This is a genomic window from Kitasatospora terrestris, from assembly GCF_039542905.1.
GTDB lineage: Bacteria > Actinomycetota > Actinomycetes > Streptomycetales > Streptomycetaceae > Kitasatospora > Kitasatospora terrestris.
The window spans coordinates 3,727,687-4,172,460 of record NZ_BAABIS010000001.1 but is presented as its reverse complement, the minus strand read 5'-3'; the positions used below and the strand labels follow the sequence as shown (position 1 = coordinate 4,172,460).

Sequence of the window (444,774 nt, the reverse complement as noted above, 5' to 3'; positions counted from 1 at the left end):
CCGGCCGCTGCACGCCGGCCCGGTGACCGCGCTGGCGGGCACCGCCCTCGGCACCGGCCCGGCCGACCCCGGGCCCGCCCTGCTCGCCAGCGGCGGCTTCGACGGGGCCGTCCGGCTCTGGGGCCCGGACGGCGACCCGATGCCGGACCCGGCCGACCGGCGGCCCTGCGCGGTCGCGGCGGTCGCGCTCGGCACCGGCCCGGCCGGCCTGGTGGTCGCCGCGGCCTGGGCCGACGGGCTGATCCGGATCCGCCGGCCGGAACAGCCGGGCGGCCCGCTCGACCTGCGGCTCGGATCCCCGGTCCGGACCCTGGCCCTGGTCGGTGACACCCTGCTGGCCGGACTGGACGACGGCCTGGTCGCCCTCGAACTGCGCCGCCCGTAGGCGGCGGACATGGGGAACCGCCGCCCGGCACGGAGCCGGACGGCGGTTCGAGGGGCTGCGGAGGTCAGCTCAGGGTGTCCGCCGCGGTCGGCGAGGAGTCGCGCAGGAACTGCGTGCAGCGCTCGGCCTCGTCCTTCTCGCCGATCGCGCCGGCGGCCCGGCCCAGCGCGTGCAGCGCCCGCAGGAAGCCGCGGTTCGGCTCGTGCTCCCACGGCACCGGGCCGTGGCCCTTCCAGCCGCTGCGGCGCAGCGCGTCCAGCCCGCGGTGGTACCCGGTGCGGGCGTACGCGTAGGACTCGACCGTGCGACCGGCCGCGAAGGCGTCGTCGGCCAGCTGCGCCCAGGCGAGCGAGGAGGTCGGGTAGGCGGCCGCGACCTCCGCGGGGGTGGCACCAGAGGCCAGCAGCTCCAGCGGGCCGGGCTCGGCCGGCAGGTGGGTCGGCGGGGGGCCGCCGAGCAGGTTCTCGTGAATGCTCATGGCCCCAGTCAACCATCCCCGGGCCGCCGCCCGGACACGCCGGTGCCCCGGGCGGCCGGGACCTGGGTCCGACCGTCCGGGGCACCGGGAGGGCCCTACTTGATGCGGTTGCCCGCCGAGCGCAGCTGCTGCGCGGCCTCGAGCACGCGGGCGGCCATGCCGGCCTCGGCCAGCTTGCCCCAGGTGCGCGGGTCGTAGGTGTTCTTCTTGCCGACCTCGCCGTCGACCTTCAGCACGCCGTCGTAGTTGCGGAACATGTGGTCCACGACCGGGCGGGTGAAGGCGTACTGGGTGTCGGTGTCGAGGTTCATCTTCACCACGCCGTTCTGCAGCGCGGTGGCGATCTCCTCGGCGGTGGAGCCGGAGCCGCCGTGGAAGACGAAGTCGAACGGGTCGGCCTTGCCGTACTGCTTGCCGATCTCGTCCTGCAGGTCGCGCAGGAGCTCCGGCTTCAGCACGACGTTGCCCGGCTTGTACACGCCGTGCACGTTGCCGAAGGAGGCGGCCAGCAGGTAGCGGCCCTTCTCGCCCAGGCCCAGCGCCTCGGCGGTGCGGACGGCGTCGTTGACGGTGGTGTACAGCTCGTCGTTGATCTCGTGCGAGACGCCGTCCTCCTCGCCGCCGGTCGGGGTGATCTCGACCTCGAGGATGATCTTGGCGGCGGCGGCCTGGGCCAGCAGCTCCTGGCCGATGGCCAGGTTGTCGGCCAGGGTCTCGGCGGAGCCGTCCCACATGTGCGACTGGAACAGCGGGTTCTGACCCTTGGCCACGCGCTCGGCGGAGATCGCCAGCAGCGGGCGGACGTAGGCGTCCAGCTTGTCCTTCGGGCAGTGGTCGGTGTGCAGCGCGACGGTGATGTCGTACTTGGCGGCGACGATGTGCGCGAACTCGGCCAGGGCGACCGCGCCGGTCACCATGTCCTTGTTGTGCTGGCCGCCGAGGAACTCCGCGCCACCCGTGGAGATCTGGATGATGCCGTCGCTCTCGGCCTCGGCGAAGCCGCGCAGGGCGGCGTGCAGCGTCTGCGACGAGGTCACGTTGATGGCCGGGTAGGCGAACTTGCCCGCCTTGGCCCGGTCCAGCATCTCGTTGTAGACATCGGGGGTTGCGATGGGCATGCGAATCCGCTCCTGTCGGTGTGGGGCGATCGGACGACGCTGTCCGACTGCTCGATACGCCTCTGGTCACGGGCGCGATCGGTACGAGAAGAGGGTGGTCCTCGACCGCCGGCCGGACACCAGGGCCATCTTCCCAGACTCGCCCTTCCCGCACACCCAGCGGCCCGCCCCTTGGGACGGATGACGGGGGAAGCGACGGCCGCGGTCCCGTCGGCCGCGGGACTTTAGGCCGCTCGTAAGGGGGGAGCGCTATCCTGCGCCCGTGGACTACAACCAGCTAGCCGTCAACCTGCTCGACGCCAAGTCGCTCGTCGCGTCCGTGGGCGCCATCGGGATTCTCGCGATCATCTTCGCCGAGACCGGCCTGCTGGTCGGGTTCTTCTTCCCCGGTGACTCCCTGCTGATCCTGGCGGGCGTCGCCGCCTCCAGCGCCGCGGACAAGGTGCTCGGCGAGGGTGCCCGGCTGCCGGCCGCGATCCTGTTCGTCGGCGCGCCGATCTGCGCCATCGCCGGCGCCCAGCTGGGCCACGCGTTCGGCACGAAGGTGGGGCCGCGGCTCTTCGAGAAGCCGGAGTCGAAGATCTTCCGGCGCGAGTTCGTGGTGAAGGCCGAGGAGTACTTCGACAAGTTCGGCCCGGCCAAGGCCGTGGTGATGGCCCGCTTCATCCCGGTGGTGCGGACCTTCCTCAACCCGGTGGCCGGCACCCTCGGCATGCCCGCCCGGAAGTTCTTCGTCTGGAACGTGGTCGGCGGCGTCCTGTGGACCGAGTCCATGCTGATGATCGGCTACTTCTTCGGCGACGCGATGGCGCCGGTGATCGACAAGTACCTGCTGCCCGCGATGGCGTTCATCATCCTGCTGTCGGTCTCGCCGATCATCGTCGAGGTGATCCGCGAGCGGAAGAAGAAGAAGGCCGGCGCCGGGGCCGAGCAGCCCGGCGAGCCGGTCGGCGGCGGCCGCCACCGCAAGGGCTGACCGCGGCGGGAGACGGCAACGGCCGGTGTTTCACGTGAAACACCGGCCGTTCGCGTCGGCGCGGGCGCGCCTGCTCGCGGACTCAGAGGCCCAGGTCGTCCAGGGTGTAGGCGGTGTAGTACGGCAGGCCCGCCTTCTCGATCGCGGGGGCGGCGCCGCGCTCCACGATCACCGCGACGCCGACCACCTCGGCACCCGCCTCGCGCAGCGCCTCGACCGCGGTCAGCACCGAGCCGCCGGTGGTGGAGGTGTCCTCGACCGCCAGCACCCGGCGGCCCTTCACGTCCGGGCCCTCGATCCGGCGCTGCAGACCGTGCGCCTTGCCCGCCTTGCGGACGACGAAGGCGTCCAGCTTGCGGCCGCGGGCGGCGGCGGCGTGCAGCATCGACGCGGCCACCGGGTCGGCACCCAGGGTCAGTCCGCCGACCGCGTCGTACTCCAGGTCCGCGGTCGTGTCCAGCATGACCTTGCCGACCAGCGGCGCCGCCTCGGCGTCCAGCGTGATGCGGCGCAGGTCGACGTAGTAGTCGGCCTCCAGCCCGGAGGAGAGGGTGACCTTGCCGTGCACGACGGCCTTGTCCTTGATCTGCGCCAGCAGGGCGTCCCGGTCATTGCTCATGAGCAGCCAGTTTACGGGCGCCCGGAGCCCGGAGACGCGTCAGCGTCGGCGCAGCGCGCGGACCAGCACCACGGCGCCGCCGATCAGGGCCACGCCGCCGCCGATCACCCAGGGCATCGCGCTGCGCTCACCGGGGTGCCCGGAGAGCAGGGTGGGCTCCACGCCGCCCCAGCGGGACGCGGCCCGGGCCCGGGCGCTGTGGGACGGCGGGGTCGGCGCGTACCGGCCGTGCGGCGGGGCGTGGTCGACCTCCTCGGCGGAGCGGCCGACGATCGAGCGCCGCACCGGGCCGCCGACCGGGACCGGCTCGGACTCGTAGGTCGGCTCCGGCTGCGGGACGGGCAGTGCGTCCGGCTCGCCGAACGGCAGGCCCGGCTCGTCGTCGCTGAAGGCGATCAGGTCGGACAGGTCGTCGTCCAGATCGCCGCCGATCGACCGGTCCTCCAGGTAGACCACGGTGGCGCCGTCCTCGTCCGTGCCGTCCAGGTCCTCCTCGGCCACGGTGAGCTCCTCGACCAGCGTCGCCGCCGCCCGGTCGAGCAGCCGCCGCGCGGTGGCCTCCCGGGTCTCGGCGTCGAAGGCGGCCAGCCGCCCGGCGACCTCCGCCACCGCGTCGAACCGGACCCGGGTGCCGCCCGGGGCCTCGGCCACGGTGATCCGCAGCAGCGCCGAGACCGCCGCCCCGCCCCGGATCTCCTCGCCGGACAGCCGGACCAGCAGTTCGTCGCCGACCCAGCCGTCACCGGACAGCGAGCCGCCGTACGTGATGGTGGAGCCGCCGATCCGCACCCGCAGCCGCCCGCCGGTCTCGACGGGCGAGGACGCCTCCGAGATGGCGCTCAGGCCGGGGACGCAGCGCGCCACCAGCTCGCGGTCCAGCAGGGCCTCCCGGACGACCTCGGCCGGCAGCGGGACGACAACCTCATGCTCCATGCCTGCGAGCCTACCCATCCGGGCGCCCACTGCGGAGACTTGCGGTCAGGTTGGGGCGCGCGGCCGCCCGGACGGGCCACCGCAGGGCTTGCGGCGGCCCCGGCCGGGGCTCAGTCGACCAGGCTGTGCGGCGCGGTCGGCCCGGGCGGCCGGGCGGCGGCCAGCCGGGCCGCGGAGCCGCGCAGGGCGTCCACGGTCAGCGAGCGCGGCGCGGGCGCGTCCGCCGCCAGGGCGAGCTGCGGGCGCTCCTGCCCGGCCAGCACGAAGGCCGGCCGCTCGACCCGCTGCCCGCAGCCCGCCGGGCCGTCCGCGCCCTGGTACGGCACGGTCCGCAGGCCCGCCGCGGCCAGGCCCGCCTCGGCCGACCACAGCTGCGGCCCGACCGGGCCGGTGCGCACCGCGATCCGCCCGCCGGGAGCCAGCCGCCGGGCGGCCAGCCCCAGGAACTCCCGGGAGCGGTACTTGCCGCCGTGCGCGGAGCCGTCCAGGTCCGAGACGATCACGTCGAACTGCGGCCCGGTCGACCGCAGCCAGTCCAGCGGATCGGCGCCGGTCACCCGCACCCGCGGATCCCGGTACGGGTAGCCGCCGAGCGCGGCCAGCGCCGGGTCGCGGCGGGCCAGGTCGGTCAGCTCCGGATCGAGCTCGACCACCTGGACCGAGCCGACCCCCGGGTGGCGCAGCACCTCGCGCAGGGCCAGGCCGTCCCCGCCGAGCACCAGCACCCGGACGGCCAGCGCGGCCGCCATCGCCGGACGGACCAAAGCCTCGTGCTCGCGGTACTCGTCGGCTCCGCAGACCGCGAGCCGGCCGTCCAGGTAGAGCTCCAGCGGCGGGGCCGGGCGCTGCTCGGGCACCCGGGCGGCCGCACCGTCGGGGGCCGGCCCGGCGGCGGGCGGGCCGCCGACGAGCACGATCTCCTGGTAGCGGCTCTGCGCCGCGAAGCGGATCTGCCCGCCGTACAGCGCCTGCCGGGCGGCCCGCTCGATCAGGCCGGTGCAGGCGGCGGCCAGCGCGAGCACCGCGAGGACCAGGCCGCAGCCGGTCCACAGCAGCGGGCGGGCCCGGCGCGGCGGCTCGGCGCGGAACAGCCAGAGCACCACGGCGGCGCCGGCCAGCGCGTTCACCGCGCCGGTGAGCAGCGCCCCGGTCGCCTGGCCGACCGCGGGCAGCAGCAGGAACGGGAAGGCCAGGCCGCCGATCAGCGCGCCCACGTAGTCGGCGGCGAACAGGTCGGCGGCGGCCCGGCCGGCGTGCTCCCGCCGGATCCGCTGGATCAGGGTCATCAGCAGCGGGATCTCGGCGCCGATCAGCAGGCCGATCAGGAAGGTGGTGGCGACCAGCGCGGCCATCGCCGCGCGGTGGTGGTCCAGCCAGGCCCAGCCCGCGTACAGGCCGAGCACCGAGAGGCCGCCGGTCAGCGCCAGCGCGCACTCGACCAGGGCGAAGGAGGTGGCCGGGCGCCGGGTCAGGCCCTTGGCGAGCAGCGAGCCCACGCCCATCGCGAAGACCATCACGGACAGCACCACGGAGGTCTGGGTGACCGAGTCGCCCAGCAGGTACCCGCCGAGGGCGACCAGCTCCAGCTCGTACACCAGGCCGCAGGCCGCGCAGACGAACGCGGCCAGCAGCACCAGCAGCCGGGCGGCCCGGGGCCGCAGCGGGATCCGTATGGCGCCGCCGGCCCGGACCGCGCCGACGGGCGGCCCCGGCGGGCGCGACGGCGGATCCGCGGGGCCGTCGTGACCCGGCTGAGCGGACGGTCGGGCCGGATGGTTGATCATGTCGTGACGCTACGTGAGAACCGCCACCGATAGCTGCACCCGTCGGAGTGACAACTGCGGTGGCTGCATTGACGTTTCGTCACCAGGTTCCAAGGGTGTCGCCCGAGGTGGTGGCGGTGCGCAGGACCAGCGAGGAGCGGGTGCAGACCAGTCTTCCCTCCTGCGGGTAGGCGTGCCAGGTGCGCCACAGGACGCGGCGGTCCTCGCAGTGCGCGACCAGCGCGGTGAAGGCGCTGGGGTCGCCCGGGAAGATCCCGGCCAGGCCGCGCGGATGGCCCTCCACCAGGGCCAGCAGCTCCTGGGCGCGGGCGGCGAACACGTGCGGCGGCAGCTCCTCGATCCGGGCGGCGAACTCGTACTCCCAGCCCGCGACCTGCTCGGCCACCCGGGCGGGCAGCGGGGTGCGCCGGCCGGGCAGGCAGGCCACCGTCTCCAGGCAGTCACCGGGGCCGGCCGCCAGGATCACCTGGTGGGAGGCGCCGAGCAGGCGCAGCTGGAGGGTGCCGCGGATCCGCCCGCGGTCGTGGTCGGGATCGCCGTCGGAGCCGGGGTCGCCGGCGCCGTCGGGGCCGTCCGTGCCGTCCAGTTTCAGGTCCCGGACGGCCAGCGCGGGCAGCGGGTCACCGCCCAGCTGCCACGCCAGGTCGCCGGCGCGGGTGTCCGTGTAGGAGGTCTGCAGTGTGGTGAGCATGCTCGGCTCCGCGTTTCAGCTCCGTGCACGTCCTGCGGGCAGCGTCGGTCTCGGCGGGGCGAGGCTGTTCGAGGCTGTCCGGTCCAGGACGCGGCCGACCGTGGAAGGAAGGATTCCGGCTGGAGATTCAGCAGCAGAGAAGCACGAATTCTCCGGGTCCGTCAGGGATTTACCCATCTTTGTCGTGCATTCACCGTTCTGGGCGCAGTGTCCGACTGGGTGTGATCATCGGCGGGATTGTCTCTGTCCACCGCACGCCTCCGCCCGGGCGCGTGCGCCGTGCGCGCGGGTCGTACGCCCCACCCGACGGGCGCGGAATCATCCCTTCGGAGCTACTGCGCACGGGTGAAGGGGAAGGGCGTTCTGCTGACGTCAGAGCCGCTGCAGCCGGGCCACGGCCTCTTCGAGGACGGCGTCCTGCTTGCAGAAGGTGAAGCGGACGAGCGGGCGGCCGGCCTCGGCGTCGTCGTAGAACACCACGTTCGGAATGGCGACCACGCCGCAGCGGGCGGGGAGCGAGCGGCAGAACTCCAGGCCGTCCTTCTCGCCGAGCGGGGTGATGTCGGTGGTGATGAAGTACGTCCCCTCCGGCGTGAAGACGCCGAAGCCCGCCGCGGCCAGGCCGTCGGCGAGCAGGTCGCGCTTGCGGCGCAGGTCGGCGCGGAGGGTGTCGAAGTAGCTGTCGGGCAGCCGCAGTGCCTCGGCGACGGCGTACTGGAACGGGCCGGCGGAGACGTAGGTCAGGTACTGCTTGGCGGTGCGGACGGCGGACACCAGCGCGGGGGCGGCGGTCACCCAGCCGACCTTCCAGCCGGTGAAGGAGAAGGTCTTGCCGGCCGAGGAGATCGAGACGGTCCGCTCGCGCATCCCGGGCAGCGCGGCGATCGGGTGGTGCCCGCCGCTGAAGGCCAGGTGCTCGTAGACCTCGTCGGTGACGACCAGCAGGTCGTGCTCCACCGCGAGCCGGGCGATCCCGGCGAGCTCCTCGGCGTGGAGCACCAGACCGGTCGGGTTGTGCGGGGTGTTGACCAGCAGCAGCCGGGTGCGCGGGGTGATCAGCGAACGCAGCTCGTCCAGGTCGGGCCGGAACGAGGGGGCCCGCAGGGTCAGCGGGACGCGGGTGGCGCCGGCCATCGCGATGCAGGCCGCGTACGAGTCGTAGAACGGCTCGAAGGCGATCACCTCGTCGCCCGGCTCCAGCAGGGCGAGCATCGCCGCCGCGATCGCCTCGGTGGCGCCCGCGGTGACCAGCACCTCGGTGTCCGGGTCCCAGTCGAGGCCGTAGAAGCGCCGCTGGTGCTCGGCGACGGCCTGCCGCAGCTCGGGGACGCCGGGGCCGGGCGGGTACTGGTTGCCGCGGCCGGTCAGCACCGCGTCGGCGGCGGCCCGGGCGATCCCGGCGGGCCCGTCGGTGTCGGGGAAGCCCTGGCCGAGGTTGATCGAACCGGTGGACGTGGCCAGCGCCGACATCTCCGCGAAGATCGTCGTCCCCAGGCCCGCCAACCGGCGGTTCAACAGCGGCCTCGCGCTCATTCCGGCTCCTCATGCCTCGTCGTCGCAGACCATCATCGGGCGCGCGGGGTCCGGTCACAAGCAGTGACGGGCCGCCCCGGCGTGCGGGGCGGCCCGTCAGCGGGTGCGGGGGAGGATCAGGCCTCGTCGGCCGGGCCCTCGCCGTTCTCGCCGTCCTCGCCCTCGATCTCCTCCTGGAGGCCGAGGCGCTCGACGATCCACTGCTCGAACCCGACCGAGGCCTGGGTCCAGTTCGCGGTGGTGGTGACGAAGTAGTCCAGGTTGACGCCGGCGCCGACGATCATCTGGGACTCGCCGATCAGGCGGACCACGCCGTCCTCGTGGGTGTGGGTGTAGACCTTGGGCCACAGGGTCTCGCGGTTCCACTCGTCGATCAGGTCGAGGATCTCGCCCTTGCGCTCGAGCGGGTACGAGCGGTCGTAGAAGGCGCGGACCGCGAAGAGCTCCTTGTGGTCGCCGCGGAACATGTAGTAGACCCGGAAGCCCTCCCACGGCGCGGTGAGGTCACCCTCCTCGTCCACGACGTGCTTGAGCTGCATCTGGTCGAGCAGCTGGGACACCAGGTTCTGGTCCGGCACGACCACCGGCGGCGGACCGGCCGGAGCGCCGCCGGGCTGGCCGCCACCCTGCGGCGGCTGCGGCATGCCGAAGGACGGGATGGACGACGGGTCGATGCTCACGGGGGTCCCTTTCACACGGTGCGCAAGGGTGGCTGCTGTCAGCGACGGGGGCCGCCCTCGGGTCTCCCTCCATCCTGCCTCATTCGTGGCCTGCGGCACAGAGACCACCGGGGTGCGTGATCACCCGATCTGGATCCAGCGCATGGTGCTCCTGGCGCCCGCGTCGTAGTACACGTCGCTCTGCCAGGTCCACGGGGAGAGCCGGTGGGTGCCGATCCCGCCGTCCAGGTAGAACCAGACCTCGTTGTTGCCCGAGTAGACGTCGTCGACGCTGTAGATCGTGACCCCGGTGTACCCGGCGTTGGCGAAGCAGAGGCGGCCGCTCCAGTTGTAGTTGAAGACGTTCACGAAGTCATAGCGGCCGTTGCAGCTGACCCGGCTGATCGCTGAGGCGTCGCTGGTCGGCAGGGCCAGGGCGGCGGCACCGGCGAGGACCAGTGCGGCGCGGCGGCGTACGGATGCCACGGTGGTGCTCCTCCCGTCGGTCGGACGCCCCATGCTGGGTGGCGCCCGGTGGCCGCCGCCAGGAAGTTGTCAGGAACCTGTCCGGAGGAACTGCCGGTTGCCCCGGACAAACCCCCGGGGGCCGTGAATTTGCTCACCGACCAAGCCTGGTAGGGGAGTTGCAGCCGGGTCGGCAGGGCCGTTAGCGTCCGGACGACAGTCGCGCCGTAGGCGCGGCGCGCCACCGGAGCGGCCGCCGGGCCGCTGCACGCCACCTTGGGGGGAGACGTGTCGGAGCAAGGGGTCCCGGAACGCACGGGCGGCCTGGGGGAGCGGCTGCGCGGCCTCCGGCTCGACTGCGGCCTGACCCAGGAGGACCTGGGCGCCGCGACCAGCATCAGCGTCCGCACCATCAGCGATGTGGAGCGGGGGGTGTCCTGCCCGCGGATCTCCACCATCCGGCTGCTGGCGCAGGCCTTCGGCCTGTCCGAGGAGCAGCGCGAGGAGCTCAACCGGCTGGCCAGGATCCAGCGCGACCGGACGGCCCGCAGCCGCTACCGGGCGGGCGGCCCGCGGACGGAGGCCTACGCGTGAGGCGGGCGCTCGCGGCCGCCGCGGCCGCGGTGCTGCTGCTCGCGGGCTGCGCGTCGGGCGGCGGGCCGGGTGCCGCGCCGGCCGGTGCGGTCACCCCGCCGCCGATCGCGGCCGCGCCGGCCGCGCCGGCCAGCGGGCGGGGCGGCATGCTGGGGCTGCCGCTCTCCGCGTACCGCAGCGACGACCGGCAGTCCGAGGAGCACTTCCGGGCGGTGCGGGCGCTCACCGCGAAGTGCCTGCGGGACGCCGGCTTCCGGGTCGACCCGGCGTCGCTGTTCCGCGGGTCCGCCCCGGCGGACGTGGACAACGACACTGCGATGCCGGGCGGCGCCTGGGGGTACCTCGGCACCGCGGCCGCCGCCGTCCAGGGCTTCCACGCCCGGCCCGCGGAGGGGCCCGGCGCGGCCGCCGCAGCCGCGGCACCGGCCGGCTCGGAGGCCGAGCGGTCGATGACCGAGCGGTGCACCCGGGAGGGCCTGCAGCGGCTCCAGCTGCCGGAGTCGGCGGAGAGCAGGCTGGTGTCCGAGCTGTTCGGCGCCTCGCTGGTCGCGGTCGGCAAGGACCACCGGGTGGTGGCGGCCACCGCCGCCTGGCGGGAGTGCATGGCCGGGGCCGGGTTCCGGGTCGAGGACCCGGAGACGCTGGTGGCCCGCTACCGCCGGAGCCCCTCGGTGCAGCCCGACGAGCTGTCCGCGGCCCGGGCGGACGCGGACTGCACCGCCACCGCGGGCCTGGCCGGCATCTGGTTCGCGGTGCTGGCCGGCTACCAGCAGCAGCAGATCGAGCGCCACGGCGAGCAGCTCGCCGGGATGCGGCGCCAGCTGCGCGAGCGGGCCGACCGGATCGCCGCGGTCCTCGCCGAGAACGGCGCCTGAGCGCGCCGGGCCGGGCAGGGCGGAGGGCGGACCGGGAGACCCCGGCCCGCCCTCCGCACGGGGCCCGCTACTTCTCCAGCGAGGGCTTGGGCCCGACGCCGAGCCCGTCCTGCGCCTCGTCCCGCTCGACCAGCACGGTGTCGCCGTCGTGCACCCGCCCCGAGAGGATCTCCTTGGCCAGCTGGTCGCCGATCGCCGACTGCACCAGCCGGCGCAGCGGCCGGGCGCCGTACGCCGGGTCGTAGCCGGCCAGCGCCAGCCAGTCGCGGGCGGCCGGGGTGACCTCCAGGCTGAGCCGGCGCTCGTGCAGGCGCTTGGCCAGGGCCGCCACCTGCAGGTCGACGATCCGGCTGAGCTCCTCGGTGCCCAGCGGGTCGAAGACCACGATGTCGTCCAGCCGGTTCAGGAACTCCGGCTTGAACGCGCCGCGCACCGTCTCCAGCACCAGCTGCTTCTTGCGCTCCTCCGGCGTGGTCGGGTCGACCAGGTACTGGCTGCCCAGGTTGGAGGTGAGGATCAGGATCGCGTTGCGGAAGTCCACCGTGCGGCCCTGGCCGTCGGTGAGCCGCCCGTCGTCCAGCACCTGGAGCAGCACGTCGAACACCTCGGGGTGGGCCTTCTCCACCTCGTCCAGCAGCACCACGCTGTACGGGCGGCGCCGCACGGCCTCGGTGAGCTGGCCGCCCTCCTCGTAGCCGACGTACCCGGGCGGGGCGCCGACCAGGCGGGAGACCGAGTGCTTCTCGCCGTACTCGCTCATGTCGATCCGGACCATCGCCCGCTCGTCGTCGAACAGGAAGTCCGCGAGCGCCTTGGCCAGTTCGGTCTTGCCGACGCCGGTCGGGCCGAGGAAGAGGAAGGAGCCGGTCGGGCGGTCCGGGTCGGCGATGCCGGAACGGGTGCGGCGCACCGCGTCCGACACGGCCCGGACGGCCTCGCCCTGGCCGATCAGGCGGCGGCCCAGCTCCTCCTCCATCCGCAGCAGTTTGGCGCTCTCGCCCTCCATCAGCCGGCCGGCCGGGATGCCCGTCCAGGAGGCGACCACGTCGGCCACGTCGTCCGGGCCGACCTGCTCCTTGACCATGGTGGCGGCCGGGTCGTCCGCGGCGCGGTCCTGAGCCTCGGTCAACTCCCGCTCGGCGGCCGGGATCTCGGCGTACATCAGCTTCGACGCGCGCTCGAAGTCGCCGTCCCGCTGGGCGCGTTCGAGCGCGCCGCGCAGGTCGTCCAGGCGCTCCTTGAGCTCGCCGACCCGGTTCAGCGACTTCTTCTCCTGCTCCCAGCGGGCGTTGAGGGTGCTCAACTGCTCCTGTTTGTCGGCGAGATCGCGGCGCAGCTTGCCGAGCCGCTCGACCGAGGCCGGGTCCGACTCCTTCTCCAGCGCCAGCTCCTCCATCCGCAGGCGGTCGACCGAGCGCTGCAGCTCGTCGATCTCCACCGGGGAGGAGTCGATCTCCATCCGCAGCCGGGAGGCGGCCTCGTCGACCAGGTCGATGGCCTTGTCCGGCAGGAAGCGGGCGGTGATGTACCGGTTGGACAGGGTGGCGGCGGCGACCAGCGCGGCGTCGCTGATCTCCACCTTGTGGTGCGCCTCGTAGCGGCCCTTGAGGCCGCGCAGGATCGCGATGGTGTCCTCCACGCTGGGCTCGCCGACCAGCACCTGCTGGAAGCGGCGCTCCAGCGCCGGGTCCTTCTCGATCCGCTCGCGGTACTCGTCCAGCGTGGTGGCGCCGACCATCCGCAGCTCGCCGCGGGCCAGCATCGGCTTGAGCATGTTGCCCGCGTCCATCGCCGAGTCGCCGCCGGCGCCCGCGCCGACCATGGTGTGCAGCTCGTCGATGAAGGTGATCACCTGGCCGTCGGAGGCCTTGATGTCGTTCAGGACGGCCTTCAGCCGCTCCTCGAACTCGCCGCGGTACTTGGCGCCGGCCACCATCGCCGCGAGGTCCAGCGCGACCAGGCGCTTGCCGCGCAGCGACTCGGGCACGTCGCCGGCCACGATCCGCTGGGCCAGGCCCTCGACCACGGCGGTCTTGCCGACGCCGGGCTCGCCGATCAGCACCGGGTTGTTCTTGGTCCGGCGGGAGAGCACCTGGACCACCCGGCGGATCTCCTGGTCCCGGCCGATCACCGGGTCGAGCTTGCCGCTGCGGGCGGCCTGGGTGAGGTCGGAGCCGTACTTCTCCAGGGCCTTGTAGGTGCCCTCCGGGTCCGGCGAGGTGACCCGGGCGGAGCCGCGGACGTCCTTGAACGCCGCCAGCAGCGCCTTGGCGGTGGCGCCCTGCCGGCCGAGCAGGTCGGCGACCGCGCCGCCCTCGGCGGCCAGGCCGACCATCAGGTGCTCGGTGGAGACGTACTGGTCGTCCAGGTCGGCGGCGCGCCGGCCGGCCTCCTCCAGCACCGCGAGGGTGTCCCGGGCGAGCTGTGGCGCGGCGACCGTGGAGCCCTGCGCGGTGGGAAGCGCGGCGGCCTGCTGCCGGGCGGCGGCGGTCAGCGGCGCGACGTCCGCCCCGACGGCCTCCAGCAGCGGGCGGGCGAGGCCCTCGGGCTGGTCGAGCAGCGCCAGCAGGATGTGCACCGGCTTGACGTCCGGGTTACCCGCGGCGCCGGCCCGCTGGATCGCGGAGGACAGGGCGTCCTGCGTCTTGCTGGTGAACTTGCTGGCATCCACTGCTGGCGTACCCCTTTCGATCGGGAAGACTGTTGCTCTCTACAGCATGCACTAAGTTGAGTCTATTCCACTCAACTTCTGGGTGAACTCCTTCTCGGGCCGCGCGGGACGTCCACCCGGGTCAGCCCGAGCAGCGCCCGGGCCGGCCCGACCGGCCGCTGCCCGGACGGCCAGACCGCCCGGAGCGGCCGGTGCAGGTCCAGCCCCGCCACCGGGACGGCGACCAGGCGGCCGGTGGCCAGTTCCTCGGTGACCGCCAGCTCGCTCAGGCAGACCGGCCCGGCACCGGCCAGCGCGGCCGCCTTCAGCGCGGTCGAGGAGGCCAGTTCCAGCCGCGGCGCCGCCGCCCCGCCGAACCGGGCCAGCGCCTCCTCCAGCACCTCCCGGGTGCCCGAGCCCGGCTCCCGCAGCACCAGCGGGGTGGCCGCCAGCTCCTCGCCGGTGACCGGCGCCCGGCGGCGGGCCCAGCGGTGCTCCGGCGCCACCACGACCACCAGGGTGTCCGCGGCGACCACCGCGCCCTCCAGCCCGGCGGGCGTCCCGGTGCCCTCGACGAAGCCCAGGTCGGCGTCGCCCGCCAGCACGTGCGCGGCCACGTCCGAGGAGTTGGCGGTGCGCAGCGTCACCGCGGTGCCCGGGCTGGCCTGGTGGAGCGCCAGCAGCCAGCCGGGCATCAGGTACTCGGCCACCGTCAGGCTGGCCACCACCCGCAGCCGGGTGTCCCGCTTGCCGCGCAGCGCGTCGATGCCGGCGTCCAGTGCCTGTGCCGCCTCCACCACGTTCCGGGCCCACTCGACCACCAGCCGGCCCGCCTCGGTGGGCCGGGAGCCGCGCGGCGAGCGCTCCAGCAGCGGGACGCCGATCTGCCGCTCCATGCCCTTGATCCGCGCGCTGGCGGCCGGCTGGCTGACTCCCAGCTCGGCGGCGGCCCGGCCGACGCTGCCCAGCCGGGCCACCGCCAGCAGCAGTTCGAGGGCGCCGAGCTCGGGGACGTGCGGGGAGAGGGCCATAGGGTCAGGCTATGTCCTCATAGCCCGGCGGACGCTACCGCAGGTCGGAGCGGGCCGCGAGGGTGGAACCATGGCACTCCTCCTCGCTCCCCGGGCCCGGTTCGCGGCCCTCGACCTCGGCCGGCTCGGCCCCAACTGGTACGCCACCGTGATGGGCACCGCGATCGTCGCCAACGGCGCCGCCGCCCTCCCGCTCGACGTGCCCGGCCGGACCGGCTTCGCGGAGCTGATGTGGGTGCTCGCCCTGGCCGCGCTGGCCGTCCTGGTCCCGGCCCGCGCCGTCCACCTGCTGCGGCACCGCGAGGCCGCCCGCCGCCACCTGCTGGACGAGCCCGCCGCCGCGGTCTTCTACGGCTGCCCGCCGATGGCCCTGGTCGCCGTCGGCTACGGCACCCTGGCGGTCGGCGCCCCGCTCATCGGAGAGGGCCCGGCCGTCGCCGTCGACCTGACGCTGTGGACGGTCGGCACCCTGTACGCGGTCGCGGTGGCGGCCGGCATCCCGCTGCTGATGATCACCCGGCACCGGCTCTCGGTCCTGGAGGCCAACCCCACCTGGCTGCTGCCGGTGGTGGCGCCGATGGTGGCCGCCGCGCTCGGCCCCGCGCTGATCCCGCACCTGCCCGAGGGCGGGGCCCGGGCCGCGATGCTCTACGTCTGCTTCGCGCTGTTCGGCGCCAGCCTGCTGGCCACCCTGGTGCTGCTGCCGGTGGTCTTCGCCGGGCTGGTCCACCACAAGCTGCCCGCGCTGGTGCTGACCCCCTCGCTCTTCCTGGTGCTCGGACCGCTCGGGCAGTCCACCACCGCCGCCAACGCGCTGGCCGACGCCACCCGCAACGCCGCGCCGGCGCTGGCCGGGCCCGCCACCGCCTTCGCGGTGCTGTACGGCGTCGCCGTGATGGGCTTCGCGCTGCTGTGGCTGCTGGTGGCGCTGGGCGCCAACCTGCGGGCGCTGCGGGCCGAGATGCCGTTCGCGATGACCTGGTGGGCCTTCACCTTCCCGCTCGGCACCCTGGTGACCGGCGCCGCCGGGCTGGAGCGGCACACCGGGTTCGCGGGCTTCACCGGCCTGGCCGCCGGGCTGCTGGTGCTGCTGGTCGGCGCCTGGGCGGTGGCCGCCGCGCGGACCGTCGCGGGGCTGCTGGACGGCCGGCTGCTGTGAGCCGGCACCCCCAATAGCCCCCACCCGGGGCGACGGGCCGGGGGTGGGGGGCGGGATTCCGTTTCCGATGGTTCTGCGAAGAATTCGGAAATTCTGGGGTCCGAACGGTCTCCGGGCCGGGCCGGTCGCGGGATGCCTGGTGGCGGCCGGTCACTTCGGTGTTGTGTACATGACTGTCCAGGTGTTCGAATGGCCTTCCGGCCGGTCGACCGAATGGTCGTGAGGCGGCAGGGAGTGCTTCCGGAAAATCGGAATTCCCGCAGGTCGCCGCGCGCACACTCTGCAGGTTCATGCACTTGCGGGAACCTGCAGCCGGAGAGCACTTGTCCGCGGGACGCCGCGCTGTGAGGGTTGTGCCACGCCAGGTCGCACGGGCCGCCGCAGCCCGGAGTGAGCTTGCTCTTCGTCGTGGGTGCGAGAGGTGCGTCCCGCACCGACGGACCGGGGGGAAGAAGAGCGCCGGCCGGGAAGCCACGTGTGGTGGTGGCCCCCGGAACCGGAGTCGGTGAGGCGTTGCTGCTCCGCCTCGCCGAAAGCGTCACAGGACCGGCGTGAACCGAGCGGGTTCCCCGGGGTTTCAGAGTGCAACTGCGCGCTGGCCCCGGGGAACACGCCCGGACGCGGGCCTCCCGCGTTCCCGCAGGCCGACGCTGCTGAGAGCATGTCCTGCGCACAGACCCGAGGAGACCGGCAGGAGAGCTCGACGTGGCCGCCGAACCCGCAACCGACCAGGGCGACGGCCTCCCCGACGAAGCCGCGGCGCGCCGCTACCTCGCCATCCTCGCCGAGGGCGGCCGGATCCCCGTCGCCTCCGTCACCGACGCCGACCGGCCCGCGATCGACCAGCTGCTCACGATCGGCCTCGTCATGGCCAACCCCATCGACGCCGCCTACCTCGCCGTCAGCCCCCGCTCCGTCGGCGACCGGCTGGGCGCGGACATGCGCTCCCGGGCGGCCCGCCTCCTCCAGAACGCCGACCGGCTGCCCGACGCCCTCGCCGGCCTCGCCCGCGCCTACGACGCGATGCCCCGCGAGGCCGACCAGAGCCGCCCCACCGTCTACCTCGAAGGCCGCGACCGGATCCGCCACCGCATCGCCGAGCTCGTCTCCGACTGCAAGGAGGAGCTGCTCACCGCCCAGCCCGGCCCCCGGCCCCCCTCCAGCCTCGAACTCGCCAGGCCCCAGGACAGCGCCTTCGTCGGCCGCGGCGGGAAGCTCCGCACCATCTACCAGCCGATGGTCCTCGGCGAGCCGATGACCGTCGAGTACGCCGCCGAGCTGACCGCCCTCGGGGCCGGGTTCCGCCTCCTCGACGAGCCGTACCAGCGGATGATCATCGTCGACCGCCGGTGCGCCGTCATCCCGGCCGCCGACGACCACAGTCGCGCCGTCCTGCTCTCCGACCCGGCCGCCGTCGCCTTCCTGGTCGCCTGCTTCGAACGGGACTGGGCCCGCGCCGACCTCGTCCAGTGGCACCAGGTGGACGCCCGTCAGGTCACCCGCTCCGTCTCCGACCGGGTCGGCCGGCTGCTCGCCACCGGTCTGACCCAGCGCGGGGTCGCCTCCCGGCTCGGCCTGAGCGAGCGGACGGTGGCCGGCCACATCTCCCGGCTGCGGGAGCGCTACGGCGCCCAGACGCTCTTCCAGCTCGGCTGGCTGATGCGCGGCAGCCGCCGTGACTGAACGGGCCGCGCCCGGCGCGGCGGAGCGGGCGATGTACCTGGCGGTGCCGGCCCAAGGCGGGCGGACCTCGTTCCACGAGGCGGTGCCGGAGGACGCCGACGCCGTCCTCGCCCCGGTGCGGCGCGGCCTGCTGGTCCACCGGACCCCCGACGGCACGCTCGGCGCCGTCGACCCGCGGGCGGCCGCCGAGCGCACCGGCAACCGCCTGCGCGCCGAGGGCCTGGCCCGCCTGCGCCGCGCCGACCGGGTGGCCGAGGAGCCGGCCGACCTCGCCGAGGCGTACGACGGCGCCCCGCGCACCGGGGACCGCGTCGCCACCGTCCGGCACGTCGACGAGAAGGCCCAGATCCGCCACCAGGTGCTGCAGCTGGAGACCGAGTGCCGGCAGGGGGTGCCGGCCGCCCGACCGGGCCACCGACCGGCCGAGCTGCCGGCGGACGAGTCCCGGCCGCGCCGGACGATGGCCCGGGAGTAGCCGCCTCGGTCCTCTACCAGCCGTCCGCCAAGCAGGACGGCAACACGGCGCGCTACGCGGCCAGGGCCACCGGCTGGGGGATGCGCTTCCGGGTCCTGGACGAGCCCTTCCGGCGAACGACGGTCTTCGACCGCCGGATCGCGGTGGTTCCGGCGGCGGCGGACGACAGCAGCGCCGCGTTCGTCCGTGAACCGGCCGCGGTCGACACGCTGGTGAGCGCGTTCCTGCGGGACTGGGAGCGCGCCGAGCGGGTCCGGTGGGAAGATCTCGGACAGCGGGACGGTCTGACGGTTCACCAACAGATCGGGCAGCTGCTCGCCGAGGGCCTCACCCAGCGGGCGGTCGCCGGCCGGCTGGGCTGAGCGAGCGAACGGTGGCAGGACATATCGCGGGTCTGCGTGACGTTTACGGCGCTCAGACGCTGTTCCAGTTGGGATGGCAGATGCGAGGTGCGGAGTGAGTGGGTTGAAGGCGGGATCGCTGCCCAACGAGGCGGAGCGCAAGCTCTACCAGGCGATCCTCGAGCAGGGCGGACGGGTCGGCTTCCGCGAGGCGGTCGAGCAGGACGTGGCCGGCGTGCTGCGGCTGATCGAGCTCGGCCTGGTGATCCACCACACCGCCGACGAATCGCTGACCGCGGTCAACCCGCGCTCGGTCAGCGAGCGGATCAGCGCCGAGCTCCGCTCGGCCGGCACCCGGATGCTGGTCCAGGCCGAGGAGATGCCCTCGCTGCTGGCCGAGCTGACGGAGGCGTACGACGCCACCCCGCGCAAGGTGGACCGCTCCAGTGAGATCCAGCACATCGACGACTTCCGGGAGATCCGGCACCGGATCGTCCAGCTGGAGGCGGAGTGCCGCGAGGAGGTGCTGGCGGCCCAGCCCGGCGGGGCCCGGCCGGCGGACCACCTGGAGTACGCACTGCCGCGCACCCGCGAGTACCTCGCCCAGGGCGGCCGGCTGCGCACGCTCTACCAGCCGGCGGCGCGCTTCGACGAGGCCACCGTCCGCTACGCGGCGCAGGTCACCGACTGGGGCGAGCGGATCCGGATCCTCAGCGAGCCGTTCACCCGGGTGCTGCTGTTCGACCGCCGGGTGGCGATCATCCCCGCCTCCGCCGACAACAGCAGCGCGGCCTTCATCGAGGACCCGGCGGTGGTCGGCTTCCTGGTCGGGGTGTTCGAACGGGACTGGGAGCGGGCGGAGCGGGTCCAGTGGGGCTCGGTCAGCGACAGCGCCGAGAGCCTGCCGGTGCACGAGCAGGTCGGCCGGCTGCTGGCCAAGGGCCTGACCCAGCGGGCGATCGCCAACCGGCTCGGGCTGAGCGAGCGGACCGTCGCCGGCCACATCTCCCGCCTGCGCGAGCTCTACGACGCCGAGACCCTCTTCCAGTTGGGCTGGCAGATGCGGGGAGCCGAGGGTCCGTCGGCGGACTGAGCCGGCGGGTGGGCCGGCCGTCCGGCCGGCCGTCAGCCGGTCGCGACCTCGGAGGACCAGAAACCGTACGGGCCGCCTGCCGGGGGCTCGCGACGCGGGCGCGGGAACTGGTCGCCCGGGGCGGTCCAGAAGCCGCCGCGCAGCGAGAGCGCCATGCCCGCCCAGTCCAGCGCGGTCTCCACGGTGTGGTGCAGCGCGTCCTGCGACCAGGTGTCGTCGAAGACCAGCGGCAGCACCGGGGAGACCTGCTCGATCGTGGCGATCAGCGGGTTGTGGGTGATCGCCTCGTCCACCAGCAGCACGATCGGCTTGCGCAGCGCCGACGCCCAGCCCAGCTCCAGGCTGACCCCGGCCGACAGCGGCGCGCCGACGTACGCGAACACCAGGTCGGCGGTCTGCAGGGCCCGGAAGTCCGAGGGCACCCGTGGCTCCGGCGCGCGGCCGGCCACCGTCCAGGCGTCGCTGTGGTGCGCGCTGTAGACCGCCGCGCCGCTGCGCAGCAGCGTGGTGCGCAGGGTGGTCAGCCGCGCCCGGCTGGCGAGCGTCACCACGCTGTCGGCCGGACCGGTGAGCCGCATCAGCGGCGCGGCCAGGAACACACGTGCACGCCGGCCCTCGGGGGTCTGGGCCGCGCGTTGACGCAGGTGGGGCTCACTCATGTCGACTCCGGGGAGAATGGCCGACCGGGTGGGACTGGTGCCGGAGGGCGCTTCGGTTGATGGCTGCTCAAACAGACGAGCCGAGATGTTTTACTGAGCGAACAATTGAAGGTACATCGGCAAGTGTGGTGGTCTCGCCGAGACCATTGAGCGCGAACTGATCGTCCATCGGGCGCCAAGGCTGCGTCCAGGTCTGGCCCGTGTCATGTGGATGCCTGGCAGGGAGATGACGCACATCGTCGCGAGCGCGTCAGGTGACACCTTCCAGCCTTGTACGGCATCATGTGAACGAATGTGCTAGGACTGCCGATTAAGTCCGATCAGCAGAACTTGAAGGAAGGGGTGGGCGCATGTCTCGCATGCACCGGTTTGTCCGTAAGGCTGTCATCTCGCTTGCCGTCGGCGCGGCTGCGCTGGCCGTTGCTTGCTTTGCGCAGGCCGGGAGTGGAGCGCAGTTGGCGGACAGTGGGGCCAACGGCACGGTGGCCGCGGCGGCTGCGGCCGACGATCTCGCCTGGACCTGAGGTCGCACCTCGACCGCCGGCGGGTGTGGCGCCCGGACGTGGGGACTCGGTCTCCGCTCGCGGGAAGCGTGGCGCGGAGCTGCCGGGGCAGCCACAGCCGATGCTGGGTCAGGACGGGGTTTCGTGTGACGCGCGGGCCAGGACGTAGCCGAGCTGGAACAGCGACTCGACGTTGTAGTCCTCCCGCATTTCGGCGATGTGCCGCGCGAGCGTGCGCTCGCTGATGCCGAGCCTCCGGGCGATGACGCGGTGATTGGTGCCCGCCAGCAGCAGGTCGATGATGGTCTGCCGAAGTCGCGACACCACTTGCTGCGGAACGGCCCGGTCGCCGTCGAAATCGAGTGCCCGGCTCCAGCACTTCTCGAATACTTCCTCGGCCATGTAATTGACCACCGCGGGATCGTGAATGAATACCGCGAGATTCATGTCGTCGAGCAGCGGTATGACGGCAATTCGACGGTCTATCACAATCAGCCGGGTATAGGGCTCGTCGAGCGTCCGGTACTGTCCGCCGGCCTTCGCGAGGGTCGCCACATAGTCCCGAGTGGGCTGGTGGTAGCGGGTGCTGGCGTGATAGATCGTGCGCATGGTGGTACCGCGCTGCAGCGTGTCGAGGTCGCGTTCGATCATTGACGCGAGCACATCGGGCGGCCGGGGGCCGCCGGGCTGCATGGCGAGGGCCTCTTCCATTCCGGCTGCCACGACCTGGGCGATGCGCTGATTGATCAGGACTTTGCCGCGGACGTGCTCGATCGACCCGCCGCTCTTTTCCGGAACATGGAACGCCTGGACCAGTTCCTGGAATTCCGAGGGAATGGATACGGCCTGGGAGAGCAGATCCAGTGCCTGTCGCTGCCACCCCTTGCTGAGGCTGTCGGACAGCTGTGCGGGATCGACGGCGACCAGAATTCCGGGCTCGTCCGAATCGGGCACGAGCAGGCCGATCCGCACGAGTTCGTCGAGTTCGGCACCGCAGACGGCGGTGTCGCGGTGCAGCTTCCCGCCGTCCTCGACGATCTTCAGGTAGAGCGTCCGAGCCTCCATCGAGAGCGTCGACGTGTTGCCGACTGTTCCGGACGACTCCCGTCCACTCATATGTGGCTCCTTGCTCTGCCCGGCTGGGTCGTGCTCCATTGTGATCTTAGGGTGAATGCCTTCGCGGGGGACTCCGCTCGGGCAAGGCACCGTAAAGGAATAGTCAGACTGTGTGATCTGCACTGTCTCACGGATCGGCAAGCCGCCGGCACCCCCCGGACAGAGGGGCGTCGGCGGCTCGGGACCGGGGGGTCAGCGCTTGGGGCGCCAGACGACCAGGGCGCTGGACTGCTGGACCTGCTGGTAGGGGACCAGGTCGCGGCGGTAGGAGGCGTGGATGGTGGCCTCGCGCTGCTGGAGGGTGGCGGCGGCGCCGTCGAGGGCGTCGGCCAGCTCGGCGACCCGGGACTGCAGGGCGGCGACCTGGTTCTCCAGCTCGATGATGCGCTTGATGCCCGCCAGGTTGATGCCCTCGTCCTGGGAGAGCCGCTGGACCTCGCGCAGTTGCTGGATGTCGCGCGCGGAGTAGCGCCGGCCGCGGCCGGCGGTGCGGTCGGGGCAGACCAGGCCGAGCCGGTCGTACTGGCGCAGGGTCTGCGGGTGCAGGCCGGAGAGCTCGGCGGCGACCGAGATCACGTAGACCGGGGTGTCCTCGGTGAGCACGTACGCCGTCGCGGTGACGCGGCGCGCGGTCGGGCCGGCGGGGCCGGGCAGGCCCTCGCCGAGGCCGGGGCCGATGGGACTGTCGGGGGTCGGGGTCATGGGGTGATCACGCTCCCTCCGCCGCCTTGAAGAGGGCGGCTCGCGGGTCGTCCGAGGCGGTGGCCTCGCGGTACTGCTCCAAGGCGTCCAGCGCGTCGCCGGTGACGTGCTTGGGGACGACGACCTCCACGGTGACCAGGAGGTCGCCGCGGGTGCCGTCCTTGCGGGTGGCGCCCTTGCCGCGGGCCCGCATGGTGAGGCCGTTGGCGCTGCCGGCGGGCAGCTTCAGCTTCACGGCGGGGCCGTTCAGCGTCGGCACCTCGATGGTGCCGCCGAGCGCGGCTTCGGGGAAGGTCACCGGCACGGTGACGGTGAGGTTGTCGCCCTTGCGGCCGAAGACCGGGTGCGCGTCGACGTGCACGGTGACGTACAGGTCGCCGGGCTGGCCGCCGCGCTCGCCCTGGGCGCCCTTGCCCTTGAGCCTGATCCGCTGGCTGTCCTGCACGCCCGCGGGGATGCGGACCTGCATGGTGCGGGCGGAGGAGGCCCGGCCGCTGCCGTGGCAGACGGTGCACGGGTCGTCGACGATCATGCCCCGGCCCTTGCAGTCCCGGCAGGGCTCGGAGAGCGCGAAGGCGCCCTGGCCGCGGCTGACGGTGCCGGCGCCGACGCAGGTCGGACAGACCCGCGGGGTGGTGCCGGCCTTGGCGCCCGTCCCGGCGCAGGAGCGGCAGGCGGCCTGGCTGGTCATCCGCAGCGGGACGGTGGCGCCGTCGACCGCCTCCTCGAAGGAGAGGGTGACCTCGGTCTCGACGTCGGCGCCGCGGCGCGGCTGGGCGGTGCGGCCGCCGCGGTTGAACAGGCCGCCGAACACGTCGCCGAGCCCGCCGCCGCCCTGCGGGCCGGCCCCGCCGAACAGGTCGCCGAAGTCGAAGGAGCCGCCGGCGGCGCCGTTCGGCCGGAATCCGCCCGAGCCGAACAGCGAGCGGGCCTCGTCGTACTCCTTGCGGCGCTTGTCGTCCGAGAGGACGTCGTAGGCCTCGGAGATGTCCTTGAAGCGCTCCTCGGCCTTGGCGTCGCCCTTGTTGGCGTCCGGGTGGAACTCGCGGGCGAGCTTCCGGTACGTCTTCTTGATCTCGGCGGCGGTGGCGTCCTTGGGCACGCCGAGGACCTTGTAGTAGTCCTTCTCCACGTAGTCCTTAGCGCTCATGGCTGGTTACCGCCACCTCCCGGAGACGTCTGTGCGTGGATACGGCGCTGCGGAGCCGGCCGTCGTACTGGACGACGTACGACTCCGCAGCGCACGGGTTGTCAGCTGGGGTCAGCTGGTTCAGCTCTCGGTGCCGTCGGCCTTGTCGGCGTCGGGCTCCGCGGTGGTCTGGGTGCCGGGCTGGGGCTCGGCCACCGCGACCATCGCCGGGCGGATGATCCGCTCGCCGATCCGGTAGCCCGGCTGGAGGATCTGCACGCAGGTGTCCTCGGTGACCTCCGAGGAGTAGCTGTGCATCAGAGCCTCGTGCAGCGTCGGGTCGAAGGGCTCGCCCTCCTTGCCGAACTGCTGCAGGCCCAGCTTGGCGACCACGGTCTCCAGCGACTCGGCGACGGACTTGAAGCCGCCGGTCACCTCGCCGTGCTCACGGGCCCGGCCGATGTCGTCCAGCACCGGGATCAGCGACTCCAGGATGTTGGAGACGGCGATCTCGCGGACCGTCAGCCGGTCGCGCTCGACCCGCTTGCGGTAGTTCTGGTACTCGGCCTGGAGGCGCTGGAGGTCGGCCGTGCGCTCGCCGGCCTCCCGCTTGGCGGCGGCGAGCTCCTCGCCCGCCGCACCGGACACGGCCTCCTCGGCCGCCTTGAGGACGGCCTCCTCGGCGGCGGAGTCGTCGCCGGGCTGCTCGCCCTGCGGCTTCTCCGTCATGCCGCACCACCCTTGGGCTTCTCGTCGTCGACGATCTCGGCGTCGACCACGTCGTCGTCCTTTGCGGCGGACTCGCCGGCATCGGCGGCACCGGCCGCACCCGCGCCGTCGGCCTGCGAGTAGAGCGCGGCGCCGAGCTTCTGGGCGGTGGTGGAGACCTTCTCGGTGGCCTCGCGGATCGCCGCGGAGTCCTCGCCCTTCAGGGCCTCCTTGAGCTCGCCGATGGCGGTCTCGACCTCGGTCTTGACGTCGGCCGGGAGCTTGTCGGCGTTGTCGGCGATGAACTTCTCGGTCGAGTAGACGAGCTGCTCGCCCTGGTTGCGGGTCTCCACGGCCTCGCGGCGCTTGTGGTCCTCCTCCGCGTACTTCTCGGCCTCTTCGCGCATCCGGTTGACCTCGTCCTTCGGCAGCGAGGAGCCGCCGGTGACGGTCATCTTCTGCTCCTTGCCGGTGCCGAGGTCCTTCGCGGCCACGTGCATGATGCCGTTGGCGTCGATGTCGAAGGTGACCTCGATCTGCGGCAGGCCGCGCGGCGCCGGCGGGAGGCCGGTCAGCTCGAACATGCCGAGCTTCTTGTTGTACGCCGCGATCTCGCGCTCGCCCTGGTAGACCTGGATCTGCACGGACGGCTGGTTGTCCTCGGCCGTGGTGAAGATCTCGGAGCGCTTGGTCGGGATCGTGGTGTTGCGCTCGATCAGCTTGGTCATGATGCCGCCCTTGGTCTCGATGCCCAGGGACAGCGGGGTGACGTCGAGCAGCAGGACGTCCTTGACCTCGCCCTTCAGCACACCGGCCTGCAGGGACGCGCCGATGGCGACGACCTCGTCCGGGTTGACGCCCTTGTTGGCGTCCTTGCCGCCGGTCAGCTCGCGGACGAGCTCGGCGACGGCCGGCATGCGGGTGGAGCCACCGACCAGGACCACGTGGTCGATCTCGGACAGCTGGATGCCGGCGTCCTTGATGACGTTGTGGAACGGGACCTTGCAGCGGTCCAGCAGGTCGGCGGTCAGCTGCTGGAACTGGGAGCGGGTGAGCTTCTCGTCCAGGTGCAGCGGGCCCTCGGCGGAGGCCGTGATGTAGGGCAGGTTGATCGAGGTCTCGGAGGACGAGGACAGCTCGATCTTGGCCTTCTCGGCGGCCTCGCGCAGGCGCTGGACGGCCATCTTGTCCTTGGACAGGTCGACGCCGTGGCCGGCCTGGAAGGTCTTCACCAGGTGGTCGACGACGCGCTGGTCCCAGTCGTCACCACCGAGGTGGTTGTCACCGTTGGTGGCCTTCACCTCGACGACACCGTCGCCGATCTCCAGCAGCGAGACGTCGAAGGTGCCGCCACCGAGGTCGAAGACCAGGATGGTCTGGTCGTCCTTGTCCAGGCCGTAGGCCAGGGCGGCCGCGGTCGGCTCGTTGACGATGCGCAGGACGTTCAGGCCCGCGATCTCGCCGGCCTCCTTGGTGGCCTGGCGCTCGGAGTCGTTGAAGTAGGCCGGGACGGTGATGACGGCGTCGGTGACCGTCTCGCCCAGGTAGGCCTCGGCGTCCCGCTTCAGCTTCTGCAGGATGAAGGCCGAGATCTGCTGGGGGTTGAAGTCCTTGCCGTCCAGGTTGATCTTCCAGTCGGTGCCCATGTGGCGCTTGACCGACCGGATGGTCCTGTCGACGTTGGTGACCGCCTGACGCTTGGCGACCTCACCGACCAGGACCTCGCCGTTCTTGGCGAAGGCGACGACGGACGGCGTGGTCCGAGCGCCCTCGGCGTTGGTGATGACCGTGGGCTCACCGCCCTCAAGAACACTGACGACGGAGTTCGTCGTACCGAGGTCGATGCCGACCGCGCGTGCCATCGTGAATACCTCCGGGGAGAAGTTGAGCTGTACGGACTCAAGCATGCATGACCGACCGGACAGCGTCAACAGCCATGAGTCCGTGTCGCTCAACTTTACTGAGCGCTTATGTCGCGATGCCGTCCGACCGGGTGAGTGTGGCCTTACGTGACTGCCGCCATACCTTGAGCATCTTCAGAAGAAGTGTTAACGACCGGTAATGTCCGGCGCGTCGGCCATGCAAGTTACCGACCAGTACAATCAATCAGGACACTGCCACGAAGCCGCTGGAGACGGAGAGCCGATGCAGCTAGCAGCGATCGTCATCTCGCTGGTCACGACTGTGATCGGCACCGCGCTCGCCGCCCGTGCGGCCGCGTACATCTACCGGGTGGTGAGGACCGGCGCGGTCGACACCACCCGCTTCGGTTCGCCCCTGCAGCGGGTGAGGACCGTCGCGGTCGAATTCCTCGGCCACACCAGGATGAACCGCTGGGGCATCGTCGGCATCGCGCACTGGTTCGTCGCGGTCGGCTTCTTCTCCCTGGTGCTGACCCTGGTCAACGCCTTCGGCCAGCTCTTCGACGCCGAGTTCGCGCTGCCGGTGATCGGCCACTGGCTGCCCTGGAACATCTTCGTCGAGCTGATCGGCACCCTGACCACGCTGGGCATCCTGACCCTGATCGTGATCCGGCTGCTCAGCCTGCCCTCGCGGGCCGGCCGCAAGTCCCGGTTCGCCGGCTCGATCGCCTGGCAGGCGTTCTACGTCGAGTACACGATCCTCGGCATCGGCCTGTGCATCATGATGCTGCGCGGCCTGGAGGGCGCCCTGGAGGGTGTCGACTCCTACGACCCGACGTACCTGGTCTCGTACCCGATCGTCGCCGCGTTCAACGGCGTCGCGCACGGCACGCTGGTCAACCTGATCTACGTCTTCGCGATGCTGAAGATCTGCATCTCCTTCGCGTGGGCCATCACCATCGGCATCAACCCGTCGATGGGTGTCGCCTGGCACCGCTTCCTCGGCTTCTTCAACATCTACTTCAAGCGCGAGGAGGACGGCGCCACCGCACTCGGCGCGCTCCGTCCGATGACCAGCGGCGGCGCCCCGATCGACTTCGAGGACCCGGCCGACGACGCGGTCTTCGGCGTCTCCCAGGTCGAGCACTTCTCCTGGAAGGGCATCCTCGACTTCTCCACCTGCACCGAGTGCGGCCGCTGCCAGTCGCAGTGCCCCGCCTGGAACACCGGCAAGCCGCTCTCGCCGAAGCTGCTGATCATGAGCCTGCGCGAGCACGCCTACGCCAAGGCCCCCTACCTGCTCGCCGGCGGCGGCAAGGACATGGAGGGCGAGGAGAAGGCGACCGCCGAGCAGCTGGCGGGCGTGCCCGCCGAGGCGCTGGCCGAGGCCGAGCGCCCGCTGATCGGCACCGCCGAGGAGAACGGCGTCATCGACCCGGACGTGCTGTGGTCCTGCACCACCTGCGGCGCCTGCGTCGAGCAGTGCCCGGTGGACATCGAGCACGTCGACCACATCGTCGACATGCGCCGCTACCAGGTGATGATCGAGAGCAGCTTCCCGACCGAGGCCGGGACGATGCTCAAGAACCTGGAGAACAAGGGCAACCCGTGGGGCCTGGCCACCAAGGCGCGCCTGGACTGGGTCAAGGAGCTCAAGAAGGAGACCGGCATCGAGGTGCCGGTGATCGGCGAGGACATCGACCCCGCCGAGGTGGAGTACCTCTACTGGGTCGGCTGCGCCGGCGCCCTGGAGGACCGGGCCAAGAAGACCACCAAGGCCTTCGCCGAGCTGCTGCACACCGCGGGCGTGAAGTTCGCGATCCTCGGCAAGGAGGAGACCTGCACCGGTGACTCCCCGCGCCGCCTGGGCAACGAGTTCCTGTTCCAGATGCTCGGCGCGCAGAACGTCGAGACCCTGAACGCCGCGCTCGAGGACGCCCCGACCAAGCGGATCGTGGCCACCTGCCCGCACTGCTTCAACACCATCGCCAACGAGTACCCGCAGCTGGGCGGCCACTTCGAGGTCATCCACCACACCCAGCTGCTGCAGCACCTGATCGACGAGGGCAAGCTGCTGCCGGTCAACCCGGTCGAGGGTCTGATCACCTACCACGACCCCTGCTACCTGGGCCGCCACAACAAGGTCTACTCGCCGCCGCGCGAGATCATGGACAAGGTCCCGGGCCTGCGCCAGCAGGAGATGCACCGCCACAAGGAGCGGGGCTTCTGCTGCGGCGCCGGCGGCGCGCGGATGTGGATGGAGGAGCGGATCGGCAAGCGCATCAACACCGAGCGCGTGGACGAGGCGCTGTCCCTCAACCCGGACATCGTCTCCACCGCCTGCCCGTTCTGCCTGGTGATGCTCTCCGACTCGGTCAACGGCAAGAAGAACGAGGGCGCCGCCAAGGAGCACCTGAAGGTGGTCGACGTCGCCCAGCTGCTGCTGGACTCGGTCAAGGCACAGCCCGTGGAGCCCGAGGCGGAGCCGGTCGAGGCCTGACGGCCGCCCGCCCCGAAGGCCCCGTCCACCGCCCCCGTGGCGGCGGGCGGGGTCTTCGCGTACGCCTGTTCGGGATGGCCTAGCATCGGCGCCATGAGCGATGGCGGGGGAGTGCCGGGCGGGGGAACGCCGGGCTGGGGCGGGCAGTTGCCGACCGTGACCAGCGCCGCCCCGGACTGGGCGGCACTGGCCGAGGCCAACGAGCGCGAGCACCGGCGCAAGCGGTTGTGGAAGATCGGCGGCGGCGCGGCCGCCGTGCTCGTGGTCGGCGCCCTGGTCGCCACCGCGCTGGCCGTCTCCCGCCCCGGCGGGGGCGAGCGGCACGACGCCGCGGCCCCCACCGCACCGGTCAGCGCCGCGCCCGACGGGCCCGCGCCGGACAGCGCCGCCCCGTCCGCCTCCGCGTCCGGACCGGCCTCCGCCCCGGCCTCGCCCGGAGCGTCCGCCTCCGCGAGCCCCAGCGGCTCCCCCAGGCCCGGGAAGAGCGCCTCCGCCCCCGCGGGCGCCACCGCTCCCGCGCCGCCGGCCCAGCTGGCCGGCCTGACCCTCGGCGCGGGCGCCTCGGTCGGCACCGCCGACGGCCACCGCGGCCCGACCCTCGACCTGCACGGCAGCGCCGACGGCAACGCCCAGAGCGGGGCCCCGCTGGTCGACACCGGCAAGAGCTTCACGGTCTCCGCCGTGGTCCGCAACAACGCCCCCACCGGCGCCCGGGCGGTCATCAGTCAGGGCACCGGCGGCTACTACTCGTTCTACCTGGGCCGCGACTACTGGGGCGAGCACAACCAGTGGGTCTTCAAGATCCAGAGCGCGGCCGGCAACGACGACCGCAACGTCCGCCAGGCCTTCTCCACCGCCACCGCCACCACCGGCCAGTGGCTGCTGCTCACCGGCGTCTACGACGCGGGCAGCAAGAAGATCTCGCTGTACGTCAACGGCGCCCTCCAGCAGACCACCGCCGTCCCCGGGATCTGGCAGACCGGCGGCCCCACCCAGATCGGCCGCACCCGCTGGAAGGACCAGTGGACCGACAACTGGGACGGTGCCATCGCCGACCTGCAGATCTGGAACCAGGCCCTCGCGGCCGACGCCGTCGGCCGGCTGAACGCGAGCGGCGGCACCTCGGCCGGGGCTCCCGCGGCGTACTCCTGGTTGCTGCCCTGAGCGACCCGCGGGCCCCCGCCGATCGGCAGGCCCCAGCCCGACCCCTGGCTGACCGGGGCGCGGAGCGGGGGAACTAGATTAGGCTGCGGACCCGCGACCTGCGGGTCCGCCGGAGGCGACCGGACAGGGCCCGACGGCAACGCAGCAAAGGGAGACGTACCGCATGCCCGAGGCGATCATGCTGGTCGGTGGCAAGGGCACCAGGCTGCGCCCGCTGACCACCCACACGCCGAAGCCGATGCTGCCGGTCGCCGGGGTGCCGTTCATCGCGCACCAGCTGGCCCGCGCCGCCGCCGCCGGAGTCACCCGGGTCGTGCTGGCCACCTCGTACCTCGCCGAGGTCTTCGAGGACCACTTCCAGGACGGCAGCCCGTACGGCATCGAGCTGGTCTACCTCACCGAGAAGGAACCGCTCGGCACCGGCGGCGCCATCCGCAACGCCGCCTCCGGCCTGACCTGCGGCCCCGACGAGCCGGTCCTGGTCTTCAACGGCGACATCCTCTCCGGCGTGGACATCGCCGCGCTGCGCGACAGCCACGTGGCCAGCGGCGCCGACGTCACCCTGCACCTCACCCGGGTCGAGGACCCGCGCGCCTTCGGCCTGGTCCCGACCGACGAGGACGGGCGGGTGCTGGAGTTCCTGGAGAAGCCGGAGACCCCCGAGCAGATCGTCACCGACCAGATCAACGCTGGCTGCTACGTCTTCACCCGTTCGGTGATCGACACCATCCCGGCCGGCCGGGAGGTGTCCGTCGAGCGCGAGACCTTCCCCGAGCTGCTCGCCGGGGGCGCCCTGCTGCGCGGCGTGGTCGACACCTCGTACTGGCTGGACCTGGGCACGCCCGGCGCGTTCGTCCGCGGCTCCGCCGACCTGGTGCTCGGCAAGGTCGACTCCCCGGCCGTCCCCGGCCCGACCGGTGAGGCGCTGCTGCTGCCCGGTGCCCGGGTCGACCAGGGCGCCGTGCTCTCCAACGGCACCGTGGTCTCCGAGGACGCCACCGTGGCCGCCGGCGCCATCGTCGAGGGCAGCGTGATCCTCCCCGGCGCCGCGATCGGCCCGGACGCCTACGTGAAGGACTCGATCGTCGGCGCGTTCGCCGTGGTCGGCGAGCGCTGCTCGCTGGACGGCGCGGTGATCGGCGACGGCGCGGTGCTGGAGCCCGAGAACGAGCTGCCGCCCGGCCTGCGGATCGCCTGCGGCACCCTGCTGCCCACCGGCGCCGTCCGGCTCACCGCCGGCCCCGGCGGCTGCCCGGCCGGCACCACCGCCGCCGCCGCGGTGCACGCCCCGGCCGCCCGCGTCGGGAGCTGACCCCGGCCCCCGCCGGGGGCACCAGGGGGGCTCCCGGGCCACCGCCCGGCCCGCGTCACAGGACGGCTGCAATCGCGGCCCGGCGCCGTGATCAACGGACGGACGGTCAGCGACAGCAGGTACCGTCGAAGCGTGGCTGGCAATCGACACGACAACGGGCAGGGCGTCGACCCCCGACAGGGGTGGTCGACGCCCGGCGGGCAGACGCCGCAGTACGGCGGCCCGGCGGGGGAGCCCGAGTACTTCACCGCCCCGCAGCCGCCCTACCCGGCGGACGGCCCCGGCGACCAGCCGGGGCACACCCGCGCCTTCCCGATCGGGGGCCAGCCGTACGGCGGTCACCCGTACGGCGGCACCGAGCCCTACCAGCCGTACGAGGGCGACTACGGCTACCAGGGCGGCTACGACGGCGGGTACGACGGCGGCGGCCCCGAGCAGGACCCGCACGGCGGCTACCGGGGCGAGGACAACGTCGCCGTCTACCGGGCCGGCGGCCAGTCCTCACCGCACCAGGGCGGCCCCCGGCTGCCCTGGCGGGAGCTGCTGGTCGGGATGTACCGCGAGCCGAACCGGACCTTCGACCGGATGCGCGACCACCAGGTCTGGCTGCCCGCCCTCTGCGTCTCGCTGCTCTACGGCGTGCTCGCCGTCTTCGCGATCGGCTCCACCCGCGGGGACGTGGTCAACTCCACCTTCTCGGTCGCGGTCTGGGCGATCGTCGCCGCCGCGGTCGGCTTCAGCCTCGCCGGGGCGGTGCTCGGCGCCGTCACCCACGCGCTGGCCCGCCAGTTCGGCGGTGACGGGCCCTGGCAGTCCACCGTCGGCCTGGCCGTCCTGATCACCTGGACCACGGACGCGCCGCGGCTGCTGCTCGCGCTCTTCCTTCCGGTCACCAACCCGGTGGTGCAGGTGGTCGGCTGGGCGACCTGGCTGGCCTGCGCCGCCCTGCTGACCACCATGGTCCGCCGGGTGCACGACCTGCCCTGGGGCAAGGCGGCCGGGGCCGCCGCCGTGCAGCTGCTCGCCCTGCTGGTGCTGATCAAGCTGCCCACGCTGGGCTGAGCCGGCCGGCTCCCGGGGCCGCGCGGCTCCCCGGTTCTCCAGCCGCCCGGCTCCCGCCCCGGCTGTCCGCATGCTGGGATTTTGTAGGCTGTGGTGTTCGACGCCGGGCGATCCCCGGTCGACCCTCGTGCTCCGGAGCCCCGCATGCCCCTGCCCACCACCCACGTCAGCTTCCCGGCCGGGGCGGTGACCGGCGAGTCGCCGATCATCGCCGTGCACCGCCTCGCCGACGGCCGCAGCGCCGTGGTCACCGAGGCGACCCCGTTCCACCCGCTCGACCACACCTGGCCCGACCAGCCCGCCGACCTCGGCACGCTGACCGTGGACGGCACCGGCTACGCCGTCGTCGACTGCCTCACCGGCGGCGTCGGCCCGGACGGCGGCGACCCGCTGGTCGGCGCCGACATCCCGGTCCGCCGCGGCGACGAGGAGTGGTCCTGGCTGGTCCTGCACGTGGTCGAGGAGATCCCGGCCGACGTGGTCGGCAAGTCCGCCGCACTCGCCGTGGACGCCGAGCGCCGGGGCCTGCTCTCCGCCTCGCACACCGGCTGCCACCTGCTCGCGCTCGCCCTCAACGCCGCGCTCGCCCCGCGCTGGCGCAAGGACCCGGGCCGCTCCGACGCCTTCGGCAGCCCCGACTTCGACAGCCTCGCGATGGACACCTCGGTGATGGACACCGAGGCCAGCACCGACACCTACCGGCTCGGCAAGTCGCTGCGCAAGAAGGGCTTCACCACCGACGCCACCGACGAGCTGCCCTCCCTCGCCGACGCGCTGCCCGCCCTCACCGAGACCGTCAACGCCCAGCTCGCCGCCTGGGTCGCCGCCGACGCTGCCGTCCGCATCGAGGTCCCCGGCCCGGAGCTGACCGCCCGTCGCCGCTGGCACGCCGACCTCCCGGCCGGCCCCGCCGAGATCTTCTGCGGCGGCACCCACCTGCACCACCTCGGCGAACTCGCCGAGCTCCGCACCGAACTGCGGCTCTCCGAGGACGGCGCCGAACTGGTCGCCGTCACCCGCCCCAAGCGCGCCTGAGCGGCCCGGAACGCCCCCGCCGAGCCCGTCGGCGGACACGCGCGAGGGCGGCCCGTCCCTGCCGGGACCGGGCCGCCCTCCGGTGCTTCTCGTCCGCGGTCGGTCAGACCTGGGTGCGGTGGAAGTTCAGGTGCGAACGCGAGGCCGTCGGGCCGCGCTGGCCCTGGTAGCGCGAGCCGTACCGCTCCGAGCCGTACGGGTGCTCGGCGGGCGAGCTCAGCCGGAACAGGCACAGCTGGCCGATCTTCATGCCCGGGTACAGCTTGATCGGCAGGGTCGCCACGTTCGACAGCTCCAGGGTCACGTGACCGCTGAAGCCCGGGTCGATGAACCCGGCCGTCGAGTGCGTCAGCAGACCGAGCCGGCCGAGGCTCGACTTGCCCTCCAGGCGCGCCGCCACGTCGTCCGGCAGCGTGATCACCTCGTACGTCGAGGCCAGCACGAACTCGCCCGGGTGCAGGATGAACGCCTCGTCGCCCTCCGGCTCCACCAGCCGGGTCAGGTCCGACTGCTCCTCGGAGGGGTCGATGTACGGGTACCGGTGGTTCTCGAACACCCGGAAGAAACGGTCCAGCCGCACGTCGATGCTGGAGGGCTGGACCATCGCGGGCTCGAACGGGTCGATCACGACCCGGCCCTTGTCGATCTCGGTACGGATGTCCTTGTCAGAGAGCAGCACGCCCCCGAGATTACGTGCAGCGGAGGGCCCCCGCCCAATCGCGGGGGCCCTCCGGAGGCCGTTCGAACCGTTCGGGGACGGCTCAGGCCAGCGACTCGACCGCCTCCAGCCGCAACGCGCGGGCCAGTTGGGCACCGGACAGCTCCGCGACGTCCGCCGGCACCGAGTTCCGCAGCCGTCCGCACTGCGGGCAGCGGATCAGTCTCCCCGGCCCGAGCCGCCCCTCCAGGAGGTTCTGCATCGGAAACGTGGCGGTGCTGAACACGTGCCCCTCGGCACAACGAACGACGGTGTGCTGCTCCATCGGTCCCCTTTCCCCACACTCTTCCGCGGCCTGCGCCCAGGCGACAGCGTCACATTAGGGGATCTTCCGGACACGGTGCACAGCGGCTCGCCGCCCGTCGCAGCACGCCCCAAACCGCTCCGGCGATGGGGTACAGTGGTGCTTGATCAGGCCGTCCGTGACGGGCTGTCAGATGCGGGCGTAGTTTAATGGTAGAACATGAGCTTCCCAAGCTTAGAGCGCGAGTTCGATTCTCGTCGCCCGCTCCATAGAGAAAACCCCAGGTCAGCAACCTGGGGTTTCTTCGTTGTCTGGACCAATTCCGGGACCGCGTGCCCCCTGCGTGCCTTATGCCTCTGCCGGCGGGGGCGCGCCCCGGCCGATCCGACGGGTGATCTCCGCGTCCATGCCGTCGGCGATCTTCTTGTCCCGCTCGCTGGTTGCGTGCTGGTAGATCAGCGCCGCCCGAACGGAGGCATGCCCCATGCGCGCCATCAGCTCCTTGAGGCTGGCACCGGTGGCGGCCGCCATGGTGTTGCCGGTGTGGCGGAGGTCGTAGAAGCGGAAGCCCGGCATGCCTGCCTTGGCACGAGCCTTGCGCCAGATCCGGCCGAAGCTGGTCCGGCGGAACGGGGCGCCCTTCTCACCGACGAAGACGAGCCCGGTCGGCTCCTTCTCGGCGAATAGCTCCAGGTGCGTCCGGACGTCCGGGAGTACGGCCGCAGGGATCGTGATGATCCGCTTGCCCGCCTCGGTCTTGGTCTCGCCGAGGGCCCGCCGGCCGGTGTTCAGCTCCGGGGCAGCAAGGCGGATCCGGACCGTCCCGGCGACCAGGTCGAAGTCCGGCCGCCGAAGCTCGGCCAACTCCTCCGGACGGAGCGTCGTGAAGGCGCCGAGCAGCACCATCAGGCGCCAGCGAGGCCCCACCAGCTCGGCCAGCTCGTAGACCTGGTCGACGGTGGCGATCCCTCGTTCCGCAGCGGACTCCTTGCCTGCCCCCTTGATTCGGCACGGGTTGCGCTTGATCAGCTCGTCGTCGGTGGCGGTCGCCATGACGGCCTTGAGCAGGCGGTACGCCTTCGCCGTGGTTGTGCTCTTGCCGGTCGCCAACAGTGTGGCCCGCCAGGTCCGGATGCGCGGTGGTGTGATCTCGTCCAAGTCCCACTCGCCGAAGGTGGGCACGAGGTGCAGCCGCAGCAACCGCCGGTACAGCTCCTCCGTGGTCGGCATCAGCCCGCGCTCAGTGATCCAGGCTTCGGCGTACTCGGTGAAGTTCACCGCCCCGGCGTCAGGGTCGCGCCAGTCCTTCTTGCGGATGGCGGTCTGCATCTCGGCGAGCCAGTCATCGGCGTCCGCCTTGGTCTCGAACGTCTCCGGCGCAGGGCGGAGCAGGCCATCCGGGTCGAGGTAGCGAGCCTGAAAACGGCCCGACGGGAGCTTCCGGATCCGGCCGAACTGCCGGCGCTTGCCAGTCATCAGGCCACCGCCCGCAGCCGACGGGTCCGCCGGGTGACCGGCTGGACGGTGTTGGCTGCGATGAAGTCGGCGAGGGCAGCCGCGGGGATGCGGACGTGCCGGCCGACCTTGACGAAGGCGATGCGCCGTTCGGCGACGAGGCGCCGCGGGAAGCGCTCCCCGCTGGTCTCCCAGGTGCCGAGGTGTTCGGCGACTTCCTTGACGGTCAACAGTCGGTCCATGCCAGTTCCTCCCCTTCTCGCGCGATCAGCGCGTTCATCTCCTGTCGGTCGGTGGTGCGGCGTTCGTGCAGGTCCCGGGCGATCGTGGCGGCGAGCATGGATTCCCCGGGGCTGTTGCCTGCTCCGGCGAAGGCCCAGTGGGCGACGACGAGGGTTTCCGCCTCGGGCAGGTCGTCCAGGTCCGGGAGCCCGGCGGCGAGGAGCCGGTCCCGGAGGTCGGAGCGGGCTTGGTCGGCGCGGTAGTCGGCGCGGACCTGCCGGAGGGCGCCGAGGGTGGTCGAGTAGGTGGGCGACTTCGAGGAGAAGTGGCCGCGGAAGCCGAGCATGTGGGACCAGTGCGCCAGCAGTCGATCCGGGTAGAGGCTGTCGAGGTCCCAGCAGGTCTCGATCAGGCGGCGGGTGTGCGCGGGGAGGTCGTGCCGGTCGAGTTCGTGGCGCTCCAGGATCCGGCGGTCCACGGTCTCGGTCGCCTCAGCGCTCTTGGTGGCGTACTTGGCCACATACGAGGCCACCGCCTGCTCGGAGATCTCCCCCGAGGCAAACGCGCCGATCGGCCGCACGTCCACCTGCGAGCCCCACTGGAGCACCCGTGCCGGGAGATCACCAGCACCGGCCACGGGGACCCCGGCACGGCGGGCGGCGGCTCGGATTGCGGCTTCGAGGAGGGCCATGGTCGCCCAGGCCGGCGGGGGCGTGTCGGGTCCTCCTGGGCCGTCGATGCGGATCACGGCGTGGAAGTGGACGGCACCGCGCCGCTGGTACTCGGCGACCTTGCCGAACGAGATCTTCGCTTGCTCCTTGAACTCGTACTGGTACAGCCCGGCCATCTTCGCCATCGTGCGGAACAGGTAGATCGTGAAGCGCCGCCACAGGTCCGGGGCGTGGTTGTTCCACAGCACCGCGTGCGCGTAGTCGTACCGCTCCAGGTCCAGCGGAGTACCGAGGACAGCCGCGCCGGCCGGGTGGTCGGAGCCGCAGCGGCACCGGCCGTGGTCGGGACGGTTGTGGACGGGGCCGAACGACGGCGCGGTGAGGGTGGCGAAGACCCGGGGGTGTGAGCGGACGGTAGCCGGGACGCCCTTGCTGGTGTCTCCGGCGAGTCCGGCGCGGATCAGGTGGAAGGTGTCTGCCGAGTAGGTGCGGGCGCAGGCCGGGCAGCGGGAGGCGCGGCGGTTGCCGCAAGCGACCTTGAGCCGGTGGCCGGGCTCGTGCTCGGTGGAGTACCGGTGCCACACCGCTCCCGTGGGGGCGTGGGTGAGGGTGCGGAAGCCCTTGAGGTGGATCGGGTTCGAGCAGCCGCCGGTACGCCGGATCTGGTCTTCGAGGCGGGGCAGGTCGCCGCGGGCGGCGAGCCGGGCGAGGTCGGCGACGGCGAGGTCGGGGCGTTCGGTGAGGTGGTGCATGTTCACCTGCCTGGCGGGGTGAGCCCCGGAGCTGGCGGGGGTGCGCGGCTCCGGGGCGGGTGGTCAGGACTGGTCGGGCGTGGGCTTGGCGTGCTGGTCGGTCCAGGTCTCGGCGCAGACCTTGTGCACGGGCTTGCCGCGGTCGGAGCGGAGGTTGGTGGGCTTGGTGCAGACGCCGCAGGGGGCGGGCTTGTTGTCCCAGTGGCGGGAGTCGCGCCAGTCGAGGAGCGCCATGGCGGTCAGCTCTGGGCCGAGGCGTGGGCGGTGGTTCGCTGGGTGGTGGTGCCGGTGCCGCGGCAGGTGGTGCAGTGGGCGGTGAGGGTGTGGCGGGTGCCGTCCGGGTGGCGGTTGCCGGTGTCGATGGCCGCACGGGCGAAGCCGTCGCAGTCGGGGCAGATCCTCACTGGGGCGTGGGTGTGCTGGGGCATGATGGTCGTTCCTCTCTGGGCGTGGTCGAGTGCTGCGTTTCGGATGGGGCGAGGCCTTCCGGGGCGGCGGGATGCTTGGCGGCTGTTGCCGCCCCGGAGGGTTGATTCAGCGGCGGCGCGAGGTCCGGCCGCCGGGCTTGTGGGCGTACATGTCGCGGTCGGCCGCGGACAGTGCCTCGGTCAGCAGGAGCGCGGCCGGGTGCGAGGCGCCGACGGACGCGCCGACGTTCAGGAACAGGCCACCCACCGGGACGGGCTGATTGAGCGCGGTCCGCAAGTCGCCGAGCCGGTCGGCGGAGTCGAGGACGACGACGGCGAACTCGTCCCCGCCGAGTCGGGCCGCGAGTCCGGAGGAGCCGCACCAGGCAGTCAGCCGGTCGGCGGTTGCGGCGAGCACCGCGTCTCCGGCGGCGTGGCCGTGGGTGTCGTTGATCGTCTTGAAGTCGTCCAGGTCGATCAGGAGCACGGTGGTCCGGTCGGGGTGGGAGCGGATGAGGCGTTCGGCGCGGGTGGTGAAGCCGTCGCGGGTGAGGAGCCCGGTGAGCGGGTCGCGGCGGGCGGTGGCCAGGCGGCGGGCGAGGTAGGTGCCGTGAGTGGTCCAGCCGAGGAGCGGGACACCGGCGGCGAGGATCGGGGCGAGGTCCATCGTGCGGTTCCTTGTCTGGGCGAAGGGACGAGGTACCGGCCGGGGCGGAGGATGCTTGGCGGCTGTTGCCGCCCCGGGGCCGAATGGTTCAGATGCCGAGGGACAGTGCGCGGGCGGAGGCCCGGTCGAGCAGGTGGTGCACGTCGGCCTGCCGGGTGGTCGGGGCGTCGTTGAAGACGTCCGGGGAGCTGACAGGCCGTCCGGTGGCGTGAAGGATCTCCATCACCTGGTTGCGGGCCCGGCTGACGGTGCGCGGAGTGCCGTAACCGTGTGCGAGGACGGCAGTCTGGGCGCCGAGGAGGCAGACGCGGCCGGTGGTGTCCCACATGGCGCCCTGGACCCAGCCGAAGGCGGAGATGTAGCGCGAGGTGAGCCGCAGGTGGTCCGCGACGGTCACTTCGACCGGACGGGCCGGGCGGTGGGAGATGCGGTCGAGGAGCGTCGGCCGGGGAACGGGAAACCCGGTGTTCCAGGGCTGGACGGTGGAGCCGAGCGGGCAGATGTACGGGATGGTCAGCCGGGCCGCCGCCGGGAGGGAGGCGAGGTATGCCTCGATTTCTGCGACGAGCGCGGAGCCTTCCGGGGTCAGGACGAGCGGTCCCGGGAGCAGGGTGGCGACGTTCATGGTCGTCTCCCTGTCACTTCTGCTGGGTGCCGTTGACGACCTGGACCCCGGTGCGGGTGGCTCCGTCGATCACCGGGCTGAGGAAGGTGCTGGCGAGGTAGAAGCCGAAGAGGCCGATCACGACGGCAACCCACAGGCGGATGCCGAGGAACTTGATCGCGGCCCAGGTGACGATGCCGAGGACGAGGACCAGGGGCAGGGTGATGGTCATGGCGGAGTTCTCCTGTCAGCGGATGGTGCAGCGGTGGGTGCGGGCGGCGATCTCGGCGGCGGCGCGGCTGTCGTAGTCGGCGGAGAAGCCACAGCGCGGGGCGGTGCAGGCGGCGGTGTGGCGTTCGCGGCCGCGGCCGTCGTAGTAGGTGGCGACCTGGACGGGGCCGATGCGGATCACGTTGCGGGGGCGGATCGGGCGGGGCATGGCGCGTTCTCCTTTCGCGGTCAGTCGAGTTGGGCGGCGATGGCGGTGGCGAAGTGCGGTGGGAGACCGAGGCGGACGCGGAGCGTGTCGGTGTCGATCGGCTCACCGGTGCGGGTCTGGTGCTCGGCGGCGACCTTGCGGGCGTGCTCGACCAGCGCGGCCGGCACAGCGACCGGCGGAGCCGGAGCAGGTGGGGCGGGCAGGGCCGGTGCGGCGGTGGGCGGCTCGACTGCGGCCGGGGCCGACTCGGGCGCCAGGGCGGGCGCGGGGCCCTCGGGCTCTACGTAGAGAGGGAGTTCGGGCTCCGGCTCCGGCTCGGGCACGGTGGCGGGTTGGGTGGTGCGGGTGTGGGCGAGGAGGGTGCCGCCGAAGAAGGCGAGGGCGGGCCATCCGGCGACCAGGATCCGCAGCCAGGCCGGGACGCGGGCCAGGTCGAGGAGTCCTGCGGTGGCGACGTTCGCGCCGAGCGAGGCGGTCAGGGCGATGGCGAACCAGGTCCAGGCGGCGCTGGCGGCGCGGCCGGAGGCGCGCAGGGTGCGCATGCGGTGCCAGGCGGCGACCAAAAGCAGGTCCACGGAGATGGGGTAGGCCCAGGCCTTCCAGCCGTGTTGCCCAGCGGCTTCGGCAAGGTCGTGGAGGTGGGCGAAGGACAGGGCACCGGCGATGACGGCTTGCACGATCACCGCGTCGGGGCGGGGCAGGCGCATCGGTCGCTCTCCTTCCGGGAGTTGGGGCCCGGCCGGGCGGCGCGGGGTTCCTGTCGCCCGGCCGGGGCGTCTGGGTGGGCTACTTGGGTGCGGTTCCGGTGCCGAGGCAGGTCGGGCAGAGGACCTCGACCTGACCGGCGGGGCGAGCGTTCTTGCCGCGACCGGCGTGGTGGGTCTCACTGACCCAGCCCTCACCAGCGCAGGCGGGGCACTTGGCCGGGACGGCGGGCGTGCGCTTGCGGGTGGTGGCGGTCATCGGTCGTCCTCTCGGGTCGGTTTCGGGCATGCCGGGGTAGGGACGTGGCGCGGAACGGTCGCGCCGACCGTGGGACGGGGTGGTGTTAGCCGGTCACCGGAAGGGGCTTGACCAGCGACGGCGCATCGGCCGCGGCGGTGGCCTCGGGGACGTGCGGCCGGAACTGGTCCAGGGCGGGCAGGTCCGGCACGAGGTGGGCGGTGCGCCGGCAGATGGCGACCGCGTCGGCGAGGGAGAGGTTCGGGGTGCGGATGCGCGACCAGCCGCCGGAGGAGTCACCGGCCACCGCGACACCGGGCATCTCGGGGGCGATCTGCGTGGCGGCCAGCACCGCTTCGGGGGAGATGTCGCCCAGGCCCATTTCCGCCGTCTGCTTGTCGTTCACACGGTGGACCACCCGGCCGGTGAGCTGGGCACGGAGCATGGTCGCTCCCTTGCCGAGCTCAGAGCCGAACCGCTGCCCGCAGACCTCCAGGTAGACCCCGGCCGCGCGGCCGAGCTGGGCCAGGCGGATCAGCTGGGTGACCATGTGGTCCCGCTGCACCTCCTCCTTCCGCGTGGCGACGAGGAACAACTCCGCCACCTCATCGATCAGAAGGATCACCGGCACCGGGCGGAGCTCGGCGGGCAGCCCCCAGATGTCGGAAGTGATCTCCTCATCCGCGACCGCGCGGGCAATGCCCTGACGCTCACGGATCAGCTCGTAGCGCTCCTCCATCAGCTCCACGAGCGCATCCAGCAGATCAGACGCCATGTCGGGGTCCGTGGCCAGAGCCGACAGGCGCGGGGCGAACGGTGCGTGTTCCACGCCGCGCTTGCAGTCGATCCCCACCAGAGCAACGTGGCGATCAGCGAGACCGGTGATCAGGTTCCGCATGTGCACCGACTTGCCGCTCTCCGTCGCCCCCAGGTACAGGGAGTGCGGGATGGCCCGGTAGTCCCGCACGTACGCGGTGCCGTCCTCCCGCATTGCCACCGGCACCACCAGCTCACCGGACCGTGCGCGGCGGGGCATCCGGACCTTGCGGAGCACGTCGAAGCCGGTCATCCGCAGCTCGACCACGCCGGGCTTGATCAGCGAGACGTGCACGGCGTGCACACCCCAGGCGTGCCGCAGACGCTCCGCCGACGCGGCCACGTCAGCCGGTTCCTGACCGGGCGCGAGCCGCAGCCGGACCCGGAGCCCGGTCGTGGTCGGCCGGATCCGGCGGATGCGGGGCGGAACCGGGCGGATCTCCCGGCGGGTGGTCGCCCGGGTGACCAGGACCCGCAACCGCGACGGGTTCACCGTCAGCCCGCACGCGTCCATCGTGCTCCCGTAGGTCGCGGCGAACCTCACCGCCGTGACGGGAAGACCGACCGCCGACCAGTACACGGCCGGAGCCTTCACCCGGGCGTACGCGGCACCACCGGCGATGGCAGCGAGCGGGACGCCCACCTCAGCGAGTTCCAGAGCCCCCGACATGACGTCAGCCCTGAACCGGAACGAGCGAGGTGACCGCCGCCGCACGGAACGAAATGCCGTGCCGCTTCTGGCCGTTGAACTCGTTCTCCCAGTCACGCGCCTTGAGCCCGGTCAGCGCGACCGGCATCCCGACCGCCAGGCCCTCCGACAGGCCGGTCTCCGGCACAGAGACCGTGTAGAGGTTGGCCTCGCCGTCGTCGGCGATGGTTAGACCGACGGTCATCATCTTCGCGCCGGTCTCCTTGTCGAGCGCGATCTCGCCCGTCTGGCGGTTCACCACCTTGGGGGCCGGCGGAACGGCCACGAACACGAACGCGGTGGAGGTGTCGACCTTGAACACAGCCATGATGGCTCTCCTCTAAATGAGGTGATCTCCTGCACTCATGTACAGGAGTGATGACTAGAAGAGTGCCCGACTCCTGTACATGAGTCAACCCGCCTAGGCCTGAAAGCCCAGACGGGTTGCGGAAGGTGATGTTCCGTCAGTCCTTGGCGGGGAAGCGATAGTCAAGAACGAACTGATCAGCAGCCATGACGGTGTCGCAGACTTCGACCACGCGCCCGTCGGTGGTGATTGCATCACGGACCAGGTGGATCACGGGTGAGCCTGGGCTGAGGGCCAGCGCGGCGGTCTCAGGCTTGGTCGCCAGGCGGGCCCGAACGGTCTCGGTGAACTCGGCGAGCTGCTGGCCGCGCTCTTCGAGTCGGGCGTAGATGCCGCCGCCGCCCGGGTTCTCGGCGAACATCTCGGGGATGTCCTTCACCACGTCCCACGGCAGGTAGGAAGTCGCTTCCTCCGTCGGCACGCCGTCCCGGAAGTACCGGCGCTTGCGGGCCAGCACCTGGGTGCCGGCGGGAACGCTCAGCCGCTCGGCGATGTCGGCAGGGGCCTCAGTGGGCCCGACGAACAGCACAGTCACGGACGGCGTCCCACCGGAAACCTCCGCCTCGGCCAGGTAGGCCGCCTTGCCGGCCATCCGGTGCGCGCGGCGGAAACGGTCCGACGACTTGCGCTGCACCGGTGGGCGAGAACGCACGAAGGAGCCGCGGCCGTGGTGGGTCTCGATCAGCTGCGAGGTCCGCAGCTCAGCAATCGCCTTGCGCACCGTCCCGGAGGCAACGCCGTACCGCTGCATAAGTTCGGCCTCACTGGGGACCGCCGAGCCGGGCGCCAGAGCACCTGACTTGATTTGCGCGGCGAGATCATCCGCAATCTGCAGATACTTCGCCTTGGCCGAGGAGGCCACCTCGTTGCTCGCCATAGTCCTTTAGGGCTCCTATTCTCCTGTACATGAGTAGCAGCCCCGCACTGCAAGTTTCAACGCCCCTCCACTCGGTGTCTGTGGCGGGTGCTGTCGTTCGTGAAGACGGGAGGGTCCTGGCCATCCGCCGAGCCGACAACGGCACCTGGGAGCCCCCGGGCGGTGTACTTGAGCTCACAGAGAGCGTCGAGGACGGCGTTCGACGGGAGGTCTTCGAAGAGACCGGTATCAGGGTGGACGTCGAACGCCTGACGGGCGTCTACAAGAACGTCACGCGTGGAGTCGTTGCCTTGGTGTTCCGGTGCCACCCCGAGAGCGGGACCGAGCGGGTCTCGGACGAGTCCACGGCGGTGGACTGGCTGACTCCGGAGGAGGTCGCCGAGCGTATGGCGGAGGTCTACGCCGTGCGCATGCTGGACGCGCTCCAGGTCGATGTGGCTCCAAGCATTCGCACCCATGACGGCCGGCAATGGCTCGGCGGTCAGATCCCTGGTTAGCCGCGCTTCCCAATCTGCGCCCACACACTTCGCCGACGGGCCACAGTGAACACCGAGTCGACTCGATGCGGCGCAAGCGATGCCGGCCGACCCGTAAGGAGCGAGGCGATCCGCTCACCGTCCAGCACTTCGACGATCGGGCTGCCCTGAACGGTGATCTTGCGAGCGCCGACTACGGCAACGATGGCTCGAACCGGCACAGAGTGGCCACACCAGCGCTCCAGGAGCCGGGTCACCCGGGCCGCCTCAAACTCTGCGTTCGCCAGGTAGGGATAGCTGACCCGGTTCACCAGGACCCGCTTGTCACCCACCCATACCGAAGAATCGGGGTGGTGCTTCGTATTTACTGTGAAGACCCCTGGGGGGCCGATCACCACGTGGTCGATGTCCGCGCCACTCGGCAGCGGGACGCTGTGCAGCACGTGCCAGCCATGACCGCGGAGCCCATTGAGGTGGCTCCCGACGATCTCTTCACCGCGGAGCCCGGTCACCAGCTTCTGGGACGTCAACGGATCACCCGCCAACTTCGCGGCTACCCGAACGAGCCACTTCCGTTGGTCCATCTCCTCGCGGATCATGCCCTGGACACCAGTGCCTGGAAGGTTTCCCGCGAGGTCATCCTCTGCGGTGAACGGAGGCAACGCGGGGATCGAGGCCGCAGCGACTGCTGTTGGCCTCAGAGGCGGATCTTGCTGTACGCGGATCGGCGCAGGTTCTGGTGAAGCAGCAGTGACTGTGCGCGCCGGGATTGGCCGGCCAGAGGCTGCGACCCACTCCTCGACCTTCGCGAGCGCTGCAGCTCTCAGGCGCTCGACCTTGATCTCCACTGCACCTGTTCGGCAGTCGAGCCATGCAACAGCCTCACCGCGGGCGCCCGACAGGTTGACGTACAGCCGCTCCTTGCCCGGCACTCGCCAGAGCTTAACCGTCAGTTCCTGCACGTTTCCCCCTTCGCGCGATCCCTGACACGAGATCAGCACGCGCGGTACGGGTCTGACAAGAACGCCGTCAGCCAAGCCGACCAGCGGACCCCGAGGATCGGAAGCACGACAGGGATGGAGGGCGTTGTTACGAGTTTCGCTACTTCATCAAGCCACCTCGCTCCGCTCGGCGGGGAGGTGGGCGGAGCCCAAGGGAAGGCAACATCTACGGCGGATCGAAGATCCGGCGTGGACTCCCGGCCTCCTGAACTGCTGATGGATGGCAGCCTCACTGTTTGTTCGGGATGCCGCGCAAGAGCGCGGGCGGCGCCGGCCTTCCTCCGGCGCGCGCCCCGCCTCCTGTCTGCGCCCCGGCTGGGGCACTCGCCGTCGTCGGCCGCGCCCGCAAGGGGCGGAAAGCTAAGGCCGGGGCGGAAACGGACAAGGTCCAACTTCCTACCCGCACGGCGGAGGACGGCGAAGAAGGCAGGGGTCAGAACCAACCCCACCGGGGCCGGGGCGGGCGGCTCCGCGGTTTTACCCACCTGCCCGGACCGGGACCCGCGTCGAGCAAGAACGGGGGGCCACTCGGCCAAATTGCGGTCAGGCCCAAAGAGCCCTGACCGAGTCGCAATAGCTTACGGCCCCCCGATCATGCTCGACCCCAGACCAGACAGGACACCGGCCAAAACCGCTCCACCACCCGCGCCATGACTACGGCGCACGAGAGCCCACGCGCCCATCATTCACCGACTAGGGAACTCCAAGGGCAGGCTCATGGCAAGATTTCCTAATATCAATTCTCGGAGACTTGCTGCGAGATCTCTGACTTTAGCCGTTTGGCAGCCGCGAGAGCAGACTCTAGGTCGGAACCCGTCAGGTCGCCAGCCGCCCCGTGGGCTACCTTGTTTCGTGCAGATAGCGCCCGATTAATATCCTCAATAAATTCTTCACCGAGCCCGCTTCTGCGTGCATAATCTCGCACAATGATGCCGACTGGAGCGTGCCGATCTGACTCACGAGGAATGCTTTCCGTTAGCATTCTTTCGATGTCAGCCCAGGTGGCAACCAACTCCCACCGCTGTTCATCGCGAGTCGGCCGTGAGCCACGACTTGCGGCAGCGATCTCCAGCCTCTCGTTGCGCTCTGCCCTGTGCGTCCAGACCGAGAATGCAGCTCCGACAAAGCTGGCAGTAGTTGCCCCAGCGGCGAAGAGGAGCGATACCTTAGAGCTCTTCTCGTTGAGGCCGATCAACCAATAAACGGCGAGCGCAAGAGCCAGGGACCCCAATGCTCCAACCGCAGGAGCCAGTGACGAGAGCCAACTGGATTGGACACGCCGACTGCGCACCTCTGGCGCGCTATCTGCCATTGCCCGCTCGGCTCGGTAAACATCAATTCGCGTCACCTTATCCGAGTTTCGGGCATCGGCGACTAGTCGAGCCTTAATAAGCAGCTCTCGTTGAATCCTGCTAGTTGCTCGCTGAACTTCCTCAACGGCTTCCGGCGTAAAAGTTTCATAGCCCTTCTGGTTGGACCCTGTCATCATTCACGCCCCGCCAGAAGTGCCAGAATTCCGACAATCACAGATGCGGCGAAACCGATAGACCCGACGGGCGTGTTTAGGTTTCCGGCAAACGCACCGCCGACCGCGGCAGCCACGTAGGTCGTCACTGTTAGGAAGTGCTTGAACTTAGAAGTGCGAGGCTGGATGTGTCCTCGCCGACCGAGCAAGTTGGCTTCCTGGATCATACTGTTAGTGATCATCGCTGCGCCGGGTCCCACGTGCATCGTGGCCTCCAGGCGGCCAGCCTCCCTCAGCACGTCGCTTCCGTACTCAACCAGACAGGCTTCCAGGGCTTCACGCGCGGGCTGTGCCAGGCTGGAGCTACCCGGGACTTCGATGGTCAGATCGTCAGACGCCACCGTGCCAGCATAGTGGTGGTGTTGGCACAGAGACGTCGAGCCGAGACAAGACCGAGAGGCGCGTCGCTTCATCGCAGCAGCAACTGACCGGACTGGCACGAAGGCGAGTTGAGGCCGAGCGCGCTAGGTCAGTCGGGCAGCGGAGCCTCACACGCTCGATGAGGCTGAGTGTCTAACTGCGCTACAACGGCCCCGTACTTCGACGGACAACCACGGACATTCGGGGACTGTGTGCGCTGGTCATCGGCGTTGTGCGACCAGGTCGAGCAGGTGCCCGGATTGCTTCGGGACGAAGAGGACGGCTCCTGGCGGTGTCGGAGGCCGGCGCGGTTAACCTGGCGCGCCGGCGCTTCCGATCGGGCAGTATGCAGCCATGGTGACCCCGTTCGTGAACATCTATGGCAAGCCCGAGGACGGCCCGTATCGCTGTCCATGCTGCGGCTTCGTCACTCTCGGCGAACGTGGCGGGTATGAGATCTGCTCCGTGTGCTTCTGGGAGGACGACGGCCAGGACGATCACGACGCGAGCCGCGTCCGAGGCGGGCCGAACGGTCGGCTCAGCCTGGCGGAAGCGCGGCGGAACTTCCAGGCTGTAGGAGCTTGTGAGGAGCGATTCGTTGAGTCCGTGCGCGACCCTCGCCCTGAGGAGTATCCGCCCGAGCTGACCACGACCTGACGGCGACCTTCTGCCGTGCCCTACCCGTGCCCTACGGAGCGGGGGCAAGCGGTAAATGACGGTCAACAGCGGAGCCTGGCGACCCGGTCGACGATGGGCCGCCAAGTGCAGTATCTGCACGTCAGAAGCCTCTCCCGCCAACCTAGTTGGTGAGATTCCCAAGCTTAGAGCGCGAGTTCGATTCTCGTCGCCCGCTCCACACAGGGAGAACCCCAGGTCGAAGACCTGGGGTTCTCTGTTTGCCCGGACCGTGGCGTGATGCGGCCGGTCGCGGGCCCGGGGTGACCCGCGGCCGTCGGCGGGGTCGGTGCCCGACGGTGCCGAAGGCCTTGTCGGGCTTGTCGCCGTGGGCGGTGTCGAGGGCGGGCATGCCCGAGGGCGGGCGGTGAGTGCCGACGGCGGTGCGGCCGGTTCGGGGACATCTCACCCCGTTCGGCTCAGTCCGGATCGTGGGGTCGCACGGGGCTCCTCACACTGAGTGACGGGAGTGGATTCAACCGGAGAGGCACCCTCGTCATGAACATCGGTTTCCGTCGTATCGCCCTGGTCACCGCGGTGGCCTCGCTCGGGCTGTCGCTCGCGGCCTGCGGCAGTGCAAAACAGTCCACCGGCTCGGGTGGCGCGTCCGGCACCGCCGCGGGGGCGGTGAAGATCGGGTTGTTGCTGCCGGAGACGAAGACGACCCGGTACGAGCAGTTCGACAAGCCGCTCATCGAGGCCAAGATCAAGTCACTGGTCCCGGACGCGCAGATCGACTACTACAACGCCAACCAGGACGCGACGCAGCAGCAGACCCAGGTGGACACCGCGCTGACCAAGGGCGACAAGGTCCTGATCCTGGACGCGGTGGACTCCAAGGCGATCCAGTCCTCGGTGCAGAAGGCGCACGACGCGGGCGTGAAGGTGATCGCGTACGACCGCCTGGCGCAGGGGCCGGTGGACGCGTACGTGTCCTTCGACAACCGCGCGGTGGGCCGGCTGCAGGGTGAGGCGCTGGTGGCGGCGGTCGGCGGCAAGGCGAGCAGCGGCCAGATCATCATGATCAACGGTTCGCCGACCGACCCGAACGCCGCGGAGTTCAAGGCCGGCGCGCACAGCGCGATCGACGGCAAGCTGCAGATCGGCAAGGAGTACGACACCCCGCAGTGGGACCCGAACACCGCTAACCAGGAGGCGGCGGCGGGCATCACCGCGATCGGCGGGCCGAACGTGGTCGGCGTCTACTCGGCGAACGACGGCATGGCGGCCGGTATCGCGACCGCGCTGAAGGCGGCCAACCTGAGCGTGCCGCTGACCGGCCAGGACGCCCAACTCGACGCCGTGCAGCGGATCCTGGCCGGCACCCAGACCATGTCGATCTACAAGCCGTACAAGCCGGAGGCGGACGCGGCGGGCGCCATGGCGGTGGCCTTCGCGCAGGGCAAGTCGCTGGAGCCCTCGCAGGCGCCGACCACCTCGAAGAACGGCAGCGGCGCCACCGTCCCCTCGCTGCTGATCGCCCCGACGGTGCTGACCAAGGACAACATCAAGTCCACCGTGGTCGCGGACGGCCTGTACACCGTCGCGCAGATCTGCACCCCGGACTACGCCTCGGCCTGCGCCGCTGCCGGACTGCAGTAACCGTCTACGACCGGACTGCTGCGGAAGGGAGTTGGAGATGGTGACGGGTGAGCCGGTACTGGCCTTGCGCGGCGTCTCCAAGCGGTTCGGCGCCGTGCAGGCGCTGACCGACATCGAGTTGGAGGTGCACCCCGGCGAGGTGGTCGCGCTGGTCGGCGACAACGGCGCCGGCAAGTCGACCCTGGTGAAGTCGATCGCCGGGGTGCACCAGCCGGACGAAGGCACGATCGAGTGGGAGGGCCGCCCGGTCTCCATCCACCGGCCGCAGGACGCCCAGCACCTCGGCGTCGCCACCGTGTACCAGGACCTGGCGCTCTGCGACAACCTGGACGTGGTCGGAAACCTCTTCCTGGGGCGGGAGTTGAAGCACTTCGGGCTGGTCCTCGACGAGGTCGGCATGGAGCAGCGCTCCCGGGACCTGCTGGACACCCTGTCGATTCGGATCCCCAGCGTCCGGATCCCGATCGCCTCGCTCTCCGGCGGCCAGCGGCAGGTGGTGGCGATCGCCCGTGCGCTGATCGGCTCGCCCAAGGTAGTCATCCTGGACGAGCCGACCGCAGCCCTCGGGGTGGAGCAGACCGCCCAGGTGCTCGACCTGGTCGAGCGGCTGCGCGACCGGGGCCTGGGCGTGATCCTGATCAGCCACAACATGGCCGACGTGATGGCCGTCGCGGACACCGTCGCGGTGCTGCGCCTGGGCCGCAACAACGGCGTCTTCGACAAGCGGCAGACCAACCAGGAAGAGATCATCTCGGCCATCACCGGCGCCACGGACAACGCCGTGACCCGCCGCAGGGCCCGGGGCTCGGAGGGTGCGCAATGAGCGGGAACATGCCGGGTGACGGCCAGGAGAGGCACCACCCGCTGCCCGAGGACAACATGCCCAAGGGCGGGGTGAACGCCGCGGTGCCGGTGGCGGCGGAGGCCACCCCGGCGGTCGACCCCCGGCTGATCGTCCGGCAGGAGGGCGTCAAGGGCTACCTCGGCGAGTTCAAGCGGCGGCTCAGCAGCGGTGAGCTCGGCTCGCTGCCGGTGGTGGTGGCGCTGATCGTGATCTGGGCCGTGTTCGGCAGCCTGAACAGCAGCTTCCTCTCGGCGCAGAACCTCTCCAACCTCTCGCAGCAGATCGTCGGCACCGGGATGATCGCCATCGGCGTGGTCTTCGTGCTGCTGCTCGGCGAGATCGACCTGTCGGTCGGCTCGGTCAGCGGCCTGTGCGCGGCGATCTTCGCGGTGATGAACGTGACCCACGGCGTCAACCAGTGGGTGGCGCTGCTCTCGGCCCTGGTCGGCGGCGCGCTGGTCGGCCTGATCCAGGGCTTCTTCTTCGCCAAGGTCGGCGTCCCGGCCTTCGTCGTCACCCTGGCCGGCAACCTCGGCTGGAACGGCCTGATGCTGCAGATCCTGGGCAGCCAGGGCACCGTCAACCTCTCCGGCACGGACATCGTCTCCCGGCTCTACTCGACCATCTACGGGCAGCAGATCGCCGCGTACGGGGTGGCCGTGGTGGGCGTGCTGCTCTTCCTGGGGGCCTCGCTGCTGGACACCCGCCGGCGGAAGGCGGCCGGCATCCCGTCCCGGCCGGTGTCCGACATCGCGCTGCGCACCGGGCTGCTGGCGGTGGTCGCCTTCCTGGCGGCGTACACCCTCAACCAGTACAAGGGCCTGCCGCTGGCGCTGCTGGTCTTCCTGATCTTCATCGTGGTGCTGGAGTGGGTGCTGCGCCGGACCCCGTATGGGCGCCAGGTGTTCGCGCTGGGCGGCAACATCGAGGGCGCCCGGCGGGCGGGCATCAACGTGTCGATGGTCCGGATCACGGTGTTCATGATCTGTTCCACGATGGCGGCGATCGGAGGTCTGTTCCTGGCTGCGCAGATCCAGTCGGCCAGCCAGACCTCGGGCGGCGGCAACCTGCTGATGAACGCGATCGCGGCGGCCGTCATCGGCGGCACCAGCCTCTTCGGCGGCCGGGGTTCGACCTGGTCGGCACTGCTGGGTGCGCTGGTCATCGGGTCGATCCAGTCCGGCATGAACATCCAGGGCCTGAGCAACGCCATCCAGTTCATGATCACCGGTGCGGTGCTGCTGGCGGCGGTGGTCATCGACTCGCTGGCCCGGCGGACCCAGAAGGCGGCCGGCCGCGCCTGACCCGCCTCCCGCCCTCCCCGTCACCGTCCCGCCCCGGCGCCCGCCGGGGCGGGACATTCTTTCAGGCTTGTATTAAGTGCGAGTTCGTTACCGCCCCGTGATTGTGTCCTGGGTGTTGCGCGGTGTTCACTCTCCTCGGAACCGCTTCCGAAACCGGTTCCGAGGAGGGGCACCATGCCGATCACCATCGCCGACGTGGCGTCCCGGGCCGGGGTCAGCAAGACCACCGTCTCCCGGGTGCTCAACGGCAAGGGCGAACTCGAGCCCTCCACGGCGGCCCGGGTCAGGAGGGTCATCGAGGAGCTCGGGTACGTGCCGAGCGCGCGGGCCGTGGGCCTGGCGCGAGGCAGGGCCGGGGTGATCGGCATGCTCGTCCCCTCGCTCACCTGGCCGTGGATCGGCGAAGTCCTCCAGGGCGCCGTCGACACGGTCGAGAGCAACGGCTACGGCCTGATGCTCTTCACCTGCAACCAGGGCGACCAGTCGATGCGCCAGTTCGCCAACAAGGCGTCCGCCAAGGCCTTCGACGGCCTCCTGGTGATCGAGCCCGAGGGGCAGCTCGACTACATCACCGAGCTGCACGGGCAGGGGCTGCCGGTCGTCCTCATCGACGACCGCGAACTGCGCCCGCAGTTCGCCTCGGTGGCCACCACCAACCGCGCGGGCGGCGAGTCCGCCGCCCGGCACCTGCTCGCGAACGGCCGCACCCGGCCGGTCGTGATCACCGGCACCCTCGCGTGGGGCTGCACCGTGGAACGCCTCGACGGGTTCACCGCGGTGTACGCCGAGGGCGGCCGGCCGCTCCCGGCCGGCTCGGTCGTCGAAGGTGACTTCACCTTCGAGACCGGCCGCGCCGTGATGCGCCGATTCATCGAGGACGGCGTCGAGTTCGACGCGGTCTTCGCGCACAACGACCTCTCCGCTGCGGGCGCCCTCCAGGCGCTGAGAGAGGCCGGTCGTGCGGTCCCCGGGGAGGTGGCGATCGTCGGCTTCGACGACGTGCCGCTCGCCTCCCAGACGGAACCGCCGCTCACCACCGTCCGACAGCCGCTGCGCGAGATGGGGGCCGCGGCGGCCCGGATGCTGATGGCCCACTTCGCCGGCGAGCCGCTGCCGGTGGAGGCGACCGTCATCCCGACCGACCTCGTCGTCCGGGGCTCCACCTCAGCCTCGAGCTGATCCACCACCCACGCCACCGGCCGGACGCGCCGCGTCCGACCGCGCTGCCGCACACCCCGAAGCGGGACGGCACCGCCGCCGGTTCTCCCCACTCCAGGAGGAGCAATGTCCTTCGCGTCCACCGGTTCCGCAGCCCGGCGCACCATGGCGCCGCTCGTGGTCGCCGCGATCTCGCTGGCCCTGGTGGCCGGCTGCAGCAGCAACCCGGGCTCCGCCAACAAGGGTGACGGCGCCGGCGGCGGCGCCTCCGGCGTGCTGAACGTCGGCATGCCCCAGGGCGCCACCGTGAAGAACAACAGCAACCCGCTGCTGCCGACCTCGGCCGCCGCGGTGCTCGGCTACCGCTACATGATCTACGAGCCCCTGGCGATGGTGAACCTGGTCAAGCCGACCGAGCCCGCCAAGCCCTGGCTGGCCTCGAAGTTCGAGTGGGCGGACAACTACAGAACACTCACCCTCACCGCGCGCGACGGCGTGACCTTCTCCGACGGCAAGCCGATGACCGCCGAGGACATCGCCTACAGCTTCCAGCTGATGAAGGACAACAAGGCGCTCAACACCGCCGCCCTGCCCATCGAGTCGGTCACCGCCTCGGGCAAGGACGTCACCGTCAAGTTCGGCACCTCGCAGTTCGTCCGCCAGGCCGTGGTGCTCTCCACCCTGGTGCTGCCCAAGCACCTCTGGTCGGCCATCGCCGACCCGGCCACCGACACCGTCGAGAACCCGGTCGGCACCGGCCCGTACACCCTGAAGTCCTTCACGCCGCAGACCGTCACGCTGACCACGCGCAACGGCTACTGGCAGGACGCGCCGAAGATCAAGGAGCTGCGGTACACCACGTACAGCGGCAACGACGCGATCACCTCGGCGCTCACCTCGGGCGCGCTGGAGTGGACCTACGCCTTCATCCCGGACGCCAAGAAGCTCTACACGGCCAAGGACCCGGAGCACAACAAGCTCTGGTTCCCGGCGAACCTCTCCGCCGACGGCCTGTGGATCAACACCACCAACAAGCCGTTCGACAACCCGGCGCTGCGCCGCGCGATGTCGCTGGTGATCAACCGCCAGGACATCTTCAACCAGGCCTCGGCCGGCTACTTCAAGCCCGCCGTCGAGTCGATCACCGGCCTGCCGACCCCGATCGGCGACGCGTTCATCTCGCCGGAGTACCAGGGCAAGAAGTCCGAGGGCGACGTGGCGAGCGCCAAGAAGCTGCTCACCGACGCCGGCTTCACCTACAACGGCGACACCCTGCAGGACCCGACCGGCAAGCCGGTCACCCTGACCATGACCGACCCGGCGGGCTGGGGCGACTACCAGACCACCCTGACGATCATCTCCGACAACCTGAAGCAGATCGGCATCAAGGCCACCCCGGAGAAGGCCGACCAGGACGCCTGGTTCACCGCCATCGCCAACGGCAACTTCCAGGCCGCGATGCACTGGTCGAACGGCGGCGCCACCCCGTACGACATGTACCAGAACATCATGGACGGGGCCGGCCTCCAGCCGGTCGGCTCGCCCGCCACCAACAACTACGGGCGCTTCGACAACAAGGAGGCGACCCAGGCGCTGGCCGACTACGCCAACGCCGCGGACGAGTCGGCCCGCAAGGCCGCGCTGGCCACCCTGCAGCGGATCTTCGTCGAGCAGATGCCGATGATCCCGACCTCGGCCGGCAACTACGGCGCCGAGTACTCCACCAAGAACTGGACCGGCTGGCCGGACGACAGCAACCCCTACGCCCCCATCCAGCCCACCCAGGTCAACGCCCTGGACGTGGTGCTCCACCTCAAGCCGGCTCACTGATGACGATCACGAACCACACCCCGGCGACCGCCCCGTCCGTCCCGGACGGGGTGGTCCTGGAGGCCGACGGCCTCACCAAGCACTTCCCGGTCCCCAAGCGGGGCCGGGCCCTGCTCTCCCGCACCCCCTCGGTGGTGCACGCGGTCGACGACGTGACCCTCACCCTGCGCCGGGGCCGCGTCACCGCGCTGGTCGGCGAATCCGGCTCCGGGAAGTCCACCGTGGCCCGCCTGCTGGCGCAGCTCTACCCGCGCACCGGGGGAGACATCCGGCTGCACGGCGCGTCCACCGCGGTGCGCGGCGGGCGGGCGTTCCGGCGGTACGCCCGGAAGGTCCAGATGATCTTCCAGGACCCGTTCGGCTCGCTCAACCCGGTGCACACCGTCCGCTACCACCTCTCCCGCGCGCTCAAGGTGCACGGGCGGGCCGGCAGCGGCAAGGACGGACTGGAGGCGGCGCTCCAGGAACTGCTCGGGCGGGTGCACCTCACCCCGGCCGACAACTACCTGGACAAGTACCCGCACGAGCTCTCCGGCGGCCAGCGCCAGCGCGTCGCCATCGCCCGCGCGCTGGCCGCCGACCCGGACGCGCTGCTCGCCGACGAGCCGGTCTCGATGCTCGACGTGTCGATCCGGCTCGGCATCCTCAACCTGCTGCGCGACCTCAAGGAACGCCTCGACCTGGCGATCCTCTACATCACCCACGACATCGCCTCGGCCCGCTACTTCGCCGACGAGACGATGGTGATGTACGCCGGCCGGATGGTCGAGGGCGGCGACAGCGAGACCGTCACGCAGGCCCCGGCGCACCCCTACACCCGGCTGCTGATCTCCTCCGCGCCCGACCCGGACCACATCGGCACCGCTGATCGGGAGCCGGGTACGGGAGGTGCCGGCGACGGCGAGGAGGAGGACGGCGGCGAGCCGCCCAGCCTGATCGTCCCGCCCGCCGGCTGCCGCTTCAACCCGCGCTGCCCGATGGCGATGGAACGCTGCCGGGTGGAGCTGCCTCCGCGGATCGAGATCGGCGACGCGCCCGGGCACTGGGCCGCGTGCTGGCTGTACGACGAGGAGACGGCCAAGTGAAGTACCTGCTGCAACGGCTCGGGTTCTACCTGTTCACCGCCTGGGCCGCGATCACCATCAACTTCTTCATCCCCCGGCTCACCCCCGGCGACCCGGTCACCGCGCTGATGGCGCAGTACCAGGGCCAGCTGGACCCGCAGGCGGTGCAGTCGCTGACCGTGCTCTTCGGCCTGGACAAGCACCAGAGCCTGTGGGAGCAGTACCTCAGCTACCTGGGCCAGCTCGCCCACGGCGACCTGGGCATCTCCTTCAAGTCCTTCCCCGCCCCGGTCTCCGAGGTGATCGGCACCACCCTGCCGTGGACCGTCGGCCTGGTCGGCGTCACCACCGTGCTCGCCTTCGGCCTCGGCACCCTCGCCGGCGTGCTGGCCGGCTGGCGGCGCGGCTCCTGGGCGGACGCGCTGCTCCCGGTCTCCACCTTCTTCGCCTCCATCCCGTACTTCTGGCTGGCGCTGATCGCGATCGCCTTCCTCACCGGCAGCGGCAGCTTCCTGCCCTCGTCGGGCGGCTACGAGCCGGGCCTGGTGCCGCACTTCGACCCGGAGTTCATCGGCAGCGCGATCAACCACTCGCTGCTGCCCTCGCTCACCATCCTGGTCTCCTCGGTGGCCGGCTGGATCATGAGCATGCGCAACATGATGGTCACCGTCACCGCCGAGGACTACATCACCGTCGCCCACGCCAAGGGCCTCAGCGGACGCCGGGTGATGCTCTCCTACGCCGCCCGCAACGCCCTGCTCCCCAGCGTCTCCGGCTTCGGCATGGCCCTCGGCCTGGTCGTCGGCGGCACCTTCCTGGTCGAGGTGGTCTTCTCCTACCCCGGCATCGGTCTGGAACTGGTGCAGGCCATCGGCGTCAAGGACTACCCGCTGATGCAAGGGATCTTCCTGGTGATCACCCTCTCGGTGCTCGCCGCCAACCTGCTCGCCGACCTCGCCTACCTGGCGCTCGACCCGCGTACCCGCCGGGAGGGCTGACACCGTGCTCGCCAACACCAAGACCCGGATCGGCCTCGCCATGCTGGCGTTCTTCGGGCTGATCGCCGTGATCGGCCCGTGGATCGCCCCCTTCGACCCGGACGCCCGCTCCACCGACCTGATGGAGGGCCCGTCCGGCAAGCACTGGCTCGGCACCACCCACCTCGGCCAGGACATCTTCAGCCAACTGCTGGTCGGCACCCGCTCGATCATCCTGGTCGGCGTCGTGGCGGGCGTCCTCGCCACCGTGGTCGCCGTCCTGGTCGGCGTCACCTCCGGCTACCTCTCCGGCCCCGGCGCCGAGACCATGTCGGCGATCTCCAACGTCTTCCTGGTCATCCCCGCGCTGCCGCTGATCATCATCGTCTCCTCGGTGATGCCGCACAGCGGAGACCTGATGGTCGCCCTGATCATCGGCATGATCTCCTGGGCCTGGGGCGCCCGCGTCCTGCGCGCCCAGACCCTCTCGCTGCGCCGCCGCGACTTCGTGGTCGCCGCCAAGGCCACCGGCGAGTCCACCTTCCGCGTGGTGGTCTTCGAGATCCTGCCGAACCTCACCGCGATCATCGCCTCCTCCTTCATCGGCACCGTGATGTACGCCGTGATGACCGAGATCTCGCTCGCCTTCATCGGCATCCCCGGCATGTCCCCGTGGAACTGGGGCGTGATCCTCTACTGGGCGCAGACCCAGCAGGCCCTCGGCCTCGGCGCCTGGTGGTGGTTCGTCCCCGCCGGCCTGGCCATCGCCCTGCTCGGCACCGCGCTCTCGCTCGTCAACTTCGGCATCGACGAGATCGTCAACCCGCGCCTGCGCACCGCCGGCCGCGACCTGAAGACCCCGGCCGGCCGGATCCGGATGCGTCCCGGCTTCACCCCGGTCGTCCGTACCGCCCCGGTCGCCGTTCCCGCGACGCCGGTCGTCAAGGAAGGGGCCGCCCGATGAGCCGCCCGGTGCTGGAGATCAAGGGCCTCGACGTCGACTACGGCTACGGCCCCGGCGCCGTCCGGGCGATCCACGACGTCAACCTCACCCTGGGCCGCGGCGAGGTGCTCGGCCTGGCCGGCGAGAGCGGCAGCGGCAAGTCCACCCTGGCGTACGGGCTCACCCGGCTGCTCCCGCCGCCCGGCGTGATCACCGGCGGCGAGGTGCTCTACCACCCGCGCGACGGCGGACCGGCGGTCGACATCCTCGGCCTGGACGAGGCCGGCCTGCGGGCCTTCCGCTGGGCCGAGACCTCGATCGTCTTCCAGGGCGCGATGAACTCGCTCAACCCGGTGCACAAGATCTCGACCCAGCTCACCGACGTCATCAAGGCACACGAGCCCGACAGCACCCAGGCCCAGCGGCTGGTGCGGGCCCGGGAGCTGCTCAGGCTGGTCGGCATCGCCGCGGACCGGCTGGAGAGCTACCCGCACCAGCTCTCCGGCGGCATGCGCCAGCGCGTCATGATCGCGATGGCCCTGGCGCTGGAACCCCAGGTCGTCATCATGGACGAGCCGACCACCGCCCTCGACGTGGTGATGCAGCGCCAGATCCTGCGCCAACTGGTCAGGCTGCGCGAGGAGCTCGGCTTCTCGGTGCTCTTCATCACCCACGACCTGTCGCTGCTGGTCGAGTTCTCCGACCGGATCGCCATCATGTACGGCGGCCGGATCGTCGAACAGGCCCCGTCCGGCGCGATCTACCGCGACTCCCTGCACCCCTACAGCGACGGCCTGCTGCACTCCTTCCCGGCCCTGCACGGCCCGCGCCGCGAACTGACCGGCATCCCCGGCTCCCCGCCGGACCTGCGCGCCATGCCGGCCGGCTGCGCCTTCGCCCCGCGCTGCCCGAAGGCCTTCGACCGCTGCGCCACCGAGGTCCCGCGCCTCGGCCCGCCGGACGGCCATCCGGACCGCAGCGTCGCATGCTGGCTGCACCCCACCGCTTCGTGACACCTGGAGACGTCTTGGACCGCTACAACGACTCGATCGACCGGCTGCCCGCCGACTTCCGCTGGGGCGTGGCCACCTCGGCCTACCAGATCGAGGGCGCCGTCGCCGAGGACGGCCGCACCCCCTCGATCTGGGACACCCTGTGCCGGGTGCCGGGCGCGATCGACAACGCCGACACCGGTGACGTGGCCTGCGACCACTACCACCGGATGCCCGAGGACGTCGCCCTGATCCGCTCGCTGGGCCTGGACACCTACCGCTTCTCGGTCTCCTGGCCGCGCGTCCAGCCCGGCGGCACCGGCCCGGCCAACGAGGCCGGCCTCGGCTTCTACGACCGCCTGGTCGACGAGCTGCTCGCAGGCGGGATCACCCCCTGGCTCACCCTCTACCACTGGGACCTGCCCCAGGAGCTGGAGGACGCCGGCGGCTGGCCCGCGCGCGACACCGCGTACCGCTTCGCCGACTACGCGGAGCTGGTCTACCAGCGGCTCGGCGACCGGGTCGAGCACTGGACCACCTTCAACGAGCCCTGGTGCTCGGCCGTCCTCGGCTACGTCCAGGGCGTGCACGCCCCCGGCCGCCGCGACTTCGCCGACGGCGTCCGCGCCGTCCACCACCTGCACCTCGCGCACGGCCTCGCCGTCCAGCGGCTGCGCGCCCTCGCCCCCGCGGGCCGCCCGCTCGACCTGGCCGTCACCCAGCTGCTCTCCAACGCCATCCCGGCCACCGACTCGGAGGTCGACCGGGAGGCGGCCCGCCGGGCCGACGCGCTGGGTTTCCGCATGTACCTCGACCCGATCCTGCGCGGCAGCTACCCCGAGGACCTGGTCACCGACCTCGCCCGGCGCGGCGTCGAGATCCCGGTGCAGGACGGCGACCTGGAGGTCATCTCCAGCCCGATCGACACCCTGGGCGTCAACTACTACCGCTCCGGCAAGTCCAGCGGCCACGCCGAGGACGGCTCCACCACCGACGCGGACGGCCTGCCGGTCACCCGCCACCTGCCGATCGGCGGCCTGCCGGTGACCCACCTCGACTGGGAGGTCATGCCGGAGGACTTCACCCGGCTGCTGCTGCGGATCTCCCGCGACTATCCCGGCATCCCGCTGGTGATCACCGAGAACGGCGCCGCGTACGACGACAAGCCCGACGCCACCGGCTTCGTCGCCGACGCCGACCGCACCGAGTACCTGGCCTCCCACCTCGCCGCGGTCGCCGAGGCCCGGGCCGGCGGCGCCGACGTGCGCGGCTACTTCGCCTGGTCGCTGCTGGACAACTTCGAGTGGGCGTACGGCTACGACAAGCGCTTCGGCATCGTCCGGGTCGACTACGAGACCCAGGAGCGGACGCCCAAGCAGAGCGCGCTGTGGCTGCGCGACACCATCGCCCGGGTCCGCGCCACCGGCCGCCAGGGACGGGAATAGCCCACATCCGCCCCCTTGTTGACCCGGCGTCACGCGGTCAACAAGGGGGTCAGCCATGTCCGTGCACGGGACGGTCGCCGAGGGGTTCGAAGGCGTCCGCGAGGAGTTCGGGGCTTTCCTGGCCGAGGAGCCGGCCGCGCCCGGCGCACAGCTCGCCGCGTACCTGGACGGGCGGCCGGTGGTGGACCTGTGGTCCGAAGGCGTCGAGCAGGACAGCCTGACCGGCGTCTACTCGGTGACCAAGGGCGCCGCGCACCTGCTGGTCGCCCTGCTGGTGCAGGACGGCGTGCTCGACCTCGACCGCGAGGTCGCCGCGTACTGGCCGGAGTTCGCGGCGGAGGGCAAGGACCGGCTGACCCTGCGCGAGCTGCTCGCCCACCGGGCCGGGGTGATCTCGGTCGAGGACGGGTTCACCGCCGCCGAGCTGGCCGACGACCGGCTGATCGCCGCCCGGCTGGCCGCGCAGAAGCCGTACTGGGAGCCCGGAAGCGCCCACGGGTACCACGCCACCGTGATCGGCGCGCTGACCGGCGAGGTGGTCCTCCGGGCGACCGGCCGCACCCTGCAGGAGCTGTACGAGGAGCGGATCCGTGCCCCGCACGGCCTGGAGCTGTACCTCGGGCTGCCCGCCGAGCTGGAGCCGCGCTTCCGCTCCCTGCTGCGCGCCGAGCCGACGCCGGAGCAGCTGACCGAGTTCCTCGCGCAGCCGATGCCCGGGAAGGACAGCCTGTTCGCGATCTCCTTCAACCTGCGCACCGACCTGGTGAACTTCGTCAACGAGCGGGAGACCCGGGCCGGGGGCTCGGCCTCGGCCGGCGGGGTGGGCAGCGCCCGCGGCGTCGCCGGGCTGTACGCGGCGGCGATCAGCGGGCTCGGTGGCCGCGGGCCGCTGCTGGAGCCGGAGACCGTCGCCGAGTTCACCACCGTCCACTACCCGGGCACCGACCTGGTCACCGGCTCGGTGGACAACTTCGCGCTGGGCTTCGAGACGTCGGGCCTGAGCTACCCGTTCCTCGGCCCGGACGCCTTCGGCCACTGCGGGGTGTCCGGCGCGCAGGGGTTCGCCGACCCGGCGAGCGGCGTGGCGTACGGCTACACCCGGCGGCGCTTCGTCTTCCCGCCGTCCGGTGCCGCGCCGGAGAACGACCGGCTGGCGGCGGCGGTGGTGCGGGCCGCCCGCGCGGCCCGTTGACGCCTCCGGACGCGGACGAGGGGGCCGGCTGCTGCCGGCCCCCTCGTCGCCTGCGTCCTCGGCCGGCTGCGGGTCAGCCTCGGACGAGCCCTCGGTGGTGGGCGATCAGGTCGGCGTAGCGCCGGCCGCTGGCCTTCACCGTGCGGACCTGGGTGTCGTAGTCGACGTGCACCAGGCCGAAGCGCTTGTCGTAGCCGTACGCCCACTCGAAGTTGTCCATCAGCGACCAGGCGAAGTAGCCGGCCAGCGGGACGCCCTTGGCGACCGCCCGGGCGGCGGCCGCCAGGTGCTGCTCCAGGAACTCGGTGCGCTCCCGGTCGTCGATGCTGCCGTCGGCCCGGACCAGGTCGGGGAAGGCGGACCCGTTCTCGGCCACGAACACCTTGCGGGCGCCGTACTCGTCGGTGATCCGCAGCAGCACGTCCTCCAGGCCGGCCGGGTGGATCTCCCAGTCCATGCCGGTGACCGGCCACGACGGGTCGGTGACCATCCGGCCGCGCGGTGCCGGGCCCTGCGGGTCGTCCTCGATGATCTGGCGGAAGTAGTAGTTGATGCCGATGTGGTCGGCGGGGGCGCCGATCAGCTCCAGGTCGCCCTCCTGGACCGGCGGCTCGACGCCGTACGCCTCGACCATGTCGGCCGGGTAGCCGCGGCCGAACAGCGGGTCCATCCACCACCGGTTGACGTGGCCGTCGACCCGGCGGGCGGCGGCGACGTCCTCCGGGCGGTCGGAGGCGGCCTCCACCGGGCTGGGGTTGAGCACCGCGCCGACCCGGACCGGGCCGGGCGAGGCGGCGCGCAGCGCCTCCATGCTCAGGCCGTGGCCGAGCAGCAGGTGGTGCGAGGCGCGGACGGCCCGCTCCAGGTCGCGCTCGCCCGGGGCCATCCGGCCCTCCAGGTGGCCGATCCACGCCGAGCACAGCGGCTCGTTGATGGTGAACCAGTCGGCGACCCGGTCGCCCAGGCGCTCGCCGAGCACCCCGGCGAACTCGGCGAGGCGGTGGGCGGTGTCGCGCTCCGGCCAGCCGCCGCGGTCCTGCAGGGCCTGCGGCAGGTCCCAGTGGTAGACGGTGGCGTACGGGGTGATCCCGCCTGCGAGCAGTTCGTCGACCAGGCGGTCGTAGAAGCCGAGGCCCGCCTCGTTGATCCGGCCGGTGCCCTCCGGCAGCACCCGGCTCCAGGACACCGAGAAGCGGTACGCGTCCAGGCCGAGCTCGCGCATCAGGGCGACGTCCCCGGGCATCCGGTGGTAGTGGTCGCAGGCCACGTCGCCGTGGTCGGCGTTGTCGATCGCGCCGGGCACCCGGCTGAACGTGTCCCAGATGGACGGGGTACGGCCGTCCTCGGCGGCGGCACCCTCGATCTGGTACGCGGAGGTGGCCGCACCCCAGACGAACTCCGGCCCAAGGTCCCGCAGCTGGCTCATGTTGCTCCCCAAGAAGCCCTCGCGGGCTTAACTCAAGCATTGAATTATCGTCTGGATTAAATCTTGAGGCGGTCGAAGCGTCAAGATGGTGAGCGACAACAGGACCCACCGAAGCCCGCGAGTCGAGGACAGCCCCATGGACGACAGGTCCCGCACCAGCGCGCGCGACATCCGCCGCCGCAACCGCTCGATACTGCTCTCCAAGCTGTTCTTCGACGCCCCGCTCAGCCGGCTGGAACTCGCCCAGCTCACCGGGCTCAGCGGCGCCACCGTCTCCAACCTCACCGGCGAACTCGTCGACGAGCGGCTGATCGTGCCCGTCGGCCAGGTCGAATCCGACGGCGGGCGGCCGCGCGTGATGCTCCGGGTCGACCCCCGCTACGGGTACCTCGTCGGCGCCGACGTCGGCGAGACCGGGGTCAAGGTCGAGCTCTTCGACCTCGCGATGGAACGGCGCGGCGAGGCCGACCTGCCGCTGGCCGGCGAGCGGCCGACACCCGCCGAGGTCGCCGACCACGTGGTGGCCGGGCTCGCCCGGGTGCTCGGCGCGGCCGGCGTCCAGGCCGACCAGGTGATCGGCATCGGGGTGGCCGTCCCCGGCATGGTCGAGCGCGGCGAGAGCATCGCCGTGCACGCCCCGACCATCGGCTGGCAGGCGGTGCCGCTGGAGCGGCTGCTGCGCGAACGCGGCGTCACCGCACCCGTGTTCGTCGACAACGGGGCGAAGGCGCAGGGGCGCGCCGAGATGTGGTTCGGCGCCGGGCGCGGGGCCCGGCACGCGGTGGTGGCCCTGGTCGGGTCCGGCGTCGGCGCCGCGGTGATCAACGACGGCGCGGCCTACCGGGGCGCCGGCTCCACCGCCGGCGAGTGGGGGCACACCACGCTCGTGTACGGCGGGCGGGAGTGCCGCTGCGGGGCCCGGGGCTGCCTGGAGGCGTACGTCGGCGCCGGGGCGGTCGTGGAACGGCACCGGGAGGTCGGCGGCGGACTCGCCGGGGACGACCAGGAGGCGGCGATCGCGGCGCTGCTCGCCGACCCGTCCGCCGAGGCGGAGCGGGTCCTGGCGGAGACGGCGGACTACCTGGGCGCGGGGATCGCCAACCTGATCAACCTGTTCAACCCGGAGCGGGTGGTGCTCGGCGGGTGGGCCGGGCTGCTGCTCGGGCCCCGGCTGCTGCCGCGGATCCGGGAGGCGGCGGAGCGGCAGGCGCTGGCGTTCCCGTTCGGGCAGGTGACGGTCGAGATGGGGTCGCTGGGGTCGGACGCGGTGGCGTTCGGGGCGGCGATGCTGCCGCTGGAGGCGCTGCTGGGGGCAGGCGCGGACCCCCGGCGGTGAAGTGGCCGGGGCTCGGGGCTCCGCCGATGTGCGGCTTTGCCGCGTGGGCGACGCCGGCTCCGTGACCGGCCGACAGCGCGGATCCGGCCAGCCGCGTGGCCGGCCTCGCAGTTCTCCCCCGGTCTCCGGCCGGGCCGGCGGTGCGGGTGGTCCGGGCGAGCCGGGTCTCCTGCAGGACGCCCTCGGTGTCGGCGACGCTGCCGAGCACGGAGTGGACGGTGGAGAAGAGCACTTCCCGGTGGTCGAGGTAGGTCTCGGTCGCCGGTTCGGGATCGGTCGTCGTGCGCCCTCCTGTCGCGGTTGTGGACCGGGAGCAGCACGGCGGGGCCGGGTGTGGCCCGGGTGCGCGCCGGTGTGGCGCGGGGCTCACCCGGCGGGGGCGTCCGGGTCGCCGAGCGAGAGGTGGGAGACGATCCGGTAGCGGTCGCCGCGGTAGAGCGAGTGGACGTACTCGACGGGGCGGCCGGTGCGGTCGGTGGTGAGGCGTTCGACGTGCAGGGCGGGGGAGAGCACCGGGACGTCGAGCAGCCGGGCCTCCTTCTCGCTGACCACGGTGGGCTCCATCCACTGGGTGGCCTCGTGCACCCGGACGCCGTGGGCGTCGCGCAGCAATTCGTAGAAGTCGCCGCTCTCCATCTCCTCGGCCCGCAGTCCGCCGACCAGGGAGGCCGGGACGTGCAGGTACTCGATGGCCATCGGCTCGCCGTCGACCAGCCGCAGCCGGGCGATGTAGACGATCTCGACCGCGGGGGAGAGGTTGAGCTTGCGGCCGACGCGGGCGCCGGCCCGGACGGTGGAGAACTCCAGCACCCGGCTGGTCCAGGTGCCGGCGGCGCGCGGCAGGACGAAGGCGTGGTCCTCGGTGGCGGCGGCCAGCTCCTGGGTGATCTTCGCGGGGGCGACGAACATGCCGCGGCCGTGCTCGCGGACGATCAGCCCGGTGGAGACCAGTTCGTCGACGGCGGAGCGCAGGGTCGGCCGGGAGACGGCGAGCTGTTCGCACAGGGTCCGTTCGGAGGGGATCGGGTCGCCGGGGGAGCGCGACTCGACGTAGTCCCGCAGGTAGTCGCGGACCCGGGTGCGCTTGTACGCGGGACCGGAGGCCTCGCCGCCCATGCCGTTCCGCCCTTCCTGTCGTGGTCGAACCAGCGGCCGAGCGTAGTCGGGCCTTGACCAGTGTGCACCATCCACCCCCGCCGCAGGCCTTGACGGCCCAACTGGTCTATGCCACATTCCTTTACCAGTCAGAGCCACTGGTAAGTTTTCGGCCCCTTCCCCCATGAGGTGACGTCTCCGTGAGACCCTCCGCACCACCGCTGCGCCTGCTCCTCGCCGCCGCTGTCCTGGCCGGTACGGCGGCCTGCTCCTCCACCGGACAGTCGAGTGAAAGCTCCTCCAGCAGCCAGGAGTTGACCGTCTGGATCATGCGTGACAGCGTCACCGACGGCTACCTCCAGCGGTTCCGCGCCGACTTCGAGGCGACCCACCCGAACCTGAAGCTGAACGTCCAGATCCAGGAATGGGACGGCATCGGCCAGAAGGTGACCAGTGCCTTGGCCAGTAAGGACGCGCCGGACGTCATCGAGGTCGGCAACACCCAGGTCGCCCAGTACGCGGCCAGCGGCGGCGTGCACGACTTCAGCGACAAGGTCGCCGAGCTGGAGGGCCTGGACTGGATCCCGGGCCTGGCCGAGCCCGGACGGATCGACGGCAAGCAGTACGGCATCCCCTGGTACGCCGCCAACCGCGTGGTGATCTACCGCAAGGACCTCTTCGAGCAGGCCGGCGTCACCGCCCTGCCGAAGACCCGCGAGGAGTGGCTGGCCGCCACCGAGAAGCTCAACTCCGGCGGCAACGAGGGCATCTACCTGACCGGGCAGACCTGGTACGCGCTGGCCGGCTTCGTCTGGGACGAGGGCGGCGACCTGGCGGTCAAGGGCTCGGACGGCAAGTGGAAGGGCGCCCTGGACACCCCGCAGGCCCGCGCCGCGATCGACTTCTACCGCCGGCTCCAGGCGCTCGGGAAGGGCCCCAAGGACGCCGACGAGGGCAAGCCGCTGCAGGCCGAGGTGTTCGCCAAGGGCCACATCGCCCAGGTGATCTCCACCCCCGGCGGCGCCAACGCCATCGTCAAGGCCAACCCGGAGCTCAAGGACAAGCTGGGCTTCTTCCCGATCCCCGGCAAGAGCGCGGCCAAGCCCGGCGCGGTCTTCACCGGCGGCTCCGACCTGGTCGTCCCCGAGTCCTCCAAGCACCAGGACGCCGCCTACCAGGTGGTCAAGGCGCTGGCCGGGGCGAAGTGGCAGACCGAGATGGCCAAGGAGATGAGCTACGTCCCCAACCGCACCTCGCTGGCCGGCGCACTGGCCGGCAACGAGGGCGCGGTGGCGATGGCGGCCGGCGCGGTCAACGGCCACGCCACCCCCAACTCGCCGAACTGGGCGGCCGTCGAGGCCAACAACCCGATCAAGCAGTACATGACCCAGGTGCTCACCGGCGCCGACCCGGACGCGGCCGGCAAGGCAGCCTCCGACGCCATCACCAAGGCCCTCAACAGCTCGTCCTGACCGGGAGTCCACCGCCGTGCCCACCGCCGCGCCCACCGCCCGACCGCCGATCCGCAGCCGGGTCGGGCCCTACCTGCTGGTCGCCCCCACCGTGGTGGGCGCGGCGTTCCTCCTGCTCTACCCGCTCGCCCGGAACCTGCTGATCTCCTTCCAGCACTTCCGGATGGCCGAGCTGATCCGCGGCGGTGCGCCCTGGGTCGGCATCGCCAACTACACCGAGGTGCTGGACGACCCGGAGTTCTGGCGGGTGGTCCGCCGCACGCTCGCCTGGACCGCGCTCAACACCGTCCTGATCACCGTGCTCGGCACCCTCACCGCGCTGCTGCTGATCCGGCTCGGCCGGCGGATGCGGCTCGCGGTGATGAGCGCCCTGGTCCTCACCTGGGCCACCCCGGTGATCGCCGCGACCACCGTCTTCCAGTGGCTCTTCCAGTCCCGGTTCGGAGTGGTCAACTGGGTACTTGACCAGTTGGGGCTGCACGGCTTCCGCGACTACGCCTGGTTCGCCCACGAGGACGCCACCTTCGCCGTGCTGGTCGCGCTGATCGTCTGGCAGTCGGTGCCGTTCGCCGCACTCACCCTGTACGGCGGGCTGACCACCATCCCGAACGAGCTGTACGAGTCAGCCCGCCTGGACGGCGCCGGACCCTGGCAGACCTTCCGGCTGGTCACCTTCCCCGTCCTGCGCCCGCTGTTCGCCCTGGTCACCTCGCTGGAGGTGATCTGGACCTTCAAGTGCTTCGCCCAGATCTGGGTGGTCAGCCAGGGCGGTCCGAACAGCGCCACCACCACCCTGCCCGTCTACGCCTTCCAGATCGCCCAGTCCCTGCACAAGTACGACCTCGGCTCGGCGGTCTCCACCCTGACCGTGCTGATCCTGCTCACCGCCCTGGTCGCCACCCTGCGCCGGATGCACCGCCAGGAAGCCGAGGAGAACCCGTGATCCCCGCCCTGCGGCGCCTGCCGCTCAACCTCGCCGGCCTCGCCGTCCTCGCGGTCTGCGCCTTCCCGGTGTACTGGATGGCGATCACCGCGCTGAAGCCCACCGCCGAGATCCAGGCCGACACCCCGACCTTCCTGCCGCTCCACCCCACCCTGGAGCACTACCGCACCGCCGTCTCCGCCCCCGGCTTCGGCACCTTCTGGCGCAACAGCCTGCTGGTCACCGGTGCTTCGGTGCTGCTCGCCCTGCTGGTCGCGCTGCTCGCCGCGTTCGCCGTCGCCCGGCTGCGCTGGCACGGCCGGCGCGCCTTCCTGCTGCTGGTGTTCACCGCGCAGATGGCGCCCTGGGAGGCGCTGCTGATCCCGATGTACGTGATCGCCCGGGACACCGACCTGCTGGACAGCCTGACCATGCTCACCCTGGTCTACTTCATGACCACCCTGCCGTTCACCATCGTCACCCTGCGCGGCTTCCTCGCCGCCGTCCCGGTCGAACTGGAGGAGGCCGCCCGGGTCGACGGCTGCACCCGGCCCGAGGCCTTCCGCCGGATCACCCTGCCGCTGCTCGCCCCCGGCCTGCTCGCCACCTCGCTGTTCGGCTTCATCACCGCCTGGAACGAGTTCGCCTTCGCCAACACCCTGATCATCAAGAACCAGGACGCCCGCACCCTGCCGGTCTGGCTGTCCTCCTTCGCCAACGTCTTCGGCACCGACTGGGGCGCCACCATGGCCGCCGCCGGGCTGTTCATGCTGCCCGTGCTGCTGATCTTCCTGGTCCTCCAGAACAAGGTCACCGCCGGTCTGACCGCCGGCGCCGTCAAGGGCTGACCGTCCACCAGGAACCCCCGACCCCAGGAGAACCCCCCGTGATCCTCCCGACCCCCGTGCGGGCCCACCGCACCGCCGGCCGGTTCACCCTCGACGCCGCCACCGCCGTCCGCGCCGAAGCCGCCGCCGAGCCGGCCGCCCGGCTGCTGCGCACCCTGCTCGCCCCCGCCACCGGGCTGCCGCTGCCCGTCTCCCCGGACGGCGCCGTGGTCCTCGCCCTCGACCCGGCCGTGCTCGGCGCCGAGGGGTACCGGCTCAGCATCACCCCCGACGGCGTCCGGCTGGTCGCCGCCCGCCCCGCCGGACTGCTGCACGGCATCCAGACCCTGCGCCAGCTCCTCCCACCGGAGGCCCTGCGGGACCGCCCGGCCCCCGGCACCGCCTGGACCCTGCCCTGTGTGGAGATCGCCGACCGGCCCCGGCACCCCTGGCGCGGCCTGATGGTCGACACCGCCCGGCACTTCCAGCCGATGGACCGCCTGCTGCGCACCGTCGACCGGATCGCCCTGCACAAGCTCAACGTGCTGCACCTGCACCTCACCGACGACCAGGGCTGGCGGCTGCCCGTCGACGCCTACCCCCGGCTCACCGAGATCGGCTCGGTCCGCGCCCGCTCCATGCTCGGCCAGGCCGGCTCCGACCGCTGGGACGACGTCCCGCACGGCGGCGCCTACACCAAGGCGGAACTGCGCCACCTGGTCGCGTACGCCGCCGAGCGCGGGGTGCGGGTGGTGCCGGAGATCGAGATGCCCGGACACGTCCGCGCCGCGCTGGCCGCCTACCCGGAGCTCGGCAACCGGCCCGGGCGGCAGCTGGACGTGTGGACCGAGTGGGGCGTGTGCGACACCATCCTCGGCGTCCACGACGGGGTGCTGGACTTCTGCCGCACCGTCCTCGACGAGACCATGGACCTCTTCCCGTCCCGGTACATCCACCTCGGCGGCGACGAGTGCCCCACCACCGAGTGGGAGACCGCCCCCGGCGCGCTCGCCCGCACCGCCGAACTGGGCCTCGCCGCACCGAAGGAGCTGCACGGCTGGTTCCTCGCCCAGGTCGGCGCCCACCTGATGGCCAACGGCCGCCGCCCGGTCTGCTGGGCCGAGGACAGCTCCTCCTCGCTGCCGCCCGAGTTCACCGTGATGCCCTGGCGCGACGCCGACCACGGCCTGGCCGCCGCCCGCCGCGGCCACGACGTGGTGATGGCCCCGCACCTGTCCACCTACCTGGACTACCCGCAGAGCGACTCCCCCGACGAGCCGCTCGGCCAGGCCGGCGCCGTCGTCGACCTGCACGCCGTCCACGCCGGCGACCCGGCCCCCGCGCACTGGGCGCCCGCCGACACCGCCCGGGTGCTCGGCACCCAGGCCCAGCTGTGGACCGAGTTCGTCACCACCGAGGAGCAGTACGACCACCTGCTCTACCCCCGCCTGCTCGCCCTCGCCGACCGCGCCTGGAACCCGGCGGGCGACTGGGCCACCGACTTCCTGCCCGCCCTGCGCGACCACGCCCCCCGGCTGGCCGCGCTGGGCATCACCACCCGCAGGTAGCACCGCACACCAGCACCGCAGCACGTCCCGTACCACCACCCCCACGGAAAGGGATCTCGTGTCCGCACGACTGCGCATACCCGCCAGTGCCCGCGCCGCGCTGGCCGCCGCCACCGCCGCCGGACTGATCGGCACCGGCCTCGTCCTCGCCGAACCCGCGGCCGCGGCCGGTGACGCGCTCACCGCCCAGTACCGCACCAGCGCGAGCGGAGCCACCGCCGACCAGTCCGAGCCCTGGCTGCAGCTCACCAACACCGGCACCACCACCGTCGCGCTCAGCGGCACCACGCTGCGCTACTACTTCAAGTCCGACGGCCCGTCGGTGAGCTACCGCTTCGCCTGCTCCTGGGCGGTCAAGGGCTGCGGCAACATCACCGGCACCTTCGGCACCCTGGCCAACCCCACCGCCACCGCCGACCGCTACCTGGAGATCGGCTTCACCGCCGGCGCCGGCTCGCTCGCCCCGGGCCAGTCCACCGGCGACATGCAACTGCGCTTCTACCGCTCCGACTGGCAGACCCTGACCCAGTCGGACGACTACTCCTTCAGCGGCAGCCAGACCTCCTACGCCAACTGGACCAAGGTCACCGTCCAGAAGAACGGCGCGCTGATCTGGGGCACCGCCCCGGCCGGCAACAACCCGACCTCCTCGCCGTCGCCCTCGCCGTCCGGCTCCACCTCCACCCCGCCGGTCGACCCCAACGCCCCCGCGCTGTTCGACGACTTCGCGTACGGCAGCAGCTCCGACGCCGCGATCCAGCAGCACGGCTGGACCGTCAAGTCCGGCCAGGGCGGCCCCGGCGTCCCCGGCGCCACCTGGTCCCCGCAGGACATCACCTTCGTCGGCACCGGCAGCGCCACCGTGATGAACATGCGGCTGACCACCGACGGCACCGCCGCCGGCACCCGCGAGACCGAGATCCAGACCACCGCGCGGAAGTTCAAGAACGGCACCTACGCGGCCCGGGTCAAGTTCAACGACACCCCGACCGGCGGCCCCGACGGCGACCACGTCAACCAGACCTTCTTCACCTTCACCCCGCTCAACGCCCCGATGGACCCGAACTACAGCGAGCAGGACTTCGAGTACCTGCCCAACGGCGGCTGGGGCGAGCAGGGCAACATCATGTACGAGACCTCCTGGGAGACCTACAACCCGGACCCGTGGAACGCCGTCAACGCCCACGGCGAGCAGCGGCAGTCCTACGACGGGTGGCACGACCTGCTGCTGACCGTCGACAACTCCGCCATCACCTACTGGATCGACGGCCAGGTCGTCGCCACCCACGGCGAGCCCTACCTGCCCGAGACCCCGCAGTGGATCGACTTCAACCACTGGCTGATCGACCTCAACGGGCAGACCTCGTCCACCCCGCGCTCGTACAACGAGCAGGTCGACTGGGTGTACTTCGTCAAGGACCAGGTGCTGACCCCGGCCCAGGTCTCCTCGAAGGTCGCCGGCTACCGCTCCGCCGGCACCACCTTCACCGACACCGTCCCCGGCAGCTGATCGCCCAGCTCCACAGCCCTGCCCGCCAGGTGGCGGCGCTCGGCCACGCTCGTGGCCAGCGCCGCCGCCTGCCGGTACGCGGCGGCCGCGGCCGCGCGCTCACCGCTCAGCTCCAGCAGGTGGGCGCGGGTCGCGACCAGCCGGTGGTGCCGGGCCGTCCGCCGGTCCTGCGCCAGCACCTCCAGCAACTCCAGCCCCGCCGAAGGCCCGTGGACCATCGCCACCGCCACCGCCCGGTTCAGCGTCACCATCGGACCGGGCGACACCCGCTCCAACAGCTCGTACAGGCCCAGGATCTGCGGCCAGTCGGTCTCCGCCACCGACGGCGCCTCGTCGTGCACCGCCGCGATCGCCGCCTGCAGCTGGTACGGGCCGACCTCGCCGCGCGGCAGCGCCCAGGACACCAGCGTCACCCCCTCGGCGATCGCCCCGGCGTCCCAGCGGGCACGGTCCTGCTCCGCCAGCGGCACCAGCGCACCGTCCGCGGCCGTCCGGGCCTCCCGCCGGGCCTCGGTCAGCAGCATCAGCGCCAGCAGACCCGCCACCTCGGCGTCCTCGGGCAGCAGCGCCCGCAGCAGCCGGGCCAGCCGGACCGCCTCCGCGGAGAGCGCCGGAGCGGTCAACTCCGGCCCCGAGCTGGCCGTGTAGCCCTCGTTGAAGACCAGGTACAGCACCTGCAGCACCTCGCGCAGCCGCTGCGCCCGCTCGGCGGGCTCCGGCAGCGCGAACGGCAGGCCGGAGCTGCGGACGGTCTGCTTCGCCCGGCTGATCCTCTGCGCCATGGTCGCCTCCGGCACCAGCAGCGCCGCCGAGATCTGCGCGGTGGACAGGCCGCCCACCGCGCGCAGGGTCAGCGCGATCCGGCTCGGCGCGGACAGCGCCGGGTGGCAGCACAGGAACAGCAGGGCCAGCGAGTCGTCCCGGTCCTGGCCGGCGTCCGCGTCGGCGGGCCGGGCCAGCAGCTCCGACTGCGGGGTGGCGAAGACGATCCGGTCCTCCCGCTCGCGGCGGGCGCGGTCGCTGCGCACCTGGTCCACCAGCCGGCGGGAGGCGACCGTCACCAGCCAGCCGCGCGGGTTGGCCGGCACGCCCTCGGCCGGCCACTGCACGGCCGCGGCCAGCAGCGCCTCCTGCACCGCGTCCTCGCAGCTGTCGAACTGCCCGTGGCGGCGCACCAGCGCGCCGAGGACCTGCGGCGCCAGCTCGCGCAGCAGGTCCTCGGGCAGGGGTCCGGTGCTCATCCGGCCATCGGGGACTCGTGCAGGATCGGCCACAGCTCGACCGGCTCGCGGTCCGCCCACGGCATGTCCGCCGCGATCCGCAGCGCGCGCTCCTCGCTCTCGCAGTCCAGCAGGTAGAAGCTGGCCATGTACTCCTTGGTCTCCAGGTACGGGCCGTCGCTGACCGCCGGCAGGCCCTCCTGGCGGCGCACCAGCCGCGAGACGGCCGCGTCGCCGAGCCCGTACGCGCCGAGCAGTTCGCCGCTCTCCCGGTACCGGGTGTTGAACGCCTCCTGCGCGGCGATCGCGGCCGGCCACTCCTCGGCCGACAGGGCGGCCCACTTCTCCTGGTTGCCGTAGGTCATCAGCAGGTACTTCATCCCGGGTGTCCCCTCTCGCGCTGTGCTGTCGTCCCTCAGTCGGAGCCCGGACGGGCTTCTCGACATCCGCCCCGGAAACTTTTCGAAGATCTTTCCCGGCTCACAGTCCCGACATGCCCTTGACGGCGGTGGTGACCCCGCCGGCCAGCGCCAGCAGCAGCACGAAGCGCCGGGCGGGGCCCTCCGGCGTCCGGGCGGCCAGCACCGTCCCGATCGCGCTGCCGGCCAGCACGGCGGCGCCGCACAGGGCCCAGGACGGCGCCGCCAGGTGCGGCAGGCCCTTGGCGGTGACCGAGAAGACGTTCACCAGCAGTCCGTAGAACTGGGCGTTCGGCACGAACTCGCGGACGGTCCAACCCGCGTTCACCGCGTACAGCGAGATCGCCGGGCCGCCCACGCCCGCGGAGGCGTTCATGAACCCGCTCGCCGCGCCCGCCGTGAACGCCCCGCCCGTCCCGCGCAGCGCCGGCACCCGGGCCCCGCGCAGCACCAGCAGCACCGCCGCGGTCACCAGCACGCCCATCGACACCAGCAGGGCAGGCTCCGGCAGCCGGGCCGCCACCCACGCGCCGACCGGCACGGTCACCGCGGCCGCCGCGACCAGCGGCAGCATCGCCCGCAGCCGTACCTGCCGCCACGCGCCCGCCAGGCCGATCGCGCTGATCACGCCCGCCGCGCAGTTGGACAGCGCCACGCCCTCGGTCGCCGGCAGCACCATCACCAGTGCGGGCGCCGAGACCAGGGCGAAGCCGATCCCCGCCATCCGCTGCACCGAGGAGCCGACCAGCACGATCGCGCCGAGCGCGAGCGCGGTGGTCCAGGTGTCGGGCATGGCGGCGCTCCTCCGGTCGGTCAGGTCCAGCTTGCCGGGCCCGCGGGTGGTCAGCGGACGCGGGGTCCGAAGATCGTGCGCTCCGCCTCGGAGATCTCCACGTCGTTGATCGACGCCTCGCGGCGGCGCATCAGGCCGGCCTCGTCGAACTCCCACAGCTCGTTGCCGTACGAGCGCCACCAGCGGCCGTCGGTGTCGTGCCACTCGTACTGGAAGCGCACCGCGATCCGGTCCTCGGTGTGCGCCCAGAGCTCCTTGCGCAGGGCGTACTCCTTTTCCTTCTCCCACTTCCGGGTGAGGAACGCTTCGATCTCGGCGCGGCCGGTGATGAACTGCTCGCGGTTGCGCCAGACCGAGTCCGGTGTGTACGCGAGCGCGACCCGCTGCGGGTCGCGGGAGTTCCAGGCGTCCTCGGCGGCCTGCACCTTGGCGCGGGCGCTCTCGGCGGTGAACGGGGGCAGCGGTGGGCGCGGCACGGTCACGGGGGCTCCTCGGCAGGTCCGATCCTAACCCTTCAATCTTGGAGTAGTGGTTATATGTTCCGCAAGGTGGTCCTGGTGGCGGCGCTGACCCTCGCGGCGCAGGGCCCGGCGGCCGCCGAGGCGGCCGGGTGCGGGCAGGACGCCGCCCTGGTGGGGGAGTTCGTGGCCGCGTACCGGGACGCGGTGCTCGGTCTCGGCGGCACCGGGCGGACGCCGTCCGAGGTGCGGGCGCTCTACCTGACGCCGGAGCTGAACGCGCGGCTCGACGCGTGGGCCGCCGCGCACCGGCTGGACCCGGTGTTCCGGGCCGCGGACCCGCCGGACGCGTGGCGGACGGGGTGCGCGGGCGGGGCGGTGCTGGTCGTGGAGGAGTGGCGGCGGGGCGGCACGCTGCCGGTGCGGTACACGGTGCGGGCCGCCGACCGGTCGATCACCGGGATCGGCGGCCCGCAGGGGTGAGCGTCAGGCGGCCGGCGGCGTCCACACGTACGGGGTGGTGCTGGTGACCGGGACCATGCCGAGCCGGCGCAGGATCGGCAGGCTGTCGTCGGAGGCGTCGACCTGGAGGTAGCGGTAGCCGAGCGACCGCGCGCGGGTGGCCCGGGCGGCAACCAGGGCGCGGTAGATGCCGCGGCCCCGCCAGGCCTCCAGCGTGGAGCCGCCCCACAGCCCGCCGAACTCGCTGCCCGGCCGCAGGGCCAGCCAGGCGGCGGACACCGGCCGCCCGTCCGCCTCGGCGACCAGGACCTGGAAGGCGGCGGACGAGGCGGCGGTGCGGGCGATCAGCTCCTCGCCGAGCCAGCTCATGTCGAAGCCCCAGATCTCCGACTCGAGCGCGGCGATCCGGCGCAGGTCCTCGGGGTCGGAGGTCTCGCGCAGGACGACGCCCTCGGGCAGCACCGGCTCGCCGGCCAGCTCCTCCACCCGGCCGATCAGCACGGTCTCCGGGTCCTCCGGGACGAACCCGGCCGCCGCCAGCCGGCCGGGCAGCCCGGCGGGCCGGTCGTGGCCGCGGGTCTTCCACTCCACGGCCTCGCCGCGGGCCGCGAAGAAGTCCCGCTGCCGGGCGATCAGCGCGTCCAGGTCGGCGCCGTCCACCCCGAGGTCGGCCGGCGCGGCGACGAAGCCGCGGAACTGCCCGACCACCCGGGTGACCGGGCCGTCCTGCTGGTGCTCGATCCCGGCCGGCGGGTCGGGGTCGACACCCCGCAGCTGGGCGTCGTAGGCCGCGAGCAGCTCCGCGGCGCCGTCCTGGTGCTCGTTTCGATGATCGTTCACAGCCGGACTGTAATCGCCTGGCGTTGACGTCGAGGTCAAGGTCTACCGTCGGAGGCATGCGGATCGGTGAGTTGGCGGCGCGCGCGGGCACGACCACGCGCACCCTGCGGTACTACGAGTCGCGCGGGCTGCTGCCCGCGCGGCGCGGCGGCAACGGCTACCGCGCGTACGACGAGGAGGACCTGCGGCTGCTGCAGCAGATCCGGACCCTGCAGGAGTTCGGCTTCGACCTGGAGCAGACCCGGCCGTTCGTCGAGTGCCTGCAGGCGGGCCACCCGGCGGGCGACTCCTGCCCGGCCTCGCTGGACGTGTACCGCGCCAAGCTGGCCGAGCTGGACGCGTGCATCGACCGGCTGCTGGAGGTCCGCGAGCGGGTGGCCGGGCAGCTGACCCGGGCCGAGGAGGACCGCGACCGGCTGGCCCGCGCGGCGGACGCCCCGGACGGCCCGGTGCCGCGCTGCGAACTCACCCGCGCCGCGGAAGCCGAACAGGACTGAACCGAGGGGAGCAGGGCAATGGCTGGACTGACGACGGTCACCGACGAGACCTTCCGGCGGGAGGTGCTGGCCGCCGAGCGGCCGGTGCTGGTGAAGTTCACGGCGGACTGGTGCCCGCCCTGCCGGCAGATCGCGCCGGTGCTGGCGGAGGTCGCCGCCGAGCACGCCGAGCGGCTGAAGGTGGTCTCGCTGGACGTGGACACCAACCCGGAGACCCAGGCGGCGTACGGCGTGCTGTCGATGCCGACGCTGATGGTGTTCCGCGGCGGCGAGCCGGTGCGCGTGCTGGTCGGGGCGCGGGCGAAGGCCCGGCTGCTGCGCGAGCTGGACGACGTCCTGCAGCCGTAGCCGCCCCCGGCGGCCGGCGTCCGGGCAACGCCGCAGGCCACCGCGGTGGCCGCCCCCGAACCGGGGGCGCCTACCGTGGTCCGCAGCAAACGGACCGAAGGAGCCACCGCCATGCCCGACCGCGACGCCGCGCTGGAGACCATCCAGCGGGAACTCACCGCGTTCGCCCGTCGGGCCCGGCAGAAGGCCTCCCAGCTCCACCCCGACCTGTCGCTGGTCACCTACAGCATGCTCGACCTGGTCAAGGAGCGCGGCGCCTGCCGGGCCGCCGACCTCGCCGCGCACTTCATGCTCGACAAGTCCACCGTCAGCCGCCAGGTCGGCGGCCTGGAGAAGCTCGGCCTGCTCGGGCGCCGGGCCGACCCCGAGGACCAGCGCGGCCAGCTGCTCCGGCTCACCGCCGCGGGCGAGCAGCTGCTCGCCGACGCCAACGAGCAGCGCCGCCGCTCCTTCACCGAGCGCTTCGAGGGCTGGGCCGACCCGGACGTCGCCGCCTTCGCCGCCTACCTGGTCCGCTACGGCTCCGCCGACTGACCCGGGGTCAGTACGATCACCGGATGAGCGACTTCAGCGAGCTCCACCGCATGCTGACCGACCGCCTCGACCTCCGCGCCGTCGGCCAGCACGACCTGGACGCCCTGCACCGGATCAACGCCGACCCCCGCACCTGGACCCACCTGCCCGAAGGCCGGCACGCCTCCCTCGCCACCACCCGCGACTGGATCGACCGCGCCGCCGCCCGCTGGCACACCGACGGCCTCAGCTACTGGACCGCCCGGCTGCGCGGCACCGGCGAGGTGATCGGCATCGGCGGCGCCCAGCGCCACGAGCCCGGCTTCTGGAACCTGTACTACCGCTTCGACCCCGCCCACTGGGGCCGCGGCTACGCCACCGAACTCGCCAGGGCCGCCCACGACGCCGCCTACCGGCACGACCCCGACCTGCCGTTCATCGCCTGGGTGCACGCCCACAACGCGGCCTCCCGCGCGGTCGCCGACCGGCTCGGCCTCACCGACCTCGGCCTGCGCCCCGACCCCGCCTTCGGCGAGCCGATGCACTGCTACGCCGACCGCGAGGTCGGCGTCCTCTCCCGCCGCGCGGGCGTCTGACCGGCCGCCGGGAATGCGGCGGGCCGCGGCGGACTTGCTCCCGGTAGCCCGTCCCGCCACATCCCGGAGGACCCGATGGACCAGCCCGCCGCGGCCGACCCCGCCGAGCGCCGATTCCTCTTCCTGCTCGGCTCGACCCGCCACCAGGGCAACTCCGAGCTGCTCGCCCGCCACGCCGCCGCGCAGCTCCCGGCCGGCACCGCCCAGCGCTGGCTGCACCTCGGCGACCTGCCGCTGCCCCCCTTCAGCGACGAACGGCACGGCGACACCGGCTACCCCGAGCCCACCGGCCACCTGCGCACCCTGCTGGACGCCACCCTGGACGCCACCGACCTGGTGATCGTCTCCCCGCTCTACTGGTACAGCGTCACCACCAGCGTCAAGCACTACCTCGACCACTGGTCCGGCTGGCTGCGGGTGCCCGGCGTGGACTTCCGCGCCCGGATGAACGGCCGCACCCTGTGGGCGATCACCGCCATGGCCGACGAGGACCCGGCACTCGCCGACCCGCTGGCCGGCACCCTGCGCACCTCCGGCAGCTACCTCGGCATGCGCTGGGGCGGGCTACTGCTGGGCAACGGCAGCAAGCCCGGGCAGGTCCTCGACGACACCGCCGCGCTGCGCCGCGCCGAGACCTTCTTCGCCACCGCCCCCGCGCCCGTCCCCGCCTGATCCCGGGCGGGCGCCCGGGCCCGGACGGGGGCCGAACACCACCGCCACCAGGGCCAACCCGACCACCGCGCCCGCCACCTGCGCCAGCACGAAGCCCGCCACCGAACCCGGCGCGATCCCCGTGTACCCGTCGCTCAGCGCCCGGCCCACGGTCAGCGCCGGATTGGCGAAGCTGCCCGAGGAGGTGCCCCAGCACGCGGCGCCGATCCACGCCGCCACCGCCACCGGCGCCAGCCGGCCCCGGCCGGTCCGCAGCAGGCCGAAGACCAGCAGCACCAGCCCGCCGGTCGCCACCGCCTCGGCCAGCCACAGCTGCCCCGAGGCGCGCACCTGGGTGGCCGGCGCCAGCAGCGGCCGGCCGAACATGGCGTCCGCCAGCGCCACCCCCGCCACCGCGCCGCCCAGCTGCGCCAGCAGGTACCCGCCCAGCTCGCCCGCGCCCGGACCGGTGCCGTCGCGCCGCCCGGTCCACCAGGCGGCCGCGGTCAGCACCGGGTTCAGGTGCGCGCCGGAGACCGGGGAGAGCAGCGCGACCAGCACGCCGAGCGCCAGCACCGAGGCGAGCACGTTGGCGAGCAGCTGCACCCCGCCGTCCGCGCTCAGCCCGCTCGCCCGGACGCCGGAGCCGACCAGCACCGCGGCCAGCAGCGCCGTGCCGACCGCCTCGGCGGCCAGCCGCCTGGGCAGGGGAGTCGTCATCATGCCCGTCATGCTGCTGGCACCGCCGCGACCCGGACAATTGGCAGGTGTGCCGAAGCGGCGCCGCCCCGGCGGGGCCGCCGCTCGGAGACTCGTACGGCAGGTGCGCACCGACTTGACCCTCACGCGACGTGAGAGCGCAGGCTGGTGCCACACGAGGAAGGGAGCCCCCGGTGGACGGGTACTCCGTGGGACAGCTGGCCGCGCTCGCCAAGGTGACCGTGCGCACGCTGCACCACTACGACGGGATCGGCCTGCTGTCGCCCGGTGCGCGCACCGCGTCCGGCTACCGCCGGTACACCGACGCGGACCTGGACCGGCTCCAGCAGATCCTGTTCTACCGGGAGCTCGGCTTCCCCCTCGAAGAGATCGCGGCCATCCTGGACGACCCCTCGGTCACCCCGACCGAGCACCTGCGCCGGCAGCACGAGCTGATCGGCGACCGGATCCGGCACCTCCAGGAGCTGGCCGCGGCCGTCGAACGAGCCATGGAAGCGAGGAGGACGGGCATGCAGCTGACGCCCGAGGAGAAGTTCGAGGTCTTCGGCCCCGACTACCAGGAGGGCTGGGAGGACGAGGCCGAGCAGCGCTGGGGCGACACCGACGCCTGGAAGCAGTCCCGGCGGCGCACCGGCGGCTACGGCAAGGCCGACTGGCAGCGCATCAAGGACGAGATGGACGAGCTCAACGCCCGCCTCGTCGAGGCGCTCACCGCGGGCGTCGCCCCCGACAGCGAGCAGGCGACGGCCCTCGCCGAGGAGCACCGCCTGCACATCACCGGGCACTTCTACGACTGCCCGCCCGGCATGCACCGCTGCCTCGGCGAGATGTACGTCGCCGACCCGCGGTTCACCGCCACCTACGAGAAGCTCGCCCCCGGCCTCGCCCGGTGGCTGCGCGACGCGATCGTCGCCAACGCCGACCGCGCCGAACGGGCCTGACGGCTAACGCTCGGACGGCAGCCACCCCTGCTGGACGGCCCGCACGCCGAACTCGAAGCGGCTGCGGGCCTCCAGGCGTTCCATCAGCTCGGTGGCCATCCGACGGGCGGTGCGCGGGGAGACCGCGAGCCGCTTGGAGATGGCGTCGTCGGTGAGACCCTGCGCGAGCAGCCGGACCACCGCCGACTCCTGCGGGCTGAGCCCGCTCCGGTCGCGGACCGTGCCGCCGAGCGGCTGCGCGCCGGCCCAGACGTTCTCGAACAGGGCGCACAGCGCGGTCAGCGTCCCGTTCCCGGTCAGCACCACCGCGCCGGCCGCGGTGTCCTCGCTGCTGACCGGGATCAGCGCGGTGGTCCGGTCGAAGATGATCATCCGGGTGGGCAGCTCCGGCGCGGTCCGCACCTCGCCGCCGAGCTCCGCCAGCCAGGTCACGTACTCCAGCGTCGGCTGGCTGTTGCGGACGCTGTCCAGGTAGACGGTGCGCATCCGGACGCCCCGCTCCAGCACCGCCCGGTCGTGCGGCTTGGCCGCCGCGATGGTCTCCGGCCGGTGGCCGCCGCCCGGGGCGAAGGTCATCACCTCGGTCCGCAGCTCGCGGGCCAGCCCGCCCATCCGGTCGCGGATCTCGTCCAGGCCGATCAGCTGCTCCACGCCCGGGCTGCGGTCGGCCGGACGCAGATCGGAGTACTCGGCGATGAGCTGCGCGGCCGCCGCCCGGGAGGCCTCGATCCGCAGCTGCTGGGCGGCGAGGTCGGCCTGCTGGCGGGCCATCAGCAGCTCCATGCCGACGTCCGGCGAGACCGCCCGCAGCTCGCCCCGGTGCTGGTGCGAGGGCCGGATCAGGGCCAGTTCGCTGAGCTGCTCCAGGCTGCGGCGGGTCTCCTCCTCGCTGAGGCCCAGCCGGGCGGCGAGGGCGGCGACGCCGTCGCGCGGACGGGCGAGCATCGCGCGGTAGACCCGCTCCGACGCGGAATCGAGGCCGAGCACGGCAAGCACAGTGGTCCCCCCGGGGATGAAGACTGTGTGGTTGGTCGGATCCCCACGATGATCGCACGGGTGTTTATCGGCCGATCGGGTTGTGTGACGGTGTGTCGCCAAGGTGTTACCAGGCGGGCCGCCGGACCGTGGACGGAACCGGTCAGGGCCCAAAGGGTCCAGCCGACAGGCCTGTTGTGGGCACCGCCGACCTTGGGACAGTCGGAGCCATGTACCTCGTGCACGCGACCCTGAACGCTCCGCCCGCCGGTGGCGGCCCGCTGGCGCCCGGCCTCGCCGCGTCGATCCGCGCGCTGGCCGGCCCCGACCAGGTCGAGCACGTCGTGGTCCACCCGGACGCCGAACCCGCTCCGGTGGTCGGCGTGTTCCTGGTCGCGGACCGGCTGGCGGACGCCGAGCGGCGCACCGCCGCGCTGGTCCGGCGCGCCGTGGACGAGCTGCCCGAGCTGCGCGGCTGGGACTTCGGCCCGGCCGAGGTGCCGCTGATCGCGCCCTTCCACGAGCGGACGCTCGCACCGGCCTGCCCGGCTGGACGGAACTGTCCAGGGCCGGTTCCGTCCAGCTGAATGTCCTTCCCGCAGGTCAGCGGCTGGGTGAGAGTGGTGATCGCCGGACGGCGCGTCACCGCGGGACGCAGGATCCGGCCCCTCCAGCCGACCTCCCGAAGGAATCCCGCCATGCTTCGCTCCCGCCTCGCCAAGGCCGCCGCGGTCGCCGCCCTCGCCCTCGCCTCCGTGCCGGTCCTGGCCGCCACGGCCAACGCCGCCAACATCATCTGGGAGTAGCGGCCCCCGGCGCCGGGGGGCGCCGGGGGCCCGGTCAGGCCGCGGTGCGGCCGAAGGTGCGGCGGTACGCGGTGGGCGAGGTGCGCATGGTCCGCCCGAAGTGGTGCCGGAAGGTCGCCGCGCTCTCGAAGCCGACGGCCGCCGCGATCTCCTCCACCGTCCCCTCGGGGGCTTCGAGCAGGGGCAGGCTGGCCGCGATGCGCTGGGTGATCACCCAGCGCATCGGGCTGGTGCCGTTGCGGGCGGTGAAGTGCCGCAGGTACGAGCGGTCCGACATCCGGGCGACCCGGGCGAGGGCCGGCACGGTGAGCGGCTCGGCGAGGTGGTCGAGCGCCCACCGCATCGAGCGCCCGACACCGTCGTCCGTCTCGTCGACCGGACGCACCGCCGCCTCGATGAACTGGGCCTGCCCGCCGTCCCGGTGCGGCGGCACGACGAAGCGCCGGGCGACCGTGTTGGCGACCTTGGCGCCGTGGTCCTGCCGGACCAGGTGGAGGCACAGGTCGATGCCGGCCGCGCTGCCGGCACTGGTCAGCACCGAGCCGTTGTCCACGTACAGCACGTCCGGATTGACCCTCACCAGCGGATGCCGCTGCTGGAGCAGCGCGGCGTAGCGCCAGTGGGTGGTGGCCTCCAGCCCGTCCAGCAGGCCGGCGGCGGCCAGGGCGAAGGCACCCGAGCAGATCGAGACGATCCGGGCGCCCCGCTGGTGGGCGGTGCGCAGTGCCTCCACCAGGCCGGGGGAGACTTCGCCGCTGAACGCGTTGGGCACGCCGACCACCATCACCGTGTCGGCTGCGGCGAGTTCGTCCAGGCCGTGCCGGGGCGTGACGGCGAAGCCGCCGACGGCCTCCAGCGGCTCGCCCGGCCGGTCGGCGCAGACCCTGACGTCGTACCAGGGCGCCGCCAGCAGCCCGCTGAGCTCCGGCCTGGCCAGTCCGAACACCTCGACCACGACGCCGAGTTCGAACGGTGCCATGCCGGCGAAGGCGTACACGGCGATGGTGTGCACCGGCTCCGGGCGCGGGCCGATGGTGACGGCCACGGGTGCGGACATGGGCTCTCCCCGGGTTGCTCCTGGCTGGCGGAATCTTGGCGAGTGTAGTCGTAGCCGCCACTGTCGGCGCCCGGTGTCCGGATCGGAAGATCGAGACGTCGGAAAGCGCAGCACAACGGACCGCCAGGAGACCGCAGATGACCACCACCGCTTCGCCCGTGACCGAGATCCCCGCCCTCGCCCCCGAGAAGGCCTTCGCCTTCTTCGCCGAGCGCCTCGGCTGCCAGGCCGACCCGGCGGACGTCTGGTACGCGATGCGGGACGGGAAGCAGGACTTCACCGTGCTGGACGTCCGCGCCGAGGGCGCCCACCGCAAGGCGCACCTGCCGGGCGCGATCAGCCTGCCGATCTCCGCGATCACCGCCGAGCGGGTCGCCGAACTGCCCGCGGGCCTGCTGGTCGTCTACTGCTGGGGCCCGGCCTGCAACGGTTCCACCAAGGGTGCGATGAAGCTGGCCGCGCTCGGCCGGGAGGTCAAGGAGATGATCGGCGGCCTGGAGTACTGGGTCCGCGAGGGCTGGCCGACCGAGGGCCGGCGGCCGATCGACCCCGAGACCGCCACCCCCGCCGACCTCGGCCTGGTCTGCTGACCGGAGGTCGAAAAAAACTTCTGGAACCACCTGCAACCCCCCGGGGGGATGGACGTCTATCAGGACGAGGGCAAGGGAAGCGGCGCGAGGAGCGCCACCGGCTCCCGCTCCGAATCCGAAGCACGTCCGTTCCCTGGGGGGTTGCGCCATGAGCACGTCCGTTATCAACCGTTTCGCGAAGAACGTCGCACTGGCCCGCAGCGGCTGGTCCCGCCGCGGCCGCCGTCTCGCGGCGACCGTCCCGCTGGCCGCAGTGCTGGCGGTCGGCGCCGTCGCCTGCGACAACCCGGGCGCCCGCAAGGCCGCCGCCGCGACCTCCACCGCCGCCACGGCCGTGCCGACCACCTCGGCCCCGTCCTCCGCGCCGTCCGTCCCGGCGTCCGCCCTGCCGTCCACCCCGGCCCAGGCCCCGTCCACCCCGGCCGCTACCGGCACCACCGCGCCGACCGGTGCCGCGACCACGCCCGCCCCCGTCAAGGCCGCCGCCCGCACGGGCTTCTCGGTCCGCATCAACGGCCTGGCCGGTGCCAGGGCCGAGGCCGGCGGCAGGACCGTCGCGTTCTCGGTGACCTGGACCAACGACACCGACCGCAGCTACCGGGGCATCCGCCCGGTGGTCGCCTCCCGCGACTTCGCGGGCGCCCGCTGCGGCGACCCGATGCCGATGGCGGCCGGGACGCTGGAGCGCAAGGACACCGGCGGTTGGACCAAGCTGCCCTCGCTCTCCCAGGGCACCGGCATGGACTACGCGACCACCGGCAACAACGCCCGCTTCGACCTCGCCCCCGGCGCCGCCCGCACCATCGAGTACCGGATGGCGCTCGCCGCCGACAACGGCCCCGGCACCCTGCCGGTCGAGGCCACCGCCTACATCGGCGACGACTTCCAGCGGCTCGGCAAGGCCACCGTGACGGACGTCCAGGTGGTCGACCCGCACCGCCCGACGGCCGCCCTCACCCAGAAGCTGCCCGGCTCCGTGACGGCCGGCGGCGACGCGGTCGTGGTCGAGACCCAGGTGGTCAACTTCACCGGCGGGCCGTTCAAGGCCGCCGCGCCCGAGGTCAGCCTGCTCGACGTGCAGACCAGCCCGTTCCGTACCCGGCAGGTGCTGCGCAAGGAGGACGTCAGGGCCGAGGTGTTCTGGAAGGGCGCCTGGCAGTCCGTTCCCACCGTCGAGACCTGCAGCGGCGCGACCGGCGGCCTCAAGGTCGACACCGCCGCCTTCGACCAGGCGCTCGCGGCCGGCCGCGGCGAGCGGATGATGTTCCGCTTCTCGCTGGCGAGGACCGCCCCCGCCGACCTGACGGCGCTGACCGTCGCCGTCGGTGCCCACGCGGACGGCCACTACGCGGCCCTGACCACCCGGCAGCTCACGGTCGGTCACTGAAACACCGCCTGCCTGCTCCGTGTGCGACGCGGTGGTGCAGGATACGTCCGATCATCCTTCTTGATCATTGGTCCAGACGGCGGTGGCCGGTAGGCCACCGGACGTCCCGGGGGAAAGCGGAACACACAGATGTCCATGGCGATCGCGCCGGTGGCCGCAGCGACGGCACACGGCGGCGTTCGGGGCTTCGTCCGGCTGCTGTTCGGGGCGCTCGGCGCCCCCGCGGGCGAGGCGCGGCCGGAACCGCGACGGGGCTTGCGCCTGCTGCGCGGCGGCAGGCCGGCCGACGAGCAGCGGCCCACCCTCACCGAGCTCTACCACGCGCACCGGCTCGGCCTGGTCCGGATGGCCGTCCTGCTGGTCGACCACCAGGACATCGCCGAGGACGTCGTCCAGGAGGCCTTCACCGCCCTCTACTCCAAGCACGGCGAACACCTCGACGACCTCGACAACACCCTCGGCTACCTGCGCACCTCCGTCGTCAACGGCGCCCGCTCGGTGCTGCGCCGCCGCAAGACCGCCCGCGAGTACGTGCCGCCGCACGAGGCCGACGCGCCCTCCGCCGAGGACCACGCCGTCCTCAACGACGAGCACCGCCGGGTGCTGCTCGCCCTGAACGAACTGACGCAGCGCCAGCGCGAGGTGCTCGTGCTGCGGTACTGGTCGGACATGACCGAGGCGCAGATCGCCGACACCCTGGGCCTGTCCCGGGGCGCTGTGAAGTCCACCGCCAGCCGGGCCCTGGACGCCCTGGAGAAGCACCTGGAGAAGGTCCGATGAGCAGCGACAAGCATCCCGCCGAGGAGACCCCCACCGAACGGCTGCTGCGCGAGGCGCTCACCGCCCGCGCCAACCAGGTCACCGTCCACAGCCTCCGCCAGGCCGCCCCGCCGAAGAGGAGGCTCCGCAAGCTCAAGCCCGTCTACGCGGTGACCGTCCCGCTCTTCGCCCTGGCCGCCGCCTCGGCCGGCTTCTACACCATCCACGGCACCCCCACCGCCGCCAAGCGCGACAACGGCCCCGCGGCCTCCGTCTCCGCGACCGCCCCGCCCACCGGCGACATCCAGATCCCGGTCGAACCGAGCCCGTCACCCTCACCGTCGATGACCATCACCCCGGGCGGTGTTCCGGCCATTCCTCAGGACTACCAGTCGGCCGCGTTCACCGTCACGGTCGACGGCCTGGCCAAGGGCACGACCCTGACGGCCGGTGCGGACCCGTTGGTGTTCAAGGTGACCTTCACCAACACCACCGAGGTGTCCTTCCCCAAGGTGGTGCCCGCCCTCCGCTGGCTGGGTACGGTGCCGGTGTGCGCCGCGGCCGGCCCTGACCAGCTGCAGTTCGACTCGGGCTCGGGCTGGAAGGACTCGGCCGCCGGAGACGAGACCAAGGTGTACGACCAGGTCCAGCGTGGCGACGGCGGGTTCTCCCTCGGCCCGGGTGAGAGCCGCACCATCAAATACCGGATCAGGCTGGACTCCCACCGCCAGCCTGCGGACTCGCTCCTGCTCACTGCGGCGGCGTACGGCATCTCCAACGCGTATGCCGGTCCCAGCCCGGATCCCTCGCTCCGCCACGCCGACACGCTCGGCTCCGCCAACATCGACGTGAAGGTGCTACCCGCCACGACCGGTCCCGGATCGGGCTGCGACGGCGGCGCAGCGGTTGCCTCACCGAGCGCCACCCCCACCCCCCGGCCCAGCCAGTCTGTTCCCGCAGCGTCCACGAGCGCTGACCCGAGCACCGGAGCCTCGGTGCCTGCCGCTGCGACCACCGCTGCGGCCAGAACCGGACGCTGATCCGTTTTTCATGGAAGGAAGGTTGCGTGATGCGCGCGTCTGTTCTCCGTGGTTCGGTCCGGCGTGGCCGTCGGGCGGTGCTGGCTGTCCCGTTGGCGGCGGCACTCGCGACCGGCCTGAGCGGGTGTGCCGATCCGTCGCACCGTTCGGCTGATTCCGCTGTGTCGACCGCCGCGGCGTCTGCTGCGGCGTCTGCTGCGGTGTCGAGCGGGCCGCCGCAGGCTGTTCCGCCGGTCGCGTCGTCGCCCTCGGCGTCGCCGTCCCCTTCGCGTTCGAAGTTGAACGGGACGGAGAAGGGCGGGCTGACCGTCAGTGACGGTACGAAGTTCGTGGTGATGGACGGCAAGCTGGTCGACTTCGGGACCGAGGTGCACGATCTGGCGTGGTCGCCGGACGGCAAGCACGCGGCGTTCATCGACGGCTCCGGGAGCCTGGTGGTCTCCGCGCCGGACGGGACCGCCCGCACCACGGTTGCCAAGAACCCGGGTGGCCAGGTCTGGACCCACCCCACCTGGCAGGTCAACCCGGTCCAGGGGCAGGGGATGGTGCCGGCGCGGAGCAACCTCCTGTTCGCGGCCGAGACCAACGGTGTGCTGCGGCTGATGCGAGTGAAGTCCTCGGCCGTCGAGGGCGCCCCGCAGCCGATCAGCCTCGGCAACGAGAGCGGCCCGGACAGCAAGCCGCTGCCGCAGACCGGTAACCTCTGGCCGGACGGCGGGGGAGACCAGGGCGTCGCGGTCTACGCCAACCGGAACACGGGCGAGGTCTTCGTGCGCGACGACTTCATCCGCCAGACCGGCTACGCCCTCGGCAAGGGCTCCGAGCCGGCCCTGTCGTCCGACGGGGACGACATCGTCTTCGTCCGCTCGGTCGACGGCCACGCCCACCTCTTCGCGACCAAGCGGATGGACGGGGGCGCCCACGACCTGACGCCGAAGGCGACCACCGACTACGCGGCGCCCGTCTTCTCCCGGGACGAGAAGACGGTCGCGGCCCGCACCGCGCAGGGGATCGTCACCCTGCCCGCCGACGGCTCGGCCGCGCCGACGCTGGTCTCCGAGTACACCGGCACGCCCGCCTACCGGGGCTGACGTGCCGGTGTCCGGTCCGGGGCCGGCCAGGTGATCAGCCGGCGAGCGAGGCCATCCAGGCCTCGACCTCGTCGGCGGTGCGCGGCAGGCCGGCGGAGAGGTTCTCGTTGCCGTCGGCGGTGACCAGGATGTCGTCCTCGATCCGCACGCCGATGCCGCGGTACTCCTCGGGGACGGTGAGGTCGTCGGCCTGGAAGTACAGGCCGGGCTCGACGGTCAGCACCATGCCGGGGACGAGCAGCGCGTCGACGTAGTTCTCGCGGCGGGCGTGCGCGCAGTCGTGCACGTCCAGGCCGAGCATGTGGCCGGTGCCGTGCAGGGTCCAGCGGCGCTGCAGGCCGAGCTCCAGGACCTTCTCGACGTCGTAGACGGCCGGGTCGAGCAGGCCCCAGGCGAGCAGCCGCTCGGCGAGGACGCGCTGCGCGGCGTCGTGGAAGTCGCGGAACCGGCCGCCCGGCTTCACCGCCGCGATGCCGGCCTCCTGCGCGTCGTACACGGCGTCGTAGATCTTGCGCTGCAGCGCGTCGAAACGGCCGTTGATCGGCAGGGTGCGGGTGACGTCCGCGGTGTACAGGTTGCGGGTCTCCACGCCGGCGTCCAGCAGCAGGAGCTCGCCGGGGCGGACGTCGCCGTCGTTGCGGACCCAGTGCAGCGTGGTGGCGTGCGGACCGGCCGCGGCGATGGAGCCGTAGCCGACGTCGTTGCCGTCGACCCGGGCACGGCGCCAGAAGGTGCCCTCGATCCAGCGCTCGGAGGTGGCGACGGCCTGGCCGAGCTCGCGGACCACGTCGGTGAAGCCCTTGACGGTGGCGTCGCAGGCGGCGCGCAGCTCCGCGACCTCCCACTCGTCCTTGACCAGGCGCAGGCCGGAGAGGAAGACCTTGAGCTCGTCGTCCTTCTCCTCGTCGAGCTGCGCGGTGAGGGCGGCCTCCAGGCCGGCGTCGTAGCCGCGGACGATCCGGGTCGGGACGGTGGCGGCGGCCAGCTCCTCGGCGGCCTTGCGGCAGTCGCGGGTGGGCAGGCCGTACAGCTCCTCGGCCTCGGTGAGGCTGTGCCGGCGGCCGACCCACAGCTCGCCGTGGCCGTCGAGCCAGAACTCGCCGTTCTCGCGGTCGGAGCGCGGGCGCAGGTACAGCGCGAAGACGTGGCCCTGCTCGCCGGCCGGCTCGGCGACGAGGACGGCGTCCTCGCTCTGCTCGCCGGTCAGGTGCACGTACTCGCTGGCGGCGCGGAAGGCGTAGTCGGTGTCGTTGGCGCGCACCCGCAGGTTGCCGGCCGGGATCACCAGGCGCTCGCCGGGGAAGGCGGCGGAGAGCTTCGCCCGGCGCTCGGCGGCGTACGCCGCCTGCGGCACGGGCTGCAGGCCGCGCAGCTCGGTGTCGGCCCAGCCGGACTTCATCGAGGCCGCGAGCTCGTCGGAGATCTCGCCGTAGAGCCCGTTCTTGCGGGACTTGATCGGCTTGTCCTCTTCCGCCGCGGCGGCTCCCTCGGGGTTCTCGGACACCGCCGGGGTACGGTCCTCGGTCACGTACGTCGCCTCCTTGCGCGCGTGGTGCCGCCGGTCGCGCACCCGGGTCGCGGGGGCGGCGGGCGGCCGTTGCGACCATGGTACGAAACAACCGTTCGGTACCGGGAGCCCCACCCCCGGCCCGCCCCCGGCCTCCGCGGGGGCGGCTAGTTGTACTGACCACGGAGGTTGGTGACAGGGTTCACGGCCAGGTGATCTTGAAATGAGTGACGGGGCGTTTCGTCCCTGGCTTTGGAGCTCAGGTTCCGCGCCAGGTCGGTGTGGTTTCGCCGGTGAGTCGGCGGGTCATGAGGCTGATCATGGCGACGTGGACCATGGCTTCGGAGCGGGCCGGGAGTGCCTCGTAGTCGCGGGCGAGGCGGCGGTGGTTCATGAGCCAGCCGAAGGTCCGCTCGACGACCCAGCGGCGGCGCTGGACGACGAATCCCCTGGTGGCAGGGTCGCGCCGGACGATCTCGAGGTCGATACCGAGAGCGGCGGCGTGTTCGACGACGGCGTTCTTGTAGCCCATGTCGGCCCAGGCCTTGCCGATGGTCGGGTGCTCGGCCGCGACGGCGGTCAGCAGCTGCCGGCCGGCGGTGCCGTCCTGGACGCTCGCGGCGGTGACCAGCACGACGAGCAGCAGACCGATCGTGTCGGTGACGATGTTGCGTTTCCTGCCGACGATCCGCTTCCCGACATCGGCGCCTTGGGTGGCGCTGGGAACGTTGGTGGAGGTCTTGATGCTCTGCGAGTCGATGATGCACGCAGTTGGTTCCGGATCGCGGCCCTCGGCGGTGCGGACCAGGCGACGCAACAAGCCGTTGAGCTGCTCGAACACCCCTTCCTTCTGCCATCGGGCGAAGTAGGCGTAGACGGTTTCCCAGGGCGGGTAGGCGTGCGGGAGGTAGCGCCAGGGGATTCCGGTGCGGTCGACGTACAGGATCGCGTCCAGCAGGTCGCGCAGGTCGTGCTCGGGCGGCCGGCCGAACGCCAGGGCCCGCTCGGTTCGGGCCTGGCGCCAGGCAGTGAGGGTGGGCTCGACGAGGGCCCAGCGGGCATCGGACAGGTCGCTCGGATACGGTCGACGATCCGTCATGATGACGGCATACTGCGGGATCGTCGCTCTGCCCAGGGCTTACGGTTCTCGGGAGACAAACATCTTCCAGTCTGGCTTTTTGGGATGAGACAAGAGGAAGCGCGCAGTTCCGGCAGACATTCGTACGCAGGCAGCCCTCCCGTCGCAGCAGCCTCTGGAGTTACCGCAGGAAAACTGGCCAGGCGGTCCGGAAACTGGGAGCAACTGGCTCTTTCGCGGGTGAAACGCCCAGTGAGACCGCGTTTGAGATCTGCCGTGTCTCGTTGCTGAAGGGTTCGTTGAGCTCACCGTGAGCGGTGTTGGGGGTGGGTATCCGTCGGACCTGGCGGACGAGCAGTGGGCGTTGGTGGAGCCGTTGCTCCCGCCGGCACGGGTGGGTCCGAAGGGCGGCCGGCGGGAGAAGCATCCACGGCGGCGGATCGTGGACGCGATCTTCTACGCGGTGCGGACCGGGTATGCCTGGCGGCAGCTGCCGAAGGACTTCCCGCCATGGCCGACGGTGTACTGGTACTTCACCTGGTGGCACGACGACGGCACCGTCGAGCGCATCCACGACGCCCTGCGCGGCAAGGTCCGGGAAGCCGACGGCCGCGACACGGAGCCGAGCGCAGGCCTGATCGACTCGCAGTCCGTCCGCACCGCCGACACCGTCCCCGCGGCCACCAGGGGCTTCGACGCGGGCAAGAAGGTCAAGGGCCGCAAGCGGTTCATCGTCACCGACACCCTCGGCCTGCTACTGGCTGTCCACGTCGTCGCGGCGAGCATGCAGGACCGCGATGGGGCGAAGCGGCCGTTGCTGTGGACCCGTCTCGACCACCCCGGCGTCAAGAAGATCTGGGCCGACCAGGGCTTCGCCGGCCGTCTGGTCGAGTGGACCGCCCAGATCCTCGGCCGCGACCTGGAGATCGTCCGCAAAGACCCCGGCCAGCGGGGCTTCCAGGTCCAGCCCAAGCGGTGGGCGGTGCAGCGGACTTTCTCCTGGCTCACCGCCAACCGGCGCCTGGCCAGGGACTACGAGACCAGTCCGGCCCACTCCGAGACGATGATCCGATGGGCGATGATCGGCATCATGGTCCGCCGGCTTACCCGGGGCCGGCCGGCAACCCGGCCTGGCCCACGACCGCTCGTGCGGCAATCCTCGTAGCGAGCCCGTCGACCCCTTGCCGGCGGCAGCTGCTGGCGCTGAGCTACCGAGCCAGGAACCCCTCGATCTCGCGTTCCAGGGCCGGCGGCACGTGGGCCAACTCCGAGGCGATCAGGCGGACCTCCTGTCCGAGGTCGGGGAACTCGCTCCAGACCTCCACACTCCTGGTGAGCACGGCGGCCAGCAGGTCGCCCTCGTACATGTCGCCTTCGACCAGTGGGTCGGCCCGGAGGACCTCCACTGCCAGGGGCAGGAGATAGGCAAGGCCCACGTCTTGCCTGATCAGCAACCGCATGTCCTCGACCGTCAGGCCGCCAATCGGCTTGCGCCGAAGCTCGCGCACGGTCGCCATCAGCCGGGTTTCCCCGCCCGACGGGGCCGACCAGCGGTCGCGCTCAAGCTCCTCAAGGGAACGGTCACGGTTCACGAGTCGAGTCACCGACCGATCGTCCCATGGCAGATCTCAAACGCGGTCTCACTGGGCGTTTCACCCGCGAAAGAGCCAGTTGCTCCCAGTTTCCGGACCGCCTGGCCAGTTTTCCTGCGGTAACTCCAGAGGCTGCTGCGACGGGAGGGCTGCCTGCGTACGAATGTCTGCCGGAACTGCGCGCTTCCTCTTGTCTCATCCCAAAAAGCCAGACTGGAAGATGTTTGTCTCCCGAGAACCGTAAGCCCTGGGCAGAGCGACGATCCCGCAGTATGCCGTCATCATGACGGATCGTCGACCGTATCCGAGCGACCTGTCCGATGCCCGCTGGGCCCTCGTCGAGCCCACCCTCACTGCCTGGCGCCAGGCCCGAACCGAGCGGGCCTGGCGTTCGGCCGGCCGCCCGAGCACGACCTGCGCGACCTGCTGGACGCGATCCTGTACGTCGACCGCACCGGAATCCCCTGGCGCTACCTCCCGCACGACTACCCGCCCTGGGAAACCGTCTACGCCTACTTCGCCCGATGGCAGAAGGAAGGGGTGTTCGAGCAGCTCAACGGCTTGTTGCGTCGCCTGGTCCGCACCGCCGAGGGCCGCGATCCGGAACCAACTGCGTGCATCATCGACTCGCAGAGCATCAAGACCTCCACCAACGTTCCCAGCGCCACCCAAGGCGCCGATGTCGGGAAGCGGATCGTCGGCAGGAAACGCAACATCGTCACCGACACGATCGGTCTGCTGCTCGTCGTGCTGGTCACCGCCGCGAGCGTCCAGGACGGCACCGCCGGCCGGCAGCTGCTGACCGCCGTCGCGGCCGAGCACCCGACCATCGGCAAGGCCTGGGCCGACATGGGCTACAAGAACGCCGTCGTCGAACACGCCGCCGCTCTCGGTATCGACCTCGAGATCGTCCGGCGCGACCCTGCCACCAGGGGATTCGTCGTCCAGCGCCGCCGCTGGGTCGTCGAGCGGACCTTCGGCTGGCTCATGAACCACCGCCGCCTCGCCCGCGACTACGAGGCACTCCCGGCCCGCTCCGAAGCCATGGTCCACGTCGCCATGATCAGCCTCATGACCCGCCGACTCACCGGCGAAACCACACCGACCTGGCGCGGAACCTGAGCTCCAAAGCCAGGGACGAAACGCCCAGTGAGTAAGGCCGACTGCACCCTTCCAGAGTCCGGATGGGGCCAACTCCTCCTGAACGGGAGTTCGCCACGGGTCGGCTCGCGGTGGACCGATGATGGGCAGTCCCACGAGAAGCGGGGGTTGAAGCGACGGGCGCGCAGTGCCACACGGCCGGTGCCGATTCCTCCCGTTCTCGTCCAGCTCTTGCGGGAGCACATCGAGGAGTTCGGCGTCGCGCCAGACGGGCGCCTATTCCAGGCCGCGGAGGGCGGTCTCATCCTCACCAAGGAGACCGCAGAGGTGTGGAAGGAGGCCCGCAAGCTGGTCCTGACGCCGGAGCAGGTCGCCAGCCCCTTCGCTGACGTGCCGTACTCCGCGCGGCACACCGCGGTCTCGGGCTGGCTGACCGCTGGCGTGGACAAGGCCGAGGTTGCCCGGCGGGCCGGGCACAGCATCGCCGTGCTCCTCCGGTTCTACGCGAAGGTCATCAGCGATCGTGAGGAGCACTCGAACGCCCTCATCGAGCGCTTCCTGAACGGTGAAGACCTCGATGAGGGCGTTCGAGGTGGCAGGCAGGCGCAGACGTAATCCGATGGCCGTCTTCTCCGCAGGGTCCGTAGGGTCGGTTGAATGACACACAACACTGTGGATCCGGCGACGATCACGCCGGAGATGGCTGATCAGATCCGCGCGTGGCGAGTCGATGAGGACTACAGCTGGCGCGCCGTGGCCCAGGCTGCGTCCGACCTGTGGGGCTCAGAATGGGGCAGCAACCAGCTCTACGGCGAAGACCTCTGCGTGGCTGCGGCGAAGGTGCTGGGCGAAAACCCGTACCGGGAACCGTGGAACTGACCTCCGCCAGGTCGTCCCCTGGGATCGGTGAGGGGCCCGGAAACGTTCCACGTATGTTCCACACGCACTGGATCGGGCCGGGACACGGGGTGCACACGGTGGGACAGGATGACGAAAGAGCGGGTGCCGACCGGAGTCGGCACCCGCTCTGACCTGGTGGTTCATCCACCTCGGCGGAGGGTGTGGGATTTGAACCCACGGTGACGCAAGGCCACGACAGTTTTCAAGACTGTTCCCTTAGGCCGCTCGGGCAACCCTCCTCGGCGGAGGCCAGCCTAACGGGTTCGGGTGGGTTCGGTGCACACCGTTTCGGACGGGTCAGCTGTCGCCCTTGCGCTCGCCGAGGGTGACGGTGGTCTTGTGGGGCTCGCCGTCGCGGGTGTACTCGACCTCGACCTTCTCGCCGGGCTTGTGGGTCCAGATCTCGCTGACCAGGGTCGGGCCGCTGTCGATGGAGATGCCGCCGAGCTTGGTGATGACGTCGCCGGGCTTGAGACCGGCCTGGTCGGCGGGGCCGCCGGGGGTGACGGGCGGGGTGCCCTTGACGGCGGAGGTCTGGATCTGGGCGCCGTCGCCCTTGTACTCGTCGTTGCGCAGGACGCCGAGGATCGCGTAGACGGGCGTGCCGTCCTTGATCAGGGTCTGGGCGACCCACTTGGCCTGGTTGATCGGGATGGCGAAGCCGAGGCCGATGGAGCCGGCCCGGCCGGAGCCCGAGCTGTTGGACTGGATCGCGGAGTTGATGCCGATCACGGCGCCCTCGGCGTTGAGCAGGGGGCCGCCGGAGTTGCCGGGGTTGATCGAGGCGTCGGTCTGCAGGGCGTTCATGTAGGACGCCTGGGCGCCGGTCTCGTCGCCGGAGGCGACGGGACGGTCCTTGGCGCTGATGATGCCGGTGGTGACGGTGCCTTCGAGGCCGTACGGGGCACCGATGGCGATGGTGGCGTCGCCGATGACGACCTTGTCGGAGTCGCCGAGCGGCAGCGGGGCGAGCTTGCCGGTGGGCGGGTTGTCGAGCTTGATGACGGCGACGTCGTATCCCTGGGCGCGGCCGACCACGGAGGCCGAGTAGGAGGAGCCGTCGGAGAACTTGACGGTCAGTTTGCCGCCTTCGGCCGCGGGGGCGACCACGTGGTTGTTGGTGAGGATGTGGCCCTCGGTGTCGAAGACGAAGCCGGTGCCGGTACCGGACTCGCTGGAGCCCTGGGCCTTGATGGTGACGGTGCTGGGCAGGGCCTTGGCCGCGATGCCGGCGACGGAGCCGGGGGCGCGGTCGAGGTTCTGCTTGCTGTCGCCGACGGAGACGGTGGTGCTGGTGTGGCTGTTACCGCCCGCGGAGCTGCTGCCGCCGTCACGGCTGGCGGCGCCGATCGCGCCGCCGACCAGGCCGGCCACCAGGGCGACGGCGGCGACCAGGGCGATCAGGCCACCGCGCTTGCGTCCGGGCTGCGGGCCGCCGGGGGCGGGGGTGCCCCAGGCGGACGGGTACTCGGGGGTGCCGGAGCCGCCGCCCGCGCCGTGGCCCCAGCCGCCGAGCGGCTGGCCGGCGCCGAAGGGGTGGTGCGGCTCACCGGGAGCGGCCGGGGCGGCGGGGTGGGTGCCGGGCGCCGGCTGGGCGAACGCGGCGGTGTCGGCGGTCGGCGGAACAGGCGCAGCGGGCACGGCGGACGCAGCGGGTGCGGCCGGCGCGGCGTACGGGTTGGCGGGCTGCTGCGGCGCGCCCTCGGCCGGTCGGGCGTAAGGGTCGGCCGGCGGCTGCGAGGCGGCGGGTGCCACCGGGGCGCCAGGGGCTGCGGGCGCGGCGGGCTCCGGGCTGTCGGCCTTCGCGAGCGAGGGCGCGGCGGGCGCGGCGGGCGCGGCCGGGGCCGCGGGGGCGGCGGGCGCGGGCGGGACGACCGGCGGCGGAGCGTCGATGTACGACGGCGGCGCGGTGTCGGGAGCGGGAGCAACGGCCTCGGAGCCGGTGGAGCTCTGCTGCTCCTCCGGCCCGGTGGAACCACTCGCGTGCTCGGTGCTCACGGACGACCTCCATAGCTGACAGGACCTTGGCCCATAGTTTTTCGCATAGCCGGTTCGGGCGCCGTAAGCGGCCTCCTGAAGAATCCATGAGAAGGCTTAGGCGCCGCTGACAACCCCTGCCGGTGGTCCCGGGATACGGACGGGTACCCCCTTGGCCTTGGCACTCTCCCCTCCTGGCGTTAGCCTGTCGCCCTTGTAACCGAAGAATCGCGGGAGCTTGGACCAACCAGGCTGAGAGTGCACCGGTTCGACCGTATGCCATGGCGGTGACGCCAGGGCGGTCGAGGGGGTGCAGACCGCCGGAACCTGTCCGGGTAATGCCGGCGTAGGGAGTATCGGCCATGACGGCTGTTTCGCCTGCCCCAATTTCCGAAGAGACCTCGTCGGCGCGTGCCGAGGCGCCGCTGGTGCTGGACACCGCGCCGCCGCGCACCCTCGACTTCCGGGCGCTGTTCGCGCTCTGGGCCAACCTCGGGGTGTCGCTGATCGGCTTCACCTCGGCGGCGACGGTGCTGGGGGCGCCGGGCCAGGAGCTGGGCTTCGCGGCGGCGGTGACGGCGATCGTCGCCGGTACCGCGATCGGTACCGCGATGCTCGGTGTGGCGGCGCTGATCGGCACTCGGACCGGCGCTCCGGCGATGGCGGTGCTGCGCGGTCTGTTCGGCACCCGGCTGTCGTACGTGCCGACGGTGCTGAACATCCTGCAGTGCATCGGCTGGGGCGTGTACGAGCTGACGGTGATCGCCTGGGGTGCCCAGACGGTGGCCGGGACCGAGGGCTGGCGCTGGCTGTTCGTGGTGCTGGCGGGTGCGCTGACCACGGTGCTGACCATCTGGCCGCTGGGTGCGATCGCGGTGCTGCGCAAGTACGTGGCGATCGCGGTGGGCGTGGCGATGGTGTACTTCACGGTCCAGCTGGGCCGGCAGGGCTTCCCGGACCCGGGTGCGGGCAACTGGGACGGCTTCCTGAAGGCGACCGACGCGATCATCGCGGTGTCGATCTCGTTCGTGCCGCTGGCCGCGGACTACACCCGGCACGCGCGGACCGCGCGGTCCTCGTTCTGGGGGACGTTCTCCGGCTACACGGTGGCGCAGGTGTGGTGCTACGTGCTGGGACTGATCGCGCTGCTGCAGTCCGGCGGGGACCCCGAGAAGATCTTCTCCTCGTTCACCGGGGTGGCGGCGGGCTGGGCGTTCCTGCTGGTGCTGGTGGTGCGGGAGACCGACCAGTCGTTCGCCAACGTGTACTCGACCGCGATGTCGGTGCACAACCTGCTGCCGCGGGTGGACCGCCGGGTGCTGACCGGCGGGATCGGCGTGCTGACCACGGTGCTGGCGCTGCGGATCCAGGAGTTCACCGACTCGTACTACGCGTTCCTGGGCCTGATCGGGTCGGTGTTCGTGCCGCTGCTGGCGGTGCTGGCGGTGGACTACTTCTTCGGCGCGGGTCGGCGGGGCTGGGACCTGGGGCAGGACGCGCCGTCCCGCTGGTCGATGCTGCTGCCGTGGGTGCTGGGCTTCGCCACGTACCAGTTCCTGGCGCCGACGGCGATCACCGCCGGGTGGACGGACTTCTGGACGAAGGCGCAGGAGGCGGTGCACTTCACGCCGCAGGCGTGGTCCTCGGCCTCGCTGTTCTCCTTCCTCGTGGCGGGCGTGGTGACCGCCTCGGTCGCGGCGCTGAACAAGCCGAAGCTCCAGGCCCTCTGACTGTGAGGATGTAGATCGCATCGCTCGGCGGTCTGACCCTCCCTCTGACTGACGCTTCGGCTGTCCTTCGGTTGAATCGTCGACCGTCCGAGCGGTGCCGCTATGCACGCGGCCGGTCGGGCGCCTGTGACTTCATAGGAGCCCGGCCAAAGGTCCCATCACAGTCTTGTCCTGCCGCCCGACCGGCGCGTGCCATCCCCCGCACGTCGTACGGAAGGACAGCAGGGCCCAGCATGTCAGACCACATAGCGGTCGTCGGCGGCGTCGACACCCACACCGACTTCCACCAGGCCGCCGTGATTGACTCCATCGGCCGCCACCTGGCGACCGAGTCGTTCCCCACCACACCCGACGGCTACCGGCGACTGCTGGACTGGCTGCGCTCGCACGGCGATCTGATGGCCGTCGGGGTGGAGGGCACCGGCGCCTACGGAGCCGAACTCGCCCGCCACCTACGGACGAACCAGGTCACCGTCGTCGACGTGGACCGGCCCGACCGCAGGGCCCGCCGGGCCAACGGCAAGTCCGACCCCGTCGACGCCTACGCCGCCGCGACCGCAGTGCTCTCCGGCCGGGCCGGCGGCACACCCAAGACCCGCGACGGCATCGTGGAGGCCATCCGGTCCCTGCGGGTCGTCCGCCGCTCAGCCATCAAGTCCCGCACCCAGACCATCAACCAGATCCGCAACCTCATCGTCACCGCCCCCGCAGAGGTCCGCGAAAAGCTGCGCGGCCTGCCCACCAGCGAGCTGATCAGACAGCTGGCCCGCTCCCGGCCGGGCACACACACCCACGACCCGGCGGGCGCGGTCAGGATCGCGCTGCGGCGCCTGGCCCGCCGCTACCAGTACCTCACCGACGAGATCACCAACGCCGACGCCGAGCTCAAACCGCTGGTCACCCAGGCGGCCCCCGAACTGGTCGCACTGTCCGGAGTCGGCACCGAGACCGCGGCCCAGCTCCTGATCACCGCCGGTGACAACTCCGACCGGCTCAGGTCAGAGGCGTCCTTCGCGCACCTGTGCGCGGCCGCCCCAGTTCCCGCCAGCTCCGGCCGCACCCACCGACACCGTCTCAACCGCGGCGGCGACCGACAAGCCAACAACGCCCTCCACGTCATCGCCCTGGTCCGGATGCGCCATGACCCACGCACCCGCGAATACGTCGCCCGTCGCACCGCCGAAGGCATGTCCAAGAAGGACATCCTGCGCTGCCTCAAACGCTTCATCGCCCGCGAGGTCTACAAGCACCTCGTCCAGCCATCAATCAGCCCCCAACCGCTCCTTCAGACCGCTTGACGATCTATAGGAGCTTCAGGCGCTCCGGCAGGCGCGCCGGCAGGCACGCCGGCAGGCGCGCTCCGCCGGGCCCTCCGAGGCGGCGGGCCGAGCACGCCGGGGCGGTCTACGGGCCGGTCGGGGCCGGCTCGGCGCGGGTGAAGGTGCGCCGGTAGGTGCGGGGCGGCACGCCGCGGCGGCGGACGAACTGTTCGCGCAGGACCGCGGCGCTGCCGAAGCCGGAGCGGCGGGCGACCTCCTCGACCGGGAGGTCGGTGGTCTCCAGCAGTTCCTCGGCCCGGGCCAGGCGCAGGCCGAGCAGCCAGGCGTGCGGGGTCGTGCCGGTGGCGGCGGTGAAGCGGCGGGCGAAGGAGCGGCGGCTCATCAGGGCGCGGCGGGCGAGCTCGGCGACCGGCAGCGGCCGGTCGAGGTGTTCACGGGCCCAGGCGAGGACCTCGGTGAGCCGGTCGTCGTCGCCGTCGTCGGGCACGGGGGCGGCCAGGTACTGGGCCTGGCCGCCGTCGCGGTGCGGGGGTGCGACGAGTTCCCGGGCGAGGGCGTTGGCGGCGGCCGCGCCGTACTCGCGGCGGACCAGGTGCAGGCAGAGGTCGAGTCCGGCGGCGGCGCCGGCGCCGGTGACCACGCTGCCCTCGTCGACGTAGAGGGCGTCGAGGTCGACGGTGGTGGCCGGGTGGCGTTCGGCGAGCAGGTCGGCGAAGCGCCAGTGGGTGGTGGCGCGGCGGCCGTCGAGGAGTCCGGCGGCGGCCAGTGCGAAGGTGCCGACGCAGTGCGCGGCGACCAGGGCGCCGCGCTCGTGGGCGGCGCGCAGGGCGTCGAGCGCGGCGGGCGGCGGCGGGGTGCGGAAGTCCGTCCAGGGCAGGGCGAGGACCAGGTCGGCCTCGGCGATCCGGTCGAGGCCGTGCTCGACGGTGAGCGGGGCGCCGAGGTCGGTGGGGACGGGGCCCGGCCGGTCGGTGCAGAGCGCGAAGTCGAAGCGCGGCAGGGCGGCGGGCGGGGCGCCGAACACCTCGCAGACCACGCCCACGGCGAGCAGTCCGGCTCCGGGCGGCAGGTAGGCGGCGACGTTGCGGAACGGCGGCATCCGGGCAGTCTGGCACGGTCGAGGGGCGTTGGCACGATTCCTGCGATCGGTGGCACGGCGGCCACTCGTCGCGTCCCGGTCGCCCCGGCAGGCTTGCTGCCATGACTGACGCACCGGTCGGCCGCAGCGCCGCCTACACGATCCTGACCACCGGCTACACCCTGTCCACCGGCCCCGGGGTGGCCGCCACCGTCTCCTTCGTCGAGGACGGGGACCGCCGGGTGGTGATCGACCCCGGCATGGTGGCGAGCCGCGACCGGATCCTCGGGCCGCTGGCGGAGCTGGGGTACGGCCCGGACGACGTGACCGACGTGGTGCTCAGCCACCACCACCCGGACAACGTGCTGAACGTCGGTCTTTTCGGCCGGGCCCGGGTGCACGACCACAAGGCGGAGTACCTGGCCGACCAGTGGGTGGACCGGGACGCCGAGGGGTACGAGCTGACGCCGTCGCTGCGGCTGATCCGCACGCCGGGGCACAGCCCGGAGGACATCACGCTGCTGGCGGGCACGGCGGACGGGGTGGTGGCGTTCGCCGGGGACCTGTGGTGGCGGCCGGACGGCCCGGCCGAGGACCCGGTGGCGCCGGACCGGGACGGGCTGCGGGCCTCCCGGGAGCGGGTGCTGGCGGCGGCCGACGTGATCGTGCCGGGCCACGGCGGCCCCTTCCCGGCGGACGAGCACGCGGTGCGGTGAGCACGCGGCGCGGCGAGCGGGCACCGTACGGCGAGCGGGCACCGTATGGCGGCCGGGCACCGCACGGCGGCCGGGCGCTGCCATGGGAAGCACCGTGCCAGGGGCAGTGCCAGCGCCTTGCCGTGGGCAGCGCCCTGCCATGGGCAGCCGCCGTGCCCGGGGCGCTCGGCAGCGCTCGTCGGGGCACGGTGCGCGGCCCGGCGCACGCCCCGGCGGAGCTGTTCACCCCGGGTTCCCCGTGGCGGTGCGGGGGCGTCACGGGAGCCCCAGTAGGGTGATTGACGTGGACACCCAGCCCCTCCCCGTTCCCGGCGCAGCCGCCCCGGCCGACCGCTCGGCCGTGAAGGTCATCGCGCACCGCGGTTCCTCCGCCGCCCTGCCCGAGCACACCGTCGCGGCGTACGCCCGGGCGATCGAGGAGGGCGCGGACGGGCTGGAGTGCGACGTCCGGCTGAGCGCCGACGGGGAGTTGGTGTGCGTGCACGACCGCACGGTGCGCCGGACCTCGGACGGGCAGGGCGCGGTCTCGTCGCTGACCCTGGCGCAGCTGTCCGAGCTGGACTTCGGCTCGTGGAAGTCGCCGCAGGCGCCGATCCCGGCGTCGATCCTGACGCTGAGCGCGCTGCTGGAGCTGGTGGCGGACGCCGGGCGGCGGGTGGAGCTGGCGATCGAGACCAAGCACCCGACCCGGTTCGCGGGCCGGACCGAGGCCGAACTGCTGCGCGTGCTGGAGCGGTTCGGGTTGATGCCGAAAGACCCCGCGGAGTCCTCGGTGCGGGTGATGAGCTTCTCCGAGCTGTCGCTGCACCGGGTGCGACGGGCCGCGCCGCAGGTGCCCACGGTGTACCTGCTGGAGCGGAAGCTGCCGGTGATCGGCCGGACCAGGGCGCTGCCGGGCGGCGCGCGGATCGCCGGACCGGGCATCGAGCTGGTGCGCCGCGACCCCGGGCTGGTGACGGCGCTGCGCCGGGCCGGGCACCGGGTGCACGTGTGGACGGTGGACCGGCCGGAAGATGTCGAACTCTGTCTGGAACTCGGCGTCGAGGCACTGATCACCAATCGGCCGGCCGAGGTACTCGCTCAGCTCGGTCGTTGAAAACGGTTAATTTCCAGCCGTTTTCACGACGGAACGTGAGCTGCGCATCACCTTTTGCACACCGTGTGTGGCGGTGCCCCGAAATGGCCGTCGACGATCGCCGAACGCCCGTTTCCGACGCATTACCAAGGGGCATCCATCCCTCGGCAGGAGCTGAAGGAGGTCCGGGGGTGGCGTTGATGGTGGCGCGTACTGTGCCAGTTGCAGCCGGGACGACCTCATCGGCGATGGCGGTTCCACACGGTCCGTCCAGCGTCGGCGTGGCCCGGCGCAGGCTGCGTACCGATCTCGGTGACCGCGCGATACCTGACGCGGTGATCGACGATGCGGTGCTGATTCTCTCCGAACTGCTCAGCAATTCCTGTCGGCACGCACGTCCGTTGGACGTCGACGAGGCGTCGGCCGATCAGGACGGAACGGTGCTGGTGCGGTGGGGAATGCGGCGGGACGGGCTGCTCACCCTGGAGGTGACCGACGGCGGCGCGAGCACCAGACCTCGGCCGGGCAGTCCGTCGGTGAGCGCGCACGGCGGCCGGGGGCTGAACATCGTGGGCGAGCTGGCCAGCGACTGGGGGGTGCGGCACGCACCCGGTCAGGTGACGGTGTGGGCGGAGCTGCCGGCGTTCGAGCAGGTCGGAGCGGCTGCGGAGCGGCACGGCCGCTGAGCGGGGCGCGTGAAGGTCTAGGCTGCGGGGAGCAACGTCGCCGTCCCCGGGAGAGCCGCACCATGGCCAAGAAGGCCGCCAAGAAGCAGACCGGTCAGTCCACCGCCGTCGAGGGTGACATCCCCGTCGTCGGTGCCCGTGAGGCGTGCCCGTGCGGTTCCGGCCGCCGGTACAAGGCCTGCCACGGCCGCCAGGCCGCCCACGCGGTGCAGGAGTTGGTGCACCGCCCGTTCGAGGGCCTGCCGGGCGAGGCGGACTGGGTGGCGCTGCGCGAGCTGGTGCCGGCCGCGACCGTGCCGCTGACGCTGGCCGCCGGGGTGGCGGAGTCCGCGGTGGGCGAGGTGCCGTCGGTGACGCTGGCGACCGTGCTGCCGCTGGCCTGGCCGGCGCTGCGCCGCCCGGACGGTTCGATCATGCTGGGCCTGCAGACCCAGTCCTCGTCGGGCGACCTGAGCCGTGACCTGGCGGAGGCGCTGGAGGCGGCCCTGGCGACCGAGCCGGGCAGCCCGGTGCCGGCCCGCCGGACCGGTGCGGGCGGCCGCCGCCTGCAGGAACTGCTGGACACCTCGGCCGAGTTCACCCCCGCGGTGCACACCGGTTTCGAGTTCTGGCTGGAGGACGCCGAGTCGGCGACCGGTGAGGTCGCGGCCTCGCTGGAGCGCGCCAACGCCTCGGCGATCCCCACCGAGAAGGTCACCAGCGTGGACTCCGCGTACTGGTGCGGCACCCCGGACAAGAACCACCTGCGCTGGGTGATGACCGTGCCGGAGGAGGAACTGCTGGACGCGCTGGCGCGCCTGTCCGCCGCGGGCACCTCCTCGCTGGGCGAGGGCACCAAGCTGGTCGGCTCGTTCCGCGCGCACGGCCTGACGGTGCCGGTCTGGGACCTGCCGCTGGAGATGACCGCGGACGACTGCGAGAAGCCGGCCGCCGAGTTCGCGCAGCGCCTCGCCGAGGTGCTGGCCGCGCCGGCCCCGCTGACCGCGGAGGAGCGTCGGGCGCGCGCCAACCTGGTGAGCCGTCAGGTCACGCTGAACTGATTCCGTTCCGGAATCGAGGCGCCTTCGAGTGACCTGCGTCACATTTATCCGGCCTGCGGAAAATTCCAAGACCCCGTCGGCGTGGACAAATTGGCGCGGAGGCGGATCTTTGTTACTGTTTCAATAGTCCGACCGCTGGTGCATCCCCCGTCGCCAGCGGTCGGATCTTTTTTTACCGGTGCGGCAGGGTGACCGCACTGGCGGTGATCAAGCCTCCGAGCAGCGTGCCGACTTGGGGCAGCCAGGGCTCCCCCTGCAGTGGCCGGCGCACCCAGTGCACCCCGCCCGCGCCGGTCCGCGACGGCGGCAGCGCCAGGTAGCCGCCCGGACCGTGGTAGCGCAGCGACCCCGGCACCCACGGCCGCTCGGCCAGCAGCGACCCCAACTCGTCCAGCGTGTACGGCGCGGTCAGCAGTACGAAGTGGTCGGCGGTGGCGAGCACCGGGCCGGCCATCACCCCGGTCTCGGCGAGGTGGCGCAGCAGCCACGGCCCGGCCGCGCGGGGCAGGCTGACCGCGCAGACCGCCCGCCCGGTGGCCACCAGCACCGGCGCGCCGGGCGCCCGCCGCTCCCACCACCAGCGGACCATCCGCGGGTCGGTGGTGGCGGCCTCCAGCGGCGGATCCAGCGGGTGCTCCCCCGGGGCCGGGCAGACGGGCGCGCCGCACGAGCAGGGGCCGTCGTCGCCGCGGAGCGCGCGGGCGCCGGGCACCACCGGCCAGCCCCGGCCGACCGCCGCGTCCAGCGCGGCGGCGAGGGCGACCGTCCGGGCCCGCCGCAGGGGCGGCCACCACAGCCGGGCGGTCGGCTCGGACATCTGACCAGGGCGCGTACGGCGCATGGCGGCTCGTTCCCTTCCGCGACCGGGGTGGGTGACCGGGCTGAGTTGTGTGGGGGAGGCACCGCGAGGAGACCGGGCCCTGGAACGAGAATCCCCCATACGTCCAGATGGACGCCGCCCGGAGGCCCCCGGTTCCACCGTACGAGTGAGGTGGCGCCCGCTCGGGTGGGTGAGTGGCGGCCGAAGCATACGATCCCGAACGCGACTTGATCATCCGTCACACTCCGGTCCCGGCAGCGGTATGGACATGCCCCGATCGGGCTGTGTACAAGTGGTGGATTCGTGCCGAGAAGTGAGTCAAGAACCGTATCGGTCGGTCTCGGGGGTCCTGCGTGACATGTTCCGGATTGTGGGGAGTTGCACATGACCGACGTCCAACCGCTGCTGCCGGTGGCGACGCTGCCCGACTTCGGTGAGCCCTCGGCCGACCTGCAGGACCGTTTGGCCGGATGGCTGTCCGATTTCACCAGCCTGCAGGAGCACACCGAGCTGCTGGCCCGGGCGCGCGGCCTGGCCGCCACCCTGGACACCGTGCTGGACTCCGGCGCCGCGCTGCTCGGCGCCCGCCGCGGCCTGATCGTCACCGTCCGGCCGGGCCCGGCCCGCACCCTGGGCCGCCCGGTCGGCCTCGGCCTGGACCGCTCGATGCTCGGCGCGCTGGAGACCGTCCCCGCCGAGCACGGCCCGTTCGCCGAACTGCTCAGCCACCCCGTCCGGGGCGGCCGGCTGCTGATCGACGACCTGGCCACCGATCCGACGGTCGGCCCGCGGTTCCGCGAGGTCGCCGCCCAGCTGGGCCTCGGCGCCTGCTACGCGCTGCCGCTGGCCACCGAGGCGGACGGGCCGCTGGGCGCCGCGGCCTGGTTCTACGACGAGCCCGGCCGCCCGGACGAGCGGCGCGAGCACCTGGCCCAGCGCTACTGCGAGTTCGCCGCGCAGCTGCTGGCCCGGCAGCTGGAGGCCGAGCAGGCGGTCCGGGCCACCGAGGCGCTGCGCCGCGGCCTGCTGCCCGACCACCTGCCGACCGCGCCCGGGGTGAAGGTCGCGGCCCGCTGCCGGCCCGGCGCGCTGGAGCGCTCGGCGGGCAGCGCCTGGTACGACGCGATCGCCCTGCCGGACGGCACGCTCGGGCTCACCGTCGGCAGCGTGCTGGGCGACGGCCCGGGCGCGGGCCCCGGTTCCGCGCCCGGCGCGGCCGCCGCGATGGGCCGGGTGCGGGCCGCCCTGCGCGCGTACGCGGTGCTGGAGGGCGAGGACCCGGTGTCCGTCCTCGGCGACCTGGAACTGCTGCTGAAGACCACCGAGCCGACCCGGTCGGCGACCGCGGTGTACGCCTGCGTCAACCCGGACGACCGGCAGATCTCGCTGGCCGGCGCCGGCCACTGCCCGCCGGTGCTGCTCACCCGCTTCGGCGCCAACTTCGTGGAGACCTCGCTGTCCGCGCCGCTCGGCATGCTGAGCTGCTGGGAGGCGCCCGGGGTGGAGCTGACCGCCGAACCCGGCGACGTCCTGGTGCTGTACACCGAGAGCCTCGCCCGGCGCTGCGGATCGACCCTGCACGGCGGGCAGGCCGCGCTGCGGCGGGCCGCCTCGGACGCGCCGCGCGACGTCCGGCTGGACCCGGACCGGCTGTGCGAGCACCTGCTGGCGCCGGCCGTGGCCGGCGACGGGCCGGCCGAGGACGACCTGGTGGTGCTCGCCGTGCGCTTCGACTAGCTATAAAACTGCCGGACATTGGTGACACATGGATCTCCGACTACGACGGAGTCCTGTTATGCCCCCTTCGCTGCAACAGCAGCAGGACCGCCAGGCCCAGCGACGCCTGGCGGTCCTGCGACACGCCGAGGAAGTCACCGGGAACGTCTCGCTGACCTGCCGGTACTACGGGATCAGCCGCAACTGCTTCTACAAGTGGCAGCGGCGCTACCAGGAGGAAGGCATCGAGGGCCTGCGCGACCGCTCCAGCGCGCCGCACCACTGCCCGCACGCCACCGACGCCGACATCGTGAACAAGATCGTCTACCTGCGGCAGAACTACCACTTCGGCCCGATGAAGATCCAGATGTACCTCAAGCGGTACCACGACATCGACATCGCCTGCTCAGCTGTCTACCGCATCCTCAAACGGCTGGGCCTGAACCGCCTGCCCTCGTCCCAGCGCTACCAGCGCCACGACAAGCGCCACACCCGCTACGAGAAGCAGCTGCCCGGCAACCGTGTCCAGATCGACGTGAAGTTCATCGAACCGATCGGGCTCCCAACCCAGCCCCAGACCCCGGTTCCGGTCACCGGCACGGCCCCCAAGACCCGCCGCCGGGCCAAGTACTACCAGTTCACCGCAATCGACGACTGCACCCGGCTGCGCGTGCTGCGGATCTACCCACGGTGTGACCAGAAGACCGCCGTCCAGTTCCTGGACTACGTCCTGGAACGACTTCCGTTCCGCGTCGAGGTGATCCAGACCGACAACGGCGCGGAGTTCCAGTCCGCGTTCCACTGGCACGTCCTCGACAGAGGCATCGCCCACACCTACATCAAGCCGGCATCGCCGCACCTCAACGGCAAGGTCGAACGCTCCCACCGCATCGACGCCGAGGAGTTCTACCGCATGCTCGCCGGTGTCGTCACCGACGACACCGGCGTCCTCAACGACAAACTCCGAGAATGGGAGGACTACTACAACTTCCACCGCCCACACGGCGCGCTCGGCGGCCAGACCCCTTACGAGCGCCTCAAGCAGAAGACCGAGAGCCAGGTGTAACCAAGCTCCGGCAGATGCACAACTAGCCTCGCACCCCACCTGCCTGACACCATAGTGTCGTCGGTGAATGGTCGTGGAAGATTGTGCAGGCGTAAAAGGGGCGGCAGTGGTGCAAGAAACTGACTCGAACGAGCAGGCTGAGGGTGTAGAGCTTACGGCAGAAGAGCTCGATGAGCTCAATTCCGCGGAGCCGCAAGCGGAGCCCGTTTCCTATACCGGTACTGATTTCGACGTAGAGGGAATTGTTCGCCGCCTCAATAGGCAAGACATTGTAATTCCGACATTCGGTCACGGAGACCCGTCTCTTGAAACCGCCGGATTCCAGCGCGGGTTCGTATGGCGCCGCCCGCAAATGGACCGTTTCATCGAGTCTCTTCTGTTGGGGTATCCAATCCCCGGGATCATGCTAGTCCAGCAGGCGGATAAGCGTTACCTGGTGCTAGATGGCCAGCAGCGCCTGCGGTCGATGGCTGCATTCTATGCCGGAGTCCACCAGGGGCGAGAGTTTGCCCTTGATAACGTTGCCGATTCCTTTAAGGGGCTGACCTATAATACGCTCCCTCCCGAGTTGAGGCGCCAGCTCGACAATACGTTCATTCAGGCGACAATTGTCAAGACGGACGGCTCGAATGAATCGCTAGAGTCGATTTATCAGGTATTTGAACGGCTCAATTCCGGCGGAACTCAGCTTACGCCGCACGAGATCCGAATCGCCCTTTATCCGGGAGTTTTTGTCGACTTCCTTGAAGAGCTGAACAAGACTCCGGCTTGGCGGCAGCTGTATGGACCGCGATCCCCGCGGCTCAGGGATCAGGAGCTAATTCTTCGAATTGTTGCTCTCTATACCAATGCGAACGGATACTATCGCCCATTGAAAAAGTTCCTCAATGACTTCTTGGGGAACCATAGGAAGCTTCAGGGGCTGCCCGTCGATGAGATTCGCAAGAACTTCACGGACGCGTCTGAGGCCCTCCTCGGTGGGCCGGGGAAGAACGCCCTGCGCTTCCAGAGCAACCGCGTTAATGTTGCCTTCGCGGAAGCATTGCTTGTCGGTCTAATGCGGCGAATCCAGGTGAAGGAGAACGTCTCCCGGCCGAGCGTTACGCGAGCTGCAAATCGACTCGTGAAAGACGATGCAATGGCGGCCGTAATTTCTGGATCGACCGGCACTGAAGAAAGTGTGAGGACTCGGCTGGAGCTGGCCACTCGCGCTTTCTCGCGCGCCTGATTTCCCAGGGGGATTAGTGCGTAATCAGTGGCCGCCATGGCCGATCCCGAGCCTGAAGGAATCACTCGATTCTCTAACTTCATCTGTGGCGGAGAGGCCCAAGGGGAGGAGCGATGATGAGCACATCTGGCTTACCAGGTTCCTGGTTATTCGCAGTTGTGGATATCTGGAGCAGGTGACCTATGAAACTGCGCGAGCGTTCGTGGCGGACAAGTCATTTGGCCTTGTCCGGACATTTGCTCTAACGTGGCTCTCTCGCACGCGAAACCCATCCCCGGACAATATGATGGAGCTCCTTGGGAGGTTTGATGGGGCCCTCTCGGATGAGTTCAAAGTACTGCTTGAGGAGGATGATCAGCGCCTGTATCGCGAGATATCACTCCTCGTGGACAGGAGGCATAAGATCGCCCACGGTCTCAATGAGGGGATGAACTCCGCAAAGGCCGTAGCTCTGCGCTCGGATGTTGATATCGTCGCAGATTGGTTTATTGAAAAACTGGATCCCAGATAAGTGTCGGCGGTCCGTAGTGCTGGAGTTCGGTGCGTGTGATCCGTAGTCGTCGCCCTCCATAGAGCCTTTCGCCCAAACTGGCAGGCTATGAATGCTGTTGTTCCCCGTCCTCGGCCGGCCCGTGCTGTGCGACCGGATCACGGTGGCGGAGGATGGCCGGATCGGCCGCTAGCGGCTACGCCAGTCCGGCGCGCCTTGATGCTGTGGTGACAGTGCTTCGGGTCGTTGCTCCGGAGATGGGCCGTCCTTAACCCGAGGATGTCTACCTGGACTGTGGGCCATCTGTGGGCCAGCCTCCTATTTGCGTGACTCCTACTGGAGTATGCCCGCAGTTCAGGACACAAATTTGGGCTGAAGGTGGTGTTCGTCTTGAAAACTGTCGTGGCCTTGCGCCACCGTGGGTTCAAATCCCACACCCTCCGCCAGGGTGGATGATCCACCGCGCAATGGCGGGTGTCGACGCAAGTCGGCGCCCGCCCTTCGTCGTTCGGTCGTGCGTGCGATCGCGGGCTGTCGGGGGGTGCCTCTATGGGGTTCGTCAAGGAAATCGGGCTGCGTCCGGGCGCGCTGGCCGGGCAGCATGGCGACATGCCGGATCTGCTGTGGGACAACGTCAGGAACTTCTTCGACCCTGAGCTGATGGGTGCTCTGCCGGACGTGTGTGTGGAGGGCACCACGGTCGAGGACTGGCAGGCAATGTTTGACCTGGTCCGGTCGAGCGGATGGACGTGGGATTACCTGGAGGGCGGAGTCGCGGGTCCGCTGCCTTCTGCGGCGGAGGTGCTGGCGCGGCCCGTTGATGCGGAGACGGTCGATCTGCGGGTCTGGCCGGTCCCGGGCGTGCTGGCGATCTTCCGTCCGATGTCTGTCGAGGAGATCGACTTCGATGTCGACCTTCGCGAACTGCAGGGCCAGGAAGGCGTAGACGTCCTGTGCGAGTTCCTGGCCGCGGTCGGTCGTCGGCTCGGCAAGCAGGTGGTCATGACGGCCGAAGGCGACTACGGGAATCCGGTGCTCGGTTTCGACCCTGCGGCGGACCGTGTGCTGCTGATGGCGGACCCGCAGCTCAGCTGACTGCTGTGGCCGGCCGGGACTCGTAGAAGGTCCCGTCGCGGAGCATCGCGAACAGGACGTCGACCCGGCGTCTGGCCAGGCAGAGGAGAGCCTGAGTATGGCGTTTCCCCTGACCGATTTTTTGTCGTAGTAGGCGCGGGAGGCCGGATCGCCGAGCGAGGCGAACGCGGCCAGGAAGAACGCCCGTTTCAGCTGCTTGTTGCCCCGGCGGGAGGGTTGCTCACCGCGTATGGAGGACCCGGAACTGCGGGTCGCAGGGGCGAGCCCGGCGTAGGAGGCGAGGTGGGCGGCGGTCGGGAACGCGCTCGCGTCGCCGACGTCGATCAGAACCCGGGCACCGGTCCGGGTTCCGATGCCGGGTATGGAGGTGAGGATCTTCGAGAGGGGGTGCTCGTCCAGCAGTTCCTGGATCCGCTTCTCCAGGACCTTGCGCTGGTCGAGGACGGCCCGCAGCGAGCCGGCCAGACTCGGCACGATCAGCGCGGCTGCCTCGGTGCCCGGGACGACGACGGTCTGCTCGTCGAACGCGGTGAGGATGTCCTCGACCAGGCGCTCGAACATGCGCGGGGCCAACGGCCGGGCGATGTTCAGCAGGCGGCGGCGTCCGGCCTTGCGCAGGGCGGCCGGCGAGCCGAACCGCTCCAGCAGGGCCAGCACCGCGGGGTGGTCGATCCTGGGCCCCAGCACGCGCTCCAGATGCGGGTGGATCTGGGTGAGCAGGCCGCGCAGCCGGTTGGCGATCCTGGTTGCCTCGCCGGCGAGGTCGTCGTCGAAGCCGACGATCATCTCCAGCTCGGCGATGGTCTCGTCGGCGAGCTCGATACCGCACAGGGTGTGCGGCATGGTGCGGGCGGCGTCCGCGATGATGGCCGCGTCGCGGGCATCGGTCTTGGCCTCGCCGGGGTAGAGGTCGGCGAGGCGGCGCATCGTCAGGCCGGGCAGGTAGGCGACGCGGCATCCGACGTCCCGCGCGACCGCGAGCGGCAGGGCGCCGATGGAGGCCGGCTGGTCGACCACGACCAGGACGGTGCCGTGCTTCGCGGTGAGCTTGTCCAGCATGGCCCGCATCTTGGGCTCGCTGTTCGGCAGCCGCTTGTCGAAGACCCGTTTACCGGCCCGGGTCATCGCGGTTCCGTGGTGTTCGCCCTTGCCGACGTCCAGGCCGAGGAAGACGTCCACGTCGTCGGTGTCGATCACGCTGATCCCTTACGAGGTCGTGCTGTCCCGGCCTCGTTGGCGTGGCACCAGTCGCCGGCATCCACGTTACGAAGAGCCTCCCAGCACGCTGGTGGTCCTGCCTCTATCAGCGGTCTACCGATGCCTCCGGCCCGGTGACACCACCCCCCGGATCATGCGAACTACAGGGGGGAACAGTCATGCCGGACCGGAGGCCGGGAGCCCCGTTGCGGGGCCACGAAGAAGGTAACGGGGGGGCGGGCCCGGGGCGGACCTTGGCGCACCTGGGCGGGGAAGCGGTGCTGGAGGTCGTCGTCACCGTGCTGGTGCTCGGTTCGGCGGGGTGCATTTCGGTGCCCGGTGGGCGTACCGGACTTCTCCGGGGGCGACTTGGGCTGTCGGTGCCGTGCTGGCGGCTGTGCTCGTGTGCGGCGGGTGGATCCGGGCCAGGCCGGCGCAGGCACGCGGAGGCTTCGGGCGGTTCGCGTCGGCGGCCGCCGGTGCGGTGGGGATCTGGGGGCGCGTGTGGCTCGCCGTGGTGCCGTTGTCCGGCTGATTCGCGCTGCTTGACGACGGCGCCCGACCGGACGACCCGGTCGGGCGCCGTCGTGGTCCGCGGGCGGGCCGGAAGCGGGCTGGGCCCGAGTGCTTGCCGTGTACTTCGGGGCGGGGGAGAGTGCGAGGCGGACAGGGGTACCCGAGTGCGGAGGCGGCGCGGTATGGGCGAGTTGGTGGAGCGGCTGCGGCAGGGACTGCCGGCGGGCGCGGTGGCGGTGGACGGGGACGTGCTGGCGGCGTACAAGCACGACATGGCGGGGTTCTGCGCGGCGGGCGAGCCGGCGGTGCTGGTGTTCCCGGAGTCGGTGGAGCAGGTGCAGCACGTGATGCGGACGGCGAGCGAGCTGCGGGTGCCGGTGGTGCCGCAGGGTGCGCGGACGGGCCTGTCGGGCGGGGCGAACGCGGTGGACGGCTGCGTCCTGCTGTCGCTGACGAAGATGAACCGGATCCTGGCGGTCGATCCCGTGGAGCGGATCGCGGTGGTGCAGCCGGGGGTGGTGAACGCGGAGCTGTCGCGCGCGGCGGGCGAGGTGGGGTTGGCGTACCCGCCGGACCCGTCGAGTTGGGAGTCGTGCACGATCGGCGGCAACATCGGCACCGGCGCGGGTGGTCTGTGCTGCGTGAAGTACGGGGTGACCAGCGAGTACGTGCTGGGCCTGGAGGTGGTGCTGGCGGACGGACGGCTGCTGCGGACCGGGCGGCGGACGGCGAAGGGCGTGGCGGGCTACGACCTGACGCGGCTGCTGGTCGGCTCGGAGGGGACGCTGGGGGTGGTGGTGGAGGCGGTGGTGGCGCTGCGTCCGGCGCCGGAGCCGGCGCTGGTGCTGGCGGCGGAGTTCGACAGCGTGGACGCCGCGGGGGCGGCGGTGTGCGAGGTGATGGCGCGGGGGTTCGTGCCGTCGCTGATGGAGTTGATGGATGCGACGACGGTGCGCGCGGTGAACGAGATGGCGCAGATGGGCCTGCCGGAGTCGACGCGGGCGCTGCTGCTGGTGGCGTTCGACGGTCCGGACCGCCGGGAACGGGTGGCGGCGGTGGCGGAGGTGTGTGCCGAGGCTGGGGCGACGGGGGTGGTGCCGGCCGAGGACCGGGCGGAGTCGGAGCTGCTGATGCAGGCGCGGCGGTTGTCCCTGCCGGCGATGGAGCGGATGGGGACGACGATGATCGACGACGTCGCGGTGCCGCGGGCGCGACTGGCGCAGATGCTGAACGGGGTGGCGGAGATCGCGGACCGGCACCGGCTGACGATCGGCGTGGTGTCGCACGCGGGCGACGGCAACACCCACCCGGTGGTGATCTTCGACGCGAAGGACGAGGACGAGACGGAGCGGGCGCGCCGTTCGTTCGACGAGATCATGGCGCTGGGGCTGGAGCTGGGCGGCACGGTGACGGGCGAGCACGGCATCGGGCTGCTGAAGCGGGAGTGGCTGGCGCGGGAGCTGGGGCCGGTCGGGCTGGAGTTGCAGCGGCAGATCAAGGGAGTCTTCGACCCGCTGGGAATCCTCAATCCGGGTAAGACCTTCTGACCGTCATTATTCATTTCATCCAAAGTGGGTCGATTCGGCTGGAAATGTCGACATGGATGGCTGATTCGACTTTTCCGGGGCGCGTTCGGTGGTTCGTGCGCCGTGCGAGTCGCGCGGCTCGCCGAACGTGCTCCGCCCGCGCGGCGTCCGGTTGGGTGCGGCCCGCAGCCGTACGGGTCAATTCGCAGGTCGGCGGCGGTGTGTCTGTCAACGAACCGATGATGTGCGGACTATGCGCCGACACGTCGACGTCACGCTAACGGGGGAAAAGCCGTTCCGGTGCTGGTGCTTTGTCGATTTGTTGCGGAAGTCTGGTCCTCGGCGTCGCAGCCGCAGGGGTCCGTCTGGCCGCGAACTCCCGCAACCATCAGCAGTTCCCAGTACCACGGCACCACGGAGGAATTCATGGCGCGCTTCCGCACCACTCGCCTGGCCGGCCTGTTGGCCGCCGTCCCGCTCGCAGCCGGTCTGCTGCTCGTCGGGGTCGGCGCCGCAGCGGCCGACAACGGTGCGGCTGCCGACCACGGCTCGAACGGCAGCGTGGTCTCGAACATCGGCAGCGGCAACGTCTTCGGTTCCGTCGACGGCAACTACGGCTGGACGCAGCAGACGGCGACCGGGGCCGGTGCCTCGAACCAGAACAACAACCTCGGGGTGAAGGACAACGCGGGCCTGGTCCTCGCCGACCAGTCCAACGCCAACTTCACCTTCGTCTTCGCGCCGGTCCTCGCCGACTGACGCCGGCCGTCGCACCGCCCGGCCGGAAAGGGTCACCGCACCGGGCGGGTCCGACGGGACGACGGACGACAGAGGGGCTCGGAGAGACACCTCCCCGAGCCCCTCCTGCGTGTCCGGTGCTCGGCCGCACGGACGCACGGGTGCACGGCCGCACGGCCGCACGGCCGCACGGCCGCACGGCCGCACGGATGCGAGGGCGTCAGCGGCGTGTGGGCGTCAGCGCCGCGCGGGGCGTCAGCGGCGCGCGGTGAGTGTGGCCCCGACGCTGGCCAGCACCACGCAGCCGATGCCCAGCACCTGCGGCCAGCCCAGCAGCTGACCGAGCACCAGCAGGCCGACCGCGGCGCTGACCGCGGGGTCGAGGCTGACGATCACGCTGAAGACCCGCTGCTCCATCCGTCGCAGTGCGGTCATCTCCAGCGCGTAGGGCAGCACCGGGAAGAGCAGTGCCACGCCGGCCACGGCGAGCAGCGCCAGCCACGGGGTGTCGGAGGCGGCCAGTCCGTGCCAGGCCTCCGCGGCGCCGAACGGTGCCAGGGCGACGGTGGCGATGGTGAAGGAGACGGCCAGCCCCTCGAAGCCCTTGAAGGCGGCGCCGACCTTGTCGGTGAACAGGATGTACCCGGCGTAGCAGGCGGCCGCGCCGAAGGCGTACGCCAAGCCGACCGGGTCGAGTCCGGCGCCGTCCGGGCCCTCGGAGCCGAACAGGGTGAGCAGGGCGACGCCGCCGCCGGCCAGCAGCGCCCACAGGACGTGACCGGCCCGGCGGGCGAAGACCAGGGCGACGGCGAGCGGGCCGAGGAACTCGATGGTGGCGGCGGTGCCCATCGGCAGCCGGTCGACGGCGCCGGCGAACAGCGCGGTCATCCCGGCGGACGCCACACCGAGCAGTCCGGCCATCACCAGGTCCCGGTGGCTGCGGCCGCGCAACCGGGGCCGGGTGAAGGCGAGCAGGACGGCGGCGGCGAAGGTGAGCCGCAGGAAGGTCGCCCCGGCGACGCCGAGCACCCCGAACAGCGGCTTGGAGGCGGCGATGCCGAGCTGCACCGCGACCATCGACACCACGCACAGCACCGGCGCGGGGACGCCTCGCGCGCGTCGTCGCACCTCCACCACGGGACGGGAGAAGGAGCGGGCGTCGGGGGCGGTGGTGAGCGCGGGGCCGGTGGTGGCGGTGGTGGTGCTGGGCATGCGGACGAGTCTGGCGTAAGGAGTGCACAAGGTCAAAGCCAGTTACTTCTGCAGGTCGGATACCCGCCACAGGGGTGACCGACGTCACGCCCTCAGCGTGTCCGCGCCTCGATGTGATGAACGGTCAGTAGCTCTGGAGGGTGCGTTTCCTCGGACCGGCGGCCCTGACGGCCGCGTCTCTCGTCCTGTTCCTCGCCGCCGAGGGCGGTCTCCCCGAGCCGGAGCCCGCCGCCACGACCGCAGCCGCCGCCGGTGCCGGCGGACCCACCGCCGCGACCGGCCCGGCAGCGACCGACACCGTCGAGCTTGCCGCCGCCCAGCTCACCGCCCAGCCCGCCCGCCCCGGCCGCAGCGCCCAGATCGGCCGGGCCCAGCTCGAACCGGCATCGAAGCCGGTCGTGCTGACCCGCAAGGCGCTCCCCGACACCGGCTGGGCCAAGCGCCGCGAGTCGCTCCCGCAGGAGCTGTTCACCGGCGAGGGCTTCGACGCCTGCACCGCCCCCTCGCTGGACGCCCTGCGCGCCTGGCGCGGCACCTCCCCGTACGGCGCGCTCGGCATCTACGTGAGCGGCGCGCAGCGCGCCTGCGACCAGCCGCGACTCACCGCCGACTGGGTGTCGAAGGCCAGGGAGATGGGCTGGCGGCTGATCCCCACCCACGTCGGCCTGCAGGCGCCGTGCTCCACGATCAGCCGCAAGACCAGCCGGATCGACCCGGCGCGCGCCGCCCAGCAGGGCCGGGACGAGGCGGCCGCGGCGGTCCGCGCGATGAAGGCGCTCGGCCTGCGCGGCGGCAGCCCGGTCTACCTGGACATCGAGTCGTACCCGCGCGAGTCGGCGTGCAGCCAGGCGGTGGTCGAGTTCACCCTCGGCTGGACCCAGGCCCTGCACAAGGCGGGCTACCGCTCCGGTTTCTACTCCTCCACCGACTCCGGCGTCGCCGACCTGGCCGCCGCCGCCCGGGCCGGCAGCACCCCGCTGCCGGACGCGGTCTGGTACGCCCGTTGGGACGGCAGGGCCACCACCACCGACGGTGCCGGCGCGCTCGGCGCCGCCGACCTGTGGCGCGACCGCAGCCGGATCCACCAGTACCAGGGCAACGTCCAGGAGTCGTACGGCGGCGTCACCCTCAACATCGACCGCAACCGACTGGACGCGCCGGTCGCCCGGTGACCGTCCGCCGTCCGCCGTCCGCCGTCCGCCGTCCGCCGGACGTTGGCCGGCCGCCGGCCGTCCTGCGGGGCGGATTCCGGGTGAGCCGCAGGTCTCATCTGGGTCGCGGCTGCTGACAGCGCCCCGGCCGCGGCGGAAGAATCGGGCGGAACCCCCGGCTACTAGCGGGTAGTCGAGTGTCGTCCGGTCAAGGAGGACCCCGCGTGTACAGCACGATGCAGGACGTTCCGCTCACCGTCGCCCGGATCCTGGTGCACGGGTCCACCATCCACGGCGGCTCCACCGTCACCACCTGGGACGGTGCCGGTCCGGTGGTCCGCAGCTTCGCCGAGGTCGGCGCGCGGGCGGGACGGCTGGCGCACGCGCTGCGGGACGAGCTGGGCGTCCGCGAGGGCACCGTGGTCGCGACCCTGATGTGGAACAACACCGAGCACCAGGAGGCGTACCTCGCCGTCCCCTCCATGGGCGCCGTGCTGCACACCCTGAACCTGCGGCTGCCCGCCCACCAGCTGGCGTACATCATCGACCACGCCGCCGACCACGTGATCATCGTCAACGGCAGCGTGCTGCCGCTGCTGGCCGGCGTCCTGCCGCAGCTGAACGACACCCTCAAGCACATCGTGGTCTCCGGCGCGTACGACCCGGCGCTGCTGGCCGGCTTCGCCGGCACCGTGCACGAGTACGAGGCGCTGATCGCCGACCGCCCCGACGACTACCCGTGGCGCACCGACCTGGACGAGCGGACCGCCGCCGCCCTCTGCTACACCTCCGGCACCACCGGCGACCCCAAGGGCGTGGTCTACAGCCATCGCTCCGTCTACCTGCACTGCCTGCAGGTCAACGCCGCCGACATGTTCGGCCTGACCGCCCAGGACACCGCGCTGCCGGTGGTCCCGATGTTCCACGTGAACGCCTGGGGCATCCCGCACGCCGCCTTCATGTCCGGCGCCAACCTGCTGATGCCCGACCGCTTCCTGCAGCCCGAGCCGCTCGCCGAGATGATCGCCGCGGTGAAGCCGACCGTCAGCGCCGCCGTCCCGACCATCTGGAACGGCCTGCTGGACGAGCTGGACGGCGGCGACTACGACGTCTCCTCGCTGCGCATGGTCGTGATCGGCGGCTCCGCCTGCCCGCCCGCCCTGATGAAGGGCTTCGAGGAGCGTCACGGCATCCGCGTGGTGCACGCCTGGGGCATGACCGAGACCTCGCCGCTCGGCTCCTTCGCCACCCCGCCCGGTGGCCTCACCCCCGAGCAGGAGTGGCCGTACCGGGTCACCCAGGGCCGGTTCCCCGCCTCGGTCGAGGCCCGGCTGATCGGCCCGGCCGGCGAGCGGATGCCGCACGACGGCGAGGCCGCCGGCGAGCTGGAGGTCCGCGGCCCGTGGATCGCCGGCGCGTACTTCGGCGGCGCGGGCAACGACCCCGAGCGCCCCGACGACAAGTTCAGCGAGGACGGCTGGCTGCGCACCGGCGACGTCGGCACCATCACCCCGGACGGCTTCCTCACCCTCACCGACCGGGCCAAGGACGTGATCAAGTCCGGCGGTGAGTGGATCTCCTCGGTCGAGCTGGAGAACCAGCTGATGGCCCACCCCGAGGTCGCCGAGGCCGCGGTCGTCGCCGTCCCGGACGAGAAGTGGGGCGAGCGCCCGCTGGCCACCGTGGTGCTGCGGCCCGGTGCCACGGCCGGCCTCCCCGAGCTGCGGGCCTTCCTGGCCGGGCGGATCGCGTCCTGGCAGCTGCCCGAGCGCTGGGCGATCGTGGAGGCGGTGCCGAAGACCTCGGTCGGCAAGTTCGACAAGAAGGTGATCCGCGCCGAGTACGCCGCCGACCAGCTGGACGTCACCGTCCTCGGCAAGGAGTAACCCGGCCCGGAGAAGATTCCTGTCAGGCTGCGGAATACCCCCAGGGGGTATGTCGTTGTGGCAGTCGTACGCAACACGCAGCCTGACGAGGACGGGGGCCGGCCATGAACCACGGAGACCACGCAGCGCACGCCCAGCACGAGCACGCCCAGCACCAGCAAACCCAGCACGAGCACGCCCAGCACGAGCACCACCAGCACCACGATCACCAGCACCACGCGCACCACGGCGGCGGCGGGAGCAGCTGGCGGACCGCCGCGCAGGCCACCCTGCACTGCCTCACCGGCTGCGCCGTCGGCGAGGTCCTCGGCCTGGTCATCGGCACCGCGTTCGGCCTGCACAACGGCACCACCATCGTGCTCTCGGTCCTGCTCGCCTTCGTCTTCGGCTACGCGCTCACCATGCGCGGCGTCCTCCGCGCCGGCCTGACCTTCGGCCAGGCGGTGAAGGTCGCGCTGGCCGCCGACACCGTGTCGATCGTGGTCATGGAGGTCATCGACAACACCGCGATGGTCGCCGTCCCCGGCGCGATGGACGCGGGCCTCGGCGACCTGCTGTTCTGGGGGTCGCTCGCCGGTTCGCTGGTGCTCGCCTTCCTGGTCACCGTGCCGGTCAACCGCTGGCTGATCGGCCGCGGCAAGGGCCACGCCGTGGTCCACGCCTACCACTGACCCACCGTCGGAACGGCGACGCGGGGCGGCCCGCCGGGAGATCCCCTCTCCCCGGCGGGCCGCCCCGCGTCCGTCCGCCCCCGTTGCCGGTCCCCGGCCGGTTCCGCTCCGCTCAGTGGCCGTCGGCCACCGTGTTGCCGGTGACCGAGCCGTCGGTGCCGTCCACCGTCACCAGGTGCCGCACCCCGTCCGAACCGAGCACCTCCACCAGCCAGGAGCTGCCCCCGCCCTCCCGGCCGACCACCGTCAGCCCGGCGGCCTTGCCGCCCGGCACCGCGGCGACCGCCTTGGCCAGCGCCTGGTCAGCCGCGACCGACGGCAGCGGGGCGGGCGCGAGCTTCCCGCCGCCTTGCGCCGTCCCCCGGCCCTCCACGACGAACCCGGGCAGGCCCGGCACCACCGGTACGGCCGGGCCGTCCCCGTCCACCCGGTAGCCCCCGGGGCCGCCCTTCAGCGCCCGGACCTCACCGTTCGGCCCCCGGAACACCCCACCCGGCAGCGGCGGGAACGGCTTCCCCTCCGCCTCGAACGCCCGCACCCGCATCCCGTCGTGGTGAGCGGCGACCACCACCGTCGTCCCCGCCAGCGCCCCCAGCATCACGGCCGCGGCTGCACCCGCCGTCCACCGCGCCCACCGGCGCCGCGGCAGCCACACGAACCCCCGCCGCCCGGACGGCTTCGCCGCCACCGGCTCCTCCCCGGCGGTCTCCACCGGCTCCGGCCCGTTCGCTTCCGACATCACACGCTCCTCGTACCGCCGGGACCCCTGCCCGGCAGGCCGTCAGCATGCCGCCACCCTCCTGAAGCCAACCTGAAGACACCGCGCGGCCTCCGTGCGGCCTCGGCGCGGCCTCCGCGCGTCCGCATGCGCGAGCGGTCCCGTCGGCGCCGGGTCGGCCGAGGCTGAAGGTCCGCTGAAGGCGTTTAGGCCGAACGAACACCCCTGCTGTCACCCTGTACGCCATGCGCGTACTGGTGGTGGAGGACGAACGGCGGCTCGCCGCCGCGCTGCAGCGCGGACTTCGCGCCGAGGGCTTCGCCGTCGACCTCGCCCACGACGGCGAGGAAGGACTGTGGCTGGCCACCGAGCACGGTTACGACGCGATCGTGCTCGACCTGATGCTGCCCCGGCTGAACGGCTACCGGGTGTGCGCCCGGCTGCGGGCCGCGGGCGACGAGACGCCGATCCTGATGCTCACGGCGAAGGACGGCGAGTACGACGAGGCGGAGGCGCTGGACACGGGCGCCGACGACTTCCTCTCCAAGCCGTTCTCGTACGTGGTGCTGGTGGCCCGGCTGCGCGCCCTGGTGCGCCGGACCGGCCGCCGCCTGCCGCAGACGCTCGCCTTCGGCGACCTCGCGGTCGACCCCGCCCGCCGCACCTGCACCCGCGCCGGCGCGGAGATCCGCCTCACCGCCCGGGAGTTCGCCGTGCTGGAGTGCCTGGCGCGGGCGGGCGGCGGGGTGGTGTCGAAGCGGGAGATCCTGGAGAGCGTCTGGGACTCCGCCTTCGACGGCGACCCGAACATCGTGGAGGTGCACGTCAGCGCCCTCCGCCGGAAGATCGACACCCCGTACGGCCGCGCCACCGTGGGCACCGTACGCGGCGCCGGCTACCGCCTGGCGGTGGACGGTGGCTGACCGCCTCCCACCCCGCTCGCCCCTCGTCCCCCGAGCGCCCCGCCCCGTCGACGCGCTGCGCCGCCGCGCTGCCCGCCTGGTCCCGCGCTCGGTCCGCGCCCGGGCGACCCTCGCCGCGACCACCACCGTCGCCCTCGCCCTCGGCGCGGCGTCCGTCGCCCTGATGGCGATGCTGCACTCCTACCTGCTCAGCCGGGCGGACGACGCCGCCACCCAGCAGGCCATGGGCATCGCCAAGATGGCGGCGGCGGGCCGGCTCCCGCCCGTGCTCCCGGTGCGGGGTACGGACTTCGTCAAGGTCGTCGACGAGAACGGCGCGGTCGTGGCGTTCAGCCAGGGCCTGCTCGGGCCGCCGAGGGAGGACGTCCGGGCGGTCGAGGGCTGGGACGCTCCGGTCCGGCCGCAGCCGCCGCAGCCCCCGGACGCGCCGGTGCCGGTGGACGGCGAGTACCGCCAGCGCGTCGTCCAGGCCACCATGGTCGGCCCGGTCGGCCGGTACACGGTCTACGCGGCGACCTCGCTGCGCGACATCGACGCCGCGTTCCGGGCCACCGCGCTGTCGCTCGCGGTCGGGGTGCCGCTGCTGCTGCTCACGGTCGCGCTGGTGACGTGGCGGGTGGCGGGGCGGGCGCTGCAGCCGGTCGAGGCGATCCGGGCCGAGTTCGCCGAGATCACCGAGCACGACCTGCACCGCCGGGTGCCGGTGCCGCACACGGACGACGAGGTCGCCCGGCTCGCCGCGACGGTCAACGCCACCCTGGACCGGCTGGAGGATGCGGGCACCCGCCAGCGCCGCTTCATCGCCGACGCCTCGCACGAACTGCGCAGCCCGATCACCGTGCTCCGCACCCAGCTGGAGGTCGCCCTCGCCCACCCGGGGTCGGCGCCGTGGCCGGAGCTGGTCCGGGAGGTCCTGGAGGACACCGTCCGGCTCCAGGACCTGGCCGCCGACCTCCTGCTGCTGGCCCGCCTGGACGCCGCCGAACCGGTCGCCACCGAGCCGCTCGACCTGGCCCGGCTCTGCGAGGACACCCTCGCCGTCCGCGGCCCCGAACGCGTTCCGGTCGCCGCGGACCTGGCGCCGGGGACCACCGTGCGGGGCAACCGCACCCGGCTCGCCCGCCTGCTCACCAACCTGCTGGACAACGCCCAGCGCTACGCCGGCCGCCGGATCGAGGTCCGGGTCCGGGCCGTCGGCCGCACCGCCGTCCTGGAGGTCCGCGACGACGGCCCGGGCATCCCGGCCGAGGACCGCGAGCGGGTCTTCGAACGGTTCACCCGGCTCGACGACGCGCGCAGCCGTGAACTCGGCGGCGCCGGACTGGGCCTGGCCATCGCCCGCGACCTGGCCACCCACCACGGCGGCACCCTCACCGCCGAGCCGCCCGGCGCGCCCGGCGCGCCCGGCGCGCCCGGCGCGCCCGGAGTGTCCGGTGCACGGTTCGTCCTGCGCCTGCCCCTGGCCGGGGACCCCCTGGCCGGGGACCCCCTGGCCGCGGGCTGACCGGCGGTCAGCCCGCCTGCGGCACACCGCCCGCGACGGACATCTCGCCCATCGCGCCGATCCGGGTCAGCAGGTCGACGATCCGGGACTGCACGTCCTCGGTGGTCGAGCGCTCGGCGAGGAACAGCACCGTCTCGCCGGTCCGCAGCCGCGGCAGCTCCTGCGGGTCCAGGTCGACCGAGGTGTAGACGACCAGCGGAGTCCGGTACAGCCGGTCGTTGGCGCGCAGCCAGTCCAGCAGGCCGACCCGGCGGCGGCGGATCTGCAGCAGGTCCATCACCACCAGGTTCGGCTGGACGCTGCTCGCCCGGGCGACCGCCTCGTTCTCGTCGGCCGCGTGTTCGACGTGCATGCCGCGCCGTTCCAGGCTGGCGATCAGCGCCGCCGCGATGTCCGGGTCGGACTCGACCAGCAGCACGCGCGCGGCGTGCTGCTCGCTGTCGCGCGGCGCGAGCGCCCGCAGCAGCACGGCCGGGTCCGCGCCGTACGCGGCGTCCCGGGTGGCCTGCCCGAGGCCGGCGGTGACCAGCACCGGCACCCGGCTGTTCAGCGCCGCGGTCCGCAGCGACTGCAGGGCGGTCCGGGTGATCGGCCCGGTCAGCGGGTCGACGAACAGCGCCGCGGGCAGGCCCGCGATCTGCGCGTCCACCTCCTCGCGGGAGCGCACGATCACCGGGCGGTAGCCGCGGTCGGTCAGCGCCTGCTTGGTCGACGGGTCGGGCTCGGGCCACACCAGCAGCCGGCGCGGGGTGCCGTCGACGCTCGGGACCATGGCCTGCGCCTCGATCTCCGGCTGCGACTCCTTGGCGGCGGCCAGCTCGGCCATCGGCCGCGGCGGCGTCCGCAGCTCGGCCGAGGCCGATCCCGAGGCCGGTCCCGGGGCCTGGGCCGTCCCGTTCGCCGTACCGTTCAGCGCACCGTTCGCGCCGGCGGCCCCGTTCACCTCGGCGGGCGCGAGTTCGGGCCGCGCCGCCTCCGCCCCCGGGAAGGTCGTCGCGAAGCCGCCGCCCATCGGACGCGGCGGCGCCAGCTCGCCGAGCCCGCTGCTCACCGGGCGCGGCTGCGCCGGCTCCGCCGCGGGACCGGGCCGCCCGGCCAGTTCCAGGGCGCCCGAGACCGGTGCCAGGCCGGTGCCCGGAACGCCCGGCCCGGCCTGAGCGGCCTGCGCGGCCACCCGGTCGGTCCCGTCGACCGCCTCCTGGTCGCCCGGCTGTCCGCCCGGCAGCTCGCCGGCGGCCGGGGCGGGCCGATCGGCCGTCGGCGGCAGGGCCGGTACGGCGGGCAGGACGGTGGTCGCCGCCTCGGAGGCGTCGGCGTGGTCGGTCGGCAGCGCGAGGCGCCGGCGGCGGCCGGTCGGCTGGACCGCGGGGGTCGCCGCCGCGGTGGCCGGCGGGCCGGCGGGCAGCGCGTGCTCCAGGCCCGGGTACACCGGCGTGCCGGGGTCCGGGATGCCCGGAAGCGACAGCGCGCCGTGCGACTCCTCGCCCGCGGAGGCCTTGCGCCGGCGCCGCGAGGCCCGGCCGGCGTCGGCAGCCGGCTGCGACTCGGCGGGCGCACCATCCGTACCGGGCCCGGAGCCTGTCCCGACCGCGGCGTCGGCGGCCGGAGCGGCTGCCTGCCCGCCAGCCGGGACCTGCGCGGAAGCGTCGTCGGCCCGGCCCGGGCCGAGCGCGATCGGCCCGCGCGGCGCGCCGTCGGCACCGGCGGCCGGGCCGGAGGCCGCCGCGGCTGCGCCGTTCCGGTCGTCCTCCGGTGTTCCGGCCGCGGCCGGCCGGCCGCCTGCGCGGGCGCCGTCCGCCGCGCCGTCGGGCGCCGGGGCGACCTCCGGCAGGTCCGGCAGCATCGCGGTGTCGGTGTCCTTGGGGACGTGCCGCGCCTCGGGGCCGGACGCGGCCGCGTCCGGGTCCAGCGGCAGCTCGACCACGTACGTCGTGCCGGCCCGGTTGGGCAGCTCGTGGCGCTGGAGCACGCCGCCGTGCCGCTGGACGGCCGAGCGCGCGATCGGCAGGTGGACGGCGCTGGCCTTGCGGGCCGGGCCGCGGACCTCGATCCGCGCCACCGTGCCGCGCTGGGCGGCGGCGAGCACCACCATCGGCACGTCCCCGCCGGACGGCGGCAGCGCCGGAACGCCGAGCGAGGGCGCGCCGCCGCCGGCCTCCAGCGAGGGCGTCACCCCGCTGACGTCGGCGACCAGGTGGGCGAGTGCCCGGGCGAGGCGTTCGCGGTCGGCGGCGACCTCGACGGCGGCGGCGTGCACCGAGTAGCGGACCCGGCCGGGCCCGACCAGCTCGCCGGCCTGCTCGACCGCGAGCTGGACGACCGCGTCCAGGCCGACCGGTTCGAGCTCCAGGGCGTTCTTGCCGCCGTCCGCCCCGGCCTCGAAGCGCTGGTGGTCCAGGACGCCCTCGATCAGCCGCTCGAACCGCCGGCACTCGTCGGCGAGCCGGCGCAGCGTCCAGTTGGCCTCCGGCCACAGCTGCCCGGCCGGGTCGCCGGCCAGCGCGTCGATCCGCCGGTGCAGGGCGCCGAGCGCGTCGCCGAGCTCCTGCTCCAGGACGGCGGTCAGATGCTCGTTGCGGGCGTTGAGGGAGAGTTCGCGGGTCTTGTCGGTGAAGGTCATCACCGCGCCGACCAGCTGGTCGCCGTCGCGGACCGGGGCGGTGGTCAGGTCGACGGTCACCGGGGAGCCGTCCTTGCGCCACAGCACGGTGTTCTTCACCCGGTGCTTGCGGCCGGACATCAGGGTGTCGAGCAGCGCCGAGCCCTCCAGGGCGAGCGGGCTGCCGTCCGGCTGGGAGTGCTGGATCAGCGGGTGCAGCTCGCGGCCGCCCAGCTCGCTGGCCCGGTAGTCGAGGATGTGCGCGGCGGCCGGGTTGACCAGCACCACGCGGCCGTCGAGGTCGACGCCGAGCACGCCCTCGGCGGCGGCCCGCAGGATCATCTCGGTCTGCTTGTGCTGCCGGCGCAGCTCCGCCTCGACGCCGAGCCGGGTGGTCAGGTCGCGGACCAGGAGCAGCAGGAGGTCCCGGTCGGTGGTGGCGTACGAGAGGAACCCGTGCGCCTCGCCGGTGCCGTCGTCGGTGAAGTCGTTGCCGGAGACCTCGACGGTGAAGGTGGTGCCGTCGGTCCGGCGGGCGGTCATCCGGACGGGTCGGTCCAGGCTCTCGGTCTCGCTCGCCGGTGGCCGCATCGAGCCGGGGATCCGGCTCGGGTCGAACTCGGGAAGCAGGTCCAGCACGCCCATCCCGACCAGGGAGGTGCCGGGCGCCTGAAGGCTCTGCACGGCGGCCTGGTTGGCGTCCACCACGGTGCCGTTGCTGTTCACCAGCAACAGCGGGTCGGGCAGTGCGTCGAGTATCGCGGCGAGGCGAGCAGCGCCTCGGGTCGGCCTGCTGCTCACGTCGACAGGTCTCCTCACGGCTCTCCGGAGGCTGAAGTATCTCATTCTTCTTTGCGTCGTGGAGGACCCGCCCAGTATCGTTGTCCGTGGTTGGTGCCAGGGCCTCAGGCTGTGGCATCATCGCAGTCGCGCGGAGTGCGCCGGTGAAGCTGCCGGGGCGGTCCGAGTGAGGGAGGCGTCGCCTAGTCCGGTCTATGGCGCCGCACTGCTAATGCGGTTTGGGTCTTAAAGCCCATCGAGGGTTCAAATCCCTCCGCCTCCGCCTCGTGGAAGCCCCGGTGATCATGGATCCCGGGGCTTCGACGCTTGCCCGGGTCCGAGCGGATCAATCCGATTTCGTCCCAGGTCGAGGGTCATGTAATGTTGTCCCCGCACCGCCCCGGAGGCCCAGGCCGACAGGGCGAGCGCTCATAGCTCAACGGATAGAGCACTTGACTACGGATCAAGAGGTTGCAGGTTCGAATCCTGCTGAGCGCACCACCTCCCCGCTCGCGGCCCGTCAGGGTCGTCCGAGCGCTCATAGCTCAACGGATAGAGCACTTGACTACGGATCAAGAGGTTGCAGGTTCGAATCCTGCTGAGCGCACCAGCCGAAGGCCCCGGACGTCGTCCGGGGCCTTCGTCGTTCTCACCCGCCCAGTTCGGTGCGGTTGATCCACGGGATGTCGCGCTGGTCGAGGAACCACTCGGCGGGGGTGAGCGGGCGGCTGCGGTTGAAGGTGTCGGCGACCGGGTCGTGCCGGAGCAGTTCGGGGTCGGCGCCCTGGCCGAGGAGTTGCCGGGCGATCTCGGGGGCGAGGTCCGGCGGTCCGCTGAGGTGGATGTCGTGGCCGGCGCAGTCGCCGTAGCGGCGCAGGCCCTCGCGGAGCAGTTCGGTGGCTTCGGGCCGGGTGCCGCCGTCGGCGGGGGCGGCGAGCGCGACCCGCAGCCAGGTGTGCCGGACGACCAGCTCCTCGACGGCGGGCAGGTCGTACTGGTCGGCGTCGGAGCGGGCGGCCAGGAAGACGCTGGCGGGCCGTCCGCCGTCCAGGGCGAGCTGTTCGATCAGGGACTTGACCTGGGCCCAGCCGGTGCCGCCGGCGACGGCGAGCAACGGCCGGTCGGAGTGCGGGTCGAGGACGGCGTCGCCGAGCGGCGGGCCGAGCCGCAGCCGCTCGCCCGGCATGACGTCGTTCACCAGGGCGGTGGAGAGCAGTCCGCCGGGCACCCGCCGGACGTGCAGTTCCAGCGTCCCGTCGGGGCGGGGGGCGCAGGCGATCGAGTACGGGCGCCAGACCCGGGGTTGGCGCGGCGAGCCGGCGGTCAGGTACTGGCCGGCGGTGAAGGGGTACGGCCGGTCGGGGGCCAGGGTGAGCACGGCGATGTCGGGGGCGGCGCGTCGGCGGTCCACCACCTCGGCCTCCCACCAGGCGGGGGTCCCGGCCGGGACGGCGGCCGCGGCGTCGATCATCGCCTGGGAGATCACCGTGTACGCCTCGGTCCACGCCTTCTCGATCTCGGGCGTCCAGGCGTGGCCGGAGAAGTGCTTGAGCGCGGCGATCAGGCTGGCCCCGACGGCGGGGAAGTGCTCGGGCGCGGCCTGGAACTTGCGGTGGTCGCGCCCGAGCGCAGCCAGGTAGCCGGTCAGCTTCTCCGGCTCCTCCAGCCGCAGCACCAGTTGGGTGAGGGCGGCGAAGAGCCGGTCGCGCTGTTCGGCGAGGCGGTCCGGGAAGAGCTCCTGGACGCCGGGGTTGTGGGTGAACAGGTGGGCGTAGAAGAACTTGGTCAGCTGGTCGGCGCGGCGCTCGACGACGGCGAAGCTGGCGCGGATGACCGCGGGGTCGAAGGGCACCGCGGCGGCCTCAGGCGGATCCGGTGGCGAGCTCGGCGGTCAGCGCCCGGCCCATCACGTCGGTGACCACGCCGTAGACGGCGGTCCAGGACTCCTCGGTCTCGGGCGTCCAGGCGTCCCCGGCGAAGTGCGCGAGGGTGGCGAGCAGGCTCCCGCCGACGGCCGGGAAGTGCGCGGGCAGCGCGCCGTAGCCCGCATGCCGGCGACCGAGGCCCTCCAGGACGCCGACCAGCGTCTCGGTGTCCTCCAGGTGGGTGACCAGGGCGCCGATGGCCGCCCAGAGCCGGTCCTGCTGCTCGTCCAGGTGCTCGGCGAAGAGCGGACGGACCGCCGGGTGGTGCTCGAACAGGTGACGGTAGAAGTGGGCCGTCACCTCGCTGCCGTGCGCCTCGATCGCGGCATAGCTGCTCTTGATGAGAACGGGATTAATCGTCACGGGCGTCGACTCTACTGATAAGCGGGCCAATTCGAACAGATCAGGTTGATGAATGGTCAAGCACTGGTCAGTAACGTTCCGTTGAGTAGCGCTTCCGATGCCGCGACCTCCACACCTCCGACCTGTTCCTGCGCTGCGCGCGGGGGACGACCAATCGGGTGGTACTCGGGCGAAAGGACAGGTGTCGCAGTATGACGGACTCTCGATCGTGATTCCCTTTTGTCAGATGTACCGACGTGTCAGATCCCACACCGGGCATGCGACTTGGCGGACGACACCGAGAGGAGAGCCGGATGCGCGCAGTCACCCGGAGCGCGGCGGTGTTTCTCGCCACCGGACTCCTGGCCGGCCTGAATTCGACCCCTGCCGCGGCGCAGCAGTCACCCGACTCCTGGAACGGTGACCGGCGTGCCGTGCTGCCCTCCGGATTCGCCATCCAGCTGGATTTCTCCCCCCTCCCCGGCGTGAAGGCCACCGCGGCTCCCGGAAAGCTCGCGGACCGCGTCGGCGGCGCCGCCGTCTACACCGACGGCATGCGCGCGGGCGATCCCGCCGAGACCTTCCAGGCCGCCGAGCAGCGGCCCGTCGCCGACGGCTCCTGGCGCACCCTGGGCACCCTCCAGCTGACCTTCTCCCGGCCCGTTCGCAACCCCCGACTGCACCTCAGCGGCCTGGCCGGCCTCGCCACCGGCAGGACCGGCACCACCGGCACCGCCACCCGGCTGACCGTCGCCGGCGGCTCGCCCGGCGCCCCCACCCTGGTCGGCCGCACTCCCTGGACCGGCTGGACGGTCGCCCCCGGCGAGCTCGCCCCGGCCGGCGACGGCAGCACCGACGGCGACCGGGACGGCAACGGCACCCTCGAACTCGGCGGCACCGTCGCCACCGTGACGTTCCGGGTCGAACAGCGCTCCACCGCCCGGGCCGGCTCTACCACGCCGCCCGCGACGCTGCGCCAGGCCTACACCGTGACCCTCGACGAGGGACTCGGCACCGCCCCCGCGGGGTACGGCAACGCCTCGCACGTCATTTCCGACCTCTTCCTCGGCCAGGACGCCGCGGCCGGCGCCGCCCGCTCCCGTCCCGGACTCGCGCAGACCGTCCAGCGGCCCCTGCTGCCCGGGCCGAACGCCCCCGCGCCGCCGCCCTACGACCCCGGACCGGCCGTCCAGCTCGACGGTGGCGCCGGCCGCCGCAGCCAGTGGGCCAACCCCGCGCCGCCGCAGCTCCAGCCCGGCCGCGGCGAGTACCAGGGCGCCGACCCGACCCTGAAGTTCCCCGCCGAGGCGGCCGTCGGCCGCTACTACCGGCTGGACGTCCCGGTCAGCGCCGGCGCCGGGCCCGCCACCCTGGCCGGCTGGATCGACTTCGACCACAACGGCCGCTTCGATCCGCTGGAGCGGGTGCAGGCCGAGGTCCAGCCCGGCGCGACGACCGCCGCCCTGGAGTGGAACGTCCAGAAGGGCGCGGCCGGCGGCGAGACCTGGGCGCGGCTCCGGATCGCCCGCAGCGGCGCCCAACTCGTCGGCTCCGGCGGATTCGCCGACTCCGGCCAGGTGCTCGACCAGAAGATCAACATCGCCGTCGCCACCGCACAGCCGGAGATCTCCGGACCCGTCAGCGGCACCGTCACCGCCGACCCGCGCCCCACCTTCCACGGCGAGGGCGCGGTGGCCGGCGCCACCGTCGCCATCACCGAGGGCGACACCACCTTGTGCACCGCCCGTGCCGGGTCCGACGGCACCTGGTCCTGCCGCCCCGAACGGCCGCTCGCCGAGGGCCGGCACACGCTCGTCGCGGTGGAGACCACCAAGGGCGGCATGGTGCTGCGCGGCGAACCGGTCCGACTGACCGTCAAGACCACCCCGCCGACCGCCCCGCAGCTCACCCTGCCCGAGTTCACCAACGACCCCGGCCTGCTGGTCACCGGCCTCGGCGAACCCGGCTCCACCGTCTCCGTGGCGGTCACCCCCCTCGGCGGCCGCCCCGGCACCGGCGGCGAGCTGTGCAGCACCGCCGTCGGCAGCGACGGCAGCTGGTCCTGCCTCCCGGTCGAGAACCTCCCCGACGGGCGCCACCAGCTCCAGCCCGTCGCCGTGGACGCCGCCGGCAACCGCACCGACGGCAAGCCCGCCGCACTGACCGTCGACACCGTCGCTCCCGACCGGCCCGCCCTGACCGGCCCCGCCGGTGGCGAGACCGTCCGCACCGCGCGGCCCCGGCTCACCGGCCGGGCCGAACCCGGCACCACGGTCACCGTCACCGTCCGGGCCACCGGCAGCGAACGCGCCACCCTGTGCAGCGGCGTCGCGACGGCCGACGGGACGTGGGCGTGCACCGCCGTCCGCGACCTGACGGACGGTGAGCAGACCCTGCTCGCCACCGCCACCGACCGCGCGGGCAACGGCACGGCGGGGGAGCCCGTCACCGTCCACGTCTCCCTCCCGGCCGTTTCGCCGGTCTCGCCCCCGGCGTCGCCCTCGCCGTCCGTGGCGCCCTCGCCGAGCGCGAGTGCGAGCGTCCCGGCGTCGCCGTCCGCTTCCGCTTCCGTTTCCGGTTCGGCCTCGGCCTCCGCATCTGCCTCGGCGTCCGGTCCGGCCGCGGTGTCCGGCTCCCCGTCGGCCTCGGTGCCCGCCTCCGGTTCACCGTCCGCGTCCGCTTCCCCGTCTGCTTCTGCTGCGGCCGGCGGCTCGACCGGGCCGTCCCCGAGCACCTCGCCCTCGGACGGCCCGGACCTCACCGTCCCGCTCCCGCCCGGGCTGCTCCCGATCGTGGTGCCGCCGGTGCTGCTGCCGTTCCTGCCCCCGGTGTCCGTCCCGGTCGGCTCCACCTCGGCCGTGCCGTCCCCGGGGACGTCCGCCTCCGCGGCGCCGTCCCCGAGCGGCTCCGGTGCCGCGGCGGCCTCCGGTTCGGCCGTACCGAGCGCGTCCGCGGCCTCCGGTTCGGCCGTACCGAGCGCATCCGCGGCCTCCGGCCCGGCCGTACCGAGCGCGTCCGCGGCCTCCGGTTCGGCCGTACCGAGCGCATCCGCGGCCTCCGGCCCGGCCGCACCGAGCGCCCCCGCCGTGGCGCCGCCCACCTCCGCGTCGCCCGCCGCCCCGCCGGTCGGCTCGCCGGTCCCGGGCCTGCCGTCCGCCCCGGCCCCGCAGGGGGCGTCGCCGAGCGGCGGCCCGGCAGCTGACCCGCTCGCCGCAGCGGCCTCCAAGACCCCTGCCGCCGCGTCCGCGTCCGCTTCCACGCCGGCGTCCCCGACCGTGACGGCCTCCGCCGCTGTCTCGGCGTCCGCCTCCGCGGTGGCGTCCGGTCCGCCCTCCCCGTCCGGTGCCGGCTCCTCCCCGGCGGCCGGGGCGCCGCCGGGCGCGCGGGGGCCCGGTGTCGGCCGCCCGGCGGACGGTGAGGGCGCCGACGCGGTCGCCGACACCGAGGCGGCGGCCAGGAGCGCCGGTACGCCCGCCGCTCCGCCGCCCGGCCCGATGACGACGACGCGGAACTCGTCGCCGACCGGCTGGCGGGGCCTCGCGTGCGGCGTCCTGCTGATCCTGGCCGCGCTGGGTCTGGTGACACGCCGGGTGTTCAGTCGCGGAAGCGGCTCCCGGCGACGCTGACGGTCCGTCGGATCCCACCCGTTCCCGCAGGTCGGAGCGGGTGGGATCGCCCGGCACCGGGCCGTCCCGACCGACACGCCGTCAGGCGAAATGTCGCATTTGATGACTTATCAACCTAGCCTGAGTCTGGCACTGCCCGTCAGATCCGGGCCGCCCGTTGCGCGACACACCGACCCCGAGGATCCGTGCATGGACGTCACCCGCGATTCTTCGCCGCGACCCAACTCCTGGCCCCCCGCCGTACCGGGCGCCCCGGTCGGTGCGACCCAGCTGACCAAAGCGGTCGCGCGCGCCGTGGCCAAGCCGCTGATCAAACCGCTCCCGCCGCCCGAGGACGAGCTGGAGGCCACCCAGGTCCTCACCGAGCCGATCGGCGCGGACCATCTCGGCGGCGACCACTTCGGCGGCGACCACTTCGGCGCGGGCCGGCACGGCGCTGCGCCGGTGGCCCGCCCCGCCGCGGTGCCCGCCGAGCACCCCACCGCCGCCGACTCGCCGGCCACCCGCCGCCCGCCGCGCGCGGACCAGTCGATCCGGGAGTACCGGGCGTTCGCGCTGCCGGGCTGGATCCCCCTGCTGGTGATCCTGCTCGGGGTGTCCGGCGTGGTCCTGGTGCTGGCCTGGACCGGCCTGATCCCGCAGCTGGACGCCCTGCCCGACGTCCGCAGCGACGCCGCGCGGGCGAGCGGCCGGCCCGAGGTCACCGACCTGGCGATCGGCGTCGTCACGGGCGCCTGCCTGCTGGTGCTGCTCGCCCTCGCCGGGCTGCTCTCCAACCCGGGCGGCCAGACCCGGCTGCTCACCCGCTGGGGCCGCTACCGCGGCACCGTCCGCCGGACGGGCCTGCTCTGGGTCAACCCGCTGGTGCGCCGCCGCCGGGTGGACGTCCGGCTGCGCCACTGGCGCAGCGACCCGGTCCACGTCACCGACCGGGCGGGCACCCCGCTGGTGGTCCGGCTGCTGATCGTCTGGCGGGTCAAGGACACCGCCCGGGCCACCCTCGGCATCGCCGAGCACGAGACGTACCTGCGCGAGCAGACCCAGGCGGTGCTGACCCGCACCTCGTCCGCCCTGCCCTGCGACTCGAACTCGGCACCCGGCCCGGCCCTGCGCGACGGCCAGTGGTTCGCCGACGAGCTCACCCGCGCCCTGGCGGCCGAGACCGCCCCGGCCGGCATCGAGGTCTACTCGGTCCAGCCGCTGGCCCTGGACTACGCCCCGGAGGTCGCCGAGTCGATGCGCCGCCGCCGGCTCGCCGATCTGGACGCGGGCCTGCGCACGGTCCTGGTCGACGACGCGGTCGAGGCGGCCGCGCTCGCCGTCCGCCGCCTGGAACGGGCCACCGCCCACGAGTTGGACGAGGCCGCCCGCAGCTCGCTGATGGAGCAGCTGCTGGTCGCCTTCGTCACCCCGGCCGGGGTCACCGCCTCGGTGCCCGCGCCGGCCGCCCGTACGGTGCGCAAGGAAGGAAAGCCCGCGTGACCACGACGACCGGAGCGATAGCCGACGCCTCCGCGCTGCCCGGCTTCGACGAGACGTTCACCCAGGACTGCCGCTGCCGCCACTGCTCGTCGGTGCCGGCGCGCGGGGCCGAGAGCGGCGGGCGGCCCGGCGGCCGAATACACCGGGCCGTCCGCTCCACCTGCCTCGCCACCACCGTGCTGGCCGGCGCCGGCGTGCTGGGCCTCGGCCTCGGTGCCGGTACCGCGGAGGCGGTGCCCGCCCCCGCCAAGCCGGGCTGGGACGGCTCGGTGTACTGGTTCAGGAACGCCGCGGGCGAGTGGCGGTACACCAAGTACCTCAGCACCTACCGGGCCCGCACCGGCTCCGCCGGTTCCGCTGACTCCGCCGGGCAGGCCCAGCCCCAGTCGCCCTCCCGCGCGGGATACGAGGCCGCGGTCTCCTACGCGCTCGCCCAGGTCGGCAAGCCGTACCTGTGGGGCGGCAACGGCCCGAACGGCTTCGACTGCTCCGGCCTGGTCCAGCAGGCGTACCGCCGGGCCGGCGTCGCGACCCCCCGGGTCGCCGACGACCAGTACCGGGCCACCACCCCGATCGACGCGAGCCGGCTGCGCCGCGGCGACCTGGTCTTCTGGTCGGGCAACGGACGGGTCTCCGGCATCCACCACGTCGCGATCTACCTCGGCGACGGCACGTACGTGGAGGCTCCCCGCCCCGGCAAGAACGTCCGGGTCTCCCGCCTCACCAGCGGTTACTACCCGGACTTCTTCGGCCGCCCCTGACCCGTCCCCGACCGGCCCGCGACCCCGGCCGCGAACCCCCGCGCGCCTCCGTCCACAGCCTGTGGACGGAGGCGCGCGGACGTCGCACGAGGTGAGAACCCCGTGCAGAACGTCAATCGGCGGGGGTACCGGACTGTCGTGGGAGCTGCCGGGTTGGCTAGAGTCCCTTGCCATGGCTGACAACGACTACGACCCCGCCGGCAGCACGCAGATGTTCCGGGCGTTCGTCGACGAGGCCCCGGCCCCGCAGGCCCCGGGCACCGTCAACACCTACGGCAGCACCTCCTCCTCCAGCCGCACCCCGCTGATCGCGATCTCCGCCGTCCTGGCGCTGGTGGTCGTGGTCGGCGTGATCTGGCTGGCCGTCAAGTAGTTCCCGCCCCGCGCGGCAGGGTGCGCGTCAGGGCACGGACCTAGACTGGGCGGGCACCCGCCCCGATCTCGCCCGTGCCCTCTGGAGGTCCCGTGACCGCGCAGCCCGCCGAGACCGCCGTCCAGGCCCCGGAGCCGGCCCGCAGCCTGGGCCTGACCGGCGCGGTCAACGCCCGCGACCTGGGCGGCTACCGCACCGGGGACGGCCGGGTGCTGCGGCACGGCACCGCGCTGCGCGCCGACGCCCTGCACCGGCTCGGCGAGGCCGACATGGCCGCGCTCGCCGCGCACGGCCTGCGCCAGGTCGTCGACCTGCGCAGCCTGGACGAGGTCCGCGAGGCCGGTCCGGACCGGATACCGGGCCTGCCGGTGGCCGAGATCGCCGCCGCCGAGCTGTCCGGCACCGCGGTCACCGTCGAGCGGACCACCCCCGACGGCATCACCCTGCACCACCTGCCGGTCTTCGCCGCGGACTTCGATATCTACGTCGCGCTGCGTGACGCCCTGGCCGACCGGGACGCCGACAAGCAGCGCGCCCTGCTCGGCAACGGCCGGGCCGCCGGGCTGATGACCGGCCTGTACCGCTGGTTCGTCACCGACCGGCTGGCCCGCGAGCGATTCGCCACGGTAATCCGCCTGCTCGCCGAGCCGGACGGCACCCCGCTGCTCTTCCACTGCTCGGCCGGCAAGGACCGCACCGGCTGGACGGCCGCGCTGGTCCTCACCGCCCTCGGCGTCGACCGGGACACCGTGTTCGAGGACTACCTGCTGACCAACGAGCGCTCCGCCGCGATCGTCGAGCAGATCGTCGACACCTTCTACACCCGCGGTCTGATGAAGGAGCCCGAGCTGCTCCTCCCGGTCTTCCGTGCCGAGCGCGGCTACCTCGAAGCCGCCTTCGAGGAGGTCGCCGCGGGCTGGGACGACTTCGACCACTTCTGGCAGGCCGGCCTAGGCCTGGACGGGGACGTCCTCGACGGCCTGCGTGTCAACCTGCTGAACCCCTGACCCCGCCGGCCGGCGGGGTCAGCCCTGCGGGCGCTCCGGCGTGACGGCGGTGACCAGGGCGGAGACCAGGACGGTCGCTCCCAGGCAGGCGGCGGCGATCATGCCCAGGCCGACGAGGAGGATGCCGCCGTCGTCCCACCAGTCGTACCCGACGGCGGCGACCAGCCCGCCGGTGGTGCCGACCACCGCGTCCGCGACGCGCCGCCGGTACGCCGCCCAGCAGACGGCGGGCAGCAGGGTCAGCAGCAGCCCGATGACCTGCCAGGCCTCGTAGGGGCCCGTCTCGGAGCCGTCGGCGTGGACGTCGCGGAGCTGGTCCCAGCCGAGCCAGGCGGCCCAGGCGGCCATCGGCACCAGGGCGAGCAGCAGGGCTGAGACGGGGTTCAGGGGCTTCGATCGCATGCCCCGAGCATTCCGTGACGGCGGCCCTGCGGGCAGAGCGGAAGTACTCACCGTACCGGTGAGTACCCCTGCTGCCCCGCCCGCAGGGCCGCCGTCATGCAGCGGCCCGTCATGCAGCGGCCCGTCACTCCGCGATCAGGCCGTCCCGGAGCTGGGCGAGGGTCTTGGTGAGCAGCCGGGAGACGTGCATCTGGGAGATGCCGATCTCCTCGCCGATCTGGGACTGGGTGAGGTTGCCGAAGAAGCGCAGCATGATGATCCGGCGCTCGCGCGGCGGGAGCTTGGCGAGCAGCGGCTTGAGCGACTCGCGGTACTCGACGCCTTCGAGGGCGAGGTCCTCGTAGCCGAGTCGGTCGGCGAGCGGGCCGTCGCCGCCCTCGTCCTCGTTGGGGGCGGAGTCGAGCGAGCTGGCGGTGTAGGCGTTGCCGACGGCGAGGCCCTCCACCACGTCCTCCTCGCTGACGCCGAGGTAGGCGGCCAGCTCGGGGACGGTGGGGGAGCGGTCGAGCGTCTGGGAGAGGTCGTCGCCGGCCTTGGTGAGGGCCAGCCGCAGCTCTTGGAGGCGCCGCGGGACCCGGACCGACCAGCTGGTGTCGCGGAAGAAGCGCTTGATCTCGCCGACCACGGTGGGCATGGCGAAGGTCGGGAACTCCACCCCGCGGTCCGGGTCGAACCGGTCGATCGCCTTGATCAGGCCGATCGTGCCGACCTGGACGATGTCCTCCATCGGCTCGTTGCGGCTGCGGAAGCGCGCGGAGGCGTACCGGACCAGCGGCAGGTTGAGCTCGATCAGGGTGTCGCGCACGTAGGTGTGCTCGGCGCTGCCCGGCTCCAGGGCGGCGATGCGGCGGAACAGCGAGCGCGACAGCGTCCGCGTGTCCAGCGCCCGGTCGACCACCTCGATCGCGGCCTCCGCCCCGGCCGGTGCGGCCCCGGCGACTTCGACGAGCTCCACGACCCCGACCGCCTCGACGGCGGGAACGTCCTGGACGGCCCCTGCCACCGCACTGCCCAGCTCTGCGGACATGCGCCCACCCCCTCGTGACTGACTGTTCAACGGCCACCACCACACGGTGGTTCCCGGTTGACGACGTCCTCCAGGTCAATACCGGCCCGCCGAGTCCGGCAAACCCGAACATCGCGAGATGTCACACCGCGGTAACGCGGAGCGACTGCCGCGCGGCCGCGCCTCACTCCTCCCACGCGTTCCCGGTCCGCAGCCGCGTCAGGATCCGTGACAGCAGCCGGGACACGTGCATCTGGGACATCCCCAGCTCGGTGGAGATCTGCGACTGGGTGAGGTTGGCGAAGAAGCGCAGCATGATGATCCGGCGCTCCCGCTCGGGCAGCTGCACCAGCAGGTGGCGGACCATGTCGCGGTGCTCCACGTCGGCGAGCGCCGAGTCCTCGTAGCCGAGCCGGTCGAGCAGGGCGAGCCCGCCCTCGTGCTCCTGCGCGGCCTCCAGCGAGGCGGCGTTGTACGCTCGCCCGGCATCCAGGCAGGCCCGCACGTCCTCCTCGGGGATCCGCAGGTTGGCGGCGATCTCGGGCACCTTGGGGGCCCGCCCGTGGACCACGGTCAGCTCCTCCATCGCACTGCTGACCTGCACCCACAGCTCCTGCAGCCGGCGCGGCACGTGCATGGTGCGGACGTTGTCCCGGAAGTAGCGCTTGATCTCGCCGAGGATGGTCGGCAGCGCGTACGTCGGGAACTGCACGCCCCGGGTCGGGTCGAACCGGTCGATCGCGTTGATCAGCCCGATCGTGCCGACCTGGACGATGTCCTCCATCGGCTCGCTGCGGCTGCGGAAGCGGGTCGCGGCGTACCGCACCAGCGGGATGTTGATCTCGATCAGCGCGGCCCGCACCCGGGCCCGCTCGGGGGCGCCGGAGGGCAGTTCGGCCAGCCGCTCGAACAGCACCCGGGTCAGCGTCCGCACGTCCACCGAACCACGCGCACCGGCCGCGCCGGGCCGGCGGGCGGTCAGCTCCTCGGCCGACTCGTCCTTCAGCTCCTGCGCCAACCCGTCCTCCGGTGCGCTGTCCTGTGTCCGCACGGACCGTCACCCCTCCCTAGTCGAACCTGTGATCAAGAGGCCGCCGCCTGTCTGCTGGTCGGGCCGCGCTCACCACCTCGCTGCCGTCGCGGGTCGCCATATCCGGCAAAACCGGTCATAGCATCACAAGTTGCTCGGTAGCCGGGCAAGCACCACGCCGAGGCGTGTTGACGGACCGTCGATTCGGCGTTCGGACGCACCGCAGCCCCCCGCCACGGTCATCGGCGAGGGGCTGCAAGGGTCGTGCGTGTGCGACTTCTGGGCCGTCCGGGTGATGCCGGACTCAGACCTCGACGTCCGCGATCACCCAGGTGGCGAACTCGCGCCACTGCCCGGCGGCGGCCTGGTGCGCCGGGTGGCCGAGGTACGCGACCAGCGCCTCGCGGTCCTCGACCAGGCTGTTGATCGCGTAGTCGTATGCGATGTCGCGGTCGGTGGTGTTCCAGCCGCACTCCCACTCGCGCAGCTCCGGGATCAGCGCACCCAGCTCCTCGAACGCCTTCGCGCCGGCCAGCGCGCGCGGGTCGTCCTTGGCGACGCCTTCATTGAGCTTGAACAGGACCAGGTGTCGGATCACGGTGCCGCTCCTCGCGGATGGTGAGGGTTGTCGAACCCCGCCACCGTAACCGCCCGCGCCCGCCGCCCAGCGCCGCTGCCCACCATCCGGTCGGGCCCGCTACGACACCAGCCCGGTCATGAACGTCCCGACCGCCTTCGCCGCGTCCGAGATGCCGACGAAGCCCGACTGGACCAGCTCCGCCGCCCGCTGCGGCGAGGTGATGATCGTGTAGATGACGAAGATGAGCAGGAGCCACGTGCCGATCTTCTTCGCCTGAGCCATCGAACGGGCCTGCCTTCCCTGGCGCGGGCCGCCGCCTTGTCCCCGGGCGCCCCTCCTGCTGCGCGCAGCTTATCCACCGTTCGGCCCAAGCCGTGAGCACCCTGTTCACCCGCCGGGACGAAGGTCCTCCCCGCAGAGGCCTTTCTCCGGATGTGCCCGCCCCGCCGCCCCGGCAGGATGGTTGACGTACCGAGGATCTGGCAGGAATCCCCGGTGCGTGGGTCCGGAGGTCCCCGCTGTGGGACCGGTGCCGCGGCTTCCCCCCTGACGCGGCACCGGTAGTGGGACCTCCGCCAGGGCGCCCGTCCGTCCCCCCGGGACGGGCGCCCCCACCCTTCGTCTCCCCTCCGCCCGGAACTCGCGCAGCTCCACGAGCCACTCCCGTTCCCCGGGAACGCCGAAGGGCCCCGACCGTCTCCGGTCGGGGCCCTTCGGAATGCTGGCGGTAGCGGTGGGATTCGAACCCACGGTGGAGTTGCCCCCACACACGCTTTCGAGGCGTGCTCCTTTGGCCGCTCGGACACGCTACCGAGGGAGACTCTACCGGACGGGTCGCGGTGGGACGAAATCCGTATCAGCGGTGGGTGTCGAAGAAGGCGAGGAGCTGGGCGGAGCACTCGTCGGCGAGGACGCCGGGGACGACCTCGGGGCGGTGGTTGAGGCGGTTGTCGCGCATCACGTCGAAGAGCGACCCGGCCGCGCCGGCCTTCGGGTCGAGGGCGCCGTAGACGACGCGGTCGATCCGGGAGAGCACGATCGCCCCGGCGCACATGGTGCAGGGCTCCAGGGTGACCACCAGGGTGCAGCCGCCGAGCCGCCACTCGCCGACGGCGCGGGCGGCCTCCCGGATGGCGACCACCTCGGCGTGGCCGGTGGGGTCGCCGACCGCCTCGCGGACGTTGTGGCCGCGCCCGAGCACGCTGCCGTCGGGCCCGAGCACGAGCGCCCCGACCGGTACGTCGCCGGTGGCGGTGGCCCGGGCGGCCTCGTCCATGGCGAGGCGCATCAGGCCGGTCCACCGGTCGCGGACCGGATCGGGGCGCACCGGGGCCGGCAGCGGCCGGATCCCGGTGGTGTCGAGATCGGCGGCGGTCGGGGCGGGAGCGGGCTGCATGGACCCAGTGTCGGGCACCGGTGCCGCCGTTACCGAACGGCCTCCAGGACCTCGCCGCAGCCGAGCGCCTCGGCGATCTCGGCGAGGGCGTCGCCGGAGTCGGCGCCCTCCCCGGCGAGGGCCATCAGGTCGCCGGCGCCGAGGCCGTACTCGGCGAGGATCTCGGAGTCGCCGAGCGGGCCGACCGGGGCGGCGCCGAGGCCGGTCGCGGTGCCCGCGGCGTCCTCGTCGTCCTCGTCGGCGCCGGACGCGGCGTCCTCGTCGTCGAGTTCGGCCACCAGGTTGTCGAGGTCGTCGAAGTCTGCCTCGCCGTCCTGTTCGATCAGCTCGTCGGTGAGGACGGCGCCGTAGGAGCTGCGGGCGGCCGCGGCGGCATCGGAGACGAAGATCCGCGGATCGTCCTCACCGTCCACCCGGACGACCGCGAACCACGCGTCCTCCTGCTCGATGAAGACCAGGACGGTGTCCTCGTCCTCCGCGGCCTCGCGGGCCAGGTCGGCAAGGTCGGCCAGGGTTTCCACGTCGTCGAGTTCCGTCTCGCTCACATCCCACCCGGCACCGGTGCGAGCAAGCACTGCAGCGAAGTACGCCACCAGGGACACTCCCAAGATTGGTCTCGGCTGTCGGCATCTCGGGCGGGTGCGGTCCGGCCGCCCCCGCGCCAGCAGGCGGTCCGCTGTTCGGACCGTCCCACCGCATCGTGACAGAAAGCCCGCCGCTGCGGGGGGTGTTCGGCACCGCGTCTTCGCAGGTCGTGTCGGAATGGTCGGCCGGGGGGCGGCCGAAGGCGGGCAAAACGCCGGTGGAGGACCGCCGGAAGGGCGTGGAGGGGCCGGATGGCGGGTCAGATCCGGAAGGTTCGCATCCGCATCGCTTCGCGCATCCGACGCTCCTTGGTCCGTCTCGGCTGGACGCGGGCGCGCAGTTCGCGCGCCTCCGTGAGCTCGCGGAGGAACACGGCGCGACGTTTGCGCCGCTCCGCCTCGGTCTCAGGTTTGGGCTGGGACTCGTCTGTCGAGCCGGGCCCGATCACCGGGTTGCTCTTCATAGAGTCCGACTTTCCCAGAAGTGTCCGCTTGATACCACAGCGCGGACGATGCTTCGGTCATTGACACAAAGGGCGGGGCCGGACGCGGCGAGTCGTACGTACGTGCTCGCGGCCGTTATCGTCGGGTACATGCGCCTCCACGTCGTCGACCACCCGCTGGTCGCCCACAAACTCTCCACCCTGCGCGACGAGCGCACGGACTCGCCGACCTTCCGGCGGCTCACCGACGAGCTGGTGACCCTGCTCGCGTACGAGGCGACCCGGGACGTCCGCACCGACGAGGTCGAGATCACCACCCCGGTCGCCGTCACCCAGGGCACCCGGCTGAGCTACCCGCGTCCGCTGGTGGTGCCGATCCTGCGGGCCGGCCTCGGCATGCTGGACGGCATGACCCGGCTGCTGCCGACCGCCGAGGTCGGCTTCCTCGGCATGGTCCGCAACGAGGAGACGCTGGAGGCGTCCACGTACGCGACCCGGATGCCGGACGACCTGTCCGGGCGGCAGGTGTACGTGCTCGACCCGATGCTCGCGACCGGCGGCACGCTGGTGGCGGCGATCCGGATGCTGCTGGAGCGCGGCGCGACCGACGTCACCGCGGTGGTGCTGCTGGCCGCGCCGGAGGGCGTCGCGCTGATGGAGAAGGAGCTCGCCGGCCAGCCGGTCACCGTGGTGACCGCCGCGCTCGACCAGCGCCTGAACGAGCACGGCTACATCGTCCCGGGCCTCGGCGACGCGGGGGACCGCCTCTACGGCACCGCGGGCTGAACCGCACGCAACGCGGCCCGCACGGAGAACAGGAGGGGAGCCCCGACGGGGCTCCCCTCTCGCTTTCGCCTCCGGTCAGCAGCTGCCCGGGGCCGAGGTCGGGGTGACCGGCTTGGTGGCCTCGGCGAGCGCGGCGGCCGCCTGGGTCGGGTCGAGCAGCGCGGCGTAGGTGTCGCCGATGACGAAGTCGACGGTGGCGTCGGCGCGGGTGTCCTCGGTGGCGGTGGCGCCGGAGGCCTGCGACTTCAGCAGGGTCGCGGCGCCGAGCCCGCCGGGGCCGCTGACCACCAGGATGGTGCCGGGCACCTTCCCGAGCGCGGACGGCGCGTTGCCGACCTTGCCCACGGTGAACCCGCGCTTCTTGAGCTCCTCGGCCGTCCGTGCCGCCAGGCCCGACTTGTCGGTGGCGTTGTAGACGTTGACCGTGACGGCCTGCGGCTGGGGCACGGCGGTGCTGCTCGCGGCCGGAGCGCCCGGGGCCGCGGCGCCCGAGGCGGCGGCCGGTGCGCCCGAGGCGGCCGGGGCGCCGGCCGAGCCGGACGGGACGGGAGCGGCGAGCGGCTTGCCGGAGGCGGCGGGGGTCGCGCAGGCCTGGGCGGTGGCGTTCTTGCCCTTGCCGGTGAAGATGTCGAACAGCTGGACGCCGCCGAGGGCCACCAGGGCCAGCGCGAGGACGCCGCCGATCGCGGCCAGCACCTTGCGGCTGCGGCGCGGCGGGCGGCCGAGACGCGGGTACGAGTTGCCGGTGATCCGGTACTGCTTCCCCTTCAAGCCCTGGGGAGTCAACATGCTCATGGTCTGTCTCCCCCAAGAGGTGCCGGGGCGGGTTCCGAGGACCGCGACGCGGCCTTGTCAGCAGATTAGTGCGACTACGCTGCGAAGGTACTAAATGATCATCATCTGGAGTACGAGGGCACTCGAAAGGATGTACCCGCGCCGCCGGTGAGCGGCCCGGGGTCGGGATGACGAGCGGTCAGTCCATCTCCAGCACGCGGGCGTGCAGGACCTGGCGCTGCTGGAGGGCGGCCCGGACCGCACGGTGCAGCCCGTCCTCCAGGTAGAGGTCGCCCCGCCACTTGACCACGTGGGCGAAGAGGTCGCCGTAGAACGTGGAGTCCTCGGCGAGCAGGGTCTCGAGGTCGAGCTGACCCTTGGTGGTCACCAACTGGTCCAGCCGCACCGGACGCGGCGCGACGTCCGCCCACTGGCGGGTGCTGGTCCGGCCGTGATCCGGGTACGGGCGTCCGTTGCCGATGCGCTTGAAGATCACACGGAAAGCCTACCGTTCGGGGCACACCGGGCGCAGCACGCCGGACCTGACCTGCGCGGCGCGGGCACCGAGGTTTTGATGGGAATGACGTTTTCATCCCCTTATGCCCGGGAGCCCGTCGCGATGACCACCCCCGACCGCAACGCCGCAGCGCCGACCACCCCGCCCGCCACGACCCCCGCCGCCCCACCGGAGGCGGTCCTGCAGATCGCCGCCGGGTACGCGTTCACCGGCCCGGCGCTGGAGCTGGGCGCCGCGCTGCAGGGCACCACCGCCTACCCCGACGCGCAGGTGCGGATCCCGCTCGGGGTGCTCAACCGGCACGGGCTGGTCGCCGGGGCGACCGGCACCGGCAAGACCAAGACACTGCAGCTGATCGCCGAGCAGCTCTCCGCGCAGGGCGTGCCGGTCTTCCTCGCCGACGTCAAGGGCGACGTCTCCGGCATCTGCGCGCCGGGCACGGCGAACGACAGGGTGGCCGCGCGGGCCGCCGAGGTCGGCCAGGACTGGACGGCGCAGGGCTGTCCGACCGAGTTCTACGCGCTGGGCGGCCAGGGGGCGGGCATCCCGGTCCGGGCCACCGTGACCAGCTTCGGCCCGCTGCTGCTGTCCAAGGTGCTGGAGCTGAACGAGACCCAGGAGGCCTCGCTCGGCCTGGTCTTCCACTACGCGGACCGGCGCGGCCTGGAGCTGTACGACCTCAAGGACCTCACCGCGGTGATCTCCTTCCTGACCTCGCCGGAGGGCAAGGAGGAGCTGAAGGGCATCGGCGGGCTGTCGGCGGCCACCGCGGGGGTGATCCTGCGGTCGTTGACGGTGCTGGAGAACGAGGGCGCCGGGGCGTTCTTCGGCGAGCCGGAGTTCGACACCGCGGAGCTGCTGCGCACCGCGGCGGACGGGCGCGGCACGGTGTCGGTGCTGGAGCTGCCGGCGGTGCAGGACCGGCCGCGGCTGTTCTCCACCTTCCTGATGTGGCTGCTGGCCGACCTCTACCAGGAGCTGCCCGAGGTCGGCGACCTGGACAGGCCGAAGCTGGTGTTCTTCTTCGACGAGGCGCACCTGCTCTTCAAGGGCGCCTCCAAGGCCTTCCTGGAGGCGATCACCCAGACGGTGCGGCTGATCCGCTCCAAGGGGGTCGGCATCTTCTTCGTCACCCAGACGCCGAAGGACGTGCCGGCGGACGTGCTGGCCCAGCTCGGCAACCGGGTGCAGCACGCGCTCCGCGCGTTCACCCCGGACGACGCCAAGGCGCTGAAGGCCACGGTGTCGACGTTCCCGAAGTCCTCGTACGACCTGACCGAGGTGCTGACCCAGCTGGGCACCGGCGAGGCGGTGGTGACGGTGCTGTCGGAGAGGGGGGCGCCGACGCCGGTGGCGGCGACCCGGCTGCGGGCGCCGCAGTCGCTGATGGGGCCGGTGGACCCGGCGGCGCTGCGGGCGGCGGTGGACGCCTCGCCGCTGACCCCGAAGTACCGGGACGCGGTCGACCGGGAGTCGGCCTACGAGAAGCTGACCCGCCCGCCGGCCGTCGAGCCCGAGGGGGCGCCGGAACCCGCGGCCGAGCCGGAGCCGCGGGCCGAGGAGCGGAAGGGGCGCAAGGAGGAGGGCGGGCTGCTCGGCTCGCTGCTGAGCAGCCCGGCGCTGAGGTCCTTCGCCCGCTCGGCGGGCACGCAGCTGGGGCGGGAGATCAGCCGCAGCATCTTCGGGACCTCCCGCCGCAGGCGCTGACCTCGCGGGTCAGGCCGCGCAGAACTCGTTGCCCTCCGGGTCCCGCATGACCCACCAGCGGCCCGCGGGGCCCTTGTCGACCTCGTGCAGCCGGCTCGCGCCGAGCGCCTCCAGCCGGGCGACCAGCGCGTCCGGCCCGGCGGGGCCGCTGTGCACGTCGAGGTGCAGCCGGTTCTTGCCGGACTTGGGCTCGGGCACCTCCTGGAACAGCAGCCGCCGGCCGTGCCCGACCCCGCTGGTGGCGTCGTACGGGTCCTCGGGGTGGCGGATCCCGGAGGCGCCGCGGAAGAGCCGGCGGCCGCCGCGGTGGACGACGGCCGACTCGGGGAGGTGCCCGGCGGCGAGCAGCTGCTCGATCAGCGGGCTGGGGTCCTCCACCTCGTACTCCAGCGCCGCAGCCCAGAACTCGGCGAGGGCGGGGGCGTCCGTGCAGTCGATGACGAGCTTCCAGTGCAGGGGCATGCCCCCCACTGTCGCTCAGGGGTGTGACAGCTGGGCCAGCGCCGCGCCGATCCGGTCCATCGAGGACAGCCGCATCAGGCCGTAGTTGTAGAACTCGACCTCGGGAACGCCCAGTTCGTGCAGGGTGGCGATCTTGGCGGCGAGGTTGGCCGGGCCGTCGCAGTCGGATGCCATCGGACGCAGGACGACGGCCATCTGCTCGGGGCGTACACCGTGCAGGGCGAAGGCGGCGACCTTCTCGCGGACGTCCTCGGGGGACCTGGCGTAGCCCAGGGTCTCGATCTGCGGCACGGCCTTGGCGAGCGCGGGCAGGTCGATGCCGGAGAGCCAGCCCCGGCCGGGCCCGCCGCCGTCCATGAAGGTCAGCCGCATGCCGTGGCCGGCCGCCGCGTCGGCGAGCTCGGCGGCGAGCGAGGTGACGGTCAGGGTGGCGGCGTCCAGGTACGCGGCGACGGCGCCGTCGGCGAGGCCGTCCAGGGCGGCGGGGGCGAGGGCGCACTCCTCGTCGGCGATCCGGGCGCGCAGCTCGTCCCGGACGGCGCGGTGGACGTCGTCGGCGTCCACCCCGGCGTTGTCGGCGGCGGCCCGGCAGTGCGGGCAGAAGCAGATGCCGAGCAGCGCCTCGGTGACCGGGCCGAGCTCCTCGAAGTAGCGCTCGTGGTGGTAGCCGTGGCGCAGGCCGTGGAAGTGCAGCGACTCGGCGCGGATCGCGTCCACGCCGTACCGGGCCAGCTCCTCGACCAGGCCGTGGGCGTACGCGCGGACCTCGGGGTTGGCCGGGCAGAGCTCGGTGAGGTGTCGGTCGCCGAAGGCGTTGGCGGGGGAGCAGTCGGGGTGGGCGAAGCCGAGCCGGTCGTTGTGGCAGAAGACCGTCCAGGCGTGCAGCTTGAGGCCGCGGCGCCGGGTCTCCGCGGCGGCCTCGGCGAACGGGTCGCGGTCGCCGATCGCGGTGGACGGCACCGGGGCGAGCCGGCGGCCGGCCCAGCGGGCCGGGTCGGGCCGGAAGTACGCGGCGCCCGGCTCCAGGTAGCGGATCACCCGGCGCGGGTTGTGCGGGAAGACGTCCCGGGCCTCGTGGTAGACCGAGGCGAGCGTGACGCCGCCGACCCCGGCCCGGTCGGTAAGGTTGCCGAAGAAGGTGTCGGCCCCCTCGTCGAGCAGATCGGTGGCGAAGGCGAGGACGGACGACTCCACGGGGCGGCTCCGGAGAACGGTGGTGCGGGGCCTCCACGCTATCCGGGCGCCCCGTAATGGTCTATACCTTATGGCTGGGCGAGGGGTGCGGCATGGCGGCGGTCTACCGGGGGTTCGGGCAGGCGGAGCTCGATCGCGAGTACTCGCCCAGCAGCATGGTCGCCGACATGGGCGCCGAGCTGGCGCACGCCACCGCGGTCAGCGGGTCGGCGTACCGCGAGCTGACGGTGCGCCGCGACCTGCCGTACGGCCCCGAGGCGCCCGAGCGGACCGACTTCTTCCCGGCCGAGGGCGCCGACGGCCCCGCGCCGCTGCACGTGTACGTCCACGGCGGCTACTGGCAGGAGCTGGACAAGACCGACTCGGCCTTCGCCGCCCCCGACCTCGTCCGGCGGGGCGCCGCCTTCGCCGCCGTCGGCTACGGCCTCGCGCCCGGCTGGGACCTCGACGCGATCGTCGACCAGGTCCGCCGCGCCGTGCTCCGGCTGCTCGACGACGCCGAGCAGTTGGGCGTCGACCCGGCCCGGGTCTGGCTCAGCGGCAGCTCGGCCGGCGCCCACCTGGTCGCGATGGCCCTGCTCGACCCGCGGATCGCCGGCCGGGTGGCCGGCGCGGTGCTGCTCAGCGGCGTCTACGACCTGGAGCCGATCGCCCTCAGCTACGTCAACGGGCCGCTCGGCCTGGACGCCGACGGCGCCCGCCGCAACAGCCCGCTGCACCTGCTGGCGGACGCCCTGCCCGAGGCCGGCCTGCCGCCGCTGGTGATCGCGCTCGGCGAGCACGAGACGGCGGAGTTCGGCCGCCAGCAGGCCGAGTTCGCGGCCGCCGCGCGGGCCACCGGGACGGCGCTGCGGGAGCTGGTGGTGAAGGGCCGCAACCACTTCGACCTGCCGCTCGACCTCGGCCGGACGGACACCGAGCTCGGCGCGGCGGTGGCGGAACTGACCGGGGCCTGACGGTCCGTAGACTGCGCCTCAACCCCCAAGGGCACGAGGAGAAGGGCAGCGTCATGACCGATCGTCCACCGCTTCCGTACGACTTCCTGCGGCAGGTCCCCGCCTTCGAGCTGACCAGTACCGACCTCACCGACGGCGCCACCATGCCGGACGAGCAGGTCTACTCCGCCGGGAACCGCTCCCCGCAGCTGTCCTGGTCCGGCTTCCCGGAGACCACCCGGGGCTTCGCCGTCACCTGCTTCGACCCGGACGCGCCCACCGGCAGCGGCTGGTGGCACTGGATCGCGGTCGACCTGCCGGCCTCCACCACCGAGCTCGCCACCGGCGCCGGCGCCACCGACGCCGACCTGCCCGGGACGGCCTTCCACGTGCGCAACGACTTCCCGGAGTACCGGTACGACGGCGCCGCGCCGCCGCCCGGCCCGGCGCACCGCTACGTCTTCGTGGTGCACGCCCTGGACACCGCCTCGCTCGGCGTCACCCGGGACACCCCGGCCGCCGCCGTCGGCTTCCGGCTCGCCGCGCACGCCGTCGGGCGGGCCATGCTCACCGTGGAGTACAAGTCCGGCTGACGGCCGCGCGGATCAGGCGGTCTGCAGCACCTGGGCGAGGAACGCGTCCAGGTTGGCCACCGTCCGGGCGACCTGCTCCTCCAGCGACAGCGACTCGTCCGGGCGGCTGACCGTCGCCGGCCGCCGGATCCCACGCACGTACAGCGGACACGCCAGGTCCGCGCAGATGTAGGTGCCCACGGTGTTGCCCTCGCGGCCCGCCGCACCCGCCCGGCGGGCGGTCAGCAGCGCCACGCCCGAGCCCGCGTGCGCGGTCACGCACAGCGAGCAGACGTTGGTCTTGGTCAGGCTGCGGCGGACGTTCGGCGTCCGCAGGGTCACCCCGACCAGGCCGCCGGCGGTCTCCGCCACCAGGTAGCCCCGGTCGGGGGCGCCCGGGTCGCGCCACCCCAGGAAGTCCAGGTCCGCCCACGGCAGCACCGCCAGGTCGCGCGGGACGTGCAACCTGCGGGCCTCGCCCTTGGAGCAGTTGACGAAGGACTCGCGGATCTCGTTCTCGGTCAGTGCACGCATTGGGCCGACGCTAGCCGACCGGTATGCGCCTGTCGTCCGAATATCGGCCCGTCCGCACGGGCCGTGTCACGAACCCGGGGCCTGCTCCGTCGTACCGGCAGGCGCACCGAGCACGAGGCCGGCGCGGCAGGACGCAGAGACGGAGACACGACCATGACCACCGACCCCATCCTGGTCACCGGCGGCACCGGCACCCTCGGCCGGGAGGTCGTCCCGCTGCTGCGGGCCGCCGGGCGGGAAGTCCGGGTGCTCAGCCGCCACCCGCGGCCCGCCACCGACGGCGTCGAGCAGGTCGCCTGCGACCTGGCCACCGGCGCCGGCCTGGACGCGGCGCTGGCCGGCGTCGACACCGTGCTCCACCTGGCCGGCGGGCCCAAGGGCGACGAGGTCACCACCGCCCGCCTGGTCGCCGCCGCGCGGCGGGCCGGCGTCCGGCACCTGGTCTACATCTCGGTGGTCGCCGCCGACCGGATCCCGCTCGCCTACTACCGCTCCAAGCACGCCGCGGAGCAGGCCGTCGCCGGGTCGGGCATCCCGTACACCACCCTGCGCGCCGCCCAGTTCCACACCTTCGCGCTGGCCTACGTGGAGAAGGCGGCCAAGCTGCCCGTGGTCCCCGCGCCCGGCGGGATGCGCTGCGAGCCGGTCGACGTCCGCCACGTCGCCGAGCGGCTGGTCGACCTCACCCTCGGCGAGCCCGCCGGCCTCGTCCCCGACCTGGTCGGGCCCCGGGTCTACACCCTCGGCGAGCTGACGGCCGGCTACCTGGCGGCCCGGGGGCGGCGGCGCGTGCAGCTGCCCGTCCGGGTGCCCGGCAAGGTCGGCCGCGCCTACCGGGCCGGCGACAACCTGGCCGGGACCGGCGCCGAGCGTGGCGGTCGGGGCTGGGAGGCCTTCCTCGGCGACCTGGCCGCGGTCTGAGCCTCAGCCCTCCTCCGCGGCCCGGGCGGCGCGCTTCGCCCCCTGCCTGCTTGAAGGCACGGACCCGCACCAGCGAATCCGGCCCGGTGATGTCCGCCAGCCGGTCGGCCGGACGCCGAGCCGCTTGCCCAGCAGGGCGAGGCGGAGGCTGACGGTCATGTGCCCATGCTGGCAGGACGCCCCGGCGGGGGCATATTGGGTACATGGACCAATCCGTTCGCTTGGTGGTGTTGCGGCACGCGAAGGCGGCGTGGCCGGACGTACCCGACGAGGACCGGCCGCTCGCCCCCCGCGGCGAGGCCGACGCGCCGGCCGCCGGCCGGTGGCTGCGGGAGCACGGCGTGCTGCCCGACCTGGTGGTCTGCTCACCGGCCCGGCGCACCCGGCAGACCTGGGACCTGGCGCAACCGGAGCTGGGCGCCGACCCGCGGGTGGTGCTGGACCCGCGCGCGTACGGGGCCGACGCCGAGGACCTGCTCGGCGTGCTCCGCGAACTGCCCGCCGGCACCCGGACGGCCCTGCTGGTCGGCCACCGTCCCGAGGTGCGGGACCTGGTGCTGCTGCTCGCGGACGAGCGGGAGAGCGAGCCGCTGGCACGGGTCCGCGAGAAGTACCCGACCTCCGGCATCGCCGTCCTGCGGGTGCCGACCGGCTGGGCGGCGCTCGCACCCGCCACCGCCGAACTGACCGCCTTCGCCGTCCCGCGGGGCACCGCCGCCGGGGGCGATTGACCCGGTGGCTACGGTGGCCGGGTGCGTTTCGACAGCGTTCCCGAACCCCCGACGGTCGCGGCCCGCCCGCACGACGACCGGGGCTACCCCGTACCGGCGATCACGCCCTGGCAGGACGGGCAGCCGCAGTTCGCGCTGACCGACCACGGGCGCAGCGCCCGCTGCGCCACCGAGCGCCTGTGCTCGGTCTGCGGCGTCCTGATGGAGCGGGGCCCGGTCTGGCGGGTGGTCGGCACCGCCGAGAGCGAGGCGATCGGCGCCGCCCTGGCCGGGGGCCTGCCGTACCGGAACCTCGCGGCGACGCTGGAGGGCCCCGGTCACCGGGCCTGCATGCTCTACGCGGCGATGGTCTGCCCCTACCTGGCCCGGCCGAACGCCCGGCGCGGCCTGTCCGCCGAGGGCGGCGACGGGCTGACCGGCCACGTGGTGCGCGGCGCGGCCCGCGGCGCCGGCGGCGCGGTGGTGGGCTTCGCCGACTACGAGTACGCGGTCACCGCCGACCGCGTGCTCTTCCGGTTCGTCGACGTGGTCGAGCACCTGCCGTACGCCACCGGCGACGCGCACCTGGCCGAGCTGCGCGCCGAACTGGCTCGACGGGCAGGTGACGGACCCAGTCGCTAGCGTGGCACGGGTCCGCGTTTCCACACCGTCGTGCAGGGAGTTGGACCCATGGCCGTGCACCCCGAAGGCATGCCCTGCTGGGCCGATGCGATGTTCCCCGACCTGGAGGGCGCCAAGCAGTTCTACGGGAAGGTCCTCGGTTGGACCTTCGGCGAGTCCTCGCCGGAGTACGGGAACTACACGCAGGCGTACTCGGACGGCAAGGCGGTCGCCGCCGTCGTCCCGCCGATGCCCGGCCAGGAGGGCCACCCCCAGTGGTGCCTGTACCTGGCCTCGCCGGACGCCGCCGCGACCGCCGGGAAGATCCGGGAGGCCGGCGGCACGGTGCTGATGGAGCCGATGCAGGTCGGTGACTTCGGCACCATGGCGCTCGCCCAGGACCCGGGCGGCGTGCTCTTCGGCGTCTGGCAGGCCGGCAGCCACGAGGGCTTCGAGAAGCGCACCGAGCACGGCGGGTACGCCTGGGCGGAGGTCTTCACCCGCGAGCCGGGCAAGGCGGACGGCTTCTTCCCGGCGGTCTTCCCGTACTCCGTGCAGCAGATGGACGACGACAACGTCGACTACCGGGTGCTCGGCCTGGGCGGCGAGCCGGTGCTCGGGCGGATGGAGATGACCGCCGAGATCCCGGCCGAGGTGCCGTCGTACGTGAACGTCTTCTTCGGCGTCGACGACTGCGACGCCGCCGTCGCCCGCGCCGTCGAGGCCGGCGGCAAACTGGTCTTCGGCCCGATGACCATGCCGTTCGGGCGGTTCGCCTCGCTGGTCGACCCGCAGGGCGCGGCCTTCTCGATCATCGACGGCGACACCGTCGAGGGCGAGCTGCCCGCCATGACGGACGTGGCCTGAGATGGGCGAGCGCGAGGACCTGCTGGAGACGCTCGACAAGCACCGCGGGTTCCTCCGGTACACCGTGCGCGGGCTGGACGACGAGCAGGCCGCCCGGCGCACCACCGCCAGCGAGCTGTGCCTCGGCGGGCTGATCAAGCACGTCGCCGGCGTCGAGGAGCGCTGGATGCGGTTCGCCACCGGCGGGGCCGAGGCGATGCGCAGCGAGCCGGTCGACTGGGAGGGCCAGTTCCGGATGGACGGCGAGACCCTCGCCGCGCTGCTGGAGCGGTACGAGGAGGTCGCGCGGCGGACCGACGCCCTGGTGCGCGAGCTCGACCTCGACCTCGCGCACCCGCTGCCGGAGGCGCCGTGGTTCCCGCCCGGCGCGAAGTGGTCGGTGCGGCGGGTGCTGCTGCACGTCATCGCCGAGACCGCCCAGCACTCCGGGCACGCGGACATCATCCGGGAGTCGCTGGACGGTCAGAAGACCATGGGGTGACCGGCCGTCAGGCGTTCCAGCCGCGGCTGCACAGCACCAGGCGGTAACCGTCGGGGTCGGCGACGGTGACGCCCCACTCGTCCCAGTACGGGTTGTGGGCGGCGACCCGGCTGCCGCCGTGCGCGAGCAGGCGCTCCACCAGCGCCGGGTCGACCGGCGCGCCGAGGTAGAGGACGAAGAGGTCGTCGACCGTGGGGGTGGGGTCGAGCGGGTGGTCGGGGTCGTGGGTGAGCTCGAAGTGCCAGGTGCCCCCGGCGGGCCCGACCATCAGCAGGTCGTGCTCGCCGGGCACCCGCTCGGTGCTGCGCCACAGCACGTCGAGGCCGAGACCTCCGACCCAGAAGTCCTCGGCGGCCGCGAGGTCGCGGGACGGGCGGGCGATCCGGACCGGCATGCGGGAATCGATCACGGTCGCCGAGCCTAGGCCATCGCGGGCGGCAGGGCCCGGCACAGGGCGTCCAGCGCCGCCGCGTACGCCGCCGACGACGGGGTGGCGTAGCCGACGACCAGGCCGTCGGCGGTGGGCTCGGGCGGGGCGTCGGGATGGCGGTAGGGGGCCAGGCCGTCCACCGCGATGCCGAGCCGGGCGGCGGCCTTGAGGGTGCCGGCCTCGGTGCCGGGCGGAAGGCGGAGCACCGCGTGCAGCCCGGCGGCGACGCCGCTGACGGTGACGTGCGGGGCGTGCTCGGCGAGGGCGGAGAGCAGCTGGTCGCGCCGCCGCCGGTACTGCTGCCGCATCCGGCGCACGTGCCGGTCGTAGCCGCCGCTCTCCAGGAAGTCGGCGAGGGTGAGCTGGTCGAGGACGCTCGCCCAGGCCTCCCGCTCGCCCTTGACCGCCAGCACCGGTGCGACGAGGTGGGCGGGCAGCACCATCCAGCCGAGCCGCAGCGCCGGGCTCAGCGACTTGCTGACCGAGCCCAGGTAGGCCACCCGCTCCGGGTCCAGGCCCTGCAGGGCGCCGACCGGCTGCCGGTCGTAGCGGAACTCGCCGTCGTAGTCGTCCTCCAGCACCACGCCGCCACTGGCCCGCGCCCAGTCCACGGCGGCGCTGCGGCGCTCGCGGTGCAGCGGCCCGCCGGTGGGGAACTGGTGCGCGGGGGTGAGCAGCGCGGCGCGGACGCCGCGCATCCCGGTGAGCCCGCTGGTCAGCGCGCCGTGCCCGTCGATCGGCAGCGGCCGGGTGGCGACCCCCGCGGCGGCCAGCAGCGAACGGTGGAACGGCAGCCCGTACGCCTCGACCGCGAGCGGGCCGCGCAGCACCGCGCCCGCCCCGCCGCTGCCGCCCGCCCCGCCGAAGAGCAGCCGCAGGGCGTGCGCGAAGCCGGAGCAGACCACGATTCGCTCGGGGTCGGCGCGCACGCCGCGGGCGCGGGCCAGGTAGTCGGCGAGGGCGCGGCGCAGTTCGATCCGGCCCTGCGGGTCGCCCGGGCCGAAGGCGTCGTCGGGGGCGGCGGTCAGGGCGCGCCGGGCGGAGGCGAGCCAGGCGGTGCGGGGGAACGAGCCGGCGTCCGGTTGGCCCTGTCCGAGCCGGTGGACGGGTGCCCGGCGGCGGTCCGGGGCGCGGGCCGGGACGCGGTCCGCACGCGGCCGGACCCGTTCGGCGACCCGGGTGCCGGAGCCCTGACGGGCGGTCAGCCAGCCCTCGGCGACCAGTTCGGCGTACGCGTCGGCGACGGTGTTGCGGGCCAGGCCGAGGTCGGCGGCGAGCGAGCGGTACGGCGGCAGCCGGGTGCCGGCGGCGAGCCGGCCGTCCCGGACGGCCTCGCGCAGCGCCTGCGTGAGCACCGCCCGCCGGCTGCCCGGACCGGACAGCTCCAGGTGCAGGTCGACACCGATCCGCTGGGCCGAATTGACCCATGGTTCCGCCATGGGAATGAACCCTATCGTGGGTCCATCCGGGGCCTGGCGTGGTTCGCATGACGATCGCTCAGCTGGAGCGGACCGCCGACCGCGTCGACTTCGCCGAGGCCGCGCCGAGGGCCTTCAAGGCCCTGATCGGCTTCGACGCCGCCGCCCGCGAGGGGCTGGACCCGGCACTCGTGGAGCTGGTGCAGATCCGCGCCTCGTTGCTGAACGGCTGCGCGTACTGCCTGCACATGCACACCGACGACGCCCGCGGGGCGGGGGAGAGCGAGGACCGGCTGCACCTGGTCGCGGTCTGGCGGGAGGCCCGGCACTTCTCCAGCCCCGCCGAGCAGGCGGCGCCGGCGCTGACCTAGGCGCTCACCCTGGTCGCCGACGGCGGGGTGCCGGACGAGGTGTACGCCCGGGCGGCCGCCGAGTTCGACCGGCCGACGCCGGCCCGGCTGATCGCGCTGATCTGCACCGTCAACACCTGGAACCGGGTGGCGCCGGCCACCGCCAAGGCCGCCGGTACGGACGAGCGCGCCGGTCACTGAAGCGGTCCGGCCACCGGGGCGGTCGGGCCGGCCGGGGCGGTCAGCGCCCGGTCAGTGCCCGGGGGCGGCCAGGGCGGTGCGGAGCCAGGCGTGCGCGTCGCCCATGGTGGGCTCCGGGTCGGCGAGCTCGGCGGCGAGCTCCCAGTAGCGGTCCATCACCGTCTCGACGGCCAGCTGCTCGGCGAGGCCGTGGCGGAACTCGGGGGTGTCCCGCACGGAGCGGGCGGCGGCGTGGGCCGCGACGAAGCAGTCCAGGGCCTCGCCCGCCGCGGGGGTGCGGCCCGCGGTCAGCTCCGCGACGGCCAGCGCGTACGCCTCGTGGAGGCCGTCGTACAGCACCGCCGGGCGGTAGGGCGCGCCGGGCGGCGGCAGGGGCGGGCCGTTGCCGCCCGGCGGGCAGGGCGCGGTGACCAGGGCGTGCAGCCGGGCGAAGGCCAGCACCTGCGCGGGGGTCGGGTCGTCCGGGGGCACGGCCACCGCGACGTCCAGGATCGAGTCGACCAGCCGGGCGGGCAGCCGGACCGGGAGCACCCGGCGCCAGAACCGGGCGAGCGCGGTGGTGTTCGGCGGGGTGGCGAGGGAGCCGATCAGCCGGAGGCGGTCGGCGCGCTGCTCGGGTGGGCACTCCTGGACCAGCCGCAGGGCGGACTCGCGCCAGCGCAGCGCGGTCAGTTGGGAGCCGATGTCGTCCAGTCGGCGGGCGATCACGTCGCTGAGCTCGCCGTCCAGCGCGTCCCCGGCGCCGAGCACCCGGCCGACCTCCGGGACCGGCAGGTCGAGGGTGCGCAGCGAGCGGATCAGCCGCAGCCGGTCGAGGGCCTCGGGACCGTAGCGGCGGTGGCCGCCGGTGCTGCGGCCGGCGTCGGGGAGCAGGCCGCGGTCGGAGTAGAAACGGACGGTCTTCACGGTGACGCCGGCGTGTTCGGCGAGCTCTCCGATGCTCCACAGACCGTCAGGTGACAAGGGCCCCAGCCTTCCTCGGACAGGTGTTCCTCCACGGTACCCGGGTGGCGACGCCGAAGGCCGGTGCCCCGATCGGGGCACCGGCCGCTCGACGGTGCACGCGGTGGCTCAGGCGACGGGCTGGACCTCCGCCTCGGCCGGGTCCGGGGCCTGCTCCGGAGCGCCCGGCCCGTGGTCGCCGGACTTGCGGTCGCGCATCACCAGGGTGGCGAGCAGGGCGGCGGCCAGGACGCCGATCGCGCTGATCGTGAAGGTGGTGGACATCGCGGAGGTGAAGGCCCCGCGGGCGGTGGCGATCAGGCCGGGGTCGCCCTGGGCGGTGGCCAGTGCGCCGCCGATCGACTGCTTGGCCTGCTCGGGGGCGCCGGCGGGCATCTCGGCGGCGAAGCCGTGGGCGAGCAGCGAGCCGAGGATCGCGATGCCGAGCGCGGTGCCGGCCTGCTGGATGGTGTCGTTCAGCGCGGAGCCGACGCCGGCCTGCTCCGGCGGGATGGTGCCCATCAGGGCGCCGACCGCGGCCGGCATGGCGAGGCCCGCGCCGAGGCCGAGCAGGCCGAGGGCCACCGCCGGGACGGTGAAGCCGGTGCCCGCGCCGACGGTGGTCAGCAGGGCGAAGGAGGAGGCCATCACCAGCATGCCGGTCAGGATCAGCACCCGGTGGCCCAGCTTCGCCGCCAGGCCGGCCCCGGCGCCGTTGCCGATCAGGGCGGCCACCGCCAGCGGGACGAACGCCAGGCCCGCCTTCAGCGGCGAGTAGCCGAGGACGAACTGCAGGTACTGGGTGAGGACCAGCAGCAGGCCGCCGTTGCCGATCTGGACCAGGGTGAGCGAGAGCGAGCCGCCGCTGAAGTTGCGGTGCCTGAACAGCGCCAGCGGGACCATCGGCGCCGAGGTGACGTTCTCCCAGACCACGAAGCCGCCGAGGGCGAGCACCGCGACGGCCAGGGTGACCAGCGAGCGGCCGCCGAACGCGCCGTGCTGCGGGATCTCGATGATCCACCAGACCAGGGCGGTCATGCCGGCGGCGGAGAGCACCGCGCCGAGCGGGTCCGGCTTCTGCCACGGGCCCCTGGACTCCGGCATCAGGGTGAGGGCGGCGAGCACGGCCAGGGCGACCACCGGGACGTTGATCAGGAAGATCGAGTGCCAGGAGAAGTGGTCGATCAGCACGCCGCCGAGCACCGGGGAGCCGACCAGGCCGAGCATCGACACCGATCCCCAGGCCGCCATCGCCCGGCCGCGCTCGTCCTCGTCGAAGACCGTGATCAGGATCGACAGGGTGGAGGGCATGATCAGCGCGCCGCCGACGCCCATCGCGATCCGGACCGCGATCACCTGGCCGGGGTCGGTGCAGAAGGTGGCCGCGAGCGAGGCCGCGCCGAACAGCAGCAGGCCGACGACCATGACCTTACGGCGGCCGAACCGGTCGCCGAGGCTCCCCGAGGTGAGCAGCAGGCCGGCGAAGACCAGCACATAGGAGTCGAGGATCCACTGGGTGTCCTGGGTCGTGGCGTGCAGGTCCCCGGTCATCGAGGGGACCGCCACGGTCAGCGCCATGCCGTCCACCACCAGGACGAGCGAGCTGAGGCACAGCACGATCAGGATCCACCAGCGGCGCGGATCGCGGGTGCTGCTGGGTGTGCTCATGGGAGGTTCCCCTTCGGGTCTGGCGGCTGCGTACACCGTTCCGTCGATGCGAACAATGTACGCAGCTGCGCACAGTGTTCGCAAGTGGGCATCGGTGTACGCTGAATGCGAACGTTGTACGCATCAGAGCCGGGAGCGTGCCGATGACCGCCGAGAGCAACCCGATCCCGTCCGTCTGGGCCCGCCGCCGGCGCGAGGCCGACCAGCCCTCGCTCAGCCGGGCCTCGATCGTCCGCGAGGCCGTCGCGATGCTGGACGCCGACGGCATCGAAGCACTGAGCATGCGCAAGCTCGGCGCCCGCCTGAACGCCGGCGCCACCTCGCTCTACCGGCACGTCGCCACCAAGGACGAACTCATGGAGCTCGCCGTCGACGAGGTCGCCGCCGAGATCCACGTTCCGCGGGCCGGCGCCGACTGGCGGGCCGACGTCACCGCGGCCGCCGGCTCCTTCCGGGTCACCGCGCTGCGCCACCCCTGGCTCGCCTCGGTGCTCGGCCAGGCCGGGCTCGCCTACCTCGGCCCCAACCTGATGGCGTTCTCCGAGCGGCTCGCCGCGCTCTTCGCCGACGTCGGCTTCCCCGAACCGGACCGGGCGATCGACACCGTGCTCTCGTACACGATCGGCATGAGCACCACCGAGGCGGCCTGGCTCACCACCGTCGCCCGATCCGGCGAGACCGAGGCCGACTTCATCGCCCGCCTGATGCCCGCCGCCCAGGAGGCCGCCGCGGGCCACGAGCACCTCGGCGGCTCGTACGCCGCGGCCGCGACGGTGGCGGCACAGGACCCGGCCGGGATCCGCGACGCCAAGTTCGCCTACGGCCTGGAGGTCGTGCTGGACGGGCTGGCGCTGCGGATGGAGCGGGCGGGCTGAGCCGCCGGACCCGTCACCGGTCGGTCGACCCCAGGGCGCCGGCCGACCGGACGCGCAGCCGCTCGGCCTCCGGGCGGCTGCGCGTCCGGCCGGCCCCGGGCGCAGGGCCGCCCCCCGGACGCAGTGGCGCCCAGGGGCGGGGTGGCCGGACCGGGGTGGCTCAGGTCGGCCCCCGGCGGTCGACGGTCAGCCGGCAGCTGCCGTCCGAGCAGGACTTCCGCAGCCGTCCCCGGGAGACGGTCTGCACCAGTCCGACCGCCCAGCACATCGGACAGCCGCGCAGCACGAGCAGACCGGCCGGCAGGAGCAGCAGGACGACCGGCCCGGCCACCGGGACGAGCGCGAGCGGCCCGACCAGCAGGCCGAACCCTGCCGCGCCACGTGCCAGGTGGCGGGGGAGGGAGGAGCTGGAGAAGTCCGGTCGGTCGGTCTTCGCCGTGCTCATCGCTCCCCTCCCGCCGCCCGACCGGCTACCCGATCCGCCACCCGGCCGGTCGCCGACCCCGCCACCCGGCCGGACGGTGGGGCGTACGACGGCTCCGCCGCCGGGCCGAGCGCCACCCGTACCGCCGCGCGGGCCCGGTGCAGCCGCGACTTCATGGCCGCCGTGCTCAGACCCAGCGCGTCGGAGACCGCCCGCCCGCTGTGCCCCTGTACGTCCCGCATCACCAGCACCCGGCGCTGGTCCGCCGGCAGGGCCGCGATCGCCTCCGCCACCAGGCCCGCCTCCAGGCGCCGCAGCACCTCCTCCTCGGCCGAGGACACCACGTCGTCGGCTTCCCGGTGCTGCGGCGGCGCCGCGTTCCGCCGCACCGTCCGCGCCCGCCGCAGGCACTCGTTGCGGACGATCCGGAACATCCACGAGGCCAGCGCCCCGGACGCCCGCAGCATCCCGACCTTGCGGTACAGGACGATCAGGGCCTCCTGCGCCGCGTCCTCGGCGTCCTCCCGGGACGCGCAGAGCGAGAGGGCGAACCGCCGTACGTTCGGGTGGGAGGCCGCCACCAGCTCGGCGAGCGCGTCCACGTCGCCCTGCTGGGCGGCCACCACCACCTGCTCACCGGGCCAGACCGAGTCACCCACGACCGCTCCTGCTGCGCTTGCGGACGACCAACACGCACGTGCAGAGCAGCACCAGTCCGCCCGCGACGACCACACCAACGATCACGACAGCCTCCGCTTCCTCGTTCCGGCGCCTCGCCGGTACCAGTAAGAGCAGCGGGAGGCGCCGGAGGATTCACCCGCTCTCCCGGCGGCCGGCCCGGCCCACTGAGCCTTCTCACCCCGCCCGGCGGTGCCGGGTGAGGACGGCGGCGCCGCTCCGCTCGGCCGACAGGCACTCCAGGTCGGTGCTCGGCCCCTCGGCCGGGAACAGCCGCCGACCGGTGCCCAGCACCACGGGGAAGGTCAGCAGCCGGTACTCGTCGACCAGACCGGCCGCGATCAGCTGGTGGACCACACCGACACTCCCGGCGACCACGACGTCGCGCTCCTCCCGCTTCACCGCGTCGAGCAGATCGCCTTCGATCAGGCGGGAGTTGGCCCAGCCCGAGACGTCGCCCAGGGTGCGGGAGGCGACCAGCTTCGACGCGGCGTTCATCCGCGCCGAGAACGGGTCGTCGCGGCCCGGCCAGAGCGACGCGAACAGCTCCCACGTGCTCCGCCCGAGCAGCAGGACGCCCTCGTCCAGCAGGCTGCCGAGCCGGAACTTGTCCCCGGCGACCGCCTCCGGGCCGAACCGGAACGCCCAGCCGCCGAGCGGCGTACCGCCCCGGCCGTCCGGGTCGGTGACGATCCCGTCCAGGGTGATGAACTCGATGACGACGACGCCCATGGCGACTCTCCTTGTCCGAGCGGGGTGCTCCACCGGTACGTACCGGTGGAGCACCCCGGACTCATCGCTCCTGGCCTCCCATTTCTCAGGGCAGCACCGGCGGCAGGTCGAACGCCCCGAGCCGGCCCGGATCAGCGAACACCACCGTGCGCGCGACCCGGCCGCCGACGACCGTGAACAGCTGCAGGCTGTGCAGCCGCCGCCCGCCGCCCTCCGCGGGGTCCGGCGCGTACGCGGCCAGCGCCGGCTGCCCGTTGGCGGTGAGCGGCCGCGCCGCCCAGCCGGTGCCGCGCATCCGGAACACCCGCTCCATGAACGCCCCGTACGCCTCCCGGCCGCGGAACCACAGCGGCACCGGCGGCATCTCCAGCACCGCGTCCTCGGCCAGCAGCCGCACCAGCGCGGGCACGTCGGCCGCCTCGAACGCCCGCAGGTACCGCTCCACCACGGCGCGCGCCTCGGCGCCGTCCGACTCGCGGACCTCGCCGTCCGCCCCCGCCCCCGCCCTCGCGACCGTCGCCCGGGCCCGCTGCAGCGCGCTGTTGACCGCCTGCACCGACGTCCCCAGCTGGTCGGCCACCTCCGCCGCGGAGAACGCCAGCACCTCGCGCAGCACCAGCACCGCCCGCTGCCGGGCCGGCAGCAACTGCACCGCGGCCACCCACGCCAACCGCAGGTCCGTCCGGGCGTCCACGTCGAACCGGGCATCGGGGAACGGCTCCAGCCACGGCACCTCGGGCGCCGCGGTCAGCGGCACCTCCGGATCCCCGCCCGGCGCCCCGAGCCCCGACGGCAGCGGCCGCCTCGCCCGGCCCTCCAACGCCGTCAGACACGCGTTGGTGGCGATCCGGTACAGCCACGTCCGCACCGACGCCCGCGCCGGGTCGTACCGCTCCCGGGCCTTCCACGCCCGCAGCAGCGTCTCCTGCGCCAGGTCCTCGGCGTCGTGGAACGACCCCAGCATCCGGTAGCAGTACGCCACCAGCTCACCCCGGTACGGCTCCAAGTCCATCCCGGCATGATGCACCGGCCGCACTCACATCGCTCCCGGGACGCGGACGGAAGCGCCGGTGGCCGCCCCGGCCCCGGCCGCCGAGGAGGGCGGCTTCCCGTGCCGGTGTCCTCGCGGTCCTCCCCGCCCGGACCGCCGCGAGCGGTCCGGGGCCCGGCGTCCGGTGCTCTGGCGTCCGGTGCTCCGGCGCCCCGGGGCCGGTCGGCGCTACACCCCGGCCCAGCGGCGGAGGGTGGCCGAGGCCGAGGTGGCCTCAGGGGACGGGAGCTGGGAGATCCGGACGGAGTGGGTGCCCCCGGGGACCTGGAAGACGTACGAGTCGTGCGAGCCCCGGCCGAGGCGGAAGGGCTCGGCCACCGAGGGGTCGGCACCGCCGTTGACGAACATCAGCCGCTCGCCGTCCGTCCGCACCCAGCGGTCCACGTCCCGCATCGCCTGCGGCCGGTAGCGGAGCGGGACGTCGCGCGGGACGAAGCTGCGCGGCTCGGTCGCCCCGGGGTGGCGCAGCAGGTCGGAGAGGTGGTCCGTCTCGACCGGGAAGTACCCCAGCTGGGTGCCCAGCTGGTAGAAGTACGGGACGAACTGGTTCGCCACCGAGTCCGCGTAGACCGGGAGTTGGGCGACGTCCGAGAGCCAGCCGTACAACGCGTCGTCGGACGCGTCCGGCGCGGGCACCGCCGGGCACGCGGCCTGGCCCCGGCCCTGCCAGAACATGAACGGCGCCCGCAGCACCGCGATCTCGAAGGCCCGGTCCGCGCCACCGACCAGCCCGAAGCCGTCCCCGCGGGCGTCCGCCCACGCCCGGTACCGGGCGACCAGCGCCTCCCGGCGCTCCAGCAGCGCCCGCTGGGCCGCCTCCAGCGCGCCGCGGCACTCGGGAGTGCCGACCGTGCGCAGGAAGTCGAGGTAGGCGGAGTCCTCGCGGTCGTCGACGTTGTTCGGCGCCGAGTAGGCCACCGAGCCGGCCACGTCCTGCGGGAAGAACCGCCGGTGGTAGACGGTCGCCATGCCGCCCTTGCTGCCGCCGGTGGAGATCCACGGCGCGCGGTAGACCTGGCGCAGTGCCTCCACCACGTGGTGGTGGTCGGCCGCCGCCTGCCAGATGTCCAGCTCCGACCAGTCGGCGGGCTCGGGGCGGGAGGTGCCGAAGAACCGCTGCTCGGTGCTCACCTGGTTGCCGTCCAGCAACTCGGCGGGCTCCGAACGCGCCTGCGAGCCGGAGACCGTGTAGCCGCTGGTGAACAACACCGTCGGACGGTCCGTGCCCCGGTGCAACAGCGTCAGCCGCTGCTCGAAGTCGCCCCGCTCCGGGTGGTGGTGGTCGGCGGGCTGCCGCAGCGCCAGCACGAAGAACCGGAAGCCCGGCGCGGCCGGCTTCTCCTCCACCACCCGCAGGCCCGGCACCCCCGCGACGGCCGCCCGGATGTCGACCGGCCCCGCCACCTCCGCCGCGGCGGCCGGCGCCACCGCCGTCCCGGCCAGCACGGCCACCGCCGCGACCTGGGCCAACAGCCGCCCGATCCGCTTGCGCCCCATCGTGTCCTCCCCGGTTGTTCTCGGTAACCCGAGTCAACCGGCCCGCCCCCCACCCCCGGATCCCGCCGGGGCGGGGCCCTCCTCCCTCCTGAGGGGGAGCTGCGACCCGCCTCGCCCGGCGCGGCCGCACACTTCGGGTGGCAGACGGTGGGGGTGCCGGCGAACTTCCGCCGACCGGTGACGGCGGCGGTCGAGGTTCGGACTCGTGGGGGTGCCGGTGCCGTGTGCGGCCGGTCGCGACTATCCGTTGTGCGCCCGGGGCGTGGTGCCGCGCGGGCCGTCGGCGGTCGGCCGGGCGCAGGTGGCGGAGGCGGGGCGGCCGTAACGGTTCCGGTTGTTCGACCGGTTGTGGCGGGGCCGCTCGACGACGGGGTCGGGGATCGTGACGGGCACGCCGGTGGGCACGCGGGCACCGGTGATCCGGCTGAGTTCCTCATCGCCGGCCCGGACCTTGGTGGTGACGGGGGTGATGCCGGCCGTGGTCATCATCCGGGCCGTCCCGCGGCGCTGGTTGGGGAGGACCAGGGTGACGACGGTGCCGGACTCGCCGGCCCGGGCGGTGCGTCCGCCGCGGTGCAGGTAGTCCTTGTGGTCGGCGGGCGGGTCCAGGTTGACGACCAGGTCCAGGCCGTCGACGTGGATGCCCCGGGCGGCGACGTCGGTCGCGACGAGCGCGGCCACGTGCCCGGAGCGGAACTGCTCAAGGGTGCGGGTGCGCTGCGGCTGGGACTTGCCCCCGTGCAGGGCCGCGGCCTTCACCCCGTCGGCGAGCAGCTTCTCGACCAGGCGGTCCGCACTCTGCTTGGTGTCGATGAACATGATCACCCTGCCGTCGCGGGAGGCGATGTGGGCGATCGTGGCGTTCTTGTCGGCGTTCTGCACGTGCAGAACGTGGTGCTCCATGGTGCTGACCGCTCCCGCGGACGGGTCCACCGAGTGCGTGACCGGGTCCTTCAGGAAGCGCCGCACCAGGCTGTCGACGTTGCGGTCCAAGGTGGCGGAGAACAACATCGTCTGGCCGCCCCCGGCGACCTGTTCGAGGAGCGCGGTGACCTCCGGCAGGAAGCCCATGTCGGTCATCTGGTCGGCCTCGTCGAGGACGGTGACAGCGACCCGGTCCAGCCGGCAGAGCCCGCGCTCGACCAGGTCGCCCAGCCGACCGGGTGTGGCCACCACGATCTCCGCACCACGGTTCAGCACCTGCGCCTGGCGGCGGACCGGCACCCCGCCGACCACGGTGGCCGTCCGCAGGCGCAGCGCGTGGGCGTACGGGGTGAGCGCTTCGGTGACCTGCTGAGCGAGTTCACGGGTGGGGACCAGGACCAGCGCGAGGGGGGACCGCGGCTCGGCCTGCTGCCCGGCGGTGCGGGCCAGCACGGCGAGACCGAACGCCAGGGTCTTGCCGGAGCCGGTGCGTCCGCGCCCCAGTACATCGCGTCCGACCAGCGAGTTCGGCAGCGTCGCGGCCTGGATCGGGAAGGGGGCGGTGACGCCCCTCCGTGCCAGGATCGTCAGCAGTTCCCTCGGCAGGTCCAGTTCCTCGAAGGACTCGACGGCAGGCAGGGCCGGCACGACGCTCACCGGCACCGCGAACTCCTGCCGCGAGGCGGACCCCGCGCCGCTGCCCGGTGCGGATCGGGAACCGGCGGGTCGGCGCGGAGGGCGGCTGGAACGGTTCATAGGGGAGACCCTCCTCGGGGCGTCAGTGACGTACGGGTCGGCGCTCACCGGAAAGCGGGAGCGGAGAACCCTGAACCGCGGACCGCCGGACATGATGCAGATCCGGACGTGACACTGGGAATTCGTGCGGGAAGGCGGCCGGTGGACCGGATGCGCCAAGGCCGGAACAGCCGGTGCAGCCGGGTGCGGCGAAAAAGCCGAGGGGCCCGCACCGGCATCATGTGCGCGGTGCGGGCCCCTCGCTGCCAAGCGTTTGCCGTGGCAGTGGGAACTACAGCGGGCGAATGTTCTCGGCCTGCGGGCCCTTCTGGCCCTGCGTGACGTCGAACTCGACCTTCTGGCCCTCGAGCAGCTCGCGGAAGCCGCTGGCGTTGATGTTCGAGTAGTGGGCGAACACGTCCGGGCCGCCACCCTCCTGCTCGATGAAGCCGAAGCCCTTTTCCGCGTTGAACCACTTCACGGTGCCATTAGCCATGTAAGAAATCTCCTTCAAGGGACTTTCCGACACCCGCACGATACGGGCGCCGAGTCACCGTGATGAGCGCCCGCCCGGAAAACAACCGGAAAACAAAAATGCGCCCGCGAAACATCAGCAGGCGCACACAAGTTCATGGGAACCACTACTGCAACTCCTTCGACTGTAGCAGCCCCGGGCCCGCTACGGAGGGGACATTTCCACCCGGTTTCGGAGGAGGTCGCCCCCGGCGCCGCCGGACCGGGTCCGGCCCGTACGCCAACGGGCCCTCCGGGCAAGGCAGGTGGCCCGGCGGTGCAGGGCGCACCGGTGTGGCGGCCGACCCGTGGTGATCCTCCGGACGCGCGCCCCCGACGGGAGTGCCGTTCGACACACCTCGCATTTCGGGCATCCAGAATTCGGGCCGTCAGAAAAGGTCGCCTCCCGTGCTCCACGGCGCATACTGGCAGTGATGAGAAAATCTGAAGCAGTCCGCCGGCACCTGCCCACCAGCCCCTTCAAGGCCAGGATCGAAGCGCCGCGCAAGCACTTCGCCATCGGCGACCGCGTCACCCATGACGCCTACGGCCTCGGCCGGGTCATCGGCGCCGAAGGCGACACCGCGGTTCTGGTCGACTTCGGATCACGACAGGAGCGCATCACCGAGCCGTACAACGGGATGTTCAACCTCTGACCCGACCGCCGCACGGCCCCTCGCCGGGCTCCCCGCGGCGAGCTTCCCTCGGAGGCACCGCACGACGAAGCCGGGCCGCTGAGCGGTCCGGTCCTTCGTGAGGGCGGAGGACACGAGATCCGGGCGGCCGGGGCTACGCGGGCATCACGCCGTGGATGCGGGAGATGGTGAACGTCCGCTCGTCGTTCCGCAGGTGGCACCAGGCGTGGAGGTAGGGGGCATCGAGTTCGAGTCGGCTGAGGGTGCGGACGGTCGCACTGCCGGAGGTGGCGACGTACTCGACGGTGATCGGCCTCCCTTCGTCGACGGCGTGGGCCAGCTGGCGGACGTCGGTGAAGGACAGGTTGCGCGCGTAGCCGGCGAGGATCTCCTCGGTGCCGCTGCTGTAAGGGTGCCCACTCTCCGGGCCGGGTTCGGGAGTGTCCTGTGGGGTGGCCCGGAGCCGCTCGGCGAGTGCGCTCAGGTCGGCGGCGGTGCGGCTGTCGGCGGTGCGGGCGCTGGCGGTGCGGGCGCCGTTCGGCTGTCTGCCGGCCGGTCGGCGCGGAGACGGGACCGGACCCGCCGCACGGGGCCGTTGGGTCCGCTCGATGTGGACGGATCCGTCGGGCTTCTCGGCGACCGGGGCGTAGCCGGCAGACCTCAGTTCCGCCAGCGTCTTGTCCGGTGGGGTCCGGCTGATCAGCACCGTCGGTGCAAGCAGCCGCAGGCCGAGCCCCTTGAGCTTGCGGTGCGCCGCCAGTTCGGCCAGCAGGGCGGGCTCCTCACCGTGGATCACACAGGACGCGGAGACCACGCGCACCCGGCCGTGGCGGCGCGCGGTGTCGTGGATCAGGTACGAGAGCGGTTGGGGAAGCGGCTCGACGGCAACGGCGGCCAGGTCGGCCGTGAGGGCGTCGGGGGTGAGGCCGGCATCGAGGGCACGGCGGATGCTTCCGGGGCTGAATCGCCAGACGGAGGCCGCACCGGCGGTCTCCCGGTCCGCGGCCGAGTCCAGCAGTGTGAGGAGGTGCGCAGTCGGCGTACCGGCGACCACAGCGGTGAGATCGCTGCCGAAACGGGCGGTGCCGCTGGCGGAGGGCAGCAGCCGCCGACAGGCTTCGGTCAGGGCCTCGGCGTCGTCGGCGAGCAGAGCTGCCCCGATCGGGGACACGGCCCCGAGAGCTAGTGCGCCCAGCAGTTCCGCCTCCCGGACCAGGGTGGCGAACGGCGTCACGTCCTGGGGGAGTTCGTCGGCGAGCGGGCGCAGCCACACCAGCAGCGCGCCCAGGTCCGCCGAGTTTCCCGCACCGTGGCCGGCGGGTAGCTGCGATGCGGCGGTGAGCAGTCCGTGCCGCGCCTGTACGCAGCCTCCGCAGGGCGGTGCCCCGGCGAGCGCCGGCAGGGTCTTCCCGTCCTCGTCGCGGTTCCCGCCGGGGGTCGACGGGAGCGCCCACCATGCCTGGAGCAGCACGGCGAGTTGGTCGGCCGGTTCTTGCTCGGCCCAGGTGTCGTAGGCCGCGGTCGCCGCGACCCGGTCGCCGTCCCGGGCCAGCAGCCCGGTGGCGCTCGCCGTCTCCAGGACGAGGCGGACCAGGATCTCGTCGCACTGGGCTGCTTTGCTGAGCCGGGACAGTTCACGGGCGCCGATCCCGCCGGCCTTGAGCCGGGCCGGCGGAGCGGCCGCGCATACCCCGAGGACGGACACGGCATGGGCGCCGAACGCCATCGCGGCGGCTGCGGCCTCCCGGTCGATGTCCGAGCCGGCGGCCGGCACTGACCGTACGGCGGGCGGGACAGGTGTGAACGGCGCGTGCCAGTCGGAGCCGCGCAGTGCGAGGGTGACCTCCGCGGGCATCCGGGCCGGCCCGTACCGGTAACGGTCGCGGATCAGCAACCCCCGCTCCAGCGCCCATTGTTCGCCGGGGGCGGAGTCGGTCGCCGGAGCCCCGAACATGATGAAGCCCGGCCGCCCATGAGCCTCATGGGCTCGCTGGTCGAGGAGTCTGCGGGCGGCCGTGGGTGCCGTGGCCATCAGCGCGGCGACCCGGGCCGGATCGCGGTGATGGTCGACCAGCGCCGCCAGCCGCTGCTCCTTCCTGTTGGCGGCGGGTTTGACCTCGAGTTTCGCCAGCATGCGGCCCAACTCGTCGGAGGTCACGCCCGCGAGCAGGTGCGCGAGCGGCGCGTCGAGCCCGAGGGGCGTGCCCCACGCGGACCGCAGCGGCGCCGCGATCTGCAGCAGCTCATTGCCGCCCGGCCACACCAGAGCGCGATCCGCCAGCGTCTCCAGGGCGGCATCCAAACCGTGGGCGCGGTCACCGCGTGTCGCGTCCAGGAGGACCGCCAGATCCTTCCGGGAGACGGCTGGCAGTGCGGCCACGGCCTCCGCCACCTGCAGGCACGGCAGCGAGAGCCGGGGCAGCGCCAGCGCCACGGAGGCCTGGCGCTGGAGGCGATCGGCCAGTTCACCGACCGACCGCGGTTCCGGAAGCGATACGGCGTCCGGCCGCGCGGCCAGGACTCGTGCCAGCCCGGCCGTGTCCAGACCGCGCAGCCATGTGGCCAGCGTCGATCCGCTCTTCTTGCCGATGAGGCACCTCACTACATAGGAGAAGACGTCCGTGCTCTGCCGGAGCCGGTCAGGAGCACAAGGATGACGTACCAGCGGAGGCGCGTGCGACGAGGGACCGGACCGCTGGTTCCTCCACGCGATGGCCCACCGATCGTCCAGTGGTCCGGCGACGAGTGCAGGCGTCCTGACCTGCCGCGAAGCGGCCTCAGGCACAGGGGTCAGCCTCTCCCTGCCCGAAGGTACGGCCGAGGCCATCCGCCAACGAGTGGGCAAGCGCGAGTTCTCCGCGTTCATCACCGCGGCTGTCGAGCGAGAGTTGCGCGGTCAGATCCTGGACGAGTACCTGGCTGACTATGAACGTCGAAAGGGATCGATCTCGGCAGCGGAGCAGGACCGAGCCCGCCAGGTCTTCGACGAGGTGTTCGCCGAGGAGGGCGGATGGCCCGTCGCAAGCTGAGCCACGAGGGCACCCTGGTGCTCGACTCCGAGGGCTTCTGCAAGCTGCTCAACGACCACGAACCCGCGGTTGCGCTAGTCGCTGAAGCCCGGAAGCGGGGCATGGAGGTGGTGATCAGTGCCTTGACCATCATCGAAGCCGTGCACAGCCGTACCGACCAGGCTCGTCTCCGGTGGATTCTGCCCGGCCTGCGAATCGTGCAGGTGGGCGACGAGGAGGCCCGGGCAGCGTCCGCCCTGCTGATCGCGGCCGGCCTTCACGGCCACAAGTACGCGATCGACGCGGTAGTAGCCGAGATGGCACTGCGACAGCGGCGGCCGGTCGTTTTGCCGGCGTCGGACATTGACGACATGACCGAGCTCTGCGGTGATCGCGTGCGTCTCGTGGCTGTCTGACGGTCGCCGTTCGAGGCGTGCGGGCCTGACGCCAAGAAGGCCGCCGGGAAGGTCCGTTGAGACCGTAGATGAGACTGCGAACGAGGATGGCCCCGACGGCTGAGCGGTCGGGGCCGTCGTCTGCCCTGGCGGGCGAAGGCGGAGGATGCGAGATTCGAACTCGTGAGGGGTTGCCCCCAACACGCTTTCCAATTCTCACGAACGGCATCCGCCGCAGGTCCGCACCCGTTCTGACCTGCGGCGGAGTACACCACAGGGCAAGGGCTGAACCCGGCTGGACGGGGGTGAACGAGACCAGAACTGAGACCAGGGCGCGAGTCTCTCTGCTGGTCCCAGGCTCTACTTGCCGTAGTGGTAACGGCATGCGATGACGCACAGGGCGTCGGCCTGCTCGTCAAGGATGTACACCAGGCGGTGTTCCTGATCGATCCGGCGGGACCAGGCCCCGGCGAGCTCGTGCCGCAAGGGTTCGGGTTTGCTGATGCCCTCGTTGCCGTTTCGGCGGATGTCGTCGATCAGCAGATTGATGCGCTTGAGGAGACGACGATCGTCCGCCTGCCAGGACAGGTAGTCGCTCCAGCCGCGCTCGGTGAACTGGACCTTCACGCGCCCTGCTCGGTGAGGTCTTCGGGGTCGAGCAGTTCGCGGGCCACCGCACGGCCCTCCCGGTACTCCTGCAGGGAGCGGCGAAGGTGGTCGGCGTTGGCCGGCGAGCGCAGCAGGTAGTCGGTTTCGCGGAGCGAGGCGTACTCGGCCAAGGAAACGACGACCAGCGGCTCGTGGCCGGCGCGTGTGATGACGAGCTCTTCGGCGTCGCTCTCAACGGCGTCGAGCGCGGCGGCGAGATTGCCGCGGAACTCGGTGGCACTCATCGTCTTCATGTTGTACAGAATAATGTACGTCCATCGAGTGGGCCAGAGAGTAAACGACGAAGGCCCGGACCGTGCGAGACGGTCCGGGCCTTCGATCAAGGCGGAGGATACGAGATTCGAACTCGTGAGGGGTTGCCCCCAACACGCTTTCCAAGCGTGCGCCCTAGGCCTCTAGGCGAATCCTCCGTGGGAGAGCTTAGTACATGTCGAGGGGTGCTCGCGAACCGCTGTCTCGCAGGTGGGTGGGGGAAGGTGCCTGGGGATCTCAGATCGGGGTCGGTGGTCCTGGGCGGGGCGGGGATCCGCTACTCTGGGGACCAGCCCCTCGTGTGGCGTCATCTCTCTGAACCCCCCCAGGGCCGGAAGGCAGCAAGGGTAAGAGGGCTCTGGCGGGTGCACGGGGGGTCCTTGCGTTCCCGGGCGCGGTGGTGGGCGGGGTGCCGCGTTTGTCGGTCCGGGCCGATAACCTCGGTGGCGTGTCCCTAGCCCTGTACCGCCGCTACCGCCCCGAGACCTTCGCGGAGGTCATCGGGCAGGAGCACGTGACCGCCCCGCTCCAGCAGGCCCTGCGCAACAACAGGGTCAACCACGCGTACCTGTTCAGTGGTCCGCGCGGCTGTGGCAAGACGACCAGTGCCCGCATCCTGGCGCGCTGTCTGAACTGTGAGCAGGGCCCGACGCCGACGCCGTGCGGCGAGTGCCAGTCCTGCCGGGACCTGGCGACCGGTGGCCCGGGTTCGATCGACGTGATCGAGATCGACGCGGCCTCGCACGGTGGTGTGGACGACGCACGCGAGCTGCGCGAACGGGCGTTCTTCGCGCCGGTGCACAGCCGGTACAAGATCTTCATCCTGGACGAGGCGCACATGGTGACCTCGGCCGGCTTCAACGCGCTGCTGAAGGTGGTGGAGGAGCCGCCGGAGCACCTGAAGTTCATCTTCGCCACGACCGAGCCGGAGAAGGTGATCGGGACGATCCGGTCCCGGACGCACCACTACCCGTTCCGGCTGGTGCCGCCCGGCACGCTGCGCGACTACCTGGCGGAGGTCTGCGGGCGGGAGGGCATCCAGGTCGAAGACTCGGTGTTCCCGCTGGTGGTGCGGGCGGGCGCCGGTTCGGTGCGTGACTCGATGTCGGTGATGGACCAGCTGCTGGCGGGCGCCGACGAGGCCGGTGTCACGTACGGGATGGCGACCGCGCTGCTCGGGTACACGGACTCGGCGCTGCTGGACGAGGTGGTGGACGCGTTCGCCGCGCAGGACGGCGCGACCGTGTTCCAGGTGATCGACCGGGTCGTCGAGGGCGGGCACGACCCGCGCCGGTTCGTGACGGACCTGCTGGAGCGGCTGCGCGACCTGGTGATCCTCGCCACAGTGCCGGACGCGGGGGAGAAGGGGCTGATCGACGCCCCGGCGGACCGGGTCGCGATCATGCAGGCGCAGGCCGACCGCTTCGGCGCGGCGGAGCTGAGCCGCGGCGCCGACATCGTCAACACCGGGCTGACCGAGATGCGCGGCAACGCGGCGCCCCGGCTGCAGCTCGAGCTGATCTGCGCCCGGGTGATGCTGCCCGGCGCGTACAGCGACGAGCTGTCGCTGCAGGCGCGGCTGGACAAGCTGGAGCGCCGGGCGGCGGCCGGTGGTTTCGCCGCGCCGGCGGGTGGGGCCGCGGTGTTCGCCGCGCCGAGCCCGGTGCAGCAGGCTTCGGCGGCGTACGAGGCGCCGGTCGCCCAGGCGGTTCCGGCCGCTCCGGTCGCTCCGGCGGCGCACGAGGCGCCGACCACCCCGGCCGCAGCGCCGGCGGCGCCGGTCCAGGCCGCGCCCGCTCTGGCCGGCCCGCCGCCCGGTGCGTGGCCGATTCCGCGCAGCTTCCCGCCGGCCGGCGGTGAGCCGGCGCCGGCACAGCAGGCACCGCAGCAGCAGGCCCCGGCACCGGTCGCGGCCCCCGCGCCCGCCCCGGTGGCACCGCCGACACCCGCCCCCGCGGCGGCCGCGGCGCAGCAGCCGTCGGCGGCCGCGCAGCAGGGCGCGGCGCAGATCCGGCAGATGTGGCCGCAGATCCTGGACGCGGTGAAGAACCGCCGGCGTTTCACCTGGATCCTGCTCAGCCAGAACGGCCAGGTGGCGGGTTTCGACGGCAACGTGCTGCAGGTGTCGTTCGTGAACGCGGGCGCCCGGGACAGCTTCGTCAGCAGCCACAGTGACGACGTGCTGCGCCAGGCGCTCGCCGACGCGCTCGGGGTCGACTGGCGGGTGGAGTGCATCGTCGACCCGTCGGGCGGTACGGCCGGTCCGTCCGGCGGTGGCCCGTCCGGTGGTGCCTTCGGCGGCCCGAGCGGTGCGAGCGGTTTCGGTGGCGGCGGTGGCGGTGGCGCACCGGCGCCGCAGGCCGGTGGCGGCGGTTGGGGGCAGCCGGCGGCGCGTCCGCAGGCGGCGCCCGCGCAGTCTGCTCCGGTGCCGGTGGTGCCGGAGGCGGCGGCGCAGCCGGCTGTGCCGGTGGGGTCCGCCGCGCCGGTGCAGCAGACTCCGCAGGCGCAGCGTCCGGCGGAGCCGGTGCCTCCGCAGGTCGCGCCGGAGGACGACGTCCCGGAGGACGACGACCCGGATCTGAACGAAGAGGCGTTCTCCTCGCAGGATCTGATCGTCCGGGAGTTGGGCGCGACGGTGCTGGAGGAGATCCACCACAGCAACTGAGACGGGGGAGGGGAGCCGTGGGCGTGGCGTACCGCGTGCACCGGATCGGTCCGGGGGACTGGGAGCCGTACCGCGAGGTGCGGTTGGCGATGCTGCGGGACGCGCCGGAGGCGTTCGGCGAGCGCTGGGCGGACGCGGCGGCGCTGCCGGAGGCCGAGTGGCGGGACCGGGCGGCGCGGCAGTCGTGGCCAGCCACCATCGGGGTGGCGGCGGTGACACCGGACGGCGACTGGGTCGGCCTGGCGGGCGGGTACGTGGTGTCCCGGTTGGCGTACGACGGGGAGTTCCGGACGGCGGTGCCGGTGGCGAAGGTGGTCAGCGTCTGGGTGGATCCGGCGCACCGGGGCCGTGCGGCGGGGGCGGCGGAGCTGTTGCTGGGCACGGTGACCGGGTGGGCGCGGGAGCAGCCGGGCGTCGGGCTGGCACTGCTGGAGGTGCACGAGGGGAACGGCCGGGCGCGGGCGTTCTACGAGCGGCTGGGGTACGCGCCGACCGGCGGGGAGCGGCCGTACCCGCTGGATCCGGCGGCTCGGCTGCTGGAGCTGGGGCTCGACCTGCATCCGGCGCCGGTGCCGGGTTCCGGCGCGTAGGCTCGACGGCGAAGAGATCGGTTCGAAGGCAGGAGAGTGCCGTGTTCCCTGGTGGCCAGCCCAACATGCAGCAGCTGCTGAAGCAGGCGCAGAAGATGCAGGAGGAGCTCGGCCGGGCTCAGCAGGAGCTGGCCGAGACGAAGGTGAGCGGTTCGTCGGGCGGTGGCCTGGTCGAGGCGACGGTGACCGGCGCGGGCGAGCTGGTGGCGCTGACGATCGCCCCGGCGGCGGTGGATCCGGAGGACACCGAGACGCTGGCGGACCTGGTGCTGCTGGCCGTCCGGGAGGCGACCGCGGCGGCGCAGAAGCTGCAGGCGGAGCGGATGGGCCCGCTGACCCAGGGCCTCGGCGGCGGTGGGATCCCCGGTCTGCCGTTCTGATCCGTCGTCAGGACGGAGGGCGGACGGATGGGCCCGGCGGTGGGGTTCCCGCCGGGCCCAGCCGTCCGCGGGCCCGTCAGCGCCAGAAGGTGTCGTTGCCGGTGGGGCCGTCGCCGAAGTAGGCCTCGTGGCCGGTGACGACCTTGCCGTCCTTCCAGTGCAGCAGCTGGACGACGTCCACCGCGAGCGAGCAGGAGCAGTCCTCGCCGGTGCGGTGCGCGGAGTTGCGGCACAGGTAGGCGGAGACGTGCCCGTCGATCATGATCTGCTCGGTCTCGGAGCGGAACGAGCCGCCGGTGATCTCCTGCCGCGACTTGGCGTAGCCGAGGAAGGCGTCCAGGCCCTCGTACTTGCCGGCCAGCTGGTTGTCGCCGGGGACGTGCCAGACCAGGTCCTTGTCCCAGTACTGCTCGATCTGGGCGCGGTCGCCGCTGTCCAGTGCGGCGTACGCGTCGCCGACCCGCTTCGGGGTGAGCTTGACGGCGAGCTCCTGCTCGGAGCTGACGATCCCGCCGCGCATCATCTCCTCGGTGAGGAGCGTGCCGCCGACCGAGGTGGCGCCGGGCTTCATGTCGTCGACGGTCACGTAGATGAAGGGCCGGGCGACCTCGCCCATGACGGCGACCAGTGCGTCGGTCATCTCCGTGGTGATCTGCGCCTTCTCCGCCATGCTGGCGAAGCCTTCGATGAGACTGACCCGGATGATGGGCATGGGGATCCTCGATTCGTACGGGTGGGGACGGCGGCCGGACGACTGCGGTCAGATGACCTGGAGGACGACCTTGCCCTTGGCCTGGCCGGTCTCGATGAGCTCGTGGGCCTTGTCGGCCCGCTCCAGGGGCAGGACGTTGCCGATGATCGGCTTGAGGGCGCCGGCGTTGATCAGCGCGGTGATGTCCTCGAGGTCCTTGCGGTCGCCCTCGACGGTGAGCGAGACGGCGCGCAGGCCGAGCCGGGCGGCCTCGGCGGCGGTGGCCTCGTCCGGCGGGACGGGCAGCGAGACCAGGACGCCGCCGGTGCGCATGGTCTTCAGCGAGCGCAGGCCGTTCTCGCCGGCGACGGTGTCGACGACCACGTCGATGTCGTGGGCGTGCTCCTCGAAACGGACCTTGGTGTAGTCGAAGACCTCGTCGGCGCCGAGGCTGCGGACCAGCTCGACCTGGTCGGTGGAGGCGGTGCCGCAGACGTAGGCGCCGCGGGCGCGGGCGATCTGGACGGCGAGGTGGCCGAGGCCGCCGGCCGCGCCGTGGACCAGGACGCGGGTGCCGGGGCCGGTCTTGCCGACGCTGACCAGGCTCTGCCAGGCGGTCAGCGAGACCAGCGGGACGCCGGCCGCCTCGACGTGGGTGAGCGACTCGGGCTTGGGGGCGAGCTGGCGGGAGTCGACGGTCACGTACTCGGCGTAACCGCCGCCGATCCGCGGGAAGTTGATCATCCCGTAGACCTCGTCGCCGACGGCGAAGCGGGTGACGCCGCCGCCGATCTCCACGACGGTGCCGGAGACGTCCCAGCCGATGGTGATCGGGAGCGGGCCCTGCGAGGGGGAGATCCCGCCGCCGTCGCGGGTCTTGCAGTCGACCGGGTTGACGCCGGCGGCGTGCACCCGGACCAGCACCTCGGTCCACAGCGGCTCGGGGCGCGGGACGTTCTCCTCCAGGCGGAGCACCTCGGGAGCGCCGTAGCTGTGCTGGCGGACGGCGCGCATGGTCTCGGTCATCTCAGTACTCCTTAGGCGGTTCGGGCGAAGTGGCCTGGGGCCGGGACGACTTGGGGCTGACGTCGATGAAGTAGGAGATCAGCAGCACGACGTAGAAGCAGATGCTCACGGTCGCGTTGAAGATCGAGATCAGCACCGCGGTGAGGTACAGGAACGGGCCGATGCCGAAGCGGACGCGGATCCGCCGGGCCTGTTCGGGGGTGATGTGCCCGCCGAGGTGCTGGTGGTCGCGCGAGGCGTAGATCCAGATGGCGTTGAAGAAGACGCCGCCGAGGATGAGCACGATGCCGTACAGCGCGGCGGCCACCTTCTCGCCGTGGCCGACGGTCACGGCGTCGGCGAGCACGGCGGTGGGGAAGGGCAGGAAGGCCACCGACAGCAGCATCATCAGGTTGAGGATCATCAGCGGCCGGTCCACCTTGGTGATGTAGTGGAACACCAGGTGGTGGTTGAGCCAGATCATCCCGATCAGCAGGAAGGTGACCGAGTAGGCCGCGTACGAGGGCCACAGGTGGAGCAGGGCGTCGCCGAGACCGGCGCGCATCGCCTCCGGTCCGGGGGCGTGGACCTCGAGGATCAGCAGGGTGATGGCGATCGCGAACACGCCGTCGCTGAACGCCTCCAGCCGCTGCGGGGACATCTCCACGTTGCCGAGGGCGTCCTCGGCCTCCTCGACCATCGGTTCGGTCGCGGTCACCATGCGGGGCTTCCTCCGATCGGGGCGGGCGGACGCGGGCTGACCTCGGGTCAGCTCCGGCCGGGGCTCTGGACGAACTCGATGAGGTGGCCCTCGATGTCGCGCACGAAGGCGACCGAGAGGGCGAGCGGGGCGATGTCGACCGGTCCGACGGCGACGGGCACGCCGAGGCCGGCGAGCTCGGCGAGGACGGCGTCCAGGTCGTCGACGTAGAAGGCCAGGTGGCTGGGGCCCTGGACGAATCCGTGCTCGGGCGGGTCGGCCCGGTGCAGGGCGGCGGAGCCGTCCCGCTCGGCGAGTTCGAGGCGCAGCGGGCCGGCGGCGAGGAAGGCGACCCGCTCGCCGCGCTCGGGGATGTCGAGCCGGCTGACGGTCTCGAAGCCGAACACCCGCCGGTACCAGTGCGCGGCGCGGTCGAGGTCGGCCACCACCAGGCAGCTCGACATCCCGGTGACGTGCCGGGAGACCTGGTCCCGGACGTTTTCCCGCGTCAACTCCCGCGCCTCTTCCCGGGTCAACTCGGTGGTCATGGATCCTCCGTGGGTGGTCCGATGGCGTGCTCGGCAGCGTAGGCGATTGACTGTGCGATTGACAATATTTGACTCTAGGAGTTTTCTGAAGGGGCGTGGGTTTCCGCGCTCCCCGACCTCGTCCTGTCCAGAGACCTGAGGAGCCAGAACCGTCATGACAACCATCGACCGCGTATCGACCGCGGACCCGGGAGAGCTGTCCGACAGCAGGAAGCGGCTGGCGCTGCTGATCCTGTGCGGGGCGGTCTTCCTCGACGCGCTCGACATCTCCCTGCTGGGCGTCTCGCTGCCCAGCATCAAGACCGGCCTGGGCCTGTCCGACGGCTCGCTGCAGTGGCTCGTCTCGGGCTACACCGTGGGTTACGGCGGGTTCCTCCTGCTCGGCGGCCGGGTCGCCGACATCTGGGGCCGTCGCCGCACCTTCATGGCCGCGACCGTCGTCTTCATCGTCGCCAGCCTGCTCGGCGGCATCCTCACCGCGGGCGGCCTGCTGATCGCCACCCGCGTGCTCAAGGGCATCGCGGCCGGCTTCACCGCCCCCGCCGCGATGTCGCTGATCACCACCACCTTCCGGGAGGGCGACGAGCGCAACCGCGCGCTCGGCGTCTTCGCGATGACCGGCGCCGGCGGCTACAGCTTCGGCCTGGTCCTCTCCGGCGTGCTGACCGAGATCGACTGGCGGCTGGTGTTCTTCGCGCCGGGCGTCATCGCGATCGCGGTGCTGCTGGCCAGCCCGCTGATCAAGGCGGACGGCCCGCGGACCGGCGGCTCGAAGATCGACGCCGCGGGCGCGCTGACCGTGACCCTCGGCGTCATGCTGCTGGTCTACGGCCTGGTCCAGGCCCCGGCCTGGGGCTGGGCGTCGGCCGGCACCATCGGCACGCTGGCCGGCGCGGTGGCCCTGCTGGTCGCGTTCGTGGCCATCGAGGCGCGCCACCGCTCGCCGCTGGTCCCGCTCTCGCTGTTCCGCTCCCGCTCGCTGAGCACCGCCAACCTGGTGAGCGTGGTGTGGGCCGGCTCCACCATCGGCTGGCAGTTCGTCGCCACCCTGTACCTGCAGGAGACCCTGCACTACTCGGCGCTGACCACGGCCTTCGCCTTCCTGCCGCTCGGCGTGATCATCGTCGCGGTGGCGAAGTTCGCGGCCGGTCCGCTGGTCGGCCGCTGGGGCACCCGCGCGGTGGTCACCATCGGCATGCTGATCCAGGCCACCGGCGTCCTGCTCTACCTGGGCGTGGGCGTGGGCAGCGGGTACACCACCGCGATCCTGCCGGGCATCATCCTGCACGGCATCGGCAACGGCCTGGTCTACCCGACCGTCAACATCGCCGGCGTCAGCGGCGTGGCGGACGAGCGCCAGGGCGTCGCGGCCGGTCTGATCACCGCCTCGTACCAGGTCGGCGCCGGTGTCGGCGTGGCCGTGCTGGCCGCGGTGCTGACCGCGACCGGTGGCGCCGACGCGGGTGTCGCGCACTTCCGCTGGGCCTTCCTGGTGGCCGGCCTGTTCTCGGTCGCCGGTCTGCTGGTCGGCTTCTTCGGCCTGCGTCCGACGGCGGCCGCCGCGGTGGCCGCCCCCGCCGAGCGGGCGGCCTCCCGCCCGCTGAGCGAGGCCGCGGCCGAGCGCTGAACCGCCCGGTTCCCCGGTGCCCGCCGGACCTCTTCTCCCTCGGTCCGGCGGGCGCCTCCGGAAAGCGCATTTGACTCGCTGTTTGACAAACAGTCATAGACTTGGATTAATAAATGTCGGAAGCCCTGGACGTCGCCCGCGAGTTCATCGCGGCGGCCAATCGGGGAGACGTGTCCGAGCTGCTCGCCGCCCTCGCCCCCGAGGCCAGGGTGGAGATGGCCGGCGCCGTCTACGAGGGCCGCGAGTCGGCGGTGCACCGTTTCTTCGTCCCCTGGGTGGTGGAGGTGGCGGGGCGGTACCGGGAGACCGGGGCGCCCGCCGAGGACCGCCCGGGCGAGGTGGCCGTCGGCTACCGGTTCGCGACACCCCGAGGCCTGCGTGAGGACCTTGTGTACACCTATCGGGTGAATATGGGTCATATCACCGAGATCGTCGGCCGGTTCGCCTGAGCCGCGCCGGCGCCGAACCTGAAGGAGCACCAGTGGAGAACCCGGTAGCGGTCGTCGGCGGAGCGGGTCGGATCGGCCGCCTGGTGGTGGCCGGACTGCTCGAACGCGGCGAGGAGGTGCGGGTGCTGAGCCGCCGTCCGCGCGGCGTCCAGTCCGGCGCCGAGCCCCACCAGGCGGACGTGCGGGACCGCCAGTCGCTGTCCCTCCCGCTGGCCGGCCTCTCGGCCGTGGTGATCAGCGTCGAGCCGGGCACCGCCAACAGCGGCCCGGACAGCCCCGAGGCCACCATGTACCAGGGCGTGCTCAACGTCCTGGACGCGGCCACCGCCGGCGGCGAGAAGCCGCACGTCGTGCTGGTCAGCCAGATCTACGTGACCCGCAAGAACCACCCGATCAACCGGACCGGCCGGATGCTCGACATGCGCCTGGCCGGCGAGGACGCGATCCGCCGCTCCGGCCTGCCCTACACCGTGGTCCGGCCCAGCTGGCTGACCGGCGGCCGCGGCGGCACCGGCGTGCGCCTGGAGCAGGGCGACACCGGCGACGGCGAGATCACCCGCCAGGACGTCGCGGACGCCGTGGTGCAGTCGCTCTACAGCCCGGCCGCCCGCTCGCTGACCTTCGAGATGTACAACACGTCCGGCGGCGTCCGAGCCGACTGGGACGACCTGTTCAGCACGCTGACCCCCGATTCTCACTGAGTCCGGAGCAGTCCCTCTGATCCCGGATCCCGTCCGATAGGAGCCCGCCCGCAATGGACAGCAACCGCACCCACGAGGTCGTGGCCGGCTGGTTCGACGCCCTCAGCCGCGGCGACATGGAGACCGTCATAGGCACCCTGGCCGAGGACATCGACTTCGAGCTGCCGCAGGACCGCTACAACCAGGTCATCCCCTACCTGGGCCGGCACCTCGGCCGGGAGGCCGTCCAGGCGGCGTTCGGCGTCCGGGCCGAGACCACCGAGGTGCTCGACTACGGCGTCCGCGACCTGCGGGCCGAGGGCGACACCGCGTTCGCCGTGGTCTACACCCGGGCCGCGCAGACCCGCACCCGGCAGGAGTTCGAGATCGAGGACGCGCACCGCTTCGTCGTCGGAGACTCCGGCAAGATCACCCACTGGAAGGTCTACTTCGACCCCAACGGCGAGGTGGCGGCCTTCACCGCCGACCGCCAGGAGCGCCTGCTCGCCGCCGTGCACGCCGGCGACGCCGACACCGCCCGCACCCTGATCGAGGTCGAGGGCGCCGACGTCAACCGCCGGGACGCCGACAGCGGCCTCACCCCGCTGCTGATCGCCGCCGGCCGCGGCGACGAGACCCTCGTCGCCCTGCTGCTGGAGGCCGGCGCCGACCCGCACACCGCCGACTCCCGGGCCGGCGCCACCGCGCTGCACAAGGCCTGCCAGAGCGGCAGCGTCGCGGTCGCCCGCCTGCTGGTCGAGGCCGGCGCCTTCGTCGACGCGGTCGCGCCCACCACGGGCCACACCCCGCTGATGGACGCCCTCTGGTTCAAGTACCCGGACCTGGTCGGCTACCTGCTCGACCAGGGCGCCGGCCTGGAGGTCTACACCCACTACGGCTTCTCGCTGCGCCAGCACTTCGAGTACGAGCTCAACGTCAACACCCGCGGCAAGGACCTGCTGCTGCGCGCCGAGCAGCTGCTGGAGGACCGCCGCAAGAGCGACGCCGAGACGGTCGCCTCCCAGCAGCTGATGGCCGCCGTGGTCGCCGACGACGTCGAGCAGGTCCGCTCGCTGCTGGCGGCCGGCGCGGACGTCGAGGCCCGCTTCCCGCGGCTCAACGGCTTCAACGACGGCCACACCCCGCTGCACGTCGCCACCCGCGACGGCCACCAGGAGATCACCCGCCTGCTGCTCGCCGCCGGCGCCGCCGTCAACGCGGTCGAGCCCTGCTTCGGCGCCGTCCCGCTGCACAAGGCCGTCTACAACGGCCACGCCGCGATCACCGCCGACCTGGTGGTGGCGGACGGCATCGACCTGGACTTCCAGGGCGCCACCAACGGCTACACCCCGCTGCACGACGCGCTGTGGCACGGCTGGGAGGACTGCGCCCGGATCCTGATCGACGCGGGCGCCCGCACCGACCTGACCGGTCACGACGGCAAGACCCCGTACGACCTGGCGGTCGAGGTGCTCGGCGCCGACCACGAGCTGGCCGTCCGGCTGGCCCCGGCGGCCTGACGCCCCCGAAGCACCCTGCGGGCCCCGGGGCCGCTCCCGGGGCCCGCAGGCGTGTCGCCCCACCACTGCCACCGACAGGGAGAGCACACCGCCATGCGCTACGCAGTCATCGGAACCGGCATCGTCGGCCGGACCCTGGCGGCCAAGCTGGCCTCGCTCGGCCACCGGGTCGCCGTCGGCACCCGGGACGTCGAGCAGACCCTGGCCCGCACCGAGCCGGACGGCTACGGCAACCCGCCGTACGCCCTCTGGGCCGCCGAGCACCCCGAGATCGAGCTGACCGGCTTCGCCGAGGCCGCGGCCGGCGCCGACACGGTGGTCAACGCCTCGCTCGGCTCGGCCAGCATCGGCGCGCTGACCGCCGCCGGCGCGGAGAACCTGGCCGGCAAGGTGCTGATCGACGTCGCCAACCCGCTCGACTTCTCGAACGGGATGCCGCCGACCCTGGACCCGGTCAACACCGACAGCCTCGCCGAGTCCATCCAGCGGGCCTTCCCGGCCGCCCGGGTGGTCAAGACGCTCAACACCATGAACTGCTCGGTGATGGTCGAGCCCGGCCGGCTGGCCGGCCCGCACGAGGTCTTCCTGTGCGGCGACGACGAGGCCGCCAAGAAGGAGACCGCCGAGCTGCTGGCCGCCTTCGGCTGGCCCGCCGGGTCGGTCGTCGACCTCGGCGACCTGACCGCGGCCCGCGGCACCGAGCAGCTGCTGCCGCTCTGGATCCGGGTGTGGGGCGCGCTCGGCACCTGGGACTTCAACTTCCACGTCCAGCGGGCCTGACCGGCCGGATCCCGCAGCGGACCGCATCCCGACGACAACCGCAGAAGCCGACAACCGCCGAAGCCGAGAACAGCCGAACGCGAGGAGCCAGACCGATGACCGACCAGCTGACCCGCCGGGCCGCCCAGGCCGCGGCCGCCATGCTCAGCGTCGCCGTGCTCTGCACCGCCTGCGCGGCCACCACCGACTCCGGCGCCGACCGGCGGCCCGCCGCCGCCGAGATCAGCGCCACCGGCACCACCGACGCCGTGGTGGCCGCCGCCGAGGCGCTGCCCGCGAGCACCGGCACCCCCGGCGCGGGCGACCTCGGGGTGGCGCGCGGCTACACCGACGCCGCCAACCGCGGCGACGTCGCGGGCATCACCGCGGCGTTCGCCCCGAACGCCCACTTCGACCGGGCCGGTTCGCAGTTCACCGGCCGGGACGCGATCGTCAACACCTTCATCCGCCCCGACGTGGTGGACGACAAGGGCCACTACCGGGAGATCTCGGTCACCACCAAGGGCGACCGCACCGTGATCGAGTACGTCTTCACCGCCCGCGGCGGCGGGGTCACCGAGCACTTCACCTACGCCTACCTGATCAAGGACGGTGTGATCGTCGACGTGATCGGCCGCTACGTCTGAGCCGGGCCCGATCGGGCCCGAGCCGGGTGCGACGGGAACGGATTCCACGAGTCGGGCGTCGGATGGTGTGTCCGACGCCCGATTCGTTGGATGATGGCACCGGAGCAATCGGACCCCGGTGACCGTCCGGGCCGGCGGAAGGCGTGACGTTGTACGAGGGCGTGGTTCAGGACCTGATCGACGAACTGGGCAGGCTGCCCGGCGTCGGGCCCAAGAGCGCGCAGCGGATCGCCTTCCACGTGCTGCAGTCCGACCCGGTGGACGTCCGCCGGCTGGCGCACGCGCTGCTGGAGGTCAAGGACCGGGTCCGCTTCTGCGTGGTGTGCGGCAACGTCGCCGAGGCCGAGCGGTGCCGGGTCTGTCTGGACCCGCGCCGCGACCTGGCGGTGATCTGCGTGGTCGAGGAGCCCAAGGACGTGGTGGCCATCGAGCGCACCCGGGAGTTCCGCGGCCGCTACCACGTGCTGGGCGGCGCGATCAGCCCGATCGAGGGCGTCGGCCCGGACGACCTGCGGATCCGCGAGCTGATGACCCGGCTCGCCGACGGCACCGTCACCGAGCTGATCCTGGCCACCGACCCCAATCTGGAGGGGGAGGCCACCGCCACCTACCTGGCCCGGCTGTGCAAGCCGATGGGCCTCAAGGTCACCCGGCTGGCGAGCGGCCTGCCCGTCGGCGGGGACTTGGAGTACGCCGACGAGGTCACCCTCGGCCGGGCCTTCGAAGGGAGACGACTGCTCGATGTCTGAACGTAGCCACACCCTCACCCACAACGACGAGCCCGACGACTTCGCGGTCCAGATCGCCGACTCGGTGGAGAGCTTCGTGCTCGCCGTCACCGAGGTCGCCAAGGGCGACGAGCCGGGCAGCGCCATCTCGCTGCTGCTGCTCGAGGTCTCCCAGCTGCTGCTGGCCGGCGGCCGGCTCGGTGCGATCGAGGACGTCCTGCCGGAGGACCGCTTCGAGCCCGACGCGGGCCCCGAGCCGGACGGCGTGGAGCTGCGGGACCGGCTGGCCGAGCTGCTCGCCCCGATCGACGTCTACCACGAGGTCTTCGACCCGTACGGGCCGTCGGAGATGCCGAACGCCTTCCGGATCTCCGACGACCTCGCGGGGGTGGTCAGCGAGCTGCGGCACGGCCTGACCCACTACCGGGAGGGCCGGATCAGCGAGGCGCTGTGGTGGTGGCAGTTCTCGTACCTGTCCAACTGGGGCACGACCTGCTCGGCGGTGCTGCGGGCGCTGCAGTCGCTGGTCGCGCACGTCCGGCTGGACAGCCCGCTCGGCGCCGCGCCCGACGGTGCGGACACCGACAACGACGGGCTGAGCGACGAGGAGCTGGAGAAGCAGGCGGGCGACCTGATGGCCGCCGAACTCGGGCTGTGACGGGTCTCCGACGGGCGCTGTGACGCAACCGTCAGAAATTTCCGGGCGCGCGAAATCCGGGGAGCAGGCGGTCGGCTCCCCGGCAAATCTCCTGGGCGGCCGGGCCGGGTCCGCAGACCTGCCCGTCCGGGGTGACCACGGTTCGATATGGCCGTCTCAGTATGCGGAATGCCCCGGTTCGGCGTGACCGCGTCGTTAGACTGGCCGCGACCAGACCACCCCAAGTCGAGGAGCCCCCGTGGGCCTTGTCGTGCAGAAGTACGGCGGCTCATCCGTTGCGGATGCCGAGGGCATCAAGCGCGTCGCCCGTCGAATCGTGGACACCAGGAAGGCCGGCCATGAGGTCGTCGTCGTGGTCTCCGCGATGGGCGACACGACGGACGAGCTCATCGAACTCGCGGAGCAGGTGACCCCTATTCCGTCCGGCCGTGAGTTCGACATGCTGCTGACCGCCGGAGAGCGCATCTCCATGGCGCTGCTGGCCATGGCGATCAAAACGCTGGGCTTCGACGCCCAGTCCTTCACGGGCAGCCAGGCCGGTGTGATCACCGACTCGACGCACAACAAGGCGCGCATCATCGACGTGACGCCGGGCCGCATCCGCAACGCCCTCGACGAGGGCAACGTCGCGATCGTGGCCGGCTTCCAGGGCGTCTCCCAGGTCTCCAAGGACATCACCACGCTCGGCCGCGGCGGCTCCGACACCACCGCCGTCGCGCTGGCCGCGGCGCTCGGCGCCGAGGTCTGCGAGATCTACACCGACGTCGACGGCGTCTTCACCGCCGACCCGCGCGTGGTCAAGAAGGCGCGCAAGATCGACTGGATCGCGTTCGAGGACATGCTGGAGCTGGCCTCCTCCGGCTCCAAGGTGCTGCTGGACCGCTGCGTGGAGTACGCGCGGCGCTACAACATCCCGATTCACGTACGCTCGTCCTTCTCCGGTCTCCCGGGGACGATCGTCAGCAACGACAACCCGAACAAGCCCGAAGGGGGCGAGATGGAGCAGGCCATCATCTCCGGAGTCGCCCACGACACGTCCGAGGCCAAGATCACGGTCGTCGGCGTGCCGGACAAGCCGGGCGAGGCGGCCCGCATCTTCCGCGCCATCGCGGACGCCGAGGTCAACATCGACATGGTGGTGCAGAACGTCTCCGCCACCTCCACCGGCCTCACCGACATCACCTTCACCCTGCCGAAGACCGAGGGCCAGAAGGCCATCGACGCGCTCGGCCGGGTCAAGGAGGGCATCGGCTACGAGTCGCTGCGCTACGACGACGCGATCGGCAAGATCTCCCTGGTCGGCGCTGGCATGCGGTCCAACCCGGGTGTCACCGCGACCTTCTTCGAGGCGCTCTCCGAGGCCGGCGTCAACATCGAGCTGATCTCCACCTCGGAGATCCGCATCTCGGTGGTCACCCGCGCCGAGGACGTCCCGGAGGCCGTCCGCGCCGTGCACACCGCGTTCGGCCTGGACAGCGACACCGACGAGGCCGTCGTCTACGGGGGCACCGGCCGCTGACCGGCGGTCGCCGACCCCCGCCGTCGGCCGGGATCGTAGCCGTTCCCCCAGCGGGCGGTGAGACAGTCTGTCAGAATCCCCTTCCGGAGCGTCCGAGCTCTGGAGGGGGATTCGCCTTTGGTGGAGAATGCCCCCCGGGTCAGGGCAACCAGGACAGGGGATCGAGTGTCCAACAGGCGTGGCGAACATGATGGGGGCGGCGGTGGCGGTGGCCATCCCGCTCGGGGCGGCCCGACGGCCGGTCGATAGTCGGATGGGCCTTGCTGCGGCGGCAGCGGACGCGACCGGGGCCAGCGTCGATCAGCTCACCGAGACCTACCAGGCGCACTACCGTTCCCTGCTGCGACTGGCGGCCCTGCTCCTCGACGACCTCTCCTCCTGCGAGGACGTCGTCCAGGAAGCCTTCATCCGGGTGCACGCCGCCCGGCGACGGGTCCGCGACCCGGAGAAGACCCTGGCCTACCTGCGGCAGACCGTGGTCAACCTCTCCCGGTCCACGCTGCGGCGACGGATCCTCGGCCTGCGGCTGCTGCCCAAGCCCATGCCTGACATGGCCAGTGCAGAGGAAGGGGCCTACGATGCGCTGGAGCGCGATCAGCTGAGGACCGCGCTACGGGGGTTGCAACGCCGTCAGCGGGAGGTGCTCGTGCTGCGCTACTACGCGGATCTGACCGAGGCTCAGGTCGCCGAGGTGCTCGGCATCTCCATCGGCTCGGTGAAGGCGTACGGCTCGCGCGGACTCACGGCACTGCGCACGCTGATGGAGAGCGGCAGCGATGACTGACCGCTCCGCGGGCCCCGGCCCGGGCGGCCCGGGAGCACCGGGCGGCCCGGGTGGTCCGGGGCGCCCGGCCGGATCCGGCCCGGGCGGGTCCGGCTCCGGCGGGGGCGGGATGACGGAACGTGAACTCCGCGCCCGGCTGCGCCTCGCCGTCGACGACCTCGAACCCGACGCCGCCGCCCTGCCCCGGCTCCGGGTCGCCGTACCGCGCCGCCGTGCCCGCCGCCGCAACGCCTGGACCGGCGCCGCCGCCGTTACCCTCACCGCCGCCGTCGCCCTGCCCGCCCTGCACGGCGTCGACCCGCTCTTCGACCTCTCCGGCGGTGCCACGGCCGGTGCCGCCGGCGCCCCCGGCAGCGCCCGCCCCACCCACCCGCCGACCGGATCCGTCACCAGATCCGCCCCCGCCCAGCCACCCGCCGCCGCCGACCCCTCCAGCGCCGCTCCCACCGCCAGCGGCAGCGCCGGCCCGAGCGGCACACCGACGCCCGGCGCGACCGGCGCCGTCCCCGCCTGCCTCCCCGCCGCCCTCGGCAAGGCCGACGCCCGGATCGACCCCGCCGACGCCGCCGGCCGGGTCTACGGCTGGTTCCACGTCGCCAACACCTCCGCGCAGAGCTGCCGGATCGACCGGGCCGGCACCGTCGACGCAGTCGCCGCCCCCGGCGCCGGCGGCGGCACCGTCCGGGTCCTCGCCCACGCGGCCGGCGACCCGGCCGACGGGCTGCCCGATCCGGCGAGCCTGCCGCGCGAGGTCGTGCTCGCGCCGGGCGCCGCGTACGTCGTCCGGTTCGGCTGGGTTCCCGGCCGGGCCTGCGACACCGCCACCGCCGCCCCCAGCGCCGCCGGCCAGTCCGTCGCCCAGGCCGACACCAGCGCGGCCGCCGTCGCCCCTGCGGGCAGCGCCGCCCCCGGGTCCAGCCCCGGCCCCTCCACCGACCCGACGGCCGCCCCCACCGCCACCACCGCCGGGCCCGACAACACCCTGACGCTCTCCTACGCCCTCGCCACCGGCACCCCCGCCCTCGCCACCGCTCAGCTCAAGGGCGCCTGCGACGGCACCGTCTACCAGTCCGCCCCCGAACCCGCCCCCACTCCCACCCCGGCCCCACCCACCCCCACCCCGAGCTGACCCCACGCCCCGACAGGGCCACGGTCCGGGACGGCACCGCTTCGGGCGGAGCCACGGTCCGGGACGGCACCGCCTCCGGCGGGGTGCTCCGCGGGATCGCCTTCGGCGGGACGCTCCGCGGGAGAACGACCGCCTCCGGCGGGGTGCTCCGCGGGATCGCCTCCGGCGGGGTGCTCCGCGGGATCGCCTCCGGCGGGACGCTCCGGGAGAACGATCGCCTCCGGCGGGGTGCTCCGCGGGATCGCCTTCGGCGGGACGCTCCACGGGAGAACGACCGCCTCCGGCGGGACGGTGGTCCGCGGGATCGCCTCCGGCGGCCGCTCCGGGAGAACGATCGCCTTCGGTGGGGTGCTCCGCGGGATCGCCTTCGGCGGGACGCTCCACGGGAGAACGACCGCCTCCGGCGGGACGGTGGTCCGCTCGGGGGTCGCGTTCGTTCCGCCGCGGTCCCGGCCGGCGGCCGTGGGGGGCCTCCGGCTGGGACGGGAGTGCGCGGGAGATGCCCTCGGGTGGTGGTGTCGTGCCCCGGTGGGCGGGGGCGGTGTCGGGGGTGGTTACCGTGGTGGTGTGTACCGGTTTCTCCTGACCCCGCGGTGGCTCGGCGGCACTGTTGTCGCGTTGGCGGCGATCGTGGTCTGCCTGTTGCTCGGTTCCTGGCAGCTGGGGCGGTTCGAGGACCGGGTCGACTCGCACAAGGACACGTCCAGGGCGGCGGCCTCCGCGTCGACCGCTGCGGCGCAGCCGCTGTCGCAGGTGCTGGAGGGTCCGGCCGCCAGGGTCGGTACGGACACGGTCGGGCGGACGGTCACCGCGACCGGCCGGTTCGACGCCTCGCACCAGTTGCTGGTCCCCGACCGCACGGTCGACGGCCGCCAGGGCTTCTACGTGCTGACCCCGCTGACCACGTCCGACGGCCGGGCGGTCGCGGTGGTGCGGGGCTGGGCGCCGGGTGCCGCGGCGGGCGCGGCGGTGCCGGCCGTCCCGGACGGCGAGGTGACGGTGGTGGGCCGGCTGCAGGCGCCGGAGAACAGCGGCAGTGGCGGTGCGGTGGCGGGCGGTCTGCCGTCCGGCCAGCTGGGCACGATCAGCCCGGCGACGCTGGTGAACGTGATGCCGTACGCCGTGTACGACGGCTGGGTGGCCGCGGACGCGGCGCCGGCCGGTCTGACGGCGGTGCCGACGGTGCAGCCGCAGGGCGGGGACGGTCTGAGCCTGCGGGCGTTCCAGAACCTGGGCTACACCTTGGAGTGGTTCGTCTTCGCCGGGTTCGTGGTGTTCATGTGGTGGCGGCTGGTGCGCCGTGAGGCGGAGGCCGTCGAGGACCGCGAGCTGGGCCTGGAGCCCGCCGCGTAGCAACCGGCCGCCGCCGGCGGCCGGGCTACCGCGTGGGCGTCGCCGGCGGGAAGGTCCAGGAGGGCTTCGGCGAGGGTGCGGCGCAGTCGTCGCCGTCCCCGTCCCCGTGCGAGTGGTGGTGGACGGTGGTGCGCGAGCTCTTGGAGCCGCGGCTGCCGGAGCTGCTCCTGCCGCCCTTGCTGCTCTTGGCGAGCAGTTGGGCGGAGGCGTCCGCCGGGATGAAGGCGTCGACGGAGGTGACGGGGCCGGCCGCGTCGCCGCAGCCGTCCTCGTCCTGGTCGGAGCAGCCGCTCGTGGTGAGCAGCAGGGCCGCCACCGCGAGGGTGGCGGCCGTGGTCCGGGCGTTCACCGCTTGACCCCCGTGGGGTTGCCGGGCACCGGTGTGCGGTTGCCGCAGTTGTCGGAGCCGCCGGTCCGGGTGGTGCGGGAGGTGCTGCTGGAGCCGGATCCGGAGCTCTTGGACCCCTTGGAGGTGCGTGAGCCCTTGCTGCTGCCGCTACTGCTGCTGCTCTTCCCGCCACCACCGCCGCCACCGCCGTGACCGCCGCCGCCCTTGGCGAGCAGCTGGGCGGAGACGGCCGAGGCGGCCGAGGCCGACGAGCAGTCGTCGCGGTCGGAGCACGCGGTGGTCCCGAAGATCAGCACCGCGGCCAGCGCGCCGGCCGACGCGACGCGTCCGATCACTGGCCGTCTCCCTCCCCGAGGTGCCGCCGGACGAAGTCGATCTCCAGGCGGAGCTGCTTGATCCGCTCGTCGACGACCAGCGAACCGTGTCCGGCATCGTAGCGGTAGACCTCGTGGGTCTTGCCGAGGGCCTCCAGCCTTTCGACGTAGTTCTCGATCTGCCGGATCGGGCAGCGGGGGTCGTTGACGCCGGCGCTGATGTACACCGGGGCGCTGACCTGCTCGACGTAGGTGAGGGGGGAGGAGGCGCGCCAGCGCTCGGGGACCTCCTCCGGGGTGCCGCCGAAGAGCGTGCGGTCCAGCGACTTGAGCGCCTCCATCTCGTCCGCGTACGCCGTGAGGTAGTCGGCGACCGGGACGGCGGCGAGGCCGAGCGTCCAGTGGTCGGGCTGGGTGCCGAGGCCGAGCAGGGTCAGGTAGCCGCCCCAGGAGCCGCCGGAGAGCACCAGCCGGGACGGGTCGGCGAGGCCGGACTCCACCGCCCAGGCGCGGACCGCGGCGATGTCCTCCAGCTCGATCAGGCCGACCCGCTCGCGCAGCGCGTCGGTCCACGCCTGTCCGTAGCCGGTGGAGCCCCGGTAGTTGACCCGGACGACGGCGAAGCCGTGGTCGAGCCAGGCGGCCGGGCCGGCCGCGAAGGAGTCGCTGTCGTGGTACGTCGGCCCGCCGTGGATCTCGAACACGGTCGGGTACGGGCCCTCGCCGGCCGGGCGCTGGACCAGGGCGTGCACCCGGCCGCCCGGTCCGTCGACCCAGACGTCCTCGATCGGCACCGAGCGCGGCGGGACCGGCCCGGGGGCCCGCAGCACCACCTCGCCGGAGGTGGAGCGGACGGCGGACGGCTCCGCCGCCGAGGACCACAGGAACTCGACCGTGCCGTCCGGCCGCGCGGTGGCGCCGGAGACGGTGCCGCGCGGGGTGTCCAGGCGGGTCAGCTCGCCGCCCGCGAGGTCGTACGAGAACAGCTCGCTGCGCGCCTCGTACTCGTGCTCGATCAGCAGCGCGCGGGCGTCCGGCCGCCACTGCGCGGACAGGTCGCCGGGGAACTCGCGGCCCTGCTCGTCGCGCAGCTTCAGCTCGGTCTCGGTGCCGGCGGCGACGTCCCAGATCATCGGCTCCCAGCGGCCGCGGCGCTGGTGCGCGACCAGCAGCCGGGGGTCGCCGTCGGCCGGGGCGAAGCCGAGGCAGGCCACGCCGCGGGCCTCCTGCTCCTGGCGGCCGGTCACCTCGTCCAGCTCGGCGACGGTCGAGCCGTCGGCGGTGCGCACCACCCGGATCGCGGAGTGCATGGCGTCGCCGTGCTCGGTGTGGTCGATGGCCAGCAGCGCGCCGTCCTGGGAGAGGTCGCCGACGCCCCCGTACTCGGCGTGGTGGTAGATCACCTCCGTCGTCTCGGCGCCGGGGCGCCGCAGGTGGAGGGTGGTGCCCTCGTCGTCGGTGGAGGTGCCGACCACCACGGTGCCGTCCCGGCCGAGGGCCAGCCCCGCGGAGTACGCGGCCGGCACGCCGGGGACGGCCTCCTCGTCGGCGCCGCCCGCGAACGGCTGCCGGCGCCAGACGCCGAACTCGTCGCCGTCGGTGTCGTCGAACCACCAGATCCACGCGCCGTCGGGGCTCAGCTCGGCGTCGGTGGTGCCGTTCGGACGGTCGGTGACCCGGCGGTGGGTGCCCGCCGTGCGGTCCCACGCGTACACCTCGTAGGTGCCGGTCGCGTTCGACACGTACAGCGCGCGGTCCGGGGCGTCGTCCGCCCACTCGGGCAGCGAGACCCGCGCTGCCCGGAACCGCTGCTCCCACGCCGGTACGGCGCTCGTCGTCTGCTCGCTCATGGCCACCATCCAACCCGATCCGGCGCGCCGACAGGCAGCGGACGGCGACAGGGGTTATCAACGAAAGCGGTACGAATATGGACAAATAGCAATGGAGTTCCGTTGTCCGACACCCTGCGCGCCCCGCACGCCCCGCTGCTGGACCTCGTCGACGGCTCCGGCCTCGCCGAGGAGATCGAGGCGTACCTGGCCACCCTCCCCGCCCCCGCCCGCCCCTCCCGCCCCTACGTCAGCCCGCTCGGCTCCACCCTCCAGCCCTGGAACGCCGGCTACCCGCTGCCCCGCCGCACCCTCCTCGACCGGGTCGTCCGCCGCCCGGCCCGCCCCGCGGACGTCACCGTCGCCGGCCACCTCACCCTCACCTCCCGCTACCTCACCGCGCACGGCTGGCTCCAGGGAGCCATGTGGGACGCCGCCGGCCGGGTCTGCCTGCTCGGCGCCCAGGCCGCCGTCCTCGCCCACGGCTACGGCACCCCGTACACCGTCCGCCGCGCCCGCGCCCAGGTCATGGAGGTCCTCCACGCCACCGGCCGGCCCGTCGACTCCCCGGACGCCTACAACGACCACCCCACCACCACCCGGGCCGACGTCCACCAGCTCCTCGCGCACGCCGCCACCCGCGCCCTCCATCTCGGCATCTGACGGCCCGCCGACCCGGCCTCCAGCCGCCTGCCGCCCCGGCCTTCAGCCGCCTGCCGCCCCGGTGTCCGTCGCCGGACGACCGCCCCGGCCCGACCCCCCGATCCTGCGCCCGGCCCGCGAGCTCTGCCCGGGCCGGGCGCAGCCCAGCGACCCGGAGCCCCGCGCCGCCCGCCGCCCGCCGCCCGTCACCCGGGTGGGCGTAGCCCCGCCTCCCGCCCCGCCGCGGACGGCCGTCCCCTCGCGTCCCTGATTCGGGATATCCTCCCGGATGTGAGAGAACCGGAACCGTCCCCCGAAGACCTGCGCCTCGCCGCCCGCCTCGCCGGGCTCCGCGCCGAGCACGCCTGGTCGCTCGACGACCTCGCCGCCCGCAGCGGCGTCAGCCGCTCCACCCTCTCCCGCCTCGAACGCGCGGAGATCAGCCCCACCGCCGCCCAGCTCGGCCGCCTCTGCTCCGCGTACGGCCGCACCATGTCCCGCCTGCTCGCCGAGGTCGAGGCCGAGCCCCCGCAACTGCTCCGCGCCGCCGACCAGCCGGTCTGGCAGGACACCGCGTCCGGCTTCGTCCGCCGCTCCGTCTCCCCGCCGCACGCCGGCCTGCGCGGCGAGCTGATCGAGGGCACGCTGCGTCCCGCCGCCGCCATCGACTACGACGCCCCGCCCGTTCCCGGGCTCGAACAGCACCTGTGGGTCCTGGACGGCACGCTCGAGATCACCGTCCGCGGCGAGTCCCACCTCCTCGCCGCCGGCGACTGCCTGCGCTTCCGGCTCTGGGGGCCGTCCCGCTTCCACTGCCCCGGCCCGGACCCCGTCCGCTACGTCATCGCCGTGGTCCTGCCGTGAACACCGCCACCGACCGCGTGAACACCGCCACCGACCGGGGGACACCCGCCGTGACCGAGATCGTCCGCCTCACCGCCACCGACCTGACGGCCTGCCGGGACGGGCTCGGCGAGCTGCTCCTCGACGCCGTCGCCGACGGTGCGTCGATCGGCTTCCTGGCCGCCCTCGACCACGCCGACGCGGCCGCCTGGTGGCTCCGGTACGAGACGGCACTGGCCGACGGGAGCCGCCTGACCTGGGTCGCCCGCGATCCCGGCGGCCGGATCCTCGGCACCGTCAGCCTCGTCCTCGGCGACAAGGACAACGGCCGCCACCGCGCCGAGGTGGTGAAGCTGATGGTCCACCGCGACGCCCGCGGCCGGGGCCTCGCCCGTCGGCTCCTCGACACCGCCGAACACGCCGCGGCCGCCGCCTCCGCCACCCTCCTGCTGCTCGACACCCGCACCGGCAGCCCCGCCGAGCGGCTCTACCACTCGGCCGGCTGGACCCGGTACGGCCTCGTCCCCGGCTACGCCGCCGACCCGGACGGCACCCTGGCGTCCTGCAGTTTCTTCTACAAGTCCGTCGGCTGACTGTCCCAGGTCGCCGGGATGATCCGCGGCGGAGGGGGAAGGGGTCGGCCATGGACTCCTCCGCCTCCTCGGCACCGATCTCGCTCGTCACCGGCGCCAACCGCGGCATCGGCCGCGAGACCGTCCGGCAGCTCGCCGAACTCGGCCACACCGTGCTGCTCTGCGCCCGCGACCCGCAGGCCGCCAAGAACGCCGCCGCCGACCTGACCCGCGGTTCCCGCCTGCGCGGCACCGTCCTGCCCCGCGCGCTCGACGTCACGGACGCCGCCGGCGTCCACGAGCTCGCCCGCTCCGTCGACGCCGAGTTCGGCCGCCTCGACGTCCTGGTCAACAACGCCGCGATCAACTACGACACCGGCCGCCGCGCCGTCTCCGTCGACCTCGACGAGGTCCGCCGCACCATGGAGACCAACCTGTACGGCGCCTGGCAGGTCGCCCAGGCGTTCATCCCCCTGCTCCGCCGGTCGGACCACCCCCGGATCGTCAACGTCTCCAGCGAGGGCGGCTCCCTCGCCTCCATGGGCGGCGGCACCCCCTCCTACAGCCTCACCAAGGCCGCCCTCAACGCCCTCACCCGCACCCTCGCCGGCGAACTCCGTTCCGACGGCGTCCTGGTCAACGCCGTCTGCCCCGGCTGGGTCGCCACCGACATGGGCGGAGGCGGCGGCGCCCCCGTCTCCACGGGCGCCGCCAGCGTCCTGTGGGCCGTCACCATCCCCGACTCCGGCCCCACCGGCGGCTTCTTCCGCCACGGCCGCCCGCTGGCCTGGTGACCCTCCCTCAGCGGAGCAGCCCGGCATGGTCGGCGGCCCGGGAACGCGGTGAGCGGGCCGGTGCGCCGGTGACGTCCTCGACGGCGGTGCCGGCCCGCTCCGGATCGGCGATCCGCGCGGCGAGGTGATCGAGTGCGCCGTCCACGATCGCGGACGGCCGGCCGCTGTCGAGCATCCGCCGGCGGGCGTCCTCCCGGGGGAGCTCCTCCCACCGGGCCGGCCGGCCCGTCGCCTCCCCGACGATCCGCACCTGCTCGGCCGGCCCCGCCGGCCTACCTCACCTGGTGGCGGATGACCACTGCCGCCCGCCTCCTGCGCACCACCGACCATCCCTTGCGCGCCGTCGCCGCCCACGTCGGCTACGCCTCGAGTACGCCTTCGCCCACGCCTTCAAACGCGACCACGGCCTGCCCCCGGGCCGCTACCGCCGGGAGGCGTAGCCCGGTCCGTCCGCCCGCGCCGCATTCCCGCCGCAAGCGATTTTCTGCGGCCGTCCACGGAGAGGGCACCAGCCCGGGCCGCATTCCTCCCATGGTCGTAAAACGAGAGGATCTCCGGCGCGAATTGCCCGGTCAGCCGCGCGGGGAGGGGCCCGTGCCACGCTGACTTCCCGGCATCGCCGAAGGTCAGAGGTGCAGTGGTGAAACGGGTGCGGAGAATTCGCCCGTTTCGGTTCGGCCCCTGGTACAGTCGGTGGTAGTTGCAGTTGTGGTTCCCATGAGCTTGAGCTTGGTGTGCGCCTGCTGGTTCCGACGCAGGCGCATTTTTCTGCCCGGACCGTTTGCCCGTGGGTTCCGAACCTCCCCATTCGAAGGATATTTTTTATGGCTAACGGCACCGTGAAGTGGTTCAACTCGGAGAAGGGCTTCGGCTTCATCGAGCAGGAGGGCGGCGGTCCCGACGTGTTCGCCCACTACTCGAACATCCAGGCCAACGGCTTCCGTGAGCTGCTCGAGGGCCAGAAGGTCGAGTTCGACGTCACGCAGGGCCAGAAGGGCCCGCAGGCGGAGAACATTCGCCCGCTCTAGTACGTCCCGCTGCCAGGCACCGCCGAGCAGCCCGGGCCCGCACCGTGCACCCGCACGGTGCGGGCCCTTCGGCTTTCTCCCCACCGGCTCCGGCACGGCACCCGAAACGCAGTCAGGGCCGGTGACTCTTGCGAGTCACCGGCCCTGAGCTGGTGTTACGAAGTCGGGGTAGCGGGATTTGAACCCACGGCCTCTTCGTCCCGAACGAAGCGCGCTACCAAGCTGCGCTATACCCCGGTCCTGCTTCGTTGCCTTCCGTCTCCGGCGCAACGAGTAGAACTCTACAGGAGGTGCGGCGAGAGACGAAATCCGATTCCCGGCGGGGCGTCGTCGCTGGTCAGGGGCGGGTCAGCGGGGGGCGGGGGTGAGGGTGAGGAGGGTGGCCTCCGGGGGGCAGGCGAAGCGGACGGGGGTGTAGCGGTTGGTGCCGCAGCCGGCGGAGACGTGGAGGTAGGAGCGGTGGCCGCCGGCGGTGTGGGTGGAGAGGCCCTTGACCCGGTCGGTGTCGAGGTCGCAGTTGGTGACCAGGGCGCCGTAGAAGGGGATGCAGAGCTGGCCGCCGTGGGTGTGGCCGGCGAGGACGAGCGGGTAGCGGTCGGCGGTGAAGGCGTCGAGGACGCGGAGGTAGGGCGCGTGGACGACGGCGAGGGAGAGGTCGGCGTCGGCGGAGGGGCCGCCGGCGACCTTCTCGTAGCGGTCGTGGCGGATGTGCGGGTCGTCGAGGCCGGTGAACTCGATGTCGAGGCCTGCGACGTCGAGGCGGCCGCGGGCGTTGTTGAGGTCGAGCCAGCCGGCGGCGTCGAAGCCGTCGCGGAGGTCCTGCCAGGGGTTGTGGACGGCGCCGGTGATGCCGCGGCGGCTGGAGCCGTCGGGGTTGTTGAGGCCGTGGACGCCGGTGCGCAGGGCCTTGAGGTACCGGGTGGGGCTCTTGCGGGCGGGGCCGTAGTAGTCGTTGGAGCCGAAGACGTAGACGCCGGGGAACTCCATCAGCGGGCCGAGCGCGTCGAGGGCGGCGGGCACGCCGAGCGGGTCGGAGAGGTTGTCCCCGGTGTTGACGACGAGGTCGGGCCGGAGTCCGGCGAGGCTCTGCAGCCAGCGCTGCTTCTTGGCCTGGCCGGTGACCATGTGGATGTCGGAGACCTGGAGGACGCGGATCGGCCTGGCCCCGGCCGGCAGGATCGGCACCTCGACGCGTCGCAGCCGGAACGCGCGCACTTCGTACCCGGCGGAGTAGGCGAGACAGGCGGCACCGGCTGCGGCGATGCCGAGGGGCACGGAGTACAGGGGTCGCATCGGTCCATGCTCTCAGCCCGCGGGCCGAGCGCTGAAACGGGGGCGGGCGCGGGGCGGGGGCAGGGCGGGGGCAGGGCGGGAAGGGGCCCGAGCTGCGGCGGAGGCGGGAGGGCGGCGTGAAAACGGCGTTGCGCGGAAACGGGGTTGACACCGGCTTGACTGGCTGTCAATGGTTAGTCGCGCAGTCTGGGAGCCGGTCGGATGCGCCGGGCGTAAGTGGTGCAGACCGCCGGTGGGGCGTTACGAAATCCCGATGGTCGAATCGCCGGATGTCGGCCAGCCGCGCTCACGGGCGTATTCGATGATTTCCGGGTCCTGGCCGAGGACGCGCGGATTGCCGACGACGCAGAGCATTCCGGCGGCGTCCAGGTGATCGCCGTATCCGAAGCAGCGGGTGGGGGAGAGTCCCAGCCTTGCCATGAACTCGACAACTGCGCCGAGCCGGGCGCCGAACGGACTGCGAACCTCCGGGCCGATCCCGTGCCCGAGGTCGTTCTCGACGTAGAGGAGCAGGTCGGGGGCGCCTTCCGGGCGGCCGTCCGGCGGCTCCTCCTCGATTCGGTGGACCATGTGGACCACTAAGTCGCCGGCTTCGCGGTGGCGGATCATCGCGTCGGCGGCGAGTGCCGCCGAATCCGTCACACCCTCCCTGAGATCGAAGAATGCCGCCCGCCGCAGCTCCGCCACCGCAAAATCGTCCGCGCCTCCGCCTGCCACGCCTGCCCCCACAGCTCGGACCATTGGCGGGCGGCCAATGGTGTACCAGTGAAAAATAGCGCATTGGGTGATCGCGCAGCGACGTTGGATGACGGAGCAGGGTTGCGATTGGTTCAAAAATCGCAGTCGGAATGGGGCAAAGCGGCGCGGAACGATTGTAAATTCGCGCAATGGCTCGGGAATGCGCGGATCGGGGCAATCGGCGCACAACGCCCCCGCTCCGGCCCCGTCCGGCGCCCGGCCGCGACGGTCAGCTCCCGTGGCAGCGGCGGAGACTGACGATGGATCAGCTGACGGGGCCCTGTCACAGGCCGCCCGAGCCGGGCTTGAGCAGGGCGGGTGCGGCCCAGGTCGATCGTATTGACATCATGATTGACAGATATTTACAAGTCGTGTTGACTCTCGTCGGACAGGGTTGCCGACGCAGAGGAATGACATGACCGGGGGAGACGTCGACACGGTCGGGATCATCCTGGCCGGGGGCCGGGGTGAGCGGGCCAAGCCCATCACCCTGGAGTCCGCCGACTACATACGCAGCAAGGCGCTGATCCCGTTCGCCGGGCGCCGCCTGATCGAGTGGGTGATCGACGCCTGCCGCGAGCAGGGCATCCGCCGCTTCTACGTGGTCGCCCAGGGCCTGGAGAACCGCAGCCAGATCAAGCTGCTGCTCGGCCACGGCGAGCGGTACGGCGTCGACGTCCGCTACTCCCGGTCGAGCTTCGACCGGTACAACGTCGGGTCCGGCGCGGCGACCCTGCACAACCTGGAGCAGTGGGACCTGACGGGCAGTGCGCTGGTGCTGCCGGTCGACTCCATCTTCGACTTCTCGCTGGCCGAGCTGCAGACCACGCACCGGACGACCGGGGCCGTGGTGACCGTCGCGGCGGTCGCCCGCACCCCCGTCGAGGTGTCGGGCAAGTACGGCGCGATGACCACCGACGCCGAGGGGCGGGTCACCGGCTTCGTGGAGAAGCCGGACCTGGCCCGGGTGCACGAGGTGTTCCCGGACGCGATGGGCGACACGGGCGCGCTGATCCCCACCAACGCGGGGATGTACCTGATCGACTGCGGTCGGCTGCGGGCGCTGGCCCGGGAGCCGAAGCTGATGCGCCAGGCGCAGCAGCGCCTCGACTGGGGCGGCGAGCTGCTGCCCTGGCTGGTCTGCCACGGCCACACGGTGGCCTCGCACCACATCGCCCGGCTGGGCGACCTCGGCAACGTCGAGGACTACCTGGTGACCCTGCGCAACGTGCTGGCCGGCGACTACCCCCAGATGAACCAGCTGATGCCGGCCCCGCACAGCGACAAGCCCCGGTTCTGGGTGCACGAGTCCAGCCTGGTGACCCGGGACGACGTCACCGGGACCACGCTGGCCGACAAGATCGCCGACGGCTCGGTGCGGATCGGCCCGGGCGTGCGGATCGGCCGTCACGTGACCATCGGCAACGACGTGCGGCTGGAGTACGCGGACATCGGCGACGGGGTCGAGGTCCGGGAGGGCGCCACCCTGGTCGGCACCTCGCTGGGCGACTCGGCGGTGGTCGGCCCGTACGCGGACATCAAGGACAGCTACGTCGGGCCGATGGTGGAGATCCGCTCGGAGCGGGCCCAGCCGGTGCGGCTCGACTCGTACTCGGCGGTCGGCGACGGCGCCTACCTGTGGCCCGGCACCCGTCTCTCGGGCGTCAGCGTCTACCCGCGGCTGAAGGTCCCGGCGATCGCCAACCTGCCCTCGGGGACCAGGCTGACCAGCTCGGACGACATCCTGCGCTGGGTCTGACCCGGCCGCCCACGGATCTGAAGAAACGTTTTGCTCGGCCGGCCTGCCGACAGGTCGACGGCTCGCGGCACCCTCGTACAGCCCAAGGAACGGGACAGCCCCTTAAGCCCAGCACAGCTCAGAGGAGGACCCTGATGGACAGCCCCGTTGCGGTGGTCGGCGGTTCCGGCCGACTCGGACGACTGATCGTTCAGCGCCTGCTGGACCGCGGCGAGACGGTACGCGCACTCGGGCGTACGGTGCAGCCGGCAAGACGGCTGCTGCCACCCGGGGCGACCTTCACCCCGGGTGACGTACGCGACCCCGCCACCCTGGCCGAGCCGCTGGCGTGGACCTCCGCGGTGGTCTTCTGCGTCGAGCCGGGCACCGACGACGAGGGCCCCGACCGGCCCGAGGCGACCCTGTACCTGGGGCTGCGCAACGTACTGGAGGCGGCCACCGCCGGCGGCGCCCGGCCGCACGTGGTGCTGGTCAGCCAGCTGCACGCGACCCACCGCGGCCACCCGCTGAACGCCTACGGCCGGGTGCTGGACTGGCGCCGGGCCGGCGAGGAGCTGCTCCGCGAGTGGGGCCTGCCCTACACGGTGGTCCGGCCGGGCTGGCTGATCGACGACCACGCGGCCGGCGACCGGGTCCGACTGGAGCAGGGCGACCAGGGCTTCGGCCAGGTCAGCCGCACCGACGTGGCCGACGCCTGCGTGCAGGCCCTGTACTCGCCGTCGGCGACCGGGGTCACCTTCGAGATGTTCAACGAGCCGGGTTCGCGACTCACCGACTGGGAGCAGGCGTTCGCCGCCCTGGAGACGGACCGCGTCGTCGTGGCCTGACCGCGCCGCGACGGAAGTGCGCCACGCCCGAGTGCCGCCACGCCCGAGTGTGCCACCGCGCCACCTTTCCCAGCCGCACCGAGAGAAACGGCAGAGACGATGACAACGAGTCAAGAGATCCCGGTGGCCCTGGAGGGCCTCGCCGGGGCCAGAGTCACGGCGGGGCGCTCCCAGCCCCTGGGCGCGACGCTGGACGCCGACGGCGTGAACTTCTCGGTGTTCTCCGAGCACGCCAACCGGGTCGAGCTGCTGCTCTTCGACAAGCACGACGACCTGGCACCCAGTCGGATCATCAACCTCGAACCGGACGAGCACCGCAGCTACCACTTCTGGCACTGCCACGTCTCCGGGCTGAAGGTCGGCCAGACCTACGCCTACCGGATGGACGGCCCCCGCCACACCAAGGAGTCCGGCACCCGCTTCAACCACCGCAAGGTGCTGCTGGACCCGTACGCGCGCGCCAACGTCAACACCCTGTGGGACCGGGTGCGCGCGGTCGGCCCGGAGGACAACTGCGCCTACTCGATGCGCTCCATGGTCGTCGACCTGGACAGCTACGACTGGGAGGGCGACGAGCCGCTGCGCCGCCCGCTGTCCGAGACCGTGATCTACGAGATGCACGTCGGCGGCCTGACCTCCTCGCCGACCTCCGGGGTGCGCCACCCGGGCACCTTCACCGGCGTGGTCGAGAAGATCCCGTACCTGAAGGAGCTCGGCGTCACCGCGGTCGAGCTGCTGCCGGTCTTCGACTTCGACGAGCGCCAGGTGCTGCGCACCGGCCCGAACGGCGCGCCGCTGCACAACTACTGGGGCTACGACCCGTTCGGCTTCTTCGCGCCGCACACCTCGTACTGCTCCGACCCGTGCGAGTGCACCCACATCACCGAGTTCCGCGACATGGTGAAGGCGCTGCACAAGGCCGGCATCGAGGTCATCCTGGACGTGGTCTTCAACCACACCAGCGAGGGCAACGAGCACGGTCCGACGATCAGCTTCCGGGGCCAGGCCAACGAGGTGTACTACCACCTGTGGCCGCAGGACCGCCGGCACTACATGGACTTCACCGGCTGCGGCAACGCGATCAACGCCAACCACCCGGCGGTGGCGAAGTTCATCATCGAGTGCCTGGAGTACTGGGTCACCGAGCACCACGTGGACGGCTTCCGCTTCGACCTGGCCTCCGAGCTCTCGCGCGGCGCCGAGGGCTACGAGATGGAGACCCCGCCGGTGCTGTGGGGGATCGAGCTGTCCGGCATCCTCTCCGACACCAAGATCATCGCCGAGCCGTGGGACGGCGGCGGCCTCTACCAGGTCGGCCGCTTCCCGGGGAAGCGCTGGGCGCAGTGGAACGGTCCGTTCCGCGACGACGTCCGGCGGTTCGTGCGCGGCGACGCCGGGATGGTCGGCACCGTGGCCACCCGGGTGGGCGGCTCCCGCGACCTGTTCGCCAAGGCCGGTGAACTCCCCACCAACAGCATCAACTTCATCACCTGCCACGACGGCTTCACGCTGAACGACCTGGTCAGCTACAACGGCAAGCACAACCACGCCAACGGCGAGTCCAACGCGGACGGCTCGGACGAGAACTTCAGCTGGAACTGCGGCGTGGAGGGCCCGACCGACGCCTGGGACGTGGACCAGCTGCGGGTGCGGCAGATCAAGAACCACGCCGCGATCCTGCTGCTCAGCCGCGGCGTGCCGATGATCCTGGCCGGCGACGAGTTCCGCAACAGCCAGCTCGGCAACAACAACGCCTACTGCCAGGGCAACGAGATCGCCTGGCTGGACTGGCAGCAGGCCGAGAAGGAGGTCGACGTCCAGCGGTTCTTCCGCGAGATGATCGCCTTCCGCAAGCGCCACGGCGCACTGCGCGCGCCCCGGTTCTTCTCCGGGCGCCGCAACGAACGGGATCTTCCGGACGTCACCTGGCACGGCACCAGGCTGGAGCAGCCGGGCTGGGAGGACACCGACGCCCGGGTGCTCAGCTTCACCCTGGCCGGCTTCGACGGCGAACCCGACCTGCACGTCATCTTCAACATGTACCACCTCGGCCTGGACTTCGAGCTTCCCCACCTCCCCGGCCACTACTGGGCCAGGTCCGTCGACACGGCCCGGACCAGCCCCAACGACATCCTCCCCCCGGGCGCGGAAGCCCCTGTCGAGGGCCACCTCTTCCACGCCCACGGCCGCAGCGTGGTCGTCCTGACCGCCCTGCCCGACGATGGAGTCACCCGATGAGCGCACCTGCAGCCCGCCGCACGTACTCGGACAGCATCGCCGGCTACGTCACCTCGTTCGACCCGGTCCACGACAGGTTCGGCCTGCGGACCTCGGACGATCGCGAGTTCACCATCCACCTCGACGGTCTGATCGGGTCGGAGATCGTGCGCAACCTGGGCGACGAGCGCCGGGACACCAGCGGATCCACCCGGGACATGCTCGCCGAGGGGCGCTTCGTCTTCGTCCACGGCCTCTTCTACCAGTGGGAGGGCGGCGAGCGGATCGAGGCCCGGCAGATCACCTTCCCCGAGGAGACCCGCGGCGCCTACGTCTTCGAGAAGCCGACCTGGTGGGTCCAGCAGGCCGCCGAGATCGCCGACTTCTACCTGCGCGGGCACTTCCCCGACGGGGTGTACGACTGGCGCAACTTCCGCACCAAGCTGACCCTGAGCGGCACCCACCTGCCCGAGTTCGCCGGCCAGGACGTCCGCCAGGAGACCGACACCATCTCCCGGCTGGTCTACGGCCTCGCCACCGCCTTCATGCTGACCGGCGAGGACCGCTTCCTGGAGGCGGCCCAGTCCGGCACCGACTACCTGCGCGAGCACATGCGGGTGGTGGACGAGCGCGAGGGCGTCGCCTACTGGTACCACGGCATCGACATCACCAGCTCGGGCCAGCGCAAGGTCTTCGCCTCCGAGTTCGGCGACGACTTCGACGCCATCCCGATGTACGAGCAGATCTACGCGCTGGCCGGCCCGACCCAGACCTACCGGATCACCGGCGACCCGCGGATCCTCGAGGACATCGACCGCACCGTCGCGCTGTTCCACCGCTACTTCAAGGACGAGGACCGGGGCGGCTTCTTCTCCCACCTCGACCCGATCACCATGGACCCGCGCGCCGACTCGCTCGGCCGCAACCGGTCCCGCAAGAACTGGAACTCGGTCGGCGACCACGCCCCCGCGTACCTGATCAACGCCTATCTGGCGACCGGCCGCGAGGACTTCGCCGAGCTGCTGGAGAACACCGCCGACACCATCACCAAGTACTTCCCGGACGAGCCCAACAGCCCGTTCGTCCAGGAGCGCTTCCACGAGGACTGGAGCCCCGACCGCACCTGGGGCTGGCAGCAGGACCGCGCCGTGGTCGGCCACAACCTCAAGATCGCCTGGAACCTGACCCGGATCCGCGCCCTGCGCGACAAGCCCGAGTACGCCGCCCTCGCCGAGCGGATCGCCGACATCATGCCGCCGGTCGGCAGCGACCAGCAGCGCGGCGGCTGGTACGACGTGGTCGACCGCCGGGCCGACCCGGCCAGCGGCGCGCACCGCCTGGTCTGGCACGACCGCAAGGCCTGGTGGCAGCAGGAGCAGTCGATCCTCGCCTACCTGATCCTGGCCGGCGTCGACGGCGACCCCGAGCACCGCCGCCTCGCCCGCGAGGCCGCCGCCTTCTACAACGCCTTCTTCCTGGACTACGACGACGGCGGCGTGTACTTCAACGTGCTCGCCAACGGCATCCCGTACCTGCTCGGCACCGAGCGGCTCAAGGGCAGCCACTCGATGGCCGGCTACCACGCGCTGGAGCTGTGCTACCTGGCCGCCGCCTACACCGGGCTGCTGCTCACCTCCTCGCCGCTCACCCTGCACTTCCGGCCGCTGCCGGAGACCTTCCCCGGCCGCGTGCTGCGGGTCTCCCCGGACCTGCTGCCCGAGGGCACCGTCCAGATCGACCGGGTCTGGATCGACGACCAGCCGTACCTGGACTTCGACCCGAAGGCGCTGACCGTCAACCTGCCGGAGAGCGACGTCCCGCTGAAGGTCCGGGTCGACGTCGAGCCGGCCGACATGCGGCTGCGGGTCACCAGCGAGTTCGATGGCAACACCGCGCACATCCACTGCGACGGCGTGATCGACCGCGACGAGCTGGACAAGTTCCGCCGGGCGCTCGTCGAGGCGCTCTCCGTCGAGCCGCGCCGGGTGGAGTTCCACCTCTGCAAGACCACCGAGATCACCCGGCCCGCCATCAACGAGCTGCTCTTCCAGCGCGCCAAGATCGGCCTGGACGTCGAGTTCGTGATCGTCGGCTGCGCACTGCCCGAGGTCACCCAGGCCCTGCTCGCCACCGACGCGTTCGTCGTCGAGCTCGACGACGAGGGCAGCTGCGACCGGGACTGACCCGTCCCCCCTTCACCCCCACCGCGCCACCCCCAGCCGGCTCCGCCCGGCCCACCCTGCCCTCCCGCGGTGAACCCCCCACACACCGAGGGAGGGCAGGGCTCTGTCCACCCCCCTTTCCGACCGCTTCCGACTCCCGGAGGATCGACGTGCGCACACTGACGCGGCCCGGCGAACCGCTCGCTGGAGAGAGTACGGACGAGATCTCCGCGTACTGCCAGGACCTGTTCGCCCCGCTGGCCCGCTCGGACCAGCGCCGCTGGGGCGAGGTGTACCTGCGCGGCCTGCTGCACGCCTCGGGCCGCCGCACCCCCAGCAACATCTCCGAGCAGGTGCTCGGCCGGCGGACCGCCCAGCCCATCCAGCAGTTCGTCAACCACAGTACGTGGGAGTCGGGTTGGATCCGCCGGCAGCTCGCCGAGGCCTACACCGCGGCCGCCGCGCCGCGGGCCTGGGCCTTCGACGAGGTCGCCTTCCCCAAGAACGGCACCCGCTCGGTGGGCGTCGCCCGGCAGTTCGCCTCCACCGCGCGGCGGACCATCAACTGCCAGCTGGCGCTCGCCACCTCACTGGTCCACCCGCAGTCCTGCCTGCCGGTCAACTGGCACCTGATGCTGCCCCGGCACTGGGACGACGACGAGGACCTGCGCGACCGCGCCCACGTCCCGCACCACGAGCGGCACCGGCCGCGCTGGCACTACCTGCTCGACTCGGTCGACGAACTGCTCCAGGACTGGGACCTGCCCCAGGCCCCGGTGCTCGCCGACTGGACCATGGAGTCCCAGGTCGAACCGCTGCTGCTGGGCCTGGAGGACCGCGGCCTCGGCTACCTGCTGGAGGTCGGCGCGGCCAGCCACATCCCGGTCGGACGGCACCCGGTCCGGGTCGGCGTGCACCACCGCGCGCCGCACACCCGCACCGTCGCCGAGGTCGCGCACGCCCTGCTCGACCGGGCCCACCGCGAGGTGATCGCCTGGCGCGACGCACCGGCCGCCAACGTCCGGCGCTCCCAGTTCCTCGCCGTCCGGCTGCCCGGCGGCCCCGCCGCCCCCGGCGACCGGCGCGCGGCCGGCGGCCGGGTCCGGCACCTGATCGCCGAGTGGCCGTTCGGCCGGCCCAAGCCGCGCACCTACTGGCTGACCAACCTGCCCGCCGAGCAGCTCGCCGAGACCGTAGCGCTGGCCGAGCTGCGCCACCACTCGGCCCGCGGCTGCGAACGCCTGCACCGCGAGTACGGCCTCGGCGACTTCGAGGGCCGCTCCTTCCGGGGCTGGCACCACCACGTCACCCTGGTCTCCGCCGCCCGCGGCTTCCACACCCTGCAGGAGCTCGGTGAGCAGGCCGAGGCCTGCTGACCCGTCCGGGTGGTGCCGGGCGGGACACCGGGGCGGGCCGAGGCGCGAATGGCCCCGTAGACAACCCCCGCCGCACCCCCTCCTCATATGATCGGAGCGACATGCGTCATCCTTGGTGGTGAATAGCACTGCCCAGACACCAGCAGGAGGAAGCTCGTGGACGACGTTCTGCGGCGCGCCGCGCTGTTCGCGGCTCTCGACGACGACCAGGCTGCCGAGCTGCGGGCTTCCATGACCGAGGTGACCCTCGCCCGCGGTGAGTCGCTGTTCCACGAGGGCGACCCGGGTGACCGCCTGTACGTCGTCGTCGAAGGCAAGGTCAAGCTCCACCGGGCCTCGCCCGACGGCCGCGAGAACATGCTCGCGGTGCTCGGCCCCAGCGAGATGATCGGCGAACTGTCGCTGTTCGACCCGGGCCCGCGCACCGCGACCGCCACCGCCCTGACCGAGTGCAAGCTGCTCGGCCTCGGCCACGGCGACCTGCTCCCGCTGCTGCACGCCCGGCCCGAGGTGTCCATCGCCCTGCTGCGCGCCATCGCCCGACGGCTCCGCCGGACCAACGACGTGATGTCCGACCTGGTCTTCTCGGACGTGCCGGGCCGCGTCGCCAAGGCGCTGCTCGACCTGTCGCGCCGCTTCGGCGTCCAGTCCGACGAGGGCATCCACGTCGCCCACGACCTCACCCAGGAGGAGCTCGCCCAGCTGGTCGGCGCCTCCCGCGAGACGGTCAACAAGGCGCTCGCCGACTTCGCCGGTCGCGGCTGGCTCAAGCTGGAGGCCCGCGCCGTCGTCCTGATGGACGTCGAGCGCCTCTCCCGCCGCTCCCGCTAGGCCGGGAAGGCCCGAAGGGCGCGGGGTGTCCACCGGTCCGCGGACCGGTGGACACCCCGCGCCCTTCGCGTACCGCCGGTGCTCAGATCAGGCCGTGGTCCTCGAGGTACGTGAGCTGGGCCCGGACCGAGAGTTCGGCCGCCGGCCAGAGCGCCGGGTCCACGTCCGCGTAGACCCGGGCGACCACTTCGGCGGCGGTCCGGCAGCCGGCCTCCACCGCGGTCTCCACCTGGGCCAGCCGGCCGGCCCGGTGCGCCAGGTAGTAGTCGACGGCGCCGAGCGCGTCCGCGAGCACCGGCCCGTGGCCGGGCAGCACCGTCCGGACACTGTGCTCGGACGCCATGGTGTGCAGCCGCCGCAGCGAGTCCAGGTAGTCGCCGAGCCGCCCGTCCGGGTGGGCCACCATCGTGGTGCCGCGCCCCAGCACGGTGTCACCGGTGAGGATCGCGCCGTCCGCCGGCAGGTGGAAGGTCAGCGAGTCCGAGGTGTGCCCCGGGGTGGCGACCACCCGCAGGTCGAGGCCGCCGACCTCGATCCGCTGGCCGCCGTGCAGCCCCTCGTCACCCAGCCGGTGCGCGGGGTCGAGCGCGCGCACCGGCGTCCCGGTCAGCTCGGCGAACCGCGCCGCGCCCTCGGCGTGGTCGTGGTGCCCGTGCGTGAGCAGGGTCAGGGCGATCCGCTTGCCCTGCTCCTCGGCGGTCCGCACCACCCGGCGCAGGTGCCCCTCGTCCAGCGGACCCGGGTCGATCACCACGGCCAGGTCCGAGCCGGGCTCGGAGAGCAGCCAGGTGTTCGTCCCGTCGAGCGTCATCGGCGACGGATTGGGCGCGAGGACGCACAGCGCGCGGGGGGTGGCGGCCCCGCCGACGGTGTCGGCGGGGTCACCGGGAAGGAGACCGGCCATTACCCGTCCGTCTCGGTCCGGCCCAGGGCCCGCAGCGGCAGCGGGCGGGTCAGCAGGCGCGGGGTCGGCTCGTCCGGGACCGCGCAGTCGGTGCAGGCGAGCGTGCGGGGGGTGAGGCTGCGGGCGGGCATGCGAGGTGCCGTCCGGCGAGCCACGTCGTTGTGGATCATCGGCCGATCGTCCTTCCTGGTCGTCACGGCGGTCCGTGCTTCGGATGTACTGCTCATCCCATCAGATCGGGAACTCCCCGTCGATGGTCAGCTCCTCATACCCCGGCCACCGGACCGTCATACGGTCGCCGGCGACCTCGGCCCGGCCGAGCACCGGGCGCACCGTCCGGGACCGGGCCGCGGCCAGCGCGTCCTGCGGCGAACGGACCGCGACCAGCTCCCGCAGCACCGAGACGGTCGGCGGCAGCATCCCGTACCGGCCCTCCGCGTAGCCCGCGACCGCCTCCGCCGGGGACAGCCACGCCACCCGGTCCGCCTCGCCGACGGTCGAGGCCGCCGACTGCCCGGACGGCAGCGCCGCCACGAAGAACCAGGTGTCGAACCGGCGCTCCTCGAACTCCGGCGTCACCCAGCGCGCCCACCCGCCCAGCAGGTCGCTGCGCAGCACCAGCCCGTGCTCGGTCAGGAACTCGGCGAAGGACAGCTCGTGCGCCTCCAGCGCGGCCCGCTCGGCCGTCCAGTCGCGCGGTTCGACCACACCGTCGGCGTCCGGTCCGGCCAGCAGGACGCCGGCCTCCTCGAAGGTCTCGCGGACGGCGGCGCACACCACGGCGGTCGCGGTCGCCGGGTCGGTGCCCAGCCGCTCGGCCCACTCGGCGGGGCTCGGGCCCGCCCACGCGGGAGCCGCCCCGGCGTCCCGCGGGTCGACACCGCCGCCGGGGTAGGCGTACATGCCGGCGGCGAACGCCATCGAGGTGCGGCGGCGCAGCAGGTACGCCTCGGGGCCCTCGGCGCCCTCGCGCAGCAGCACCACGGTGGCCGACGGCTTCGGGGTCGGCGGGGTCAGCTCGCCGGCCGCGAGCGCCCGGATCCGGGCAGGCCAGCCGGGGGGCATGGGGAGCGGAGGGTGATCCATGGGCGGGATGCTAGGGCAACCGGCGAGGGCACAACCAGGTACCCCCACGCACCCCTGGTTGTGCCCTGCGCCCGGCTCGCGTCAGCTCCGGACGCGGACCTGGAGCTCGACCTCGACGGGGGCGTCGAGGGGGAGGACGGCGACGCCGACCGCGCTGCGGGCGTGCACGCCGGCGGCACCGAGCGCGGCGCCCAGCAGCTCGCTGGCACCGTTGATCACACCGGGCTGGCCGGTGAAGTCGGGGGCGGAGGCGACGAAGCCGACCACCTTCACGACCTGCTCGACCTCGTCCAGGTCACCGATCACGGACTTGATCGCGGCGAGCGCGTTCAGCGCGCAGATCTGGGCGAGCTGCTTGGCCTCCTCCGCGGTGACCTCGGCGCCGACCTTGCCGGTGCTCGGCAGCTTGCCGGCGACCATCGGCAGCTGGCCGGAGGTGAACACGTACTCGCCGGTGCGCACGGCCGGCACGTACGCGGCGACCGGCGCCGCGACCTCCGGCAGGGTGAGCCCGAGCTCGGCGAGCTTCTCCTCGACCTTGCTCATGTCAGGCCTTCTCCCGCTTCAGGTAGGCGACGAGCTGCTCGGGGTTGGGCCCGGGCACGACCTGGACGAGCTCCCAGCCGTCCTGGCCCCAGGTGTCGAGGATCTGCTTGGTGGCGTGCACGAGGAGCGGCACGGTGACGTATTCCCACTTGGTCATGGGGGTGACTCTAGCCGGAGCGGCCGGTGTGAGGTGGGACACAAAGAGGGCATGATTCAGCCGGGCCGCCGGGATGCTCCCGGCATCGGGGTCGCTCGCTGGTTACGCTCGCGGTGTGGGCACCGCCGGGTGCCGGTCGACCGACGGACGGAGACGGAGCGTGGCAGGCAGCAGTCCGACGGCGTCGAGCGACCCGGACTGGGAGGGTGTCAGGCTGCACGTCGTCACCGGCAAGGGCGGTACCGGGAAGACGACGGTCGCGGCCGCACTGGCGATCGCGCTGGCGGCGCAGGGGCGCCGCACGCTGCTGATCGAGGTGGAGGGCCGGCAGGGCATCGCCGAGCTGTTCGGGATCGCCGCGCTGCCGTACGAGGAGCGCCGGGTGGCCACCGTGACCCCCGCGCAGCTGGGGCTGCCGGGCCGCCGGCACGGCGAGGTGCACGCGCTGGCGATCGACACCGAGCTGGCGCTGCTGGAGTACCTGGAGATGTTCTACAAGCTGGGCCGCGCCGGGAAGGCGCTGCAGAAGGTCGGCTTCGTGGACTTCGCGACGACGATCGCCCCGGGCGTGCGGGACGTGCTGCTCACCGGGAAGGCCTGCGAGGCGGCCCGGCGCAAGGGGCAGGACGGCACCCCGGTGTACGACGCGGTGGTGATGGACGCGCCGCCGACCGGCCGGATCACCCGCTTCCTCAACGTGAACTCGGAGGTCGCGGGGCTGGCCCGGATCGGGCCGATCCACTCCCAGGCGCAGGCGGTGATGCGGGTCCTGCGGTCGCCGGAGACCACGGTGCACTTCGTGACGCTGCTGGAGGAGATGCCGGTGCAGGAGACGGTGGACGGCATCGCGGACCTGCGCGAGGCGAAACTGCCGGTCGGCGGCGTGCTGGTGAACATGGTCCGCCCGCCGGTGCTGGACGCCGCGGCAGTGGCGGCGGTGGACGGCGACCACCGCGAGGAGGTCGCGCTGGCGCTCGGCGAGGCCGGGCTGGGCGGCCGCTCCCGCAAGCCGGAGACGGTCCGGGCGCACGTCGAGCCGCTGCTCGGACCGCTGCTGGAGCAGGCCAGGGAGCACGCCGAGCGGGTCGAGCTGGAGCGCGAGCAGCGCGCCGACCTGCAGCAGCTGAAGCTGCCGACGTACGAACTGCCGCTGCTCGGCGAGGGCGTGGACCTGGCCGGGCTGTACCGGCTGGCGGGCGAGCTCAAGCGGCAGGGGGCGGCATGACGGCCAGGCTGGAGGTCGACGCGCTGATCGACGACCCGGCGACCCGGATCGTGGTGTGCTGCGGCTCGGGCGGCGTGGGCAAGACCACCACTGCCGCGGCGATCGGGCTGCGCGCCGCCGAGCGCGGCCGCAAGGTGGTCGTGCTGACCATCGACCCGGCCCGCCGGCTCGCCCAGTCGATGGGCCTGAGCGAGCTGGACAACACCCCGCGGCTGGTGAAGGACGTGGCCGGCAAGGGCGAACTGCAGGCCATGATGCTGGACATGAAGCGGACCTTCGACGAGGTCGTGCTGGCCCACGCCGAGCCCGAGCGGGCCAGGGCGATCATGGAGAACCCGTTCTACCAGTCCCTGTCGGCCGGCTTCGCCGGCACGCAGGAGTACATGGCGATGGAGAAGCTGGGGCAGCTGCGCGCCGAGGACCGCTGGGACCTGATCGTGGTCGACACCCCGCCCTCGCGCTCCGCGCTGGACTTCCTGGACGCGCCGAGCCGGCTGGGCTCCTTCCTCGACGGGAAGGTGATCCGGCTGCTGACCGCCCCGGCCAAGGTCGGCGGGCGGTCCGCGATGAAGTTCCTGAACGTCGGGATGGGCCTGATCACCGGCACCCTGGGCAAGATCTTCGGCGCCCAGCTGCTGACCGACGTGCAGACCTTCGTCTCCGCCATGGACTCGATGTTCGGCGGCTTCCGCGAGCGCGCCGACCGCACGTACCAGCTGCTGAAGGCGGAGGGCACCGCCTTCCTGGTGGTGGCGGCGCCCGAGCGGGACGCGCTGCGCGAGGCGGCGTACTTCGTCGACCGGCTGGCGGCGGACGAGATGCCGCTGGCCGGCCTGGTGCTCAACCGGGTGCACTCGACCGGAGCCCCCCAGCTCACGGCCGAGCGCGCCCTGGCTGCCGCCGAGGCGCTGGAGGAGAACGGCGCCCAGACCTCGACCCCGGCGGCCGAGACGCTGGCCGCCGGACTGCTGCGGCTGCACGCCGAGCGGATGCAGATCATGGCCCGGGAGCGACGCACCAGGGACCGCTTCGCCTCGGTCTACCCGGACGTCCCGATCGTCGAGGTGCCCGCGCTGCCCGGGGACGTCCACGACCTGGACGGCCTGCGGGCGGTCGGCGACCGCCTCGGCGGTTGATCGGGACGGGATCGGTACGGGCGGACGCTCCGTCAGGGGGACGGAGCGTCAGCCCGCCTGCGCGTAGTCCCGCAGGACCACACCCGTGGCCAGCGACTCCTCGTACTCCGTGCGAGCGGTCTCCAGCAGTCGGCGCCACGAGCCGACCGTCGGCCGGCGGCGCAGCAGCGCCCGGCGCTCGCGCTCGGTCATTCCGCCCCAGACCCCGAACTCCACCCGGTTGTCCAGTGCGTCGGCGAGGCACTCGGTGCGCACCGGGCACCCGCTGCACACCGCCTTGGCGCGGTTCTGCGCCGCCCCCTGTACGAACAATTCGTCCGGATCGCTCGTGCGGCAGGCCGCCTGTGCGCTCCAGTCATCCACCCAGCCCATGCCGGCGCCGTCCTCTCCCGAATCGGGGCTCCCCCACGGCGGCAACGGCATATTCACCGCTGCCAGTTGAGGACGTTACGGAAGAACGGCACGGCGCAACAGCCCCTAGGGGCCCAATCTCGAATGACCCGATCGGACTATGGGTGCCCGTTAGCTCACTCGTTGGAGTGATCGCAGGTCGGAGACCTTGTCAGATACTGAGAGGTCTGATTTGGTCACGCTGTGCGACGGTGTAGGCCTGGACTCTTCCGGAAATGGGGGAGTTTCCGGTGCAAATCGGGCGAAGCTCATCACTCACAAGAGTGATGTTGATGAACAGAGCGAAGCTGTCGCGAACCTGTGACAAGCGTAGGCGAACACCTGCCCCCCTGTACGGGAATCCGCGACGTAGGGTTCTCTCCATGGCTTCTCAGCGATCCGCGGGCAACGCCCTCGACAAGGCAGGGCTCGGTGTCAAGTTCCTGGGCAGCGCCGTGCTGGCCGGAATCCTGGTCGCCGGGATGGCGCTGCCGGCCGTCGGTGCGCTCGGGCTCACGGCGAAGGACACCGCCGACAGCTTCGACAACATCCCGGACGACTTCAAGCAGCCGACCCTCTCGCAGGCGTCGATGATCTACGACGCCAAGGGCGGGCTGATCGCGAAGGTCTACGACCGGGACCGCACCATCCTCACCAAGGAGCAGATGGCGCCGATCATGCGCCAGGCCCAGGTGGACATCGAGGACGCCCGCTTCTACGAGCACGGCGCCGTCGACCTCAAGGGCGTGCTCCGCGCCATAAGCAAGAACGCCGAGGCGGGCTCCGCCACCCAGGGCGCCTCCACGCTCACCCAGCAGTACGTGAAGAACGTCTTCGTCGAGCAGGCCGGCGACGACCAGCAGGCGTTCCTGGAGGCGACCAAGAAGAGCATGGGTCGCAAGATCCAGGAGCTGAAGTACGCCATCAAGCTGGAAGAGGACCTGAGCAAGGACCAGATCCTCACCAACTACCTGAACATCACCTTCTACGGCCACCAGGCGTACGGCATCGAGGCCGCCGCCAACCGCTACTTCAGCAAGAGCGCCAAGGACCTCACCGTCCCCGAGGCCGCGATGCTGGCGGGCCTGGTGCAGAACCCCTCGGCGTACGACCCGATCGCCCACCCGCAGGCGGCGCAGACCCGCCGCAACACGGTGATCAACAAGCTGCTGGAGTACAAGCACATCTCGCCGGACGACGCCAAGGCCGCGCTCGCCGCGCCGCTCGGCATCAAGTACCGCGAGCCGCAGAACGGCTGCATCACCGCGCAGAACGGCATGGGCTTCTTCTGCGACTACGTGCGCCGCGTGGTCAAGCAGGACCCGGTGTTCGGCAAGACCGCCGCCGACCGGCAGAAGCTGTGGAGCCAGGGCGGCCTGAAGATCTACACCACCATCGACCCGGCGAAGCAGGCCGCCACGTACAACGCGGTCACCAAGAAGGTGAACGTCACCGACAAGGTCTCGGCCGCCGCCACCATGGTCAAGCCGGGCACCGGCGAGATCCTGGCGATGGCCCAGACCCGTCCGTACGGCCTGGACAACGGCAAGAACCAGACCGTGCTCAACCTGAACGTCGACGCAAACATGGGCGGCGGCAACGGCTTCTCGCCCGGCTCGACCTTCAAGCCGATCCTGGCGGCGGCGGCCCTGGAGTCCGGGCTGCCGATCTCCCAGGAGTACCCCTCGCCGAACAAGATGGACTACCCGAAGATGTCCACCTGCGACGGCAACTGGAACGAGAAGGGCGTCCCGGTCCAGAACGAGTCCGAGAAGGAAATCGGCCCGTACAACCTCAAGGACGCCATGGCGAAGTCGGTCAACACCTACTTCGTGCAGATGGAGGAGAACGTCGGCCTCTGCCCGATGAAGCAGATGGCCAACAAGCTCGGCATCAAGAACCTGGCCAACGGCACCCCGCTCAAGCAGGTCCCCTCCATGGTGCTCGGCACCCAGGAGGTCTCGCCGCTGACCATGGCCAGCGCCTACGCCGCCTTCGCGGCCCGCGGCCTGTACTGCAGCCCGGTCGCGCTGACCTCGGTGGTCAACGCCGAGGGCAAGAAGCTCGACGTGCCGAAGGCCAACTGCTCCCAGGCGATGGCCCAGACCACCGCGGACGGCATCAACACCCTGCTGCTCGGCGTGACCGAGAAGGGCACCGCCGCCTCGCTCGGCCTGGACGACGGACGGCCGATCGCCGGCAAGACCGGTACCACCGACAACCGGTACGCCGCCTGGTTCACCGGCTACACCCCCGAGCTGGCCACCTCGGTCTGGCTCGGCGGCGTCGGCGGCAACGTGTCGATGAAGAACATGAAGATCGGCAACACGTACTTCGACTCGGTCTTCGGCGCCACCGGCCCCGGCCCGATCTGGCAGATGGCGATGAACGACGCGCTCGACGGGACCCCGAAGAGCCAGTTCCAGACCGTCAACATCCCGGCGCCGACCCCGACCACCACGCCGACCGACGGCGCCTCCCCGCCCTCCGGGGACAACGCCAACGGCAACGGCAACGGCGGGCTGATCAACGGCGGCTTCACGCTGCCGCCCGGCTGGGGCGGCAACAACGGCGGCAAGCCGGGCCACCGGTAGGCGCCGGCGGCGGACGCGGAAGGGGTGGGGCCCGGTCGGGCCCCACCCCTTCGTCGTGCTCGGCGCCGGTGCCCGGCGCGACGGCTCAGCCCGCCAGCGCGGCCTTCACCGCGGCGGCCACCCGGCCGCCGTCGGCCAGGCCCTCCACCTTCGGCTTCACCAGCTTCATCACGGCGCCCATCGCCTGCGGGCCGGTGGCCCCGCTCTCGGCCACCGCGGCGGCGACGATCCCCGTCAGCTCCTCGTCCGAGAGCTGCTTCGGCAGGTAGCCGGCCAGCACCTCGCCCTCGGCGCGCTCCTGGGCGGCCGACTCGGCCCGGCCGGCGCCCTCGAAGGCCTCCGCGGCCTCGCGGCGCTTCTTCGCCTCCTTGGCGATCACGTTCAGCACCTCGGCGTCGGACAGCTCGCGCTTGGTCGTGCCCGCCACCTCCTGGGCGGTGACCGCGGCCAGCGTCAGCCGGATGGTGGACGAGCGGAGCTCGTCCCGGGTCTTGATGGCAGCCGTGAGGTCCTCCTGCAGCTGCTCCTTGAGCGTCGTCATGCCCCGATTCTCCCACTTGCCCCGGTCCGGACGCGCAGAAATATTTCCTCGGAACCACCTGCAACCTCCGGCGGGGCCGCACGTCTATCAGGTTGAGCGGGCGAGAGAGACCCGCAACCGCCCGGCGGCGAGTCCCGCCGGGCCCCAACACCACTGTGCCCAGGGGGACTTCGCCATGCGCAAGAACAGCTCGCTCCGTGCCCGCACCGCCGCCGTCCTGGTCGCCGGCCTGCTCGCCGGCGGTGTGCTGGCCGCTCCGGCCGCGCTGGCCGCCGAGCCGGCGAAGCAGTACCTCACCACCACCATGCCGGAGGCGATCGGCCTCGGCGGCCGCCCGGCGGGGACTTCCAACGCCATCTCCAACCCGGGCACCACGGTGCTGAAGGCCCAGCTGAAGGTCACCGCCGACATCGGCTTCCAGGCGCCCGCCGGCTGGTTCGTGATCAACTTCAGTGACGACGCCAACGGGGGGACGGCCAAGCCCGTGCCGCTGACCTTCGCCAACGGTGTCTACTCCGGCACCGTGCCGGTGACCGTGACGGTGCAGCCGGGCCAGATCGAGATTTTGCACCTGCTCGTCGGCACCCCGCTGGGCGGCCCGGGCAACGGTGCCACCAACGGGGGCATCGAGTCGGTCAAGCTGCGGACCACCCTGGTGGCGGAGGGCACCACGGAGCCGCTGGGCGAGGTGGAGAGGACCGTCCCGGTGCGCGGGATCACCCCGGTGTTCTCCCCGGTGCCGGGGCAGGCGGTCGCGGGCGGTGCGGGGATCGAGTTCGAGTCCGGGCTCACCAACAACACGCGCTCCGACTACGACCGGCTGTCCGACGTCCTGTACACCGCGGCCGGTGCCAAGGTGGAGACGCGCCTGGGCGACGGCAGCTGGAAGACCCTGGCCGCCGTGCCGGGGGCCGGCGGCGAGGGCCGGGCCGCCTTCCGGCTCGACGGCCCCGGCGCCGAGCTGCTCGCGATGCGGTCGGCGGGTCACCGGGTCCGCGTCTCCTACCCGGCCGGCACCCCGCTCGGCGCGACCGAGATCGGGCACTGCGCGATCGTCAACGAGCGGGTCGACCGGCCGCTGGTCGGTACCACCATGTGCGGCGAGCAGGCGAAGGTCACCGTGGTCGCCCCGACCACCCCCGCGCCGACCACCCCCGCGCCGACCACCCCCGCGCCGACCACCCCCGCCTCGGCGACCACCGCGGCGGCGGCGCCGGTGACCGGGGCGCTCCAGGACGGTGCCGGCGACGGGGTGCTGTGGTTCGGCCGTCGCCGTTCGGCCTGAACCGCGGTGCGCGGGGCCCGGACCTCGGAGAGTACGGGCGGGAACCGGCCGATCCGTCGACAGTGCAGGATGTGACTACATAGGTTTCCGGCCGTAAACAGTCTTGTCACATCGACCGGAAGGCCGATCCATGGCACTGCTCGCAGATCCGACGTCCCGTCTCCTGCTGGGGCTCGCGGTGATCCTGGCGCTCAGTCGGCTGGCGGGGCGGGTCGCCCTCCGGTTCGCGCAGCCGCCGGTGCTGGCGGAGATCGCGGTCGGCATCGTGCTCGGCCCGACCGTGCTCGGCCGGCTGCTGCCGGGGGTGCACCGGGAGCTGTTCGGGCCGTCGACCACGACGGTGTACGGCGGGCTCGCCCAGATCGCGGTGGCGCTCTACGCGTTCGGGATCGGCGCGCACATCGCGCGGCCGGCGCCGGTGGCGTCCGCGGCCGGGAGGCACCACTCGCCGGTGCCGCTGGCGCTGGCGTCGTTCCTGGTCCCGGGGGCCGCGGGGCTGCTGATCGCGCCGTGGCTGGGGGCCGGGCAGCCGCAGGTCAGCGCGCCGTTCGCGATCTTCCTGGCCTGCGCGTTCGGGGTGACCGCGGTGCCGGTGCTGGCCCGGATCCTGCAGGACCGGCACCTGGACGCCACCCCGGTGGGGCGGCTGTCGCTGGCCGCGGCGTCGATCGGCGACGGGGCGTGCTGGTGCCTGCTGGCGGTGGCGATGTGGCTGGCCGGGCGGATCGAGCTGCCGCTGCTGCTGCTCGGCCTGGCCGCACTGGTCGGCGCGGCGCTGGCGGCCTGGCGGCGGATCGCGCGGCAGAGCGGCGGCCGGGTGCCGAGCCGGGTGGTGGCCGGCAGCGCGGTGGGCACCGCGTCCGCCGGGCCGGATCCGGTGACGGACGGCCGGCGGGAGTGGGGCGTGGTGCCGATGCTGGGTGCGGTGTGCCTGGCGGCGGCGCTCTCCTCGGCGCTGGGTCTGCACGCGCTGTTCGGCGGGCTGGTGCTGGGTCTGCTCTGGCCGTCCGGCGAGCGGGCCGGCGAGCGGGCTGACGGCCGGCGGGCCGCGGTCGACCGGGCTGTCAAACCGTCGGTCAACTCGGGTCCGGCGGGGTTGGGCCTGCTGGCCTCGGCGCTGCTGCCGTGCTTCTTCCTGGGGGCGGGGCAGCAGGTCGACCTGGGTGGTGACCTGCTGCGTCCGGCGTTCCTGGGCCGGCTGGCGGCCGTCCTGGTGGTGATGACGGTCTCGAAGCTGCTGGTGTCCACCGTGGTGGGGCGGATGCAGGGCTTCGGCACGCGGGACGCGCTGCGGCTCGGGGTGCTGATGAACACCAAGGGCCTGACCGAGATCGTGGTGCTGGTCGCGGGCCACCAGGCGGGGCTGATCGGCCGGGAGCTGTTCGAACTGCTGATGCTGGCGGCGCTGGTGCTGACGATGGCCGCCGGTCCGGCGCTCGCCCTGCTGGAGCGGGGCGAACGCCGGGCGGACGACACCCCGGCCGTGCCGGCCGGCTCGCGGTGGCAGCCCGAGCGGGACGGCAGCGCCGTGGGGTGATCCGATGACGCCGGGCCCGCGATCGGGGGTGTTCCCGGGCCCGGCGCCTTCGTGACCGCCCCACGGAACCCCCGGGCCGTCAGACCGCGCCGGTCAGGCTCCGGTAGACGTCCAGGGTGCGCCGGGCGACCTGGTCCCAGGAGAAGACGTCCCGGGCCCGTTCCTGGCCGGCCGCGCCGAACTTGGCGGCCAACCCGGGGTCGGCGAGCAGCCGGTTGACGGCGTCGGCGAGGGCGCGGGCGAGCCCCTCGGGGTCGGCGGGTTCGCCGGTGCCGTCGGGGCGGGGCTCGTAGCCCACCAGCAGCCCGGTGCGGTCGTGTTCGACCACCTCGGGGATGCCGCCGACCTCGGTCGCGACCACGGCGGTCCCGCAGGCCATCGCCTCCAGGTTGACGATGCCCATCGGCTCGTACAGCGACGGGCAGACGAACACGGCGGCCCGGGTGAGCAGCTGACGGACGGACGAACCGTCCAGCATGCCGTCGATCCGGACCACGCCGGTGCGGGTGCGGCTGAGCTCCTCGACCAGGTGCGCCACCTCGGCGGCGATCTCCGGGGTGTCGGGCTGGCCGCAGCAGAGCACCAGTTGGGCCTCCGGGGCCAGGTGGAACGCCGCCCGGAGCAGGTGCTGCAGCCCCTTCTGGCGGGTGACGCGGCCGACGAACAGCACGTACGGGCGGTCGGGGTCGACGCCGTACCGCTCCAGGGCGGCAGTGGAGTCGTCGGGTTGGAACACCCCGGTGTCGATGCCGTTGTGGATGACGTGCACCCGGGCCGGGTCGATCTCGGGATAGACGTCCAGGATGTCCTGGCGCATCGCCCGGGAGACCGCGATCAGGCCGTCCGCGCCGAGCGCGGAGGTGCGTTCCATCCAGCGGGAGAGGCCGTAGCCGCTGCCGAGCTGCTCGGCCTTCCACGGGCGCAGCGGTTCCAGGCTGTGCGCGGTCATCACGTGCGGGATGCCGTGCAGCCGGGCCGCGACGTGGCCGGCGGTGTTGGCGTACCAGGTGTGGCTGTGCACCAGGTCGGCCCCGGTGCACTCGTCCGCCATCCGGAGCCCCGCGCCGAGGAAGCCGAGAGCCGGGTTGCCCGCGACCAGGTCGGCGGGGGCGGAGTAGGCGGTGGTGCCGTGCTCGGCGCGCTCGGCGCCGAAGCAGCGCACCCGGACGTCGATCAGCCGGCGCAGTGCCCGGGTCAGTTCGGTGGCGTGGACGCCGGCCCCGCCGTAGACCTCCGGCGGATACTCCCTGGTCAGCAGATCGACGCGCATCGGGGGTTCTCCCTGGCCGGCCGGGGTCAGCAGCACTGCGGGACGGTCAGACCCGTGGGGCTCGGCGAGGGGGAGACCACCGACTCGTTGGTGGTGGTCGTGGTGGCGGTGCCGGGGTCGGTGCCCGTGCCGGCGCTGGCGGCGGGCGCGGTGAGTGCGACGCCGGAGGCCACAGCTGCACCGAGGAACAGGACCGCGACGAACTTACGCATGGTGATGCCTTCTCTGCGAGTGACTGGCCGGGTTGACAGGAGGAGTCAATCGAAATTGACACACCTTGTCAATCGTTGATCGAAGGGGGTTTGAGGCTGTAGTGGGGCTCACGCTTGAGACGCTGGCCAGCAGGGGATACTTCTGTAAAACTGTCAGTAAAACGGCGCCGTTGACCGGAGAGACATGGAGCAACCACAGAGCGGTACAAGTGGCATCGGACAGAGACTCCGCGAGCTGCGCCAGAAGAAGGGGCTGAACCAGCAGGATCTCGCCTCCGCCGACATCTCGGTCAGCTACGTGTCCCTGATCGAGACCGGCAAGCGGGCCCCTTCCGAGGCGGTGTTGAAGACCCTGGCCGAGCGGGTCGGCTGTTCCGTGGAGTACCTGCGCACGGGCCGCGACGACGCCCGGGTCCAGGAGCTGGAACTGAAGATCGCGTTCGGCGACATGGCGATGCGCAACGGCGCCAACGGCGAGGCTCTCCAGTCGTACAGCGAGGCCCTCGCGGCCGCGCCGTTCCTGAGCGACGCCATGGTCCGCCGTGCCCGGATCGGGCAGGCCACCGCCTTCGAGAAGCTCGGACAGCTGGAAGCCGCGATCCAGATGCTGACCTCGCTGTTCGAGGACCCGGCGTCGGTGCCCGGCTCGGCGGAGTGGACGCAGTTGGCGGTGGCCCTGTGCCGCTGCTACCGCGACGCCGGCGACCAGCTGCTCAGCGTGGAGATCGGTGAGCGCGCCATGCGCACCCTGGACGGGCTCGGCCTCGCCGTCACCGACGACCACATCCAGTTGGGCGCCACCCTGATCAGCTGCTACCAGAGCCGAGGCGACCTCACCCAGGCCCACCTGATCGCCAACCGGCTCATCCCGGCGGCCGAGCAGACCGGCTCCCGGGTGGCCCGCGGCTCGGTGTACTGGAACGCAGCCGTGGTCGCCATCTCGCAGGGCCGCATCCGGGAGGCGCTCACCCTCACCGAGCGCGCCCTGGCGATGATGGCGGAGAGCGACAACGTCCGGCACCAGGCCCTGCTCAAGGGTGCCTACGGGTACCTCCTGCTCTCCATGCCGGAGGCCGACCTGGAGCGCACCAAGGAGCTCCTGGAGGAGTCCCAGGAGGCCCTGCTGGACGTCGGCAGCGCCATGGAGCAGGCCCGCAACGAGGTCAACCTGGCCCGGCTCGCGGTCCGGCTCGGCAAGCCGGCCGACGCCCTCGCGCACGCCAGCCGGGCCCTCGGCCTGCTGCGCAACAACCAGCGCTGGGAGGCCGCCGAGGCCCGGGTGATCCTGGCCCGCGCCCAGTTCATGAGCGGGGACCGGGACAACGCCGAGACCACCCTGCGGGCGGTCGAGCGGCAGCTCGGCCAGGTGCCGGTCAGCCGGGACCACGCCACGGTCTGGCGGCACGTCGGCGACCTCTGGAAGGAGCTGGGCCACGCCGCCGAGGCGTTGTCCGCGTACGAGAACGCGCTGGCCGAGGTCGGGCTGCTGGCCCTGCCGAGCCGCACCACCTCCGCGCTGCCCTCCGAGCGCGGCTGAACACCCACGGCCTCCGGGCCCGCCCCCGCAGCTCGCGGGGACGGGCCCGAACGTCGTTGGGCGTCAGTTCTGTTCGGCGTCGCGGACGGCGCTGAGCACGTGGTCGGTGAGCGCGTCCAGGGTGCGGGTGTCCGGTGCCTCGGCGTTCAACCGCAGCACCGCCTCGGTGCGCGAGGCCCGCAGGTTGAACCAGGAGCCGTCCGGGAACTCGGCGGTCAGCCCGTCGAGCCGGTCCACCCGCGCACCGGAGTCGCCCAGCGAGCGCTCCACCGCCGCCACCGCGCCGGCCGGGTCGGCCACCTCCAGGTTCAGCTCGCCCGAGCCGGCCCAGCGGTCGTGGCCGGCCGCCAGCTTCGACAGCGGCCGCGCCTGCGCGGAGAGTTCCGCCAGCAGGTGCAGGGCGGCCAGCAGGCCGCTGTCGGCGAACCAGAAGTCCCGGAAGTAGTAGTGGCCGGAGTGCTCCCCGCCGAGCACCGCGAGGTGCTCGGCCATCGCCGCCTTCAGGTGGGAGTGCCCGACCCGGGTGCGGACCGGCACACCGCCGGCCCGTTCCACCGCGGCCACCGCCGAGCGCGGCGCGATCAGGTTGTGCACCACCGCGGCGCCCGGCTCGGCGGCCAGCAGCCGTCCCGCGAGCAGCGCCAGCAGGGCCGCCGCCGGGACCGGCTCGCCGCGCTCGTCCACCGCGAACACCCGGTCCGCGTCGCCGTCGAAGGCGAGCCCGAGGTCGGCGCCCTCGGCCACCACCCGGGCGCGCAGCTCGGCCAGGTTGGCGGGCTTCATCGGGTCCGCCTCGTGGTGCGGGAAGCTGCCGTCCAGCTCGAAGTGGAGCGGCACCAGCCGCAGCGCCGGGTGGTCGAGGACCAACGGCGCGGTCTGTCCGGCCATGCCGTTGCCCGCGTCGACCACCACGGTCAGCGGGCGCAGGCCCGTGAGGTCGACCAGGGAGCGCAGGTGGGCGGCGAACTCCTCGACCGGTCCGGCCGGCCGGCGGACGCCGGTGACCGCGGCGCGCTGCGGCCGGGGCCCGAGCAGCGCGGCCCGGACGCGTTCCAGGCCGCTGCCCTCGGCGACCGGCACCGCGCCGGCCCGGCAGAGCTTGAACCCGTTCCAGCCCGCCGGGTTGTGGCTGGCGGTGACCATGGCGCCGGGGACGCCGTGCAGGCCGGAGAGGTAGTAGAGGCGGTCGGTGGAGCCGAGGCCGGCGTCCAGTACGTCCACGCCCTGCTCCAGCACGCCCTTGGTGAACGCGCCGGCCAGCGCGGGGGAGGACAGCCGCATGTCCCGGACCACCGCGATCAGCGGCGCCCCGACGAGCCCGGCGAACGCGGCGCCGATCCGGTACGCCGCCTCCTCGTCCAGCTCCTCGGGAGAGAGGCCCCGGATGTCGTACGTGCGGACGGCGTGGGCGGCGGTCTCGGGTCTCATGCGGTCCCTCTCACTCACTCGGTCGACGGTTCGGTGTCCTCCGGGGCCAGCCACACCGTCGCCAGCGGGGGCAGCACCAGTTCGGCGCTGTGCTGGAAGCCCTTCCACGGCATCGGCTCGGCCTGGAACGGCAGGTCGGGGGAGGCCCCGCTGCCGCCGTACGCGCGGGCGTCGGTGTCCAGGACGGTGCGCCAGCGGCCGCCCCGCGGCAGGGCGACCCGGAAGCGGGGGCGCGGCACGGGCGAGAAGTTGCTGACGCAGACCAGTTCGCGGCCCTGGCCGTCGCGCCGGGCGAAGGCCAGCACGTTCTCGTCGGCGGCGTCGGCGTCCAGCCAGCGGAAGCCGGCCGGGTCGCTGTCCAGCAGCCACAGCTCGGGGCGTTGCCGGTACGCGTGGTTGAGGTCGCCGACCAGGGCGCGCACGCCCAGGTGGTCGGCGGCGGCCGGCCATTCGTCCTCCAGCAGCCACCACTGCGGGCCGGCCTCGTGGTCCCACTCGGCGCCCTGCGCGAACTCCTGCCCCATGAAGAGCAGTTGCTTGCCGGGGTGGGCCCACATGTAGGCCAGGTAGGCCCGCTGGTGGGCCCGCTGCTGCCACCAGTCGCCGGGCATCTTGGAGACCAGCGCGCCCTTGCCGTGCACCACCTCGTCGTGCGAGATCGGCAGCACGTAGTTCTCCGAGTACGCGTAGACCATCGAGAAGGTCAACTCGTTGTGGTGGTACCGGCGGTGGCAGGCCTCGCGGCCGAAGTAGCTGAGCGAGTCGTGCATCCAGCCCATGTTCCACTTCAGGCCGAAGCCCAGGCCCCCGTGGTCGGTCGGGCGGGTCACGCCGTCCCAGGCGGTGGACTCCTCGGCGATGGTCACCACGCCCGGGCAGCGGCGGTAGACGGTGGCGTTCATCTCCTGCAGGAAGCGCACCGCGTCCAGGTTCTCGTGCCCGCCGTACTGGTTGGGCGTCCACTGGCCGTCGACCCGCGAGTAGTCGAGGTAGAGCATCGAGGCCACCGCGTCCACCCGCAGGCCGTCGACGTGGAACTCCTCGCACCAGTAGACCGCGTTGGCGACCAGGAAGTTGCGCACCTCGGTGCGGCCGTAGTCGAACTCCAGCGTCCCCCAGTCGGGGTGCTCGGCGCGCAGCGGGTCGGCCGGCTCGTAGAGCGGCTCGCCGTCGAACCGGGACAGTGCGAAGGCGTCCTTGGGGAAGTGCGCGGGCACCCAGTCGACGATCACGCCGATGCCGTGCCGGTGCAGGGTGTCCACCAGGTGCTTGAAGTCGTCCGGGGTGCCGAGCCGCGAGGTCGGCGCGAAGAAGCCGGAGACCTGGTAGCCCCAGGAGCCGCCGAAGGGGTGCTCCATCACCGGCATGAACTCCACGTGGGTGAAGCCCAGTTCGGCCAGGTACGGGGGAAGCTCCTCGGCCAGCCGGCGGTAGGTGGCGCCCGGCCGCCAGGACGGCAGGTGCATCTCGTACACCGACATCGGCGCCCGGTGCGGCGCGTAGCCGACCCGGTCGGCCATCCACTGCTGGTCGGTCCACTCGTGGGTGGACTCGTGCACCACCGAGGCGGTGGCGGGCGGGCACTCGGCGGCCCGGGCCAGCGGGTCGGCCTTGTCGAGCAGCGCGCCGGACCGGGTCCGGATCCGGTACTTGTAGCGGGCCCCGCTCCCCAGGCCGGGGACGAACAGCTCCCAGACGCCGGAGGAGCCGAGCGAGCGCATCGGGTGCCCGGTGCCGTCCCAGTGGTTGAAGTCGCCGACCAGGCCGACCCCTTCGGCGTTCGGCGCCCACACCGCGAAGGAGGTGCCGGCCACCCCCTCGTGCTCGCGGACGTGCGAGCCGAGCACCTTCCACAGCTGCTCGTGCCGGCCCTCGGCGAGCAGGTGCAGGTCCAGCTCGCCGAGGACGGGCAGCAGCCGGTACCCGTCCTCCTCGCGCTCCTTGACGCCGTCCGGGTAGCCGATCAGCAGGGTGTACTCGGGCGCCTCGTAGCCGGGCAGCAGCGCGGTGAACAGCCCGTCGCCGTCCGGGACCAGCTCGATCTCGCCGTCCTCGACCTCCAGCACCACCCGCTCGGCACCGGGCCGCAGCACCCGCACCGCCACGCCGTCCGGGCCCGGGTGGGCGCCGAGCAGCGCGTGCGGATCGTGGTGGCGACCGCCGAGCAGCCGGTCGCGGTCCGCCTCGCCCAGTGGGGCGGGGGGCACCGACTCCAGGGCCGGGGGCAGCAGCGAGGGGACAGTCACGGTCTGGGTCCTCTTCGTCGTGGGCGGGCGATGGGGGCCGTGGCCGGCGGTGGTACGGGTGGCGCTGGTGGCGCGGTCGGTACGGGCGGCCTCAGCGGCCGGAGACCAGTCGCTGGACGGCGGACATCGGGATCGGGAGCCACTCGGGGCGGTGCTGCGACTCGTACACCGCCTCGTAGACGGCCTTGTCCGCCTCGAAGGCGCGCAGCGCGACCGGGTGGCAGTGCGGGTCGGTGCCGCCGGCGGCGGCGTAGCCGGCGTTGAACGCCCGGCGGTTGCGGACCGCCCAGGCCTGGGCCCGGCGGATGCGGCGCAGCCGGGCCGCGGACGGCTCGCCGTCGGCGGGCTGCTCGGTGCCGCCCTCGCGGCGCAGGGTCTCGCCGAGTGCCTGCTGGGCGGCGTAGTCGAAGGAGCGGAGCATCCCGGCGACGTCGCGCAGCGCGGGCTCCGGCCGGCCGCGTTCGGCGACCGGTTTGGAGGGCTCGCCCTCGAAGTCGATGATCTTCCAGCCGGCGTCGCCGGAGAGCACCTGGCCGAGGTGCAGGTCGCCGTGGATCCGCTGGCCGTCGACGCCGCGGCCGCGCAGCGCGACCTTGCCGAAGTCCTGGTACAGGGTGGCGATCCGGCCCGCGTACGGCTCCAGCTCGGGGACGGCGCGGACGGCGGCGCGCAGCCGGCGCTGCATGCCGTCGGTCAGCTCGTCGACCTCGTCGGGTGCCATCCTGGTGACGCCGAACGCCTGGGCGAGCGCGGCGTGCAGTTCGGCGACGGCCTCGCCGAGGGCCAGCGCGTCGCTGGTGAACCCGCCGATGGTGGGCACCGCCCGGCGGCCGCCGGTCAGGCAGTCGGCGGCGTGGCCGACCGCCATGTCCCAGCCGCTGCCGTGCGCCGGCAGGAACTCGGTGAGGATGCCCAGGACGGTCGACTCGCCGTCGCCGTCACCGGTGCTGAGCCAGCCGAGCAGCCGGGTGGTGCGGGTCGAGCCGACCTCGGTGAGCGCGCCCAGCACCTCGACCTCGGGGTGCAGGCCGGGCTCCGGGCGGCGCAGCAGCTTGAGCATCAGCCGGTCGCCGTACACCACGGAGGTGTTGCTCTGCTCCACCGAGAGCGGGTGGGGCGGCAGGTCGAGCGGGATCGGGGCGGCGTCCGGCCGGGACAGCCGCAGCGAGTCGCTGCCGCCGAGCGCGGTCCACTCCAGCAGGCGCGACATCAACTCCGGGTCGGCGGTCGCCTCGTAGACCATCCGGCCGTCCCACTCGCCGCCGACGGCCTGGCCGATCAGCGCGGGGGCCAGCCGTTCGGGCAGGCCGCGGCGGACACCGAGCAGCAGCTGGTAGCGGTGGGTGGCGTTGGTGGAGTGCCGGGCCACCATCACGGCGTGCACCAGCACCGGCGAGTCCGGGTCGGACGGGTCGAGCGGGATCACCGTGCTGGTGACCGGCCGCAGCTCCTGCAGGCAGCCGCGCTCGTGGGCGAACCAGCGGCGGCCGGCCAGCCAGGGCACCATGGCGGGCAGCAGCGGGCGCAGCAGTTCGTCGGCGCGCTGCGCGGGGCGGTAGCGGGCCTTGGTGCAGGAGTCGCACACGGCGACGGCGGTGGTCATGCCGCCGCCTTGCGGACGGTGAGCAGGTGGGCCGGGCCGACCGCCGGGTCCAGCCGGACGTAGTTGCTGCGCCCCCAGGTCCAGGTGGCGCCGGAGAGTTCGTCGTGCACGGTGAGCGGGCCGTCCCAGGGCAGGGTCACGGTGGCCTCCTGGACGTGGTGCGGGTCCAGGTTGACCACGACGATCACGGTGTCCTCGCCCTCGTGCTTGGAGAAGGCGAGGACCTGGCCGTTGTCGGCGTGGTGGAAGCGCAGGTCCCGCAGCTGCTGGAGCGCGGGGTGGCGGCGCCGCAACTGGTTGAGTGTGGTGAACAGCGGGGCCAGGGTGTCGGTCCTGGTCCAGTCGCGCGGGCGCAGTTCGTACTTCTCCGAGCGCATGTACTCCTCCGAGCCGGGGCGGACGGGCTCGTTCTCGCAGTGCTCGTAGCCGGCGTAGATCCCGTACGCGGGCGACAGGGTGGCGGCCAGCACCGCGCGGACGGCGAACGCGGCCGGGCCGCCGGTCTGCAGGTGGCCGGGCAGGATGTCCGGGGTGCTGGGGAAGAGGTTCGGCCGCATGAAGTCGGCGCTCTCACGGGTGAGTTCGGTCAGGTACTCGGTGAGCTCGGGCTTGCTCTCGCGCCAGGTGAAGTAGGTGTAGGACTGGTGGAAGCCGACCTTGCCGAGGGCGTGCATCATCGCGGGCCGGGTGAAGGCCTCGGCGAGGAACAGCACGTCGGGGTCGGTGCGGGCGATCTCCCCGAGCACCCGCTCCCAGAAGCTGACCGGCTTGGTGTGCGGGTTGTCCACGCGGAAGATCCGCACGCCGTGCGCCATCCAGTGTCTGAGGAGCCGCACCGTCTCTCTGACCAGGCCGTCGAAGTCCTGGTCGAAGTTGATCGGGTAGATGTCCTGGTACTTCTTCGGCGGGTTCTCGGCGTAGGCGATGGTGCCGTCGGGGCGGTGGGTGAACCACTCGGGGTGCTTGTTGACCCACGGGTGGTCCGGCGAGCACTGGAGGGCGAAGTCGAGCGCGACCTCCAGGTCGAGGGCGGTGGCCTCGGCGACGAAGTGGTCGAAGTCCTCGATGGTGCCGAGGTCCGGGTGGACGGCGTCGTGGCCGCCCTCGGGGGAGCCGATCGCCCACGGCGAGCCGACGTCGTGCGGGCCGGCGGTCAGGGAGTTGTCGGGGCCCTTGCGGTAGGCCCGGCCGATCGGGTGGATCGGCGGCAGGTAGACCACGTCGAAGCCCATCGCGGCGACCGCGGGCAGCCGCTCGGCGGCGGTGCGCAGCGTCCCGGAGACCAGGGTGCCGGAGGCGTCGACGACCGCGCCCTCGGAGCGCGGGAAGAACTCGTACCAGGCGCCGTGCAGTGCCCGCTTCCGGTGCACAACCAGCTCCAACGGCTCGGTGGCGGAGACCAGTTCGCGCAGCGGGTGGCGGGCGAGGGCGGCCGCGACCGGCCCGGCCGTGGCGGCGGCCAGTCGGTCGGCGGCCGGGCGGGCGTCGTCGCCGAGCGCCGCGGCGGCCGCCAGCACCGCGGTCCGGGCGCTGCCCCGGGGGACGCCGGCGGCGGCCCGCTCCAGCAGCAGCGCGCCCTCCTCCAGGGTGATCTGGACGTCCACCCCGGCCGGGATCTTGATCCCGGCGGTGTGCAGCCAGGTGGCGACCGGGTCGCTCCAGGCCTCCACGGTGTACGTCCAGCGGCCCGGCACGGTGGGGACGACGTCCGCGCCCCAGCGGTCGGTGCCCTCGGCGAGTTCGCGCATCGGCGTCCACGGCCCCTTGCGGCCGCGCGGCCCGCGTAGCACCACGTTGGCGCCGACCGCGTCGTGGCCCTCGCGGAACACGGTCGCGGAGACCGGGATCCGTTCGCCGACCACCGCCTTGGCGGGGCGCCGCCCGGAGTCGACCGCCGGGCGCACGTCCAGGACGGGTATCCGTCCGATCGGGTCGGGCTGCCGGCGGGTAGCCCGTGCGGTGGTGCTCATCTCGCCGGATCTCCTCTCACGGGTGGGCGGGTCGTGGGCGGTGGCGCGGTGCGTGCGGTGCCGCGGGGCCTGCGGCGGCTCAGGCCGCCAGGTCGCCCGGGCGCCGCCGGGTCCGGGCGGCGAGCTGCTCGATGATGGTCCGGGCGAACACGTGGCAGTGGTTGCCGGTGCGGGCGGTGACCAGGTCGCCGTCGACCACCACGTCCTGGTTGACGTAGACGCCGCCCATGTTGTTGAGGTCGCCGAGCAGGTTGTTGTGGACCACCGCGCGCCGGCCGCGGATCACCGAGGGGATCGGCGCGGCCAGCCACATGCCGTGGCAGATGATGCCCTTGACGATGGCGGGATCGGCGAAGGCCCGGCGCAGGAAGGCCGCCGCCGGCGGAAGGGTCTCGACGTCCTCGGTGTAGCGCAGCCGGTCGGCCACGATGCCGGAGGGCACGATGACCGCCGCGTACTCCTTGAGGCCGTACTCGTCCATGTCCTCGAAGGACTCGCTGACCTCGAACGGCATCCGGTGCTCGTGGCCCCGGAAGACGATCCGCTCGTTGCCCCACAGCCGGGTGAGGAAGTGGACCTCGGCGCCCTCCTCGGCGAAGCGGCGCTGGTAGTAGAGGATCTCGGGTTCGTAGAAGTCGCTCTCCATCAGGACGGCGATCTTCTGGCCGGTGAGCTGCACGGTTCTCCTCCCGCTACTGGTCGCGGCCGACGATCAGGTCGATCAGGAACGGGCCGGGGTGGGCCAGCGCCTTGGCGATGGCCGGCGCGACCTCGTCCGGCTTCTCGACCCGGATGGCGGGCACGCCGAGCGAGGCGGAGAGCGCCGCGAAGTCGATCTCGGGGTGGGACAGGTCGAACGGGCCCGGGAAGTCGTGGTGCTCGATGTCCTGGGTCTTCCAGTACTGCTCGATGTTGAGGTCGAGCAGCCGGTAGCGGCCGTTGTTGCAGATCACGAACTTGGCGTCGATGTCGTACCGGGCGGCGGTCCACAGGCCCTGGACGGTGTACATCGAGCCGCCGTCGCCGGTGAAGCCGATCACCGTGCGGTCCGGGTGGGCGAGCTTGGCGCCGATCGCGCCGGGGATGCCGACGCCCAGCGATCCGCCCCGGGTCTGGTGCCAGCCGCCGGGCTGGTTCGGCGGGTTGTAGCGGAACAGGCCGGGGGAGGAGGTCAGTGCCTCGTCGAAGAGGATCGCGTCGGCGGGCAGCTGCTTGGCCAGCTCGCGGCCGAAGTAGGCGGCGGTGAGCGGGCCCTGCTGGTCGGTGGCCAGGTCCTGGGCGAGCGCCAGGTCGTAGGCGGCGGCCTTCTGCTCGGCGGAGACGCGGACCCGGTCGGCGGCGGCCCGGCGCTGGTCCGGGGTCTGCCGGCCCTCCAGCGCCTCGGCGAGCCTGGCGAGGGTCAGCTTGGGGTCGGCGACCAGGCCGAGGTCGACCGGGAAGTTCTTGGCGATCGCGCCGGAGTCCAGGTCGATGTGGACGATCCGGGCGTCCTCGGCGAACACGCCGTCCAGCAGCGGGTACACCTCGGGGAGGGTGTAGGTGCCGACGATCAGCACGGCGTCCGCGGCGGCGGTCACCCGGGCGCTGTCCTCGCCGAACATGTGGCCCAACTGGCCGCGGTAGAGCGGGTGGTCGGCCGGCAGGTTGACCTCGGCCCAGTCCGCGCCCCACACCTCGGCGCCCCAGGTCTCCGCGAACTTCGCCAACTCGCCCTGTGCGCCGGAGAAGTGGACGCCGTCACCGGCGATCACCAGCGGCCTGCGGGCGTCGGCGAGCAGCGCGGCGGCGTCGGCGACGGTCTCGCCGTCCGGGCTGACCACGGTGTGCAGGTAGGAGGTCGGCACGACCTTCTCGCTGGTCAGGCTGTCCATCACGTCGGCGGGCAGCACCACCATGACCGGGCCGTACGGGGGAGTGGCGGCCACCTTGAACGCCCGGCGCAGCACCCGCAGGGTGGACTCCGGGTCGACCACCCGGGTCGACCACTTGGTGACGGGCTTGGCCATGCCGACCAGGTCGGCGGCCATCTGCGCCTCCATCGAGTCGTAGGCCAGGCCCGACTCGCCGACGATCACCACCAGCGGCGCGTGGCCGCGCATCGCCTGGTAGAGCATGCCGATGCCGTTGCCGAGGCCGACCCCGGAGTGCAGTTGGAGCAGGGTGGGCTTGCGGGTGGCCCGGGCGTAGCCGTCGGCGATGCCGACCACCACGGCCTCCTGGAGCGACAGCACGTACTCGATCTCGGGGAAGCCCCGCAGTTCGTCCAGGAAGCCCTGTTCGACGGTGCCGGGGTTGCCGAACATGTACCTGATGCCGTCCGCCTTGAACTGCTCGAGCATCGCCACCCGAGCGGGCCTGCTGGCCATAGCGTGCGTCCTCTCCGTCTCGCGGGTCGTTGGGGTGTGCCGCTCCGGCGGGCGGCCGCACCGCCCCGCTCGGGGTGTGCGCGGCCGCCCGGCCGGGAACCGGGTCAGGCCCGGTGCTCGCCGAAGCCCCACTGGCGCAGGCCCTGCTCCAGCACCTCGACGACCTTCTGGCCGGTGAGGTAGGAGTCCGGGGTGGAGCGCCCGGTGATGAACGGGAAGTCGACGATCACCGAGGTCTCCTTGCCGAAGTTGCCGTGGTAGGCGCCCTCGGGAGCGGTGGCGTCGCGCAGGATGTACTCCAGCGGGTACGGCGGCGGGCCGATCACGAAGTCGGTGCCCATGAAGCCGGTGCCGTCCTTGTAGTCGTACTCGATGCAGTGACCGGTGACGTGCTTGTTGCGGATGATGCTGGTCCGGTCGTCCTGCTCGCGGGCGAACGCCAGGCAGGCCACGCCGTAGCACTCGGCGGCGATCGGCAGGCCCAGGTTGTAGAAGGCCAGGATCAGGTCGTGCACCCGCCAGTTGTTGGCGAGGTCGACGATCGGGCCGGAGCCGCCGACGATCAGCAGCGCGTCGTAGCGGTCGGCGATCTGCGTCTGCACGTGCTCGCGGCGGGTGTTGTAGCCCTCCCAGGCGCGCAGGAAGTCGCTGCGGCTGCGGTAGGGCCGGTCGGGCAGCCAGGAGGACAGGTCGAGCGGGTTGTCCAACCGGTTCGAGGTGTCGACCGCGCGGACCTTCTCGGCCATCTCGGTGCTGGTGACCGAGCGGCCCAGCGGCGGGTCGATGTACTCGGGGTCGTAGCTCGGCGGCAGGGCGACCGGGCGCTTGCCGGTCGGGGTGGCGAAGCTGACCTCGTAGCCGGCCTTGTCGAAGGTCTCCAGCGGACCGATCAGCTCTTCGCCCCAGTAGCCGTACTCGGAGAGCACGACAAGGATTCTCTTCTTCGCCATCGGCGGTGATCTCCTTCGGTGGAAGGGGTGTTGGGGCCTCGGTTCGGATCCTGTCTACCTGCGCCCGAGCCCCGTCGGCGAGGCCGGACCGGCCGGGGCGGAGGCATCGGCAGTTCGCGGGCCGCACTGTGCGAAGTCGGGTGCACCGGCAGTCAACACGGCCCGCAGAGTGCTGTCAAACATATCTTGACTGAAATCGACAACCTCAGTTAAATCATTGTCATCCACCCCTGACACCTGCCTCAGCACGAGGAGAGCGACATGCTGTTCTACGTCCAGATGAAGTGGAACCACGAAGGCCGGATCTCCCTCGACGAGCTCTGGGAGGTCGAGCAGGAAGAGGCCGAGCACGCCGTCGAGACCATCAACTCCGGCTTCTGCGTGGGTATCTGGAAGGTCGCCGCGCAGAAGCGCGTGATCGCCATCATCGACTCCCCCGACGCCGAGGAGCTCGACCGCACCGCGCTCGGCCGGCTCCCCATGCGCGAGTACCTGGAGTTCGAGCAGGTCTGGCCGCTGCGCGACTACCTGGGTTTCGCCGAGGACGTCAAGAAGCGCTACCAGGTCTGACCGGACCTTCATCCCGAGGACACCCCGAGGAGTCCCCATGATCCACCAGCTGATCTTCGCCCACCCCAAGCCCGGGATGAGTGAGGAGGAGTTCCAGCGGTACTGGCTGGAGGTGCACGCCCCCAACTACGCCTCCAAGATCAAGCAGATCCGCAAGTACGCCGTGGACACCCGCATCCCGCTCGACGGCGACGGCGAGGACCCGCTGTGGAGCGGCATCGCCGAGATCTGGCTCAACAACGACGAGGAGCAGCTCGCCTCCCTGCAGTCGCCGGAGTTCCTCCAGGGCGCCCGCCTCGACGAGCCCAACTGGGCCGCCTTCTGGCGCACCCTCGTGCTCGACACCGAGGCCCACGTGCTGCGCCCCGGCCCCGGCACCGCCCGCCCGGCCGGCGCCAAGCTGTTCGTCCTCGCCAAGCGTGCCGCCGGCACCCCGCTGGCCGACTTCCGGGCCCGCAGCCTCGACGCGCACGCCAAGCTCGCCCTCGAGGTGCCCGGCCTGGTCCGCTACGTCCAGGGCTTCACCCGCGACGGCGCCTACGCGATCGGCGAGGCCACCCTCGACGTCGCCTACCAGCTCTCCTTCGAGAGCGAGGAGGCGCTGCGCACGGCGCTCGCCTCGCCCGAGTACGCCGCCCTGGAGCAGGACCTCGCCGAGTTCGTCGAGACCCGCTACATCCACCGGATGGCGGTCCGTCAGCACTGGTTCATCGGCTCCGAGTCCGCGAACGACTGAGCCCGCGCCAGTCCCCTCGCGTCCCGGCCCGGGGCCGCCCCACCGGCGGCCCCGGGCCGCGCGCACTCCACCCCGGCGGAGGTCGGACGCCATGCCCAGCACCCACGCACTCGCCCACAGCGACCTGGCCGGCGACACCGCCGCCGTGGTCGCCCTCACCCTGCTGGCGCTGGACCTCCACCCGGCCGCCGGCTGGCCCGAGTACGCCGTCCACGCCCTCGGATTCCTCGCCGTCGGCACCCTCTGGCACGACCGCCGCACCGTGCTCGCCCGGATCCGCCGGCCCGACCGCGCCCTGCGCACCCTGGACGCCCTGCTGCTCACCGCGCTCGTGCTGCTGCCGCTGGCCACCCACGCCCTGGCCCGCGACCTCACCGCCGGCACCACCATCGCCTTCGGCCTCGCCCTCGCCGTCGCCGGCACCCTGCTCAACGCCCTCTGGCTGCGGGCCACCCGCACCCGCCGGCGGCACGGCCCGCCCGGCACCGCCGCCACGCTGTGCCGCCGCCACCGCGCCGCCCCGGTCCTCCACCTCGGCGCCTCGCTGGTCGCCCTGGCCGGCCCCGCGGCCGGCCTGGCCGTCCTCGCGGCGGTCCTGCTGCTCGGCCTGGTGCAGTAGCCGCGTCGGCGAACCTGGTTCTGGCAGGGCCAGGTTGCGAGGTGCCGCGCCCGGCCCGTCCTGGCCATGATGGAACGCATGGACCGACGCGAAGAGCTCACCGACTTCCTGCGCACCCGCCGGGCCCGGGTGCAGCCCGAGTCCGTCGGCCTGCAGCGCCAGTCGCGCGGCCGCTCCCCGGGGCTGCGCCGGGAGGACGTGGCCCGGCTCTCCGGCGTCAGCGTCGACTACTACACCCGGATCGAACAGGGCCGCGGCCGCAACCCCTCGCCCGAGATCCTCGGCGCCATCGGCCGCGCCCTGCGGCTCGACGAGGACGAGCAGCGCCACCTGGAGGAGCTCGCCCTCACCGAGGGCCGCCCGCAGCCGCGCCCGCCGCGCAGCACCGAGCGCGTCCGCCCCGGCGTCCAGCGGCTGCTCGACGTCTTCTCCGCGACCACCCCCGCCTTCGTGCTCGGCCGGCGGATGGACGTGCTCGCCTGGAACCCGCTCGCCGCCGCGCTGATCGCCGACTTCGCCGCGATGCCCACGGCCCGCCGCAACATGGTCTGGATCGCCTTCATGGACCCCTGGGCGAGGGACTTCTACCTCGACTGGGAGGAGATCGCCCGGGAGTCGATCGCCTTCCTGCGGATGGCCGGCGGACGCTGGCCGGACGACCCGGCGCTGGCCGCGCTGGTCGGCGAACTCTCGGTCAAGAGCCCGGACTTCCGCCGGCTCTGGTCGATGCACGACGTCAAGGAGAAGGGCCACGGCACCAAGCGGATGCACCACCGCACGGTCGGCGAGCTCACCCTGGACTACGAGGCGCTCGCCCTCTCCGACGGCGACGGCCAGACCCTGGTGACCTACACCGCCGAGCCGGGCAGCAGCTCGGAGCAGGCACTCCAACTCCTCGGCGTGGTCGGGATCCCGGACACCCTCACCCGCTGACCCCGCCCGATCCCGCCCGCCGCCAACGGCATCCGCCGCCAACGGCATCCGCCACCAACGGCACCCGCCGCCAACGGCACCCGCCACCCGCCGACACCTGTGGAAGGACCCCCATGAACGCCCGGACCGACCGGATCGCCCTGATGTTCCCGGGCCAGGGCGCCCAGTACCCCGGCATGGGCCTGCCCTGGCTGGACACCCCGCAGTGGCAGCTGGTGGACGCCCTCTCGCACCGCGTCGGACGGGACGTCGGAGCCCTCCTGATCGACGCCGACACCGAACGTCTGCGCCGCACCGACAACGCCCAACTCGCACTCTTCGCCCTGGAGACGATGCTCCTCCAGGCGGTCCGCGCGGCCGTCCCGGGCCTGCCGGTGGTGGCCTGCGCCGGACACGGCGTCGGCGAGTACGCGGCCCTCGCCGCCGCCGGGGTGCTGAAGCCGGCCGACGCCGCGCAGCTCGTCGCCGAGCGCGGCGCCGCGATGGCGGACGCCGCCCGCGCCGCCGAGGGAGCCATGGCGGTCCTGACCGGCGGCGACCCACAGGCGGCCGGCCGCCTCACCGAACGGCTGCGGGGCGCCGGTGCCCGGGTCTGGCTCGCCCACCTCGACGGGCCCGACCGCGTGGTGGTCTCCGGCACCCGGGCCGGTGTGGAGGCGCTCGTCGAGCAGGCGCCCGAGGCGGGCTTCCGGGCGGTTCCGCACCCGTCCGGCGGCGCGTTCCACTCGCCACTGATGATCCCGGCGCAGTACCGGCTCTCGGCGGCACTCGTCCGCGCCCCGCTGCGCGCCGCCCGCTTCCCGGTGGTCGCCACCGCGGACGGCCGCGTCCGCGACGGCGACCCCGCGGAGTGGCGCGCGCTGATGATCCGTCACCTGGTCGAGCCGGTCCGCTGGGACAGCACCGTCCGCACCCTGGTCGGCCCCGACTCCGCCGCCGCCGAACTGATCGAACTCGGCCCCGGCACCACCCTCGCCGACCTGGCCCGGCACATCACCCCCGACACCCCCGCCACCACCGTCACCACCCCCGCCCAGGTCGCCGCCCTCGCCGCCCGCTACGCCGCGGAACGCGTCTGACCCACCCACCCGGCAGCCGTTCCCCCGGCCCGCCGCGTCCTCACACCTGGCGTCGCACCTGGCGTCACGCCTGGGCGTCGAGCAGCGCGTCGGCGACGGCGGTCCGGGCGTACAGCACCGACCGCCCGGCACGGTGGCCGCTGACCAGGCCGGCCGCGCGCAGCGCCGCCAGGTGCTCGGAGACGGCCGCCGCCGACAGCTCGCAGCGGCGTGCCAGCTCGGTGGTGGAGGCGGGTGCCGCCAGTTCCGCGAGCAGGACGGTCCGGGAGCGTCCGAGCACCAGCGCGAGCCCGTCGGCCCGCGGCGGCTCCCGGCGCTCCCACAGCGTCGCGCTGCCCCGCGCCGGGTAGGCCAGCTGCGGCGGGTCGCCGCCCGGCGACCGGGTGAGCACCCGCGGCCACGCGAACGCGGACGGCACGAGCACCAGCCCGGCCGCGGTCGGGATCCGGGTGACCGGGCAGTGCCGTTCGGTCAGGAGCAGCTCGCCCTCCTCCCACCGCACGGTCCGGTGGAGACCGTTCAGCACCTCGGCGGTGCCGTGCTCGGCCGCCTGCCGGGCCCGGTGGAAGACGTCCGCCTCCAGCAGGGCCCGGATCCGGGCCCAGTACGGGGCCAGCGCCAGCTGCCAGTACGCCTCGATCTCGGCGGTCACCCGGGGGAGCCGGCGCTCGGGCTCCCGGTACAGGCCGTGCAGCCTCGCGGACAGCCGCCCGCCGCGCTCGGCGGCCAGCAGGTCGAGGTCGCGCCGCACCTGCGCCGGGTCCGTCCGGCGGACGGTCGACAGCTCCTGCTCCAGCTCGCCGACCGCCCCGGCGGGCGGCGGGTTGAGGAAGTCCGGGAGGTGGCCCGCGGCCGGGACCATCTCCGCGAGCCAGCCGCGGTCGAGCCCGGCGGCCGCCAGCCGGGGCCGGACCTGCGCCGCCCAGGCGCGGTGCACCTCCGGCACCGGCGAGGCGGCCAGTGCCCGGAAGCCGGTGACCACCTCCCACATCGGTGAGACGGCGAACCGGGTCCGGGCGAGGTCGCCCGCCGAGAGCGTCAACCGGGTCCGCACAACCGCCTCCTCGCACCAGGATTCGGTCTGAGCCTAATCAGTTTGCTACCGCCCGTCCGCCCGGTTGCATGCTCCCCATGACCACCGAGATCCAGCACCCCATTGCTCCCACCGCCCCCCGCACCCTCGACCGGGCCCGCCGCCTGCGCGCCCTCGCGGCCGGTCCCGCCGCACTGATCCTCCCCAACGCCTGGGACGCCGGCAGCGCGGCGGTGATCGCGGGGGCCGGAGCCGAGGTGATCGCCACCACCAGCGGGGGCGTGTCCTGGTCGGTCGGGCGCGGCGACGGCCAGCGGCTGGACCGGCAGGAGATGGTCGACGCGATCCGCCGCGTGGCCGACGCCGTCGACGTCCCGGTGACCGCCGACATCGAGGGCGGCTACGGCCCGGCGCCCGACGCGGTCGCCGAGACCGTCCGGGCCGTGGTGGGGGCGGGCGCCGTGGGCGTCAACCTGGAGGACTCCGCAGCGGTCGGCGGTCCGCTGTTCGGGATCGAGGAGCAGGTCGCCCGGCTGCGCGCCGCCCGGCGGGCCGCCGCCGACGCGGGCCTGCCGGAGTTCTTCCTCAACGCCCGCACCGACGTCCACCTCTTCGGCATCGGCGCCCCGGCCGACCGCCCGGAGGAGACGCTGCGCCGGGCCGAGGCGTACGCCGAGGCCGGAGCCGACGGCCTCTTCGTCCCGGGCCTGCTCGACCTGGACGCGCTGCGCGAGCTCTGCGCGCGCTCACCCCTCCCGGTCAACGCCATGGCCGTCCCGGGCGGCCCGACCGCCACCGAACTCGCCGCCGCCGGCGTCCGCCGGATCAGCCTGGGCACCGCCCTCGCCCAGGCCGCCTACACCGCCGCCCACCGCGCCGCCACCGAACTCCTCACCACCGGCGGCCTCACCACCCTCGACGGCGTCTTCGACTTCCCCACCGTCAACGCCCACTTCACCCCCTGACCCCGGCCCACCGGCCCCGTACCCAACTCCTCCTCCGGTTTGCCGCTGGGCCCGCGGTGATCCGGCGTAGCCTTCGTGCATGGCAGAGAGCAAGGTCCGGAAGGCGGCGGCGCCGAAGCCGGCGGCGAAGAAGGCGGCGGTGAAGCCGAAGAAGCCGGAGTCGCAACTGGCGATGGTGCGGCGGGCCCGGCGGATCAACCGGGAGCTGGCGGAGCTGTACCCGTACGCGCACCCGGAGCTGGACTTCGACAACCCGTTCCAGCTGCTGGTGGCGACCGTGCTGTCCGCGCAGACCACCGACCTGCGGGTGAACCAGACCACGCCGGCGCTGTTCGCGAAGTACCCCACGCCGGAGGACATGGCCGCGGCCGTCCCGGAGGAGCTGGAGGAGCTGATCCGGCCGACCGGCTTCTTCCGCAACAAGGCGAAGTCGCTGCTGGGGCTCTCCACCGCGCTGCGGGACGAGTTCGGCGGCGAGGTTCCCGGCCGCCTGGAGGACCTGGTCACCCTGCCCGGTGTCGGCCGCAAGACCGCCAACGTGGTGCTGGGCAACGCCTTCGGCGTGCCGGGCATCACGGTGGACACCCACTTCGGTCGGCTCGCCCGCCGCTTCGGCTGGACGGCCGAGGAGGATCCGGTGAAGGTCGAGGCGGCGGTCGCCGCGATCTTCCCCACGTCGGAGTGGACGATGCTCTCGCACCGCGTGGTCTTCCACGGCCGCCGCGTCTGCCACGCGCAGAAGCCGGCCTGCGGCGCCTGCCCGGTGGCCGGGCTGTGCCCCTCGTACGGGGTGGGGGTGACCGACCCCGAGAAGGCGGCCGGGCTGCTCAAGTACGAGCTGGCCGGCAAGCCCGGTCAGCGGCTGCGCCCGCCCGCGGACTTCCCGGGGGAGGCGGCGGCCCGCGCCGACGCGGTCGCCCATGACGGCCGGGTCGCCGACCTGGCGACCGCCGACGGCGAGGGGGACGCCGCATGACATCGACGCCCGCGCCCGTCCCGGTGATCGACCGGGAGGGTCTGCCGTCCTGGCTGCTGCCGGTCCGGGAGGCCGCCGAGACCGTCCGGCCGCAGCAGCTGAGCCGCTTCCTGCCGCCGGCCGAGGGCGGCCGCCCGTCGGCAGTGCTGATGCTGTTCGGCGAGGGCGACGGCGGCCCGGACCTGTTGCTGATCGAGCGGGCCCGCAGCCTGCGCTCGCACGCCGGCCAGTCCTCGTTCCCGGGCGGCGCGCTCGATCCGGAGGACGGCGACCCGGCGGGCAGCGGCCCGCTGGCGGCGGCGCTGCGCGAGGCCGAGGAGGAGACCGGGCTGGACCCGTCGGGGGTGCAGCTGTTCGCCACCCTGCCGACGCTGTTCATCCCGGTGAGCGGCTTCGTGGTGACGCCGGTGCTGGGCTGGTGGCGGCAGGAGTCGCCGGTGGCGCCGGTGGACCCGGCGGAGACCGGTGCGGTGTTCCGGGTGCCGCTGGCGGAGCTGACCGATCCGGCGAACCGGGCCCGGCTGCGCCACCCCTCGGGTTTCACCGGCCCGGCGTTCGAGGTGGCGGGCCGGTTGGTGTGGGGCTTCACCGCGGGCGTGATCGACCGGGTGCTGCACTACAGCGGCCTGGAGCGGCCGTGGGACACCAGCCGCACGGTCGAGCTCTCCGACGAGGCGCTCAGCCTCTCCCGCCGCTCGCGCTCCTGACCGCCCGGCCGCTCGTACCCGGCACCTACCGCCCGGGTACGAGCGGCCCGGTCACGCGGACCGTCGGGTTGTCGTCGTAGTCGTCGTCGTGGTCGATCGACCCGGTCACCGAGGACGCGACCGTCGCGGCGACCCCGAGCACGATGAACACCACCAGCAGAGCCTTGCCGCTGCTGCTCATCACCAGCGGCCGGGTGGCGGAGGTGAACGGCTGCTCCTTCTCCGGGTCGCCGAAGATCCGCTTGGGGTACGCGGAGCTGAGCATCAGGAAGTACGCCTGGAACCGCATCCGGTAGCGCAGCACCGCGGCGGTCGCCTCGAACAGCGGCCGCGGCATCCGGCCGAGGATCAGCACGACCAGCCAGCTGATGAAGCACACCGCCCACCAGCCGGCGCTCAGCACGCTCTGGACGATCGCCGCGGGGACGGCCAGCACCAGGCGGAAGAACACCGCGAGCCGGTTCAGCGGCCCGGGCCGCACCTCCACCCGGACGGGGTGGCCGGGCTCCTCGAAGCTGAACGGCGGGTACCGGTCGACGGTGAGCATCAGGTAGGCGTACACGCGCGTGTCGTACTCCAGGTACCCGCGCAGGAAGCCGGCCGCGAAGTCGGGCAGCCGCCCGGTGAACAGGGCGCCGAACCAGCCGATCACCGCCACCACGAAGGCGATCACCGACAGCACCCAGAGCACGATGTACTGGGGGAGGAGCAGCAGCATCCGCAGCAGGACGGTCCAGCGGCGCTGACTCCCCGGCTCGGGGATGTCCAGCGCGGGGAGGAACTCCGGCTCGGCTGCCGGCATCGGCATCTCCCAGGTGGCCACGGCCGCTCCTCGCGCTCTGCAGGGACTCCCCGTCGATCATCGGACGGTCCGACCGTCGCAGGAGCGGGCACTCTCCGCATGTCGGAGGGCCCGATCGGTCCGGCTGTGTCCCCCGCCCGGCGGGACGTGGGAGGGTATCCGGGTGAACGTCCTGGATCTGCTGCTGATCGCCGCCGCGCTGGGCTTCGCCGTCTCCGGCTACCGGCAGGGCTTCGTGGTCGGCGTGCTGTCCGTGATCGGCTTCCTCGGCGGCGGCCTGATCGCGGTGCAACTGCTGCCCCTGCTGCTGCGGCACATCGGGCCGGGTTCCACGACGGCCTCGGTGGTCGCGGTGGTGGTGGTGATCGTGCTGGCGGCCATCGGGCAGGCGATCACCACGCACTTCGGCTGGAAGCTGCGCGGCCGGATCGGCCGCGGCCGGGTGAAGACCCTGGACGCGATCGGCGGCTCGCTGGTCAACGTCGTCTCGATGCTGCTGGTGGCCTGGCTGATCGGTTCGGCGCTGGCGGGCACCTCGCTGCCGACCGTCTCCAAGCAGGTCCGCACCTCGGCGATCCTCGGCGGGGTCCAGGGGACGCTGCCCGCGGACGCGCCGAACTGGTTCTCCGACTTCTCCAAGGAGCTGGCCCGCAACGGCTTCCCGCAGGTGTTCAACCCGTTCGAGCACGAGCCGATCACCGAGGTCGCGGCCCCGGACCCGGCGCTGGCCAACAGCCCGGGGGTGCAGCGCGCCCGGCAGAGCCTGGTCAAGGTGGTCGGCACCGCCACCGCCTGCGGCAAGACCCTGGAGGGCAGCGGCTTCGTGTTCGCCCCGCACCGGGTGATGACCAACGCCCACGTGGTCGGGGGCGTCGACGAGCCGACCGTGCAGATCGGCGGCGCCGGGCAGCTGTACGACGCCACCGTGGTCCGCTACGACTGGCAGCGCGACATCGCCGTGCTGGACGTCCCCAAGCTCAACGCCCCGCCGCTGACCTTCGCCGGCGACGCCCGCACCAACGACAGCGCGATCGTGGCCGGGTTCCCGGAGAACGGCGCCTTCAACGTCCAGCCCGCCCGCATCCGCGGCCGGATCCAGGCCAACGGCCCGGACATCTACCACCGCGGCCAGGTGGTCCGCGACGTCTACTCGGTCCGTTCGCTGGTCCGCCAGGGCAACAGCGGCGGCCCGCTGCTCACCCCGGACGGCCAGGTGTACGGGGTGGTCTTCGCCAAGTCCCTGGACAGCTCCGACACCGGCTACGTGCTGACCTCGGCCGAGGTCCGCGAGGACGTCGCCCAGGGAGCCACCGCGACCTCCCCGGTCGACACCGAGGGCTGCGCGCTCTGACCTCCCGGCGACCTCCCGGGCGACCTCCCGGGGGCGGCGCGACCGCAACGCCCCGGGGTGCCGCGATCACCCCTGACGGACTGTCCGTCCCGCCTGATAACGTCGGCCGCGCTCACCCGTTCGGCTCACCCGGGCCGCCACGGCGGGAGCCCGACGGGAGGTCTGGGAAGCGTCATGATGGGTCACTCGCACGCGGTCAGCGGCGCGATGCTGTACGCGGCCTCGGCGCCGTTCCTGCCCCCGCTGCTGGGCATCCACCTGCAGCCGGCCGACATCCTGATGGGCACCGTGCTGTGCGCCGGCGCGGCCCTGCTGCCGGACCTGGACCACCACGACGGCACCATCGCCAACTTCCTCGGCCCGGTCTCCAAGGTGATCTGCCAGTTCGTCGCCTGGGTCTCCGGCGGGCACCGCAAGGCCACCCACTCGCTGCTGTTCGTCGCGCTGACGGGCGTCGGCAGCTGGGCCGGGATCACCTTCATCGGCCGCGGCTTCACCCTCGGCCTGACCTTCTTCCTGCTGGCCATGGCGATCAAGGCGCTGCGCCTGCACCCGCCGGGCGACGGGCCGACCGCCTGGGTGACCGTGATGGGCATGTCCGTGCTCGGCACCGCGGGCATGAACAACTGGATGCCCAGCGCCCCGGGCTGGCTGCCGTACGCGGTCGCTCTGGGCTCGCTGGCGCACCTGCTCGGCGACTGCATCACCAAGCAGGGCGCACCGCTGCTGTGGCCGCACAAGGAGCGCTACGAGATCGTGCTGATCAAGCGCACCGGCAACAACGTCGAGACCAAGATCCTGGTCCCGGTGATGACGATCGCGACCTTCGTGCTGCTCTGGTTCACCGCGGTCTCGCCGACCGTGCTGGTCTGACGCACAGGGGCTCCCCGACGCGCAGGGATCCCCTGACACAGGGGCTCTCTGACGCACGGGGCTCTCCGACGCACAGGGACTTCAGGGGCGCGGGGCTCAGGCCTCGCGCCTCAGTCGTGCGCCCACCCAGCGGGCCCGGCGGCCGATGATCCGCGGGATGCCCAGCCGGTAGCCCCCGCCGCGTTGTGGCCTTCCGGTCGCCTGGTAGGGCTCGTAGGGCCATTCGGGCTGGTGGGACGAGTGCTGCTGCGAGCCGGCGCTGCGGCGGCGTCGGCGCGGCGCTTCCTCGCGATCGGGCATCCAGGTCATACCGGAGGGATTCCCGGGGGCCGGGCGGAGTAACCGCCTCCGGGGGATGCACCTGTCCTATGCGATTGTCATATGAACTTGTCTGTCAGGTTCCGCTACTGGCCCACCGTCAGCCCTTGTGGCTGCCGATCCAGTCCAGCAGCTCCGCGGTGACCTGATCCGGCGTCTCCTCGTGCGGGAAGTGCCCCACCCCGGGCATCAGCCGCCACCGGTACGGCGCCTGCACGTACTCGTCCGCGCCCAGCGCGGTGTGCGAGAGCAGCACCGGGTCCGCCGCCCCCTGCAGGTGCAGGGTCGGCGCGGTGATCGGCCGCTTCATCCGCCGGGCGAACTGGATGCCGTCGGGCCGCGCCATCGAGCGCAGCAGCCAGCGGTACGGCTCGATCGAGCAGTGCGCGGTGCTCGGCACCTGGATCGCCTTCCGGTACGCGGTGACCGCGTCCGGCTCCAGCGCGTTCGGGCCGGTCCAGGCCCGCAGGTACTCGCCGACCAGCGCGCCGTCGTCCGCGACCAGCCGGCGCTCCGGGATCCACGGCCGCTGGAAGCCCAGCACGTGGTCGAAGGCGGCCATCTGCCGCCGGTCGGTCAGCAGCGCCTTGCGCAGGTGCCGCGGGTGCGCGGCGGAGACCACGGTCAGGCTCTGGATCACCGAGGGGCGCATCACCGCCGCGACCCAGGCGAGCGTGCCACCGGTGGCGTGGCCGACCAGGTGCGCCCGCCGCTCACCGAGCGAACGGATCACCCCGGTGATGTCCAGCGCCAGGTTGCCGGGGTCGTAGCCGCGCGGGGTGCGGTCGCTGCCGCCCATCCCGCGCAGGTCCACCGCCACCGCCCGGTAGCCGGCCTCGGCCAGCGCGGTGAGCTGGTGCCGCCAGGCCCACCAGTACTGCGGCCAGCCGTGCACCAGCAGCACCAGCGGCCCGTCGCCGACCTCGGCGATGTGGAACCGGGCGCCGTTGGCGGCCACGTCCCGGTGGGTCCACGGGCCGGGGGAGCGGACGCTCCAGGCCGGCACGGGGGCCGCCGCAACCGGCTCCACCGAGGTGCCCGCCGACGTTCCGGGCTGTTGCTCCACGGGCTTCTGGTCCAACGACATACCCCGCAGCCTGTCATACCCGTGCCGGGAACACCCTCCCGGCACTCCCGGTGCCTACGGGATCCGGCCCAGCGCCCGGTCGATCTCCTCCTTGGTGGCCGGCCGCGGCCTGGCGTTCTTCAGCACCTCGGCGGTGGCCTGGGCACCGGCGATGGTGCGCTCCGGCTTCTGGATCTTCTTGAACGAGCGCAGCGACAGCAGGCCCAGCAGCGCGGCCAGCAGCAGGTACGCGCCGCCCACGATCAGGAACGACCAGCCCAGGGTCAGCCCGAGCGCCTGCAGGCCGTACGCGGCGGCGAAGCTCAGCATCGGGATCGACGCCAGCGCCACCACACCCGCGACGGTGAGCGAGACGCCACCGGAGACGCCGCGCTTCACATCGGCCCGGATCTCCGCCTTGGCGAGCGCGATCTCGTCGTGCACCAATGCCGACAGGTCGGCGCTGGCCGCGGCGAACAGCTCCCCGATCGAGCGCTCCCCCTCGTGCGGGGGGCGTCCACTGCGGGACGGGTCGGCGGCTCCTGCGGCCATCGGCGGTTCTCCATTCACCCGGGGTGCCGCCCGCATCGGCTCGCGGACGACAGATGCGTCGACAGCTCAGCATCATGCCCCTACCGGTCAGTCAGGCACCACTCCGGGTCCGTCCTGCGACGGCGTGTCACCTGACCTGTTGGTACACATCGGGGATGCCGTCCCCGTCGGAGTCGCGGTCCTCGTCCTCGCAGAGCTGCCGGTAGTGCCGGTTGCGCAGCTTCAGCAGCACGGTCGCCACCAGTGCGCAGAGCAGCGAACCGACCAGCACCGCGGCCTTCGCCTTGTCGGCCAGCGCGGGATCGTCCGGGAAGGCCAGCTCGCTGATCAGCAGCGAGACGGTGAAGCCGATCCCGGCGACCGTGGAGACCGCGAACAGGTCCGCCCACTTCAGCCGCGGATTGAGCTCGGCCCGGGTGAACCGGGCCGCCAGCCAGGTGCCGCCGAAGATGCCGACCGTCTTGCCCACCAGCAGGCCGATGACGATGCCGAGCGGCACCGCCTGGGTGAACACCTCGCGCAGCGCCGGCCCGGAGATCGACACGCCCGCCGCGAACAGTGCGAACAGCGGCACCGCGAGCCCCGCCGAGACCGGCCGCACCAGGTGCTCGATGTGCTCGCCGGGGGACTGCTCCTCGTCGCCCTCGGTGTGGCAGCGCAGCAGCAGACCCATCGCCACGCCCGCGACCGTGGCGTGCACCCCGCTCTCGTGCATCAGCGCCCAGATCGCGAAGGCCAGCGGCAGGTAGAGGTACCAGCCGTGCACCCCGCGCCGGTTCAGGAACCAGAACAGCACCAGCCCGGCCAGCGACAGCCCCAGCGCCCAGAACTTGATGCCCGAGCTGTAGAACACCGCGATGATCAGGATCGCGATCAGGTCGTCCACCACGGCGAGCGTCAGCAGGAACGCCCGCAGTGCGGACGGCAGGTGACTGCCCACCACCGCCAGCACGCCGAGCGCGAAGGCGATGTCGGTCGCGGTCGGGATCGCCCACCCGCCCGGATGCCCGCCCGCCCCCGAGTTGATCAGCGCGTACAGCGCCGCCGGCAGCGCCACCCCGCACACCGCCGCCACCACCGGCAGCAGTGCGGCGCTCGGCGTCCGCAGCTCACCGGCCACGAACTCGCGCTTGAGCTCGATCCCGGCCACGAAGAAGAAGATCGTCAGCAGCCCGTCCTGGGCCCACGCCTCCAACGGGAGGTCCAGGTGCAGCGGCCCCGACGGGCCGACCGTGAACTCGCTGACCGTCTCGTACGAGTGCGGCCAGACGTTCGCCCAGACCAGCGCCACCACGGCCGCGACCAGCAGCAGGACGCCGCCGACCGTCTCGGTGCGCAGGGCATCGGTGATGAAGCGCCGTTCGGGCAGTGGGAGCAGCCCGAGGAACTGGCGGCGATCGGTCGGCGGCGGTGTGGCCACGGGACGGCCTCCTGGGGGTGGGTACGGCAATGGATGGTGCCGACCAGACTTCCCGGCGCGCCCTGGGGATCTCGTTGTTGTGCTGACAGCCTACCTGCCGAATTTCGGGCACCATCCGTTTTGTCCGATGGTATGGCGATTTGAGTCGTGTGGTGCGTTCGCGCGGTGCGGGTCGTGTGGCGCGGGTCGTGTGGCGTGGTCGCGTGGTGCAGGTCGTGTGGCGCGGGTCGTGTGGCGTGGTCGCGTGGTGCGGCCACGAGGCGGGGCGCTGACCCGAATGGGTTCGAGCGGGTGCGGAGGGTTGGTGTGCTTCCTATCGTCGACCGCAACCGCCACTCACCCGGTGGCCTGCTTCCCGAGACGGAGATCCCCCCATGCCCGGTCAACCGGCCGAAGCCGTACCGGCCGATTCCACCGACTCCGGCGAGTCTGCCCACTCCGCCGAGTCCACCGAGTCCACCGCCTCCATACGGAGGGGAGCCGAGGGCGACACGACCGCCCCACCCCTGTTATCCGAACCCGGCTCCCCCTCGCCCGAACTCGCCCGCCGCCTGCGCCCGCTCTTCGCCCTCGCCGCACCCGAAGGCGGGGTCGCCGTCGCCGTGATCCGCGGCAACGAACGCACCGTCGCCTGCCGCGGCTACGCCGACCGGGCCGGTGAACGCCCGATCCGCGCCGACACCCGCTTCGAACTCGGCTCGGTCACCAAGACCTTCACCGCCCTGCTGCTGGCCGAGATGGCCGCCCGCGGCGAGGTCAGCTACGACGACCCGATCGACCGCTACCTGCCCGCCGGCACCGTGCCCGGCTACCCGCACGAGCGACCGATCACCCTGCTCCACCTCGCCACCCACACCTCGGGCCTGCCCCGGCTCCCGGTCGGCCTCGTTCCGTCCGCGGTGCCCCGCTGGTTCACCAGCCCGTACGCCACCTTCAGCGCAGCCCACCTGCTGCGGGCCCTGCCCCGCACGCCGGTCCGCGGCACACCGGGCGCGCAGGTCCGCTACTCCAGCCTTGGCGCCGGACTGCTCGGCCTGGTCCTGGAGCACGCCGCCGGACAGCGCTACGAGGACCTGCTCGCCAGCCGGGTCTGCGAACCGCTCGGCCTGATCGACACCTCCTGCGGCGCCGGACGCGAACCCAGCATCGGCTACCGCCGTGGCCGCCGACTGCCCTCGTTCAAGATCCCCGCCCTGCCCGGGGCCGCCGCCCTGCGCTCCACCGCCGACGACATGCTCCGCTACCTGCAGGCCCACCTCGCGGTGGACGCCGTGCCGATCCCGGAGCAGACCGGCGCCGCCGCCGCGCTGCGCACCGCGCTGCGCGAGGTCTGCCTGCCCCGCGTGACCCGGCGCCGCTCGGGCGCGGGGATCTGCCTGACCTGGAACCAGCGTCGCCTCCTGGACCCGGCGGCACCCGGCGCGCCCGTCGTCGACGCGTCCGAGCTGCGTGGGGTTGAGCTCGGTGGGGTTGAGCTCGGTGGGGTTGAGCTCGGCGGGGTCGAGCTGGGTGGGGTCGAGCTCGGCGGGATCGAGCTCGGCGGGGTCGAGCCGGACGTTGGGCCGGACGGGTCTGGGCCGGGCAGCGGTGCTGGTGGTGCGAGCGCTGCGGCTGGCACGGACGTGGTCTACCACTCCGGTTCCACCGGGGGCTTCGCCGCCTTCGCCGGCTTCAACCGGACCGCCCAGGTCGGACTGGTCGCGATGGCCCGCACCGGGCCGACGGCTCGTCGCCGCTTCGCCCAGACCGCGTTCGACACCTTGCGTGACCTGGCGGTCTAGGCGCCGTTGCTTGAGCCGCTGAAACGGCTGTGGGGCCGGGAGCACGCACCGCGTGCTCCCGGCCCCACGGGGTTGACCCGGGTACCCGAGGATCAGCTCTTGTTGTCGGTGGTGGGGAGTTGGGCCTGGATGAGGTTCATGACGGTGGAGTCGGCGAGGGTGGTGGTGTCGCCGACCTCGCGGCCTTCGGCGATGTCGCGGAGCAGGCGGCGCATGATCTTGCCGGAGCGGGTCTTGGGGAGTTCGGCGACGATCTTGATCTGCTTGGGCTTGGCGATCGGGCCGAGGGTCTTGCCGACGTGGTTGCGCAGGTCGGTGACGAGGTCGTCGTCGGGGGTGGCGGTGCCGCGCAGGATGACGAACGCGACGATGGCCTGGCCGGTGGTGGCATCGGTGGCGCCGACGACGGCGGACTCGGCGACGGCGGGGTGGCCGACCAGCGCGGACTCGACCTCGGTGGTGGAGATGTTGTGGCCGGAGACGAGCATGACGTCGTCGACCCGGCCGAGCAGCCAGATGTCGCCGTCCTGGTCCTTCTTGGCGCCGTCGCCGGCGAAGTACTTGCCCTCGAAGCGGGACCAGTAGGTGTCGATGTAGCGCTGGTCGTCGCCCCAGACGGTGCGGAGCATGGAGGGCCAGGGCTCGGTGAGGACGAGGTAGCCGCCGGAGCCGTCGGGGACCTCGGCGGCGTTGTCGTCGACGACGGTGGCGGCGATGCCGGGCAGCGGCCGCTGGGCGGAGCCGGGCTTGGTGTGGGTGACGCCGGGCAGGGGGCTGATCATCATGGCGCCGGTCTCGGTCTGCCACCAGGTGTCGACGATCGGGGTCTTGCCGGCGCCGATGTGCTCGCGGTACCAGATCCAGGCTTCGGGGTTGATGGGTTCGCCGACCGAGCCGAGGATCCGCAGGCTGGACAGGTCGAAGCGGGCGGGGATGTCGTCGCCCCACTTCATGAAGGTGCGGATCGCGGTGGGGGCGGTGTAGAGGATGGTGACCTTGTACTTCTGGACGATCTCCCAGAACCGGCCCTGGTGGGGGGTGTCGGGGGTGCCCTCGTAGATGACCTGGGTCGCGCCGTTGGCCAGCGGGCCGTAGGTGATGTAGGAGTGGCCGGTGACCCAGCCGATGTCGGCGGTGCACCAGTACACGTCCGACTCCGGCTTCAGGTCGAACACCGCGTGGTGGGTGTAGGCGGCCTGGGTGAGGTAGCCGCCGGAGGTGTGCAGGATGCCCTTGGGCTTGCCGGTGGTGCCGGAGGTGTAGAGGATGAACAGCGGCTGCTCGGCGTCGTGCGCCTGGGCGGTGTGTTCGGGGCTCTGGGTGTCGACCGCCTCGTGCCACCACACGTCGCGGCCCTCGGTCCAGGCCACCTGCTGGCCGGTGCGGCGCACGACCAGGACCTTCTGGACGCCGTCGACCTTGGTCAGGGCCTCGTCGATGGCGGGCTTGAGCGCGGAGGGCTTGCCGCGGCGGTAGCCGCCGTCCGCGGTGATCACCAGTTTGGCGTCGGCGTCGGCGATCCGGGAGGCCACCGCGTCGGCGGAGAAGCCGCCGAAGACCACGGAGTGGGCGGCGCCGATGCGGGCGCAGGCGAGCATCGAGATGACGGCTTCGGGGATCATGGGGAGGTAGACGGCGACGCGGTCGCCGGTGGTGACGCCGAGGGCGGTCAGGGCGTTGGCGGCCTTGGAGACCTCGTCCTTGAGCTGGGCGTAGGTGATGGTGCGGCTGTCGCCGGGTTCGCCCTCGAAGTGGATGGCGACGCGGTCGCCGTGGCCGGCCTCGACGTGGCGGTCGACGCAGTTGTGGGCGACGTTGAGCTTCCCGTCGGCGAACCACTTCGCGAACGGGGGGTTGGACCAGTCCAGGGTCTCGGTGGGCTCCACGGCCCAGTCCAGGCGCCGGGCCTGCTCGGCCCAGAACGCGAGCCGGTCCTCGGAGGCCCGGGTGTAGGCGTCCGCGGTGACGTTGGCCGAAGCGGCCAGCTCCGCGGGCGGGGCGAAACGCCGCTCCTCCTTGAGCAGATTGGCCAGGCTCTCGTTGCTCAACGCGCACTCCTCATCGAGTCTCATCTTCCGGGTAACCCCGTGCGGAGGGATTGTCCCGTGTGTCCCAGCGCACAGCTCACCAGGCGAGGCGCCGTGTTGACAAGAGGCTTCGGCGAATTGGTGTAGACCTTTCACTGTCATCGGGGCGCGGACCTGCCAATCGGCAGAAATCGGGCGCGCACGGAGCCTTGACGACCTGACATAGCAGTACTCCACTGACAGTGACTGACAGAACCGGTCCCATCCGCCCCTCCCTCCCTGTTGTCTTCGTACTGTGTCGGGGGTAGAGCCATGTCCGGATCGTCCACCGCACCGTCCACGTCCCCTCCGCTTCCCGGTGACTTCGCCGTCGTCCGCATGGGTGGCCGCGCGGGGCGCCTGATCCGCATCGGCCAGTGGCTCAACGGCGACGGCTTCGCCGACTACGAGCACGCCTTCGTGTACGTCGGCGTCGGCGAACTGGTGGAAGCCCAGCCCGGCGGCGCCGAACTCCGCCCCCTGTCCGTCTACGACGGCCACCCGGTGCTCTGGTCGACCGGCCGCGTTCCCCTCACCGATAGCCAGCGGGATCAGATCGTTGCCGCCGCCCGCCGCTACATCGGCGTCCCCTACAGCTTGCTCGACTACGCGGCGCTCGCCGCCGCCCGACTCCATCTGCCGATCGGACCGGTACTCCGCCGCTACGTCGCGGACACCCGGCACATGATCTGCTCCCAACTGGTCGACCAGTGCTACCAGGACGCCGGCGTGCACCTCTTCTCGGACGGCCGGTGGCCCGGCTACGTCACCCCCGCAGACCTCGCCAACCTCCTCCAGCGCTGAGCGGAGCGCATCCGGTGCCTGCTCTGACAGGCAGAGAGATTCACCTGATCGGCGGGCTGCCGGGCTGCCGGTACCGAACGGGGTGACGCCCGGTACCGGTGTGCTTGGTGGCTGCTGTCAGGCTGCCAGCCCCTGGACCTCCAGGTCGTCGCCGCGGTCGGGCTGGCCGGGGTGTGCCGAGACGGGGACGAACCGGCCGGTCGCCTGGTCGAGCACGTAGGCCTGGGCGGTGGCGAAGTCGAAGTACATCCCGACCAGACGCAAGGTGCCGTCCGCCACCCGTCGCCCGACGGACGGGTTGGCCAACAGTTGGTCGAGCTGCTGGACCACATTGGTCAGGCACAGCTGCTCCGCCGTGTCGACGACCGGCCGCCCCTCGAACTCGGCCGGCGCACGACGCAGCCGGTCCAGTGAACCGCGACCGTTGCGCAGCCAGCGGGCCAGCGGGGTGGGAGGACCGGCCTGCTCGTGGACTCCGTCGAGCAGCGCCTTCATGGCGCCGCAGCCCGAGTGGCCGCACACTGTGATGCTGCCGACCTCCAGGACCTCCACCGCGTACTGGACCGCCGCGGCCACCGAGTCGTCGGCCGCGCCGGGCTCGTGCGGGGCGGGGACCAGATTGCCCACGTTGCGGACGGTGAACAGGTCACCGGGACCGCTGTTGGTGATCATGCTGGTCACCATGCGCGAGTCGGCGCAGGTCAGGAAGAGCTGCGACGGGGTCTGCCCGTCCCGGGCCAGCCGGGCCAGCTCCTGGCGGATCAGTGGTGCGGTGTGCTGCTGGAAGCCGCGTACGCCGTCCAGCAGGCGGCCGTGCGGATCTGATTCGCCCTGCTCGATGCAGTGGTGGCCGACCCAGGGCGTCCAGGCCCGGCAGCGGTGGAGGCCGGGGGAGCTGCCCGCGCGGAGCGTGCCGTCCGGATCGAGCACCTCGCCGCTCTGGCGCTCCGTCACCATCGACACCAGCCCGCCGGCGCCCTGATGGCTGGACCGCCAGGAGTGCAGTGCCTCGTAGGCCGCGTGGTCGAGGAAGGAACCGTCGTGGCAGACCGTCACCCGCACGCCGGACGGGATCCGGCCGAGCGCCCGGCTGAGCTTCGGGACGGCGGCGAAGGTCAGCGGCCCGTGGGTGCGGACGGTGTACCCGCCGTCGGACTCGGTCAGCACATCCACATGTGCCCTGGTCAGCCGGTACAGCGCCAGCAGCACCGCCACCGTGCCGCCCAGGGCCACCCCGAGGGGCACGCCGAGCAACACCACGCCGAGCACCGTGACCAGGTACACCGGGAACTCGCGGTGCCGGTGGACCCGGCGGATGTGCGCCAGGCTCACCATCTGGACGCCGACCACCAGCACCAGCGCGGCCAGCGCCGCCAGCGGGATCCGGCGCAGCCCGCCGGTCAGCGCCACCGCTGCCAGCAGCACCCAGCAGCCGTGCAGCACGGCGGACATCCGGGTGGCCGCTCCGGCCCGGATGTTGGCGGTGCTGCGAACCGCACCGCCCGCCACCGGGAGGCCGCCGAGCAGGCCGGAGAGCATGTTGGACGCGCCCTGTGCGCGCAGCTCGCGGTCGAGGTCACTGGACCGGTGGGTCATCCGGTCGACGGCGACCGATGAGAGCAGTGACTCCACCCCGGCGACGGCGGTGACCGTCAGGACCAGGCCGAGCAGCGTCGGCCAGTGGGCCGCCAGCATTGCGCCGTCCGGTAGGGCGGCGGGCTGGTGGCCGGCCCAGTCGGGCAGGTTGATCCGGGCCAGCCGGAGACCGGCGGTCATCGACAGGCCGGTGGCGAGGGCGACTGCGACGAGGGCGGCGGGCAGCCGGCTGAGGGTGGCGCCGACCCGTCCGGCCTTGCCGGGCAGTCGCCCGAGCCGGGGCCAGCCGTAGAGCACCGCGACGGCCAGCGCGCCGACCGCCAGCGCGGGTGGGTGCGGGCCGGCCAACTGCCCGGGCAGAGCGATCAGATTGGCCAGGGCCGAGCTCTGCGGGGAACCACCGAGGACGACGTGGAGCTGGGCGATTGCGATGGTCAGACCGACGCCGGCGAGCATGCCGTGCACGATCGCGGGAGACACGGCGAGTGCGGCCCGGGCGACGCGCAGGGAGCCGAGGAGCAGCTGGACCAGCCCGGCGGCGACGGTGACTGCGCAGGCCGTGCGCCAGCCGAACTGGGCGATGATGCCGGCGACGATCACGGTGAGCGCCGCCGAGGGACCGCTCACCTGGAGCGGGGTGCCGCCGAGCAGCCCGGCAACCAGTCCGCCGACGGCGGCCGCGACCAGCCCGGCGGTGGGTGGAGCGCCGGTCGCGAGGGCGATGCCGAGCGCGAAGGGGACGGCGATCAGGAACACCGCCACCGAGGCGGGCAGATCGTGCAGGAGCTGGGTGCCCGCCCGGCCCGGCCGGGTGGGCGGCGGCGCGTGGTCGGTGGTGTCCGACGGAATGGGTGCGCTGGAGAGATCGAGGGTCATGGTCTTCCCGTCTTCCGGGGGAACGAACGCAGTCAGGTCCGGAGGTGGTGCTCGGAGTCGGATCGGCTGTCGTGGGTCGCGACGGTGTGGCGGGATGGCGCTGGGCACGGGCGGCGGTTGTCCGCGGCGGCCCATGACCATCAAAGAGTTGGTAAACCGAGAGTAATGGAACCTTTGCACAGCGTGAGTTCCGAACGGAAGTGCGGAGCCCGGGATTCACCACTTCGGGTGGTGGTCGAACCAGTCGGGAACAATGTGCAAAGGCGCAGGTCGGCCCGGATGCGCCGAAGGGTCGGCGGCCCCGGACGGGGGCCGCCGACCCTTCGGCGCTGCGCGGGATCCGCTCAGACGCCGGCGGCCTCGGCCTGCTGGGCGCCGAGGACGAAGTCGGCGTCCACCTGGGTCGCGAGGTCGATCCCGATCTTGGCGTTGCCCCAGCTCTCGGCGTTCCGCAGGTGGAAGTGGACCGCCTGCTCGGTGTAGCGGCGCGGGTCGCGCATCCGGTGGGCGGCATCGGCTTCGGCCTTCAGCTGCTCCAGCACGGTGCGGTTCGCGGGCTCCAGCGTCCGCAGCGCCGGCTCGTCGCCGCGTTCCAGGCGGCGCACCCAGTCGGAGTGGCCGAACGTGGTGAGCAGGTCGTCCCCCACCTCGCGGCGCAGGAACGCGAGGTCGTCCGGACCCTGCACCTTGTTGCCCACCACGCGCAGTCGGACGCCGAAGTCCTGGGCGTACTCCTTGTACTGGCGGTAGACGGAGACGCCCTTGCGGGTCGGCTCCGCGACCAGGAAGGTCAGGTCGAAGCGGGTGAAGAGCCCGGAGGCGAAGGAGTCCGATCCGGCGGTCATGTCGGTGACGAAGTACTCCTCCGGGCCGTCCACCAGGTGGTTCAGCAGCAGCTCGACCGCGCCGACCTTGGAGTGGTAGCAGGCGACCCCGAGGTCCTCCTCGGTGAAGGCGCCGGTGGCCAGCAGTCGCACCGAGCCCTCGTCCAGTGCGATCGGCCGGGCGCACGCGGCGTACACCGGGTTCTCCTCGACGATCCGCAGCAGGCGTGAACCGCGGCCCGGCGGAGTGGTCTTGATCATCTCCTCGGCCGAGCGGATCAGCGGGTTGGTGCCGCGCAGGTGCTCCTTGATCTGCGGCAGGTGGGAGCCGAGCGAGGGGAGTGCGGCGGCCTGTTCGTCCGTCAGGCCGAGCGCCGGCCCGAGGTGTTGGTTGATGTCGGCATCGACGGCGATCACCGGGCTGCCGGCCGCTGCCAGGTGGCGGATGAACAGCGCGGACAGGGTGGTCTTGCCGCTGCCGCCCTTGCCGACGAAGGCGATCTTCATCTGAGTCTCCGGCCCTATTGGAAATCGTTATCGTCACCGACTAGTCGTCATGCTAGCGGTGGTTTGGCGCATCGCACATGGGGGAACTGCGGATTGCCTCGAACGGGTGATGCCGGGGTTGCTGTACCGGTCCCGGGAGGGGGGGTCATTACCCTCGGGTAGGTGAGCACTGGAACTGATCCCCTCGCCCCGCTGGCCGAGCTGCCCGGGGTGCCCGAGGCCGTCGCCGAGGTGCGCAAGGCCGTCGACCGCCTGTACGGGCACCGCGTGATGCGCCGCCGAGCCGGCGAGGTGACCTCGGAGTCCGCGCTGCGCGGAGCCCGCGCCTCGGCCGCGCTGGACGGCGCGGACTGGCCGCTGGAGGAGGTCCGTCGACGCACCGACTTCGGCGCCGACCCCGAGGCCCGAACGGTCGGGGCCGCGCTGCGGATCTCCGCCGAGGCCGGTCAGCTGCTCAGCGTCTGGCGGACCTCGCCGCTGCAGGTGCTCGCCCGGCTGCACCTGCTCGCCCTGGGCGACGCCGACCCCGCGGCCGGTCGGCCGCGGCAGGGCGCGGAGACGGCCGAGGAGCTCTTCCCGATCGCACTGAAGGCCACCGAGAGCGCGGACGCGCACGATGACGCGCACGGCGAGGGCGAGCCCGTGGGCGCGATGGAGGCGGAGCTGCCACCGGCGCCGTCCGCCGACGAGGCCGCGGCGCGGCTGGACCAGCTGGCGAAGCTCCTGGTCGAGCGGGCCGAGCGGCCCACCGGGGGTGCCCCTGCGCTCGTGGTCGCGGCGATCGTGCACGGAGAACTGCTCGCCCTTCGCCCGTTCGGCCGATGCAACGGGCTGGTCGCGCGGGCCGCGCAGAGGATCGTGCTGATCGCGGAGGGCCTCGACCCGAAGGCGATCTGCCCGGCCGAGGTCGGTCTCGCCGAGCTCGGCACGGCCGCCTACCGCGAGGCGCTCAACGGCTACCTGAGCGGCACCCCGGAGGGCGTGGCACGCTGGATCACGCACTGCGGGCAGGCGCTGCGGCTCGGCGTCCGGGAGAGCACCGCGGTGTGCGAGGCGATGCAGCGCGGCATGGTCTGAGCCCTGCCAGGCCTTCGGGACCCCTGCTTGCGAACAGGGTTGCGGCGGCGCCTCATCGTGCCGGGCGCCGCCGCTGGTACAGGTGCCGAGTTACCAAGCATGCACCGGAATGTGCCCATCAGGCGGGGATCCTGCCCGTTCACCTGGTGCGGCGGCCCGACAGCGGGTCGGCTGCATGTGGGTGCTCAGCCATCTGTACATCGGTCCGTGGGCCTGAACTGCGTTGTCGGAACGACCCCGTAGGGTCCTGACCGGGTCGCGCGGGCCGTAAGTCATTTCTATCGCGGTTTGGGCGAAAGTGGAACCCGAAACGGGAAGCTTTTGTCATTTGTCCGATTTGGCGAACCTGCCGCTGTCGCCCGTTCAGGCCGCCGAGCGCCGCCGCTTGGCGCCGTACCAGAGCAGTCCGGCGGTGAGCACCGCCGCGCCGACCGCCACCGCGGTGAGAACGGTGTTGCTGGGGGCGCGGAACTCCGGTAGCCGGCGCTGCAGTTCGACCGGCCGGCTGAAGACCAGCACCGGCCACTCGCGGGCCGTCGCCTCCTTGCGCAGTGCCCGGTCGGGGTTGACGGCGGACGGATGGCCCACCGCCTCCAGCATCGGCAGGTCGGTCGAGGAGTCGCTGTAGGCATAGCAGTTGGCCAGGTCGTACCCTTCGGCCGCGGCCAGCTCGCGGATCGCGGCTGCCTTGTTCTCCGCGTAGGCGTAGTATTCGATCTCGCCGGTGTACCGCCCGTCCGCGATCTGCAGTCGGGTCGCAATGACGTGGTCCGCGCCGAGCAGGCGGCCGATCGGCTCGACCACCTCGGAGCCGGAGCTGCTGACGATCACCACGTCGCGCCCGGCGGCGTGGTGCTGCTCGATCAGGGAGGCGGCTTCCTCGTAGATGATCGGATCGATCATGCCGTGCAGGGTCTCGGCGACGATCTCGCGCACCTGCTGCACGTTCCAGCCGCGGGTGAGGGCCGAGAGGTAGGCCCGCATCTTCTCCATCTGGTCGTGGTCCGCGCCACCCACCAGGAAGACGAACTGGGCGTAGGCACTCTTCAGCACCGCCCGACGGTTGATCAGGCCGCCTTGGTAGAAGGGCCGGCTGAAGGCCAGCGCGCTCGACTTGGCGATGATCGTCTTGTCGAGGTCGAAGAAGGCCGCGGTGCGCGGCGCCCCGTACGGGCGGTGCGGCGCGGCGGCTGCGGGCTCGGAGGCGGTCCCGTCGGCAGCGTCGGGGCCCGGTCCGGCGGTGTCGGCGTTCTCGGTGGTGTCCACGGGAACCGAGGATAGAGGGCGGCACAAATCACCCCGCCATTCGGCGTACTCGCAGGCGTGCGGGTTTGTGTTTCTGGCCGCTCGGGTACACCATGGAAGTCACGGATCGTTCGCGACCGTGCTAACCCGGTCCGGCTCCTCCCCCCCGAGTCGGGCCGTGGATAGACGACCCCCGCTCTCCCCCCCGGCGGGGGTCGTCGCATGTCCGGGGCCATTTCCCAGGGGTCTTGCGTCTGCGAACGAGATCGCTCCGGCCCTTCCTCGACGATCTCCCGACGCTCGAGCGGTGCATCCGACCGGGACTGATCGTTCACTCTCGGTAGTCAATTCGCATGCTGTTCCGATTCTTCGTGATGCGGGCTCCCGCTAATGCCGGGACGGCGTCGAGCGCCCCCGCGATCGTCAATGGAGATCGGATCCTCCCCCCGTCCGAGTGACATTCGTTATCCACAGCCCCGCCTTGTCCACAGGGATTCGGGAGGGGGCTGACGGGACTCCCCGCGTGCCGGACCGTGGTCCACGCGTCGCCCCGGCCGCCGAACGGTCCGAGCCGGGCTGACGTCCTGTCGGACCGAACCCTTCCGGGGAGACAGCCATGTCGACGCCCACCACCGATCCCCACGCCGCGGAGCCGCCCGCCCCCCGCGGGCCGCTCATCGTCACCGCGGATCCGCTGCTGGCCGAGCAACTCGCCCGGCTCTGCGCCGCCGCCGGCGCGGAGCCCCACCTGTTCCACGGCGAGCCCCCGCCCAGACGGATCTGGGAGGCCGCACCGCTGGTGCTGGTCGGCGACGACCAGGCGCAACTCTGCTCCGGCCTCGCCCGCAGACCCGGGGTGCTCCTGCTCGGCCTCGACCTCGACGACGGTGAGATCTGGGTCCGGGCCGTCCAACTCGGCGCCGAGCACGTGCTCTTCCTGCCGGACGCACAGTCCTGGCTGCTGGACCGGATCGCCGACGCGACCGAGGGAGTGGGCCCCGCCGCGCTCACCGTCGCCGTACTCGGCGGCCGGGGCGGCGCGGGGGCCTCCACCCTCGCCTGCGCCCTCGCCGTCACCGGCGCCAGAGCCGGCCACCGGACCATGCTGATCGACGCCGACCCACTCGGGGGCGGGCTCGACGTGCTGCTCGGTGGAGAGCAGGCCGGCGGCCTCCGCTGGCCCGACCTGGCCGGTTCCCGAGGCCGGGTCAGCGGCGCCGAGCTGGCCAAGGCCCTGCCCGAACTGCATCGGCTCTCCGCGCTCTCGTGGGACCGCTCGGACACCCTGGCGATCCCGCCCGAAGCCATGCAGAGCGTCCTGGCGGCCGCCCGGCGGCGCGGCGGCCTGGTCGTCCTCGACGTGCCTCGGCACCTCGACCCGGCCGCCGCACAGGCGCTGGAGCAAGCCGACACCGGGCTGCTGGTGGTCCCGGCCGAGCTCCGGGCGGTGGCCGCCGCCGACCGGGTCGCCGCGATGGCCCGGATGCGGCTCACCGACCTGCGGGCGGTGGTCCGGGTGCCGGGCCCGGCCGGACTGACCGGACGCGAGATCGCTCGCGGGCTGCGCCTCAGGCTGGCCGGCGAGCTGCTCCCCGAACCCGGCATCACCGTCGACGCCGAGCGCGGATCCCCGCCCGGCATCCGCGGGCGTGGGCCGCTGGCCCGCTTCTGCGACGGATTCCTGACCGAAGCCATGCCGCCGGTGCCGGTGGCGTGAGGAGGGGTGCTGTGACCGAACGCCTGCGCAGGGGAGACCTGCGCAACATCCACCGGGCCGCCACCCGATCGAACCGTCGGGTCCTGGTCTCGCGCGCCCGGCCCGGCACCCACCCGGGCGCGGGCTCAGGGCCGCCCGACGGGCGCCCGACCGGAGTCCCGCCCACCGGACCGGGCGGCACCGCCGGCAGCACCGAGGACGGCGCCGCACGCGGCGCGCCTGCGGTGCGGGCCGGTTCCACCGGACCGACGACGGACGCGGACGGCGCGGGTGTCCCGGTCGAGGCGCCGGCGGGCGCCGCACCCGGTGCCACCGTCGCGTGCCCGGCCGGCACCGAGGCCGCGCCCCGTGCCGGTGCCGGTGCCGGTGCCGACTCCGGCTATGGCGCGAGCACGCTCGTGATCGGGCCGGCGCCGGAAGGCCGGGCCGGAGCCGCCTCCGACACCCCGACCGCCCGGCCGATCCGGACGGGCCGCGCGGGTACCGGCGTGGGCACAGCGGGCGGGGGTGCGCCGCAGCGCCGCCCGGCCGGCCTGATGGTCGTCGGAGCGGAAGCCGAGCCCCGGCGGCCCGCGGCCCGCCACCTCGGGACGGGAGAGCCCGCCGATCGCGCCGCCGCCCTGGTCGACGCAGTCCGGCTGCGGCTGGCCGAGGCCGGCGCGCCACCCACCGACGAGTCGGTCGCGGCCGCTCTGCGCGCGGCCCGACCACCGCTCGGTGGCGGAGACGTCCTCGACGCGGTCCGGACGCTCCGGGCCGAGCTGGTCGGCGCAGGTCCGCTCGATCCGCTGCTCGCCGAGCCCGGCGTCACCGACGTCCTGGTGAACGGGCCGGACGAGATCTGGGTGGACCGCGGCGGCGGCCTGCAACGGGCATCGGGGATCCGCTTCCCCGACGCGGCGGCCGTCCGCCGCCTCGCCCATCGGCTCGCCACCGCCGCGGGTCGACGGCTGGACGACGCCCGACCGTGGGTGGACGCCCGGCTCCCGGACGGCACCCGGCTGCACGCCGTCCTCCCGCCGATCGCCGCCGGCTGCACCCACATCTCGCTGCGGACCAGCCGCTCGCAACCCTTCACCCTGGCCGAGCTGGTGGCCGGTGGATCACTCCCCGAGGACGGCGCCGAGCTGCTCGGCGGCATCCTCCGCGCCAGGCTCTCGCTGCTGATCTCCGGCGGTACGGGCACCGGGAAGACCACTCTCCTCGCCGCCCTGCTCGGGCTCGTTCCGCACGACGAGCGGATCGTCCTCGCCGAGGACTCCGCCGAACTCCGGCCGGACCACCCGCACGTGGTGCGCCTGCAGAGCCGCCCGCCGAACCAGGAGTCGCTCGGCGAGCTCACCCTGCGGGACCTGGTCCGCCAGGCGCTGCGGATGCGGCCCGACCGGTTGGTGGTGGGCGAGGTCAGAGGCGCCGAGGTGGTCGACCTGCTGGCAGCACTCAACACCGGCCACGAGGGCGGCTGCGGCACGGTTCACGCCAATACCGCCGCGGACGTTCCGGCCCGGCTGGAGGCGCTCGGCTCGCTCGCCGGGCTCGACCGCGTCTCGCTGCACAGCCAACTCAGAGCAGCGCTCGACGTGGTGATTCACCTCGTCCGCGACCCCGCCACCGGTCTTCGCCGGGTCGCGGCGCTCCACGTCCTCGACGAGGCGCGGCACGGCCTCGCCCGTACGACCGAGGCGGTCGCCTTCCCGGCGGACGGCGGCTGCCAGATCGGGCCGGGATGGGACCGACTGCGCGGGGCCTGCGCCGAACGTGGCGTCGAGCTGGCTCCTCCCGCCGGCCTCCCGGCTCCGGCGAGGACCGGGGCGGGAGTGCCGACGACGGCGGACGGAGGGGGCGGGCAGTGACGGGACGACAGGTGGAGCTGGTCTGGGCGCTGGTCCTGTGCGGGGTCTGTGCCGGTGCGTGGTGGCTGCTCCAGGCAGCGGTCAGGGGGTTCCGATGACCTGGGTGCCGGTGTTGGGCGAGCCGTGGCTGCCACCGGTCGCCGCCGCGGCGGCGGGATGCGGCGCGGCCCTGTGGCCGCGTTGGAGCCGGGCCCGCAGAGCACGGACGTTGATCGGGACGGGAGGCATCCTCGCGGCACCGAGCGGGGGGCCTGTCGCGGTGTCGGGCGTGGGGCCTGGTGGGTCGTCGGGCAAAGCGCCGGGCGACGGCTCGGGTGCGGCGCCGTCCGGTGCCTGGTGGTTCGGCGCCGCGGGGCCCGGTGGCCGGCTGCTCCGGCAGGTGCGGAGGTGGCCGACTGGGCTCCGGCCGGTGTGGCTGGTGCCGGAGCTCCTGCTGCTGCCCGTCGGGCTGCTGCTGGCCCGATGGGCGGACTCTCCGGTGCCGGTCCTGGGAGCCGCGCTGGCGGTGTTCCCGTTGCACCGGTTCGTTCGGGGACGGCGGCGGGCTGCGGAGGCGAGGCGTCGTGCCGCCGCGGTGATCGACCTCTGCGCCGGGCTCGCGGCCGAACTGCGGAGCGGCGCCACACCCGAGCAGGCCCTGCACACGGTCACGTCCCGGGCCGGGCCGTCCCTGGTGCGGACGCTCGGCCGGGAGCCGGCCGCACGGCTCGCGGCCGGTCGCTACGGCGGTGACGTCCCTGCAGCGCTGCGCCTGGTGGCCGAGCGCCCGGGTGGACGCGGCGCCGCCGCGCTCGCCGCCTGCTGGCAGGTCAGCGCGGAGAGCGGCAGTGGTCTCGCGGTGGGTCTTGAACAGGTCGCCGAAGCCCTGCGAGTCGAGCGCGCGTTGACCGAGGAGATCTGCGGAGAGCTCGCCGGGCCGCGGACGACCACTGCGGTGCTCGCGGCCCTGCCCGTGATCGGGATGTGCCTCGGCGCGGCACTCGGTGCCGGACCGGTCCGCATCCTGCTGCACACGCCCGCCGGGCTGCTCTGCCTCACGGGCGGGGTGCTGTTCGAGGCGGCCGGGCTGGTGTGGACGGCCCGGATCGTGCGGGCGGCGGAGGCCCCGCCGACGCCGCTGCCGACTCGGGACCGGGGCGGGGACCGGAACGGGGACTGTGACCGGGACCGGGACCGTGGGCGGGCCGAGATGTCGGTCTCGCCGTCGCGGAGAGGGACCGATGCCGTCGGGTGCGGCCTGTCCCGGGTGCGCACCGCAGACGGCAGCGGGTTGTCGAGCGGCGGGCGCCAGCCCGTCCGCCGACGGGTCGGAGTGCGTGCGGATGTGCTGCTCGGGGCCCGGCCGCCGGCGACCGGGCGGACGGACGGGCGCAGTCGGGCAGGCCGTGCGTCGCCCTGGTGGCGGCGGCCGGTGCACGGACGGAGCGGGAGTGCGGGGAGGGCGGCGTGGACGTGATGCTGACGGGGCCGCCGGTGCTGGCCGGCGGACTGGAACTGGTCGGCGGCCTGGGGCCGGTCGGTGGAGCGGCGTTGACCGGGGGAGCTCCGTCGGCCGGCCGGGCGGCGGCGCTCGGTGGGCTGGCCCTGGTCGCGGGCGCCACGTCCGGGGCACTTCGCGCGGCACGGCGGCGGGAGGTCCGGCGCCGGGTGCCCGGGTGCCTGTCGGCGCGGGGGAGGTCACCTCGCGGGAGCCGGTGGCGTCCGCGGCGGCCTCGATGGTTGTCGCCGGAGCAGTGCCTGCCCTGGCTGGTCGCCCTTGGCGTGATGGCGGTGGTCGGTGGGGTGACCGGGGCGGCCGTCGGCCTACTGGTCGGCCTCGGGGCCCGCCGACTCGTGCCGAGACTGCGCTCACCGGCGGCACGGCGTGCGGCCGAGGAACACGAACTGCTGGTACGACAGCTCCCCCTGACGGCCGATCTGCTGGCCGCCTGCCTCGGCTCCTGCTCCGCCCCGGCACTCGCGGCCGCAGCGGTGGCGGAGAGCGTCGAACCCCCGATGCGGGATCGGCTCGCCGCTGCGGCCGCCCAACTCTCGCTCGGCGCTGCGCCGGAGAGTTGCTGGGAAGAAATGGCGGTCGGCTGTCCGCCGCTCGGCCCGCTTGCCCAGTGCCTCGTCCGGACCACCCTCAGCGGCGCCCCACCGGCAGCCGCGCTGGCAGGGCTGGCCCAGGCGCAGCGGGCGACGGCCGTCCGGGCGGCCCACGCCCGGGTGCGCCGGGCCGGAGTGCTCGCGACCGCACCACTGGGTCTCTGCTTCCTCCCGGCCTTCGTCCTGGTCGGAGTCGCACCGGTGGTGATGGGGCTGACCAGCGGCTTCGCCCACCGCATCTAGTACCACCCCCGAATCCGCATCCGCATTGCCTGAGGAGTTGGTGTGCCATGGTTCCCGTCCGGAGTTCTGAGGCAGGTCCGGTCCGTGTCCTCCTGCGTCACAGTCGTCGCTGGTTGGGTGCCAGAACGGCACGATGGCGGGGGAGCGGCCGGGATGCCGGGATGACCACCGCGGAGTACGCCATCGGCACGGTCGCGGCGTGCGCGTTCGCCGCCGTGCTGTACCGCGTGGTGACCAGCGGGACGGTCTCGGGTGCCGTGTCCGAGCTGCTCGACCGGGCGCTCCATGCGGTCTGAGCGGTCGGCGGGTTCCCGTCGCTGCCCGGTCCGTCACGGCCTCGCCGGCCAAGGCGCCGCCCGCCGCTCCGCCCGCCGCTCCGCCCGCCGGCGTCCCGCCGGGCGCTGGCGGTGGAGCGGCGGTCGGCGGGACGCGGGAATGGTCACTGCGGAGACCGCGGTGGCGCTTCCGGCCCTGGTGCTGTTGGCCGCGATGTTGATCTGGGCGATCGTGGCCGCGGCGGCCCAGATCCGGTGCGTGGACGCCGCCCGGGTGGGGGCGCGTGCGGCGGCCCGCGGCGACACGGACGCGGTGTCCGTGGCGCTGGCCGCCGCCCCGGCCGGGGCGGAGGTCCGGGTCGAGCAGGCGGCCGAGACGGTCCGGGTGACGGTCGAGGCGCCCTGCCCGGGGCCGGGGCGGCTCGGGACGGCCTTGTCGGTCCGACTCAGTGCCTCGGCGGTGGCAGCCCGGGAGGACGTCGTCGGCGCCGAGGCGTCGGAGGTGGGGTGATGGGGATGCGGCAGAGGTGGGACGGCCAGGCGGCCGACCGCGGTTCGGCGACGATCTGGCTGGTGGCGCTCGGGATGTTGGGCTGCCTGGTGTTCCTGGTGAGCCTGATGCTGGGCACGATCGTCGCTGCACGGCACCGGGCTGAGGCCGTCGCCGACCTGGCCGCCCTGGCGGCGGCCGACCGGCTGCTGCTGGACCCGGACGGTGGCTGCTCACGGGCCGCCGCGCTGGTCCGCGAGCAGCGGGCCGACCTGGTCTCGTGCATGCCCGTGCCGGGAGCGGACATGGTGGAGGTGGTCGTCCGGATCCCGATCGACGGGCTGCCCGTGCCCGTCGGCCCGGCCGAGGCCCGCTCCCGCGCCGGTCCGGTGTGGAGCTGGGGCACCGACGACCTCGCTGCGGTCGGCGCCGCCGATGCCCCCACGCCGCTGGGCCGGCAGCCGGCCGGGCGTCGATCAGCCGGTGCCCGGACCCGCAGGGTCCGGCGCTGCGGGCCCTGCATCGGTACCAGGGGCTGCGGGGGCAGCGCCGGCCCCGCCGGATTCGCCGGTGCCGACGGCATCCCCGCTGCGGTCCGGAGCCCCACTGCGGTCCGGATCGTCGCTCCCGCCCCGAGTTCCGCTGCGGTCCGGATCGTCGCTCCCGCCCCGAGCATCGCTGGGGTCCGGAGCGTCGCCCGCGTCCCGCGCGTGATCCTCGTCCGGAGCGTCGTTCGCGCCCGTGTCCTGCCCGTTCCGGGCCTTCGCCCCGCTCGGTGGCCCCTGCGGGCGCGGAGCACCGGCGAGCAGGATGTCGAGCAGCCGTACGGCCGCGGCCTTGTCGAGCGGGTCGTTCCCGTTGCCGCACTTGGGCGACTGGACGCAGGACGGGCAGCCCCGCTCGCACTCGCAGGCGCTGATCGCGTCGCGGGTCGCGGTGAGCCACTCCACCGCGCGGCGGAAGCCCCGCTCGGCGAAGCCCGCACCGCCCGAGTGGCCGTCGTACACGAAGACCGTGGGCAAGCCTGTGTCCGGGTGGAGGGGAACGGACACACCGCCGATGTCCCAGCGGTCGCAGGTGGCGAAGAGCGGAAGCAGGCCGATCAAGGCGTGCTCGGCGGCGTGGGCGGCACCGGGGAGCAGGTCGAGCGGGATGTCGGCGTCGAGCAGTTGGTCCTCGGTGACGGACCACCAGACGGCCCGGGTACGCAGGGTCCGGGGTGGCAGGTCGAGCTTGCTCTCGCCGAGGATCTCGCCGGTCGCGATCCGTTTCCGGAGGTACCCGACGACCTGGTTGACCACCTCCACCGAGCCGAAGCTGAGCGTGGCCTCGCCCCACTCCTCGGTGGTGTCGGTGGAGAGGACGGAGATCGAGGTGATGTCCCGGGCGGAGGTGGTGTACGGCGGGTCTGCGAGGGCGACCAGGGCGACCGACGCGTCCAGGTCGAGGTCGCGGACCAGGTAGGTGCGGCCCTGATGGAGGTGGACGGCGCCGGTGTGCACCGTGGTGTGGGAGGCCGCGGCGTCGACGGTGCCGAGCAGCCGTCCGGTGTCCGCCTCGACGATCTGCACCGGGCTGCCGCCGCTGCCCCGCAGGTCGACGCGGTCCGCGGCGCGTTCGCGGCGGGTCCAGTACCAGGAGCCGTCCGGTCGGCGGCGCAGCAGGCCGCGCCGCTCCAGCACCGGCAGCAGCTGGGCGGTGGACGGGCCGAAGAGCTCGAGGTCGGAGTCGGTGAGCGGGAGCTCCGCGGCGGCGGCGCACAGGTGTGGGGCGAGGACGTGCGGGTTGTCCGGGTCCAGCACGGTGGCCTCGACCGGGTTGGCGAACAGCGCCTCGGGGTGGTGGACCAGGTAGGTGTCCAGCGGGTCGTCCCGGGCGATCAGGACGGCGAGGGCGCCTTGGGCCTCGCGGCCGGCCCGGCCGGCCTGCTGCCACAGCGACGCCCGGGTGCCGGGGTACCCGGCCAGCAGGACGGCGTCCAGGCCGGAGACGTCCACGCCGAGTTCGAGGGCGGAGGTGGAGGCGAGCCCCAGCAGTCGCCCGGAGTGGAGCTCGCGCTCCAGGGCGCGGCGTTCCTCGGCCAGATAGCCGCCCCGGTACGCGGCGACCCGGGCGGCGAGCGGGGAGCCGAGCTGGTCCTGCGCCTGGAGGGCGACCAGTTCGGCGGCCCGGCGGGACCGGACGAAGACCACGGTGCGGGTGCCGGCCCCGACCAGGTCGGTGAGCAGGTACCCGGCCTCGGCGGTGGCCGTGCGCCGGACCGGGGCGCCGTGCTCGCCGACGTTCTCGGTGAGCGGCGGCTCCCAGAGGGCGAAGACCATCGGCCCGCGCGGGGAGGCGTCGTCGGTGACGGCGGTCGCGGGCACGCCGGTCAGCCGACGGGCGGTGACGGCGGGCTCGGCCGTGGTGGCCGAGGCGAGCAGGAAGGTGGGCGACGCGCCGTAGCGGGCGGCGAGCCGGCGCAGGCGACGCAATACCTGGGCGACGTGCGAGCCGAAGACCCCCCGGTAGCTGTGGCACTCGTCCACGACGACGTACTTCAGCGCCTTCAGGAAGGTGGACCAGCGTGGATGGGCGGGCAGGATCCCCCGGTGCAGCATGTCCGGGTTGGTCAGCACGTACGAGGCGTACTGGCGGACCCACTCGCGTTCCTCCGGCGGGGTGTCGCCGTCGTACAGGGCGACCCGGACCCGGGGCGGGACGAGTTCGGCGGCCCGTCGGCGCTGGTCGGCGGCGAGCGCCTTGGTCGGCGCCAGGTACAGCGCGGTCGCGCCCCGCCCGTTGGGCGCCTCGGTCCCGTCCAGGAGGTCGCTCAGCACCGGGGCCAGGTAGCCGAGCGACTTGCCCGAGGCGGTCCCTGTGGCAATCACCACACTTTGTCCGTTTTTGGCCAGATCCATCGCCTCGGCCTGGTGCGCCCACGGCAGCCCGACCCCGAGCCCTGCGGCGGCCGCGACGATCTCGGTCCGGATTGCCGTCGGCCAAGGCGCGTAGCGGGCCTCCCGGGCGGGCAGATGCTCCGTATGGGTGAGGCGGTCGGACCGTCCGCGCTCGGTGGACAGGGTCTCGAGCAAGGCCTCGGGCGGTTGGTGACGGGGTGGCATGAGGACCCAGTGTGTCACCGGCGTGACGGAGAATCGCCCTAAGCCATCGTGCGGGCATGGTCGCAGGTGGTTGAATGAGCCCGTGACGGCCGCATGGCCGAGGGTCGCATTGCTGGGGCCTCCGACCTGCCGGTTTGCCGCGCCCAGGCACTGCGACCAGCGCGGTGGCGGCCGCCTGGCCGATGATCGCAATGACGTAGCAAGGCAAGGTGCTGGAGGTTCCGTGGACCTGTCCCTGTCGACCCGTACAGTCGGTGATCGCACGGTCGTCGAGGTTGGCGGCGAGATCGATGTGTACACCGCCCCCAAGCTGCGCGAGCAGCTTGTTGAGCTCGTCAACGAGGGCAATTACCACCTGGTTGTCGACATGGAGGGCGTTGACTTCCTCGACTCGACCGGTCTGGGCGTCCTGGTTGGCGGCCTGAAGCGGGTGCGTGCGCACGAGGGTTCGCTGCGCCTGGTCTGCAACCAGGAGTGCATCCTGAAGATCTTCCGGATCACCGGTCTGACCAAGGTGTTCCCGATCCACAACTCGGTGGACGAGGCCGTCGCGGCGACCGACTGACCGCGATCGCCTGATCGCGTACCGCGCGATCGCTCGATCGCGTCCTGACTCGCCGTGCGTCCGGCGGGGTTGCTTCGTGCGCCCCGCCGGGCGGACGGCCAGGCATCGCCCTCGCCGCCCGAGGAGTCCGCGCTGAGCCGCCACTCCCGGGCCGGGCTGGGAGCAACCCCGGAGGGGGAGAGATGGCAACCGTCGAACTTCGATTCAGCGCGCTTCCCGAGCACGTGCGCACCGCCCGGCTGGTGGCTGCCGCGGTGGCCAGACGCGCCGGGGTGGACGAGTCGGTGCTCGACGAGGTGCGGCTCGCCGTGGGCGAGGCGTGTTCCCGTGCGGTCGGTCTGCACCGGCGCAGTGGTTCGGACGGCGCTGTCCGGGTGGCGCTGATCGAGCAGGAGAAGCGTTTCCTCATCGAGGTCGAGGACGAGGCCGGCCTTCGGGGCGGGTCCGACGGCGTATCGGCTGTCGGCGCCGGCGGCACTGCCGGGGGCGGCGACAGCGGTGACGACGAGCTCGGGCTCGCGGTGATCACCGGGCTGGTGGAGGACGTCGAGGTCGGCAAGGGTTCCGACGGCGGCGTGATCCGGATGAGCTGGCCGGTGTCGACGGCCACCGTCGAGGTCTGAGTCCCTCCGAACCGGACGCCGGCGGGGCCGACACTCCCGGGTTGACCACCCCCTGCCGGTTGACAAATTGTTGAATATGGCGGTTCCCTGCTCTCGGCGCGACCGGATTCGGTTCGAGAGGTACGGAAGAGGAACCCATGCGGATACGCATCCTGTGGCCCGCCGGGCAGGCGACTGCCGAACTGCCGTCGACGCCCACCGCCGAGGCGCTCTGGGCAGCGCTGCCGATCGCCTCGCGCGCCAACACCTGGGGCGAAGAGGTCTACTTCGACACCGCGATCAACGTCGAGCGGGAGCCGGACGCCGAGCAGGTGGTCGAGCCCGGGACGGTCGCGTTCTGGACGGACGGCGACAGCCTGGCGCTGCCCTTCGGTCCCACACCCGTCTCGCGTGACGGTGAGTGCCGGCTCGCCAGCGCCTGCAACGTGCTCGGCACCCTGGACCAGGACCCGCAGGTGCTGCGGACGGTCCGCAGCGGCGACTCGATCAGGGTCGAGCGCGCCTGAGAGCGACCCGAGACCGGCCTTGGGCCGAAGTGCAGCCGGGCGGAGCGCGGGCACGGCTGAGCAGGGGAGCAGGACGGGTTCCGGCGGCTGCCGGGCGGCGCGCCGCGGCGGCCGTGTAGGTTCGCTGGTCGACGTCCGATACCGAAGGGGCCTCCGGTGAACAAGCGACTGCTGACCGTCTCCGCGCTCGGAGCGCTGCTCGCGTTCGGCGCCGTTGCGTGCAGCGGCGACGACTCCGAGCAGCTGAACGGCTGGGCGAAGAGCGTCTGCGACGCGGCGCAGGACCCGACCGCCAAGTCCCGGGCGGCCCTCGCCGACAGCACCAAGGTGATACCGGGCGAGGCCCCGGCCGACCTGCAGAAGCGGCTCTCGGCCGGTCTCGCCACGCTCGGCGCGAGCAGCCAGCAGCTCGCCGACGCCGTGGACAAGGCCGGGGCGCCGAAGGTCGACGACGGCGCAAAGCTGCAGCAGGACGCCGTCGGCGAGCTGCGGCAGGCTGCTCAGGGCTACCAGGAGGCGCAGAAGAAGCTGGACGGGCTTCCCACCGCGGACCAGGCGAAGTTCGCCGACGGTCTGCGGAGTGTGGGTGACCAGGTGCAGCAGCTGTCGCAGCAGTCCACGCAGGCGATGCAGAAGCTGCAGAGCGGTGCGCTGGGTGACGCGATCAAGAAGCAGCCCGGCTGCAAGGCCAGCGCGCCGGCGGCGTCCGGGACCGGGACCGGGACCGGGACCGGGACCGGGACCGGGGCGGACGCGAGTGCCGGAGCCAGCGCCGGCGCAGGCCCGTCGCCGTCGGCTGCGCAGTCCGGCGGGGCGGCCCCGGCGGCCTCCGGTTCGGCGAAGCCGAGCGCGAGCGCCAGCGCCTCCGGCTGACGCGGGGCAGGGGCCGTCCGGCGGACGGTGCGGCCATCCACGTCGGTGCCGGCTGGCTCCCAGGACCTGGTTCGCAGGCCGACTGCCGAGCCGCTCCTGGTGGCCGTGGCGGCCTGCCCGGTCCGGGGGAGGGCTTCCGAGGCTCTGAATCCCTGCCACGGCCGCTTCGACGGCCGGCCCGCTTCGACGGCCAGCCCGTTCCGTGCGGCCGTCCGCGGTCCACGGCGCCCATCGGGCGCCTGCGGGTCGGAGGGGCAAGCGGCTGCTCGTACGGCCGGACCGTCCAGCGCCGCGGGGAGCGGCGCGGCGCGGCGGGGTGGGTGGTCGGGCGGTCGGGTGGGGGGAGAATGGCGGGGTGACCAGTAGCCCCGTTGCCCCCGCTCCCGTTCTCGACTCCAGCCGGCTGGCGAAGCTGCGTGAGGCGCTGCTCGCCGCGTCGTTCACCGCTGACGGCTGCCTGGACCTGCTCGGTCCCACGGCGTACGCGGCGTTGGCGCGGAGCGAGGCGGTGCCGGCGCTCCGGGCGACCAGGGGTGGTTCGCCGTTGGAGACGCTGGTGCTGCTGTTCCTGCTGCAGCAGCCGGTGCCGTACGCGGCCGCCGCGGTGGCGCTGCCGGTCGAGGACTGCCTGGCCGACGGGTGGCTGGTGCGCGACGGCGAGCAGGTCCGGGCGACCGTGGACGTGCGGCCGTACGCCAACGAGGTGGCGGGGCTGCCGAGTGCGGATGCCTGGGTGGTGTCCGACCTGGGGTGTGCGGTGGGCGGGGCCGGCGGGATCGGTTCCGGGGAGACGGCGGCCGGGATCGCACGCCGCGACCTGGTGCTCGGCGTCGGCGGAGCCTCCACCACGCTGGCCAATCTGACGGTGCGCCGACCGGTGCGGGAGGCGCTGGACCTGGGCTCCGGGTCCGGTGTGCAGGCGCTGCACGCCGCTCGGCACGCCCAGCGGGTCACGGCCACCGACCTGAACCCGAGGGCCCTGCACTTCACCCGGCTGACGCTGGCGCTCTCCGGGTTCGAGAACACCGCGACGGCCGAGGGGAGCCTGTTCGAGCCGGTCGGGGACCGCCGGTTCGACCTGATCGTGTCGAACCCGCCGTTCGTGATCTCGCCCGCCGGGCGGTTCACCTACCGGGACGGCGGGATGGCCGGGGACGAGCTGTGCCGGTCGGTGGTCCGGGGCGCGGCCGCGCACCTGGAGCCGGGCGGGTACTGCCACCTGCTGGCGAACTGGCAGCACGTCAAGGGCGAGGACTGGCAGGAGCGGTTGGCCGGCTGGGTCGCCGGCACCGGCCTGGACGCCTGGGTGGTGCAGCGGGAGGTGCAGGACGCCGCTCAGTACGCGGAGCTGTGGCTGCGCGACGGCGGCGACCACCGCGGCCCCGGCTCCGACTACCAGGACCGCTACGGCGAGTGGCTGGACACCTTCGAGGCGGCGGGCGTGGAGGGCATCGGCTTCGGCTGGATCACCCTGCGGGCGAGCGGCGCCTCGGACCCGACGGTCCGGATCGAGGAGTGGCCGCACCCGGTCGAGCAGCCGCTCGGTCCGCACATCGAGAGCTGGTTCGCCCGCCAGGACTTCCTGCGCGAGCACGACGACGCGGGCCTGCTGGCGGCCCGGTTCGTGCTGGCGGACGAGGTGGTGCAGGAGCAGGTCGGCGCGCCCGGCGCGGAGGACCCCGAGCACGTGATCCTGCGTCACAACCGGGGCATGCGGCGGGCGACCAAGGTGGACACGGTCGGTGCCGGGTTCGTCGGCGTCTGCGACGGCACCCTGGCGGCCGGTGAGATCGTGGACGCGATCGCCCAGTTGCTCGGCGAGGAGAAGGTGGTGCTGCGCGACCGGGTTCCGGAGTCGCTGCGGCTGCTCACGGAGCAGGGCTTCATCGAGCCCGCGGTCTGAGGCCGGGCGGGCGGGTGCCCGCCGGGGAAATCTGCCCGCGCCGTCAGGTGGACCCGTGCCGTCAGGGGTGGAAGAGCTCGGAGACCTTGGTGATGTGACCTGCCCCGTCGACGGTGATGTCGTAGTTGCCGCCGAAGCAGCTGTACGGGGCGGGCGGCTCGTGGTGCGCCGCGCAGTCGTTGACGTGCTGGACCAGGGTGGTGAGCGGCACCGTGGCGGTGGTGACGGGGCCTGCGAGGGTGACCAGTTCGGCGGTGGCGCCGGGGGCGAAGGCGTACGGGCCGGCGGCGCCGACCGGGGTCCAGTAGCCGTCGTTCTCGACCTCCGGTCCGCAGACGAAGGCGGTCGCGGTGGCGGTCAGCCGGGTGGTTGTCGCGGACGTGGCGTTGATCACCTTGTGGCCCGGGCGCTGGGCCGCGGCGGTGCAGTCCTGGCTCGGCGCCGCCTTGCCAGCACCGGCACCGGCACCGGCACCGGCACCGGCACCGGCTCCGGTAGAGGCGGCGCCGGCAGCGGACTTGGTGGCCCGCGCGGAGGGCGTGCCGGTGGCGCCCACGGCCTTCCCGGAGGCGGTGGCAGCGGCAGTGGCGCTGCCGGACGGCGAGGCGGTGGCCGCGGCCGGCCCCGAGGCGGAAGCCGTGGCCGCTGCCGTGCCGGGGGCGGGGTCGTCCGCGTCGCAGGCGGTCAGGGCGAGGACGGCGGTGGCGAGCAGCGCGGTGGTGGTGAGCAGGCGGTGGGCGGTGGTGGCCATGGCTGGAGTCCCCCTGGAGGCGCGGCGGTTCGACGGGTGGTTCGACGGCCGTTCGCCGGTGGTTCGGCGGTGGCGCGGTACCTGTCCGTGCACACGGCGGCGGGCCCGGGGGCGGTTGCCGCGGTTGCGTGGCGGTTGCGTGGCTGTGACGGCGGGGGCAGGTCTGTGACGGTCGGCGCCGGTCCGTGACGCGAGCGGGGTGGCGGCCGTTCACCCATCCGTCTCCTGGGCGTTCCCCGCAGGACGTCGAACGTCGGTCCGGGGTTGTCCACCGGCTGCGAACGTGCTGTCCACAGGCTGTGGACAGCACGGGCCGGCAGGGAGGGGACCGGGGATGGAGACGCCGACGGCGCTGGCAGGCGGGGTGGTCCTGACCCTTTTCGGCGGCGCACTCCTGCTCTGGTGCGCCGTGGAACTGCGTCTTCGCCACCGGCTCCGCCGCCATGGCATTCCGGCCACCGCCCGGGTGGTCGCCGATGTCGATCCGTACGGCATGCGGCCCGACGAGGGCTTCGGCACGCTCGACAGTAGCCCGCTGCTGGCGTACACCGCGCTGGACGGCGCGGTGGCTGGAGGACCGCTGCCCGGTGCTGCCCCGGCCGGAGGGAGGTTGCCCGGCGCCACCCCGGCCGCCGGCGCGGGGGCCGGGGGCACCGAGCGGAGGCGGCCGGTCGGCGGGTGCGAGCTGCGGGCGGTCGAGGAGGGGTCGGGACCGAGCCGGTCGGTGCTGGCGCGGCCCCGCGGTCACACTCCGCTGCGGCGGCCGTTGCGGCTGGTGCCGGGCGCGCTGGTGCAGGTCGCGTACGATCCGCGTCGGCCGAGCCGGGTGGTGCTGGCCGCGCACGAGGACGTCCCGACCGTGCCGGCGGATCTGTTCTGGTCGCTGCTGGGCATCGCCGCGCTGGCGGGCGGGGCGACGCTGCTGGCCACGGTGGCCCGCTGACCTTCCGGGAACCGCATTCTTCCAGGCGGTTGTCCTGTTTCTGCCGGCCGGTTCTGTACGGATCCTTGATTTCCGGACACCCCGGAATCCGCTCCACGCGGCGCGGACGAGCATCATCGGGTTACCGTTCGAGTGGCGTCGGTCGGCCTTGCCGGTGAAAAAGCGGGATCCGTCCGTTTGACAAGGGTGGCCAGGGTACGGTCACACTCCGCTGGTGGGGCCGTCGCTGAGCGGCAGCCCAGGAGCAGACGTAAACGATCCGGGAGAGAAGAGCGAAGGTGTCCCCGAGCAGCGAGACCGCGCACGGCAAGCGACTCGTCATCGTCGAGTCGCCGGCCAAGGCCAAGACGATCAAGGGCTACCTCGGCCCCGGCTACATCGTCGAGGCCAGCGTCGGGCACATCCGCGACCTGCCCGGTACGGCCGCCGAGGTCCCGGACGAGTACACGGGTGAGGTCCGTCGCCTCGGCGTGGACGTCGAGCACGACTTCGCCCCGATCTACGTGGTCAACCCGGACAAGAAGTCGCAGGTCACCAAGCTCAAGTCGCTTCTCAAGGAGTCCGACGAGCTCTACCTCGCCACCGATGAGGACCGCGAGGGCGAGGCCATCGCGTGGCACCTGCAGGAAGTCCTGAAGCCCAAGGTGCCGGTGCACCGGATGGTCTTCCACGAGATCACCAAGGACGCGATCCAGGAGGCGGTGCGCAACCCGCGCGACCTCAACCAGCGCCTGGTCGACGCCCAGGAGACCCGCCGCATCCTCGACCGCCTCTACGGCTACGAGGTCTCGCCGGTGCTGTGGAAGAAGGTCATGCCGAAGCTCTCGGCAGGCCGTGTGCAGTCCGTCGCGACCCGCCTGGTGGTGGAGCGCGAGCGGGAGCGGATGGCGTTCCGCTCCGCCTCGTACTGGGACCTGATCGCCACCTTCGCCACCGGCCGGACCGCCGCAGACGCCGCCAACCCGGAGTCCTTCGGCGCCCGCCTGGTCGGCGTGGACGGCAAGCGGATCGCCACCGGCCGCGACTTCGGCCAGGACGGTCAGCTGAAGACCGCCAACACCCTGCACCTGGACGAGCAGGCCGCCCGCGCGCTGGCCGCCGCCCTGGAGCAGACCGCGTTCTCGGTGCGCAGCGTCGAGTCGAAGCCGTACCGCCGCTCGCCGTACGCGCCGTTCCGCACCACCACGCTGCAGCAGGAGGCCAGCCGCAAGCTGGGCTTCGGCGCCAAGCGGACGATGCAGGTCGCGCAGAAGCTGTACGAGAACGGCTTCATCACCTATATGCGTACCGACTCCACCACGCTGTCGGACACCGCGATCTCCGCCGCCCGCGCCCAGGTCACCCAGCTGTACGGGGCCGACTACCTGCCGGACGCGCCGCGCACCTACGCGTCCAAGGTGAAGAACGCCCAGGAGGCGCACGAGGCGATCCGCCCCTCCGGCGACCGCTTCCGCACCCCGGCGGAGACCGGCCTGGCGGGCGACGACTTCCGCCTGTACGAGCTGATCTGGATGCGCACCGTCGCCTCCCAGATGAAGGACGCGGTCGGCCAGTCGGTGACCGTCCGGGTCGGCGGCCGCTCGGCCGACGGCCGGGACGTCGAGTTCTCCGCGTCCGGCAAGATCATCACCTTCCACGGCTTCCTCAAGGCCTACGTCGAGGGCGCGGACGACCCGAACGCCGAGCTGGACGACCGCGAGCGCCGGCTCCCCCAGGTCACCGAGGGCGACCCGCTGGCCGCCGACCGGCTCACCCCGGAGGGCCACGCCACCAAGCCGCCGGCCCGCTACACCGAGGCCTCGCTGGTCAAGGAGCTGGAAGACCGCGAGATCGGCCGTCCGTCGACCTACGCGTCGATCATCGACACGATCATCAACCGCAAGTACGTGTTCAAGAAGGGCACGGCGCTCGTCCCGTCCTTCCTCTCCTTCGCGGTCGTGAACCTGCTGGAGAAGCACTTCGGCCGGCTGGTCGACTACGACTTCACCGCCAAGATGGAGGACGACCTCGACCGGATCGCGGCCGGCCAGGCCGAGTCCGTGCCGTGGCTGAAGCGCTTCTACTTCGGAGAGGGCGAGGGCGCCGGCACCGCCGCGGAGGCCGGCAACGGCGACGGCGACCACCTCGGCGGCCTCAAGGAACTGGTCACCGACCTCGGTGCGATCGACGCCCGGGAAATCAGCTCCTTCCCGATCGCCGAGGGCCTGGTGCTGCGCGTCGGCCGGTACGGCCCGTACGTGGAGAAGGTGTCCGAGGTCGAGGGCGAGGCCGGCCGGCGCGCCGACATCCCGGACGACCTGCCGCCGGACGAGCTGACCGTCGAGCTGGCCGAGGAGCTGCTGGCCAAGCCCAGCGGCGAGCGTGCCCTCGGCACCGACCCGGTCAGCGGCAACCCGCTGGTCGCCAAGGACGGCCGGTACGGCCCGTACGTCACCGAGGTGCTGCCCGAGGGCACCCCGAAGACCGGCAAGAACGCGGTCAAGCCGCGCACCGCCTCGCTCTTCAAGACGATGTCCCTGGACACCGTCACCCTGGAGGACGCGCTGCGCCTGCTCTCGCTGCCCCGGGTGGTCGGCAACGACGCCGAGGGCAACGAGATCACCGCGCAGAACGGCCGCTACGGCCCGTACCTGAAGCGCGGCACCGACTCGCGGTCGCTGACCAGCGAGGACCAGCTGCTCACCATCACGCTGGAGGAGGCGCTGGCGATCTACGCCCAGCCCAAGCAGCGTGGCCGGGCCGCGGCCGCCGCGCCGCTCAAGGAGCTGGGCACCGACCCGGTGAGCGAGCGTCCGGTGGTGGTCAAGGACGGCCGCTTCGGCCCGTACGTGACCGACGGCGAGACCAACGCGACCCTGCGCAAGGACGACGAGGTCGAGACCATCACGCCGGAGCGCGGCTACGAGCTGCTCGCCGAGAAGCGGGCGCGCGGGCCGGTGAAGAAGGCTGCCAAGAAGGCTCCGGCGAAGAAGACCACCGCCAAGGCCACCGCGACCAAGACCGCGGCCACCAAGACCGCGGCGAAGAAGACGGCGGCCAAGAAGACGGTCGCGAAGAAGACCGCGACGAAGAAGACGGCGGCGAAGAAGACCGTCGCGAGCAAGTCGGCGGCCTCGGCGCCCGACGAGGGCTGACCGGAAGACAGATCGGTCAGCTGGCAGTGACAGGAACGGGGGTCCGCGCGGGTGTGCGGGCCCCCGCTTGTGTTCGGGAAGCGTTCGATCCGTCACAACCCTGTCATGACGGCTATCCGGACGGCCGTACCCCTCTTTTGCGCCAACCGGCGACCGCTACGCTGACCGTATGACGAGCGAGGAGCAGCCCCCTTCGAGCACCGCCGCACCCGCCCTCCCCGAGGTGGCCCCTGCCGGGACACCCGGCGAGCGCGCCCGCGCGCTGCTGAGGTTGCGCCCGTACCGACGGCTGTGGACCGCGCAGCTGGTCGGCGGCACCGCGGACCGGCTGGCGCTGCTCGTGCTGGTGCCGTTGACCGTGGTCGCCGCCGTGGCGGGCGGACAGTTCGGCGACGGCTACCGGGCGCTGGCGCTCGCGGTGGCGGCGCTGTTCGCCGCCCGCCTGCTCGCCACCGTGCTGTTCGGCGCCGCACTGCTCGGTCCCGTGCACGCGCTGCTCGCCGGTCCGCTCGACCGGCGCTGGGCGCTGTTCGGCGCCGACGTGCTGCGCGCCGTGCTGATCGGCATCGCCCCCTGGTGGCTGATCTGGTCGCCGGACTCGGCGACCTGGCTGCTGCTCGGCACCGCGTTCCTGGCCGGAGCCGCCGAGCGCGTCTGGACCGTCGGCAAGGCCGCCGCCGTTCCCGGACTGCTGCCGATCGCCGAGGGGAAGGCCGCCCCGTCCGCCGCCGCGCTCGACGCGGTGCGCACGCTGGACGTCCGCACCGGCTGGGCGGCCCTGCCGCTCGCCGCGACCGCGCTGATCGGCCTCACCCTGGTCAACAACGTGCTGGCCGCCCTCGGTTCGGACTGGCTGCGCGGCCACCAGGCCACCTCGGCCGGGGTCGGCGCCGCGCTGCTGTTCGCCGCCTCCGCCGTCCTGGTCTACCTGCAGGAGCTGCCCGCCGGCGCCGCGGTCGCCCCGCGCTCCCCTCTGCAGGGCCTGCGCGCCCCGACCGACGCCACCCCCGGCCCGGCGCTCCGCAAGGGCCGCACCGGCTCCGCCCCCTACTTCACCTTCGCGGTCGCCGCCGGGTACGCCGCGATGGCCGGCGTCACCGCACTCGGCCTGCTGACCGCCGTCGACCACCGGGCCGGTGCGATCGGCTACGGCCTGCTGGTGCTCGCCGCCGCCGGTGCCCCCGCGATCGGCGTCCGCGCCTCCCGCGCCGTGCTGCCCGGCCTCTCCCGTCGCCGGCTGCTCGCGCTCGCCCTGCTGGTCGAGGGCGTCTCGCTGATCCTCGCCGGGCTGGTGCTCGACTTCGTCCTGGTCCTGCTGCTCACCGTGCTGGCCGGCCTCGCCGCCGGCACCGTGATCTCCACCGGCCGCACCCTGCTCGCCCAGGAGATCGAGGAGCTGCGGCTCCCCAAGGTCACCGAGCACCTGTACGCGGTGCTCCGGGTCGTGGTCGGCGCCGCGCTGATCGGCATGCCGCTGCTCGCCGCCGCGTACGGCGAGGTCGAGTACGGCGAGGTCCGGCCGGGCGGCTTCACCTTCATCCACGGCGGGGCGGCGCTCGCCGTCTCCACCGCCGGACTGCTCACCCTGGTGCTCGCCGCCGTCGTCCTGCTGAAGACCGACGACCGGCGCGGCGAGATGCCGTTCGGCCGCGAGCTGGTCCGGGCCGTGCGCGGCGGCGTCGAGCCGGCCCCGCACCGGGTCGCCGGCACCGGCTTCTTCATCGCCCTGGAGGGCGGCGACGGCGCCGGCAAGTCCACCCAGGCGCACGCGCTCGCCGAGTGGATCCGCAGCAAGGGCCACGAGGTCGTGCTCACCCGCGAGCCCGGCGGCTCCCCGATCGGGCAGCGGCTGCGCGCCCTGGTCCTGGACGTCGGCAACACCGGTCTCTCGCACCGCGCCGAGGCGCTGATCTACGCCGCCGACCGGGCCGAGCACGTCGAGAACGTGATCCGTCCCGCGCTCGCCCGCGGCGCCGTGGTGATCACCGACCGGTACATGGACTCCTCGATCGCCTACCAGGGCGCGGGCCGCGACCTGGCCGCCACCGAGGTCGCGCGGATCTCCCGCTGGGCCACCGGCGGGCTGGTTCCCGACCTGACCGTGGTGCTGGACGTCGACCCGGGCGCGGCGCGGGAACGGTTCACCGAGGCGCTGGACCGGCTGGAGTCCGAGCCGACCGAGTTCCACCAGCGGGTCCGCACCGGGTTCCTGGCGCTCGCCGCCGCCGACCCCGGCCGCTACCTCGTCGTCGACGGCTCGCAGCAGCCCAACGTCGTCACCACCGCGATCCGCCACCGTCTCGACCGCGAGCTGCCGCTCTCCGACCAGGAGAAGGCCGCCAAGGTCGAGCAGGAGCGGCAGGCCCGGGCCGAGGCCGAGCGGAAGGCCGCCGAAGCCGCCCGCAAGGCCGCCGAGGAGGCCGAGGCCGAGCGCAAGCGGCAGGCCCTGCTGGAGCAGCTGCGCGCCGAGCAGGCCGAGAAGGAGCGGCTTGCCAAGGCGGAGGCCGAGCGGGTCGAGGCCGAGGCGCGCGCCAAGGCCGCCGAGGAGGCCCGGATCGCCGCCGAAGCGGCCGCTGCCGTGCGGGCCGAGGAGGAGGCACGCCGCAAGGCCGCCGAGGAGACCCGGCTGGCCGCCGAGGCGGAGGCCCGGCGTCGGCAGGAGGCCGAGGAGGCGGCGCAGGCCGAGTTCCAGCGGCAGCGGGAGCTGCAGCGCGAGGAGCAGCGGCGGCGCGCCGAGGAGGCGCTGCAGCGTGCGGAGGAGGCCCGGCTGGCGGCGGAGGCGGCGGCTGCGGCCACCGCTGCGGCTGCGGGTGCGGGGTCGGCTGCGAGGCCGGGGTCGGCCGCTGGTGCTGGGGCCGGAGTTGGTTCCGGGGCCGGTGCTGGGGCTTCGGCGGGCGAGACCGCGGAGCTGCCGCAGATCGGGGACGACGGCGACGACGACCAGGTGACGGCGGAGATCCCGGAGGAGGTCCGGCAGGCCGCGGTGCAGGCCGCGCAGGCCGAGTCCGCCGGCAAGGCGGACCGGACGGCCGAGATGCCGAAGGTCGCCCCCGCCGCGGACGAGACCGCGGTGTTGCCGAAGGCCGCCCAGGCCGTCGAGGAGACCGCCGTCCTGCCGAAGGCCGACGAGACCGCCGTCCTGCCGAAGGCCGCCCCGGCCGTCGACCGGACCGCTGTGCTGCCCAAGGTGTCGGAGAACGCCCCCGACGAGACCGCGGTGCTCCCGCCGGTCCGGCCGGCCGGGTCTGCGCAGGACCGGGTGCCGCCCGGCCTGTGGAGGCCGGAGCCGGAGGACTCCGCGGAGACCCGCGAGCTGCGGCCCCGGCCCGAGTGGGCCGAGGAGACGCCGCTCGACGACCTGCCCAGCCTGACCGACTCGCTGCTCGGCTCCCGTGAGGAGTGGGCCCGCTGGGAGGCGGACGAGCCCGCGGACGGGCAGCAGCAGGGCCAGGGCAACGACCAGCAGCAGCGCGGCCGGGGCTGGCGCCGCCGCAAGGACTGACACGTCCGGCACCGGTGGGGTCCGACGACACCGACTCCACCGGGCGGACCGGCCCCGCCACGCGGACCGGCCCCGCCACGCGGACCAACCCCGCCACGCGGACCGGTCCTGCCGTGCGGACCCGCTCCGCCACACGGGCGGGTTCTACCGGGTCGGGCCGGCGTCGCCGTTCCGGGTCGGCAGGAGCCGCCGGGACGGGCGGGACCCGGGCCCGGCGCAGGCGCGGCGTCGACCGGTACCCGGCTGCGCACCGTGGGGCGGGTGTTGTCGGGTGGCGTGCTCGCCGGGGCCGTCGCCGGGCGGCGTGGCCGATCGGATCGTCGGTCTCCGGGGTGTCCGTGGGGCGCGTTAGGCTCGGTGGGCTGGTTGGCGGTGCGGTAGGGAGCTCGGCGTGAGTGTGTGGGACGACCTGGTCGGCCAGGATCGGGTGGTCGAGCAGCTGGAGGCGGCTGCCCGCGCGGCGAACGCGACGGCGGTGGCCGGCCGGTCGGCGGCGCCCGTGCCCGGGGGCAACGCCTCGCTGATGACCCACGCGTGGCTGTTCACCGGCCCGCCCGGTGCGGGCCAGATCACCGCGGCGCGCTCGTTCGCGGCCGCGCTCCAGTGCACCAGCCCCGACCTCGCCCTCGGCGGCACGCCCGGCTGCGGGTTCTGCGACGGCTGCCACACCGTGCTGGCGGGCAGCCATGCCGATGTGAAGCAGGTCCGCACCGACGGCCTGTCGATCGGCGTCGGCGACATGCGTGACCTGGTGCTGCGGGCGTCCAGCTACCCGACCGGCGGCCGCTGGTCGGTGATCCTGATCGACGCCGCGCACCGGCTGACCGAGGCGGCGGCCAACGCGCTGCTGAAGGGCGTCGAGGAGCCGTCCCCCCGGACGGTGTGGCTGCTGTGCGCGCCGTCCGTGCAGGACGTGCTGCCGACCATCCGCTCGCGCTGCCGGCTGCTGGTGCTGCGCACCCCGTCCGCCGATGCGGTGGCCGACATGCTGGTCAGCCGGGACGGCGTCGAGCCGGAGACGGCCCGGCTGGCGGCGCTGGCCGGGCAGGGCAACATCGACCGCTCCCGCCGCCTGGCCGTGGACGAGCAGGCGCGGGCCCGCCGCGCCGACGTCCTGCGGATCCCGCTGGAGGTCGCCGACCTGGGCGGCTGCCTGGCCGCCGCACAGCGTCTGGTGGACACCGCGAAGGCCGACGCCGAGGCGCTCGCCGATACGCAGGACGCCAAGGAGACCGAGGACCTCAAGGCCGCGTACGGCGCCGCCGAGGGCAGCCGGGCGCCGCGCGGCATGGCCGGCGCGGTGAAGGAGCTGGAGAAGCGTCAGAAGAGCCGGGCCACCCGCACCCGCCGCGAGACGCTGGGCGTGGCCCTGGGCGATCTGCTCGGCTTCTACCGCGACGTGCTGGCCGTGCAGCTCGGCACCACCGGGGCGCTCGCCAACGAGGACCAGCGGCCCGCACTGCAGAGGATCGCCTCCGGCGGCATGCCGGAGAACACGCTGCGCCGAATCGAGGCGGTGCTGGCCTGCCGCCGGGCGCTGGACCGGAACGTCGACCCGCTGCTCGCGGTCGAGGCGATGACGGTCGCCCTCCGCGCGGGCTGAACCACTCCGCCCCGCCTTTTTCCTGCGCCGGCCTGCCGGACGCCGACGGAACCCGGCTGCCCCCGCGCGGGTCTGATCGGTCGTCGGACGGCGCGCCGGGAAGACGCTCGTTCGAGTGAACGTCGGGCGCCGCCCGTACGGCCCGGAGCTCCCGGGGCGACACGTTGTGCACCCTGTGGACTGAGCCCGCCAGGCCAGCCAAGCCCGCCGTGTCCGGCAGCCCGTCCCTCCTCCGAGGTGGTGCGCCATGTCCCGTCCGATCCTCGTCGTCCCCTTGTTGATCGCGGTCGCCGTCGGCTGCTGGGCCGCCCGTTCCGCATGGCTCCGCTGGCGTGACCTCCGGGCCGCCCGCACGTACGAACTCGTCGCCGAGGCCCGCCCGATGCTGGTCCGGGCGGGAGCCGCCGGACTGTGCCTGCTCTGCGTGACCGGACTCGGCGTCGCGCTGCTGGTGGGCGGACGTCCGCTCGGCGGCGGGCTGGACGCCGAGCAGCTCCGGGCCGCCGCCGCACCCCGGCCGGCCGCGCCGCCCGAGCCGTCCGCCGACGGCACCGGAACCGCCGCGGGGACGGCCGCGGGGACGTCGGAGGTGCCGCCGGTGATCACCCAGTTCGCGCCCGTCGGCAGCCCCGCCGAGGGCGAACTGCTGCAGGGCACCGTCTCCGGACCGGACGGTCGGCCGCGGACCGTCCGGGTCTGGCTGCCGGCCGAGTACAAGAAGGACGCCAAGGCCCGCTTCCCGGTGATCGTGGTGCACTCCGGCACCGCCGGGAAGACCGCCGACGCCGACCTGCCGGACCTCTTCGACGGCGTCGCCTCGGCGGTGAAGCTGGGCCGCTCCCGCCCGTTCGTCGTGGTCGCCCCCGAGCCGCCCAGCGGCACCGGGCAGCCGTGCGAACTGGTCGCCGCCGCCCCCCAGGCCATCGCCGACGACGCCGCGCTGCGCACCGCCGTCGTCGCCGCCTTCCGCACCCTGCCGGCCGGGCCAGGCGGCTGGGGCGCCCTCGGCGTCGAGAGCGGAGCCCCCTGCGCGGCCGCCGCCGGCCTGGCCCGCCCCGACCTGTACGGCGCGGCCGCCGCGGTCTCCGGCCGTTACGACCCGGCGGCGCTCACCCAGGCCGCCGCCGAGGCCCCCGGCACCAGCGGAGCCCGGCTGCTCCTCGCCGCCGCCAAGGGCGACACCGCCGGACTGACCGACGCCCGCCGCCTCCAGTCCGCGCTGAAGGCCGGCGGCGGTCGGGCCAAGGCCGCGGACGTCCGGATCTCCGACCTCGTCCAGGACTACACCCCGCAGCGGGAACGGCTGCGACTGGTCCGGGTGGCGGTGCAGTCGCTGGCCGAGAGCCTGGCCAAGCCCTCGTGACAGCTCCCGCCAGCTAGGCTCGGCTGAGCCGGGAACCGGCGTCCTGCGCCGGGTCCCGGCGTCCGAGGGGAGAACCACAGATGCGTGCTGGCCAGTACCGGTCCCGCCGTTTCGCGCCGGTCGCCGCGCTGGCCGTGCTGCTGCTCGCCGGATGCACCGCAGGCTCCACCACGGGCTCCACCGCCGGCGCGTCCTCGGACGCCGTCTCCGGCTCCACCGCCGCCGGTGCCCCCGGCGCCGCCCCGCTGCAGCCGCTCCCCGCCGGTACCCCCGCCGCGCTCGCCACCTACTACGCGCAGAAGCTCAGCTGGCAGAACTGCCGCGGCGACTTCGAGTGCACCACCTTCAAGGTGCCGCTCGACTACGAGCACCCCGACCGCCGCGAGATCACCCTCTCGGCGATCCGCAAGACCGCCACCGACCCCGCGCACCGGCTCGGCTCCCTGCTGATGAACCCCGGCGGCCCCGGCGGCTCCGCCGTCGACTACGTGCAGAACGCCGCCCGCGCCGCCGACCCCGGCGTGCGCTCCTCGTACGACCTGGTCGGCCTCGACCCGCGCGGCGTCGGCGAATCCACCCCCGTCAGCTGCCTCAGCGGCCCCCGGATGGACGCCTACACCGCCGTCGACATCACCCCCGACGACCAGGCCGAGATCGACGCGCTGGTCGCCGCCGACAAGGAGTTCGCCGCCGCCTGCCAGCAGGAGTCCGGCGAGCTCATCGGCCACGTCTCGACCGTCGAGGCCGCCCGCGACATGGACGTCCTGCGCGCCCTGGTCGGCGACGCCAAGCTCAACTACCTCGGCAAGTCCTACGGCACCTTCCTCGGCGCCACCTACGCCGGGCTCTTCCCCGGCAACGTCGGCCGGATGGTCCTCGACGGCGCCGTCGACCCCTCGCTCGACTCCCGGGCCGGCAACCGCACCCAGGCCGGCGGCTTCGAGACCGCCTGGGCCGCCTTCGCCGCCGACTGCGCCAAGCGCGACGACTGCCCGCTCGGCCGCTCCGAGAAGGAAGCCGGCCAGCAGCTCACCGCGCTCTTCCGGCAGATCGACGCCAAGCCGCTCGGCACCGAGTCCGACCGGGTCCTCACCGAGTCGATGGCCACCACCGGCGTCATCCAGGCGATGTACTCCGAGTCGCTCTGGCACACCCTGCGCGAAGCCCTCACCACCGCCAAGGCCGGCGACGGCAGCGCGCTGCTCCGGCTCTCCGACGACTACTACGAGCGCTCGTCCGACGGCAGCTACCCCAACCTGATGTTCGCCAACATGGCCGTCAACTGCCTCGACCTGCCCGCCCCCTTCGCCGACCCGGCCGCCGTCCAGCAGGCCGTCCCCGACTTCGAGCAGGCCTCCGCCCACTTCGGCCGCGACATGGCCTGGATGGCCCTCGGCTGCGCCTACTGGCCCACCAAGGCCACCGGTGCCCCCCACACCATCCGCGCCGCCGGCGCCTCCCCGATCGTCGTCGTCGGCACCACCCGCGACCCTGCCACCCCCTACGCCTGGGCCAAGTCCCTCGCCGCCCAGCTGGAGTCCGGCCGGCTGCTCACCTACGACGGCGACGGCCACACCGCGTACGGGCGCCGCAGCACCTGCATCGACAACGCCGTCAACCGCTACCTGCTCGGCGGCGAAGCCCCCGCCAACGGCACCCGCTGCGCCAAGTGAACACGGTCACGGCCCGACCGCGGTCATGACCGTTTCGGGTGGACGGCCCTGGCGGATACGATGGCGCATCCCCCACGCCGCTTCGTCCCGCTAGGAGCCCACCGTGCTCGGAGTCAACGACCTGACCACGTACGTCCTCGGCGCCCTGGTCATCGTCCTGCTGCCCGGCCCCAACTCCCTGTACGTGCTCTCGGTGGCCGCCCGCAAGGGCATCAGCATCGGCTACCGGGCCGCCGCCGGCGTTTTCGTCGGCGACTTCACCCTCATCAGCCTCACCGCCCTCGGCGCCTCCTCCCTCCTCGAAGCCAACCCGGCCGTCTTCGCCGTCGTGAAGTTCGGCGGCGCCGCGTACCTGCTCTGGATCGGCCTCGGCATGCTCCGCGCCGCCCGGCAGCTCTGGCGCGAACACCGCGCCCCCGCCGCGCCCTCGGTCGAAGCCGTCGTCGAGGACGGCGAGAAGCCGTTCCGCCGGGCACTGGTGATCAGCCTGCTCAACCCCAAGGCGATCCTCTTCCTGCTCTCCTTCTTCACCCAGTTCGTCGACCCGACGTACGGCGCCCCCGCCCTCTCCTTCGCGCTGCTCGGCGGCATCCTGCAGACCTTCAGCGTGCTCTACCTCTCGCTGCTGATCTTCGCCGGCACCACGCTCGCCGCCGCCTTCCACCGCCGCAAGCGCCTCTCCGCAGGCCTCACCAGCGGCGTCGCCGTCCTCTTCGCCGGCTTCGCCGCCAAGCTGGCCGTCTCCTCCGCCTGAGCCGTGTGCGGACCGGCGCCCGAAACTGTGTAGACTGGCCCGCGTTGCCGATGCGATCCTCGACCCACGCGGTCGGGCGATCCGGCGGCGGCGCCGCCTTAGCTCAGTTGGCCAGAGCAACGCACTCGTAATGCGTAGGTCGCGGGTTCGAATCCCGCAGGCGGCTCCAGGAGAACCGGTCCGGTCGGATATTCCGACCGGACCGTTTCTGTATATCCGGGGAGACGGCCGGGGGCCCCGCCGCGCCGGGGGGATGCGGCGGGCCGGCCGTGGGTGGTCAGGCCTGGACGGCGGCGGTGTAGCGGGACGCCACGTCCTGCCAATTGACCACGTCCCAGAGCCGCTCGACGTAGTCGGGGCGGACGTTGCGGTACTGCAGGTAGTACGCGTGCTCCCAGGCGTCGAAGGCGAGCAGCGGGGTGGTGCCCTGGCCGACGTTGCCGTGGTGGTCGTAGACCTGCTCGACGATCAGGCGCCGGCCCAGCGGTTCCCAGGAGAGGATGCCCCAGCCGCTGCCCTGGACGCCGACGGTGGCGGCGGTGAGCTGCTGCCGGAAGGCGTCGAAGGAGCCGAAGTGCTCGCCGATCGCGTCGGCGAGGTCGCCCTCGGGGCGGTCGCCGCCCTCGGGGGAGAGGTTCTGCCAGAACAGCGAGTGCAGCACGTGGCCGGAGAGGTGGAAGGCGAGCGTCTTCTGCAGGCCGACCAGCCCGCCGAACTGCCCCTTGTCGCGGGCCTCGGCGAGCTGGTCGACGGTGTCGTTGGCGCCCTTGACGTACGCCGCGTGGTGCTTGGAGTGGTGGAGTTCGAGGATCTCCGCCGACATCGCGCGCTCCAGCGCGGAGTAGTCGTACGGCAGGTCAGGCAGCGAGTAGGTGCCCATCGGGACACGGCCCCTTTCGACAGACGTTGATCATCACGCCCGACCCACACTATTGCATGCTATGCGCAATAGCGACTATCAGGCGATAGAACGTCAGGGGGCGATCGGGTTGCGCAGGGTGCCGACCAATTGGAGCGCGGCGGACGGGTCGGCCAGGTCCACCATCTGCCGGTTGTCGCGCAGTTGGAGCCGGTTGAGGCAGGAGAGCGGGAACTCGGCGGCGAACAGGTCGAAGCGCTCGAACTTCTCCGCCAGGTGCGGCACCGAGTCGCGGTAGTCGGCCGCGCAGGCGGCGACCGTGCGCCAGAAGGCCTCCTCGTCGAGCACCCCGGCCTCGTCGAGCAGCGCGCTCAGGTAGCGGAAGAAGCAGTCGAAGACGTCGGTGAAGACCGACAGCAGCTTCAGCTCGTCCGGCACCGCGGCCCGGACCCGCTGCACCGCGGGCGGCAGGACGGCCAGCGGATCCATCACCACGATCTCCTCGGCGATGTCCTTGAACACCGCCCGGACCACCGCGCCCGACTCGTCCAGCACCAGGACGGTGTTCTCGCCGTGCGGCATGAACGCCAGGTCGTAGGCGTAGAAGCAGTGCAGCAGCGGGGTCAGGTAGGCGTCCAGGTAGCGGCGCAGCCACACCTCGGGAGCCAGCCCGGACCGCTCGACCAGCGCGGCGGCGACCCCGTCGCCGGCGGCGTCCACGTGCAGCAGCGAGGCCATGGTGGCCAGCCGCTCCCCGGGTGCCAGCGCGGGCACCGGGCTCTCCCGCCACAGCGCGGCGAGCATCTTGCGGTACGGCGAGTACCGGTCGGTCGCCGCCTCGAACTGGCGGTGCCGGTACCCGATCGCCGCGTGCTCCCGGATGATCGTCAGCCCGGTGCCGCGCAGCACCTCGTCGCTCTCGATCAGCCGGGCCAGCCAGTCGTTGATCGCCGGGGTGGCCTCCATGTACGCGGCCGACAGCCCGCGCATGAAGCCCATGTTGAGGACCGAGATGGCGGTCTTCACGTAGTGCTTGGAGGGGTGGTCGAGGTTGAAGAAGGTGCGGATCGACTGCTGCGCCCGGTACCGGTCCTCGCCCTCGCCGAGGCAGACCAGGCGGCGGGTGGCCAGCTCCCCGGCGAAGGTGACGGAGAGCTTGTTCCACCACTGCCAGGGGTGCACGGGCAGCAGCAGGTAGTCGTCCGGGTCCAGGCCGAGGCCGGTCAGCCGCCCGGCGAACCGGTCGAGCTGGGCCTCGCCCAACTCGGCGCGCATCAGGGCGGAGTAGGAGAGGTCGGCGCCGCAGGTGAAGGTGGCGTGCTCGCGGTGGGCGGCCAGCCAGACCAGCCGGACCGGCGCGGCGGCCTCCGGCGCGTACCGGTGGTGGTCGTCCACGCCGAAGCCGATCCGGCCGTTGTTGGCGACGAAGCCGGGGTGGCCCTCGGTCATCGCGGCCTCAATGGTCTGGAAGTCGGCGCGGGCCAGCTCGGCGGCGGTGGGCTGCGGCCGGGAGAGCTTGTCCGCGGCGCCGGCCAGGGTGGCGGAGATCTCTTCCAGGTAGACCGGGAGGATCTCGTCCGACAGGCCCAGCGACGACCGCAGCTCCAGGCAGAGGTCGACGGCGTCCAGCGGCAGTTCCTGCTCGCCCCGGTGCCGGGTGATGGACCCGGGGTCGATCTGCCAGTGGTCCAGGGCGCGCAGCCGGGCGGCGAAGCGGTACTCGACCGTGCCGTCGTCGGCGCGCACCGCGTACCGCCCGTCGGGCAGCGGCTGCGGGGTGAGCAGGCGCTCGTGCGAGAACTCGGCGAGCGCCTTGCGGACCAGGTGGCGGTTGGCGCGCTGCCACAGCCCGGGGGTGAGGTGGCCGACGGCGGCGACGGGGGACCCGGCGGAGGACACGGCGGCGGCGGGCGAGGCGGCGGCGGGGGAGGCAGCGGCGGACGAGGCGATGGGCGAGGCGGCGGGGGTCACGAGAGGGCTCCGGTGGCGGCGGTGAACTGGGCGCGGGTGCAGGTGCTGAGCAGCGCTTCCTTCTCGGGCTTGGCGACCGCCCCGACCACCCGGAAGCCGACGGCGGTGTTGAGCGCCTGCACGGCGGTGTTGCGGATGTCCGGCTCGACCACGACCCGGCGGGTGGCCGGGTCCTGGAACAGGAAGGCCAGCACGGTGGTGATCACGGCCCGGGTGAAGCCGTGCACCGGGGTGTCGCCGGGCGCGCACAGGAAGTGCATGCCGACGTCGCCCGGCTGCGCCTCGTACAGGCCGGCGAGTTCGACCCGGGCGGGGTCGTAGCGCTCGACCAGGAAGGCGGGGCGGCCGTCGTGCAGGCCCAGGTAGGCGTCGCGGTCAGGGTGTCCGGTGATCGCCCGGTACTCGGCGGCGACCTCGTCCAAGGTGGCCTGCTGCATCATCCAGTAGACGGCTTTGGGATGGGTGACCCAGCGGTGCAGCAGCGCGCCGTCGGCGTCGACGTCGAGCGGACGGACGGTGAGCTCGCCGACGCCGGGGAGGTCCAGGCTGAACGGGGTCATGCGACGAGCCCTTCCGGTGCGCCGAACTCCTGGTAGGCGATGGCCTTCTCGATCGGGTAGACCTCGCGGCCGAGCAGCTCGCGGATGATCCAGGAGTTGCGGTACGCGCCCATGCCGAGGTCGGGCGAGGTGATGCTGTGGGTGTGGGTGCCGCCGTTCTGCAGGAAGATCCCGCGCCCGGTGGTGTCGATCGCGTAGTTGCGGGCCACGTCGGGGCGGCCGTGCCCGTCGAGCCGGATCCGGTCGCGGACCGGTGCCAGGAACTCGGGGACGCGGTGCCGGTAGCCGGTGGCCAGCACCAGGCCCTCGGTGCTCACCGTGTAGCCGCGGTCCTGCTCGGCGTGGTGCAGGCCGAGGGTGTAGCGGCCGGTGGCGTCGTCGTAGGAGGCCGCGCGCAGTTCGGAGTTGGTGAACAGCCGGGTCGGGACCGGGCCGTGGATGCTGCGCCGGTACAGCAGGTCGTGGATGGCGTTGATCAGATCCGCGTCGATGCCCTTGAACAGGGCCTTCTGCTCGGACTCCAGCCGGTAGCGGGTCTCCTCGGGCAGTGCGTGGAAGTAGTCCACGTACTCGGGAGAGGTCAGCTCCAGGGTGAGCTTGGTGTACTCCAGCGGGAAGAAGCGCGGCGAGCGGGTCACCCAGGTCAGCCGGTAGCCGTGCTGCTCCTGCTCGGAGAGCAGGTCGTAGTAGATCTCGGCGGCGCTCTGGCCGCTGCCCACCACGGTGATCGACTCCTTCCGCTGCAGCGCCTGCTTCTCCTCCAGGTAGCGGGAGTTGTGCAGCAGGTCACCGCCGAGACCGCGGCAGACCTCGGGCAGGTGCGGCGGGGTGCCGGTGCCGAGCACCAGGTGCCGGGCGCGGTGGCGGACGGTGCCGTCGGCGGTCTCGGCGGTGACGGTGTACAGCGCCCGGCGCTCGTCGTACTCCACCAGGGTGACGTGCTGGCCGAAGCGGATGCCGGGCAGCCGTCCGGCGGCCCAGCGGCAGTAGGCGTCGTACTCGGCGCGCACCGGGTAGAACAGCTCGCGGATGTAGAACGGGTACAGCCGCCCGTTCTCCTTCAGGTAGTTGAGGAAGGAGTACGGCGAGGTCGGGTCGGCCAGGGTGACCAGGTCGGCCATGAACGGGGTCTGCAGGGTGGCGGAGTCCAGCAGCATCCCGGGGTGCCAGGAGAACTCGGGGCGGCTCTCCAGGAAGAGGCCGTCCAGTTCGCCGGTGAGCGGCGCGGTCAGGCAGGCGAGGCCCAGGTTGTACGGGCCGAGGCCGATCGCGACGAAGTCGTGGGTGGTCATGGGAGGGGGTCCTTTTCAGCCGGCGGCGCGGCAGAGTCCGGCGGCCGCGGCCTGGTCGGACAGGTACTGCTCGGCGTGGCCGGCGACCAGGTCGAGGACGTGGGCGATGTCCGCGGTGGTGGTCTCCGGGTTGAGCAGGGTGAACTTGAGGTGGTGCCGGCCGTCGACCTTGGTGCCGGCCACCACCCCCTCGCCGGAGGCGGCCAGCGCCCGGCGGGCGTGCAGGTTGGCCTCGTCGGCGTCCGCGGGGTCGGTGCCGGCGGGCGGCAGGTGGCGGAAGACCACGGTGGACAGCTGCGAGCGGGTGACCACCTCGAAGCGCGGGTCGGCGGCGAGCAGCGCGTACGCCTCGGCGGCCCGGTCGACCACCTGGTCGAAGAGTTCGCCGACCGCGTCGGCGCCCATCACCCGCAGGGTCAGCCAGAGCTTGAGCGCGTCGAAGCGCCGGGTGGTCTGCACGGACTTGTCGACCTGGTTGGGGATCCGCTGCTCGGCGGCGCGGGCCGGGTTGAGGTAGTCGGCGTGGTGCGTGGCGTGCCGCAGCACGGTCCGGTCGCGGACCAGCAGGGCGCTGGAACTGACGGGCTGGAAGAAGGACTTGTGGAAGTCGACGGTGACCGAGTCGGCCCGTTCGATGCCGGCCAGCAGGTGGCGGCGGGTGCGCGAGACCAGCAGCCCGCAGCCGTACGCGGCGTCGACGTGCAGCCGGGCGCCGGCCCGCGCGCAGGCGTCGGCGATCTCGGGCAGCGGGTCGATCGAGCCGAAGTCGGTGGTGCCGGCGGTGGCGACCACGGCCATCACCGGGAGTCCGGCGCGGCGGCAGCGCTCCAGTTCGCGGGCGAGCACGGCGGGCCGCATCCGGCGGCCGCGGTCGGTCTCCACGGCGATCACCGCGTCCGGCGCGAGGCCGAGCATCTTGGCGGACTTCTGCACGCTGAAGTGTCCGGCCCGCGAGGTGAGCACCCGCAGTCGCGGCAGTGCCTGGTGGCGGGGGAGCGCGGTGGCGGCCAGCGCCTGCTCGCGAGCCAGCAGCAGGGCCTGGAAGTTGGACTGCGAGCCGCCGCTGGTGAACACGCCGTCGGCGTCCGGGCCGAGGCCGATCCGGTCGGCCGTCCAGTCGATCAGACGGCGCTCGATCAGGGTGCCGCCGGCGCTCTGGTCCCAGGTGTCCAGCGAGGAGTTGACCGCGCTGAGCACGGCCTCGCCGAGCAGCGCGGGGATGACCACCGGGCAGTTGAGGTGGGCCAGGTAGCGGGGGTGGTGGAAGTACACCGCGTCGCGCAGGTAGACCTGCTCCAACTCGTCGAGGGCGGCGCCGGTTTCACCGAGCGGCCGGTCCAGGTCGACGGCCGCGATCTCGGGGCCGAGCCGGTCCGGGGTGATCCCGCTGAACGGACCGGCGGTGGCGACCCGGCGGGTGACGCGGTCGACCCCGGCGGCGACGGCGGCCCGGTAGGCGGGCAGCGTCCGGTCGTTGAACAGGTGGGAGCGGGCCCCGGTGGCAGGTGCCGGCATGGTCATCGTCAGTCCCCAAGGGTCAAGGGCGAGTTGATTTAGTTAGGTTAGCCTAACCTAACTAAAATGACCAAGGCGAGAGCCCGCCCCCGTGATGTCGGGAACGGGCTCTCGTGTCGGGAAAAGGGCTGGTCAGGCCTCGGCCGACGCCTCCTCGCGCAGTTGCTCCTCGGAGGCGCCGCGCCGCCAGTAGCCGGAGAAGGCGACCGCGCGGCGGTCGAAGCCGCGCTCGCCGACCAGGTGCCGGCGCAGCGACTTCACCGTGCCGGACTCGCCGGCGATCCAGGCGTATGGCGTGCCGGCGGGCAGCTCGGCGGCGCGCACGGCATCGGTGAGGGCGGTGGGCCGGCCGGCCTCGCGGATCAGCCAGACGATCTCCACCTCGGGCCCGGCGGGCAGGTCCTGGATGTCCTCGGCGTGCGGGACCTCGATCCACACCCGGGCCCGGGCGTCGGCGGGCAGCCACTCCAGGACGCCGCCGACGGCGGGCAGCGCGGTCTCGTCCGCGGCCAGCAGCAGCCAGTCGGTGCCCTGCGGCGGCCGGAAGCCGACGCTGCGGTTCTCCGCCCGGCGCGGACCGAGCAGGACCACCCGGTCGCCGGGCCCGGCGGTGGCCGCCCAGCGGGCCGCCGGACCGGCCGCGCCGGAGCCGGGACCGGTGCCGTGCAGGGCGAAGTCCACGTCCACCTCGGCGAGTTCGGGCCGGTGCGCGCGGATGGTGTACGAGCGCATCACCGCCCGCTGCTCGGCCGGCAGGGCGCGCCAGGCGCCGAACCAGTCGAGGCCCGCCTCGATCGGCAGCAGCGGCGCCGGCTGGCCGGGGTGCGGCAGGAAGAGCGAGAAGCTCTGGTCCCGGCCGCCGCTCTCGAAGCCCTCCAGCTGCTCGCCGCCGAGGGTGATCCGGACCATGGTCGGGCCGAGCCGCGCCGAGCGGACCACCTGCGCCTCGAAGAAGCCGAACTGGGCGGCCAGGTCCGCCGCCTCGTCCTCGATCGGGTCGCTCATGACAGCTTCTTCGCGGACTGGACGGCCTTGGCCAGGTTCTCCAGCAGCGGCGCGGCGCCGGCCCAGGAGAACCGCGGCACGGCGTCCCAGGGGACGATCTGGCCGGCCTTGACGGCGGGCAGCTGGTTCCAGGCGGGCTTGGCGGCCAGGTCCTTGGGCTGCAGCGCGGTGGAGCGCTTGTCGAGCAGCAGCAGGTCGGCGTGGAACTTGCCGGCGTTCTCCCAGCTCAGCGCCTCGAAGTAGTCGCCGGCCTCCAGCTTCTCGGGCTGGACGAAGTCCACGCCCAGCTCGGCGAAGGTGATCAGGTCGGTGGCGATCTTCGGGTTGGAGACGTAGAAGATGTCGGCGGCGCCGGAGCAGGCCATCACCTTGATGCCGCCGGCCGCCTTGGCGGCCTGCCGCAGCTGCTCGGCCGCGGCCTCGTAGCGGGCCTTGGCGTCGGTGACCTTCTTCGCCTTCAGGTCGGCGCCGAGCGACTCGGCGAGCTTGGCGTAGCGCTCGATCGGCTGGGTCATCGGCACCCGGCCGGTGGTGATCGCGACGCTCGGGGCGAGCTGCAGGATCTTGTCCTTGGACTCGTCCGGCACGTACCAGAGGGCGTCCGGGTCGTACATGTGGGTGACCAGCAGCTCGGGGCGGAGCGCCGCGTACTTCTCGACCGAGAACTCGCCCCAGGCGTTGCCGAGGATCTCGACCTTGCCCACGTCCAGGTCGCCGGCCTGCGGGTCGGGCTTGCCGTCGGCGCCCTTGGTCTCGCCGAAGACGCCGACGATCTGCCTGTCCAGACCGAAGTCGGCCAGGGCGGCGGCGGTGCCGGTGAAGGCGACCACCCGGGCGGGCGCGGCCTTGGCGGTGACCTCCTTCTTCCGGTCGTCGGTGAAGCTCCACGGACCGGCGGCGGCGCCGGACTTGGCCTCGCCCGAGGTGGCGCCGCCCTTGCTGTCGGCCTTGCCGCCGCAGGCGGCGAGCAGGGCGCCGGCGGCGGTGGCGCCGGCGGCGGCGAGCAGCCCGCGGCGGGAGAGGTCGGCAGTTCTGGGCATGGGCATGGCGGAGCACTTCCTCACGGGTGTCTGTCGGGCGAATCGGAAGATAGGTTAACCTAACCTAAGTTCTTGTCCAGGGGTGTCCGAACCACTCCTCAGCACGCCCCGGAGCAGCCCTTGTCCGACGTCAACTCCCTTGCCGTGACGGCGGCCCGGCCGGCCCGCCGACGATCCGCCCGGGCCGCCGGGCCGGCCGCGGCCGGGCTGGTACTGCTCGGCGTCCTGGCGCTCAGCATCGGCTTCGGCGCCCGCCAGCTCTCGCTCGCCGAGGTCTGGCAGGGCCTCACCGACCCCACCGCGCCGACGTACACCGTGGTGCACGAGATGCGGCTGCCGCGCACCCTGCTCGGCCTGCTGGCCGGCAGCGCGCTCGGCCTCGCCGGAGCGGTGATGCAGGCGCTGACCCGCAATCCGCTCGCCGACCCCGGCCTGCTCGGCATCAACGCCGGTGCCTCCGCCGCGGTCGCCACGGCCGCCGGCCTGCTCGGGGTCACCGCGTTCAGCGGCTACGTGTGGTTCGCCCTGGCCGGCGCCGCCTGCGTCGCCGTCCTGGTGTACGCCGTCGGCGGCGGCCGCGGCGCCACCCCGGCCCGGCTCGCGCTGGCCGGCTCCGCGATCAACGCCACCCTGTACTCCTTCGTCAGCGCGGTGATGCTGCTGAACGCCGCCTCGCTGGAGCGGATGCGCTTCTGGACCGTCGGCTCGCTGGCCGGCGCCCAACCCTCCACCGTCCGCCAGGTCCTGCCGTTCATCGCCGTCGGCCTGCTGCTCGCCCTCGCCCTCGCCCGGCCGCTGAACGCGCTCGCCCTCGGCGACGACTCCGCCCGCGCCCTCGGCGCCCGCCCGGCCGCCACCCGGGCCGCCGCGATCCTCGCGGTCACCTTGCTGTGCGGCGCCGCCACCGCCGCCTGCGGGCCGGTCGTCTTCGTCGGCCTGATGGTCCCGCACCTGGTCCGCGCCGTCACCGGCCCCGACCTGCGCCGGCTCTTCGCCTACTGCGTGCTGCTCGCCCCCGTGCTGCTGCTGGGCGCCGACGTGCTCGGCCGGGTGCTCGGCCGGCCCGGCGAACTCCAGGTCGGCATCGTCACCGCCGTCCTCGGCGGTCCCTTCTTCCTCTTCTTCGCCCGCCGCGGGAGGTCCCGGGCATGAACGTGCTCCGCATCGGCACCCTCTCCGTCCGCTACCGCCCGCGCGCCCTGGCCGCCGGAACGGCCTGCGCGCTGCTCGCCCTGCTGGTCGCCGTCCTCGCGCTCGGCACCGGCGACTACCCGATGAGCCCGGCGGACGTGCTGCGCACCCTGACCGGCGGCGGCACCCCCGCCGAGGAGTTCATCGTCCAGGAGCTGCGGCTGCCCCGGGTCGCCACCGCCCTGCTGGTCGGCGCCGCGCTCGCGCTCTCCGGCGCGCTCTTCCAGTCGCTGGTCCGCAACCCGCTCGGCAGCCCCGACATCCTCGGCTTCACCCAGGGCGCCGCCACCGGGGCCCTGCTGGTCGTGGTGGCCGGCGGCAGCAGCCTCGCACTGGCCGGCGGCGCCGTCGCCGGCGGGCTGCTCACCGGCGTCGCGATCCACGCCCTCGCCTGGAAGCACGGCGTGCACGGCAGCCGGCTCGTCCTGGTCGGCATCGGCACCGCCGCGATCCTCACCGGCGTCAACGGCTACCTGCTCACCCGCGCCCAACTCATGGACGCCGCCCGGGCCGTGCTCTGGCTCACCGGCAGCCTGGACGGCCGCGGCTGGGGCGACGCCCTGCCGCTGCTGATCGCCCTCGCCGTGCTCGTCCCCGCCGTGCTGATCGGCTGCGGTCCCGCGCTGCGGATCCTGGAGATGGGCGACGACTCCGCGAGCGGCCTCGGCCTGAGCCCCGAACGGCTGCGCCTCGCCCTGCTCGCCGCCGCGGTGCTGCTCGCCTCGCTCGCCGCGGCCGCCGCCGGACCGGTCTCCTTCGTCGCCCTCGTCGCCCCCCAGCTCGCCCGGCGGCTCACCCGGGCCCCCGGCCCCAACCTGCTCGCCGCGCTGTGCACCGGCGCCGCCCTCACCGTCACCGCCGACTTCGCGGCCCAGCGGATCGTCCCCGACCACCAGCTGCCGGTCGGCGTGGTCACCGGCGTGCTCGGCGGCGGCTACCTGATCCGGCTGCTCGCCACCGAACGCCGGGCGGGCCGGCTGTGACCGGCGCCGGAACGACCACTGCCGTGCCCACCGCACCGAACGGAGCGAACCCCATGCCGGACGGCACCCCGCGGCTGGCCGGCCGCGACCTCACCCTCGCCTACGAACGCCGGACCATCGCCGAACAGCTGACCGTGGACATCCCCGACCACTCCTTCACCGTGGTCGTCGGCCCCAACGCCTGCGGCAAGTCCACCCTGCTGCGCGCCCTCTCCCGCACCCTGCGGCCCACCGCCGGACAGGTGCTGCTCGACGGCCGCTCGATCGCGGAGATCCCGGCCAAGCAGGTCGCCCGCACCCTCGGGCTGCTCCCGCAGTCCTCCACCGCGCCCGACGGCATCACCGTGGCCGAACTGGTCTCCCGCGGCCGCTACCCGCACCAGGGCCTGCTGCGCCAGTGGTCGCCCGAGGACGAGCGGGTGGTCACCGGGTCGATGGCCGCCACCGGCGTCGAGAACCTCGCCGACCGGCTGGTCGACGAGCTCTCCGGCGGCCAGCGCCAGCGCGTCTGGATCGCCATGGCGCTCGCCCAGGAGACCCCGCTGCTGCTCCTCGACGAGCCCACCACCTACCTGGACATCGCCCACCAGATCGACGTCCTCGACCTCTGCGCCCGCCTCCACGAGGAGCGCGGCCGCACCCTGGTCGCCGTCCTGCACGACCTCAACCACGCCGCCCGGTACGCCACCCACCTGATCGCCATGCGCGACGGCCGGGTGGTCGCCGCCGGCCCGCCCGGCGAGATCGTCACCGCCGAGCTGGTCGAGGAGGTCTTCCGGCTGCCCTGCCGGGTCATCGAGGACCCGGAGAGCGGTACCCCGCTGGTCGTACCGGCCGCCCGGAAGCCCGCCGCCCGATGAGCCACCGGGTCTTCCGCGACGCCCACGGCATCCCCCACCTGCGGGCCGACGGCCCGCGCGGACTCGCCTTCGCCCAGGGACACAACGCCGCCGCCGACCGCGCCTGGCAGCTGGAGGTCGAACGGCACCGCGCGCAGGGCGGCTCCGCCGCCTTCCTCGGCCCCGAGGCGTTCTCCTGGGACGTCCTCGCCCGCCGGGTCCGGCTCGCCGACACCGCCCGCCGCTGCTTCGCCGCCCTCGACCGGTCCACCGCCGGCTGGGTGCTCGCCTACGTCGACGGCGTCAATGCCGGCCTGGCCGAACACGCCGGACACGCGCCGGAGTTCGCCGCCGCCGGAGTGCGGCCGGGGGAGTGGAAGCCATGGACGCCGCTGGCCGTCTGGCTCTCCCACCACCTGCTCTTCGCGGGCTTCCCCGCCAAGCTCTGGCGCGAGCGGGTCGCCCGCGAACTCGGCCCGGACGCCGTCGAACTGTTCGCCACCGACGGCCCCGGCAGCTCCGGCTCCAACGGCTGGCTGCTGGCCGGCGGGCGCACCGCCACCGGCGCCGCGCTGATCGCCGGCGACCCGCACCGCTTCATCGAGGCCCCCGGCGTCTACCAGCAGATCCGCCTCGCCTGCCCCGAGTACGACGTGGTCGGCCTCGCCGTCCCCGGCGTCCCCGGCCTCGCCCACTTCGGCCACACCGGCGGCGTGGCCTGGGCGATCACCAACGCCATGGCGGACTACCAGGACCTGTACCGCGAACGGCTCCGCCGCACCGGCGACGGCGTCGAGGCGCTCGGCCCGGACGGCTGGCGCCCCGCCCACGCCCACACCGAGACCGTCCACGTCGCCGGCGGCGACCCGGTCACCGTCGAGGTGCTGGAGACCGCGCGCGGCCCGGTGCTGACCGGCGGCCCGGACGGCGAGGCGGTCAGCCTGCGCTACCCGCCGCGGGTCCGGGCGAAGCTCGGCTTCGAGGCACTCCCCGCCCTGCTGCGCGCCCGCACCGTCGCCGACGTCGACCGGGCGATGGACCACTGGGCCGAACCCGTCAACGTCGTCCTCGCCGCCGACACCGCGGGCGGCCTGCTGCACCGCACCGCCGGGGCCGTCCCGCTCCGCGACCCCGCCAACGGCCTCGGCCCGGTACCCGGCTGGGACGCCGCGTACGCCTGGCGCGGCTGGCGGGCGCCGCTGCGCGAACCGGTCGACGGACGCGCGGTGATGGCCAACCAGCGCGGCATCGCCGCCCCGCTCGGCGTCGAGTTCTCCGCCCCGCACCGCGCCCGGCGGATCGCCGAACTCCTCGACGCGCGGCAGGGCTGGACCGCCGACACGGTCGCCGCCGTGCACACCGACACCCACCTCGGCTCGGCCGGCCCGCTGCTCGACCTGGTCGCCGGTCTCGACGGCCTCACCCCGAGCGCCGCCGCGCTGCGCACCCGGCTGCTCGGCTGGGACCGCACGATGGCCGCCGACTCGGCCGACGCCGCCGCGTACGCCGCCCTCCGGGCCGCCGTGGTGCGGGAGTTGGCGGACCACCCGGTGTTCGCCGGGCTGGCCGCGCTGCCCGAGCTCCCGGAGGCGCTGCTGCCCTGGCAGGCGCTGCTGCCCCGGATCGGCCACGCCCTGGAGAGCCTGCTCACCACCGACCGGCTGCCGGCGCTCGACCGGCCGGCGCTGGTCCGGGCCGCGCTGGAGCAGGTCGCGGCCGGTCCGCTGCCCGGGAGCTGGGCCGAGACCCACCGGCTGGCCCCCTGGCAGGCGCTCCCCGCACCCGCCGAGTGGCCGGGCCTCGGCGGCGACCACGACTGCGTGCTCTCCACCTCCTCCGTGCCCGGACTCACCGACCTCAGCGCCCGCGGGCCCGCCGCCCGCTACGTCTGGGACCTCGCCGACCGCGCGAACAGCCGGTGGGTCGTCCCGTTCGGCGCCTCCGGCCTCCCCGGGCACCCGCACCACCGCGACCAGCTGCCGCTCTGGCTGGCCGGCCGGTTGGCGCCCGTCACCACCGACTGGAACCAGCTCACCGAGGAGCCCTCCGCGATGACCGACTTCCGACGCACCGTCCCCGGCTTCGGCGAGGTCCGGCTGCGGCCGCTCGACCCGGTCGGCGACGCCGAGCTCGTCCACGGCTGGGTCACCCAGGAGCGCGCCCGCTTCTGGGGCATGCTCGACCACGACCGGGCCGCCGTCCAGGAGACCTACGCGTACGTCGACTCGCTCACCACCCACCACGCCTACCTCGCCCTGCGCGACGGCGAACCGGTCGCCCTCTTCCAGACCTACCGGCCCGAGCACGACCCGGTCGGCGGGTGCTACCCGGTCCTGGACGGCGACCACGGCGTCCACCTGCTGATCGGGCCCGCCGACGGGGAGGCCCGGCCCGGCTTCACCGAGGCGCTCATCGCCGTCCTGATCGCCTTCGTCCTCGACGACCCCGCCCACCGGCGGATCGTCGCCGAACCCGACGCCCGCAACGAGAAGGCGCTGAGCCGCCTGGTCCGCAGCGGCTTCGAGCTCGGCCCCGAGATCGACAAGCCGGAGAAGCGGGCCCGGCTGGCCTTCCTCACCCGCGAGGCGGCCGCCCCGGTCCTCGCCCGCCTGAGCCCGGCGCTCGGCAGCGGCGTGTAAGGACGGCGGGGCATCCGCTGACAGTCCGTCGGCGCGCGGCCGGGCCTGCCGCTGGCAGGCTCGGCCCCATGACCCTGAACCTCGCCGTCGCCCAGTCGCTCTGCACCGCCGCGCTCACCGAGGCGGCCCGGCGCCGGCTCGTCGTCTCGGTCGCGGTCGTCGACGCCGGCGGCCACCTGATCGCCTTCGCCCGGATGGACGGTGCCGAGATCGCCGGGCCGGTGCTCGCCCCGGACAAGGCGTACACCGCCGTCGCCAACAGCGCCCCCACCCACGAACTGGCCGTTGCCGCCGCGCCCGGCGGCCCGCTCTTCGGCCTGCACGCGGCCGCGGGGGGCCGCTACGTGATCTTCGGTGGAGGCATCCCGCTGCTCGACGTCGCCGGCCGGATCGTCGGCGGCATCGGGGTCAGCGGCGCCCCCGAGCCCGCGGACGACACCGCCTGCGCCCAGGTGGCGGTCACCCGCTGGGCAGCAATGCGCTGACCGCCGCGACGGTGTCCGCCTCGGCGGCCGTCTTGTCCTCCCGGTACCGCACCACCCGGGCGAACCGCAGGGCCACCCCGTCCGGGTAGCGCGAGGACCGCTGCACGCCGTCGAAGGCGATCTCCACCACCAGCTCCGGCCGCACCACCACCCCCCACGGCTCCTCCCGCACCGCCAGCTCGCGCAGCCGTCCGGTCTGCCACGCCAGCAACGCGTCGGTCAGCCCCTTGAACGTCTTCCCGAGCATCGCGTACGAGCCGTCCTCCCGGCGCGCCCCCAGGTGCAGGTTGGACAGCCGTCCGGCCCGCCGCCCGTGCCCCCACTCGGCGGCCAGCACCACCAGGTCCAGGGTGTGCACGGGCTTCACCTTCAGCCAGGAGGCGCCCCGCCGGCCGGCGCCGTACGGTGCGTCCAGCCCCTTCACCACCACGCCCTCGTGCCGGCGCTCCCCGGTGGCCCGTTCGGCGAACTCCTCCGCCGCGGCGCGGGCCGCCGGATCCGCCGGGTCGGCCACCACCAGTCGGCGCACCCGCGCGGACTCCGGCACCAGCCGGGCCAGTTCGGCCTGCCGCTCAGCGGCCGGGGCGTCCAGCAGCACCCGCCCGTCCACCGCCAGCAGGTCGAAGAAGACCGGGGAGAGCGGTAGTCCGGCGTTCTCGCCCGCCGCGTCGGCCGCGGAACCGACCCGCCCGGACGTCTGCTGGAACGGCCGCGGCCGGCCCCCGGCGTCCAGCGCCAGCACCTCGCCGTCCAGCACCACCTGCTCGACCGGCAACTCCCGCACCAGTTCGATGACTTCCGGAAGCCGCGCGGTGATCTCGGCGAGCGTGCGGGTGTAGATCCGCACCCGGTCGCCGTCCCGGTGGACCTGGATCCGGATGCCGTCCAGCTTCTCCTCCACCGCACACGGCCCGAGCCGCTCCAACGCCTCGGCCACGGTCTTCGCGGACTGCGCCAGCATCGGCAGCACCGGACGGCCCACGCTCAGGGTGAACTCGCCCAGCACCTCAGGGCCTTCGGCCAGCAGCCGGGCCGCCAGCGCACCCGCCGAGCCGGACAGCATCACCGCCCGCCGCACCGCCCCGGCCTCGACACCGACCGCCGCCGCCAAGCCCTCCACCGCGAGCGCGTCCAGCGCGCCCTGGCGCAACTCTCCGCCGATCAGCTCGAGCAGGAACGCCTGCTCCTCCTCGGTGGCCTCCGCCATCAACGCGTCGACCAGGCGCTTGCGTTCGGCCTGCGCGCCGGCGCCGGAGACCGCGGCGATCCGCTCCAGCCGGGCGTCCACCTCCAGCACCCGCAGGGTCGGCTCGGCGGCCGGCTCCGGACGGTCGCGCAGGGTCTGCCAGCCCACGCCGATCCGCCGCTGCGGCAGCCGGCCCGCCAGATAGGTGATCACCACGGGCGCCTCGGCCGGCTCCGCGTGCCGGAAGAGCTCGGCGAGCAGCGCGACCTTCGCGTTCCGCGCGGTCGTCCGCGTGAGCTGCCGTGACGTCCGGGCCAGGTCCGCGAGGTGCATGGCTCCATCCTCACCGCGGCGGCGCCCGGTAGCCCAGCGGGCGCGCCGGGTCGGCCGGGTTCGTACCGCGAGCCTGCGGGGCTTTCCGGGGCAGTCGGTTCGCACTACCGGCCTGCGCGCGGCGCGCCGGTTCAGATCGTCCGCACTGCGAGGCTGCGCGGCTCGCCGGTGCAGGTGGCCAGCCGCTCCGCCGCCGCCTCCAGCGCGCCTGCCGGCAGGGCGCCGTGCTCGGCGAAGAGCCGCACGTCCACGACGTCCCCGTCGAACTCCCACACCCCGGCGATCCTGCCCCCGTGCACCACCACCGGCGAGATCCAGCCCGCCGCCCGGGACACCTCCGGGCGGCGCTCCGGCGCGAGCAGCCGGGCGTCGGACGTGCCGGTGCCGAGCACGTACTGGTCGAAGCCGGGCAGCAGCACCACCTCCGTGGACGGCTGCGTGGCCGCCAGCTCCGCCACGTCCTCGGCGAGCATCCGGCGCGGCTCCCCGTCCACCGACACCTCGGCCAGCCGGTCGCCGAGCGCGGTGAACCAGCCGCGCAGCCGGGCCTTCCTCGACGCGCCGCGCAACAGCCACGCGTCGAAGGACTCGGCGGTGGTCGGGCCGTGCGCCCCCAGGTAGGCGGGCAGGACGGTGTGCGCGGCCTGCTCGGGTTCGGGCAGCGTCTCGGGCCAGCCGGCGATCCACGTGCGCGGCGCGGCGAAGCCGGCCCGGTTGCCCTCGCCGGGGCCGTTGCAGAGCCGTCCGGTCCAGGCGAGCGGCTTCAGCACCGTGCCCCAACCGGACGTCAGCTGCTCCCGCAGATCGGCGAACGCGGGCCGGGCCACCAGCGCCTCGGTGAGTTCCGCCCGGCTCAGCGGGCCGGCCGACAGCAGTTCCTCGACCGCGTCACCGAGCGCCGCCATCCGGTCCGGAGTGACGCCGAAGGTGCGCTGCCAGGACGGCTTCTCCCAGGTGCGGGCGGCGGAGATCAGCGAGAGGTACGACGGCAGGTCGCCCGGGTCCATCAGGTGCAGGGTGCCGCGCATCGCCCAGGTGCGGACGACCGTGCGGTCGGCCAGCGCCGCCGCCACCGCGCCGGGCTGCGGAGCCTCCTGCCGCACCGCGACCGCCAGCTCCGCGGCCGACGCCACCTGCGCCTGCACCCCGCCCAGCCGCCGCACCACCTCCGCGACCCCGCCCCCGCCCCGCGGCACCAACCCCTGCCGCCGCAACCGCCACGCGAACACCTGCTCGTGCGTCACCCTCGTCCCCATGCGCCCCACCCTAGGCGCCACCCCCGTCACCGCCCCGCACGCCGGCGGGGCGGTGACGGGGCGGAGCGGTGGAGCCCATGGTGCGTCAGGGGATCAGGACGATCTTGCCCTTGGTGCGGCCGGTCGCGATCAGCTCGTGGGCCTTGGCTGCGTCGGCGAGCGGGAGCCGGTGCTCGACGTGGGGGCGCAGGCGGCCGGTCTCCACCAGGTCGGTGAGCGCGGCGAGGCCGACCCGGTCGGGCTCGGCGGTGAAGGGGACGAAGCGCCGTCCGGCGGCCGCCGTCCGCTCGGCGAACTCCCGGTCGGAGGACCGCACCAGGGTCACCAGTGCCCCGCCGTCCCGCAGCACGCCGAGCGAGCGCTCGGCGACGTCCCCGCCGATGCCGTCGAGCACCACGTCGAGTCCGGTGAGCCCGTCGGTGAAGTCCGCGGTGCGGTGGTCGATCAGGTGGTCCGCGCCGAGCTCGCGCAGGAAGTCGTGCTTCTCGGCGCCGGCGGTGGCGTACACCTCGGCGCCGAGTGCCTTGGCGATCTGCACGGCGAGGTGGCCGACGCCGCCGCCGGCGGCGTGGATCAGGACCCGCTGTCCGGCCTGCAGCCGGGCGCCGTCGACGAGGGACTGCCAGGCGGTGAGTCCGGCGAGCGGCAGGGCGGCGGCCTCGGCGTGGCTGAGGCCCTTCGGCTTGCGGGCGAACTGCCGGGAGGGCGCGGCGACGTACTCGGCGTAGGTGCCGGCCTGGCGGGGGAAGAGCGGCATGCCGTAGACCTCGTCGCCGACCTTGAGGTCGGTGACGCCGGGCACGACCTCCTCGACGACGCCGGAGACGTCCCAGCCGAGGACGAAGGGCGGTTCGCCGAGCAGCGGGAAGGCCCCGGCCCGGACGTACGCGTCGACCGGGTTGACCGAGGTCGCGTGCACCTTGACCAGCACCTCGGTGACGGTCGGTACGGGCCGCTCGATCTCGACGCTCTCCAGGACCGACGGCCCACCGACGGAACGCTGGGTGATCGCTCGCATGACTGTCTCCTCTGGCGGTTTCCTGCTCCGTTGTTGACCCCAACGCTAGAAGCACCGTCAGAGACGATGAATGGTCAGAAGTCTTGATTCCCTGTCCGATCGTCTCGTCACGGCCCGCCTGCTCGTCTACATTGGTCGTATGGACATCCTCACCGAGGCCGTCGCCTCCATGCGGACCGACCGCGCCCGCGCCGCCCGCACCGAGTGCCGGGGGCCGTGGGGGCTGCGCTTCCACGAGGAGGCGGGTTCGGGCTTCCACATCGTGCTGTCCGGGTCCTGCTGGCTGCTCACCCCGGACGGCGGTGCGACGGCGCTGGGCGTGGGCGACGTGGTGTTCCTGCGCCGGGGCGCGGAGCATGTGCTGACGGACGACCCGGGCTCCCCGGTGCGGGACTTCCGGCCGGAGCCGGCCGCGCCGGACGACAGCACGGTGCTCGGCCACTTCGCGCTGGACGGCGGCGAAGGTCCGCGCACCACCCTGCTCTGCGGCTCGTACCACCTGGACCGCACCCGGCAGCACCCGCTGGTGGCGAGCCTTCCGGAGCTGATCCACCTGCCGGCGCAGCCGGGCCGGCACCCGGCGCTGCGGGCGGCGATCGAGCTGCTCGGTGCCGAGCTGAACAGTCCGGGCCCGGGGTCCGACGGCGTCGTCGCCGAGCTGATCGACCTGCTGCTGCTGTACATCCTGCGGGCGTGGCTGGCGGAGCAGCCGGACTGCGCGACGGCCGGCTGGTCGGCGGCGCTGACCGATCCGGCGATCGCGCCGGCGCTGCGGGCGATCCACGCCGACCCGGGGCACGCCTGGACGGTGGAGGGCCTCGGCGAGCGGGTCGGGTTGTCCCGGGCGGCGTTCGCGCGGCGTTTCACCGGGCTGGTCGGCGAGCCGCCGCTGGCGTACCTGACCCGCTGGCGGATGACCACCGCGGCCCGGCTGCTGCGCCAGTCGGACCTGGGGATCGGCACGGTCGGTGCCCGGGTCGGCTACGGCTCGGAGTTCGCCTTCGCCAAGGCGTTCAAGCGGGCGTACGGCCTGCCGCCGGGTCAGTACCGGCGCGAGGCGCCGGAGCCGTCGGCGGCCTGACGCGCCGCGGCGGGCGTGTAGCACGGGCGTCGGCCGCCGCCCGGGCGGATACTGACGGTATGCGCCTGAACCCTGAGAATCCCGAGTTCCCCGAGGACCTCGACGAGGAGTCGCCGGCGGCGATGGAGCCGGAGGACGCGCGACGCGAGGTCGTCGAGCACGAGCTGGACGACCTGGAGGTGCTGAGCCAGCACCGCGCGCTGGGTGCCGACGACGCGGACGACGGCGACGCCGTCGAGCAGGTCCGCGAGGTCGCGGTCGACGACGAGGACTACCGCGAGTAGCCGTCGGTCCCGCTACAGTGCCCGCCTGCGCTGGAGCCAGGCGAACGCCGCCCACCCCGGCAGGATCGGCAGCAGGAAGGTCAGCAGCCGGAACAGCATCACCGCCGCGAACGCGGCGGGCTTGTCCATGGTGCTCGCGCCGACCAGCAGGTTGGTGAGCAGCACTTCGACGCCGCCCGCGCCGCCGGGGGTGGGCATCACGTTGCCGGCGGCGTTCCCGGCCATGAAGACGAAGGCGACGGCCAGCAGGCCCGGTTGTTCGCCGACCGCGCGGGCGCAGCAGTAGAGGCAGGTGACGAAGGTCGCCGAGACCATCGCCTGCCCGGCGAAGCCGACGGCGAGCTTGCCGGGCTGCTGGAGCATGTCGAGCAGCCGGGGCAGCACCTCGGCGCGCAGCGGCCGCAGCAGGGCCTGGACCCGGCGGCGCAGCCAGGGGACGGCGGTGGCGGAGACGATCAGCACGGCGAGCCCGGCGAGGCCGAGGGCGAGCACCCAGCCGCTGGGCAGTTCCTCGACCGGGCCGTCGGAGTCCAGGCCGAGCAGCGAGCTGACCACGGCGAGCTGGAGCAGGTGCAGGGCGAGGCCGATCATCTGGGAGGCGCCGACGCTGGAGAGCGCCTGCGCGGTGGGGATGCCGGCGCACTGCAGGAAGCGGGTGTTGAGGGCGATGCCGCCGACGCCGCCGGGGGAGACCAGTTTGACGAAGCCGCCGGCCACCTGGGCGGTGAGCGCGGTGCCGAAGGGGAGCCGTTCCGGGACGAAGCCGATCACGCCGAGGGTGGCCACCAGGTAGCTGGCGACGGCGGCGAGCGCGGCGCCGGCCAGCCAGCCGGGGTCGGCGTCGGCGAGCACGCCGATCGGGTTGCGGTCGGCGGTGAAGAGGGTCTGCAGCAGCAGGTACCCGGCGAGCATGCCGGCGGCGACGGTGAGCAGGGTCCGCGGGCGCAGCCGTTCCAGCCGGACGGGTTCGGAGGGGGCCTGCGGCAGGTGGCGCTGCACCTCGGCGCGCAGTTCGGCGGTGAGTTCGCGGTGGGGCCGCAGCGCGGCGCGGGTGGCGCGGGGGAGGGCGATCGGCTGGAGCAGCGGCAGGGCGGCGCCGACCGGGCCCGGGCCGAGCACCCGCATCGCGGCGGCGACGGTGCGGGTGGGGCCGGCGTGCAGGGCGAGCACGGTGAGCAGCCCGGCGACGTCCAGGCGCAGCAGCAGGTCGCCGGCGGCGATCTCGCCCTCGGTCAGTCCGACCAGGTGGACCGCGCCCCCGGCGTCGACCAGGACGTTCCGCGGGTCGAGCGCCCGGTGCGCGATCCGGCGGCGCTGGAGCAGGGCGAGCTGCTGCCAGGCGTCGGTGAGGACCTCGTCGGTGAGCTCGTCCTCGGTGAGTTCGGCGATCGGCCGGGCGATCAGCTGCCGGTACGCCACCAGGGCGGCGTCCGGGCCGAGTTGGGCGACCGCCTCGGGGGTGCGGGTGCGTGCCCCGGCGGCGGTGGCGGCGTACGAGAGCAGGGTCTGGTGCTCGAGCCCGGCGCGCAGTGGCCGCAGGCCGAGCGGGCGCGGGGCGGTGCGGACCCGCAGCACCACCCACAGGTGCCGGAGCAGGCCGCTGGCCTGGGCCTGCCGGTCGATCAGGTGGACGTCCAGCACCGGCCGCCCGTCCCGCTGGGTGACCAGGTACGAGCACGGGCCGGTGGCGGTGACGGTCAGCGGGCGGACCCCGCACTGGGCGAGGGTCTGCTCGACCTGCCGCACGGTGGGGCAGGGCAGCGGCTCGCCGACGGCGTACCGGATGCCGTGCGCGGTGGTCCAGCCGATCAGCAGGGCGAGCACCAGGGAGAGCGGGCTGGCGTAGCCGGTGACCAGGCCGGAGAGTCCGGCGAGGGTGAGGGTGGTGGCGAGCGCGGTGCGCCAGCGGCGCAGCCCGGCGGTGGAGACGGCGGTCATGAAGGCCAGCACCGGGGCGAGGTGGCCGTAGACCGGGTCGGTGCGGCCGATCCCGCCGGGGAGCGGGTGGGTGAGGGTGGTGAGGCCGCCGGCGGCGAGGTCCAGGCCGAGCGTGAGGCCGTAGGCGGCGACGGCGGCGAGCACGCCGTCGGCGACCCGGCGGCGGTCGCCGCGCAGCAGCCGGTCGACGGCGAAGGAGAGCGGGACCAGCAGCAGGGCGCCGGCGCACAGCGCGGCGGTCAGCTTGACCGGCGGCCAGGGCAGCAGCCCGGCGCCGAGCGAGACGTCGGCGTCCAGGCCGCCGGCGGTGGCCTGCGCGTAGCCGGCGAGCAGCAGGGTCAGCCCGATGCTGCCGAGGCCGGCCAGCAGCCGGATCAGTGACGCCGGGTGCCGCACCCGGCGGTCCCCGGACCGGGGCGGGTCGGCAAGTGCCGCGCCGGCTTCGTCAGCGTGTATCACCGTGGCCACGCGGCATGCTCCCACACCGGTGTTCGACCCGGGTGGCCGTTTCCGGAGCGGTGGCCGCGTAGTGTGGTGTGTATATGGTGTGTTATCCGGGCATACCGGAACGGATACCGCACCCATGCGGCCACCACCCGCCCTCCGTGCGGCCGGCCGCCGAAGGGAGGTCGACGATGACCAAGCGATCGACCGGCAAGATGACCAAGCTCCGCAAGGGCACCCAGGAACTCCTCGAGCGCCGTGCCATGGCCGCCGATCCCAGCCCGCTCGCCCCGCAGTTGCACACCGACAGTGCCACCGCAGCCCGGACCGGGCCGTACTTCGGCGACGCGGTGTTCAGCCACGGCGGCCGCCGCGTCTCCGTCCCCGCCGGACCGCTCGGGGGCCCGGCCGGACACACCGAACTGCCGGGCCACCGCCACCGCGGCGCGGAGAAGCACTCGGCGCACTGACCCCGGCCCGCGCGGAGGTGGGAGAGTGATCGCGACACCTCCCACCTCCGCCCCGAGGAGTGCCGTGACCGAAGCGCCCGAGTTCAAGTCCCGCGAGGAGTGGCTCGCCTCGCTGCACCGCGTGTACGCCGCCGCCGGCTGCCTGATCACCGACCCGGAGGGCCGGGTGCTGATCGTCAAGGCGGGCTACCGCGAGCACTGGCAGTTCGTCGGCGGGACGGTGGACCTGAACGAGAACCCCCGGCAGTGCGCCGAGCGCGAACTCCTGGAGGAGACCGGCCTGGTGGGCGCCGCCGGCGACCTGCTCGCGGTCGCCTGGACCCACCCCGGCGAGGAACTCGACCACCCCGCCTGCCACTTCCTCTTCGACCTGGGCACCATCCCGGCCGACAGCCCGATCGCCCTGCCGGCCGGCGAGCTCGACGCCCACCGCTGGGCCGGCGTCGACGAGGCCCTCGAACTCCTCGGCCCCGCCCGCGCGCTGCGCCTGACCGCCGGTCTCGCCGCCCGCGCCGACGGCCGGACCCGGATCGTCACGGCCCCCAACTCCGGCTTCTGACCGGCCGGTCCGCGGACGGCTTCCGGCCCGCCGCAGCGACAGCTCGAACCCGTCGTGGCGCGCCCCGGCGCGGTCAGCCGGCCAGGCGGGCGCGGACGGCGGCGATGTCGGCGGCGGGCAGCAGCTCGGCCGGATCGAATTCGGCGAGCACCTCCAGCACCACCTCGTGCGCGGTGGTGCCGGCGTTCGCGAGGATCTTCTCGATCGCCGCCTGCTCGTCCGGGCGGCCCAGCAGGCCCCAGAGCGGGCGCAGGTTGTCCGCGCTCAGCCGGTAGTCGGCGGCGATCGCCTCCGGGGCCACCCCGGCGAGGGCGAGCAGCACCAGGGCCGCCAGGCCGGTCCGGTCGCGGCCCGCGCCGCAGTGCACCACCACGCCGCCCGGCGCCGCGTGCGCGACGGCGGCGACCACCGCGGCGACCGCGTCCGGGCAGTTGTCCAGGTAGGGGCGGAAGGCCAGCGGCGTACCGTCCAGCCCGCCGAACCGGGCCCACCACTGCGGGCCGGCCAGCTCGTCGAGCGGCACCCGGACCAGCGTGAGGCCCTCGGGCAGCGGCAGCAGCGGGCGGTACTCCTCCTCGTTGCGCAGGTCGACGACGGTGCGCACGCCGTACGAGCGCAGCGCGGCCCAGCCCTCGGCGGTCAGCCGGTCCAGGTTGTCGGCGCGGACCACCGCTCCCGGCCGGGTCCGCCCGCCGCCGGTGAGCGGCAGGCCGCCCAGGTCCCGGACGTTCAGGCAGCCGTCCCACACCAGGTGCCGCGCGTCGCTCATCTCGAGTTGTCCCCCGTAAGTCAGCAGGGGCCCCGCGCCCCTGCTGACCAGGACACCGCCGACCGGGTCGGCGGTTGCACCGTCAGAAGGCCTTCCGGGCCTGTTCCACGGCGGCGAAGGCGCGGTCGACCAGGGCGGCGTGGTCGGCGGCGACCGCGGCGGAGGGTTCGCCGGCCAGGATCCGGCGGGCGGTGGTGGTGAAGACCGTACGGATCGCGGCCATGCCGAGCGAGGCGGTGAACCGGGCGCGCAGCGGGTCGGCCCCCGGTTCGGCGGCGAGCTGCTCGGCGAGGCCGCGTTCCAGTTCCTCCGCCGCCTCGCGGACGAATCCGCGCAGCGCGGCCGAGTCCAGCACCGTGCGCCAGAAGACGGCGATGTTCTCGCCGAAGCCGGTGAGCGGGTGCCCCTGCTCGGCGAGGCCGTGCATCAGCCGCCGCAGTGCGTCGAGCGGGCTGCTGCCCGGCGCCCGGCCGGCGACCGCACCGGCGAGCAGCCCGGTCACCTCCGGCACTCGGTCGAACAGCAGTTCTTCCTTGCGGGGGAAGTAGTTGAACACCGTCATCTTCGAGACCCCGGCCGCGTGGGCGACCTCGGCGACCGAGACCTCGTCGAAGCCCCGGTCCAGGAAGAGCGTGGTGGCGGCCCGGGAGATGGCCAGCCGGGTCTGCTGCTTCTTGCGTTCGCGCAGCGGGATGTGGGGGGAGTCCTGGTCCATAGGGAAAGTGTACTGGACCAAAACTTTGACCGGGTATAAAGTCTTGTCCATGGACCTCGACATCAACACCGATGTGGTGATCGCGGGGGCGGGTCCGGTCGGCCTGCTCCTCGCCTGCGAACTCGCGCTGGCCGGCGCGCACGCCCTGGTCGTCGAACGGCGCACGGAGATCGACCCCACCGCCAAGGCGGGTTCGGTCAACGCCGCCACCGCCCGCCTGCTGGACCGGCGCGGCCTGCTGCCGCAGCTCGCCGCCGCCCAGGAGCAGGCGCTGGCCCGGATCCGCTCCTTCGCCGCCGCCCGGCCGGGCGGCACCGTCCCTGCCCGGCTGCCCCGGTACGCCGCCCACTTCGGCGGCGTCATGCTCGACCCCGCGCTGATCGACGAGCGCGACCCGCTGCTGGCCGGCCTCGGCCCGGCCGCCGAGGTGCTCGTCGTCCCGCAGCAGGCCGTCGAGGCGATCCTGGCGGCCCGGGCCGCCGAGCTCGGCGTGGAGATCCGCCGGGGCGCCGAGGTGGTGGGATTCGACCGGGAGCAGGGCGCCGTCACCGTGCACCTCGCCGACGGCTCCCGGGTGCGGGCCGGCTGGCTGGTCGGCGCCGACGGCGGCCGCTCCACCGTCCGCCGGCTCGCGGGCTTCGCCTTCCCCGGGACGGACCCGGAGATCACCGGCCACCAGGCGATGGTCGAGATGGAGGGCGCGGAGAAGCTGCGCCCCGGCTGGAACGCCACCGACACCGGCGTCTACGTCAGCGGGCCGATGGCCGGGCGGATCCTCACCGTGCAGTTCGACGGGCCGCCCGCCGACCGCGGGGCGCCGGTCACCGCGCCGGAGCTGACCGACGCGGTCCGCCGGGTCACCGGCGAGCCGGTCACCGTCACCGCCGTGCACTCGGCGACCCGCTTCACCGACAACGCCCGCCTGGCGGACACCTACCGCCTCGGCCGGGTGCTGCTCGCCGGGGACGCGGCCCACGTCCACTCGCCGTTCGGCGGGCAGGGGCTCAACCTCGGGCTCGGCGACGCCGTGAACCTCGGCTGGAAGCTCGCCGCGGTGGTGCGCGCCGCCGCCGGCGAGGAACTGCTCGACAGCTACACCGCCGAGCGCCGTCCGATCGCCGCGCAGGTGCTGGACTGGACCCGGGCGCAGATCGCGCTGATGCGGCCGCGGCCGCACGAGCGGGCGCTGCGCGGGGTGGTGGCCGAGCTGCTCGGCACGCCGGACGGCGCCACCCGGATCGCCCGGGACTTCTCCGGCGCCGCGCAGCGCGTCCTGCCCGAGGGCGGCGGCGGCCACCCACTGGTCGGCACCGTCCCGCCGGAGCTGGAGTTCGCCGACGGCACCCGGCTGTCCGAGCACTGCCACGGCGGCGGCGGCCTGCTGCTGCGGCTCGCCCCGGACGCCCCGCACGCGCCCGGCCGCGCCGACCGGGTCCGCACCGTCACCGCGACCTGCCCCGACCGGCCGGACCTGGCCGCGCTGCTGCTGCGCCCCGACGGCTTCACCGCCTGGGCCGCCGGCAGCTCCGACGCGGCGGGCCTGGCCGAGGCGCTCGCCACCTGGTTCGGCGCCCCGGGCGCGTGACCCGCGTGGACGACGCGGCTCAGGGCGTCAGGCCGTACTCGTCCTCCTCGCCGAAGGTCCACAGGTCGCGGCCGAGGGTGTCGAGGGCGCGGACGCGGGCGAAGCGGTCGTCCCCGGCGGAGAGGAAGCCCCGGGCGGCGGACTCCAGGACCTGGCGGGCGATCCGGTCGGCGCGGCTCCAGGCGCCGTGCAGCAGCAGGACGCCGTCGGCCAGCTCGGCGCGCTGGATGCGGGCGACGGCGGCCTGGGCGAGCGCGGCGTTGACGCCGTCGAGCTCGCCGGGGGAGAGGTAGGTGTGCGGGACGGCGGCGAGCCGGCGGAGCAGCTCGGGCAGCCCGTAGTGGCGGACGGCGGCGATCGAGTCCTCGACGGCGACCAGCCACCGCGGCCCGGGGGAGATCTCCCACCACAGCTCGCCGCCGACCGGCAGCACCTCGCCGATCGGGGCCCGCCAGCTCTCCAGGCCGTGCGCCGCGTTGGCGTCGGGCCGGGCCGCCCGGCCGCCCCAGACGGCCTTGGGCGTGACGCTCAGATTGAGGGTGTAGCGGACCGAGCGGTCGTCCGGGGCGGGCAGCACCTGGACGGAGAGGACCGCCCAGCGGGCCGGGTCCGGCACCGAGAAGGAGTACCGCCACCCGGTGAACCCCATCGCCCGCAGGGCGGGCGCGAAGTGGTCGCGCATCCCCTCGGTGAAGAGCTCGGGGGCGGTCGCCATGGCACTCCCGTCGTCAAGCGGACCTTTTACGTATAAAACGTATGTTTCGGACAGTCCTCGGGGCTGCGGGCGAATGGCAGTCACTGACAGGACGTTGGTCCCGGCTTTTCACGTCCCCCGTATGGCGCATCATGTGGCGGTGCACAGTGCTGAACACCACGGGGTGGACGACGACGAGGCCGGCCACCCCCCAGGACCCGGGGACCTGCCGCCGGACCGGCGGACCGATCTGACGGCGGCCGTGGAGGCGGCCCGGGCCGGTGACGAGGAGGCGTTCCGGACCCTGTTCCGGGCGGTCCAGCCGGGCCTGCTCCGCTACCTGCGGGTCCTGGTCGGCGGCCGGTCGGAGGACGCCGAGGACATCGCCTCCGAGGCGTGGCTGCAGATCGCCCGCGACCTCTCCTCGTTCACCGGCGACTCGGACGGCTTCCGCGGCTGGGCGGCGACCATCGCCCGCAACCGAGCCATGGACCACCTCCGTCGCCAGCGCCGCCGCCCGGTCGCCGACCTGCCCGTCGAGTACCTGGCCGAGCTCGCCGCGCTGGAGGACACCGCCGGCACCGCGATGGCCGCGGTCGCCACCTCGGACGCGCTGGCGATGATCGCCGGCCTGCCCAAGGACCAGGCCGAGGCCGTCCTGCTGCGGGTGGTCCTCGAACTGGACGCGGAGACCGCCGCCCGGGTGCTCGGCAAGCGCGCCGGCACGGTCCGGATGGCGGCCCACCGCGGGCTGCGCAAGCTAGCCAAGCTGCTCGACCAGACCGGCGGGGCCGCCACCGGCATCCCCCACCAGCAGGCCCCCGCCGGGCCGGCCGCCCCGCCCGCGGACGTGCCCGCCGGCCGCCGCCGCACACCGGCGAAGAAAAAATCCGCGCAAGGTGTGACACCGGCGCGGGCCACGACGCTGAAGGACATGAGATGAGCACCAACCGATCCCGCCGGATCGACCGCGACACGGCCGAGCAGCTGCTCGGCGGTGACCCGGTCGGCTCGGAGGCCGGTCAGGCCTCCCTCACCGGACAAGCGGCCCTCGCCGGGCTGCTCGCCGCGGCCAAGGCGCCCGCGGCGGGCCCGGCGGAGGAGGCGCTGCCCGGCGAGGAGCAGGTGATGGCCGCGTACCGGGCGGCTCGTCACAGCACTGCCCAGCACCTGGCCCCACAGCACCGGAGACGAACGATGGCGGACACCGCGCTCGCGCGGGCCTTCAGCGCGAAGGCCCTCGCCGCCGCGCTGGCCGCCACCGCGGTCGGCGGCGTGGCCTTCGCCGCGTCGACCGGCAACCTGCCGACGGTGCTCGGCGGCCACGGCCCGGTCGAGTCCCCGGTCCTGACCGGGGGCTCCTCGCACTCCGCCGGACCGGACGGCGGAACGGACCGTCCGGGCGACCCGTCCGGCCGGACGGGCACGCAGCCGGGCGGCACCGCCAAGCCCTCGGCCGACGCCTCCGGCACGGCCGGCGCGAGCGCGGGAGCCTCCGGCGACCCGTCGCGGCTGCCGGACCTGGCCAAGCTGTGCAAGACCGTCGGAGAGCGCACCGGCAACACGACCAAGCTCCGTGAGCTGCTGACCGAGGAGTCGATGCAGCCGCTGGTGAAGGCCGCCGGCGGCGCCGACAGGGTCGCCCCGTACTGCGCCACCGTCGTGGGCAAGGGCAACGCCTCGCCCGGCAACGCCTCGCCCGGCGACCACGGCAAGCCCACGCCCACGCCGACGCCGACGTCGACGAAGGGCGAGCGTGAGAAGACCACCGCGCCCAGCGCGGACCAGAAGGCCGCCCGGAGTTCCGACTCCGGCGGCTGACCGAAGACTCCGGTCGGACGGTGGGCAAACCCCCCGGGCCCATCGTCCGACCGGGAACGACCGCCCACGCGCCGCCGTGCGTGGGCACCTGTTCCGGACGGTCGGCGGGTTCCCCCGGACCCGTCGCCCGTCCGGTGAAGTTCCGGATGGGCGGAGGTACTCCCCCGGGTCCGCCGCCCATCCGGATCCGCCTCCGAGGGCGGACGACGAGCTCGGGCGGTCGGTGGATTCCCCCGTGTCCACCGGCCGCCCGGCGTCCTTGCCTGCAGCCGGTACCGCCGGCGTCCCCGACAGGACCACACGGTGAACGACGACACGGCACAGCTGGCCCCGCCCCGCCCCGCACCCCCCGTACCCGGCACCGTCCCGGGCCCGCGCCGCGCCGACGCCCTGCCCGCCGAGGAGGCCCCGGTCTTCGTCGACGCCTCCGGGCGCCGCCGCCGCCGGGTCCAGCGGGTCGGCCGGCTCCTGGCGGTCCCGGCCGCCGGTTACCTACTCCTGCTGGCCAGCAACCTGCTCGGCGGCCCCGCCGTGGACGCGCCGTTCCTGCCCCAGCCGCCCGAGCGGACCACCCCCGCCCCGCAGGTCCCGCAGCCCACCGGGACCGCGCCTGACAGTGCGGCCACCAGCGCCGCCGCAGCCGACCCGACGTCCTCCGCGCCGGCCACCCGGCGGGCGACCGCCCCGCCCGCTCCCACCGCCGCCACCGCCACCGGCGCCGCGCCGACCGCGGACCCGACGACCGCCGCCCCGACCGCCTCGGCGAGCCGCGGCCGCCCCACCGCCCCCAACACCCACAAACCCACCAAGAGCCCCTGATGCCCACCACCTCCACCCGACCCCGGGCCCGCCGCGGCCGCCGCGGGGTGGTGCGCCAGACCTCGCTGCGCACCCACTGGCTGCTGCTCACCGTCCTGGTGCTGACCCTGGCGACGGCGCTGCTGCTCCAGGGCTACACCCGGCACATGATCGGCACCGCCCCCGACGGCGCGGACCGCCCGAAGGCGTCCGCCGGAGCCGTCCCGCCGCAGATCGCCGACGGCGGCCCGGTGATCGACGCGGCCGCCGTCCGGACCGCGAAGCCCGCCGCGCACACCGTCGCCCTCACCTTCGACGACGGACCGGACCCGGTCTGGACCCCGAAGATCCTCGACGTGCTGAAGCGCGCCCAGGTGCACGCGACCTTCTTCGTGGTCGGCACCCAGGTCGCCGACAACCCCGACCTGACCCGGCGGATCCTCGCCGAGGGCCACCAGATCGGCATCCACACCTTCACCCACACCGACCTCGCGGCCGCCTCCCCCTGGCGCCGCACCCTGGAGCTGCGCGAGGCCCAGCTCGCCCTGGCCGGCGCCACCGGCACCACCAGTTCGCTGCTCCGCCCGCCCTACTCCTCCGAGAACTCCGCGCTCACCGACCCGGACTGGGCCGCCCTCCAGGACGCCGCGCACGCCGGCTACCTGACCGTCCTCACCACCCTGGACAGCGAGGACTGGCGCCGCCCCGGCGTCGAGGAGATCGTCGCCAACGCCACCCCGAAGGGCCCGGACGGCCAGGTCCTGCTGATGCACGACGCCGGCGGGGACCGCGCGCAGACCGTCACCGCCCTCGAACGGCTGCTGCCGAAGCTCAAGGCGGCCGGCTTCCGGGTCACCACCGTCGGCGACGCCGCCGCGCTGCCCGCCACCTCGCACCCCGCCGCCACCCCCGACCGCTGGCAGGGCCGCGCGCTGCTCGCCGCGCTGGCCGGCAGCGACTGGGCGCTGCGGGTGCTCGGCTGGCTGCTCTGGGGCGCCGGAGCGATCGGCGTGGTCCGCGCCGTCGCCCTGGTGGTCGCCGCCCGCCGGCACAAGAAGCTGCGCCGCAAGGGCTGGGGGCCGCCGGTCACCGACCCGGTCTCGGTGATCGTGCCCGCGTACAACGAGAGCGCCGGCATCGAGGCGGCGGTCCGCTCGCTGCTGGCCTCCGACCACCCGGTCGAGGTGATCGTGGTGGACGACGGCTCCACCGACGGCACCGCCGACCTGGTCGAGTCGCTGAACCTCCCGTACGTCCGGGTGGTCCGGCAGGCCAACGCGGGCAAGCCGGCCGCGCTCAACAACGGCCTGCGGCACGCCCGCGCCGAACTGGTGGTGATGGTCGACGGCGACACCGTCTTCGAACCCGACGCCGTCCGGCACCTCGTCCAGCCCTTCGCCGACCGCCGGGTCGGCGCGGTCTCCGGCAACGCCAAGGTGGTCAACCGCGGCGGCCTGCTCGGCCGCTGGCAGCACATCGAGTACGTGGTCGGCTTCAACCTGGACCGCCGGCTCTTCGACCTCGCCGAGTGCATGCCCACCGTCCCCGGCGCGGTCGGCGCCTTCCGCCGCTCGGCGCTGCTGCGGATCGGCGGCGTCGCGGGGGAGACCCTCGCCGAGGACACCGACCTCACCATGGCGCTCTGCCGGGCCGGCTGGCGGGTGGTCTACGAGGAGCGCGCCAAGGCCTGGACCGAGGCCCCCGCCTCGCTCTCCGCGCTCTGGCGCCAGCGCTACCGCTGGTGCTACGGCACCCTGCAGGCGATGTGGAAGCACCGCGGCGCCCTGGGCCAGCGCGGCCAGGCCGGCAAGCTGGGCCGCCGCGGCCTGCTCTACCTGCTGCTCTTCCAGGTGCTGATGCCGCTGCTCGGCCCGGTGGTGGACGTCTTCGCGCTGTACGGCCTGGTTTTCCTCGACCCGGTCCGGGTGGTCGGCCTGTGGCTGGTCTTCCAGCTGCTGCAGACCGCCACCGCCGTCTACGCCTTCCGCCTCGACCGGGAACGCCTCGGCCCGCTCTGGACCCTCCCGCTCCAGCAGGTCGTGTACCGCCAGCTGATGTACCTGGTGGTCATCCAGTCCGTGTGCACCGCACTGGCCGGCTCCCGGCTGCGCTGGCAGCGGATGCAGCGCTACGGCAGCCTCCAGGTCCCGCCTCCTGCCGCGGGTCCGTGACCGCTATGGTTCACGGATGGCCGACAGGAGCGAGGGGAGATCCCGATGATCGGACGCGCGCTGAACGGGCGCTACGAGCTCGGCGAGATACTCGGCGTCGGCGGCATGGCCACCGTCCACCGCGGCCTGGACCGGCAGCTCGGCCGCCCGGTCGCGGTCAAGGTGCTCAACGGCGGCCTCGCCGACGACCCCCGCTTCGCCGACCGCTTCGCCCGTGAGGCGCAGCACGCCGCGCTGCTGGTCCACCCGCGGATCGTCACCGTCTTCGACTCCGGCGTCGACCAGGGCTCCCCGTACCTGGTGATGGAGCTGGTCGACGGGATCACCCTCGGCCGGCTGATCGCCCAGACCGGCCCGCTGCCGGTGGAGCGGGCGGTCGGCGTCGCGGCCGCCGTCCTGGAGGCGCTGGCCGCCGCCCACGGCCAGGGCCTGGTCCACCGGGACATCAAGCCCGGCAACATCATGATCACCGCCGACGGCGGGGTGAAGGTGGTGGACTTCGGCATCGCCCGGGCCGGGTCCTCCAGCGGGCAGCAGCTCACCCAGACCCACACCGTCCTCGGCACCGCCGCCTACCTCTCGCCCGAGCAGGCCCAGGCCGCGCCGGTCGACGGCCGCTCCGACCTGTACGCGGTCGGCTGCGTGCTGGTCGAGATGCTCACCGGCGCGCCGCCGTTCACCGCCGACACCCCGGTCGCCATCGCCTTCAAGCACGTCACCGAGTACCCCGTCCCGGTCTCGGTGCACCGGCCGGACGTGCCGCCCGCGCTCGACGCCGCCGTGCTGCGGCTGCTCGCCAAGAACCCCGACGACCGTCCCGCGGACGCCGGCCGGGCCCTCGCCGAGCTCCTCGCGTCCGTCCCCGCCGCGCCCGCCGACCGCACCAGCGCGCTGCTCAACTCCGCGACCCAGGTCCTCCCCCCGGTCACCCCGCCGTCCGGCTTCCCGCCCGCCGCACCGTACGTGGAGCCCCACCGGACCTCCGTCCTGCCGCCGCTGCCCTCGATGGCGGCGATGGCCGACGAGGGCGGGTACGAGGCCCGGTACGAGGACGAGCGGCCCCGCCGGGGCCGCAACCCGCTGGTGTACGCCGGTGTCGGCGTCGGCGTGGCCGCGGTCTGCGCCGCCGTCGCGGCCTTCGCCTTCAGCGGCGACGGGGCCGACCGGACGCCCGCCGCGACGCCGGCCGCCTCCGCCCCGGCGAGCTCCGCCGCGCCGAGCCCGGCCTCCGCCGCGTCGAGCCCGGCCTCTTCCGCGAGTCCCAGCGCCTCCGCGAGCCCGAGCAAGCTCTCGGTCGCCGGTCAGATCGCCCAGCTCCGGGCGAGCGTCGCGCAGGCCGACTTCACCAAGGAGCGCGACCGCCAGGACGACCTCACCCGGATCCTCGACGACGCGACCCAGGCCGTCGCCGCCCGCCGCCCCGACGACGCCGAGGACCGGCTCAAGGACGCCCAGCGCCTGGTCCGCGACCTCCAGAAGCGCAAGGCCGTCGACCCGGCCACCCTCGCCAACTGGCAGGCCCGCCTCACCGGCCTGGTCGCCGTCCTGCACGCCCAGGCCCAGCAGGACTGAGCGGGCTACTGCGGGGGATCGCCGCCGATCCGGCTGGCCACCCGGTTGCGGATCGTCCGGGTGAGCGCGGTGAACCCGGCGGTCAGGAACACCAGGGTGTACAGGATCTGCAGCATCACCACGACCCGGGCGGCCTGGCCCACCGGGACGATGTCGCCGTAGCCGACCGTCGACATGGTGATCACCGTGAAGTAGAGCGCGTCGACCTTCGTGCTCACCCCGCTGAGCTCGCCGGGCCGCTTGGCCAGCCCCAGGTACGCCGTCGCGAACACCACCAGGGCGCTGCTGAGCAGGAACACGATCACCAGCGCCGGGTGTCCGGGCTCGTTCAGCATCTCCCGCCGGATCTCCCGCAGCAGCACCCCGGCGAGCGCCACCAGTGCCGCCGAGAAGGCCAGCCAGCTGAGCGCGGGGTTGTCCGGTCCGAAGGAGCCGAGCGGGATCAGGAACCAGAGCGTCAGCAGCGCGGCCGGCGGCAGCATCACGGTCACGATCGCCTGGGTGACGGCGGCCCCGCTCCGTCGTGGGGTCACGCCGCCACCGGCCCGACCGAGGGGCCGGGACCCGGCCCGTCCAGGAACTCGATCACCGCCGGCACCCCGACCAGCGAGATCGCCGGCCAGACCACGACCATCTCGGCCGGGTAGCCCCACAGCACCAGGGCGAGTGCCGCCGCGCCGACCGCACCCCAGCCCAGCCACGCCTTTCCAGGACGGCGATCCGTCGACGCAGCCGTGCGACCTCGTCGTCGCCTGCGGGTTCCGACACGGAGGCCTCCGGGTGGTCGGTCGTCAGGTGACTACCAGGAGACAGCAGGACCAATCGGACGGCCACGGGGATTGGGCCAGGAGAACGACGGAGCCGCCGGCCCGCCAACTGGCGGGCCGACGGCTCCTGTGGTCCGACGCGATCAGGCCGTGGTGGTCGACTTGGGGTCGGCGGCCTTGGTCACGTTGGTCGGCTCGACGGCCGGGCGGGCCGCCTCGGAGGCCTGCGAGGTGGCAGTGCCCTCGGCCGCCGGAGCGTCGTCCTCGCGCATGGCCTTGGTCTCGGCCTTGAGGATGCGCATCGACTTACCGAGGCCGCGGGCCATCTCCGGCAGCTTCTTCGAGCCGAACAGAAGGACGAGCACCGCCACCATGATGAAGATGTGCCAGGGCTCGACACCGTTACGGAACATCCCTGACCACCGGTCCTTTCGCGGAAGGTTCTCGTCGTGAGTACGAAGGTCGGGCCGACCGGCCCGACCCGGCCAGTATGCCTGGCCTTGTCGGCGAACGTATACACCCGCCGGCAAACACCCGGGGAAAAACCGGTGATTTCGGTCCTGTGGTCTGGACCACTAGGGGCTCGGTCAGCTCCGCGGGCCGACCGCGACCGCCCAGGCGCTGCCGGCCGCGACCACCAGCACCACCAGCGCCAGGGCCCGCACCGGACCCGGCCGGACCCGCCCCGGACGGTCCAGCTGCCGACGCCGGCGGTGCACCCCGTACCAGTGGAACCAGCCCGCCGCCCCCGCCAGCAGCCCGCCCAGGGCGGCCAGGCCCGGCTGCCGGCCGACCAGGCCGGTGCGCAGGACCAGCAGCGCGTCCACCGCCAGCACCAGGGCGGTCCGGCTCCACGCCAGCATCGTCCGCTCGGGCTGCAGCCCGGGATCGCGCTTCACCGCGTCCAGCCGACGATCAGCACCGAGAACAGCACCGCCGCCACCGCCACGCACACCGTCAGCACCAGCATCGTCCGGGTGTACGGCAGCGGTTCGCCGGCCCGCATCGCCCGCTCCACCCGCGCCCACCGCCGGTACGACGCCGCCCCCAGGCACGCCCCGCCCAGTGCCAGCACCACCGACACCGCCATCCGGACCGGCCGCGGCCCCAGGTCCGGGGCCAGCTGGTCCAGCGCGATCGCCCCGGCGAGCAGCGCCAGCGCCGTCCTGATCCACGCCAGGAACGTCCGCTCGTTCGCCAGCGAGAACCGGTAGTCCAGATCGTCCTCGTCGCCCGGGTCCGCCATATCGGCGACCATAGCCCCGCACGGACCCATGGGCGCGTGGAACTGCGCGGCCGACCACCACTCCGTGGAGCGATGGCCGGTCGCGCAGTTCCACGCGCCCTGTTCTCCCCTACGCGGCGAGCACCTTCGGCTCGTCCGCGGGCCGCTCCGCGCCGGCCGGCGGCAGGTGCCGCATCAGGCGGTTGGCCGTCAGCGCGGCCGCCACCATGAAGACCACGCCGACCGCCGCCGCGACGTGCATCCCGTCCGCGAACGCGGCCCGCGCCGCGTCCATCAGCCGCTCCGCGGTCTCGCCGCCGAGCTGTGCGGCCACCGTCGCCGCTCCGCCGAGGGTGTCCCGGGCCGCCGAGGCGGCCTCGCCGGTCACCCCGGCCGGGAGCTGCCCGTCCAGCCTGGTGCGGTAGATCGCGGCACCGGCGGCGCCGAGGATCGCGATGCCGAGCGAGCCGCCGAGCTCCTGCGCGGTCTCCGAGGTGGCGCCGGCCGCGCCGGCCCGGTCGGCGGGGGCGGCGGAGACCACCATGTCGGCGGTGATGGTGATGGTGCCGACCGATCCGGCGGCGATCACGCCGGCGGCGACCAGGACGGCGGCCATCGGGGTGTCCGGCCCGATCTGCGTGATCAGGGCGAAGCCGGCGGCGCTGATCAGGAAGCCGGTGGTGAGCAGGATCGCGGGCCGGACCTTCCCGGCCAGCGCCCCGAACCCGCCGACCGCGGCGCCGACCCCGAGGCTGGGCAGCAGGGCCCAGAGCGAGGCGCTGAGCGGGCTGAGGCCCTTGACCAACTGCAGGTACTGCGAGGTGAAGAGGGTGAAGCCGATCATCGCGAACATCGCGATGGTGTTGACGGTGATCGCCCCGCTGAAGGTGCGGATCCGGAACAGGCCCAGGTCGACCAGCGGGTTCGCCGCGGTCCGCAGCCGGACCACCAGGCCGGCGCCGACCGCCAGCCCGGCGGCGAGGACCAGCGCGGCGAGCGGGCTCCAGCCCTCGACGGCGAGCGTCTTGATGCCGTAGACGACCGGCAGCACGGTGGCCATCGAGAGCGCGGCGCCGAGCAGGTCGAAGCGGCCGGTGCGCTCGGCGGCGCGCTGCTCGGGCAGCACGAACGGCGCGGCGGCCAGGGTGACCAGCATCAGCGGGACGGCGGGCAGGAAGGCGGAGCCCCACCAGAAGTGGTCGAGCAGCAGACCGCCGACCACCGGGCCCAGCGTGACGCCGGCCATCATCATGCCGCTCCACGCGCCGATCGCGGCCTGCCGCTGCTTGGGGTCGTGGAAGGTGGTGCGGATCAGCGCCAGCGTGGACGGGCCGAAGACCGCGCCGAAGATCCCGAGCAGGGCCCGCGCGGCGATCAGCTGGGCCGCGCCGTCCGCGTACGCCGCGACCAGTGAGGCGGCGGCGAAACCGGCGGTCCCCGCCATCAGCAGCTTCCGCCGCCCGATCCGGTCGCCCAGGGCGCCCATCGGGATCAGCAGGCCGGCCAGCAGGAACGAGTACATGTCCATGATCCACAGCTGCTGGGTGCCGCTGGGGTGCAGGTCGGTGGCGATGAACGGGACGGCGAAGAAGAGGACGCCCATGTCCATGGCGAGGACCAGGGTCGGCAGCAGCAGGACGGCGAGACCCGTCCACTCGCGTCGGCCGGCGAGGCCGTTGGTTGCGGTCATGGGAAGGACTGTACGGACGTGTGACACGTCTGTCTAGTACAAGCGTCTAAATCTAGCGTTCAAGACATCCGTCCATGGGTCGCGTAGCATCGGTGGCATGGGAAACCGCGAGGATCTGCTGGCCAGCGCCAGGCGCTGCCTGATCGAGAAGGGCTTCGGGCGGACCACCGCCCGGGACATCGCCACCGGCGCCGGGGTCAGCCTGGCCGCGATCGGCTACCACTACGGGTCCAAGGACGCGCTGCTGGTCCGGGCGATGATCGAGGCGATCGGCGAATGGGGGGACTCGCTGGGCGCGGTGCTGGCCGAGACCGCGGGCGTCACCGATCCGGACGAGCGCTTCGTCAGGGCGTGGGACGCGGTGCTGGCGAGCTTCACGGAGCACCGCGGGCTGTGGGCGGTGCAGTTCGAGATGGTCTCGCAGATCGAGCACCTGCCGGAGCTCAAGAAGCAGCTGACGGCGGTGCAGAAGGACGGCCGGCTCGGGCTGGCGATGCTCTTCCAGGGGCGGACCGAGCCGCTGGACACCCCGGAGGAGCTGGAGCGCGGCACCGTCTACCAGTCGCTGCTGACCGGCCTGGCCGCGCAGTGGATGATCGCGCCCGAGCTGGCGCCGTCCGGCGCCGACTTCCTGCGCGGCCTGCGGACGGTCGCCGCCGACCTGGCGCCCAGGGCCTAGTTGGTCACCGCGGTGAGCAGCACGACCGCGTCGGTGTGGGCGAGCAGGCCGTGCCGGTCCTGCGGGAGCACGTGCAGCTCGCCGGCCCGGACCTCCTGCTGGTGACCGGCGACGGTGAGCGAGACCCGGCCGCGCAGCACCTGGAGGCTGGCGGCGACCGGGGCGTTGTGCTCGTCCAGCGCGGAGCCGGCGGTCAGCGCGATCACGGTCTGCCGCAGGATGCCGTCGTGCAGCAGCAGGTGGGCGCTGCGGCCGTGCGGGCTGTCGGCGGCCTTCGCGGCGTGCTCGTCGGCGACCGCGTTCAGGTCGATGTGGGCCGGCTCGGTCATGGTGGCTGCCGCCTTCCGATCGGACGTCCCCCGCCGCGGGTGCCCGGTGCACCCCGTCGCGACCATAGGCGGCCGAGCGGCGTTCGCGCGCGCCGGTTCACTCGCCCGGGGGACGCGGGCGGGCCGCCCGGCGTGCGGTTCGCGGTGTGCGGCCCGATCGTGGATCCATGGCGATGACGCAGAAGTTCTCAGGATTCCAGGTCAACCGTTCGATGCTGGGCGGTGGCGTCGTGCTCACCGGCCTCGGCGCGGTGATCGGCCTCGCCGGCACCGCACTCGTCTGCTACTCCCTGGCGTCTGCCGGACGCGGCTGGATGCAGCAGATGGACACCCCGCCGAGCGAGCTGGCGGCGCGCGCGATCAACCAGGCCAGGGCGGCTTCACTGGCCGGCCTGGAGGCGTGGAAGGCGGAGGGCAAGGCCTCGGTCAACTGACCTCCCGCGCGGCGGAGCGGCGCCGAGCGGCGCAGCGCGAAGGAACGCGGCGGTCCGGGTGGTGGGTCCCGGACCGCCGCGTGCTCGTGCCGCCGCGCCCCGGGTTACAGGCCCAGGGACTTGGCGATGATCGTCCGCATGACCTCGCTGGTGCCGCCGTAGATCCGGAAGACCCGGTTGTCGGTGTAGAGGCGGGCGATCGGGTACTCCAGGATGTAGCCGTAGCCGCCGTGCAACTGCAGGCACTTGTCGATCACCTGGGACGCCGACTCGGTGCAGAACAGCTTGGCGGCGGCCGCGTCGGCCACGGTCAGTTCGCCGGTCTGGTAGAGCTCCAGCGCCTGGTCGACCATCGCCTGCTGGGCGAGCACCTGGGCCTGGCAGTCGGCCAGGGTGAACTTGGTGTTCTGGAACTCGGCCACCGCCTGGCCGAAGACCTTGCGCTCCTTCACGTACTTCACCGCGAAGCCGACCGCGGCGGCGGCCGAGGCGTAGGCGCCGACCGCGATCGCCAGGCGCTCCTGGACCAGGTTGTGGGTCAGGTACGAGAAGGCCTTGCCCTCCTCGCCGAGCAGGTTCTCCACCGGCACCTTGACGTCGCTGAAGGAGAGTTCGGCGGTGTCGGAGGTGCGCAGGCCGATCTTCTGCAGCTTGCGGCCGACCGTGTAGCCCTCGGACGCGGTGTCCACGCACAGGATGGACAGGCCCGCGCGGCGGTTCGCCGGGTCGTACGGGGCGGTCCGGCAGATCACCAGCACCAGGTCGGCGAGGACGCCGCCGGTGATGAAGGTCTTGGCGCCGTTGAGCACGTAGTGGGTGCCGTCCTCGGACAGCCTGGCGGTGGTGGCGATGCCCGCGAGGTCCGAGCCCGCGCCGGGCTCGGTCATCGCGATGGCGGTCATCATGTCGCCGGAGACGAAGTCGGGCAGCCAGCGCTGCTTCTGCTCCTCGTTGGCGTACTCCAGCAGGTAGGGCAGCACCAGGCCGGTGTGCACCCCGGAGGAGCCGAAGGTGACGCCCGCGCGGGCGGTCTCCTCGTAGATCACGGCCTGGTACTTGAAGCCGCTCTCGCCGGCGCCGCCGTACTCCTCGGGCACCTCGATGCCGTACACGCCGAGCGCCCCGAGCTTGCGGTAGAAGTCGCGCGGCGGGTGGCCCTCGGCCTCCCAGCCCTCGTAGACCGGGACGACCTCCTTGGCGATGAAGTCCCGGATGGTCGCCCGGAACGCCTCGTGGTCCTCGTTGTACACGGTACGGCGCACGGTGGCGCTCCCTTCCTGTGCCCGCTGAACGCTCCACAAGTTAATCGTCGGTAGCTTCGGCTGTCCAGAGTGGTGAGCCTTGTTCCGCAGGCTCTCCGGCCGGTCAAGTGAATGCTTGCTACCCTGACGGCGTACGGTCGGGCCGAGCCGAGGGGGCGGGGAGTGGCGACGGAGCGGGCCGTCGTGCGGCGGCCGCCGGGGCGGCGGGCGGTCATCCTGGCCGCCGCCGAGGGGCAGTTCCACCGGCGCGGCTACCACCAGGTGTCGATGGCGGAGGTGGCCGCCGAGGTGGGCATCACCGCCCCCGCGCTCTACCGGCACTTCCGCAGCAAGCCCGAGCTGCTGCGCAGCGCCGTCGCGGCCGGCCTCGACGCGCTGCGCGAGGCGGTCCGGGCCGGGGCCGGCGGGCCGGAGCAGCTGTGCGCGGCGCTGGCCGAGGTGGCGATCGACCACCGGGCGCTCGGCACCCTGTGGCAGCGCGACGCCCGCCTGCTGCCCCCGGCCCAGCGCGCCGAGCTGGGACGGGAGTTGCGGGCGGCGGTGGCCGGGATGGTGCCGGTGGTCGCCGCGGCCCGTCCCGAACTCGAGCGGCTCGACGCCGAGTTGCTCTGCTGGTCGGTGCTGTCGGCGTACGGCGGCCTGAGCAACCACAGCTTCGCCCCGCCCCGGCGGCGGTTCGAGGCGCTGCTGCGCACCCTGGGCGGCGACCTGCTGGCGGCCGACCCGGCCGCCGCGCCGTCGCTCCCGGCCGCCGCGGAGGGGCCGGAGCCGGTGCCCGCCTCGCGGCGGGAGGAGCTGCTGGCGGCGGCCGTCCGGCTGTTCCACGCGCGCGGGTTCGACAACGTCTCCACCGACCGGCTCGGGGCGGCGGTCGGCATCGCCGGGCCGAGCGTCTACAAGCACTTCGCCACCAAGGCCGAGCTGCTGGCGGCCGCGCTGGTGCGCTGCCGGGAGCGGCTGGCGCGGGAGGTGTCCGCCGCGCTGGACGGGGCCGCCTCGCCGGAGGAAGCGCTGGCGGCGGGCCTGGCGGCGTACGTGGGCTTCGCCGTGCGGCACAGCGACTACCTGGGCGTGATGGTCAGTGAGACCGAGCGCCTGGCGCCGGCCGACCGGCGAGCGGCGGTGGACTTCCGCCGGGACTTCCTGCGGACCTGGGTCGGTCTGCTCCAGCAGGTGCGGCCCGGGTGCGAGGACGCCGAGGCGCGGATCCGGGTGCACGCGATGTTCGCGTTGGTCAACGACGGCGTGCGGCTGCCGCCCGGGGCGGGGGAGCGCGCCGGGCGGCTGCTGGTGCTGGGCCGGGCGGTGCTGGGACCGCGCGGAGAACGGTGACGGGGTGCGGGGAGCCCCCCCCCGCGCCCCGTCGGGAACCGACGGCTCAGTAGAGGACGAACGGGTAGTACACGTGGTGGGCGAGGTTGCCATTGCCCTGGACCGCGCCGACACCACCGGAGTTGCCGGCCACGCCGAGGTTGTTGTTCTGGTTGCTGCCGCCCGAACCGGTGGCGCTCTGCTGGGTCGCGGCGGCATTGCCGAGGACGCCGCCCACGATGTTGCCCGACCCGGTGTTGCTGACCACGGAGGCGTTGGATCCGTTGTCGGCGCCCGCGCCGTTGTCAGCCTGAGCGGTGCCGATCCCGGCCAGGAGGAAGGCCCCGAGGGCGGTGACGGCGGCGACTGCGCGAATACGGGACACGGTGGTCTCCCTGTCGAGTGGTGCGAATGGTGGCGCGCGGGGTGGCCGCCCCGGGTGCGCCGGTTCTGACGTCGCCCGATCAGGATTCCCCGGACGGCCGATTGACTTCCAGCCCGTCCCGGGTCGGTTCGCTCGAAGGTGTCACCCGTTCGGAATAAACCCGGAATTGGCCGCGAATCGGAAATCGCTGGTCGACAGATAGTCGTACTGGCACACTGTGGCCTCATGTCTGAAGCCGAGAAGCTGCGCACGACGGAGGTGGACCTCGGCGGCCTGGTGGGCGTGCTGGCCACCCACCTCTACTCCACCCCGCTGGTCGCCCTGCGCGAACTGGTCCAGAACGCCCACGACTCGCACACCCGGCGCCGGCTGGAGGACCCCGACACCCCGTACCGGCCGCTGATCCGGGTCAGCGGCGACCCGGCCGCCCGGACCGTGGCGATCGAGGACACCGGCGCCGGCCTCACCGAGCCGGAGATCCACGCCTACCTGGCCACCGTCGGCACCGGCTACACCCGGATGCTGCGCGACCTGACCGGCGACCAGGACCTGATCGGCGCCTTCGGCCTCGGCTTCCTCTCCGCCTTCTCGGTCGCCGACGAGGTCACCGTCACCACCGCCTCGCACCGCGAACCGCACCTCGCCCACCGCTACCGCAGCCGCGGCGGCGAGCGCTACGGCGTCGAACCCGTCGCGCCCCGGCCCGGCCCCGGCACCGTCGTCGAACTGACCCTCAAGCCCGAGCACGCCCACCTCGCCGACGAGGAGGCGCTGCGCGAGGTCCTCCGCCGGTACTGCGTGCTGCTGCCGATCCCGGTGTACGTCGGCACCGACGAGCAGCCGGTCAACGACGTCCCGGTGCCCTGGCGGCAGGACCTGCCCGGCTCGCCGCACCTCCACCGGATGCGCTTCGCGAACGCCTTCGCCCGCAGCTTCGAACCGCTCACCGCCTTCCCCGTCACCCCCGCCGAGGACCGGACCGACGCCGTCGGCCTGCTCTGGGTGCAGGACGGCGGCACCTACGGCTCCACCGACAACCGCGATCTCGCCGTCTACCTGCGCGGCATGCTGCTCGCCGACGACGCCCGCGACCTGCTGCCCAGCTGGGCCGGGTTCATCGGCGGCGTGATCGAGTCCAGCCGGCTCACCCCCACCGCCAGCCGCGAGGACCTGCAGCGCGACGAGCACTACCGCGCGCTCCAGCGGGCCCTCGCCGACGCCGTCGTCGACGGCCTCTACGAGACCGCCCGGCTGCACCCCAACGCCTGGCGGCGGATCCTCACCCGGCACGGCCAGGACCTGCTCGGCGCCGCGCTCTGCGACGACCGGCTGTTCACCCTGCTCGCCGACGACGTCCCGGTGCCCACCTCGCAGGGCGACCTGACCGCCGGCGCGCTGCGCGCGGCCGGCTCCGGCGCGGTGCACGTCGCGCTCGGCAGCGGCGGCGGCTTCGAGGAGATGCTCTACCGCGCCATGCAGGTGCCGATCGCCCGCGGCGACCGGTACGCCGTCCTGCCCTTCCTGCGCCGCTACGCCCAGCTGCGCGACTGCCGGATCGTCGAGCTCGGCAGCGAGAGCGGCAACCGGGAGCTGTTCCGCGAACCCGCCGCGCCGCTGCCCGCCGAGGAGCGCGGCTGGCTCGCCGCCGCCCTCGCCGACGAGGGCGAGGAGCTCGTCCCCGCCCGCTTCGACCCGCCCGGCCTGCCGCTGGTCCTGGTGCCGGACCGGGAGGCCGAGCTCAAGGCCCGGATCGAGGACGACCAGGCCGACGCCCGGATCCCGTCCGCCGCGCTGCGCCTCGCCCGCGCCTTCACCGCCCGCACCGACGGGACCGTCAAGGCCCGCCTCTACCTCAACCTCGCCTCGCCCGCCGTCGAGGACCTGCTCACCGCCTACCGGGCCGGGCGCACCGGCGCCGCCACCGCCGCCGGGCTGCTCCGCTCGCTCAAGGTGATCATGGCGGCCGCGTCCGGCTCCTCGGCGGGCGACCTCGGCGCCGCCCTGGGCGGCGTGTCCACCGCGGTCGCCGCGCTCACCGCCGACCTCTCCCAGGACCTTGGAGACCACTCGTGACCACCGACATCTGGGCCTGGGTCCAGGACACCCACCGCCAGCTCGCCGAATCGGGGCAGCACCGGCTCGCCACCGCCGTCGTCGAGATCGCCGGACACGCCGTCGAGGGCCGCAACGAGCAGCTCGACGCCATGTACCCCGAGGCGCTCGCCTCCGCGCGGGCCCTCGGCCTGCCCTGGGTCGAGGTCTTCCTGCGCCACTGGCGGCTGCAGAACCTGCTCAACAAGCGCCACCAGGGCGAGGCCGCGATGGCCGAGGCGGTGTCCCTGCTCGAGTTCGCGCACCGCGAGGAGACCGCCTCCTGCCCGCAGTCCGTCTGCGCCGTGCAGGACTTCACCATCTGCCACGCCAACATCGACGGCCCCGGCTACGTCGCCGAGCGGCTCGCCGTCCTGGAGGAAACCCTGGAGCGGGTCGAACCCGCCCGGGCCTGCTTCGACTGCCTCTCCCGCGAGTACGCCGACACCCTGGAGGACGACGGGCGCGCCGAGGAGGCACTGACCCACCTCGACCGCGCCCAGGCCCGCATCCAGGCCGCCGGCGAGCACGTCTCGCTCGCCTTCGGGCACTCCCGCGCCTCCGCGCTCGGCAGGCTCGGCCGCTACCAGGACGCCCTCGCCGCCTACGACGCCGCCGAACTCGCCTACGTCTCCGCCCGCAACCAACTGGACGACGACGACCGGCGCAAGCTCGCCGTCGGACGCGCCCTCAACCTCGCCCGGCTCGGCCGCCACGAGCAGGCCCTGGAGCTGCTGCCCGACGCCGAGCAGGCCGAGCAGTACGCCGACGTCCGGCACCGCTGGACCCAGGCGGTCGAACTGCTCGCCGCCGCGGACCGGTACCCGAACGACTCGGCGCTGGGCGCCCGGCTCGCCCGCTGGGTCGGCTACCTGGACGCCGCCGGCTCGCACCGGCCCTGCGTCGACCTGCTGCTGATCGCCGGCCGGCTCGCCGTCGCCCGCGGGGCGCGCGAGGTGGCACTGACCCTGGCCGCCACTGGTGAGCGCAAGCTCGGCTCGCTGCGCCGGACCGACGGCGTCACCGAGGACCTGGCCGCGCTGCGGGCCGCCGCGCTCGCCCTGCCCCGGCCCGAACTGCCGGTCGCCCCGGACGAGCTCGCCGGATGGCTCGCCGAGCACACCCCGGACCCGGAGACCGGCGCCGACCTGATCGCCGCGGCGCTCGCCGCCGGTGACGGCGAGCCGGACTCGGTGCTGGTCGCCAACCTCGCCGGCGCGCTGGGCGCGCTCGGACACGCCCGCGCGGTCGCCGACCTGCTCTGGGCCCAGATCGAGATCGACCCGGGCCACGAGTACCTGGTCGGGATGCTCGGATCCGTCCTGATCGACGCCTCGGACGAGGAGGGCGTCCGGAAGCTCGCCGCCCGGCTGGCGGCCGGGAGCCCCGCGGACGGCAGCTGGCTGCTGGCCCGGTGGGCCGCGTCCGAGGGCCGCTGGGCGGAGGTCGGCGAGCACTGCGCCGCCGTGCTGGTGCACGAGCCCGACGCCGTCAACACCCGCCGGCTCGCCGCGACCGCCGCCACCCACCGGGGCGACTGGGCCGAGGCGCAGCGGCTCTACGAGGACCTGTTGGCGCACGCCCTGCCGGCCGGCGACGAGGACCCCGAGCAGGCCCACCGCCGGGTGCAGGAGCCCGACCTCTGGCACCTGATCACCGTCGCCACCGCCAACCGGGACTGGGCGGCCGTCCGGTCCACCGGCGCGCGGCTGGGCATCGAGTTCGACGCGGACGGCGGGCCGGTCGAGGAGGAGTGGCAGCTCGTCACCCTGCGCGCCACCCGGACCAACGGCACGACCGCGGAGCTGCCCGCGCTGCGCACCGGGCCGGCCACCGCGCGGGTGCTGCCCGTCCTCGGCGACGAGCTGCCGCTCAACCACCGGGACACCGTGGTGTTCGGGCCCGCCGTGCTCAACGACCCGCCCGCCGAGGGCGAGGAGCAGGAGTGGCGGCCGGTGTTCGAGCTGCTCACCCTGCTCGACCCCGCCGGGTACACCACGTACTGGATCGACGGTGCCTGGCCCGGCGACGACGCGTGGGTCGCCCTGCGCGGCGCCCTCCACGACGCGGGCTACGGCCTGTGGGCCTACAGCGGCGACCAGTACGAGATCACCGACCCCTCGGGCGGCACCCTGCCCGGCGTCTACGCGGCGGTCGGCGTCCCGCCCACCGCCTCGGCGGCGGACGCGGACGCCCTGCTCACCCGCCTCACCGCACCCTGGCGCCACCCGCTCGCCTGGCTCGACCTGGCCGAGGCGGCCGGAGCCGACCTCGCCCGGCACCGGGGGATCGCGGAGCGCTACGAGCTCTGAGCCCTGGACGGGGTCGGGTCGAGGTAGACCTTGGTGACCGCCGGGAAGGCCTTGCGCAGCGCGAGCTCGGCGGTGTCGCAGGCCTGCTCGACCTCGGCGGCCGTGGCCAGGTCGGCGAAGTCGACCTTGGCCGCGACGAGGATGTCGTCGGGGCCGAAGACGCTGGTGGCGAGGTCGAGCACCTCGACCACGTGGGGCTGGTCGCGGAGGACCGCGACCAGCCTCTCCTCCAGGGGCCCGGGCAGGGCCCGGCCGAGCAGCAGCGAGACGTTGTCCCGGGCGAGGACGTACGCGACCCAGGCCAGCAGCAGGCCGATCAGGACCGACGCGGTGCCGTCCCACGCCCCGGACCCGCTGAGCTGGGAGCCGAGCAGGCCGCCGAACGCCAGCAGCAGGCCGACCAGGGCGGCGCAGTCCTCCAGGAAGACGGCCTTCAGCGCGGTGTCGGCCGTGTGCCGCAGGAAGCGGAGGCGGCCGACGCCGAGCCGGGCGGTCTCCGCCTCCAGCTGACGGACCGTCCGCGCCAGCGACACGCCCTCCAGGACGAAGGCGACGCCCAGGATCACGTACGAGAGCGCCGGGTCGCCCAGCTCCTCCCCGTGGGTCAGGGTGTGGACGCCGTCGTACACCGAGAACACCGCGCCGCCGACGAAGGTCGCGACCGAGGCGATCAGCGCCCACAGGTAGCGCTCCCGCCCGTGGCCGAACGGGTGGGCCGCGTCGGCGGGCCGCTCCCCGCGCTTGAGCGAGGCGAAGAGCAGCAGCTCGGTGACGGTGTCGGCGAAGGAGTGCGCCGCCTCGGAGAGCATCGCGCTGGACCCGCTGACGAGACCCGCCAGGGCCTTCGCGGCGGCGATGCCGAGGTTGCAGGCCCCGGCCACCACGACGGTGGTGACGCTCTCTTCGTTCCCTGTGTTCTCCTCACCCATAGTGGGAGAGTATGTCCGATTTCATGCGGATCATGAGCGTGCGGCACCTGTGCACTCGTACGTTCGATCAGGCAAGGTGGGAGCCGACGACCGACGGAGCCGAGGGGACAGCGGAGTGCGAAAGCGGGGCCGACCGACCGAGGGGCTGCTCGGGCCCGACGTGCCGCCGGTGGAGAAGCCGACCCCCGTGCCGCTGGCGCCCGAACCGCCGACGACCGGGGGCCTGCTGGTACCCGCGCCGACCGAGGAGCCGCCGGAGCGGCCCCGCCCCACCGGCGGGCTCGGCCAGGACACCCTGACCCCGGAGGAGTGGCGGGCGGCCGGCTACACCCCGCCGACCGGCACCGCCGTGCCCCCGCTGCAGCCCGGCGCACCCGGCGACGCGCCGTGGCCCGACCGGATGCGCACCCTGCTGCGCACGCCGATGGTCGAGCGCCCCGCGTTCGAACGGACCGCGCGCGAGCTGCACCCGTCGGCGGCGAAGAACATCCCGCGGATCCTCGACCTGTCGCTGCGCATCGGCGAGCTGCTGCTGGCCAGCGGCGAGGCGGCGGAGGACGTGGAGGCGGCGATGCTCGGCATCGCGCACGCCTACCGGCTCGACCACTGCGAGCCGCAGGTCACCTTCACGCTGATCTCCATCTCGCACCAGCCGTCGCTGATCGACGCCCCGGTCACCGCCGACCGCGTGGTGCGCCGGCGCACCTCCGACTACACCCGGCTGGCCGCCGTCCACCGGCTCGTCGCGGACATCACCGAGGAGCGGGTCAGCGTCAACGACGGGTACCGGCGGCTCGCGGAGATCCGCCGCAACCGGCACCCCTACCCGGCGTGGGGGCTCGCGCTGGCCACCGGTCTGCTGGCGGGGGCGGCGACCTTCCTGGTCGGCGGGCAGACCGACACCAAGGCGTGGCTGGTGTTCGCCAACGCGTTCGTCGCCGCGGTGGCGGGCGACCGCCTGGCATCGATGATCGCGCGGCGCGGCCTGCCGGAGTTCTACCAGTTCGTGATCGCCGCGATGCCCGCCGCGCTGCTCGGCATCCTGCTCTCCTTCAACGACCTGCACCTGCGCGGCTCGGTGGTGATCACCGGCGGGCTCTTCGCGCTGCTGCCCGGCCGGGCGCTGGTGGCCGCCGTCCAGGACGGCCTGACCGGCTTCTACATCACCGCCGCCGCCCGGCTGCTGGAAGTCATGTACCTCATCGCCGGCATCGTCATCGGCGTCATGCTGGTGCTCTACCTGGGCGTCAACTACAACGCCGAGCTCCGACCGGACGAGAGCCTGGGCGGCCAGGCCGACCCGCCGGTGCAGCTGGTCGCCGCGATACTGCTGTCCGCCGCCTTCGCGATGCTGCTGCAGACCGACCGGCGGACGCTGCCGATGGTCGTGCTGAACACCGCGATCGGCTGGTCCACGTACGGCGTGCTGACCAACAACGCCCGGATCTCCCCGATCGTGGCCACCGGCGTGGCGGCCGGCCTGGTCGGCCTGTCCGGCCAGCTGATGGCGCGCTACCGCTACGCCAGCGCGCTGCCGTACGTGACCGCCGCGATCGGACCGCTGATGCCCGGCTCGGCGCTCTACCTCGGCATGCTCGCCTTCGCCCAGGGCCACCCCAGCGCCGGACTGGTCTCGGTCACCCGGGCCGCCGCGCTGGCGATGGCGCTGGCCATCGGCGTGAACCTGGGAGGCGAAGTGGCCCGGCTGTTCCTCAAGAGCCCCGGCGCGACCGAGCGCCTCGCGCCCCACCTGCTCGTCCCGCGCCGGGCGGCCAAACGCACCCGCGGGTTCTGACCCGGCGTTAGCAGACGGGACGGTTCGACGAACGAAGGCACCACCCATGATCAGTGCACTGCTGGACGGCTACCGGAGCCACATCGTGGCCGCGCACAAGCAACCGCTCTTCCTGCTGCTGACCGGGTTCATCTGCTCGTTCGTCATGATCCGGTTCAGCGTGCGGATGATCCGCGCAAAGGTCCGCTGGTGGCCCGGCAACATCACCCCCGGCGGCCTGCACATCCACCACATGGTCTTCGGCCTGGGCTTCCTGCTGCTCGGCGGCATCGGCGTCTTCGCCACCAACGGCGGCCACCCGTGGATCGACTGGTTCGGACTCGCCTTCGGCATCGGCTGCGGCCTGGTGCTCGACGAGTTCGCGCTGATCCTGCACCTCGACGACGTCTACTGGGGCGAACAGGGCCGCAAGTCCGTGGACGCCGTCATCCTCGGCATCCTGGTCACCGCCCTGCTGCTCATCGGGTACGTCCCGCTCGGCGTCGTCCCCGGCCAGGACACCCGGTGGGGCCTGATCTCGGTCATCTCCGTCAACGCGCTCGCCGCGATCGTCGCCCTGCTCAAGGGCAAGATGTGGACCGGCCTGCTCGGCATCATGGTCCCCGGCATCTCCTGGATCGGCGCGATCCGGCTCGCCCGGCCCGGCAGCCCGTGGGCGCGGTGGCGGTACGCGAAGCGGCCGCGGGCGATGCGCCGCGCCGTCCGGCGGGAGCGGCTGCTGCACGCCCGCGCCGAACGCGCCCGCACCTGGCTCTTCGACCTGATCGCGGGCGCACCCGACAAGGTCCCCGCCCACCACACCGCCACCCACCGGGCCGCCGAGCGGATCGCCGCCCGCGCCACCGCCCACCTCGACGCGCACGCCGCCCGCGCCCTCGCCCGCCGGCACGCCCGGCTCGCCGACCGCCGCACCGAGGCCGGCTCCGTCCCGGTCGACCCGGCCCGCCAGGACCAGGCCCGGCGCCGCCGTCGCACCGTCCGGGCCGGCCGCCACCGCACCTACGCCGTCCGCCCCGCCCCCGCCCGCCCCGAACCCCACACCCCGTACCGCCACCCCCGCCTCCCGCACCCCCAGCCCCGCCGCTGACGTTCGCCCCCACCCGATCCTAGGGGGGGGAAGCGACATGGTGCTGCAAGGGGACCTGTCGGGCACGACCGGCGAACGGCTCCGCCGGCTGCTGCCCAGGGACGAGCCGGCCCGGTGGAGCGGAACGGTGTCCGGGCGGAGGGCGGACGTCGAGCAGCGGTACCGGGAGATCCGTAGGCGGAGCTGACAATCGGACATCTCACCCGGGCGGGCGTATGGCGATAGCGGTGAGGAATCGTCAGGTCTGAGAATATTACGTCGAGTGACTGAATTGTCACGTGATGGGATATTTGGCTGATCGTCAGACCGGCGAAATGAGGTGCCGACCGTGGCCCGCAGATTCCTGCCGACCCTGCTCCTGGCCGTCGCCGGCGTGCTCGGGCTGCTGCCCGCCGCCGCCGCGGCTCCGGCACCGGCCCGGCCGGCCTCGCCGGCCGACGATCCGTACCCGTCCGCCGAGGACATCGCCCGGGCGCAGGCCGAGGCGGACGCCAAGGCCGGCGACGTCGGGGCGATCGAGGCCCGGCTGACCGCGGCCCAGGCGGAGCTGGAGGAGGCGGGCCGGACCGCCGAGCAGGCGGTCGAGGCGTACAACGGGGCCCAGGCCCGGCTGGTCCGGGCCAAGGCGGAGGCGGAGGCGGCGGCGGGCCGGGCCACCGCGGCCGAGGCGGCGCGGGTGGAGGCGGCGGACCGGGCGGCGGGGCTGCTCGCCGAGGTGTACCGGCAGGGCGGCTCCCCGGAGCTGTCGGCGATCAACGCGCTGCTCGGCGCCGGCGGCCCCGGCGCGCTGAGCGACCGGACGGCGGCGATCGGCGTGACCGGTGCCCGGACCCGGCAGATCCTGGACGACGCCACGTCCACCGCCGCCGAGGCGACCCGCGCCCGGGACGCCGCCCGCGCCGCGGAGGACGCGGCGGGCCGGGCCGCCGAGGCGGTCCGGGCCGCGAAGGAGCAGGCCGAGGCGCGGCTGGCCGCCCAGCAGGCGCAGGTCGCCGCCATCGGCCAACGCCGCGAGCAGTTGCTCGTCGAGCTCGCGGCGGCCCGCAACACCACCGTCGACCTGGAGCGCCGGCGCCGCGAGGCGCTGGAGGCGATCGCCGCCCGGGAGGCGGAGGAGGCGGCGCGGGCCGCCGCCGCGGCGGCGGCCGCCCAGTGGGCGGCGCGCCCGAACCCGACCCCGGAGAGCGCCTGGTCGGCGGACGGCGCGGCGGCCGCGATCGCGTTCGCCCGCTCCAAGATCGGCCTGCCGTACATCTGGGGCGGGGAGGGCCCGGAGGGCTACGACTGCTCGGGCCTGACGATGATGGCGTGGCGCCGGGGCGGCAAGAACCTCACCCACTTCGCGGCGGACCAGTACGCCGAGTCCACGCCGGTGTCGTACGCCCAGCTCCGGCCCGGCGACCTGGTGTTCTGGACCAAGACCGGCCGGGCCGCGGACATCTACCACGTCGGCATCTACATCGGCGACGACCAGATGATCGAAGCCCCGCGGCCGGGCACCGCGATCAAGCAGGCCAGCCTCTGGATCATGGGCCGGCCGGACTTCTACGCCCGGCCGTAGCCCCTCCGGCGGCGGACTCAGCCGGCGAAGAACTTCAGCAGCTCCGGCGCGAGTGCCTCGGGTGCCACGTCGTGGGTCTGCTCCGGCAGGGCCAGGTACTCGGCGCCGGGGACGGCCGCCACCGCCCGGGCCGGGGCCTGCAACAGCTCCGGGCTGGCCCCGCCGGCCAGCACCAGGACCGGCACAGCGAGTCCGGCGAGCGCCGCCATCGGGACGCCCGCGCCGGCGGGCGCGTCGAGCACGGCGGCGTCGTACGCGAGGGTGGGCGCCACCGCCTCGAACGCGGGCCACGCCGGTGAGCTGCGCATCTGCTCCACCACGGGCTCCGGCGCGCCGACGAAGGCCATGAACCGGGCGACCGCGTCCCCGGGCCGGCCCTCGGCCAGGTCGGCGGCCAGGCCCGCCGCGTACCCGGTGAAGCGCTCGCGCTGCCCGTCCTCGGTGGCGAACGGGGGCTCGTACACCGCGAGCCGGGTGATGCCGAGACCGCGCTCGGCGGCCCGCAGGGCGAGGGCGGCGCCGGAGGAGATGCCGTACACGGCCGCCGTGCCGCCCGCGGCGGCGATCACCGCGGCCAGGTCCTCGATCTCCCGCTCCACCGCGTACGGCGCGGTGTCGCCGCTCTCCCCGCGCCCGCGCCGGTCGTAGGTGTGGACGGTGTGGTGGGCGGCGAGCTGCGCGGCCAGGCCCTGGGCGGGCCCGAAGGCCCGGTGGCAGAGCGCGCCGTCGACCAGGACGACGGCCGGGCCGCTGCCGGTCACGGTGCGGGCGACGGTCGTCCCGTCGGCGGAGACGACGGCGGTCATGACGCGTCCTTCCGGGAGGTCTGCTCGGCGAGGGTGTGGGCGACCAGGGCGTTGGCGTGGCCGTGGCCCAGGCCGTGCTCGGTCTTCAGCCAGCCGACCAGCTCCATGTGCTTGGTCAGCGGCGAGGAGCGGATCAGCTCCTGCCACTCGGCGATCGGACGGCCGTACTTCTTCTCGATCGACGGGAAGTAGCTGGCGGGGCCCTTGACGGGGGTGGTCATCTCGGTCTCCTGGAAGGTCGTTCGGGAGGTCAGTTGTCGGCCGGGCCGTAGACGGTGTGCAGCACGCCGGTGGAGAAGACGGTGTTCTCCAGCAGCTTCAGCCGGATCGGCTCGGCGTGCCCGTCGAACAGGCGCAGGCCCTTGCCGACCGCGATCGGGTGGACGAACAGGTGCAGCTCGTCGATCAGGCCGGCGGCGAGCAGCGCGCGCACCACGGAGATCGAGCCGGACATCCCGATCGGCCCGCCCTCCTCCTGCTTCAGCGCGGTGACGCCCTCGACCAGGTCGCCCTTCAGCTGCTCGGAGTTGCGCCAGGCGAACGCCAGGTCGGAGCGGGAGACGACGACCTTGCGGGCGTCGCCGAGCGCCTTCGCCATCGGCGCGTCCTCGCCGCCCGCGTCCTCCCGGCCGGGCCAGGCGGCGGCGAAGCCGTCGTAGGTGACGCGGCCGAGCAGCACGGTGTCGGCCGCGCCGAGCTGGGCCCCGACGGCCGCCCCCATCTCGTCGTTGAAGTAGGGGAAGTGCCACTGCTCCGGGCTCTCGACGACGCCGTCGGCGGCGATGAACAGACCGGCGGTGATCTTGCGCATGGGGTGCTCCCTGGATCAGCGGGTGTGAAGTGCTCTCACCCGGTCAGACGGGGGCCGGCCGCGGGACTCATCGCTCCGCGGCGAAGAAGTTCCAAGATCTTTTCGCGACCGATGAGAACGGCGCCGCCGAGCAGTCCCCATAGGTGTGGAGAGACTGCTTTTCCCGGCGCCGCCGGCACCCGAGGAGCTGGCCGACCTGCTCGCCGACCGGCCGGACGTCCGGCTCGTGGTCTGCGAGGTCGGGCGGCTGACCGCGCCCGGGCCCGCCGACCTCGACCGGCTGGCCCGGCTGCGCCTGGCCGCCCGGAGGGCCGGCGCCGGACTCGTCCTGCGCGGGGCCGGCCCGCGCCTGCGACTGCTGCTGGCGCTGACCGGCCTGGACGGCGTGCTCGCGGACGACGAACCGTCAGCTGCCGGCGGGCAGCCGCATCGGTAGCTCCCACAGCGGGAACAGCCGGTCGGTGTCCATGTGGTTGGTCATGGTGGCGATCCGGCCGTCGGTGATCTCCAGCACGGTGATGCCCCACGGCGTCCAGCCGTTCCCGTCCTCGGCCGGCCGGTACTGCGCGAACGCGGGCGAGCCGTTCGCCTCCACCGGCAGCAGCCGCGAGCCGCGGCAGCCGCAGCCCGCGCCCAGCCACCACGCGCCGAGCTCCACCACGCCCTGCACCCACATCTGGTACGGCGGCATGTTGAGCACCGCGTCCTCGTGCAGGAGCTTCTTCAGGCCGTCGACGTCGAACGCCTCGAAGGCCTGCACGTACCGGGCCAGCAGGGCCTGCTGCGTCTCGTCCAACGGCCGGTAGGTGTCGCTCGCCGGGACGCCGCCGCCCTCGGCGAGGGTCGCCCGGGCGCGCTGCAGCGCGCTGTTGACCGACGCCACGCTGGTGTCCAGCAGCTCGGCGGTCTCCGCCGCCGACCAGGCCAGCACCTCGCGCAGCACCAGGACCGCCCGCTGCTTCGCCGGCAGCTTCTGCAGGGCCGTCACGAACGCCAGCCGGATCGTCTCCCGGCCGACCGCGACCTCGGCCGGATCCCCGGCCAGCACCCGGCCGTCGGGCACCGGCCCGACCCAGATGTTCTCCTCCAGCTGGGTCAGGTCCGGCGCGTGCGCCGCGACCGGCGAGGTCAGGTCCATCGGCCGGGCCCGCCGCTGCGCGGCCGGCGCCATGTCCAGGCAGACGTTGGTCGCGATCCGGTACAGCCACGTCCGCAACGCCGAACGCCCCTCGAAACCGGCGTACTTCGACCAGGCCCGGACCAGCGTCTCCTGCACCGCGTCCTCGGCCTCGAAGGCCGAGCCGAGCATCCGGTAGCAGTACGCGGTGAGCTCCCGCCGGAACGGCTCGAGCCGCTCGACGACGGCATCGGAATCCATGATCACTGGCACTCTGTCACCCTACTTCGCAGCCTCGTCGCCCCGCAGTGTCACTGGCAGAACTCCATCAGCGCCTCCTCGAAGTCCGGGAACTCCGCCGCCGCCCGGGCCAGCACCTCGGCGGCCGGCCGCCGGGCGCCCGGCGCGAACCGCTCCGCGACCTCGGTCAGCGCCCGGTCCGGCACCGCCGCCCAGTCGGGCCCGTGCGCCGCAGCCTCCCGCGGGCCGAAGCCCGCGGCCAGCAGCCACAGGAACTCGCCCAGGTCGCGGGCCAGCACCGCCGCCCCTCCCTCGGAGCCGAGGAAGACCAGCGGCTGCTCGGCCACCGGCACACCGACGCGGACCAGCCAGAACGCCGCGTACCCGCCGGTGCCGTCCTGCCCGAGGACCAGGAAGTCGTCGCCGCTCGCCGCCGCGTCGCCCGTCCACGCCCGGAACCACTCGGTGGTCCGCCCGGCCGGCAGGAACTCCGGGAACGGCTCGAACTCGACCCCCTCCCGCTCGTCGAACGGCACCGCCAGCGCGGCGGCCAGCGCGGGCGGGAAGCTGCGGTCGTGCTCGGAGGTCATGCGCGCACGCTAGCGGCCGGCACCGACAACCGGGGCCTCCCCGACGCCGGGGGCCGCTCCCGGAGGTGCTCCGCGACGCCGATCGGACCCGGCGGAAAACCGGATGCCCGCGCACCGGGCCCGACGTACCGTGACGGGATGGGCAACGACGCACACGGCCGCCCCGGCCAGGACATCGAGATCCGCGCCATCACCGAGGAGGAGATCCCGGTCTGGGACCGGGCGATCGCGCGGGGCTTCCTGCGGCCGCACATCGCCGACGGCACCGAGTTCCGGCGGCTGACCTTCGAGCCCGGCCGGTTCCTCGCCGCCTTCGACCGGGCCGACGGCGACCGCTGCGTGGCCACTTTCCGCAGCTTCGACGCCGAGCTGACCGTCCCCGGCAACGGCACCCTCCCGGTGGACGCGGTCACCGCCGTCACCGTCAACTCCACCCACCGCCGCCGCGGCCTGCTCTCCGGCATGATGCGCCAGGACCTGGCCGCCGCCCGGGAGCGCGGCAGCCTCGCCGCGATCCTGATCGCCGCCGAGTACAACATCTACGGCCGCTTCGGCTACGGCCCGGCGACCCGCGCCCACGGCCTGCGCATCGACCTGCTGCGCTCCGGCGGCCTGCGCGCCGACCTGCCCGTGCCCGAGGGCGGCCGGGTCGACTTCCTCTCGCTGGAGGAGCTCCGCAAGCTCGGCCCCGAGCTGCACGACCGCTGGCGGCTCACCCAGCCCGGCGCGATCACCCGCAGCCCCGCCTGGTGGAAGCTGCACACCGGCGAGGTCACCCTCCCCGGCTACGACTGGAAAGAGGGCTTCTACGCGGCCCACCGGGACGCCGACGGCGTGGTCACCGGCCTGATCTGGTACTCCGTCGACGACACCTGGGACGGCGCGTTCCCCAACTGCACCCTCACCGTCAACGACTTCCTCGCCCTCGACCGGCCGACCGCCAACGCGCTGTGGAGGTTCGCCTTCTCCGTCGACTGGGTGCGGCACGTCGCGGTCGGCAACCTCTCCCCGGACGACCCGCTGCCGCTCCTGCTGAACGACCCGCGCGGCGCCAAGCCGCACGAGGAGAGCTGCGACTTCCTCTGGCTGCGGCTGCTCGACCTGCCCGCCGCGCTGGCCGCCCGCAGCTACGCCGCACCCGGCCGCCTGGTCCTCCAGGTCACCGACCCGGAGGGCTGGACGGCCGGCCGCTGGGCGCTGGAGACCGCCGCCGACGGCACCGGCCGCTGCACCCGCACCGACGACCCGGCGGACCTCACCCTGGACATCGGCCGGGTCGGCAGCCTCTACCTCGGCGCCGAGTCCGCGACCCGGCTGCTGGCCGCGGGCCTGCTCACCGAGCACCGCCCCGGCGCCGCCGCCACCGCCGACCTGCTGCTGCGCACCCCGACCGCCGGCTGGAACCCCGACGGCTTCTGATCCGTGACCCGGGGCGGTGCCCGCTACTTCGCGGTCCTGCCGATGGTCGGCAGGATGAAGTCCTGGATCAGGCCCTTGGCGTCCCGGACGATCGGCCGGAACACCTTGTAGCGGGAGAGGTTGATGACCCGGGCCGCCATCGGCGTGGAGCGGCGGACGAACTCCCGGGTCCGCTCGGTGTCCGGCGTGCGGTCGAACACCCAGTAGAGCACCACGATCATCAGGTGCAGCCACAGCACGTCCGGCAGCAGCTCGACCAGCTCGGCGTCCAGCTTGGGCGCCAGCTCCGAGCCGGCCAGCACCTCCCGGAAGAGGGCCACCGCGGTGGCCCGGGCCGGGTGCGACTCGTTGGAGAACGGGCTGAGCGAGCTGGTCGGGTCGGCGGCCGTCCGGAAGAACTGGGCCGCGAACTCGTGGTACGGCGCCGCGGTGTCCAGCCACGACTCCAGCGCGATCTCCAGGCGCTGGGCGAAGTCCCGGGTGTGCGCCATCCGCCGCCTGGCGTCCGCCGCGTGCTCGTACGTCATCCGGTCGTAGAACCCCTGGATCAGGAACTCTTTTCCGGCGAAGTAGTAGTACGCGTTGCCGACCGAGATCCCCGCCTCGGTGGCGATGGCCCGCATCGTGGTCTTCTCGTACCCGCGCTCCTGGAACAGCCGCATCGCGGTCTCCAGGATCAGGGCGCGGGTCTGCTCGCTCTTGTCCGTCTTGGGCAGTGCCCGCCCGCCGGGAAGCTCGGGCGCGCTCTCGACCCTGCCGTCGGTGACGCGGTCGCTCTGGTTCGGCTCCTCCACGGTGGTCGAGCCTACCCGGGCCGCCGCCCCGGGCCGGTCCCCCCGGCCCGGGGCGGTGCGCTGCGCGGTGGCCCTGCGCCGGTGCACTAGGGCGACACCGAGCAGCTGCCGTCACCGCACCCGGGCTCCGGCGGCACCCCGTACGCCGCCGGGTCGTACGGTCCCGCCGTGTACGGCCCCCCGCCGTACGGGCCGCCGGTGTGCGGGCCCCCGCCGTACGGGCCGTTGCCGTACGGGCCGCCGGTGTGCGGGCCCCCCGCGCCCGGCCCCCCGGCGGGCGGAGCGCCGTACGGGTTCGCGGGATCCGGGGCCGCGATGCCGTGACGCCCCCCGGCGTACGGGATCGCGGCCGGTGACGGCCCGGGCTGCACGGCACTGGGTGACCCCTGTACACCCAGTGCCGGCGCCCGGCCCGCGCCGGTGGCCTGCCGGTACTTGCTGGCGGCGAAGGCCGCCGCCCGGGCCAGCGGCAGACCGGCCGGGGTCGAGAGCCGATGGGCCAGCGGCCGGTGCTCGGCCAGCGCCCAGAGGCAGACCACGAAGGCGGGCGCCCCGCGCCAGACCTCGCCGGTGTCGCCGACCACGGTGATCTCGCCGAGCGAGGCGTCGTGGTCGAGGCCGGGGAAGAGCCGGTGCGCCTCGGCGGAGTTCACCGCGACGAACTCCAGCGGCACCAGCTGCGCCTGTCCGCGCAGCCACGCGGTGAGGTGCCGGCAGAGCAGGCAGCCCGGGTCGTGCAGCACGGTCAGCCGGCCGACCGGCGCCGGCCGTGTCGCCGGCGCCGCGGATGCGGTGGTGGTCACCGGGCTCACGCCTCGGCGGGCTTGACCCAGCCCTGCGGCGCGACCGGCGGCCGCTGCTGGCGCTCCAGCGCGCCCCGGCGGCGGATCCGGTTGAGCACGTACACGTTGCCGAGGTGCATCACGCCGAGCAGCAGGAGCACGGTGCCGAGCTTGTACGAGAGGGCGTTGAAGATGCCCGCGGTGCTGTCGACGGTCTCGTCGTTGCGCATCCACAGGGCGACGAAGCCGAGGTTGATCAAGTAGAAGCCGACCACCAGGAGGTGGTTGACGGCGTCGGCCAGCCGCTCGTCCCCGGCGAAGACGTCGGAGAGGAAGAGCCGGCCGTTGCGGCTGAGGGTGCGGGCCACCCAGACCGTCACGCCGGTGGCGATCGGCAGGTAGGCGGCATAGCTGACGACTGTGCAGTCCATCGGGACCACTCCGTTTCGAACGTGTTCAAAAGCTCGACGGGGATGACTGTAGAGGGTCTTTTGAACGCGTTCAAGTATGCGGGTGTGGGAGGCTCCTCCCATGGATTCCCCGATCGTGGTCCGCACCGGAGGGCCGGCCGACGCCGCCGCCGTCGCCACCCTCCACGCCGACAGCTGGCGCACCGCGTACGAAGGGATCGTCCCCGCCGAGGCGCTCGGCGACGGCCTCGCGGGCGAACGCCTGGCGATCTGGGAGATCCGGCTCACCGCCGACTACGGGCCGCCCGCCGACACCCCCGTGCTGCTGATCGCCGAGGAGCCCGACGGCACCCCGGTCGGCTTCGCCTACCTGGTGCCCGAGCCGGACGGCAGGGTCCTGCTCGACAACCTGCACGTCCGCCCCGGCCGCACCGGCGGCGGCATCGGCGCCCTGCTGCTGCGCGCCGCCCTCGACCGCACCGCGGCGGCCGGCCGCCCGCTGCGGCTGGAGGTGCTGCGGGACAACGTCCGCGCCGTCGCCTTCTACGAGCGCGAGGGCGGCGTCCGCACCGACGAACGGGTCGCCGCCTTCCCCGGCGGCCACCTGCTCCCCGAGTACGAGTACCTCTGGCCCGCGACGACCTGAGGGGCCATGGGCTGCCCGGGGGCGCAGGGTCTAGTGGTCGTACACCGTGACCGGCACGCCCCGGTCGCCGAGCCGGGCGGTCACCAGCGGCTCCACCCGCTCCCAGCGCCCGCCGGCCAGGCCGCAGCCGATCCGCGGCATGTGGACGGAGGCGCCGAGGCGCAGCGCGTGCCCGCCGAGGGTCGCCAGCGCGGTGTCGATCGCCTCGTAGCGCACCGGCGCCCCGCTGGACCGGCCGGTGCGGATCCCGCGCTGGCCCACCAGGTTCGCCACCCACAGGTGCGGCCCGACCCGGACCAGCTGCACCGCGCCCAGCCCGAAGCCGTTGCCCGCCCGCTCCCGGTGCCAGCGCCGGTACGCCGCCTCGGGCTCCGGCCACCGGCGCGACACGGCCAGCACGAATCCCTTGCCCCAGCCGCCCAGGTCGTTGCAGACGTGGGCGACGATCTTGACGCCCTTGCCCTGCGGGGCGGTGGCGTCGCCGCGCACGTACGTGATCGTCTCCCCCATGGCGGCCATGCTCGCATCCGGTGCCGACAGCCGCTCCGGATATTCGCGGCATTGACGCAGCCGCGTTGTTAATCTGGCGCGCATGCCCCGTGACCTGCACCCCCGCCTGCTGCGCGGTTTCGTCGCGACCGCCGAGACGCTGCACTTCGGCCGGGCCGCCGAGCGGCTGCACACCGCTCAGCAGGCACTCAGCCGGGACGTCCGGAGCCTCGAACGGGCGCTGGGGGAGCGGCTCTTCGACCGGTCGACGCGCAGCGTGGCACTGACCGCGGCCGGCCACCGACTGCTGCCGAAGGCCCGGCGCTTCCTGGAGCTGCACGACGAGATCGCCGTCCCGGACGGCTCCCGGGCGCTGCTGGTGGACCTCAACAGCGAGGTGAGCGGCCCGGACCTGACCGCCGACCGGCTGCTCGCGGCGGCCCGCGCGGCCCGCCCGGAGTGCGAGCTGCTGGCCCGCTTCCACGGCGGACTGGCGGCCGCGGCGGGGGAGTTGATCGCGCACCGGCTGGACGTCTCGTTCGGCCGCTTCGCCGGGCTGCCGGCCCCGGAGCGGGCGCAGCTCGCCCACCTGCCCGTCAGGCTGGAGCGGATGGCGGTGGTGCTGCCGCTCGGGCATCCGCTGGCGGGGCTGCCGCAGGTGCCGGTGGCCGCACTGGCGGGCCACCCGGTGGACGTCTGCGTCGGGAACCCGGCGACCACCGAGTGGACCGCGCTGGGTCTGCGCCTGCTCGCCGAGCACGGTCTGACGGCCGCGCCGGGGCGGCCGCCGGCCGTCGGGCAGGGGGAGTTCGGCCGGTACGTGGTCCGGCACGGCGACCCGGTGCTGACCACGGTCGGCGGGCCGGCGCCCGAGGGCACGGTCACCCGGCCGCTGGTCGATCCGGTGCCGCTGGCCCTGGTCGGGCTGGTCCACCGGCCCGCGTTCCGGCATCCCGCGCTCGCCGCGCTGTGCGAGGCGGCCGGCGCCCTCGGCTCGGCCGAAGGCTGGTTGGCGCGGCCGGCGGGCAGCTGGCTGCCGGCCGAGGACGCCGCGCTGCTGCGCTGAGGGGAGCCTCGCCGCCGCGCCGGGGGACGCCGCGCTGCCGCGCCTGGGACGCCGCGCTGCCGCGCCTGGGAAGCCGCGCTGCCGCGCCTGGGAAGCCGCGCTGCCGCGCCTGGGAAGCCGCGCTGCCGCGCCGGGAAACGGCGGCGCCCCCGCCGGGGAGTGGCGGGGGCGGTACCGGGAGATCTCTGCGTACTGCCGGGGGGCGGTCAGGCGGCCTTGACCGCGGAGATGTCGAAGGACAGCTTGACCTTCTCGCCGATCAGCACGCCGCCGGTCTCCAGCGCGGCGTTGTAGGTCAGGCCCCAGTCGGTGCGGTCGACCGTGGTGCCGCCCTCGAAGCCGACCCGGTCGGCGCCGTACAGGTCGGTGGCGGTGCCGGTGAACTCCAGGTCCAGCGAGACCGGGCGGGTGGTGCCCTTGATGGTCAGGTCACCGTGCATCCGGAAGGTGTCGCCGTTGATCCGCTCGGCGGAGGTGGACTTGAAGGTGATCTCCGGGTAGGCGTCCGCCTCGAAGAAGTCGCTGGTGCGCAGGTGCTCGTCGCGCTGGGCCTGGTTGGTGTCGATCGAGGCGACCTTGATCACCAGCTCGGCGGTGGAGGCGGCCGGGTTCGTGCCGTCCAGGTGGAGCTTGCCCTCGTACTCGGCGAACTCGCCGCGCACGTTGGTGACCATCGCGTGCCGGACCGCGAAGCCGATCTTGCTGTGCGCCTGGTCGATCGCGTAGTCGCCGGTCACGTGGGCCAGGTCGGCCTTCGGCTCGGCGACCGCGACGGCAGCGGCGGGGGCGTCGGACTTGTTGGTGCGGTTGAAGAATCCCATGGCTCCTCCTCGGGTTCGAAGCCGGTTGTTTAGGCTTCAACTTGTTGGCTCCACCGTAACCCTTTCTGGTTCAAGTTTCAACCACCTGGTTCGAGGAGCCCCGAGGTCCACCCGATCGGGCGATCAGTTCCAGGGGGTGCCCTGCTCCTCGGCCAGCAGCTGGAAGGCCACCTTGCCGTCGACCGTCTCCCGGATGATGTCCGCGTGGCCCGCGTGCCGCGCCGTCTCCTGGATCAGGTGCAGCAGCGCCCAGCGCGCCGTCCGGCGGCTGTTCGGCGGGAACCACGGCGCCACCGGCAGCGGGAAGTCCACCTCCAGGCTCGGCAGCTCGCGGACCGCCTTCTCGGTCTCCGCCGCCACCTGCTCGTACACCGCCAGCCAGCCCGCCAGGGTGTCGCCCTCCACCAGGCGGTACTCGTCCGCCCAGCGTTCCATCGAGGCCGACTCCTCCCCGCCGCCCCGCTGCAGCAGGTTCTCGGTGATCCAGAAGCGCTCGCAGCGCGCCGCGTGCTTGATCAGCACCGCGAGGGACAGGCTGCTCACGGTCGGGGTGCCGGCCGCCTGCTCCTCGGACAGGCCGAGCACCGCGCGGCGCAGCCCGCCGCGCTGGGCCGCCAGGAAGGCGAGCAGGGCGTCGCGCTCGTCGGTCTCCGCGTTCACCAGGGAAGGCATCGTGCAGTCCTCTCGTCGCCGTTTCGGTAGGACCGACGCTATCGGGGCATGCGGACAGATTCGGTCCTCGATCGGGCGGGGCTAGGGTGGGAATCCCCGTTCGTCCCCGCTCCCGGAGGCCCGCCGGATGTACGCCCTGCACGCGATCTGGCGCGCCGACGGCCGCCTCGCGCTCTGGGCGGAGAGCGCGGAACTCCACGCCTCCGGTGGCGGCGCGGGCCCCGGCGCCGCCCACCCCTACGCGTGCGGGGCCGCGGCCGTCGCCGACCTGCTCGCCGGGATCGGCCCCGGGCTCGGCTGGCTCGCCGAGCAGGCCGCCGAACGCTGGACCGGCCTGCGCCTGCCCGGCCTGGGCGGCCGGCCCGTCCCCTCGCCCGACCTGCCGATCGGCGCACCCCCCAGGGCCGGCCTCGCCCTCGACGCCTGGCGCATCCCCGGCCTGCTCCTCGAACCCGCCCACGCGACCCAACTGCTCGGCGCGCTCTTCGACCCGCACTGGGCCGGAGCCACCGCCGAACTCCCCGACGGACGGCAGGTCGAGATCGCGTACGGCGCCTCGCTGCGCTGGCTGACCGCCGTCCACGACCTCGCCTGGCGACTGGTCGGACAGGGGCGGGTGCTCCCCGCCCTGCGCGGCGGGCCCGGGGGCCGGTACGCCCGGTGGCGTCCCGTCCACGACCCCGCGACCCGCGCCGAGGCCGCGGCCCTGGCCGCCGGCTGCCCCCCGATCGCCCGCGCCGAGCACGGCGCCCCCGAACGCACCGGAACCCAGCTCCTCGACACCGTCCTGGAGGCCCTGGTCGACCAGGAGGCCCGCGCCGCCCTGGCCGGCACCGCCGTGCCCGCGCCCGTCACCGCGGGTGCGGACGGGGCCGAGGAGTGGGTCGGGGCGCTGTTCCGGGGGGACGGGCGGCTCGCCGGGGAGCCCGCCGGGGGGCTGGGCGAGGCGCTCGACGGGTGGCTGGCGGCGGCGGAGGGGCGGTTGAGCCCCGTCCGGCTGGACTTCCGGCTGTCCGAACCGCTCGGCCCGGACGGCGCGGACCCGCAGGGGACGGCGCCCGGCGAGGTCTGGCGGCTCGACCTGCTGGTCCGCCCCGCCGACCGGCCCTCGCTCGTGGTCCCGGCGGCCGACCTGTGGGCCGACGGCCCCGGCCGCGCCGCGCTCGCCCGTGCCGTCCCCGACGCCGCCGAGGCGTTCCTCGCCGAACTCGACCGGGCCGCCGGGCTCCGCCCCGGCCTGCGGGACGGCTTCCACCGCACCCGACCCGCCGGCGTCGACCTCGACCGCGCGGCCGCCCTCGACTTCCTCACCGACACCGCGCCCGTGCTCGCCCGCGCGGGTTTCGGCGTGCTCCTGCCCTCCTGGTGGCAGCGCCGCCCCCGGCTCGGCCTCGCGCTGACGGCCACCCCCGCGATCGCCGGCGCGGTGAAGCGCACCGCGCAGGTCGACCGGGACGCCGTCCTCGACTTCCGCTGGCAGCTCGCGATCGGCGGACTGACGCTCACCCAGCAGGAGCTGGAGGAGCTCGCCGCCGCCCAGCAGGGCCTGGTCCGGCTGCGCGGCCGGTGGGTCGCGGTGGATCCGGCGCAGATCGCCGCCGCCGTCCGCTTCCTCGCCCACCGCGGCACCGACCCGCTCGAACCGGCCGAGCTGTTCCGGCTCGCGGCGGACGACGCGGCGACCGTCGACGGCTTCCCGGTGGTCACCGTCCACGCCGACGGCCCGCTCGGCGACCTGCTCGCCGGCCGCCCGCTCCCCGACCTCCGCCCGCCCGCCCTCCCGGGGGACTTCACCGGCACCCTCCGGCCGTACCAGCAGCGCGGCCTGGCCTGGCTGGACGGTCTCGGCCGGCTCGGTCTCGGCGCGGTGCTGGCGGACGACATGGGCCTCGGCAAGACCGTCCAGACCCTCGCGCTGCTGGCGGTGGAGAAGGCGCGGGGCGCGACCGGGCCGGCGCTGCTGGTCTGCCCGATGTCGCTGGTCGGCAACTGGCAGCGGGAGGCGGCCCGGTTCACGCCCGGCCTGCGGGTGCACGTCCACCACGGCGCCGACCGCGCCGGCGCCCCGGACGCCTCGGCGGACCTGGTCGTCACCACCTACGGCGTGCTGCAGCGGGACGCGGTCGCGCTGCGCCGGATCCGCTGGCGGCGGATCGTCGCCGACGAGGCGCAGCACATCAAGAACCTCGGGGCCCGGCAGTCGCGGGCGATCCGTTCGCTGCGCTCGGGGCCGCGGATCGCGCTCACCGGCACGCCGGTGGAGAACCGGCTCGCCGAGCTGCACGCGGTGCTGGAGTTCGCCAACCCCGGCCTGTTCGGCAGTGCGGAGTCGTTCCGGGAGCGGTTCGCGGTGCCGGTCGAGCAGTCCGGGAACGCCGAGGCCGCGGCCCGGCTCGCCCGGCTCACCCGCCCGTTCGTGCTGCGCCGGCTGAAGAGCGACCCGGCGATCGTCGACGACCTGCCCGCCAAGCAGGAGTTCACCGTCCGCTGCGACCTCACCGCCGAGCAGGCCGGGCTCTACCGGGCGGTCGTCGCCGACCTGCTGCAGCGGCTGGGCGGGCTGCGCGGCGTGGAGCGCAAGGGGGCGGTCCTCGCGGCGATCGGCCGGCTCAAGCAGGTGTGCAACCACCCGGCCCAACTGCTGCACGACGGCTCGGCGCTGGCGGGCCGCTCGGGCAAGGTCGAGCGGCTGGTCGACCTGCTGCGCGAGGCGCTGGACGAGGGCGACCGGGTGCTGGTCTTCACCCAGTACGCCGAGTTCGGCCGGATGCTGGTGCCGTACCTGCGCGGCCGGCTCGGGGAGGAGGTGTCGCACCTGCACGGCGCGGTGCCCAAGGCGCGCCGGGACGAGCTGGTGGCGCGCTTCCAACAGCCGGACGGGCCACGGGTGTTCCTGCTCTCGCTGAAGGCGGGCGGGACGGGGCTCAACCTGACCGCCGCCAACCAGGTGATCCACCTGGACCGCTGGTGGAACCCGGCCGTCGAGGACCAGGCCACCGACCGCGCCCACCGGATCGGCCAGCGCCGCACCGTACAGGTCCGGCGGCTGGTCTGCACCGGCACGGTCGAGGAGCGGATCGCCGAACTCATCGACGCCAAACGCGCCTTGGCCCACGCCGTGGTCACCCCCGGCGAGCAGTGGCTGACCGAACTGCCCGCCGACCGGCTGCGCGACCTGCTCAGCCTCTCCGCCGACACCCTCGACCCGTCCGGAGCGTGAGACCCGTGCCCGACGCCGTGCCGCTCGGCGACCGACCGCTCGACGACTGCCTGGAGGACTTCTGGCGGGGCGGGTTCACCCTGCGCGCCGACGCGGGGGGGCGACGACGCCCCGCCCGCCGCGCCCGAGCCCGACCCGTCCGGCATCACGGTGCGCGGCCGGGACCTCGCCGCCCTGCTGGCGCCCGCGTACCGCGATCTCACCGGTCGGCGCTGACCGCCTCCGGGCCGTCCAGGAAGCCGGCCAGCAGGGCCCGGAACTCCTCCGGCCGGTCCACCCACGGCCGGTGCCCGGCACCGGCCAGCACCTCCAGCCGGGAGTCCGGGTGGCACTCGGCGACCAGCCGCGCCGGGACGGTGCCGATCACCCCGTCCAGCGCGCCCGCCACCACCAGCACCGGAACCCCCACCGGCTCGGGCTCGCCCGCCCCGGCGTAGAACGCCTCGCGGATCCACGGCCGCGCGGGCACCAGCTCCGGGTCGAAGGCCTCGGCGCGGGCCCGCTCGTCCCACCGGCCCCAGAAGAACGGGGTGATCCGGGCGGAGAGTTCGGCCGCGTCGCCGCCGGCCCGCAGCTCCCGGTCGGCCGCCGCCGCGTCCGGGTACCACGGCTCCGCCGACCGGGACGCCCGGATCGCCGCCAGCTCGGCGTCCTGCGGCTCCCGCGCCGACCGGCCGACCGGCGTCACCAGGGCCAGCCGGCGCACCCGCGCGGGCAGCTCGGCGGCGTAGCGCTGGGCGGTCAGCGCACCGGCGGAGTGGCCCAGCAGGTCGATCGCGTCCAGACCCAGGTGGGCGCGGAGCGCCTCGACGTCCCGCCACTGCTCGGTGAAGGAGCAGCCGGCCCTGCCGTCGGGCACCGCCGAGCGGCCGGTCGCCCGGGCGTGCAGCCGGATCACCGTGCGGTCGGCCGGCAGCCCGCCGAGGTCGCCCAGGTAGCGGGCGTCCGCGCCCGGGCCGCCGGCCAGTGCCACCAGGGGGCGGCCGGCGCCGGAGAGGTCGTACCAGAGCGCGGTTCCGTCGTACGAGGTGAAGATCGGCATGGCGCCGATCGTGGCACGGGCCCTCCCGCCGGGGCCGCGGATTTCACCCCGTGGACGGCTCCAGCAGCGCCCGCAGACCGTCGACGTGCCGGTAGTGGTGGACGGCCATCCCGACCGCCCGGGCGCCGGGCAGGTTGGCGGCGGTGTCGTCGACGAACAGGCACCGCCGGGGCACGACGCCGAGCCGCTCGGCGGCGGCCAGGTAGGCGCGGGGGTCGGGCTTGGCGACGCCGATCCGGGCGGTGCTCACCACGGTCGCGGCCAGCGCCGCGTCCAGGCCCAGCGCGGCGAGGTCGGCCTCCAGCCGGGTGGTCGCGTTGGTCAGCAGCGCCACCGGCATCCGCCGCGCGGCCGCGTTCAGCAGCGCCAGCACCCGCTCGTCCACCCGGGCCGGCTGCCGGCCCCACCGCTCGACCAGCTCGCGGGCCCGCTCGGCGGAGCCGCACGGTCCGGCCAGGTCCGCCGCCACCGCCGCGCGCCACTCCTCGTCCGTGACCCGCCCGGTCACCGCCGGCACCAGCCGCTCCTCCCGGAACGCGGCCCCGGCCAGCGTCCCGGCCGCCAGGCCGTACGACCGGTCGAGTGCCGCCATGTCCTCCGCGTCCCACAGCCGCAGCACCCCGTCCAGGTCGCACACCAGCGCCCCCGGCCGCCCCGCTCCCGCCCCGTCCTCCGTCATACCGGCACGCTACCGGCCCGCCCGGCGCCGCGCGGTTGCGGGAGTTAGCGGCCTGCTTGCAATTGCAAGCAGGCCGGGGCATGCTGTGGCCATGGGGTCACTCAACGTCGGCTCGCTGGGCGAGTACATCCGGGAGCAGCGGCGCAACGCGCAGTACTCGTTGCGGCAGCTCGCGGAGGCGGCCGGCGTGTCCAACCCCTACCTGAGCCAGATCGAGCGCGGGCTGCGCAAGCCGAGCGCGGAGATCCTGCAGCAGATCGCGAAGGCCCTGCGGATCTCGGCGGAGACGCTGTACGTGCAGGCCGGGATCCTGGAGGAGCGGCAGGAGGAGGGGCCCGGGCTGCGGGCCGCGATCCTGGCGGATCCGCAGATCGGCGAGCGGCAGAAGCAGGCGCTGCTCGCCGTGTACGAGGCGTTCCTCAAGGAGAACCGCGAGGAGCGCGAAGCCGACGGCGACGGCTGACCGAACGCACCACACACCCGGGAGGACCGGACATGGCGATCACCGACGACATCAAGAAGACCCTCAGCGACCCGACCCCGCTGTACGCCCTGGCGGGCGCCGGCGACCTCGCGGTGGAGAAGCTGCGCGAAGTGCCGGGCCGGGTCGAGGCGCTGGCCGCCGACCGCAAGGGCACCCAGGAGAAGGCCGCCGCCGCGCTGCAGGAGGCGGGCAGCAAGCTCGTCGAGGCGCAGGCGAAGCTGACCGAGTCGGTCGGCACCCTGCCCACCGACGTCAAGGTGCTGCAGGAGAAGGCGCAGGAGTTCGCCATGCAGCAGGTCGGCCGCGCGCTGGAGTTCGCGGTCAAGGCCAAGGAGGCCTACGACGAGCTGGCCGTGCGCGGCCGGGTCGTGGTGGAGAAGACCACCGGCGGCGCCGAGGCGGCCGCGGAGGTCGTGGTGGCCGAGGTCGTGGTGGACGCCGAGCCGGTGGTCGAGGCCGAGGCCGTGGCCGTGGACGGGGCTCCGGCCGAGAAGCCCGCCGCGAAGAAGACCACCCGGGCCCGGAAGTCCGCCGCTCCGAAGGAGTAGCCGCGGACGGGTGGCCGGGCGTGCCACGATGGACGGTGGGATCCCGGAAGCCGCAGTGAGGAGAACGCAGTGCAGATCCTGTACTTCGACGTCCTGAATCCGTTCTGGTGGATCGCGACCGCGATCATCGGTTTCAAGACGTTCGCCTTCGTCGACGCCGCGACCCGCCGCGAGGACGCGTACCGGGCGGCGGACAAGAAGACGAAGCCGTTCTGGCTGGTCGTCCTCGGCCTGGCACTCGGCCTCGACCTGCTGTTCGGCGCCAACCCGATCACCGGCTTCCTGACGCTGATCGGCCTGGTCGCCGCGATCGTGTACGTGGTGGACGTCCGCCCCGCGATCAAGCAGCTGACCGACGGCCGCGGCAGCGGCAACAACCGGAACACCGGCCCCTACGGGCCGTGGTGAGCCGGAGCGCCCGGCGCCGGTAGGCGCGGGCAGGCGTACGGGAGGGCGGCACCCCGCGGATCGGGGGTGCCGCCCTCCCGCACGTCCTCCCGCACGTCCTCCAGTGCGTCCTCCAGTGCGTCCGCCCGGCCGGCCGGGGCCGGCTCAGCCCATGATCAACGGCACCGGGTTGCGCTCCAGCAGCAGCACGGCGACGTCGTCGGCGAGCGCGCCGCCGTTCAGCTCCTCGACCTCGGCGATGGCGCTGTCGACCAGCCGGCCGCGGGTGAGGCCGCCCGCCTGGTGGTCGGCGATCAGGTCGATCAGGCCGTCCTGCCCCAGGCGCCGGGAGCCGGCGCCGACCCGGCCCTCGACCAGGCCGTCGGTGTACAGCATCAGCCGCCAGCCGGGGTGCAGCCGCAGTCGGTGCGCGGGCCAGGCGGCGTGGCTGGCGTCGCAGGGCAGCAGGCCCAGCGCCGGACCGGCCAGGTCGGACGGCAGCAGCGCGGGCCGCTCCGCCGGGGCGAGCAGCAGCGGCGCGGGGTGGCCGGCCAGGTACAGCTCGGCCTCGTCGGTGCCCGGCACCTCCGCCGACTCCTGCGGGGTGAGGACCACCATGCAGAGCGTCGCGAAGATCTCGTCGCTGCGCCGCTCGTGCTCCAGGACGTGCTGGAGGGTGGTGAGCAGCTCGCCGCCGGACAGCCCGGCGAAGACCAGGGTGCGCCACGCTATCCGCAGCGCGACCCCGAGCGCGGCCTCGTCCGGGCCGTGGCCGCAGACGTCGCCGATCACCACGTGGACCCGGCCGTCCTTGGTGCGGACCGCGTCGTAGAAGTCGCCGCCGAGCAGGGCGCGGCGGCGGCCCGGCCGGTACCGGCGGGTGAAGGCGAGGTTGGCGCCGTCCAGCAGCGGGGTGGGCAGCAGGTGGCGCTGGAGGCGCGCGTTCTCCTGGCCGCGCAGCTCGGCCTCGACGAGGCGGCGCTGCGACTCGTCGGCCCGCTTGCGCTCCACCGCGTACCGCAGGGCGCGGGCCAGCAGCGGACCGTCGGTCTCCTGCCGGATCAGGAAGTCCTGGGCGCCGGCGGCGACCGCGGCGGCGCCCAGCTCGGTGCCGGCGGCGTCGGTGAGGACGACCACCGCGGTGTACGGCGCGCGGGCCAGCAGGGCGCGCAGCCCGTCCAGGCCGTCGGAGCCGGGCGGCAGCTCGCCGGGGGTGCCCAGGTCGAGCAGGATGCAGGTGAAGTCGAGCTGGTGCGCGGCGCGGCGGCCGGTGCCCGGGGCGGGGGGCAGCAGGTCCAGGGCCTGCTCCACGCCGGGGACGCGGTGCAGCTCGATGCCCGGACCGGTCTCGCCCGCCAGGGTGTCGTACAGCGTGCACTCGCCGACCGGGCCGGTGATCACCAGCAGTCGCTCGGGCCGCCCGCTGCCGGATCCGCCCGGGCCGCCCGGGCCGCCGGGACCGCTCCTCGGGCCGCCGGGCCGGGGGCCGGGCGCCGGCACGGCGGGCGACGGGGCCGCGGCGGGGCGCCGGCCGGCGGTGCTCCGCGGGTGCGGTATCGGCGTGCCCGTCTCGGCTCCGGTACCGGTGGTGCCGCCGCCGTGGACGGCGGCGCCGGCGGCGACAGCGGTCCGCGCGGCGGCTGCCCGCCCGTCTCCCGTTGCGGGCATGGGTCGGTCCTTCCTTTCCCCGACTGCCCAACGGCTGGGGTCCGCGCGCAGTGCCCGCCTGGCACCACCGCGGGTCGAGGAGCTTCTCGCGACCATAACGTGATCTCCGGAAATTTCTCGGACCGAGCGCCGCCGATGTGGTTATTGCCACGCTCTTGGTGGGTGTTCTGGTTACGGTTCGGGTCAGTGCGGCGGGCCGGACGGCGCCGTACCGACGGGAGCGATGGAGGTCGGGATCGGTGACGCGGATCACGCTGGTGCAGGGTGACATCACGGATCAGCAGGTGGACGTGGTGGTGAACGCCGCGAATTCGAGCCTGCTCGGCGGCGGCGGGGTGGACGGCGCGATCCACCGGCGGGGCGGCCCGGAGATCCTCGCGGACTGCCGCCGGCTGCGCGCCTCCCACTACGGCAAGGGGCTGCCGACCGGCCGTGCGGTCGCCACCACGGCGGGACGGCTGCCGGCCCGCTGGGTGGTGCACACCGTCGGACCGGTGTATTCGGCCGCCGACTACGAGGGGCGGGCCGGACTGCTGGCCTCCTGTTATCGCGAATCGCTGGGGGTGGCGGTGGAGTTGGGGGCGCGGACGGTGGCCTTCCCGGCGATCTCGGCGGGAATCTTCGGCTGGCCGATGGAGGACGCGGCGCGGATCGCCCTCACCGCCGTCACCGGGGCGGAGGCTGGTCGCGGTGTGCTGGAGGAGGTGCGGTTCGTGCTCTTCGACGGGGCGGCGTACGAGACGTTCGAACGGATCTGGCGCGAGCTGGGCTGATGGGCGGTCACATGGCGGACGGGGCAGGGCGGGTGTCCGCCTCCATGGTGGCGCGGCGGGGCGTCAACACGCCAGCGATGTTCGATAATTCGTTCGAGTGAAACACGCGATCCGCACACCGGAGCGCTCAGCGCGGGGCCAGCGCCGACCAGGCCACCGTGACCTCGCCCTGCCGCCGGCGCCCCCGCGCGTCCACCAGCGGCCAGTCGGCCGCCAGCGCCGCGCACGCCGCCGCCCAGCGCTGCCGGGCCCCGAACGCGGCGTACGGCGCCGCGGCCGCCCACGCCCGGTCGAAGTCGGCCAGGAACGCGTGCACCGGACGACCCGGCACGTTGTGGTGGATCAGCGCCTTCGGCAGCCGCTCCGCCAGGTCCGACGGCCGGCCCAGGCTGCCCAGGCGGGCCGCGAAGGTCACCGTCCGCGGCCCCTCCGGGCCCAGTGCCACCCAGACGTGCCGCCGCCCGATCTCGTCGCAGGTCCCCTCGACCAGCAGTCCGTCCGGCGCCAGCCGCCCGCACAGCCGCTCCCAGACCTCCGCGACCGCGTCCTCGTCGTACTGGCGCAGCACGTTCGCCGCCCGGATCAGCTGGGCCCGCGCGCCGTCCAGCGGCACCTCGAACCCGCCCCGCCGGAAGGTCAGCAGCGGCTCCTCGGCGTACGGCGCGGCCGCCGCCACCCTGGCCGGGTCGATCTCGATGCCGACCACCCGCACGTCCGGCCGCACCGCCCGCAGGCGGGCCGACAGCTCCACCGCCGTCCACGGCGCCGCCCCGTAGCCCAGGTCCACGGCGATCGGGGGCCGCTCCGCCAGCCGCAGCGGACCGGCCGCGGTGTGCGCGATCCAGCGGTCCATCCGGCGCAGGCGGTTGGTGCCGGTGGTGCCGCGCGTGATCGTTCCGACCGGCCGGGGGGCGCGGCCGCGACCCGGCGGGCCGGGCGGGGTCGTGGGGTGGTCGGAGGCGGCCATGCGGGCAAGCGTACGCAATTCCGGGCACCCGGTCTCACGGGCTGAGACGGGGAATAGGCGGCACTCGTGCCGTGGTTGGCACACTGGATGTCTGTCCGCCCGCTGCCCCCGGCCGCGGGCGGCCGCACGTCACCGGCCGGGGACCCGCGCCGGGACGCCCCACCACCGACCAGTGCCGCCGACCAGTACCGCCGCGCGCCGGCCCCGCCCGGAGCACAGAGGAGGCTTCAGCCAGGTGACCCAGCACCTCGTCCGGACGGCCCGCCGCGACCGGCTCACCGTGCCATCCCGCGCCCGCCTCCAGGCCCTCGTCGGCGGCCGCCGCCGACCGCGCCGGATCGCCATGCTCAGTGTCCACACCTCCCCGCTGCACCAGCCCGGCACCGGCGACGCCGGCGGCATGAACGTCTACATCGTCGAGCTCGCCAAGCGGCTCGCCGAGATCGACATCGAGGTCGAGGTCTTCACCCGCGCCACCAGCTCCGACGACGCGCCCGTCGTCGAGCTCGCCCCCGGCGTCCTGGTCCGGCACGTCACCGCAGGCCCCTACGAAGGCCTGATCAAGGAAGACCTCCCCGCCCAGCTCTGCGCCTTCACCCACGCCGTGCTGCGCACCGAGGCCGGGCACCGGCCCGGCCACTACGACCTCGTCCACTCCCACTACTGGCTCTCCGGCCAGGTCGGCTGGCTCGCCGCCGAACGGTGGGGCGTGCCCCTCGTGCACACCATGCACACCATGGCCAAGGTCAAGAACGCCGCACTCGCCGACGGCGACACCCCCGAGCCCGCCGCCCGCGTCATCGGCGAGACCCAGGTCGTCGACGCCGCCGACCGGCTGATCGCCAACACCGCCGAGGAGGCCGCCGAGCTCACCCGGCACTACGGCGCCCGCCCCGAGCAGCTCGCCGTCGTCCACCCCGGCGTCAACCTGGACGTCTTCCGGCCCGGCGACCGCGCCGCCGCCCGCGCCCGGCTCGGGCTGCCGCAGGACGCCGCCGTCCTGCTCTTCGCCGGGCGAATACAGCCCCTCAAGGCGCCGGACGTCCTGCTCAAGGCCGTCGCCCAGCTGCTCGCCCACCGCCCCGAACTGCGCGAACGGCTCGTCGTCCCGGTCGTCGGCGGCCCCTCCGGCACCGGCCTCGCCAAGCCCGAGAGCCTGCACAAGCTCGCCGCACAGCTCGGCATCGGCGACGTGGTCCGCTTCCACCCGCCGGTCGGGCAGGCCCAGCTCGCCGAGTGGTACCGCGCCGCGAGCGCGCTCGTCATGCCCTCGCACAGCGAGTCCTTCGGCCTGGTCGCCCTGGAGGCCCAGGCCTGCGGCACCCCCGTGGTCGCCGCCGCCGTCGGCGGCCTGCCGGTCGCCGTCGGCGACGGCCGCACCGGCACCCTGGTCAACGGCCACGACCCCGAGGCCTGGGCCCACGCGCTGGAGCCCTACGCGACCGACCCCGCCCTCGTCGCCCGCCTCGGGCAGGCCGCCGCCCACCACGCCACCGCCTTCGGCTGGTCCGCCTCCGCCGCCACCACCGCCGACGTCTACGCCTCCGCGCTCACCCCCCGCACCCCCTCCCGCCTCCGCTTCGCCTGACCGCCCGGCCCGGTGCCCGCTGCGCGGGGCTTCCGGGCCGGGCCTCCGCCCGCTGCGCGGCGCTCGCGGCGTGATGCGGGTGACAGGGCGGCGGTGCGGGGTGGGCGGATAGCGTGGGGGCATGGGTGACAAGGACGGGGCGCTGGCCCTGCTGCGGGGGGCGTTGGACGAGGCCGGGGTGGCGTGGGAGCCGGCGGCGGCCGATCCGTACACGCTGGTGGCGACGCTGCCCGGGACGCGGAAGCTGTCGACCACGTGCGCGCTGCGGGTCGGCGACCACACGCTGTCGGTGAACGCGTTCGTGATCCGCCGCCCGGACGAGAACCACGAGGGCGTCTACCGCTGGCTGCTGGAGCGCAACACCCGCCTGTACGGGGTGGCGTACGCGATCGACCCGCTGGGCGACGTCTACCTGGCGGGCCGGCTGCCGCTGGAGGCGCTGACCGGGGACGCGGTGGACCGGCTGCTCGGCACGGTGCTGCAGAACGCGGACGAGCCGTTCAACACCCTGCTGGAGCTGGGCTTCGCGAGCGCGATCCGCCGCGAGTGGGAGTGGCGGACCAAGCGCGGCGAGTCCACCCGCAACCTGGAGGCGTTCGCGCACCTCGCCGGCCCCGCGGCGGAGCAGCCCCCCGCCACCGCCTGAGCGGAACCCCCGCCCCGCGCCGGCCCGCTCTGCTTGGATGGCCGTTCGAACACGCAGACGGGGGGCGGGCGGATGACGGACGCGGCGGGGGCCGCCGGACGGCGGTTGGCGTACCTGGAGCAGTTGGTGCGCGCGGAGCTGGTCGAGCGCCGGCGCCGTCGGGACTGGGACCGGCGGCGGGCGTTCACCCTGCAGCTGGCGACGGTGACGCTGTCGGCGCTGATCACCGTCCTGCTCGGGGTGAAGGTGTCGACGGGCGCGGAGCAGTGGCTGGCGAACGTGGCGCTGGCGCTCGGCGCGCTGGTGACGGTGCTGGCGGCGTGGGCGACGTTCTTCTCGTACCGCACGGTGTGGATCCAGCGCGCGGACACCGTCCACCGGCTCACCACCCTGGCCCGGTCGATCGACTACCTCCGGGCGGGGCTCGGCGAGGAGCCGCCGGCCCCGGAGGACGTCGACCGGGTGCACGCCGAGTTCGAGGAGATCGCCCGGGGCGACCACGAGGCGTGGATCAGGATCCGCCAGGCCGAGGGCGCCTGAGGCCCGGGCGGAGCGCCGGAGTTCAGGAGGCGACGGCGGCGGCCGGCTGTTCGGCGACCGGGACCGGGAGCGGGGCGACGGTCTTTCGGCGGCCGATCGGGACGAAGGCGACGGCCGCGATCGTGCCGACGACGGCGCAGGTGCCCCAGAGCACCGCGGGTCCGGCGTGGTCGAGCAGCAGGCCGCCCGCGGCCGGTCCGAGGAAGGACGCGAGCGACCAGGAGAGCGAGTACACGCCCTGGTAGCGGCCGCGCGCCTCGGCGGGGGAGAGTTCGGCGACCAGGCCCATCATGGTCGGCGCGTTGATGATCTCGCCGATCGTCCAGACCGCCACGGTGAGGGCGTACAGCGCGGCGGAGCTGCCGGCGAGGGCGCTCAACCCGAAGCCCCAGCCGATCAGCAGGGCGCCGACGACCAGCAGGCCCGTCCGGCTGCGGCCTTCCATCCAGCGGGTGACCGGCAGCTGCAGCAGCACGATCAGCACGCCGTTGAGGCTGGCGACCAGGCCGAACTCGGTGGTGGTGATGGAGTGCTGCCCCATGTCGACGGCCAGCGTGGTGGAGCCCTGCTGGAAGACCATGGCGAGCAGCAGGTTGACGCCGAAGACGGCCATGAACGGGCCGTCGCGGAAGACGGTGCCCAGTCCGACCGGCTTGGTGCCGGGGGCGACGGCGGCCGTCCGCTCGGGCCGGGTCTCGGGGATCCGGACGAAGATCAGCACCGCGCAGAGCAGCGTGGAGAGCGCGTCCAGCAGGAACAGGGTGAGGTAGCCGTGGGTGGCGATCAGTCCGGCCGCGGCCGCGGAGACGCCGAAGCCGATGTTGATCGCCCAGTAGTTCAGCGAGTACGCCCGGACCCGGTCCTCGGCCGGGACGACGTCGGCGATGATCGCCGAGATCGCGGGGCGGGCGGCGTTGTTCGCCAGGCCCGTGAGGAACGCCACCACCGCGATTGCCACCGGACCGTCGGTGAAGCCCAGCACCGCGGTGAACACGGCCGTGGCGAGCTGCGCCGCCAGCAGGGTGGGCCGCCGGCCGAGCCGGTCGGTCAGCACGCCCGCGCCGAGCGCCGCGATGGCCGCGCCGAGGCCGAACAGCGCGGAGACCAGTCCGGCGTACGAGGCGGAGTAACCCCGCTCGGCGGTCAGGTACAGGGCCAGGAAGGTGACCACGAAGCCGCCGAGCCGGTTCACCAGCGTGCTCGCCCACAGCCACCAGAACTGCTGCGGGAGTCCTCCCACGGTCTCCGAGACGGCGGTGCGGACACGGCTTGGCGCAGCCAATGGGGGCTCCCGGGACGTGGACGCCCGCTGAGCGGGGCGGGGTGGTCCGCTCAGCACGACGGTAAGAGGCAGGATGGTGGCGCACACATTACTAGCGGACCCTCGGCCCGACCAGCACTTAAATTCGAGCCACTAAGCTGGGGGCCATGGCTGACACGACCTACCGACTGATCCTGCTCCGCCACGGCGAAAGCCAGTGGAACCAGAAGAACCTCTTCACCGGCTGGGTCGACGTCGACCTCAACGAGAAGGGCGAGAAGGAAGCCGCGCGCGGCGGTGAGCTGCTCCTTGCCGAGGGCCTGCTCCCCGACGTCGTGCACACCTCCCTCCTGCGCCGCGCGATCCGCACCTCGCAGATCGCCCTGGACAAGGCCGACCGCCACTGGATCCCGGTCCGCCGCAGCTGGCGCCTGAACGAGCGCCACTACGGCGCCCTCCAGGGCAAGGACAAGGCCCAGACCCTGGCCGAGTTCGGCGAGGACCAGTTCCAGCTGTGGCGCCGCTCGTACGACACCCCGCCGCCCGTGCTCGCCGACGACGCCGAGTACTCGCAGGCCGGTGACGCCCGCTACGCCGAGATCCCCTCGGAGCTGCGGCCCGCCACCGAGTGCCTCAAGGACGTCGTCGAGCGGATGCTCCCGTACTGGTACGACGCGATCGTCCCGGATCTCGCCGAGGGCAACACCGTCCTGGTCACCGCGCACGGCAACAGCCTGCGCGCCCTGGTCAAGCATCTGGACGGCATCTCCGACGCCGACATCGCCGGCCTGAACATCCCGACCGGCATCCCGCTGGTCTACGAGCTCGACGCCGACTTCAAGCCGGTCACCCCCGGCGGCCGCTACCTCGACCCGGAGGCCGCCGCGGCCGCCATCGAGGCGGTCAAGAACCAGGGCAAGAAGTAAGCCCGAAGGCGAAACGGCCCGCCCCCCGCGCCAACAGCGCGGGCGGCGGGCCGTTGCCGTTCCGGGCGGTCCGGTGGGCCGAGTGGGCCGGGCGGTCGACGCCAACTCCCGTGTGGGGCTTGATGGTTCAGACCATTGACGGCGGGCGGTGGGCTCCCTAGCGTGGGAGGACTAGACCGGTGCGGGCATGACAACCCCCGACGGCCACGCCTTGTCGCGCCCGTGTTCGGCGTACTCCATCCACCCCCACGGAGGAGCACCATGCGCAAGCGCACCATCTTCGCGGCCGTCACGGCCGCGCTCGCCCTACCGCTGGCGACGGCGGTGCCGGCCGGTTCGCACGGCTGGGTGACCACCCCGCCGAGCCGGGCCGCGTACTGCGCGGCCGGCACGGTGACCAACTGCGGCGACATCCAGTGGGAACCGCAGAGCGTCGAGGGCCCGAAGAACTTCCCCACCTCGGGCCCGGCCGACGGCACGCTGTGCGCGGGCGGCAACAGCCGCTTCGCCCAGCTGGACGACCCGCGCGGCGGCGCCTGGCCGGCGAAGCAGGTGACCGCCGGGCAGCAGCTGACCTTCACCTGGAAGTTCACCGCCCGGCACGCGACCACCCGGTTCCGGTACTTCATGACCAAGCCGGGCTACAGCGCGAGCACCAAGCTGACCCGCAGCAACCTCGACCTGACGCCGTTCCTGACCGTGCCGTACAACGGCGCGCAGCCGCCGACCACGGTGAGCCACACCGCGACGATGCCCTCGGGCCGGACCGGCCACCAGGTGGTCCTCGCGGTCTGGGACATCGCGGACACCGGCAACGCCTTCTACCAGTGCCTGGACGTCACGTACTGAGTCCTCCCGGGCCGCGGCAGCAGAGCGGCCGGGCACCCCGCGCGGGTGCCCGGCCGTGCGTGGTCTCAGTGCCCGCCGCAGCAGCCGCCGCTCGCGCCGCCGCACTGGCAGGGCGCGCCCGACTGGCAGCCGCACCCGCAGCCCGGGCCGCAGCCGCATCCCGCGGCGACGACGGGCAGCAGCCTGGCGGCGCTCGGGGCGGCGTGGTCGGACGGGTGGGTGGTGGAGGTGGGGATCGCCTTCATCGCGCTGAAGCCTTCCTCGTCCGGGCGCACCGAAGGTACGCCTACGACACGAGTGAAGCCCGGCCCGTGACGGTGCGTCAACGGGCGCGCGGGGGCGCCGGCCGCACCCCTGCGTGCGCCCCCGCGGCCGGCGGCCGGTTACTCGGTCGGCTCGGCGGTGGCGACGAAGTCGTCCACGTGCTCGCCGGTGACCAGGAACACCACGCGCTTGGCGACCGACACCGCGTGGTCGGCGAAGCGCTCGTAGTAGCGGCCGACCAGGGTCACGTCCACCGCGGTCTCGATGCCGTGCTGCCAGCGGTCGTCCAGCAGGTGCGAGAAGAGCTCGCGGTGCAGCGCGTCGATCGCGTCGTCGTCCCGCTCCAGTTCGAGCGCCTTGTCGACGTCCTTGGTGGCGATGACCAGGCCGGCCTTGGCGACCAGGCGCTGGGCGAGCTGGCCCATCTCCAGGACGATCGGGTGCAGGTCGTTGGGGACGGCGGTCTCCGGGAAGCGGAGCCGGGCGACCTTGGCGACGTGCCGGGCGAGGTCGCCGCAGCGCTCCAGGTCGGCGCTCATCCGCAGCGAGGTGACGACGATCCGCAGGTCGGTGGCGACCGGCTGCTGGCGGGCCAGCAGGTCGATGGCGCGGTTCTCCAGCTCGTGGTGCAGCTCGTTGATCTTCTCGTCGGCCGCGATGACGCTCTCCGCCAGGGCGAGGTCGGCGTCGAGCAGCGCGGTGGTGGCACGGCCCATCGCCGAACCCACCATCCGGGCGAGCTCCACCAGGCCGTCGCTGATCGAGTCGAGTTCCTCGTGGTACGCGTCGCGCATGCGGTTCATCCCTTTCCAGTACCTGTGTCGGTGGCGGTGCCGACCGGCCGCCCGGAGAGGGGCGACCGCTGCTGGTGGCGCGAATGGTAGCCGTGCCACCGCCCACACGGGCGTGCTCCGCCAACACTGAGCCGTTCGGGCGACGGGGCACGGCCGGGACAGTGAATCGACGGAATCCTGAAGGTGAATTCTCGGCAACGTACGGCCGATGCCTTGATCGCACCCTTACGGAGCGCGCCCGTCATGCGCTTACGCTGGCGTTATGGACGTGAACGTGGCCGCCGCCGCTGCCTGCGCCATAGCCGGGCTCGGCGTCGGCCTCACGGCCGCCATCGCCTTCCGCTGGAGCGAGCGCGAGCAGGCACGCGGCAGCGGCGGTACGAAGAACGGCGCGGGATCCGCCCCGGCGCAGGAGCCGGCCCTCCCGCCCGGTGTGGACACCGTGCTCTCGGTGCTGCGCTCCTGCGCCATCGTGCTCGGCGACGGCGACGAGGTGGTCAAGGCCAGCTCCGCCGCCTACGCGATGGGCCTGGTCCGCGGCGGCGCGATGGCCGTGGACCAGATGCTGTCGCTGGCCCGCGCCACCCGCCGGGACGGTGAGATCCGTCAAGTGGACCTGGAACTGACCCGACCCGGCGGCGCCGCGCGCGCCGCCGATCCGCTGGCGGTCTCGGTCCGGGTGGCCCCGCTGGGCTCCCGGCTGGTCCTGGTGCTGGTCGAGGACCTCACCGAGCGCCGCCGGATCGAGGCGATCCGGCGCGACTTCGTGGCCAACGTCTCGCACGAGCTGAAGACCCCGGTGGGCGCCCTGTCGCTGCTCTCCGAGGCGGTCGCGGACGCCTCCGACGACCCGGAGGCGGTGCAGCGCTTCGCCGGCCGGATGCAGGTCGAGGCGACCCGGCTGGCCAGCCTGGTGCAGGAGATCATCGACCTCTCCCGGGTCCAGGACGACCGGCTCAAGGTCGACCCGGAGCCGGTGCCGGTGGACGAGCTGCTGTCCGAGGCGATCGACCGCTGCCGGCAGACCGCCGCGGCCAAGCAGATCCACATCGCCTCCGGCGGGGTGGGCGGCCTCTACCTGAACGGCAACCGCGGGCAGCTCGCCGCCGCGCTCGGCAACCTGGTCGAGAACGCCGTCAACTACAGCCCGCCGCGCACCCGGGTGGCGCTCGCCACCCGCCGGATCTCCAGCGCCGCCGCGCTCGGCGAGGCGGACGGCGAGCTGATCGAGATCTCGGTGACCGACCAGGGCATCGGCATCTCGGAGAAGGACCGCGAGCGGATCTTCGAGCGCTTCTACCGGGTCGACCCGGCCCGCTCCCGACTGACCGGTGGAACCGGCCTCGGACTCTCCATCGTCAAACACGTCGCCGCGTCCCACCGCGGCACGGTGTCGGTGTGGAGCGTCGAGGGCCAGGGGTCCACCTTCACCCTGCGGCTCCCGGCCGGGAAGGCCCCGGACCAGGACCGCACCCTGACCGACGAAACCGAAGCAACAACCCACCTTCCTGCCCCGGAGGCCCGATCGTGACCCGTGTACTGGTGGTCGAGGACGAGGAGTCGTTCAGCGACGCCCTCTCGTACATGCTCCGCAAGGAGGGCTTCGAGGTGGCCGTCGCCGCCACCGGGCCCGACGCCCTGGAGCAGTTCGAGCGCAACGGCGCCGACCTGGTCCTGCTCGACCTGATGCTGCCGGGCCTGCCCGGCACCGAGGTCTGCCGCCAGCTGCGGGTCCGCTCCAACGTTCCGGTGATCATGGTCACCGCCAAGGACAGCGAGATCGACAAGGTCGTCGGGCTGGAGATAGGGGCGGACGACTACGTCACCAAGCCCTACTCCACCCGCGAGCTGGTGGCCCGGATCCGCGCGGTGCTGCGCCGCCGCGGCGAGGACGGCGGCGCCGAGGGCGCGACCGTGCCCGGCGCGCTGGAGGCCGGCCCGGTGCGGATGGACGTCGACCGGCACGTGGTGACCGTCGACGGCGCCAAGGTCGACCTGCCGCTCAAGGAGTTCGACCTGCTGGAGATGCTGCTGCGCAACGCCGGCCGGGTGCTCACCCGGATGCAGCTGATCGACCGGGTCTGGGGCGCCGACTACGTGGGCGACACCAAGACGCTGGACGTCCACGTCAAGCGGCTGCGCGCCAAGATCGAGCCGGACCCGGGTGCCCCGCGCTACCTGGTGACCGTCCGCGGCCTCGGGTACAAGTTCGAGCCGTAGACCGGCCCGCATGCGCGGAAGGGGCCCCTGCTCGGCAGGGGCCCCTTCGCGTCGCTGCGTGCGGTCAGTGCGCGCTCGGGCTGGGCGAACCGCTCGCGCGGCCGGCCAGCGGCGTGGTCGATGCGGAGGCGCCGGCCGAGGCCGAGGCGGACGCACCGGCCGACGGCGAGGTGGAGGCACCGGGGGAGGCGGACGCGGAGGCGGCGGGGGAGCCCGACGCGGAGGCCGAGGGGGAAGGCGCGGCGGACGGCTTCGCCGCCTCCTCGGCCGGGCCGTAGCCGGCGTAGTAGCCGACGGCCGGCTGGACGTACGCCGGCGCGGTGACCTTGCCGGCGTCGCCGAAGCCGAACGAGGTCTCGGCGTTGCCGCCGACGGTCACCTTGGTACCGGTCACCCGGGCGGCCGGCTGGCCGTCGCCGCCGAGCAGCACCGCGCCGCCGGCCGGGACGACGATCTCGGAGAGGGCACCGCCCTTGTCGTCGGTGAAGGTCGCGGCGGACGTGCCGACCAGGAGCGTCTTCAGCGAGTGGGGGACGGTGCCGGTGTTGCTGATGTTGACCGTGACCGCCAGCGGGCCTTCGTACTCGGCCGCGGCGGTCGCCGGGGCGACCACCACGATGTTGTTCAGCCGGAGGTCGTTGCCGATCGAGGTCGCCGCGTTGTCCGGCTTGATCTGCAGCGTCGCCGGCGTGTTGCCCGCCGCGCAGGCGGACAGCGGGACGATCGCGGCGAGGACGAGGGCGGCGATGGCGCCGCGTCGAAGGCTCCGGCTCACGGCGGCGACTTCTCCTTGGGTGTCGATCAGTGATGATCACCGTTTCGGTGGTCACCCTCAGACTACTGACCCTTACTTATCCCGTTCTCACGGGGTGGCCCCGTGTCGCGATCGGATCACGATCGGCCCCGCCGTGGCGTCCTGGGTAAAAACTCAAGATCCAATCATGGTTGCGGGAGTGTTGACCAGAGGTTTCGCGAACCCGGCACACCGCCTCCCACCTGCGGTAAGCCCCTGTCGAACACCGGTCGCAGCACGCCATGGGGGTGGTTGTCAAGCCCTGAGACCCGCCCTGACCTGCGAAAACGCCCTTCGGGTGCGCTCGAAACCGTGTTATTCTGGTAAGCCACGGAAGGGGTCCTGTCACATGACGTTCAAGGTTGGCGACACGGTGGTCTACCCCCATCACGGGGCAGCGCTGATCGAGGCCATCGAAACCCGCCAGATCAAAGGTGTGGACAAGACCTACCTGGTGCTGAAGGTGCAGCAGGGAGATCTGACGCTGCGCGTACCCGCCGAGAACGCCGAGTTCGTCGGCGTCCGGGATGTGGTCGGCCAGGAGGGTCTGGACCGCGTGTTCGAGGTGCTGCGTGCACCGTACACCGAAGAGCCCACCAACTGGTCCCGCCGCTACAAGGCGAACCTCGAGAAGCTCGCTTCGGGCGATGTCATCAAGGTCGCCGAGGTCGTCCGCGACCTGTGGCGTCGGGAGCGCGAGCGCGGCCTGTCGGCCGGCGAGAAGCGCATGCTGGCCAAGGCGCGCCAGATCCTGGTCAGCGAGCTCGCGCTCGCCGAGAACACCAACGAGGACAAGGCGGAGACGCTGCTCGACGAGGTCCTCGCCTCCTGACACGCCCTCACCGGCGCGTATGACGCGGCGCCCGGCGGTGCACCCGCACCTCGGGCGCTTCGGCATGCCCGCCGGAGGGGTCCTCGGCATGCCGTGGGCCGGCGGCGCGCCGCCGGCGGGGCGGAAGCGCCGGTCGCGTTCCGCCGGAGCCCGGCGGGTCCACTAACGTGCAGTCCGGAAGGGGGCCGTCCCGCGCGCTCGATGCGTTCGGCAGGGCCATACCCATCGCGACCGAGGAGCGAAACCTGAACGCCACAGCACAGCTCGCCGCGGCCGTCGTTCCGGCCGCCGGGCGCGGGGAGCGACTGGGCCCCGGCGCACCCAAGGCCCTGCGCGAGCTCGGCGGGGTGCCGCTGCTGGTGCACGCCGTCCGGGCGCTCGCGCGCAGCCGCGCGGTCGGCCTGGTGGTGGTCGCCGCACCGCCGCAGGGCGTCGCCGAGGTCGCCGCGCTGCTGGACAGCCACGGCCTGGACGGCAAGGACGTCAAGGTGGTGGCCGGCGGCGCGACCCGGCAGGAGTCCGTGCGCCTCGGCCTGGCCGCGATCCCGGCGGAGACCGAGGTGGTGCTGGTGCACGACGCGGCCCGTCCGCTGGTCCCGGTCGAGGTGGTGGACGCGGTCGCCGCGGCCGTCCGGGCCGGCGCCGGGGCCGTGGTGCCCGCGGTGCCGCTGGCCGACACCGTGAAGCGGGTCGAGCCGCAGCCGGCCGGCGCCCCCGAGCCGGTGCTGGAGACCCCCGACCGCTCCGCCCTGCGCGCCGTGCAGACCCCGCAGGGGTTCCGCCGGGCCGCGCTGGCCGAGGCGCACGAGAAGGCGCTCGACGGCGAGGCGCAGGTCACCGACGACGCCGGGCTGATCGAGCACTTCGGTGGCCGGGTGGTCGTGGTGCCCGGCCACGAGGAGGCGTTCAAGGTCACCCGCCCGCTGGACCTCGTGCTCGCCGAGGCCGTACTCGCCCGGAGGAGGGCCACCGATGGCTACTGATCCCACCCGTCCGGTCGTTCCGCTGGTCGGCATCGGCACCGACGTCCACGCCTTCGAGGCCGGCCGGCCGCTGCGGGTCGCCGGGCTGGAGTGGGCGGACTCCGACGTCGGCCTGGCCGGGCACTCCGACGCGGACGTGGCGGCGCACGCCGCCTGCGACGCGCTGTTCTCGGCGGCCGGCCTGGGCGACCTGGGCGCGCACTTCGGCACCGACCGGCCCGAGTGGGCCGGCGCGGCCGGGGTGGCCCTGCTGGCCGAGGCGGCCCGGATCGTCCGCGCGGCCGGGTACGAGATCGGCAACGTCGCGATCCAGGTGATCGGCGTCCGCCCGAAGATCGGCAAGCGCCGGGACGAGGCCCAGCGCGTGCTCTCCGAGGCGGTCGGCGCCAGGGTCTCGGTCTCCGGGACCACCACCGACGGCCTCGGCCTCACCGGCCGCGCCGAGGGACTCGCCGCGATCGCCACGGCGCTGGTCTACGAGCTCCCCCCGGCCTAGCCTGACTGCTGACGGGTGATCAGCCGGATCCCCTCCAGGGAGGCGTCGTGGGTGTGGAACTCTCCGAACGGGCACGGGAGCTGCTGGACGGCAAGAGCTTCGCCGTGGTGGCGACCGTCCAGCCGGACGGCAGCCCGCAGGCGTCCGTCGTCTGGGTGAAGCGGGACGGCGACGACATCCTGTTCTCCACCCTGGAGGGGCGCCGCAAGCACCTCAACATGGTCCGCGACCCGCGGGTCAGCCTGGTGATCAACCCGCCGGACCACCCGTACCAGTACTTCGAGGCGCGCGGCGAGGTCACCATGGTCCGGACCGGCGGGCGGGAGCTGATCGACGAGCTCTCCCGCAAGTACCGGCACGGCAAGGACTACGACGCCGACGGCCCCGAGGACGTGCGGGTGGTGGTCCGGCTGTCGCCCCGGAAGATCGTCGGGAACATCTGACCCTCCCGTAGGTGACGCGTACCGGGAAAGGGTGGCGGGGCATGCCCCGTCGCCCACTACCCTTGAGGCTGTGAGCCTTCGTCTGTACGACACCATGACCCGCCAGGTACGCGACTTCGTCCCGCTCGTGCCGGGCTGTGTCTCGATCTACCTGTGCGGCGCCACCGTGCAGTCGCCGCCGCACATCGGGCACATCCGGTCGTACCTCAACTTCGACGTGATGCGCCGCTGGTTCGGCTACCGCGGGTACCGGGTCAGCTTCGTGCGCAACGTCACCGACATCGACGACAAGGTGATCGCCAAGGGGCTGGAGTCCGGTACCCCCTGGTACGAGATCGCCTACGCCAACGAGCGCGCCTTCAACGAGGGGTACAACGCGCTCGGCTGCCTGCCGCCCTCGGTCGAGCCGCGGGCCACCGGCCACGTGCCGGAGATGATCGAGATGATGCGCGGGCTGATCGAGCGCGGCCACGCGTACGCCGTCGAGGGCAACGTGTACTTCGCGGTCACCACCTTCGCGGAGTACCTGGCGCTGTCCAACCAGGAGCTGGACAACCTGCGCCAGCCGTCCGGCGAGGGCGAGACCGGCAAGCGCGACCCGCGCGACTTCGCGATGTGGAAGGCGGCCAAGCCGGGCGAGCCGAGCTGGGAGACCCCGTGGGGCCGCGGCCGTCCGGGCTGGCACCTGGAGTGCTCGGCGATGGCGCACAAGTACCTCGGCACCGGGTTCGACATCCACGGCGGAGGCCTGGACCTGATCTTCCCGCACCACGAGAACGAGATCGCCCAGTCCCGGGCGTTCGGCGACGAGTTCGCCAACTTCTGGGTGCACAACGCCTGGGTGACCCTGGCCGGCGAGAAGATGTCCAAGTCGCTCGGCAACTCGGTGCTGGTCTCCGAGATGGTGCAGCGCTGGCGCCCGATCGTGCTGCGCTACTACCTGGCCGGCCCGCACTACCGCTCGATGATCGAGTACAGCGAGGAGGCGCTCCGCGAGGCGGACACCTCCTTCGCCCGGATCGAGGGCTTCATCGAGCGTGCCGTCGAGCGCTGCGGCCCGGTCGACCCGGCGCCCGAGGTGCCGCTGGCCTTCGCCGAGGCGATGGACGACGACCTGGGCGTCCCGCAGGCGCTGGCCGTGCTGCACACCGCCGTCCGCCAGGGCAACAGCGCCCTGACCGCGGACGACAAGGAGAGCGCGGTCGAGCGGCTGGCCGAGGTCCGGGCGATGCTCGGCGTGCTCGGCCTCGACCCGCTGGACGAGCAGTGGGCCGGCACCGAGCGCGGCGACGACCTGCACGGCGTGGTGGACGCCCTGGTCCGGCTGGTGCTCGACCAGCGGCAGGCGGCCCGGGTCCGCAAGGACTTCGCCACCGCCGACGCCATCCGCGACCAGCTCGGCGCGGCCGGGCTGGCGATCGAGGACACCCCGTCCGGCCCCCGCTGGACGATCGACAAGTAGCCCTGACGGGCGCGACCAGTAGCCCCCCGGGGCGCGGACGGGCCGTACTCTCGACAAGAGGGACGGCCCGCACGCATGACGCAGACGACGTAGAAGACAGGAAGTACAGCCATGGCCGGCAACAGCCAGCGCAGGAACCGCCGCAACCCCGGATCGAAGAAGGGCGCGAGTGTCGGTACCGGCGGCCACAGCCGGAAGGCACTGCAGGGCAAGGGCCCGACCCCGCGCGGCGAGGAGCGCAAGGGCCACCCCAAGCAGCGCGCCGCCAACGCCGCGCTCAAGCGTGAGCGCGACGCCAAGTCCCGGGCCGGCATGCGCCGGGCCGGTGCCGGTTCGCGCAGCGGGCGCGGCGGCGCGGGCGCGGCCGAGCTGGTGGTCGGCCGCAACTCGGTGGTCGAGGCGCTGCAGGGCGGCGTGCCCGCCAACGCGCTGTACGTCCAGCAGTTCATCGACACCGACGACCGGGTCCGCGAGGCCTTCCAGGCCGCCAACGAGCGCGGCGTCCCGCTGATGGAGGCCCCGCGCCCCCAGCTCGACCAGATGACCGGCGGGCTCAACCACCAGGGCCTGGTGCTCCAGGTCCCGCCGTACGAGTACGCCCACCCGGACGACCTGCTGGCCGATGCCTCGGACGCCGGCCAGGACGCGCTGATCATCGCGCTGGACGGGGTCACCGACTCCCGCAACCTCGGCGCCGTGGTCCGCTCCGCCGCCGCCTTCGGCGCGCACGGTGTGGTCATCCCCGAGCGCCGCGCGGCCGGCATGACCGCCGGTGCCTGGAAGACCTCCTCCGGCGCCGCCGCCCGGCTGCCCGTGGCCCGGGCCACCAACCTCACCCGCGCCCTGGAGGCCTACCAGAAGGCCGGTCTGATGGTGATCGGCCTGGCCGCCGACGGCGAGGCCGAGATCGGCGACCTGGAGCTGCTCACCGGCCCGGTCGTGATCGTGGCCGGCTCCGAGGGCAAGGGCCTGTCCCGGCTGGTCTCCGAGACCTGCGACATGCGGGTGCGGATCCCGATGCCGGGTCAGACCGAGTCGCTGAACGCCGGCGTGGCGGCCGGCATCGTGCTGTACGAGGCCGCCAGGCTCCGGGCCAAGCGCGGCTGACCGTTTCTGCACGCGGAGTTCGAGCGAACCGATCGGGTCCTGTCGGGCCCGGTCGGTTTTCTCATGATCACTTCAAGCTGTCGCCCGATATCCACCCGGGAGAGTGTCCTCCGGGCCCGTCACCCGGTTAGAGGGGTGTGGACACCAGAACACCTCGGCGCCCGGGCGGCCCTGTGGGGATCCCCGCGGGGATAGACGACGGCCCCGGCCTCAACACCGTGAAGGTGCCGTCCGACCCGGCGAAGCTCAGCAGCACCCAGGCCAGCTTCCGGGTCCGGCTCGCGGCCCCGGTGGCCCCGCTGATCGACACCCCGGCGGGCGCCGCCTTCGGCGACCCGTACGGCATGCAGAGCCTCGGCGGACGGCCGCTGGTCACCCCGCAGGTCGTCGTCCCGGCGTCCTCGGTGGCGCTGGCCGGCGTCGGCGCGGCCGGTGCCGTCATCGCGGGCTCGTCGGCGGCGCCGCGGCGCAAGGCGCGGGTCGTCACCACCTGGAGCGGACAGGCGGCCGCCGGCGACCTGGCCGCCACCGGGCTCCTGGACGCCGTCCGGCTCAACACCGTGCCGGCTCCGGCGCAGGCGCCGCCGGGCGTCGAGGACACCCAGCCGCTGCACGCGGTGCCCCGGCAGGCCTCGCCGCCGCCGGGTGCCGAGGCCCCCGTGGTCGGCGTCCCCGAGGTGCTGGACGAGGCCGTCCGGGTCGGCGCGAACCGCGCCTGGGCGCCCGACGGCGAGCTGCCCGAGGTGCCGTCGATGGCCGGCGACTCCTCCAAGCACGCCTGGTACCCGGGCCGCCGGGTCGACCTCGGCCTGGTCCTGCTGCCGCTGCGGATCGTGCTCGGCGGGCTCTCCGTCTACGCCGGGTTCAGCAAGCTCTGCGACCCGGTGTACTTCGACGGCGGCGAGCGCGGCTCGATGATGCGCTGGCTGTCCTCGCTGCACCCGTGGAAGGTCGCCCAGCCGCTGCTGGACTTCGCGATGGCGCACCCGGTCGGCTCCGGCCTGGCGGTGGCGTTCATCGAGATCGTGGTGGGCGTGCTGTCCATCCTCGGCCTGTGGCAGCGGGCCGCGGCGGGCATCGCGATGGCGCTCTCCGCGGCGCTGCTCTTCACCGTCAGCTGGAAGGCCGTCCCGGTCTACGACACCCCGGACCTGATCTTCCTCGCCGCGTGGAGCCCGCTGCTGATCGCCGGCGCGCCGTTCGGCTCGCTGGACGGGCGGATCGCCCTGGAGGCCTGGCGCCGGTGCGGCCCCGGGAACCCGGGCGGGGTGCGGCGGCGGATGGTCCGGCGCCGGTCGGTGGTCACCGCGGTCGTGATCGGCCTCACCCTCCTGACCGGCTCGATGCTCGGCGCGGCCGTCCGGACCGGGAACACCCGGACCCCGGTGCGCCCGCCCACCGACTTCGGTTCGCCGATGTGGCCCGGCAACGGCCCGGCCTCGCCGTCCCCCAAGCCCACCCCGACCCCGACCCCCTCCAAGGCTCCGGCCTCGCCCACGCCGTCCCCCGGGGCGAGCAAGAGCGGCGGCGCCAGCACCAAGCCGAAGCCCGGCACCAGCCCCAGCAGCACCGGCCGCCAGCCCACCGGCGGGACCACCGGGGGCACCACCTCCACCGGCCACACCGGCACCGGCGGCGGCTCCTCCACCCCGCGCTCCACCCCGACCGGCGGGGGTGGCGGCCTGATCGGCGGCGTCCTCGGCAGCCGGCCGCCGCTGCTCGGGCTCAGCCAGAGCGAGGGCGCCTGACGAAGGGCACGAGCGACGGCGTCCGAGCGCGTACGAGGGGCCCGGGGAACCTGCACGGTTCCCCGGGCCCCTCTGCTGCCGCACGGCTCTCCTGCTCGGCCCCGGCCTGCTCTCGGCCCTGCTCTGCCCTGCCCTGTACGGCTCGGACCCGCTCTGCCCGGTCCGGGGCCCCGTCCCGTCAGTTCTGAGCTGCGGCAAGCTCCTTGGCGGCCTCGGTGAGGTCCTTCGCGGTGTCGATCGCCCGCCAGTAGACGCCCTGCGGCAGCTGGTACCCGGCCAGCCGGCGGCTGCGGGCGAGCTGCGGGAAGGTGGTCCGCTCGTGGTCGCCGACGTCCGGCAGCAGCTCGCGGAAGCCGGGGCCGAAGACGTACAGGCCGGCGTTGATCAGGAACGGCGAGGGCGGCGCCTCGATGAAGTCCAGCACGTTGCCGAACTGGTCGGTCTCCACCGCGCCCCACGGGATCCGCGGCCGGGCCAGCGCCAGGGTGGCGGTCGCGCCGCGCTCGTGGTGGAAGGAGGCCATGTCCCGCAGGCTGAAGCGGGTCCAGATGTCGCCGTTGGTGGCGTACCAGGGCTCGTCGGGGCGGGGCAGCGCGCCGGAGGCGTACTTCAGCCCGCCGCCGCGGCCCAGCGGCTCGCCCTCGACCACCGTGGTGACCTTCAGCGGCAGGTCGGCCTGGTCCAGCCACTCCTGGAGGACCTCGGCGAGGTGGCCGCACGAGATCACCGCGTCGGTGACGCCCTCGGCGGCCAGCCAGGCCAGCTGGTGGCCGATGATCGGCGTGCCCGTGCCGGGGATCTCCACCAGCGGCTTCGGGCGGTCGTCGGTGTACGGGCGGAGCCGCGAGCCCTGGCCGCCGGCCAGGATCACGGCCTGGGTGACGGCGGGCGCCGCGGTGATGGTGGGTCGGGTGGAGTCAGCGGTCATGCGGACACAATAGGGTCCGCGTCGCCGCGGACCCCGTCACGACCCTTGACCCGCCGCCACCCCTGACCCTTGCGACCGTCGACCCGTCACGACCGTCGCCCCGTCACGACTCCCGACCGGGGGAGTCCCGACCGGGGAGTCCCGACCGGGGAGTCCCGACCGGGGAGTCCCGGGCCGTCAGCCCACCACGCCCGCGGCGAACGAGCCGTCGCACACCGGGCGGGCGAAGGAGCGGGCCCGCTGCGCGTCGCCCTGGTACTTGCGGACGGCGGCCCGGCCGAGCTCCGAGGAGAGCTGGCTGCAGTACGGCGTCAGCGACGGCTTCTCGCGCATGGTGCGCTCCAGCAGGTCGAGCGCGGTGCCCGGGTTGTGGTTCTTCAGCTCCTCCAGCAAGTCGACGCGGAGCGCGTCCTGCGGGGCGAGGCCCTGGGTGCCGGGAGCGGTGGAGGTCCGGCCGATGCTGCCGTCGCCGCTGGAGGCCGCGACCACCTGCTGGTCCAGCCCGGTCGGCGGGGCCCAGGGGACGCGGGTCACGGCGAGCGTACCGGTGGTCACCAGGATCACCGGCAGGGTGAGGGCAAACGTCTGGCCGATACGGCGCACGAGCTGTTTCACGCACAGGAGCGTAGCGCTGGGTCGCGCCGCATGAGCACTCCGTTACACCATCGGGTGACCGGTGTCCCGATTTGTTCCGCCGCCCGGTTGACCGGGGGCGCACAGACGGATGAGCCCCTGCCGGACCGCCGTCCGGCAGGGGCTCGAAACCCGCGGGTACTGACCGGAGGTCAGTTGCTCAGGCGCTCGCCCGAGGTGGTGGAGAAGACGTGCGGCTCACCGCCGGCCGGGACCACGTTGATGGTCTCGCCCTTCTGCGGGATCTGCCGGCCGTGCACGCGCACGACGATGTCCTTGTCCTCGCCGCTCACCTTGGTGGTGCCGTAGACGAAGCCGTCCGCGCCGAGCTCCTCGACGACGTTCACGGTGACCGCGACGCCCTCGATGCCGCCGGCCGGGACGATCTCGAAGTGCTCCGGACGGATACCGACGGTCACCGACTTGTCGGAGCCGGCCTTGGCCAGGTCCTCGCGCGAGATGTTGATGACCGAGCCGCCGAACTTCACGCCGCCGTCGACCAGCGGAACGTCGATCAGGTTCATCGCCGGGGAGCCGATGAAGCCGGCCACGAACAGGTTCGCCGGGCGGTCGTACATGTTGCGCGGGGTGTCGACCTGCTGCAGCAGACCGTCCTTGAGGACCGCGACGCGGTCGCCCATGGTCATGGCCTCGGTCTGGTCGTGGGTGACGTAGACCGTGGTGATGCCCAGGCGGCGCTGCAGGCCGGCGATCTGGGTACGGGTGGAGACGCGGAGCTTGGCGTCCAGGTTGGACAGCGGCTCGTCCATCAGGAAGACCTGCGGCTGGCGCACGATCGCGCGGCCCATCGCGACGCGCTGGCGCTGGCCGCCGGAGAGCGCCTTCGGCTTGCGGTCCAGGTAGTCGGTCAGGTCGAGGATCTTCGCGGCCTCTTCGACCTTGGTGCGGATCTCGGCCTTGTTGACGCCGGCGATCTTGAGGGCGAAGCCCATGTTCTCCGCGACGGTCATGTGCGGGTAGAGCGCGTAGTTCTGGAACACCATCGCGATGTCCCGGTCCTTCGGCGGCAGGTGGGTGACGTCGCGGTCGCCGATGCGGATCGCACCGCCGTTCACGTCCTCCAGGCCGGCCAGCATGCGGAGGCTGGTCGACTTGCCACAGCCGGAGGGGCCGACCAGCACGAGGAACTCGCCGTCCTCGATGTGCAGGTCCAGCGCGTCCACGGACGGCTTGGTGGCGCCCGGGTAGATGCGGGTCGCCTTGTCGTACGTCACGGAAGCCATGACTGATCTCCTTCACCGGCAGGAACGTGCCGGACGATCCGAGTAAAGGTTGGATTGTTGTTCGGCCGGTCCCTCGCCGGTGGTCTGAACCACGGGCACGGGCCGGCTCCTCGCGACGCTACCTGTCCGTTCATCTGTTTGTCAGCCCTCGCCGGTGGCCGAATTCGGCATCGGTCCGATCACAACCGGGACACATCCTCCCGAACCACCCGCGCCCCGCCGCCGCTGATATCCGCCGCCACCGCCCGCGCCCGGCCCGGTACACTGCCCACTGGTACCGGCGTGGTCCGCCGCGGACGGTCACCGTGCCTCCTTAGCTCAGCTGGCCAGAGCACCGCTCTTGTAAAGCGGGGGTCGTCGGTTCGAACCCGACAGGGGGCTCCGCGCCGGACATGCCGAAAGGGCCGGCTCACGAGGGTGATCCTCGAAAGCTGGCCCTTCGTCGTTGTTCGGGTGGTGAAGCCGGTCAGTCCGGCCGTGACCCACTCGTGCCACGCCCGCCTGGTGCGGCCCGCGATCCAGCCGTTCCAGAAGTTGGTGCGGCGGAGCGTGCCGTCGCGCGGTCCTGTGAAGAAGAAAGCCTGAGCCGCCTGTAGGGCGTATCCGCCGTCACCCGGCGGACGGAGTGGCGACCTTTTGCGTGGACATGTTGGTGGTGGACACGTAGACGCTGTCGGACGCCGGATCGAACCAGAAGGTCGCCGAAGTGGCCACGGCCAGTTCACGGTCGAGCTCCGGGCTGTGCAGCCAGACCGCGCCGCTCGGCAGGAAGGGGGCGAGTCCCGCGGAAACCCCAGGAAGCGCCATGTCCCGGGCCTCCCGCCCCTTGAGCAGACCAGCCACCGCTCCCGGCTGGAGTCGCACCACGGCATCGATGGAGAAGTCGGACGGCCCGGGCACCCGACCACCCGAGTTGTCGTGCAGGTCGAACTGCCAGTGGGCTTCGGCAAGCTGGCCCAACCCGGGCAGACGTGCAGTCAGCTCCGTTGTGCTGGTGCGAATTTCGAGCTTGGTCGGCGCAGCAGTCGGTGGCGGCTCGGCCTCACTGCCGCATGCGGTGACCGGCGCCATCAACGACGCGGCCGCCAGCAAGCCGTTCCGTACCTTCATCCGAACCCCCCAGCCGCGAACGGGACCGGCATGGTCCGCCGGACCGCCTGCGATCCTATGGGCCATCAACGGGCCGAGGTCCTTGGCGGTGGCGCTGGGACGGTCGCGGCCCGTACCAAGCCAAGCATCGCCTGAGGCCGAACACGCCTTCAGGAAGCAGGCTGTTACGAGTTTCGCTACTTCATCAAAACGCGCACAGCGCGCCAGCGCGCGGCCCTGGCCGCTCGCCGACGCTCCTGTCTTCGCCCCGCTCCGGCGGCGCCCCGGCCGTGCCGGCGGACGGACGGCAGAAGAGGGCTGAGCCCAGAACCCCGCAGGGGCTGGGGCGGACGGCTCCACGGTTTTACCCACCTGCCAGGACCGGGACCCGCACCGAGCAAGACCGGGGGGCCACTCGGCCAAATTGCGGTCAGCCCCAACAGCCCTGACCGAGTCGCAACAGCTTACGGCCCCCCGATCATGCTCGGACCCAGACCAGACAGGACACCGGCCAAAACCGCTCCACCGCCCGCGCGGTTCCCACTCGACTCAGGCGAAGTTCGGTAGTTCCGAGACAACGAGATCCCTGAAGACTAGGCTTTGGACTGCCGCACGAACGCCGGGTTTATCCAGGGAGAATCCGTGGATCTACAGCATCTCGAAACGTCAGATGTCCTCCAAATCTACGACCACCTAGTCAAAGACTTCTCTGAGAACGAAGATCCAATCGCACCAGCCGGCGTGCGAGATGAGAACCTCCTTGAGTCTGCGGTTAGCCGACAGATGGTAGGTAGCGGCACGGCCCTAAAATATGCCAATCCAGTTGCGAACGCCGCCACCCTTGGATATGGACTCTGCAATAATCACCCATTCTTCAATGGGAACAAGAGAACTGCACTGGTTGGCATCTTGGTGCACCTGGATCGCAACAAGCTCTGCCTATGGGGAACCGACCAGGACGAGCTTTATGAGATGATCCTCGCAGTAGCCGAGAAGACTATCGTCGAATGGGCCGCCGAGCGCCTCGGCAGGGATATCGAGTTCCTGGAGGGTGAGAGCTCCTCCGATGTAGAGGTGCGATATTTCTCCGACTGGCTTAACCAGCACGTGGCCCCGGTGAAGCGAGGCGAGCGGTCGATCAAGTACCGTGACCTCAGGAAGCTAATCCAGAAGCACGGCTTCGATCTCCAAAACGCAGCCAAGAGCTTCATTCACGTGGTCCGGGTTCATGAGGGCGGATCCACAACCAACATCGACACAATTGTCTTCCCTGGCTTTAACCGGGATGCAGACGTCCAGGTCGTGAAACGTGTCCGGGAACGGTGCCGACTTCGCGAAGAAGACGGCGTCGACACTGAAGCGTTCTACGACGACTTCTACCCAATTGATGAGTTCATCAACAAATACCGGCTCGTCCTGCGGCGGCTCGCTGACACGTAAGCAAGCACGGCGTCCGTTACCTCAGACCCGCACGCTCCGGCCTCGATCGCCAGGGCGTGCCACAGTCCGTGCCAGATCGACCGGTACGCCACGGTCAGCTGGGGTCACTGGCGGGCTGGTTTGCTGGTCTCGGCCGGGCCGTATCTGCGCAGGTCGCGCGTGGTGAGCACCTGCCGCCCTCCGGAGGTGGCTGCTTACGGCCAGCGTCTTGACTCAGTCATTGAGGCTCCGCCACTCGCGAATTCCGCCAACGGTACCCGCTATTTGAGTTGAATTGAGTGTTTAGTAGCCCATTGCCGGGCGGCTCGGTCAGATAGCTTCATGCTGAGCTGGTAGTCCGAGTGCACGATCCGCCCGTCAGGAGCAGTGATCCACCAGTGCCAACGCAGGGCATCCGTTGTGCCGAGGCCGCCGGCTCGACTCATGTTCTGCTCAATGTGAAGGTCACAAAGACCGTCAACTGGTGGGTTGCGCAGCATCTTGAGCCTAGCCAGAGGGCTCAATTTCATGAACTCATCCCAGTCATCGCGCCCTGTGCGAGCCTTGTACGTTGCTCGGGCTTTCGCCTCTCGCCTCTTATTCATGATCACCTACCAGTGCGACGTTACATTCGCACTACTCTGTACACGTTACGACTGGGGGCGCAGATCTGCAGATCTGCAGAACGCCGGTTAGCTGCCAGCCCGGCTTTTGGCCGGGCCGTCTCGGGCCGTGCGAGTGGAGCCACCGGCACTCAAGGATGACAACCACCGATCACTTCCCTGCAGGTCAGGGGAGTGATCGGCGCTTGTGCCGCGGCGGCGGGCCGGCCTTCCGTGCGAGCGGCTGTACCTGTTGGCGGCAGCAGACGGTTGACCCCACCCTGGCCCGGCTCGAACACGGCTGGTCCCCTCCACAGATGGAGCGGCACGTAGGGGTCTTGCACCGGCCGACGCAGGGCAGGGGCAGCGTATCCGCCGTGCCACAGGCGTGCCAGATCGGGCGGTACGTAGCGGTCAGTTACGGGCGTCGGCGGCGTTGAGGGCCTGGAGCGGCCAGGTCGGGAGGGCCGCAGGTCGGAGCAGGTTCCCCACGTCAATCCTTGTAAAGCGGGGGTCGTCGGTTCGAACCCGACAGGGGGCTCATTGGTTTATGCAGGTCAATGGCCTGCAAACGCAGAAAGGCCCCGGACCGAGAGCGGTCCGGGGCCTTTCGACATCTCAAGCTGACATCAGCGGGCCGGTCGGCGCCGCTTCAGCAACCGGTCCATGTGGCTCATCGCCGCCCGCTGGTTGTCCTGGACCACGTGTACGTAGATCTCCATCGTGACCGCGATCTGGCTGTGTCCGAGGATCGCCATCAGATCCTGCGGTTGCACGCTGGCTAGCTGGGGGCGGGCGAGAGGTCCGACTCACATCAAGCCGCGGTGGTGTCCGTGCCTGCTGACTTGACGTGGCGCAGGCGCTCGACACTCGGCCTGGCGCCGACGTGATCAGGTGCAGCCGGGTCTACCGAGATCGGCACGGCATCGTGGCCCACAGCACGTCATGGATTCCGGCCTGCTACGGGAAGCTCATCCCGCAACTGGCGACGGGGGAACTGGCTCAGTCGGGCGCGAAGATCCCCGTCGGCGCGGCCGTCGGAGGCTCCCCGTTCCGCAGCTTCCACCAGGCGAAGGGCGAACCTGGACGGACGCCTCCTGTGATCGACCTCCTGATCGAGCACCCTTGATCGAGCACCCCTGATCGAACCCGGGCGGTCCGGTCTCCGCAGGCACGCGGAGGTCGGACCGCTCCGGCGGGCGCGGCGTGGCCCGTCCACCCGCCGCGCGCGCACCGCCTCCGCACACGATGGGGTGAATCCGTGGAGAAGTCTCCGAGTTGACCCGTGCATATGCCGACGGCTCCGTAGGGTGGCACTGCTGTACGCGTGACGGATCGAAACCGTGACGAAGAGGAGCTGTCGTTGGCTGCTCAACCCCCCGCTTGCCCGCCGGTGGTGGCGCCCGGCGGCCGTCCCCCCGTCCGACTACTCCGTTCGCCGGGCCCGTGCCACGTGCCGGGCCCGTGGGCGCCGCACCTGCTGCGGCGCGACGAACTGGCGCACGAGCTGGTCCAGGCAGATCGCGGCCGCGATGGGCGGAAGTCCCGCGACGATCATCTCCGGCGCGCTCCGGGACATGTCGCAGATGCACAGGCCGGTCGCGGCGGCTGAGAACGCGAGGACCACGACCCACGAGTGGACGGACCGCCGGCCGTCGAGGGCGGCGCGCAGGATGGAGAGGCATCCGGCGAGCCACGGTCCGTACACGACGGCCGGCCAGAGCTCCGAGAGGCCGGGCGGCACGCTGGAGAAGGCCAGATCCTGCAGCGGGGCGTAGGACAGCGTCCAGCCGAGCACGCACACGACGGTCACGGCCACCGCGATCAGGGTGCGGAACAGTTCGCCGACCAGTCGGGTCCGCCGCTCGGCCGTCGAGCGGGCGCGTCGGCGTTTCCGAGAGCCGCGGGACACGTGGAGGTGGTCGGTCTCCGGGGGCGGGTCCGTTCGGTGCGCCCGAGGGGGCGGGACGAATAGGTCCGGATTCCAGGTGCCGAACATTTCCATGGTCGGCGAAGTGCTGCTGTCGGCATACGGCGCGTTCGCTCCGGAATACCGGTGGAGGTGCTCGTCGGCCGCCGCGTGGGGCGGGCGGTCCAGGATGTCGTAGGGGGACGGGCCGGACGGTCGGAATAAGGAGTCCGGGTGGTCATACATGGCTCGGCCTGTGCTGCGTCGACTCGGCGGAACGGTCGCGCCGTCCGCACATCCCGGGAGTGATGGCGATGATCGGCGGCGGCGGTGTGCCGCCGCGGACCGCGAAGCCGATCTCGAGCTGGCGAATGGTGCGGAGGAATTCCGCGAGAAGTCGGGAGCAGTGCCGGAGGATGACGCGCTCGCCGTTGCGGACCAGGTAGCCGGTCTGCACGTCACCTGCGGCGTTGGTCCGGTCCGGCACGAAGAGCCAGCTTCCGATCGGACAGATCGGATCGCGGTGGCGGGGGCTCGAAGCAATTTGATCACGCGTGGAAATCACGTCCGGCTCAACGAAGCCGCCTCGGCCCCGGTTGTGCGGAATCCGGGTGTCCTTCCATCCTAGTTTTCCGGCCAGCTCGCCCGAGTTCCCCGGCCCGGGAAGCCGAGATGTCCATGCTATCGCCACGGGGGTGGCGCGGCAGGGATTTCTGCTCACTGAAATTACCCTGTGCGCGATGAACGGTGAAACGTTTCACTCGATTCCGATCTTCAAATCATTGATGTAGGGTCTCGTCCCTGCGAAGAATCCGAGTGAATTCGGAGGCGGCGTGTCCGGCACGCCCTGCACGTGGGGGTTCGGAATGCTCACCATGGCGGAGTACTTGGACGCGTGTCGGCTGCGCGCCCAGGGCTGGTCGATCACGGCGATCGCCGGCCACCTCGGGCGCGACCGCAAGACCGTGCGGTCCTACCTCGCGGGGGAACGGGTGCCCGGGGTGCGCGCCTCCACCGAGGACGCGTTCCTGGTCTTCCTGCCCTACTGCCGCCGGAGGCTGGAGGACGATCCGCACCTCCAGGCGAGCGTCCTGTTCGACGAGGTCGTCGAGCTGGGCTACGGCGGCGGCTACTCCACCTTCACGCGTGCGCTCCGCCGCCACCGCGTCCGACCGTCGTGCGGGCTCTGCCACCTCGGACCGCCGCCCGGTCCGACGGGTCCGCGGGGCCGGGCCGTGGAGGAGATCCGGTTCCGGTGGATCCCGCTCGGACGGTCGCGGTCGGCGCCTCCGGGAGGGGACCACGTGCATCTCCTCACCGGCACGCTCGCCGGATCGTCCGACGCCGGCCGCTGGCGCGGCGTGCTGGTCGACACCGCGGACTTCCCGCACGTGGTCGAGGGGGTGGACGAGGTCCTGCGGCGCCTCGGCGGCACAGCCCCGCGCTGGTGCTTCGACCGGGCAACCCCCCTGCGCTGCCCGGCCACCGGCCGGCTCACCCCGGCGATGGCCCGGGTCGGCCGGTACTACGGCGCGGAGGTTGAACTCGACCGGGCCCGGTGCGCCGACGAGGACGCGGAAGTGGCCGCCCTCAGACGCTGGTGGAGCGATGCCGCCCACGGTGCGGGCGAGGCGGAGGCCCAGGTGCTGGTCGACCGGCTGGCGCTGCGCAGCGACCGGCGGGCGACCACGGCGGACAGGGTGCCCGCAGGGAGGGCGCCCACAGAGAGGGCACCCGTCGAGAGGGTGCCCGCGCCCCGCACCGTCCTCGGCGGCCCGGGATCGCTGTGCGAGCTGCCCGGCTCTCCCTATCCGGTGCGGCTGCGCGTGCGCCGCGTCGTCGGCCCGGCGGGGCTGGTCCCGTTCCGCGGCAACTTCTACTCCGTCCCGCCCGACCTGGCCGGGGTGGTCGTGGAGGTGAGCCGGCGCCTCGACGAGACCCACCTGTCGATCGGCACGACCGCCGGAGCGGTGATCGCCTGCCACGAACTCGCGCCGCGCGGCGCGGGGCTGACGGTGGCCGGCGGCCTGGAGATCGTGGGACTGGGGGGCTCCACCCGGCACCGCCCGGTCGAGGTACGGCCTTGTCCGAGCGCCGGAATCCGCCGCCCGCTCTCCGCGGAGGCGACGGCCGAGGCCGAGCGGCTGCGCGGGCTCAATCGCGTCCCGCGGCCGGCCCCGGCCGCACGGGGCTGAGCGCCCGGGCCCGACGAACTTGTTCGCGGGATTTTCTGATGAAGGGGTGCCGGATTTCGACGTGGAAGACCTCCAAGTTGAGTTGAGAGACCCCGGCGGATCCGACGGGCGATCGTCGGCCTGATTGCAGCGTCTGGACGGGTTGCTGCCCGCCGCCGGCCGAGCCCAGGCGCGGCCCGGCTGGGTTCGGCGCTGACATCGCCGTCCGACATCAGCACGGGCGTACTGCGTGGGCCCCTTGGAGGCGCCCGCGGTCTGCGGGGGTGCCGGGGCGCGCGGCGCCCGTGAGTTACCCACACCCGCCGATGAAGCTTGTAGAGCGGGGTCGTCGGTTCGAACCCGACAGGGCTCCGTGACAGATGCGCCGGAAGGGCCGGCTCGCGAGGGTGATCCTCGGGGGCCGGCCCTTCGTCGTTTCCCGGGCGGGTCAGTGGCTGGGGAAGGTGAGGGCCAGTTGGTGCCAGACGGGGTCCTTGGCGAGGGCGGTGAGTTGGGCGCCGTCGAGGAGGGGGGAGTTGGGGTAGGGCTCGCGGCGGTGGTCGCCCGGGCCGGGGACGTTGCCGGCGCCGGCGGTGATGAAGGTGCCGTCGGGGCGGCGCAGTTCGGCGCGCCAGTCCTGGAGGTCGCCGACGGTCGGGAGGTAGACGGTGAGTTGGCTGCCGTCGGGGAGGGCGGTGACCGTGCAGTCGGGGATGGGGCAGGGGTCCGCCGTCCGTGGTTCGGCACGGGCGATCTCGATGTGGACCGAGCCGGTGCGGCTGCCGTCGGTGACGGTGTAGGAGGCGGCGATCCGGTAGGCGCCGGGCAGGCCCTTCGGCGGGGGGCCGTACGTCCAGGGCAGGCTGAGCCGCAGCGTGCCGGGCAGCTTGGACCGGAGCAGGTCGAGGGCCTGGTCGGGGGTGGCCGGTGTGGCGCTGGGGGAGGGGGTGGCGGGGGCCGGGGCGGAGGTGCTGCGGGCGGCGGGGGGTACGGGGGCGGGGGTGGTGGCGCCGCCGGGTGCGAGGGCGATTCCCGCGGTGCAGGCGAGGGCGACCGCACCGGCCGCGGCGACGGTGCGGGTCAGGGTGCGCAGCCGTCGGCCGCGCCGCCCGCGGCGGATCAGTTCGGCGACCGGGACGGCGCCGACGGGTCCGAGGGCGCCGACGGGCCCGAGGGCGTCGAGGGGGCCGGCGGCGTCGGTGGTGGTGCGGCGGTCCGCCAGGTCGTGCAGGGCGTGGGCGATCCGCTCGTCGTCCTCGGTCACGGGGTGGCCTCCTGGTTCTGCAGCAGGGCGGTGCGCAGCCGGGCCATCGCCCGGGCGTTCTGGCTCTTGACGGTGCCGATCGAGCAGCCGAGCGCGGCGGCGGTGTCCTTCTCGGAGAGGTCCTCGACGTGGCGCAGGACGACGACGGCGCGTTGGCGGTCGGGCAGGGCGCGCAGTGCGCGGTGCAGTTCGTCGAGCGGGTCGAGGCGGTGGCCGTCGGCGTGCGGGGCGGCGGATTCGGGCGGGTCGGCGGCGAGGAGTTCGCGCCGTCGTCGGCGCCACCAGCTGACGTGGCCGTTGACGAGCATCCGCCGCAGGTAGGCGTGCGGGTCGTCGGTGGCGGCGCGGCGCCAGCGGACGTACAGCTTGACCAGGCAGTCCTGGAGCAGTTCCTCGGCGCGGTGCCGGTCGCCGGTGATCAGGGTCGCGGTGCGCAGGTGCCGGTACCAGGCGGCTTCGACGAAGGCCGCGTAGGCGGCGTCCTCGGTTTCTCGACTCACGACGCTCTCACGCGCGGAGCGGGGTGAAAGGTTGTCAGGGCGGCCGAGGGGTTTTCGCGGGGGTCAGGTGGTGTCCGGGTGACCGCCGGCGGCGGTGGCCGCGGCGGGTGCGGTGGCGGCGGGGGCGGGCGTGCGGCGGAGCAGTTCGGCGGTGACGAAGGCGGTGACCGAGGCGACGATGATCAGGGGCGTCTCGGGGACGGACTGGCTCCCGAGCAGGACGGCTGCCAGTACGGTGCTGGTGAGGGGCAGCCGCGTGACCGCGGCGCCGGACGCGGCGAGCCCGGTGGCCAGGCCGGCGGCGGTGCCGTAGCCGGGCAGGGCGCCGCAGGCGATGCCGAGCGCGGCGCCGATCAGGATCGCCGGGAAGATCGGGCCACCGCGCAGACTGCCCAGGGCGATGCCCCAGCCGAGGCCCTTGAAGACGACCAGGGCGATCAGGGCCCCGATCGGCCAGGCCTGCGGGTCGGACGCCAGCGTCCCGAGGGTGATCTGGCCGGACAGGGCGGCCTCCTCCGGTGACCGGCCGGTGGTCAGCGCGTACGCGGCGATGCAGATGCCGACCAGGACCGCGCAGGCCACGGTGCGGACGGCCGTGTGCCGGGAGGTGAGGCCCGCCACCCGGTGGCCGAGCGTCTGTCCGGCCACGAGCACCACCGCGATCAGGACGGCGGTCGGGATGCCCCACAGGAAGTCGCCGGCGTCCGGGGTGAGGGCCTTGGGCACCCCGGACAGGGACAGCGCGCCGATCGACAGGCCGGTCCAGTTGCCGAAGCCGGTGAAGACCAGCGCGCCGACGCCCGCGGACAGCAGGCAGGGCAGGAGCAGCAGGGTCAGCTGCGGACCGCCCAGCCCGGCCGCTTCGATCATCATCACGGCCGCGACGATCGGGCTGCCGAAGATGGTGGAGATCGCCGCGGTGGAGCCGGCCGCGCCGAGCATCGGCCCGACCCGGGGGTTGGCCGCGCGCTTCGCCCGGCTGACCGAGAGCAGCGCCAGACCGCTGCCCATCGCCATCAGCGGCGCCTCGGGGCCGAGCACGACGCCGAGCGGCAGGCCGGCGAGTGCGGCGAGGACGACGGAGGGCACCGCGATCGGAGGGGTGGGAGGTCCGCCCAGGCCCTGGACCGGGACGTGTCCGCCGTGCCCCGGCAGCTTGGTGATCACCGGGGCGACCAGCAGGCCGGCCAGCAGCAGGGCGGGCAGCGGCCACCACCAGGGGGCCTCGGCGTAGTCGAGCTGCTGGGGGAGCGTCTCCCACACCCAGTGCTGGAGCTCGTGCTCCAGGCTGACGAAGCCGAACGCCGCGAGCGAGACCGGGACGCCGACCAGGACCGAGACCAGCAGCAGGCGGGCGTACCCGGAGCTCATCAGCATGGCGCGCAGCCCGGGGGGCCGGCCGGCGTCCTGCTGAGGCATCTGCGCTCCCTGCGGCTGGGGACGGTCGTCCTTCCGACCCTCCGGGCTGCGGGGCGGTGCGGGCGAGCGGAGCTGCGCCGAACGGGCGAGCGGCCGTACCGTGGACGAGGGGGCCACCGAGAGGAGGCCGCGATGCCCGGTTCGATGACCATCGGCCACACCGACGCGCTCGTGATGCTCAGCCATGCGGACGCGGAGCGGCTGGCGGCGATGCTGCGGGAGATGTCCCGCCTCATGGGGAGGCAGCCGGCCGACGTCCGGCTCTCCGATGCGCAGATCGGCGCGCTGAGCGGGGGCGAGGCCGATCGGGACGAGCTCGCCGCGTGGTCCTGGCAGCTCGCCGAGTACCTGCGCCAGCACCTCTGACCCCGTCGGTGCCGCCGGGTAGGTTGGCGGGCATGGACCGTTCCGGCCTCGCCGACCTGACCTGGGTGACCGTGGGCACGCCGCTGCCCAGTGGGCCGATGAGGTTCGGGGTGACCGATCGCGGGGTGGCCGCGGCCACGTACACCGCGGACGGCCTGGGCGGGCTGCCGGTCGGCGGCCCGCCGTGCTCCGACGGGCGGCGCGCGGAGCTGGTGACCGAGCGGGTCACCGCCTACTTCACGGCCCGCCGGCGCACCCTCGACCTGCCGTTGGACTGGCGGCTCAGCTCCGGCCCGCACCGCGCCGTGCTGCAGTGCCTGCAGACCGAGGTGGGCTGGGGCCGGACCATCACGTACGGAGAGCTGGCCGCCCGCAGCGGGGTGTTCGAGGAGCTGACCGAACCCGGTGCGGCGGCCCGCACGGTCGGGCAGATGATGGGCGCCAACCCGCTGTCGCTGCTCGTCCCCTGCCACCGGGTGGTGGCGGCGGACGGCCTGGGCGGCTTCGGCGCGGGCTGGCGCGAGGGCCCGGAGGTCAAGCGCTGGCTGCTCACCCTGGAGGGGGTGCTGCAGCCGACGCTCGACTGGGACGGGCCGGAGGTCTAGAAGTCTGATGAAGATCTTGGCATTGGGAGGGCTGTCCCGGTTGGGGCGGCCCTTCTGCGCTATGTGGTGGTGGGGGTGATGGTCCAGGTGTGGCGGGTGCGGGTGAGTCCGAGGTTGATCAGTCGGCGGAGGTTGAGTGCGGCGGCGCGGTTGTGGAGCCAGGTGTCGTTCCTCAGGACGCCTCGGTAGGGGACGCGGCGGTTGGCCTGTGCGGTGAGCCAGGCAATGGCGCGTTCGACCGGTGGCCGCCAGCGGCGGTATTCGGCCTGCCAGTCGGGGTCGGCTGCCTGGTCGCGGGCGGCTTTCAGGCGGTCGTAGTGGGCGTGGACCTGGAATGCTCGGCCGGTCTTGGAGCGGGTGCACCGATCGCGCAGGGGACAGTCGGTGCAGAGCTTCTTGAACTGGGCTGCCCGGGCGCCCTTGGCATCCGGGCGGCCGAGGGGTTTGGTGTGGCCGGCGGGGCAGGTGACGGTGCCGGCGTGGGTGTCGACGTGGAAGTCGTCGCCGGTGAAGCCGCCGGGGACGGCCTGCCGCAGTGGCGGGGGCTTGATGATCAGGGTGTGGCCGTCGTCCTCGAGGGCTTCGCGCAGGTCGCCGGTGCCGTAGGCGGTGTCGCCGAGGACGGTCAGGGTCCCGGTCTCGTCGGCGAGCAGGTCCTGGGCGACGGCGGCCTCGTGGTTGTCCGCTCCGGTGCCGGCGGTGAGGGCGACCTCGGTCAGCAGACCGGTCTCGGGCTCGAACGCGGCGTGGGCGCGGAAGCCCTCCTGGTGGCGGGTGCGGTTCTTGTGGATGTGCCGGGCCTCGGGGTCCACCGTGGACACGATGCGGTCGCGGGCGGTGCCGCGGGCGATCCGCCATCGGCCGTCGCGTCCGTCGGAGCCGTCGGCGACCTCGACGTCCTGACCGGCGACCAGGGCCAGCAGTCCGACGGCGTCCGCGGCCTTCTCGTCCAGTGGCCGTTCGGGCAGGCGGCCCAGCAGGTTCAGCGCGTCGGTGACCAGGGCGTCCACCAGTGCGGTGCGGGCGGCCTCGTCACTCCAGGCGATGCGGGGCTTGCCCGGGTCGGTGTAGTCGTGGGCGGTGCACCACGCGGCGGCGGTCCGCTCCGCGTCGGGGACGTCCCGGATCACCCGGCGGATCGCGGCGATCAGCTGGGTGACGGTGTCCTGGGTGGCCACCGCGTCGTCCAGCACGGTGGAGTCCAGCGCCCGCCGCTGCCTGCCCCTGAGCACGCCGGTGGCCGCCACCACCTCCTTGACCCGGGCGAACAACCGGTTCGGATCCGGTGAGCGCTGCAGCCGGCGCCGGAAGTAGGCCAGCAGCGACGGGTCGAACGCGGTGTCGTGCAGGCCGAGCCCGCACGCGGCCTTCCACCGCAGGTCGCACCGCAACTGCTGGACCGTGTCGACGTCCGACAGGCCGTGCAGGCTCTGCAGGACCACGGCCGCCGCCAGGACCTGCGGCGGCATACTCGGCCGCCCGTTCCTCGACGGATACATGTCCGCGAACATCGAGCCCGGGAACAGGGCCTCCCGGTGCTCGGCCAGGAACGCGAACACACTCCCGGCCGGGATCAACTCCCGGCAGGTCTCCCACACATCCGGCCCGACCAACTCCCCAGCCCATTCCCCCATCGCCACGAAACGAGTCTGGCCCCACCGCACACGCGACGAGGCCAGAACCCAACATCTTCATCAGACTTCTAGGCCGGCTCGTTCCGGTACGCGCCGGCCGGCGCGTCGCTCAGGCGGGTTCGAGTTCGGCGGTGCGGGTGGCCAGTGGCGCGGTGGCCCGGTGGGGGAGGACGGGCTGCGCGGTGGCGACGAGGGTGTAGTCGCGGAGCACGAGCTCGGCGGTGGGCAGCAGTCGGGGGGTGCCGCCGAGGGCGAGTTCGACGGCGGCCCACGGCAGGTTGAGGCCGCACAGCCGCAGCTGGTGCAGGCCGCCGGAGGGGCGGGTGTTGACGTCGAGGACCACCGGCCGGCCGTCCGCGTCGTGGCGGAACTGCACGTTGGACAGGTAGCCGACGCCGAACTCCTCGACCAGGCGGCGGGCCGGCTCCAGGTAGACCGGGTCGGCGGTGAAGCCGCGGCGGCGCCCGCTCTTGGTCCGGCCGAGGGCGGTGAGCAGCGGGCCCTCGGGGGAGGTCAGGCAGTCCACCGAGACCTCGGGGCCGCGCAGGTAGGGCATCACCAGCAGGTCGGCGGGCTCCTCGGCGGCGTCCAGTGCGGCGACCACCAGGTCGAGTTGGACGCTGGCGTCGACGAAGCCGGCCAGCCGGCGGAGGCTGAACGGCTCGCGGGTGAGCATCCGGAAGCCCTCGCCGCCCGCGCCGTTGGCGGGCTTCAGGCAGGCCTGGCCGCCGGTGGCCTCGATCTCGCCGACCGCCGCGAGCAGCTCGTCGGCGGTGCGGACGTGCCGCCACAGCGGGGTGGGCAGGCCGATCGCGTCCATCGCGGCGTAGCCGTCGGCCTTGCTCTCGAACACCGCGATCGCGGCGGCGCTCGGGCAGACCAGGGCGGTGCCGATTTCCTCGAATTCGAGGCGGTGCAGCGAAATGGCGAGCTGGTTGAGCCGGGGCAGGAAGACGTCTATTCGGTTGCGGGCGCAGAATTCCAGGGCGAATTCCAGGTAGGCCTCGGGAGAGAGGCCGTCGGGTTCGAGCGCGCCGAAATCCGCGGCGGCCAGCACCGGCGAATCGGGATCGACGTGTGTCGCGTACACCTCGACCTGCTGCGGAGCGCTCCTGAGCAGGTCGATGAAGAAGACGTTCTCGGCGTAGGTGCGGTTGAGCCAGACGCGGACAGGGGCGCTCACGGAATTCTCCCTGAAAAAGGGCGTGATGGTGGAGAGGGCGCAGTCGGGCCACCGGATTCGGCCATCGCATCCGCCGCGCTCTTGAGGTGGCACCTTAGCGCCCGCGGAGGGCCCGGAGAACGGGGGGTGGGCACCGTTTCGGCACCGGGTGGCCCCGGCCGGGCCCGTGGCTCCGGCGGAACTGCCGGTCAGGTCGACAGCTGCTCTCAACTCCCTTGCTGGGCAGTGGAGTTGGTGGAATGTTGCGGGCCGGTTCCGGCGGGTGGGCGGACGTTGCGATTGGGTGAAATCTCGGCCGGGGGCGGGGAGCGGGCCCGGTGCGCGGGGCCGGGGGTGCGGAGCCCGGCCCCGGGGTGTCGCGGGGCGTCGCTCGAACACCGATCGAACGGCAGTCGGGCTGGTGATCCAGTCGTCCTCTTTGTCCACCCATATTGACCACTCGTTTGAGTGATTGCGGGAATACCTGAATGGCCGTCAGCATGGCTGATGCAGAGTGTCAACGCGGCCAGCGTGCGGAGGGGTTCCCATATGTCGACCGAGACCAGCATCGGTATTCCCGGCCAGGCGGGGCCGATGGAGGGCGGCTCGCAGACCAGCCTCAGCGTAGCCGCCGCGAAGAATCTGGCGTCGACCACCAAGTCCGCTCCGCAGATGCAGGAGATCACCTCTCGCTGGCTGCTCCGGATGCTGCCCTGGGTCGAGGTCTCCGCCGGTACGTACCGGGTCAACCGCCGCCTGAGCTACGCCGTCGGCCGCGGCCGGGTGAGCTTCGTGCAGACCGGTTCGGACGTCCGGGTGCTCGCGCCGTCGCTGCGCGAGGTCCCGGTGCTCCGCGACTTCCCGGACGACGCGCTGCTGGAGGAGCTGGCCGGTCGGTTCATCGCACGCCAGGTCGCCCCCGGCGAGGTGATCGTCGAGCAGGGCTCGGCGATCGACGAGGTGTTCCTGATCGCGCACGGCCGGGTCGACAAGGTCGGCACCGGGCGGTACGGCGACCCCGCCGTGCTCGGCGTCTTCGCCGACGGCGACCACATCGGCGACGAGGCGCTGACCGAGGCCGACGGCCGCTGGCCGTACAGCGTGCGGGCCGCCACCGCCGGCACCGTCATGGTGCTGCGCTGGCCCGACTTCCAGGAGCTGGTCGACCGCTCCGCGGCGCTGCGCGACCAGATCCTCGGCTTCATCGCCAACGCCCGTCGGCCGCAGGGCCGGAAGGGCGAGGCCGAGATCTCCCTGTCGGCCGGCCACGAGGGCGAGTTCGAGCTGCCCGCGACCTTCGTCGACTACGAGCTCAAGCCGCGCGAGTACGAGCTGAGCGTCGCGCAGACCGTGCTGCGGGTCCACACCCGCGTCGCCGACCTCTACAACCAGCCGATGAACCAGACCGAGCACCAGCTCCGACTGACCATCGAGGCGCTGCGCGAGCGCCAGGAGCACGAGATGGTCAACAACCCCGAGTTCGGCCTGCTGGCCAACGCGGAGTACAGCCAGCGGATCTCGACCCACTCCGGCCCGCCCACCCCGGACGACATGGACGAGCTGCTCAGCCGCCGCCGGGGCACCAAGTTCTACCTCGCCCACCCGAGGGCGATCGCCGCCTTCCAGCGCGAGTGCAACAGCCGCGGCCTGTACCCCGCCACCGTCGAGCTGCACGGCCGCCAGGTCCCGGCCTGGCGCGGCGTCCCGGTGCTGACCTGCAACAAGATCCCGATCACCGCGCAGAACACCACCTCGATCCTCGCCATGCGTACCGGCGAGGACAAGCAGGGCGTGATCGGCCTCCACCAGACCGGGTTGCCGGACGAGTACGAGCCCGGGCTCTCGGTGCGGTTCATGGGGATCGACGAGAAGGCGGTCATCTCGTACCTGGTCAGCGCCTACTACTCCGCTGCGGTCCTCGTCCCCGACGCGATCGGCGTGCTGGAGAACGTCGACATCGCCGCACCGCGCAACTGACCGAGCACCGAGTTCACCGAGTTCAAAGCACCGAGCACCACGTATCGAGTACCGAGCACCACCGCCAGGGGGGAAGCAGGATGGGGATCTTCACGCTGGAGCGTGACCACCGGGGCCGGCCGGACGGCGAATCGAGCGAGTCCGACGGAGAGTCCGGTAGCTCGGAGGAGGGCGGGGACCAGGAGCTCGCGCGCGAGCTCCTCGACCGGGCCCGGGCGGTGGTCGATCCGGCCCTGCGGGCGGCCGTCGAGTCGCTGCCCGAGTCGATGCGCCTGGTCTCCGGCTACCACTTCGGCTGGTGGGAGGCGGACGGTACGCCGAGCAACACCGGTTCCGGCAAGGCCTTCCGCCCGGCGATGGTGCTGGCCGCCGCCCGGGCGCTCGGCGGCTGGCCGGTCGAGGCGGTCCGGGCGGCCACCGCGGTCGAGCTGGTGCACAACTTCACCCTGCTGCACGACGACGTGATCGACCGCGACCAGACCCGCCGGCACCGGCCCACCGCCTGGCGGGTGTTCGGCACCACCGGCGCCATCCTGGTCGGCGACGCGATGCACTCGCTGGCGCTGCGGGTGCTCGCCGAGGATCCGCACCCGGCCGCGCCCGCCGCGGTCCGCCGGATCGCCGACTGCGTGGTGGAGCTGTGCGCCGGGCAGCAGGCCGACTGCGCCTTCGAACAGCGGGCGGACGTGTCGCTCGCCGAGTGCCTGGCGATGGCGGAGGCCAAGACCGGGGCCCTGCTCGGCTGCGCCAGTGCGCTCGGCGGGCTGTACGCGGGGGCGTCCACGGCGGCCGCTGACGCCCTGGACGCCTTCGGCCGGGAGATCGGTCTGGCCTTCCAGCTGATCGACGACCTGATCGGCATCTGGGGCGACCCGGCGGTCACCGGCAAGCCGGTCGGCGCGGATCTCGCCGCCCGGAAGAAGTCGTTGCCGGTGGTGTTCGCGCTCCGCTCCGGCACCCCGGCCGGTGCCGAGCTGGCGGAGCTGTACGCGCACGAGCGCCCGTTGAGCGCGGAGGAGCTGCAGCGGGCCGCCGCCGCGGTGGAGGCGGCGGGCGGCCGCGAGTGGGCGCAGGGGGAGTCCTGCGACCGGATGGCGGCCGCCATCGCGCACCTCGCCGAGGCGGTCCCCGCCCCGGCGGCGGCCGACGAGCTGCTCGCCCTCGCCGAGCTGGTCACCCGCCGCTCCCACTGACACCCTGCCGGCAGCTCTCCGGCCGCCGGCAGGCCCCTGCCCCGTCGGCAAGCCCTCCGGGCCGCCGGCAGACCTCCGGCCCCGCAGGCGGCCCTCCGCGGCGCCAGGAGCCCTCTGCGGTGCCAGGAGCCCTCTGCGCCGCCGCCGGTGCCCGGTCAGGCGGAGAGGATCTTCTGCTCCTTCTCCGGGTCGATGCCCAGCGGGTTGCCCACCACCAGGGAGGAGACCTCGCTGCGGCCGCCGGCCTCCAGCCAGGCCCAGGTGTCGCGGACGGTGTCGGCGAGCGGTCGGATCCGCAGGCCGGCCGCCGCGGCCTTGGAGCTGTCGGCACGCCAGGTGCCGTACCACTCGGGGTCGGCGCCGGGGGTCCACAGCGGGAGTTCCAGCCAGGGGCCGACTTCGGCGGCGGTCAGGACGGTGTCCGCGGTCCACACCAGCTCGGCGTCGGAGCCGGTGGCGGCGACGCACGCACGCAGCAGCTCGCCCATGCTGGTCGAGCCGATCGGCGCGGTGGTGACGTACCGGCCGGTGGCGCCCTGCTCCACCAGGTCGAGGCCGAAGGCGGCGAAGTCACGGGCGTCGATCAGGCTCAGCGGCTGCTCCGGGTCGCCGGGGGCGAGCACCCTGCCCCCGCGGGCGATCCGGTCGAGCCACCAGGGGAGCCTTCCGACCGACTCGTGCGGGCCGATCAGCAGCCCGCAGTTGAGCAGGGACGACTGCTCGCCGAAGTACTTGAGCACGGCGCGCTCGCAGCCCGCCTTGAGCGCGTTGGCGGCGGGCTGGTCGGCCGGCAGGTCGGGGTCGCAGGGGTGGGTCGGTGAGTTCTCGTCCACCTGTTCGGCGGGCCAGTGGGCGAAGGCGTGGACGGAGGAGACGAAGCTGTAGTGGCCGGCGTGCTCGCGGAGCAGCTCGGCCGCCCGGGCGACGTCGTGCGGCTGCTGGCCGGAGGTGTCGATGACGGCGTCCCAGCGGCGGCCGTCGACCAGCCGGGCCAGGTCGGCGGCGTCGGTGCGGTCGCCCTGGACGGCTTCGACGCCGGGCAGGTCGGTGCGGCTGACCCCCCGGTTGAAGGTGGTGACGCGGTGTCCGCGGGCGAGGGCCGCTCCGGCGTAGGCGCGGCCGAGGAACTTCGAGCCGCCGAGTATCAGGAGATCCATGCACCCAGCCTCTCCGCCGGGGGCCGTTCGCACAGATGCGTTCACTGTCGGCGGAGGGTGTTCACCGACGGCGGACCGACCGACCGGCCGACCGGCTGGTCGGCCGGTCGGCCGAGGAGCCGGGAGTCGACAGGCCGGGAGCCGACATGCCGGGCCGTCATGCGGCGCATAGCATCCCCCTGTACCCGTCTGGGTGATATGTCTGATTCATCCGCAATCAGAGGAGGGGTGTGCCGTGGGCAACCCGGTGCTCGTCGACCCGACGACCGTGCGGGCGACCGCCGCCGAGGCGTGGATCTGGGGCTACGCGCTGCTGGAGAACTACCGGACGATCTATCCGCAGGCCATCGACGACGCCGACCCGCGGCACGTCGGTGGCTTCGGCGTCTTCCGGCACTACCCACATCCCTTCACCCCGGCCAACACCGATGTGGTGACGCCCAACAACGACACCCCGTACTCGATGGCCTGGCTCGACCTGCGCGCGGAGCCGTGGGTATTGGAGGTGCCGGCCACCGACCGGTACTACGTGATCCCGGTGCACGACCTGGACACCAGCTACGTCGGCTTCATCGGCTCCCGCACCACCGGCCGGCAGGCGGGGCGGTACCTGGTGGCCGGGCCGGGCTACCACGGCGAGCAGCCGGCCGACTTCGACGGGATGCTGCGCGCCGACACCAACCTGGTGGGGATCATCGGTCGCACCTACCTGGCCGGTCCGGACGACGTCGCCGCGCTGGAGCGGCTGCAGGCCCAGTACGTGCTGAAGCCGCTGAGCGAGCACCTGGGCATGCCCAGGCCGGTGGCGGCCGAGCCGGTCTGGCCGGTCTGGCGCGGCGAGGAGGTGCTGGACACCCTGGAGTTCTTCACCGACCTGGACTTCCTGCTCGGCTTCTTCCCGGTGCTCCCCGCGGAGGCGGAGCTGCGTGGCCGGCTGGCCGAACTGGGCGTGGGCAGCGGCGACTTCGAGCCTGCCGCGCTCCCGGCGGAGACCCGTGAGGCCCTGCTGCTCGGCATCAAGGACGGCCGGGCCAGGCTGGAGGAGGCGGCGGAGCGGACCACCGGGTCGCACGGCCTGTTCGGCACCCGCGCCCAGCTGGGCGGCGACTACCTGGGCCGGGCGGTCGGAGCGATGAAGGGCCTGTACGGGCTGCCGGAGGAGGAGGCCTGGTACAGCGGCTGGACGGGCGACTGCTCCGGCGGGCGCGGGTACACCGTGCGCTTCCCGCCCGGCGGGCTGCCCGCGGCCCGGTTCTTCTGGTCGATCACCATGTACCGGATGCCCGAGCGCTTCCTGGTGGACAACCCGGTCGACCGGTACTCGATCGGCGACCGCACCCCGGGCCTGCGCTACGACGCGGACGGTGGACTGACCCTCCACCTCCGGCACGAGCGCCCGGCCGACCCGGAGGAGGAGACCAACTGGCTGCCCGCGCCGGACGGCCCGTTCACGGCGGTGATCCGGGTGTACGGGCCCGAGCCGGCCGTCCTCGACGGCCGCTGGCCGCTGCCCGGGCTCACCTCCGCGGACTGAACCGGCCTGCTGGCCCACCCGCCCCACCCGCCCCACCGGCCCACCCGCCCCACCGGCCCACCCGCCCCACCGCACTGCAGCCGTGCCGCCCGCCCCGCCGACCGGGCGGAACCGACCCCCACCAACCTCTCAGGAGTGCTCCCGCATGGCCGACGGAACCCCCCGGACGCTGGCCGCCGACGCGTACGTCTACGGCTACCCGCTGGTCTGCGACCTGAGCATGGTCGGGACGTTCCACGTCTCGGGGCTCGGCGCGATCGGGCCGGGGCCGTTCAACACCTTCGGGCACGCCGACGAACTGGCCACCCCCGCCAGCCACTTCGTCTCGGTGAACAACGACACCGTCTACTCGGCGGCGCAGCTGGACCTGTCCGGCGGCCCGCTGCTGCTGCACGTGCCGGACACCGCCGGGGCGTACTACGTGCTGCAGTTCATCGACGCCTGGACCAACAACTTCGCGTACATCGGCCGCCGGTCCACCGGGACCGGCGAGCAGACCTGGCTGATCGCCCCGCCGCACTGGCACGGCACCCCGCCCGCCGGCGTCGGAGTGATCACCGCGCCGACCACCGTGGCCACCGTCGCGGCGCGCTTCGCCTGCGACGGCCCCGAGGACCTGCCCCGGGTGGCGGCCCTGCAGCGGAAGCTCACCCTCGCGCCGCTCGAACCGGGCGGCATCCTGGCGGGGATCCCCGAGCCCGACCCGGACGTGCCCGAGGAGCTGCGCCTCCTGGAGCAGCTGCGGGTCTGGGCGGCCGCCTTCCCGCCCGCCGAGGCGGACCTCGCCTACCAGCAGCGCTTCGCCCCGATCGGCCTGCTCGACGACGACCGCTCCCCGTACCGGGACGGCCCGGCCGAGTGGGTGGGCGCGCTGGTCGCCGGCCTGGCGGACGGCAGGGAGCGGGTCGAGGCGGCGACCCGCCCCGCCGAGGGCCGGCCGGTCGGCGAGTGGAACGTCAACCTGCACCTCTTCGACTACAACCTGGACCACCTCGGCCCGGGCACCCGCGACGAGCCGCGGTTCCGGATCGCCGACCGCAGGGCCGCCTACCTGACCCGCGCGGTCGCCGCCCGGATGGGCCTGTGGGGCAACCACGCGTACGAGGCGGTGTACGGCAACACGTACGACGACGCCGAGGGCAAGCCGCTGACCGGCGCCCACGCGTACACGCTGCGCTTCGACGAGCTGCCGCCGGTGGACGGGTTCTGGTCGGTGACGATGTACGGCGTTCCGGAGTACTACCTGGTGGAGAACCCGGCCGGCCGCTACTCGATCGGCGACCGGACGCCCGGTCTGGTGTACGCGCCGGACGGTTCGCTGACCCTGGTGATCCAGCGCGAGCGGCCCGCCGATCCGGCCGAGGCGGCCAACTGGCTGCCCGCGCCGGAGGGCGGGTTCCGGCCGATGATCCGGCTGTACGAGCCCGGCACGGCGGTCCTCGACGGCACGTACCGCATCCCGCCGATCCGGCGGAAGTGACGCCGGGGCGCCGCCCCGGGCGCCGTCGAGGTGCCGCCGAGGTGCGAGGGATCAGGCGGACGGGGCGGCGGTGGCGGGTCCGGTGGTCGGGGCGGGGGTGCCGGGCGGGGGGTCGGCGGGGGGCGGGGTGCTTGGGGTGCTTGGGGTGCCGGGGGTGCTGGGTGCGGGGTCGGCGGGCGGCGTGGTGGCCGGGGGCGGTGTGCCGGGGTCGGTGGGGGCCGGGTCCGGGGTGGGGTCGGTCGGGGGCGGGGTCTGGCCGCCGCGGTGGACGGGGCCGCCCTCCAGGGTGACCACGGCCTGGGACGGGGGCAGGGCGATCCGGGCCGTCCAGTGGCTTTCGGGGGCGCGCGCCTCGTCCACCGTGACGGTCACGGTGATCCGCTGCCCGGGGGTGAGGGTTCCGGAGTCGCGGCTGAGGCGCAGCCAGTCGACGTCCAGGACGGCGTGCCAGGCGATCGGGCTGCCGCCGCTGTTGGTGAGGGTGATGACCGTCCGGTTGCCGTACTCGCCGGCCTCGACGGTGAGCTGCCCGGGCGTCGCGGCGGGGGCCTGCGGCGCGGGGGCGTCGGGCGCGGCGTGGACGGGGGAGAGGGCGGGGCTGGAGAGCGCGCGCGTGCCGTGCGAGGGCACCGGGACCAGCGGGCCCTGGACCGGGGGGAGGGACGTTTCTGCATCGACGGCCGCTCCGACCAGCTGCACCGCGTCGGCGGGCGGGGTCGGGTCGGTCACCGGCACGGGTTCCGCGGGGTGGTCGGCGGCGGGGGTGGGCGCGCCGTCGACCCGGACGGAGGAGACCGGGGCCGCGCCGGCGGGCCCGTCGCCGTCCCGGTGGGCGGCCCAGAGGGCCACCACGGGCGCGGTGAGCACGGCGGCCAGCACGCCGGTGGTGACCATCCGCTGCCGTACCGCGGCGGCCCGCCCGGTGGACGGCGCCCGGTGCCGGGGGAAGCCGCGCTGGTCGAAGCGCGGCTCGGGCCCGCCCGGCGGGACGGGGGCGGCGGCCCGGCGCGCGGCGGCCGCACCGGCCAGGAAGGCGGCGCCGGCCGTTCCGCCCGGCAGCCGGTCGGCGGCGCCGCCGACCCGGACCGTCACCGGCGCGGGGAGCAGCGGCAGGCCGGGCAGCCCGGTGCCGAGCTCGCCGCCGACCCGGTCGGCGGTGCCCCGGCAGGTCGGGCAGTCGACCACGTGGGCGACCAGCTCGCGGCGCAGCGCCGGGCCGAGCACCCAGCCGCGCCAGCTCTCCGCGCCGACGCCGCCGAGCCGGACCAGTTCGGGGCAGTTGCCGACGCCGAGCACCAGCAGGGCGGTCCGGGTCCGGGCGACCTCCGCGCCGGCGGCGTCCAGCAGGGCGCCCGCGTCCTCGGCGGTGCGGCCGAGGACGGCCGCGACCTCGTCGGCGGAGAGCCGGTGGCGGACCGCCAGCTCCAGCGCCTCGCGCTGCTCGGGGTCGGTGCCGGCGGCCTCCGGCCAGGCGAGCGAGGCGAGTTCGCGGCGGCGCTCGGCGGCGCGCTCGGCGCCGACCGGGGCGGACGGGCCGACCCCGCGCTCCAGCCGGGCCAGGCAGGCGTGCCGGGCGAGCGCGTACAGCCAGGCGCGCAGCAGCGCCGGATCGGCGAGCCGGTCACCGTTGCGCAGGGCGAGGTCGCGGACCTCGGCGAGGGCGGTGACCGCCGCGTCGTGCTCGCACAGCACCGACAGGCAGTAGGTGAACAGCCCGTCGACGCTGTGGCCGTAGGCGCGCAGCAGGTCGGAGCCGGCGGCGCTCGTGGGGGAGGCGAACCTGGTCGTCACGTTCCCGACGGTAGGGACGCGGGGCCGCCCGCCCGGGTGGTTTCGGGGGCTTGTACTTCTTTCGGGTAACAGGACCGCGGTCTGGGCGGCGCCGTGTTGTCGGACCCACCCGCTACGGTTGGCCGCATGGCAGCCCGTACCAAGACCACCGCCAAGCCGCGCCCGGCGTACCGCTGCACGGAGTGCGGCAACCAGCTCCCGAAGTGGGTGGGCCGCTGCCCCGAGTGCAACTCCTGGGGCACGGTGGAGGAGTACGGCGCGGTGCCGATCCGGACGACCGCGGCGGGCCCGGTGAGCTCCCCGGCCAAGCCGATCGCGCAGGTCGACGGGCAGGTGGCGACGGCCCGCTCCACCGGCGTGCCGGAGCTGGACCGGGTGCTCGGCGGCGGCCTGGTGCCGGGCGCCGTGGTGCTGCTGGCGGGCGAGCCGGGCGTCGGCAAGTCCACCCTGCTGCTGGACGTGGCGGCGAAGGCGGCCACCGAGCGGCACCGCACGCTCTACGTCACCGGTGAGGAGTCCGCCGGGCAGGTGAAGATGCGGGCGGACCGGATCAACGCCCTCTCCGACCACCTGTACCTGGCGGCCGAGTCGGACCTCGGCGCGGTGCTCGGCCACATCGAGGCGGTCAACCCCGGCCTGCTGATCCTCGACTCGGTGCAGACCATCGCCTCGGCGGAGCTGGACGGCGCGCCCGGCGGCCCGGCGCAGGTCCGCGAGGTGGCGGGCGCGCTGATCCGGGCGTCCAAGGAGCGCGGCATGGCCACCCTGCTGGTCGGCCACGTCACCAAGGACGGGCAGATCGCCGGCCCCCGCCTGCTGGAGCACCTGGTCGACGTGGTGCTCTCCTTCGAGGGCGACCGGCACGCCCGGCTGCGCCTCATCCGGGGCGTCAAGAACCGGTACGGCGCCACCGACGAGGTGGGCTGCTTCGAGCTGCACGACGAGGGCATCGAGGGGCTGGCCGACCCGTCCGGGCTGTTCCTCACCCGCCGGGCCAAGCCGGTGCCGGGCACCTGCCTGACCGTCACCCTGGAGGGCAAGCGCCCGCTGGTCGCCGAGGTGCAGGCGCTGATGGTGGATTCGCAGATCCCCTCGCCGCGGCGGACGACCTCCGGCCTGGAGTCGCCGCGGATCGCGATGATCCTGGCGGTGGTCGAGCGGCACGGCGGCGTCAAGCTCGGCAAGCAGGACATCTACACCGCGACCGTCGGCGGGGTGAAGCTCACCGAGCCGTCCGCCGACCTGGCGATCGCCCTGGCCGTGGCCAGCTCCTCCTCGGACACCCCGCTGCCCAGCAACCTGGTGGCGATCGGCGAGGTCGGCCTGGCCGGCGAGGTCCGCCGGGTGACCGGGGTGCAGCGGCGGCTCGCCGAGGCGCACCGGCTGGGCTTCACCCACGCGCTCGTCCCGCCGGACCCGGGCAAGGTGCCGCCGGGAATGAAGGTGGTGGAGGTGGCCGACATCGGCGAGGCACTGCGGGCCATCCCGGGCCGCCGCAAGGCCGCCGCCAAGCCCCGTGCGGAGGGTGCCCCGGCGCCCCGGCAGGCCCCCGCGGCACCCGGGCGGCCAAGCGTCGCAGCCTACTCCGACGAGCTCATGGCGGGCTGGGAACCGGTCGACTCGGACGAACTGGGCTGACCCACGTCCTGTTATTGCCGCACGCAGTTAGACTTTGCCCTGTCTAATTGGCATCAAGTGCAGTAATAAGAGACAGACCGTCGGGCGCCGCGCCACACGGTCCGGGTCGGCCGGAGGAGTCACGTGGCAGCCAGCGACCGGGCGGACAAGTCCTCCCGCGAGGAGGCCCTGCTGCGGGCTTCCCTCAGTGCCATCGCGCCGGGCACGGCGCTCCGCGACGGTCTGGAGCGGGTGCTCCGGGCCAACACGGGCGGTCTGATCGTGCTCGGGTTCGACAAGAGCGTGGACGCACTGTCCACCGGCGGCTTCGTGCTGGACGTCGAGTTCACCGCCACCCGGCTGCGCGAGCTGTGCAAGCTCGACGGCGCCGTGGTGCTGGACAAGGACATCACCAAGATCGTCCGTGCTGGCGTCCACCTGATGCCGGATGCGACCATCCCCACCGACGAGACCGGCACCCGGCACCGCACCGCCGAGCGGGTCAACCGGCAGACCGGCTTCCCGGTGGTCGCCGTCTCGCACTCGATGCGGCTGATCGCGATGTACGTCAACGGGACGCGGCGGGTGCTGGAGGACTCCACCACCGTGCTCTCCCGCGCCAACCAGGCGCTCGCCACGCTGGAGCGGTACAAGCTCCGCCTGGACGAGGTGGCCGGCACCCTCTCCGCGCTGGAGATCGAGGACCTGGTCACCGTCCGCGACGTGTCGGCGGTGGTGCAGCGCCTGGAGATGGTCCGGCTGATCGCCGCCGAGATCGCCGGGTACGTGCTGGAGCTCGGCACCGACGGCCGACTGCTCTCGTTGCAGCTGGACGAGCTGATCGCCGGCGTCGAGCCGGAGCGAGAGCTGGTCGCCCGTGACTACTTCCCGGAGCGGGCGGCCAAGAAGGGCCGTACCGTCACCGAGGTGCTGTCCGACCTGGAGGCGCTCACCCACGCCGAGCTGCTCGACCTGCAGACGGTCGCCAAGGCGCTCGGGTACACCGGCACGCCGGAGTCGCTGGACTCGGCGGTCTCGCCGCGCGGGTACCGGCTGCTGGCCAAGGTGCCGCGGCTGCCCAACACCGTCATCGAGCGGCTGGTGGAGCACTTCGGCGGGCTGCAGAAGCTGCTGGCGGCGTCGATCGACGACCTGCAGACGGTGGAGGGCGTCGGCGAGACCCGGGCGCGCTCGGTGCGCGAGGGTCTGTCGCGGCTCGCAGAATCGTCCATCCTCGAGCGTTACGTCTGAGGACGCCGCCCGGCCGGGAGTGCGCCGGCCGGGGCGCCGGGTCGGTGGGCGCTAAGGCCGGGGGCGTTACGGCTGAGGGCGTTACGGCCGGGGGCGTTCCGGCTTGAGGGCGTAGAGCAGGGTCATCAGGGTGATGTCCACCGCGTCCTCGTCGGTGGAGTCGCCCTCGTCGGCGAGCTCGTCCAGCAGGGCGTTCAGCTGCTCGCGGAGCTTCACCAGGCGCTCGGGGCGGACCCGCATGCTGAAGTGCGCGAACTTGCCCGGGCTGGAGGTGCCGTCCGGCAGCGCCGAGAGGTCGATCCGGCCCGCGTGGAAGCGGTTCTCGAAGTCGGTGCGGACCATGTCGAGGGCGGCGAGCATCGCACCGAGCACCTCGGGGCGCTCCGACCCGCCGTCGGAGAAGACGTGCGGCGACAGCCGCAGTGAGCGCTGCGCCGGGCGGTAGCGGCTCTCCACGATGCCGGAGACCAGGCGGGTCTCGGCGACCATGATCAGTCCGGTCTGCTCCAGCACCTTGATGTGCCGGTAGAGCTTGGTGGGCGTCTCGCCCATCTCCGCCGCGAGTTCCTTGACCGACTGCGGCTCGGGGTCGCGTCGCATCAGCGCGTCCAGGATCGCCAGGCGCACCGGGTCGGCGATCGCCTTCAGCGTCGCCACGTCGCTGACCTCGCGTTCTTTCATCTGCTCAACCACGTTCTCAAGTTCTCACAACGTCAACGCTTGCGCAATCATTCTCGGAGGTGCAACCATTCACCCAAGCGTGAATGGTTGCGAAGCCATGAATGGCGGCGCGGGCGTGAATGGGTCGAACGGCCCGGACAAGGGGTGGGAACCATGACGACGGACCTCGGGACGGCGGCCCGGGCCCAGGCCGACGCGCAGCAGCCGGTGCCGCTGCGGCGCAACTGGCGGTTCCAGGTGCTGTGGGGCGGCGCGGCCTCCGCGATGCTCGGCACCTGCCTCGCCGACACCGCCTACCCCCTCCTGCTGCTGGCCATGACCGGCTCGCCGGCCCTGGCCGGGGCGTTCGGCGCGGTGCAGTTCGCCGCCTCCGCCGTGTTCGGCCTGCACGGCGGCGCGGTCGCCGACCGCCACGACCGGCGCCGGATCCTGCTCGCCGCCGACGCCGTCCGGCTGCTCGCCGCGCTCAGCGTGGTCGCCGCGCTGGCCCTGCACCGGCTCACCGTGCCGCACACCCTGCTGGTCGCCGCCGTCCTCGGCGCGACCATGGCGTACGGCGGCCCGGTCCGGATGCTGGCGATCCGCGCGGTGGTGCCGGCCGTGCAACTGCGTCAGGCACTCGCCCAGGACGAGCTGCGGGTCAACGGTGCCGCGCTGATCGGCCCGCCGCTGGGCGGCTTCCTGCTCGGTCTCGGCACCGCGGTCCCGTTCCTCACCACCGCGGTCACCTCGCTGCTCGCGCTCTCCGCCTCCTGGGCGGTCCGGTTCGAGAGCCCGGCGCAGAACGCCGACGGCGGCGCGGACGGGGAGGGCGGCGAGCAGCGCGGCGCCGTGCTGGAGGGGGTGCGCTACCTGCTGTCGAAGAAGCTGCTGCGCTCGACCCTGCTGGTCACCCTGGCGATGAACCTGGCGGGCTCCGCGATGCTGCTGGCCGTCATGGTGCGGCTGCGCGACGGCGGCACCTCCACCGGCGGCATCGGTCTGGCGCTGGCCGGCGAGGCGGTGGGCGGCCTGCTCGGCGCCCCGCTGGTCACCCGGCTGCACAAGCGGCTCGCGCCCGGCGCGCTGCTGCTGGTGGTGGCCTGGTCGGCGGTGCCGATGTTCCTGCTGCCGGCGCTGCTGGGCGGTCCGGTGGTGGTGTTCTGCTCGCTCGCCGTGATGATGCTCGGCGTCCCGGCGCTGCGGGTGATGGTGGACGTGCTGATCTTCCAGCAGGTGCCGGACGAGCTGCGCGGCCGGGTGATCGCGGCGACGATGACCCTGCTGATGGTGGGCATGCCGATCGGGACCTTCGTCTCCGGCCTGCTGCTCGACCGCTTCGCGGCGGGCCCGGTGCTGGTGGCGCTGGCCGCGCTGCTGGGCCTCGGCCTGCTGCCGTCGACCCTGGGCCGGTCGCTGCGCGGGACGTCCTGGCCCGCCTGAGGCCGCACGGGACCGCCTGGGCCCGTGGCGCGGGGGGCTGCGGGAGAGGCGGCGGCGGGAGTCGTCCACCGAGGGGTGGGCGACTCCCGCCGTCGGCGTTCGGGGGAGCGTCAGCCGGTGACCCGCAGCAGGCGGTTGGGGCTGCCGGTGCCGATGCCGGTGAGGACGCCGTTGGTGGCGGCGGCCTTCAGCGCGCTGTCGACGGCCGCGGGGGTGGCGGAGGGGTGGCCGGCCAGGTAGACGGCGGCAGCGCCGGCCACGTGCGGGGTGGCCATCGAGGTGCCGGAGATGGTGTTGGTGGCGGTGTCGCTGGTGTTCCAGGACGAGGTGATGGACGAGCCGGGCGCGAAGACGTCCACCCGCGTCCCGTAGTTGGAGTAGCTCGCCCGGGCGTCGGTGGAGGTGGTGGCGCCGACCGTGATCGCGGTCGGGACCCGGGCCGGTGAGTAGTTGTCGGCGTTGGCGTTGGAGTTGCCGGCGGCGACCGCGTAGGTGACGCCGGAGGCGATGGAGTTGGCGACCGCGTTGTCCAGCGCGGTGCTCGCGCCGCCGCCGAGGCTGAGGTTGGCCACGGCGGGCTTGGCGGCGTTGGCGGTGACCCAGTTGACGCCGGAGATGACGCCGGCGGTGGTGCCGGAGCCGTTGTTGTCGAGCACCCGGACGCCGACCACCCGGGCCGCCTTGGCGACGCCGTACGCGCTGCCCGCGATGGTGCCGGCGACGTGGGTGCCGTGCCCGTTGCCGTCCTGGGCGACGGCGTCGTTGTCGACGAAGTCGTAGCCGTTGGCGGCGCGGCCGCCGAACTGCCCGTGGCTGATCCGCACCCCGGTGTCGATCACGTACGCGGTGACCCCGCCGCCGGCCGTCGAGGGGTAGGTGTAGGCCGAGTTGAGCGGTAGGGCGGCCTGGTCGATCCGGTCCAGGCCCCAGGACGGCGGGTTGGTCTGGGTGGTGTCGGCGTGCACGGTCTGGTTCTGCTCGACCGCGGCGACGGCCGGGTCGGCGGCCAACCGGCGGGCCTCGACGGCGGAGAGCTCGACCTCGAAGCCGTGTGCGGCGGCGTCCCAGGTCTGCTTGATCCGGCCGTGGTGCCGGGCGACCAGCTGCCGGCCCTGCTCGGAGGCCGGGGCGAGGCCGGCGGACGGCTTCAGGGTGACGATGAAGCTGCCGGGTATCGCGGTCGGCGAGTCGGCCTGCTGGACGGTGCCCTCCGGCGCGGCGGGGGCCGCGGCGGCCGGGAGGGAGGCGGCCCCGGCGAGGGCGGCGCCGGCCAGGACGGTGGCGACGGCGGTGGCGAGCCGGTGGGCGCGGGGGCGTTGCGCTGCCATGGAGGGGTCTCCTCTGCGTCGGTGGTGCCGGGATGCGGCGCACTCGGCTGGTGCGACGGATCCAGCCTGCGGCTCTGGCAGGGACGCGACGAAGAGGCTTTCGTGCCGTCATGTGGCGGACACGTCAAAGCAATCGGGTGGCAGTGACAGACGCGGACGAAGCGGACGCGGCGGCCGGGACCGGTGGCCGGCGGCAGCACGGCGCAACACGGCGGCCAGGACGCCGACAGCCGGCCGCCACACGGCGGCCGGCCGGGCCGCCCTCCGGTGGCCGGATGACGGCGGGTCGGATGGTGGCGGCTCGGATCGGGGAGGTCGGACCGGGCGAGGGGTCAGCTGTCCAGCCGGATCGAGGTGCGGGCCGAGACCGGGCCGCCGGACGGGCCGGAGAGGTCCGCCTGGACCAGGTAGTTGCCCGGCTGGGCGGGCGTCGGGTCGGCGGTGGCGCACTGCGGCTTGGAGCGGCTGCGGTCCCAGTTGAAGGTCTCGGTCAGGCCGCTGCCCGCCGGGATCTGCGCCCAGGCGCCGGCCCGGTCGTTCGGGCAGTCGCCCGAGGACCACACCCGCTCGCCGCTGCTGGAGGTGACCGTCAGGGTCGACGCGGTGCGGCCCAGGTCGACGCGGCAGTTGGCGCCGGAGGTGTTGCGGACGGTCAGCGCGAGGCGCGGACGGTCCTTGGGCTGGTACGCGTTCTGGGCACTGGCCAGCTCCAGGGCGAGCTGCGAGACCGAGCAGATCGGCAGGGCCATCACGTCGGCGGTGTTCACCTGCGGCGCCCCGCCGCCGGTGCCGCCGCCCGTGCCGCCGGTGCCCGTGCCGCCGGCCGAGCCCCCGGTGCCCCCGGTGCCCGCGGTGGAGCCCGTGCCCGGGGTGGCGGAGCCGCCGACGCCGCCGGTGCTGATGGAGACCTCGCCGCCACCGCCGCCGGAGACCGTCCCACCGCCACCGCCACCGCCACCGCCCGTACCGCCGGGCCGGCTGGTGATCGCCGAACCGGACGGCGAGGCGCCCGGCGTGATCGACTGGGCCGGCGCCGGATGCGCGCCCTGCTTGGGCTTGCCGCCGCCACCGCCCGTGCCGTAGGTCAGCCAGACGATCAGGACGAGGATCGCCGCCAGCGCGGCGAGCACGATGAGGCGCCGTCGCCAGTAGATCGAGGCCGGCAGCGGTCCGACGGGTTGACGCAGAGAGGGCACGCGCAAACTCTACGAGACTGTGTGGACCGTCTGACGCATCAACACCTCGCCGGGGCCACTTCCTTCACATGATCCGCCATTTGCTCCGGACGGGGGAAGCGTTCCGGCCGCACCCCGCGCTAGGGTCGCCCTCATGGCCACCGACCACGGCGCCCGCGCCGGCAGCAGCATCGATCCGGTACGGATGATCGAGGAGGCGCGGCGCGCCTTCTTCACCGTGTTCGGCTTCCTGTGCGCGGTGTGGGTCCTGCAAGTGGTCAACTGGCTCGACGACTCCCGGTTGTTCGTGGACGGCGGCATCCGCCCGCACGACGTGTCCGCGCTGCCGAACCTGCTCTCCGCGCCGTTCCTGCACCTGAACTGGGCTCACCTGGAGGGCAATTCGGGCCCGCTGTTCGTGTTCGGCTTCCTCGCCGCGTACCGCGGTGTGAAGAAGTTCCTCGGCCTGACCCTGCTGGTGGCGCTCACCAGCGGCGCGGCGGTGTGGTGCTTCGCGGACGTCCGCTCGGTGACGGCCGGTGCCAGCGGCGTGGTCTTCGGGTACTTCGGCTACGTGGTGCTGCGCGGCCTCTTCGACCGGAACCTGATCGACAGCCTGATCGGGCTGGTGATGTTCGCCTCCTTCGCCTACCTGCTCACCACCGCGCTGCCCGGCACCCCCGGGATCAGCTGGCTGGGGCACCTGGGCGGGCTGCTCGGCGGCCTCGCCGGGGCGTGGATCTTCCGCGACCGCTCCACCCGACGGGCGGCGGCCGCCACGGCCGTCCCCGCGCAGACCGGCGGAGCACGGCCGGACAGCCCCCGGGCCGCGCTGCACAAGGAGCTGGACGACCTCGGCCTCTGAGGCCCGCCCGACCGGCCCGCCCGACCGGCCCGACCGGCCGTCCGACCGGCCCGCCCGCCGGCCCCGGCGGACGTGGGAGGATCGGGGGGCCATGGTTACCGCTTCCTCCACCGCGCTCCCGGCGGCCGCCGTCTCCCGGCTGCACCGCACCGTCATCGACTGGTACCGGGCCAACGCCCGCGACCTGCCCTGGCGGACGGCCGACGCCTCGCCGTGGGCGGTGATGGTGAGCGAGTTCATGCTGCAGCAGACCCCCGTCAAGCGGGTGCTGCCGGCGTACGCGGCGTGGCTGGAGCGCTGGCCCACCCCGGCGGCGCTCGCCGCCGACGCCCCCGGCGAGGCGGTCCGGATGTGGGGCCGGCTCGGCTACCCGCGCCGGGCGCTGCGCCTGCACGCCGCCGCCACCGCGATCACCGAGGAGCACGGCGGCGAGGTGCCCACCGACCACGCGCAGCTGCTGGCGCTGCCCGGGGTGGGCGAGTACACCGCCGCGGCGGTCGCCTCGTTCGCGTTCCGGCAGCGGCACGCGGTGCTGGACACCAACGTGCGGCGGGTGTTCGCGCGGGCGGTCACGGGTGTCGAGTACCCGGCGCAGGCGACCACCGCGGCCGAGCGGCGGACCGCCGTCGAGCTGCTGCCCGCCCGCGAGGAGACCGCGGCGACCTGGGCGGTCGCGGTGATGGAGCTGGGTGCGCTGGTCTGCACGGCGCGCGGCCCGGAGTGCGGGGCGTGCCCGCTGCGGGCGGAGTGCGCGTGGCAGCGGGCGGGGTGTCCGCCGTACGAGGGCCCGGCGCGGCGCGGCCAGACGTACGAGGGGACCGACCGTCAGGTGCGGGGGAAGCTGCTCGCGGTGCTGCGGGACGCGCACGGGGAGGTCGAGCAGGCCCGGCTGGACGAGGTGTGGCACGAGCCCGTCCAGCGCGCTCGGGCGCTGGACGGGCTCGTGGCGGACGGGCTGGTGGAGCCGGTCGGCCCGGGGGTCTACCGGCTGCCGGTGTGACCGACCGGTGACCGCCCGGCGCGACTAGAGGGCGGCTTCCAGCTGGGCCTCGGGGGCGGCGTCCTTCGGGGCGCCCTGGCCGGCGCCGCGCAGCGGCACCTCGCGCAGGAAGACCGCGGCGGCGACGGCGACCAGGCTGATCACGGCGCCCCACACGAACACCGTGTGCATGCCGTTGGAGACGGCGTGGTGGACCAGGTCCTGCACGGGGTCGGAGAGCTTCTTCAGCTTGGTCGGGTCGAGCAGCGTCGCCGGGTCGATCGGCTGGCCGCCGCCGGAGCCCGCGGCGGCGCCGCCGCCGGCCGCCATGGTGTCCTTGACCTGGTTGTTGAACAGGGCACCGAACAGGGCGACGCCGAAGGAGCCGCCGATGGTGCGGAACAGGGTGGCGGAGGACGAGGCGACGCCCATGTCCTTGAGCTCCACGCTGTTCTGCGCGACCAGCATGGTGATCTGCATCAGGAAGCCCATGCCGGCGCCGAGCACCACCATGTAGCAGGCGGAGGCGAAGCGGCCGGTGTCCACGGCGAGGGTGGACAGCAGCAGCGAGCCGCCGGCCATCACGGCGGTGCCGATGATCGGGTAGATCCGGTACTTGCCGGTCTTGGTGACCGCCTGGCCGACGACCAGCGAGATGACCAGCATGCCGAACATCATCGGCATCAGCAGCAGGCCGGAGTTGGTGGCCGAGGCGCCCTGCACGATCTGCTGGTACAGCGGCAGGTAGGCGACCGCGCCGAACATCGCGAAACCGACGATGAAGCCGATGACCGAGACCATGGTGAAGTTGCGGTTGCGGAACAGGCCGAGCGGGATGACCGGCTCCTCGGCGCGCTGCTCGACGTAGCAGAAGCCGATCAGCGAGGCGGCGCCGAGCGCGGCGAGGCCGAGGATCTGCTTCGAGCCCCAGGCGTACTCCTGGCCGCCCCAGGTGGTGATCAGGACCAGCGAGGTGATGCCGAGGGTCAGCAGGATCGCGCCGAGGTAGTCGATCTTCGCGGTGGAGCGGACCTTGGGGAGCTTCAGGGTGGCGATGACGAAGGCCAGCGCCACGGCGCCCAGCGGCAGGTTGACGTAGAACGTCCAGCGCCAGCTCAGGTGGTCGGTGATGAAGCCGCCGATCAGCGGGCCGCCGACGGTGGCCAGCGCCATCACGGCGGCGAACATGCCCTGGTACTTGCCGCGGTCGCGCGGCGCGACCAGCGCACCCATGATCGACATCACGCCGACCATCAGGCCGCCGGCGCCCAGGCCCTGGACGGCGCGGAAGGCGATCAGCGCGGTCATCGAGTCGGCGAGGCCGGAGAGCGCGGAGCCCGCCAGGAAGATGCCGATCGAGATCAGGAAGGAGCCCTTGCGGCCGTAGAGGTCGCCGAGCTTGCCCCAGATCGGGGTGGAGACGGCGGTGGCCAGGGTGTAGGCGGTGACCACCCAGGCCATGTGCTCGGAGCCGTGCAGCTCGCCGACGATCGTCGGCATCGCGGTGCCGATGATCAGGTTGTCCAGCATGGCCAGCAGCATGGTGATGACCAGGCCGACCATCACCAGCCGGATCTCGCGCGGCGAGCGCTCCACGGGCTCGTTGGGATCCACGGGTGCCGATGGTTCGTCGGCGGCGGTCTCGGACGTGGGTTTGGTCATCGTGCGTCTCCCCGACGGCTGCTAGGCCGCGCTCCTGGGGGCCGCGCGGCTCACTTACTTGACGACCGGCTAGTGAATCGTCGTCCGGCACGGTAAGTTGTTCCCTAGCCGGGCGTCAAGTCAGTTTCGGGGCGACACGTCCGGGCAGGGAGAATGCACCGAGCCGTCGGCGCCAGACCGCCGGCCGACCCACCGACCGCAGTCACAAGGCAGGCCGCCAGCGATGAGTACGACGCAGAGCCCCCGCAGCGACACCCGCGCGCGGATCCTCGACGTGGCGCTGGAGCTGTTCTCCGAGCACGGGTACGAGAAGACCTCGCTGCGCGAGATCGCCGACCGGCTGGGCGTGACCAAGGCGGCCCTCTACTACCACTTCAAGACCAAGGACGACATCGTCCGCGGCATCGTCGAGTCGATGGCCGCGCCGATGGACGAGGCGATCGCCTACGGCGAGGGCAAGCCCTGGTCGCCCGAGCTGCGGGACGAGCTGATCCGGCGGTTCGCCGCCGGGATGGCCGACCGGGCGCCGCTGCTGCGCTTCTTCCACGAGAACCAGCCCGCCCTGCGCGAGTCGCAGGCCGGGCTGGCGTTCAAGGACCGGATGGTGCGGATGGTGCGGCTGCTGCACCCGCCGGGCTCCGACTTCCGGGACCGGCTGCGCGCCACCATGGCGCTGTTCTCGGTGAACTCCGCGATGTTCCTGCTCAAGCACGACCTCGACGAGTGCGAGGAGGACCGGGACATCAGCTACCTGGAGTCCCGGCCCGGCACCCTCGAGGAGGCGATGGCCGCCGGCCTGGAGGTCTCGCTGGAGATCGCCGCCCGGATCGAGCGGCCGAAGAGCGCCTAGAAGTTGTTCGCGCCGTGCTGCTTCAGGTACGTCAGCGGGTCGATCACGGCCGCGTAGCGGTTGGCGTTGCGGATCTCGAAGTGCAGGTGCGGGCCGGTCGAGTTGCCGGTGTTGCCGGACAGGCCGATGGTGTCGCCCGCCGAGACGTGCTGGCCGGCCTTCACCGAGAGCTTCGACATGTGCGCGTACTGGGCGAACTTGCCGTCCGAGAGCTTCAGCACGATCTCGTTGCCGTACGCGCCGTCCGGGCCCGCCGACACCACGGTGGCGTCGCCGACCGCGAGCAGCGGGGTGCCGACGGACACCGCGAAGTCGGTACCGGTGTGGTAGCCGGCCGCGTAGTGCGCGTTGGCCTTGCCGTACGGGTTGCTGATCTGGGCACCCGGCGCGGGGGAGGACCAGGACGGCTTCGCCGGGGCCGGCTGCTCGGCCGGCTGCCCGGCGGCCGGCAGGGCGGCGCGCTGGGCGTCACGGGCGGCCTGGTCCGCGGCCTGCGCCGCCGCGGCGGCGTCCGCCTGGGCCTGGGCCTGGGCGGCCTGCGCCTGGGCCTCGACGGCGGCGTCGTCGGTCAGGTTCGCGGCGACCGCGACCCGGTCCTGCGTCGACTCGCCGGCCGGCACCTCGTACGCGCTCGGCTCGGCGATCTGCACGCCCACCGGCTCGACCGCGGCGCCGTGGGTGGTGAACACCGAGCTGCCCGGGGTGGTCGGGTGGACGGTCTGCGCGGCCGCGTGGCCCGGCATCAGCAGCACACCGAAGGCCAGCACCGCGGCGCCACCCCACACCGCCGTGGCGGGGGTCTTGCGGACGCTCGCCAGGTGCGCCCGGCCGAAGGGCAGCCGCAGGGCGGCGGTGCGGTCGGCGGAGAGCATCGAACGGACGTGCTGGGAGGAACCGATCGCCTGCAGGAGACGGCGGCCGGCGGTGGGGAGCGAACGCATCGGGTGACAGACCTCGCGGACGGGGCCAGCGCGGGGCCGAGCAGTGCTGCTCGCCGGGCTGGATGCAACGGATTCAGGTGTAAACGGGCCCGGCCGGGGACCCCAAACGGTGTGACGTACGACGGTGGGTAGTGCCGGACGGGCGCGTCCGCCGCCCGACAGCGCACCGGGCGCCCGACGTCCTACTATCGGCCGTCGTATCGAGCTCACCCCCTGTGACCAGCACCACCGAAAACGGGCTGGTTTCGGGACGCTCCGGGCGGGGCATGGGACCTTGACGCGACTGTGCGAACACGGACCGTCCGGGTGGTTCCCGGCCCGCCCCGGATCGGCGATGATCGGCGGATGACCGATGCCACCAGCGCTGCGTCCGACCCGGCCGCCGACCTCCGCGCCCGCCGCTTCGCCGCCCGCCGGGGTGCCGACCGCATCCTCTCCGGTCCCCGCCCGCAGACCGTCCGCGAACGCCTCGCCGACCTCGCCGCCACCGCCGACGGCCCGTACGACCTCGACGTGCCCACCGACCTGTACGGCGACGGCCTGGTCCGCACCCTGGAGCTCCGCGTCGCCGAGCTGCTCGGCAAGGACGACGCCGCCTTCTTCCCCACCGGCACCATGGCCCAGCAGGTCGCCCTGCGCTGCCTCGCCGACCTCCCCGGCGGCGGCACCACGGTCGCCATGCACCCGCTCTCCCACCCCGAACGGCACGAGCGCCGCGCCTACGCCGACCTCAGCGGCCTGCGCACGGTCTGGCCCACCACCGCGCCGCGCCAGCCCACCCCGGCCGAGCTCCTCGCTCTCGACGAGCCCTTCCACACCCTGATGCTCGAGCTCCCGCTGCGCGACGCCGGATTCGTCCTCCCCACCTGGGACGAGCTCTCCGCGCTCTACGAGGCGGCCGAGGGCAACTGGTCCGTCCACCTCGACGGCGCCCGGCTCTGGGAGTCCACCCGGCACTTCGGCCGCACCCTGCCCGAGATCTGCGCGGCCGCGGACTCCGTCTACGTCTCCTGCTACAAGACGCTCGGCGGCGTCAGCGGTGCCGTGCTCGCCGGGGGCGAGGAGTTCGTCGCCCGCGCCAAGGTCTGGCGGCACCGCTACGGCGGCCAGCTGTTCCAGCAGTGGCCCACCGCCCTCGCCGCCCTGCGCGGCCTGGACACCGAACTGCCCCGCCTCGACTCCTACCTCGACCAGGCCCGGGTGGTCGCCGCCGCGCTCGCCGACGTCCCCGGCGCCCGGATCAACCCCGACCCGCCGCACACCCACCAGTTCCAGCTCTGGCTGCCCCACCCTGCGGCCGACCTCGAACGGGCCGGCCTGGAACTCGCCCGCCGCGACGGCGTCGCCCTCTTCGGCGCCTGGAGCGAACCCGGCCCGCTGCCCGGCCTCGCGATGACTGAGATCACCGTCGGCGCCGACGCGCTGGAGTGGAGCGGCAAGGAGGTCACCGAGGCCGTGGAACGCTTCCTCGCCCTGATCTGACGATCGATCAGCCCCGGGGCCGGCGGCGGGGGTTCAGGCCGGGCGAGGGGTGCTCCGGAACGCCGCACGGCCCCCGGCGGATCGCTCCGCCGGGGGCCGTGACGTCGGTCAGTCAGTACCGGAAGGTCACTTCACGGGCTTGACGTAGATCAGGGTCTCCAGCTTGTTCATGCTGTTCCAGAGGACCTCGATCTGGGTGTGGGTGTCGGGGACGTTCACACCGGCGTACTGGTTGGACGCGTCCCAGTACTTGTTGGTGTGGTCGTTGAAGACCGTGACACCGCGCTCGCCCTTGATGGTGGTGGCGACGTCGGCCTTGTGCAGGTTCAGGCCGTCGGTGCGCTCGAAGCCGAAGGTCGAGTCGTAGCCCTGGAGGCGCGGACGCATCAGGGTGCCGTCGGACCACTTCAGCGGCGCCGGGTGGGCGTCGACCGGGAGGACGAGGCCGGCACCCGGGTGGTTGGCGACGTTGTTGTCCGTCTGCGAGGAGTCCCACAGCCAGATCAGCAGGCCGTTCTGGTTGGCGTAGTGCTCCACCCAGTCCGGACGGGTGTTGCTGAAGCCGAAGTTGTACGGGCCGGTCTTCAGCGTGGTGTCGAAGGACACGTACTGGCGGTTCTCGATCAGGTACTTCTGGTCGTAGTCCTTCGAGAACTTGCCGGTGATGCGGGAGAAGCCGGCAGCGGTCCAGCCGTTGTCGCCGCTCTCCGCGCCGTCGGTGAGGACGGCCGCACCGTCGACGGTGATCGCGATGTCGTCCAGGGCCAGGCCCTTCATGTGGACGCCACCGTCGGTGGTGTTGTGGAAGCGGACCTTGACGTTCTTGCCGGCGAAGGCGTCGAGCGAGAAGGCCAGGTCGCCCCAGTTGCCGCCGGAGGAGCCGTTGATGGCGTTGTCCGGGAGCGCGGTGCCGTTGAAGGTGCCGGGGACGGAGGTCCAGGTGGCGCCGTTGTCCGCGGAGACCTCGAGGTACGCGTAGTCGTAGTCGGTCTCCAGGTCGTACCAGGCCTTCGCGGTGAGCTTGGCCGAGGTCTTCCCGGTGAGGTCGAGGCCACGGGTCAGCGTGACGTTGAGGTTGTCGTCGCTGCCGCTCCACCACTCGTTCGCACCGGCGAACGGGGTGTTGATCTCGGTGGTGACGGTCTTCTTCGGCAGGTCGACGACCAGCGCCTGGGGCAGGCGGTTGTTGTACTCGACCGGGCCGATCAGGCTGAGCTTGCGCTCGCCCGCCTTGGCCTTGTCGAAGTCCAGCCAGCCGAGCTGCAGCTTCGACCAGACGTCGAGGTCGTTCGGCATGTCGCCGATCTGGTCCTTGCCCTCGCCGAGCCAGGAACCGGACGACATCAGCGACCAGAAGCCGACCGAGTTGTCGATGCCGGTGCCGGAGGTGTCGTAGAGGTCCGGCAGACCGAGGTCGTGACCGTACTCGTGGGCGAAGACGCCCAGGCCGCCGTTCTCCGGCTGCATGGTGTAGTCGCCGATCCAGATGCCGGAGTTGCCGACCGGGGTGCCACCGAGCTTGTTGTTGTCGGGGCCCTGCTTGCCGGCCTGGTTGCCGTACACGTACGAGCGGTGGGCCCACAGGGCGTTGGTGCCCTGGGCGCCGCCGCCGGCGGACTGGTCCTCACCGGCGTGCACGATCTGGAAGTGGTCGATGTAACCGTCGGGCTCGTTGAAGTTGCCGTCGCCGTCGAAGTCGTAACGGTCCCACTGGTCGTACGACGCGATGGTGGCCTTGATCTGCTCGTCCGTCTGGCCCTTGGCCTTCTGGTCGGCGACCCAGGCGTTGACGCCGTCGCGGATCAGGTCCTGCGCGTTGTTGCAGACGTGCTGCTTGCAGTAGTCCGAGCCGTAGCGGGCCTCGTTCGCCGAGACCTTCACCCAGTCGGTGACCTGGCCGTCGACGGAGTACCGGCCGGAGGACTGCTTCTCGTAGTAAGTCTTCAGCGAGGGCTGGGACTTCGAGAAGTACATGTTCTGGAAGTGCGCCTGGTTGTAGTCGGCCTGCCAGGCGGTCGAGTTGTCGTTGGCCTTGTCCGGCTGCGCGATCTGGTTGTGACGCGGGCCGGGCTCGCCGCCGTACTTGACGGTGCCGTCGGGCAGCTTGGTGGTGTTGTCCACCTCGTCGCCGAACTCCACCAGGATGGTGAAGATCTTGTCGGTGCGCTCGCGCTTGAGCTCGACGTACTTGTCACGGCCGAGCTTCACGCTGGTGGAGCCGCCGTGCTGCTCGATCTTCGCGGTGCCGTTGACGATCTGCTCGACGGCAGCCTGCTGCTCGGCCTTGACCTCGGCGGTCTTCGGGCCGGGCAGGTCGTAGTCGCCGCCCTTGACGCTGGAAGCAGCGTCGGCCGGGTCGTGCGACTGCGTGACGGGCGCGGCGGTGGCCATACCCGGGAGCATGCCCGCGCCGAGCGCCGCGGCGACCATAACGGCGGCCGAGGCCGCAGCGGCCCTCTTGGATATCTTCAAGGTGGTGACGTCCTCCCCTTACCGGCGTTGCTCTTGGCATGCGCCGGTGAACCAATGAAAGACAGGTGGAGGACATTCGATCCAAGTATGAGTAAAAAAGAAAGACCTTGACCATGGCATGGTCACGGCGCTATCCTCCCGCGGCGCAGCTGATCTGATAGTCAGTCAATCTACCTCGCAGCCGCTCAACCAGGCGGTCCATCGCATCCGTACGAGGGAGCGCGGTCGCCCGTTCGGCCCCGGACCGGCCTGATTCACACGCGGATGGAAGCGTAAACAGTTTTGCAACTGAAAAGGCCGAGAAAATAGGCAGGGCCCCGGCATATATCGCCGGGGCCCTGCCTTTGTCGACAGATTTACTTCGTCAGATCCGGACCCGCCGTGGAGGAGACCGCCGCCGGGGTGTCGGCCACCGGGGACTTCTCCTCGCCGCGGAAGGTGAACTTGGCCTCCTTGCCCTCACCCTCCACGCCGACGACCACGATGTGGCCGGCCCGCAGCTCCCCGAAGAGGATCTTCTCGGACAGGTGGTCCTCGATGTCGCGCTGGATGGTGCGGCGCAGCGGGCGGGCACCCAGGATCGGGTCGTAGCCGCGCTTGGCCAGCAGCTTCTTGGCCTCGACGCTGAGCTCCAGGCCCATGTCGCGGTCCTTGAGGCGGCCGTCCACCTTGTCGATCATCAGGTCGACGATCTGGATGATGTCGGCCTCGGACAGCTGGTGGAAGACCACGATGTCGTCGACACGGTTCAGGAACTCGGGCCGGAAGTGCTGCTTGAGCTCCTCGCTGACCTTGGCCTTCATCCGCTCGTACCCGGTGGCCGTGTCACCCGTGGCCGCGAAGCCCAGGTTGAAGCCCTTGGAGATGTCCCGGGTGCCGAGGTTGGTGGTCATGATGATGACCGTGTTCTTGAAGTCGACCACGCGGCCCTGGGAGTCGGTCAGGCGACCGTCCTCCAGGATCTGCAGCAGCGAGTTGAAGATGTCCGGGTGGGCCTTCTCGACCTCGTCGAAGAGGACGACCGAGAACGGCTTGCGGCGCACCTTCTCGGTGAGCTGGCCGCCCTCCTCGTAGCCCACGTAGCCGGGCGGGGAGCCGAAGAGGCGCGAGACGGTGTGCTTCTCGGAGAACTCGGACATGTCGAGCGCGATCAGCGCGTCCTCGTCGCCGAACAGGAACTCCGCCAGCGTCTTGGACAGCTCGGTCTTACCGACACCGGACGGGCCGGCGAAGATGAACGAGCCACCCGGGCGCTTCGGGTCCTTCAGGCCGGCACGGGTGCGGCGGATCGCCTGGGAGAGCGCCTTGATGGCGTCCTCCTGGCCGATGACCCGCTTGTGCAGCTCGTCCTCCATGCGCAGCAGGCGCGAGGACTCCTCCTCGGTCAGCTTGAAGACCGGGATGCCGGTGGCGGTGGCCAGGACCTCGGCGATGAGCTCCTCGTCCACCTCGGCGACGACGTCCATGTCGCCGGCCTTCCACTCCTTCTCCCGCTTCGCCTTCGCGGTGAGCAGCTGCTTCTCGTTGTCGCGCAGCGAGGCGGCCTTCTCGAAGTCCTGCGCGTCGATCGCGGACTCCTTCTCCCGGCGCACGTCGGCGATCTTCTCGTCGAACTCGCGCAGGTCCGGCGGCGCGGTCATCCGGCGGATGCGCATCCGGGAACCGGCCTCGTCGATCAGGTCGATCGCCTTGTCCGGCAGGAAGCGGTCCGAGATGTACCGGTCGGCCAGGGTGGCGGCGGCGACCAGGGCCGCGTCGGTGATCGAGACGCGGTGGTGCGCCTCGTACCGGTCGCGCAGGCCCTTGAGGATCTCGATGGTGTGCGGGAGCGAGGGCTCGGCGACCTGGATGGGCTGGAAGCGGCGCTCCAGCGCGGCGTCCTTCTCCAGGTGCTTGCGGTACTCGTCCAGCGTGGTGGCACCGATGGTCTGGAGCTCACCGCGGGCCAGCATCGGCTTGAGGATGGAGGCGGCGTCGATCGCGCCCTCGGCGGCGCCCGCGCCGACCAGGGTGTGCAGCTCGTCGATGAACAGGATGATGTCGCCGCGGGTGCGGATCTCCTTGAGCACCTTCTTCAGGCGCTCCTCGAAGTCACCGCGGTACCGGGAGCCGGCCACCAGGGCGCCCAGGTCGAGGGTGTAGAGCTGCTTGTCCTTCAGCGTCTCCGGGACCTCGCCCTTGACGATCGCCTGTGCCAGGCCCTCGACGACGGCGGTCTTGCCGACGCCGGGCTCGCCGATCAGCACGGGGTTGTTCTTGGTGCGGCGGGACAGCACCTGCATGACCCGCTCGATCTCCTTCTCGCGCCCGATCACCGGGTCGAGCTTGGCCTCGCGGGCGGCCTGGGTGAGGTTCCGGCCGAACTGGTCGAGGACCAGCGAGGTGGACGGGGTGCCCTCGGCGGGGCCGCCGGCGGCCGCCGACTCCTTGCCGCCGCCCTGGTAGCCGGAGAGCAGTTGGATGACCTGCTGACGCACCCGGTTGAGATCGGCGCCCAGCTTCACCAGGACCTGGGCGGCGACGCCCTCGCCCTCGCGGATCAGGCCGAGCAGGATGTGCTCGGTGCCGATGTAGTTGTGGCCGAGCTGGAGGGCCTCGCGGAGCGACAGCTCCAGGACCTTCTTCGCCCGGGGGGTGAAGGGGATGTGACCGGACGGGGCCTGCTGGCCCTGGCCGATGATCTCCTCGACCTGCTGGCGGACCGCCTCGAGCGAGATCCCGAGGCTCTCCAGCGCCTTGGCGGCGACACCCTCGCCCTCGTGGATCAGGCCCAGGAGAATGTGCTCGGTGCCGATGTAGTTGTGGTTGAGCATCCGGGCTTCTTCCTGAGCCAGGACGACAACCCGCCGCGCGCGGTCGGTGAACCTCTCGAACATCGTTAATCGCTCCTCAGAGCGGTCGGTCAGTTCGGGGGCCGTCCCCGCCCTGTCCTTCCGCATGCTAGTCCCGCTCAGCGGCGCGGCTCCGGAACTCCCGCGTACGCGGGAGCAACATCGCTGCGCGACCAGCCGACACCAAATCCAACCCGATGCTGGAAGACGGTGTTCCCGGAGACGGGCCCGATGCACCGCTTCGCGCTACGCCAACGGCGAACATGGCTCGGCGGGTACCGGGCGACCGGTCGCGCGAACTGCCTCGGACGGGGCCCGGAGACCTCGTCCACCTGCATTCATACCCGGAATTCCGGCGGGTTTCGCGCAGTTTCCGGGCCGGTGGTGTTCGCCCCGCGAGAAGTCCCGTCCGGGGCGTGCGGGCGACGGCGGAGGTGACAGCCGCTCGGCCCGGCGGGGTGACCTACCGCCATCCGGCGGCGGGTCGCGTTACCGCTTCACCCGTACAGCGTTGCACAGCCCATGACCGTCGCGCCGCTCGTAGGGGATCCCGCCCCGGCCGCGCCGCCGCCCGGGGCGGACCTGCTGCTGGTGCCGCTCGCCGCCGCGCGGGCCGCGCTGGCCCGGCTGGAGCGGCTCGGCCGACCCGCCGGGCCGGTGGAGCCGCACGGCGACCGGGCGGCCTTCCCGCTCGCCCCGGGCGCCGCCGAACTCGTCCCGGAACTGCTCCGCTGGCTCGGCTGGGGCGAGGAGCTGCGGCTGCCCGTCGAACTGGACGCCGGCGGCCGCGCGACCGCCGACCGGGTGCCCGCGCAGCGCGGCGCCGACGAGCCGCCGCCGCACCCCGACCGGAGCGCGCCCGGGCCCGCGCTGGACCTGGGCTCACCCGACCTGCTGCGGCTGCTCGACTGCCTGGCCGACGCCTGCCTGCGGCTGCGCCTGGGGCTGCCGCAGGCGCGCTAGGCCGGTGTCAGGAGGCGTTGGCCTTCTCGTACGCCTCGCGCACGTTGCTCGGGACGCGGCCGCGGTCGTTGACCTGGAAGCCGTTCTCCTTCGCCCACTCGCGGATCTTCGCCGTGTCGGGCTGGCCGCCCCCGGCGGCCCGACCGGCGGCCCGGCCGCTGCTGCGGCGAGGCGCGGAGAGCCGGCCGCTCTGCTTGCGGCCCTTCTCCACGTACGGCGCCAGCAGGACGCGCAGCTTCTCGGCGTTGTCGCTCTTCAGGTCGATCTCGTAGGCCACGCCGTCCAGGGCGAACGTCACGGTCTCGTCCGCGGAGCCGCCGTCGAGATCGTCTTCCAGAATGACCTGAACCCTCTGTGCCACGGGCTTCCCTTTCCGCGTTAACGATCCATTGCCTGAGGAAAGGAAACCGCCTTTTCCCGGAAAACACAAACCCCTGGGCGCCCCGGGAGGGTCAGCTGAGGTGCAGCAGCATGCGCGAGTTGCCGAGCGTGTTCGGCTTCACCCGCTCCAGGTCCAGGAACTCCGCCACTCCTTCATCGTACGAGCGCAGGAGTTCTTCATAGACTTCCGTGGCCACGACTGCCGGGTCTGACGTACGATCGTCGTTTTCGCCGATCTCCACGAAGCCGTGTTTCGCGAAGAACACGGTCTCGAACGTCAAGCAGAAAATCCGACGGACTCCGAGCCAACGCGCGGTCTGCAGCAGCTTCGCCAGCAGAAGATGGCCGATACCGTGCCCCTTGCAGGCCGGATCCACCGCCAGGGTGCGCACCTCGGCGAGGTCCTCCCACATCACGTGCAGCGCCCCGCAGGCCACCACCGCGCCGTCCTCGTCGCGCTCGGCCACCCAGAACTCCTGGACGGATTCGAACAGCGTGACGGTCGGCTTGTCGAGCAGAATGCCCTCGCGCGAGTACGCGTCGATGAGCCGGCGAACGGCCCGCACGTCGGTGGTCCGCGCCCGGCGGATGGTGACCTCCATGGGCGGGACGTTATCGCGCCGGGGGCTCCCGGGTCTCATCCGTATCGACACCGGCCACCCGCAGCGCATCGCGCAGCGCCTCCCGCTGCTCCGGTGACATCAGTCCGAAGAAGTGCACCAGCGCCGCCGCCGGATTGTCGCTGGTGGCCCACGCCTCGTTCATCAACGCGGCGGTGTAGGCCTCCCGCGAGGAGACCGGCTCATATACATACGCCCGCCCGGACTGCTCGCGCCGCAGCCAGCCCTTTCGGTAGAGCTTGTCGAGCACCGTCATCACCGTCGTGTACGCGATTTCGCGTTCCGACACCAGATCCTGCAGAACCTCGCGAACCGTGACCGGGCGGTTCCACTGCCAGACCCGGGTCATGATGTCGTTCTCGAGTTCTCCGAGTTGCCGCACCATAGTGCGGCCAGGATAGGGCCGATACGGACAAACGCATCCATTGACAAACAAACCGGCGCGCCGCCACCCCCAGGGGTGACGGCGCGCCGGTGCGATCCGTGGATCTATTCGCCCGCGGCACCCGCGGAACGGGCCGCCAGCGCCTCGGCGGCCGCGTCCTCCTTGGCCTTCTGGGCGCCGCCCTGGCTGCGGATGATGGCCCGCACCAGGAACCCGAAGCCGATCGCCATGACGAGCGGCGGCACGATTGCGCTGACGTAGTCCATCAGGTCACTCCTCCTCGGAGCTCTCGGTCCCGGCGTCCGCGCCGGCGGCGGCCTTCGCGGCCGGCTTCACCAGCGGGAAGAGCACCGTCTCGCGGATGTTCTTGCCGGTGAGCAGCATGATCAGGCGGTCCACACCGAGGCCGAGGCCGCCGGTGGGGGGCATCGCGTACTCCAGGGCGCGCAGGAAGTCCTCGTCCAGCTGCATCGCCTCGACGTCGCCGCCGGCCGCCAGCAGCGACTGGGCGGTGAGGCGGGCCCGCTGCTCGACCGGGTCGATCAGCTCGGAGTAGGCGGTGCCGATCTCGGTGCCGAAGATGACCAGGTCCCACTTCTCCGCCACGCCCGGGATCGAGCGGTGCTGGCGGGTCAGCGGGGAGACCTCGGTCGGGTAGTCCTTGATGAAGGTCGGCCGGATCGCGTGGTGCTCCAGCAGGCGCTCGATCATCTCCAGGACGATCTGGCCGTGGCCCCACTCCTTCTCCCACGGCACGCCCGCGCCGTCGGCGAGCCGGCGCAGCTCCTCGACGGAGGTCTCCGGGGTGACCTCGGCGCCCAGGCGGGCCGAGATGCCGGGGTAGACCGACACCTCCTCCCACGGCTCGGCCAGGTCGATCTCGTGCTCCTGGCCGTCCGGGCCGAGGCCGCGCACCACGGTGCCGCCCAGGGCGTCGCGGGCGGCGTTGATGATGATCGCCCGGATCAGCTCTGCCTGGGTGTCGTAGTCGCCGTACGCCTCGTACGACTCCAGCGCGGTGAACTCCGGGTTGTGGGTTGCGTCGGCGCCCTCGTTGCGGAAGTTCCGGTTGATCTCGAAGACCTTCTCGGCGCCGCCGACCACCAGGCGCTTGAGGTAGAGCTCGGTCGCGATGCGCAGGTAGAGCTCGATGTCGTACGCGTTGATGTGCGTCTTGAACGGGCGGGCGTTGGCGCCGCCGTGGATCGGCTGCAGCATCGGGGTCTCGACCTCGAGGTAGCCGCGGTCCTCGTAGGTGCGGCGGATCGAGCGGACCACCTTGGTGCGCAGCTGCAGCATCTCGCGCGCCTCGGGGTTCACGATCAGGTCCACGTACCGCTGGCGGACCCGGGCCTCCGGGTCGGTCAGGCCCTTGTGCTTGTCCGGCAGCGGGCGCAGGCACTTGGCGGTGAGCTCCCAGCGGTCCACCATCACCGACAGCTCGCCGCGGCGGGAGGTGATCACCTCGCCCTCGACGCCCACCTGGTCGCCCAGGTCGATGTCGGCCTTCCAGGCGGCCAGCCGCTCCTCGCCCAGCTTGTCGAGCGAGAGCATCACCTGCAGGTCGCCGGAGCCGTCGCGGAGCGTCGCGAAGCACAGCTTGCCGCCGGTCCGGGCCAGGATCACCCGGCCGGTGATGCCGGCCCGCTCGCCGGTGGCGGTGTCCGGCTCCAGGTCGGGGTGCTTGGCGCGCAGGTCCGCGATGGTGGAGGTACGGGGGAAGCCGACCGGGTACGGGTCGATGCCGGCCGCCCGGAGCCGGTCCAGCTTCTCGCGCCGGACGCGCATCTGCTCCGGAAGGTCGTCGGCCTGGGGGACGCTGCTCTGATCGCTCACCCCACAAGGGTAGCCAGGCCCACGCGCACTCCCGCCACGGGATTACCCCTGCGGCGCAACGGCCCCCGGGAGCCGCGAGGGCGTCCCGGGGGCCGGCGACCGGAGGGTCGGGCGGGTGCTACTGGTGCGCGCCGGCCTTGCGGCGGCGGGCCACCAGGGCGATCACGCCGCCACCGAGGGCGATCGCGGCGATGCCGCCGCCGACCATCGGGCCGATGCCGGAGGCACCGGTGGAGGCGAGGTTGCCGCCGGTGTGCGACGCCGAGCCGCCGGCCGGGGCCGAGGACGGGGCGCCGGTGCTGCGCTGGGCGGACGGCGTCGCGGTCGGCAGCGAGACGACCGGGGCGCTGGTGGGACCGGTCGAGGTCGGGGTCGGCTTCGGCTTGGCGGTCGGGATCGAGCCGCTCGCCGAGGTGCCGAGGGCGACCTTGACCAGGTCGTTCGCCGCGTTGTGGTCCCAGGACATCACGGCCGAGGCGTGCCCGGTGCCGTACTTGCTCTCGGTGTTCTGCAGCGAGACCGTCGCGGCGGGCGCGGACTCCGGGGCGGCGACGGCCAGCTCGAAGGCGTAGGTCCCCTGGAAGCCGGACGGGACCCACCACGGGCCGCCGCAGTCGTACTTGTTCGGCTTCGCGACCTGCTGTCCGTCCTCCCAGGTGACCGCCGAGCAGCCGGTCGGCGTTTTGGTGACCGAAACCCCGTCCGGGAACACCACCCGCACGGACGGTGCGGCCTCGCCACCGCTGCGGTCGTAGATCGACGCCGGGCCGTCGTTGCGCTCGCCCACCGTCAGCGTGCCGGTCCTGCCGCCGGGGGCGGGGGCCCAGGCACCGAGCGCCGAGAAGTCGGCCGGGTTGTCGGTCCTGACCTCCTGCTCGACCCGCATGTCGTACGGGTGGCGCTCCTCGGTCAGCAGCGCGGCGTCGGTGGTCTTGGTGGCGGTCATCGCCGGGCCGGTGCCGCGGGTCAGCTTCAGGTTCTTGCGCCAGAGCGGGATGGCCGAGACCTCGCTGTCCTCGGTCGGGTAGACCGAGATGTCGGCGAAGTCGTACTCGGCGGTGGCGCCGACGGTGAAGGTCAGCGGGCTCAGCTTGAAGACCTCGCCGGGGGCCACCGGGGTGTCGATCACGCAGACGCCGTCGAGCGCGCCCGGCCAGGAGCGGCCTTCGTACGAGCCGTCCGGCTCCTGGGCGTACTCGCAGTTGGACGGCCACTGGCGGACCTCCAGGGCGGAGACCGCGCTCACCTCGACCACGATCTTCCTGGAGGCCGTCCCGCCGCGGTTCGCGAACACGATCGCCGGTGTGACGGCGCCGCCCACCTTGGCGTCGGTGATCGGGGCCAGGTCCTTGGCCTTGAAGTCCGGTCCGCCCACGTCGACCCGCACGTCGGCGGTGGCCTCGGTGGCACCGGAAGCGGTGACCTTGATGTGCAGCACCCCGCTGGTGCCGGGCTTGACCCCGTCGACCGCGTTGAGGAACGGGTGCTGGCTGATGTTGATCGAGTCGAACCGCAGGTCGGGCTGGTCGCAGGTGGTCACGGTGCCCTGGACGGCGCAGCGGTCCACCGACAGGGCGGCGATCCCGGCGAGGTCCTTGGTGTCGAAGACGACCTTGACGTTCTTCACGTCGGTGTTGCCGGTCCGGCCGATCCGCAGGTGCAGGTTCTCGTCCCACTCCTGCTTCGTCACCGGCTTGCCGGGAATCTGGACGCTGCCCGGCGCGGACAGGCTGAGCTTGATGTCGTCCGCGTGGGCGGGGACGGCGGCAGCGCTGAGGGCCAGCGCCGCCACGGCCGTCGGGAGAGCGAGTGTGCGGGCGCGCAGGGTGCGCATGGTCCCCCCGGTGTGGATCTGTCTGATCGTGATGTGTGCGAGCAGACCCTAGGGGAGGTTTCAGGCCAGTCCAATGGCCGAAAGAGGACAGTTCGGGGCAGGACAGTTCGTACCGCACCGGAACCTTTGCCAATTCGTGATGAGCTGCTCCCGTACCCCCACGCCCCCACCGCGCCCGCCGTGTCGGCACGTCAACCCGGTTCGGCGGGGGCGGTGGTGACGGTCAGCCGTCGGTGCCGGTGGCGAGTTCGGGGCGCTCCTCGTCGGCGGCGCGGTCGTCCGGGTGGGGGCGGGGAGCGGGCTGGGGGCGGCGGCCGAACAGCTCGGCGGGGGTGGGCATGCGGCGGGGCTGGGGGCGGTCCGCGGGGGGCGGGGGCTTCTGGGTGCTCATCGGGATCCGTCCTCCAACGGGGATGGTGGGCAGGGGTTCGGGCGTCGGGCTGGGCACCGCCGTGAGGTGGCGCTGCCCGGACGTCAGGAACAGCCGTTCGCGGATCTCGGCCTCGGCGAGCGCGTGGCAGCGCCCGGCCAGCCGGGACCGGCGGGAGCGCTCGGCGGTGCCGCACGGCATTCGGGAGAGCGAGCGCAGCGCGGCCAGGTCCTCGGGGGTGGGCAGGTAGCCGTCGGCGACCGCCTCCTCCAGTCGGTCCAGGTAGCCGGCCGCGCCGCCGGGCAGCGCACTGCGGTAGCGGGCGAGGTCGGCGAGCAGGAAGGCGCGCAGCCGGCCGCCCTCCTGCACCGCCTCGTCGATGGCCTCGGTGAGCCGCAGCGCGTCCTGGACGTCCTCGGTCCACAGCTCGGTGGCGGTGGGCGGTTGGATCCGGTCGGCGGGGTGCAGGGCTTGGGCGAGGACACGGCGCAGCACCCGGACTTCGTCGGCGCTGAAGGCCATGCCGCCGCGCGATCCGTGTGGCGTTGGCATGGCACGACACTACGTGGCGTACGTCCGATTTATGGCGATTGACGAGGTGACAGGCCCGGTTCGGCCTATCTGCGGATCGTCTGACAGGGCGGTGCCGGATCAGCGGCGGAGCGCCTCCGCGGGCTGGATCCGGGTGGCCCGCCAGGCCGGGTAGGCACCGGCCAGCAGGCCGGTGGCCAGTCCGATGGCGGGCGCCGCCGCGACGGTCACCGGGTCGATCACCGGGGTCCAGTTCCGGCCGACCGCCACGCCGAGGACGGTGAGCACCCCGAGCGAGGTGCCGACCAGCCCGCCGAGCAGGCCGAGCGAGGCGGACTCGGCGAGGAACTGGGCGGTGATGTGCCGCCGGCGGGCGCCCAGGGCGCGGCGCAGGCCGATCTCCCCGACCCGTTCGAGGACGGCGACCAGCGTGGTGTTGGCGATGCCGGCCGTCCCGATCACCAGGCAGATGCCGGCCAGCAGCAGGAAGAGCTGGTCCAGGTCCGAGGACACGCCGCCGCGCAGGGCCCGGGGGTCCGGCGGGGGCAGCGGCCTGAAGTGCTCGGGATGGGTGGCGTCCAGGGCGAGCGGGGCCTCGGCCGCCACCTGCCGGGCCGCCCCGAGCCGGGTGACGATGAGCATCCTGGCGCGTTCCCGGCCCGGCTCGCCCCAGAGCTTCGCCGCGGTTCCGCGCGGCACGGTCACGGACAGCAGCAGGTCGGCCTTGCGCTGCACCTCGTCCACGATGCCGATCACGGCGAACGGCCGGCCGCCGATGAAGACGGCGGGCTGGGTGTCCAGGGTGGTGATGCCGAGCCTGGCGGCCGTGCCGGAGCCGATCACGGCCACCTGCCGGGCGGTCGAGTCGTGCCACTGGTCGAACCCCCGCCCCTGGGCGAAGTGCGGGGCGGCCGCGGCCACCGCCCCGGCGGACGCCGCGACCACGGCCACCTGCTCCCCGGTCCGCCGCGGGCCGACCGGTGCCGCGCGCACGGTGTCGTCGGCCAGGTCGACCGGCCAGTAGACGCCGGCGGCCCGCACGCCGTTCAGCTGCCCGATGCGCCGGTCGGCGTCGGCGGGGAAGGACAGCCCGGTGGCGCCCGGGCGGCCGCCGCCGACGTCCTCCACGGTGACCTCGGTGGCGCTCAGCGCGTCGAAGCGCGCGTCGATCTGGGAGGAGGCGGTCGCCGTCAGGCCGAGGACCGCCACGAAGGCCCCGACCCCGAGCACGGTGCCGAGCGCGGTGAGCGCCGAGCGGGCGGGCCGCTGCAGCAGGCCGGACACGGCCTCGGCCAGCAGGTCCCGGGCGGCGAGCCGGGTCGGCGCCGTCCGGTCGGTGCCGCGCGTGCCGCGCGCGCCTCGCCGGGGCAGCCCGAACACCTTCACCCCCGCTCCGTCCCGTGCAGTTCGCCGTCGCGGATCGCCACCGTCCGCAGGCCGCGCGCGGCGACCTGGGGGTCGTGGGTGATCAGGACGACGGTCAGCCCGTCCGCGTGCAGCCCGTCGAGCAGGGTCAGGACGGACTCGGCGGTCGCCGAGTCCAGGTTGCCGGTCGGTTCGTCGCACAGGACCAGGGCCGGCCGGTTCACCAGGGCCCGCGCGATGGCGACCCGCTGGCGCTCCCCGCCGGACAGCCGGTCGGTGGTCGTCCGGAGCCGGTGTCCCAGGCCGACCTCGACCAGCGCCTCCTCGGCCCGCTCCCGCCGTGCCGCGGCGGCCCGGCGGCCGGACGGCGACGCGTACAGCATCGCGAGCGCGACGTTCTCGACGGCGGTCCGGTGCGGGAGCAGGTGGAAGGACTGGAAGACGAAGCCGATCCGGCGCCCGCGCAGGGCGGTGCGCTCCCGGTCCGGCAGCTGGGCGGTGTCCACGCCGTCGAACAGGTAGCGTCCGGTGGTCGGCGCGTCGAGCAGCCCGGCGAGGTTGAGGAAGCTCGACTTGCCGGACCCGGACGGGCCGACCACGGTCACGTACTCGCCCCGGTCCACGGTCAGGTCGCAGGGCCTGAGGGCGGTGACCGGGGGCGGGCCCGGGTAGGTGAGCCCGGCCTGCCGGAACTCCACGACCGGGGGGACGGGCACGGTCACCGGGCCTCCGTCCGACCCGGCGCCGACCTGGTGCCGACCACGACGCGGTCGCCCTCGGCCAGGCTGCCGGGCACCAGCGGCCGGACCTCGGCGCTGCCCCCGCCCACCGTCCCCGGTGTCACCTCGACCTGGCTGCGCCGCCCCTCGCGCAGCAGGGTCACCACCGTCCGGCCGTCCGCGGTGGCGGAGACCGCCGACAGCGGGACGACCAGCACCGGCCCGCTGGAGGCCGCGGCCCGGACCGTGATCCGGACGTCCTGGCCGGCCAGCCCGGGGTCGAGCGGGTCGTCGGGCTTCACCAGGAGCTGGTAGCCGCCGGAGCCCGCGCGGGAGGCGGGCTGCTGCCCGGAACCGCCGGCACCGGACTGGCCGGCGGTGGCCGGACCGGGGGTGTCCGACACGCCCGCGACGGTGCCGGCGGCCTTCCGGCCGGCCAGTTCGGAGAGGATCTCCACCTGCTGCCCGGCGCGGATCAGCCCCTTGTCGGCGCCGTCCAGCTCGCCCTTGACGACCAGTGCCCCGGCGGAGACGGTCAGCACGGTGCCGGTCACCTGACCGCCGACCCGCCCCGCGACGCTGTCGACCCGGGCCGGGAAGCCCGACAGGAAGAGCAGTTCGGAGCTGGGGACCATCGGCCCGTTGGCCGCCACCACCTCGGCGAGCCGCCGCCTGGCCCGGGCCAGGTCCTCCGCCGTCCGGGCCGCCTGCTTCCGGGCCGCCTCGACCGCGGGGCCCCCGCCCGGCGCCGCGGCGCCCTGGCCGCTCCGGGCCGCGGCCAGGGCGTCCCCGGCGTCCGCGGCGGCCCGCTCGGCGGCGGTGACGCCGTCCTCGGCGGCCGTCGTCCGTTCCTGCCCGTCGGGGGAGGCCGGCAGCGGCTCGTAGCCGCGGGCGGCGTAGAACGCCCGGACGGCGGACTTGGTGGCGCCGCCGTAGGTGCCCGCGGGGTCGCCGCCGGGGTCGAAGCCGAGCGACCGCAGGCCGGTCTGGAGCTGCCGGACGTCCTCCCCGGTGGCGCCCGGTTTGAGGTCGCGGTAGACGGGGACGTCGCCGGGCAGCGCGAACACCGGCCGTCCCGCCACCTCCAGCACCGCCTGGCCGGAGTCCACCCGGGCGCCCGCGGCCAGCGGCAGCTTGGTGATCACCGGCCTGGAGCCGCCGGCGGCGGAACCGGTGGGGGCCACCTCGAAGGACTGCTCGGCGGTCACCGTCCCGCGGGTCACCACGGTGTCCACCACCACCCGCCGCTCGACCGGCGCGGTGAGCGTGTCCGGCGCGGGCGGTTCGGCGTCCGCGGCGGCCTGCGCGGGCGACTTGATGCCGAACGACGCGGCCACGCCCCCGCCCGACAGGAGGACCGCACCTGCCGCGACGAGAACGAGCAACCGCCGCCGCTTCGCGAGTCCGCCGGATCCCTCTGACACGAGCCGACCACCTGACTGTCCGTCACCAACCGCTTCCCGAAGCGAGGGGCCAGAGTGTACACGGCCAACTGATCCGGAAGGTGGGCGAGTTGGCCGGTCCTGCGGCATCGGCTGACGGGCCGTCGGATGGCAGTCCCGGCCCGTGCGACGACAGGCCCCCCGCTGGGCGCGGAGGGCCTGTCGTCGCGGATCGCGTCAGGTGGTGGCGGGGCGGTTCCGCTCGAAGATCAGGCGCAGGCCGATCAGGGTCAGCCACGGCTCGTGGACGTCGATCTCCTCGGCCTCGCCGAGCACCAGCGGGGCCAGCCCGCCGGTGGCGATCACCTGGACGTCGCTGGGGTCCTTGGCCAGCTCCTTCGCCATCCGGTTCACCATGCCGTCCACCTGGCCGGCGAAGCCGTACAGCACGCCGGACTGCATGCCCTCGACGGTGTTCTTGCCGATCACGTTGCGCGGCCGGACCAGCTCGATCTTGCGCAGCAGCGCGCCGCGCATGCCCAGCGCCTCCACCGAGATCTCGATGCCGGGCGCGATCGCGCCGCCCACGTAGTCGCCGCGCGCGTTGATCGCGTCGAAGGTGGTCGCGGTGCCGAAGTCGACCACGATGCACGGGCCGCCGTACAGGTGGTTGGCGGCCAGCGCGTTCACGATCCGGTCGGCGCCGACCTCCTTGGGGTTGTCCATCAGGACGTGCACCCCGGTCTTCACGCCCGGCTCCACGATCACCGCGGGCACGTCGCCGTAGTACCGGCGGGTCACCTCGCGGAGCTCGTGGAGCACGGCCGGGACGGAGGAGCAGATCGAGATCCCCGCCACCCGGTCGTCCGCGGAGACGATCGGGTGGGCGCCCATCAGCCCCTGCAGCAGCACGGCCAGTTCGTCCGCCGTGCGGCGCGGATCGGTGGAGATCCGCCAGTGCTCGACGATCTCCTCGCCGTCGAACAGGCCGAGCGTGGTCTGGGTGTTGCCGACGTCGATGGTGAGGAGCATGGGCTGCTTTCTGCGGTCGGAGGGGTCAGGAGCTGCGGAGGTCCAGGCCGATGTCCAGGATCGGCGAGGAGTGGGTCAGCGCGCCGACGGCCAGGTAGTCGACACCAGTCTCGGCGACCTCGCGCGCCGTGGCCAGGGTCAGGCCGCCGGAAGCCTCCAGCTTCGCCCGGCCGGCCACCAGCGCCACCGCCTCGCGCATCTGCTCCGGGGTGAAGTTGTCCAGCAGGACCAGGTCCGCTCCGGCCTCCAGCACCGGCGGGATCTGCTCCAGGTCGTCCACCTCGATCTCGACCGGCAGCTCCGGGTACGCGGCGCGCACCGCCTTGAACGCCTCCGCGACACCGCCCGCCGCGACCACGTGGTTGTCCTTGACCAGGGCCGCGTCGGAGAGCGCCATCCGGTGGTTGGCGCCGCCGCCGGCGCGCACCGCGTACTTCTCCAGCGAGCGCAGGCCCGGGGTGGTCTTGCGGGTGTCGCGGACGGTCGCGCCGGTGCCCTCCAGGGCGTCCGCCCAGGCGCGGGTCGCGGTCGCGATGCCGGACAGGTGGCAGAGCAGGTTCAGCGCGCTGCGCTCGGCGGTCAGCAGGTCGCGGGTCCGGCTGCGGACGCTCAGCAGCACCTGGCCCGCCTCGACCGCGGAGCCGTCCTCGACGTGCCGCTCGACCTCGAACTCCTCCTCGCAGACCAGCGAGACGACCGCCTCCGCCACCCGCAGGCCGGCGACCACGCCGGCCTGGCGGGCGGTGAAGTCCGCGGTCGCCACCGCGTCCGCCGGCACCGTCGCCACCGACGTCACGTCCTCGCCGCCGGCCAGGTCCTCGGACAGCGCCATCGCGGCGATGTCCTCCACCTCGACCGGGTCCAGGCCGGCCTCCTCCAGCAGCGCGGCGAGCGCCGGGTCCAGCCCGGTCTCGTACGCCTCGCCGTCACCGCACGCGCAGCCGTCGCCGCAACCGTCGGACGCGAGCGGAAGCTCGGAGTGGGTCATGTTGATGCTCCAATCAGGGGCGCGGGGAACTGCGCGAAGGGGAACGCCACGTGCGTCAGTCGCTCTCGCGAGGGTCGGTTGCACGTGCCGCGATCTTGCTGTCCGGGGTGGGCCGGGCGCGCACCGCGGCGGAGCCGCTGATGGGTAGAGCCCCGCGCCCCTGGGGGGCCGCCGTCAGCGCAACGTGGCGCTGCCAGTGGGTGTCGTCGCGGTCGGGGAAGTCCTCGCGCCAGTGGCAGCCGCGGGTCTCCTCGCGGAGCGCCCCGGCGGCGACCAGCGCGGAGGCGACCAGGTGGAGGTTGGTGGCCTCCCAGGTCTCGACCCGCGGGTCGGCGGGCTTCTCGTCGGCGAGCCGGTCGTGGGCTTCCTCGGCGAGCTGCTCCAGGCCCTGCGCGGTGGCGGCCAGCGAGGCCGCGGAGCGGATCACGCCGGCGCCGGTGGTCATCAGGTGCTGGACCCGGGCGCGGGCCTCGGGCGCGAGCAGCGGCACGGGCCGGTCGGCGCGAGCGGCGGCGACGTCCACGGTGCGCTCGGCCAGCTCGCCGGCGGTGTGCCGGGCGGTGAGGTCGGCGGCGATCCGCTCGGCGAACACCAGGCCTTCGAGCAGGGAGTTGGAGGCGAGCCGGTTGGCGCCGTGCACGCCGGTGCAGGCGACCTCGCCGCAGGCGTACAGGCCGGGCACCGTGGTGCGGCCGTGCAGGTCGGTGCGGATGCCACCGGAGGCGTAGTGCGCGGCGGGGGCGACCGGGATCGGCTCGGTGACCGGGTCGATGCCGTGGGCGCGGCAGGAGGCGAGAATGGTGGGGAAGCGCTCGGCCCACATCTCGGCGCCGAAGTGCCGCCCGTCCAGGTACACGTGCAGGGTGCCGTGCTCCTGCATGCGGCGGGTGATGGCCTTGGCGACGATGTCGCGCGGCGCGAGCTCGTTCAGCTCGTGCTGCCCGACCATGAAGCGCACGCCGTCGCGGTCGATCAGGTACGCGCCCTCGCCGCGGACCGCCTCGGAGACCAGCGGCTGCTGGCCCTCCGCGTCCGGGCCGAGGAAGAGCACGGTGGGGTGGAACTGCACGAACTCCAGGTCGGTGACCTCGGCGCCGGCCCGCAGCGCGAGCGCCACGCCGTCGCCGGTGGAGACGGCCGGGTTGGTGGTGGCGGAGAAGACCTGGCCCATGCCGCCGGTGGCGAGGACCACGGCGCGGGCGCGGATCGCGCCGACGCCGTCGCGCTGGCCCTCGCCCATGACGTGCAGGGTGATCCCGGCGGCGTGGCCGCCGGCGTCCTTGAGCAGGTCGAGGACGAGGGCGTGCTCGATCAGCTCGATGCCGGGGTCGGAGCGGACGGCGGCGACCAGGGCGCGCGATATCTCCGCGCCGGTGGCGTCGCCGCCGGCGTGGGCGATCCGGCGGCGGTGGTGGCCGCCCTCGCGGGTGAGCAGGATCCCGCCGTCCGCGTCGCGGTCGAAGGCGGCGCCGACGGCGATCAGCCGGCGGACCGCGTCCGGGCCCTCGGTGACCAGGGTGCGCACCGCGTCCTCGTCGCAGAGGCCGGCGCCGGCGACCAGGGTGTCGTCGAGGTGCTGCTCGGGGGTGTCGCCGTCGCCCAGGGCGGCGGCGATGCCGCCCTGGGCCCAGCGGGTGGAGCCGTCGTCCAGCATCGCCTTGGTGACCACCATGGCCCTCAGGCCGGCCCTGCGGACGTTGAGCGCGACGGTCAGGCCGGCCACGCCGGAGCCGACCACGACGACGTCGGTGGTCGTGGTCCAGCCCGGCGCGGGGGCGGTCAGACGGTAGGACATGGCTTCACAGGCTCCTTCAGCGCGCGGCGGTCTGGGCCGCGCCGTTGGCATCACCGTACGCCGCGTCGCCGCGGAGCAGCCCGCTGCCCTCGGGCGCCTCGGCGGGGTCGCCGCCGAATCCGGTGATCTTGTTCTCGCCGTCCACGAACACGACCTTGGGTATGTACGCCTTGGCCTCGGCGGTCTCCATCTGCCCGTAGGCGATCAGGATCACCAGGTCGCCCGGGTGCACCAGGCGGGCGGCGGCACCGTTGATGCCGATCACGCCGGAGCCGCGCGGGCCGGCGATGGTGTAGGTCTCCAGCCGGGCGCCGTTGTTGATGTCGACGATGTGGACCAGCTCGCCGGGGAGCAGGTCCGCGGCGTCGAGCAGGTCCTCGTCCACCGTGACCGAGCCGACGTAGTGCAGGTCGGCCTGGGTCACGGTGGCCCGGTGGATCTTGGACTTGAGCATGGTGCGGAGCATGGGTCACGCCTCCTGTGAGTGCATGCCTGAGGATTGCTTCTGTGGTCGAACGCTTACCGGACGATGATGCCGACGTTGTCGATGAGCCGGGTCGAGCCGACCTTGGCCGCGACGGCCAGCACCGCCTCGCCCCGGAAGTCGTCCGGCGCCTCGGTGAAGGTGTCCGGGTCGATCAGGGCGAGGTAGTCGAGGGTGATGCCGTCCGCCCCGGCGAGCGCGGCGGTGGCCGCCTCGCGCACGGCGGTCGCGCCCTCGGCGCCGGCGTCGCGGCCGGCGAACAGGGCGCGGGAGAGGGCGAGCGCCTGCTTGCGCTCGTCCTCGGAGAGGTAGCGGTTGCGCGAGGACAGCGCCAGGCCGTCCTCCTCGCGGACGGTCGGCACGCCGACGATCTCCACGTCGAAGTCGAGGTCGGCGACCATCCGGCGGACCAGCGCCAGCTGCTGGGCGTCCTTCTCGCCGAAGAACGCGAAGTCCGGGTCGGTGATGTGCAGCAGCTTGGCGACCACGGTCAGCACGCCGTCGAAGTGGCCCGGGCGGGACGCGCCCTCGAAGCCGGCGCCCATCGGGCCGGCCGCCAGCCGGACCTGCGGCTCGCCGTTCGGGTACACCTCCTCCGCGGTCGGGGCGAACACCACGTCCGCACCGGCCTCCTCGGCGAGCGCCAGGTCGGCGTCCAGGGTGCGCGGGTAGCGGTCCAGGTCCTCGCCGGCGCCGAACTGCAGCGGGTTCACGAACACGGTGACCGCCACCCGGCCGTCCCGGCCGACCTGGCGGCGGGCCGCCCGGATCAGCGCGGCGTGCCCGTCGTGCAGCGCGCCCATGGTCATCACCACGGCGTTGTCGACCGGCTGCTCGTCCGGCCAGAACGCCGCCTCGAACTCCTCGACCGTGCGGGTCAGCTCCGCCTTGCGGACCTTCGGAGCCTTCGGGGCCTTGGCGGGGCGCCGGTCACGTGCCATCAGTGGTTCTCCTCGTTCAGTACGTCCAGCAGCGCCGCCGCCGGTCCTGCCTTGAGCGACCCGTTGCGGACGGCCCGCTGCGCGGTCGCCCGGGCCATCGCCCGGTACGCCTGCCCGATGTCGGGGGACACCGTAGCGAGCCGGTCCAGGTGCTTGCGCACCGTGCCCACGTCCCCGCGGGCGACCGGGCCGGTCAGCGCCAGGTCGCCGGAGCGCAGCGCGTTGTCCAGGGCCGCGCCGAGCAGCGGGCCGAGCATCTGGCCCGGCTCCGCGACGCCCGCGGTGCGCAGCAGCTCCATCGCCTGGGCGACCAGCGTGACCAGGTGGTTCGCGCCGTGCGCCAGGGCCGTGTGGTAGGTCGCCCGGACCTCCTCCGGCACCCAGGACGGCTCGCCGCCCATCTCCACCACCAGCGCCTCGGCGACCGGCCGCAGCTCCTCCGGCGCGGTCACCCCGAACGGGCAGCCGGCCAGCCTGGCCACGTCCACCGAGGTGCCGGTGAAGGTCATCGCGGGGTGCAGGGCCAGCGGCAGCGCACCGGTCCTGGTCGCCGGCTCCAGCACCGCGACGCCGTGCGCGCCCGAGGTGTGCACCAGCAGCTGCCCCGGCCGCACCGCGCCGGTCGCGGCCAGGCCGGCCACCAGCTCGGGCAGCGCGTCGTCCGGGACGGTCAGCAGGACCAGGTCGGCCGCGGCCAGCACCTGCGGCGGCGTGACCAGGCGGACGCCCGGCAGCAGCGCCTCGGCGCGGCGGCGGGAGGCGTCGGAGACGCCGGAGGCGGCGACCACCCGGTGCCCGGCCAACTGCAGGGCGGCGCCCAGCGCGGGCCCCACCCGGCCGGTGCCGACCACCCCCACGGCCAACCGCCCGGGGCGGTTCCCGGGGTCGCCCGGATCACCGAAGGGGTCGGCGAGCGGGCCGAATTCCTCGTGCAACTTCCGTTCCAGTCCTCGGCGGGTACCAGACGTACCGCTACATCGTACGGCCCGCCGCAGGGGTCAGTCGGAGGCTCCCGCCCGGACGAGACCGTTCTCGTAGGCCAGCACCACGGCCTGGACGCGGTCGCGCAGGCCGAGCTTGGCGAGGATGCGGCCGACGTGGGTCTTCACGGTGGCCTCGGAGAGGGTCAGCCGGGCGGCGATCTCGCCGTTGGACAGGCCCTGGGCGACCAGCAGGAAGACCTCGCGCTCGCGCTCGGTGAGCGGGGCGAGGATCGGGGCGCCCGGCGTGCCGGACGGGACGGGCAGGACCTCGGCGAAGCGGTCGATCATGCGCCGGGTGGTGGTCGGGGCGACCACCGCGTCGCCGCCGTGCACGGCGCGGATCGCGGCGACCAGCTCGGTCGGCGGCACGTCCTTGAGCAGGAAGCCGCTGGCCCCGGCCTTGAGCGCGGCGAAGGCGTACTCGTCCAGGTCGAAGGTGGTCAGGATGAGCACCCGGGGCGCGTCCGGCAGCGGGCTGCCCGCCTCGTCGAGGCAGATCCGCCGGGTGGCCTGGACGCCGTCCAGGCGGGGCATCCGGACGTCCATCAGGATCACGTCGACCTCGGTCGAGCGGAGCACCTCCAGCGCCTGGGCGCCGTCGCCCGCCTCGGCCGTGATCTCGATGTCGCCCTGCGACTGCAGGACCATCCGGAAGCCGGTGCGCAGCAGCTCCTGGTCGTCGACGAGCATCACCCGGATGGTCACTGGAGACTCTCCTTCTCTTGCTTCACTTGGCGGCCTTGAGGGGGAGCACGGCCCGGATCCGGAAGCCGCCGCCCGGCCGCGGACCGACGTCCAGACTGCCGCTGACCATGCCGACCCGCTCCCGCATGCCGATCAGACCATGGCCCTGGCCGTCGGTACCACCGGCGGCCAGCTGCTCGGCGGTGGAACCGCGTCCGTCGTCCTCGATCAGCACTTCGAGGTCGCGCTCGCGGAAGTCCACCGCGACCCTGGCCCGGGCGCCCGGACCGCCGTGCTTGCGGACGTTGGTGAGCGCCTCCTGGACGATCCGGTAGACCGTCAGCTCCACACCGCGCGGCAGCTCGCGGACCTCGCCGGTGGCGTCGAAGTCCACCGGCAGCCCGGCGGAGCGGACCTGGTCCAGCAGCTCCGGCAGCTCCTCCACACTGGGCTGCGGCACGTACTCCTCGGCGGTGTCGGCGGTGCGCAGCACCCCGAGCAGGCGGCGCATCTCCACCAGCGCCTGCCGGCCGGTGGAGGCGATGGTGGCCAGCGCCTCCTTGGCCTGCTGCGGCGAGTTGTCCAGCACGTACGCGGCGCCGTCGGCCTGGACGATCATGACCGAGACGTTGTGCGCGACCACGTCGTGCAGCTCGCGGGCGATCCGGGCCCGCTCGGCGGCGACCGCCACCTTCGCCTGGGCGTCGCGCTCGCGCTCCAGCCGGGCGGCCCGGTCCTCCAGCTCCACCAGGTACGCCCGGCGGACCCGGGTCAGCCGGCCCCACGCCCAGCACAGGATGAACGGCGTGGTCAGCAGCCCGGCCAGGAACAGCGCCCGCAGCGCGTCGCTGCGCTCGTTGGCGGGCGAGATCAGCACCAGGGTCAGCGGACCGGCCGTCAGGGAGGCGGCCAGCGCCAGCCGCGAGGTCCACTTCGAGCCGAACGCCGCGCCGGTGTACGTGAAGACCAGGTACCCGATCGACGACATGCCCGGATTGACGCCCATCAGGCACTGCACCAGGCCCAGCCCGAGGCCGACCGAGGCCACCGCGTTCGGCCAGCGCCGGCGGACCACCATCAGGGCCGGGATCACCACCGCCAGCGCGATGCCCACCGCGTGCTGCCAGGACGAGATCGGGTCCTCCGAGGAGCCGGAGTCCTCGATCGCCACCAGCAGGCCGAAGGCGAACAGCAGCAGCGCCCAGGCAGCGTCCACCACCATCGGGTGTCGGCGGAGCCACGCGTTGAGTCGATGCACCCTTCAAGCCTAGGGAGTCCGGACCACCTCCCAGGTCCGCCGGGAGGGCGATCCCGGCCTACTCCGCAGGGTGGAGACGCCCCGCCCTTCGGTAGCGTCCTCGGACATGACGTGGATGCGCTGGCGACCCGCCATGGAACACGCCCTCTACCGGCCCGACGGCGGCTTCTACCGCAGGCCGGAGGGCCCGGCGGGCCATTTCCGAACCTCCGTGCACGCCTCACCGCACTACGCCCGGGCGGTCGCCCGCCTCCTCGCGGAGACCGACCTCGCCCTCGGCCGCCCGGCGGAGCTGGCCTTCGTCGACCTCGGGGCCGGCCGCGGCGAACTGACCGCCGGCGTGCTCGCCGCCGCCGCGCCGGAGCTGGCGGGGCGGCTGCGCCCGTACGCCGTCGAGCTGGCCGACCGCCCCGCCGGGCTGCCGGACGGGGTGGTGTGGACGGACCGGGTGCCCGAGGGCGTCACCGGCCTGCTGTTCGCCAACGAGTGGCTGGACAACGTGCCGCTGGACGTCGCCGAGCTGGACGAGGACGGCGTGCTGCGCTACGTCGAGGTCGCGGCGGACGGCGAGGAGCGGCCGGGCGCCGAGCTGGAGCCCGAGGACGCGGCCTGGGCGCGCCGGTGGTGGCCGCAGGGCGAGCGGATCGAGCTCGGGCGGCCCCGCGACGAGGCGTGGGCGGCGGCCGTCGGGGCGCTGGAGCGCGGGCTCGCGGTGGCCGTGGACTACGCGCACACGGCGGAGACCCGGCCCTGGTTCGGCACGCTGACCGGCTTCCGGGACGGCCGGGAGGTCGCCCCCGTCCCCGACGGCGGCTGCGACGTCACCGCGCACGTCGCGCTGGACGCGGTGGCCGTCCCCTCGACCGGGGGGCGCGCCGTCCACAGCCTGTGGACGACCCAGCGGGAGGCGCTGCGGGCACTCGGCGTCCGCGGCGACCGGCCGCCGCTGGCCCTGGCGGGCAGCGACCCCGCCGGCTACCTCCGGGCGCTGTCCGGGGCGGGCGAGGCCGCCGAGCTGACCGACCCCGCCGGGCTCGGCGGCTTCCAGTGGCTGGTCCAGGCTGTCCGCATGCCGGTACCGGAGGGGCTGGAGGGCCTGCCGGGGTGGCAGACTCTGTCCCCATGAGGGAGACCACGGTCGGGATCGGCGCGGGCGCACAGACGCTGACGGGCGAGCTGGGCACCAGCGACATGGTGCTCAACATCGGCCCCCAGCACCCGTCCACCCACGGCGTGCTGCGGCTCAAGCTGGTGCTCGACGGCGAGCGCATCGTCGCCGCCGAGCCGGTGATCGGCTACATGCACCGCGGCGCGGAGAAGCTCTTCGAGGCCCGCGACTACCGGCAGATCATCATGCTGGCCAACCGGCACGACTGGCTCTCCGCCTTCGCCAACGAGCTCGGCGTCGTCCTCGCCGTCGAGCGGATGCTCGGCATGGAGGTCCCCCGGCGCGCGGTCTGGCTGCGGACGCTGCTGGCCGAGCTCAACCGGGTGCTCAACCACCTGATGTTCCTCGGCTCGTACCCGCTGGAGCTCGGCGGCATCACCCCGATCTTCCACGCCTTCAACGGCCGCGAGGAGCTCCAGCACGTCCTGGAGGAGGCTTCCGGCGGGCGCATGCACTACATGTTCAACCGGGTCGGCGGCCTCAAGGAGGACCTGCCCGCCGGCTGGCTCGGCCGGGTCCGGACCGCGGTCGGCGTGGTCCGCTCCCAGCTCCCGGTCTTCGAGGACCTGGTCCTCGGCAACGAGATCTTCCGCGGCCGCACCGCCGGCGTCGGCGTGCTCAGCCGCGAGCAGGTCCACGCGTACGGCGTCAGCGGCCCGATCGGCCGGGCCAGCGGCGTCGACTTCGACCTGCGCCGGGACGAGCCCTACCTCGCGTACGGCGAGCTGCAGGACGTCCTCAGGGTCTCGGTCCGGGACGAGGGCGACTGCCTCGCCCGGTTCGAGTGCCTGCTGGAGCAGACCGTCAACGCGCTGGAGCTCGCCGACGCCTGCCTCGACCGGCTCGCCGAACTCCCGCCGGGCCCGATCAACCTGCGACTGCCCAAGGTGCTCAAGGCCCCCGAGGGCGAGACCTACGCCTGGACCGAGAACCCGCTCGGCATCAACGGCTACTACCTGGTCTCGCGCGGCGAGAAGACGCCGTGGCGCCTCAAGCTGCGCTCGGCGTCCTACAACAACATCCAGGCGCTGACCGAACTGCTGCCCGGCACGCTGGTGGCCGACATGGTGGCGATCCTCGGCTCGATGTTCTTCGTCGTCGGCGACATCGACAAGTGACCGCCGGACGGGCGGCATCCGTTCGTCCCCGTTGTTCCTCGTTCCACGCCGCTCACTCTCCGGCGCACCCGGGGCATTTTGCCCCGGGAACTTCATGCGGCGCTACGTCATGCACGATCTCGACCAGTGGGAGCACTGGCAGGTCGAGACGCCGTACGGCGGCGACGCCGGTGCCCGGAGTCAGTCGGCGGGGTGGGGGGCCAGCTTCTTGTGGCCCTTGGCCGCGATGCGGGCCTCGCAGAGCTCGACCAGGACGTCGTACGCGGGCTCGCCCATCAGCTCGGTGAGCTCGGGGCGGTAGCTGACGTAGACCGGGTCGGGGGCGTTGTGGGCCTCCGGGGAGCCGGTGCACCACCAGTGCAGGTCGTGGCCGCCGGGGCCCCAGCCGCGGCGGTCGTACTCGCCGATGGAGACCTGGAGGTAGCGGGTGTCGTCGGGGCGGTCGATCCAGTCGTAGGTGCGGCGGATCGGGAGCTGCCAGCAGACGTCCGGCTTGGTCTCCAGCGGCTCCTTGCCCTCGCGCAGGGCCAGGATGTGCAGCGAGCAGCCCGCGCCGCCGGGGAACCCGGGGCTGTTCAGGAAGAGGCAGGCGCCGTTCACCCGGCGGGTCTGGCGGTCGCCGTCCTCGTCGAACATGGTGATGCCGCCGTCGACCAGGATCCGGCCCTCGGCGTCGGTGCCGTGCCCGTGGTTCTCCCAGATGTCCGGGGTGAGCCGGGAGGCGTGCCCGATGACGCGCTGCTCGTCGTCCTCGTCGGAGTAGTGGGCGCCGAGCGTGCAGCAGCCGTCGGACTCGCCGCGGCCGGGCCGGATGCCGTGGCAGCCCTTGCCGAAGATGCAGCCCCAGCGGGAGGTCAGCCAGGTCAGGTCGCAGCGGAACACCTGGTCGGCGTCGGCCGGGTCGGTGAACTCGACCCAGGCGCGCGGGAAGTCGAGCGGCACCTCGCCGACGGTCGGCATCGCCAGGTCGACGGCCTTGGCCTTCTTGGTCTTCTTGCTCTTCGCGGTCTCTGCTGCTGCCACCCGGCAAGGGTATGGCCTCGGAGGGCCGGACCGGGCGCGGTCGGCGGTGGCAATTGCGACGATTTCTCGACGAACGTCCGCAATGGTCCGGTCGAGGGTGGTGAAACCGCTGTGAAAAGGGCCGCAGCCGGGGCGGTGGGCCCGGGGGGCGGGCCTAGGATGGCGCGAGGCCGGACGACGGCCGGGTGCTCCGGCGCCCACGGGGACGGGGGAGGGACGCGGCGATGGCCGATGTCAGGATCAACACGTGGGAAGTCCACGGCGAGGGGCGGGAGTTCGAGACCGTCTCGGGCGAGTTCCAGCGCGCGGCGGTGAACCTGGAGCAGCAGCTGGCCGGGCTCGGCACCCCGTGGGGCACCGACGAGCCGGGGGCGCCGTTCGGCGGGGCGTACGGCGAGGCGCGCGAGGGCGTGCTGGCCGGACTGCAGGGCCTGGCGGACCGGCTCGGCCGGATCGGCACCGGCCTGCACACCATGGCGGACAGCGTCGAGCGCACCGACCGCCAGGTCAAGGTCGACTTCACCGGGCTGGAGGGCGGACTCGGCTCCGCCGCGCCCGGCGCAACCGGGCACGGCCCCGGCGCCGTCTGATTCCCGGAACAGGTGGGCGGCGGCACGCAGTTGCCGTACGCCGGCTCGAACCGTGTCCGACGTCGCACCCGACATCGCACCTGACATCGCACTCGCATTCGCACCACGCCTGATCCCGCACCACCCGAAGGGGGAGAGCACGTGTCCAGGAAGCTGCCCGAGGAGCTGGCCCCCGCGCTGGCGCGGACCGGTCACCACTGGCCGCAGGCGGACGAGGACGGGCTGCGCCGGGCAGCGGCGGTGTGGCGGGAGTTCGGCGCCGACGCCGAGCAGCTGGCCCGGCGCGGCGCTTCGTCCGCCGAGCGGGTCACCGCCGAGAACTCCGGGCCGGCCGTCGACGCCTTCGCCGAGCACTGGCGAGCGTTCGCCGGGAGCGGCCGCGGCCACCTGGACGACGCGCACGCCGCCGCCGAGACGATGGGCCGGGCCTTCGACCGGGCGGCCTGCGCCGTCGACCACTGCAAGGCCGAAGTGATCGCCGTCCTCACCGAGTTGGCCGAGGAGATCAAGAAGGCCGACGCCGCCGAGGCGAAGGCCGAGCAGCAGATGGCGCACGCCGGCGACGGCCTCGCCGGGCTGGTCGGCGCAGCCGTCGGCGCGGTCAAGGACGTGGTCGCCGAGGTCGGCGAGGCGGTCGCCGTCGAGGGTGCCAAGCTGAAGATCGCCGGGCTGCTGCACGAGCTCGCCCGGGAGATGAAGGAAGCCGTCCAGGCCGCCGCCAAGGAGCCGGCGGTCATCGCGCTGGAGCGGATCGCCCAGGCGGACGGGCGCGGCCTGCACGGCGAGAAGCGCGAGTACAGCGCCGCCCGGGTGATGTCTGCCGGCAGCGCCGGCGGAGCGGCCGGAGCCGCCGCCGCGAAGGTCGCCCGCTCGGTCGAGGTCGCCGGGGTCCGCGAACTGCGCCCCGCCGTCGACCAGGACGGCGCGATCAAGACCGACCGGCACGGCAACCCGATCCTGGTCGGCGCGGACGGCAAGGAGGTCCGCGGCGTCGAAGGCGTGCAGATCACCGTCGGCGAGGACGGCCGCGCCCAGGTGGTCGACGCCGAGGGCAAGCCGGTCAGCGGCCTCGCCGTCGGCGAGGACGGCCGCCCGCTGCGCGGCACCGACGGCAAGCCGCTGCTGGTCGGCGGCACCGGCGTCCTGATCGGCACCGGCCTCGCCCTGGCCCTCTCCGCCGACGGCCGGCCGCAGGTCGGCGCCGACGGCCACCCCGTGCTGCTCGGCGCGGACGGCCGACAGGTCTCCGCGCTCGCCGCCGACTCCCAGGGCCGACTGCTGGCCGGCGTCGACGGCACGGCGGTGACGGTCGGTCAGGACGGCCACGCCACCGGTCCGGACGGCCGCACCGTGGTCTTCGACCAGCACGGCCGGCCGGTCCCGCTCGGCGGCCCCGGCGACCACGGCGGGCTGCAGGTGAACATCGGCGGGCAGCCGGTGCTCGGCGTGGACCAGCACGGCGTCCAGATCGGCGCCGACACCCCCGGGGACGGCCCCGCACCGCACGGCAAGCACGGCGGCCCGCAGGTCGTGATCGGCCCCGACGGGCCGGACGGGCGCGGCGGCATCAGCGTCCAGGCGGCCGGCATGTCCGCGGGCGTCCAGACCCCGGCCGACGGCGGCGTCCGGCCGAACGGCGGCTACGACCAGGGCAGCGGCGGCCAGTCCGGCGGACACGGCCGCAGCAGCACCTACACCGGCCACGCCAACGGCGGCTACACCGGCGGGTACCAGGCGCCGGCACCGGCCTTCGACCCCGGCGACGACTGGACGCCGCCCCCGGTCCACCACGGCCCGGCGGCCGTGCACACCGACTCCGTCGCGGTCGCCCCCGCGCCCAGCGCACCCGTCTCCACCGGCGACATCTGGTCCGGCGGCGGCGGTGGCGGCCACCGGGCGGCCGAGCCGTCCTTCGGCGGCGGCGCGTCCGGCGGCGGGCACGCCTCGGCGGGCTCCGGGAACTTCCAGCTCGGCCCGGTCGGCGGCGGCTCCCCGCTCGGCGGCGGATCCGTCGCGGGCGGCGGCATGCTAGGCGGACCGGTCGGCGCGGGCCCGGTCGCCGGTGCACCCGTCGTCGGCGGAGGTCCGGTCGGTGCCGGTCCCGTCGCCGGCGCGGCACCCGGCGGCGCCGCGCCCGCAGCCGGTGCGGGCGGCACCCCCGTCCAGACCGGTCCGGTCGCCGGCGCGCCCGGTGCCGCCGGCTCGCCGGGTGCCGCCGGTTCGGCGGGCGCCGGTGCCCAGCAGGGCGGCGCCGCCGTCATCGGCGTCGGCCAGCACACCACCCAGCAGGCACCCGGCACCGGCCCGCGACCGCCCGTCGGCGGCCCCGCGCAGCCCGGCGGCGGTGCGATCGGGCAGTACACGCCCGCCAACCCGGTCCGCTTCGACCCGGTCACCGACACCGACCGCCGCCGCGGCCCCGACGGCGGACCGCTCTCCGCGCTGCCCGTCCACCCCGGACAGGTCGCCGCCGCCTGGCTCGTCTGGCAGACCTACCGCACCGCGCCCCCCGCGCCGCCCGCCGAACCCGGCACCCCGCGGACCATCGCCGACAGCCGCCCGTACGGCCTGCCCGGCGGACTCGGCCCGGTCGACCCCGCACACCAGGCGGACGCCGTCCGCCGCACCCCGCTGCCCGCACCCGACCCGCGGGCCGGCGACTGGATCGAGGCGCTCAACGGCGGCGGCCCCCGCGAGGCCGGGCGCGCCAACAACTCCGTCGACGTCGCGCTGTCCGGCGTGGACACCGTCGGCGGGTACCCGACCTGCGCCGCACCCCGGCTGCCCGACGGGCCCGCCGGCGAGCGCGGCGGACGCGACCGCGCCGAACGGGAACTCGGCGCGCCCTTCCTCGACCTCGGGGACGGCGACGGCGGCTACCGGCAGGTGGCGGGAGCGCTGCGGGCCGCGGGCAGCGGCAGCCGCGCGGTCCTGCTCACGCTGGACGGGTTCGGGCGCTCGCACACCTGGAACGCGGTCAACCACCAGGGCGAGATCACCTGGCTCGACCACCTCACCGGCTACCGCTCCGACCGGCCGCTCTACCCGGCCGACAACGGTCTCTGGGCCATCGCCGTCGCCGCGGACAACCGCCCGCTCGACCTCGCCGAACCCCTCCCCGCCACCACCGCCGTCCCCGCCACCCCGGCGGAGCCGGCTGCCGTCGCCACCGCTCCGGCGCAGCCGCCCGTCGAGGCGGCCCGCCCGGCGGAGCCGGTCCCGGCCGCCGCCGGGGCGGTGGGCGGCGCTGCCGCGGACCAGCCGTCCGGCCGCCCGGCGGAGCCGGTGGGCGAGGTCGTGGTGACGCAGCCGTCCGGCCCCCCGGCGGAGCCGGGAACCGGTGCCACCGCACCGGCGCAGCCGGCCGGCCATCCGGCGGAGCCGGAAACCGTTGCCTCGGCGCGGCCTTCCGCCTCCCCGGCGGAGCCGGCGCCTGCCGCGCCGCGGTCGCGGCTCACTGTCCACCGCACCGCCGGGAGCAGCAAGCGATGATCACCCGAGAGCAGGCTCTCGCCGCCGCCCACCGCTGGGTGAACGGCGACCTTCCGCAGGACACCGCGCGGCCGGTGCGTTCGTTCGAGTTCGACCTGGGCTGGGTGGTGTGGCCGGAGCCGTCGCCGGTGCAGGTGGATCCGCTGACCGGGGCGCGCCGGGCGCCGGAGGAGATCGGCGCTGCGTGCGCGGTGGTGGACCGGGCGAGCGGTGAGTTGAGCGTGTGGCCGTCAGTGCCGGTGCCGGAGGTGGTCCGGGTGTACCGGGACCGGCTGGGTGCGGGCAGTCACGATCCGGCGTTGCCGCCGGTGACCGGCCCGGGTTCGCGGACCGAGCTCGCCTACCGGGACGCGGCGGGCGAGCCGCAGTCGCTGGTGGTGGAGTCGGCGCCGGGGCTGCCGCATCCGGCGCTGCGCGGCTGGCAGCAGTTGCAGCGGCAGGGCGTGACCGCGGCCGACGTGCTGGCGATCCGTACCGACCTGCGGCCGACGATGCTGCCGGGCGGCTACTGGGCGCAGCGCCTGCTGGCGGAGCTGCCCGAGGTGCCGGTCGGCTACGACCTGCCGTACGGGCCGCGGTTCGACCACCGGGCGGCGGACGTCCGGACCCTGGCCGGGCGGCGCGGCACCCCGTTCAACCGGGTGCCGTTCCCGGTCGCGGTGGCGCCGGCGCCGGTCGAGTCGGCGCAGGCGCTGGCGGGGCGGCTGGCGGCGGTGTTCGGGGCGGACGGCGTGTGCCGGTTCGATCCGGACGCGGTGGCCGCCGCCGATCTGCCGGCGGCGGTGGCGGGTCCGCTGCTGGAGGTGGGTCTGCCGCGGCGGGTCGAGGGCTTCTTCGCGGTGCACCATCCGGCGGCGGACGGTGTCGCCGAGGCGGCGGGTCCGGTGCTGCCGGACGTCGCCGCGCTGGTCGAGGCGCTCGGCCGGGGTGCTCGGGCGACCGCGGCGGCCCGGGCGGCGCTCCTGGGGCAGCTGCTGCTCGGCTCGGACGGCTGGGCGCTGATCACCGTGGACACCGCGCAGGGGCGGGTCCGCGCGATCGACCCGGACGACTGCGCGGCCCGGCACTGCAATGCCGACCTGACGGCGTTCCTCCGGTCGCTGCTGCTGTTCGCCGAGCGCTACCCGCGCCTGCGCGACCTGCCGCCGGCGGCCGCCGGGCCGGCCGTCGCCGAGCTCCAGTGGGCGCTGGCCACGCTGGACGCCACCGCGTTCGCCGACCCGGAGAACTGGTGGGCCGTGATCGTCGAGCAGCTCTGGCACGGCGTGCTCTGACCGGGCGGACCGGGCGCCCCGCCCGGTCCGCGGTCAACGGGTGGGGCGCCCGGCGCCCCGGCGGGGCCGCTCACTCGTTGAGGAAGGCCTCCAGGCGGGCGGCGAGGCGCACGGGCAGCTCGTACTGCGGGTAGTGGCCGCAGTTGCCGAGCACCTCCAGCTCCGCCTCCGGGTAGTGGGTGAGCCAGGTGGCGCGCATCAGGGGCTCGTTCAGGGCGACGTCGTGCTCGCCGATGAAGACCTTCACGGGGAGGCGGGAGCCGGCGATCTTGGCGGCGAAGTCCTGGGTGGTCCAGTCGGCGAGGTACCCGGCGAAGGCCTCCGGGCGGGACTGGGCGAGCGACTGGGCGGTCATCCGGTCCAGCCACACCGCGCCCGCCCGCTGGCCGGTGACCAGGTCGAGGATGGCCCGCCGGTTCGCGGGCCGCTCCACGGCGCCGTGGAAGAGGTCGTACGCGTCGCCCTCCAGCCGGTACTCCGAGGCCGGCACCGGGGTCAGCCCGACCAGTTTGCGGACCCGGTGCGGTGCCTCGGCCAGCACCCGCTGCACCGCCTTGCCGCCCATCGAGTGCCCGACCAGCGAGAACTCCTCCCAGCCCAGCTCGTCGGCGAGCGCCAGCACGTCCTCGGCGATCTCCGCCAGCGTGTACGTGCCGGGGACGTCCAGCCGATCCCCGTACCCCCGGTAGTCCGGCAGGGCGTAGGTGAACACGTCGCCGTCCAGGCAGTCCAGGAAGGCGCTCCAGCCTGCGCTGGTGCCGAACCAGTCGTGCAGCACGATGACCCGGTGCTCGCCGCTGCCGATGATCCGGTGAGTGATCGTCATGTCGGTTTCTCCTCGCGGAAGATGGTGAGGGAGGCGGTGCCGGGCAGTGTCCTCCCCCGACCGCCGGCCGGGCAATCGAACAGGCAGGGAGGACCGATTCGGGCAGGTGAGCGGTCACCGATCGGTTAGCGTGGACGGCTATGCGACTCGGTGTGCTCGACGTAGGTTCCAACACCGTCCACTTCCTCGTGGTGGACGCCCACCCCGGCGCTGCCCCGCTGCCCGCGTACTCGCACAAGGCCGAGCTGCGCCTCGCCGAGCTGCTCGACGAGCGGGGGGGCGATCACCGAGGTCGGCGTCGACAAGCTGGTGTCGATGGTCGCCTCGTCGATAAGGGTCGCCGAGGACAAGGGCGTGGTGGCGATGCTGCCGTTCGCCACCTCCGCGGTGCGCGAGGCCGCCAACGGCGAGCAGGTGCTGAACCGGGTCGCCACCGAGACCGGGGTCGAGCTCCAGGTGCTGTCCGGGCAGGACGAGGCCCGGCTCACCTTCCTCGCGGTCCGCCGCTGGTTCGGCTGGTCCTCCGGGCGGCTGCTCAACCTGGACATCGGCGGCGGCTCGCTGGAGATCGCCTGCGGCATCGACGAGCAGCCCGACGTCGCCTGCTCGCTGCCGCTGGGCGCGGGCCGGCTCACCGCCCGGCTGCCCGGCGACCTCGCCGACCCCGAGGACCTGCGCGAGCTGAGACGCGACATCCGCGCCGAGATCGCCCAGGTGGTGGGTGAATTCGCCCGGATCGGGGCGCCCGACCACGCGGTCGCCACCTCCAAGACCTTCAAGCAGCTCGCCCGGATGACCGGCGCGGCGCCGGAGGGGGCGGGCGCGCGGGTCCCGCGCAAGCTCACCCGGGCCGGGCTGTCGGCGTGGCTGCCCCGGCTGGCCGCGATGACGCCCACCGAGCGCGCCCGGATCCCCGGCGTCTCCGAGGGCCGGGCCCGCCAGCTGCTGGCCGGCGCGCTGGTCGCCGACGCCGCGATGGACCTCTTCGGCCTCGACGAACTGGACATCTGCCCCTGGGCGCTGCGCGAGGGCATCATCCTCCGCCGCCTGGACACCATGTCCGGCCCGGTCGAGCGCCGCCCCGCGCTGACCCCGTAGCCGCTCGGCGGAGGGCGGATCCGCTTACCCTGGTGCGCGTGGGCCATCCTGCGGAC

Annotated in this window: 419 protein-coding genes, 10 tRNA genes, 1 other RNA gene and 9 pseudogenes (1 of these 439 only partly in view); 228 read left to right on the top strand and 211 right to left on the bottom strand. The window is 73.2% G+C overall.

The window, feature by feature from the left end:
* On the top strand, positions 1–385 hold the 3' portion of the coding sequence (locus ABEB06_RS19295; protein ID WP_345698111.1) for a WD40 repeat domain-containing protein. Its footprint begins 1,388 nt before the window's first position; the window shows 385 of its 1,773 coding nt (coding positions 1,389–1,773); its start codon lies off the left edge, out of view; the stop codon is at positions 383–385.
* Positions 386–449: 64 nt separating this feature from the next.
* Here ABEB06_RS19295 and ABEB06_RS19290 read toward each other — a convergent pair whose 3' ends face one another.
* On the bottom strand, positions 450–863 hold the full coding sequence (locus ABEB06_RS19290; RefSeq protein ID WP_345698110.1) for a DUF3151 domain-containing protein: 414 nt from the start codon (positions 861–863) through the stop codon (positions 450–452).
* A gap of 95 nt (positions 864–958) precedes the next feature.
* Complete coding sequence (gene fbaA, locus ABEB06_RS19285; protein ID WP_345698109.1) at positions 959–1,981, bottom strand: class II fructose-bisphosphate aldolase; 1,023 nt, start codon at positions 1,979–1,981, stop codon at positions 959–961.
* A gap of 262 nt (positions 1,982–2,243) precedes the next feature.
* Here fbaA and ABEB06_RS19280 point away from each other — a divergent pair, with 262 nt between their 5' ends.
* A complete protein-coding gene (locus tag ABEB06_RS19280; protein WP_345698108.1) occupies positions 2,244–2,957 on the top strand; it encodes a DedA family protein in 714 nt (237 codons plus the stop codon).
* Positions 2,958–3,039: 82 nt separating this feature from the next.
* Here the strand turns inward: ABEB06_RS19280 and pyrE are convergent, their stop codons facing one another.
* The 7 genes from pyrE to ABEB06_RS19245 all read right to left on the bottom strand — a co-directional run bounded on the left by pyrE (position 3,040) and on the right by ABEB06_RS19245 (position 9,662).
* On the bottom strand, positions 3,040–3,576 hold the full coding sequence (gene pyrE, locus ABEB06_RS19275) for an orotate phosphoribosyltransferase (protein WP_345698107.1): 537 nt from the start codon (positions 3,574–3,576) through the stop codon (positions 3,040–3,042).
* A 39-nt stretch (positions 3,577–3,615) separates the two neighbouring features.
* Entirely contained in the window at positions 3,616–4,509 is an 894-nt protein-coding gene (locus tag ABEB06_RS19270; RefSeq protein ID WP_345698106.1) for an SRPBCC family protein, read from the bottom strand.
* A gap of 110 nt (positions 4,510–4,619) precedes the next feature.
* A complete protein-coding gene (locus ABEB06_RS19265; protein ID WP_345698105.1) occupies positions 4,620–6,293 on the bottom strand; it encodes a spermine/spermidine synthase domain-containing protein in 1,674 nt (557 codons plus the stop codon).
* Between the two features lie 79 nt (positions 6,294–6,372).
* Positions 6,373–6,984 carry a DUF2617 family protein gene (locus ABEB06_RS19260; RefSeq protein WP_345698104.1) on the bottom strand — a complete coding sequence of 204 codons (612 nt, stop codon included), beginning with the start codon at positions 6,982–6,984 and terminating at the stop codon, positions 6,373–6,375.
* A 372-nt stretch (positions 6,985–7,356) separates the two neighbouring features.
* A complete protein-coding gene (locus ABEB06_RS19255; RefSeq protein WP_345698103.1) occupies positions 7,357–8,517 on the bottom strand; it encodes a pyridoxal phosphate-dependent aminotransferase in 1,161 nt (386 codons plus the stop codon).
* A gap of 116 nt (positions 8,518–8,633) precedes the next feature.
* The gene (locus ABEB06_RS19250; RefSeq protein WP_345698102.1) at positions 8,634–9,197 is read right to left on the bottom strand and encodes a type III secretion system chaperone family protein; all 564 of its coding nucleotides are present in this window, start codon (positions 9,195–9,197) and stop codon (positions 8,634–8,636) included.
* A gap of 120 nt (positions 9,198–9,317) precedes the next feature.
* Positions 9,318–9,662, bottom strand: a complete 345-nt coding sequence (locus ABEB06_RS19245; RefSeq protein WP_345698101.1) for a beta/gamma crystallin domain-containing protein — start codon at positions 9,660–9,662, stop codon at positions 9,318–9,320.
* Positions 9,663–9,929: 267 nt separating this feature from the next.
* Between ABEB06_RS19245 and ABEB06_RS19240 the strand changes: the two genes are divergently transcribed.
* Positions 9,930–10,235, top strand: coding sequence for a helix-turn-helix transcriptional regulator (locus ABEB06_RS19240; RefSeq protein ID WP_345698100.1), 306 nt, complete (start codon positions 9,930–9,932; stop codon positions 10,233–10,235).
* Positions 10,232–11,110 (top strand): hypothetical protein, encoded by an 879-nt coding sequence (locus tag ABEB06_RS19235; RefSeq protein ID WP_345698099.1) that lies wholly within the window; start codon positions 10,232–10,234, stop codon positions 11,108–11,110. The genes ABEB06_RS19240 and ABEB06_RS19235 overlap by 4 nt, the downstream gene beginning before the upstream one ends.
* A 67-nt stretch (positions 11,111–11,177) precedes the next feature.
* On the opposite strand, the gene clpB is transcribed toward ABEB06_RS19235, so the two are convergent.
* Positions 11,178–13,781, bottom strand: coding sequence for an ATP-dependent chaperone ClpB (clpB, locus tag ABEB06_RS19230; RefSeq protein ID WP_345698098.1), 2,604 nt, complete (start codon positions 13,779–13,781; stop codon positions 11,178–11,180).
* Between the two features lie 71 nt (positions 13,782–13,852).
* Positions 13,853–14,791: a LysR family transcriptional regulator gene (locus tag ABEB06_RS19225; protein ID WP_345698097.1), complete on the bottom strand. Its 939-nt coding sequence runs from the start codon at positions 14,789–14,791 to the stop codon at positions 13,853–13,855.
* Between the two features lie 70 nt (positions 14,792–14,861).
* On the opposite strand from ABEB06_RS19225, the gene ABEB06_RS19220 reads away from it, so the two are divergent.
* The 5 genes from ABEB06_RS19220 (at position 14,862) to ABEB06_RS19200 (ending at position 19,542) form a co-directional block, all read left to right on the top strand.
* Complete coding sequence (locus ABEB06_RS19220) at positions 14,862–15,950, top strand: TDT family transporter (protein ID WP_345698096.1); 1,089 nt, start codon at positions 14,862–14,864, stop codon at positions 15,948–15,950.
* Positions 15,951–16,655: 705 nt separating this feature from the next.
* Entirely contained in the window at positions 16,656–17,633 is a 978-nt protein-coding gene (locus ABEB06_RS19215; protein WP_345698095.1) for a LuxR C-terminal-related transcriptional regulator, read from the top strand.
* Complete coding sequence (locus tag ABEB06_RS19210) at positions 17,626–18,108, top strand: hypothetical protein (protein ID WP_345698094.1); 483 nt, start codon at positions 17,626–17,628, stop codon at positions 18,106–18,108. The genes ABEB06_RS19215 and ABEB06_RS19210 overlap by 8 nt, the downstream gene beginning before the upstream one ends.
* An 80-nt stretch (positions 18,109–18,188) precedes the next feature.
* Positions 18,189–18,470: a hypothetical protein gene (locus ABEB06_RS19205; RefSeq protein WP_345698093.1), complete on the top strand. Its 282-nt coding sequence runs from the start codon at positions 18,189–18,191 to the stop codon at positions 18,468–18,470.
* 103 nt (positions 18,471–18,573) lie between these two features.
* The gene (locus ABEB06_RS19200; RefSeq protein WP_345698092.1) at positions 18,574–19,542 is read left to right on the top strand and encodes a LuxR C-terminal-related transcriptional regulator; all 969 of its coding nucleotides are present in this window, start codon (positions 18,574–18,576) and stop codon (positions 19,540–19,542) included.
* 32 nt (positions 19,543–19,574) lie between these two features.
* Here ABEB06_RS19200 and ABEB06_RS19195 read toward each other — a convergent pair whose 3' ends face one another.
* The 6 genes from ABEB06_RS19195 to dnaK all read right to left on the bottom strand — a co-directional run bounded on the left by ABEB06_RS19195 (position 19,575) and on the right by dnaK (position 26,221).
* Complete coding sequence (locus tag ABEB06_RS19195; RefSeq protein WP_345698091.1) at positions 19,575–20,201, bottom strand: hypothetical protein; 627 nt, start codon at positions 20,199–20,201, stop codon at positions 19,575–19,577.
* Between the two features lie 632 nt (positions 20,202–20,833).
* A complete protein-coding gene (locus ABEB06_RS19190) occupies positions 20,834–21,820 on the bottom strand; it encodes a helix-turn-helix domain-containing protein (protein WP_345698090.1) in 987 nt (328 codons plus the stop codon).
* Between the two features lie 192 nt (positions 21,821–22,012).
* Positions 22,013–22,522 carry a heat shock protein transcriptional repressor HspR gene (locus tag ABEB06_RS19185; RefSeq protein ID WP_345698089.1) on the bottom strand — a complete coding sequence of 170 codons (510 nt, stop codon included), beginning with the start codon at positions 22,520–22,522 and terminating at the stop codon, positions 22,013–22,015.
* A gap of 7 nt (positions 22,523–22,529) precedes the next feature.
* Positions 22,530–23,672, bottom strand: coding sequence for a molecular chaperone DnaJ (gene dnaJ, locus ABEB06_RS19180; RefSeq protein ID WP_345698088.1), 1,143 nt, complete (start codon positions 23,670–23,672; stop codon positions 22,530–22,532).
* A gap of 120 nt (positions 23,673–23,792) precedes the next feature.
* On the bottom strand, positions 23,793–24,380 hold the full coding sequence (grpE, locus tag ABEB06_RS19175) for a nucleotide exchange factor GrpE (protein ID WP_345698087.1): 588 nt from the start codon (positions 24,378–24,380) through the stop codon (positions 23,793–23,795).
* Positions 24,377–26,221 carry a molecular chaperone DnaK gene (gene dnaK / locus ABEB06_RS19170; protein ID WP_345698086.1) on the bottom strand — a complete coding sequence of 615 codons (1,845 nt, stop codon included), beginning with the start codon at positions 26,219–26,221 and terminating at the stop codon, positions 24,377–24,379. The genes grpE and dnaK overlap by 4 nt, the downstream gene beginning before the upstream one ends.
* Positions 26,222–26,504: 283 nt before the next feature.
* Between dnaK and ABEB06_RS19165 the strand changes: the two genes are divergently transcribed.
* The 5 genes and pseudogenes from ABEB06_RS19165 to ABEB06_RS19145 all read left to right on the top strand — a co-directional run bounded on the left by ABEB06_RS19165 (position 26,505) and on the right by ABEB06_RS19145 (position 33,294).
* Positions 26,505–28,721 (top strand): (Fe-S)-binding protein, encoded by a 2,217-nt coding sequence (locus ABEB06_RS19165; RefSeq protein WP_345698085.1) that lies wholly within the window; start codon positions 26,505–26,507, stop codon positions 28,719–28,721.
* 93 nt (positions 28,722–28,814) lie between these two features.
* Positions 28,815–29,885, top strand: coding sequence for a LamG domain-containing protein (locus tag ABEB06_RS19160; protein WP_345698084.1), 1,071 nt, complete (start codon positions 28,815–28,817; stop codon positions 29,883–29,885).
* Between the two features lie 163 nt (positions 29,886–30,048).
* Positions 30,049–31,122, top strand: a pseudogene (gene manB, locus ABEB06_RS19155) (mannose-1-phosphate guanylyltransferase); the annotation flags it as partial.
* 207 nt (positions 31,123–31,329) lie between these two features.
* Positions 31,330–32,259, top strand: a complete 930-nt coding sequence (locus ABEB06_RS19150; protein ID WP_345698083.1) for a Yip1 family protein — start codon at positions 31,330–31,332, stop codon at positions 32,257–32,259.
* A gap of 144 nt (positions 32,260–32,403) precedes the next feature.
* Complete coding sequence (locus tag ABEB06_RS19145) at positions 32,404–33,294, top strand: alanyl-tRNA editing protein (RefSeq protein WP_345698082.1); 891 nt, start codon at positions 32,404–32,406, stop codon at positions 33,292–33,294.
* A gap of 103 nt (positions 33,295–33,397) precedes the next feature.
* Here the strand turns inward: ABEB06_RS19145 and dcd are convergent, their stop codons facing one another.
* Both dcd and ABEB06_RS19135 read right to left on the bottom strand, forming a co-directional pair.
* On the bottom strand, positions 33,398–33,973 hold the full coding sequence (gene dcd / locus ABEB06_RS19140) for a dCTP deaminase (protein WP_345698081.1): 576 nt from the start codon (positions 33,971–33,973) through the stop codon (positions 33,398–33,400).
* A gap of 82 nt (positions 33,974–34,055) precedes the next feature.
* Positions 34,056–34,277 carry a hypothetical protein gene (locus ABEB06_RS19135; protein WP_345698080.1) on the bottom strand — a complete coding sequence of 74 codons (222 nt, stop codon included), beginning with the start codon at positions 34,275–34,277 and terminating at the stop codon, positions 34,056–34,058.
* Between the two features lie 174 nt (positions 34,278–34,451).
* Here ABEB06_RS19135 and ABEB06_RS19130 point away from each other — a divergent pair.
* Positions 34,452–34,525: transfer RNA gene (locus ABEB06_RS19130), tRNA-Gly, on the top strand.
* A gap of 79 nt (positions 34,526–34,604) precedes the next feature.
* On the opposite strand, the gene ABEB06_RS19125 is transcribed toward ABEB06_RS19130, so the two are convergent.
* From ABEB06_RS19125 to ABEB06_RS19060, 14 genes are all read right to left on the bottom strand, one after another.
* Positions 34,605–35,732 (bottom strand): tyrosine-type recombinase/integrase, encoded by a 1,128-nt coding sequence (locus ABEB06_RS19125; protein WP_345698079.1) that lies wholly within the window; start codon positions 35,730–35,732, stop codon positions 34,605–34,607.
* Positions 35,732–35,953 (bottom strand): excisionase family DNA-binding protein, encoded by a 222-nt coding sequence (locus ABEB06_RS19120; protein WP_345698078.1) that lies wholly within the window; start codon positions 35,951–35,953, stop codon positions 35,732–35,734. Before ABEB06_RS19120 ends, ABEB06_RS19125 begins: the two co-directional genes overlap by 1 nt.
* Complete coding sequence (gene repSA / locus ABEB06_RS19115) at positions 35,938–37,356, bottom strand: replication initiator protein RepSA (RefSeq protein WP_345698077.1); 1,419 nt, start codon at positions 37,354–37,356, stop codon at positions 35,938–35,940. The genes ABEB06_RS19120 and repSA overlap by 16 nt, the downstream gene beginning before the upstream one ends.
* Before the next feature lie 63 nt (positions 37,357–37,419).
* On the bottom strand, positions 37,420–37,590 hold the full coding sequence (locus ABEB06_RS19110) for a hypothetical protein (protein WP_345698076.1): 171 nt from the start codon (positions 37,588–37,590) through the stop codon (positions 37,420–37,422).
* Positions 37,591–37,595: 5 nt separating this feature from the next.
* Positions 37,596–37,784: a hypothetical protein gene (locus ABEB06_RS19105; RefSeq protein WP_345698075.1), complete on the bottom strand. Its 189-nt coding sequence runs from the start codon at positions 37,782–37,784 to the stop codon at positions 37,596–37,598.
* A 106-nt stretch (positions 37,785–37,890) separates the two neighbouring features.
* Complete coding sequence (locus ABEB06_RS19100; protein ID WP_345698074.1) at positions 37,891–38,430, bottom strand: GGDEF domain-containing protein; 540 nt, start codon at positions 38,428–38,430, stop codon at positions 37,891–37,893.
* Positions 38,431–38,518: 88 nt separating this feature from the next.
* Complete coding sequence (locus ABEB06_RS19095) at positions 38,519–39,055, bottom strand: DUF6197 family protein (RefSeq protein WP_345698073.1); 537 nt, start codon at positions 39,053–39,055, stop codon at positions 38,519–38,521.
* 13 nt (positions 39,056–39,068) lie between these two features.
* Positions 39,069–39,266 (bottom strand): hypothetical protein, encoded by a 198-nt coding sequence (locus tag ABEB06_RS19090; protein WP_345698072.1) that lies wholly within the window; start codon positions 39,264–39,266, stop codon positions 39,069–39,071.
* Between the two features lie 15 nt (positions 39,267–39,281).
* A complete protein-coding gene (locus tag ABEB06_RS19085; protein WP_345698071.1) occupies positions 39,282–39,473 on the bottom strand; it encodes a mobile element transfer protein in 192 nt (63 codons plus the stop codon).
* A gap of 20 nt (positions 39,474–39,493) precedes the next feature.
* A complete protein-coding gene (locus tag ABEB06_RS19080) occupies positions 39,494–40,180 on the bottom strand; it encodes a DUF2637 domain-containing protein (RefSeq protein WP_345698070.1) in 687 nt (228 codons plus the stop codon).
* Positions 40,181–40,259: 79 nt separating this feature from the next.
* Positions 40,260–40,436, bottom strand: coding sequence for a hypothetical protein (locus ABEB06_RS19075; protein WP_345698069.1), 177 nt, complete (start codon positions 40,434–40,436; stop codon positions 40,260–40,262).
* Between the two features lie 85 nt (positions 40,437–40,521).
* Entirely contained in the window at positions 40,522–41,901 is a 1,380-nt protein-coding gene (locus ABEB06_RS19070) for an FtsK/SpoIIIE domain-containing protein (protein WP_345698068.1), read from the bottom strand.
* 4 nt (positions 41,902–41,905) lie between these two features.
* Complete coding sequence (locus ABEB06_RS19065) at positions 41,906–42,247, bottom strand: SCO3933 family regulatory protein (RefSeq protein WP_345698067.1); 342 nt, start codon at positions 42,245–42,247, stop codon at positions 41,906–41,908.
* Positions 42,248–42,383: 136 nt separating this feature from the next.
* Positions 42,384–43,163: a GntR family transcriptional regulator gene (locus ABEB06_RS19060; RefSeq protein WP_345698066.1), complete on the bottom strand. Its 780-nt coding sequence runs from the start codon at positions 43,161–43,163 to the stop codon at positions 42,384–42,386.
* A gap of 17 nt (positions 43,164–43,180) precedes the next feature.
* On the opposite strand from ABEB06_RS19060, the gene ABEB06_RS19055 reads away from it, so the two are divergent.
* Positions 43,181–43,660, top strand: coding sequence for an NUDIX hydrolase (locus ABEB06_RS19055; protein WP_345701904.1), 480 nt, complete (start codon positions 43,181–43,183; stop codon positions 43,658–43,660).
* On the opposite strand, the gene ABEB06_RS19050 is transcribed toward ABEB06_RS19055, so the two are convergent.
* Entirely contained in the window at positions 43,657–44,601 is a 945-nt protein-coding gene (locus ABEB06_RS19050; RefSeq protein WP_345698065.1) for a nuclease-related domain-containing protein, read from the bottom strand. The genes ABEB06_RS19055 and ABEB06_RS19050 overlap by 4 nt on opposite strands.
* Before the next feature lie 1,524 nt (positions 44,602–46,125).
* Positions 46,126–46,506 carry a hypothetical protein gene (locus ABEB06_RS19045; RefSeq protein WP_345698064.1) on the bottom strand — a complete coding sequence of 127 codons (381 nt, stop codon included), beginning with the start codon at positions 46,504–46,506 and terminating at the stop codon, positions 46,126–46,128.
* Between the two features lie 373 nt (positions 46,507–46,879).
* Here ABEB06_RS19045 and ABEB06_RS19040 point away from each other — a divergent pair, with 373 nt between their 5' ends.
* The 12 genes from ABEB06_RS19040 (at position 46,880) to ABEB06_RS18985 (ending at position 60,551) form a co-directional block, all read left to right on the top strand.
* Positions 46,880–47,182, top strand: coding sequence for a CPCC family cysteine-rich protein (locus tag ABEB06_RS19040; RefSeq protein ID WP_345698063.1), 303 nt, complete (start codon positions 46,880–46,882; stop codon positions 47,180–47,182).
* 516 nt (positions 47,183–47,698) lie between these two features.
* Complete coding sequence (locus tag ABEB06_RS19035; RefSeq protein ID WP_345698062.1) at positions 47,699–48,802, top strand: sugar ABC transporter substrate-binding protein; 1,104 nt, start codon at positions 47,699–47,701, stop codon at positions 48,800–48,802.
* A 40-nt stretch (positions 48,803–48,842) separates the two neighbouring features.
* Positions 48,843–49,625 carry an ATP-binding cassette domain-containing protein gene (locus ABEB06_RS19030; protein WP_345701903.1) on the top strand — a complete coding sequence of 261 codons (783 nt, stop codon included), beginning with the start codon at positions 48,843–48,845 and terminating at the stop codon, positions 49,623–49,625.
* A gap of 56 nt (positions 49,626–49,681) precedes the next feature.
* Positions 49,682–50,950, top strand: a complete 1,269-nt coding sequence (locus ABEB06_RS19025; protein ID WP_345701902.1) for a sugar ABC transporter permease — start codon at positions 49,682–49,684, stop codon at positions 50,948–50,950.
* A 174-nt stretch (positions 50,951–51,124) separates the two neighbouring features.
* On the top strand, positions 51,125–52,129 hold the full coding sequence (locus ABEB06_RS19020) for a LacI family DNA-binding transcriptional regulator (RefSeq protein ID WP_345698061.1): 1,005 nt from the start codon (positions 51,125–51,127) through the stop codon (positions 52,127–52,129).
* A gap of 105 nt (positions 52,130–52,234) precedes the next feature.
* A complete protein-coding gene (locus tag ABEB06_RS19015) occupies positions 52,235–53,938 on the top strand; it encodes an ABC transporter substrate-binding protein (RefSeq protein ID WP_425559650.1) in 1,704 nt (567 codons plus the stop codon).
* Positions 53,938–55,023 carry an ABC transporter ATP-binding protein gene (locus ABEB06_RS19010; RefSeq protein WP_345698060.1) on the top strand — a complete coding sequence of 362 codons (1,086 nt, stop codon included), beginning with the start codon at positions 53,938–53,940 and terminating at the stop codon, positions 55,021–55,023. The genes ABEB06_RS19015 and ABEB06_RS19010 overlap by 1 nt, the downstream gene beginning before the upstream one ends.
* Positions 55,020–56,000 carry an ABC transporter permease gene (locus ABEB06_RS19005; RefSeq protein WP_345698059.1) on the top strand — a complete coding sequence of 327 codons (981 nt, stop codon included), beginning with the start codon at positions 55,020–55,022 and terminating at the stop codon, positions 55,998–56,000. Before ABEB06_RS19010 ends, ABEB06_RS19005 begins: the two co-directional genes overlap by 4 nt.
* Before the next feature lie 40 nt (positions 56,001–56,040).
* On the top strand, positions 56,041–56,943 hold the full coding sequence (locus tag ABEB06_RS19000; protein WP_425559784.1) for an ABC transporter permease: 903 nt from the start codon (positions 56,041–56,043) through the stop codon (positions 56,941–56,943).
* Positions 56,940–57,935 (top strand): ABC transporter ATP-binding protein, encoded by a 996-nt coding sequence (locus ABEB06_RS18995; RefSeq protein WP_345698057.1) that lies wholly within the window; start codon positions 56,940–56,942, stop codon positions 57,933–57,935. The genes ABEB06_RS19000 and ABEB06_RS18995 overlap by 4 nt, the downstream gene beginning before the upstream one ends.
* Positions 57,908–59,359 (top strand): GH1 family beta-glucosidase, encoded by a 1,452-nt coding sequence (locus ABEB06_RS18990; RefSeq protein ID WP_425559649.1) that lies wholly within the window; start codon positions 57,908–57,910, stop codon positions 59,357–59,359. The genes ABEB06_RS18995 and ABEB06_RS18990 overlap by 28 nt, the downstream gene beginning before the upstream one ends.
* Before the next feature lie 55 nt (positions 59,360–59,414).
* Complete coding sequence (locus ABEB06_RS18985; protein ID WP_345698055.1) at positions 59,415–60,551, top strand: serine hydrolase domain-containing protein; 1,137 nt, start codon at positions 59,415–59,417, stop codon at positions 60,549–60,551.
* A gap of 73 nt (positions 60,552–60,624) precedes the next feature.
* On the opposite strand, the gene ABEB06_RS18980 is transcribed toward ABEB06_RS18985, so the two are convergent.
* The gene (locus tag ABEB06_RS18980) at positions 60,625–61,977 is read right to left on the bottom strand and encodes a GH1 family beta-glucosidase (RefSeq protein ID WP_345698054.1); all 1,353 of its coding nucleotides are present in this window, start codon (positions 61,975–61,977) and stop codon (positions 60,625–60,627) included.
* Between the two features lie 136 nt (positions 61,978–62,113).
* Here ABEB06_RS18980 and ABEB06_RS18975 point away from each other — a divergent pair, with 136 nt between their 5' ends.
* On the top strand, positions 62,114–63,313 hold the full coding sequence (locus ABEB06_RS18975; protein WP_345698053.1) for an ROK family transcriptional regulator: 1,200 nt from the start codon (positions 62,114–62,116) through the stop codon (positions 63,311–63,313).
* 366 nt (positions 63,314–63,679) lie between these two features.
* Here the strand turns inward: ABEB06_RS18975 and ABEB06_RS18970 are convergent, their stop codons facing one another.
* Positions 63,680–64,429, bottom strand: a complete 750-nt coding sequence (locus ABEB06_RS18970) for a GntR family transcriptional regulator (RefSeq protein WP_345698052.1) — start codon at positions 64,427–64,429, stop codon at positions 63,680–63,682.
* Between the two features lie 179 nt (positions 64,430–64,608).
* On the opposite strand from ABEB06_RS18970, the gene ABEB06_RS18965 reads away from it, so the two are divergent.
* The 5 genes from ABEB06_RS18965 to ABEB06_RS18945 all read left to right on the top strand — a co-directional run bounded on the left by ABEB06_RS18965 (position 64,609) and on the right by ABEB06_RS18945 (position 70,707).
* Complete coding sequence (locus ABEB06_RS18965) at positions 64,609–65,880, top strand: extracellular solute-binding protein (protein ID WP_345698051.1); 1,272 nt, start codon at positions 64,609–64,611, stop codon at positions 65,878–65,880.
* A 16-nt stretch (positions 65,881–65,896) separates the two neighbouring features.
* Positions 65,897–66,823 (top strand): carbohydrate ABC transporter permease, encoded by a 927-nt coding sequence (locus ABEB06_RS18960; protein ID WP_345698050.1) that lies wholly within the window; start codon positions 65,897–65,899, stop codon positions 66,821–66,823.
* Positions 66,824–66,900: 77 nt separating this feature from the next.
* Positions 66,901–67,650 (top strand): carbohydrate ABC transporter permease, encoded by a 750-nt coding sequence (locus tag ABEB06_RS18955; RefSeq protein ID WP_345701900.1) that lies wholly within the window; start codon positions 66,901–66,903, stop codon positions 67,648–67,650.
* A 38-nt stretch (positions 67,651–67,688) separates the two neighbouring features.
* Positions 67,689–69,197: a beta-N-acetylhexosaminidase gene (locus tag ABEB06_RS18950; RefSeq protein ID WP_345698049.1), complete on the top strand. Its 1,509-nt coding sequence runs from the start codon at positions 67,689–67,691 to the stop codon at positions 69,195–69,197.
* 58 nt (positions 69,198–69,255) lie between these two features.
* Positions 69,256–70,707 (top strand): cellulose binding domain-containing protein, encoded by a 1,452-nt coding sequence (locus tag ABEB06_RS18945; RefSeq protein ID WP_345698048.1) that lies wholly within the window; start codon positions 69,256–69,258, stop codon positions 70,705–70,707.
* Here the strand turns inward: ABEB06_RS18945 and ABEB06_RS18940 are convergent.
* From ABEB06_RS18940 to ABEB06_RS18925, 4 genes are all read right to left on the bottom strand, one after another.
* Positions 70,659–71,948, bottom strand: a complete 1,290-nt coding sequence (locus tag ABEB06_RS18940) for an RNA polymerase sigma factor (protein WP_345698047.1) — start codon at positions 71,946–71,948, stop codon at positions 70,659–70,661. The genes ABEB06_RS18945 and ABEB06_RS18940 overlap by 49 nt on opposite strands.
* Positions 71,945–72,307 (bottom strand): YciI family protein, encoded by a 363-nt coding sequence (locus tag ABEB06_RS18935; RefSeq protein ID WP_345698046.1) that lies wholly within the window; start codon positions 72,305–72,307, stop codon positions 71,945–71,947. Before ABEB06_RS18935 ends, ABEB06_RS18940 begins: the two co-directional genes overlap by 4 nt.
* Before the next feature lie 100 nt (positions 72,308–72,407).
* A complete protein-coding gene (locus ABEB06_RS18930) occupies positions 72,408–73,139 on the bottom strand; it encodes a TSUP family transporter (RefSeq protein WP_345698045.1) in 732 nt (243 codons plus the stop codon).
* Positions 73,140–73,189: 50 nt separating this feature from the next.
* The gene (locus tag ABEB06_RS18925) at positions 73,190–73,621 is read right to left on the bottom strand and encodes a nuclear transport factor 2 family protein (RefSeq protein ID WP_345698044.1); all 432 of its coding nucleotides are present in this window, start codon (positions 73,619–73,621) and stop codon (positions 73,190–73,192) included.
* A gap of 54 nt (positions 73,622–73,675) precedes the next feature.
* Between ABEB06_RS18925 and ABEB06_RS18920 the strand changes: the two genes are divergently transcribed.
* Entirely contained in the window at positions 73,676–74,080 is a 405-nt protein-coding gene (locus ABEB06_RS18920; protein ID WP_345698043.1) for a hypothetical protein, read from the top strand.
* Between the two features lie 3 nt (positions 74,081–74,083).
* Here the strand turns inward: ABEB06_RS18920 and ABEB06_RS18915 are convergent, their stop codons facing one another.
* Positions 74,084–74,899, bottom strand: a complete 816-nt coding sequence (locus tag ABEB06_RS18915) for a GNAT family N-acetyltransferase (protein ID WP_345698042.1) — start codon at positions 74,897–74,899, stop codon at positions 74,084–74,086.
* Positions 74,900–74,955: 56 nt separating this feature from the next.
* On the opposite strand from ABEB06_RS18915, the gene ABEB06_RS18910 reads away from it, so the two are divergent.
* The 5 genes from ABEB06_RS18910 (at position 74,956) to ABEB06_RS18890 (ending at position 77,525) form a co-directional block, all read left to right on the top strand.
* A complete protein-coding gene (locus tag ABEB06_RS18910; RefSeq protein WP_345698041.1) occupies positions 74,956–75,396 on the top strand; it encodes a MerR family transcriptional regulator in 441 nt (146 codons plus the stop codon).
* An 18-nt stretch (positions 75,397–75,414) separates the two neighbouring features.
* Positions 75,415–75,744, top strand: a complete 330-nt coding sequence (gene trxA, locus ABEB06_RS18905) for a thioredoxin (protein ID WP_345698040.1) — start codon at positions 75,415–75,417, stop codon at positions 75,742–75,744.
* Between the two features lie 111 nt (positions 75,745–75,855).
* Entirely contained in the window at positions 75,856–76,278 is a 423-nt protein-coding gene (locus tag ABEB06_RS18900) for a MarR family winged helix-turn-helix transcriptional regulator (protein WP_345698039.1), read from the top strand.
* Between the two features lie 23 nt (positions 76,279–76,301).
* A complete protein-coding gene (locus ABEB06_RS18895; protein ID WP_345698038.1) occupies positions 76,302–76,853 on the top strand; it encodes a GNAT family N-acetyltransferase in 552 nt (183 codons plus the stop codon).
* 75 nt (positions 76,854–76,928) lie between these two features.
* Positions 76,929–77,525: a flavodoxin family protein gene (locus tag ABEB06_RS18890; protein WP_345698037.1), complete on the top strand. Its 597-nt coding sequence runs from the start codon at positions 76,929–76,931 to the stop codon at positions 77,523–77,525.
* Here the strand turns inward: ABEB06_RS18890 and ABEB06_RS18885 are convergent.
* Positions 77,418–78,224: an aquaporin gene (locus tag ABEB06_RS18885; RefSeq protein WP_345701899.1), complete on the bottom strand. Its 807-nt coding sequence runs from the start codon at positions 78,222–78,224 to the stop codon at positions 77,418–77,420. The two genes, ABEB06_RS18890 and ABEB06_RS18885, sit on opposite strands and share 108 nt — an antisense overlap.
* 173 nt (positions 78,225–78,397) lie before the next feature.
* On the opposite strand from ABEB06_RS18885, the gene ABEB06_RS18880 reads away from it, so the two are divergent.
* On the top strand, positions 78,398–79,165 hold the full coding sequence (locus tag ABEB06_RS18880; RefSeq protein WP_345698036.1) for a MerR family transcriptional regulator: 768 nt from the start codon (positions 78,398–78,400) through the stop codon (positions 79,163–79,165).
* Between the two features lie 3 nt (positions 79,166–79,168).
* On the opposite strand, the gene ABEB06_RS18875 is transcribed toward ABEB06_RS18880, so the two are convergent.
* Complete coding sequence (locus ABEB06_RS18875) at positions 79,169–80,161, bottom strand: helix-turn-helix transcriptional regulator (RefSeq protein ID WP_345698035.1); 993 nt, start codon at positions 80,159–80,161, stop codon at positions 79,169–79,171.
* Positions 80,162–80,370: 209 nt separating this feature from the next.
* Here ABEB06_RS18875 and ABEB06_RS18870 point away from each other — a divergent pair, with 209 nt between their 5' ends.
* On the top strand, positions 80,371–80,727 hold the full coding sequence (locus ABEB06_RS18870) for a hypothetical protein (RefSeq protein ID WP_345698034.1): 357 nt from the start codon (positions 80,371–80,373) through the stop codon (positions 80,725–80,727).
* A 253-nt stretch (positions 80,728–80,980) separates the two neighbouring features.
* On the opposite strand, the gene ABEB06_RS18865 is transcribed toward ABEB06_RS18870, so the two are convergent.
* On the bottom strand, positions 80,981–82,003 hold the full coding sequence (locus ABEB06_RS18865; RefSeq protein WP_345698033.1) for a helix-turn-helix domain-containing protein: 1,023 nt from the start codon (positions 82,001–82,003) through the stop codon (positions 80,981–80,983).
* A 137-nt stretch (positions 82,004–82,140) separates the two neighbouring features.
* Between ABEB06_RS18865 and ABEB06_RS18860 the strand changes: the two genes are divergently transcribed.
* The 5 genes from ABEB06_RS18860 to ABEB06_RS18840 all read left to right on the top strand — a co-directional run bounded on the left by ABEB06_RS18860 (position 82,141) and on the right by ABEB06_RS18840 (position 86,870).
* Positions 82,141–82,593 carry a rhodanese-like domain-containing protein gene (locus ABEB06_RS18860; protein ID WP_345698032.1) on the top strand — a complete coding sequence of 151 codons (453 nt, stop codon included), beginning with the start codon at positions 82,141–82,143 and terminating at the stop codon, positions 82,591–82,593.
* Between the two features lie 148 nt (positions 82,594–82,741).
* On the top strand, positions 82,742–83,980 hold the full coding sequence (locus tag ABEB06_RS18855; protein WP_345698031.1) for a hypothetical protein: 1,239 nt from the start codon (positions 82,742–82,744) through the stop codon (positions 83,978–83,980).
* A gap of 135 nt (positions 83,981–84,115) precedes the next feature.
* Complete coding sequence (locus ABEB06_RS18850) at positions 84,116–84,760, top strand: RNA polymerase sigma factor (protein ID WP_425559783.1); 645 nt, start codon at positions 84,116–84,118, stop codon at positions 84,758–84,760.
* Positions 84,757–85,779 carry a hypothetical protein gene (locus ABEB06_RS18845; RefSeq protein WP_345698029.1) on the top strand — a complete coding sequence of 341 codons (1,023 nt, stop codon included), beginning with the start codon at positions 84,757–84,759 and terminating at the stop codon, positions 85,777–85,779. Before ABEB06_RS18850 ends, ABEB06_RS18845 begins: the two co-directional genes overlap by 4 nt.
* A 278-nt stretch (positions 85,780–86,057) precedes the next feature.
* Positions 86,058–86,870, top strand: a complete 813-nt coding sequence (locus ABEB06_RS18840) for an LpqB family beta-propeller domain-containing protein (RefSeq protein ID WP_345698028.1) — start codon at positions 86,058–86,060, stop codon at positions 86,868–86,870.
* A gap of 34 nt (positions 86,871–86,904) precedes the next feature.
* Here ABEB06_RS18840 and ABEB06_RS18835 read toward each other — a convergent pair whose 3' ends face one another.
* Positions 86,905–88,398, bottom strand: coding sequence for an aminopeptidase P family protein (locus ABEB06_RS18835; protein WP_345698027.1), 1,494 nt, complete (start codon positions 88,396–88,398; stop codon positions 86,905–86,907).
* Positions 88,399–88,636: 238 nt separating this feature from the next.
* On the bottom strand, positions 88,637–89,476 hold the full coding sequence (locus ABEB06_RS18830) for an IS5 family transposase (RefSeq protein WP_345698026.1): 840 nt from the start codon (positions 89,474–89,476) through the stop codon (positions 88,637–88,639).
* 250 nt (positions 89,477–89,726) lie between these two features.
* On the opposite strand from ABEB06_RS18830, the gene ABEB06_RS18825 reads away from it, so the two are divergent.
* The gene (locus ABEB06_RS18825) at positions 89,727–90,620 is read left to right on the top strand and encodes an IS5 family transposase (protein WP_345701898.1); all 894 of its coding nucleotides are present in this window, start codon (positions 89,727–89,729) and stop codon (positions 90,618–90,620) included.
* 43 nt (positions 90,621–90,663) lie between these two features.
* Here the strand turns inward: ABEB06_RS18825 and ABEB06_RS18820 are convergent, their stop codons facing one another.
* A complete protein-coding gene (locus ABEB06_RS18820; RefSeq protein WP_345698025.1) occupies positions 90,664–91,059 on the bottom strand; it encodes a contact-dependent growth inhibition system immunity protein in 396 nt (131 codons plus the stop codon).
* 271 nt (positions 91,060–91,330) lie between these two features.
* On the opposite strand from ABEB06_RS18820, the pseudogene ABEB06_RS18815 reads away from it, so the two are divergent.
* The 3 genes and pseudogenes from ABEB06_RS18815 (at position 91,331) to ABEB06_RS18805 (ending at position 93,027) form a co-directional block, all read left to right on the top strand.
* A pseudogene (locus ABEB06_RS18815) lies at positions 91,331–92,169 on the top strand (IS5 family transposase).
* Positions 92,170–92,379: 210 nt separating this feature from the next.
* Positions 92,380–92,763, top strand: a complete 384-nt coding sequence (locus tag ABEB06_RS18810; protein ID WP_345698024.1) for a hypothetical protein — start codon at positions 92,380–92,382, stop codon at positions 92,761–92,763.
* Between the two features lie 42 nt (positions 92,764–92,805).
* Positions 92,806–93,027, top strand: a complete 222-nt coding sequence (locus ABEB06_RS18805) for a hypothetical protein (RefSeq protein WP_345698023.1) — start codon at positions 92,806–92,808, stop codon at positions 93,025–93,027.
* Between the two features lie 174 nt (positions 93,028–93,201).
* On the opposite strand, the gene ABEB06_RS18800 is transcribed toward ABEB06_RS18805, so the two are convergent.
* Positions 93,202–93,287 (bottom strand) — tRNA-Ser (locus ABEB06_RS18800).
* Positions 93,288–93,345: 58 nt separating this feature from the next.
* A complete protein-coding gene (locus ABEB06_RS18795) occupies positions 93,346–95,046 on the bottom strand; it encodes a S1C family serine protease (RefSeq protein ID WP_345698022.1) in 1,701 nt (566 codons plus the stop codon).
* A 407-nt stretch (positions 95,047–95,453) separates the two neighbouring features.
* On the opposite strand from ABEB06_RS18795, the gene ABEB06_RS18790 reads away from it, so the two are divergent.
* Positions 95,454–96,755 (top strand): purine-cytosine permease family protein, encoded by a 1,302-nt coding sequence (locus ABEB06_RS18790; protein ID WP_345698021.1) that lies wholly within the window; start codon positions 95,454–95,456, stop codon positions 96,753–96,755.
* Between the two features lie 233 nt (positions 96,756–96,988).
* Entirely contained in the window at positions 96,989–98,053 is a 1,065-nt protein-coding gene (locus ABEB06_RS18785) for an IS110 family RNA-guided transposase (RefSeq protein ID WP_345698020.1), read from the top strand.
* A gap of 106 nt (positions 98,054–98,159) precedes the next feature.
* On the opposite strand, the gene ABEB06_RS18780 is transcribed toward ABEB06_RS18785, so the two are convergent.
* Entirely contained in the window at positions 98,160–99,134 is a 975-nt protein-coding gene (locus ABEB06_RS18780) for a GlxA family transcriptional regulator (RefSeq protein WP_345698019.1), read from the bottom strand.
* A 101-nt stretch (positions 99,135–99,235) separates the two neighbouring features.
* Here ABEB06_RS18780 and ABEB06_RS18775 point away from each other — a divergent pair, with 101 nt between their 5' ends.
* The 4 genes from ABEB06_RS18775 (at position 99,236) to ABEB06_RS18760 (ending at position 102,630) form a co-directional block, all read left to right on the top strand.
* The gene (locus ABEB06_RS18775; RefSeq protein ID WP_345698018.1) at positions 99,236–99,829 is read left to right on the top strand and encodes an MBL fold metallo-hydrolase; all 594 of its coding nucleotides are present in this window, start codon (positions 99,236–99,238) and stop codon (positions 99,827–99,829) included.
* Between the two features lie 283 nt (positions 99,830–100,112).
* Positions 100,113–100,925, top strand: coding sequence for a glycerophosphodiester phosphodiesterase (locus ABEB06_RS18770; RefSeq protein ID WP_345698017.1), 813 nt, complete (start codon positions 100,113–100,115; stop codon positions 100,923–100,925).
* Positions 100,926–101,104: 179 nt separating this feature from the next.
* The gene (locus ABEB06_RS18765; protein WP_345701897.1) at positions 101,105–101,590 is read left to right on the top strand and encodes an ATP-binding protein; all 486 of its coding nucleotides are present in this window, start codon (positions 101,105–101,107) and stop codon (positions 101,588–101,590) included.
* Between the two features lie 62 nt (positions 101,591–101,652).
* A complete protein-coding gene (locus ABEB06_RS18760; RefSeq protein WP_345698016.1) occupies positions 101,653–102,630 on the top strand; it encodes a DUF5926 family protein in 978 nt (325 codons plus the stop codon).
* A 172-nt stretch (positions 102,631–102,802) separates the two neighbouring features.
* Here ABEB06_RS18760 and ABEB06_RS18755 read toward each other — a convergent pair whose 3' ends face one another.
* Positions 102,803–103,447 (bottom strand): bifunctional DNA primase/polymerase, encoded by a 645-nt coding sequence (locus ABEB06_RS18755; RefSeq protein ID WP_345698015.1) that lies wholly within the window; start codon positions 103,445–103,447, stop codon positions 102,803–102,805.
* Between the two features lie 387 nt (positions 103,448–103,834).
* On the opposite strand from ABEB06_RS18755, the gene ABEB06_RS18750 reads away from it, so the two are divergent.
* The 5 genes from ABEB06_RS18750 (at position 103,835) to ABEB06_RS18730 (ending at position 109,045) form a co-directional block, all read left to right on the top strand.
* Positions 103,835–105,187, top strand: coding sequence for a PP2C family protein-serine/threonine phosphatase (locus tag ABEB06_RS18750; protein ID WP_345698014.1), 1,353 nt, complete (start codon positions 103,835–103,837; stop codon positions 105,185–105,187).
* Positions 105,188–105,245: 58 nt separating this feature from the next.
* Positions 105,246–106,232: an IS481 family transposase gene (locus ABEB06_RS18745; RefSeq protein ID WP_345698013.1), complete on the top strand. Its 987-nt coding sequence runs from the start codon at positions 105,246–105,248 to the stop codon at positions 106,230–106,232.
* 67 nt (positions 106,233–106,299) lie between these two features.
* Entirely contained in the window at positions 106,300–107,460 is a 1,161-nt protein-coding gene (locus ABEB06_RS18740; RefSeq protein ID WP_345698012.1) for a DUF262 domain-containing protein, read from the top strand.
* An 85-nt stretch (positions 107,461–107,545) separates the two neighbouring features.
* Positions 107,546–107,971, top strand: coding sequence for a HEPN domain-containing protein (locus ABEB06_RS18735; RefSeq protein ID WP_486334165.1), 426 nt, complete (start codon positions 107,546–107,548; stop codon positions 107,969–107,971).
* Positions 107,972–108,559: 588 nt separating this feature from the next.
* Positions 108,560–109,045 carry a hypothetical protein gene (locus ABEB06_RS18730; protein ID WP_345701896.1) on the top strand — a complete coding sequence of 162 codons (486 nt, stop codon included), beginning with the start codon at positions 108,560–108,562 and terminating at the stop codon, positions 109,043–109,045.
* Here ABEB06_RS18730 and ABEB06_RS18725 read toward each other — a convergent pair.
* Positions 109,038–110,242 (bottom strand): annotated as a pseudogene (locus ABEB06_RS18725) (IS110 family RNA-guided transposase). The gene ABEB06_RS18730 and the pseudogene ABEB06_RS18725 sit on opposite strands and share 8 nt — an antisense overlap.
* A gap of 698 nt (positions 110,243–110,940) precedes the next feature.
* Here ABEB06_RS18725 and ABEB06_RS18720 point away from each other — a divergent pair.
* Both ABEB06_RS18720 and ABEB06_RS18715 read left to right on the top strand, forming a co-directional pair.
* Positions 110,941–112,305 (top strand): FAD-binding oxidoreductase, encoded by a 1,365-nt coding sequence (locus ABEB06_RS18720; protein ID WP_345698010.1) that lies wholly within the window; start codon positions 110,941–110,943, stop codon positions 112,303–112,305.
* A 405-nt stretch (positions 112,306–112,710) separates the two neighbouring features.
* On the top strand, positions 112,711–113,043 hold the full coding sequence (locus ABEB06_RS18715; protein ID WP_345698009.1) for a hypothetical protein: 333 nt from the start codon (positions 112,711–112,713) through the stop codon (positions 113,041–113,043).
* 234 nt (positions 113,044–113,277) lie between these two features.
* Here ABEB06_RS18715 and ABEB06_RS18710 read toward each other — a convergent pair whose 3' ends face one another.
* Positions 113,278–114,234, bottom strand: a complete 957-nt coding sequence (locus ABEB06_RS18710) for an EamA family transporter (RefSeq protein ID WP_345698008.1) — start codon at positions 114,232–114,234, stop codon at positions 113,278–113,280.
* A 140-nt stretch (positions 114,235–114,374) separates the two neighbouring features.
* Here ABEB06_RS18710 and ABEB06_RS18705 point away from each other — a divergent pair, with 140 nt between their 5' ends.
* The 3 genes from ABEB06_RS18705 to ABEB06_RS18695 all read left to right on the top strand — a co-directional run bounded on the left by ABEB06_RS18705 (position 114,375) and on the right by ABEB06_RS18695 (position 117,942).
* A complete protein-coding gene (locus tag ABEB06_RS18705; RefSeq protein WP_345698007.1) occupies positions 114,375–115,406 on the top strand; it encodes a DUF1906 domain-containing protein in 1,032 nt (343 codons plus the stop codon).
* 203 nt (positions 115,407–115,609) lie between these two features.
* Positions 115,610–117,271 carry a long-chain fatty acid--CoA ligase gene (locus ABEB06_RS18700; RefSeq protein WP_345698006.1) on the top strand — a complete coding sequence of 554 codons (1,662 nt, stop codon included), beginning with the start codon at positions 115,610–115,612 and terminating at the stop codon, positions 117,269–117,271.
* A gap of 104 nt (positions 117,272–117,375) precedes the next feature.
* Positions 117,376–117,942 (top strand): DUF4396 domain-containing protein, encoded by a 567-nt coding sequence (locus ABEB06_RS18695; RefSeq protein ID WP_345698005.1) that lies wholly within the window; start codon positions 117,376–117,378, stop codon positions 117,940–117,942.
* Between the two features lie 112 nt (positions 117,943–118,054).
* On the opposite strand, the gene ABEB06_RS18690 is transcribed toward ABEB06_RS18695, so the two are convergent.
* On the bottom strand, positions 118,055–118,681 hold the full coding sequence (locus ABEB06_RS18690; protein ID WP_345698004.1) for a PepSY domain-containing protein: 627 nt from the start codon (positions 118,679–118,681) through the stop codon (positions 118,055–118,057).
* Positions 118,682–118,905: 224 nt separating this feature from the next.
* Between ABEB06_RS18690 and ABEB06_RS18685 the strand changes: the two genes are divergently transcribed.
* Together ABEB06_RS18685 and ABEB06_RS18680 are read left to right on the top strand one after the other, a co-directional pair.
* Positions 118,906–119,583 (top strand): response regulator transcription factor, encoded by a 678-nt coding sequence (locus ABEB06_RS18685; RefSeq protein ID WP_345698003.1) that lies wholly within the window; start codon positions 118,906–118,908, stop codon positions 119,581–119,583.
* Positions 119,576–121,087, top strand: coding sequence for a sensor histidine kinase (locus tag ABEB06_RS18680; protein ID WP_345698002.1), 1,512 nt, complete (start codon positions 119,576–119,578; stop codon positions 121,085–121,087). Before ABEB06_RS18685 ends, ABEB06_RS18680 begins: the two co-directional genes overlap by 8 nt.
* Before the next feature lie 7 nt (positions 121,088–121,094).
* Here ABEB06_RS18680 and ABEB06_RS18675 read toward each other — a convergent pair whose 3' ends face one another.
* Positions 121,095–124,487 (bottom strand): hybrid sensor histidine kinase/response regulator, encoded by a 3,393-nt coding sequence (locus tag ABEB06_RS18675; RefSeq protein WP_345698001.1) that lies wholly within the window; start codon positions 124,485–124,487, stop codon positions 121,095–121,097.
* Positions 124,488–124,658: 171 nt separating this feature from the next.
* On the opposite strand from ABEB06_RS18675, the gene ABEB06_RS18670 reads away from it, so the two are divergent.
* From ABEB06_RS18670 to ABEB06_RS18660, 3 genes are all read left to right on the top strand, one after another.
* Positions 124,659–124,749, top strand: a tRNA-Ser gene (locus ABEB06_RS18670).
* Between the two features lie 142 nt (positions 124,750–124,891).
* A tRNA-Arg gene (locus tag ABEB06_RS18665) sits at positions 124,892–124,967 on the top strand.
* Positions 124,968–125,000: 33 nt separating this feature from the next.
* A tRNA-Arg gene (locus ABEB06_RS18660) sits at positions 125,001–125,076 on the top strand.
* A gap of 39 nt (positions 125,077–125,115) precedes the next feature.
* On the opposite strand, the gene ABEB06_RS18655 is transcribed toward ABEB06_RS18660, so the two are convergent.
* Complete coding sequence (locus ABEB06_RS18655; protein WP_345698000.1) at positions 125,116–126,318, bottom strand: globin domain-containing protein; 1,203 nt, start codon at positions 126,316–126,318, stop codon at positions 125,116–125,118.
* Between the two features lie 10 nt (positions 126,319–126,328).
* Positions 126,329–126,754, bottom strand: a complete 426-nt coding sequence (locus ABEB06_RS18650; RefSeq protein ID WP_345697999.1) for a globin family protein — start codon at positions 126,752–126,754, stop codon at positions 126,329–126,331.
* 293 nt (positions 126,755–127,047) lie between these two features.
* Between ABEB06_RS18650 and ABEB06_RS18645 the strand changes: the two genes are divergently transcribed.
* The 5 genes from ABEB06_RS18645 to ABEB06_RS18625 all read left to right on the top strand — a co-directional run bounded on the left by ABEB06_RS18645 (position 127,048) and on the right by ABEB06_RS18625 (position 133,982).
* Positions 127,048–130,359: an Ig-like domain-containing protein gene (locus ABEB06_RS18645; protein ID WP_345697998.1), complete on the top strand. Its 3,312-nt coding sequence runs from the start codon at positions 127,048–127,050 to the stop codon at positions 130,357–130,359.
* Positions 130,360–130,548: 189 nt separating this feature from the next.
* On the top strand, positions 130,549–131,841 hold the full coding sequence (locus ABEB06_RS18640) for an SPFH domain-containing protein (protein WP_345697997.1): 1,293 nt from the start codon (positions 130,549–130,551) through the stop codon (positions 131,839–131,841).
* The gene (locus tag ABEB06_RS18635; protein WP_345697996.1) at positions 131,838–132,602 is read left to right on the top strand and encodes a C40 family peptidase; all 765 of its coding nucleotides are present in this window, start codon (positions 131,838–131,840) and stop codon (positions 132,600–132,602) included. The genes ABEB06_RS18640 and ABEB06_RS18635 overlap by 4 nt, the downstream gene beginning before the upstream one ends.
* A gap of 172 nt (positions 132,603–132,774) precedes the next feature.
* The gene (locus ABEB06_RS18630) at positions 132,775–132,975 is read left to right on the top strand and encodes a hypothetical protein (protein ID WP_345697995.1); all 201 of its coding nucleotides are present in this window, start codon (positions 132,775–132,777) and stop codon (positions 132,973–132,975) included.
* A gap of 92 nt (positions 132,976–133,067) precedes the next feature.
* Positions 133,068–133,982 carry a tyrosine-protein phosphatase gene (locus ABEB06_RS18625; protein WP_345697994.1) on the top strand — a complete coding sequence of 305 codons (915 nt, stop codon included), beginning with the start codon at positions 133,068–133,070 and terminating at the stop codon, positions 133,980–133,982.
* Positions 133,983–134,000: 18 nt separating this feature from the next.
* Here ABEB06_RS18625 and ABEB06_RS18620 read toward each other — a convergent pair whose 3' ends face one another.
* The 9 genes and pseudogenes from ABEB06_RS18620 to ABEB06_RS18580 all read right to left on the bottom strand — a co-directional run bounded on the left by ABEB06_RS18620 (position 134,001) and on the right by ABEB06_RS18580 (position 139,444).
* Complete coding sequence (locus ABEB06_RS18620; RefSeq protein ID WP_345697993.1) at positions 134,001–134,384, bottom strand: hypothetical protein; 384 nt, start codon at positions 134,382–134,384, stop codon at positions 134,001–134,003.
* A gap of 124 nt (positions 134,385–134,508) precedes the next feature.
* Positions 134,509–135,411 (bottom strand): RNA polymerase sigma factor SigF, encoded by a 903-nt coding sequence (locus ABEB06_RS18615; protein WP_345697992.1) that lies wholly within the window; start codon positions 135,409–135,411, stop codon positions 134,509–134,511.
* A 244-nt stretch (positions 135,412–135,655) separates the two neighbouring features.
* Positions 135,656–136,216 (bottom strand): annotated as a pseudogene (locus ABEB06_RS18610) (SigB/SigF/SigG family RNA polymerase sigma factor); the annotation flags it as partial.
* Between the two features lie 508 nt (positions 136,217–136,724).
* Positions 136,725–137,018: a Dabb family protein gene (locus tag ABEB06_RS18605; RefSeq protein ID WP_345697991.1), complete on the bottom strand. Its 294-nt coding sequence runs from the start codon at positions 137,016–137,018 to the stop codon at positions 136,725–136,727.
* A 99-nt stretch (positions 137,019–137,117) separates the two neighbouring features.
* Positions 137,118–137,282 carry a hypothetical protein gene (locus ABEB06_RS18600; RefSeq protein ID WP_345697990.1) on the bottom strand — a complete coding sequence of 55 codons (165 nt, stop codon included), beginning with the start codon at positions 137,280–137,282 and terminating at the stop codon, positions 137,118–137,120.
* Positions 137,283–137,722: 440 nt separating this feature from the next.
* Positions 137,723–137,812: transfer RNA gene (locus ABEB06_RS18595), tRNA-Ser, on the bottom strand.
* A 44-nt stretch (positions 137,813–137,856) separates the two neighbouring features.
* Complete coding sequence (gene tadA, locus ABEB06_RS18590; RefSeq protein ID WP_345697989.1) at positions 137,857–138,396, bottom strand: tRNA adenosine(34) deaminase TadA; 540 nt, start codon at positions 138,394–138,396, stop codon at positions 137,857–137,859.
* Between the two features lie 29 nt (positions 138,397–138,425).
* Positions 138,426–138,989: a tRNA adenosine deaminase-associated protein gene (locus ABEB06_RS18585; RefSeq protein WP_345697988.1), complete on the bottom strand. Its 564-nt coding sequence runs from the start codon at positions 138,987–138,989 to the stop codon at positions 138,426–138,428.
* Positions 138,990–139,240: 251 nt separating this feature from the next.
* Positions 139,241–139,444: a hypothetical protein gene (locus tag ABEB06_RS18580; protein ID WP_345697987.1), complete on the bottom strand. Its 204-nt coding sequence runs from the start codon at positions 139,442–139,444 to the stop codon at positions 139,241–139,243.
* 129 nt (positions 139,445–139,573) lie between these two features.
* Here ABEB06_RS18580 and upp point away from each other — a divergent pair, with 129 nt between their 5' ends.
* Complete coding sequence (gene upp, locus ABEB06_RS18575; protein ID WP_345697986.1) at positions 139,574–140,209, top strand: uracil phosphoribosyltransferase; 636 nt, start codon at positions 139,574–139,576, stop codon at positions 140,207–140,209.
* Positions 140,210–140,284: 75 nt separating this feature from the next.
* Here upp and ABEB06_RS18570 read toward each other — a convergent pair whose 3' ends face one another.
* Entirely contained in the window at positions 140,285–141,004 is a 720-nt protein-coding gene (locus ABEB06_RS18570; protein ID WP_345697985.1) for a LytR C-terminal domain-containing protein, read from the bottom strand.
* Between the two features lie 178 nt (positions 141,005–141,182).
* Positions 141,183–141,479 carry a type II toxin-antitoxin system VapB family antitoxin gene (locus tag ABEB06_RS18565; protein ID WP_014136828.1) on the bottom strand — a complete coding sequence of 99 codons (297 nt, stop codon included), beginning with the start codon at positions 141,477–141,479 and terminating at the stop codon, positions 141,183–141,185.
* Positions 141,480–141,602: 123 nt separating this feature from the next.
* On the opposite strand from ABEB06_RS18565, the gene ABEB06_RS18560 reads away from it, so the two are divergent.
* Positions 141,603–143,207 (top strand): helicase HerA-like domain-containing protein, encoded by a 1,605-nt coding sequence (locus ABEB06_RS18560; RefSeq protein ID WP_345697984.1) that lies wholly within the window; start codon positions 141,603–141,605, stop codon positions 143,205–143,207.
* 9 nt (positions 143,208–143,216) lie between these two features.
* Here ABEB06_RS18560 and ABEB06_RS18555 read toward each other — a convergent pair whose 3' ends face one another.
* Both ABEB06_RS18555 and ABEB06_RS18550 read right to left on the bottom strand, forming a co-directional pair.
* On the bottom strand, positions 143,217–143,669 hold the full coding sequence (locus tag ABEB06_RS18555; RefSeq protein ID WP_345697983.1) for a VOC family protein: 453 nt from the start codon (positions 143,667–143,669) through the stop codon (positions 143,217–143,219).
* Between the two features lie 15 nt (positions 143,670–143,684).
* Positions 143,685–144,863 (bottom strand): hypothetical protein, encoded by a 1,179-nt coding sequence (locus ABEB06_RS18550; protein WP_345697982.1) that lies wholly within the window; start codon positions 144,861–144,863, stop codon positions 143,685–143,687.
* 92 nt (positions 144,864–144,955) lie between these two features.
* Here ABEB06_RS18550 and ABEB06_RS18545 point away from each other — a divergent pair, with 92 nt between their 5' ends.
* On the top strand, positions 144,956–145,819 hold the full coding sequence (locus tag ABEB06_RS18545) for an alpha/beta hydrolase (RefSeq protein ID WP_345697981.1): 864 nt from the start codon (positions 144,956–144,958) through the stop codon (positions 145,817–145,819).
* Positions 145,820–145,872: 53 nt separating this feature from the next.
* Positions 145,873–146,391 carry a YbhB/YbcL family Raf kinase inhibitor-like protein gene (locus ABEB06_RS18540; protein WP_345697980.1) on the top strand — a complete coding sequence of 173 codons (519 nt, stop codon included), beginning with the start codon at positions 145,873–145,875 and terminating at the stop codon, positions 146,389–146,391.
* Positions 146,392–146,403: 12 nt separating this feature from the next.
* Here the strand turns inward: ABEB06_RS18540 and ABEB06_RS18535 are convergent, their stop codons facing one another.
* On the bottom strand, positions 146,404–146,904 hold the full coding sequence (locus tag ABEB06_RS18535) for an FBP domain-containing protein (protein ID WP_345697979.1): 501 nt from the start codon (positions 146,902–146,904) through the stop codon (positions 146,404–146,406).
* 153 nt (positions 146,905–147,057) lie between these two features.
* Between ABEB06_RS18535 and ABEB06_RS18530 the strand changes: the two genes are divergently transcribed.
* The gene (locus tag ABEB06_RS18530) at positions 147,058–147,825 is read left to right on the top strand and encodes an SDR family oxidoreductase (RefSeq protein ID WP_345697978.1); all 768 of its coding nucleotides are present in this window, start codon (positions 147,058–147,060) and stop codon (positions 147,823–147,825) included.
* Positions 147,826–147,828: 3 nt separating this feature from the next.
* Here ABEB06_RS18530 and ABEB06_RS18525 read toward each other — a convergent pair whose 3' ends face one another.
* Positions 147,829–147,984, bottom strand: a complete 156-nt coding sequence (locus tag ABEB06_RS18525) for a hypothetical protein (RefSeq protein ID WP_345697977.1) — start codon at positions 147,982–147,984, stop codon at positions 147,829–147,831.
* 44 nt (positions 147,985–148,028) lie between these two features.
* On the opposite strand from ABEB06_RS18525, the gene ABEB06_RS18520 reads away from it, so the two are divergent.
* Genes ABEB06_RS18520 through ABEB06_RS18505 form a run of 4 tightly spaced genes read left to right on the top strand, consistent with a single transcriptional unit; the run spans position 148,029 to position 150,504 of the window.
* Positions 148,029–148,556 carry a SixA phosphatase family protein gene (locus tag ABEB06_RS18520; protein WP_345697976.1) on the top strand — a complete coding sequence of 176 codons (528 nt, stop codon included), beginning with the start codon at positions 148,029–148,031 and terminating at the stop codon, positions 148,554–148,556.
* Positions 148,557–148,577: 21 nt separating this feature from the next.
* Positions 148,578–149,177, top strand: coding sequence for a hypothetical protein (locus ABEB06_RS18515; RefSeq protein WP_345697975.1), 600 nt, complete (start codon positions 148,578–148,580; stop codon positions 149,175–149,177).
* A gap of 48 nt (positions 149,178–149,225) precedes the next feature.
* A complete protein-coding gene (locus ABEB06_RS18510; protein ID WP_345697974.1) occupies positions 149,226–150,023 on the top strand; it encodes a VOC family protein in 798 nt (265 codons plus the stop codon).
* A 1-nt stretch (position 150,024) separates the two neighbouring features.
* Positions 150,025–150,504, top strand: a complete 480-nt coding sequence (locus ABEB06_RS18505) for a DinB family protein (RefSeq protein ID WP_345697973.1) — start codon at positions 150,025–150,027, stop codon at positions 150,502–150,504.
* A gap of 7 nt (positions 150,505–150,511) precedes the next feature.
* Here the strand turns inward: ABEB06_RS18505 and ABEB06_RS18500 are convergent, their stop codons facing one another.
* Together ABEB06_RS18500 and pdxR are read right to left on the bottom strand one after the other, a co-directional pair.
* A complete protein-coding gene (locus ABEB06_RS18500) occupies positions 150,512–150,898 on the bottom strand; it encodes a VOC family protein (protein ID WP_345701894.1) in 387 nt (128 codons plus the stop codon).
* Positions 150,899–150,924: 26 nt separating this feature from the next.
* Positions 150,925–152,373 carry a MocR-like pyridoxine biosynthesis transcription factor PdxR gene (pdxR, locus tag ABEB06_RS18495; RefSeq protein ID WP_345697972.1) on the bottom strand — a complete coding sequence of 483 codons (1,449 nt, stop codon included), beginning with the start codon at positions 152,371–152,373 and terminating at the stop codon, positions 150,925–150,927.
* Positions 152,374–152,420: 47 nt separating this feature from the next.
* On the opposite strand from pdxR, the pseudogene ABEB06_RS18490 reads away from it, so the two are divergent.
* Positions 152,421–152,903, top strand: a pseudogene (locus ABEB06_RS18490) (carboxymuconolactone decarboxylase family protein).
* 51 nt (positions 152,904–152,954) lie between these two features.
* Here the strand turns inward: ABEB06_RS18490 and ABEB06_RS18485 are convergent.
* Together ABEB06_RS18485 and ABEB06_RS18480 are read right to left on the bottom strand one after the other, a co-directional pair.
* Complete coding sequence (locus ABEB06_RS18485) at positions 152,955–153,866, bottom strand: helix-turn-helix domain-containing protein (RefSeq protein ID WP_345697971.1); 912 nt, start codon at positions 153,864–153,866, stop codon at positions 152,955–152,957.
* 108 nt (positions 153,867–153,974) lie between these two features.
* Complete coding sequence (locus tag ABEB06_RS18480; RefSeq protein ID WP_345697970.1) at positions 153,975–155,513, bottom strand: MFS transporter; 1,539 nt, start codon at positions 155,511–155,513, stop codon at positions 153,975–153,977.
* A gap of 143 nt (positions 155,514–155,656) precedes the next feature.
* Here ABEB06_RS18480 and ABEB06_RS18475 point away from each other — a divergent pair, with 143 nt between their 5' ends.
* The gene (locus tag ABEB06_RS18475) at positions 155,657–156,388 is read left to right on the top strand and encodes a TetR/AcrR family transcriptional regulator C-terminal domain-containing protein (protein WP_345697969.1); all 732 of its coding nucleotides are present in this window, start codon (positions 155,657–155,659) and stop codon (positions 156,386–156,388) included.
* A gap of 160 nt (positions 156,389–156,548) precedes the next feature.
* Here the strand turns inward: ABEB06_RS18475 and ABEB06_RS18470 are convergent, their stop codons facing one another.
* From ABEB06_RS18470 to ABEB06_RS18440, 7 genes are all read right to left on the bottom strand, one after another.
* Positions 156,549–156,833: a hypothetical protein gene (locus tag ABEB06_RS18470; RefSeq protein ID WP_345697968.1), complete on the bottom strand. Its 285-nt coding sequence runs from the start codon at positions 156,831–156,833 to the stop codon at positions 156,549–156,551.
* Positions 156,830–157,471, bottom strand: coding sequence for an RNA polymerase sigma factor (locus ABEB06_RS18465; RefSeq protein ID WP_345697967.1), 642 nt, complete (start codon positions 157,469–157,471; stop codon positions 156,830–156,832). The genes ABEB06_RS18470 and ABEB06_RS18465 overlap by 4 nt, the downstream gene beginning before the upstream one ends.
* Before the next feature lie 196 nt (positions 157,472–157,667).
* A complete protein-coding gene (locus tag ABEB06_RS18460) occupies positions 157,668–158,222 on the bottom strand; it encodes a dihydrofolate reductase family protein (protein ID WP_345697966.1) in 555 nt (184 codons plus the stop codon).
* 85 nt (positions 158,223–158,307) lie between these two features.
* A complete protein-coding gene (locus ABEB06_RS18455) occupies positions 158,308–159,234 on the bottom strand; it encodes a sigma-70 family RNA polymerase sigma factor (RefSeq protein WP_345697965.1) in 927 nt (308 codons plus the stop codon).
* Between the two features lie 207 nt (positions 159,235–159,441).
* Positions 159,442–160,770, bottom strand: a complete 1,329-nt coding sequence (locus ABEB06_RS18450; RefSeq protein WP_345697964.1) for a S28 family serine protease — start codon at positions 160,768–160,770, stop codon at positions 159,442–159,444.
* Positions 160,771–161,010: 240 nt separating this feature from the next.
* The gene (locus ABEB06_RS18445) at positions 161,011–162,450 is read right to left on the bottom strand and encodes a DEAD/DEAH box helicase (protein WP_345697963.1); all 1,440 of its coding nucleotides are present in this window, start codon (positions 162,448–162,450) and stop codon (positions 161,011–161,013) included.
* Between the two features lie 271 nt (positions 162,451–162,721).
* Positions 162,722–162,925, bottom strand: a complete 204-nt coding sequence (locus tag ABEB06_RS18440; RefSeq protein ID WP_030916923.1) for a cold-shock protein — start codon at positions 162,923–162,925, stop codon at positions 162,722–162,724.
* Between the two features lie 451 nt (positions 162,926–163,376).
* Here ABEB06_RS18440 and ABEB06_RS18435 point away from each other — a divergent pair, with 451 nt between their 5' ends.
* Positions 163,377–163,598 carry a hypothetical protein gene (locus tag ABEB06_RS18435; RefSeq protein ID WP_345697962.1) on the top strand — a complete coding sequence of 74 codons (222 nt, stop codon included), beginning with the start codon at positions 163,377–163,379 and terminating at the stop codon, positions 163,596–163,598.
* Between the two features lie 133 nt (positions 163,599–163,731).
* Here ABEB06_RS18435 and ABEB06_RS18430 read toward each other — a convergent pair whose 3' ends face one another.
* Positions 163,732–166,179, bottom strand: coding sequence for a helicase C-terminal domain-containing protein (locus tag ABEB06_RS18430; RefSeq protein ID WP_345697961.1), 2,448 nt, complete (start codon positions 166,177–166,179; stop codon positions 163,732–163,734).
* Between the two features lie 109 nt (positions 166,180–166,288).
* On the opposite strand from ABEB06_RS18430, the gene ABEB06_RS18425 reads away from it, so the two are divergent.
* Positions 166,289–166,606 carry a hypothetical protein gene (locus tag ABEB06_RS18425; protein ID WP_345697960.1) on the top strand — a complete coding sequence of 106 codons (318 nt, stop codon included), beginning with the start codon at positions 166,289–166,291 and terminating at the stop codon, positions 166,604–166,606.
* Positions 166,588–167,001: a DNA-binding protein gene (locus ABEB06_RS18420; RefSeq protein ID WP_345697959.1), complete on the top strand. Its 414-nt coding sequence runs from the start codon at positions 166,588–166,590 to the stop codon at positions 166,999–167,001. The genes ABEB06_RS18425 and ABEB06_RS18420 overlap by 19 nt, the downstream gene beginning before the upstream one ends.
* Positions 167,002–167,340: 339 nt before the next feature.
* Here the strand turns inward: ABEB06_RS18420 and ABEB06_RS18415 are convergent, their stop codons facing one another.
* The 3 genes from ABEB06_RS18415 to ABEB06_RS18405 all read right to left on the bottom strand — a co-directional run bounded on the left by ABEB06_RS18415 (position 167,341) and on the right by ABEB06_RS18405 (position 168,059).
* A complete protein-coding gene (locus ABEB06_RS18415; protein WP_345697958.1) occupies positions 167,341–167,607 on the bottom strand; it encodes a Txe/YoeB family addiction module toxin in 267 nt (88 codons plus the stop codon).
* Positions 167,604–167,882: a type II toxin-antitoxin system Phd/YefM family antitoxin gene (locus ABEB06_RS18410; protein WP_345697957.1), complete on the bottom strand. Its 279-nt coding sequence runs from the start codon at positions 167,880–167,882 to the stop codon at positions 167,604–167,606. The genes ABEB06_RS18415 and ABEB06_RS18410 overlap by 4 nt, the downstream gene beginning before the upstream one ends.
* Before the next feature lie 92 nt (positions 167,883–167,974).
* A tRNA-Ser gene (locus ABEB06_RS18405) sits at positions 167,975–168,059 on the bottom strand.
* 133 nt (positions 168,060–168,192) lie between these two features.
* Between ABEB06_RS18405 and ffs the strand changes: the two genes are divergently transcribed.
* From ffs to ABEB06_RS18385, 4 genes are all read left to right on the top strand, one after another.
* Positions 168,193–168,283: signal recognition particle sRNA small type (gene ffs, locus ABEB06_RS18400), an RNA gene on the top strand.
* A gap of 66 nt (positions 168,284–168,349) precedes the next feature.
* Positions 168,350–170,566 carry a DNA polymerase III subunit gamma and tau gene (locus ABEB06_RS18395; RefSeq protein WP_345697956.1) on the top strand — a complete coding sequence of 739 codons (2,217 nt, stop codon included), beginning with the start codon at positions 168,350–168,352 and terminating at the stop codon, positions 170,564–170,566.
* 23 nt (positions 170,567–170,589) lie between these two features.
* Positions 170,590–171,156, top strand: a complete 567-nt coding sequence (locus ABEB06_RS18390) for a GNAT family N-acetyltransferase (protein WP_345697955.1) — start codon at positions 170,590–170,592, stop codon at positions 171,154–171,156.
* A gap of 65 nt (positions 171,157–171,221) precedes the next feature.
* Complete coding sequence (locus tag ABEB06_RS18385; protein WP_393079676.1) at positions 171,222–171,536, top strand: YbaB/EbfC family nucleoid-associated protein; 315 nt, start codon at positions 171,222–171,224, stop codon at positions 171,534–171,536.
* A gap of 76 nt (positions 171,537–171,612) precedes the next feature.
* On the opposite strand, the gene ABEB06_RS18380 is transcribed toward ABEB06_RS18385, so the two are convergent.
* Genes ABEB06_RS18380 through ABEB06_RS18365 form a run of 4 tightly spaced genes read right to left on the bottom strand, consistent with a single transcriptional unit; the run spans position 171,613 to position 174,480 of the window.
* On the bottom strand, positions 171,613–172,248 hold the full coding sequence (locus tag ABEB06_RS18380) for a nuclear transport factor 2 family protein (protein ID WP_345697953.1): 636 nt from the start codon (positions 172,246–172,248) through the stop codon (positions 171,613–171,615).
* 48 nt (positions 172,249–172,296) lie between these two features.
* Positions 172,297–173,253: an NADP-dependent oxidoreductase gene (locus ABEB06_RS18375; protein WP_345697952.1), complete on the bottom strand. Its 957-nt coding sequence runs from the start codon at positions 173,251–173,253 to the stop codon at positions 172,297–172,299.
* Between the two features lies 1 nt (position 173,254).
* Complete coding sequence (locus ABEB06_RS18370; RefSeq protein WP_345697951.1) at positions 173,255–173,953, bottom strand: TMEM175 family protein; 699 nt, start codon at positions 173,951–173,953, stop codon at positions 173,255–173,257.
* Positions 173,954–174,000: 47 nt separating this feature from the next.
* Positions 174,001–174,480 (bottom strand): VOC family protein, encoded by a 480-nt coding sequence (locus tag ABEB06_RS18365; RefSeq protein ID WP_345697950.1) that lies wholly within the window; start codon positions 174,478–174,480, stop codon positions 174,001–174,003.
* 154 nt (positions 174,481–174,634) lie between these two features.
* Here ABEB06_RS18365 and ABEB06_RS18360 point away from each other — a divergent pair, with 154 nt between their 5' ends.
* From ABEB06_RS18360 to ABEB06_RS18305, 12 genes are all read left to right on the top strand, one after another.
* Positions 174,635–176,107 carry an MFS transporter gene (locus ABEB06_RS18360; RefSeq protein WP_345697949.1) on the top strand — a complete coding sequence of 491 codons (1,473 nt, stop codon included), beginning with the start codon at positions 174,635–174,637 and terminating at the stop codon, positions 176,105–176,107.
* 113 nt (positions 176,108–176,220) lie between these two features.
* Complete coding sequence (locus tag ABEB06_RS18355; protein WP_345697948.1) at positions 176,221–176,556, top strand: nuclear transport factor 2 family protein; 336 nt, start codon at positions 176,221–176,223, stop codon at positions 176,554–176,556.
* 32 nt (positions 176,557–176,588) lie between these two features.
* Positions 176,589–177,257 carry an NAD(P)H-binding protein gene (locus ABEB06_RS18350; protein ID WP_345697947.1) on the top strand — a complete coding sequence of 223 codons (669 nt, stop codon included), beginning with the start codon at positions 176,589–176,591 and terminating at the stop codon, positions 177,255–177,257.
* Between the two features lie 53 nt (positions 177,258–177,310).
* A complete protein-coding gene (locus ABEB06_RS18345) occupies positions 177,311–178,756 on the top strand; it encodes an ankyrin repeat domain-containing protein (RefSeq protein WP_345697946.1) in 1,446 nt (481 codons plus the stop codon).
* Positions 178,757–178,849: 93 nt separating this feature from the next.
* Positions 178,850–179,536 carry an NADPH-dependent F420 reductase gene (locus ABEB06_RS18340; RefSeq protein ID WP_345697945.1) on the top strand — a complete coding sequence of 229 codons (687 nt, stop codon included), beginning with the start codon at positions 178,850–178,852 and terminating at the stop codon, positions 179,534–179,536.
* 95 nt (positions 179,537–179,631) lie between these two features.
* Positions 179,632–180,162 carry a nuclear transport factor 2 family protein gene (locus ABEB06_RS18335; RefSeq protein WP_345697944.1) on the top strand — a complete coding sequence of 177 codons (531 nt, stop codon included), beginning with the start codon at positions 179,632–179,634 and terminating at the stop codon, positions 180,160–180,162.
* A gap of 149 nt (positions 180,163–180,311) precedes the next feature.
* Positions 180,312–180,911, top strand: a complete 600-nt coding sequence (recR, locus tag ABEB06_RS18330) for a recombination mediator RecR (protein ID WP_345701893.1) — start codon at positions 180,312–180,314, stop codon at positions 180,909–180,911.
* Complete coding sequence (locus ABEB06_RS18325; RefSeq protein WP_345697943.1) at positions 180,904–181,548, top strand: DUF5063 domain-containing protein; 645 nt, start codon at positions 180,904–180,906, stop codon at positions 181,546–181,548. Before recR ends, ABEB06_RS18325 begins: the two co-directional genes overlap by 8 nt.
* A gap of 238 nt (positions 181,549–181,786) precedes the next feature.
* On the top strand, positions 181,787–183,067 hold the full coding sequence (locus ABEB06_RS18320; protein WP_345697942.1) for an aspartate kinase: 1,281 nt from the start codon (positions 181,787–181,789) through the stop codon (positions 183,065–183,067).
* Positions 183,068–183,320: 253 nt separating this feature from the next.
* Positions 183,321–183,851, top strand: coding sequence for a SigE family RNA polymerase sigma factor (locus ABEB06_RS18315; protein ID WP_345701892.1), 531 nt, complete (start codon positions 183,321–183,323; stop codon positions 183,849–183,851).
* Positions 183,852–183,960: 109 nt separating this feature from the next.
* Complete coding sequence (locus ABEB06_RS18310) at positions 183,961–184,980, top strand: hypothetical protein (protein WP_345697941.1); 1,020 nt, start codon at positions 183,961–183,963, stop codon at positions 184,978–184,980.
* Positions 184,981–185,547: 567 nt separating this feature from the next.
* Positions 185,548–186,333 carry an SURF1 family protein gene (locus tag ABEB06_RS18305; protein WP_345697940.1) on the top strand — a complete coding sequence of 262 codons (786 nt, stop codon included), beginning with the start codon at positions 185,548–185,550 and terminating at the stop codon, positions 186,331–186,333.
* A 25-nt stretch (positions 186,334–186,358) separates the two neighbouring features.
* Here ABEB06_RS18305 and ABEB06_RS18300 read toward each other — a convergent pair whose 3' ends face one another.
* From ABEB06_RS18300 to ABEB06_RS18290, 3 genes are read right to left on the bottom strand one after another with little or no spacing between them, the layout of a single operon-like run.
* Positions 186,359–186,682 (bottom strand): hypothetical protein, encoded by a 324-nt coding sequence (locus tag ABEB06_RS18300; RefSeq protein ID WP_345697939.1) that lies wholly within the window; start codon positions 186,680–186,682, stop codon positions 186,359–186,361.
* Complete coding sequence (locus ABEB06_RS18295; protein WP_345697938.1) at positions 186,679–187,017, bottom strand: hypothetical protein; 339 nt, start codon at positions 187,015–187,017, stop codon at positions 186,679–186,681. The genes ABEB06_RS18300 and ABEB06_RS18295 overlap by 4 nt, the downstream gene beginning before the upstream one ends.
* Positions 187,014–188,846, bottom strand: a complete 1,833-nt coding sequence (locus tag ABEB06_RS18290; RefSeq protein ID WP_345697937.1) for a prolyl oligopeptidase family serine peptidase — start codon at positions 188,844–188,846, stop codon at positions 187,014–187,016. The genes ABEB06_RS18295 and ABEB06_RS18290 overlap by 4 nt, the downstream gene beginning before the upstream one ends.
* 102 nt (positions 188,847–188,948) lie before the next feature.
* Between ABEB06_RS18290 and ABEB06_RS18285 the strand changes: the two genes are divergently transcribed.
* The 4 genes from ABEB06_RS18285 (at position 188,949) to ABEB06_RS18270 (ending at position 191,676) form a co-directional block, all read left to right on the top strand.
* On the top strand, positions 188,949–189,488 hold the full coding sequence (locus tag ABEB06_RS18285; RefSeq protein WP_345697936.1) for a DUF6197 family protein: 540 nt from the start codon (positions 188,949–188,951) through the stop codon (positions 189,486–189,488).
* Between the two features lie 270 nt (positions 189,489–189,758).
* Entirely contained in the window at positions 189,759–190,331 is a 573-nt protein-coding gene (locus ABEB06_RS18280) for a helix-turn-helix domain-containing protein (protein ID WP_345697935.1), read from the top strand.
* A 50-nt stretch (positions 190,332–190,381) separates the two neighbouring features.
* The gene (locus ABEB06_RS18275; protein WP_425559782.1) at positions 190,382–190,903 is read left to right on the top strand and encodes a GNAT family N-acetyltransferase; all 522 of its coding nucleotides are present in this window, start codon (positions 190,382–190,384) and stop codon (positions 190,901–190,903) included.
* 50 nt (positions 190,904–190,953) lie between these two features.
* A complete protein-coding gene (locus tag ABEB06_RS18270; protein WP_345697934.1) occupies positions 190,954–191,676 on the top strand; it encodes an SDR family NAD(P)-dependent oxidoreductase in 723 nt (240 codons plus the stop codon).
* Positions 191,677–191,683: 7 nt separating this feature from the next.
* Here the strand turns inward: ABEB06_RS18270 and ABEB06_RS18265 are convergent, their stop codons facing one another.
* Positions 191,684–191,926: a hypothetical protein gene (locus ABEB06_RS18265; protein ID WP_345702123.1), complete on the bottom strand. Its 243-nt coding sequence runs from the start codon at positions 191,924–191,926 to the stop codon at positions 191,684–191,686.
* Positions 191,927–191,940: 14 nt separating this feature from the next.
* On the opposite strand from ABEB06_RS18265, the pseudogene ABEB06_RS18260 reads away from it, so the two are divergent.
* A pseudogene (locus tag ABEB06_RS18260) lies at positions 191,941–192,116 on the top strand (helix-turn-helix domain-containing protein); the annotation flags it as partial.
* Between the two features lie 384 nt (positions 192,117–192,500).
* On the top strand, positions 192,501–192,704 hold the full coding sequence (locus tag ABEB06_RS18255) for a cold-shock protein (protein ID WP_345697933.1): 204 nt from the start codon (positions 192,501–192,503) through the stop codon (positions 192,702–192,704).
* 163 nt (positions 192,705–192,867) lie between these two features.
* Here ABEB06_RS18255 and ABEB06_RS18250 read toward each other — a convergent pair.
* The 3 genes from ABEB06_RS18250 to ABEB06_RS18240 all read right to left on the bottom strand — a co-directional run bounded on the left by ABEB06_RS18250 (position 192,868) and on the right by ABEB06_RS18240 (position 194,684).
* Positions 192,868–192,941 (bottom strand) — tRNA-Pro (locus ABEB06_RS18250).
* 111 nt (positions 192,942–193,052) lie between these two features.
* Positions 193,053–193,997 carry a metallophosphoesterase gene (locus tag ABEB06_RS18245; RefSeq protein WP_345697932.1) on the bottom strand — a complete coding sequence of 315 codons (945 nt, stop codon included), beginning with the start codon at positions 193,995–193,997 and terminating at the stop codon, positions 193,053–193,055.
* A gap of 240 nt (positions 193,998–194,237) precedes the next feature.
* Positions 194,238–194,684, bottom strand: coding sequence for an HAD family hydrolase (locus ABEB06_RS18240; protein ID WP_345697931.1), 447 nt, complete (start codon positions 194,682–194,684; stop codon positions 194,238–194,240).
* A 466-nt stretch (positions 194,685–195,150) separates the two neighbouring features.
* Here ABEB06_RS18240 and ABEB06_RS18235 point away from each other — a divergent pair, with 466 nt between their 5' ends.
* The 6 genes from ABEB06_RS18235 (at position 195,151) to ABEB06_RS18210 (ending at position 203,907) form a co-directional block, all read left to right on the top strand.
* Positions 195,151–196,494, top strand: a complete 1,344-nt coding sequence (locus ABEB06_RS18235; RefSeq protein ID WP_345697930.1) for a sugar phosphate nucleotidyltransferase — start codon at positions 195,151–195,153, stop codon at positions 196,492–196,494.
* A gap of 134 nt (positions 196,495–196,628) precedes the next feature.
* Positions 196,629–197,321 (top strand): SDR family oxidoreductase, encoded by a 693-nt coding sequence (locus ABEB06_RS18230; RefSeq protein ID WP_345697929.1) that lies wholly within the window; start codon positions 196,629–196,631, stop codon positions 197,319–197,321.
* A 99-nt stretch (positions 197,322–197,420) separates the two neighbouring features.
* Complete coding sequence (gene glgX / locus ABEB06_RS18225; protein WP_345697928.1) at positions 197,421–199,559, top strand: glycogen debranching protein GlgX; 2,139 nt, start codon at positions 197,421–197,423, stop codon at positions 199,557–199,559.
* Entirely contained in the window at positions 199,556–201,721 is a 2,166-nt protein-coding gene (locus ABEB06_RS18220; RefSeq protein ID WP_345697927.1) for an AGE family epimerase/isomerase, read from the top strand. The genes glgX and ABEB06_RS18220 overlap by 4 nt, the downstream gene beginning before the upstream one ends.
* A 149-nt stretch (positions 201,722–201,870) precedes the next feature.
* Positions 201,871–203,076: an IS701 family transposase gene (locus tag ABEB06_RS18215; protein ID WP_345697926.1), complete on the top strand. Its 1,206-nt coding sequence runs from the start codon at positions 201,871–201,873 to the stop codon at positions 203,074–203,076.
* Positions 203,077–203,232: 156 nt separating this feature from the next.
* Positions 203,233–203,907: a Crp/Fnr family transcriptional regulator gene (locus tag ABEB06_RS18210; RefSeq protein WP_253802339.1), complete on the top strand. Its 675-nt coding sequence runs from the start codon at positions 203,233–203,235 to the stop codon at positions 203,905–203,907.
* Positions 203,908–203,989: 82 nt separating this feature from the next.
* Here the strand turns inward: ABEB06_RS18210 and ABEB06_RS18205 are convergent, their stop codons facing one another.
* The 5 genes from ABEB06_RS18205 to sp36 form a co-directional block, all read right to left on the bottom strand.
* Positions 203,990–204,811: an MBL fold metallo-hydrolase gene (locus ABEB06_RS18205; RefSeq protein WP_345697925.1), complete on the bottom strand. Its 822-nt coding sequence runs from the start codon at positions 204,809–204,811 to the stop codon at positions 203,990–203,992.
* Positions 204,811–204,981 carry a hypothetical protein gene (locus ABEB06_RS18200; protein ID WP_345697924.1) on the bottom strand — a complete coding sequence of 57 codons (171 nt, stop codon included), beginning with the start codon at positions 204,979–204,981 and terminating at the stop codon, positions 204,811–204,813. Before ABEB06_RS18200 ends, ABEB06_RS18205 begins: the two co-directional genes overlap by 1 nt.
* A gap of 61 nt (positions 204,982–205,042) precedes the next feature.
* A complete protein-coding gene (locus ABEB06_RS18195; protein ID WP_345697923.1) occupies positions 205,043–205,897 on the bottom strand; it encodes an NUDIX hydrolase in 855 nt (284 codons plus the stop codon).
* 81 nt (positions 205,898–205,978) lie between these two features.
* Positions 205,979–206,443, bottom strand: coding sequence for a RidA family protein (locus ABEB06_RS18190; RefSeq protein WP_345697922.1), 465 nt, complete (start codon positions 206,441–206,443; stop codon positions 205,979–205,981).
* 1 nt (position 206,444) lies between these two features.
* Positions 206,445–206,600, bottom strand: coding sequence for a Sp36 family protein (sp36, locus tag ABEB06_RS18185; RefSeq protein ID WP_345697921.1), 156 nt, complete (start codon positions 206,598–206,600; stop codon positions 206,445–206,447).
* Positions 206,601–206,760: 160 nt separating this feature from the next.
* Here sp36 and bagA point away from each other — a divergent pair, with 160 nt between their 5' ends.
* Both bagA and bagB read left to right on the top strand, forming a co-directional pair.
* Positions 206,761–207,825 carry an ATPase BagA gene (bagA, locus tag ABEB06_RS18180; protein ID WP_345697920.1) on the top strand — a complete coding sequence of 355 codons (1,065 nt, stop codon included), beginning with the start codon at positions 206,761–206,763 and terminating at the stop codon, positions 207,823–207,825.
* Positions 207,822–208,961, top strand: a complete 1,140-nt coding sequence (gene bagB / locus ABEB06_RS18175) for an ATPase BagB (protein WP_345697919.1) — start codon at positions 207,822–207,824, stop codon at positions 208,959–208,961. The genes bagA and bagB overlap by 4 nt, the downstream gene beginning before the upstream one ends.
* 48 nt (positions 208,962–209,009) lie before the next feature.
* On the opposite strand, the gene ABEB06_RS18170 is transcribed toward bagB, so the two are convergent.
* On the bottom strand, positions 209,010–209,333 hold the full coding sequence (locus tag ABEB06_RS18170; RefSeq protein WP_035864045.1) for a WhiB family transcriptional regulator: 324 nt from the start codon (positions 209,331–209,333) through the stop codon (positions 209,010–209,012).
* Between the two features lie 401 nt (positions 209,334–209,734).
* On the opposite strand from ABEB06_RS18170, the gene ABEB06_RS18165 reads away from it, so the two are divergent.
* Positions 209,735–211,945, top strand: coding sequence for a transglycosylase domain-containing protein (locus ABEB06_RS18165; RefSeq protein WP_345697918.1), 2,211 nt, complete (start codon positions 209,735–209,737; stop codon positions 211,943–211,945).
* 85 nt (positions 211,946–212,030) lie between these two features.
* On the opposite strand, the gene ABEB06_RS18160 is transcribed toward ABEB06_RS18165, so the two are convergent.
* Positions 212,031–212,486, bottom strand: coding sequence for a GatB/YqeY domain-containing protein (locus ABEB06_RS18160; protein WP_345697917.1), 456 nt, complete (start codon positions 212,484–212,486; stop codon positions 212,031–212,033).
* Between the two features lie 175 nt (positions 212,487–212,661).
* Here ABEB06_RS18160 and ABEB06_RS18155 point away from each other — a divergent pair, with 175 nt between their 5' ends.
* Together ABEB06_RS18155 and ABEB06_RS18150 are read left to right on the top strand one after the other, a co-directional pair.
* Positions 212,662–213,771, top strand: coding sequence for a hypothetical protein (locus ABEB06_RS18155; RefSeq protein ID WP_345697916.1), 1,110 nt, complete (start codon positions 212,662–212,664; stop codon positions 213,769–213,771).
* A gap of 130 nt (positions 213,772–213,901) precedes the next feature.
* Positions 213,902–215,308 (top strand): cation:proton antiporter, encoded by a 1,407-nt coding sequence (locus ABEB06_RS18150; protein WP_345697915.1) that lies wholly within the window; start codon positions 213,902–213,904, stop codon positions 215,306–215,308.
* Positions 215,309–215,387: 79 nt separating this feature from the next.
* Here ABEB06_RS18150 and glgA read toward each other — a convergent pair whose 3' ends face one another.
* Positions 215,388–216,578, bottom strand: a complete 1,191-nt coding sequence (gene glgA / locus ABEB06_RS18145; RefSeq protein ID WP_345697914.1) for a glycogen synthase — start codon at positions 216,576–216,578, stop codon at positions 215,388–215,390.
* Positions 216,579–216,604: 26 nt separating this feature from the next.
* Positions 216,605–216,790: a hypothetical protein gene (locus tag ABEB06_RS18140; protein WP_345697913.1), complete on the bottom strand. Its 186-nt coding sequence runs from the start codon at positions 216,788–216,790 to the stop codon at positions 216,605–216,607.
* A 184-nt stretch (positions 216,791–216,974) separates the two neighbouring features.
* Here ABEB06_RS18140 and ABEB06_RS18135 point away from each other — a divergent pair, with 184 nt between their 5' ends.
* The gene (locus ABEB06_RS18135; protein WP_345697912.1) at positions 216,975–218,327 is read left to right on the top strand and encodes a helix-turn-helix domain-containing protein; all 1,353 of its coding nucleotides are present in this window, start codon (positions 216,975–216,977) and stop codon (positions 218,325–218,327) included.
* 63 nt (positions 218,328–218,390) lie between these two features.
* Here ABEB06_RS18135 and ABEB06_RS18130 read toward each other — a convergent pair whose 3' ends face one another.
* The 7 genes from ABEB06_RS18130 to ABEB06_RS18100 all read right to left on the bottom strand — a co-directional run bounded on the left by ABEB06_RS18130 (position 218,391) and on the right by ABEB06_RS18100 (position 228,890).
* Positions 218,391–219,755, bottom strand: a complete 1,365-nt coding sequence (locus tag ABEB06_RS18130) for a phosphohexomutase domain-containing protein (RefSeq protein WP_345697911.1) — start codon at positions 219,753–219,755, stop codon at positions 218,391–218,393.
* 14 nt (positions 219,756–219,769) lie between these two features.
* Positions 219,770–222,001, bottom strand: a complete 2,232-nt coding sequence (gene glgB / locus ABEB06_RS18125) for a 1,4-alpha-glucan branching protein GlgB (RefSeq protein WP_425559641.1) — start codon at positions 221,999–222,001, stop codon at positions 219,770–219,772.
* 91 nt (positions 222,002–222,092) lie between these two features.
* Entirely contained in the window at positions 222,093–223,604 is a 1,512-nt protein-coding gene (locus ABEB06_RS18120) for a maltokinase N-terminal cap-like domain-containing protein (RefSeq protein ID WP_345697910.1), read from the bottom strand.
* Positions 223,601–225,574: an alpha-1,4-glucan--maltose-1-phosphate maltosyltransferase gene (locus ABEB06_RS18115; RefSeq protein ID WP_345697909.1), complete on the bottom strand. Its 1,974-nt coding sequence runs from the start codon at positions 225,572–225,574 to the stop codon at positions 223,601–223,603. Before ABEB06_RS18115 ends, ABEB06_RS18120 begins: the two co-directional genes overlap by 4 nt.
* A gap of 79 nt (positions 225,575–225,653) precedes the next feature.
* Positions 225,654–226,253, bottom strand: a complete 600-nt coding sequence (locus tag ABEB06_RS18110; protein WP_345697908.1) for a DJ-1/PfpI family protein — start codon at positions 226,251–226,253, stop codon at positions 225,654–225,656.
* 13 nt (positions 226,254–226,266) lie between these two features.
* The gene (locus tag ABEB06_RS18105; protein ID WP_345697907.1) at positions 226,267–227,940 is read right to left on the bottom strand and encodes a thiamine pyrophosphate-binding protein; all 1,674 of its coding nucleotides are present in this window, start codon (positions 227,938–227,940) and stop codon (positions 226,267–226,269) included.
* Positions 227,941–228,044: 104 nt separating this feature from the next.
* Positions 228,045–228,890, bottom strand: a complete 846-nt coding sequence (locus ABEB06_RS18100) for a type 1 glutamine amidotransferase domain-containing protein (protein WP_345697906.1) — start codon at positions 228,888–228,890, stop codon at positions 228,045–228,047.
* Positions 228,891–229,151: 261 nt separating this feature from the next.
* Here ABEB06_RS18100 and ABEB06_RS18095 point away from each other — a divergent pair, with 261 nt between their 5' ends.
* The 5 genes from ABEB06_RS18095 (at position 229,152) to ABEB06_RS18075 (ending at position 232,827) form a co-directional block, all read left to right on the top strand.
* Positions 229,152–229,460 (top strand): muconolactone Delta-isomerase, encoded by a 309-nt coding sequence (locus tag ABEB06_RS18095; protein WP_345697905.1) that lies wholly within the window; start codon positions 229,152–229,154, stop codon positions 229,458–229,460.
* 37 nt (positions 229,461–229,497) lie between these two features.
* Positions 229,498–230,196, top strand: coding sequence for an EthD domain-containing protein (locus ABEB06_RS18090; protein WP_345697904.1), 699 nt, complete (start codon positions 229,498–229,500; stop codon positions 230,194–230,196).
* Positions 230,197–230,287: 91 nt separating this feature from the next.
* Positions 230,288–230,815, top strand: a complete 528-nt coding sequence (locus ABEB06_RS18085) for a TMEM175 family protein (protein WP_345697903.1) — start codon at positions 230,288–230,290, stop codon at positions 230,813–230,815.
* A 78-nt stretch (positions 230,816–230,893) separates the two neighbouring features.
* Entirely contained in the window at positions 230,894–231,748 is an 855-nt protein-coding gene (locus tag ABEB06_RS18080; protein WP_345697902.1) for a helix-turn-helix transcriptional regulator, read from the top strand.
* A gap of 113 nt (positions 231,749–231,861) precedes the next feature.
* Positions 231,862–232,827 carry an ACP S-malonyltransferase gene (locus ABEB06_RS18075; RefSeq protein WP_345697901.1) on the top strand — a complete coding sequence of 322 codons (966 nt, stop codon included), beginning with the start codon at positions 231,862–231,864 and terminating at the stop codon, positions 232,825–232,827.
* A 64-nt stretch (positions 232,828–232,891) separates the two neighbouring features.
* Here the strand turns inward: ABEB06_RS18075 and ABEB06_RS18070 are convergent, their stop codons facing one another.
* Positions 232,892–233,881 carry an ArsR/SmtB family transcription factor gene (locus tag ABEB06_RS18070; RefSeq protein WP_345697900.1) on the bottom strand — a complete coding sequence of 330 codons (990 nt, stop codon included), beginning with the start codon at positions 233,879–233,881 and terminating at the stop codon, positions 232,892–232,894.
* 77 nt (positions 233,882–233,958) lie between these two features.
* Here ABEB06_RS18070 and ABEB06_RS18065 point away from each other — a divergent pair, with 77 nt between their 5' ends.
* The 3 genes from ABEB06_RS18065 (at position 233,959) to ABEB06_RS18055 (ending at position 236,508) form a co-directional block, all read left to right on the top strand.
* The gene (locus ABEB06_RS18065) at positions 233,959–234,825 is read left to right on the top strand and encodes an isocitrate lyase/PEP mutase family protein (protein ID WP_345697899.1); all 867 of its coding nucleotides are present in this window, start codon (positions 233,959–233,961) and stop codon (positions 234,823–234,825) included.
* A gap of 79 nt (positions 234,826–234,904) precedes the next feature.
* Positions 234,905–235,801 (top strand): endonuclease III, encoded by an 897-nt coding sequence (gene nth / locus ABEB06_RS18060; RefSeq protein ID WP_345697898.1) that lies wholly within the window; start codon positions 234,905–234,907, stop codon positions 235,799–235,801.
* Positions 235,798–236,508, top strand: a complete 711-nt coding sequence (locus tag ABEB06_RS18055; protein WP_345697897.1) for an NUDIX hydrolase — start codon at positions 235,798–235,800, stop codon at positions 236,506–236,508. The genes nth and ABEB06_RS18055 overlap by 4 nt, the downstream gene beginning before the upstream one ends.
* 25 nt (positions 236,509–236,533) lie before the next feature.
* Here the strand turns inward: ABEB06_RS18055 and ABEB06_RS18050 are convergent, their stop codons facing one another.
* Complete coding sequence (locus tag ABEB06_RS18050; RefSeq protein ID WP_345701889.1) at positions 236,534–237,316, bottom strand: DUF4389 domain-containing protein; 783 nt, start codon at positions 237,314–237,316, stop codon at positions 236,534–236,536.
* A 157-nt stretch (positions 237,317–237,473) separates the two neighbouring features.
* On the opposite strand from ABEB06_RS18050, the gene ABEB06_RS18045 reads away from it, so the two are divergent.
* Positions 237,474–238,661, top strand: a complete 1,188-nt coding sequence (locus tag ABEB06_RS18045; RefSeq protein ID WP_345697896.1) for a MarP family serine protease — start codon at positions 237,474–237,476, stop codon at positions 238,659–238,661.
* Between the two features lie 174 nt (positions 238,662–238,835).
* Entirely contained in the window at positions 238,836–239,534 is a 699-nt protein-coding gene (locus ABEB06_RS18040; protein ID WP_345697895.1) for a metal-dependent hydrolase, read from the top strand.
* 96 nt (positions 239,535–239,630) lie between these two features.
* Here the strand turns inward: ABEB06_RS18040 and ABEB06_RS18035 are convergent, their stop codons facing one another.
* The 4 genes from ABEB06_RS18035 to nhaA all read right to left on the bottom strand — a co-directional run bounded on the left by ABEB06_RS18035 (position 239,631) and on the right by nhaA (position 242,890).
* Complete coding sequence (locus tag ABEB06_RS18035) at positions 239,631–239,834, bottom strand: hypothetical protein (RefSeq protein ID WP_345697894.1); 204 nt, start codon at positions 239,832–239,834, stop codon at positions 239,631–239,633.
* Between the two features lie 118 nt (positions 239,835–239,952).
* Positions 239,953–240,939, bottom strand: a complete 987-nt coding sequence (locus ABEB06_RS18030; RefSeq protein ID WP_345697893.1) for an alpha/beta fold hydrolase — start codon at positions 240,937–240,939, stop codon at positions 239,953–239,955.
* A gap of 54 nt (positions 240,940–240,993) precedes the next feature.
* On the bottom strand, positions 240,994–241,470 hold the full coding sequence (locus ABEB06_RS18025; protein ID WP_345697892.1) for a phage holin family protein: 477 nt from the start codon (positions 241,468–241,470) through the stop codon (positions 240,994–240,996).
* 127 nt (positions 241,471–241,597) lie between these two features.
* The gene (gene nhaA / locus ABEB06_RS18020; protein WP_345697891.1) at positions 241,598–242,890 is read right to left on the bottom strand and encodes a Na+/H+ antiporter NhaA; all 1,293 of its coding nucleotides are present in this window, start codon (positions 242,888–242,890) and stop codon (positions 241,598–241,600) included.
* A 374-nt stretch (positions 242,891–243,264) separates the two neighbouring features.
* On the opposite strand from nhaA, the gene ABEB06_RS18015 reads away from it, so the two are divergent.
* Positions 243,265–244,671: a serine hydrolase domain-containing protein gene (locus tag ABEB06_RS18015; RefSeq protein ID WP_345697890.1), complete on the top strand. Its 1,407-nt coding sequence runs from the start codon at positions 243,265–243,267 to the stop codon at positions 244,669–244,671.
* 92 nt (positions 244,672–244,763) lie between these two features.
* On the opposite strand, the gene acs is transcribed toward ABEB06_RS18015, so the two are convergent.
* Positions 244,764–246,743, bottom strand: a complete 1,980-nt coding sequence (gene acs / locus ABEB06_RS18010; protein WP_425559640.1) for an acetate--CoA ligase — start codon at positions 246,741–246,743, stop codon at positions 244,764–244,766.
* 333 nt (positions 246,744–247,076) lie between these two features.
* On the opposite strand from acs, the gene ABEB06_RS18005 reads away from it, so the two are divergent.
* Positions 247,077–247,541 carry a hypothetical protein gene (locus tag ABEB06_RS18005; RefSeq protein WP_345697888.1) on the top strand — a complete coding sequence of 155 codons (465 nt, stop codon included), beginning with the start codon at positions 247,077–247,079 and terminating at the stop codon, positions 247,539–247,541.
* Positions 247,542–247,658: 117 nt separating this feature from the next.
* Here ABEB06_RS18005 and ABEB06_RS18000 read toward each other — a convergent pair whose 3' ends face one another.
* Positions 247,659–250,013 (bottom strand): SulP family inorganic anion transporter, encoded by a 2,355-nt coding sequence (locus ABEB06_RS18000; protein WP_345697887.1) that lies wholly within the window; start codon positions 250,011–250,013, stop codon positions 247,659–247,661.
* Between the two features lie 344 nt (positions 250,014–250,357).
* On the bottom strand, positions 250,358–251,344 hold the full coding sequence (locus tag ABEB06_RS17995; RefSeq protein WP_345697886.1) for an ATP-binding protein: 987 nt from the start codon (positions 251,342–251,344) through the stop codon (positions 250,358–250,360).
* Between the two features lie 162 nt (positions 251,345–251,506).
* On the opposite strand from ABEB06_RS17995, the gene ABEB06_RS17990 reads away from it, so the two are divergent.
* Complete coding sequence (locus ABEB06_RS17990; RefSeq protein WP_345697885.1) at positions 251,507–252,421, top strand: Fic family protein; 915 nt, start codon at positions 251,507–251,509, stop codon at positions 252,419–252,421.
* A 363-nt stretch (positions 252,422–252,784) separates the two neighbouring features.
* Here the strand turns inward: ABEB06_RS17990 and ABEB06_RS17985 are convergent, their stop codons facing one another.
* Positions 252,785–253,687: an HAD family hydrolase gene (locus tag ABEB06_RS17985; protein WP_345697884.1), complete on the bottom strand. Its 903-nt coding sequence runs from the start codon at positions 253,685–253,687 to the stop codon at positions 252,785–252,787.
* Between the two features lie 595 nt (positions 253,688–254,282).
* Between ABEB06_RS17985 and ssd the strand changes: the two genes are divergently transcribed.
* The 7 genes and pseudogenes from ssd to ABEB06_RS17950 all read left to right on the top strand — a co-directional run.
* Positions 254,283–255,383, top strand: a complete 1,101-nt coding sequence (ssd, locus tag ABEB06_RS17980; protein ID WP_345697883.1) for a septum site-determining protein Ssd — start codon at positions 254,283–254,285, stop codon at positions 255,381–255,383.
* Between the two features lie 536 nt (positions 255,384–255,919).
* Positions 255,920–257,236, top strand: coding sequence for a TadA family conjugal transfer-associated ATPase (locus ABEB06_RS17975; protein ID WP_345701888.1), 1,317 nt, complete (start codon positions 255,920–255,922; stop codon positions 257,234–257,236).
* 418 nt (positions 257,237–257,654) lie between these two features.
* Positions 257,655–258,692 carry a type II secretion system F family protein gene (locus tag ABEB06_RS17970; RefSeq protein WP_345697882.1) on the top strand — a complete coding sequence of 346 codons (1,038 nt, stop codon included), beginning with the start codon at positions 257,655–257,657 and terminating at the stop codon, positions 258,690–258,692.
* Between the two features lie 263 nt (positions 258,693–258,955).
* Positions 258,956–259,567 carry a type II secretion system F family protein gene (locus ABEB06_RS17965; RefSeq protein WP_345697881.1) on the top strand — a complete coding sequence of 204 codons (612 nt, stop codon included), beginning with the start codon at positions 258,956–258,958 and terminating at the stop codon, positions 259,565–259,567.
* 47 nt (positions 259,568–259,614) lie between these two features.
* Positions 259,615–259,863, top strand: coding sequence for a DUF4244 domain-containing protein (locus ABEB06_RS17960; RefSeq protein ID WP_345697880.1), 249 nt, complete (start codon positions 259,615–259,617; stop codon positions 259,861–259,863).
* Between the two features lie 139 nt (positions 259,864–260,002).
* Complete coding sequence (locus ABEB06_RS17955; protein ID WP_345697879.1) at positions 260,003–260,353, top strand: TadE family type IV pilus minor pilin; 351 nt, start codon at positions 260,003–260,005, stop codon at positions 260,351–260,353.
* A pseudogene (locus ABEB06_RS17950) lies at positions 260,353–260,709 on the top strand (Rv3654c family TadE-like protein); the annotation flags it as partial. The gene ABEB06_RS17955 and the pseudogene ABEB06_RS17950, both read left to right, overlap by 1 nt.
* 99 nt (positions 260,710–260,808) lie before the next feature.
* Here the strand turns inward: ABEB06_RS17950 and ABEB06_RS17945 are convergent.
* Entirely contained in the window at positions 260,809–263,436 is a 2,628-nt protein-coding gene (locus tag ABEB06_RS17945; protein WP_345697878.1) for a DEAD/DEAH box helicase, read from the bottom strand.
* Positions 263,437–263,659: 223 nt separating this feature from the next.
* Here ABEB06_RS17945 and bldG point away from each other — a divergent pair, with 223 nt between their 5' ends.
* From bldG to ABEB06_RS17920, 5 genes are all read left to right on the top strand, one after another.
* Positions 263,660–264,001 (top strand): anti-sigma factor antagonist BldG, encoded by a 342-nt coding sequence (bldG, locus tag ABEB06_RS17940; RefSeq protein ID WP_345697877.1) that lies wholly within the window; start codon positions 263,660–263,662, stop codon positions 263,999–264,001.
* Positions 264,002–264,183: 182 nt separating this feature from the next.
* A complete protein-coding gene (locus ABEB06_RS17935) occupies positions 264,184–264,624 on the top strand; it encodes an ATP-binding protein (RefSeq protein ID WP_345697876.1) in 441 nt (146 codons plus the stop codon).
* A gap of 137 nt (positions 264,625–264,761) precedes the next feature.
* Positions 264,762–265,130: a cyclophilin-like fold protein gene (locus ABEB06_RS17930; protein ID WP_345697875.1), complete on the top strand. Its 369-nt coding sequence runs from the start codon at positions 264,762–264,764 to the stop codon at positions 265,128–265,130.
* Positions 265,131–265,286: 156 nt separating this feature from the next.
* On the top strand, positions 265,287–266,003 hold the full coding sequence (locus ABEB06_RS17925) for a small secreted protein (RefSeq protein WP_345697874.1): 717 nt from the start codon (positions 265,287–265,289) through the stop codon (positions 266,001–266,003).
* A gap of 355 nt (positions 266,004–266,358) precedes the next feature.
* Complete coding sequence (locus tag ABEB06_RS17920) at positions 266,359–267,906, top strand: DUF7059 domain-containing protein (RefSeq protein ID WP_345697873.1); 1,548 nt, start codon at positions 266,359–266,361, stop codon at positions 267,904–267,906.
* A 61-nt stretch (positions 267,907–267,967) separates the two neighbouring features.
* Here the strand turns inward: ABEB06_RS17920 and ABEB06_RS17915 are convergent, their stop codons facing one another.
* Entirely contained in the window at positions 267,968–268,657 is a 690-nt protein-coding gene (locus ABEB06_RS17915) for a hypothetical protein (RefSeq protein WP_345697872.1), read from the bottom strand.
* A gap of 334 nt (positions 268,658–268,991) precedes the next feature.
* On the opposite strand from ABEB06_RS17915, the gene ABEB06_RS17910 reads away from it, so the two are divergent.
* From ABEB06_RS17910 to ABEB06_RS17875, 8 genes are all read left to right on the top strand, one after another.
* A complete protein-coding gene (locus ABEB06_RS17910) occupies positions 268,992–269,600 on the top strand; it encodes a DUF3592 domain-containing protein (protein ID WP_345697871.1) in 609 nt (202 codons plus the stop codon).
* 278 nt (positions 269,601–269,878) lie between these two features.
* A complete protein-coding gene (topA, locus tag ABEB06_RS17905; RefSeq protein WP_345697870.1) occupies positions 269,879–272,734 on the top strand; it encodes a type I DNA topoisomerase in 2,856 nt (951 codons plus the stop codon).
* 169 nt (positions 272,735–272,903) lie between these two features.
* Positions 272,904–276,236: a dTMP kinase gene (tmk, locus tag ABEB06_RS17900; protein WP_345697869.1), complete on the top strand. Its 3,333-nt coding sequence runs from the start codon at positions 272,904–272,906 to the stop codon at positions 276,234–276,236.
* Between the two features lie 391 nt (positions 276,237–276,627).
* The gene (locus ABEB06_RS17895; protein WP_345697868.1) at positions 276,628–277,839 is read left to right on the top strand and encodes a DNA polymerase III subunit delta'; all 1,212 of its coding nucleotides are present in this window, start codon (positions 276,628–276,630) and stop codon (positions 277,837–277,839) included.
* Positions 277,840–278,086: 247 nt separating this feature from the next.
* Positions 278,087–279,202 carry a hypothetical protein gene (locus ABEB06_RS17890; RefSeq protein WP_345697867.1) on the top strand — a complete coding sequence of 372 codons (1,116 nt, stop codon included), beginning with the start codon at positions 278,087–278,089 and terminating at the stop codon, positions 279,200–279,202.
* An 80-nt stretch (positions 279,203–279,282) separates the two neighbouring features.
* Positions 279,283–280,875 carry an alpha/beta hydrolase gene (locus tag ABEB06_RS17885; RefSeq protein ID WP_345697866.1) on the top strand — a complete coding sequence of 531 codons (1,593 nt, stop codon included), beginning with the start codon at positions 279,283–279,285 and terminating at the stop codon, positions 280,873–280,875.
* Positions 280,876–280,978: 103 nt separating this feature from the next.
* Positions 280,979–281,629 carry a leucine efflux protein LeuE gene (leuE, locus tag ABEB06_RS17880; protein ID WP_345697865.1) on the top strand — a complete coding sequence of 217 codons (651 nt, stop codon included), beginning with the start codon at positions 280,979–280,981 and terminating at the stop codon, positions 281,627–281,629.
* 92 nt (positions 281,630–281,721) lie between these two features.
* Positions 281,722–281,798: transfer RNA gene (locus ABEB06_RS17875), tRNA-Thr, on the top strand.
* A 108-nt stretch (positions 281,799–281,906) separates the two neighbouring features.
* Here the strand turns inward: ABEB06_RS17875 and ABEB06_RS17870 are convergent.
* The 7 genes from ABEB06_RS17870 to ABEB06_RS17840 form a co-directional block, all read right to left on the bottom strand.
* On the bottom strand, positions 281,907–282,509 hold the full coding sequence (locus tag ABEB06_RS17870) for a superoxide dismutase (protein WP_345697864.1): 603 nt from the start codon (positions 282,507–282,509) through the stop codon (positions 281,907–281,909).
* A 93-nt stretch (positions 282,510–282,602) separates the two neighbouring features.
* Positions 282,603–284,387, bottom strand: a complete 1,785-nt coding sequence (locus ABEB06_RS17865) for an IucA/IucC family protein (RefSeq protein ID WP_345701887.1) — start codon at positions 284,385–284,387, stop codon at positions 282,603–282,605.
* Between the two features lie 68 nt (positions 284,388–284,455).
* Complete coding sequence (locus ABEB06_RS17860; RefSeq protein WP_345697863.1) at positions 284,456–285,019, bottom strand: GNAT family N-acetyltransferase; 564 nt, start codon at positions 285,017–285,019, stop codon at positions 284,456–284,458.
* Positions 285,016–286,311 carry a lysine N(6)-hydroxylase/L-ornithine N(5)-oxygenase family protein gene (locus tag ABEB06_RS17855; protein WP_345697862.1) on the bottom strand — a complete coding sequence of 432 codons (1,296 nt, stop codon included), beginning with the start codon at positions 286,309–286,311 and terminating at the stop codon, positions 285,016–285,018. Before ABEB06_RS17855 ends, ABEB06_RS17860 begins: the two co-directional genes overlap by 4 nt.
* A gap of 15 nt (positions 286,312–286,326) precedes the next feature.
* Positions 286,327–287,832, bottom strand: coding sequence for a pyridoxal phosphate-dependent decarboxylase family protein (locus tag ABEB06_RS17850; RefSeq protein ID WP_345697861.1), 1,506 nt, complete (start codon positions 287,830–287,832; stop codon positions 286,327–286,329).
* Positions 287,833–287,958: 126 nt separating this feature from the next.
* Positions 287,959–288,831, bottom strand: a complete 873-nt coding sequence (locus ABEB06_RS17845) for a siderophore-interacting protein (RefSeq protein ID WP_345697860.1) — start codon at positions 288,829–288,831, stop codon at positions 287,959–287,961.
* Positions 288,828–289,877 carry an ABC transporter substrate-binding protein gene (locus tag ABEB06_RS17840; RefSeq protein ID WP_345697859.1) on the bottom strand — a complete coding sequence of 350 codons (1,050 nt, stop codon included), beginning with the start codon at positions 289,875–289,877 and terminating at the stop codon, positions 288,828–288,830. Before ABEB06_RS17840 ends, ABEB06_RS17845 begins: the two co-directional genes overlap by 4 nt.
* 114 nt (positions 289,878–289,991) lie before the next feature.
* On the opposite strand from ABEB06_RS17840, the gene ABEB06_RS17835 reads away from it, so the two are divergent.
* From ABEB06_RS17835 to ABEB06_RS17815, 5 genes are all read left to right on the top strand, one after another.
* On the top strand, positions 289,992–291,023 hold the full coding sequence (locus ABEB06_RS17835) for a FecCD family ABC transporter permease (RefSeq protein WP_345697858.1): 1,032 nt from the start codon (positions 289,992–289,994) through the stop codon (positions 291,021–291,023).
* Positions 291,020–292,045, top strand: coding sequence for a FecCD family ABC transporter permease (locus tag ABEB06_RS17830; RefSeq protein WP_345697857.1), 1,026 nt, complete (start codon positions 291,020–291,022; stop codon positions 292,043–292,045). The genes ABEB06_RS17835 and ABEB06_RS17830 overlap by 4 nt, the downstream gene beginning before the upstream one ends.
* 53 nt (positions 292,046–292,098) lie before the next feature.
* Complete coding sequence (locus ABEB06_RS17825; RefSeq protein ID WP_345697856.1) at positions 292,099–292,905, top strand: ABC transporter ATP-binding protein; 807 nt, start codon at positions 292,099–292,101, stop codon at positions 292,903–292,905.
* Positions 292,902–295,523, top strand: a complete 2,622-nt coding sequence (locus ABEB06_RS17820) for a GNAT family N-acetyltransferase (protein WP_345697855.1) — start codon at positions 292,902–292,904, stop codon at positions 295,521–295,523. Before ABEB06_RS17825 ends, ABEB06_RS17820 begins: the two co-directional genes overlap by 4 nt.
* Positions 295,524–295,591: 68 nt before the next feature.
* The gene (locus ABEB06_RS17815) at positions 295,592–296,008 is read left to right on the top strand and encodes a GlcG/HbpS family heme-binding protein (RefSeq protein WP_345697854.1); all 417 of its coding nucleotides are present in this window, start codon (positions 295,592–295,594) and stop codon (positions 296,006–296,008) included.
* Here the strand turns inward: ABEB06_RS17815 and ABEB06_RS17810 are convergent.
* The 3 genes from ABEB06_RS17810 to ABEB06_RS17800 all read right to left on the bottom strand — a co-directional run bounded on the left by ABEB06_RS17810 (position 295,983) and on the right by ABEB06_RS17800 (position 299,801).
* The gene (locus ABEB06_RS17810; protein ID WP_345697853.1) at positions 295,983–297,527 is read right to left on the bottom strand and encodes an ATP-dependent DNA ligase; all 1,545 of its coding nucleotides are present in this window, start codon (positions 297,525–297,527) and stop codon (positions 295,983–295,985) included. The genes ABEB06_RS17815 and ABEB06_RS17810 overlap by 26 nt on opposite strands.
* A gap of 131 nt (positions 297,528–297,658) precedes the next feature.
* The gene (locus ABEB06_RS17805) at positions 297,659–298,783 is read right to left on the bottom strand and encodes a winged helix DNA-binding domain-containing protein (RefSeq protein ID WP_345697852.1); all 1,125 of its coding nucleotides are present in this window, start codon (positions 298,781–298,783) and stop codon (positions 297,659–297,661) included.
* Positions 298,784–298,868: 85 nt separating this feature from the next.
* Positions 298,869–299,801 carry an NADP-dependent oxidoreductase gene (locus ABEB06_RS17800; RefSeq protein ID WP_345697851.1) on the bottom strand — a complete coding sequence of 311 codons (933 nt, stop codon included), beginning with the start codon at positions 299,799–299,801 and terminating at the stop codon, positions 298,869–298,871.
* Positions 299,802–299,940: 139 nt separating this feature from the next.
* Between ABEB06_RS17800 and ABEB06_RS17795 the strand changes: the two genes are divergently transcribed.
* Complete coding sequence (locus ABEB06_RS17795; RefSeq protein WP_345697850.1) at positions 299,941–300,882, top strand: AraC family transcriptional regulator; 942 nt, start codon at positions 299,941–299,943, stop codon at positions 300,880–300,882.
* A gap of 59 nt (positions 300,883–300,941) precedes the next feature.
* Entirely contained in the window at positions 300,942–301,166 is a 225-nt protein-coding gene (locus ABEB06_RS17790) for a hypothetical protein (protein WP_345697849.1), read from the top strand.
* Between the two features lie 12 nt (positions 301,167–301,178).
* Here the strand turns inward: ABEB06_RS17790 and ABEB06_RS17785 are convergent, their stop codons facing one another.
* Positions 301,179–303,572: a lysylphosphatidylglycerol synthase domain-containing protein gene (locus ABEB06_RS17785; protein WP_345697848.1), complete on the bottom strand. Its 2,394-nt coding sequence runs from the start codon at positions 303,570–303,572 to the stop codon at positions 301,179–301,181.
* Between the two features lie 167 nt (positions 303,573–303,739).
* Here ABEB06_RS17785 and ABEB06_RS17780 point away from each other — a divergent pair, with 167 nt between their 5' ends.
* Together ABEB06_RS17780 and ABEB06_RS17775 are read left to right on the top strand one after the other, a co-directional pair.
* Complete coding sequence (locus tag ABEB06_RS17780; protein WP_345697847.1) at positions 303,740–304,018, top strand: hypothetical protein; 279 nt, start codon at positions 303,740–303,742, stop codon at positions 304,016–304,018.
* Between the two features lie 64 nt (positions 304,019–304,082).
* Positions 304,083–304,577 carry an NUDIX domain-containing protein gene (locus ABEB06_RS17775; protein WP_345697846.1) on the top strand — a complete coding sequence of 165 codons (495 nt, stop codon included), beginning with the start codon at positions 304,083–304,085 and terminating at the stop codon, positions 304,575–304,577.
* Between the two features lie 73 nt (positions 304,578–304,650).
* Here ABEB06_RS17775 and ABEB06_RS17770 read toward each other — a convergent pair whose 3' ends face one another.
* Both ABEB06_RS17770 and ABEB06_RS17765 read right to left on the bottom strand, forming a co-directional pair.
* The gene (locus tag ABEB06_RS17770; RefSeq protein ID WP_345697845.1) at positions 304,651–305,346 is read right to left on the bottom strand and encodes a tyrosine-protein phosphatase; all 696 of its coding nucleotides are present in this window, start codon (positions 305,344–305,346) and stop codon (positions 304,651–304,653) included.
* A gap of 82 nt (positions 305,347–305,428) precedes the next feature.
* Positions 305,429–306,061 (bottom strand): TetR/AcrR family transcriptional regulator, encoded by a 633-nt coding sequence (locus tag ABEB06_RS17765; protein WP_345697844.1) that lies wholly within the window; start codon positions 306,059–306,061, stop codon positions 305,429–305,431.
* A 49-nt stretch (positions 306,062–306,110) separates the two neighbouring features.
* Here ABEB06_RS17765 and ABEB06_RS17760 point away from each other — a divergent pair, with 49 nt between their 5' ends.
* Positions 306,111–307,646: an FAD-dependent oxidoreductase gene (locus ABEB06_RS17760; protein WP_345697843.1), complete on the top strand. Its 1,536-nt coding sequence runs from the start codon at positions 306,111–306,113 to the stop codon at positions 307,644–307,646.
* Positions 307,647–307,665: 19 nt separating this feature from the next.
* Here ABEB06_RS17760 and ABEB06_RS17755 read toward each other — a convergent pair whose 3' ends face one another.
* Complete coding sequence (locus ABEB06_RS17755) at positions 307,666–308,361, bottom strand: hypothetical protein (RefSeq protein WP_345697842.1); 696 nt, start codon at positions 308,359–308,361, stop codon at positions 307,666–307,668.
* 139 nt (positions 308,362–308,500) lie between these two features.
* Between ABEB06_RS17755 and ABEB06_RS17750 the strand changes: the two genes are divergently transcribed.
* From ABEB06_RS17750 to ABEB06_RS17730, 5 genes are all read left to right on the top strand, one after another.
* On the top strand, positions 308,501–309,283 hold the full coding sequence (locus ABEB06_RS17750; protein WP_425559639.1) for an RNA polymerase sigma factor: 783 nt from the start codon (positions 308,501–308,503) through the stop codon (positions 309,281–309,283).
* Positions 309,280–310,161, top strand: coding sequence for a hypothetical protein (locus ABEB06_RS17745; protein ID WP_345697841.1), 882 nt, complete (start codon positions 309,280–309,282; stop codon positions 310,159–310,161). Before ABEB06_RS17750 ends, ABEB06_RS17745 begins: the two co-directional genes overlap by 4 nt.
* Before the next feature lie 303 nt (positions 310,162–310,464).
* A complete protein-coding gene (locus tag ABEB06_RS17740; RefSeq protein WP_345697840.1) occupies positions 310,465–310,980 on the top strand; it encodes a hypothetical protein in 516 nt (171 codons plus the stop codon).
* Positions 310,980–313,130 (top strand): bifunctional polysaccharide deacetylase/glycosyltransferase family 2 protein, encoded by a 2,151-nt coding sequence (locus ABEB06_RS17735; protein WP_345697839.1) that lies wholly within the window; start codon positions 310,980–310,982, stop codon positions 313,128–313,130. The genes ABEB06_RS17740 and ABEB06_RS17735 overlap by 1 nt, the downstream gene beginning before the upstream one ends.
* Positions 313,131–313,175: 45 nt before the next feature.
* The gene (locus tag ABEB06_RS17730) at positions 313,176–314,702 is read left to right on the top strand and encodes a protein kinase domain-containing protein (protein WP_345697838.1); all 1,527 of its coding nucleotides are present in this window, start codon (positions 313,176–313,178) and stop codon (positions 314,700–314,702) included.
* A 5-nt stretch (positions 314,703–314,707) separates the two neighbouring features.
* On the opposite strand, the gene ABEB06_RS17725 is transcribed toward ABEB06_RS17730, so the two are convergent.
* The 6 genes from ABEB06_RS17725 to ABEB06_RS17700 all read right to left on the bottom strand — a co-directional run bounded on the left by ABEB06_RS17725 (position 314,708) and on the right by ABEB06_RS17700 (position 318,384).
* Entirely contained in the window at positions 314,708–315,235 is a 528-nt protein-coding gene (locus ABEB06_RS17725) for a potassium channel family protein (protein ID WP_345697837.1), read from the bottom strand.
* Complete coding sequence (locus tag ABEB06_RS17720) at positions 315,232–315,360, bottom strand: hypothetical protein (RefSeq protein WP_345697836.1); 129 nt, start codon at positions 315,358–315,360, stop codon at positions 315,232–315,234. The genes ABEB06_RS17725 and ABEB06_RS17720 overlap by 4 nt, the downstream gene beginning before the upstream one ends.
* Positions 315,361–315,612: 252 nt before the next feature.
* A complete protein-coding gene (gene tatA, locus ABEB06_RS17715) occupies positions 315,613–315,882 on the bottom strand; it encodes a Sec-independent protein translocase subunit TatA (RefSeq protein WP_345697835.1) in 270 nt (89 codons plus the stop codon).
* Positions 315,883–316,056: 174 nt separating this feature from the next.
* Entirely contained in the window at positions 316,057–316,368 is a 312-nt protein-coding gene (locus ABEB06_RS17710; protein ID WP_425559638.1) for a DUF202 domain-containing protein, read from the bottom strand.
* Positions 316,365–316,715 (bottom strand): YidH family protein, encoded by a 351-nt coding sequence (locus tag ABEB06_RS17705; protein ID WP_345697834.1) that lies wholly within the window; start codon positions 316,713–316,715, stop codon positions 316,365–316,367. The genes ABEB06_RS17710 and ABEB06_RS17705 overlap by 4 nt, the downstream gene beginning before the upstream one ends.
* Before the next feature lie 109 nt (positions 316,716–316,824).
* Complete coding sequence (locus tag ABEB06_RS17700) at positions 316,825–318,384, bottom strand: MFS transporter (protein ID WP_345697833.1); 1,560 nt, start codon at positions 318,382–318,384, stop codon at positions 316,825–316,827.
* 97 nt (positions 318,385–318,481) lie between these two features.
* Here ABEB06_RS17700 and ABEB06_RS17695 point away from each other — a divergent pair, with 97 nt between their 5' ends.
* Positions 318,482–319,063: a TetR/AcrR family transcriptional regulator gene (locus ABEB06_RS17695; protein ID WP_345697832.1), complete on the top strand. Its 582-nt coding sequence runs from the start codon at positions 318,482–318,484 to the stop codon at positions 319,061–319,063.
* Here the strand turns inward: ABEB06_RS17695 and ABEB06_RS17690 are convergent.
* A complete protein-coding gene (locus ABEB06_RS17690; protein WP_345697831.1) occupies positions 319,060–319,392 on the bottom strand; it encodes a cupin domain-containing protein in 333 nt (110 codons plus the stop codon). The two genes, ABEB06_RS17695 and ABEB06_RS17690, sit on opposite strands and share 4 nt — an antisense overlap.
* Before the next feature lie 167 nt (positions 319,393–319,559).
* On the opposite strand from ABEB06_RS17690, the gene ABEB06_RS17685 reads away from it, so the two are divergent.
* Positions 319,560–319,826: a hypothetical protein gene (locus ABEB06_RS17685; RefSeq protein ID WP_345697830.1), complete on the top strand. Its 267-nt coding sequence runs from the start codon at positions 319,560–319,562 to the stop codon at positions 319,824–319,826.
* 104 nt (positions 319,827–319,930) lie between these two features.
* On the opposite strand, the gene ABEB06_RS17680 is transcribed toward ABEB06_RS17685, so the two are convergent.
* Positions 319,931–321,088, bottom strand: a complete 1,158-nt coding sequence (locus ABEB06_RS17680) for an acyl-CoA dehydrogenase family protein (protein WP_345697829.1) — start codon at positions 321,086–321,088, stop codon at positions 319,931–319,933.
* 162 nt (positions 321,089–321,250) lie between these two features.
* Here ABEB06_RS17680 and ABEB06_RS17675 point away from each other — a divergent pair, with 162 nt between their 5' ends.
* Complete coding sequence (locus ABEB06_RS17675) at positions 321,251–322,420, top strand: TetR/AcrR family transcriptional regulator (protein WP_345697828.1); 1,170 nt, start codon at positions 321,251–321,253, stop codon at positions 322,418–322,420.
* A gap of 46 nt (positions 322,421–322,466) precedes the next feature.
* Here ABEB06_RS17675 and ABEB06_RS17670 read toward each other — a convergent pair whose 3' ends face one another.
* Positions 322,467–322,784: a hypothetical protein gene (locus ABEB06_RS17670; RefSeq protein ID WP_345697827.1), complete on the bottom strand. Its 318-nt coding sequence runs from the start codon at positions 322,782–322,784 to the stop codon at positions 322,467–322,469.
* Between the two features lie 225 nt (positions 322,785–323,009).
* On the opposite strand from ABEB06_RS17670, the gene ABEB06_RS17665 reads away from it, so the two are divergent.
* Positions 323,010–324,857 carry an ATP-binding protein gene (locus ABEB06_RS17665; protein ID WP_345697826.1) on the top strand — a complete coding sequence of 616 codons (1,848 nt, stop codon included), beginning with the start codon at positions 323,010–323,012 and terminating at the stop codon, positions 324,855–324,857.
* Positions 324,854–327,187 (top strand): ATP-binding protein, encoded by a 2,334-nt coding sequence (locus ABEB06_RS17660; RefSeq protein WP_345697825.1) that lies wholly within the window; start codon positions 324,854–324,856, stop codon positions 327,185–327,187. The genes ABEB06_RS17665 and ABEB06_RS17660 overlap by 4 nt, the downstream gene beginning before the upstream one ends.
* On the opposite strand, the gene ABEB06_RS17655 is transcribed toward ABEB06_RS17660, so the two are convergent.
* Complete coding sequence (locus ABEB06_RS17655) at positions 327,175–328,116, bottom strand: cation diffusion facilitator family transporter (protein WP_345697824.1); 942 nt, start codon at positions 328,114–328,116, stop codon at positions 327,175–327,177. The two genes, ABEB06_RS17660 and ABEB06_RS17655, sit on opposite strands and share 13 nt — an antisense overlap.
* Before the next feature lie 115 nt (positions 328,117–328,231).
* Here ABEB06_RS17655 and ABEB06_RS17650 point away from each other — a divergent pair, with 115 nt between their 5' ends.
* The 3 genes from ABEB06_RS17650 (at position 328,232) to ABEB06_RS17640 (ending at position 332,559) form a co-directional block, all read left to right on the top strand.
* Positions 328,232–329,911 (top strand): threonine/serine exporter family protein, encoded by a 1,680-nt coding sequence (locus tag ABEB06_RS17650; RefSeq protein ID WP_345697823.1) that lies wholly within the window; start codon positions 328,232–328,234, stop codon positions 329,909–329,911.
* A gap of 46 nt (positions 329,912–329,957) precedes the next feature.
* Positions 329,958–330,998 (top strand): hypothetical protein, encoded by a 1,041-nt coding sequence (locus tag ABEB06_RS17645; RefSeq protein WP_345697822.1) that lies wholly within the window; start codon positions 329,958–329,960, stop codon positions 330,996–330,998.
* Positions 330,999–331,326: 328 nt separating this feature from the next.
* On the top strand, positions 331,327–332,559 hold the full coding sequence (locus ABEB06_RS17640) for a C40 family peptidase (RefSeq protein ID WP_345697821.1): 1,233 nt from the start codon (positions 331,327–331,329) through the stop codon (positions 332,557–332,559).
* 17 nt (positions 332,560–332,576) lie between these two features.
* Here ABEB06_RS17640 and ABEB06_RS17635 read toward each other — a convergent pair whose 3' ends face one another.
* The 3 genes from ABEB06_RS17635 to ABEB06_RS17625 are packed head-to-tail and all read right to left on the bottom strand — an operon-like array spanning position 332,577 to position 334,176.
* Positions 332,577–333,365, bottom strand: a complete 789-nt coding sequence (locus tag ABEB06_RS17635; RefSeq protein WP_345697820.1) for an alpha/beta fold hydrolase — start codon at positions 333,363–333,365, stop codon at positions 332,577–332,579.
* Entirely contained in the window at positions 333,362–333,586 is a 225-nt protein-coding gene (locus ABEB06_RS17630) for a DUF4287 domain-containing protein (RefSeq protein ID WP_345697819.1), read from the bottom strand. The genes ABEB06_RS17635 and ABEB06_RS17630 overlap by 4 nt, the downstream gene beginning before the upstream one ends.
* A gap of 29 nt (positions 333,587–333,615) precedes the next feature.
* Positions 333,616–334,176 carry a dihydrofolate reductase family protein gene (locus ABEB06_RS17625; protein WP_345697818.1) on the bottom strand — a complete coding sequence of 187 codons (561 nt, stop codon included), beginning with the start codon at positions 334,174–334,176 and terminating at the stop codon, positions 333,616–333,618.
* Between the two features lie 145 nt (positions 334,177–334,321).
* On the opposite strand from ABEB06_RS17625, the gene ABEB06_RS17620 reads away from it, so the two are divergent.
* Positions 334,322–334,612 (top strand): hypothetical protein, encoded by a 291-nt coding sequence (locus tag ABEB06_RS17620; protein WP_345697817.1) that lies wholly within the window; start codon positions 334,322–334,324, stop codon positions 334,610–334,612.
* Here the strand turns inward: ABEB06_RS17620 and ABEB06_RS17615 are convergent.
* Together ABEB06_RS17615 and ABEB06_RS17610 are read right to left on the bottom strand one after the other, a co-directional pair.
* Positions 334,583–335,554: a sigma-70 family RNA polymerase sigma factor gene (locus tag ABEB06_RS17615; protein ID WP_345697816.1), complete on the bottom strand. Its 972-nt coding sequence runs from the start codon at positions 335,552–335,554 to the stop codon at positions 334,583–334,585. The two genes, ABEB06_RS17620 and ABEB06_RS17615, sit on opposite strands and share 30 nt — an antisense overlap.
* Positions 335,555–335,604: 50 nt before the next feature.
* Positions 335,605–336,123: an SMI1/KNR4 family protein gene (locus ABEB06_RS17610; protein ID WP_345697815.1), complete on the bottom strand. Its 519-nt coding sequence runs from the start codon at positions 336,121–336,123 to the stop codon at positions 335,605–335,607.
* A 138-nt stretch (positions 336,124–336,261) separates the two neighbouring features.
* Between ABEB06_RS17610 and ABEB06_RS17605 the strand changes: the two genes are divergently transcribed.
* Complete coding sequence (locus tag ABEB06_RS17605; RefSeq protein ID WP_345697814.1) at positions 336,262–337,542, top strand: GNAT family N-acetyltransferase; 1,281 nt, start codon at positions 336,262–336,264, stop codon at positions 337,540–337,542.
* A gap of 23 nt (positions 337,543–337,565) precedes the next feature.
* Here the strand turns inward: ABEB06_RS17605 and ABEB06_RS17600 are convergent, their stop codons facing one another.
* The 3 genes from ABEB06_RS17600 to ABEB06_RS17590 all read right to left on the bottom strand — a co-directional run bounded on the left by ABEB06_RS17600 (position 337,566) and on the right by ABEB06_RS17590 (position 339,549).
* Entirely contained in the window at positions 337,566–338,336 is a 771-nt protein-coding gene (locus ABEB06_RS17600; RefSeq protein ID WP_345697813.1) for a TetR/AcrR family transcriptional regulator, read from the bottom strand.
* A gap of 86 nt (positions 338,337–338,422) precedes the next feature.
* On the bottom strand, positions 338,423–339,139 hold the full coding sequence (locus ABEB06_RS17595) for a thiol-disulfide oxidoreductase DCC family protein (protein ID WP_345697812.1): 717 nt from the start codon (positions 339,137–339,139) through the stop codon (positions 338,423–338,425).
* Between the two features lie 5 nt (positions 339,140–339,144).
* Positions 339,145–339,549 carry a hypothetical protein gene (locus ABEB06_RS17590; RefSeq protein WP_345697811.1) on the bottom strand — a complete coding sequence of 135 codons (405 nt, stop codon included), beginning with the start codon at positions 339,547–339,549 and terminating at the stop codon, positions 339,145–339,147.
* A 100-nt stretch (positions 339,550–339,649) separates the two neighbouring features.
* Between ABEB06_RS17590 and ABEB06_RS17585 the strand changes: the two genes are divergently transcribed.
* Complete coding sequence (locus ABEB06_RS17585) at positions 339,650–340,174, top strand: GNAT family N-acetyltransferase (RefSeq protein ID WP_345697810.1); 525 nt, start codon at positions 339,650–339,652, stop codon at positions 340,172–340,174.
* 30 nt (positions 340,175–340,204) lie between these two features.
* On the opposite strand, the gene ABEB06_RS17580 is transcribed toward ABEB06_RS17585, so the two are convergent.
* Positions 340,205–340,684 (bottom strand): macro domain-containing protein, encoded by a 480-nt coding sequence (locus tag ABEB06_RS17580; RefSeq protein WP_345697809.1) that lies wholly within the window; start codon positions 340,682–340,684, stop codon positions 340,205–340,207.
* Between the two features lie 82 nt (positions 340,685–340,766).
* On the opposite strand from ABEB06_RS17580, the gene ABEB06_RS17575 reads away from it, so the two are divergent.
* Positions 340,767–341,729, top strand: coding sequence for a LysR family transcriptional regulator (locus ABEB06_RS17575; RefSeq protein WP_345697808.1), 963 nt, complete (start codon positions 340,767–340,769; stop codon positions 341,727–341,729).
* Positions 341,730–341,935: 206 nt separating this feature from the next.
* On the opposite strand, the gene ABEB06_RS17570 is transcribed toward ABEB06_RS17575, so the two are convergent.
* Positions 341,936–342,550: a YceI family protein gene (locus ABEB06_RS17570; RefSeq protein ID WP_345697807.1), complete on the bottom strand. Its 615-nt coding sequence runs from the start codon at positions 342,548–342,550 to the stop codon at positions 341,936–341,938.
* A 123-nt stretch (positions 342,551–342,673) separates the two neighbouring features.
* Positions 342,674–343,222: a DinB family protein gene (locus ABEB06_RS17565; RefSeq protein ID WP_345697806.1), complete on the bottom strand. Its 549-nt coding sequence runs from the start codon at positions 343,220–343,222 to the stop codon at positions 342,674–342,676.
* A 127-nt stretch (positions 343,223–343,349) separates the two neighbouring features.
* Here ABEB06_RS17565 and ABEB06_RS17560 point away from each other — a divergent pair, with 127 nt between their 5' ends.
* The gene (locus ABEB06_RS17560) at positions 343,350–346,442 is read left to right on the top strand and encodes an SNF2-related protein (RefSeq protein ID WP_345697805.1); all 3,093 of its coding nucleotides are present in this window, start codon (positions 343,350–343,352) and stop codon (positions 346,440–346,442) included.
* 199 nt (positions 346,443–346,641) lie between these two features.
* Here the strand turns inward: ABEB06_RS17560 and ABEB06_RS17555 are convergent, their stop codons facing one another.
* Positions 346,642–347,484, bottom strand: coding sequence for an alpha/beta fold hydrolase (locus ABEB06_RS17555; RefSeq protein ID WP_345697804.1), 843 nt, complete (start codon positions 347,482–347,484; stop codon positions 346,642–346,644).
* Between the two features lie 43 nt (positions 347,485–347,527).
* Positions 347,528–348,163 carry an HAD-IA family hydrolase gene (locus ABEB06_RS17550; RefSeq protein WP_345697803.1) on the bottom strand — a complete coding sequence of 212 codons (636 nt, stop codon included), beginning with the start codon at positions 348,161–348,163 and terminating at the stop codon, positions 347,528–347,530.
* Positions 348,164–348,254: 91 nt separating this feature from the next.
* On the opposite strand from ABEB06_RS17550, the gene ABEB06_RS17545 reads away from it, so the two are divergent.
* The 3 genes from ABEB06_RS17545 to ABEB06_RS17535 all read left to right on the top strand — a co-directional run bounded on the left by ABEB06_RS17545 (position 348,255) and on the right by ABEB06_RS17535 (position 349,603).
* Complete coding sequence (locus tag ABEB06_RS17545; protein ID WP_345697802.1) at positions 348,255–348,626, top strand: helix-turn-helix domain-containing protein; 372 nt, start codon at positions 348,255–348,257, stop codon at positions 348,624–348,626.
* A gap of 32 nt (positions 348,627–348,658) precedes the next feature.
* A complete protein-coding gene (locus ABEB06_RS17540) occupies positions 348,659–349,195 on the top strand; it encodes a hypothetical protein (protein ID WP_345697801.1) in 537 nt (178 codons plus the stop codon).
* A 75-nt stretch (positions 349,196–349,270) separates the two neighbouring features.
* A complete protein-coding gene (locus ABEB06_RS17535; RefSeq protein WP_345701884.1) occupies positions 349,271–349,603 on the top strand; it encodes a DUF2516 family protein in 333 nt (110 codons plus the stop codon).
* A 144-nt stretch (positions 349,604–349,747) separates the two neighbouring features.
* Here ABEB06_RS17535 and ABEB06_RS17530 read toward each other — a convergent pair whose 3' ends face one another.
* A complete protein-coding gene (locus ABEB06_RS17530; RefSeq protein WP_345697800.1) occupies positions 349,748–351,250 on the bottom strand; it encodes a PP2C family protein-serine/threonine phosphatase in 1,503 nt (500 codons plus the stop codon).
* Positions 351,251–351,489: 239 nt separating this feature from the next.
* On the opposite strand from ABEB06_RS17530, the gene ABEB06_RS17525 reads away from it, so the two are divergent.
* Positions 351,490–352,023: an O-acetyl-ADP-ribose deacetylase gene (locus ABEB06_RS17525; protein WP_345697799.1), complete on the top strand. Its 534-nt coding sequence runs from the start codon at positions 351,490–351,492 to the stop codon at positions 352,021–352,023.
* Between the two features lie 127 nt (positions 352,024–352,150).
* Here the strand turns inward: ABEB06_RS17525 and ABEB06_RS17520 are convergent, their stop codons facing one another.
* Positions 352,151–352,990, bottom strand: a complete 840-nt coding sequence (locus ABEB06_RS17520) for a class I SAM-dependent methyltransferase (protein WP_345697798.1) — start codon at positions 352,988–352,990, stop codon at positions 352,151–352,153.
* A 235-nt stretch (positions 352,991–353,225) separates the two neighbouring features.
* Between ABEB06_RS17520 and mshA the strand changes: the two genes are divergently transcribed.
* The 3 genes from mshA to ABEB06_RS17505 all read left to right on the top strand — a co-directional run bounded on the left by mshA (position 353,226) and on the right by ABEB06_RS17505 (position 355,764).
* The gene (mshA, locus tag ABEB06_RS17515) at positions 353,226–354,578 is read left to right on the top strand and encodes a D-inositol-3-phosphate glycosyltransferase (protein WP_425559637.1); all 1,353 of its coding nucleotides are present in this window, start codon (positions 353,226–353,228) and stop codon (positions 354,576–354,578) included.
* Positions 354,579–354,699: 121 nt separating this feature from the next.
* Complete coding sequence (locus ABEB06_RS17510; protein ID WP_345697797.1) at positions 354,700–355,224, top strand: type III secretion system chaperone family protein; 525 nt, start codon at positions 354,700–354,702, stop codon at positions 355,222–355,224.
* Positions 355,225–355,296: 72 nt separating this feature from the next.
* On the top strand, positions 355,297–355,764 hold the full coding sequence (locus tag ABEB06_RS17505) for a DUF4231 domain-containing protein (RefSeq protein ID WP_345697796.1): 468 nt from the start codon (positions 355,297–355,299) through the stop codon (positions 355,762–355,764).
* Between the two features lie 22 nt (positions 355,765–355,786).
* On the opposite strand, the gene ABEB06_RS17500 is transcribed toward ABEB06_RS17505, so the two are convergent.
* The gene (locus tag ABEB06_RS17500; RefSeq protein WP_345697795.1) at positions 355,787–357,004 is read right to left on the bottom strand and encodes an MDR family MFS transporter; all 1,218 of its coding nucleotides are present in this window, start codon (positions 357,002–357,004) and stop codon (positions 355,787–355,789) included.
* A gap of 188 nt (positions 357,005–357,192) precedes the next feature.
* Here ABEB06_RS17500 and ABEB06_RS17495 point away from each other — a divergent pair, with 188 nt between their 5' ends.
* Complete coding sequence (locus ABEB06_RS17495) at positions 357,193–357,951, top strand: phosphoglyceromutase (RefSeq protein ID WP_345697794.1); 759 nt, start codon at positions 357,193–357,195, stop codon at positions 357,949–357,951.
* 261 nt (positions 357,952–358,212) lie between these two features.
* Positions 358,213–358,800: a lytic polysaccharide monooxygenase auxiliary activity family 9 protein gene (locus ABEB06_RS17490; RefSeq protein ID WP_345697793.1), complete on the top strand. Its 588-nt coding sequence runs from the start codon at positions 358,213–358,215 to the stop codon at positions 358,798–358,800.
* A 65-nt stretch (positions 358,801–358,865) separates the two neighbouring features.
* Here the strand turns inward: ABEB06_RS17490 and ABEB06_RS17485 are convergent, their stop codons facing one another.
* Entirely contained in the window at positions 358,866–359,045 is a 180-nt protein-coding gene (locus ABEB06_RS17485) for a hypothetical protein (protein WP_345697792.1), read from the bottom strand.
* A 138-nt stretch (positions 359,046–359,183) separates the two neighbouring features.
* On the bottom strand, positions 359,184–359,858 hold the full coding sequence (phoU, locus tag ABEB06_RS17480; RefSeq protein WP_345697791.1) for a phosphate signaling complex protein PhoU: 675 nt from the start codon (positions 359,856–359,858) through the stop codon (positions 359,184–359,186).
* Between the two features lie 262 nt (positions 359,859–360,120).
* On the opposite strand from phoU, the gene ABEB06_RS17475 reads away from it, so the two are divergent.
* Positions 360,121–361,389 (top strand): sensor histidine kinase, encoded by a 1,269-nt coding sequence (locus ABEB06_RS17475; RefSeq protein ID WP_345697790.1) that lies wholly within the window; start codon positions 360,121–360,123, stop codon positions 361,387–361,389.
* Positions 361,386–362,078 carry a two-component system response regulator PhoP gene (gene phoP, locus ABEB06_RS17470; RefSeq protein WP_345697789.1) on the top strand — a complete coding sequence of 231 codons (693 nt, stop codon included), beginning with the start codon at positions 361,386–361,388 and terminating at the stop codon, positions 362,076–362,078. Before ABEB06_RS17475 ends, phoP begins: the two co-directional genes overlap by 4 nt.
* A gap of 64 nt (positions 362,079–362,142) precedes the next feature.
* Here phoP and ABEB06_RS17465 read toward each other — a convergent pair whose 3' ends face one another.
* Positions 362,143–362,853 (bottom strand): DUF461 domain-containing protein, encoded by a 711-nt coding sequence (locus ABEB06_RS17465; RefSeq protein ID WP_345697788.1) that lies wholly within the window; start codon positions 362,851–362,853, stop codon positions 362,143–362,145.
* A gap of 367 nt (positions 362,854–363,220) precedes the next feature.
* On the opposite strand from ABEB06_RS17465, the gene ABEB06_RS17460 reads away from it, so the two are divergent.
* The 7 genes from ABEB06_RS17460 (at position 363,221) to ABEB06_RS17430 (ending at position 369,942) form a co-directional block, all read left to right on the top strand.
* Positions 363,221–363,703, top strand: a complete 483-nt coding sequence (locus ABEB06_RS17460; protein WP_014136563.1) for a CarD family transcriptional regulator — start codon at positions 363,221–363,223, stop codon at positions 363,701–363,703.
* A 218-nt stretch (positions 363,704–363,921) separates the two neighbouring features.
* Positions 363,922–364,686, top strand: a complete 765-nt coding sequence (gene ispD, locus ABEB06_RS17455; RefSeq protein ID WP_425559781.1) for a 2-C-methyl-D-erythritol 4-phosphate cytidylyltransferase — start codon at positions 363,922–363,924, stop codon at positions 364,684–364,686.
* Positions 364,676–365,182, top strand: coding sequence for a 2-C-methyl-D-erythritol 2,4-cyclodiphosphate synthase (gene ispF, locus ABEB06_RS17450; protein WP_345697787.1), 507 nt, complete (start codon positions 364,676–364,678; stop codon positions 365,180–365,182). The genes ispD and ispF overlap by 11 nt, the downstream gene beginning before the upstream one ends.
* 47 nt (positions 365,183–365,229) lie before the next feature.
* The gene (locus tag ABEB06_RS17445) at positions 365,230–365,625 is read left to right on the top strand and encodes a PPOX class F420-dependent oxidoreductase (protein WP_345697786.1); all 396 of its coding nucleotides are present in this window, start codon (positions 365,230–365,232) and stop codon (positions 365,623–365,625) included.
* Between the two features lie 70 nt (positions 365,626–365,695).
* Positions 365,696–367,087: a cysteine--tRNA ligase gene (gene cysS, locus ABEB06_RS17440; RefSeq protein ID WP_345697785.1), complete on the top strand. Its 1,392-nt coding sequence runs from the start codon at positions 365,696–365,698 to the stop codon at positions 367,085–367,087.
* 111 nt (positions 367,088–367,198) lie between these two features.
* Positions 367,199–368,194, top strand: a complete 996-nt coding sequence (gene rlmB / locus ABEB06_RS17435) for a 23S rRNA (guanosine(2251)-2'-O)-methyltransferase RlmB (RefSeq protein WP_345697784.1) — start codon at positions 367,199–367,201, stop codon at positions 368,192–368,194.
* Positions 368,195–368,412: 218 nt separating this feature from the next.
* Entirely contained in the window at positions 368,413–369,942 is a 1,530-nt protein-coding gene (locus ABEB06_RS17430; RefSeq protein ID WP_345697783.1) for a DoxX family protein, read from the top strand.
* Positions 369,943–370,120: 178 nt separating this feature from the next.
* Here ABEB06_RS17430 and ABEB06_RS17425 read toward each other — a convergent pair whose 3' ends face one another.
* From ABEB06_RS17425 to ABEB06_RS17415, 3 genes are all read right to left on the bottom strand, one after another.
* A complete protein-coding gene (locus tag ABEB06_RS17425; protein ID WP_345697782.1) occupies positions 370,121–370,870 on the bottom strand; it encodes a nucleotidyltransferase family protein in 750 nt (249 codons plus the stop codon).
* Between the two features lie 177 nt (positions 370,871–371,047).
* Positions 371,048–371,485 carry a hypothetical protein gene (locus ABEB06_RS17420; RefSeq protein ID WP_345697781.1) on the bottom strand — a complete coding sequence of 146 codons (438 nt, stop codon included), beginning with the start codon at positions 371,483–371,485 and terminating at the stop codon, positions 371,048–371,050.
* Positions 371,486–371,655: 170 nt separating this feature from the next.
* Positions 371,656–372,747 carry an ABC transporter ATP-binding protein gene (locus ABEB06_RS17415; RefSeq protein WP_345697780.1) on the bottom strand — a complete coding sequence of 364 codons (1,092 nt, stop codon included), beginning with the start codon at positions 372,745–372,747 and terminating at the stop codon, positions 371,656–371,658.
* 307 nt (positions 372,748–373,054) lie between these two features.
* Here ABEB06_RS17415 and ABEB06_RS17410 point away from each other — a divergent pair.
* A tRNA-Thr gene (locus ABEB06_RS17410) sits at positions 373,055–373,128 on the top strand.
* A 36-nt stretch (positions 373,129–373,164) separates the two neighbouring features.
* Positions 373,165–373,332, top strand: coding sequence for a hypothetical protein (locus ABEB06_RS17405; protein WP_345697779.1), 168 nt, complete (start codon positions 373,165–373,167; stop codon positions 373,330–373,332).
* A 24-nt stretch (positions 373,333–373,356) separates the two neighbouring features.
* Here ABEB06_RS17405 and ABEB06_RS17400 read toward each other — a convergent pair whose 3' ends face one another.
* Positions 373,357–373,857 carry a hypothetical protein gene (locus tag ABEB06_RS17400; protein WP_345697778.1) on the bottom strand — a complete coding sequence of 167 codons (501 nt, stop codon included), beginning with the start codon at positions 373,855–373,857 and terminating at the stop codon, positions 373,357–373,359.
* Between the two features lie 621 nt (positions 373,858–374,478).
* Between ABEB06_RS17400 and ABEB06_RS17395 the strand changes: the two genes are divergently transcribed.
* On the top strand, positions 374,479–375,276 hold the full coding sequence (locus tag ABEB06_RS17395; RefSeq protein WP_345697777.1) for a type II toxin-antitoxin system death-on-curing family toxin: 798 nt from the start codon (positions 374,479–374,481) through the stop codon (positions 375,274–375,276).
* A gap of 1,210 nt (positions 375,277–376,486) precedes the next feature.
* Here ABEB06_RS17395 and ABEB06_RS17390 read toward each other — a convergent pair.
* The 3 genes and pseudogenes from ABEB06_RS17390 to ABEB06_RS17375 all read right to left on the bottom strand — a co-directional run.
* Positions 376,487–376,618 (bottom strand): annotated as a pseudogene (locus ABEB06_RS17390) (site-specific integrase); the annotation flags it as partial.
* 665 nt (positions 376,619–377,283) lie between these two features.
* Entirely contained in the window at positions 377,284–377,769 is a 486-nt protein-coding gene (locus ABEB06_RS17380; RefSeq protein WP_345697775.1) for a DUF2637 domain-containing protein, read from the bottom strand.
* Positions 377,770–378,004: 235 nt separating this feature from the next.
* Positions 378,005–378,331: a hypothetical protein gene (locus ABEB06_RS17375; RefSeq protein WP_345697774.1), complete on the bottom strand. Its 327-nt coding sequence runs from the start codon at positions 378,329–378,331 to the stop codon at positions 378,005–378,007.
* A 310-nt stretch (positions 378,332–378,641) separates the two neighbouring features.
* On the opposite strand from ABEB06_RS17375, the gene ABEB06_RS17370 reads away from it, so the two are divergent.
* Positions 378,642–379,961 carry a Mu transposase domain-containing protein gene (locus tag ABEB06_RS17370; protein ID WP_345697773.1) on the top strand — a complete coding sequence of 440 codons (1,320 nt, stop codon included), beginning with the start codon at positions 378,642–378,644 and terminating at the stop codon, positions 379,959–379,961.
* 427 nt (positions 379,962–380,388) lie between these two features.
* On the opposite strand, the gene ABEB06_RS17365 is transcribed toward ABEB06_RS17370, so the two are convergent.
* The 3 genes from ABEB06_RS17365 to ABEB06_RS17355 form a co-directional block, all read right to left on the bottom strand.
* A complete protein-coding gene (locus ABEB06_RS17365) occupies positions 380,389–381,204 on the bottom strand; it encodes a hypothetical protein (RefSeq protein ID WP_345697772.1) in 816 nt (271 codons plus the stop codon).
* On the bottom strand, positions 381,201–381,704 hold the full coding sequence (locus ABEB06_RS17360; protein ID WP_345697771.1) for a SigE family RNA polymerase sigma factor: 504 nt from the start codon (positions 381,702–381,704) through the stop codon (positions 381,201–381,203). Before ABEB06_RS17360 ends, ABEB06_RS17365 begins: the two co-directional genes overlap by 4 nt.
* Positions 381,705–381,767: 63 nt before the next feature.
* Positions 381,768–383,123 carry a chloride channel protein gene (locus tag ABEB06_RS17355; protein WP_345697770.1) on the bottom strand — a complete coding sequence of 452 codons (1,356 nt, stop codon included), beginning with the start codon at positions 383,121–383,123 and terminating at the stop codon, positions 381,768–381,770.
* A 132-nt stretch (positions 383,124–383,255) separates the two neighbouring features.
* On the opposite strand from ABEB06_RS17355, the gene ABEB06_RS17350 reads away from it, so the two are divergent.
* Both ABEB06_RS17350 and ABEB06_RS17345 read left to right on the top strand, forming a co-directional pair.
* A complete protein-coding gene (locus ABEB06_RS17350; RefSeq protein WP_345697769.1) occupies positions 383,256–383,489 on the top strand; it encodes a hypothetical protein in 234 nt (77 codons plus the stop codon).
* 32 nt (positions 383,490–383,521) lie between these two features.
* Positions 383,522–384,094, top strand: coding sequence for a methylated-DNA--[protein]-cysteine S-methyltransferase (locus ABEB06_RS17345; protein ID WP_345697768.1), 573 nt, complete (start codon positions 383,522–383,524; stop codon positions 384,092–384,094).
* Between the two features lie 59 nt (positions 384,095–384,153).
* Here the strand turns inward: ABEB06_RS17345 and ABEB06_RS17340 are convergent, their stop codons facing one another.
* Positions 384,154–385,728, bottom strand: a complete 1,575-nt coding sequence (locus ABEB06_RS17340) for an IS1182 family transposase (protein ID WP_345701881.1) — start codon at positions 385,726–385,728, stop codon at positions 384,154–384,156.
* Positions 385,729–385,837: 109 nt separating this feature from the next.
* Positions 385,838–386,911: an ATP-grasp domain-containing protein gene (locus ABEB06_RS17335; protein WP_345697767.1), complete on the bottom strand. Its 1,074-nt coding sequence runs from the start codon at positions 386,909–386,911 to the stop codon at positions 385,838–385,840.
* Positions 386,912–387,439: 528 nt separating this feature from the next.
* On the opposite strand from ABEB06_RS17335, the gene ABEB06_RS17330 reads away from it, so the two are divergent.
* Entirely contained in the window at positions 387,440–388,867 is a 1,428-nt protein-coding gene (locus ABEB06_RS17330; protein WP_345697766.1) for a family 2B encapsulin nanocompartment shell protein, read from the top strand.
* 80 nt (positions 388,868–388,947) lie between these two features.
* A complete protein-coding gene (locus ABEB06_RS17325) occupies positions 388,948–390,060 on the top strand; it encodes a family 2 encapsulin nanocompartment cargo protein polyprenyl transferase (RefSeq protein ID WP_345697765.1) in 1,113 nt (370 codons plus the stop codon).
* A gap of 155 nt (positions 390,061–390,215) precedes the next feature.
* Here ABEB06_RS17325 and ABEB06_RS17320 read toward each other — a convergent pair whose 3' ends face one another.
* Complete coding sequence (locus tag ABEB06_RS17320; RefSeq protein ID WP_345697764.1) at positions 390,216–391,217, bottom strand: NAD-dependent epimerase/dehydratase family protein; 1,002 nt, start codon at positions 391,215–391,217, stop codon at positions 390,216–390,218.
* A 235-nt stretch (positions 391,218–391,452) separates the two neighbouring features.
* Between ABEB06_RS17320 and ABEB06_RS17315 the strand changes: the two genes are divergently transcribed.
* Positions 391,453–392,751, top strand: a complete 1,299-nt coding sequence (locus ABEB06_RS17315) for a DUF1254 domain-containing protein (protein ID WP_345697763.1) — start codon at positions 391,453–391,455, stop codon at positions 392,749–392,751.
* 145 nt (positions 392,752–392,896) lie between these two features.
* Positions 392,897–394,231 carry a DUF1254 domain-containing protein gene (locus ABEB06_RS17310; protein ID WP_345697762.1) on the top strand — a complete coding sequence of 445 codons (1,335 nt, stop codon included), beginning with the start codon at positions 392,897–392,899 and terminating at the stop codon, positions 394,229–394,231.
* A gap of 51 nt (positions 394,232–394,282) precedes the next feature.
* Here ABEB06_RS17310 and ABEB06_RS17305 read toward each other — a convergent pair whose 3' ends face one another.
* Complete coding sequence (locus ABEB06_RS17305) at positions 394,283–396,022, bottom strand: BACON domain-containing protein (RefSeq protein ID WP_345697761.1); 1,740 nt, start codon at positions 396,020–396,022, stop codon at positions 394,283–394,285.
* A 126-nt stretch (positions 396,023–396,148) separates the two neighbouring features.
* On the opposite strand from ABEB06_RS17305, the gene radA reads away from it, so the two are divergent.
* Complete coding sequence (gene radA / locus ABEB06_RS17300; protein ID WP_345697760.1) at positions 396,149–397,660, top strand: DNA repair protein RadA; 1,512 nt, start codon at positions 396,149–396,151, stop codon at positions 397,658–397,660.
* A 171-nt stretch (positions 397,661–397,831) separates the two neighbouring features.
* Entirely contained in the window at positions 397,832–398,890 is a 1,059-nt protein-coding gene (disA, locus tag ABEB06_RS17295; protein ID WP_345701880.1) for a DNA integrity scanning diadenylate cyclase DisA, read from the top strand.
* A gap of 81 nt (positions 398,891–398,971) precedes the next feature.
* Here the strand turns inward: disA and ABEB06_RS17290 are convergent, their stop codons facing one another.
* Positions 398,972–399,571, bottom strand: coding sequence for an ArsR/SmtB family transcription factor (locus ABEB06_RS17290; protein ID WP_345697759.1), 600 nt, complete (start codon positions 399,569–399,571; stop codon positions 398,972–398,974).
* 153 nt (positions 399,572–399,724) lie between these two features.
* On the opposite strand from ABEB06_RS17290, the gene ABEB06_RS17285 reads away from it, so the two are divergent.
* Positions 399,725–400,993 carry an MFS transporter gene (locus ABEB06_RS17285; RefSeq protein ID WP_345697758.1) on the top strand — a complete coding sequence of 423 codons (1,269 nt, stop codon included), beginning with the start codon at positions 399,725–399,727 and terminating at the stop codon, positions 400,991–400,993.
* Between the two features lie 110 nt (positions 400,994–401,103).
* Here ABEB06_RS17285 and ABEB06_RS17280 read toward each other — a convergent pair whose 3' ends face one another.
* The gene (locus tag ABEB06_RS17280) at positions 401,104–402,321 is read right to left on the bottom strand and encodes a S8 family peptidase (RefSeq protein ID WP_345697757.1); all 1,218 of its coding nucleotides are present in this window, start codon (positions 402,319–402,321) and stop codon (positions 401,104–401,106) included.
* A gap of 332 nt (positions 402,322–402,653) precedes the next feature.
* Positions 402,654–403,517 carry a hypothetical protein gene (locus tag ABEB06_RS17275; RefSeq protein ID WP_345697756.1) on the bottom strand — a complete coding sequence of 288 codons (864 nt, stop codon included), beginning with the start codon at positions 403,515–403,517 and terminating at the stop codon, positions 402,654–402,656.
* 133 nt (positions 403,518–403,650) lie between these two features.
* On the opposite strand from ABEB06_RS17275, the gene ABEB06_RS17270 reads away from it, so the two are divergent.
* On the top strand, positions 403,651–404,361 hold the full coding sequence (locus ABEB06_RS17270) for a rhomboid family intramembrane serine protease (protein WP_345697755.1): 711 nt from the start codon (positions 403,651–403,653) through the stop codon (positions 404,359–404,361).
* Between the two features lie 91 nt (positions 404,362–404,452).
* The gene (locus ABEB06_RS17265) at positions 404,453–405,361 is read left to right on the top strand and encodes an HhH-GPD family protein (protein WP_345697754.1); all 909 of its coding nucleotides are present in this window, start codon (positions 404,453–404,455) and stop codon (positions 405,359–405,361) included.
* 24 nt (positions 405,362–405,385) lie between these two features.
* On the opposite strand, the gene ABEB06_RS17260 is transcribed toward ABEB06_RS17265, so the two are convergent.
* The gene (locus ABEB06_RS17260) at positions 405,386–407,002 is read right to left on the bottom strand and encodes an MDR family MFS transporter (protein ID WP_425559636.1); all 1,617 of its coding nucleotides are present in this window, start codon (positions 407,000–407,002) and stop codon (positions 405,386–405,388) included.
* A 223-nt stretch (positions 407,003–407,225) separates the two neighbouring features.
* On the opposite strand from ABEB06_RS17260, the gene ABEB06_RS17255 reads away from it, so the two are divergent.
* Positions 407,226–407,852, top strand: coding sequence for a TetR/AcrR family transcriptional regulator (locus ABEB06_RS17255; RefSeq protein ID WP_345697753.1), 627 nt, complete (start codon positions 407,226–407,228; stop codon positions 407,850–407,852).
* Here the strand turns inward: ABEB06_RS17255 and ABEB06_RS17250 are convergent.
* Positions 407,849–408,793 carry a M23 family metallopeptidase gene (locus tag ABEB06_RS17250; protein WP_345697752.1) on the bottom strand — a complete coding sequence of 315 codons (945 nt, stop codon included), beginning with the start codon at positions 408,791–408,793 and terminating at the stop codon, positions 407,849–407,851. The two genes, ABEB06_RS17255 and ABEB06_RS17250, sit on opposite strands and share 4 nt — an antisense overlap.
* Positions 408,794–409,138: 345 nt before the next feature.
* On the opposite strand from ABEB06_RS17250, the gene ABEB06_RS17245 reads away from it, so the two are divergent.
* Positions 409,139–410,275: a threonine aldolase family protein gene (locus ABEB06_RS17245; RefSeq protein WP_345697751.1), complete on the top strand. Its 1,137-nt coding sequence runs from the start codon at positions 409,139–409,141 to the stop codon at positions 410,273–410,275.
* A 126-nt stretch (positions 410,276–410,401) separates the two neighbouring features.
* Here the strand turns inward: ABEB06_RS17245 and ABEB06_RS17240 are convergent, their stop codons facing one another.
* Both ABEB06_RS17240 and ABEB06_RS17235 read right to left on the bottom strand, forming a co-directional pair.
* Entirely contained in the window at positions 410,402–412,705 is a 2,304-nt protein-coding gene (locus ABEB06_RS17240; protein ID WP_425559780.1) for an immune inhibitor A domain-containing protein, read from the bottom strand.
* 398 nt (positions 412,706–413,103) lie between these two features.
* Positions 413,104–415,623, bottom strand: a complete 2,520-nt coding sequence (locus ABEB06_RS17235) for an ATP-dependent Clp protease ATP-binding subunit (protein ID WP_345697749.1) — start codon at positions 415,621–415,623, stop codon at positions 413,104–413,106.
* 477 nt (positions 415,624–416,100) lie between these two features.
* Between ABEB06_RS17235 and ABEB06_RS17230 the strand changes: the two genes are divergently transcribed.
* A complete protein-coding gene (locus ABEB06_RS17230) occupies positions 416,101–416,541 on the top strand; it encodes a hypothetical protein (protein WP_345697748.1) in 441 nt (146 codons plus the stop codon).
* 7 nt (positions 416,542–416,548) lie between these two features.
* Here ABEB06_RS17230 and ABEB06_RS17225 read toward each other — a convergent pair whose 3' ends face one another.
* From ABEB06_RS17225 to ABEB06_RS17140, 18 genes are all read right to left on the bottom strand, one after another.
* Positions 416,549–416,902, bottom strand: a complete 354-nt coding sequence (locus tag ABEB06_RS17225) for a histone-like nucleoid-structuring protein Lsr2 (protein WP_345697747.1) — start codon at positions 416,900–416,902, stop codon at positions 416,549–416,551.
* A 91-nt stretch (positions 416,903–416,993) separates the two neighbouring features.
* Positions 416,994–417,524 carry an amino-acid N-acetyltransferase gene (locus tag ABEB06_RS17220; protein WP_345697746.1) on the bottom strand — a complete coding sequence of 177 codons (531 nt, stop codon included), beginning with the start codon at positions 417,522–417,524 and terminating at the stop codon, positions 416,994–416,996.
* Between the two features lie 10 nt (positions 417,525–417,534).
* Positions 417,535–417,927, bottom strand: a complete 393-nt coding sequence (locus tag ABEB06_RS17215; protein WP_345697745.1) for a BlaI/MecI/CopY family transcriptional regulator — start codon at positions 417,925–417,927, stop codon at positions 417,535–417,537.
* A 104-nt stretch (positions 417,928–418,031) separates the two neighbouring features.
* Positions 418,032–418,193 (bottom strand): hypothetical protein, encoded by a 162-nt coding sequence (locus tag ABEB06_RS17210; protein WP_345697744.1) that lies wholly within the window; start codon positions 418,191–418,193, stop codon positions 418,032–418,034.
* A 4-nt stretch (positions 418,194–418,197) separates the two neighbouring features.
* The gene (gene lysX, locus ABEB06_RS17205) at positions 418,198–419,763 is read right to left on the bottom strand and encodes a bifunctional lysylphosphatidylglycerol synthetase/lysine--tRNA ligase LysX (protein ID WP_345697743.1); all 1,566 of its coding nucleotides are present in this window, start codon (positions 419,761–419,763) and stop codon (positions 418,198–418,200) included.
* A 118-nt stretch (positions 419,764–419,881) separates the two neighbouring features.
* Entirely contained in the window at positions 419,882–421,597 is a 1,716-nt protein-coding gene (locus ABEB06_RS17200) for a hypothetical protein (RefSeq protein ID WP_345697742.1), read from the bottom strand.
* Positions 421,598–421,820: 223 nt separating this feature from the next.
* Positions 421,821–422,519: a hypothetical protein gene (locus ABEB06_RS17195; protein ID WP_345697741.1), complete on the bottom strand. Its 699-nt coding sequence runs from the start codon at positions 422,517–422,519 to the stop codon at positions 421,821–421,823.
* Positions 422,520–422,618: 99 nt separating this feature from the next.
* A complete protein-coding gene (locus ABEB06_RS17190; protein ID WP_345701878.1) occupies positions 422,619–423,878 on the bottom strand; it encodes an ABC transporter permease in 1,260 nt (419 codons plus the stop codon).
* Between the two features lie 2 nt (positions 423,879–423,880).
* Positions 423,881–424,585: an ABC transporter ATP-binding protein gene (locus tag ABEB06_RS17185; protein WP_345697740.1), complete on the bottom strand. Its 705-nt coding sequence runs from the start codon at positions 424,583–424,585 to the stop codon at positions 423,881–423,883.
* Entirely contained in the window at positions 424,582–426,006 is a 1,425-nt protein-coding gene (locus ABEB06_RS17180; RefSeq protein WP_345697739.1) for a peptidoglycan-binding protein, read from the bottom strand. Before ABEB06_RS17180 ends, ABEB06_RS17185 begins: the two co-directional genes overlap by 4 nt.
* 195 nt (positions 426,007–426,201) lie before the next feature.
* On the bottom strand, positions 426,202–426,996 hold the full coding sequence (locus tag ABEB06_RS17175; RefSeq protein ID WP_345697738.1) for a type III pantothenate kinase: 795 nt from the start codon (positions 426,994–426,996) through the stop codon (positions 426,202–426,204).
* Between the two features lie 25 nt (positions 426,997–427,021).
* Positions 427,022–427,984: a carboxylating nicotinate-nucleotide diphosphorylase gene (gene nadC / locus ABEB06_RS17170; protein WP_345697737.1), complete on the bottom strand. Its 963-nt coding sequence runs from the start codon at positions 427,982–427,984 to the stop codon at positions 427,022–427,024.
* Positions 427,985–428,039: 55 nt separating this feature from the next.
* Positions 428,040–429,779 carry an L-aspartate oxidase gene (locus ABEB06_RS17165; protein WP_345697736.1) on the bottom strand — a complete coding sequence of 580 codons (1,740 nt, stop codon included), beginning with the start codon at positions 429,777–429,779 and terminating at the stop codon, positions 428,040–428,042.
* A 16-nt stretch (positions 429,780–429,795) separates the two neighbouring features.
* Complete coding sequence (panD, locus tag ABEB06_RS17160; protein ID WP_345697735.1) at positions 429,796–430,245, bottom strand: aspartate 1-decarboxylase; 450 nt, start codon at positions 430,243–430,245, stop codon at positions 429,796–429,798.
* Positions 430,246–430,298: 53 nt separating this feature from the next.
* The gene (gene panC / locus ABEB06_RS17155) at positions 430,299–431,204 is read right to left on the bottom strand and encodes a pantoate--beta-alanine ligase (protein ID WP_345697734.1); all 906 of its coding nucleotides are present in this window, start codon (positions 431,202–431,204) and stop codon (positions 430,299–430,301) included.
* Entirely contained in the window at positions 431,204–432,139 is a 936-nt protein-coding gene (locus tag ABEB06_RS17150) for a Rossmann-like and DUF2520 domain-containing protein (protein ID WP_345697733.1), read from the bottom strand. The genes panC and ABEB06_RS17150 overlap by 1 nt, the downstream gene beginning before the upstream one ends.
* A gap of 63 nt (positions 432,140–432,202) precedes the next feature.
* Complete coding sequence (locus ABEB06_RS17145; protein WP_345697732.1) at positions 432,203–432,892, bottom strand: response regulator; 690 nt, start codon at positions 432,890–432,892, stop codon at positions 432,203–432,205.
* A 22-nt stretch (positions 432,893–432,914) separates the two neighbouring features.
* The gene (locus ABEB06_RS17140) at positions 432,915–434,129 is read right to left on the bottom strand and encodes a sensor histidine kinase (RefSeq protein WP_345697731.1); all 1,215 of its coding nucleotides are present in this window, start codon (positions 434,127–434,129) and stop codon (positions 432,915–432,917) included.
* 106 nt (positions 434,130–434,235) lie between these two features.
* Between ABEB06_RS17140 and ABEB06_RS17135 the strand changes: the two genes are divergently transcribed.
* Positions 434,236–435,255 (top strand): SAM-dependent methyltransferase, encoded by a 1,020-nt coding sequence (locus tag ABEB06_RS17135; protein ID WP_345697730.1) that lies wholly within the window; start codon positions 434,236–434,238, stop codon positions 435,253–435,255.
* Positions 435,252–436,415 carry an NADH-quinone oxidoreductase subunit D gene (locus ABEB06_RS17130; protein WP_345697729.1) on the top strand — a complete coding sequence of 388 codons (1,164 nt, stop codon included), beginning with the start codon at positions 435,252–435,254 and terminating at the stop codon, positions 436,413–436,415. Before ABEB06_RS17135 ends, ABEB06_RS17130 begins: the two co-directional genes overlap by 4 nt.
* A gap of 180 nt (positions 436,416–436,595) precedes the next feature.
* Here the strand turns inward: ABEB06_RS17130 and ABEB06_RS17125 are convergent, their stop codons facing one another.
* Positions 436,596–437,375: a DUF3109 family protein gene (locus ABEB06_RS17125; RefSeq protein ID WP_345701877.1), complete on the bottom strand. Its 780-nt coding sequence runs from the start codon at positions 437,373–437,375 to the stop codon at positions 436,596–436,598.
* A gap of 287 nt (positions 437,376–437,662) precedes the next feature.
* Here ABEB06_RS17125 and ABEB06_RS17120 point away from each other — a divergent pair, with 287 nt between their 5' ends.
* The 3 genes from ABEB06_RS17120 to ABEB06_RS17110 all read left to right on the top strand — a co-directional run bounded on the left by ABEB06_RS17120 (position 437,663) and on the right by ABEB06_RS17110 (position 442,794).
* The gene (locus tag ABEB06_RS17120) at positions 437,663–438,028 is read left to right on the top strand and encodes a hypothetical protein (RefSeq protein WP_345697728.1); all 366 of its coding nucleotides are present in this window, start codon (positions 437,663–437,665) and stop codon (positions 438,026–438,028) included.
* Positions 438,029–438,169: 141 nt separating this feature from the next.
* The gene (locus tag ABEB06_RS17115; RefSeq protein ID WP_345697727.1) at positions 438,170–441,520 is read left to right on the top strand and encodes a toxin glutamine deamidase domain-containing protein; all 3,351 of its coding nucleotides are present in this window, start codon (positions 438,170–438,172) and stop codon (positions 441,518–441,520) included.
* A complete protein-coding gene (locus ABEB06_RS17110) occupies positions 441,517–442,794 on the top strand; it encodes an SUKH-4 family immunity protein (RefSeq protein ID WP_345697726.1) in 1,278 nt (425 codons plus the stop codon). Before ABEB06_RS17115 ends, ABEB06_RS17110 begins: the two co-directional genes overlap by 4 nt.
* A 70-nt stretch (positions 442,795–442,864) precedes the next feature.
* On the opposite strand, the gene ABEB06_RS17105 is transcribed toward ABEB06_RS17110, so the two are convergent.
* Positions 442,865–443,620: an alpha/beta fold hydrolase gene (locus tag ABEB06_RS17105; protein WP_345697725.1), complete on the bottom strand. Its 756-nt coding sequence runs from the start codon at positions 443,618–443,620 to the stop codon at positions 442,865–442,867.
* 140 nt (positions 443,621–443,760) lie between these two features.
* On the opposite strand from ABEB06_RS17105, the pseudogene ABEB06_RS17100 reads away from it, so the two are divergent.
* Positions 443,761–444,718: pseudogene (locus ABEB06_RS17100) on the top strand (Ppx/GppA family phosphatase).
* Positions 444,719–444,774 lie beyond the last annotated feature (56 nt).

Coding starts and splice junctions, on each gene's coding strand:
- ABEB06_RS19290 (WP_345698110.1), bottom strand. CDS start 863: ATGAGCATTCACGAGAACCTGCTCGGCGGCCCCCCGCCGACCCACCTG.
- fbaA (WP_345698109.1), bottom strand. CDS start 1,981: ATGCCCATCGCAACCCCCGATGTCTACAACGAGATGCTGGACCGGGCC.
- pyrE (WP_345698107.1), bottom strand. CDS start 3,576: ATGAGCAATGACCGGGACGCCCTGCTGGCGCAGATCAAGGACAAGGCC.
- ABEB06_RS19270 (WP_345698106.1), bottom strand. CDS start 4,509: ATGGAGCATGAGGTTGTCGTCCCGCTGCCGGCCGAGGTCGTCCGGGAG.
- ABEB06_RS19265 (WP_345698105.1), bottom strand. CDS start 6,293: ATGATCAACCATCCGGCCCGACCGTCCGCTCAGCCGGGTCACGACGGC.
- ABEB06_RS19260 (WP_345698104.1), bottom strand. CDS start 6,984: ATGCTCACCACACTGCAGACCTCCTACACGGACACCCGCGCCGGCGAC.
- ABEB06_RS19255 (WP_345698103.1), bottom strand. CDS start 8,517: ATGAGCGCGAGGCCGCTGTTGAACCGCCGGTTGGCGGGCCTGGGGACG.
- ABEB06_RS19225 (WP_345698097.1), bottom strand. CDS start 14,791: ATGGCCCTCTCCCCGCACGTCCCCGAGCTCGGCGCCCTCGAACTGCTG.
- ABEB06_RS19220 (WP_345698096.1), top strand. CDS start 14,862: ATGGCACTCCTCCTCGCTCCCCGGGCCCGGTTCGCGGCCCTCGACCTC.
- ABEB06_RS19205 (WP_345698093.1), top strand. CDS start 18,189: ATGCGCTTCCGGGTCCTGGACGAGCCCTTCCGGCGAACGACGGTCTTC.
- ABEB06_RS19195 (WP_345698091.1), bottom strand. CDS start 20,201: ATGAGTGAGCCCCACCTGCGTCAACGCGCGGCCCAGACCCCCGAGGGC.
- ABEB06_RS19190 (WP_345698090.1), bottom strand. CDS start 21,820: ATGAGTGGACGGGAGTCGTCCGGAACAGTCGGCAACACGTCGACGCTC.
- ABEB06_RS19185 (WP_345698089.1), bottom strand. CDS start 22,522: ATGACCCCGACCCCCGACAGTCCCATCGGCCCCGGCCTCGGCGAGGGC.
- dnaJ (WP_345698088.1), bottom strand. CDS start 23,672: ATGAGCGCTAAGGACTACGTGGAGAAGGACTACTACAAGGTCCTCGGC.
- grpE (WP_345698087.1), bottom strand. CDS start 24,380: ATGACGGAGAAGCCGCAGGGCGAGCAGCCCGGCGACGACTCCGCCGCC.
- dnaK (WP_345698086.1), bottom strand. CDS start 26,221: ATGGCACGCGCGGTCGGCATCGACCTCGGTACGACGAACTCCGTCGTC.
- ABEB06_RS19165 (WP_345698085.1), top strand. CDS start 26,505: ATGCAGCTAGCAGCGATCGTCATCTCGCTGGTCACGACTGTGATCGGC.
- ABEB06_RS19160 (WP_345698084.1), top strand. CDS start 28,815: ATGAGCGATGGCGGGGGAGTGCCGGGCGGGGGAACGCCGGGCTGGGGC.
- ABEB06_RS19145 (WP_345698082.1), top strand. CDS start 32,404: ATGCCCCTGCCCACCACCCACGTCAGCTTCCCGGCCGGGGCGGTGACC.
- ABEB06_RS19135 (WP_345698080.1), bottom strand. CDS start 34,277: ATGGAGCAGCACACCGTCGTTCGTTGTGCCGAGGGGCACGTGTTCAGC.
- ABEB06_RS19125 (WP_345698079.1), bottom strand. CDS start 35,732: ATGACTGGCAAGCGCCGGCAGTTCGGCCGGATCCGGAAGCTCCCGTCG.
- ABEB06_RS19120 (WP_345698078.1), bottom strand. CDS start 35,953: ATGGACCGACTGTTGACCGTCAAGGAAGTCGCCGAACACCTCGGCACC.
- repSA (WP_345698077.1), bottom strand. CDS start 37,356: ATGCACCACCTCACCGAACGCCCCGACCTCGCCGTCGCCGACCTCGCC.
- ABEB06_RS19110 (WP_345698076.1), bottom strand. CDS start 37,590: ATGGCGCTCCTCGACTGGCGCGACTCCCGCCACTGGGACAACAAGCCC.
- ABEB06_RS19105 (WP_345698075.1), bottom strand. CDS start 37,784: ATGCCCCAGCACACCCACGCCCCAGTGAGGATCTGCCCCGACTGCGAC.
- ABEB06_RS19100 (WP_345698074.1), bottom strand. CDS start 38,430: ATGGACCTCGCCCCGATCCTCGCCGCCGGTGTCCCGCTCCTCGGCTGG.
- ABEB06_RS19095 (WP_345698073.1), bottom strand. CDS start 39,055: ATGAACGTCGCCACCCTGCTCCCGGGACCGCTCGTCCTGACCCCGGAA.
- ABEB06_RS19090 (WP_345698072.1), bottom strand. CDS start 39,266: ATGACCATCACCCTGCCCCTGGTCCTCGTCCTCGGCATCGTCACCTGG.
- ABEB06_RS19085 (WP_345698071.1), bottom strand. CDS start 39,473: ATGCCCCGCCCGATCCGCCCCCGCAACGTGATCCGCATCGGCCCCGTC.
- ABEB06_RS19080 (WP_345698070.1), bottom strand. CDS start 40,180: ATGCGCCTGCCCCGCCCCGACGCGGTGATCGTGCAAGCCGTCATCGCC.
- ABEB06_RS19075 (WP_345698069.1), bottom strand. CDS start 40,436: ATGACCGCCACCACCCGCAAGCGCACGCCCGCCGTCCCGGCCAAGTGC.
- ABEB06_RS19070 (WP_345698068.1), bottom strand. CDS start 41,901: ATGTCGGGGGCTCTGGAACTCGCTGAGGTGGGCGTCCCGCTCGCTGCC.
- ABEB06_RS19065 (WP_345698067.1), bottom strand. CDS start 42,247: ATGGCTGTGTTCAAGGTCGACACCTCCACCGCGTTCGTGTTCGTGGCC.
- ABEB06_RS19060 (WP_345698066.1), bottom strand. CDS start 43,163: ATGGCGAGCAACGAGGTGGCCTCCTCGGCCAAGGCGAAGTATCTGCAG.
- ABEB06_RS19040 (WP_345698063.1), top strand. CDS start 46,880: ATGGTGACCCCGTTCGTGAACATCTATGGCAAGCCCGAGGACGGCCCG.
- ABEB06_RS19035 (WP_345698062.1), top strand. CDS start 47,699: ATGAACATCGGTTTCCGTCGTATCGCCCTGGTCACCGCGGTGGCCTCG.
- ABEB06_RS19025 (WP_345701902.1), top strand. CDS start 49,682: ATGCCCAAGGGCGGGGTGAACGCCGCGGTGCCGGTGGCGGCGGAGGCC.
- ABEB06_RS19020 (WP_345698061.1), top strand. CDS start 51,125: ATGCCGATCACCATCGCCGACGTGGCGTCCCGGGCCGGGGTCAGCAAG.
- ABEB06_RS19015 (WP_425559650.1), top strand. CDS start 52,235: ATGTCCTTCGCGTCCACCGGTTCCGCAGCCCGGCGCACCATGGCGCCG.
- ABEB06_RS19010 (WP_345698060.1), top strand. CDS start 53,938: ATGACGATCACGAACCACACCCCGGCGACCGCCCCGTCCGTCCCGGAC.
- ABEB06_RS19000 (WP_425559784.1), top strand. CDS start 56,041: ATGCTGGCGTTCTTCGGGCTGATCGCCGTGATCGGCCCGTGGATCGCC.
- ABEB06_RS18995 (WP_345698057.1), top strand. CDS start 56,940: ATGAGCCGCCCGGTGCTGGAGATCAAGGGCCTCGACGTCGACTACGGC.
- ABEB06_RS18990 (WP_425559649.1), top strand. CDS start 57,908: ATGCTGGCTGCACCCCACCGCTTCGTGACACCTGGAGACGTCTTGGAC.
- ABEB06_RS18985 (WP_345698055.1), top strand. CDS start 59,415: ATGTCCGTGCACGGGACGGTCGCCGAGGGGTTCGAAGGCGTCCGCGAG.
- ABEB06_RS18980 (WP_345698054.1), bottom strand. CDS start 61,977: ATGAGCCAGCTGCGGGACCTTGGGCCGGAGTTCGTCTGGGGTGCGGCC.
- ABEB06_RS18975 (WP_345698053.1), top strand. CDS start 62,114: ATGGACGACAGGTCCCGCACCAGCGCGCGCGACATCCGCCGCCGCAAC.
- ABEB06_RS18970 (WP_345698052.1), bottom strand. CDS start 64,429: ATGGGCGGCGAGGCCTCCGGTCCCGCGTACAAGCGCACCCGGGTCCGC.
- ABEB06_RS18955 (WP_345701900.1), top strand. CDS start 66,901: ATGGCGATCACCGCGCTGAAGCCCACCGCCGAGATCCAGGCCGACACC.
- ABEB06_RS18940 (WP_345698047.1), bottom strand. CDS start 71,948: ATGAGCACCGGACCCCTGCCCGAGGACCTGCTGCGCGAGCTGGCGCCG.
- ABEB06_RS18935 (WP_345698046.1), bottom strand. CDS start 72,307: ATGAAGTACCTGCTGATGACCTACGGCAACCAGGAGAAGTGGGCCGCC.
- ABEB06_RS18930 (WP_345698045.1), bottom strand. CDS start 73,139: ATGCCCGACACCTGGACCACCGCGCTCGCGCTCGGCGCGATCGTGCTG.
- ABEB06_RS18920 (WP_345698043.1), top strand. CDS start 73,676: ATGTTCCGCAAGGTGGTCCTGGTGGCGGCGCTGACCCTCGCGGCGCAG.
- ABEB06_RS18910 (WP_345698041.1), top strand. CDS start 74,956: ATGCGGATCGGTGAGTTGGCGGCGCGCGCGGGCACGACCACGCGCACC.
- trxA (WP_345698040.1), top strand. CDS start 75,415: ATGGCTGGACTGACGACGGTCACCGACGAGACCTTCCGGCGGGAGGTG.
- ABEB06_RS18900 (WP_345698039.1), top strand. CDS start 75,856: ATGCCCGACCGCGACGCCGCGCTGGAGACCATCCAGCGGGAACTCACC.
- ABEB06_RS18895 (WP_345698038.1), top strand. CDS start 76,302: ATGAGCGACTTCAGCGAGCTCCACCGCATGCTGACCGACCGCCTCGAC.
- ABEB06_RS18890 (WP_345698037.1), top strand. CDS start 76,929: ATGGACCAGCCCGCCGCGGCCGACCCCGCCGAGCGCCGATTCCTCTTC.
- ABEB06_RS18885 (WP_345701899.1), bottom strand. CDS start 78,224: ATGACGACTCCCCTGCCCAGGCGGCTGGCCGCCGAGGCGGTCGGCACG.
- ABEB06_RS18870 (WP_345698034.1), top strand. CDS start 80,371: ATGTACCTCGTGCACGCGACCCTGAACGCTCCGCCCGCCGGTGGCGGC.
- ABEB06_RS18865 (WP_345698033.1), bottom strand. CDS start 82,003: ATGTCCGCACCCGTGGCCGTCACCATCGGCCCGCGCCCGGAGCCGGTG.
- ABEB06_RS18860 (WP_345698032.1), top strand. CDS start 82,141: ATGACCACCACCGCTTCGCCCGTGACCGAGATCCCCGCCCTCGCCCCC.
- ABEB06_RS18855 (WP_345698031.1), top strand. CDS start 82,742: ATGAGCACGTCCGTTATCAACCGTTTCGCGAAGAACGTCGCACTGGCC.
- ABEB06_RS18850 (WP_425559783.1), top strand. CDS start 84,116: ATGGCGATCGCGCCGGTGGCCGCAGCGACGGCACACGGCGGCGTTCGG.
- ABEB06_RS18845 (WP_345698029.1), top strand. CDS start 84,757: ATGAGCAGCGACAAGCATCCCGCCGAGGAGACCCCCACCGAACGGCTG.
- ABEB06_RS18830 (WP_345698026.1), bottom strand. CDS start 89,476: ATGACGGATCGTCGACCGTATCCGAGCGACCTGTCCGATGCCCGCTGG.
- ABEB06_RS18805 (WP_345698023.1), top strand. CDS start 92,806: ATGACACACAACACTGTGGATCCGGCGACGATCACGCCGGAGATGGCT.
- ABEB06_RS18785 (WP_345698020.1), top strand. CDS start 96,989: ATGTCAGACCACATAGCGGTCGTCGGCGGCGTCGACACCCACACCGAC.
- ABEB06_RS18780 (WP_345698019.1), bottom strand. CDS start 99,134: ATGCCGCCGTTCCGCAACGTCGCCGCCTACCTGCCGCCCGGAGCCGGA.
- ABEB06_RS18775 (WP_345698018.1), top strand. CDS start 99,236: ATGACTGACGCACCGGTCGGCCGCAGCGCCGCCTACACGATCCTGACC.
- ABEB06_RS18765 (WP_345701897.1), top strand. CDS start 101,105: ATGGTGGCGCGTACTGTGCCAGTTGCAGCCGGGACGACCTCATCGGCG.
- ABEB06_RS18760 (WP_345698016.1), top strand. CDS start 101,653: ATGGCCAAGAAGGCCGCCAAGAAGCAGACCGGTCAGTCCACCGCCGTC.
- ABEB06_RS18755 (WP_345698015.1), bottom strand. CDS start 103,447: ATGTCCGAGCCGACCGCCCGGCTGTGGTGGCCGCCCCTGCGGCGGGCC.
- ABEB06_RS18750 (WP_345698014.1), top strand. CDS start 103,835: ATGACCGACGTCCAACCGCTGCTGCCGGTGGCGACGCTGCCCGACTTC.
- ABEB06_RS18745 (WP_345698013.1), top strand. CDS start 105,246: ATGCCCCCTTCGCTGCAACAGCAGCAGGACCGCCAGGCCCAGCGACGC.
- ABEB06_RS18740 (WP_345698012.1), top strand. CDS start 106,300: ATGGTCGTGGAAGATTGTGCAGGCGTAAAAGGGGCGGCAGTGGTGCAA.
- ABEB06_RS18730 (WP_345701896.1), top strand. CDS start 108,560: ATGCCGGATCTGCTGTGGGACAACGTCAGGAACTTCTTCGACCCTGAG.
- ABEB06_RS18720 (WP_345698010.1), top strand. CDS start 110,941: ATGGGCGAGTTGGTGGAGCGGCTGCGGCAGGGACTGCCGGCGGGCGCG.
- ABEB06_RS18715 (WP_345698009.1), top strand. CDS start 112,711: ATGGCGCGCTTCCGCACCACTCGCCTGGCCGGCCTGTTGGCCGCCGTC.
- ABEB06_RS18710 (WP_345698008.1), bottom strand. CDS start 114,234: ATGCCCAGCACCACCACCGCCACCACCGGCCCCGCGCTCACCACCGCC.
- ABEB06_RS18695 (WP_345698005.1), top strand. CDS start 117,376: ATGAACCACGGAGACCACGCAGCGCACGCCCAGCACGAGCACGCCCAG.
- ABEB06_RS18690 (WP_345698004.1), bottom strand. CDS start 118,681: ATGTCGGAAGCGAACGGGCCGGAGCCGGTGGAGACCGCCGGGGAGGAG.
- ABEB06_RS18685 (WP_345698003.1), top strand. CDS start 118,906: ATGCGCGTACTGGTGGTGGAGGACGAACGGCGGCTCGCCGCCGCGCTG.
- ABEB06_RS18645 (WP_345697998.1), top strand. CDS start 127,048: ATGCGCGCAGTCACCCGGAGCGCGGCGGTGTTTCTCGCCACCGGACTC.
- ABEB06_RS18640 (WP_345697997.1), top strand. CDS start 130,549: ATGGACGTCACCCGCGATTCTTCGCCGCGACCCAACTCCTGGCCCCCC.
- ABEB06_RS18630 (WP_345697995.1), top strand. CDS start 132,775: ATGGCTGACAACGACTACGACCCCGCCGGCAGCACGCAGATGTTCCGG.
- ABEB06_RS18620 (WP_345697993.1), bottom strand. CDS start 134,384: ATGCGATCGAAGCCCCTGAACCCCGTCTCAGCCCTGCTGCTCGCCCTG.
- ABEB06_RS18615 (WP_345697992.1), bottom strand. CDS start 135,411: ATGTCCGCAGAGCTGGGCAGTGCGGTGGCAGGGGCCGTCCAGGACGTT.
- ABEB06_RS18600 (WP_345697990.1), bottom strand. CDS start 137,282: ATGGCTCAGGCGAAGAAGATCGGCACGTGGCTCCTGCTCATCTTCGTC.
- tadA (WP_345697989.1), bottom strand. CDS start 138,396: ATGCAGCCCGCTCCCGCCCCGACCGCCGCCGATCTCGACACCACCGGG.
- ABEB06_RS18580 (WP_345697987.1), bottom strand. CDS start 139,444: ATGAAGAGCAACCCGGTGATCGGGCCCGGCTCGACAGACGAGTCCCAG.
- upp (WP_345697986.1), top strand. CDS start 139,574: ATGCGCCTCCACGTCGTCGACCACCCGCTGGTCGCCCACAAACTCTCC.
- ABEB06_RS18570 (WP_345697985.1), bottom strand. CDS start 141,004: ATGAGCATGTTGACTCCCCAGGGCTTGAAGGGGAAGCAGTACCGGATC.
- ABEB06_RS18560 (WP_345697984.1), top strand. CDS start 141,603: ATGACCACCCCCGACCGCAACGCCGCAGCGCCGACCACCCCGCCCGCC.
- ABEB06_RS18555 (WP_345697983.1), bottom strand. CDS start 143,669: ATGCCCCTGCACTGGAAGCTCGTCATCGACTGCACGGACGCCCCCGCC.
- ABEB06_RS18545 (WP_345697981.1), top strand. CDS start 144,956: ATGGCGGCGGTCTACCGGGGGTTCGGGCAGGCGGAGCTCGATCGCGAG.
- ABEB06_RS18540 (WP_345697980.1), top strand. CDS start 145,873: ATGACCGATCGTCCACCGCTTCCGTACGACTTCCTGCGGCAGGTCCCC.
- ABEB06_RS18535 (WP_345697979.1), bottom strand. CDS start 146,904: ATGCGTGCACTGACCGAGAACGAGATCCGCGAGTCCTTCGTCAACTGC.
- ABEB06_RS18530 (WP_345697978.1), top strand. CDS start 147,058: ATGACCACCGACCCCATCCTGGTCACCGGCGGCACCGGCACCCTCGGC.
- ABEB06_RS18525 (WP_345697977.1), bottom strand. CDS start 147,984: ATGACCGTCAGCCTCCGCCTCGCCCTGCTGGGCAAGCGGCTCGGCGTC.
- ABEB06_RS18520 (WP_345697976.1), top strand. CDS start 148,029: ATGGACCAATCCGTTCGCTTGGTGGTGTTGCGGCACGCGAAGGCGGCG.
- ABEB06_RS18510 (WP_345697974.1), top strand. CDS start 149,226: ATGGCCGTGCACCCCGAAGGCATGCCCTGCTGGGCCGATGCGATGTTC.
- ABEB06_RS18505 (WP_345697973.1), top strand. CDS start 150,025: ATGGGCGAGCGCGAGGACCTGCTGGAGACGCTCGACAAGCACCGCGGG.
- ABEB06_RS18500 (WP_345701894.1), bottom strand. CDS start 150,898: ATGCCGGTCCGGATCGCCCGCCCGTCCCGCGACCTCGCGGCCGCCGAG.
- pdxR (WP_345697972.1), bottom strand. CDS start 152,373: ATGGCGGAACCATGGGTCAATTCGGCCCAGCGGATCGGTGTCGACCTG.
- ABEB06_RS18480 (WP_345697970.1), bottom strand. CDS start 155,513: ATGAGCACACCCAGCAGCACCCGCGATCCGCGCCGCTGGTGGATCCTG.
- ABEB06_RS18475 (WP_345697969.1), top strand. CDS start 155,657: ATGACCGCCGAGAGCAACCCGATCCCGTCCGTCTGGGCCCGCCGCCGG.
- ABEB06_RS18470 (WP_345697968.1), bottom strand. CDS start 156,833: ATGAGCACGGCGAAGACCGACCGACCGGACTTCTCCAGCTCCTCCCTC.
- ABEB06_RS18460 (WP_345697966.1), bottom strand. CDS start 158,222: ATGGGCGTCGTCGTCATCGAGTTCATCACCCTGGACGGGATCGTCACC.
- ABEB06_RS18455 (WP_345697965.1), bottom strand. CDS start 159,234: ATGGACTTGGAGCCGTACCGGGGTGAGCTGGTGGCGTACTGCTACCGG.
- ABEB06_RS18450 (WP_345697964.1), bottom strand. CDS start 160,770: ATGGGGCGCAAGCGGATCGGGCGGCTGTTGGCCCAGGTCGCGGCGGTG.
- ABEB06_RS18445 (WP_345697963.1), bottom strand. CDS start 162,450: ATGAACCGTTCCAGCCGCCCTCCGCGCCGACCCGCCGGTTCCCGATCC.
- ABEB06_RS18440 (WP_030916923.1), bottom strand. CDS start 162,925: ATGGCTAATGGCACCGTGAAGTGGTTCAACGCGGAAAAGGGCTTCGGC.
- ABEB06_RS18435 (WP_345697962.1), top strand. CDS start 163,377: ATGAGAAAATCTGAAGCAGTCCGCCGGCACCTGCCCACCAGCCCCTTC.
- ABEB06_RS18425 (WP_345697960.1), top strand. CDS start 166,289: ATGGCCCACCGATCGTCCAGTGGTCCGGCGACGAGTGCAGGCGTCCTG.
- ABEB06_RS18420 (WP_345697959.1), top strand. CDS start 166,588: ATGGCCCGTCGCAAGCTGAGCCACGAGGGCACCCTGGTGCTCGACTCC.
- ABEB06_RS18410 (WP_345697957.1), bottom strand. CDS start 167,882: ATGAAGACGATGAGTGCCACCGAGTTCCGCGGCAATCTCGCCGCCGCG.
- ABEB06_RS18385 (WP_393079676.1), top strand. CDS start 171,222: ATGCAGCAGCTGCTGAAGCAGGCGCAGAAGATGCAGGAGGAGCTCGGC.
- ABEB06_RS18380 (WP_345697953.1), bottom strand. CDS start 172,248: ATGCCCATCATCCGGGTCAGTCTCATCGAAGGCTTCGCCAGCATGGCG.
- ABEB06_RS18375 (WP_345697952.1), bottom strand. CDS start 173,253: ATGACCGAGACCATGCGCGCCGTCCGCCAGCACAGCTACGGCGCTCCC.
- ABEB06_RS18370 (WP_345697951.1), bottom strand. CDS start 173,953: ATGGTGACCGCGACCGAACCGATGGTCGAGGAGGCCGAGGACGCCCTC.
- ABEB06_RS18365 (WP_345697950.1), bottom strand. CDS start 174,480: ATGACCACCGAGTTGACCCGGGAAGAGGCGCGGGAGTTGACGCGGGAA.
- ABEB06_RS18360 (WP_345697949.1), top strand. CDS start 174,635: ATGACAACCATCGACCGCGTATCGACCGCGGACCCGGGAGAGCTGTCC.
- ABEB06_RS18355 (WP_345697948.1), top strand. CDS start 176,221: ATGTCGGAAGCCCTGGACGTCGCCCGCGAGTTCATCGCGGCGGCCAAT.
- ABEB06_RS18345 (WP_345697946.1), top strand. CDS start 177,311: ATGGACAGCAACCGCACCCACGAGGTCGTGGCCGGCTGGTTCGACGCC.
- ABEB06_RS18340 (WP_345697945.1), top strand. CDS start 178,850: ATGCGCTACGCAGTCATCGGAACCGGCATCGTCGGCCGGACCCTGGCG.
- ABEB06_RS18335 (WP_345697944.1), top strand. CDS start 179,632: ATGACCGACCAGCTGACCCGCCGGGCCGCCCAGGCCGCGGCCGCCATG.
- ABEB06_RS18325 (WP_345697943.1), top strand. CDS start 180,904: ATGTCTGAACGTAGCCACACCCTCACCCACAACGACGAGCCCGACGAC.
- ABEB06_RS18315 (WP_345701892.1), top strand. CDS start 183,321: ATGGGCCTTGCTGCGGCGGCAGCGGACGCGACCGGGGCCAGCGTCGAT.
- ABEB06_RS18310 (WP_345697941.1), top strand. CDS start 183,961: ATGACGGAACGTGAACTCCGCGCCCGGCTGCGCCTCGCCGTCGACGAC.
- ABEB06_RS18290 (WP_345697937.1), bottom strand. CDS start 188,846: ATGAGCGAGCAGACGACGAGCGCCGTACCGGCGTGGGAGCAGCGGTTC.
- ABEB06_RS18270 (WP_345697934.1), top strand. CDS start 190,954: ATGGACTCCTCCGCCTCCTCGGCACCGATCTCGCTCGTCACCGGCGCC.
- ABEB06_RS18255 (WP_345697933.1), top strand. CDS start 192,501: ATGGCTAACGGCACCGTGAAGTGGTTCAACTCGGAGAAGGGCTTCGGC.
- ABEB06_RS18245 (WP_345697932.1), bottom strand. CDS start 193,997: ATGCGACCCCTGTACTCCGTGCCCCTCGGCATCGCCGCAGCCGGTGCC.
- ABEB06_RS18235 (WP_345697930.1), top strand. CDS start 195,151: ATGACCGGGGGAGACGTCGACACGGTCGGGATCATCCTGGCCGGGGGC.
- ABEB06_RS18230 (WP_345697929.1), top strand. CDS start 196,629: ATGGACAGCCCCGTTGCGGTGGTCGGCGGTTCCGGCCGACTCGGACGA.
- glgX (WP_345697928.1), top strand. CDS start 197,421: ATGACAACGAGTCAAGAGATCCCGGTGGCCCTGGAGGGCCTCGCCGGG.
- ABEB06_RS18220 (WP_345697927.1), top strand. CDS start 199,556: ATGAGCGCACCTGCAGCCCGCCGCACGTACTCGGACAGCATCGCCGGC.
- ABEB06_RS18205 (WP_345697925.1), bottom strand. CDS start 204,811: ATGGCCGGTCTCCTTCCCGGTGACCCCGCCGACACCGTCGGCGGGGCC.
- ABEB06_RS18200 (WP_345697924.1), bottom strand. CDS start 204,981: ATGATCCACAACGACGTGGCTCGCCGGACGGCACCTCGCATGCCCGCC.
- ABEB06_RS18195 (WP_345697923.1), bottom strand. CDS start 205,897: ATGGATCACCCTCCGCTCCCCATGCCCCCCGGCTGGCCTGCCCGGATC.
- ABEB06_RS18190 (WP_345697922.1), bottom strand. CDS start 206,443: ATGAGCAAGGTCGAGGAGAAGCTCGCCGAGCTCGGGCTCACCCTGCCG.
- sp36 (WP_345697921.1), bottom strand. CDS start 206,600: ATGACCAAGTGGGAATACGTCACCGTGCCGCTCCTCGTGCACGCCACC.
- bagB (WP_345697919.1), top strand. CDS start 207,822: ATGACGGCCAGGCTGGAGGTCGACGCGCTGATCGACGACCCGGCGACC.
- ABEB06_RS18170 (WP_035864045.1), bottom strand. CDS start 209,333: ATGGGCTGGGTGGATGACTGGAGCGCACAGGCGGCCTGCCGCACGAGC.
- ABEB06_RS18165 (WP_345697918.1), top strand. CDS start 209,735: ATGGCTTCTCAGCGATCCGCGGGCAACGCCCTCGACAAGGCAGGGCTC.
- ABEB06_RS18160 (WP_345697917.1), bottom strand. CDS start 212,486: ATGACGACGCTCAAGGAGCAGCTGCAGGAGGACCTCACGGCTGCCATC.
- ABEB06_RS18155 (WP_345697916.1), top strand. CDS start 212,662: ATGCGCAAGAACAGCTCGCTCCGTGCCCGCACCGCCGCCGTCCTGGTC.
- ABEB06_RS18150 (WP_345697915.1), top strand. CDS start 213,902: ATGGCACTGCTCGCAGATCCGACGTCCCGTCTCCTGCTGGGGCTCGCG.
- glgA (WP_345697914.1), bottom strand. CDS start 216,578: ATGCGCGTCGATCTGCTGACCAGGGAGTATCCGCCGGAGGTCTACGGC.
- ABEB06_RS18140 (WP_345697913.1), bottom strand. CDS start 216,790: ATGCGTAAGTTCGTCGCGGTCCTGTTCCTCGGTGCAGCTGTGGCCTCC.
- ABEB06_RS18135 (WP_345697912.1), top strand. CDS start 216,975: ATGGAGCAACCACAGAGCGGTACAAGTGGCATCGGACAGAGACTCCGC.
- ABEB06_RS18130 (WP_345697911.1), bottom strand. CDS start 219,755: ATGAGACCCGAGACCGCCGCCCACGCCGTCCGCACGTACGACATCCGG.
- ABEB06_RS18120 (WP_345697910.1), bottom strand. CDS start 223,604: ATGACCACCGCCGTCGCCGTGTGCGACTCCTGCACCAAGGCCCGCTAC.
- ABEB06_RS18115 (WP_345697909.1), bottom strand. CDS start 225,574: ATGAGCACCACCGCACGGGCTACCCGCCGGCAGCCCGACCCGATCGGA.
- ABEB06_RS18105 (WP_345697907.1), bottom strand. CDS start 227,940: ATGGCCAGCAGGCCCGCTCGGGTGGCGATGCTCGAGCAGTTCAAGGCG.
- ABEB06_RS18100 (WP_345697906.1), bottom strand. CDS start 228,890: ATGGCGAAGAAGAGAATCCTTGTCGTGCTCTCCGAGTACGGCTACTGG.
- ABEB06_RS18095 (WP_345697905.1), top strand. CDS start 229,152: ATGCTGTTCTACGTCCAGATGAAGTGGAACCACGAAGGCCGGATCTCC.
- ABEB06_RS18090 (WP_345697904.1), top strand. CDS start 229,498: ATGATCCACCAGCTGATCTTCGCCCACCCCAAGCCCGGGATGAGTGAG.
- ABEB06_RS18085 (WP_345697903.1), top strand. CDS start 230,288: ATGCCCAGCACCCACGCACTCGCCCACAGCGACCTGGCCGGCGACACC.
- ABEB06_RS18080 (WP_345697902.1), top strand. CDS start 230,894: ATGGACCGACGCGAAGAGCTCACCGACTTCCTGCGCACCCGCCGGGCC.
- ABEB06_RS18075 (WP_345697901.1), top strand. CDS start 231,862: ATGAACGCCCGGACCGACCGGATCGCCCTGATGTTCCCGGGCCAGGGC.
- ABEB06_RS18065 (WP_345697899.1), top strand. CDS start 233,959: ATGACCACCGAGATCCAGCACCCCATTGCTCCCACCGCCCCCCGCACC.
- nth (WP_345697898.1), top strand. CDS start 234,905: ATGGCAGAGAGCAAGGTCCGGAAGGCGGCGGCGCCGAAGCCGGCGGCG.
- ABEB06_RS18055 (WP_345697897.1), top strand. CDS start 235,798: ATGACATCGACGCCCGCGCCCGTCCCGGTGATCGACCGGGAGGGTCTG.
- ABEB06_RS18050 (WP_345701889.1), bottom strand. CDS start 237,316: ATGCCGATGCCGGCAGCCGAGCCGGAGTTCCTCCCCGCGCTGGACATC.
- ABEB06_RS18040 (WP_345697895.1), top strand. CDS start 238,836: ATGATGGGTCACTCGCACGCGGTCAGCGGCGCGATGCTGTACGCGGCC.
- ABEB06_RS18035 (WP_345697894.1), bottom strand. CDS start 239,834: ATGCCCGATCGCGAGGAAGCGCCGCGCCGACGCCGCCGCAGCGCCGGC.
- ABEB06_RS18030 (WP_345697893.1), bottom strand. CDS start 240,939: ATGTCGTTGGACCAGAAGCCCGTGGAGCAACAGCCCGGAACGTCGGCG.
- ABEB06_RS18025 (WP_345697892.1), bottom strand. CDS start 241,470: ATGGCCGCAGGAGCCGCCGACCCGTCCCGCAGTGGACGCCCCCCGCAC.
- ABEB06_RS18015 (WP_345697890.1), top strand. CDS start 243,265: ATGCCCGGTCAACCGGCCGAAGCCGTACCGGCCGATTCCACCGACTCC.
- acs (WP_425559640.1), bottom strand. CDS start 246,743: ATGAGACTCGATGAGGAGTGCGCGTTGAGCAACGAGAGCCTGGCCAAT.
- ABEB06_RS18005 (WP_345697888.1), top strand. CDS start 247,077: ATGGGTGGCCGCGCGGGGCGCCTGATCCGCATCGGCCAGTGGCTCAAC.
- ABEB06_RS18000 (WP_345697887.1), bottom strand. CDS start 250,013: ATGACCCTCGATCTCTCCAGCGCACCCATTCCGTCGGACACCACCGAC.
- ABEB06_RS17995 (WP_345697886.1), bottom strand. CDS start 251,344: ATGAAGATCGCCTTCGTCGGCAAGGGCGGCAGCGGCAAGACCACCCTG.
- ssd (WP_345697883.1), top strand. CDS start 254,283: ATGTCGACGCCCACCACCGATCCCCACGCCGCGGAGCCGCCCGCCCCC.
- ABEB06_RS17975 (WP_345701888.1), top strand. CDS start 255,920: ATGGTCGTCGGAGCGGAAGCCGAGCCCCGGCGGCCCGCGGCCCGCCAC.
- ABEB06_RS17960 (WP_345697880.1), top strand. CDS start 259,615: ATGGTTCCCGTCCGGAGTTCTGAGGCAGGTCCGGTCCGTGTCCTCCTG.
- ABEB06_RS17955 (WP_345697879.1), top strand. CDS start 260,003: ATGGTCACTGCGGAGACCGCGGTGGCGCTTCCGGCCCTGGTGCTGTTG.
- ABEB06_RS17945 (WP_345697878.1), bottom strand. CDS start 263,436: ATGCCACCCCGTCACCAACCGCCCGAGGCCTTGCTCGAGACCCTGTCC.
- ABEB06_RS17935 (WP_345697876.1), top strand. CDS start 264,184: ATGGCAACCGTCGAACTTCGATTCAGCGCGCTTCCCGAGCACGTGCGC.
- ABEB06_RS17930 (WP_345697875.1), top strand. CDS start 264,762: ATGCGGATACGCATCCTGTGGCCCGCCGGGCAGGCGACTGCCGAACTG.
- ABEB06_RS17915 (WP_345697872.1), bottom strand. CDS start 268,657: ATGGCCACCACCGCCCACCGCCTGCTCACCACCACCGCGCTGCTCGCC.
- ABEB06_RS17910 (WP_345697871.1), top strand. CDS start 268,992: ATGGAGACGCCGACGGCGCTGGCAGGCGGGGTGGTCCTGACCCTTTTC.
- tmk (WP_345697869.1), top strand. CDS start 272,904: ATGACGAGCGAGGAGCAGCCCCCTTCGAGCACCGCCGCACCCGCCCTC.
- ABEB06_RS17890 (WP_345697867.1), top strand. CDS start 278,087: ATGTCCCGTCCGATCCTCGTCGTCCCCTTGTTGATCGCGGTCGCCGTC.
- ABEB06_RS17885 (WP_345697866.1), top strand. CDS start 279,283: ATGCGTGCTGGCCAGTACCGGTCCCGCCGTTTCGCGCCGGTCGCCGCG.
- ABEB06_RS17870 (WP_345697864.1), bottom strand. CDS start 282,509: ATGGGCACCTACTCGCTGCCTGACCTGCCGTACGACTACTCCGCGCTG.
- ABEB06_RS17860 (WP_345697863.1), bottom strand. CDS start 285,019: ATGACCCCGTTCAGCCTGGACCTCCCCGGCGTCGGCGAGCTCACCGTC.
- ABEB06_RS17855 (WP_345697862.1), bottom strand. CDS start 286,311: ATGACCACCCACGACTTCGTCGCGATCGGCCTCGGCCCGTACAACCTG.
- ABEB06_RS17850 (WP_345697861.1), bottom strand. CDS start 287,832: ATGACCATGCCGGCACCTGCCACCGGGGCCCGCTCCCACCTGTTCAAC.
- ABEB06_RS17845 (WP_345697860.1), bottom strand. CDS start 288,831: ATGAGCGACCCGATCGAGGACGAGGCGGCGGACCTGGCCGCCCAGTTC.
- ABEB06_RS17840 (WP_345697859.1), bottom strand. CDS start 289,877: ATGCCCATGCCCAGAACTGCCGACCTCTCCCGCCGCGGGCTGCTCGCC.
- ABEB06_RS17830 (WP_345697857.1), top strand. CDS start 291,020: ATGAACGTGCTCCGCATCGGCACCCTCTCCGTCCGCTACCGCCCGCGC.
- ABEB06_RS17825 (WP_345697856.1), top strand. CDS start 292,099: ATGCCGGACGGCACCCCGCGGCTGGCCGGCCGCGACCTCACCCTCGCC.
- ABEB06_RS17820 (WP_345697855.1), top strand. CDS start 292,902: ATGAGCCACCGGGTCTTCCGCGACGCCCACGGCATCCCCCACCTGCGG.
- ABEB06_RS17815 (WP_345697854.1), top strand. CDS start 295,592: ATGACCCTGAACCTCGCCGTCGCCCAGTCGCTCTGCACCGCCGCGCTC.
- ABEB06_RS17810 (WP_345697853.1), bottom strand. CDS start 297,527: ATGCACCTCGCGGACCTGGCCCGGACGTCACGGCAGCTCACGCGGACG.
- ABEB06_RS17805 (WP_345697852.1), bottom strand. CDS start 298,783: ATGGGGACGAGGGTGACGCACGAGCAGGTGTTCGCGTGGCGGTTGCGG.
- ABEB06_RS17800 (WP_345697851.1), bottom strand. CDS start 299,801: ATGCGAGCGATCACCCAGCGTTCCGTCGGTGGGCCGTCGGTCCTGGAG.
- ABEB06_RS17795 (WP_345697850.1), top strand. CDS start 299,941: ATGGACATCCTCACCGAGGCCGTCGCCTCCATGCGGACCGACCGCGCC.
- ABEB06_RS17790 (WP_345697849.1), top strand. CDS start 300,942: ATGCGCCTGAACCCTGAGAATCCCGAGTTCCCCGAGGACCTCGACGAG.
- ABEB06_RS17780 (WP_345697847.1), top strand. CDS start 303,740: ATGACCAAGCGATCGACCGGCAAGATGACCAAGCTCCGCAAGGGCACC.
- ABEB06_RS17770 (WP_345697845.1), bottom strand. CDS start 305,346: ATGAGCGACGCGCGGCACCTGGTGTGGGACGGCTGCCTGAACGTCCGG.
- ABEB06_RS17765 (WP_345697844.1), bottom strand. CDS start 306,061: ATGGACCAGGACTCCCCCCACATCCCGCTGCGCGAACGCAAGAAGCAG.
- ABEB06_RS17760 (WP_345697843.1), top strand. CDS start 306,111: ATGGACCTCGACATCAACACCGATGTGGTGATCGCGGGGGCGGGTCCG.
- ABEB06_RS17755 (WP_345697842.1), bottom strand. CDS start 308,361: ATGGCGACCGCCCCCGAGCTCTTCACCGAGGGGATGCGCGACCACTTC.
- ABEB06_RS17745 (WP_345697841.1), top strand. CDS start 309,280: ATGAGCACCAACCGATCCCGCCGGATCGACCGCGACACGGCCGAGCAG.
- ABEB06_RS17735 (WP_345697839.1), top strand. CDS start 310,980: ATGCCCACCACCTCCACCCGACCCCGGGCCCGCCGCGGCCGCCGCGGG.
- ABEB06_RS17730 (WP_345697838.1), top strand. CDS start 313,176: ATGATCGGACGCGCGCTGAACGGGCGCTACGAGCTCGGCGAGATACTC.
- tatA (WP_345697835.1), bottom strand. CDS start 315,882: ATGTTCCGTAACGGTGTCGAGCCCTGGCACATCTTCATCATGGTGGCG.
- ABEB06_RS17705 (WP_345697834.1), bottom strand. CDS start 316,715: ATGGCGGACCCGGGCGACGAGGACGATCTGGACTACCGGTTCTCGCTG.
- ABEB06_RS17700 (WP_345697833.1), bottom strand. CDS start 318,384: ATGACCGCAACCAACGGCCTCGCCGGCCGACGCGAGTGGACGGGTCTC.
- ABEB06_RS17695 (WP_345697832.1), top strand. CDS start 318,482: ATGGGAAACCGCGAGGATCTGCTGGCCAGCGCCAGGCGCTGCCTGATC.
- ABEB06_RS17690 (WP_345697831.1), bottom strand. CDS start 319,392: ATGACCGAGCCGGCCCACATCGACCTGAACGCGGTCGCCGACGAGCAC.
- ABEB06_RS17685 (WP_345697830.1), top strand. CDS start 319,560: ATGGCGATGACGCAGAAGTTCTCAGGATTCCAGGTCAACCGTTCGATG.
- ABEB06_RS17665 (WP_345697826.1), top strand. CDS start 323,010: ATGTCTGAAGCCGAGAAGCTGCGCACGACGGAGGTGGACCTCGGCGGC.
- ABEB06_RS17655 (WP_345697824.1), bottom strand. CDS start 328,116: ATGGGTGAGGAGAACACAGGGAACGAAGAGAGCGTCACCACCGTCGTG.
- ABEB06_RS17645 (WP_345697822.1), top strand. CDS start 329,958: ATGATCAGTGCACTGCTGGACGGCTACCGGAGCCACATCGTGGCCGCG.
- ABEB06_RS17635 (WP_345697820.1), bottom strand. CDS start 333,365: ATGACCGCCGTCGTCTCCGCCGACGGGACGACCGTCGCCCGCACCGTG.
- ABEB06_RS17630 (WP_345697819.1), bottom strand. CDS start 333,586: ATGACCACCCCCGTCAAGGGCCCCGCCAGCTACTTCCCGTCGATCGAG.
- ABEB06_RS17625 (WP_345697818.1), bottom strand. CDS start 334,176: ATGCGCAAGATCACCGCCGGTCTGTTCATCGCCGCCGACGGCGTCGTC.
- ABEB06_RS17615 (WP_345697816.1), bottom strand. CDS start 335,554: ATGGATTCCGATGCCGTCGTCGAGCGGCTCGAGCCGTTCCGGCGGGAG.
- ABEB06_RS17610 (WP_345697815.1), bottom strand. CDS start 336,123: ATGACCTCCGAGCACGACCGCAGCTTCCCGCCCGCGCTGGCCGCCGCG.
- ABEB06_RS17605 (WP_345697814.1), top strand. CDS start 336,262: ATGGGCAACGACGCACACGGCCGCCCCGGCCAGGACATCGAGATCCGC.
- ABEB06_RS17590 (WP_345697811.1), bottom strand. CDS start 339,549: ATGGACTGCACAGTCGTCAGCTATGCCGCCTACCTGCCGATCGCCACC.
- ABEB06_RS17585 (WP_345697810.1), top strand. CDS start 339,650: ATGGATTCCCCGATCGTGGTCCGCACCGGAGGGCCGGCCGACGCCGCC.
- ABEB06_RS17580 (WP_345697809.1), bottom strand. CDS start 340,684: ATGGGGGAGACGATCACGTACGTGCGCGGCGACGCCACCGCCCCGCAG.
- ABEB06_RS17575 (WP_345697808.1), top strand. CDS start 340,767: ATGCCCCGTGACCTGCACCCCCGCCTGCTGCGCGGTTTCGTCGCGACC.
- ABEB06_RS17570 (WP_345697807.1), bottom strand. CDS start 342,550: ATGGGATTCTTCAACCGCACCAACAAGTCCGACGCCCCCGCCGCTGCC.
- ABEB06_RS17565 (WP_345697806.1), bottom strand. CDS start 343,222: ATGCCTTCCCTGGTGAACGCGGAGACCGACGAGCGCGACGCCCTGCTC.
- ABEB06_RS17560 (WP_345697805.1), top strand. CDS start 343,350: ATGTACGCCCTGCACGCGATCTGGCGCGCCGACGGCCGCCTCGCGCTC.
- ABEB06_RS17555 (WP_345697804.1), bottom strand. CDS start 347,484: ATGCCGATCTTCACCTCGTACGACGGAACCGCGCTCTGGTACGACCTC.
- ABEB06_RS17550 (WP_345697803.1), bottom strand. CDS start 348,163: ATGACGGAGGACGGGGCGGGAGCGGGGCGGCCGGGGGCGCTGGTGTGC.
- ABEB06_RS17545 (WP_345697802.1), top strand. CDS start 348,255: ATGGGGTCACTCAACGTCGGCTCGCTGGGCGAGTACATCCGGGAGCAG.
- ABEB06_RS17540 (WP_345697801.1), top strand. CDS start 348,659: ATGGCGATCACCGACGACATCAAGAAGACCCTCAGCGACCCGACCCCG.
- ABEB06_RS17530 (WP_345697800.1), bottom strand. CDS start 351,250: ATGCCCGCAACGGGAGACGGGCGGGCAGCCGCCGCGCGGACCGCTGTC.
- ABEB06_RS17520 (WP_345697798.1), bottom strand. CDS start 352,990: ATGGCCGCCTCCGACCACCCCACGACCCCGCCCGGCCCGCCGGGTCGC.
- ABEB06_RS17510 (WP_345697797.1), top strand. CDS start 354,700: ATGGGTGACAAGGACGGGGCGCTGGCCCTGCTGCGGGGGGCGTTGGAC.
- ABEB06_RS17505 (WP_345697796.1), top strand. CDS start 355,297: ATGACGGACGCGGCGGGGGCCGCCGGACGGCGGTTGGCGTACCTGGAG.
- ABEB06_RS17495 (WP_345697794.1), top strand. CDS start 357,193: ATGGCTGACACGACCTACCGACTGATCCTGCTCCGCCACGGCGAAAGC.
- ABEB06_RS17490 (WP_345697793.1), top strand. CDS start 358,213: ATGCGCAAGCGCACCATCTTCGCGGCCGTCACGGCCGCGCTCGCCCTA.
- ABEB06_RS17485 (WP_345697792.1), bottom strand. CDS start 359,045: ATGAAGGCGATCCCCACCTCCACCACCCACCCGTCCGACCACGCCGCC.
- phoU (WP_345697791.1), bottom strand. CDS start 359,858: ATGCGCGACGCGTACCACGAGGAACTCGACTCGATCAGCGACGGCCTG.
- ABEB06_RS17475 (WP_345697790.1), top strand. CDS start 360,121: ATGGACGTGAACGTGGCCGCCGCCGCTGCCTGCGCCATAGCCGGGCTC.
- ABEB06_RS17460 (WP_014136563.1), top strand. CDS start 363,221: ATGACGTTCAAGGTTGGCGACACGGTGGTCTACCCCCATCACGGGGCA.
- ispF (WP_345697787.1), top strand. CDS start 364,676: ATGGCTACTGATCCCACCCGTCCGGTCGTTCCGCTGGTCGGCATCGGC.
- rlmB (WP_345697784.1), top strand. CDS start 367,199: ATGGCCGGCAACAGCCAGCGCAGGAACCGCCGCAACCCCGGATCGAAG.
- ABEB06_RS17425 (WP_345697782.1), bottom strand. CDS start 370,870: ATGACCGCTGACTCCACCCGACCCACCATCACCGCGGCGCCCGCCGTC.
- ABEB06_RS17415 (WP_345697780.1), bottom strand. CDS start 372,747: ATGGCTTCCGTGACGTACGACAAGGCGACCCGCATCTACCCGGGCGCC.
- ABEB06_RS17400 (WP_345697778.1), bottom strand. CDS start 373,857: ATGAAGGTACGGAACGGCTTGCTGGCGGCCGCGTCGTTGATGGCGCCG.
- ABEB06_RS17370 (WP_345697773.1), top strand. CDS start 378,642: ATGGCGGAGTACTTGGACGCGTGTCGGCTGCGCGCCCAGGGCTGGTCG.
- ABEB06_RS17355 (WP_345697770.1), bottom strand. CDS start 383,123: ATGCCTCAGCAGGACGCCGGCCGGCCCCCCGGGCTGCGCGCCATGCTG.
- ABEB06_RS17350 (WP_345697769.1), top strand. CDS start 383,256: ATGCCCGGTTCGATGACCATCGGCCACACCGACGCGCTCGTGATGCTC.
- ABEB06_RS17345 (WP_345697768.1), top strand. CDS start 383,522: ATGGACCGTTCCGGCCTCGCCGACCTGACCTGGGTGACCGTGGGCACG.
- ABEB06_RS17340 (WP_345701881.1), bottom strand. CDS start 385,728: ATGGGGGAATGGGCTGGGGAGTTGGTCGGGCCGGATGTGTGGGAGACC.
- ABEB06_RS17330 (WP_345697766.1), top strand. CDS start 387,440: ATGTCGACCGAGACCAGCATCGGTATTCCCGGCCAGGCGGGGCCGATG.
- ABEB06_RS17325 (WP_345697765.1), top strand. CDS start 388,948: ATGGGGATCTTCACGCTGGAGCGTGACCACCGGGGCCGGCCGGACGGC.
- ABEB06_RS17320 (WP_345697764.1), bottom strand. CDS start 391,217: ATGGATCTCCTGATACTCGGCGGCTCGAAGTTCCTCGGCCGCGCCTAC.
- ABEB06_RS17310 (WP_345697762.1), top strand. CDS start 392,897: ATGGCCGACGGAACCCCCCGGACGCTGGCCGCCGACGCGTACGTCTAC.
- radA (WP_345697760.1), top strand. CDS start 396,149: ATGGCAGCCCGTACCAAGACCACCGCCAAGCCGCGCCCGGCGTACCGC.
- ABEB06_RS17290 (WP_345697759.1), bottom strand. CDS start 399,571: ATGAAAGAACGCGAGGTCAGCGACGTGGCGACGCTGAAGGCGATCGCC.
- ABEB06_RS17285 (WP_345697758.1), top strand. CDS start 399,725: ATGACGACGGACCTCGGGACGGCGGCCCGGGCCCAGGCCGACGCGCAG.
- ABEB06_RS17280 (WP_345697757.1), bottom strand. CDS start 402,321: ATGGCAGCGCAACGCCCCCGCGCCCACCGGCTCGCCACCGCCGTCGCC.
- ABEB06_RS17270 (WP_345697755.1), top strand. CDS start 403,651: ATGGCCACCGACCACGGCGCCCGCGCCGGCAGCAGCATCGATCCGGTA.
- ABEB06_RS17265 (WP_345697754.1), top strand. CDS start 404,453: ATGGTTACCGCTTCCTCCACCGCGCTCCCGGCGGCCGCCGTCTCCCGG.
- ABEB06_RS17260 (WP_425559636.1), bottom strand. CDS start 407,002: ATGACCAAACCCACGTCCGAGACCGCCGCCGACGAACCATCGGCACCC.
- ABEB06_RS17255 (WP_345697753.1), top strand. CDS start 407,226: ATGAGTACGACGCAGAGCCCCCGCAGCGACACCCGCGCGCGGATCCTC.
- ABEB06_RS17250 (WP_345697752.1), bottom strand. CDS start 408,793: ATGCGTTCGCTCCCCACCGCCGGCCGCCGTCTCCTGCAGGCGATCGGT.
- ABEB06_RS17245 (WP_345697751.1), top strand. CDS start 409,139: ATGACCGATGCCACCAGCGCTGCGTCCGACCCGGCCGCCGACCTCCGC.
- ABEB06_RS17240 (WP_425559780.1), bottom strand. CDS start 412,705: ATGGTCGCCGCGGCGCTCGGCGCGGGCATGCTCCCGGGTATGGCCACC.
- ABEB06_RS17235 (WP_345697749.1), bottom strand. CDS start 415,623: ATGTTCGAGAGGTTCACCGACCGCGCGCGGCGGGTTGTCGTCCTGGCT.
- ABEB06_RS17230 (WP_345697748.1), top strand. CDS start 416,101: ATGACCGTCGCGCCGCTCGTAGGGGATCCCGCCCCGGCCGCGCCGCCG.
- ABEB06_RS17220 (WP_345697746.1), bottom strand. CDS start 417,524: ATGGAGGTCACCATCCGCCGGGCGCGGACCACCGACGTGCGGGCCGTT.
- ABEB06_RS17215 (WP_345697745.1), bottom strand. CDS start 417,927: ATGGTGCGGCAACTCGGAGAACTCGAGAACGACATCATGACCCGGGTC.
- ABEB06_RS17210 (WP_345697744.1), bottom strand. CDS start 418,193: ATGGACTACGTCAGCGCAATCGTGCCGCCGCTCGTCATGGCGATCGGC.
- ABEB06_RS17200 (WP_345697742.1), bottom strand. CDS start 421,597: ATGCGCACCCTGCGCGCCCGCACACTCGCTCTCCCGACGGCCGTGGCG.
- ABEB06_RS17195 (WP_345697741.1), bottom strand. CDS start 422,519: ATGCCAACGCCACACGGATCGCGCGGCGGCATGGCCTTCAGCGCCGAC.
- ABEB06_RS17175 (WP_345697738.1), bottom strand. CDS start 426,996: ATGCTCCTCACCATCGACGTCGGCAACACCCAGACCACGCTCGGCCTG.
- nadC (WP_345697737.1), bottom strand. CDS start 427,984: ATGACCCACTCCGAGCTTCCGCTCGCGTCCGACGGTTGCGGCGACGGC.
- ABEB06_RS17165 (WP_345697736.1), bottom strand. CDS start 429,779: ATGTCCTACCGTCTGACCGCCCCCGCGCCGGGCTGGACCACGACCACC.
- panD (WP_345697735.1), bottom strand. CDS start 430,245: ATGCTCCGCACCATGCTCAAGTCCAAGATCCACCGGGCCACCGTGACC.
- panC (WP_345697734.1), bottom strand. CDS start 431,204: ATGGCACGTGACCGGCGCCCCGCCAAGGCCCCGAAGGCTCCGAAGGTC.
- ABEB06_RS17135 (WP_345697730.1), top strand. CDS start 434,236: ATGACGTGGATGCGCTGGCGACCCGCCATGGAACACGCCCTCTACCGG.
- ABEB06_RS17130 (WP_345697729.1), top strand. CDS start 435,252: ATGAGGGAGACCACGGTCGGGATCGGCGCGGGCGCACAGACGCTGACG.
- ABEB06_RS17125 (WP_345701877.1), bottom strand. CDS start 437,375: ATGCCGACCGTCGGCGAGGTGCCGCTCGACTTCCCGCGCGCCTGGGTC.
- ABEB06_RS17120 (WP_345697728.1), top strand. CDS start 437,663: ATGGCCGATGTCAGGATCAACACGTGGGAAGTCCACGGCGAGGGGCGG.
- ABEB06_RS17110 (WP_345697726.1), top strand. CDS start 441,517: ATGATCACCCGAGAGCAGGCTCTCGCCGCCGCCCACCGCTGGGTGAAC.
- ABEB06_RS17105 (WP_345697725.1), bottom strand. CDS start 443,620: ATGACGATCACTCACCGGATCATCGGCAGCGGCGAGCACCGGGTCATC.